Below are 461,373 nucleotides of genomic sequence, written 5' to 3'. Positions count from 1 at the left end.
GACATCGCGATCATCAGCGCGCATTCCACAAGGATAACGGTCGTGTTCTTTTTCATAAAATACCCTCCAGTCAATTATATGGAACTGAAATTGAAAAATTACCTGAGGGAAAATAAAAACGCCCTGTGATGCCACAGAGCGTTAAAAATCATCTTTTCCTACGCTGGCATTATCCAGATCAGGTTTAAGGGACATAAACGTCAGTTCGCTTCATCTCAGCCGAGGTTACTCAGCGCCCCTGTATATTCAGTTCTTATGTTCAGCATACCTTAACAATTCCGGTTTGTCAAGGGGATTTCCGTCGGATTCAGGAATCTTTCAGAAGCATACCTCTCAGCTCGTCGATATCGCGGGCAAAAACTTTGCCGCCCTGTGCCTGCATGTCCTCCTGGGTGCCGAAGCCGTACAGAACGCCGATGAAGTTGGTGCCGGAATTCCGGGCGCCTACCGTATCGTAAACCGTGTCGCCGATCATGACGGCGCGGTCCGGCTTCACATGACAGGCGTCCAGACAGGAGTTGATCAGAATGCTCTTGTCGCCGCTGCGCTCCGAATCGTCCGGGCCGGAAACGTGGGCGAAATATTTTGTCATGTCAAAATAGTCCAGCACACGGCTGGTGATTCTGGCGGGCTTGGTGGTGGCAACGGCAAGCGTAGCGCCGTTTGCCCGCAGCTCCTCCAGAAAATCGATCATGCCGGGGTAGGGCTTGTTTTGGAACGCTCCGGAGACCTCGTATATTTCGCGGTAATTCTTGACCGCCTGCGCGGTCTGCTCCTGTGTCAGTCCGCAGTAATGGACAAAGCTGTGCCACTGCGGCGGGCCGATGAATTTGCGCAGGATGGAAATGTCGGGCACCGGCTGTCCCATTTTTTCAAGGGCATATTTTACCGAGCTGGTAATGCCGGGTTCGGAATTGGTCAGTGTGCCGTCCAGGTCAAAAATAATCAGATCATAAATCGGTTTCATCGTTAGCCTGCCTTACTTGTTTTTTCTTGCTTCCGCTTTGGCGGCGAAGTTTTCCTTTTTCACGCTGACGCGCTCGTGGGTCCCGGTCGCGATCAGGCCCGCATTGTCGTAGGCTTCGAGCTGAAACCGGTAGACCCTGCCTTCCGCTTCGGTCAGTTCCGCGCTGACCGTTACCTTGCAGCCCGGCGCCGTGGGGTTCAGGTGGTTCACCGTGATGACGGAGCCGACGGTGGTGTAGATGTCTTCAAGATATGTCTGGGCCAGCTGTGCTGCCGTACCCTCAAAAAAAGCGGCGACCATCGGGGTAGCAAGAACACGAACGCTGCCGCTGCCGATATTCACCGCGAGCATATCCTCGGTAACCGTGTATTCGCGGGTCAATTTTGTCTCTTTCATTGAAATTACCTCCTGTACCATGATATAATAAAAAATAAGCGGTTTCATCAGGGCCCCGCTTCCGTGCGGCCTGAAAACAGGGCGCATGACATTGTCTATATTATAACATGATCCTGGGGATTTATAAATATAGAACTTTCAGCGGTTATCCCTTTCATTCCTATGCGAAACGCCGGTTTTGACCGTGCAAATCCGAAATCGGAGGGTGAACGAATGCCGAATCAAATCAAAGGGGCAGGGCGCAGGCGAATTTATTTTATGGATGAGCTGCGCGGCTTTGCGGTTTTCTGCATGGTGTTTTACCATGGCTTTTATACGCTTGCCTACCTGTACAACCTGAAAATCGGAATGCTCCTGCTGAACTTCTTTATGCCCGCGGAGCCTTTTTACGCCGGGCTGTTTATGCTGATTTCCGGCATTTCCTCAAATCTGTCCCACTCCAACCTTACGCGCGGGTTCAAGCTGCTGGGGGTCGCGCTTGTGGTCACCCTGGCGACCTGGTTCGTCCTTCCGGATGAGCTGATCGTGTTCGGCATCCTGCATTTTCTGGCGGTCTGCATGATTCTTTACGGGCTGCTGAAACCGGTTGCCGACCGCTTCCGCTTCTCCTGGGCGGCGGTCGCCGTCTGCGCGCTGCTGTACCTTTTGACCATGGGGATTTCAAGGGGGTATCTCGGCCTTTCGCCGGAATGGGGGGTGACGCTGTCTCCTTCCCTGTACCATACCGACTGGCTCGCGCCGTTCGGCCTTTACAGCAATACGTTCCGCAGCGCGGACTATTTCCCGCTTTTTCCGTGGATGTTTGTGTTTGCGGCGGGTACCTTTCTGGGCAAGCTTGCCGCGCAGGAGCGGTTCCCGGCGTTTATGTACCGTTCCCGCGTGCCGTTTTTCTCCTGGCTGGGGCGGTACGCGCTGATTATTTATGTGGTTCACCAGCCGGTGATCTACGGTGTGTGCTACGCCGTTTCCGCCGTCGTACAGTGGGTTCGCGGCTGAAGGCTTAGAATAAGAATTTTCGGAGGATATTTATGGATTTTGCGTTATTGATCGCGGAACAGTTTCATTTACAGCAGTGGCAGGTGCAGAAGGTCATTGAGCTGATCGACGAGGGGAACACCATCCCGTTTATCGCGCGTTACCGCAAGGAAGCGCACGGCTCGCTGGACGACCAGATGCTGCGCGAGATTTCGGAGCGGCTGGAGTACCTGCGCGCGCTGCAGAAGCGCCGGGAGGAGGTTACGGACCTGATTACCGCCGCCGAATGCATGACGGAGGAAATCGCCGCCGCGCTGGCCGCCGCGTCCACCCTTTCCGAAATCGACGATATTTACCGGCCGTTCCGTCCCAAGCGCAAAACGCGCGCGTCCGTGGCAAAGGCGAAGGGCCTTGAGCCGCTTGCGGACGCGATTTTTGAGCAGAAAAAAGACAGCGCGTACCCGATCGATATGGCGGAAAGCTATGTAAACGCGGAGCTGGGCGTGGAAACGCCAGAGGACGCGCTCGCGGGTGCGCTCGATATTATTGCGGAACGGATTTCCGACGACGCGGGTATCCGCAAGCGGCTGCGCGTGGTCGCCATGGCGCAGGGCGAGGTGGTTTCCAAGGCGGCGAAGCCGGACGAGGACTCCGTTTACGCGCAGTATTACGACTTCCGCCAGCCGGCGGCGAAAATCGCCGGGCACCGGGTGCTGGCCGTCGACCGCGGGGAGCGGGAAGGCTTTCTGAAGGTAAGCGTGGAGCTGGAGCGCCTGAAAGGGCTAAATATCGTATATTCCGCAAGCGTGAAGGGCAACAGTCCTTGTGAGGAGGCCCTACAGGAGGCCGCGGAGGACGCCTACGACCGGCTGATTTTTCCGTCCATTGAGCGCGAAATCCGCAATGCCCTGACCGAGGCCGCGGCGGAGGCCGCGATCAAGGTCTTTTCCGTCAACCTGCGCCAGCTTCTGATGCAGCCGCCGGTCAAAAACCGGGTGGCCATGGGGCTGGACCCCGGGTACCGTACGGGCTGTAAGGTCGCCGTGGTGGACCCGACCGGCCGCGTGCTGGACACCGGCGTGATTTATCCCACCCATTCGCAGGCGAAGGTGGAGGAAGCAAAAAAAGTCATTACCAATTTTATTCTGAAATATAAAGTGGAAGTCATTGCGATCGGAAACGGAACGGCGTCGAAAGAGACGGAGATGTTTGCCGCCGACGTGATCAAAGCGCTGCACAGCGGCGTTTCCTATATGGTGGTCAGCGAGGCGGGCGCGTCCGTCTACTCCGCGAGCAAGCTCGCCGCGCAGGAGTTCCCGGAGTTCGACGTCACCCTGCGCAGCGCGGTCTCCATCGCGCGGCGGATGCAGGACCCGCTGGCCGAGCTGGTCAAAATCGACCCCAAGGCCATCGGTGTGGGGCAGTACCAGCACGATATGCCGAAAAAGAAGCTGGACGAGGCGCTCGGCGGCGTGGTCGAGGACTGTGTGAACACCGTGGGCGTGGACCTGAACACGGCTTCGCCGTCCCTGCTGGAAAAAATCGCCGGGCTTTCCGCGGCGGTCTCCAAAAATATTGTGGCGTACCGGGAGGAAAACGGCGCGTTCCACTCGCGCAGCGAGCTGAAAAAGGTGCCGAAGCTGGGACCGAAGGCCTTTGAGCAGTGCGCGGGCTTCCTGCGCGTGGCGGAGAGCAAAAACATTCTGGACAATACCGCCGTCCACCCCGAATCGTACGACGCGGCAAAGGCGCTGCTTTCTCTGTGCGACTACGACATGGACAGCCTGAAAAAGAACGGCATCGGCGACCTGAAAAACCGGGTGGAGAAGATCGGGGCGGACAGCGCCGCCCACAGGCTCGGCATCGGCGTGCCGACGCTCAGGGACATTGTGACCGAGCTGCTGCGCCCGGGCCGCGACCCGCGCGACGAGCTGCCCGCTCCCATGCTGCGCACCGACGTGCTGAGCATGGAGGATCTGAAGCCCGGCATGGAGCTTTCCGGCACGGTGCGCAACGTGATCGATTTCGGCGCATTTGTGGATATCGGCGTGCATCAGGACGGCCTTGTCCATATTTCGCAGATCTGCGACAAATTCATCAAGCATCCGGGTGAGGTGCTGAAGGTCGGCGATGTGGTCAAGGTACGCGTGCTGTCTGTGGATACCGCGAAAAAGCGCATTGCGCTGACCATGAAGAGCGGGGAAATCGGCTGACGGGGAGAAACCGCCTTGCATCGGGGAATATAAACCTTTATAATAGTGTCATGAATAACAGAGACAAAGAGGGAATTAAAATATGAAGCTTGGTATTGTGGGGCTGCCGAATGTCGGCAAAAGCACCCTGTTCAACGCGATCACAAACGCGGGCGCGCAGTCCGCGAACTATCCGTTCTGCACCATCGAGCCCAACGTGGGCGTGGTCGCGGTGCCGGACAAACGGCTGGACAAGCTGGCGGAAATGTATCATCCGGAAAAATACACCCCCGCCACCATCGAGTTTATGGATATCGCCGGGCTGGTGCGCGGCGCGAGCAAGGGCGAGGGGCTCGGCAATAAATTCCTTGCCAATATCCGCGAGTCCGACGCGATCGTGCATGTGGTGCGGTGCTTTGTCAACGACGACATCATCCACGTGGAGGGGAGCATCGACCCGAAAAGGGATATTGAGACCATCAATCTGGAGCTGATCCTTTCCGATATGGAGGTCCTTGACCGCCGGATCGACAAAACGCAGAAGATGATCAAGGCCGATAAAAAATACCAGGTGGAATACGACTTTTTCCTGCGTGTCAGGGAAACGCTCGACGCCGGGAAATCCGCGCGCAGCGTGGAGTGTACCGAAGAAGAGGCGGAGCTGCTCAACTCCGTTTCCCTTCTGACCAACAAGCCGGTCATTTACGCCGCCAATGTGAGCGAGGACGACTTTAAGGGCGGAATCGAAAACAATGAATACTTTAAGGTGGTAAAAGAGATCGCCGACAGCGAGCACGCGGGCGTTCTGCCCATCAGCGCGGAGATCGAAGCGGAGATCGGCAGTATGGACAAGGACGAAAAGGAGCTGTTCCTTTCCGACATGGGCCTTAAGGAGTCCGGCCTTGACCGCCTGATCAACGCATGCTACAGCCTGCTGGGGCTCATTTCCTACCTGACGGCGGGCCAGCCGGAGGTGCGCGCGTGGACGATCAAAAAGGGTACGAAGGCGCCGCAGGCGGCCGGAAAAATCCACACCGACTTTGAGCGCGGCTTTATCCGCGCCGAGGTAGTCGCGTTCGACGACTTGATGGCGTGCGGCACCATGGCCGCAGCGAAGGAAAAGGGTCTTGTCCGCAGCGAAGGAAAAGAGTATGTGATGAAGGACGGGGACATCGTATTGTTCCGGTTCAACGTCTGATAAACGGGGACTCACGGGGACTCCTTCCGTCGCGCCGGGCGCGGACCATGCGGTCGGGAAGCGCCTACGGCGATGATTCCAGTCGGCTTACGTTCAATCGGAGTTTGATGTTCCGAAACTCCTTCCGTCGCGCCGGGCGCGACACCTCCCTCAAAGAGGGGGGCAGGGAATTCTGTCCCTTCCCCGAAGGAGTTTAATCCCAGTTTCCGTATCCTTTCGTCAATGAAAACCATGCAGGTTTCGTATTTTATAAAGACCCTTTGGGGATACCGGGGGGTGCAGGGGGATTTTATGGAGCGCTCCCGCCGGGAATTAAAAATCCCCCTGCGCGTACTTTGCCTACTTTCGTACAAGAACCGAAAGTAGGGGCCCGCCCGGCCTGAGGGCAGAGCTGACGATTAGAAACAGGAATTCGGGAAGCACTGTGCTTCCCAACGAACTCCCTTCGTCGCGCCGGGCGCGGACCTGCCGGTCGGCACGCGCCTACGGCGATGCTCTCAGACAGTTATACGTAATTGACTCCTTCCGTCGCGCCGGGCGCGCCACCTCCCTCACGGAGGGAGGCAGGTGGCAGGTCCCATTTACTGGAAGAAATATTGGATGTTTTCTTGCCTGGGGCGATTTCCTGATGTATAATTGACTCAGGCAAACAAATTCTATTCTATATGGAAATTTATCTGAAGGAGGAATTTTATCATGGAATTAAAAGGAAGTAAAACAGAAGCGAATTTATTGGCTGCATTTGCGGGTGAATCCCAGGCAAGAAACAAGTATACTTTTTACGCATCCAAGGCGAAAAAGGACGGATACGAGCAGATTGCGGCCATTTTTGAAGAGACTGCCAACAATGAAAAAGAACACGCGAAGCTGTGGTTTAAATATTTGCATGGCGGCGCAGTAGGCCCGACAACGGACAACTTGGACGACGCGGCAAGCGGCGAGCGGTACGAGTGGACGGAAATGTACAAGGAATTTGCCGATGTCGCCGAACAGGAAGGCTTTACCGAGATCGCACAGACCATGCGCCTGATCGCGACCGTGGAAAAGAGCCACGAGGAGCGTTACCGCAAGGTCCTGCAGAATATAAAGGAAGACATCGTCTTCAAAGCAGGGGAAGAGACCGTCTGGGTCTGCCGCAACTGCGGGTATATCCATATCGGCAAGAACGCGCCGGAAAAATGCCCCGCCTGCAAGCATCCGCAATCCTACTTCGAGCGCAGAGCGGTCAACTATTAATCTTAGCTTTCAAAAAGGCAAAGCATCGGAAACGGTGCTTTGCCTTTTTTGGTTGACGGCAGAAAATGCAGAGTCACATATTTTATCATTTTCTTTATAAAAACTTAATATGTTTTAAAAATAAGATTATTAAATTTCTGTAGAATCAAACGATATATGTTATAAAACGATCAATATCAAGTAGATTTGAAGGGAAAAAGATGAGAAAACATGATCATTCCACTGCCTTTGGTCTGATTTGCGGGGCTATGGTAATCGCTATCAGCGCCATTTGGGGAAAAAAGGACATCAGAAGCGCGCTGCTGCTTTTTTATGATGTCCCGTCGATTTTTATTGTGCTGGGCGGGTCGCTGTGCGCCATTGTGGTCGCCTTCCAATGGGATACGCTGAAAAGCGTGCCGTCCATCCTGAAAAATGCTTTTCTGGACAAACAGCTTCCCAAAAAAAAGACCATCGAATTGTTTGTGGAGCTGTCCAAACAGGCGCGCAGATCGGGAATTTTATCGCTGGAAAACAGTCTGGAAAAAATCACCGACAAATACACGAAATCAGGGATCATGCTGGTCATTGACGGCACAAATGAAGAGACGCTCCGAAGGATCAAGACGCTGGAAATCGAAAACACCGCCGAAAGACATAAAAAATGCATCCAGCTGTTCCGGCTGTGGGCGAACCTCGCGCCGTCGTTCGGGATGTTGGGCACCTTTATGGGCCTGATTCAGATGATGGGGAATTTTCAGGATATGAGCAAGTTCTCCGCCGCGTTCGCGACCGTGCTGGTCACTTCGTTCTACGGGGTCATTCTGGCCAACCTGGTATTTTCTCCGCTCGCCAATAAGCTGGATATCAAAAATTCCGAAGAGATCAACAGAATGCAGATGGTTCTGGAAGGCATCATAGGCATCCAGACGGGAATAAGCCCCAGAATTATGGAAGATAATTTAAAGGCTTTCCTGTCGCCGTCGGAAAAGCTGGGCTACGAGCTGGTGGATATCAAAAATCTCAAGAGCCGCGGCGACGAAAAGGTAAAGAACCATGTCGCTTAAAAACAGCCTGGAAAACGCGGAGGACAACTGGCTGATTTCCTATGCCGATATGATGACGCTGCTGCTGTTCCTGTTTATTATTCTGTACGCCATGGCGGTGCAGAAAGAAGGGGCAAACCAAATACCGGCCGCTTCCGCCGCCCCGGCTGCGTCCGCCGCCAGTCAGGCCGCGGACCAGAGCAGTACGGGGGAGACGGCCGCGTATTATTATATCGACAAAAACAGCTCCGCCGCGGGAACCGCGAGTAAAAGCAGCTCGAGCAGCAAAAGCGCCGCGGCAAAAACGGCGGCGGGCAAGAGTACCGCAAGCAAAAGCAGCAGTACGAAAAAAGTCAGTACCGCGGCCAAAGGCAGCGCCGGCAAGAAGCCCACGTATAATGAAGTGGAATCGTTTGTGGAAAGCAACAGCCTGAAAGGCACGGTGAGCGTACAGCAGGTCGAGACCGGCATCGTGTTCGACATTCAGGCCGAGGTGCTTTTTGACGAGGGAAGCTCGCAGCTGCGGCCGGAGAGCTATACGGTCCTTGACAAAATCGGCAAATATATCGGGTCGCTGTCAAACGACATCATCATCGCCGGACACACCGACAACCAGCCCGTCGATACGGGAAACTACCAGTCAAACTGGGAGCTTTCCTGCGACCGCGCAACCAAGGTGCTGAGGTATTTTACGGATACGGAAAAGCTGGCCCCGCAAAGGTTCCAGGCGGTGGGGTACGGCGGATACCGGCCGATCGCGGACAACGGCACCGCCGGAGGGAGACAGCAGAACCGCAGGGTCGAAGTGATCGTCGTCGAGGTTCCGTGAGCGGAAAATCGAACGGCCCGCCTATTTCTGCTCCAGAATCAGCTCTTTGATATTGACCAGCATTTCGCGGTAGTCCAGATGGTGCCTGACCCCGTGGGTCAGCAGCAGGCTGCGGATATAATTTTTGCCGTACCCGGCGCAGAATTCGTTTTCCTCAAGCAGCTCCAGAAGGTAATTCCGGATATAGAGAATCCCCGTTACGCTCAGATCATCGCTGAAAAGGGGATAGCTGATGTTTGCCATGTCGCTGATTTCCGTGGTTTTTTGCGCCTGAAACCGGGCGTCATAGCCCTTCAGCAGCAGGCCGATTTCGGAATCGATCGTATGATTGTAGGCGATCAGCTCCGTCTGCACGCGGGTCTCCTTCACTTTCTTCAAAAGCTGTCTGCATTCGGCAGCATACTGCTTGACAAGCTCCAGCCCGCTGAAAAAAATCTGCTGCAAATCAAACGCGCGCATCGCGGCGTACGGGTCGGGCAGGGTGTTAAGGTAGGCGGTCATGCAGTACAGCATGGATTCAAAAAGGGATTGAGCCGTTTCCACCGGCACCGAATTGCTTTCGTAGCCCGTGTACCGCAGAATTTCCTCGCTGAGCATGTTCAGCAGGCGGGCCTGCACATCCTGAATTTCCTCCGGGTTTAAAAAAGCGGCGATCGCTGCGTTACTGTTCATCCAAATCCTCCTTTTCGTCCTCATCCAGCTCGTCCGGCTCCGGGTCCATATTGGTGTAGTCTTCCCGGCCGAAGCGCAGATTTTCCGCCAGCTTTTGAAGTTCCCGGTTCGCCAGCAGGTCCAGCGAACCGCCGCAGCGGTTTTCAAAGGCGTCCTTCATAAAAGCGATCAGCTCATTGTCCGAAATCAGGTCGAGCGTCTCATTTTTATAGTAATAAAACAGCTCGATCAGCTCGTGCAGGACCGGAGAATAATTCTGCTGGCTGAGGTAGGCGGAGCCGCAGAAGGCTTCGACCAGACGGCCGATGGTGGCGCTGCCGATTTCAATGCGTCCGTTTGCGTTGAGCGCTTCGGTGCGCGACTGAATCAGCGCGGAAACGTCCGTGGGGGAAAGCGTCAGACCCAGAGGCTCCGTTTTTTCATTCAGGCTTAAAAGCTGGGCGGCGGCGGTCGGGTCGGAAAACAGGTTGAGAGAAAAGACGGCGGAAAGGCGGCTGTCCAATCAAAAATCCCCCTTAAAAAAATATTTTTGAAAAACCTATTGACAAATAAAAACAGATGTGCTAAACTATAAACAGTATTATGAGAATGTTATATATGTTCGCCATTCAACAGTATACCATTGATTCGTAAAAGAGTCAATGGCTTTTTTTATGCTCATTTCTAATTTTATAAACAAAAGGAGACGGCGGGGGAAAGATCTATCAGGGGGACCTCATCCCGCCGTCCCTTCGGCAAGACGCAAAAAAACGCCGCACACGGATGACTCACCCATATACAACGTTCTACATCAAAGCGCACGGATATTATTAACGAACCCCTGTACAAAAGCCGAAAGAGGCGGTATAATAATAACCGCAATGTGCTGATTATTCAGTTGCCTATGGAGCCTGGTTCTCCGTAAGCAGGGGGCGGGGTGCTGCAACACTCCGTTCCTGCATTGCGCTTTTTATTGCGCCTTACAAGGGCATTATAGCGCGTTTTTCCCCGCAGCGCAAGAGGAAATGTAAAAATATGTCAGATTTTCAATTGAAAACCGGCGCCGGGAGTGTCTTCCGGCGCCGGTTTTATACAAAACCCCCTCCCGCTGAACTCCTCTTGCGCATCACCGATTGAACTTATTGAAGAGCAGGAATGCAAAAGGGGGCGGGGACGGGCATAGCCGAAAATTCGGCCGCGCGGTCAGTAGCGGTCCAGATCGCGCTGCAGCCGTTCCACATATCTTCCGGCATGAACGCCGTCCATCAGCGCATGATTGGCCTGAATGGAAAAAGGCAGGAGCGTTCTTTCACCGTCCTTAAAATATTTTCCCCAGGCGATGCGCGGGATGGAATCGTCCCTGTCCAGCGCGATGGGATGCGTCACCTGCGTAAAAGAGAACCAGGGAACGCAGGTGATGTAGAGCACGTCGTCGCGCTCCTCCTGTTCCGGATCCATAAACGTCTTCTGCGCGGCGGAGGCGCGGGACGCTTTTTCCGAAAAGGAGCAGATATCTTCCGTTAAATCGACTCCTACGCACTTGAACAGGTCGCTGTCTCTGTCAAGGTCGGTAAAGGAGGGGTGTACTTTGTCGTGAAGAACCACCCGGCCCCCGCGGATGCGGCAGCGGAATTCGGGGATTTCGTTTGCCGCCCGGGTCGCGGCGAAGCCCATCGCGTAGTAGAAGGAAAGCCGGTGCTCCTTCACAAAGGGCAGAAAACTGGTGATGTCCAGATTCAGGCTGACACTGAACATAGGGTATTCCATTTTATAAAAATGCCGGAAATGCTCTTTCCTGGGCCATGTTTCCATATTGATGTATTCCACTTTCATCCCCGCTTCCCTCAATCCTGCCGTAAAATCGCCCGGTAAATTTCGCCTTTTTTGAAACCGGTCTCGGCGGCGGCCTGTCTGGCGGCGTCCGAGGCCGAAAGGCCGTCTTCCATATATTTTTTCGCGAAAGCGACGCCGTCCTCCAATGCAAACGATGCCTGCTCCTTTTGGGGCGCGCCCTCGATCACCAGCACAAATTCTCCCTTCGCGCCGCCATCGGCGTAGCGCGCGGCGGCTTCGGACAGGGTGGTGCGGATGACCTCCTCGTGAATCTTCGTCAGCTCGCGCACCAGCGCGATGCGCCGGTCGCCCCACGCCGCGAGCATGTCGCTCAGGGTGGTGGAAAGCTTATGCGGCGCTTCATAAAAAATCATGGTGCGGGTCTCGTTTCTGACTTCCTCCAGATGCTCCCGGCGGCTTTTTTTGCCGACGCTCAGAAAGCCCTCGAACGTAAAGCGGCCGGTCGGCAGCCCGGAAACCGCCAGCGCCGAAACGACGGCGCTCGGGCCGGGCACCACGTAAACCGGGATTCCGCGCTCCGCGCACTGGGCGACCAGAAGCTCCCCCGGGTCGGAAATGGCGGGCATCCCCGCGTCCGAAACGAGCGCGCAGGTCTCCCCGGCCTCGATACGCGCGCAGATCACGTCCCCGCGCTCGCGTTTGTTGTGTTCAAAATAGCTGACCATCGGCTTTTTGATGCCGAAATGGTTGAGCAGCTTCAGCGTGACCCGCGTGTCCTCCGCGGCGATGAAATCAGCTTCCCGCAGGGTTTCCGCCGCGCGCGGGGAAAAATCGGAAAGATTGCCGATCGGCGTGCCGACCACCATTAATTTTCCGCTCATGTTGCCGCCCCTCCCTTGTTCTGTGCGTATTCGCCGTAGATTGCGGTCATTTCCTCAGAGTATCCGCCGCCGTCCTCAATCAGCAGGACGGGGTCTATCACCATGCCGGGTTTTCCGCCCCGGTTTGCCTGTAACAGGAAAAGCGACGGGGACTTGTCCGCGCGCTGCTGCACCAGGCGCAGGCGTTTGGGCTCCAGCCCCGCGCTTCGCAGGTCCAGCAGGACGCTGCAAAGGCGCTCCGGGCGCAGGCAGCAGCAGAAGCGGCCGCCGAACCGGAGCAGGTACGCCGCGCTGCGGGCGATTTCCGCAAAGCTGCACGTAACCTCGTGCCGCGCGACGCGGCGGGACTCCTCCGGGTTCTTCAGGCCCGCGCCCTCCTCCTTATACGGCGGGTTGCAGGCGATGAGGTCGAACCGGTTGGCGGGCAGGGCGGCCCTTTGTCTGATTGCGGTCATGTCGCAGCAGAGCAGCTCGACCGTACCGGTCAGGCGGTTCAGTTCCACGGAGCGGCGGGCCATTTCACAGGCCTCCTGCTGAATTTCCACGCCGTAAATTTTTTTCGGTTTTGCCTTCGCGCACCAGATCAGCGGAATAGCTCCGCAGCCCGTGCCGAAATCCGCGCAGGTTTCGCCTGTTTTCGGCAGGGAAAACGACGCGAGCAGAATGGTGTCGGTATTAAAGCGGTGCGCCTGTGAAACGATCACCGAAATTTCGCGCGAAAGCGGTTCAAGCTGTTCATCGGGTAAAAGCATAAGGTCCCTCGGTCATCCTTATTTTTATATGGCTCAAAACGACTGGTTTTCAAGAGTCTTGGATGATTTCATGGATTTATTACATAAGAAAAAAGACGGCGCGCAACAACGCTCCGCCTTTCGTCCACATGTAAAATTATTCCTGTGCAGGAGCGCCTACGGGGCAAACATCCGCGCAAGCACCGCATTCTGTGCAAAGATCAGCGTCGATAACGTACTTGCCGTCACCTTCCGAAATTGCGTTTACAGGACACCCTGCCGCACATGCGCCGCAGGAAATGCAGTCATCACTAATTGCATATGCCATGGGAAAACACCTCCATATAAAATTACAACATAATTCTATCATAAATAACAAAAAATGCAACCGTAATCAGGTAAAAAATAAATTTAATCTTTTTCCAGTTTTTTAAGCTCCTCCAGCTCGCCGCGGTCAATATTGACCTGTCCGCCCTTGATCAGCTTCACCTGGCACACCTTAAAGGTCTGGGGCGCGGCGTCCGGCGCGGAGTCAAGGCGCACCTGCAGAACGCCGGTCAGCATGTTCAGGTCGGTAACGGTGCCCTTGCCGGACGGCGTGGTCACGATGGAGTTTACGCTCGGGGTGGAGCGGATGAGGTCCTGATAGGCCTCCTGCTCGTATTTCAGGCAGCACATCAGCCGCCCGCAGGTACCCGAAATTTTCACCGGGTTCAGGGAAAGGCCCTGCTCCTTGGCCATCTTGATGGAAACCGGCTGAAAACCGCCCAAAAAGGTCGAGCAGCAGAACGGCCGGCCGCAGATGCCCAGTCCGCCGAGCATTTTCGCCTCGTCGCGCACGCCGATCTGGCGCAGCTCGATTCTGGTGCGGAACACCGAAGCCAGGTCCTTGACCAGCTCGCGGAAATCCACGCGCCCGTCGGCGGTAAAATAAAACAGAATTTTGGTGTTGTCAAAGGTGTATTCCACGTCCACCAGCTTCATTTCCAGCTTGTGGACCGCTATTTTCTTCAGGCAGATCTGAAAAGCCGTTTTTTCCTTCGCGGCGTTTTCCTCCATCTTTTTCAGGTCGTCCTTGGTGGCGACGCGAATCAGCTTTTTCAGCGGCTGAACAATGCCTTCTTCGCTGATCTGGCGGTTTTCCATCGCGATTTCGCCGCATTCAATTCCGCGGGCGGTTTCCACGATGACCATATCGCCCTGCTTCAGTGTATTCCCATCGGGGTCAAAATAGTATATCTTGCCTACATTTTTAAAACGAACGCCAATTACTTCGGCCATGTGAACCTCCAATATCGTAAAATAGGGACTATCTTCCGGCGCCGGCGCGCAGATTCGCGCACAGAGCCGTTACCAGCAGCGCCGCGTTTGCGTTCAGGTCAAGCGCGCGCTGCGCTTTCTGCACTTCGTTCAGCAGGGAAAGAAGCTTTTCGCGGGTCAGTCCCGCGCCGAGAGCCGCCGCCGCTTCCCTTTGACCGGAAAGGCAGGCGCTCCCGCCCGAACGAAGCACCGCTGCGTCGCGCAGGACCAGCCCGAGCTGGGGCAGGACGGCGCGCAGCTTGTCTTTATCTTTTGAAAGATCCGCCGTCAAATACAGCAGATCCGTTTCGTTTGCGGCGGTGATCGCCGCCGCCAGTTTTTCCATATACGCGGGATCGACATCCGTTTCCGCGCGCGCGCCCTCCAGCGAAAAAATCTGCGCGCGCGAGCGCACGGTGGGTAGGAGCGCCGAAGCGCTCACGGTCGTCAGCAGGAACAGCACGTTTTCCGGCGGTTCCTCAAAAACCTTTAACAGGGCGTTTTGGGAAATCTCGCTCATATTCTGTACGCCGTAAAGGGCGTAAACCTTGGTCTGCGCTTCATGGGGCCGGATGTACGCGTCCGAGCGGATCCGGCGGATGGCGTCGATGGGAAAGGCGCGCGGGTTCGCGTCGCCGTCCAGCGTGAGGATATCGGGGTGGGAACCGGCCTGCGCTTTGACGCAGCCCGGACAGCTGCCGCAGGGACGGGTTTCGCCGGAGCACACGGCGGCCTGGGCCAGCATCGCGGCAAGGGCGTTGCGCTCCTGCGCGGGGCCTTCCAGAATGATCGCGTGCGCAAGCCGACCCTCGCCAAAGGAGAGTGCAAGCTGCTTTATGATTTCCTCATTGCCGGAAAATCCGCCGATACGAAGACTGGTCATACCTTCTCAAATCGATCCACGCTTAAAACAAAAATGGTCGACCCGCCGACGGTGACTTCGACGGGGAACGACGAGTACATGCCGACGTCCATGGTTGTCGTGCTCGGGACAAGCTGGGTGCGGCGGCTGCTCTGCTTTGCAATGATGGAGATGACCTGATCGACCTTGTCATCCTCCGTGCCTACGATGAAGGTGGTGTTGCCCGCCATTAAAAAACCGCCGGTTGTTGCAAGCTTGGTAACGGAAAAACCGTCCTTGGTCAGCGCCGCGGAAACCATGCCGCTGTCGTCGTTGCTCACAATCGCAAGTACCAGTTTCATAATGAATCCCTCATTTCTATCATTTAACGGTAAGAACAGATATCCAAATCTGATTCCAACAGCAATATTCAAAATTCGCGGAAATGTTTTCCGTTTCGCTTTTCCGCTTAATTTGTTTGATTCCTGTTTTATTATTTTAGCACTTTTATTGAAAAAAAGCCATACCCCTGTAAAAACCGGAGAACATCTTTTGTAATTTCCTCCCCGGGCATCACGACGGGTACGCCCGGCGGGCAGGGACACGCGGCCTGCGCCGCGACTCTGCCCAGCGCGTCTTCCAGCAAAACCGTCTCCGCGGCGGAAAAAACGGCTTCGCGCAGACCGGTTTTTACAGGGGGCAGGGGAGGAAGCTCCGGCGTTCCGGGAAGCGGGGACCGCGCCGGAAGCAAATCGATTGCGTCCTCCAGACGGGCGAAATCGCTTTCCGTATTGAATGGAGTCGCAATGAGCACCACATGGGCGCCGTCGGCGTACTCCGGCTCCACGCCCGCGCCGCGGAAAATCTCCGCCGCCGCGGTGCCCGAAAGGCCGATGGAGGCGGTGTTCAGCGTGATGCGCGTCGGGTCCGACGGGCCGGACGGAAAAGAAAGGCCGTGTTCGAGCGCGGCGAGCCTGACCTTCTGAACGCGCTGCTGCAGGGCGGCGTATTCGCCTTTGTGCGCTTCCAGCCACGCGCGGGCCAGATCGAGCGAAGCCATCACCGCGTAGTTGGGGCTGGTGGAGCCGAAAAGCGCCATGGCATCCTTGGCTCCGTCGGCGAACCGGCTGTCCGCGATGTGGAGCCACGCGCCGCCGGTCAGCACGTTCAGCGTTTTGTGCGCGGAGCAGGCGGTCATGCTCGCGCCGAGGGCGAGCGGATGGAGCACGGGGTCGGTGAACATCAGGTGCGCGCCGTGCGCGTTGTCCACAAGAAGCGGAATATCCGCCTGCCTGCAGGCCCGCGCGATCTCGGGAATGTCCAGAAGCTCCCCGTAATAGTTGGGGCTGGTGACATAGACGGCCTTTGCGTCCGGATTACGTTCCACGGCGGAGACGATTTCCCCGGGCAGTGCCCAGACCGGCTGAATGTCCAGCAGCGCCATGGCGTTGACCGCGCTGCGGTGCAGCACCCGGGAGCAGACGACTTTTCCGCCGTCCGGCGCGGCGAGGCGGAGCATAGCCTGAATGCACAGGGTGCAGCCGCCCGCGGAAATGCAGGTGCGCTCGGCGTGAAACAGCTTTGCGGCCAGACGCTCGGCCTCCAGAATCGGGCCGTCCGCCTCAAACAGGCTGTCCGTGTCCGGCAGCTCCGTAAAATCCAGGGAAAATAGATCCTGCGGCAGAGAGAGGGGGTTGTTTTTATGGCCCGGCGTGTGGAACGAGGCGCGATTGAAATCCCTGTGGTTCACAAGCGCGGTATAAAGCGGAGTCGGCATAGACGGTTTTTCTCCTTTAACTGAAAAACCGCACGGCTCAAGCCGTGCGGTCAGACTGACAACAAAGTCGCGCAACCGCAAAATTGTTTTGCAATTTGCTGCAACCGGATTATTTTCCCTGATAGGTTTTGCTCGGCAAATCTGATTCATAGATGAAATCCGCAACGGTTTTCTGGCATTTTTCAAGATCGGGCACCAGCACGTCCGCGGGGGAACCGCCGATGGAAACCCGCTGAGAGGTATATTCGTTGTTCGCCGGAATGCGGTTCTGGCTGACGGGGTAATTCAAATAGGTCAGTGCGTTCGTCGCCATATTCAGCACTTCGTTTTTTGTCATATTGGTGGTAACAAGGGGAAGAATATCATACAGAGCCTGGTTGATAGTACCGAGGCTGGCTGTTTTGAACTTGTTGACGATGCTGGAAAAAACCTTCCGCTGGCGCTCGGTGCGTTCAAAATCATCGCCGATGGCGCGGATACGGGAATAGTAAAGCGCCTGTTTGCCGCTGAGCAGGAAGGTGCCGGCGGACAGGTTGCGTCTGGAATCGCCGGAGTTCTGGTTGATCAGCTTCGCTTCGCCGGAAGTGATGGTCATGGTCACGCCGCCGAGCTTGTCCACAATTTTGGAGAAGGACGCGTAATCGATCAGTACGAAGCGGTCGATGTCGGTGCCGAAATTCGCTTCAATGGTGGAGACGGAAAGCTGCGGGCCGCCGGAAGCATACGCCACATTGAGGCGCTGGCTGCCGTGGCCGGGAATCGCGACGTACATGTCGCGCATAAAGGAGGTCAGCTTCAGCTTCTTGTGGCGGGAATCGACCGAAACCAACATCATGCTGTCGCTGCGGCCGGGGTCGTTCGGCTGGTAATCATCCACGCCCATGACCAGAATATTGGTGATGGCGTCGTCGTGGTACAGCCCGCCCAGAACGCCCGCCTGCGCGCTGGTATCGCCGCTGGCGGTTCCTTCCTGAAAAATCGGGGCGGTTTCCACCTTGGAAACCGGGTCCTCCAGCGGAACAAAATTGATCCTTCCGAGCATCTGGTCGGCATAAACACAGCCGACGCCGGAAATCAGAAGGACAACACTCAAAAATAAAATCGCTATATTTCGGATGAGAGCTTTTTTACTTTTGCCCTTATTCGGGCTTTTCTTTGTTTTATTCACAACATCAGTCCTCAATCGACATTTTTTAAAATAATAACCGCTATATTATAACCCTTTCAAGAAAAAGAATAGTTTTTTGAAAGAATCATTTTGTGAACAGAATATGGAAGTTCAATCCTGTTCATCCAGTGTCAAAGCGTAGGAAGGCAGGAATTCCTCGACGAAGCAGTCGGCCTCCGGCAGGTGAAGATCGCTTACGGTCCGGCGCAGGGAGGCTTCCGCCTTAATAAATTCGGAATTGCCCATCCCTTTTTCCTCCATGCATTTGATGACGGCGGAAAGCTTGTCCGCGGCTTTGACAAGCGGCAGAAGCTCCCGGTCGCCCTCCTGCGCGGCGGTGAAAACGGATTCGTAGCTTGGCTTCAGGTCGTCCGGCAGAAGGCTCAGAAGCTTTTTCTGCGCGACGGTTTCGACCTCGCGGTAGGCGGAGCGGAGGTTAGGGTTGAAGTATTTGACCGGCGTGGGAAGGTCGCCGGTGATGATTTCCGCTGCGTCATGGTAGAGCGCAAGCAGAGCCGCGCGCTCCGGGCTGACATGGCCGCCGAAGCGCGTGTTGCGCAGCACGGCTAGCGCGTGGGCAATGACCGCGGTTTCAAAGCTGTGTTCGCTCAGGGTTTCGCTGCGGGTGTTGCGCATCAGGCCCCAGCGGCAGATATATTTCATGCGCGACAGCATCGCATAAAAATGAAACATGGTATTTCCCCCTTTGTTTTAATGTTTTACGGACCTGCCGGTCGGGAAGCGGACCATGCGGTCGGCTTTGAAGGAGCTGGCAGGCGAAGGCTGACTGAGGGAGTTTAACCCTTCTTTTCCGTATCCCCCGTCAATGAAAACCGCAGCAGTATCGTATCTCATAGAGACACTTTGGGGATACCTTGGGGGTGCAGGGGGATTTTATGGAACCCTCCCGCCGGGAATTAAAAATCCCCCTGCGCGTACTTTGCCTACTTTCGTACAAGAACCGAAAGTAGGGGCCCGCCCGGCCTGAGGGCAGAGCTAACGATCAACTCCCACTTGCGGTAATGCGGACCATGCGGTCGGCACGCACCTACGGCGTATTCGACGTCCTTCTTTACGACATTATAACCAATATAATAACAAACAGTAAATATTGCAAGAAACAGTCTTGTAATTTTTAAATTCGCTTTGTTCAGACAAAACCGTGTGATATAATATGTTAATCAGGAATATGGGGGCGACAGTTTGACAGGTGTGCTGACCCGCAAAGGGAGACAAAATTATTATTTGAAGGCCCTGCTTTACGGCATGGGAATAGCTTTTCTCTTTTTCATACCTTTTATTATTTTTGATAACGGTTATTTTCTGTTTTACGGCGACTTCAATGTGCAGCAGGTCCCGTTTTACCAGATGTGCCACGACGCGGTGCGCAGCGGCAATATCGGCTGGAGCTGGACAACCGACCTGGGCGCCAATTTCATCGGCTCCTATTCGTTTTACCTGCTGGGCAGCCCGTTTTTCTGGCTGACCATCCCGTTTCCCAGCTGGATGGTGCCGCACCTGATGGGCCCGCTGCTGATTTTGAAATTCGGCTGCGCTTCCCTGACGGGCTTTCTTTATCTGAAAAGGTACGTCAAAAATCCGGACTACGCGGTCATCGGCGGAATGCTGTACGCGTTTTCGGGCTTTTCGGTCTACAATATCTTTTTCAACCACTTTCATGAGGCGATTGTCTTTTTCCCGGTGATGCTCTGGGCGCTGGACGAATATATCTACACCCGGCGGCGCGGCATCTTCGCGGTGACGGTGTTCGCCTGCTGCTTTGTCAATTACTATTTCTTTGTGGGACAAGTCGTGTTTACGCTGATTTACGGGTTTACCCGTCTTTTGACCGGTAACTGGAAAATCACGCTCAGGGATTTCCTGCTGATTATCTGCGAGGCCGTGATCGGCGTCCTGTGCGCCGCCGTCCTGCTGGTGCCGACCATTCTGGCGGTGATTCAGAACCCGCGGGTGGACAACCCGCCCGAGGGCTGGAACGCGCTGCTCTACGACTGGAACCAGCGCTATGTCCACATTTTGGAATGCTTCTTCTTCCCGCCGGATATTCCGGCCCGGCCGAACTTTACCCCGAAGTCGGAAGCGAAATGGGCTTCGCTCGGCGCGTGGCTGCCGCTGTTCAGCATGACCGGAGTCATCGGTTTTTTGCGTATGCACAGGGAGCATTGGCTGAAAAAGCTGCTGGGCATTCTGTTCCTGATGGCCTTTATTCCGATTCTGAATTCCGCGTTCCAGCTTTTCAACGCGTCGTATTACGCGCGCTGGTTCTATATGCTGACCCTGATGATGAGCCTTGCGACGGTGATTTCGCTCGAGAGGGAGTGCATCGACTGGAAAAGCGCCATCAAGTGGACGACCGGCATTACGCTGGGAATCGCGCTGCCCATCGGGCTGATGGTGACCACGACGCAGCAGGACGGGCAAAAGGTGACCTCCTTCGGACTGGAGGATTACCCCACCCGTTTCTGGACTTATGTGGCGATCTCGCTGTTAAGCCTGACCCTGCTGACGATCATTTTTAAATGGTACCGCCGCGATAAAAAGCTGTTTATCCGCCGCTGTATGAGCGGGGTGGCCCTGATTTCCGTTCTGTATTCGCTGTTTTTCATTGCGCTGGGAAAAACCCAGAGCGACGACGCCCACCGGGAGCTGATTCCTTATTCGCTCAACGGCGGAAAGGACATCCAGCTGCCCGACACCAAGAACTGCCGCATCGACGTTTACGACGGCATGGACAATCAGGCCATGTACTGGCAGATTCCGACGATTCAGGCGTTCCACAGCATTGTGCCGGGTTCCATTATGGATTTCTATCCGTCCATCGGCGTCCAGCGCGACGTGGGTTCGCGGCCGGAGGCCAAGTATTACGGCCTGCGCGGGCTGACCAGCTGCCGCTGGCTGTTTGACCCGGTACAGAGCGGCAAGAACTTTGAGGGGGACGAGGGCGAGGATACCCCGGCGATGCCCGGCTGGACGTTCTACGCGGTGCAAAACGGCTTCAATATTTATGAAAACGACTACTATATCCCCATGGGGTTCAGCTACGATTCCTATATTACCCGCGCGGAATACGAACAGGTGGATAAGGAAAGCCGTCACCTGCTCCTGCTGAAAACGCTGGTGCTGGAAAACGACGACGTACAGAAGTACGCCGGGATTCTTCCTCACAACGACGATTTCCAGTCCAGTGAATTTACGCAGAGCGCCTATTTCGAGGACTGCATGAACCGGAAGTCGGAAGCCTGTTCCTCTTTTGAGCGGGACAACAGCGGCTTTACCGCAAAAATCACCGCGGACAAAGAACGGCTCGTGTTTTTCAGCGTCCCCTGGGAAGGCGGCTGGAGCGCGCAGGTCAACGGCAAACCGGCGGAAATCGCCAAGGTAAACGTTGGGTTCATGGCGGTGAAGGTACCGGCCGGGGAGTCGGTCATCCGCTTCGACTACGCGACGCCGGGCCTGAAGCTGGGCGCGGCGATTTCCGCGGGCGGCGCGGTGCTGTATCTGGTATTTTATCTTGTAACCCGGGCGTATGACAAAAGGAAGCCGCGCAAGCGGAAAACGTACCGGATCAAATACGAGGAACTCCCGGCGGAAGAGGTGCGGCCGGCGCCCGAGGCACCGGAAACGACACAATGACGATCTTATCGGAGGAAATTATGCCTACTGTATATTTGGTGATACCCTGCTATAACGAGGAAGAGGTTTTGCCGGAAACGGTGAAACGGCTGACAATCAAAATGAATTCCATGATCAAGGCCGGGCGCGCCGACGAAAAAAGCCGGATGCTCCTTGTGGACGACGGCAGCCGCGACCGCACCTGGGAGATGATCAGCGGGTACTGTGAAGAAAATACGCTGGTCAGCGGGATCAAGCTCGCACACAACCGCGGCCACCAGAACGCGCTTCTGGCGGGGCTGATGACCGCGAAGGAATACTGCGACTGCGCGATCAGTCTGGACGCCGACCTGCAGGACGACATTGAAGTGCTGGACCAGTTTGTGGACAAGTTTACCGACGGCTGCGACGTGGTCTACGGAGTGCGCAACAAGCGCGAGACGGACACGGCTTTTAAGCGCACCACCGCGCAGGGCTTTTATAAATTCATGAAGGTGCTCGGGGTGGACGTCGTCTATAACCACGCGGACTACCGGCTGATGAGCCGCCGCGCGCTGGACGCGCTGAGCGAATACAAAGAGGTCAACCTGTTCCTGCGCGGGATCGTGCCGCTGATCGGCTACCGGAGCGACTACGTGTACTACGACCGGAACGAGCGCTTTGCGGGCGAGTCGAAATATCCGCTGAAAAAAATGCTTTCCTTCGCGCTGGACGGCATCACGTCCTTCAGCGTGAAGCCGCTGAAAATGATTTCCACCCTGGGGGTCATCCTGTCCCTGCTGAGCATTCTGGGACTGATCTACGCGCTGGTTTCGTATTTTATGGGCCTTGCGGTCGCGGGCTGGACGGCGATCGTCTGCTCCATCTGGCTGCTCGGCGGAATCCAGCTGCTGTGTCTCGGCGTGGTGGGCGGCTATGTCGGCAAGATCTACAGCGAAGTCAAGGCAAGGCCGCGTTTCCTGATCGAAGAATTTAAAAAATAGCCCGGATTTTACGGAAAAAGGAAGAATTTTGGCCGGTAAAAAATTGCCCCGGAAATGAACCGGCAATATTACCCGGGAAATTTTCAGGGATATCAGAAAGCGGACAGGTTTTCCTGCCCGCTTGTTATTTTAGAAGAATGCGCGTTTCCCCGGGGTTCAGGCTGATGAGCTTGGCGGAAATGCGCGGGTGCTTGAGCTGTTTGCGCACCATGTCGCGCAGCACCTGGCCGCTGTTGTAGCCGTGGATGACGCGGATTTCCGAAATGCTTTTGTCCGCGCGGGTCAAAAGCTGCTCCAGGCCGCGTTTGGCCTCGCCGGCGGTCATGCCGTGAATATCCACTTCCAGAACGCTGCCGTGTTTTGTCTGAAGCATTGTTTTCCCCACCGTATCTTTCTGTTTCGGCAATCCGGAAAAGCAGAAAGCCGCCTAACAAAAAAGCATCCTTTTATTTAAAAAACGAATGTGATTACAGCGTTTCCAGTTGATTCTGCAACAAGTTTGGGCTTCTCCCCTGCCGCAGGCGGGGAGAAACCTGTTTTGTCTCACAAACTGAAATAGAATTGCTGTAGGATAATATCAGAGTCAGGCTTCGCCTGCCGGCTCCCTCTTGAGGGAGCCAACAAGGAGAAACGACTTTATCGACAGCCTGAAATATTATACAACTGATATTATAACATCAATCTGAAAAAAAGGAAGCGTCCGGAAAGTCAAAAACAGGGATGGACGATCGGGTCCTTTATGCTATAATAAAGAGAACGGGAGGGATTCGGAGTGAAGGTTGTCGATCTGAGAAACGTCTTTGCAAGCTGTAACGACGTGCTGATTGAAATCAGCGATCATTTTATTTATTATGCAGAAGAGAAAAGAGAGGAAGGCCACAACAACCTCTTTATTCTGGAATATAACCGCGTTACGCGCCGTGAGCGGATCATCGCGAACTATTTTCTGAGCAATCCGGCTTTTGTACAGCATTTTTTCAGCTTTCCGGAGGACATTATCGTCGTGATGGAAAGCGGGGAAAGCGATGCCTGGATTTTACGGATCGACAAGCACACGGGCGCGGAAAGAAATATGGCCACGCTGAACTTTATCGGCGGGTTTTCGGACTGCACCGCGCTGGACGAAAGCCATCTGGTGATTTATACCAAAGAGAACGCGCAGCACCGGGCGCTGTTTGAGGACTACAAAAAGCTGACCGGTTTTGAAAAAGTGGCGTATCTTTACGATATTGACGATGAAAAGTACTATTATGTGCGCGACCCGCGCGTCTGTACCGCTGACAGCGCCGGATTGATTCCCTATGAGGCGGACGGGCAAAAACAGCTTCTGGTTTTGCAGCCGCACGGCGACGAGGAGGAAAAGGAGCATTGCTTCCGGAACATCCGCTGGCTGGGCGACAATATCAACGACAACGTTTGGCTTTGCCCGCTGTTCGACTTTATTGTCGCCGTCAAGACCGGGGAAGAGCGCGCCCCGCTGGAGCTGATCCTGAGCGCGGGGACCCCGGGGCTGGTGCGCTTTGCCGGGATGGACGGCGGCAGCCTGTATTTCCGGGTCAAGTATTTTCCGACCGGCGACCAGAGAATCTGCGCTTACGACAAAATGACGGGAAAAAAGTCGATTGTGGCGGAGCTGAACCTGAAGGAGGACGAGGCCCCCGCCATGTTCAGTATCGACGGCAGTGGCGCGCGGGTCTACCGGATTACGGAGGAAGAGGACGGTTACCGGGTGGACGGCGTGCTGAATTCCGAAATCCACACGCGGTACAGCAAGGAGCTGGGAGAGTTTTTCGCCTGTGTGGACGACCGGTTCCTTCTGGCCCGCTATATTCTTGCGGACGACAAGGATTCCTTTGAGTTCAATTCGGTCTTTGACGCGCAGACGGGGACCCAGAAAAGCTATGAGTGCAGCTGCGCCGTACAGGGCGGCACCGTGGTGCTGTATTGACGGGCTAACTCCATCAGTAAGAGCCTTTGGGTTCGGGCCGCGTCTGCCAGCCTCGCTTTTTCGTATCCCCGTCAATGAAAACCACAGGAGTATCGTATCTCATAGAGATACCTTGGGGATACCTGGGGGTGCAGGGGGATTTTATGGAGCACTCCCGCCGGGAATTAAAAATCCCCCTGTGCGTCCTTTGCCTACTTTCGTACAAGATCGGAAGTAGGGGCCCGCCCGGCCTGAGGGCAGGACCATGTGGTCGGCAAGCGCCTACGGCGATGTGTTCAGACAGTTATGTGTGATTGACTCTTTCCGGCCCGAACCCACCCGGCCCGGGCTTTGCCTGCCAGCGGTTTATGGATTTATATTTTTATCTTTAGGATTCAATGGCATGACTTTTGGAAAATCGCTTTGTGCCATATAAATCTCTTCTGTCTCCTTCTGAATATCTTTCAATTCCTCAATTACATTGCTTACTCTATTAAAGAGTTGATAGTACATTTCTTTATAACAATTCATAATTCATCACCCAATTTCATTTTACCGGAATTTCCGGTAAAAATCAACAGTGGATTATTCGGTAAAGCATAATAATTTCGGGTGATGTTTACATGACAGTCTATGAGAGGATTCGGAATTTAAGGGAAGACAGGGATCTGAAACAAAAGGATTTGGCCGGGCTGCTTTCCATTGGGCAGACAACCTATTCGGATTATGAATTGGGGAAGCTGGGTGTTCCCATATCGGTTCTGGTTCAGCTGGCGGAGTATTACGGAACCAGCATAGATTATCTTGTCGGTCTGACGGACGTCGAAACGCCGTATCCAAGAAGAAAACAGAAGGAATAACCTCACATGAAAAGGGCACAGACAGAAGCTTCTGTCTGTGCCCTTGTTTTGTTTTGGCTGGTTATTTGGACGATGCGGCGCTTGCCGTTGAGGCAGCCGCCGAAGAGGCCGGAGCGGAAGATGCCGCAGCCGCGGAAGATGCTGCCGCCGCGGAGGAGGTCTTTGTCTCAAACATGGAAGGCTTATAGGAATCGATCGCCTTCTGGTTCAGCGTAACGTTGGTGTACGCCGCCGCTTCCTTTTCGATTTCGTCGGAGTATTCCTGACCCTTCAGCTGGGCCAGAATGGAGCTGCGGGTGCTTTCGGTACCGAGCTGCTCGGCGGTTTTTTTGGTGATGTCGTTCTTCATCGCGACCAGATAGGTGCCGGAGATTTCCGCCGCCTTGACCTCGCCCGGCTTCATCGAAGAGAAGAGGGAAAGGAAATCCGCCGGGAAACCGGAATTGCTGTCCAGAATTTCGGTGCCGGACTGAAGCTGGTCGGTCGTCTGTTTGGAAGAGGTTTTATAGGCGTCGGCAGCCTGCTGCATGGTCATTTTTCCGGATTTGATGTCCGCCGCGTAGCCGTTGAACTCTTTTTCCAGCGCGGCCTGCTCGGCTTCCGTGATCATCACCGTGCTGCCGTTGGCGTCGGTGTTGTAAAGCGGCTTGAGGAAATAGGAAAAGTCGGTATAGTTCTTCTCAAAATAGGCTTTCAGGTCGGCGTCGGAAACTTCCTTTTTGCCGCCCTTGCCGTAGAGGGCCGTAAACACCTTCTGATATTTGGTGTAATAGTCCGAATACGCAAGATTGAACGAACTCTTTGAGATACCGTATTTTTCAAGGGTGGAGCTTGCCTGCGCCCACTGGGAATCCGTGCTGGAGCTGATGGACTTCGTTTCGTCCGCGGTCAGGGAAAGGCCGAGCTCTTTCATTTTATCGTTCATCACAAAGAGCATCTTTGTGGAATTCAGCGCTTTTTCTTTAATATAGGCTTCCGCGTCCTTGCCGTCGATCTTCTGCTCCAGGAGCGGCTTCGACGAGTCCGTCGCCAGGGACTGCGCATTCTGGTAAGCATAATACAGATTATAGATATATACTCCGATGGGAGCGGTCAGGCTGTCGTTTTTCATCGCCCAGCTTTTGTCGCTTTTACACGCGGTCATGCCTGCTATCATGGCAACGGCCAGCACTGCGGCGACCACCTTTTTCGACTTCTTTAACATAACTACCTCCATGCGCTTGTGCGCAGCCAAAATTTGAACAGGTGCCGGGCCTCGTCTGTCAACAAGACCTGATTCAAGTTTCACCAGATTATTATACTCTTATCCATCCGGCTTGTCCAGTGCGCCGCCCGGCGATTTTGTGAAGGTTGTGTGAAACCTTGATGGAAAACCGGTGAGTTTTTGCGCGGTATGACGTTATTTGCGGATCGTGTTGAGAATTTCGGTCAAAGTGTCCAGCGGGGTGGCGCCCGGAAGGATCTTGACGCTGATGTACGGCTTCGCTCCGGCGTTCAGCATCACGCGGGAACGCATGGAGGAAATGAGGGAACCGACCTGCTTCATGTCGATGTTTGTCTTATAAAGGAGCAGAACGTCGTTCTGCTGTTTGATCTCATAAATCCCCAGCTGGGAGGCAAGATTGCGCAGAAGAGCGACCTCGATCAGGCCGTTTACGCTCTCCGGCGGGTCGCCGAAGCGGTCGATCAGCTCGTCGGTCACGTCGAGCGCGTCCTCGCGGGTGCGGATGTCCGCGATGCGGCGGTAAATTTCCAGCCGCTGGCTGAGGTTGGAAATGTAGCTTTCCGGAATATGCGCCTGAATCTGCATATCCACAAGGCATTCCCGGTCGTACTCGGGCGGTGTTTCGCCCTTCTCGCGGCTGATCGCCTCCGCCAGCAGGTGCAGGTACATGTCGTAGCCGACGGCTTCCATATGGCCGTGCTGTTCGCCGCCCAGAATGTTCCCCGCGCCGCGAATTTCAAGGTCGCGCATGGCGATTTTGAAGCCGGAGCCGAATTCCGTGAACTCGCGGATGGCGGAAAGCCGCTTCTGGGCGATTTCTGTCAGCACCTTGTTGGGCGTAAAGGTCAGGTAAGCGTAGGCGCGGCGGCTGGACCGCCCCACACGGCCCCGGATCTGATGGAGCTGGGAAAGGCCCATCCGGTCCGCGCTTTCGATAATCAGCGTGTTGGCGTTGGGCACGTCCACGCCGGTTTCAATGATCGTCGTGCAGACGAGCACGTCGATTTCGTGCTCGATCAGGCGCCGCCAGACCTCGGAAAGCTCCTGCTCGTTCATTTTGCCGTGGCCGAAGCCGATGCGCGCCTCCGGAATCTGCGCCTGCAGGCGGGCGGCGGTGCGCTCAATGGTGGCGACGTCGTTGTGCAGGTAGTAAACCTGCCCTCCGCGCCGCAGCTCGCGCCGGATGGCTTCGTTGATCAGGCCGCTGTCGTGCTCCAGCACATAGGTCTGCACCGGGTGGCGGTCGTGCGGCGCTTCCTCGATCAGGCTCATGTCGCGGATGCCGGACAGCGCCATGTTCAGCGTGCGCGGAATCGGCGTGGCCGAAAGGGTGAGGACGTCCACATTTTTACACAGCGCCTTGAGCTTTTCCTTCTGCGCGACGCCGAAGCGCTGTTCCTCGTCGATGATGACCAGTCCCAGATCGTGGAATTTTACGTCCTTGGAAACAAGGCGGTGCGTGCCGACCACCATGTCGACCTCCCCGCGCTTCAAACGCCGCAGGATTTCCTCCTGCTGCTTGGGCGTGCGGAAGCGGGAAAGCAGCTCGATCCGGACCGGAAAGCCCTCCATGCGCTTGGTGATGGTCTGGAAGTGCTGCCACGCGAGGATGGTGGTGGGCACGAGCATGGCGCACTGCTTGGAGTCCGTAACGCACTTGAACGCGGCGCGCAGGGCGACCTCCGTTTTCCCGAAGCCCACGTCCCCGCACAGAAGCCGGTCCATGGGGGCCTCCCGCTCCATATCGCTCTTGATCTCGTCGATACAGCGGAGCTGGGCCTCCGTTTCGTCGTATTCAAAATGCGCTTCAAAGTCGCGCTGCCACTCGTTGTCCTGCGGGAAGGCGTGTCCCTGTGCCTGCATGCGTTCGGCGTAGAGCTTCATCAGCTCCTTCGCCATATCCTTAACCGCCGCGCGGACCCTCGCCTTGGCCTTCTGCCATTCCGCGCCGCCCAGGCGGTGCAGCTTGACGGTCGCGTCCTCGCGCGGGCCGATGTATTTGGAAACCATGTCCAGCTGTGTGACAGGAACGTACAGGGTGTCGTTTCTGGCATACCGCAGCTTGATATAATCCTTGACAATGCCGTGCATGTCGAGCTTGTGGATGCCCTCGAACACGCCGATACCGTGGGAAGCGTGCACCACGTAGTCGCCGGGGGTCAGCTCCGCAAGGCTGTAGATTTCCTGACTGTTCTTGCTGCGCTTGGCCTTTTTGGCGGGCGCGGTGATCAGGCGGCCGTGAGTAATCAGGCCGAAAAACGCGCCGGGGTATTCCAGCCCGGCGGAAAGCGCCCCGGTGGTGACCACAACGGTCCCGCGCTGGACGGTTTCCGGGTTTTCCACGTAACCCGCGGGCAGCCCGGCCGCCTGCAGGTCGGCGGCGGTGGTCCGCGCGCTGCGCTCGCTTCCGGCGAGCACCACACAGGCCCACTTGGTCGCCATCATATTCTGTACGTCTTCGCTCAGAAGCTGGGTGCTGCCGCCCCAGACGGAAAGCTGCCGCGCGGTCATCCCGATCAGGGTGCGCACCGGCGTCTCGTAGCTGCCGCGCACAAAGGTGTCCAGATAGACCGCGCCGCGCCGCTCGCACAGATCGAGCGCGTACGGCCAGTCCCCGCTGAAGGTATCCAGCCCGCGGCAGAGCGTGCCCTCCTGCAGAAGGTCCTTGACGTCCTCGCCCCACTGCCAAAGCGTGCTGCGCATCCGCTCCTTGGACTTGACCGGCTCGCTGACAAACAGCAGGGTGCCGGGTTCCATATAGTCGAACAGGGTCGCCGTGGCGCTGTACAGCAGGGAGATATATTTATCCGCGCATCCGATGCGGACGCCGTTTTCCAGCTTTTCCGCCTGCTCCGTCAAAACGGTCCTGGCGGCGGGCGCTGTCTTTCCGCGCAGGGTGGACGCGTGTTTCATGATCTTGTCCGCGAGAAGCCCCGGGTTGTCGATCAGCGCTTCCACCGCGGGAGCGATGACGAGCTGCTCCGCGGTTTCCGTGCGGCGCTGGGTTTCCAGGTCGAACAAGGAAATCGTGTCGATTTCGTCGCCCCAGAACTCCACGCGCGCCGGGTTGGGCGCGTCCGGGGTAAAGATGTCCAGGATACCGCCGCGCTGGGAGAACTGGCCCGTGCCGTCCACCTGAACGGCGCGTTCGTACCCGCAGGCGGTCAGGGCGGCAAGCACCTGCGCCATAGAGACGGTATCACCCGCCTTCAGCGTGACGGTGCGCTTTTTCAGCTCGGCGGGGGGGATGGTGTACTGGAGCGCCGCGTCCATGCAGCAGACGACCGCGTCGCACGCGCCGTTCAGCGTCTGCTCCAGCACCTGCAGGCGCTGATGCTCGTACTCGTGGCTGCTGCCCGCGGTGTCGCGGAAATTGAAGTCGCGCACGGGGTAAAACAGCGGCTTCATGCCCATGGCGGCAAGGTCGTCGCACAGGCGCTGGGCCTCGTTTTCGTCACCGGCAACAACAAAAGCCCTGCGTTTTGATTTTACGCAGAGCGAGTAGATGATATTTGCTTTATGGATTCCGGAAAGCCCGGTCACTGCCGCCGGCAGCGCAGAGGTTTTGACGGCGGCTTCAAGCTCCTGAAACTCCTTGAGGCCGCTGATTGCATTGGTGAGAAATTTCATGAAATCTCCCTTATTCTGAAGGAATCGGAAAATCACGCTTTTCCATTCTTTTCATTGCTTCTTTATTATATGCGTTCGTTAGGAATTATATTTGTTCATCGCTTCGGCGGCGTCTCCCCGCACCATCAGCTCCACAGAGGAGCTGGCGTGGTCAATCGCCTCGTACAGCGCCTTTCTGTCCGCTTCCGTAAATTTGGAAAGCACCCAGTCGGCAAGGTCCCACTGGGGGTTCGGCTTTGCGCCCGTGCCGAGCTTGATGCGCGGGAAGTGGTCGCTCCCGCTCAGGTAGATGATGTTTTTCATGCCGTTCTGTCCGCCGTCGCTGCCCTTCATGCGGATGCGCATACGGCCCGGCTCCAGCGAAACGTCGTCGAAAAGGACGATCACCTTTTCCGGGGGCAGCTTGTAAAAGGCCATGGCCTCGGTGACGCTCTGGCCGCTCAGGTTCATATAGGTGGAGGGCTTGAGCAGAAGCACCTTTTTCCCGCCGATCACGGCGGTGCCGGTCAGCCCCTTGAACCGGATGCGGTCGACCCGCGCCCCGGCTTTCTCCGCAATATAGTCAAGCGCCATAAAGCCCGCGTTGTGGCGCGTGCCCTCGTATTTGCCGCCGGGGTTGCCCAGACCGGCGACAATGTATTCGACCGGGCCGGCCGGCTCGGCGCTTCTTGCAAAGATGTTTTTAAACATGTTCCGTAACCTCGATCTGATAAAAAACGGGCTTCTCCCATCTATTTCCATAATCTTCCGTTATTTTACAATTTCTATTGCACTAAGGGAAGAAACGCGCTATAATCGGTTTGTAAGGCACAATAAAAAGTGCAGAGCAGGAACGGGGTGCACCACCACCCCGCCCCCTGCATACGGAGAACGAGCCTCCATACGCAACCGAATAATCGGCGCACTGCGGATATTATTATACCGCCTCTTTGCAGTTTTGTACAGGGGTGATTTGTATCCGTTTGCACCTGACGGCGTTGTATATGGATGAAGTCATCCGTGTACGGCGTTTTTTTGTGCCCTGCCGCAGGAAGGCCGGCGGTGAGGGTCCCCCGAATGGCTTTTCCCCGCCGGTCCTTTTTGTGTCAAATTTTAAGAACTTGCTAAAAATTTTTTATTATTTCCTTCGTTGATGCGCCAATAAAGGCGCAGGGGGGAACTCCTTTCGTCGCGCCGGGCGCGACACCTCCCTCACGGAGGGAGGCAGGGGTTCGCTCTCTTTAGGCTCCCTCTTGAGGGAGCCGGCAGGCGCAGCTTGACTGAGGGAGTCTAATTAAGAAACCCTGCTGAAAAAGAATACAACTCGGCCTCGTTTTTGAAGGGGCCACCACTTGGTGGGGAGTTTAACATATGCTTGGCCGGGGGGAGTTCCCCCATTCCCCCCGGAACCATGCGGTCGGCAGGCGGACCTGCCGGTCGGGAAGCGCCTATGGCGATGCTTCCAATCGGCTTACGTAAAATCAGGAGTGGATTGCTCCGAGACTCCCTCCGTCGCGGCGGGCGCGCCACCTCCCTCACGGAGGGAGGCAGGGGCTCGGGCCCCTTCTCCGAGAAATTTTAATACTCGTTTCCGTTCCCCGTCAATGAAAACCATGCAGGTTTCGTATTTCATAAAGACACTTTGGGGATACCTGGGGGTGCAGGGGGATTTTATGGAACCCTCCCGCCGGGAATCCAAAATCCCCCTGCGCGTCCTTTGCCTACTTTCGGACAAACGCGAAAGTAGGGGCCCGCCCGGCCTGAGGGCAAAGCTGACGAGCAACTCCTACTTGCGGTGATGCACTAATGAAGCAGGTGGAGACTCCTTCCGTCGCGGACCTGCGATAGGCAAGCGGACCATGCGGTCGGCGGCGCTTTCAGTCGGCTTACGTTAAATCGAAGTCTGATGCTCCGAAACTCCTTCCGACGCGCCGGGCGCGCCACCTCCCTCATGGAGGGAGGCAAAGGTTCGGCCCCTTCCCCGAGGGGGGCTGCCGTGAAGTGGCTGAGGGAGTCTAATAGAAACCCAACTGAAAAAGATTATAACTTGGCCCCAATTTTTGAAGGGGCCGCCACTTGGTGGGGGAATTTAACATATGCCGGGGGAGGCCGTCCCTCCCTCCGGTGCCCCGCCCGATTCAGGGCAGGGGAAAGCAATATGGCGGGATAGATTGCTCTACCCCACCTGATACTGCATTTTCATTCCTTTATCAGACAAACATGGGAGAAACGGGCTTGTCTTCGTAAATCCTCTCGATTGCCTCCGCGAACAGCGGGGCGACGGGCAGAATCGTAAAGTTGTCCAGATGCTTTTCGGGAGCGAGGGGGATGGTGTCGAGCAGGACGAGCTCTTTGATGGGGCTTTCCTTAATGCGCTCGATGGCCGGGCCGGAAAGGACCGCGTGGGTCGCGCAGGCGTTGACTTCCTTTGCGCCCTTGTCCATGATGGCGCAGGCCGCGTTGCAGAGGGTCCCGGCGGTGTCGATCATATCGTCGACGAGCACGACCTTCTTGCCCTTTACGTCGCCGATGATGTTCATGACCTCGCACACGTTGGCCTTTTGGCGGCGCTTGTCCACAATCGCGAGCGGGCAGCCGATGCGGGCGGCGAAATTGCGCGCGCGGGTAACGGAGCCCAGGTCGGGGGACACGATCACGTAATCGTCGGTTTCGTCGCCGATGCGCTCTTTCAGGAAAGAGGAAAGAATCGGCGCGCCGAGAAGATGATCCACGGGGATATTGAAGAAGCCCTGAATCTGGGGTGCGTGAAGATCCATGGTCAGCACGCGGTCCGCACCGGCGGTGGTGATCAGATCGGCGCAGAGTTTTGCCGAAATCGGGTCGCGGGCTTTTGCCTTGCGGTCCTGACGGGCGTAGCCGAAGTATGGCATGACGGCGGTGATGCGCGCCGCGGAAGCGCGTTTCATCGCGTCGACCATAATGAGCAGCTCCATCAGGTTGTTGTTGACCGGCGCACAGGTCGACTGGACAATAAAGCAGTCGGAACCGCGGACCGATTCAAAAAGAGATAGGGAAATTTCACCGTCGCTGAAGGTGGAAACCTCGCTCTTGCCCATCGGAAGGCCCAGACACTCCGAAATCTGTTTTGCTACACGCTGGCTGGCGTTGGCAGCAAAAATCTTGATATCCTTGCCATGAAAGTTCATTTGCATATCCCCCTGTATTCTGTTGACTCAAACTATATTCTGGTTAATAACAGAAAAAGGCGCAACGGCCTTGTTTGATGGAATCACGCTGTTTTCGCACTGTACGGAAATCAGCTGTACGCCGTCCCCAACCCGGCAGTCCGATAAAAAAGAATGCGGCCCCACAGTGCAGTTGCAGCCGATCACGGTTGCTCCGCGCAAAATGGTGCCGGGTAAGATACAGGTATCGCTGCCGATGACCACGTCCGGGCCGATCATCACGCCGTCGCGGCACGGAATTTCCACTCCGTTGCGCATATGGCGGGAAAGGATTTCGTCGCGGGCGACGGAGTTCAGCGCGTTGAGCTGCAGGCAGTCGTTCGCGCCCAGCACGGCGTTTGCGTCGCCGGTGGTATGGGCCCCGGCGTTTTTGCCGTTTTCAATCAGCAGTTTGACCGCGTCGGTCAGATAATATTCACCCTGCGCATTGTTGTTCTGGATTTTGGAAAGAATGTCCAGAAGGTCGTCCACACGGAACCAGTATGCGCCGGAGTTGATTTCACAGATGGAAAGGGTCGCGAAGTCAGCGTCTTTCTGTTCCACAATCGCGCTGATAAGGTGGGTTTCCGGGTCGCGCACAATGCGACCGTACCCGGTGGGGTCGTCCAGAACGGCGGAAATGACGGTAACCGCGTTGCCGTTCTCAACGTGGTCCTTCAGCGCTTCGCCGATCACAGAGGAACCGACAAACGGAGCGTCTCCGTTTAAAATCAAAACATTTTCCCCGCGGTGGCCGCGCAGAAAGTGCTCGGTCATCATGACGGCGTGGCCGGTGCCCTTGCGCTCAGGCTGAAGAACGTGGGAAATCGGGGCAAAGGTACCGCTTTCGTTCAGAAGGGAAAGGTACCGCTCGACCTCCTCATGCATATAGCCGGTGACTACACAGATACCGGAAACTCCCGCGCCGTGCGCGGAATCAATCACCCATTGCAGCATCGGCTTGAAAAGTACCGGTGAAAGCACTTTGGGGCGGTTGGACTTCATCCGTTTCCCCTCGCCGGCGGCAAGAATTACTGCACAGCATTCCTCTGGCATGTTGTTTCCTCCGTGATTATCTATAGCATTAGCGTCTGAGCATAAAAATACATTCTAGGTTATCTCTATTATCTCATAAGAATCAGAATTTTCAAGATATAAATCAACTTTTGAATATGATTTGTGAAAGATACTCTGTTTTTACAAAATTTAATTTGAAATATCAGGCGGTTTTATAAAAAAACATATAGTAATTTCTAACTCTTTTTGCTATAATACGTTTTGAGCGACTATTTACAAAATTACAAATTAATATAGCTCGTCAAAACAAACAATTTAATAGGAGGTACTGTTAATGAGCCACAAGTACGTTTACCTTTTCTCCGAAGGCAATGGCAAAATGAGAGAGCTTCTCGGAGGCAAAGGCGCTAACTTAGCCGAGATGACCGTTCTTGGCATGCCTGTTCCGCAGGGCTTTACGATTTCCACCGAAGCCTGTACGCAATACTATAAGGACGGCCGTGAAATCAACGCCGATATTCAGGCTGAAATTTATGAATACCTTGCAAAAATGGAAAAGATCTCCGGCAAAAAGTTCGCCGATCCGACAAATCCGCTGCTGGTTTCCGTACGTTCCGGCGCCCGCGCCTCCATGCCGGGTATGATGGATACCATCCTGAACCTCGGCCTGAACGACACTGTTGTGGAAGGGCTTGCAAAGCTGACGAACAGCCCCCGCTTTGCTTATGACTCTTACCGCCGCTTTGTACAGATGTTCTCCGACGTTGTGATGGAGCTTTCCAAAACAGAGTTTGAAAAGATCATTGAGGCGAAGAAGCAGGAAAAAGGCGTTAAGATGGATACCGAGCTTGACGCGGACGATATGAAGGACCTTGTTAAAAAATTCAAGGCTTTCTATAAAGCCCAGAAGGGCGAGGACTTCCCGACCGAACCGAAGGTTCAGCTGATGGAAGCCGTCAAGGCCGTATTCCGTTCCTGGGACAACCCCCGCGCGAACGTATACCGCCGCATGAACGAAATCCCTTATGACTGGGGCACCGCCGTCAACGTACAGGCGATGGTGTTCGGCAACTCCGGAGACAAGTCCGGCACGGGCGTTGCGTTTACCCGCAACCCGGCTACGGGCGAAAAGGCTCTCTTCGGTGAGTACCTCATTAACGCACAGGGCGAAGATGTCGTCGCCGGTATCCGCACCCCGTTCCCGATCAGCCACCTCCAGCAGGATATGCCGGAAGTTTACAACCAGTTCGCTGAGATTGCAAACAACCTTGAAAAACATTATACCGACATGCAGGACATGGAGTTCACCATTGAAAACGGCAAGCTCTACATGCTCCAGACCAGAAACGGAAAGAGAACCGCGGCCGCTGCCCTGAAAGTAGCCGTCGACCTGGTTGACGAAGGCATGATCACCGAAGAAGAGGCGGTGCTGAGAGTAGAGCCGAAGCAGCTCGACTCCCTGCTCCATCCCCAGTTCGACGCTACCGCCATTAAAAAGGCAAAGGCGATCGGCAAGGGCCTTGCGGCTTCCCCGGGCGCTGCCTGCGGCAGAGTCGTATTCTCCGCGGAGGACGCGAAGGAATGGCACGATAAGGGCGAGAAGATCGTTCTTGTCCGTCTGGAGACCTCTCCGGAAGACATCGAAGGCATGGCGGTCGCACAGGGCATCCTCACCGTACGCGGCGGCATGACCTCCCACGCGGCGGTTGTTGCGCGCGGCATGGGTACCTGCTGTGTATCCGGCTGCGGCGAAATCGTTGTCGATTACGATGCAAAGAAATTTACCCTCGCAGGCCTGACCATTAAAGAGGGCGACTATATTTCCATCGACGGTTCCACCGGCAATATCTACGCGGAAGCGATTCCGACGGCCGCCGCCAAAATTTCCGGCGACTTCGACCGCTTCATGAAGTGGGCCGATGCTGCCCGTAAGCTGGAAGTTTACACCAACGCCGACACACCGAAGGACGCAAAACAGGGCCGTGATTTCGGCGCGCAGGGCATCGGCCTCTGCCGTACCGAGCACATGTTCTTTGAGGGCCAGCGTATTAAGGCAATGCGTGAAATGATCGTTGCCAAGACCACCGAAGAGCGCGAAAAGGCGCTTGTCAAGCTGACCCCGTTCCAGCAGGGCGACTTTGAGGGCATCTACGAAGTGATGGAAGGCCGTCCGGTCATCATCCGCTTCCTCGATCCGCCGCTCCACGAGTTCCTGCCGACCAAGGAAGAGGACATCAAGGAAATCGCCGGCGAGCTGAACATCACCGTCGCAGACCTGAAGAACGTCATTGCAAGCCTGCACGAGTTCAACCCGATGATGGGCCACCGCGGCTGCCGTCTTGCCGTTTCCTATCCGGAAATCGCTAGAATGCAGACAACGGCCGTCATCAACGCCGCTATCGCAGTCAACAAGAAGCATCCTGAGTTCAAGACCGAGCCGCGCATCATGATTCCGCTGGTGGGCGAGCAGAAAGAGCTCAAGTTCGTAAAGGATATCGTTACGGAGACCGCCGATAAGATCATCAAGGAAGCCGGCGTATCCCTCAGATACGAGGTCGGCACCATGATCGAGATTCCGCGCGCCGCTCTGACCGCGGACGACATTGCCAAGGAAGCGGAGTTCTTCAGCTTCGGCACCAACGACCTGACCCAGATGACCTTTGGTTTCAGCCGTGACGACGCCGGTAAGTTCCTGAACTACTACTACGAGAACAAGATTTACGAGTCCGATCCGTTTGCCCACCTTGACCAGAACGGCGTAGGCAAGCTGGTGAAGATGGCGGTTGAGCTTGGCCGCAAGACCAGACCCGAGATCCACCTCGGCATCTGCGGCGAGCACGGCGGCGACCCGACTTCCGTCGAGTTCTGCCACAACGTCGGCCTGAACTACGTATCCTGCTCACCGTTCCGCGTGCCGATCGCACGTCTGGCTGCCGCACAGGCTGCTGTAAAGGAAAAGAGAGCAAAATAAATTTCCCCGCACTTTGATAGACACAGAATTCCCCATGCTCTCAGGAGCATGGGGAATTGTATTCAAGGGATATTTACCGGAAGGAGGCGGGTACGGTTGAACAAGAAGCAGATTAAAAGCATGGTGACCCTGCTGCAGCTTTTCTTGATCGGAGCGCTGTTTTTACCGGCGGGGACCATTGTCGGGGATGCCGCCGGCGACACTGCGCTGAGTGTTTTTCAGATGATTAACCGCTACGCGGGCATGGGCTTTTCCGACGACGCGCTTTTCTACATGGTGATGGCGTGTGTGTTCCCGGCCGCGATTATTATTTTTATGAGGGTTCTGAAGGAAAGAAAAAATTTCGGTGCTTCCGTGGTGCTCTGCGCACTGTACGCGACGGCGTCGGCTTGTTTTTACAGCGCGGCAAAAAGGAAAATGGTGGATTACGCGACCATGACCTGGCTGCCGTATATCATTATTCTGATTTCCCTGACCTCCATGATGCTGCTGATCTTCGGGTTTTTCCAGGCGGCGCAGGACGGAGATGGGAAGGAATCCCCCAAAAAGGAGTAATTGACAAAGGCGCCGCGATATCCTATAATATAAAAGTTGTATGCGATTTCCGCTGAAAGAGAGCCGTTTGGCGGATGCCCGCGGAAACCCGTCTTACAGCTTTATTTGTCTCCGTAGCTCAGCTGGATAGAGCGTTCGCCTCCTAAGCGAAAGGCCGCGCGTTCGAATCGCGCCGGGGACGCCAGCGTGACGCTGGATCCAATTCGCGTTTGGGTCCGGCGCTTTTTCTTTACTTTGCCGCCCGGTCGGCGGCATCTATATTCACCTAACCTGCCAAAAAAGGAGACGCTCTTTCCTGCTTGCGGGAGAGGGCCCTTTTTTATAAAAGGAGAGAGCAATGAACAATTCGCCTTACACCCAATACGGCCCTTATTATAACGTGCATCCCTATGTGGAAGCCCAGAACAGCAAGCGCGAGCTGAGGAAAACCTCCAACGCGGTCTGCTGGACTCTGCTCGTCGCCATGTTCCTGATGACCGGCTTCCTGTATGTCTGCGTGTTCTATCTTCGCGCGGTGGGATATACGCACGACTATACGAACAGCGATTTTCAGGGCTTTACGCCGGTGCTTTATTATCTTGCGAACGGGGCGGGCTATCTGGTCGGGCTGGCCGCTCCCGCGCTGGTCTTTTTCGCCGCGAGACATATTTCCCTGAGCAGCGCGCTGCCCTTTGAGAAGGCCGGGTTTCTGAAAATTGGCGCGTGTGTCTTTTTCGGGACAGCCGTCTGTATGCTGGCGAACATTCCGGCCAACGCGGTGATGGAAATCGAGAAATGGTTCGGCTTTTCCGGCGAGCTGCCAGAGATGCCCCTGACGGGCGATCCGCCGGTTTTATTCCTGTATTTCCTTACGATCGCGGTCATTCCGCCGCTGGTGGAGGAGCTGTTTTTCCGCGGCGTGGTGCTTCACAGCCTGAGAAAATACGGGGACGGGTTCGCGGTAGTGGGTTCCGCGATCCTTTTCGGGCTGTACCACGGCAATTTTGTGCAGATGGTGTTTGCCTTTATCGCCGGTCTGGTCATGGCGCTGGTGGTTGTCCGCACCAATTCCCTGTGGCCGTCCATCCTGATCCATTTTTTCAACAACGGGATTTCCTTCGCGGTGGAAATGTCGCAGCGCTTCGGCGGGGACCAGATGGCGGATTATGTAAACAACACGGTAGTCGGCGTCGTTTTGGCGCTGGGTGTGGCTTCCTTTGTTTATCTGCTGGTAAAGGATAAGAAGTTTTTCCACAGCGACGGGGTAAACCCGTATTTCCGGCTTTCCGCAAAGCTGAACGCACTGTTCTTCAATCCGGGCGGTGTGGCGGTGCTGCTGTTAACGCTTCTGTCCTCGTTCCGGTATCTTTCGTAGGCTGATATGGACAGGGAAGAACGGTTTATGCGCCTGGCGCTGGCTCTCGCGCGGGAGGCGGCGCAGGAGGGCGAGGTGCCGGTCGGCGCGGTGATCGTAAAGGACGGGGAAGTGATTTCCACGGGCCGCAACCGGCGAGAGAGAGGAAAAAACGCGCTTTGCCACGCGGAGCTGGAGGCCATTGACCGGGCGTGCCGTCTGCTGGGCGGCTGGCGGCTGTGGCAGTGCGAGCTGTTCGTCACGCTGGAGCCCTGCCCCATGTGTGCAGGGGCGATCATCAACGCGCGGATTCCAAGAGTAGTGTACGGCGCGCGGGACCCGAAGGCCGGTTCCTGCGGCTCCGTCGTGAATCTGTTTGAACTGCCGTACAACCACAGTCCGGAGCTGCTGGGCGGCGTGCTTGCCGACGAATGCGCGCTGCTGCTTACGGATTTTTTTCAAAAGCTGAGGGATAAAAAATAAAGGGAGGAAGCGTTTCGCTTCCTCCTACTTTTTTCCCCGGCGATAAGACTTCCGGGAATCCCGGAATTTTCCCGGAGCATCGTATCTCTTCTTGTTGATCTTGCCAAACGTATAGACAAGAATATAACATCCCGCAATAATCAATAAAGGAGCGAAGCTTTCCATTTTGATTCCCGCTTTCCGCTTGGTATCCTGCTCCTGTGCGGACAGGCCGCTCAGGCTTTTCTTTTATTTTAACATCCTTGTAAAATGGAAACAAGCCCGGTTCGGTGTACCGAGTTTGTCCCTGCCAGGGCTTTAAATAGAACATTTGTTCTAAAATATCTTGAAAATTTGCTCCTCTTTGGATAGTATGGAATTATAGGACACGAATCCGGATGCTTGCGGTCCGCTTCGGGGAAGGAAAGGAGCAATATGGACTATAACGAATGGGGCACGGAATATTTGAATGAGGCAGAGAGAATTAAGGAACGGCTGACGCCGCTTCGCAGGCGGGCGCGGCAGGCGGGCAACGAGGAGGCCTCCGGGCTGTACCGCAGGATTGCCCTGCTGAACGACATGTATCTGGACTGCCTGCACACAGGCAGGTATCTGGTGAGAATCGGGGCGAAAAGATGAGAAGAAAAAGCAATTTAAGCTTGGACCTGTTCGGGGACCGGCTGAATGTCGGTCGGGAAGAGAACGACGACGGGGGAGAGCATCTCAGGATGCGCGGGGCGCTGCGACGCGCGATGGAAGGAGAGCTGACCGAACGGCAGCGCGACTGTCTGCGGCTGCGGTATTTCGAGCAGAAAAGCGTACAGGAGGTCGCGGAGATCATCGGTGTTACGCCGCCGACCGTGTCGAAGCATCTGAAAAAAGCGCGGGAACGGCTGCGCCGGGTGGTGGGATATTCCTTCTCGCGGTTAAATTGAGGGAGGCTGAGCGGGGGGCGCACTCCCTCCGTCGCGCCGGGCGCGCCACCTCCCTCTGGGAGGGAGGCTGGGGTCGTTCCTTAAGGTCCCCGGCCCGAAGGGACAAAGAGCGCGGTGCAGGTTTTTCAGCGACCTGACTTGCCAAATCCGTTTGTATCGACAGAGTATCTGTGGTATCATTACGATAGGAATTGCGGGGTGGTGTAAGATGGCCAGATTTTTTAAAGGGGCGGGATTGGCGTTCCTGATTGCAGGGATCGGTCTTTTCCTTGCGGAGCTCGCGTCCTCCGACAAGGACTTCTGGGTTTTCCTCAGCGTTTTTACCGCGGGGCTTCTCGGCCTGCTGCTGATTGCCGTCGGCGGCCTGATGAACAGGGTCGATGTGCTGGAGGATCAGCTGAAAATCAGTGAAGACCGTCGGGACAACGCGCCGGAAATCATGCAGATCACCTGCCCGAACTGTGGGAAGAAATGCGACATGGATTACCCGAAATGCCCGCACTGCGGGTACGGTCTCAAGCAGTGACCGGCTTTCGGGCAGAAAAGGGGCGGTAAAATGAGCAAAGACGGCAGCCGCGTCCGGTCGATTCAGATCGTTCTGTGGGGCGCTTTTGCGGCGGTGCTTTATTCTGCGGGATTCACGCGCGGCGAATGGCAGAACTGGGCGTGTTCGGTCATTGCTTTTGCCTTATTATGCTCCTATAGCTACGGAAATCATCCGACGCGGAAGCGCCTGAAAGGGATTTTTGTCGTCTTTGCGATATTTTGTGTCGGGCTCCTTCTTCTGTATTTTCTGGAAAATAAACGCTGAAAGGGCGGAGCCAAAAACGGCTCCGCCCTTACGATTATTCCGGCTGAATCGTGCCGCCGCCGACCACAAGGTCCCCGTCGTAAAAGACGACGGCTTGTCCCGGCGTGACCGCACGCTGTGCTTCTTCAAAATCCACGCGGACTTTCCCGTCCCCGAGCGGAACCAGCTTTGCCTTTGCGGGCTTCGCCTGATACCGCACCTTGGCGGTGATCGCCGTTTCCTTTTCCAAGGTATCGAACGGGATGAAATTAAGGTCCGCCGCAATCAGGGAGGACGCGTACTGGCTGCCCTCTTCCCCCAGTGTAATCCGGTTATGTACCGTGTCGATCCCGGTCACATACATGGGCTTGCCGAAGGTAACGCCCAGCCCCTTGCGCTGACCGACGGTGTAGCGGGTGATGCCGCGGTGGCGGCCGATCACGTTTCCGCTCTGGTCCACGAAATCGCCCTGCGGAGCGGTTTTTCCGGTGTAGCGCTCAATGAATCCGGCGTAATCGTTGTTTTCCACAAAACAGATTTCCTGACTGTCCGGCTTGTGCGCGACGGGCAGCCCGGCTTCCTCCGCCATGGCGCGCGCCTCGGGCTTTGTGTAGCTCCCCAGCGGCATCAGGGTGCGGCTGAGCTGCTCCTGTGTAAAGGAGTACAGCACGTAGCTCTGGTCCTTGCTGGCGGGCGCTTTTTTCAAAAGCCAGCGCCTGGCCGCGTTCTGTTCGATCACGGCGTAGTGGCCGGTGGAGATATAGTCAAAATCCAGCTCCTTCGCGCGGCGGAGCATGGCGTCGAACTTGACGTGGCGGTTGCAGGCGATACACGGGTTGGGCGTCAGCCCCGCCGCGTACTGCGCCGCGAAATAGTCGATGACGTCCTTTTCAAAAACGTCCGTAAAATTGAGGACCAGATGGTCGATCCCAAGCTTGTAGGCAACCCTGCGTGCGTCGTCGATATCGTCCAGCGAGCAGCAGCCGCCCGCCGCGCTCTGGCACATGTATTCGTCCGGCCGCAGCCGCAGGGTGACGCCGGTAACGTCGTATCCGTCCCTGAGAAGCAGGAGCGCGGCAACGGAGCTGTCCACGCCGCCGCTCATGCCGAGCATTACTTTTTTCTTCATATTTCCGCTCAGTCCAGCGTGGGCTGGGCCTCGTCCTCGTCGTCCGCCGCTTCCTCGGCCGCCTCTTCGGACGCGTCATCCCTGTCGTTTGCCTTGTCAACAATGGGGAAATGGAGCGGAAAATCGGCGGGCGCGATCTCGTCCTCCGGTTCCGGCGCGGGGACGTCCGTGCTTTCCGTATCGGATTCACCGGAACAGCCGCACGGGCAGTAATCGCAGTCGTCCGTACAGTCGGTACAGGCGTCGTCCTCATACCCTTCTTCGGCGGTGAGCTCGTCGAGCTTGTCAAACGCCTTCTTTATGCGCTTGTCGGCGGCTTCCACCGCTTTGCACAGGGACTCGGTTTCCTCGTTCTGCGCGTCGCGCAGATTTTGAAAATAATATTTTCCCAATGCGACGTAGGCGCGCGCTTCGTTTTCCCTTTCGTTTTTAATCACGATCCTGATGCGATTTATCAGCGCGGCTTTGCGGTTTTTCTCAACAACATAGTCGACTGCTTTTGTTACCCTGCCGGTTACATTTTCAAAAAAATTCATAGCGTACCTCCTGCCGCAATAGCGGTGTTCATGATAGGATTTCAATGCTATTATTATAACTCAAAAGTTTGAAAAATAACAGGATTATTTAATTCTGTTCCTTTTTTAAATTTGTTGTGATATAATAAACAAATACGCAAAGGCTAAGGAGGAAATAAAAATGCCATCGGTTGGAAACAGGGACGTAAGCTGCCCTCACTGCGGTGCCGTGGTAAAAACAGCGATGAGCCCCGAAATCAACGCCGGGGAGAATCCGGATTTGCGGCAGCGCATCCTGGATGAAACGCTGTTTGACTGGAAATGTCCGGAATGCGGCTATGAAGCACAGCTTGTTTATCCTTGCCTTTATCACGATAAAGAAAATCAGTTTATGGTATATGTTGTGCCGAACAGCGGCTGCTGCCAGCTGGAACCGGTCAGTGTGGGCGAAGCTTTTCCGCAGTTTAACGGGATGGCCAAGCGGGCGGTGACCTCGCTGGCGGGTCTGAAGGAAAAAGTGCTTATTTTTGAGGCCGGGCTGAACGATTTTGCGGTGGAACTGGTCAAGCTTGCGCTCACCGACGTGGCGGGCAAAAAACACGACCGAAAGACTTCCTCCGGATACTTTTGCTACGCGGATGAAAAAGAGAACCGGATTGTGTTTTCCTTTTTCCTGCAGGGAGAGGACGAGCCGGTTCAGCAGGGAACGCGTATGGACGTTTACCGCAAATCGCTGGAGATTGTGGAAAGCGTGGGCGCGGTTTCACGGGACGACGATTTTGTGGCGGTGGATTCTGCCGCCGCTGAAAATATTTTGCGGGTGTACCGCGGCGGGGAGGACTAAGACAGATGTGCGGATTGTGCGGATTTACCGGTGAAGTAATCGACCGCGACGCAGTAATTAAAAGCATGACCGATAAAATCACCCACAGGGGCCCGGACTCCAACGGGTTTTTTACCGATTCCGATATCTCCATGGGCTTCCGGCGCCTGAGCATCATCGACGTCGCTTCCTCGGGCGACCAGCCGATCTACAACGAGAACAAAACCCTGGTGCTTACGTTTAACGGGGAAATCTATAACTACCGGGAGCTCAGAAACATCCTGCTGGAAAAGGGGCACCGTTTTTATACCCAGACCGATTCCGAGGTGCTGATCCACGGCTTTGAGGAATGGCATGAAGACCTTCTGACCAAGCTGCGCGGGATGTTCGCGTTTGCCATCTACGACACCGTCGAAAAGAGCGTGTTTATTGCCCGCGACTATTTCGGAATCAAGCCGATGCATTACACGCAGGTCGGCGGCCATTTTGTTTACGGCTCCGAAATCAAGAGCATTCTGGAATTTCCCGGCTTTGAAAAGAAATTCAATAAAAACGCGCTGAACAATTACATCTCGTTTGAATACGCCGTTCCGCCGGAAACCTTCTTCGAGAATGTCTACTGCCTGATGCCGGCGCACTACCTCTGGTATAAGGACGGCAAGGTCGAAACCCAACGCTACTGGGAGCCGAAATTCAGCGAGGACCCCGGCATGACCCGGGAACAGGCCGTCGAGGAAATCGAAAAGGTGTTTGAGGACTCGGTCAGCGCGCACAAAATCAGCGACGTGGAAGTCGGGTGCTTCCTGTCCAGCGGCGTGGATTCCAGTTATGTTTCCACCTACTTCGCCGGGCAGAAGACCTTTACGGTCGGGTTCGATTACGGGGAAAAATACAACGAAATCGACTGGGCAAAGAACCTTTCCGAAAAGATCGGCGTGGAACATCACTATAAGGTCATTTCCGCCGACGAATACTGGGGAAATATCCGCAAGGTGCAGTACCATATGGACCAGCCGCTGGCCGACGCGTCCTGTATCGCCCTCTATTTTGTTTCGAAAATGGCGAGCGAGTACGTGAAGGTGGTGCTTTCCGGCGAGGGTGCGGACGAGTTGTTCGGCGGATATAATATTTATCACGAGCCGGATGATTTTGCTGGCTACAAAAAGCTGCCGCTCGGCCTGCGCAAGGCGCTGGCGGCGGTTGCGAAGGCGCTGCCGTTTTCCTTCCGGGGAAAAAGCTTCCTGATGCGCGGCGCGCTGCCGATCGAGGAAAACTTTATCGGAAACTGCAGTATGTTTACCATGGACGAAAAACGCCGTCTGCTGAAAAGCGATATTCCGGTCACCCGTCCGCAGGAGCTGACAAAGCCGTATTACGACCGCGTAAAGGACAAGGACGACGTGACCAAGATGCAGTATCTGGACATCAACGTCTGGCTGGTCGGCGACATCCTTTTGAAAGCGGACCGCATGAGCATGGCGAATTCGCTGGAGCTGCGCGTGCCGTTCCTCGACAAAGAGGTGTTCGGGGTGGCTTCCCGCATTCCGAGAAAGCTGCGGGTGAATAAGGAAAACACCAAGTACGCGATGCGCCTTGCCGCGATGAAGCATCTGCCGGACGCGACCGCGCAGAAGAAAAAGCTGGGCTTCCCGGTGCCGACGCGCGTGTGGCTCAGGGATGAAAAATACTATAACGTTGTAAAGGATGCTTTTACGGGCGAAACCGCAAAGCAGTTCTTCAACACCGACGAGCTGATGAAATTCCTTGACGACCACTACAGCGGGAAGCGGGACAACAACCGCAAAATCTGGACGATTTTTGTCTTCCTCGTCTGGTACGATATTTATTTTAACGGCGGTTCCCACGAGCCGGGCGATCTTCCGGTCATCCGGTAGCCGTGTCGGGACTGATTGCAAACGCGAATCTGAGGAGCTTTCATTAGAAAGGGGAAAAATCGGATGATGCCGGTGGTTTTTATAGGACATGGGTCGCCTATGAATGCGATTGAGGGAAATGAGTACACGGCGGGCTGGAGAGAGATCAGTGCGGAAATCCCCAGGCCGGATGCGATTCTGGCGGTTTCCGCTCACTGGTATACCGACCGTACCCGGCTGATGACGCAGGAAAAGCCGAAAACCATCCATGATTTTTACGGCTTTCCCAGGGAACTGTACGATATTCAGTATCCGGCCCCCGGCGCTCCGGAGCTTGCGGCCAAGACGATGAAGCTGATCGGCGGGGACTGTCTGGAGGACCGGACCTGGGGCATTGACCACGGGGCGTGGAGCGTGCTGAGGCTGATGTATCCGCGGGCGGATATCCCGGTGGTGCAGATGAGCATTGACGGAAGGCTGACCCCGCGGGAGATGTTCGACGCCGGCAGGAAGCTGAAGGCTTTGCGGGGAGAGAATGTGCTGATTTTCGGGAGCGGAAACGTGGTACATAATCTGGCGCTTGTGGATTTTTCCGTACGGGGCGGATACCCCTTTGCGGACGAGTTCGACGCATATATCCGCGATCATATTCAGGACGGGGATTTCAGCGCGGTGATCGAATACAAAAAAGCGGGGGAATGTGCAAAACACGCGTTCCCCACACGGGAACATTTTGACCCGCTGCTGTACGTTCTGGGAGCGGCGGATGAAAAGGATCGGGTCAAAATCTATAATGAAGCGCGTATGGCGGGAAGTCTTTCCATGACCTCCTACGTCTTTTCATAATAAACGAAAGCGAACCGGCCGGATGGCCGGTTTTTTTGCGGTATTTTTCGATTTAATTCTTTGGAATGTATATTGAAGCGATCATCCGGCGAAAATAAAGCCGAGGTGAAAAACATGGATTATTTATGGGCTTTTTTGATCGGCGGCGCCATTTGCGCGATCGGCCAGGTACTGATCGATTTTACGAAGCTGACGCCGGCCAGAATCCTTGTTTTGTTTGTCACACTGGGTGTGGCGCTGACGGGGCTGGGGCTGTACGGGCCGCTTGTGGATTTCGCGGGGGCCGGCGCTACGGTGCCGCTGACCGGTTTTGGGTATCTGATGGCGAAAGGGACGCTTGAAGCGGTCAGGGAACAGGGTTTGCTGGGCGCGTTTACGGGCGGCGTCGCGGCGAGTGCCGCAGGTATCGCGGCGGCCGTGTTCTTCGGATACGTTGCCGCTCTGTTTTCAAAGTCGGGAGATAAGAGCTAGCAAAACCTTTCTCGTTCTGAAAATCCTGTACAGGATTTTCAGGATTATCAACGGCCAGATCATCGGCATGCTTCTGTGGGAGATCTGGAAGCTGTATTACCGTACGTATTTCAAAAAATATATGGTAAGGCTAAAAGCATGAAAAAAACGGGCAGGTATCAAAACCTGCCCGTATCCTGTTATGGCACCGGAGGAAGTCCCTTACTGTATGGAACAATCCAGGTAGTGCTCAAGCTCCTCTTCATCCTTTTTCTTTTTCTCAAAGAAGAGGACGACGGCAACAACAGCCGCCGCGACGGCCGTCATAGCGGAAATAACTGTAATCAATATGGATAATGTATTACATTTTTTCAAAACGAGCACCTCCGTTTATCATGATTAGATCCTGTTTATATAATATATAATAACCAATTCTTTTTGAAAAGTCAATCAAAGCGGCAAGTTTATGGAAATTCGCTCCCTGCGCTCCGGAGTATAATAAAAAAGCAGGGCGCAAGGCTCTGCTTTTGCTTTTAAACCGCGTATTCAGGGTTATGCATTTGCTGCGTTCAGCTTGCGTGCAAGAGCTGATTTCTTTCTTGCGGCTGTGTTCTTGTGCAGGATTCCCTTTGCCGCAGCCTGATCAAGCTTCTTAATCGCAACCTTAACGGCATCCGCTTTGTTGGCATCATTGGATTCTACGGCAAGGTTTGCTTTCTTTATATCAGTTTTCAGTCCGGAATGAAAGGACTTGTTGATGAGTGTTTTTGTAGCAATAACCTTTACGCGTTTTTTGGCTGATTTAATGTTAGGCATGATTCCACCTCCTTTGGTATTGTCACGTATCAATAATAATACCATCGATGGACAAAAAATGCAAGTGTTTTAAAAAAAATAGGAAAGGACTGATTTTTTATGGTATTCCGTACCGATCTGGCGCTGGAAAATACGGAACCCAGCAGGCACGTTACACGCAAAGAAAAGGATTGCACGGTCACACGGATAGACGAGGAGGGCAACACCTATGTTACGCTGGAGGTGCAGGCGATTTCCGACCATATCGACAGCGACAACAGCCTGCTGACCCTGACCGCACAGGAGCTGTCCGCGCTGCTGCCAAAGAAGGGAAGCGTTCTGGTGGCGGGACTGGGGAACCGCGCCATTACGCCGGACGCGCTGGGGCCGCTCGTCGCCGAAAAAATTTTGGCGACAAGGCATATCAAGGGCGAGCTGGCAAAGGTGACGGGTCTGGACAAGCTGCGTCCCGTTTCCGTAGTAAGCCCCGGGGTGCTGGGCTGCACGGGGATTGAAGCCGTGGAGCTTCTGCAGGCGCTGGTCAAGGAGCTGAACCCGGACGCCGTGGTTGCGGTCGACGCGCTTGCGGCGCGCAGCCCCGCCCGGCTGGGCTGCACGGTGCAGCTTTGCTCCGCGGGGATTTCTCCCGGGGCCGGCGTGGGAAACGCAAGGCCGCGCATCGACGAAAGCACGCTCGGTGTTCCTGTGGTCAGCATGGGGATTCCGACCGTGGTGGACGCGGCCACTCTGGCGGCGGACCTGCTGGACGGCGAAACGGACGGGTCCGAGGAGAAAATCGCGCCTCGCGGCGCCCAGATGATGGTGACCCCGCGGGAAATCGACCTGATTATTTCCAGAGGCGCGCGACTGCTGAGCATGGGAATCAACGTGGCGCTGAACCCCTCTCTCAGTGTTGAGGATTTTGAAGAATTGACCTGAAGCATCATGAAATTTGTCCCGCCCGCATAAGAATGAATATCATTCAATGGGGGCAGGATATGAAAAACTGGATGCAAAAGGGAATGGGAATCTGCTCGGTTGCATTGGTGTTTGCGGCGGTCGCGTGCGTTCTGGGACGTTTGCCCGTGCTGCAGGCAAAGGACGCGGCGTTCGCCGCGGCGGGCTTTATCATGCCCGCGGGTGCTGCCGAGGCAATGAAAGAGGACTATCTGGAAGAGGATGAAGAGGATAATGAACACGGGAGCAGCGAGGCGCCGGTTTCTTCGGGCGTAAGCTCCGCCCCGGCTTCTTTACAGGACAGCTCCGGTACGGGGGCAAGCTCACAGGCGGCTTCGAGCACGGCGTCGGGCACGTCGTCGTCTCCCGTTACGCTGCCCAAGGGCGTGAAGGAAATGAGCATTGCCAATTCCGGTTCCCAATACAATAATATATGGGTAAAGAATACGAATAAAAACCATACGGTCGATATCGCTTCGGAGCTTCAGAAGCAGCCTGCGGTAAAAATCGTCAAGAATTCGACGCCGCAGGTCCTGATTTACCACACCCATACAACGGAGGCGTTTCTGGGCGATACGCGCAGCCAGGACAAAGCGAAAAGCGTGGTCGCCGTGGGCGACCAGATCGCTGCCCAGCTGAAGGCCGCCGGAATCAACGTGGTGCACGACACCACTCTGCACGACTACCCGAGCTACAACGGTTCTTATGACCGTTCCAAGGTGACGATGCAGAACAACCTGAAGAAATATCCGGGCATCCAGGTTACGCTCGACATCCACCGCGACGCGATGGGCACCTCCGACGGAACAAGAATTAAGCCGACCGCGACGGTCAACGGCAGGAAGGCCGCGCAGGTGATGATCATCTCCGGCTGCGACGACGACGGCACGCTCGGCTTCCCCAACTGGGAATACAATTTCAGGCTGGCCGTGCGGCTGCAGAAGTCGCTGGCGGATTTATACCCCGGTTTGGCGCGGCCGCTGAATTTTTGCGCGAGGAAGTACAATGAAAATCTGACGAAAGGTTCCCTGCTGATCGAGTTCGGCACCGAGGTCAACACCCTTGACGAGGCGGTGTACTCCGGGGAGCTGTTCGGGAAAGCGCTGGTCAACGTTCTGAACGGCCTGACATAAGCGGAAAGGAAAAGATGTTAAAAAAAATGGAAAGAAAAAGAAAAAGGATTTTCTTTGCGTCGTTTTTCAGCACGCTTTGCGTCTTTGCACTGCTTTTCGGCATGGCGGAGGTCGACGCCAATTCCCGCAGAATCGGCTTTGGCGACGACAAAACCCTTATTTACCAGATTACCGGCAAAACATGGCAGGAAACTTGCAATGTGGCGAAAGTATGGTATAATAATTTCGTATTATCATTGAGAGAGAATGCTGTGGAGGAAACGTATCATGAATCAACATAAGAAAATATGGTTTTCAGTATTCATATTGATCTTTATGTTTTCATTGTACTCCGTTACCGCCCTGGCAACTGAGATAACGCCGGAACAGGTGGAACAGATCCTGAACCAGCAGTCCTCCCAGGCTCCCTCACAGTCCGTCGCGAGTACCGTTTCCAGCAAACCGGCCGTCAGCTCCAAAAGGCCGGTCACGAGCAGAAAGCCGGTCTCCTCGGAAGTTTTCTCCGGAGCTTCCGGCGATGCCTCAGGAGACGTCTCCGGTGACGTTTCCGGCGGGGTTTTCAGCAGCGGTGAAGAATCCAGCGAGATTGTTCTTCCCAGCGTGGACAGCATAGAGGAAAACAATCCGCTCAGCTCCGTGATCGTGGATACCGCGGCCAACAAAAAAATGAACTGGATCGGGATTCTTTCGTGGGTGTGTATCGCGCTGGGCATCGTCGTGGTGCTGATCGTCGTGTTCAGCAACCGCCGTCCGCCGAGAGGCGGAGGCCGCAAACGCTACCGCCGTCCGAACCGCCCGCACAAGAAACGCCTGCTGAACGACAAGTATTACAGAAATCTGAAATATTGATCATGGCGGCGCGCCGGAGAAGAAATTTTCCGGTTCGCCGCTGTTTTTATGCGCGTCTTACAGCCCGGACTTTACCGGGCTTTGTCCGCGCGTTTTATAAAAATTTCTCCCTGCCGCACGGTATACTGTTCAGGCTTCGTGATCTATGGTATAATATATCATTCATTATCTTTACGGCATTTTCAGTCCGGCTGCGGAGTAGCTCTGTATTGCTCCCGTTTTTGACGGCGACCACAGAGGCATTGAACAGCCGGAACTGCTGCAAAAGCCATATTATCTTTGAGGATTAGGTGATAAATTTGTCGATACCACGCGAGAGAATACGGAATTTCAGCATTATCGCGCACATTGACCACGGGAAAAGCACGCTGGCCGACCGCATTTTGGAGCAGACGAAATCCGTCGCGCTGCGCGATATGGAAAATCAGCTGCTCGACAACATGGATCTGGAGCGCGAAAGGGGCATCACCATCAAGGCGCACGCCGTTACGCTCGTTTACAGCGCGCAGGACGGGCAGGACTATGTTTTCAATTTGATCGATACCCCGGGCCATGTGGACTTTAACTACGAGGTTTCCCGTTCGCTCGCCGCCTGTGAAGGCGCGGTGCTGGTGGTGGACGCTTCCCAGGGAATCGAGGCGCAGACGCTGGCGAACACCTATCTGGCGGTGGACGCCGGGCTGGAAATCGTGCCGGTCATCAATAAGATCGACCTGCCCAGCGCGCAGCCGGAGAAGGTGCGCACGGAAATCGAGGACGTCATCGGGATTCCCGCGGACGAGGCGCCGTGCATTTCGGCAAAGCTGGGAACGAACATCGACCAGGTGATGGAGCAGATCGTCAAACATGTTCCGTCTCCACAGGGCGACGAAAGCGCGCCGCTCAAGGCGCTGATTTTCGATTCCTACTACGACGCGTACAAGGGCGTAATCATCCATGTGCGGCTGAAGGACGGGCAAGTGCATCCGGGCGACACCATCCGGCTGATGGCGACGGGCGCGGAATTCACCGTGGTGGAGTGCGGCTACGGCCGCGCGACCTGTCTGGAGCCGAGCGCGGGGCTCAGCGCCGGGGAGGTCGGCTATATCGCCGCTTCCATCAAGGCGGTGAAGGACGCCCGCGTGGGCGACACCGTTACGCTGGCGGGCAACCCCGCCAAAACGCCGCTGCCGGGTTACCGCTCGGTGCAGCCGATGGTTTTCTGCGGGATTTACCCCGCGGACGGCGCGCGCTATCCCGATCTGCGCGACGCGCTTGACAAGCTGCAGCTGAACGACGCGGCGCTGTCGTTTGAGCCGGAGACGTCCGTTGCGCTCGGTTTCGGTTTCCGCTGCGGCTTTCTGGGCCTTCTGCATATGGAAATCATTCAGGAACGGCTGGAACGCGAATACAATCTTGACATTATTACCACCGCCCCCAGCGTGGTTTACCGGATCACGAAAACCAACGGGGAAGTGATTCATATTGACAACCCGACCAATTACCCCGACCCGTCGCTGATTTCGCAGGCAGAGGAGCCGATCACCAACGCCCACATCTATACGCCGAGCGAATATGTCGGCAATATTATGGAGCTTTGCCAGGACAGGCGCGGCGTCTTCAAGGATATGAAATACATCGACACCGACCGTGTGGACATCCATTACGAGCTGCCGCTGAACGAGATCATCTACGACTTTTTCGACGCGCTGAAATCCCGTACCCGCGGCTACGCCTCGTTCGACTATGAGCTGAGTGGATACAAAAAAAGCAGCCTCGTCAAGCTGGACATCATGCTCAACGGCGACGTGGTGGACGCGCTTTCCTTTATTATCCACGCTGACAAGGCGTATCCGCGCGCGCGCAAGATGGCGGAGAAGCTGTCGGAGAAAATCCCGCGCCAGCTTTTTGAGGTGCCGATCCAGGCCTGTGTGGGCGGCAGAATCATCGCGCGCGAAACGGTCAAGGCCATGCGCAAGGATGTTCTGGCCAAGTGCTACGGCGGCGACATCACGCGCAAAAAGAAGCTGCTGGAAAAACAGAAGGAAGGCAAGAAGCGCATGCGCCAGCTCGGCACGGTGGAGGTGCCGCAGGAGGCGTTTATGAGTGTGCTGAAGCTGGATGAATAACGAAAAGCCTTTCGGCCTTTATCTCCATGTGCCGTTCTGCGACGGCAAATGCCCGTACTGCGACTTTTATTCCCTGCCCGCCGGCGGAGAAAAGATGGACCGATACGCACAGCAGGTGATGGAAGCGCTCAGGGAGTACGCGGAGCGGTACGGGCGGCAGGCCGACACGCTGTACTTCGGCGGCGGCACCCCGAACCTGCTCGGCACAGAGCGGCTGTCCGCAATCCTTGCGCGCGCGAAGGATTGCTTCGGGCTGGATGGCGCGGAAATTACCGTGGAGGTCAATCCCGCGGAGGACCTGCGCGGCTTTTTGAAGGAAATCCGCGCGGCGGGGGCAAACCGCCTGTCGATCGGCCTGCAGTCCGCAAACGAGGACGAGCTTTCGCTTCTGGGCCGGCGGCACACCGCCGCACAGGCGGAAAAAACGGTTGCTTACGCACAGGACGCGGGTTTTGACAATCTCTCCCTCGACCTGATGCTTGCCATCCAGAAACAGACAAAGGAAAGCCTTCTGTGCTCGATTGATTTCTGCGCGGACGCAGGGATTCAACATCTTTCCGCCTATCTGTTGAAAATCGAGCCGGACACGGTTTACGGAAAAAGGAAAGAAGCGCTGTGCGTTCCAGACGACGACGAAGCGAGCGGGCTCTATCTGTTCGCCTGCGAAGAGCTGGAAAAGCGCGGGTTTCACCAGTACGAAATCTCCAATTTCGCGAAGCCGGGCTTTGAGAGCCGCCACAACCTGAAATACTGGCGCTGTGAGGAATATCTGGGAATCGGCCCGGCGGCGCATTCGTTCATGGAAGGGAAACGGTTCTATTATCCAAGAAGCCTTTCGGGATTTCTCGAAGGCGGAGAACCCGTGCCGGACGGGGAGGGCGGCGGGTTTGAGGAATACGTCATGCTCGCCCTGCGCCTGACGGAAGGGCTGACGGACGAAGGCTGCCGCGCGCGGTTCGGCACGGGGCTTCCCGCGCGGATGCTGAAAGCGGCAAAGCTTTATGAAAAGGGCGGGCTGACCGTCTGCACAGACGGCGGGTTCCGCTTTACGCCGCGGGGATTTCTGGTTTCCAACATGCTGACGGCGGAGATTTTGTACAGCGCGGAAAACGGATAACGGAAAGAGCCGCGGGATGCTCCGCGGCTCTTTTTTCACGTGACGATGAAACTGCCCAGCCTGAATCCGGGCCGGTTTATAAACAGACCCCGCTGCGAAACGCGCGGTCTACCATTTTTTCAGCCATGCGACCGTTTTTTTGAGGGAATCGGCGCGGCTTTCGGCACACTCTTTCGGGCGGCGCCTTTCAATGGCAAACGCTTTGAAGGGGGCGGATTCCGGCGTTAAGGCGGGAATCAGGAAATGACTGGCGTATGGATAATCGACATGCTCGTACGGAAAAGGAAAATCATGTTCTTTCAGCCTTTGTACCGCACGTTTGGCAAATTCACTGCTTGGGCAGATGGAATCTTCTCCGGCTGTGAGAAAAAGAACGGGCCCGTTGATTTTTTCAACCGGAATCCACACGTTGTCGGGCGCGGACCTGATCCCTTTTTCATAAAAATGTCTGGTATACAGTTCCTTGTGGCGAAGGCTCATGGGGATGGCACCGATCAGGGAGTAATTGATTTCCATATAAGGCACGGGATGATTCCTCCACGTCCAGCAGGAAGTGTTTTTATAATGAACGCCGTTGTCCGCCTGGGAAACGGCGCACGGTGCAGAGACCGCGACGGCACAGGTAATCCGGGGAAGAAGGGAAGCCGCCAGTAAGGCGTATTCGCCGCCGCTGGAAATACCGTACATGCCGATTTTGTCAAGCCCGTTATCAAGCAGCCACTGAACGGCGTTTTCCGCGCTTTCGACAGGGGCTTCAACGGTATGCCTGGGTAAACCGGGAGCGTTCACGTAAGCCAGTGCCAGCACATGGACGCCCTGGCTGCAAAAGGTTTCGCCCAGCTGCTTTGTCAAGGCAAAATCGCCGTCGCTTCCGCCGCAGACAATGACGGCCTTTTTTTCTTCCCATGGCCGTTCCGAACAATAAAAACAGCCCTGAAAGCCGTGAGCTTCGACAGTAAAGTTTTTTGTTACAGACCAATTCTGATTCATATATGCACTTCCCTTTACCAGCCGGTAATAGAACGCAGGCTGTCGCCTGACGTCAATACGCTTAACCGGCCGGATTATATTTTAGCATAATCTGGAAAGGCCGTAAAGCAGGTTTCGTTTTACAAACACGCGCTACCATGCCGAAGGGCGGCGCAGCCCGTCGGGAAGCCGGGTGCTCCGGTTGCCCTTCGCGGAGTTTATCTGCATTTGTGTCAGAAAAACACTCCTGCTCAAATCGGTATTTTTCAGGTTTGCGCCGCGGAGGTCGGCCCCTAAAAAGACGGTTCTGTCCAAACTGCAGCCTTCCAGATCAGCCGCGATCAGGAGCGACATGCTGAAGTCTTTTCGGTCAAGGTTCGCTTTCCTGAAATTTTTTCCTAAATAGTCGGCCCTTTGGCGTGATTCGGGGTCTTCAGCCGAAATGCTCCCGATGATTTTTTTCAATATACGGTTCGCTTTTGATTGATGTCCGGCAATGTCCGGCTCCAAAAGGCTGCCGCGGGGCAATTGGGTCATTTGCTGATTTTCCCTGATAAGAGCGTCGACGGCTGCCGCTGTCTTTTCGTCCGAGGTCAGGGAAGCCGCTTCTATGAGGTACCATAAAATCTGGTGGAGCTGAAAAAGAACGGAAAAGGTTTGAAAGATCGCTTCCGCCTGACTGGGGGCTGTCTTCCAGTCCCCGACGGAAGAATAAATTTGTGTCGTTTTCTGTCCCGCTCCCAAGCATTCGTAAGCAAGGCAGCCGCTCATTTTTCTGCCCTTCAAATCGGCGTGAATCCCGCAGCGGAAATCAGACGCTAAATATCGGCAGGGTGTTCCGGCGTCTTTATCGGCCGGAAAACCGTCCGTTTTTGCGCAGTACAGCGCTACGCAGCACAGGCCGCTGCATTTTTCGCAGTCCGGCTCTAGCTCTTTGATCAGGCAGGCGTATTTGCCGCCGAAGGGATTCTGTTCCATCGTTTCTCCATTTCCAATGCAAAATAATATTCGTTCGGTATGAAAATAGTTTAGCATAACTCCATAGAAATGAAAAGCGGCGTTCCCCGTTCGCCGGAAGAACATAACTTTTACGATTTCACAAAGAGTTTACAAATACTATATTGACAATGGGGTAAAGTAATGGTAAATTATTAATTAGATTTAGCACTCGAACTATCAGAGTGCTAAAGTATAAAACAGGCGAGGTGAAAGGGTTGGAGTTAAGCGAACGGAAACAAAAAATTCTGGCGGCTGTCGTTGATTTGTATGTTGCGACCGGCGAACCGGTGGGTTCCAAGGCGCTTTGCGACACCCTTGATTTCACCGTGTCCTCCGCGACGGTGCGCAATGAAATGAGCGACCTTGCGGAAATGGGGCTGCTGGAGCAGCCGCACACCTCCGCGGGAAGAATTCCTTCCCACAAAGGCTACCGCGTTTATATCGACACGCTGATGAAAAAGCATTCGGTTTCCAGGGAAGAGCAGCGTTATATCGACAGCCTGCTGCTGCCGAGCGCGTACGACCCCGAAAAGCTGCTGGACGGCGTTGCGCGGGCGCTGGCGGGAATGACCCGGTTCGCGGCCATTTCCACCACACCGAGCGGAAGCTCTGCGGACATCCGTGCCATTCAGTTTGTGCAGACCAGCCGAAGGACCGCGATGGCCATTATGATGACCTCCGCGGGCACCATGAAAAGCCGCGTTTTCCACTGCGATTTCGATATTACCCCCGAAATCCTGCGCGTGTTTTTCAGGGTGCTGAACGAAAAGCTGGTCGGGCTGCCGGTTTCCACCATTACGCCGGCATACATTCAGTCCCTTGCCGCGTCTTTGGGGAACATGACGATGTTGATGAGCGACGCGCTGATGGCGGTGCTGGACGTGGCGCAGGACACCATGCAGACGGAGGTCTGTCTGGACGGCGAAATGAACCTTTTATTCTGCAGCGAGCTGGGGCAGGCGGGCATCCGCCGCATTATGGATTTCCTCTCCCGGCCGCAGGAGCTTTCCCGCCTTCTGATGCAGCAGAGCAACAGCATGAAGGTGCTGATTGGACAGGAAAGCAAGCGTCCCGAGCTGAGCGAATCCAGCGTGGTGGTCTCCCGGTACTCGGTCGGCGGCAGGGACGCGGGCGCGATCGCCATTATCGGTCCTACGCGCATGAACTACGGAAAGGTCATTTCCAATATTGAATATCTCTCCGGCTCCGTCGGAAGAATGCTGACAGAGCTATTGGATATGGAATAGAAAGGGGTCACTGTTTTGGAAAAAAACCAAAAAGAACAAGTGGATAAAAAGAAAACTTCCGGAACGCCCGAAAAAACCTCTGCGGGCAAGCCGGAGGAAACCTCTAAGGCAGAGAAGGCCTGTGCCGGGGAAACTGCGGCGGCGGAAAATCCGGCCGGACAGGAAAAACCGAAGGACGACGCACAGGCTCAGCTGGAACAGGCGCAGGAGGAGCTGAAAAAGCAAAAAGAGCTTTTGCTCCGCACAGCCGCGGAATACGACAACTACCGCAAACGTACGGAACGCGAAAAAACGGCGGTATACGCCGACGCGACAGCCGCTGCGGTCACGGAATTTCTGCCCGTGGCGGATAACCTTGAACGGGCGCTGGAACAGCAGGACTGCACCGTGGAGGACCTTCGCAAGGGGGTCGAAATGGTCGGCACACAGCTGAAAGGCGCGCTCGCAAAGCTCGGCGTAACCGAGATGGGAGAAGCCGGGGAAGTCTTCAACCCGGACCTTCACAACGCGGTTTCCCATGTGGAGGACGAAAACGCCGGGGAAAACACCATTGTGCAGGTGTTCCAGAAGGGCTACAAAATCGGGGATAAGGTCGTGCGCCACGCGATGGTGCAGGTCGCGAACTGATTTGGCCGATTTCAGGTGATTTAAAAAATTCTTATAGATTGATTATTCAATTCAAAAACTTATTTTTTGGAGGTAAACAGTATGTCAAAGACAATAGGTATAGACTTAGGTACTACCAATTCCTGTGTTGCGGTTATCGAGGGCGGCGAGCCGGTCGTCATTGCAAATGCAGAAGGCGCCAGAACCACCCCTTCCGTTGTTGCTTTTTCCAAGACGGGTGAGCGTATGGTCGGTCAGGTTGCGAAACGTCAGGCGATTACCAATCCGGACCGCACCGTCTCTTCCATAAAAAGAGAAATGGGTTCCAACTATAAGGTCAATATTGACGGGAAAAGCTATACTCCTCAGGAAATTTCCGCAATGATCCTTCAGAAGCTGAGGGGCGACGCGGAAGCTTATCTGGGTGAAAAGGTCACTTCCGCGGTCATCACCGTCCCGGCGTATTTCACCGACGCACAGCGCCAGGCGACAAAGGATGCCGGTAAGATCGCCGGACTGGATGTAAAGCGTATCATCAACGAGCCGACGGCTGCCGCGCTTTCCTACGGCATCGACAAGGGCGACGACCAGAAGATCATGGTTTACGACCTTGGCGGCGGTACATTCGATGTTTCCATTATAGAAATGGGCGACGGCGTGCAGGAAGTTCTGGCCACCGCGGGCAACAACCGCCTTGGCGGCGACGACTTCGACAAGCGCGTCATGGACTGGATGACTTCCTCCTTTAAGGCGGAAACCGGCATTGACCTTTCCGGCGACAAGATGGCGATGCAGAGACTGAAGGAAGCCGCCGAAAAAGCGAAGATCGAGCTTTCCGGCATGACCTCCAGCTCCATCAACCTGCCGTTTATCACAGCGGACGCCTCCGGCCCGAAGCACCTTGACCTGACCCTGACCAGGGCGAAGTTCAACGAGCTGACCGCAGACCTTGTGGAAAAGACCATGGGCCCGGTCCGTCAGGCGCTTTCCGATTCCGGTCTGAAGATTGAGCAGATCAACAAGGTTCTGCTGGTCGGCGGTTCCTCCAGAATCCCCGCCGTGCAGGACGCTGTCAAGGGCTTTACGGGAAAAGACCCGTTCAAGGGAATCAACCCGGACGAGTGCGTTGCCATCGGCGCGGCGATTCAGGCCGGCGTACTGGGCGGCGAGGTCGAAGGCCTGCTGCTTCTGGACGTTACCCCGCTGTCCCTCGGCGTGGAGACCATGGGCGGCGTCATGACCAAGATCATCGAGCGCAACACCACCATCCCGACCAAGAAGAGCCAGATCTTCTCCACCGCGGCGGACGGCCAGACCCAGGTTGAGGTCAACGTCCTGCAGGGCGAGCGCGAATTCGCCCGCGACAACAAGCAGCTCGGCCTGTTCAAGCTGGACGGCATTGCCCCGGCACCGCGCGGAATCCCCCAGATCGAGGTTACCTTTGATATCGACGCCAACGGCATTGTCAACGTATCCGCCAAGGATATGGGTACCGGCAAGGAGCAGAAGATCACGATTTCCTCCAGCTCCAACATGAGCAAGGACGACATCAGCAAGGCTGTTCAGGAAGCCGAAAAATTCGCGGCGGAGGATAAGAAGCACCGCGAGGAAGTCGACCAGAAGAACGAAGCCGAGAATATGTGCTACGCGGTCGAGAAGCTGCTTAAGGACAACGGCGACAAGATCGACGAGTCCGATAAATCCGACCTGAACGCAAAGGTCGCTTCCCTGAAAGAGGCCATCTCCGCAAGCAATGTCGACGATATGAAGGCAAAGTCGGAAGAACTGCAGAAGGCGATGTACGCGGTCAGCGAAAAGCTCTATAAGAGCGCGGCGCCGCAGCAGCCGGCCGATGGACAGCCCGTCCCGCCGGCGCAGGACGCAAACGGCGGCAACGTCTACGACGCAGAGTACAAGGACGTAAACGACGATGACAAAAAGTAATCTCCGGCTTGCTTTTTACAATGAATAACGATTTATGAAAGATGAATGACTGTGGTGGCCAGCTCTTCGTTTGGGGAGCTGGCAATCATGGGTTGAGCGGCAATTTCAGCAATAACAGTTAAAATGCATTTTGAAGGAACGCCAAGGGACTCTTCCTCCTTCATTTATTCATTTTTCATTATTTTAGGAGTGATTTGGTTTGGCTGATAAAAGGGATTATTATGAAGTTATGGGCGTGCCGAAAAATGCCACGGACGAAGAGATCAAAAAGGCTTACCGCAAGCTTGCGAAGCAGTATCATCCGGATTTAAACCCGGGGGACAAGACAGCCGAGGCAAAATTCAAAGAGGTAAACGAAGCATACGAAGTGCTTTCCGATAAGGATAAAAAAGCGCGCTACGACCAGTTCGGCCACGCGGGCGTCGACCCCAACTTCGGCGGCGGTGCGGGCGGCGGAAGCCCCTTTACCGGCGACATTGATCTGGGCGACATATTCAACAGCTTTTTTGGCGGCGGGTTTGGCGGCGGCCGTTCCGTCAATCCGAACGCACCGCGGCGCGGCAGCGACACCGAAGCGACGGTGAACATAAGCTTTGAGGAAGCGGCAAAGGGCTGCCGCAAAAATATATCCTATCAGAAGATAGAAACCTGCGGCGACTGCGGCGGCAGCGGCGCGAAAAAGGGAACCTCCGCGAAAACCTGCCCGAACTGCGGCGGAACGGGACAGGTGCGCATCAGCCAGCGCACGCCGTTCGGCGTGGTACAGACCAGCAGGAGCTGCGACCGCTGCGGCGGAACCGGAAAGGTGATTGACGATCCCTGCGGAACCTGCGGCGGGACCGGACGGATACGCCGGCAGAAAACGATCGAGGTCAACATCCCCGCCGGAATCGACAACGAGCAGATTCTGAGCGTAAGCGGACAGGGAAACGCCGGAACCAACGGCGGCCCGAGCGGCGATCTGCGCGTGTATGTCAATGTGCGGCCCCATCCCATTTTTGAGCGCCGCGGCAACGACATCTGGTGCGAGGTGCCGATTACCTATACCCAGGCGGCGCTCGGCGCGGAGGTCGTCGTGCCGACCATCGACGGCCGCGTCAGCTACCATGTGCGCGAGGGCACACAGCCCGGCGACGTGTTTAAGCTCAAGGGCAAGGGCATCCCCCGGATCGGCGGGCGCGGGCGCGGCGACCAGTTCGTGCGCATGACGATTGAGGTGCCGAAAAACCTGACCCAGAAGCAAAAGGAAATTTTACAGGAATTCGACAATGTCGCCGAGGAAAAGAACTATCAGAAACGCAAGAATTTTATCGATAAGATCAAGGATATGTTCGGCGAATAGGAAACGGGCCGGAGAGTATCCCCGCCGGATTTCCATATACTCCCTCAGTCAGGCGCGGCCTGCCAGCCCCATCAAAGAGGGAGCCAAAAGGTTGCGCGGCTTGATCGACAACAGAAAAACCCGCCGGGAGCCGGGATTTTTTGTTGCTGGAAGGAAAATTTTTTCACCGCGGCGGACTCTGTATTGAACGGAGGATTTCCTGCATAGAATTGAAACAGGCAAAGGGAAACCGGGCTGCGGCGAAATACGCCGCGGCGGTCAGATGAGGAGGGCGGTCATATGGAGTATTTCGGCTTGTTTTTTCTGGCGGTCATTGTGGAAGGGGTCATTACCTATATCAACCAGTTCTTTGTCAAAGGAGTCCTGAAGTGGGAAATGGTATTTTCTATCCTGCTGGGCGTATTCGTTACCGTCGCCTACGGGGTCGACATGCTGGCCATGGTGGGGATGAAAACCTCGGTTCCGCTTGTCGGCAGCATCCTGACGGGAATCCTCGTCAGCCGGGGCAGCAATTACGTGTTCGACCTGGTCAAAACCCTCACTTCCGGGCGCGGAGGCATGAAAACATCCAAATAGAAAACAGCATGGAGTTCGGTCGGACTCCATGCTGCTTTTATTTTGGCGCGGGGTTTGGATTATTTGTCCGGCCCAGGAGATAGTCGGTGGAAGTATGGTAAAAATCAGCCAGACTGAGAAGATGCTCCACGGGAATGGTCTGATACCCTCTTTCGTACCGGGAATAGACCGTCTGACTGATCTTCAGGACCGCCGCGATATCCTTTTGCAGAAGATCCCTGTCGTTGCGTAAATCCTTCAGCCTTGGGAAATACAATTGCACCACACCTTCCCATAGTACTTTTTTATACTATTGACAATACCATAAGCAGGTGTTATTCTGCTTTATATAGTACTTATAAGTTCTATATAGGGAATGCAGAAAGGAAGAATGATGATGTCCGATTATCGAAAAATGTATAACATTTTATTCTCTGCACCAGGCGGGAAGAGAGCCTTTCACCGCCCACCAGCGCCTGACAATGCGTGTTGAGAATCCTGCCCTTTCGTAGAGCCGGATCGCGTTTTCACTGGCGGCGTCCAGAAAGAGCAGCTGATTTGCAGCGTCGGCTTTGATTGCTTCCATTAAGGCCGCCGCATAGCCGTTACCGCGGGCGGACGGGGTGGTGTACAAGTCGCTGATGTATGCAGCGCCCTTCAAACATCCCAGCAGCGCCATGCAAACCGGACTGCCGGATTCGTCATACGCGGCAAACAGGCGGTATCCCGCTTTGATCTGACGGTTGATCATATCCACGCCGTAGGGTTCACCAAAATCCTGTTCAATGCAAAGGGCATATTCAGCACCTGTCAACGGTTGAGTAAACAGACGAATGACACATTTTTTGATGTGCCGTGCTTTCGGGGGCTTTTCAAAAATCATGAGTCTCTCTTCAAATTCGCGCAGTTCATAACCGTGTCTGTCAAAATACGGACGAAGGAGACTGAGTGGCAATGAATCCGGTTGGTAAAAAATTTTTGGGACGATTTCTCTTTGATTGTAATAGGCTTCAATCTCCCCAATAGCCTGATCAATATCAGTGTTCTTGTTGATGACCGCGTAGTTGGACATGTAGCTTTCCTTGTTGTCTTCGTCGCTGAGTATTCTTCCCCATGCAGTGAGCTCATAATCCAGATATTCCATAGGGCTGTTGATGGTATAAAAATCGGTCAATTCCGAATCTGTCATAAGAGGTCTCCTTAAAAAAACAGGAGAGAATGCCTGGCACTCTCTCCTGATGATTATTCGTCTTTACCGCAGCATTTTTTGTATTTTTTGCCGCTGCCGCACGGACACGGGTCGTTGCGGCCCGGCTTCTTGCCTTTGCGCACGGTGCGGTTCGTGTCGCTGCCGTCGCCGCCGCTGCTCATGGTCGGCGTGGCCACCTGCTCACGCTTCGGCTCTTCCGCAGAACGGAGCTGGACGGTGAGCATCATGCGCGCGGTGTTTTCGCGGATGGTCGCGATCATCGCGTCGAACATGTCGAAGCCTTCCAAGCGGTACTCGACCACCGGGTCGTGCTGGCCGTAAGCGCGCAGCCGGATGCCCTTCTGCAGCTCTTCCATGGCGTCGATATGGTCCATCCACTCGGAGTCGACGTTTTTCAGAAGGATGACGCGCTCAAGCTCACGGGCGATTTCCTCGCCGAACTGCTGCTCGCGTTTTTCGTACAGCGCTTTCGCTTTTTCGATCAGCTCGTTCTTGACAAAATCGGGCTCCAGCCGTTCGATCTCTTCCTTGCTGTAAACCAGGTCCTCCGAGGTGAGCAGCCAGCCCATGTAATGGTCGCGCAGACCCTGGAAATTCCAATCGTCGTGAAGCGCGGTTTCAGGCATGTACTGGTGTACCTGGGACTCGATGGCCTGCTCGATCATCTTGATGATCTGGTCCTTGATATTTTCTCCGTTCAGCACCTGGTCGCGCTGGCCGTAGATGATTTCACGCTGACGACTCATAACGTCGTCGAACTGGAGGACGTTTTTGCGGATGCCGAAGTTGCGGCCTTCGATCTTGCGCTGGGCACCCTCAATGGTATTGCTGAGCATTTTGTTTTCAATCGGGGTGTTTTCATCCACATTCAGGCGTTCCATCAGGTTATTGATGCGCTCGCCGCCGAACAGACGCATGAGATCGTCTTCCAGCGAAATATAGAAACGGCTCATACCGGGGTCGCCCTGACGGCCGGAACGTCCGCGCAGCTGGTTGTCGATACGGCGGGATTCGTGGCGTTCCGTACCGATGATGTATAGGCCGCCGGCGGCTTTGACCTCTTCCGCTTCCTGCTTGATCTGGGCCTTGTATTTTTCATCCAGCTCCGCAAAGGTCTTGCGGGCATTTAAAATTTCTTCATCCGCTGTCTCGGAGTAGGCGGTGGACTCGCTGATGAGCTCTTCCGAAAACTGCAGGCGGCGCATTTCCGATTTCGCCATATATTCGCTGTTGCCGCCCAGCACAATGTCGGTGCCGCGTCCGGCCATGTTGGTGGCGATGGTAACGGCGCCCTTGTGGCCGGCCTGCGCGACGATTTCCGCTTCCTTGTCGTGGTATTTCGCGTTCAGCACTTCGTGCTTGACGCCGCGGCGGCGCAGCAGTCCGCTGAGCTCTTCCGACTTTTCAATGGAAATGGTGCCGACCAGAACCGGCTGCCCGTTTTCATGATGCTCGATGATATCCTCGATGACCGCGTTAAATTTCGCTTTCTCCGTCTTATAAACAACATCCGGGAAGTCCTTACGGACCATCGGCTTGTTGGTCGGGACCTCGACAACGTCCAGCTTGTAGATTTCACGGAATTCTTCTTCTTCCGTCATCGCGGTACCGGTCATACCGGAAAGCTTGTCGTATAGCCGGAAGAAGTTCTGGAAGGTGATCGTGGCGAGCGTTTTGCTTTCGTGCGCGACCTTTACGCCCTCTTTGGCTTCAATCGCCTGGTGCAGGCCCTCGTTGTAGCGGCGGCCGTACATCAGACGGCCGGTGAATTCATCGACGATGATGACTTCGCCGTCCTTGACAACGTAGTCGATATCGTTCTGCATGACGCCGCGCGCCTTGATCGCCTGATTGATGTGGTGCTGGATCGTGATGTTGTCGGCGTCGGTCAGGTTGTCAAGCTTGAAATAGGCTTCGGCCTTCTTCACGCCGGACTGCGTCAGCGTGGCGGTCTTTGCCTTTTCGTCCACAATATAATCGGCACCCTTGTACAGCTCGTCGTTGTCCTCTTTGTCGTTCAGCTCCGCGACCTTCACCATTTTCAGGGTCTGTGCGAAGTGGTCGGCCACATTGTAAAGCTCCGTGGATTTGTCGCCCTGGCCGGAAATGATCAGCGGGGTGCGCGCCTCGTCGATGAGGATGGAGTCCACTTCGTCGACGATGGCGAAGTTGTGGCCACGCTGCACTTTGTTTTCCTTATAAATGACCATGTTGTCGCGCAGGTAGTCGAAGCCGTACTCATTGTTCGTGCCGTAGGTGATGTCGGCGTTATACGCCTTCTTGCGCTCGTCGTTTTCCAGATCGTGTACGATCAGGCCGACGCTCAGTCCCAGAAAGCGGTAGATTTTGCCCATCCATTCGGAGTCGCGGCGTGCAAGGTAGTCATTGACGGTTACAACATGGACGCCCTTTCCGGAAAGGGCATTTAAGTAGGCCGGAAGGGTGGCGACCAGCGTTTTTCCTTCGCCGGTCTTCATTTCACTGATGCGTCCCTGATGGAGCACGATCCCGCCGATGATCTGTACCGGGAAGTGGCGCATCCCCAGAACGCGGTCCGAAGCCTCGCGGCAGACCGCGAAAGCGTCCGGCAGGATGTCGTCGAGCGTCTCCCCGTTGGACAGGCGCTCCTTCAGCGCGGGGGTCTGGGCAATCAGCTCTTCGTTGGACATCCCTTTATACTTGTCCTCCAGTGCCAGAACGGCATCACAGATTGGCTGAATGCGCTTCAGTTCGCGTTTGCTGTAATTGCCGAAAAAGGCGGTCAGAATATTACTCATAAAGTCACCTCTGAAATATCATAGAAAATCAATAGTATAGATTTTGCATATAAAGTCAGTATATCATATGGCTCAATAAAAATAAAGAAGAATTCATGAACATTGGCCCCGCAGGGTCCGAAGAAAAAAGACGGCGGAACCCCGTCCGCCGTCTGCGCTGAACCGATCAGTAACTTGCCGTTCCGATGGAATAAAAGAACGAAAGCAGGCTTGCTCCGAAAATGATGCTGAGAACAAGGACGACCAACATCATGATCAGGACTGCCCGGGCATAGTTTTTCCTGTTGGTGTTGGCGCTGCCGCTGAACGCCCACACAAGCATCATGATGAGGCCCACCACGGGGATCGCCCCCACGAGCATCATGACCAGATAATTGCCGATGGAAAGAGGCGCGCTGTCTTCGTAGACCGCAGGGTTTTGGTACGCAGAGTTTGGTTCTTGCATTTTTATCTCCCCAATATATTAGATTTGTCTCTATCGTAGCATTTTTCGACGGCTCATACAAGAATCTGACTTTTATTTTTCCGTGGGAATTTATGGCAGGATTTCAAGCTCCCGGCTCCCCGCTTTTTATTTGTTAAATTATTAATTATTGGGCATGTTTCTATTGATAAAAGGCGAAAGATAAACTATAATAAAACAGTATGTTTGGTTATATGGTAATAAAACCAAAAGACACTGAAACCGAAAGGAGTACCGATATGAATTATTCCCCAGAAGTGGAAAAAATGTGTACTGTAACAAAGGGACCCAAACACGGCCCCGCACCGATTCCTGAAGAAGGAAAATGGGTCAAGGCATATGAAATCAAGGATATATCCGGTTTAAGCCACGGCATTGGCTGGTGCGCTCCGCAGCAGGGCGCCTGCAAGCTGACTCTGAATGTGAAGGATGGTATTGTGCAGGAGGCTCTGGTGGAAACCATCGGCTGCTCCGGCATGACCCACTCCGCGGCAATGGCCGCCGAAATCCTGCCGGGCAAAACCATGCTCGAGTGCCTGAACACGGACCTTGTCTGCGACGCGATCAACGTCGCCATGAGAGAAATCTTCAAGCAGCTCGCCTACGGCCGCAGCCAGACGGCGTTTTCCGAGGGCGGACTTCCGATCGGCGCAGGTCTGGAAGACCTTGGCAAGGGGCTCCGTTCCCAGGTCGGCACCATGTACAGCACCGGCGCGAAGGGCGTCCGCTACATGGAAATGGCGGAAGGCTATGTTTTGAAAACCGCGCTGGATGAGAACAACGAGGTAATCGGTTATCAGTTTGTCAAGCTCGGCAAGATGATGGAGGACATCCGTCACGGCGTGAGCCCGGAAGAGGCTTATAAAAAGAATATCGGTCAGTATGGCCGCTTTGACAACGCGGCAAAGTATATTGACCCGCGTGAAGAATAATAAAGACCATAAAGGAGGACAAACTATATGGCTAACGATGTCATGTTTGAAGGAAAAGAAAGAAGAATGGCCAAAATAGAGAAGTGTCTTGCCGAGTATGGCCTTGCCAGCCTCGAAGACGCTCGCGACCTTTGCCTTTCCAAAGGGATCGATGTAGATAAAATTGTCAAGGGCGTACAGCCCATCGCGTTTGAGAACGCAAGCTGGGCCTATACCCTCGGCTGTGCAATCGGAGTCAAGACCGGCGTAAAGTCCGCCGCTGAGGCCGCCGAAAAGATCGGGGCCGGTCTGGAAGCGTTCTGTGTTCCCGGTTCCGTCGCCGAGCAGAGAAAAGTCGGCCTGGGCCACGGCAACCTGGGCGCCATGCTCCTGCGTGACGAGACGAAGTGCTTTGCTTTCCTGGCGGGCCATGAATCCTTTGCCGCCGCCGAAGGCGCCATTGGAATTGCCCGCACCGCGAACCGCGCCCGCAAGGAGCCGCTCCGGATTATTCTGAACGGCCTCGGCAAGGACGCCGCGTATATCATTTCAAGAGTCAACGGCTTTACCTACGTAAAGACCGATTTCGACTTCTTCAACGACGAGCTGAAGGTCGTTGAGACAAAGGCTTTCTCCGACGGTGAGCGCGCGGCGGTCAAATGCTACGGCGCGAACGACGTCCGCGAGGGCGTTGCGATCATGCAGGCGGAGGGCGTCGACGTTTCCATCACCGGCAACTCCACCAACCCAACCCGCTTCCAGCACCTGGTCGCCGGCACCTACAAGAAGTGGGCGCAGGAAAACGGCAGGAAGTATTTCTCCGTTGCCAGCGGCGGCGGCACCGGCCGTACCCTGCATCCGGACAACATGGGCGCCGGTCCCGCTTCCTACGGACTGACGGATTCCATGGGACGCATGCACGGTGACGCTCAGTTTGCCGGCTCCTCTTCCGTTCCCGCGCACGTGGAAATGATGGGCCTGATCGGCATGGGCAACAACCCGATGGTCGGCGCTACGGTAGCCTGCGCGGTTGCGGTTTTCGAGGCACAGAAATAATCTTTCAGAAGAAGCAACCGTTACACGTCTGTGACAATCCAAAGCAAATAATAACAATGATTACAAGGGCATGACAGTTTTGTCATACCCTTGTTTTTTACTTCCCAAAAAACAGGTTTTGGGGTATAATAGAACCCGTTGGAACGTTCCAAAATCAGCACGACAGTGAGGGCAACAAATCAAGAGGGAGTATCGAATTACGGTTTTTCTTAATGCGGAATAAGAAAAACCGTTTGAAATATCGTCGCTTTATTTTGCAGATGGCTGTCAGTAAACGCGGGGTGCAGTTATATGCAGGTTACAAGGTACAAACAATACAAAAGAAGGCGTTTTTTTCGAAGACTGGCCATTTGTATCTTTCTGGCGGGGGTCCTGTATCTGATCGGGCTGGGCACCTTTGCCGCCTTCAGGGGAATCAGCCAGATGGTCCACGGGGCAGCGCGGACGCAGAGCTCCGTTCCGGAGATATCCGCGGTGAGCAGCTCGCCGCCGGTCAGCAGCAGTCCGTCAAAGGCAGAGTCGGCAGCGGCCAGCCTTCCGCCCGAGGTGATTTCGTCGCCCGCCGTACCGCTCAGCAGCACCCCGCAGGAAGCCGTTGCTCCGGCGGGATATTTTGACGACGCGCTGTTGATCGGGGACAGCCGGACGGAGGCGCTGCGAAATTATGACGGGCTGGACAACGCGACTTACTACGCCGTAAAAGGGCTGATGGTCAGCACGATCTTCACGAAGCCGTCCATTGAAATCCACGGTAAAAAATTGCCGGTAATGCAGGCGCTTAAAGAGAAGAAATACGGGAAAATCTATATTATGCTGGGCGTAAACGAGCTTGGCTGGAGCAGCTTCAACACCTTTGTTGGGGACTACCAGAAGGTCATTGACGAAATGAAGGCCAGCCAGCCGGGCGCTGTGATTTACGTACAGTCCATCCTTCCGGTGACGGCGAAAAAATCCGGCACGGATAAGGTGTATAACAACCAGAAAATCGAAGCATACAATCAGGCGATCGAAGAGATGGCCGCGAAAAGCAAGGTCCGCTATCTCGCGGTCAATACGGCGGTTTCCGATTCGGAGGGGAACCTGCCCGAAGACGCTTCGGCCGACGGAGTGCATTTGAACAGGGAATACTGCAAAAAATGGTGTGAGTACCTGAGGACGCACACGAATGGGGAAAGGGATTAGGAAGAAATGAAGAGAGCGATCATGGTGATTTTGGCGGGCGCGCTGCTGTTTGCGGCGGGCTGTTCCGCAAGCACCCCGAAGTCGGTGGACACCGGGGCGGTTGCGGAAAAACTGATATCCTCGATCCGGTTTGCGGATCAAATGTCGAAGCTCGACAGCAAAACGGCGCTTAAGCTGTACGGACTTGACGAAAGCACCGTTTCCAAATCGGACATTTATGAAAGTACCGGGGCCACGGCGGAAGAGGTGGCGGTTTTTGAAGCGAAGGACGAAGCTTCCGCTGGGAAGGTGGAAGAGGCCGCGCAGAGCAGAATTGAAGACCAGCGGGCCGGTTTTACGGATTATCAGCCGCAGGAAATGGCGAAGCTGAAATCGCCCGTTCTGGTGAAAAACGGAAAATATGTCATCCTGTGCGTGTCGGACGACAACGCCGGAGCGCAGAAAATTATCGACGGCTTTCTGAAATAGCCGATTCACGGGAGCGGACTTTGCAGTCTCTCGTGGATGGAAACAAAAAAAAGACCCGAGCAGACGGAAAAACGTCTTTTCGGGTCTTTTTTATTTGCTTATCAGGGGTTTCCTTTCAAGGGGGAACCATTTCGGCATCCGGTCGCCGAAAAATTTAATCAGCGGCCCCATACAGAACGCGGTGATGACGGTGCCGATCCCCGCCACGCCGCCCAAAGAGGCGCCGAGGAGGACGGCCGTAACGTCGTAGCCGACGCGGCACCAGCGGTACTGCGCGTGAAGGAAGCGGGCGAGGATGAAGCCGATGCTGTCGTAGGGCGAAACGCCCAGATCGGGATACATGTAAAGCGCGGCGGTAAAAGCGAGAATGCCGATGCCCAGAAGCATGCAGGCGATCCTGAGGAAAAGCGGCGGCACGGGCGGCAGGAAAAAGGTGTAAAGCCAGTTGAAAAAATCCACCAGAAAGCCGATGGCGACCATGTTGACGATCGTACCGAAGCCGATCTTATCACGGGCGAAGAAAAAGGTGAAAACCAGCATGATGCTGTTCATGATCAGCTGCCATACGCCGAAGCTCATGCCGAGCAGCTGCGCCAGCCCGGTGTTCATACAGGTGCAGGGGTCCGTTCCCAGGCGGGCATATACGGAAAGGGACACGGCAAAGCCCATGATCAGGGTGCCGACGCACACCATCGCCATGCGCTTATAAAGGTCTTTCTTCATGTGTTCTTTCTCACAATCCGTGTTAAAATCAAGGCTTGCGAAGCCTGGGCACAATCAGGATTGCCGCCGCCCAGAACAGCTCGTAAATCATCAGCGCGGTAACGGTCAGCTGGCCCAGCCCGGAGTAGCAAGTCAAAAACGCGACCAGCAGAAGGCCGAGAATCACCGCGACGTTCTGCAGGGCAAGCGCGATGGAGATGTTGCTGCGCTGGCGGACGCACGCCGTCAGCAGACGCATCATGGCGGTCGGACGGCCCTTTGTGGCCATGACCGCTTCGGAACGCTCCTGCGGGGAAGCCGTCATTTCGGTATAGATGCTCCCCAGCCGCTCGGGCAACACGCGTACGGAGTGTTTGTCCAGCCCGAAGCATTCCGCCAGCAGAGCCGGGGTGATGTTCGGGTCGCAGGTGCGCACGATCAGGCTGATGCCGTTGTCTTCCATGCGCCTCAGCTCCATTGCACGGCGGCGGTCGGAATTGTAGGAGACCACGAACATGGCGACCAGTTCCCCGCCGGAGGCCAGATAAACGATTCTCTTTCCGGTGCGGATGTATTTTTCTTCATAATCACGGGAGGGCGGCTCAATGCTGTGGGCCTCCATCAGCTTGCGGCTGCCCACCAGAATCCTTCGCCCGGAAACCCACCCGGTAACGCCCTTGTCGTCCTCATAAACCGTATTGTCGATTTTCGGAAGCATGTCGCGGCGGCTCTTGATGATCTGGTCGAACAGGTCGCTTAACGGCCCGCCCACCGCGCACATCAGGGCGGTGGCGTCCACAATGGCGTCGTCGATGCGCTGCCCGCCGAAGGTCTTGATCGCGTTCAGCACGACGGTCCCCTTGGGGAACAGCTCTTTCGCGTCCACCAGCACGGCGTTGACCCCGCTGAACCGGTCGATCGCCGGATAGCCGACGATCATTGCGCCGCAGCGGGCGGCGATACGGCTGACCCGGTTGACCGGAAGGTTGACGCTGAGCATATTGACAAAGGGGACGCAGATGCACGCGGCAGCCGCGAAGGCGGTCAGCGCGCTGAAAATATCCTTAAATAATATGAGCGTAACAATGCACAGTATGAGAGAAGATACGAATCCGATGGGAGCCGCTACCTGTGAGGACTGCTCGCTTGGGTCCGGCTCATAGGAAAGGCTTAGGAACTGTTTCAAAAAATTCGTCTTTGTCTGATAGGCGATGACCGGAGCGTCCATCACGCAGCCGCTCGTCATCTGCAGCGCGATGTTGTGGTCGTCGAAAAGCTGCACGGCCTGTTTCTGGTCGGGCGCGGCGACAAAATGGAAATTGCGGTCGATCCGCCTGGCAAAGCTGAGCTTCCCTGCTGCGTTTAAAAACAGGGCCATCACCACGAGAATGGAGTACAGATGCAGATTCCCGGCCTGCAGGCTCTGCACGGAAAACAGCAGGGAAATATTCTGGATGAGCGCGGCGATATCCGCAACGGCGACGCCGCTGTCCGCGTTGGCCTGGAACGTGACCAGCCCCTTTAATCCGTTCAGGATGGGCGTGATGCTGAAAGCGGTGGCAGTCAGCAGGAATACAAGGTTCAGAATTATGTACGGCTGTGCTCCCGTCCAGTCCCGGACCGCTTCCGGCAGCAGGGAGGAATAATCCCGCAGGACACCGGAAATAAGGAGAATCACAAAGCTGATGCCCGTAACGGCCAGCCGGAGATACAGCGTTCGGATATTGGCGCTGAGGTCGTGGAAGATGGAGGGAGCGTCCGATGGACTCTGGTAGTCGTCCAGCTCCTCCGGCTCGCCGGGCAGGTTGTCTGTGGAGTCGTTGTCCTCTTCCTCGTTTCCGAACACGCTGAAGCTTTTCTTTTTCTCCGGTTTGGTTCCGTCCTCTTCCTCCGGCTGGAAAGAGCTTTCGAGCGCTTCTCCTTCTTCGGGGTCCATGGCCAGGGAAGGGACGGGCTCGGGGAAGGGGATGGGCTGCGGAGCTTCGTCGGAAAAATCTTCCGCCTGCTCCGCGCCTTCCTCCGGCACGCCCGCGCCGCCGGACGGCTCGACGGGGATCCGGATCGGCGGCGGAGGCTGCTTCGGCTTGGCGGGCGGATAGCCCGCCGCCGCTTCAGACAAAACTTCCTCATAATTATTCAGCTGGATAAAATGAACGGGCTTTCTGAAATCCGCCCGGTAGCTGCGTACGTTTTCCGCCGACCGCGGCACCGGCTTTCCCGGTTCCCTGACGGGGGGAGGAGGCGGGACTTCTTCCTTTACCGCCGGCGCCGCTACAGGCTCCTTGACAGGCTCTTCCGAAAGCCGGCAGCGGATGGAAGGAACGGCGTCGGGCTGGAACGGCGTCTGCGGGGTCATCGGCGGGGCCGACGGCTGGAACACCGGTTCCGGGTGAGGCTCGCGTATTTCCGGCTCCGGCGCGGGGCCGGGCGCTATCTCCGGCTTTGGCTGGGGAGCCGGACCGGGGGCGGGCTGCGGTGCGGGAGGAATCACGGTGGGAGCATACGGCTCCTCGGGTTCTTCCGGCTCCGGCGGCGGTTCTTTCGCCTTCGGACCTTCGCCGGCCGGCTGGTCCTCGTACAGGGAAAAGATATCGTCCTCATCCAGGCCGACCTGGCTCATGATTTTTTTCACACGCTTTTTGCGTTCGCTGTGAAGGCGCTCAAACCGTTCGGCAACCTCGTCGTCCACCACGTCGTCGCCGGTTTCGCTGAAAAGATAGGAAAAGACCGAGTCTCCCTCTTTCTTCTCCGAATGGGGCACGGGGGCCTCTATTTTTCCGTATTCCGCGCGGTAGTCCTCCAGCGATCGCAGCTGAAGGCCGTAGTAAATGTCTCCGTCCTCCTCCGGCTCCGGAAAGTCCTGCTTGCGGCGTTTGAAAAATCCCCTGCCGCGGCCCTTTGTCTTTTCCGGTTCCGGAGCGGCGGGGTGCTGCGGAAGGGAGGACACTTTTGCGTCCAGAGCGATTTTTGCCTGCCGGGCAATTTCCTCCGGTGTGGCAACCGCTTTTTTTCGTCCCGGGTCAGCCTTTGCCTTTTGTTCGGTGGGCGCAGGCTCCTGTTTTCCTGTTTCCAAAGTGCGCGCTTCCGCTAAAATCTCGTCTAACGAAAATTTGTCGCGCGGAGCTTTTTGATTGTCGCCCATATTGATCGCTCCTGTATTATTTTGTCTTAATCCCACTGCGCTGGCGTGCAATTTCATAACAGATGATGCCGCAGGCGACCGAAGCATTAAGCGAATTTATTTTACCCTTCATCGGCAAAGATATGACAAAATCACATTTTTCTTTTACCAGCCGCCCGACACCCGCGCCCTCGGAGCCGATCACAATGGCGGCCGGGCCGGAATAATCCACGCCGCACCAGGGCTCTCCGTCCATATCGGCGGCGTAAATCCAGACGCCGCGCTTTTTCAGCTCGTCGATGGCGGCGGTGATGTTCGTCACCCTGGCGACCGGGACGTATTCCACCGCGCCCGCGCTGGCCTTTCCGACCGCGTAGGTCAGGCCCGCCGCGCGCCGCTTGGGAATGATGACACCGTGCGCGCCGGCGCATTCCGCCACCCGCAGAACCGCGCCCAGATTGTGCGGGTCCTCCAGCTCGTCCGCCACAATGATGAACGGGGGCTCGTTCCGCTCTTCGGCAAGCCGGAAAATATCGTCGACGGTCGCGTATTCCCTGACCGCCGCTACGGCGACCACGCCCTGATGATTGGCGTTGCCGCACAGGAAATCCAGCTTTTTGCCGTCCGCTTCCTTAATGGCGATCCCTTTCTCCTTTGCCTTGGCGATCAGCGCGCTCAGGCTGCCGGTGTGCGCCCCGCGGACAACGTAAAGGCTGTCGATGCTGCGTCCGCTGCGCATGGCTTCGCTCACGGCGTTCCTTCCCGCAATAATGTCGTCGCCGCGCTGCTTTTTTTCTTCGTTCATCTATTTTTACTCCCTATTTTCATAAATATGGCACAATCTTCCAAAATTCGCCCGGAGTCCGGGAAAGGGCGGATTTTCCCCGCCTACTTTGAATTTCAAATTAACTATACATTTTCTATTTTAGCAGATATGGACATGCCCGTCAATGAGCGGAACTTCAAAACTTTTCCGGTTTGCTCATACTTTTCCCCGTCTGTGCATAGGAAAGATTCAGGAGGTACGGCAATCATGATCGTCACAAGACATAGTATTCCGCGAATTATCATAAAAAAACGGTTTTGGGCAGCCGCCGGCATCCTGCTGATGGTGCTTCTTCTGATTGTTTCCGTTGTAAAAAGCTGCGCCGGGCAGAAGGAAAGCCTGAGGGAATACGCGCTGGAAACGGTGTCGGAGGATTTCAAGCCCCTGGTTTCACAGGTGCTCCTGCGTACCCCTCAGGGGGAACAGATCAACACACAGCTGCTGTATGCCGTCTACATCACCCTGTTTGACAACAGCCGGTACCCGGACAAAAGCAATGTGAGGGAGCGCCTTGTAAAATGTTTCTATAGAGAGGAAAAGGATACGCCCATACCCTTTGAGGATACGGACGGGATTTTTGAGAGGATCGAGCTGGAATTCGGCCTTTCGGTCGACAGTGCGCAGAGAAAGTCGATGACAGGACTGAGTACGGAGCTGGCGCCCGGGTATGTCGATTCCGTTTCCCTGCTGCAAAAAAATCTGAAAAGCGGGGATGGGCTGAAAAACAATATCGGCCTTGCCAATTTCGCCTGGAATGCGCTGGCCTGCAAAAGCGGCTATGTTTACGGGGCGGTCGGCCAGACGATCCGGATGCCCTTTCTGCAAAAACAGCAGCAGCGGTTCGACGGGGTGGACCGGGCGGACCTGAGCGGGGAGCAGGTAAACGCTATCTACCTGAATTTTGGGGGGAGGCCGGGCTTCGACTGCAGCGGGCTGATCAAGGCGTATTGCTGGCTGGACGAGTCGACGGGGGAAATCTCCGCAAAGCGGCAGGGCGCTCTGCCGGACTGTACGGCGGACGGCCTTTTCGAGTCGGCTGAGGTCAAGGGCGATATTTCCGCGATGCCGGACACCCCGGGTCTGGCGGTCCACAGGAGCGGCCACATCGGCGTTTATGTCGGCGGGGGCGAGGTGATCGAGGCCAGGGGGAACCGGTACGGCGTTGTAAAGACCGAGCTTGCAGGGCGCGGCTGGGAACATTATCTGCAGGTGCCGACCCTCACCTATGTCAGGGACGGAACCTACAGAATACAGGACCGCAAGGTCGTTCTGTGCGACGGGAAAATCGAGGATGCAGAAGAATAGAGCAAGAGACCGGCGCCAATGCTTCTGCATTGGCGCCGGTCTCTCCAGATGGAAGAAATTGTGCGTGAGTGAGATGGAGATGTATCATCATGAAATCTTGTAATCTTATAAATTTGCCCTGAAAAAGGCCTGAATATCCTTGAATGTCTGCTCCTCGTCGGAGCCTTCCACCGTAACCGTAACCTCTTCGCCCTTTTTGGCCGCAAGGCTCATAACGGAAAACAGTTTTTTTGCGTTTCCTTTTTTCCCGGTTTTGCTGATGGTGACTTCCGAGGCGTGCTTCTGTGCTTCCAGAACCAAAAGACCGGCGGGTCTGGCGTGGATTCCTTCCTTATCCTGAATGACATAGCGGAACTCTTTCATCATTTTTCACCCCTTTATTGTTTTAAGCAGAGCGGAAACTTCTTTTCCGGTCGCAAGGTCTTCGGAAAATGCGCTGGCGCTTCCGGCGGCGATCCCGGTATGGAAAGCTTCGAGAAGGCTCCTGTTTTTCAGGTATCCCGCCAGGAAGCCGGCCACCATGGAATCCCCCGCGCCGACGGTGTTGACAACCCTGCCCTGCGGGGCCGCGCTCTGATAAACGCCGCCTGTTTCACTGACAAGGATCGCGCCGTCGCCGCCCAGCGACACAAGGATGTTGCACGCGCCAAGCACCTGAAGGTCCTTGCAGGCCAGGATGATTTCTTTTTCGCCTTTCAGCGCCCGTCCGCTCAGCTCTTCGAGTTCCTCCCGGTTGGGCTTGATCAGAAACGGCCGGAATTTCAGGACATTCAGAAGCAGCTGCCCGGTGGCGTCCACCACAATGCGGATCTTTTTTTCCTGCAGCCGTTCCATGATGGTCTCATAGGTGTCGGCCGGCAGGGAGGAAGGGATGCTGCCTGCGAGAACGAGGATATCTCCGTCGGAAAGGGAGCTGAGCTGCAAAAACAGTTCGTCAACTTTTTCCGGGGGGATGAGCGGGCCGCCGCCGTTTACCGCTGTTTCGCGTTTGGAGCGGATTTTCAGGTTGATACGGGACAGTCCGCCGTCCAGCCGGATGAAATCGGTGTTGCAGCCGAAGGACCGTACGCCCCGTTCGATTTCATCCCCGGTAAATCCGGCGATGAAGCCGAGCGCCGTGCTGTCGATCCCAAGGTTTTTCAGCACAATGGAAACGTTGATTCCCTTTCCGCCGCTCAGGATTTTTTCACCGCTGCTCCGGTTGATTTCGCCCTCGCGAAAATCAGGGACATCCGTGATGTAATCGAGCGCGGGATTAAATGTTACGGTATAAATCAATGGTGTGTACCCCCGCAGTCCTATTGATAAGTTTTCAGCCGTTCAGTCCGTAATGCGCAAACAGAATCTGTTCCGCTTCGCTGTTCCACAGACCGCTGTGCTTTTCGCAGCTGTCCGCCAGCTTTTTGAACAGCTCATCCTTTTCGCCTAAGGCGCGGAAATCGTCGATGGCCGTCAGCGGCAGATTGATATGGGTGTAAATCAGCTTTTTGCCGCCGGGGATGGAGGGCAGGTTTTCGGTTGCGTCGGCGACACAGTCCAGGCCGCCCACATGGGTGACCATTACCGACGGATTGATGGTTCCGGCGGCGGACAGGTCGAGCGCTTCCACAAGGTCGTCGGTGTTGCCGCCGGTGGAGCCCATGATGTGGGTGCTTATGTAATGGGTGTTATACATATTGATATTGGCGGAAAACTTGTTGTCCGTCGGACCCGCAAAGAAATTGAGGCAGCCGTCAAAGGCGAGCAGGCTGTCCGCCTGTTCTACCAGAGGACGGATGGGCGCCATGACGAGGATGTCGTCGTAGCCCTTGCCGCCGGTCAGCGCTTTCAGGCCTTCGTACTGGTCCTCCAGCTGATTCGGATTGACGTATTTCAGCGTTACGCCCTGCGCGGCGGCCTTGGAAACCGGGACCACCGTTTCCGCGCGCGCGATACGGTCCTCGCTGACGTCGGTCACAACGACCAGGCGGGGCTTTTTCTCAAGGCAGATGGCGTATTCCACCGCGCCTAGGCCCATGGGGCCCGCGCCGCCCATGATCAGTAGCGCACCATTTTCTTTGACGCCGGAGGCGTGGTCATAATTGCGCTTATTGGTGTGGTAGTTGGAATGGAAGCCGCCGATGATACAGGACATCGGCTCGCCGAGCGAGGCCTCAAAGTAGCTGGGGCCGTGGTAGTGCAGCAGGCATCCCAGTTCCATCACCTCGTGCGGGATGATGCAGTAGGTGCAGTCCCCGCCGAAAAATTCGTAGGAATAGCCGGGGGAATTGAGGCTCCCCTTGTAATTCAGGGCGGGCTGCTGGGCGAATTTTTCGCCCGGGGTGAATTCATCCTGCCACTTTGCCCCGACCTTTACAATGTCGCCGGCAAATTCATGCCCGACGATCACGGGATTCGTGTCAATATTCTGAGGGGCGCGCTTGTGCTTTTTCCCCTGCTTTACCAGCTTATAGGTGGACATGCAGATACTGTCGCTGACAACCTTGACCAGTATTTCATCGTCCTTTATTTCCGGCAGCTCGAATTCCTCAAGCCGCAAATCGTCTGCTCCATACATTCTGACTGCTTTCGTCTTCATAGTGATTCCTTTCTCCGGCCCATGCGGCCGGAAGCCAAAATTCAATCGCCGCTGAATAAACGGTAGATCTGATCGGCGTCCCTGCTTTTTACAAGGGTTTCCACCTTCTCCGGCGTATCCAGCTTCTCAACAATATTCCTTAAAATTTCCAGGTGCTCGTCTCCGACCGCGGCGATGCCCACCACAAGGTAGACGGTTTCGCCGTCCCACAAAATCCCGTCCGGATACACCAGGACCACCAGCCCGGAGGACGCGATTTCCTTTTTCACTTCGCTTTCTCCGTGGGGGATGGCGATGCTGTTGCCGATACAGGTGGAGAGTTTTTTCTCCCGCGCGAGCATGCCGTCGACGTAGGGTTTTGCGACATAGCCGCTTTCGACCAGCAGCTCTCCCGCGCGCCGGATGGCCTCTTCTTTGTTTACGGCGCTGCAGTTCAGGATAATGTTCCGCTTCATCAGAAGCTCCGGCTTTTTTGTGCTTTTCTTAAAAAACATAATGTGTGTACCACCTTCTTTGAATGGACCGGCTTCACAGGTAGAGCTCTTTGATTTTTTGAGCAAAGTAGCCCTCCAGGATCTCCTGTATTTTTGCGTAGGAAACGTCCCGGTCCCCGGATTTGAGCGCGTTCAGAAAATCTTCGTCTTCAATCAGCGCGCTGCTGAGCTTCCCCATCATCTGGCTGTTTTCCTTCCCGTCGGAGCCCGTGGGGATGAGCATGACGACCGCCAGCACGGCGCCCTTTAAATATTCGCTGCAGAAAGGAGGATGGTTGGGCAGGATTACGGAGAACACCGGTTTTCTTACGCCGCCGGTCCTCGCGTGAAGCAGGGCGAACTGATAGCTGACCACCACCTGTGAGCTGATTTTTTCCCTGGCGAGAAGATCGTTGAAAATCAGCCTGCGGTCTGTGTCGCTGTCGCCGAAGCGCTGGCTTGCCTGATTGACAAGCTCCGCGAACTTGATGTTCTCATCCGTGTACGAAATCCCGAACTGAGAAAGCACGGACTGGATGCTTTCCGCCATATCCCAGGTTTTGTGCAGGTGGCCGGAGGAGCTCCCGTTCTTTGTTTCAGGCGGGAGCTGACCCGTTTCCACATAGGCGCAGCGGTTGATCTCTTCCCGGATTTTTTCCAGATCCTCATCTGTAGGCAGGGGGCTGACCAGCAGATACGGGTACGCAACATCCTTGAGGGGGAAGGAGGAGACGAGGATGTCGATATCCGGCGGGGTTCCTTCGGCCAAATCCTCCTGTGCGTATGTCTTTAGCAGGACATCCGCCTTGAACGTGTTTTTTATGCGGGAGGACATCAGATAGGAAATCCCGATTCCGCTTGCGCAGACAACGCCGATGGTGACGACCTTGCGCTGGAGCTTTCTCTCTTTCAGGCGGATGACCGCCGCCCCAAAATGGGTGGCAAGGTAACCTGTTTCCGCGTCGGGTACGGCAAAGCCGTAGCTTTCCCAGATGACCTGCGCGGCATTTTTGCTTTTCTCAAAGATATCCGGATACATGGCGCGGATCTGGTCCAGCATATTGTTCTGAATGGCCATGTTGTGCTTGAGCCGGATCAGGGTGGGGTCCAGGTGGACGATCAGCCCGCTCAGCAGGACTTCATCCGTTTTCAGCTCCTGAGCCATCTCCGGGTCGAACCGCTCGATCATCCGGTAAATCATGCGGATCAGGTCATAATGGTCGATAAAAAAATCGTCGTCCGGATTTTTATCAATATATTTTTGTTTTGCACTTTTAATATGAATACAGATATATGCCCTTTCCTCGTCGCAGATTTTGAACTGGAAAGAATCCTCCAGCATATCCGCGATGGTGTCGGCGAGCACATAGTCCTCAGTTGCTTTCAGTTTTTCGATGGTTTCCGGTTCCATGGAGATAGTTTTCTGTCTGATAATTCTTTCTACCGCGATGGAAAGATAGATGACAAGCCTGAAGCGGGAGGATTCCGTGAACCGTTCCAGCTTCCTGTTCGGAATCGTTTTCAGCGCGGAGATCACCTGATTGAAAATTTTGGCATCCAACAGGGGATAAACGTCTATTTGCTCAGCCGGGTTTCCGTTGATACCGGAAGACGCCTCCCAGTATTCCTCGCGGCCGATATTTTCATAAATAAATTGGGAAAGCGCCCGGCGGTAGGCTTCCTCGGTGCCTTCCAGAGCAACACCGTAGCCCTGCCGCCGGGATAGATCCAAATCGTTTTCCCGGAACCAGTCGGCAATGACGTCCATGTCATTGCTGACGGTCCCTTCACTGACTTTGAACAGATTAGAGTAATAGTAAAGCTTCTGTACGCTTTGATTTTTCAGAATCTCCAGAATCAGGCGTTTCCTTCTGGATTCCTTATCCATGGGTTCCGGTTCCTCTTCGCTGAGAAGCGCCTGGGCAAGTCTTTCCCTGTCCTGTTCGCTTCCTTCCAGCCGGATTCCCACCCCTGACTTTGCGTTGATTTTCAGGTGAAAGGCGCGAAGCTGGGAGTCGACGTTTTCCATATCGCGGAAAAGCGTCCGCTTGCTGGTGTTCAGCAGGGAAGCAAGCTCGCTTACAGAAACGGGCTCCGTATTTTTCAGTAAAATACGGAACAAATGATTTAAACGCGGTGTAAAAGTCATTTGTAACCCCTCCTGATACCCAATGGTACTATTTTTTGCGCGCTTCGTATACCGTGTTTATGTACGGATTAAAACCGGTTTTCTTTGCTATATTGCCGAAGCGAGGCCGCCCAGCTGATTGACCAGCTCGTCATACTCCGGCGCCGCCATAAAGTTGGTAATGGTTACGAGCTGCGCGTTCGGAACGACTTTCTTCACCCGTTCCATCAGCTCGTGATGGGTGACGACGATCTGAACGTCGCGCGGAATGTCCTCGATCGAGGAATGGAGAACCTGAATATCCAGACCGGCTTCCCTCAGCTTTTTGCTGAGAACGGTTGCGCCCATTGCGCTGGAGCCCATGCCTGCGTCGCACGCGAAGACGATTTTGCTGATGTTGACTTTGCGCAGAGCAGGTGCGGTTTTTCCTGCTTTTCCGGCCTTCATTGCCTTTACTTTGTCTTTGGCTTCGTCAAGGTTGTCTTCGTCCTTCGCCGTTGCCTTCAAAAGTACGAACGAAAGCGCGAAGCTGACTGCCGCGGCGCAGGTTACGCCGACAATGGTAGAAAAGAATCCGCCCCTCGGGGTCATCAGAAGAAAAGCGATAATGCTGCCCGGAGCTGCGGGAGCGACGAGTCCTGCACCCATGATACCCTCTACAAAAGAACCGGTAATGCCGCCGGCAATAACTGCCAGAAACAGAATGGGGTTCATCATGACAAAGGGGAAATAGATTTCATGGATACCACCGAGGAAATGGATGATGATTGCGCCGGGAGCGGAGCTCTTCGCCGAGCCCTTTCCTGCGATACAGTATGCAAGTAGCAGTCCAAGGCCGGGGCCCGGGTTTGCTTCGAGCATAAAGAAGATGGATTTGCCGACCTTGCCGGCCTGCTCAATTCCGAGCGGGGTCAGGATGCCGTGATTGATCGCGTTGTTGAGGAACAGAACCTTCGCGGGCTCAATAAAGATCTGTGCCAGCGGCAGCAGGCCCGCTTTTACGAAGAAATCGACGCCGGCAGCCATGCCGTTGGTCAGAGCCACGCACAGAGGGTTGATCAGCAGGAACGAAATGATTGCGAGGATGCCGCCGATGATGCCTGCTGAGAAAGTATCGACCAGCATTTCAAAACCGGCTTTGATTTTTCCCTGTACCAGATTGTCAAACTGCTTGATAAGATAGCCGCCCAGAGGGCCCATAATCATAACGCCGAGGAACATTGGGATGTCCGCGCCGATGATTACGCCGATAGAAGCAATCGAACCGACGACGGCACCTCTCTGTCCGCCGACCATGCGGCCTCCTGTGTAACCGATCAGGAGCGGAAGCAGGTACTTCAGCATCGGGTCCACCAACGCCGCAAGCTTTTCGTTCGGCGTCCAGCCGGTGGCGATAAACATTGCAGTGATAAGGCCCCACGCAATAAAGGCACCGACGTTCGGAATAACCATGCCACTTAAGAATCTGCCGAAGCTTTGAACTTTCTCTCTCATTATTTACTCCGCCTTTCAATAAATTGTTCCGAAATATTTCTGCTATGATTATAAGCCGGAGCGTAATACTTTCTCAAGAGAAACAAAAACAGATTTGGCACACGGAAATGATGCCAAATTTTAATAACTGCAATTCTATATTTTGTGCAAAGTGCCAGATTTGATTTTTGCGGAGTCAAAAAATCCCCATGGAATCCCGCTTTGAGGCGCCAAAAAATGGAGACGGGCCGCCGCCCTTTCGACTCCTATACAGAGAGTAACTGGAATATGCGCCGCTTTTTTCCAGTCGTGGAGCCATTTATACACACAGTATTTGCAAAAGTTTACATAACGTCGTGGAATACTCCCGATTCTCTGTTGAAAACTCTGTTGAAAATGTTAATAAGTGTGGAAACCACCCCGCTTTCCCGGTTGTGAATAGGAAATGTATACATAATTATGTCAACCCGCCATTTAAAACTTTGAAAACAATCAGTATTCTAACCTTTACCTAACTGTGCTATAATAATTTTGCGATAGAAACGGAAGCAAAGCTTTCCGGTCTGCGGACGAACCGGCAGACTGCGGCAGAGCCGCTAACGCTTTGGAAAGGGGGACGGACCTACGGGGAAGAAAACAGACAGCTTCGATCTGGAGCAGACGCTGGACTGCGGGCAGTGCTTCCGCTGGGACAGGCAGAAGGACGGTTCCTACACGGGCGTCGCCTCCGGCAGGATTTTAAATATTTCTGAGGAGAACCGGGAACAGGCGCTGCGGGACCCCTTTTGGCGGAATTATTTCGATCTGCCGCTCGACTACGGGAAAATCCGGGAAGACTTGGCGGCAGGCGACGCCGCGCTGGCCCGGGCGGCCAAATTCGCGCCCGGCATGCGGATCCTGAATCAGGAGCCGTGGGAGGCGCTGTGCTCCTTCATCTTTTCGCAGAACAACAATATTCCGCGAATCAAGGGAATCGTGGCACGGTTCTGCACCGGCTTCGGCGAAAGGATCGGGGAAGGCGTTTTCGCTTTTCCGAAAGCCGAAAAAATCGCGTGCCTGCGAGAGGAAGAGCTTGCGGAAATCCGCTGCGGGTTCCGCGCCAAATATATTCTGAGCGCCGCGCGCAAGGTGGCGCAGGGAGAAGTCGACCTGGAAGCGCTCAAAACCGCGCCGCTCCCCGAAGCCCGCGAACGCCTGATGACGATTCACGGTGTGGGGCCGAAGGTGGCGGACTGCACCCTGCTTTACGGGCTGCACCGGCTGGAGGCGTTCCCGATGGACGTGTGGATGAAGCGCGCGATGCGGGTGCTGTTTCCCGGCAGGGAGCCGGAAAGCTTCGGCCGCTACGCCGGGATCGCCCAGCAGTACATCTTTCATTACAGCCGCAGCAATCCGGCATTATTTGAAAAGGACGCCTGACGCCGGAACGCCCGGTTTGAAGGGATTTTGCGGGTTGTTAAAATTTAATCTTTCCCTTTCCCTTTTTTTGGGATATAATAGTCTTATCATATCATTGGGAGGTAATTACCATGCCATTAGTCAATACAGTAGAAATGTTCAAAAAAGCATATGCCGGGGGATACGCCGTCGGCGCGTTCAACGTCAACAACATGGAAATTGTTCAGGGTATTACCGAGGCCTGCCAGGAACTGAAAGCACCGGTCATTCTTCAGGTTTCCGCGGGCGCGCGTAAATATGCGAACCACACCTATCTGACAAAGCTTGTCGAAGCAGCCGTGATCGAAAACCCCGATATTCCGATTGCCCTGCACCTTGACCACGGTTCTTCCTATGAGCTGTGCAAGGACTGCATTGACGGCGGATTTACCTCCGTAATGTACGACGGTTCCTCCAAGCCCTACGAGGAAAACGTGGAGGAAGCCCGCAAGGTAGCGGAATACGCGCACAAATACAACGTGACCGTCGAAGCCGAGCTGGGCAAGCTGGCCGGTGTGGAAGACGACGTAAAGGTCGAGGACGACAAGGCCCAGTTCACCGATCCGGACGAGGTGCAGGACTTTGTCAAGCGCACCGGAGTGGACTCCCTTGCGATCGCGATCGGGACAAGCCACGGCGCTTATAAGTTCAAGCCGGGCCAGAATCCGAAGCTCCGCCTGGATATCCTGCAGGAGGTCGCTAACCGTCTGCCGGGCTTCCCGATTGTGCTGCACGGCGCTTCCTCCGTCATTCCCGAGTTCGTACAGCAGATCAACCAGTTCGGCGGGCAGATGCCGGACGCCATCGGCATTCCGGAAGAAATGCTTCGCGAGGCCGCGAAGATGGCTGTCTGCAAGATCAACGTGGACTCCGACCTGCGCCTTGCCATGACGGCGAGCATCCGCAAATATTTCGCGGAAAATCCGAGCCATTTTGACCCGAGACAATACCTTGCTCCCGCACGCACGGCAATCAAGGACATGGTAGCGCATAAGATCACTACCGTTCTGGGCTGCGCGGGCAAAGCATAAAATAGTTCGTTTCCATGTAAAAAGGTCCGTCCGGTTTCCGGACGGGCTTTTTTACGTTTGCGGCCGAAAAACACCCGTTTTGGCTGTGCGCGGCGGCAAAGGGGCTTTCCGGGGCAGATTATTGCATGAAAAGCGGAAATTTTAGCAATTTGGGATTGTAATCATTGTAAAAACAAGCTATAATTATCGTAAATTTGGTTGCACAATTGTATGGTTGTAACAATCAATCCCTGAAAGGAGTATCTATAATGAAACAGTATCATGCAAAGAACATTCTCAACATTGCAATTGCGGGACACAGCGGCGCCGGGAAAACCAGCATCGCGGAGGCTATGCTGTATCTGTCCGGTGCTACCGACCGTTTTGGCAAGGTCGGCGAAGGAAGCACCGTCTGCGATTTCGACCCCGAAGAGATCAAGAGAAAAATCACCGTGACGACTGCGGTGGCCCCTTTGGAATGGAAAAATCATAAAATTAATCTGATAGATGCTCCGGGTCTTTTCGATTTTGAGGGCGGCATGTGCGAGGCGGTCCGCGCGGCGGATTCCGTACTGGTCGCCGTCTCCGGCAAAAGCGGCGTGTCCGTGGGTACGGAAAAGGCGGTGGAAGCGGCGAACAAACGCGGCCTTGCGAAAATTTTCTTTGTCAACGGCCTGTGCGACGAAAGCGCGCGTTTCTACAAGGTGTTTGAAGATTTGAAGGCCAGCTTCGGCCCGTCCGTCTGCCCCGTTGTGGTGCCGTTTATTGAGGACGGCAAGGCGAACATATACATCAACATGCTGGAATACAAGGCTTATGATTACCAGAACGGCAAACCGGTGGAAGTGAAGATGCCGGACATGGGAACCAGGCTGGAAGGACTGCGCACCGCGATTTACGAGGCGGTAGCGGAGACCAGCGACGAAATGTTTGAAAAATATTTTTCCGGCGAGCAGTTTACGCCGGAGGAAGTGATCGTAGGCGTCAGCAAGGGCGTGAAATCCGGCACGATCAGCCCCGTGTTCTGCGGGGACGCGCTGCTGATGCGGGGAATGGAGCAGTTTTTGGACGGCCTGACCTGGCTGGCTCCCTGTGCGGAGGAGAAAAGCGGGGAAATCGGCTCGGATGTGGACGGCAACCCGGTGGAGCTTTCGGTCAATGACGACGCTGCCGCCGCCGCGATCGTGTTCAAGACCATCGCCGACCCGTTTATCGGCAAGCTGTCCTACCTGAAGGTGATTTCCGGGAAAGTGGGGACGGATTCCCAGCTGATCAATATGCGCACGGGAAATGTGGAGCGCATCGGCAAGACGGTCATGATGCGCGGCAAGAAGCAGGAGGACGCTCCCTATATCGGCGCCGGCGATATCGGCGCGGTACTGAAGCTGCAGGGCGTCAGCACGGGCGACACGCTCTGTTCTCCGGCAAGAAAGGTCACGCTGGAAGGGATCACTTACCCGAACGCCACGCTTTCCATGGCGGTGGTGCCGAAGAATAAGGGCGAAGAGGATAAGGTCGCACAGGGCATTTTCCGCCTAGTGGACGAAGATCCCACCATTCAATTCACAACCAACGCGGAAACGCATCAGATGGTGCTGTCCGGTATGGGCGAGCAGCATCTCGATATTATCATTTCCAAGTTAAGAAATAAATTCGGCGTGGAGGTCACGCTGCAGAAGCCGCGCGTGCCTTACCGCGAAACCATCCGCAAGAAGGTGCAGGTGCAGGGCCGGTACAAGAAGCAGACCGGCGGACACGGGCAGTTCGGCGATATCTGGGTCGAATTTGAGCCCTGTGACAGCGAGGGCCTCGAGTTCGGCGAGCGCGTCGTGGGCGGCGCGGTGCCGAAGAACTTCTTCCCCGCGGTGGAAAAGGGCTTGCGCGAGTCCATTGGAAAAGGGCCGCTCGCCGGATACCCGGTGGTCGGGCTGAGGGCGACGCTGTACGACGGCTCGTACCATCCGGTGGATTCCTCTGAAATGTCCTTCAAAATGGCGGCGAACCTCGCTTACAAAGCGGGTATGCCGATTGCGAACCCCGTGTTGCTGGAGCCGATCGGCACGCTGAAATGCACGGTGCCGGACGCCAACATGGGCGATGTCATGGGCGAGGTCAACAAGCGCCGCGGCCGCGTGCTGGGGATGAACCCGGCGGAGAACGGCAGGCAGGTCGTGGAAGCCGAGGTACCGATGGCGGAGATGCACGATTTTACCACCTTCGTGCGCCAGTCCACCCAGGGCAGAGGGTCGTTCACCTTTGATTTCTGCCGTTATGAGGAGGCCCCGCCGCAGGTGGCCCAGAAGGTGATTGAGGAAGCGAAAGCCGCAGAAGCGCAAGAATAAAAGACGAATGCAAACAGCCGCCGGAAACGGGGGCTGTTTTTGCATTTTTTTCCGTCCTCCCGCATATTTATCTTTATACAAGGGGGCGGGAATATGTTTATTTTTTCGATTAAAGCCGGCAGAAAAAAGATATTGATCGGGCTGGCGGCAGTTTTACTGGTGGTGACCGCGGCGATCGTTGTGACGAAGCTGTTCCATTCCGGACCGGTTGCTTCGGCCGACGGGAAGAAGTATACCCTTACCGCGGGTTCAAACGACCAGCGCGTTTCCTTTTTGAAACAGTTTGGCTGGCAGGTAAACACCGAACCGATTGAAGTGAAGGACGTGATGATTCCGGCACAGTTCGACGACGTCTATCTCCAATATAACAATATCCAGAAAGAACAGGGGCTTGACCTGACCCCATACGCGGGGAAAACTTGCAAGCAGTGGATCTATGCGGTCACAAACTATCCGCAGACAACCGACGTGCGGGCCACTCTGCTTGTTTACGACAACAGGGTGATCGGGGGCGACCTGAGCACCGTCCAGCTTGACGGCTTTATGGCCGGTTTCTCCGGGGAGAAGAGCAGCAACGATTACGGGGAGCCAATCCAGGAGAATCCCAACACGGCTTCCGCTGATCCGAACGCGGCCTCGGCGGACCCCAACGCCGCTTCTGCGGCGCCCAACGCGGCTTCCGCCAGCCCGAACGACGCTGCCGCCGCCACTGCTTCTGAAATTCCGGCAAACGCCTGGCCTACGGACTGAACGGGCGGGGGCAAAGTCCGCATTGACCGGCGCGCCGGAATCGTTTAAACTAAAGGGACAGTGAAAACACGGGGGATGAGCAAATGAGCATGGAACGGCTCGACAAAATACTGGCTTCGCAGAATCTGGGCAGCCGCAGGGACGCCGGGGCGATGATTCGCCGCGGCGTTGTTGCGGTGAATGGCAGCGTGGTCAGAAAAGCCGACTATAAGGTGGACACGCAGTCTGACGAGGTGACGGTGAACGGGGAACCCCTGAATTTCCGGGAGTTCCTTTATCTGATGATGAACAAGCCCGCCGGGGTGCTCTCCGCTTCCCGGGACACGCGCGCGCGGACCGTGGTGGACCTGCTGCCGCCGGAGCAGAGGCGGCGCGGGCTCTTCCCTGCGGGACGGCTGGACAGGGACACGGAGGGCCTGCTCATCATTACCGACGACGGGGCGTTCGCCCACCGGATGCTCGCGCCGAAAAGCCATGTGTACAAGCTCTATGAGGCGGTTCTGGCCCGCCCGGCCGGCCCGGAGGACATCGCCGCGTTTGAAAACGGGGTGGAGCTGAAAGACAGGACGTGCCTGCCGGCGAGGCTGGAGGTCCTGGAGGACGGGGAGCATCCGCTTGTCCGCGTACAGATCCGCGAAGGGAAGTTCCACCAGGTGAAGCGGATGTTTCTGGCGCGCGGCAACGAGGTGCTGAAGCTGAAGCGGGTACAGATCGGCGGGCTGAAGCTGGATGAAAAGCTGGCCCCGGGAGCCGTACGGGAGCTGGACAAGCAGGAGAGATCCGCCATTTTCAGCCAATCTTCGCTATCCAATATACACTAAATTCGGGACCTGTTTTTGTGTTTTATCAGATTTCCATAATTCTAAAACGCAAAGTTTGGATAAAAAACGGCTGTTAATCCCCGGTCGCATCTGTTATCATGAATTCACGAAATGAGAAACGGTTTGAATTTACAGCGTGCTGTTGTTCCCCCAAGTGCCGATTGGGTTTCTTTCCCAATGGAAATGGAAACGCTGTGGGAGCCGTTGAGACGAACAGTATGAGATTCAGGAGGATAATTATGGCAAACGTTACATTAAAGCATATTTACAAGGTTTACGAAGGAGGCGTGACCGCGGTTACGGATTTCAATCTGGAAATCGCCGACAAGGAATTCATTATTCTGGTCGGTCCGTCCGGCTGCGGAAAGTCCACCACCCTGCGGATGATCGCGGGACTGGAAGAGATCAGCAAGGGCGAGCTGTTTATCGGGGAGACGCTTGCGAACGATATTGCGCCGAAGGACCGCGACATCGCAATGGTGTTCCAGAACTACGCGCTCTATCCCCATATGACTGTTTTTGACAACATGGCTTTCGGCCTGAAAATCCGCAAGGTGGCAAAGGAAGAAATCAAACGCCGCGTGGAAGAGGCCGCCAAAATTCTGGATATCTCCCATCTGCTCGACAGAAAGCCGAAGGCTCTGTCCGGCGGCCAGCGCCAGCGTGTCGCGCTCGGACGCGCCATTGTCCGTGACCCGAAGGTTTTCCTTCTGGATGAACCTCTTTCCAATCTGGACGCCAAGCTGCGCGCGCAGATGAGGACCGAAATTTCCAAGCTGCACAAAAGGCTGGGCACCACCTTCATTTATGTAACGCACGATCAGACCGAGGCCATGACCATGGGCGACCGCATCGTGGTGATGAAGGACGGCTTTATCCAGCAGGTCGATACGCCGCAGAACCTGTACGATTACCCGGTAAACGAGTTTGTGGCCGGCTTTATGGGTTCCCCGCAGATGAACTTTATCGACGCGGAGGTCGAAAACAGGGACGGCCGCTTCTTCCTGAAATTCGGCAAGTACAGCGTTGCCGTTCCCGAAGGAAAAGACAAGGACGGCGTGCTGAAGGATTATGTGGGCAAGACGGTTGTGTTCGGCATCCGCCCCGAAGACGTGCACGACGAGCCGGACTTCCTTGCAAAGGCGACGGAAGGCATTGTAAAGGCCGGGGTGGAGGTAACCGAGCTGATGGGCGCGGAAACCTATCTGTACCTGAGCTGCGAGAACAGTGACATTACGGCCAGAGTGGAGCCGACCTCCACCGCCAAGACGGGAGACACCATTGAGATCGCCTTTAACCTCCAGAAAATGCATCTGTTCGATAAAGATACGGAAAAGACGATTCTGAACTGATGGGAGCATCCCTTCTGTGAGGGGCAAAACCCTTCCGCAAAATTGTAAAATAAATTTTTCGACACTCTTGGGGCCGTGTGAACACGGCCCTTATTTTTTATAGAGAAAAATAAAAACGGTTTTTTCCCGACTGAGAAACGATAAACAGGCAAAAAAGGGGATTTTATTGTCAAATTTCTCCTTAAAATGATATTTTTTTATTTTATGTTCAATACATAGTTGAAAAATGCATTGAATTTATGTAAAATGTATGTAGCATACTATAATATTTCAGCAGATTACACAAGTTATATAAAGTGAGGGAGAGCTATGTCAAATAGATTATTTCAGGGAGTTATCCACCAAATGCGCGACGCAATCGACCGTACGATCGGTGTGATCGATGAGACCTCGGTTATCATAGCTTGCAGTGAGCTTGGCCGTATCGGCGAAGTGAACGACAGCATTACCGCCGAGGTTCTGGCGACGCCGGGAACTTTTGTGGTCAACGGCTATACTTTTAAGTCGTTCGGCAGCCGCCCAAGACCGGAATACGCCGTTTTTGTTTCCGGCAGCGATCCGGAGGCCGGCCGCTACGCTTCCCTGCTGGCTGTTTCACTGAGCAGCATCAAGCAGTATTACGATGAAAAATACGATCGCAGCAACTTTATCAAGAATGTGATTTTGGATAATATTCTGCCCGGCGATATCTATTTGAAAGCCCGGGAGCTCCGCTTTAACGCTGATGTGAACCGCGTATGTATGCTGATTAAAATTACGAACAAATCCGATATTTCGGCTTACGATGTGGTACAGAATCTTTTCCCGGATAAAAACAAGGACTTTATCATTAATATTAACGAAAACGATATCGCGCTGGTCAAGGAAATCCGTGCCGGCATTGAGCCGAAGGATTTGGAAAAACTGGCGAGTTCCATTGTGGACACCCTTTCCAGCGAGTTCTACACCCACTGTGTGGTTGGAATCGGCACCACGGTGACCGGAATCAAGGATCTGGCCCGCTCCTTCAAGGAAGCCCAGGTCGCGCTGGAGGTCGGCAAGGTGTTCGACACCGAGAAGCCGATCGTCAGCTACGACAACCTCGGGATTGCCCGCCTGATTTACCAGCTGCCGACGACGCTGTGCGACATGTTCCTGAAAGAAGTCTTCAAGCGCGGCTCGATCGAATCGCTGGATCACGAGACCCTGTTCACCATTCAGCGTTTCTTTGAAAATAACCTGAACGTTTCCGAAACCTCCCGCAAGCTGTTTGTCCACCGGAATACGCTGGTTTACAGGCTGGAAAAGATCAAGAAGATCACCGGTCTGGATTTGCGTGAGTTTGAAGACGCCATTGTTTTCAAGGTCGCTCTGATGGTTAAGAAGTATCTTTCTTCCAACCCAGTTAAATTCTGACAGGGAAATGAAAAAAGAAATCAAAAATATTACAGATTTATTACAAATTAATTCTATAAAGAAATAATAAATCAGCTGCCCATTGGTATTATGTAAACATGCCAATGGGTTTTGGTTTTTTTGGTTTTTTATGGTGGATTTTGTGGGAAATGAATCCTTATCCTGACCTTTTATTTACGCAATGAAAGATCAGTATGAATGAATTTAATGGAGCGATTACATTGATAGAATTTCAGAATGTAAGCAAAACATATTCCAATGGGACAAAAGCGCTCAAAGATGTGAACCTGAAAGTGGACAAGGGCGAGTTTGTCTTTATTGTCGGCTCTTCCGGCGCGGGGAAAAGCACCTTCCTCAAGCTGATTATGTGTGAGGAAAAAGCCAGCGAGGGCGAGATTACCGTCAACGGCAGAAGGCTTTCCACGCTGAGAAAGCGGGACGTGCCATATATGCGCCGGACGATGGGGATCGTCTTTCAGGATTTCCGGCTGATCGACAATATGACGGTGTTCGACAATGTGGCGTTCGCCATGCACATCGTAGGGGCGACCAACAGGGAAATCCACAAGCGGGTCCCGTACATCCTGAGCCTTGTCGACCTTCAGAACAAGGCGATGTGCCATCCGGCGGAGCTTTCCGGCGGGGAGCAGCAGAGGGTGGGCCTTGCGCGGGCGCTGATCAACAACCCCAAGCTGATTATTGCGGACGAGCCTACGGGCAACATTGACCCCGCTCTTTCCTTTGAAATCGTGGACCTGCTCAACGAAATCAACCGCCGCGGCACCACCATCCTGATGGTGACGCACGAACATTCGCTGGTCAAGCACTTCCACCGCAGAGTGGTGGAAATCCACGGCGGAAGCATCGTGGCGGACACCGCTTCGCAGAAGGAGGCGCGCCATGAGGATTAACGGACTGGGATACCTGATGAAAGAGGGTATCAAAAATATCTGGAACAACCGCACCATGAGCTTTGCGTCTGTCGGCGTGCTGATTTCATGCCTGCTGCTGACGGGCGCGGCGGTGCTTTTTTCCTATAATATCGATTCCGCGATGAAAACGCTGGAGGGCAGCAATTCCGTCAGGGTCTATATGACGCAGGACCTGCCCACGCTTTCCGCCATTAAGGTCGGGGAGGAAATCAAAAAACTCGATAATATCGAGACCTGTGAATTCGTGCCGAAGGACGACGCCATCCAGCAGTATATGGATATTCTGGGCGATAAGGACGGCACCATGCTGCAGGGCATGACCGGGAAGGAAAACCCGCTGCCGGACGCTTTCAAGGTTTCGTTCAAGGACCTTTCCAAGTATAAGGAAACCGCAGCGCAGATCCAGAAGATTTCCGGCGTCGCGAGCATCAACGATTATTCGGACGTGGCGCAGAAGTTGACGAATCTGGACCGGATGATTACCATGGTGGGCTTCTGGATCATCCTGCTGCTCAGCCTGGTTTCCCTGTTCATTATTTCCAATACCATCCGGGTCACCATGTTTTCGCGGCGGGTGGAGATCAGCATTATGAAGTCCGTCGGCGCGACGAACTGGTTTATACGCGTCCCGTTTATTGTGGAGGGCATGATCATCGGAATCCTTTCGGGGCTGATTTCCAGCCTGATCCTGCTTTTGCTCTACGATAAAATGATTACCTCCATTACATCCATTATGATGTTTTCTCCCGTTGACATACGGCCCCTCGCGTGGAGCATTACCCTGGCGTTTATTCTGGCCGGAATGCTGTTCGGCGCGGTGGGCGGAGTGATTTCCATCAGCAAATATCTGAAAAAGGAAGGAGGGGAGATCGTTGGCTGGTAAAAAATGGGTCAAAGGATTGCTCGCCGTCGTTCTGGCGCTGGCGATGATTTTTACTCCTCAGGTCGCCATGCCGGCGTCCGCCGCCAAAAGCCTGAGCCAGCTGCAGAAGGAGCAGGCCGATCTGAAGAAAAAGCAGGCGGAGGTTGCCGCCAAACTGAAAACGCTGAAAGCGGACAAGGCCCAGAAGCAGCAGTATAAGGCGGCGCTGGACACGCAGGTAAGCACCGTGCAGAGCCAGATCGACGTTTTGAATCAGCAGATCAATACTCTGGACTCGGACATTTCCCAAAAGGAATCGCAGATCGCCGATAAGCAGAAAAATATCGACGCGAACTACGAACAGCTCAAACAGAGGCTGCGCGCGCTCTATCTGACGGGCGAGGCGTCCAACCTTGAAATTATCCTCAGCGCCAAAAGCGTGGTGGATCTTGCGGATAAAACAGAGGCGATTCAGGCCATTACCACGCATGACACCAATTTGATCAATACGCTGAAGTCCGATATGGACAGTATTAAGGCGCAGAAATCGGAGATTGAGACCAACCGCAAAAGCGTTGCCGAGGCGAGGGTGGCGCTGGACACAAAGCAGGGCGAGCTCACTTCTCTGGTCAATGAAACAAAGGCGGTCATTGCGGAGATTTCCCAGAACGAATCGAGCGCCAACCAGGAGAACGCGAAGCTGGCCGAGCAGCGCAAGAAAGCGGACGCCGCGATCGACCAGTGGTATAAGGATTATTACGCTTCCCAGAAAGGAACCGGCGGCAGCGGCGGCTACGTGAGCAAGGGCAACTTTGGCTGGCCTCTGCCGGGCGTTACCAACATCACCAGCGGCTACGGCTACCGGTGGGGCAGCCTGCACAAGGGAATCGACATTTCCTCCGCTGGCGTTTACGGCAAGCCGATTGTCGCGGCCGATTCGGGCAAGGTGATGATGGCGGGCTGGGGCAATTACGGCACCGGCTACGGCGGGTACGGCAACGTGGTGGCGATCGACCACGGCGGCGGGTACTCCACCCTGTACGGCCATTGCAGCAGCGTGGCGGTCAGCAAAGGACAGACGGTGAAAAAGGGACAGGTAATCGCCTATGTCGGCAACACCGGAGATTCGCAGGGGGCCCATCTTCATTTTGAAATCCGTGTGAACGGTGTGGCAAAGAATCCGCTGAACTGGTTCAGCAAATAGGCGGAAGGAAAATCCAGAATAAGGAATGATTGATTCGATATGAGCAGAAAGCTGACCTGGGGCGCGGCGGTTGCCCTTGTTGCCGTTACGGCCTCCATTACGGTTTCCCTCACCTACGTTTACGCAATGAAGAACTTCAACACCAAGGTCGCGGATGTCAACGCTCGCCAGGCGATGTATACCAAGCTGAGCGAGATCGACCAGAAGGCAAGGCAGGACTATATCGGCGCGGTGGATGAAACCGCTTTGAACGACGGCATCTGCGCCGGATACGTGGCCGGGTTGGGAGATTCACAGGCAAAATATTTGTCTGCGGAGAAATATAAGGCGTATGTCAGCGGAAACAGTGGAAAGAATATCGGCGTGGGTATCAAGACCGCCCGCGACAACGACGGCAATATGGAAGTCATTGAGGTAATGCCGAATTCACCCGCCGAAAAAAGCGGAATCAAAAAGGGCGACACCATTGTCAGCATGGATGATAAGGAAATCGTGCGCATCACCTACGGCGACGCGCTCAACAAGCTGGACGGCGTTTCCGGTTCCAAGGTGAAGTTCGGCATCCTGCGCAGCACGGAGGACGCCGGGGCTTCCAGCGGGACGGAAACGAAAACGGAAAAGCTCAGCATTACCGTGACCCGCGCGGAGTACACAGAGCGGACGATCACCTCCTCCATGATCAACGGCAACGTGGCCTATCTGAAAATCAGCGAATTTACCGATAACAACGCGGAGCAGTTCAACACGCTGCTCGCCCAGCGCATCAAGGAAGGCGCAGCGGGCATTGTCGTCGACCTCAGAAGCAATTCCGGCGGAAGCGTCGGCGGGATGGCCGCCATGCTGGACACGCTCCTGCCTGCGGGCAATACGGTCAGCTACAGGAACAAGGCCGGAAAGGTCACCGTGGAGTACACCTCCAACGCAAACGAGGTCAGCCTTCCCATTTCGGTAATTGTCGACCGGAACACCTTCGGCGCGGCGGAAATTTTCGCGTCCGATATCAAGGACTATAAAAAAGGACTGCTGGTCGGGGAAAAGACGGCGGGCTTCGGCACCAAGGATGAAGTGATGCCGCTTTCCGACGGGTCGGCCATTATCCTTTCCGTGGCAAATTACCTGACTCTGAACGGCAATGTCTTTAACGGCAAGGGCATTGACGCGGATGTCAGCAAAGAGCTTACCGACGCCCAGCGCGAGCTGCTGGCGAAGAATCAGCTGGCGGGCGATCAGGACGCGCAGCTGCAGGCCGCGGTTTCCGCGCTGATCCGGCAGGGAGCGAATGTTTCCCAGGCCCCCGGCGCCGCTGCGGAGGTACCGGCGGAAAGCGGAGCCGCGACGGACTGAACCGGTCTTGGGGATATGCGTTTGCATATCCCTGTTTTTTCTGGAAAATCCGCCCGCCGGGGCGGATTTTATTGACAGAACGGTACGGCATCACTATAATGTATTTATTATAGAAAAATATAGCAATCCTGTTTACAGTGACAGGTGCAAGGGTGTTCCTCCCCCGCCGAAAGCGGAGGAGGAACACGAAATTATTCTGCCATTGTAAGGGAAAACGCTGTAGAAAAAGTGCAAGAAATTGCATTGAAAAGGTGGTTATTATATATGGTTAAACAGGTAATTTTGACAAAAGAAGGTCTTGAAAAGCTTGAAAACGAGCTGGAAGAGCTGAAAAGCGTCAAACGCAAGGAAGTGGCGGAGAAAATCAAGATCGCTCTTTCCTTCGGCGACTTGTCTGAAAACAGCGAATATGACGAGGCGAAAAACGATCAGGCGATCGTGGAAGCCCGTATTGCGGATATTGAGGTCATGCTGAAAAACGTCAAGGTGATCGACGAAGACGAACTCAGCAATGAGAATATCCATATCGGCTCCAAGGTGGAGGTAAGGGTGACAAACCCCTCGACCGGAAACAGCAGCGTCGCCAACTACAAAATCGTCGGCTCCAACGAAGCCGACCCGGTGAACGGAAGCATTTCCGACGAATCGCTGGTCGGAAAATCTCTTCTGGGCCACGGCATCGGCGATAAAATTGAAATTGAGGTTCCCGCCGGAACGATGGAATACGAGGTTCTCACCATCTCCAAATAACGTTTTTCAGCGGAAGTGAATTTATGATTTAGGAGAGTTACAAATGAGCGAAACAATCAATGAGACGAAGGAAACCAGCCAGCCGGAGCAGGATATCAGCGAACTGCTGCAGATACGCAGGGATAAGCTGACCGCGCTTCAGCAGGCCGGCAGGGATCCGTTTGCCATTACGGTCTGCCCGCGGGATACGACCGCACAGGAAATCCGCCAGTCCTTTGAAAAGCTGGAAAACAGCGACGTATGCATCGCCGGCCGCGTTATGAGCTGGCGCGACATGGGCAAGGCGAGTTTTCTGGATATCCACGACCGCACCGGCAGGATACAGGTTTACCTGAAAATCGACCAGGTGGGCGAGGAAAGCTATAACGACCTGAAAAGCTACTGGGATCTGGGCGACATTGTCAGCGTAAAGGGATATGTTTTCAAAACCCGCAGGGGAGAAATTTCCGTTCACGCCAAAGAAATAAAGCTGCTCTCCAAATCGCTGCTGCCCATGCCGGAAAAATTCCACGGGCTGAAGGATACCGACCTGCGCTACCGCCAGCGCTACCTTGACCTGATCGTCAACCCGGAGGTAAAGGATACCTTTATCAAGCGCAGTGAAGTCATAAGGACCATCCGTAACTTTCTGGATGAGAAATCCTATATCGAGGTGGAAACGCCCGTGCTCAGCAATATTGCGGGCGGCGCTACCGCACGGCCGTTTATTACGCATCACAATACGCTTGACATCGATATGTACTTAAGGATCGCGACGGAGCTGCACCTGAAAAGGCTGATCGTGGGCGGGATGGAGCGCGTCTACGAAATCGGCCGTATTTTCCGCAACGAGGGAATGGATGTCAAACACAACCCGGAATTCACCACCATCGAGCTTTACGAAGCTTACACGGATTACCGCGGGATGATGGAAATTACCGAGAATATGATCCACGAGTGCGCCGTGAAGGCGTGCGGGTCCGATCAGATCACCTATCAGGGCGAGGACGTCAGTCTGGCCCTGCCGTTCAAGCGCCTGTCCATGAACGACGCGATCAAGGAATACGCGGGAATTGACTTCCTCTCCTTCAAGGGCGACACCGAAAAGGCGAAAGCAGTCGCAAAGGAGCTGGGGCTTGTAACCAAAAGCACCGACAAATGGGGCGATATCATGTCGCTGGCGTTTGAGGAAAAGGTGGAAGAGCATCTCCTGCAGCCGACCTTTATCTACGATTATCCGGTGGAGGTCTCTCCGCTGACCAAGCGCAAGCAGGACTGCCCGGAGCTTGTGGAGCGGTTTGAGCTGTTCATTACCCGCCGCGAGCTGGCGAACGCTTATTCCGAGCTGAACGACCCGATCGACCAGCGCGGTCGTTTTATGCACCAGATGGAGCTGCGCGCCGCGGGCGACGAAGAAGCCAATATGATCGACGAGGATTTCCTGACGGCTCTGGAGTACGGCATGCCGCCGACCGGCGGCATGGGCATGGGTATCGACCGGCTGGTCATGCTCCTGACCGACAGCGCGTCCATCCGCGACGTGCTTCTGTTCCCGACCATGAAGCCGAAGGACTAATCAGAATCTTTACAAAAAAAAACAGGCAGCCCTTATCGGGGCCGCCTGTTTTTTTGTACTCTTTATGCGTAGGGAGAAAAGGGATGCAGCCGGCTGCTGAGCCGGTCAAAGTCAAGGTGATTCACGTTCTCCAGTTCACGGACCAGGGAATCGGGAAAGCCCGGGTTCATTCCTCCGCAGATCGCTGTGGAGATGGCCCCGATGGTATCCGTATCTCCGCCGAGCGACGCGCTGATTTTCGCGGAGGCCAGAGGGTCCCCTTCGGACAGCTTGATCACGGCGAGAACGGACGGAATGGTCTCGATGGTTTCCACCCCGGTGCCGACGACGTCATAGAGTTTTTTCATCGCCTCCGCCGCGGTGCGGTTTTGGATCAGCTGTTTTGCCAGCTTCATTCTTTCCGTGAGAGAAGCCGACGGGATCTGGAACCCGCTCGGTTTTGCCCGTACGGAAATCTCCTCCGCCAGCTCCCACATCGTAGGAATGTCGTTTCCTCCCGAAACAGCATAGCTGACCATCGCTGCGACAACGCTGGCGCCCTGAATGGCAATGGAGGTGTTGTGTGAGGGCTTGCAGATCGCGCTTACGCTGCCGATCAGGGCATCGGGGCGGCGGTAGTCGGAAAGAATTCCCACAGGGCTTATTTTCATTGCGGCGCCGTTTGTGGTGCCGAGCTTTCCGGTTACCTCCACGGATACACCCCGCTCGATCGCCTCCAAAGCCTTTAAGGTGCTGGGGCCGCATACAAGGGCGGCAACCTCCGATTCGTTTTTCCACGCGATGAGCCTTTTAAGATAGCTTTCCGTATTAATCGTGCCGTGATTTTCCGCGATCATGTCCGCGATCATGACGGTATTGATGGTATCGTCCGTAATTTCACCGGCAGACATGCTCCTGCCGAAAAAGTCGTCCGGTTGGGAGGGAAGAAACCCGTCAATCCCCTGCGGGAATCTGGAGCGGATGTGCTCCTGCGTCCAGAACTCCGTGGGCATTCCCATGGCGTCTCCATAGGCCCCGCCGATCAGAACGCCCTTGATTCTGGAATAGAGCGCCGTGTTTTTTTCAGTTTTCATTTAAGCCTCCGCCAATTTTCCGGCGTTTTCCTTTTTATTGGGCAGCACCCGGATCAGCTGCTCCAGATAATCGACGCTTTCACTGGTGGTTTCTACGATATCGAAATAGTCGTCGCTGTTTGTGACGAGAACAGGGGTAATCAGGCTGTAGCCTTCCTTCGTGATGGCGTCAATATCAAATTCCACCAATAGGTCGCCCTTTTTAACCCGGTTGCCCTGTTTTGTACGGATCGTAAAATATTTGCCGTTCAACCGGACGGTGTCGATTCCCACGTGAATTAAAATCTCGCATCCGTCGTCGCTGGTAATGCCGAGCGCGTGGCCCGTCGAAAACAGGTTGGAAACGATTCCGTCGCACGGGGCGACCAGTTTTCCCTCCGACGGCGAAATCGCGATTCCTTTTCCCAGAACGCCTTTTGAAAAGGACGCATCCTGCACGTTTTCCAGCTTGACGGTTTTACCTTTCAGAGGGGAATGAATCAGGAGATTGGCCGTTCCGTCGCCGCCGGACGCCGAGATGGCGCCGGGGTTTTGCTCGTTAAAGGTGAAGAAGGTCAGCAGGAAGGAAACAACCATGGAAATGAGGGTGGCGATAATGGCAATATAGAATCCGCCCATATCGCCGTTTGGATTAATAAACGCAACGGTGCCCAGCACGCCGACGCTTACCGCGTACATCTTCGCGCCGAACAGGGAAATAATCACGGCGCCTACGGTCGCACCGGCAATGCTGAAGGCAAAACGCTTTTTGACCGGCAGGGTGATTCCGTAAATCGCCGGTTCAATAATGCAGAAGCAGCCTGAAATCATGGCGGGAACGCAGATGTTTTTGATCTTTTTGTCTCTGGTTTTGCAGTAAACCGCCAGAACGACCGCCGTCTGCGTAAAGGAAGCGGTGAAGATCATCGGGATAATGTAGTCGGAGCCCACTGCCCCCATATTGGTGATGCCGATCGTAATCAGGGGCCAGTGCAGCCCCAGAATGACCAGCGGCTGATAGACAATGCCCACGACGATCGAGGTGATAACGGGGGACAGGTTGTTCAGGTAAGTAATGACGGCCGTTATCAGCAGGGAGAGAAAGTTGGCAATGGGTCCGACGGCAAGAATCGTCAGGGGAACGCAGACCGCTATTGTCAGAAAGGGGACGATCGTAAAGGCGACGATGTCGGGAATGTGATTTTTCAGGAATTTTTCAAATTTAGAGGTGAAATACATGGAAATGATGATGGGCACGACCGTGGAGGTATAACCCGTCGCCGGAAATATAACCGGGATACCGAAAAACGTTTTATAAACGGGCGTACTGAAAATGGTTCCGGCAAACAGAGTAAACAACGGGTCGCCTGATGTCAGGTTTGCCAATATGGTTGGAAAGACCAGACAGGCGCCGATCGCCATACCGACAAATCCGTCCATCTTGAATGCCTTCGCGGCGGTATAGCCCAGGAAAATGGGGAAGAAGTTAAACAGGGCGTTTCCCATCACGTTCAGAATGATGTACGCTCCGTCGGTGGTTTTTAGGACACCGCAGGCCACCAGAAGGGCCAGCATGCCCTGAATCAGGCCGGAGGCCATCAGAACCCCCAGAACAGGGGTGATCGATTTTGTAATAATCTGAATAATTCTGTTCAGAAGGGAATCACTCTTTTCCGCCGTTTGGGAATCGTCGCTTTTCAGTCCCAGAAAAGAGGACAGTTCTGCGTGGATTTCCCCCACCATTGTTCCGACCACCACCTGATATTCTCCGCCGGCTTTCTGCGCGGTGGCGATTTTGCTGTTGGAAGCGATGTTCGCTTCATTGATCAGCGAGTAATCCTTCAGATGGAACCTTAATCTCGTCATACAGTGGCTGACAGAAAGAATATTGTCTTTTCCGCCGACATTTTCGACAATGAACGATACCAGATCGCTGTATTTTGCCATTTTGATTTCTCCTTTTTTATGAATGGTTGTACGCTTGCTTACAGCATTTCCAATTGATTCTGCAACCAGGTTGCGTTCTTCCCCCGCCGAAGGCGGGGGAAGAACATGCTTATTTCGCCAACTGAAATGGAATGTCTGTAATTTATGTGCTGCTCATAGAGCGCTCAATGTGAATTGATAAATATATTTTTTCCTCGTCCGTGACCAACAGCCCGCATTCCGTTTCCAGATAATCCTCGATTTTGAGGACGCATCCGTAGGCCATGGAATACTTCTCCTTGACCATTGCAAACAACTCGTTGTCCATGGATTCATCGCTGTAGGTTTTGTTCGCCAGTGTCCTTTGGACAAAAAACCGCAGGTGGGTAATAAAGCGGTGGTAGGAAAGGGAAGTGACATCGAAGTCCCGGGCATAGGTGTACTTCACGATGTTTGTCAGGTCCTTCATGATCTGTGTGACGCGGTACATATCGTCGTCCGCATCCTTCTGGTCCGCATTGACAATGTGCAGGGCAATGAATCCCGCCTCGTCGTCGGGCAGCCGGATGCCGTACTGTTCCTCAATCAGATTCAGAGCCGTCAGGCCGAACCGATATTCCTCAGGGTAAAATCTCTGAATATCCCAGAGCAGGGAATTCCGGATATTCACGCCCTCCTTGAACCGCTTAATAGAAAAGCTGATGTGATCTGCCAGGGAGATATAAATTGCGTCACTGATCTTTTTCCCAAGCTGAAGCCGCGCCTCGTTGACAATGCGCTCCGCCAGCTTCAGCTGATCCAGCGGCAGCTTCATAATCAGTTCCTCAAGCCTTGCCGCCTGCGTTTTGTCCTGCAGGTAAAATATTTTTTCGACTTTGCCGGTTTCGACGGACGCACCGACTTTTTTGCCGAAGCAGACGCCTCTGCCCATAATGATTTTTTCGATGCCGTCCTGTTCTTTTACAATTGCGAAATTGTTGTTCAGAATTTTCACAATTTCCACGTTTTCACCCCCCCCTTTTGGAAAAACAAAAAAACCTATCATCCGTCCTGAACGGATGATAGGTTTAGCTTGTTTCATGAAACAACAATTACTACCCTGTGACCTTATTATAATAAAAAATTCATAATTGTCAATGACTATTTTACAAAAAAAGCGTTTGTTTTAAAATATTTGACAACAAATTGCCCGTATTTTATTTGAAAAGCGAAAAGCTTATCGGCTCCGGTAGAACCAGTGCCCGGTTGGAGTAACAGGAATAAGGCACGCCGCGTTCTCCCCGCTTTACGCGTCGGTTATTCTTCGATAAAGCCTTTCAGGCCCGCTTCATCCAGAATCTCCACCTCCCGGTAGCGGGCGGCGGTCCAACCCCTTTGGGCGAACCGGGTCAGGATACGGCTGACGGTCACGCGAGACACGCCCGCGAGCCCGGCGAGATCGTCGTGGGTGGCGGAAACGGTTCCGCTTTTTTCCAGGCTGAGCAGCAGCCGCGCAAGCCGCTGGTCGGCCTGCAGAAAGGTCATGGAATTGACCTGGGCGGAAAGCATGCGGATGGTCTGCGACAGGTAGGTCAGCAGGTACATGGCGAGCTGCGGCTCCCGGCGGATACAGTCCATCAGGCTTTGCCGGGTGACCGTGATGATCTCGGATTTTGCCAGCGTTTTGGCGCTGGAAACTCTCGGCATTCCGTCGAAAAAGGCCGCTTCGCCGAAGATGCTTCCTGGCTCCAGAACGGTGAGGGTTTTTTCCATGCCGTTTTCCGAGCTGAGGAAAATTTTTACCTTTCCGTGCTTTAAATAATAAAATTCACCGGCGGGGGCTTCCTGCCAGTAAATCATACGGTCTTTCCCGTAGCTGCGGGACGTGTGGGATTTTTCCAACACGCTCCCTATGTTTTTTTGCGGAAAAAGCTCCATTTTCCATCCCTCCTGTTTCTAGTTTTGCGTCGATCTTCGACTGCAAACCAAATCGGCGGTTGTCCCTGTCCCGGACGGGGGAAAACCGATAATATTTATATGATTATATCACATGTTACATTCTTTTTTCAAGTTTCCTGCCATAATACGATTAATGACACGTCCGCCTTCCGCCGTCCGATGCGGGAATGGTGGAAGGCGGACGGATGATAGGAGGATATCACGATGGGAATGACGATGACGCAGAAGATTCTGGCTGCGCACGCCGGGCTGGAGCATGTGGAGGCCGGGCAGCTGATCGAGGCGAAGCTGGATATGGTGCTCGGCAACGACATCACCTCGCCGGTGGCCATCAACGAGTTTGAAAAATGCGGGGCTTCGTCGGTTTTTGATCAGGATAAAATCGCGTTGGTGCTGGACCATTTTACGCCGAACAAGGACATCAAGGCGGCGGAGCAGTGCCGTCAGGTGCGCGGCTTCGCGGAAAAATATAGCATTACCAATTTTTTCGACGTGGGGCAGATGGGCATTGAACACGCGCTGCTGCCGGAAAAGGGGCTGGTCGGCCCGGGCGACTGCGTGATCGGCGCGGACTCCCACACCTGCACCTACGGCGCGCTCGGCGCGTTTTCCACAGGCGTCGGTTCCACCGACATGGCGGCGGGCATGATTTCCGGAAAGACATGGTTCAAAGTCCCTTCCGCCATCCGGATCGTGCTGAAAAACAAACCCGCCAAATGGGTCAGCGGCAAGGACGTGATCCTGCACCTGATCGGGATGATCGGGGTGGACGGCGCGCTGTACCGATCGCTGGAATTCACCGGCGAAGGGGTGAAGGCGCTTTCGATGGACGATCGTCTCAGCATTGCGAACATGGCGATCGAAGCCGGGGCCAAGAACGGCATCTTCCCGGTGGACGAAGTGACGCTTGCCTACGAAAAGGACCGCTTCCAGCGGAAACCGGTGGTCTACGCGGCGGACGAAGACGCCGTTTACGACGAGACCTATGAAATCGACCTGTCGCAGCTCAGACCGACGGTTGCGTTCCCGCATCTGCCGGAGAACACCAGAGTTATCGACGACGTGGGGGAAATCAAGATCGACCAGAGCGTGATCGGCTCCTGCACCAACGGGCGGATCGAGGACCTGCGCATCGCGGCTTCCATCCTGAAGGGCAGGAAGGTAGCCAGGCACGTGCGGTGCATTGTCCTGCCGGGCACACAGGCCATTTACCTGCAGGCCCTGCGCGAAGGGCTGGCGGAAATTTTTGTGGAGGCTGGCGCCGTGTTTAGCACGCCGACCTGCGGCCCCTGCCTCGGCGGGCATATGGGGATATTGGGCAAAGGGGAACGCGCGGTTTCCACGACAAACCGCAATTTTGTGGGCCGCATGGGACATGTGGAATCGGAGGTATATCTTGCCAGCCCGGCCGTTGCCGCGGCGAGCGCCGTGGCGGGCTGTATTGCCGACCCGGATAAACTGGACTGAGGAGGGCTTGAAATGAACGCACACGGATTTGTACACAAATACGGGGACAATGTCGACACAGACGTGATTATTCCCGCGAGATACCTGAACACCGCTTCCCACGCGGAGCTGGCGTCGCACTGCATGGAGGATATCGATCGGGATTTTGTAAAGAATGTAAAAAAAGGCGACATCATTGTCGCGGCGAAAAATTTTGGCTGCGGTTCGTCGCGCGAGCACGCGCCGATCGCGATTCAGGCCAGCGGGGTGTCCTGCGTGATCGCGTCCACCTTTGCCCGTATTTTTTACCGCAACGCTATCAATATCGGGCTGCCGATTCTGGAATGCGCGGAGGCCGCCGAGGATATCCGGGCGGGCGACGAGGTGGAGGTCGACTTTGACACCGGCGTGATTAAAAACCTGTCCAGCGGGAAAAGCTATAAGGCTCAGCCGTTTCCGCCTTTTATTCAGAATATCATCGCAAAGGGCGGATTGTTAAACAGCATCATGAAATAACGGGCCTACGGCTTTGTTACCATGAACTTTGAAGGGGGCGCTGCGGCGTTCCCTTTTTTTATGACGGAAACCCGCGTGCCCCGGAGCGGTACGGCAGGCCTGCAATTCATATATTATTTAAAAACTTTTATAAAAAATTCATGACTTTTCGGGGGAATTCCCTTATAATCAGATATATACATTCAGATTGGAGGCAGTTCCGTTCGGAATCAAAAATCAGGCGTATTTTCGCATGCCGTCCAATTCAAAACGCTGCGGCTGCGGGGTATGAAGGAGGAAGTAAAAAATGCCGGCTGGAAAAATTTTAGTGGTTGATGACGACCAGAATATATGTGAGCTGTTAAGGCTTTATATCGAAAAGGAAGGCTTTGAGGTTGCGATCGCCAACGACGGACGCAAGGCGCTGGAGGCTTTTGACGCGGAAGCCCCCGACCTAATTATGCTCGACATCATGCTGCCCGAGCTGGACGGCTGGCAGGTCTGCCGGGAAATCCGCAAGAAATCGCAGTGCCCGATCATCATGCTTACCGCAAAAGGCGAGGTCTTTGACAAGGTGCTCGGCCTGGAGCTGGGCGCGGACGACTACGTGGTGAAGCCGTTTGAGGCAAAGGAGGTCGTGGCCAGAATCAAAGCCGTGCTGCGCCGTCTGGGCAAAAACAGCGAGGAGCTGGTGAAAGAGGTCAAATACGACAAGCTTTCCATCAACCTTACAAACTACGAGCTGCGGGTCAACGGCGTTCAGATTGACACGCCGCCGAAGGAAATGGAACTGATTTACCACCTTGCGAGCAACCCGAACCGCGTTTTTACACGCGACCAGCTGCTTGACGAGGTGTGGGGCTTCGATTATTACGGCGACAGCCGGACCGTGGACGTACACGTCAAGCGTCTGCGCGAGAAGCTGGAAGGCGTCTCCGACAAGTGGGCGCTCAAAACAGTCTGGGGCGTCGGTTATAAATTTGAAGTTAAGGAATAAAAAATGCAGAAAACACTGTTTAAAAAGTATCTGCGGATTACCTCCTCGATTATTTTCATCAGCTTTCTGTTCCTGAGTTTCGTCATGCTGATTTTCTTTTCGAACTACTGGCAGACGGAAAAAAGGAACCTGCTGAGAAAGAATGCCCAGAGCGTGGCGGCAATCGCGGCGGACAGCGTTACTTCGGTGGAGGACAACGTCTATACGATCCACACCGACCGGATGAAGGCGTTTATCGCGGCCTTTTCCGACAACATCGACGCGGATATCTTTGTGACAAAGCTGAGCGGCCAGATTGTGATTGCCTCTTACGACAGCACCAGCGGGATCAACGACGGCCGGAATGTCAGCGACGAAATCATGAAAAAGGCGATCTCCGGCGGGTACAACAATCAGGGAACCATGGGCGGAATTTACAGCCAGCCTTATTACATTGTCGGGGTGCCGATCAACGTGGTGAATATCGACGGCAGCAAGACCGCCATTGGCGCCGTGTTCACGGCTTACAATGTGCGGTCGTTCAATTCCTTCCGCGGGGAAATCCTGCGGATGTTCCTGCTGGCCGCCATCGCCGCGTTTATGGTATCCTTCTGCGCGGTGTGGCTGTTCTCCTATAAACTGGTCCAGCCGCTGCGCAATATGGCCGCGGCGGCGCGCTCCTTCGGGGACGGAAATTTTTCCGTGCGCGTGCCGGTCACCAGCCAGGACGAAATCGGCCAGCTGGCGATCGCCTTCAACAACATGGCGAGTTCCCTCTCCACGGGCGAAAACGTAAGGCGCAATTTTATTGCAAACGTATCGCACGAGCTGAAAACACCGATGACGACGATCGCGGGCTTTATCGACGGGATTCTGGACGGCACGATTCCGGCGGAGAAAGAGAGCCACTATTTGAATATCGTCTCGCAGGAGGTCAAAAGGCTGTCCCGGCTGGTGCGCACCATGCTGGACCTTTCCAGAATCGACAGCGGCGAGCTGAAGCTCCGCCCGGGAAGGTTTGACCTGACCAATACGATTCTGATCGCGCTTCTGTCCTTTGAAAAGGCGATCGAAGACAAGAAGCTGGAAATTCGCGGGCTGGAGGATACGGAAAGCCTGTTTGTGGACGGCGATCCGGATATGATCCATCAGGTCGTGTATAATCTGATCGAAAACGCGGTCAAGTTTACCAACGTGGGCGGGTATATCGAGATCAGGATCCTTGACCAGCCCGACAGGAGCAGCGTCGTGATCAAAAACAGCGGCCCGGGCATTGCTCCGGAAGAGCTTTCGCTGATTTTCGACCGTTTCTACAAGACCGACAAGTCCCGCAGCCAGGATAAAAACGGGATGGGCCTGGGATTGTATATCGTGCGTACGATTATTAAGCTGCACGGTGGGGAAATTAATGTCAGCAGCGTGCAGAATGAATATTGTCAGTTTGAATTCTGGCTTCCCAAAATCAACGAGCCGCACCTGTTAAAGGACGGATCATCCGAGCAGGTCAAAGAATAAATCATTTTCAGAAAGGGTATTTCTTATGAGTGACAGCGAGTTCGATCACAATAACGGGGAAAAAGACCCGTGGGATACCGGAGAGATCAACCAGCCCGCGAACGAACAGCCCCCGGCAGCGGAGCAGGGGAGCGAACCGGAGCAGGAGCAGCCGGAGGAACAGCAGGGACAGGACGCACCTCCTTCCGAAGAACAGGAGGGCACGCCCGACGCGCCCGACCCGGAGCCGGACAGCCGGAATACGGAACAGGCGCCTCCTCCTTACGGCCAGCCGCCGTATCAGGATCCGCAGAATCCTTATCCGCCCTACGGTCAGTACAACAACAACCCGTATGGCCAGTATCATCAGCCCTACGGGAACTATAACGGCCCCTACGGCGGCTATCGTCAGGATCAGTACGGTCAGCAGCCGTACTGGTCGTATCAGCCGTACGGCGGTCAGCACCCTGACCAGAATCCGCAGGATCCGAAACCGCCCAAACGGAAAAACACCGGCCTGCGTGTGTTCCTCTGGATTCTGGGGGGACTGACGGCGGCATTCGTGCTGGGCTTCTGCATTTACGGCGTTCAGACGGCCATCAGCCAGCAGAGCGGCTGGCCGCAGAGCACAACCTCGCAGCCGGAATATAACGACGGGGAGGATTCCGCCAGTTCCGGGAGCGCATCCAGTCAGGCGCAGATCCAGGGCGGAATCAAGGGTGACGGAACCAATCCGAATTCTTCCGGAATTACGATTGTACCGGAGCCGGGCACCGGTCAGCTGAGCGCCAAGGACGTCTACAAGAACGTCGTGGAAAGCGTGGTCGGGGTGGAAACCACCGTGGCCGGCACAACGGCCAGCCAGGGCGGCGTGATTCAGGGCACCGGCATTGTGGCCAGCAAGGACGGATATATCCTGACGAACGCGCATGTGGTCAATTATTCCCGCGCGAACAAGGTAAAGGTCATCCTTCACGATAAAAAGGAATATGAGGCGACGGTCGTCGGCTACGACAAAACCTCAGACCTCGCCGTGCTGCGCATCAACGCGAGCAACCTGAGCGCCGCGGTGTTCGGCAATGCGAATCAGCTCGAAATCGGGGACGAGGTGATCGCTATCGGCAATCCGGGCGGCATGGAGTATTCCAGCTCCTTAACGGGCGGCTATGTGTCCGCGCTGAACCGCACCATCGAAAGCCACAGCGACAACGGCATGACCTACATCCAGACCGACGCGGCCATCAATCCGGGCAATTCCGGTGGTCCGCTGGTCAATATGTACGGGCAGGTCATTGGCATCAATTCCAATAAGATTGTCGCCACCGGCTACGAGGGAATGGGCTTTGCCATTCCCGTCAGCAAGGCGAAAACCATTATCGACGACTTGGTCGCGCGCGGATATGTCAGCGGGCGCAGCCGTCTGGGCATTACGGCGACCACCATCACCGATATCCAGTCGCAGCTTTCCGGCTATCCGACCGGCGTGATGATCCGTGAAATCAGCTCGGAAAGCGACCTGACGAAATCCGGCGTCGTCGTGGGCGACGTGATTACCAAGGCGGACGGCCAGGCGATCGCCAGTCTGGACGATCTGTACGCGGTGCTGAACAAGCACAAGGCGGGCGACACCATGTCACTGACTATTTTCAGAATGAGTACCGGACAGAGTACCACCGGCAGCACCCGGACGGTGAAAACCAAGCTGCTGGAAGACAAGGGCGAAACACAGGCGAAATAATGCAAAACAATGCGCCTCGACAGGGCTTTTCAAAGCCGTGCCGGGGCGCTTTCTTTTTCCGGGATTACGATGGATTTCAATAGAGCGGGGGAACAAACTCCTTCCGCCGCGGCGGGCGCGGCACCTCCCCTACGGAGGGAGGCGGGGATGGTCGTCCCGTCCTTTCGTTCCGGCGGTTTAACGATGTGTGCCGAGGAAAAACAGCGCGATGGTTCCCGGGCCGGAGTGCGCCCCGATCACCGGGCCGACGTAGTTGGTCACGACGGTCTTGACGCCGAATCTGCTTTTGACCTGTTCCGCCACATAGTCGGCGTCCTCCTGGGAATCGCCGTGGCTGATGAACACGACCTGCGAAGCGGGGTCGATTGCCGTTTCTTCCATATGGTCGACCAGCGCAGTGAGCGACGCGCGGCGGCCTCTGGTCTTTCCTACATTAATCAGGTGGCCTTCGTTGTCCACATGCAGAACGGGCTTGATGTTCAGCATGGTGCCGATCAGGGCGGTCGTCGCGGAGATTCTGCCGCCGCGTTTCAGGTGGTTCAGGTCTTCCACAGTGAACCAGTGGCAGAGGTGCAGCTTGTTCTCTTCCAGCCAGGCGCGCACCTCGTCGATATTTTTGCCGCTGCGTTTTTGCTGGACGGCATGGTAGATCAGCAGTCCCTGCCCCAGAGAAGCGCAGAGCGTGTCCACGGCGTATGCCCGGCGCTCCGGATATTTTGCCGCCAGCTCCTTGCAGGCCATCTGTGCGGCGTTGCAGGTGTTGCTCAGCCCGCTGGAAAACGCGATGCAGAGGACGTCTTTTCCGGACTGGAGAATCGGCTCCATTGCGCCGGCAAAGGCCTCCACATTCACCGCGGAGGTCGTACAGGTTTCCCCCGCGCGGATACGCCGGTAAAATTCCTGAAAGGAGAGCTCACGCCCGTCCAGATAATTGCGGTATTCCTTTTCCGCCAGATTAAAGGAGAGAGGGAGCACGGTAAGCTCCAAATCCCGGGCCATTTCCGCAGTCAGATCACAGGAGGAATCCGTCACTATGACAAAATCGTTCATACGCTTCTCCTTACCTTCTGTAATAAAATTACCCATTAAAAACAACCAATTTTAAGAATATCCACAGCATTTCCAGTTGATTCTGAAACAAGGTTGTGTTCCTTTCCCGCCAAAGGCGGGGGAGGAATATGTTTTATCTCGCAAACTGAAATAGAATTGCTGCAAAATTCTTTTATTATATATTCTATCATTTTTCAGTTAAAATATAAGTCGAATTTAGAATTAATTCGGGAATACAATATAAAAAATAAGATGATGTAATATGGAATATTAGGTTCAGCTAACAAAAAAAGGAACGGATTTCCGTTCCTTTTTTTGATGCCCTAATTTTCCTTGTTGTCCAGTATCTTACAGGAGATATAATAGGAAACCACGGAAAAAATCACGAGAAAAACGGGTGAGATTTTCAGCAGAAACAGAATCTGTGCGTCGCTCGGTGCGGCAAATCGCGCCTGTTTCAAAAGGTAAGCGCCGAGTGTGGGAATCAGAACGACCACCAGCAGCGCGAACCTTGCTTTCTGTGTTCCGAACCGGTAAAACAGCGGGATCAGAATTTCGCAGAGCAGCAGAGCCGCCCCGGAAGCGGCGTAGATAGTGAGACCGGTTTCTTCCGACAGACTGCCGGACAGCAGGTTCGCCAAAAACGGAATCAGGGCCGTCAGCAATATCAGCGAAAACGAAAGCAGATATTTGCTGAAAGCAAGCGTTCCTTTAGTGATGGGAAGGCTGAGCGCGTAGGTGTTCCATTTTGACAGTTCATCGTAGGCGAAGGAGTTGACGATGACAACAGTCGGCAGCATGGCGATCAGCGTGATAAAAATGGAGTTGAAGTGCTCGATTCCGTCGTCGGAGAGAAAAGAAAGAACGGCGTAAAAGGCGAAAATGACCAGCAGAAATTTCCCCTGCCTTTTCAGGTACAAAAGGTCTTTCCGTAAAAGTCCCGTCATGATCTGCCCCCCTTTACATAAATCAGCATGATATCGTCTATGGTGGCCGGGTCGACGACCAGGCCGGAATATTTCCGCCGAACGGCGTCCCGGTCCGTTACCAGCGCTTCATAGCCGAAATCGGTTTTGCGCCAGCGGACAAGATCGTCCGGATCGATCCGCTGGAAATCCTTCGGGCCGCATTTCACGATCCCGTACTGATAAATCAGGTCGTCCTTGGAGCGGTCGAAGATGATTTTTCCTTCGTGGATGAAAACGACATAATCCGCGACCTTTTCAAGATCGCCGGTAATGTGGGAGGAAAACAGGACGGAGTGGGATTCATCCTGAATGAAATCGAGGAAAATGTCGAGGATTTCGCTGCGCACGACCGGGTCAAGCCCGCTGGTCGCCTCGTCGAGAATTAAAAGGCGCGGGCGGTGCGCCAGCGCGCTGGCAATGCTCAGCTTCATTTTCATTCCCTTGGAATATTCTTTAATCGTTTTATTTTTCGGCAGCTTGAACTGGTTCAGATACCGGTTGAACAGCTCGTCGTCCCATGTCCGAAAGACCGACCGCAGGATGGAAGCGATGTCCCCGGCTTTAAACTCGCTGTGAAAGTAGCTTTCGTCGAACACCACGCCGATCTGTTCCTTGATTTTCTGTTCGTCCTTTCTGTTGTCCAATCCGAAAATCTGAACGGAGCCGCCGTCCCGCTTCATTTCATTTAAGATCAGCTTGATGGTGGTTGTTTTTCCCGCCCCGTTTTCGCCGACAAAACCGACGATGCTGCCGCTTGGGACCGTAAAGCTTACGTCCCGTAGATGAAACGACGGGTAATCCTTACAAAGATTGCTGACTTTGAGAATGTTGTCCATAGTTACCTCCATGGCGCTGTGCCAGAATTTTTAATCGCCGTTGTACAGCAGGGCGAGTATTTCGCTGAGCTCCTCCAGCGTAATTCTGCCCGACCTTGCCACATCCACGGCGCTTTGCAGAAGATTTTCCGCTTTGCGCAGCTGCTCCTCGCGGATAAACTCCATGTTTTTCTGCGCGACAAAGCTTCCCTTGCCGGCGACCGTTTCAATAAACCCCTCCCGCTCCAGATCTTCGTAGGCGCGTTTGGTGGTAATGACGCTGATGTGCAGCTCCTTTGCCAGCAGCCGCATGGACGGCAGGGCCTCGCCGGCCTGCAGCACGCCGGTGATGACGCTGTTTTTGATCTGCTCGGTAATCTGCTCATAAATCGGTTTCCCACTTGCGTTGCTAATGATGATGTCCAAATAATCACCTCGAAGCGAATCAGGCTGTCGATCAAGCCGCGCACACTTTTCCAACGCCCGACAGTTTTTTGATATGCTAATATTGTATATATCGTATATATACAATAACTCGTTTATTCTCCTTTGTCAAGAAATAATTTTTGGTTTCCTTTCCTCTTTTTGGGAAATAAACGGGGAAATGTACCGGAGGGTTGAAAGGAGGCTGAAGGTTTGGAAAGCAATTCGGAAACAGGCGAAAGAACCCGCAAACGGGTGCGCAGAGGATACGAAAGGCTGGCCTACGGCGGGATTGCGGACGCGGTGCGGCTGCTGTTTACGGAGGAACCCGATCTGACGGCGCTGGACAAAATGGACCTGTACAACATTGCGGAAATCAAGCGGCCGAAGGGCGGCGGGATGGAAATCAAATTTTTTGACCGCATCAAAGCCCTGCAGAGTCTGGAAGAGCTGAGCGGGACCGGAGGGGATTCCCTGCCGCTGTACCGCACTCTGCAGGAGTGCGCAAGGTCCCTCGGCGGGAGCGAAGATGGAGTTTAAGGCTTTTTCGAGAAAGCAGCTTCAGGCGCTTTCCTGGTGGTGCCCGGGCAGCCCGTATGAAGGCCGGGACGCGGTGATCTGCGACGGGGCGGTGCGCAGCGGAAAAACGCTCTGCCTCGGGATTTCGTTCGCCGCGTGGGCGCTCTGCCGCTTTCAGGACCGCTCGTTTGCCATCTGCGGCAAAACCATCCGCTCCCTGAAACGGAACCTGATTACCACACTGCTGCCGGCCCTGCAGGAATCGGGCTTCCGATGCGAGCTGAAGGCCGCGGAAAACCGGCTGGACATTTCCTGCGGAAAGCACAGCGACCGCTTCTATCTGTTCGGCGGGCGGGACGAAGGGTCGCCCGCGCTGATTCAGGGAATTACCCTTTCCGGCGTCCTGTTCGACGAGGTGGCGCTGATGCCCTGCTCGTTTGTGGAACAGGCGCTCGCGCGCTGCTCGGTGGAGGGTTCGAAATTCTGGTTCAACTGCAACCCGGAAAACCCGCAGCACTGGTTTTACCGCGAATGGATTCAAAAGGCGGAGCAAAAAAACGCGCTGTACCTGCATTTTACCATGGAGGACAACCCGTCGCTCAGCCCGCAGATCCGCGCGCGGTACCGCGGGCTTTACGCGGGGACGTTTTACGAGCGCTTCGTGCTTGGAAAATGGGTGGCGGCGCAGGGGCTTGTCTACCCGTTTATGACGGACCCAATGCTCTGCGCCGCGCCGAAGGGCTGCGAAAGCTACGCCGTTTCCTGCGACTACGGCACCGTGAACCCGTCCTCGTTCGGGCTGTGGGGAAAAAAGGAAGGCGTGTGGTACCGGGTGGACGAATATTATTACGATTCGCGCGCCGCCGGCGCTTCCCGCACGGACGAGGAGCATTACGCCGGGCTGGAACGGCTTTGTGGGGAACGCGAAATTGAGAGCGTCACCGTCGACCCTTCCGCCGCCAGCTTTATCGAGACGATCCGGCGGCACGGAAAATACCGTGTCCTGCCTGCGCAGAACGAGGTGCTCGACGGTATCCGGCAGGTCAGCGTCGCTTTGAAGCAGGGGGACGTGAAAATCTGCCGCAACTGCGCGGACGCGGTGCGGGAATTCGGCCTGTACCGTTGGAACGACGACAAAAGCCGGGACGCGCCGGTAAAAGAAAACGATCACGCGATGGATGATATCCGGTATTTTGTAACGACGCTTCTCCGCAGGGAGGACGCCTTTTTTGCAATTGCCGCGCCGCGCGGGAAAGGAGAGCAATGATAGGAAAAAGACAGAAACCGCAGCCGGTCGCCCGGGCGGTGCAGACCGCGGCATCCGCTTCGCCCTTTCCGGCGCTGGACAGCTACGTGCCGCTGCAGACAGGCGAAAACAGGCTTTACGCCGCGCTGCGCGAGGCGGTGCCGATCATCGACGCGGGCATCGATAAGATCATCCGGCTGATCGGCAGCTTTACCGTGCGCTGCGGCGGCGGGAATACGGAAGCCCGCCTGAATTCCTTTTTACAGAATGTAAAGGTGAATTCCATGGAGGCGGGCGTGCAGAGCTTTTTAAACGACTATTTGTCGCAGCTTTTGACCTACGGCAACGCGGTGGGGGAAATGGTGGTAAGCGGCGGGACCGTCGCCGCGCTGTACAACGCGGGGCTGGAGGATGTGGAGCTGAAAGCCGTCAGCCCTCTGCACACCGAGATTTACCGCCGCGAGCCGGGCGGAAGCGTAAAGCTGAAATACCCGGAGCTGGTGTTCTGCTCCGCGCTGAATCCCCCGCCCGGAAGCGCACGGGGGGTATCCCTTCTGCACGGGCTGCCGTTTGTCAGCGGAATCCTGATCCAGATTTACAATACCATCGGCGTGAACTGGGAGCGACTGGGAAACGTGCGCTTTGCCGTGACCTATAAACCCACGAACGACGCGGCGGACAGGGCTTACGCCAAGGAGCGCGCCCAGCAGATCGCCGGGGAGTGGAGCCGCGCGATGCGAAAGGACAGTGTGAGCGATTTTGTGGCCGTCGGGGATGTGAGCATCAAGGCGATCGGCGCGGACAACCAGATATTGGACAGCTCCGTTCCGGTGCGCGAAATGCTGGAGCAGATCGTGGCAAAGCTGGGTCTGCCGCCGTTTCTGCTGGGGCTTTCGTGGTCCTCCACCGAGCGAATGTCGAGCCAGCAGGCGGATATCCTGACCAGCGAGCTGGAAGCGTACCGCCGCATTCTCAATACGGTCATTCACCGTATCTGTTCCCTGTGGCTGCGGCTGAACGGGTACGAACCGGAGTTTACCGTGGAATGGGAGGATATTACGCTGCAGGACGAAATCGAGTCGGCAAACGCGCGCTACCTGAACGCCAAGGCGGCGCAGATGGAAGCCGCCGCAAAAACGTGAGAAAGGAAGGATGACTTGAAAGAGGGATATGTGCTGAAAAGCAATCAAAAGCCGGACAAGGACGGGCTGGGAAAAATCAACCGCTATACCCGCAGGGAGTTTTCCGCCGATGAAATCTATACCTTTTCGGTGGTGCTGTGCGACAACGAGGTCGACCGCGACTGCGAACGGTTTACAACGGAGGCGCTGGAAAAGCTGGCGGTGCTGTTCGTGGGGAAAACCGGAATTTTTAACCACAGCATGCAGACGCAGAACCAGACGGCGCGCATTTACGACTGCGCGGTGGAACGGGACGGCGAACGGACGACCGAAGCGGGCGAGCCGTACTGCCGCCTGGTTGCGCGGGCGTATCTGCCGAAAAGCGACAAAAACCGCGATCTGATTCTGGAGCTGGACAGCGGGATCAAAAAGGAAGTCAGTGTGGGCTGTGCGGTCAAAAAGATCACGTGCAGCATCTGCGGTGCGGACCTGAAAAAGGGCGGCTGCGCCCATGGGAAAGGGAAAAGTTACGGCGGGAAAACCTGCTGCGCGGTTTTAAGCGAGCCGACGGACGCCTATGAATGGTCGTTTGTGGCGGTGCCCGCCCAGCGCGAGGCCGGAGTCATCAAGAACTTTTCCACCGAAAACGCGGAAGAGGTGGAAAAAACGCTCGCGCTCGCAAACGGAGAGGTCACCTTGAGCGTGGAGCAGGCGCACCGGCTTTCCAAAAAGCTGGAAGCGCTGAAAGAGCAGGCCGAGTGCGGAAAGCTGTACCGCGGCGAGCTGGAAAACAGCTTCGTGAAATACGCGGGCATCGCGCAGCCGGAAATCCCGGCGCGGACGGCGGCGCGCGTCGCCGCCGAAATGGAGCTTGAGGACCTGAAATGCTTTGAAAAGGCATACCGCAAAAAGGCGGAGGAGGTTCTGCCCTTGGTACCGCAGCTTGCCGCGGCGCGCCGGGCCGAGACTTCCGGCTTCAATGCGGAATTTAAAATATAAAACAAACGGAGGAGAGAAAATGAACATTTCTTTGAACGGTTACGGCGAACAGATGGCAACCTTTGAGGCGGAAAGCGGCGTGGCACCGGGCATTCCGGTAAAAATGACCGGAAACGGCCTTGTCGGCGCGGGGCAGGCGCAGGACGAATTCTGCGGGGTGGCGGTTTCCGTGCGCGGGGGTTTCGCGGCGGTACAGCTGCACGGCTATGTGACGGTGGCGTATTCCGGGATCGCTCCGGCGGTCGGATACCGGAATCTGAACTGTGACGGGAACGGCGGAGTCCAGGCCGAAAGCACGGGCAGAAGCCTGCTCGTCACCGACGTGAATGCCGCGGCGCAGACCTGCGGAATCATTCTTTAAATAACGGGAGGAAAAAAGATGGCATTTTATGAATCGGTAAAACTCGAAAAAGGAATGTACGGCACACCGGGGAAAAGCTTTACGGAGGTTCTGGAGAGCCTAGACCCCACCGAAAATTACGCGGGCACCGGGCTGGAAGGGCTTGACGCGTACCAAAGACAGCTGAAACGCTTCGATATCCGCGTGAGCGGGACGGACTCCGACCGGATCGAAAAGTTTTTCCAGACGGCGGATTCCTCGGCGCTTTTCCCGGAGTACGTCAACCGTGCGGTGCGGCAGGGAATGGAGCTGGCGAACCTGCTTCCGAACCTCGTCGCGACGACGACCAACATCGGCTCCATGGATTACCGCACCATTACGTCCGATCCGGGCAGGGACGACAAGGCGCTCAAGCCCGTCGCGGAGGGCGCACAGATTCCGCAGACCGTCGTCAGGACGCAGGACCATCTGGTCAAGCTGCAGAAACGCGGCAGGATGCTGGTCGCGAGCTATGAGGCGCTCCGCTTCCAGAAGCTGGACCTGTTTACCGTCACCCTGCGCCAGATCGGCGCTTACATTGCCCGCGCGCAGCTTGCGGACGCGGTGGAGGTGCTGCTGCACGGGGACGACGGCCAGTCGCCCGCCGGTACGGTCGAAACGGCCGGGGCCAAACCGGATTATGCCGATATGGTGAACCTGTGGGGCTCCCTTGCGCCGTATTCGCTCAATACCATGCTGGCTTCCACGGCCACCGTGAAGGATATCCTTTCCATCAGCGAGTTTAAGGACGCGAACGCGGGACTGAATTTTCAGGGTACCGGCAAGCTGGCCGCCCCGCTCGGCGCGAACCTTCTGCATGTGCCGGATCTGGCGGACAACCAAATCATCGGGCTCGACAAAACCTGCGCGCTGGAAATGGTGCAGGCCGGAGGGGTGCGCACCGATTACGACAAGCTGATCGACCGCCAGCTGGAGCGCGCCGCCATTACGGCGATCGCGGGGTTTGCCAAGATTTTCGACAGTGCCGTCAAGGTGCTGAGCTATCCGTCCTGAGGGCGCCGATATGGTAATTGAGGATGTGGCCGAACGCTTTGCGCTGATGGCGGACTTAAGCGACGAGTCAGCCGCCCGGTTCCTTCCCCTGTGTGAGGACGCGATGACGGAAATCAGCCGCCGCGTGAAAGAGGACGTTCCCGAAGCGCAGGGGCTTCTGTGCGCGGCGGCGGCTTCGCTCGCGCTGTACCGCTGGGCGGTGACGACGGCGGGGTCCGGGGTGGAGAGTTTTTCGGCGGGGGACATCAGGGTGACGAAAAGCTGCGCCGGGGTGGAAATGGCCAGACAGGCGTGGCGGGAATCCCTTGCCGCCGCGGCCCCGTATTTAAAGGACGACGGTTTTCTATTTGAGAGGATTTGCCCATGAAGCGGAAGGAAGCGCTGGAAAGGCTCTTTCAAAAATACGGCGAAAAAGTAACCGTCCGCGACCGGGAAGTCAGCGCGATTTTACGGCCGTTGCAGTACAAAAGCGGCGCGTCCCTGAATCTGCCCACGGAATATTACGATAACCTGCATTACCTTTACACCGGCCCCACAGGGGAACCGCTTTGTACCGGGGATGAGATTTACGGCGGCGGGCGCAACTACGTTGTCAAGCGCGCCGACACGGCCCTGATGGCGGGGGAGGAGCTTTACGTCTGGGCGGTTTTAAAGGTGCTGGACGACGGTGCGGACAGGGAAGTCTACTTGGAAGCGGACGGGAAGCGGGCCGCGGTCGCGGACAGCTACACGGTAAAATGCGTGCAGCAGAGCCGCACGGTTTCGGCCTGGGGCGAGCAGGACGCGGTTTCCACCGCGCCCGGGCGGATCAGCTATGAGCTGACTGTTCGAAACGTCCGGCCGGAAAACGGCGCGGATTTGTGCGCGCTTTCCGGCTTCCGCCTGATCGCCGCGGGAAACGGCGGTCGGGTGGTCTATTCCGGGTGCAGATGGAAAAACATCACTGCGGAGGGCGGGGCGGGCAACACGCCCCGTCGGAGCATGGAGCTGGTGGCCGCGGCGCGGACACAGGAAAAGGAGGGCGAAAGCGGTGAACGATGAGCTGGACGAGATTTCGGAAGGATTGGAGCGGGACTTCCGCAGGTACCCCCATCCGCTGGACACGGGGGAGGAAAACGCATGAAAATACAGCCCATGAGCTATAAAAATTATGTGTGGCCCTTTAACCCGAAGCAGGTGGAGGTCGCCTATTCCAGAAATATCCAAAACCTGAAGCTGCCCCTGTACGGAAGCGTTCTGCAGGATCTGGGCTTTGACAAGCGGGTCGTGACCGGGTCGGGGGAATTCATCGGCAGCGGATGCATGGAGGAATTCAGCCGTCTGGCGGCGGTGTTCGCTTCCGGGGAAAGCGGGCTGCTGCGCCTGCCGGGGGACACGCCGTTCCCTGCGGCGTTCGCGTCGCTGAAAATGATCGGCGAAGCCCAGCCGGACTGCGTTTCCTACAGCTTTGTCTTTGTGGAGGACGACGCCGGTACGGAAGAGGCCTCTCTGTCCGAAACAAGCTATGTCTGCAAGGGCGGGGAGAGCCTTTGGGAAGTGGCGAACCTTTACGGGACGGACGTGGATACGCTGAAAAATCTGAATCCGCTGATTCAGTGGCCGAACGCGCTGGAGGGCGGGCAAAAGGTGGTGCTTCCGTGACCTATGTGGGCATAACGCCGCAGGGGGTGGGGCTTTTGATCCCGCCCCCGGTTTCGGCAAGGCTGGTTCGCGGGGAGGATGCGCCGGCGGACGGCTTCACCGGCGTGTTCCCGCTTAAAAAAAGCCTGGGGCGGCTGACGGGGCTGAAAATCTATGACCGGACCCGAAAGCTGTGCTTCGACGGAATTGTGGACGAGCAGAAGGAAAGCGTCGGCGGCGGATGGAAGCTGACGCTTTCCGCCCGCAGCCGCGCCGCGCTCCTCCTGGACAACGAGGCTGTTCCGCAGACCTACTGTATGCCGTCGCTGAGGACCGTCTTTGAAAGGCATGTGAAGCCCTACGGCTTTTCGGGCTTTCTGGGCGACAGCCGGGCCTTTAACGGAACGTACACGGTGACAAAGGGAATGAGCGAGTGGCAGGCCGCCGCCGGCTTCTGTACCCGGTTTTTGAAAGTGGCGCCGCGGATTGCGGACGACACGTTCGACGCGTCCGGCGCAAAGCCGCAGGGGGAGCTGCTGTTTGACAATGCGACCGGGACCGGGTATACCTCCGTTTCGGTGGAAAACCTGTACTGCAACGCTCTTTCGGAGGTTCTGATAAAGTCCGGGAGCGCCGGGGTTTACAGCCCGGCGGCGCAGAGCGCGGAGGCGGTTTCCCTTGGAATCAGGCGCAGGAGATGCCTTGCGCAGGGCGACGCCGACGAACTGATCCGCGCCGCGGAGAAAAAGGCGTATCGGGTGACCGCGGACTGTCCGGGAGAAATCGCGGCCGCCCTTTTTACAGCCGCAAGGGTGCGGGACCCGGCGCTCGGTACGGTGGAAAAGCTGTATGTTTCACAGACGGAGTACCGACTGAACGCGGACGGGGAAAGCACCCGGTTTACTTTGAGGAGGTGAGGACCATGTGGCTTTCGCAGCAGGTGATCGCCGCGCAGAACCGGAAAACCGCCGCACAGGTGGCGGAAGTGACCGGTGCGGCGGTGATGCAGGGAGAAAACGAATACCGGAGCATTCCGCTTTTGGGGCCGTGGGGCATTGCCTATCTGCCGCCGAATGCGGCGAAAACGGTCGTTGTCGGCACTGGTTCGGGGAACGCCTGTATCGGCGCGGTGACGGAGGAAAAAGGAATCGCCCCTGGCGAGCTGCTGCTGTTTTCGTCCGGAGGCGCGAGCATTTACCTGAAAAACAGCGGAGAGATCGTCATCAACGGACAGGTTTTTGCCGCTCGGAAGGAGGATTAGCATGGATACGGCGTTAATCGGAGGGGATTTTCTGCCCGGTTCCAACGGCCGTCCAAAGCAGGTTGGCGGCGCGCGGGAGCTTTTGCAGCGCGCCGCGGTCCGTTTGACCGTGCCGCTCGGCGGCTTCGTGTACGACCCTTCCCTCGGGAGCCGGCTGTATGAACTGAAGCCGGGCGGCCGCGGGCTGAACGAAAAGGCCCTTGCCCTGGCGCAGGAAGCGCTCAGGGCCCTGCCGCAGGTCACGGTGGAGCGCGCGGAATGTTCGGGGGACCCGCCGGCCGCGGTGATCACACTGAGCTGCGGCGGGGAGAAAGCCGAAATAGAGGTGAAATTTTAGTGTACAGCTATCAGGAGATATTGACGCGGATGCAGGATCAGTTCACGTCCCTTGCCGGATACGCCCCGGACGACGCTTCGGACATCGGCATCCGCATGAAGGTGCTGGCGGGGGAGCTTTATTCGATCGGCAGCGCGGTGGACTGGCTCAAAATGCAGACGTTCGCGCAGAGCGCGCAGGGGGAGCAGCTTGAGCTGCGCGCGCAGGAGCGCGGGCTTCAGCGCAAGCAGCCGGTCGCGGCCCGAGGATACATTGCCTTTCAGCGTACCACGCCGCTCTGGTACGACGTCCCGGTTCCCGCGGGAACAGTCTGCGTGACTTCCGGCGACGAGCCGGTACGGTATGTCACGACTGAAAGCGCCCTGCTGAAAAACGGCGAGCTGAGCGTTGAGGTCCCGGCCAAGGCGGAACAGGGCGGGAAAAGCGGGAATACGCAGCCGGGCACCGTCACCGTCATGGTCACGCCGCCGCCCGCCATAGAAAGCGCGGCGAATCCGTCCGCCTTCACCGGAGGGGAGGACGGCGAAAGCGACAGCGAGCTGCGCGCCCGTCTGATGCAGAGCTACGCGAGCATTTCCAACGGCACCAACGCGGCCTTTTACCGCGAATGCGCTTTGAAATACGACGGCGTTTATTCCGTGGGCGTGGTACCGCGCGAAAACGGAGCGGGAACGGTCGGACTCTACCTTGGCGGCAGGGGCGCGGCTCCCCTGCCGGAAATCATCAGCCGGGTGCAGAATGATCTGAACCTGCTGCGCGAAGTGAACGTCGACGTGAAGGCTGCTGCGGCGCAGACCGTTCCGGTGGAGATCGACATTGCCGTTACTCCGGCGGACACCGTTTCCGAGCAGGATGCAAAGGCCGCCTGCGAACAGGCGGTCAAAGAGTATTTTGACGAGCTGTCGGTCGGCGAGCCGGTGATTGTGACCGCGCTGGGCGTACGGGTTTTCGCGACGGGAAAGATCAAAAATTATCTTTTTAACACATCCGTGACCATGGACAGGAAAATCGGCCCGAATCAGCTGGCGGTCTGCGGCACGGTGCATGTGGGGCATTACGCGGGGGTTGGGCAATGAAAGCTTTGGAATCGATGACCGCGAAAATGAAAGCGGCAAAGATCTATTCGCTCAGCGGGAATACCACCGTTGACTATGAGCTGCAGGCGTACGCACAGGGGCTTGACATGGTTTGCGGAGAGCTGGAAACGCTGCAGCGGGAAAGCTTTGTCGCCACCGCGTCGGATTACGGACTTGAAAATGCGGAGAAGCTTTTGCGGATCGGCGTGCAGGAAAACGAGGAAGAACGGCGCAATGCCGTCATGAAGCGCTGCGCCGTTACGCCGAACGATTTTACAGTGGGCGATATGGAGCGGATTTTTGCGATGGAGGGCATTGACGCCAGAATCTGCGAACGGTTTACCGATCAATGCATTTATGTAAACTGCATGGACGCGTCGCCCACGGAAGAAAAAAAAGAAGCCGTTTTGCAAACTGCCAAAAACTACCTTCCCGCACATTTGAACGCGGAACTGGATTTTAGAAGCATTTCATGGAACAATATCGACGGTGCGGATGAGACGTTTGACACAAAAGACGCTTTTTCCTACACATGGGATGCGATCGACGGTTTCGGCGGCGGAGTGGTAAAGATCTGAAGGAGGAAGCAATGCCTACAAACAATAAAACATCCCTGGGACTGAACAGCTGGGTGGGAACCGACAAACCGATGCGCGGAGATTTTGTGGCGGACAACACACTGCTGGATTCGATACTGGCCGCCCATTTCGGAAATACGCAGATGCATTTGTCGACGGAGGACCGGACTTTGCTTACGCAGGCGTTTGCCGTCGGAAGCTACTGTGGAAACGGCGAAGCCTCACAGGTGGTCACGCTGCCGTTTGCCCCCGGATTCGTGCTGGTCTTTATGGAAGGGATGCCCGCAAACGACTATTTTCCGAACGGCGGATATAACGAAAACAGCTTTGCAGTCGCTACCCAAACGGGGAGCAGCAAGGGTGTTTTCCTTTCCGAAGGCAAGCTGACCGTGTACCAGACACAAAAAGCACAGACCGGAGGATTTTTTAATAATTTAAATAGTGATACGATGAGTTATCTCTATGTCGCTTTTCGATAGAATTTGCATTATTTCGGATTTTGAGATAAAATAATAGCGAAAAAACAGCGGTTGATGCTGGAAGGGGATGGAAAAACTGGATCTGTACGAAAATGAAGAAAAACCGGAGCGCGCGCTGCTGGTGGAAGTCAATACGGGCGAATATGACGTGGAGACTTCGCTGGCGGAGCTGTACGAGCTTGTCAGCAGCGCGGGAGCGGAACCTTTCGGCGCAATCACGCAGAACCGGCCCACTTACGACAACGCTACCTGCGTCGGGTCGGGAATGATGGAGGAAATAGCGGATTTCTGTGAAAAGCATGAAATCGACCTGCTTATTTTTGACTGTGAACTTTCTCCCACTCAAATCCGAAATATTGAACAGATCAGCAAGGTGCGCGTCGTGGACCGTACCATGCTGATTCTGGATATCTTCGCGGCGCGCGCGAAGAGCAAGGAGGGCCGGCTCCAGGTGGAGCTTGCGCAGTTGAAGTATCTGCTGCCCCGGCTGTCCGGCAAAGGAACGTCGCTTTCCCGTCTCGGCGGCGGAATCGGTACGCGCGGCCCGGGCGAAAGCAAGCTGGAAACCGACCGGCGTCATATCCGCAGGCGGATTGACACGCTCAGGGAGCAGCTGGAAGCGGTGGAAAAGCACCGCAGCCAGATTACCCGCCGCCGTCAGAAGGACGGGGTCGTCACCGTCGCGCTGGTGGGCTACACCAACGCGGGAAAATCCACGCTGATGAATGCCCTGACACAGGCCGGGGTGCTGGCGGAAGATAAGCTTTTCGCCACGCTGGACCCCACCGCCCGCTCGCTGAAGCTGCCGAACGGCGCCACGGTGATGCTGATCGACACCGTCGGGCTGGTGCGCCGCCTGCCGCATCATCTGGTGCAGGCTTTCCGTTCCACGCTGGAACAGGCCGCCACCGCCGACATTATCCTGAATATCTGCGACGCTTCCAGCGCGGAAGCGCAGGAGCATTTGAAAATCACGAAGGACCTTTTGTCGGAACTCGGCTGCGAGGGAAGGCCGGTGATCCCCGTGTTCAACAAATGCGACCTTCTTCCCGCGGCCAACATCATCCCGTTTATGGGCAATTCCGTTCGGATCAGCGCGGCGACGGGCGCGGGGATCGACAAGCTGCTCAGCGCGATCGAGGATAATCTGCCGGTCAAAAGCAAACGGGTGAAGCTGCTGCTTCCGTTTTCGCAGAGCGGCCTTGCGGCGCAGATCCGCCGCGAGGGAACGGTGGAAAACGAGGAGTACACCGATATCGGACTGGTGCTGACGGCACAGGTCCCGTCGACCCTGGACGGTTCCATCGGAAAATATATCATTGAATGAAAAGAGCCGCTGCAAAATGAATTTGCGGCGGCAAATTGTACAGGACAACAGCTTTCATAATAAAGAATGCACCTTGAAGCGGGGGTTTAAAGCCCGCTCAAGGTGCATTTTTTGTGCGTTGTTTTATTGAGAGCCTGTTTTGCAGCAGCCCCTTTTACGCTCCTTTTTTCAGAAAAGCGTTCGCCCTTTCATAATCGCTTTTCCGTACGTAAACATAGAACTGGTTTTCATAGGCGGGATCCATCCCGAAAGAACTCAGCCTGCCCCGTGTCCCGCTGCAGCGCGCGTTGACAATGCGCGTTTCACAGGGAATCCCCGCGGCGGAAAGCATCTCGCGGACATGGGCAAACTCCCCTTCGGAAAAGCCCAGATAGACTTCTCTGCGGTTCCAGGGCAGCACGGCGCTCACCTCAGCTTTCAAAGCTATGCTTTTTCCAGTACCTTTACGATTTCACCGACGAACATCTTGTGGTAGTCCTTCTGGGGATAGCACTTTCCGTCGATCGCGGGGTCGATAAAGCAGGCGGGGTCAATGGGCTGCCCGTGCAGCTTGCGGCAGATGAAAACGAGCTTTGCCTCTTCAAAATAAGGCGCGGCTTCGTCGTAAACGGGAGTAAGACCGGCGTCTTTGATCTTGTCGGTATCGCGGCCGGAGCGGCTGCCGCAGTAGTTCAGGGCCTTGCGCTGCGACTCGTTGAAGAAGCAGAGGGAATAAAAATCCTCTTTTTCGATGAATTCGAGAGTATAACGCTGCGGACGGATAAAAATAAAGGAAACGTATCGGCTCCAAAGCTCGCCCAGAGCGCCCCAGCTGGCCGTCATGGTGTTGCATTTTTCCCGGCTGCCCGCGGTAATCAGCATCCACTCCTTATCGATCTTGGTGAATGGATTAAAATTCATGGCTGTAATGTCGATTTGTTGAAACATCAAAAACACCTCCGTTAAATTGGTCCTTGTTTCTATTTTATTTTATCACGTTTGGATATATCCCACAATCAAAAATAATCTTATTTGGCTGTTTTTATCTATTAAAGATAAAATGAATATTTATGCACAAAATGCTTGAATTTCCGTATAAATAGTGTATAATAAAACACAACAAAACAAAACGGGAGGCCTATGCAATGGAAAACAAGATTAAAAAAGTAGTTCTCGCCTATTCCGGCGGACTTGATACTTCTATTATTATCCCCTGGCTGAAGGAAAATTATAACAACTGCGAGGTCGTCGCGGTCGCCGCGGACGTCGGGCAGGGCGCGGAGCTGAACGGCCTTGAGGAAAAGGCGAAAAAGACGGGCGCGTCAAAGCTCTATATCGCCGACCTGAAAAAGGCGTTCGCCGAAGATTATATCTGGCCGACGCTCAAGGCCGGGGCAGTGTACGAGAACAAATATCTGCTCGGGACCTCCTTTGCAAGGCCGCTGATCGCAAAAAGGCTGGTGGAAATCGCTCAGGCCGAGGGCGCGGACGCCATCTGCCACGGCTGCACCGGCAAGGGCAACGACCAGGTGCGGTTTGAGCTTGCCATCAAGGCGTTTGCGCCGAAGATGAAGATCATCGCCCCTTGGAGGGAGTGGTCCATCAAATCCCGCGACGAAGAGATCGACTACGCCGAGGCGCACAATATTCCGCTGAACATTACGAGGGAGACGAACTACTCCAAGGATAAAAACCTGTGGCATCTTTCCCACGAGGGCCTCGATCTGGAAGACCCCGCGAACGAGCCGGCCTATCAGAAGCCGGGCTTTCTGGAGCTGGGCGTTTCGCCGGAGCAGGCGCCCGATAAGCCGACTTACATCACCCTTACGTTTGAGAAGGGCATTCCGGTGTCCCTCAACGGCAGTAAGCTCTGCGCGGTCGACATGATTGCGCAGCTGAATCAGATCGGCGGGGAAAACGGCATCGGCATCGCGGATATCGTGGAAAACAGGCTGGTGGGCATGAAGTCCCGCGGCGTGTACGAGACCCCGGGCGGCACCATTCTGTACCACGCGCACAACAAGCTGGAAGAGCTCTGCCTTGACAGGGACACCTACCACTACAAGCAGGGCGTGGGCAATAAATTTGCGGAGCTGGTTTATTTCGGCCAGTGGTTTACTCCTCTGCGCGAGGCGCTTTCCGCCTTTGTGGAAAGCACCCAGCAAACCGTGACCGGCGAAGTGAAGCTGAAGCTGTACAAGGGAAATATCATCGACGCGGGGGCCACTTCCCCGTATTCTCTCTATGACGAGGATATTGCGACCTTCAGCGAGGACGAGGTCTACAATCAGGCGGACGCCAACGGGTTTATCAACCTGTTCGGGCTGCCGATTCAGGTACAGGCGCTGAAAAAGCAGAAAAAATAAGGGATAATCCATTTTGGGGCAGGCGTACGGTCTGCCCCACATTTTCAATAAACGGAGTGTGTGTGACTTGAAGCTGTGGGCGGGAAGATTCCATAAGGAACTCGATCAGAAAACCAATGATTTTAATTCATCCATTTCCTTTGACAGCCGGATGGCAAGGGAAGATATAGAGGGCAGCATTGCCCACGCGACCATGCTCGGAGCCTGCGGGGTAATCGATGCGGCGGAGAGCGAAAAAATCTGTGCGGAACTGAAAAAAATCCTCGCGGAGATCGAAAACGGAACGCTTTCCATCGACGGGGAAGCCGAGGATATCCACACCTTTGTGGAGGGCGAGCTGACCGCGCGGCTGGGAGCCGCGGGAAAGCGGCTGCACACCGCGCGCAGCCGGAACGATCAGGTTGCGGTGGATGTGAAGCTGTATCTGGAAAAACAGTACGCCCTGCTCCATGGGCAGATCAAAGAGCTGATCGGCGTGCTGTGTAAAAAGGCGCTGGAAAACAGCGGCGTGGTCATGCCGGGTTACACCCACATGCAGCGCGCGCAGCCCATTACCTTCGGGCACCATCTTCTGGCCTACGCGGAAATGTTCCAGCGCGACCTGTCCCGTCTGGAGGATACCGGAAAGCGCATGGACGAATGCCCGCTCGGTTCCGGCGCTTTGGCGGGGACCACCTATCCGCTGGACCGCGAAATGACCGCCTCCCTTTTGGGCTTTTCCGGGGCGACGAACAACAGCCTTGACGGCGTTTCCGACCGGGATTTCTGCATGGAGCTTGCCGCGGACATCGCCATCGCCATGGTGCACCTTTCCCGGTTTTCGGAGGAAATCATCCTCTGGTGCTCGTGGGAATTCAAATTTGTGGAGCTGGACGACGCGTTTTCCACCGGCTCCAGCATTATGCCGCAGAAAAAGAACCCCGATATTGCGGAGCTGGTCCGCGGCAAGAGCGGGCGCGCCATCGGCGACCTGACCACGCTGCTGACCATGATGAAGGGCCTTCCCCTTGCGTACAACAAGGATATGCAGGAGGATAAGGAAGCGATTTTCGACGCGGTGGACACCCTGCATATGTGCCTGACCGCCTTTATCCCGATGGTGGACACTATGCGGGTGCTGCCTCAGAACATGCGGAAAGCGGCGGCGAAGGGCTTTATCAACGCGACCGACTGTGCCGATTATCTGGTCGGAAAGGGAATGCCCTTCCGCGACGCATATAAAGTGACCGGCGAGCTGGTGGCGTACTGCATTGAAAACGGGCTGACGCTCGAAACCGTGCCGCTTGAAAAGTACAAAGAATTCAGCGGGCTGTTCGACGGCGGGATCTTTGACGCGATTTCGCTGGAAAACTGCGTGAACGGCAGGAAGGTGCTGGGCGGACCGGCTCCGGAAAATGTGCGCGCACAGGCGGAAAGGGTACTGAAAAAGCTGGGGGTGCAGCCATGATCCGGGCGGGCGTGGTCGGCGCGACGGGCTACGCGGGCGCGGAGCTCTGCCGGCTGCTGAGCGGGCACCCGCAGGCGGAGCTTTCCGCGGTCAGCTCAGTCAGCTTCGAAGGGCAGGCCCTTTCGGACGTCTACCCGGCTTACCGCGGCGTATGCGACATGGCCTGCGGCACCCAGAGCGAGGTCGTTGAAAAAAGCGACGCGGTTTTTGCCGCGCTGCCCCACGGCCTTTCGCAGGAGCTGGCCGCGGAATGCTTCGCGAAAGGAAAGGTCTTTATCGACCTCGGTGCGGATTTCCGGCTGGAAAACGAAGAGGATTACCGCGAGTGGTACGGCGGGACATTCCTGCATCCCGACCTTCACGCGCTCGCCGTTTACGCTCTGCCGGAGCTTTTCCGGGAACAGATCAGGGGCAAAAAAATCATCGCGAACCCCGGCTGCTACACCACCGCGGTGCCGCTCGCACTTGCGCCGGCTTTGAAAAACGGCCTGATACAAAAGGACGGCATCATTGCCGACTGCAAAAGCGGTGTGACCGGCGCGGGAAGAAAACCGAGCCAGAACACCCATTACCCGGAGCTGAACGAGGGCATGAGCGCCTATAAGGTCGCCTGTCACCGCCATACGCCGGAGATGGAGCAGAGCCTTTCCCATGTGGCGGACGCGCCGGTCAAGCTGACCTTTGTGCCGCATCTGCTCCCGGTCAACCGGGGGATTCTCGCCACCTGCTACGCGAAGCTGGCCGCGGGAGCAACCATGGAACAGATAAAAAAAGCTTATCATGACGCGTACGATTCGGAATATTTTATCCGGCTGCTGCCGCAGGGCGTAGAGGCGGACATCAAAAATGTGCGATATTCCAATTTCTGCGATATTTCGCTCCACGCCGATTTCCGTACCGGCACGCTGATCGCTATCTCGGCGATCGACAATATGGTCAAGGGCGCGGCGGGGCAGGCGGTCCAGAATATGAATCTTGCGTTTGGAATAGAGGAAACAGCCGGGCTGAAAGGATTGCCCCCGGCATTTTAAGGGGATAGTGAAAATGGAATGGATCGAGGGCGGCGTTACCGCCGCACAGGGGTTTACCGCAGCGGGGATTTACAGTGGAATCCGCAAAAATAAATCAAAGCCGGATCTTGCGATGATTTATGCAAAGGTTCCGTGTTCCGCCGCGGCCGTCTATACGCAGAATTTAGTCAAGGGCGCGCCGGTTGCGGTGACGAGGAAAAATATCGCCGACGGCAGAGCGCAGGCGGTGATCTGCAATTCGGGCAACGCCAATACCTGCAACGCCGACGGCGAGGAAAAGGCGTGGAGGATGTGCGAAATCGCTGCGCAGGAACTGGGAATCGCGCCGCAGGACGTGGTCGTCGCCTCCACCGGGGTCATCGGCCAGGTACTGCCGATCGAGCCGATCGAACAGGCCGCTCCCGCGCTGGCAAAGGCGCTTTCACCCACTGGCTCCGGGGACGCCGCCCGGGCGATTATGACGACGGACACCGAAATGAAAAATCTGGCGGTCGAGCTGAATATCGGCGGAAAGCCCGTCCGTATCGGCGGTATTGCGAAGGGCTCCGGCATGATTCATCCGAATATGGCGACCATGCTCTGCTTTCTGACCACGGACGCCGCGATTTCGGCCTGCGCGCTGAACGCCGCTTTGATGGAAGCGGTGCACGTCAGCTTCAATATGGTCAGCGTCGACGGCGATACCTCCACCAACGACATGACCGCCATCCTTGCCTCCGGTCTCGCCGGGAACGGGGAAATCACGGGGGACTCCGAAGATTACCGCCTTTTTGTACAGGGGCTGACCGCCCTTTGCACCGCGCTTGCGAGAAAAGTCGCAAAGGACGGCGAGGGCGCGACCAAGCTTTTGGTTTGCCGGGTAACGGGAGCAAGAAGCGAAAAGGACGCGCGGCTGGTTGCCAAAAGCGTGATCTGTTCCAGCCTGTTCAAGGCGGCGATGTTCGGCGCGGACGCGAACTGGGGACGCGTTTTGTGCGCGATCGGTTACGCGGACGCGGATGTGGACGTAAGCTTGGTGGACGTTGCGTTTGAATCGAAGGCGGGCCGCATAGAGGTTTGTAAAAACGGCGCGGGAATCGATTTTGACGAGGATGAGGCGAAGAAAATCCTGACGCAGGATGAAATCAATGTGGATGTGGCGCTGAACGGCGGAGAGTTCCATGCCTGTGCGTTCGGCTGCGACCTCACCTACGACTATGTAAAAATCAACGGGGATTACCGGAGCTGAGGAACGCGGACGGAGGAAGGAACAGTATGAACATCAGCAATGCGGACCGGGCGCGGGTTCTGGTTCAGGCCCTGCCGTATATACAGAAATACGCGGGCAGGACGGTCGTTGTAAAATACGGCGGGAACGCCATGGTGAACGAAGACCTGAAGGACGCGGTCATGAGCGATATCGTTCTGATGCAGCTCGTCGGCATCAACGTGGTGCTGGTGCACGGCGGCGGGCCGGAAATCAGCGCGATGCTCAAAAAGATCGGCAAGGAAAGCCGTTTTGTCGGCGGGCTGCGCGTGACCGACGCGGAAACCGTGGACGTTGTGCAGATGGTGCTGGCGGGCAAGGTCAATAAGGACCTCGTCCAGCTTCTGGAACGGCACAACGGCCGGGCCATCGGTCTCTGCGGGCTGGACGGCGGCATGATGAAGGCGAAAAAGCTCGCGGCGGAGGAGGACCTCGGCTTCGTGGGCGAAATTACCGAAGTGAATACCGAAATTGTTTCCCAGACCACGGCAAACGGCTATGTGCCGATCGTGGCGACCGTCGCCGGCGGTGAAAACGGGGAAGTATACAATATCAACGCGGATATCGCCGCGGCGCGCATCGCGGCGGAAATGGGTGCGATCAAGCTGATCCTGATGACGGACATCAAAGGGCTTCTCAGCGATAAGGAAGACGAAAGCACCCTGATTCCGGTCGTCAACGTCAGCGACGTGCCGAAGCTGCAGAATCAGGGCATCATCAGCGGGGGCATGATCCCGAAAATCGACTGCTGCGTCGAAGCCGTGCGGCGGGGCGTAAGCCGGGCGCACATCATCGACGGGCGTATCCCGCACTCCATTCTGATTGAACTTTTTTCAGACGAGGGCATCGGCACGATGTTCTGCTGATTGATCGAACGGCAGGAGAATGCCGTTTAGACGGAAATGTAATAATAGGGGTGACAGAAATGACCTTGGAAGAAATTCAGGAGCAGGACCACAGGTATCTTATGCAGACCTACGGGCGGTTCCCCGTGGCGCTTGTTTCCGGACACGGCGCGACCGCGGTGGACTGCAACGGAAAAGAGTATATCGATTTTACAAGCGGAATCGGCGTCAATTCGCTGGGCTACTGTGACGAACGGTGGACGCGGGCCGTCGCGAAGCAGGCGGCGACATTGCAGCATACCTCCAATTTATACTATCAGCCCATGCAGACAAAGCTGGCGGAAAAGCTTTGCACCCTGACCGGGTTTTCAAAGGTCTTTTTCGGGAATTCCGGCGCGGAGGCAAACGAATGCGCGGTCAAAACGGCACGGAAGTACGCCGCCGATAAATACGGCAAGAACCGGTACCGGATCGTCACCCTGCAAAATTCGTTTCACGGCCGCACGCTCACCACGCTGGCGGCGACCGGGCAGGACGCGTTCCACGAAAAATTCACTCCGCTGACACAGGGCTTTTCCTACGCGTTTCCCAGTATGGACAGCGTAAAGGAAAACGTGTCGGGGGACACGTGCGCTGTGATGATCGAGCTGGTGCAGGGAGAGGGCGGCGTTCTGCCGCTGGAAGCCGGCTTTGTAAAGGAACTGGCCGCGTTCTGCGGGGAGAGGGATATCCTGCTCATCGTCGACGAGGTGCAGACGGGCGTGGGCCGTACGGGGAAGCTCTACTGCTTCCAGAATTACGGGATTATGCCGGATATCCTGACCAGCGCGAAGGGACTCGGCGGCGGGCTGCCGATCGGCGCGTGCCTCTGCACCGAACGCCTCGGCGGGGTGATGGACGCCGGTTCGCACGGTTCCACCTTCGGCGGGAACCCGGTCGTCTGCGCGGGAGCGCTCGCGGTGCTGGACGTGGTCGGGAACGGAGACTTTTTACAGGAGGTACGTGAAAAGGGCGCGTACCTTACGGAACAGCTTTCCGCCATGGAGGAAATCGAGTTCGTCCGCGGGCTGGGCTTGATGCTCGGCGCGAAGCTGAAAAAGGGGAGCGCCAAAGAGGCCGCGCAGAAATGCGCGGAAAGCGGCCTTTTGGTCCTGACAGCAAAAGAGCTGCTCCGCTTCCTGCCGCCGCTGACGATTACCTATGAAGATATTGACAAGGGTCTCGCGGTCCTGCAAAAAGTGATCCGGACCCTGGAATAAAGGAAGATAGAAAAACGGTAAACTACGGCAATTCCATTTCAGTTTGCGAGATAAAACACGTTTCTCCCCCGCCGAAGGCGGGGGAGAAACACAACCCTGGTTGCAGAATTAACTGGAAATGCTGTAACATTTGATTAGGAGGGCAACTATGAAACATCTGCTGAAAATGCTTGACCTGACCAGCGAGGACATCACCTCTGTTCTGAACCTTGCCGACCAGCTCAAATACGAGCAGAAGCACGGCATTGAACACCGGCATCTGGCGGGGAAAACGCTGGGAATGATCTTTGAGAAGGCTTCCACCAGGACCCGTGTTTCCTTTGAAGTCGGTATGTACCAGCTGGGCGGGCTGCCGATTTTCCTTTCCGCGAAGGATCTGCAGATCGGCCGAGGCGAGCCGGTACAGGACACCGCCCGCGTGCTTTCCCGCTATCTGGACGGCATCATGATCCGCACCTTCAAGCAGTCGGAGGTCGAAGCACTGGCGCAAAACGGCACGATCCCGATCATCAACGGCCTGACCGACTTTTCCCACCCGTGCCAGGTGCTGGCCGACCTGATGACCATCCGCGAGTACAAGGGCAGCCTTGACGGGCTGAAGCTGTGCTACATCGGCGACGGGAACAATATGATGAATTCGCTGATCGTGGGCGGACTGAAGATGAAGATGGAGGTTGCCGTCGCCTGTCCGAAGGAATACCGGCCGGCCGCCGCGGTCCTCGATTTTGCGGTCACGCATCCCGCGTTCAGCATGACCACCGACCCGAAGGAAGCTGCGAAGGGCGCCGACGTGGTGATTACCGACGTGTGGGCCTCCATGGGACAGGAGGAGGAAGCGCAAAAACGCCGCGATGCGTTCAAGGGCTTCCAGATCAATGAGGACATCATGTCCGCCGCCAAGAGCGACGCCATTGTCCAGCACTGTCTGCCCGCGCACCGCGGCGAAGAAATCACTGCGGAAATGTTTGAAAAGCATGCGAAGGAAATTTTTGACGAGGCTGAAAACCGTCTGCACGCGCAGAAAGCCGTGCTGGTCAGCCTGATGGGCGGAAAATAAGAGCTATTTGGTCAGCATCCCGCTGTCGGAAATCTGCATGATCAGAATCTGTTCCTCCAGTCCGGTGGTTGCGTTGATATAGACCAGAACCTGTTCGTTATTCTGTCCGCTGCATACAAATTCATAGGTGAGCACTTCGCTCAGACCGGGGGTTGGAATCAAAGCCAGCCCTCTTTTTTTGACCGTCAGCTTTTTACTGACGGAAGCCTGTGCCTGGTCGGCGGTGATTTTCGCGGCTACCGTACGGTCGTGGTGGTTCATGATATAGCCCGTGGAATTGAACAGTACGATTTCCCCGTCGTCCAGCGCGACGGAAATTTTGATCAAATCGGGGTAGTAGATAATATCGTCTTTATAATAGGCGTAGTTGATCGTGCAGACGCCGTCGTTGATGACGTAGTAGCTCTGCTTCATATTCGAAATGCCCCGGCCCTTCAAAAAGGCGGCGGCTTTTTTGGACGCGTCCTCGTAGCTGAGGTTTTCGGCGGTCACGTCGCGCGAATTCTCCATGCTGGAGACAAACCCGCCCGCCTTTGTCACACAGATGCGGATACCGCCGTTGTTTGCGGTGAAATTATAGGTGGGCAGATTCCCCGCCGTGTCCTGCGTATGCGCAAGCTTATCCTGCGTGACCCCCAGAAATTCCGCCGCGATATTCTGGGCGTTGCCCTGGGCGATCTGTTCGCGCCCCTCGGTCAGCATCGGCTTCATCTGGCTGATATGGTCGGAGAACGGGCCGTCGTAAATCAGAGAGGGAAAATCGGTAAAGTCCTCCGAGGTTTTCTTGAACTCGCTGGAAAGCTGGTCGGACTGGATATCGGTCTTTACGTTCTGCAGACCGGACTGCAGCGTTTTGGCGTATTTTTCCAGCTGGCTCATGGTCTTATAGTCCTCTTCGCCGATCTTCTGTCCGGAAGAAATTTTGGTGGACAGCGTCATGGCGAAATCGCCGACCTGAGTAATAAATTTGGTCACGTTGTCCAGCGAATGGTCGGTGACCGGCAGCACCGCCAGCGCGGATTTCGCCATGCTGGATTCTCTCATCAGCTTGGCGGCCAGCCCGTTTTGCTGGGTTGACGTATTTGCGTAGGAGGCCTTGTTCAGCGCGGTCTCAATGTTGGAGACGCAGCCGCTCAGGTCGCCTACGGCACGCTTGTAGTTGTATTCCAGATTCATTTTATATTTGTTTGCGGAAACATAACCCATTGCAGTCGTCGCTCCGAGCGTTACGATCAGCGCGATCACGGCGATCAGCGAGATAATTCTTTTTTTATTCATCATTTTTCACCCCATGACGGTATTTTTTACACGTGAGGCAAAAATATACAGATTTTTCGGTTTGAGGCGGAATCAACATGATATAATAATCGCAAGCGATTATTATATCCGCTTCGCCAATTTATAAAGATACCACAACGGCGCTTTGCGCCTGTGGTATCATAAAAAAATCAAAAGCGGGAGGAATTTTTATGGCAAAACCGGTCATCGGCTTAACGCCGCTTTACGATACGGAGCAGGAGCGGCTCTGGATGCGCCCGAACTATCTGCGCGCCGTTGAGGAAGCGGGCGGCGTGCCGCTGGTCCTGCCGCTGACGGGCGGGGAAGAGGACATTGCCGCGCTGGCCGGACTGTGCGACGGATTTCTGTTTACCGGCGGGCCGGACGCACACCCTTCGCTGTTCGGCGAAGAAACGCTGCGTTTTTGCGGGGCGATCGATCTGCGGCGCGACCGGTTTGAAATCCTTCTGCTGAATCGGGCCGTAAAGCTCGACAAGCCCGTGCTGGGCATCTGCAGGGGCATCCAGCTGATGAACGTGGCGCTCGGCGGCAGCCTGTATCAGGATATCCCGGCGCAGGTGCAGGGTCTGCCGGTCGCCCACAATCAGAAGCCTCCCTACGATGTGGGGGTGCACGGCATTGTCATTGAAAAGGAAAGCCCGCTCTGCGCCATCCTTCATAAAACGGAAATGATGGTCAACAGCATGCACCATCAGGCGGTCAAGGACCTTGCGCCTCCGCTCCGGTGCGCCGCCCGCTCGGCGGACGGACTGGCGGAGTGCGTTTGGATGCCGGAGAAGCGGTTTTTTCTGGGGGTGCAGTGGCATCCGGAGTATTTATCCGGGCCGGAGAGCGGGGACCTTTTCCGTGCTTTCCTCCGCGCCGCGGGGGGATGATTTCCCTTGCCGTGTGCGGCGGCAGGCCGTTTTTCTTTGCCATTACTTGCTATTTTTTGTGGGCGAAAGTATAATAGGTAGTATTGCAGTACCGATATTACGGGAAAAAAACCGGAAAAGAAAATTGCTGTGACTGAAAAACAAGCCGGAGGCATTTATGGATATTCAGAAATTTTACAGTTCGATACAGGGAAAGAGAGTGGCCTTCTGCGGCATCGGCGGAAGCAATCTGCCGCTGATCAAAATCTTTGCGCAGCGCGGCGCGGCCGTAACGGCCCGCGACCGGCGGACGGAGGAAAAGCTGGGCGAAACAGCCGGCGAGCTGAAAGCGCTGGGCGTCACGCTGAGGCTGGGGGAGGGCTATCTGGAAAATCTTGACGAAGACATCATTTTCCGTACGCCCGGCATGAAATATTATCTGCCCGAGCTGAACGCGGCCCGTGAGCGCGGCTCGGCGGTCACCTCTGAGATGGAAGTTTTCTTTGACCTGTGCCCCTGTAAAATTTTCGCGGTGACCGGCAGCGACGGAAAAACCACCACGACCACCATCCTTTCCGAAATGCTCAAAGCGGCCGGAAAGACCGTCCATCTGGGCGGAAACATCGGCAATCCCCTGCTGCCTGAAATAGAAAGCATTCATCCCGACGACGTGGCGGTGGTGGAGCTTTCCAGCTTCCAGCTGATTTCCATGCGCCGCAGCCCGGACGTCGCCGTGGTGACCAACGTCACCCCGAACCATCTGGACATGCATAAGGACATGCAGGAATATATCGACGCGAAAAAGAATATCCTCCTGCACCAGAACGCCTTCGGGCGCGCGGTGCTCAACGCCGACTATGAAATTACGGCCGGCTTCGCAAAGGACGTCCGCGGCGACAGACTGATGTTCAGCCGCCGGGGCAGATGCGCGCGCGGCGCGTGGCTTAACGATCAAAATGAAATCATTCTGTCGCTGGATGGGAAGGACATTCCCGTGATGAGCGCCTCGGAGATCAGAATCCCCGGCGGCCACAATATCGAAAATTACCTTGCCGCGGTCTGCGCCCTGTGGGGGACCGTCGGTGCGGACGCAATGGTTCAGACCGCGCGCACCTTTTCCGGAGTGGAGCACCGCAACGAATTTGTGCGGGAGCTGGACGGCGTGAAATACTACAACGATTCCATCGGAACCACCCCGAGCCGCACGGCGAACGGGACCCTGAAGCTTTTCGACCGCAAAATCCTTCTGATCGCGGGCGGCTATGACAAAAAAATTCCGTTTGACTCCTTCGGCCCCGCCGTTGTGGACAGCGTAAAGACGCTGGTGCTGATGGGCGCGACCGCGGACAAAATCGAGCAGAGCGTCAAGGCGTCGCCGAACTACCGGGAGGGCGGCCCGAAGATCATCCGGGTGCAGTCGCTGGAAGAAGCGGTTGAGGCCTGCCGGGCCGAAGCGGTGCCGGGCGACATCGTATCCCTTTCGCCGGCCTGCGCCAGCTTCGACATGTTCCCGAACTACGAAACGCGCGGAGAGGAATTCAAAAAACTGGTGGAACGGCTGTAATCCGGCCGTTTTCCCTTTACATAGATCAACACAGTAAAAAACTGACCAGTCAGGAATATAGCAGATAACGGAGTGAATACCATGGATGAACTGAAGAGGCTTGTTTTTCGTCTCTGCGCGGCTCCCGGCACACCGGGGGACGAAAATGCCGCGGCGAAAACAGCGGTGGAAGAGCTTTCCCCATATACACAGGCCCGCATTGACAAAATGGGCAACGTGATTGCGAAAATGGGGAAGCCAGGCGCGGAAAAGCATATTCTGCTCGACGCGCATATCGATCAGATCGGACTGATCGTGACCAATATTGATAAACACGGATTTATCCGGGTTGACCGCAGCGGCGGGGTGGACCGCCGCGTAATGCCGGGCAGCCCGGTCACCATTTACGGCAAAGAAGTGCTGACCGGCATTGTCTGCTGCACGCCGCCCCATCTTTCGGACGGCAGCGAGGACAAGGTGCTTCCGGTGGAGAAAATGGCGGTGGACGCGGGGCTTTCCCGGGAAGAGGCGGAAAAGCTGATTCGCCCGGGCGACCGGATTCTGTTCCACGCCGCGCCGAAAAGCCTTCTGGGCACGCGGGTAACCGCCCCCGGGCTGGACGACCGCGCGGGCGTCGCCGCGCTGATCCGCTGCGCGCAGCTGCTTTCCGGCTGCGACCTTGGCTGTGAAGTCACCATTCTTTTCAGCAGCAGGGAGGAGGTCGGTGGTCAGGGCGCTTTGACGGGCGCCTATTCCGTCAACCCGACCCATGCGGTGATCGTAGACGTCAGCTTTGCCGAACAGCCGCATGTCCCGCAGGAAAAATGCGGGAAGCTGGGCGGCGGCCCGATGATCGGCATCGCGCCCCTGCTAGACCGTGAAATGGTCGACGGGATGATCGAAACGGCGAAGAGGAACGGGATTCCCTATAAGCTCGACGTAATGGGCGGCTCGACGGGAACCAATTCCGACGAGATCGCGGCAACACGCCGGGGCGTGAAGGCGGAGCTGATCTCCATCCCGCTCCGGTACATGCACACGCCGGTCGAGGTCGTCGACCTTACGGATCTGGAAGATACCGCCCGGCTGATCGCGGAATACATCAAGGGGGTGGAGTGATGGACTGGAAGCTTTTGGAACGCCTGTGCACGGCGCGCGGCATTTCCGGACAGGAGGACGAAGTACGGAGGATCATTCTGGAGGAAATCCAGCCGTACGCCACGAGCATTGAAACCACTCCGCTCGGCAGCCTCATTGTCTTTAAAAAGGGCGCGAAACGCCCCAAAACCAAGCTGATGCTGAACGCCCATATGGACGAGGTCGGCATGATCGTGACCGATATTATGGACGACGGCCTTTTGAAGTTTGACACCGTCGGCGGCATAGACCGCCGCGTCCTCTGCGGCAGGCCGGTCACGGTCGGCGCGGAGGTCGGCGGGGTGATCGGCGCGAAGCCGATTCATCTTCTGGAAGGGGAAGAAAAGGAAAAATCCGTGCCGGTGAAGGAATTGTATATCGATATCGGCGCAAAGGACCGGGAAGAAGCGGAGCGGTATGTCACCCCCGGGGACCCGGTTACCTTCGACTCCGTTTTCGACACGTCCCACGGCATGATCAAGAGCCGCGCGCTCGACGACCGGGCCGGGTGCGCCATGATGATCCATATGATTCAGAGCGAGCTGAAATACGATCTGTATTTTGTGTTTGCCGTACAGGAGGAAACCGGTCTGACGGGTTCCCGGACGGCGGCCTTTGCGGTGGAGCCGCAGGCGGCGATCGTTCTGGAAAGCACCACGGCGGCGGATGTGGCCGGGGTGGATAAAGAAAACCGGGTCTGCTGCGTCGGCGGCGGCGCGGTGATTTCCTTCATGGACAAGCGTACGATTTACGATAAGGAATACTATCAGATGGCGTTTCAGGCGGCGAAAAAGGCCGGAGCGAGCTGTCAGCCGAAACGGGCTGTCGCGGGCGGAAACGACGCCGGAGCCATCCACGTTTCCCGCGGCGGGGTAAGAACCGTTGCGGTTTCCCTCCCATGCAGGTACCTGCACTCCGCGGTGAGCCTGATATCACAGGAGGATTTCATCTCCGCGCAGAAGCTTGTTTGTGAGCTTGCGGACAGGATTGCGGGCGAGGAACAAGATGATTAAAAAAGTAGAATATGAAGAGGCTCTTTCCCCGTTCGGCTCTACGGCGCTCGGGTGTCAGATTCTTTCCACCGCACAGGCTTACGGCCTGAACGAGCCGTTCGCCCAGTTCTGGGTGCAGGAGGAAACCGGTACGCTGCTGTGCAAGCTGGACGATACGGTGATTCTGGACGCCGGAGAAGCGGATTTTGAGGAGCTGGCCGATTTTATCCGTATGACGGGCGCGGAACGTTTGCTCTGCGCCTCCGCCGCGGCGGGGAAAATCGGGTTCCCGGTTACAAAGCGCGGGCAGATCATGATGTACGACAATGCTTCGCCCGTACAGCCGCGGTTCCTGTTTGAAACGAACCCCAGTCTGCGCGACATTCACGCGCTTCTTTCGGCCTGCGCTTCGGAAAGCTTTACGCCGCCGGAGTTTGAGCCGTTCTATATGGATATGTCCCACCGCATCCGTCACGATACCGCCGTGACGGCGGGAATCCGTCAGGGGGACAGGCTGGTTTCCTGCGCGATCTGTTCCACCCGGATGGAACAGACGGCCGTGCTGTCGGCGGTCTGCGTAGACCCTGAACATCGAAGAAGAGGCCTGGGGCATGAAACGCTTTCGGCGCTGATTTCCCAACTGCCGGACAGAAGAATTTTCATTCTGCGCGCTCAGGATGAAAACGAGGATTTCTACCGCTCCTACGGCTTTTCAGAATGCGGGGAATTTTCAGAAATGAAGATTTGAGGAGAAAGTACCGATGAAAGAAAAGAGATTCAAGGCCATTTATTCACAGGGGACGGTGGATGTGCAGAGAATCCTGGTGGACACGGAAACCGGCGTCCACTACCTGCAGACATCGTGGGGAAACTCCGGCGGGCTGACTCCGCTTCTGGAACGGGACGGCAGGCCTGTGGTCCGTTTTGTCAATGATGAGGAATAGTTGAGGAACAAACATGCTTTACCCTTATTTTACAATCGATAAAAAGATAAAGGACGCCGCGGAAAAGGCGTCGAAAATGATTGCGCCGGTTTTGGAAAAAATCGACGGGACTACCGATTACAACCAGCAGAAAATGATGGCGGCGTTTAATCAGGCGAGAGTCAGCGAAAGCCATTTTGCGGCGTCCACGGGCTACGGCTACGGCGACCGCGGGCGCGACGCGCTGGACGCGGTTTATGCCGCGGCGCTCGGCGCCCAGGACGCGCTTGTGCGCTATAATTTCGTCAGCGGCACCCACGCGCTGACGGTGGCGCTGTTCGGAGTGCTTCGCCCGGGCGACGTTATGCTCAGCGTAACGGGGATTCCCTACGATACCCTGCGCGGCGTCATCGGCCTTACCGGCGACGGAAACGGCTCTTTGAAGGAGTTCGGCATCCGGTACGAACAGCTGGAACTGAAAGCGGACGGAACGCCCGATTATGAAGAGATCGGACGGCGGGTCAATCCGGGAATCAGGATGGTCTATATCCAGCGTTCGCGCGGATACAGCCTGAGACCTTCCCTTTTTGTGGAGGATATTGAAAAAATAGCGAAGATCGTAAAAGCCGGGGCGCCGGACTGCATCGTGATGGTGGATAACTGCTACGGCGAGTTTGTCCAGACAACAGAGCCGGTCGGCCGCGGGGCGGACCTGATGGCCGGTTCGCTGATAAAAAATCCGGGCGGCGGCGTCGCGCCTACCGGAGGGTATATCGCCGGGCGGAAAGACTTGGTGGAAAGCTGTTCCTACCGCCTGACCACGCCGGGAACCGGCCGCGAAATCGGCGCGACTCTCGGCAACAACCGGGAGCTGTTCATGGGCGCTTTCCACGCGCCGCACGTCACCGGCGAAGCGCTGAAAACCGCCTCGTTTACCGCGGCGCTGTTCAGCCTTTTCGGATACGATGTCACCCCGAAGTACGACGAGCCGCGCGCCGATATCATCCAGGCCGTGCTGCTGCGCAGGGAAGAGGCGCTGATCGCCTTCTGCAAAGGGGTGCAGAAAGGCGCTCCTGTGGATTCCTTTGTGACCCCGGAGCCTTGGGATATGCCCGGCTACGACTGCAAGGTCATTATGGCCGCGGGCGCGTTCACGCTCGGCGCTTCCATTGAGCTTTCCGCGGACGCGCCCCTGCGCGAGCCTTACGCCGCGTGGATGCAGGGCGGGTTGAACTACCACAGCGGCCGCCTCGGTGCGATGCTAGCCGCCCAGTCCATGTTGGAGCAGGGGATTCTGGGCGGATAAAGGGCTTGCAAAAAAGCTGTCACTACGGTATAATAGCTTTCGCACGCGGATATGGTGGAATTGGCAGACACGCCAGATTTAGGTTCTGGTGAGTAACCCTCGTGCAGGTTCAAGTCCTGTTATCCGCACCATATAAGAACGCTAATATTGATACTTACCGTATCAATATTAGCGTTCTTATTTTATGCCCGAAAAGCCTGTGCTTACGGGCTTTTTTGTGTTTTGTGGGGTTCTAAACGCAGACAGTCTACCTTTGAAAAACTGCGTTTTCGACCGAATCAAAGCCATCACCCGCACCGATGCTTTCGATTGCTCGAAATAGTTTCACTTTTTTCGTGGGGTTTCATTTCCGCTCAAAAATAGTTTCATGCCCGCGCTTACGCTTAGTTATCCCGATAAAAAGAGGCTGAGCCTTACAACCCAACCTCAATCTCTGTTCCGTTTTTGAACTCGAATACCATCCTGCCGTCGTGGAAAACCGTAGCCTTATTGAGCAGTGCAATCCACAGCCTTTCGTCCCATTCATCGAGGACGAGTGGCTGTTTCTTTAGTGCCTCGATGAACAACCGGAGCTCTCGGTCTTGGTCATACTTTCGATTTTTCTCGGCGGTCACCTCAGCAAAACGTGCTGTCGCTTTCTCGTAGCGGCTAAGGAGCCCGTTGTACTTCTTAGCGTATTCTTTCTGCGATTGTACCGTAGAGGCGTTTTCCCTGACACAGGCTTTGACCAGCTCCGCCACAACCGTAATTTCCTCGTTTAGGCTTTCCAGTTCTACGTCCAGCGCTGTAGTGTCGGAAAGCACCCGCCGCATGGAAGCACAGTCCGAAATAACGTTTTCTCGGTCTCCCATCAGGCGATTGTAGGCAATCAGGAACTTCCGCTGGATGGTTTCCGTGTCCAGATGCGGCGTTGCGCATTTCATCTCGCCCTTGAACTTGCTATTGCACCGCCATACCATCTTGCGGTATGGGTCGTTGGAGTGCCACACTTTTTGACCGAAGAATCCTCCGCAATCACCGCATACCAGCTTCGATGAGAACACGCTGTTGCCGCTGTACGCTCTACCGAGTGACCTGCGCCGCGCAATCTCTGTCTGCACCATGTCCCATTCAAATGGCTCAATAATAGCGTCATGGCTGTGTTCCACATAATACTGTGGAACCTCGCCCTCGTTGACCTTCATCTTTTTGGTGAGGAAGTCAGTCGTGAATTTCTTCTGCAGGAGTGCATCGCCTTTGTACTTTTCGTTTGAGAGAATGCTATTTACTGTGGTTTGGCTCCATTTCTGCTTGCCGGACGGTGTCGGAATGCCCTGTTGCTCTAAGTATCGGCAGATGCCAGCGGGCGTTTTGCCCTCAAGAAATAGCCTATAGATGAGCCGAACAATTGCGGCTTCTTCTTCGTTTATCACAGGTATACCGTTCTCTCCTTTTTCGTAGCCGAGAAACTGTTTATACGGCATACTGACCTTGCCGTCTGCAAAGCGCTTTCGCTGCCCCCAAGTTACATTTTCCGAAATGCTCCGACTTTCCTCCTGAGCTAACGAACTCATTATCGTGATGAGTAGCTCGCCCTTGCTGTCGAAGGTGAAAATGTTCTCCTTTTCAAAATAGATTTCCGTGCCATGCTCCTTCAGCTTCCGGACGGTAGTGAGGCTGTCCACGGTATTGCGGGCGAATCGGCTGACCGATTTCGTGACGATAAGGTCAATCTTACCGGCGAGAGCGTCCTTGACCATCTGCTTGAAGCCATCACGGTGCTTGGTGTTTGTCGCCGAGATACCTTCATCCGTATAGACCCCGACGAACTCCCAATCCTCACGGGATTGAATGTAATGCGTGTAGTAATCCACCTGTGCCTCGTAGCTGGTTTGCTGTTCCTCGCTGTCTGTGGACACGCGGGCATAGCCAGCCACCTTGCGCTTCGCCACCAAAGTCGTCGGCAGAGCCGTGAAGCGATTTTTGGTGGCAGGTATTGTTGTTACTGATTTTGGCATGGTTTTTTACTCCTTTTCCTCATTTTCTCTGCTGCTGCCTGCCGCATTTCTGCTGCCCAACTCTCGGAACGTGAGCGGTCTTGCCATGTAGCTTTTTCCGTATGCCCATCCGTAAATATAAACTCCAGATTGTTGTTCGGCAGTGCGGTTATAAAGGCAATGCGCTCAGCAAATATGTTCTCGTTAAAGGAGTTGCAGCCGAGCACATCGGCGGTAACGGCTTTGAGCGTGTTCTCTGGTATCTGCTTAGAAGCACAGTGTTTTTTGCCTTTAGTGTTATAAGTGGAACAGACCCAAGTAATACAGGTGGGCGTGGTCTTGCGGCGGTAGTTTTTTCCGCAGAGACCGCAACGTATCTTGCCAGTGAAGGCTGTGGTCGTGCCGGGTTTAATCTTAACGCTGTCCGCCCGTCTGATAAGCTCCTGCTGTACTGCATTAAAGGTCACACGGTCGATGATAGGCTCGTGGGCATCCTGAACGTGGTACATGGGAAGCTCTCCGCGGTTAATCCGTGTTTGCTTTGTTAGATGGTCGGTGCGGAAGGTCTTCTGTAAAAGCAGGTCTCCAGCGTATTTTTCATTTCGCAGCATCTTGCTGATGGTATCTTGGTGCCATGTTCTTTCAAAACGCGTGGGAACGCCCAACTCATTGAGCCTGTTGGCGATTGCCTGTCTGCCGAGCCCTTGGAGATACCATTTGAATACCAACCGTACCGTTTCGGCTTCTTCGGGCACTATCTCAAAAACGCCGTCCTTTGCCCGGTATCCGAGTATCGTGCAATCCCACGGCTTTCCAGCTTCGAAGTTACGCTTGATACGCCATTTTTGATTTTCGCTTGCTGATAGACTTTCTTCTTGCGCATAGGATGCCAGAATGGTCATCATCAGTTCCCCCTCGGCACCCATCGTGTGTATGTTCTGTTCTTCGAAAAAAACGTCCACTTCCAGCATTTTCAGCTCTCGCACGGTTTCCAGTAGAGTAATCGTGTTTCGAGCAAAGCGGGAAATGGACTTGGTAAGTATCAGATCAATGCACCCTGCGCGGCAGTCGGTAAGCAGCCTTTGAAACTCGTCACGGCATTCCTTGGTGCCGGTAATCGCCTCGTCAGCATATACACCGGCATATTCCCAATCGCCGTGCTCCTGTATCAGCGAACTGTAATACGTGACCTGCGATGAGAGCGAGTGCAGCATTGCGTCTTTGCCGCTGGATACGCGGGCATAGGCAGCGACGCGCTTTTTTCGCTCCAGCTTCGGTGGATAGTATACCTTTTTTATTGTTTTAGGCATATTTTCACCCCCTCGTAGTGTGACATATTACCTCTGATACTACTATATAGCAAGTCGTTATCCCGGAATAAACTACACGAAGATAAGCCATATTTCTCAGCCATCATTGTATCAATTATGACGTACTCAGCCTCGGTGATAATACCCTCCGACAGCATCCGACGCGCCTGTGCCATAGCGGATTTGTAGCCAAGAATACGATCATTCACGGCTGACACCTCCGAACCGTGCGGCGATATAGCACTGGTGGGAGCAATATTTTCGCGCCTTGTTCCCTATGCTCACAAAGGACTGACCGCAGTTCGCACATGTCAGGTGGTATTTTGTTCGGGACTTACTGCCACGGTTGGCATACCACCACGCCGCGCGGCACTTGTCAGAACAGAATTGCCGTGCTCTGTGCTTGTCCTTTACCTTGATGGGCTTGCCGCACTGCCTACAGACCGGCGCGGTGGATACGGTTTCTTCACTGAGCCGGGTCCGGCGGCAGTAAGTCTTTATCGTGTTTTCCGAAATTGACAGCATCTCCGCAATGCTCGCGTAGGTACAGCCGCGCTGCCGCATTTCATGAATCTGGTTTTTCTGGTCGGTCGTCATAACCTTGTCCTCCGTTCTGAGGAGCCTTCCTCAAAACTCGCTGGACATGAAAAGGCCGCTTTGACGAAAAAAAAGAAGCCCGCTGAAGAAAAATTCCTCGGCGGGCTGTAACTGTAGATCAACGTCTTAACCTTTGGTTTATGAATTTGTGGCGGGAAACGGACTATTCTTTATTCGCTGTACTTAACAAAGGCGTCAGAGAAACCAGCTGCCTTGATCTTTTTGAGCATAGCATCGGCATTCGACTTGACAGAAAACGCGCCAAGTTGAATACGGTAGTATTTCTTCGGCGTGTCGGATTCAGCGGTCGTTTCCGCTGCCGTCAACCCAGCTTTGACCTCCGCGCGGAAGGTATCCATGGACTTGCCATGCTTGGGGAACCAGTGCATCACATCGCCGTGGTTGCTGGCGATGCCCAGCTCATGTCCCTCGCTGTGGCAGATGAGATATGGGCGCTCCGGGCGGATGCCGTACTGCTTACAAAGATATACACAAAGCTCCACAGCTTCTTTGTAGACCGCGTTGAAATATGCGGAATCCGTGAGATTGTCCTCGCAGATCTCGAAACTGATGTGCGTATCGTTGCCGGAGCCTTGGGAGCCGCTGCCGCAGTGCCAGCCGCGCATATTCCACGGCAGGGTCTGGTAGGTTGCAATCGTCCCGTCCGCCAGCTTGCCGATAAAAGCGTGGACACAGACCTGCCGCCCTCCGGGTGTCACCGTATTCCAGTGGTTGTTGTATTGGTTCTTGCCCAGCAGACCGTCGTCCGGGCCCACATAGCGCTTGAGATTGGGGTTGTTCGCCCCGGTGGAATGCACCATAATGCCCCGGGGCGTGATGGTTTTGCCCGCCTTGTAGCAGGCGTTGTTGGTCAGAAGCAGTTTGTGCAGATTCATGTTATTTGTCCTCCTCATCATTGCGGTTGTGGAGCTGTTCCAGAACCGCCTTCAGTTTTTCGGGGATGGGAAGCCCCAGATGCCCCGCATTTTCCAGAATCGACACACCCTCATTGGACAGATAAAAAAAGATGACCGCCGTGCGCACCGCGCCGCCGTCACCCAGCACCTGGCTGTCGATGATGTTTCCCATACCCACCAGCGCGAAGATCAGCACCTTGCGGGAGATGCCCTTGAAGCCGATTTCGCTGGAGAGCTTTTTGTCGGCAATCGCGCACAGCACGCCCGTCAGATAGTCGAGAACGACAAACGCCAGCAGCGCGTAGAGAAAGCCGTCCCACCCGCCGAGGAACCAGCCGAGAAAGCCTCCGACAGCAGCCAGCGCGGCTTGAATCCAGACCCAGATTTCCTTCATATCGATACCTCCTGTTTTCGATTTTGCTGTATGAAAAAAGCGCTCCCGCGCAGAGCGGAAACGCTTGAATGTGTGGCTGTTACAGCGACAGAATCAGTTCGGAAAGCTGATTCATCACTGCTGCCCGCGGTCTGCCCGTACCGAGCTCCTCCCAATCCGGCTCCGGAACGGCAAAGCCGGAGGCCATGCTGTACTGATTGATGAGAGTAATCACCGGCTCCACAGCTGAGCGGATTTCCAGAATATGAAGCGGCCAGTTCTTCACTTCCGTTTTTCCCGCCGTGATTTCCTCACTCCATGAAACCGGCGCAAGACCGTAATAGTTTCGCACGATGTTGACGGCGATGCGGAGCGCTGTGATGTGGGAAGCCTTCACCTTGGTTTCATTGGCCGAAATCTCTTCAAACGGGGATGCCAGTACCGTGAAGGAACGGGAAACCTCGGCGCTGGGCGCTTCAAAGTCAGGATTGACACAGCGTACCGTGAGCGTCTTTGCTTCCGCCGCCTGTGATTCAGCTTCGAACATCACTTCCTCACTGCCGCCGACTTCGCCGCTGGGAGAAAACAGGGACGGATTGTTCACGCCATCCTGCCAGCTTCCCGTGCCGATTTTTACCTGCGCTACCTGTTCGTTCGGCTGCGCGCCGGTGGTCAGCAGCACACGGGGATTCGGGTTGTAAGTGGATGCACCGTTCTTCGGTGCCGAGATTGTCGGTTCGTCGCAGGCGGCCGCCACGCAGAGAATGCTGTTGGACACCTGCTCGGCGGAATAGACGTCCAGTGTGTCGATGGTCCACAGGCCGTATTTCGTGTAGGCGCCAGGCGTGATGGAGGCCGCCGCTGTCCGTGTCCCGGAGGATGCCGATAAATTGAAGGTTTCCAGTACGTTCCACGAAGTCCAGGTCGAACCGTTCGTCGAGGTCTTGCTTGCCAGCATGTATCCTTTGATGGGACTGGTGCCGCCCGACGCGCCGCTCCATGTCAGCGTAATCGGCCCTTCGCTGTAAACCGAGGGGGATGCCGTTAAAACGGACGCTTTTTCGGGCGGCGTGTTTTTCCGCACGGAATTGGAGGATACCGTCCAGCCAGAATAGTAGCTTGAGCCAGCCGCGCCCTGCGTCCGTATCCGGAGCCGGCGGTAACTGCCCCTTGTGGAGGGCGGAGCAACGGATAAACTTCCAGACCCGGAAGAGGAAGAAACCGTGCTCAGCGCCGTCCAGCTTCCCCAGTCGGCGTTGTTGGAGGAATCGCTGTACTGGATTTCAAAGCCGGTAATGGCGTTGTTCGTTCCGGCAGATGCGCCGCTCCACGAGAGCGCAGCACTGCCCTCCGCCACCGTCGGGAAAACGGAACAGGCGGACGGCGCGCCGCAGGCTGTGGTCAGAAGCGCGGAGCTGGTTACGGTATAGCTGGAATTGTCAATCACCCCGGAGCTCAGCGACATACGGCCGTCCGACACCACCCGGAAGCGCACGCCCTGCGCGGCGTTGCCAGTGGTGGAAGAGCAGGTCACCGTCACATAGCGGTAGCGAGGCGCGGTGCCGTCCCAGTTGTCGTTGTCAGGGGCCTTGATGCGCACCTGCCCGGACGAGCCGTTGACGGTAATGGTGCATAAAAGCGCGTAGCCGCTGTGGATGTAGGAGCCGGAGGAGCCAAGCGCCGCCGCAATCGTAAAATGGTAGGTCATTTGGCTGTTGTTCGGCCGGCTTTTCGTATAAGTGATGGTGTAGTGAACCGTGGGTCCGCTGCCTGCGTTCAGGGTTACGCCGTTGATATCCGCCAATCAAACCACCTCCTATTCATAGACCGCCGTAATCAGCGAATTGACCGTGCCGCACAGGGCGGTGTCCAGCCGCCGGTCGGTAATGTCCCCGGCGGCAAGGCTGACCGCACCTGCCGCGACGGCGATATCCGCCAACGCCAATTCGTAGATGTTGTCACTCCGAGTCAGCGATGGAGCGGTGGGAGAAACCGCCGCCGTTCCCGTCAGCACCGCCGCGGAAATCTGGCGTTCCACCGCGTCCCAGTGGACGACCACTCGGTCGATGCGGGGGTTCACGCCGTCCGCCGCCGCAATCGTCAGGTTCAGCGTTTCGGTATTCTCATAAGCATAGCCGTTGATCCACGCGCTGCCGGCAAGCACGTTCACCGACAGCCCGCCGCCCGGCGTCACACGCAGATTGTCGGCATTGGCATAAAAGATGCCGCTTGACACCAGCTTTGCAAAATATCCCGCAAAATCGGATGCGTCGTACATCCGGTCGCCGCTTGTGCTGTTGAAAAATCCGCTTTTCTCCATCGTATCACCCTTCCTGTTTTAATTTTTGAGCCAACGTGAGCACACCCTTGCCGAAGGTAATGTCCAGACTTTGCCCTGCGCTGTCGTAGCTTTCCTCAATCTCCGTAATGCGGGTGTCGAGCGTCACACCCCATTTCTTTGACACCACCTTTACGGTCTGCCCGAGGTCGAAATCCGTGCCGTAGGTCAGATTGCCGTGGGGATTGACGGACGCATCGAAGGACTGCGCCATCGCAAGCTCGCTTAACTTGCTCTGCCCCTGAAAAAGCAGGGCGGCAGTGTATTCGTCCCCGAAATCCTCGGAGCGCAGACTTTTGGCATCCACAAATACCTCCCGGCGCTCAGTCCCCTCGCTTTCCCCATACACGGCAAACACGCGTTCCACGCCTTCACCCTCGCCGCCGACCAGTGCCACGTTGGCATAGTCCGATGCGCTTTTCGTAAAGGTCTGGGATGTGAGATTCTCATACTCCCACGAGAACACCGCCTGCGATTCTGCTCCCTTGTACAGCTGAATCGTAAACATGCGGGATTCTGGATTGAACACCGCCTTGATGCCGGCGTCCGCCGCTTCGCACAGGCCGGTTACCGCGTCCATGAGATTTTTGTAGGAAATCTGCGTGCTGACCGGGTCCGCAAGCCCGCCGCCGTCGTAGGCGATGAAGTCCATCCGCCGGTCGGTGTTGCCCGGGCTGATGAGGTGGTTATTGATTAACTGCCCCGCACAGTCGGCAAGGGTGCCGTTTAAAATTTCCGTATCCCACACAATGCGCCGGGCGAGATAGGAAACGGCGAACCGCCCGCTGACGGTGATGAGCTCTTTTTCGTCCTGCGAGATTTCCGCATACTCAATGATGCCGGCTTCCTCGCCGCCGCTTTTCCAAAGGATGTTCCCCAGCGTCAGCAGGGCGAGGTTTTCCGCCGTTGCGATGGCCTTGAGTTCAAAGCTCCCGCATTGGGAATACCGCCTTGTCCAGCGCAGATATTCAAAGGATTCCACCACACCGGCAGGACGGCGGCTTGTGTCAAAAACATATAGTTCCATAAAATTACACTCCTAAATACTGCGGACGGTAGTACAGGCTGACCTCCAGCAGTTCCTTGCCCGCCGCCGCGTCATAGCGGAGCGTGGCTGTTCCCGGTGACAGCTGAAGAAAAGTCGAGCCGGTATCCAGCAGGCTGAACACGCTGACCTCCTCGCCGCTCTGCACCCGCACCACCCGCTTGCCCGCAAAATGGGTGTAAACGCGGATTTCCTCACCAGCGGTCAGGACGGTGTTCAGACGGACATATTCGCCGGTAGAAACGTCCATCAATTCGGGGTTTTCCACCTCGCCCAGCGCGCGGAACACGATCCGGCACCCGCAGGACACGTCCCCGGGATTTTCCACCGTGATAATCTGGCTTGGCTGGCGGGAGCCGAATTCGATGCCGCCGTCGGGGATTTCCAGCACGAAATGAAAGAGCGGCGTCCAGCGGGCAAGCTCCGCGCGAACTTCCGCAAGTGCCTCAAAGAAGGGCGAGGGACACAGCAGGCTGACGAAAAAGCCCGGCGCGCGCTCCCTTCCCGAGGCGGTGAACCCGGCTTCCTCCACCACGCAGGCAATCTGCCGGTTCCGGTAGGTCAGCGTGCCGGTTTGCTTGGGCGTGAAGATCTTCAAAAACTGTCTGCGGTACTCGTAGGCTTTGTTTGGCGTTCCTGCCGCAATCGTGCCTTCCAGCGTGATGTTGCGCATATCCAGCGCGGAGGAGATGAAAAAAGCGCCGTCCTGCTGGGGCGCTTGGAAGGTATTGACGGTCTGGCGGACGATCCCCGCGCCGTCGAGCTTCGTCAGGAAAAACGGCTTTGCCTGCCGCAGCGTCAGTTTCTCTCCCGATTCATTGGTATAGGTCAGTTCCATCATTATTTCATTTCCTCCATCAGATGCTCGGAGTTTGTGGCGTCAGGCACAAACTCTTGAAAATAGCGGTGCGGCTTGCCGCAGGAGGAGCTGTGCTCCGACAGCTATTTTTTCCTCCTCTTAAAACTCCAGCGCCAGCTTGCGCGAGAGGTTCTTAAATTCCCTGGCAAGCTCCTTTTCGGACAGCGCCTTGGGGCTGACCACCGAGATGTTTTGGGTAATGCTTGTGCCGGCGGAAACCGCCCGCCCGGACGATACGGTACTCACGGAGAAGCTGGTGGGGATGGCGTTCTGCATTTCGCGCGACACAGAAGCCATCGCGTCCTCGAAGCCTACGCCGATGCCTTCGCCCATGTTCCGGCCAAGACCGGCGAACAGGGTCGAGGGTGAATGAATACCGAAGAAGTCCTTGATGCGGTCCACGATGCCGCCGAAGAAGCCGCTGATTTTATTCCACAGCCACGTACCCGCATCTGAAATGCCCTGCCACAAGCCCTTGATGAGGTTGCCACCCACCTGCGCCATCTGCCCGATGTACCCAGTGAAGGCCCGGACAAGGCCCGCCACGATCTGCGGCACCGCTTTGACGACTTCCACGATGATGGATGGCAGATTGGCAATCAGCGACACCAGCAGCTTCACGCCCGCTGTGATGATTTTTCCGGTGTTCCCGGAGAAGGCGCTCGACAGCGCAGCGACAATCTGCGGGATGGCGGAAACCACCGTTGTGATGATGAGCGGCAGGTTCTGAATCAGTGCGATAAGGAGCTTGACGCCTGCTTCCACAATGAGGGGGATGGAGAGAACCAGCGCGTTTACAAGGCCGTCCACAATCTGAGGAATCGCCGCCGTCACCGCTTCAATAATCTGCGGCAGAGCCTGCACAAGGGCAGTCAGCAGAAGAATCCCTGCCTGCACAATCTGCGGTATCGAGCCGACCAGAAAATTCACCAGCGCGGTGATGATGGCGGGGAGTGCCGCCACCAGTTGTGGGATGGCGTCGAGCAGGCCCTGTGCCAGACCGAGGATGAGCTGCAGCGCTGCTTCCAGCAGCATGGGGAGATTATCAATCAGCCCCTGCACAATGGTGGTGACGGCGTTTACCGCTGCGGGTATCAGCTGTGGGAGCGCATTTCCGATGCCCTCCACCAGTGCCGTCACCAGCTGCACCGCCGCGTCGATGAGGAGCGGCAGACTGTCAATGAGGGCGGAAACGATGGTCATGACCGCGTCAACGGCCGCCGGAATTAACTGAGGCAGAAGCGTCAGAAGCGTGTCAAGCACCTGCGTGAACAGGCTGACCACCGTGGACAGCAGCGTGGGGAGCAGTTCTCCCATCGCCTGCAGAATCCCGTCCAGAGCGGCGGGCAGGGCGGCGACGATGTTCTCAATCACCGGCGTGATGTTTTTGACCACATTCTGAAACGCTTCCACTACGTTGCCGATCAGCAGCTGAATATCCGCGTCCGCGTCGCCCAGCCCCGCCGTCAGGTTTCCGATGGCCGACTGCATCCCGGCGATGGAGCCGCTGATGGTTTCGGTCGCTTCCTTTGCCGTCGTGCCCGTAATGCCCATTTCCGTCTGAATGACATGGATTGCCGCGTACACATCGTTTAAATTGCTGATGTCGTATTTCTGCCCGGACAGCTTTTCGGCGTCGGCAAGCAGGCGCTCCATCTCGGTTTTTGTGCCGCCGTAGCCGAGTTTCAGGTTGTCAAGCATGGTGTAGTTCTGCTTGGCAAAGCCCTGATAGGCGTCTTGAATGGAGGAAATGCTTGTGCCCATTTTGTTGGCGTTGTCCGCCATATCGGTAATCGCCGTGTCCGCCGCCTTTGCCGCCTTTGCCGCCTTGGCGGTGTCGCCGCCGAGGGACTGAATGAGGCTGGCCGAAAAGCTGGTGACCGTTTCCATGTACTCGTTGGCGGACATTCCGGCGGTCTTAAAAGCGTTGGCGGCATAGCTCTGGACGGCCGCGCTGGAATCTTTGAACAGCGTGTCCACGCCGCCCACCAGCTGCTCGTAATCGGCGTAAGCGGCGACGACTTCTTTGCCAAGTTTAATGGCGGCGGCACCGGCGGCGACCACGACCGCGCCCATCGCCACGCCGACGCCCTTTAAAACGCCGCCCAGCTTTTCAAACTTGGAACCGGACTTCTCCGCTTCGTCGCCGCTTTCCTTCAGTTCGTCCCCCAAATTGTCCGCGCCTTCTGTGGACTGCGAAAGCTCGCGCTCCATGCCGTTCAGTTCCGCCTGCGCCTTGTTTATTTGAATCTGCCAGTTCTGGGTGCGGCGGTCGTTTTCGCCGAAGGAATCGGAGGCATTTTTCAAGGCGGCGCGCAGGGTTTCGATTTTTGCCTTCTGCGCGTCGATCTGCTTATTGAGGACTTCGTTCCGGGCGGCGACCGCCTGCACGGATTTGTCCTGCTTGTCAAACTGGCTGGTGACCAGCGTCATTTCAGAGCCGAGCACCTTGAAAGACTGATTGATGTCCGAGAGCGCCTTTTTGAACTCCTTTTCGCCCTCCACACCGATTTTTAGGCCAAAATTATCCGCCATTTGCCGCTCACCTCCCTTCAAATCCCCGGCGGGATGATATCGTCAATGGAAAAGGTCTGTTTCGGCTTTTCCATGCCGAGAAACTGCTTGTGACAGGCCCATAAATCCAGAAACAGGCCGATGGGCATCAGCCAGAATTCCTCCGCGCCCATGCCCATCTGCACCGTTCCGTAATACAAAAGCCGGGTAAACAGTTCTTCCGTGTTTACCCGACTTCCGCGTTTTTTGAGGAGGTTTCCTCCTCGCTTTCCACATTCCGCGCTGTTCCCTTGAACATCGCTTCTGTGATGGCGTTTTTGTACGCCGCCAGATCCAGCGGCGAGGTCAGCAGTTCCACGTCCTCCTCGGTGAGCAGTTCCTGCGGGTTATCCTTGTTTTTCAGGTTGTGGATCAGGATGGACTGATTTGCCAGCAGGGTAATCAGCCAGACGATCTCATCCAGCGCCATCTCAAAGTTTTCGGACTTCATCAGCTTTTCGCCGAGGTTCTCCAGCCCGCCGTAGCGTCTGGCAATTTCCTTAGTGGCGCGGGTGGTGAGAATCAGCTCATAGTCTTTTCCACCGATTTTGATTACGGCGGTTCGTTCGTTTTCCATGCGTCAGCCCTCCTTATTCGCCGGCCGGTGCTTCGGTGTAGGTCGGCTCGTACACCTGCCCGAACCAGCCGGTGATGGTTTCGGATGTAACGCCCGCGGCACCCTCGGAAACCTCCGCCTTCCACGGATGCGTTCCCTTGGTGTCCTGCTTGTTGCGGCGCATGACCGTGCCCTCGATGCTCGGCGTGGAAAAGGTGATGGAGTCGCCCTTTGTCTGCAGGTTAGTCGCAGGGATGCCGAAAATAACGCGGTAGAGCCAGAAGTACCGGTACTTGCCGTTTGCCCGCAGAGCGCGGAAGCCGATTGCCACCGGCGGGGCGATGTTTTCGCCGGCGGAAATGAGCACGCCGTTGTCGTCCGCCGCCGCGCCTGTGAGATCCTGCGCGGCAGTGATGCCGATATCGTCCACACCCAGCGTCAGCTTGCCGGACTTGAAGTCCTTGACCACCTCCGACGCGCCGTCGTCCGCGTAAAGCGTCGCTTCGGCAAGCTCCACGGACAGTTCCGCCGAGATGGCCTTCGCGAGGATGACGGGCGTATCATAGGTTTCCTCACCGTCCTCGGCTTCGGTGATTTTTGCGTAATAGAGCTTATCCAGCCCGATGGTCGCCATAATTTATTCCTCCGTTTCATAGGATTTTGAAATGTCAATCGCGTAGTGGTGATAGCCGGTATCGTCCTCATGCCCGACATAGGTGCGCCCGGTGACGGTGAAACCGGCGTTCAAAAGCGCCTGTGTAATCTGCCGCTTGCGCTGAAGGTAATTGCTTTTGGAAAAGAGCGAAATCCGCACCTCGGACACATCCATCAGCGGCGCGTTGTCTCCGAACAGGGCAAAATCATCCGTCAGCGGCGTCAGCACCAGATATTCGTCGGGCGGAACGCCGGAAAAAGCGCCCGTCTCCACCGGGAGAATGGGCGTCAGAAGCGTATTGAGTTCCGAAAGCACGCTCATATCCGCCGCACCTCCTCGTCCAGCTTTGATTTCATCGTTTCGACGCAGGCCTTGCGACTCTGGGTTTTCGCCGGTTTGAGAAAGGGCTTGGGCGGCTGTCCGTGCTTGCCGTATTCGAGAATATTGGCGATTTTCGCGTTGGAATCCCCATCGGAGCGCGGCTCGGCAAAGCCGACCTTGATGTCCCAGCCTGAGCTGTCCCGTTTGGGTTTGGCGGCCGAAAGCCCCAGAGCGCCGACCAGTTCGCCGGTGGAGCGGCTTGGAATTTTTGTGCCTTTGCCGATGACGGCGGAAAGGTTGGATTTCACGCGCTCCAGCACCACCTGCCCGCCGGCTTCCAGCACACGGGGCAGGATTTCGTCTGTTTTTTCATTCAGCCGGGAAACCTTCAGGAGAAAGTCCTCCGGCATTTTCATTTCAGCCCGAGCCAAATCAGTTCACGCTCCTTTCCACCAACTCGCACAGGCACTCCACATACATCCCGCGCCCACGCACGTCCTCCGCGCTGGTAATTCGATACCGTTTCTCCTCGCAGACGATGAAGAGAGACGGACTGACCTCGACGCCGGGGATTTTACGAAAGCGGAACAGCACGGACGCTTCGGAAAACACCGCCATGTTTGCCCAGCGCTCCGAGCCGTTGCGGTCCTCCTTGTAGGCGCGCACCGAGGCAAGAACCGTGTCACCCTGCGTGACAAAGCCGTCCGCATCCTTGACCGGCGCGTTGGAGATAATGTCGATGAAGCTGTTCATTTTTCCAAAAGACATACTCAAACCTTCCAATCCCGGTCAAGCCGAAGCAGGAGATTGACCGTATCCCAGACCTGCTTGCCCGCCTGAACGGAGTCGGCAAAAAAGCCGCCCGTGGAGCCGTCGCGGCTTTCATAAAAATGGCTTGCCAGCATGATCACCGCCTGTTCGGTGGTCGGTGTCATCTCGTTTTCACCATAATAGCCCTCTGGGATATGCTGATAGCTTTCGGCATAACGGACGGCGGCGGTGATGTACATCTGCAAGAGCTCGTCGTCTTCCGTATGCGAAAGAATCAGATTGGCTTTGACCTTTTCAAGCAGGGTGTCCATTCCCGCCGCCCCCTTCCTTCATTACGAACCCGCCGCCATTTTGAGCAGCTGAATGCCCTCGGCAAGAATCACCTTGCCGTCCACGCGCTCGGCGGCGATGAAGCCCACCTGTCCGTTGCCGGCATAGAGTTCATTGAGCCTCTGCACCGTGCGCCCCATGCGGTCGGCAATCCAGTAGTTGGAGAAATCACCGAACGCAATCGGAAGCGAACCCGCCTCCGCCGCCGGCACATAAGGACTGGTGTAGAGCGGATAGCCCAGCAGCCGGTCCGGCTGGCCTGCCTGTACGGAGGGCTGCCAGAGATACGCGCCATTGGAGTCCTTGAGCTTGCGCAGGGCGGATACGGTGATGTCCTTCATGAGAAACACCGCGTTTCTCCGATAGGGGCTTTTGAGCGCGTAAATCAGGTCGATGAGATTGTCGACGGTGATAGCCGTCGGGGAACTTGCCGTCACGCCCACCGCGCCGCCATTTTCCGTGAAGATGCCCGTGGGCTGGCCGGTTCCGGTGCCGACGCAGAAGGCTTCTTCTTCCGCAACGCCGAAGGCGCGTGCAAATTCGAGGGCAATGTAGCTTTCCAAATCAAACATACTGTCTTGGAGCAGTTCCACGGAAACCTTGACAAGGTCGGTGAGCTTGAAAGCGTCGATGGTTTTCTGTGCAAATGTGGGATCGCTCTCGGTGTAGGCGGCATTCTCCGCCGTCCACTGTGCGGTGGAATGGGTGGCGGCAATGGGGATTTTACGCTCCGCCGAGGTGTTGATGGTCTTGGCGAGGGAGCGGATGATGTTGGCCTCCTCCAGCCCGGTCACAATCTGGGTTTCAAATTCCGTCGGCACCAGATAGCCGCCGTCGGTATCGGGAGACGTGCTCAGCACGTTGTTGACGGGCGCTCTGCCGCGCAGAATGTTGAGAAAATCCGCGCGGTATTCGGCAGTTGCGCGGGGAGAAGCAGGTTTTGTGCCTTGCGCGCCGGGCTTTTCGGTCAGCGGTGCGCTGGTGGGACGGTTCATTTCCGCATCCCGTGCGACACGGTCCTCCTCAATGGCAATCTGCCGCGCCATTGCGTCCACATCCGCGAGCATCTTGTCGTAGGTTGCATTGTCTTCGGGAGAGAGCACGCCATCCTTGGCGCGTGCGTCGAGGAATGCCTTTGCCGCGTCCCATGCCTTTGCGCGTTTTTCGCGCAGTTCAAGTACCTTTTTCATAATCCAATACCTCCGTTAAATGTATTTACGAGCCTGCAGCTTCTGCATGGCCTCGGTGATGGAAACGCCCTTAGGGACGTTCTCCGGCTTCTTTTCCGCTTTCGGAGCGGATTTCGGGATGAGCTTGTTTATGAGCGAATTGGTAACCGCCCTGCGGGAAAAAGCAAAAACGACATCCTCGGTGCGGCCGCGTTTCGCGTCCTCGAGAATGCCGTCCGCAAAGCCCAGCTCGATGGCTTTGTTGGCATTCATATAGGTTTCGCCGTCCATGAGATGCGAGATTTTCGCCCGCGACTGCCCGGTCTTGATTTCGTAGGCGTTGATGATACTTTCCTTGACCTCGGAGAGCATATCGATTGCTTTCTGCATTTCCTCGGTGTCGCCGATGGCAACAGTCAGCGGATTGTGAATCATCATGAGCGCCGTGGGCGCCATGAGGACTTTGGTTCCCGCCATCGCGATGACGCTTGCCGCACTTGCCGCGATGCCGTCGATTTTGACCGTGACGTTTCCTTTGTAATCCATGAGCATCGAGTAGATTTGTGAAGCCGCCACGCAGTCGCCGCCGGGCGAGTTAATCCACACCACGATGTCGCTGTCGCCGGCCATCAGCTCATCCTTAAACATGCGCGGTGTGATTTCATCACCCCACCAGCTTTCATCCGCAATCGTACCATCGAGGTATAGGGTGCGAGCGTCTGTGTTTTCGTCGTTGTCCCAGTTCCAGAAATGCGTTTTATCGCGCGCCCGGACGGGACTTCGTTTTGTTTTGTCCATCTGAGGGTTCCTCCGTTTCTGCTGAAGTTGTATTTGCAAACGCGCCGGCGTCTTCAAGCTTGGTCATCGCGCCGTTGATGAGATACAGGTCGCCGCCGAGTTCGGCAGGGATTCGGTCGAGGTTTTCCAGCTCTCGAATGTCATTTGCCGACATCCAGCCGTTCTGCCTTGCCGTCGCGTAGCCTGTCATGCGACTGGCGTAGTCGCCGCGGAGCAGACCGTCCACATTGAATTTTGTAAACACCGCGCACTTTTCGCTGTCGAGCAGAAGCGATTTGTTCATCGCCTGCTCCCAGCGAATCACCCACGGGTCCAGCGTGTATTTCACAAACTCCAGCGACTGCTGCTCAATATTGGAAAAGCTCGATTTCTCAAGGTCTGCCAGCATATGCGGCGGCACCCTGAAAATTCGAGCGATTTCATTGATTTGGAACTTGCGTGTTTCCAAAAACTGCGCCTGTTCGGGAGAAATGGCGATGGGCGTGTACTTGAGCCCTTCCTCCAGCACGGCGATTTTGTTGCTGTTGGAGCTGCCGCCGAAGGTGGACTGCCAGCTTTGCCGGATGCGCTCCGGGTCTTTGATGGTGCCGGGGTGCTCCAGAACACCGGAGGGCGCCGCGCCGTTGGCGAAAAATTTCGCGCCGTATTCCTCCGCCGCCATTGCCAAGCCCACGGCGTTTTTCGCCATCGCAATCGGTGAATAGCCCACCAGCCCGTCGTACCCAAGCCCCAGCACATGGAGAATGTCCGTCGGCGCGAATACAATATCTGCTTGCTTTGCCTTTCCGACCTCCGGCGCTTCGTCGCTGCATTTGTAATAACGGTAGTACAGTCGCCCCTGCGAATCCCTGTCCACCGTGACTCTGTCCGGCATGAGCGGGTAGAGCGCCACGACCTCGCCGCGCGCGTTTCGGATAATCTGCGCATAGGCGTTACCCGTCAGCAGCAGATGGTTCATCATGGTTTCCCGAAAGACAAACGAGGTCATTTCAGGATTCGGTTCGTCGTGCAAGACCCGCCACAGCGGATGGTCAAGATATTTCTCCTTGCTGCCGTCCGCGCTGTACCTGTAAACGAACAGCGGCAGACCCGCGATTGCTTCTGATAGAATGCGGACGCAGGAGTAAACCGCCGTCATCTGCATGGCGGTTCTTTCATTGACGACCTTGCCCGATGTCGTGCCGCCCCACAAAAAACTGCTGCCGCCGAGGTTTTTAGCGGAAGATTTCTGTGGCTTGTCGCGGGCTTTAAAAATGCTTTGTAGTATGCCCATAGGCTGTGTGCCTCCTTACCAAATGAGCAAGCCGCGCTTGTCGTAAACGCTCTCGCCCGTATCGTTGCCGCACCGAATCGCCCGATCCAGTGCCATAATGGTGGCGACCGCGCCGTCAATCTTTTCTGTGGACTTCTCCTTGTCCGCCTTGATATTTCCGGCGGGGTCTGTTCGGATAAAGATGTTATCCATCATCCAGCGCAGGATCGGATGCCCGCCGTGGGCGATTTTTTCTTCCAATGTCAGCTTCATCAGCTCCTTGGTGGGCGGACTCATATCCTTAAAGCCCTGTCCGAATGGAACGACCGTAAAGCCCATGCCCTCAAGGTTCTGCACCATTTGCACAGCGCCCCATCGGTCGAAAGCAATCTCGCGGATGTTGTATTTTTCTCCAAGCTGCTCGATGAATTTCTCGATGTACCCGTAATGCACGACATTGCCCTCGGTGGTTTGAAGAAAGCCCTGCCTCTGCCAGAGGTCATAATTCACATGATCACGCTTCACGCGCAGCTCGATGTTGTCCTCCGGTATCCAGAAGTACGGGAGAACGCTGTATTTATCCTCTTCATCCAGCGGCGGGAAAACCAGAACAAAAGCCGTAATGTCGGTTGAGGACGAAAGGTCAAGCCCGCCGTAGCAGACGCGGCCTTCCAGCGCTTTTTCGTTTACCGGAAACGCGCAGGCATCCCACTTGTCCATCGGCATCCAGCGCACCGACTGTTTGACCCATTGATTGAGACGCAGCTGTCGGAAACTGTTCTCCTCGGCGGGATTCTGCCTTGCCGATTCAAATGCCGCCTTGACTTTATCCATGCCGACGGTGATGCCAAGCGACGGATTTGCTTTCCGCCATACCTTCGGGTCCGTCCAATCGTCCTCCTGCGCCGCGCCGTAAATGACAGGATAGAAGGTCGGATCGTGTTTTCTGCCATCAATAATATCGAGCGCCTTCTGATGCACCTCCCAGCAAATGCTGTTCTGATTATCGCCGGCGGTGGTGATGAGAAAATACAGCGGCTGCATTCTGGCATCACCGCTGCCTTTGGTCATCACGTCATAGAGCTTTCGATTGGGCTGGGTGTGCAGCTCGTCAAACACCACGCCGTGGGTATTAAACCCGTGCTTGTTTCCGACATCGGCGGAGAGTACTTGATAGATGCTCCCGGTGGGCTGATAGATGAGCCGCTTGGTCGCGTCCAGTATTTTCACCCGCTTGGCAAGCGCCGGACACATTCGCACCATATCCGCAGCAACGTTGAAAACAATGGAGGCCTGATTGCGGTCAGCGGCACAGCCGTATACCTCGGCGCGTTCCTCGCCATCCCCGCAGGTGAGAAGCAGCGCGATTGCCGCCGCAAGCTCGGACTTGCCCATCTTTTTGGGAATTTCCACATAGGCAGTGTTGAACTGCCGGTAGCCGTTGGGCTTGAGTGTGCCGAAAATATCCCGCACAATCTGCTCCTGCCAGTCAATCAGCTCGAAGGGCTTTCCCGCCCATGTCCCTTTGGTGTGGCAGAGCGCTTCGATAAATGCCACAGCGTAGTCGGCGGCTGCCTTGTCATAGGTTGAATCCTGCGCCTTAAAGCGCGTTTGCTTGTATTTTTTCAGCTTGCGCAAGAGCCGCCGCCTCCTTCCGGGCATAAAAATAGACCGCCATCGGCAGTCCTTCAAAATTTATCTGTGCGAGATACAGCCCCTGAAGGGCTGACCTCGGCTGTTTTTTTCGGTGGTTTAAAATTTCTCGATGCGGACGTTGTCGTCAGCGTCGAAAACGACCTTGTAGCGGGTTTCCGTTCCGTCGGCTTTCTTGGAAATTAAGCGAATGCCGCCTTCAAAGGCGCGGTAGGCTCTGTCGAATTTCTCGCCCTGCGGCAGCTGGCTCTTGGCCTGCTTGAGCTGCTTCTCTGTCATGGTCGTGTCCTCCTGTAAATTTGTAATTTCCTTTCGGCAGGTACATATTCGCTCTAAAAGCACAGAATAGCAAGTCCATTACGCGATATGTCCTGCTGTAAACCCCACGAATATGAAGCCCCTTGTCGCCACTAAAATTGTGTAGGTTACAGCCGTTGTTCCTCTCCGGTGAGGATGAAGTGTGCATATTCGCGGCGATGATCTTCCAGATAGGTCACCAGTTCATAGAACTCCATGTCATACGCAATGCGCTGAACTGCATGGATATCAAACATATTCGTGCGTCCGGTGTCACGCACGGCAAGAATTTGCTTCTTGACTGTTTCACTCATCATCGCTCACCACCCTGCAGACGTCCGCGCCATAGGCAACCGAAAGGCCACTCCCGTTGTCCCATGCGACCATCACGCTGCCGATGTCGTCCACGCCGCGCACGGTGCCCTTTGTGCCGACCGGAGGCGCCTGCGGGTCGTCCATTTTGACAAGCTCCACACGGCTGCCGACCGGATACTGCCTGCGGATACGCTCCACAATTTCTCTGGGCGGAAAATTATTGCTCATTTTCAGTTTCCTCCTTGTCCTGCAGGCTCATCACATCGTCGTAAAGGTCAGCGTTCGTTTCAATCTTTTCGATGTACTTCTGCGCCTTGGAATTGCCGCTTTTGAACGCGCCGCTGCCGGTGAGATTCTTCAGCAGGATTTTCCGAGCCGCTTTGTACTCGTCACCGATGAAGCCGAGCCGGAGCAGAAAGCAGCGGAATGCGTATTTGTCGTTCTCGGTTTCCTTTTCCTTGGCGATTACGCGCTTCTGCGTTTTCGCCATACTGATAAGCTTGCTCGTAAAGTGTGTGTAGGCGCTGATTTCCTCCGGTGTCGGAAAGCCGTCAAACCACGGGAAGCTGACCTTCTCATCGTCCACCTCAATCGGCAGAGCATCGACCGCCAGCGCCTTTTTGATGAGTGTCTCCTTGCTTGCCACCAGCAGACGCAGGTTTTCAAGTGCCGCGTCGGTGATGTCCTCCCGCGGGTAGGAAAGAACAAGGGAATCGACGGCTTCCTCGGTTTCCGCTTCAAAGCCCAGTTCATGCAGCCGCTGGATGAGCTTTTCAATTTTCTCGCTGTCGGCGCTCCCCGCGCGTTGCGGATTGCGGTCGTCAAAGCAGACGGTGCCATTTTTGTCGATGGTAAAGCAGCCCACCTCATAGGCGAAGGTCGGAGCGCCCTTGTACGTTGCCGCGCATTCCATAAATTCCGCGATTGCCGTGACCAGCCGCTTGCGGTCGCTGCCCGTGACGTTGTACTTCATTTCCATTCTCCGTCCCTCCATCCCATGAAAAACAATACCGCGTCGGAAAACCCGGCACGGTAGTAGCAGTTCATCGTCTCGCCGTCCACCAGAGAGTAGGCGTTTTCCCATTCGAGGTACGCCTGACGCTGCTCCGGGGTCAGTGAGCTTTTCAGTTTTTCGGTGCAGCGTTTAAACTTCTGATAGGCTTCCTGCAAGCCCTCATTGTCGCGTGCTCCGCAGTCGTCGATGCGCTGCTGGAGGAAGTCGTCGAGCGCTTTTTTCAAGTCATTGTCGTGCATTTCATGTACCACCTTTCAATTTGGTAGGTACATATATCACTCTAAACGCCTGAAATAGCAAGCTTTCTGTGAGAGAAAAACGACATTCTCCGGTATGCACAAACCGCCGAAAGCTGTACCTGCGGGAAGTGTGGGTATTATGCCTTGGAGAGAAATACTAGGAGTCGTATTCCTGCAGCTTCAAATAATGCGCCAGCGCATAGTTCGTGCAGACGAGCTTTGGAGAGCGGTGTCGCTTGCACCTCAAAATCAAGAATTGCTATTCTCACGGGCAACCATCTCCGCATAGGCATACGTCAGCCCGTCGCGCTGTACGGAAACCTTGTCCGCCGAACCGACCTGCTCGATGTAGCGTTTCACGATCACGTCACAAAACTTTTCGTCAAGCTCAATGGTGTAGCAGGAGCGGTCGCTTTGCTCACAGGCGATGAGAGTACTGCCAGAGCCGCCGAAGGGGTCAAGCACCAGCGTATTGCTCATGCTGGAATTCATAATCGGGTATGCCAGCAGCGGGATTGGCTTCATGGTCGGATGGTCGCCGTTCTTCTTGGGCTTGTCGAACTCCCAGATGGTCGTTTCCTTGCGTCCGGTATACCACTGGTGCTTGCCTTTTTTCTTCCAGCCAAACAGCACCGGCTCGTGCTGCCACTGATAGGGCGAGCGCCCCAGCACCAGTGACTGCTTTTTCCAGATGCAGCAGCCGGACAAAAAGAAACCGGCATCCGCAAAGGCTCTCCTGAAATTCAGCCCCTCGGTGTCGGAATGAAAAATATAGATACTGGCATCGTCCGCCATAACTGCTTCGATGTTCTGGAATGCCACCAGCAGGAATCTGTAAAATGCGTCGTTTGCCATATGGTCATTTTTGATTTTTCCGGCACTGCCCTCGTAGTTGACGTTGTATGGCGGGTCCGTAATGACGAGATTTGCTTTTGCGCCGGCCATCAGCAGCTCGAAAGTATCCGATTGGGTGCTGTCGCCGCAGACCAGCCGGTGCCGCCCCAGCGTCCAGGCATCGCCGAGCTTGGTGATGACCGGCTCCTTGAGCGCTGCCTCCACATCGAAATCATCATCGTGGATTTTGTCCTTGACCTTATCCTTGAACAGATCGTCCAGCTCTGCGGGGTCGAAGCCGGTCAGCGAAACGTCAAAATCAGTACCCTGCAAATCCGCGATGAGCAGTGCCAGCTTGTCCTTATCCCACTCGCCGGAAATCTTGTTGAGGGCGATGTTGAGTGCTTTTTCCTTTTCCTCCGGTAGCTCTACCACCACGCAGTCTACTTCTGGAATGCCCATATCGATGAGCACCTTTAGACGCTGGTGACCACCGACAATTCTGCCTGTGGTCTTATTCCAGATGAGTGGCTCGACATAGCCGAATTGTTCGATGGAGCGCTTCAGCTTGTCATATTCGGGATCGCCGGGTTTCAAATCCTTACGGGGATTGTAATCGGCGGGAATGAGCTGCTCCACGGGTATTTTTCGTACATCCATAATCAGTCCTCCTGCTTCACGGCGGTTTTGCCGGTGAAATTTTCCCAGCGCTTGATCATGACATCGCAGTAGTGCGCGTCCAGCTCCATGATGTAACAGGTGCGGTCAAGCTGCTCACAGGCGATGAGCGTCGTGCCCGCGCCGCCAAAGGGTTCGACCACAACGTCATTTTCATCGGTAAAAGCGACAATGTATTCCGACGGCAGTGCCACGGGGAAAGTGGCGGGGTGCTCGGCGCGAATCTTGCCTTTTTCACTGAGCTGCTTCGTGACCGACTCAAGGCTGGTCTGCTCCGGCAGCTCCAGCAAGCTTTCCATCTTCTTGAATGCGCCGGTTTCATTGCCGCGCCGCGCAATCCGAAAGGAGCCGTCCGCCTGACGGATTTTGTTGTAGCGCCCGCCGGAGTAAATGCTGGCTTCCTTCTTGCGCCACGTCGGATTCACTACCACCGGCTCTTTGCCAAAGCAGAATATCCATTCATGCCGGATGGGTATCATCGCGCTTTGCTGTCCGACGCTGCCGCAGGTGAGCTTATCCCACACATTCCACGCCAGCAGCTTTAGACCGGCTTGCTTCGCCGTGTCGATGTAAGTATTCCAATAGGGATAAACCTCGCCGTCCTTGCGCTGGATTCCGAGATTGACAGCTTGCAGCGCGGCGAACGGTTCATAGCAAGGGAGAAACTGCGCAATGCTCTCGACCGACAGCTCCTTATCGCCGTTGTAGGTTCGCATATCACTGTACGGCGGCGATGTAAAGAGCAGCTTGCTTTTCTGCCCGTCCATCAGTCTGGCAACATTGCTTTTATCGGTGCTGCTGCCGCAGAGCAGCCGATGCCGTCCGAGCTGCCAAATGTCGCCGGACTCGCATACCGTTGGCTCATCTGTATTGACCTCCGGCACAATATCCTGCACGATTTCATCATCAACACCGAGCATGAGCCCAATCTCGCTGGTATCGAAACCGGTCAGCGTGACGTCGAAGTCCTCCGCTTTCAAATCCGAGAGCAGGTTTTCGAGCTTTTTCGTATCCCACTCGCCGGAAATTTTATTCATGGCGATGTTGAGTGCCTTTTCACGGGTGGCATCCAAGCTCACCACCACGCACTCCGCGCTCTCATAGCCGAGTGCTTTCAAAACGGAGAGCCGCTGATGACCGGAAATGACCGTGAAGCCCGTCGCCTCGTTGACGACGATCAGCTCCACATAGCCGAAGCTCTCGATGGAACGCTTGAGCTTCTCAAACTCCGCATCGCCGGGACGCAGCTCCTTGCGCGGATTGTATTTTGCCGGATTCACCTCCGACAGCTTTAGGCTTCGTATATCCACGTCATTTGCCCCTCCTTGCATTGAGCAAGCGCTCCATTACGTCATCCTGCGGGTTTGCGCCGCTGTACTCACCGGTGCAGTTTTCCTTGACGATTTGAAAAATCTCGTACCACAGCCGGTTGGTCTGATTCATGTAATTCTGACCCATCGCCACATACGGGCTTTGAATCGCATTGCCCGTAGTCGGGTGCTTTGCCAGAAAGCCGTAGGTGGTGACCGCTTCCTCACACTGAATCCAGCGGGCAACGCTCATGGCGTAGCGTTCCAGAAGCTGCGGAGAAACCAGCGCCGCGCAGCCGCGTTCGTTCAGCCATGTCCATGTGTTTTTGTAAATCTCACCGGCGACCAGCGTTTTTCCGTCCTTTTGGACTGCTTCGAGCATTTTGTTTGGCTCCGGCATCGCCTGACCCTGAAGGTCGGCAGCGCCGGAAAACTCCATGACCGTCAGTGTTCTGCCGCCGGGATTGCCGGCAGCGATTTTGTCGGCTAACGGCTTCTTTTTTGCGCCCGCGCCGACACGAGCGCCGCCTCTGTTGGTTCCGTCCTTCGCCAAAAATATCACCTCGCTCTTGCGTTAAGAATGCCGCAGCGTTCTTTTGTGCCTATTACCCCGTTTGAAACCGCGTTTTTCAACAGGAAGCCCCGCGCCGCTGTCCGCTTGAAGCCGCTTTAGAGATTTTGATACCCCACCGGCTTACGACTCGCGGTTATTTTTGTTTGCTTCCAGCGTAATGCGCGAGTGACATGCCTTGCAAAGCGCCATCAGGTTATGCACATCATTGGTGCCGCCCTGACTGAGCGGGAGAATGTGATGAACTTCCTCGGCTGGTGTCAGCCGCCCGGATTTCTTGCATGCCTCACAGAGAGGGTGTGCCTTGATGAAACGGTCGCGGATCCGCTTCCACGTGCGGCCGTAGCGTTTGTTCGTCTCCGGCTCACGTTGGAAGTGATTGTAATGAGAGTCCGTCTGCTTCTGATGCTCGACGCAGTATTGCCCGCTTATGGCGAGCCGACCGCAGCCGGGATAGGCGCAGGGACGTTTTGGTTTGTAGGGCATGTAATTCACTTCCTTGCGGGTAAAAGAAAAGCCCTGCGGGATTGCTCCCACAAGGCTCTCTTGATTCTGTTTTCCTGATTATAATACTATCATAAGCGGCAGGTGTCTTTCAGTGTCTTTTTGTGTCCACTTCGGAAAGGGCAGGGATTTTGCAGTCCTCCAGCGCCCGTGTATGGAGCTTATGAATATAACGCAGGTCGTAGCCCATGTCCACCGCAATCTTCTCCCAAGCGAGAAAGCAGAGGTAACGCTTCTCCAAAAGCGTTTGGTACTCCGGATTTACTACCGCTTTGATGACGCCCATGATTTCTTTTTTAAGGTCGACCAGCATGTCAATGTCGTGGTTGATGTCCGCTTGCAGATCAACAATCTTACAGACCGCATCTGCCATGCGAGAGACAGAGGCGCTGGGATTGCGGGGCATGCCCGTCAACACTGATGTACAGGTTGTTGCCAGCTCGTTCAGTGAATCAATCTGCTGAAGCTTTGACTTGATACGCATATCCAGATAACGTGCCTGAGAAAGATAGGTTTTAGCAGTCATAGCGCACCTTCTCCTTTCTCAGCTTGGAAATCAGCATTTCGGGATTGATGCTGGTCAGCGTGCTAAACCAGCCGGAACGGAAGAAGCGTTCGATGCTGGTGAGCTCACGCTCATCATCATGCAGCCGGTAATCCTTGACTGCCTGCAGCACGATGGCGTTTGCCAGTTCTTCATATGGATTCATAATCTGTACCTCCGATATTTTGTGATTCTCGGATTGGCACGGATTGTCATAAATTGTCTCAGATTTTCAAATCGGCCTTGACTGCATCGATCAGAGCCGCTTGGGTGCTGTCCTTCTTGGAGAGCACCTTCAGAATCCGATCGTCGATCGTACCTTTGGCAATGATGTGCTGCACCACTACCGTTTCGGCGTTTTGCCCCTGCCGCCAGAGACGAGCGTTGGTCTGCTGGTAAAGCTCCAGCGACCATGTCAGCCCAAACCAGACAATGCAGGACCCGCCGCTTTGAAGGTTGAGCCCGTGACCGGCGGAGGCGGGATGAATGAGCGCCACAGGCAGTTCGCTGTTGTTCCACCGCTTGATGCTCTCGGCACTGTCCAGCTTGGAGAACGGGATGTGGAGCTTTTGCAGCCGCTCGGTAATGCGGGCAAGATCGTGCTTGAACCAGTACGCCACCAGCAGCGGTTTTCCGCCGGCGGCTTCGATGATGTCCTCCAGCGCGTCCAGCTTCCGGTCGTGAAGATTCACGGTACCGCCGTCATCGGTGTAAATAGCGCCATTCGCCATCTGACAGAGCTTGCCGGTGAGAGCGGCGGCATTGGCGGCGGTGATGTCTCCGTCCGGAAGCTGCAGGACGAGGTCTTGCTTCAAACCGTCGTACCGTTTACGCTCCTCGTCGGAAAGCCGGACAGTGTATTCGCTGCTGACCAGCTCCGGCATTTGCAGAAGGTCGGTGGAGCGCATGGAGATGGTGATGTCGGAGATTTTGTCATAAATCCGCTGCTCCACTCCGGGCAGAGGCTTATAGCTAAAGACGACCTGCCCATTGCGCTTGTCCGGCTGAAAGTATTCAAGGCGGTAACGGCTGATAAAGCGTCCGAGACGTGCGCCCGTGTCCAGCAGTCGAAACTCCGCCCACAAATCCATCAGCCCGTTGCTGATGGGAGTGCCGGTCAGCCCAATGATGCGGCGGACGTGTGGGCGAACCTTCATCAGTGCCCGGAAGCGCTTTGCCTGATAATTCTTGAAAGACGACAGCTCGTCAACCACAACGGTGTCAAAGTTGAATGGCAGCTTGCTGTCCTCGATGAGCCACTGGACGTTTTCGCGGTTGATGATGTAAATATCGGCGGGCTTCCTCAACGCCGCACGTCGTTCCGCTTCGGTGCCGACCGCCACGGAGCAGATGATGTTCTGCAGATGATCCCACTTATCTGCCTCAGCAGGCCATGTGTCCCGTGCCACTCGCAGCGGGGCGATGACCAGAATGCGATGCACCTCGAAGCTGTCAAACAGCAGATTGTTTAGTGCTGTCAGTGCAATGCTCGTCTTACTCAACCGAGGCCCATATCCAGCAGTACGGCAGAAATGGGATGGCTCTCGATATACTCGATAGCATATCTCTGATACTCATGCGGTATGAACTTCATTCGGCATCACCTCCAATCTCTGTGATTATTTGTTCTATCTGCCTCTCATCGTCAAGGACATACACCGTAAAGCCGAGCCGCCGAAGCAGTCCATGTCTTGATAACTGTAACGGACGCGGCTTTTCTCCGGGAGCCTTGACCTCCACAAAGCCGATGTGACCGTCCGGTAAAAGCACGATACGGTCGGGCATTCCATCGAAACCGGGAGACACGAGCTTCGGCGCGATGCCGCCAGCAGCTTTCACCGCCTGTACCAGCTTTTTCTCTATTGCTTTTTCTTTCATAATTGCTTACCCCATCAGAAGTTTTTGAAAGTGGGTTAACCTCGACGCATGTCATATCTAAAACTTTTCTTAGGTCTATTTTTTTCTTCCTAAGAGACTTTTTGTATATGACCTTTATCGAGGTTACCCCATAGCCCTCTTATGACAGAAATTCCTCGAAATCTCCGTCGTCTGTTTTTATCCTCAATCCGGCAAAGAAACGCTTGTTTTTCACCTTGATACGGCTATACCCGGCGGCCTCCAGTGCGGAATAGAAGTCTGTCGTGCTGCGGATATACTCGTTGGTATCAATGCAGTAATTCCGATAGGACTGATAAAGCACACTGGAGCTCTCGCGGAAGCCGGCGTCAAGCTCGCATTTGTCCTCAAGAAAGTGTCCAAACCAGTCGTTTTGCGCCCGATATTCCGCGATCGCCTTCTGCACGCATTCCGGCACGGGAATTTTGTAGTCCAGCGCAATGACCTTCTTGGCACCCTCAATGACCCACGCCAGAATGCTTTCGCCGGCGTTTTGGTAAAGGTACTCGCCATAATTCTTGATGTCGTTGCTGCCTTCAATCTTGGCGTCAAATGGAATGACAATCAGCCTGCGCCAGATTCCGTCGTCGGAGGCGCTGACCTTCGGGAGATGATTCGTGTAGAGCACCAACGTGTGACAGGGCGTGAAGCTGAACGGGTCCTTGTACTTTTTCTCTGCAAACACCTCATCGGTGGAGCAGAGCTGCTTGACAGTGGAGTCGTTGAGCCGAGCACCTTCCTGCATTTCAGCGGCGATGAGCAGGCGCTTGCCCTTGACCTCCGCCATTTCTGGCTTGATGTTACGGCGGCAGCCGACTGTCAGCGTGTCTGCGGAAATATTGCCGCTGTAGAGACCCAGCACACGGGAGACCGCATTCCAGAAGGTGGACTTGCCGTTACGCCCGCCGCCGTAAGCGATGATCAGAGCTTCCACATAAACCTTGCCGATAGCGGCAAGCCCGCAGATCATCTGTACATAGTCGATAAGCGCCTGATTGCCGCAAAAAATGAGCGCCAAGCTGTCCTGCCAGAGCTGTGAGCCCTTGTTACCAGGCGACACAGAGGTCATTTTTGTAATAAAGTCCTCCGGTGAATGCTCCCTTACGCCGTCCATGCCTTTCCGAAGATCATAAGTGGCATCGGGTGTACATAATAAAAAGCAATCCGCATCAAGGTCGCGGGGCGAGATTTCCAACATGGGACGAGATTCCTTTAACGTCGCGGTGATGTTTTTGGAGTCTCGGCGGCGGATGACAAAGGATTGATATGCCTTTGCCGCGAGAAATGCCCGATACGCTTCGAGCTGCGCATCATTCATCAGACTTTCGGCTTTGCTCTTGGATGCGCCTTCGAGAATCGTCTGACCGCCATTTTCTGTCAACAGTTTCATCGCTGACAGTAATTCCTTAGTGGCTTCCTCCAACTGGCGGCGGGTTAGCTCGTGCGCAACGGCCTGCGCGCCGGGCTCGCTTTCCTGCCAGTAGTGCTCGTTATAGCGGATGAAGTGTGTCGCGGGCGAATAGCGCAGCTCACCGGAGAAGTGTTTTGCCAACACCTCGGCCTGCCCCACGTCGGAGTAATCTCCGGGCTTGTAGGAAACTGAAACGTTATAGGCTTCCGGCAGCACATAGCCATCCTGCTGCTGTATCTTTGCAAAGAAGCGCTGTGCGCTGTGCCAAATAGTCGAAAGCTCGAAATCCGGGAGTGGAGGATCGCATTTTTCGGCCTCCTCCATGAATGCCTGATAGGCTTCCTCGCTGTCGCCATATTTTTTGATGACGCGGCCGGCAAAGCGGGAGAGTGTTGCGTTGCGGCTGCCCTCCAGGATAACCTGACTCGCACGATACCCGCCGGCCATATTTGCGTCGAAATCGTCGCCCGCCAAGAAGTCCGTTAGGTTCATGCAGCCCTCGTGAATTTCCACCTGCGGCGAATTGGTTCCGAAGAAAAACCGTGCCGCGTCCAGCGCCTTCGTGTCGAAATATGGGAAGATGGCGTTGACCAGCTTTTTCATATCACTGTAGCAGGAAGCGTCAGTAACGTGGTTTATGGGGAACAGGACATGAAACTTGGGTCGAGCGGGTTTTCCGTTCTTTTCGCGCATGTGCGACCGGCTGTAATGAACGGCAAAGGCGACGCCGGGAAACGCCGCTTCCACATCGGCGGGCTGCATCCATTCGTCGGGATTTTCAGAGTGGTCATTATCGCAGTCCACCGGCAGGCAATCGCTGCCAATAAAGTTGTCGCCGCTGCGATAGTTATTGCGGTACTCCGCGCAAACATAATCCCGACTGACCGCAGCAGTAAACGTCGCCGCATCGGTAATTTCGGCTTTGTGCGGATAGGAGCAATTGCCGGGATTGCCGATAAAATCAGAGCGGTATATCGTGAACACTATTCCTGCACCTCCTCGCAGTTTTCTGTAAAATAGCGCAAGCGGTAGTCCTTCCACTTGGCGCGTTTGATTTCAGCCTCCATACCGGCTGAGATGATTTCTCCGAATACCCACACCTCGGCGCATTTGCTCATGATGGCAGTGCCGAAGAATAGCCCAAGCTGGCGTTCCGTGGGATTGTTGTCATCAAGAAATTGCGGAAACAACAGGTGTGGCGTGACGGGTATGTATCCTTTGTTCACGGCAAAACGGCTGTAACGCTGCGCCGCCGCGATATTCTCGTCCACAGCCCCAGAAAACGGAGAGCAGATGTAGACAATCGGCCGAAAAGCCCGCAGTGCACGTTCTTCCTTTTCAATCAGCGACAGGGCTTCATAGGCGGTGGGGTCGTAATAGCCCTCGCTGTTAAACTTGTTTATACTCATTTAGAAACTCCTTTCACGACGGGCTTCTTGTCCATCTCTATTACCCACTGGAAAAAAGAAAGCCTATCGTACAAAACATCCTCAATCTTTTTTATAGAAATCCGTTTCATATCCATCGGCGCGGAGCAGCAGCCCCTTTGCCCACGGCGGTGTTCGGCTCATTTGTTCGCAAATGGCTTGCAAAGAAACACTCTGATCAGCTTCAATGACCAGCTCGTCATGGATATGCATGACAATGGCACAGCGGCGAAGCGTTCGCATGGCATAGCAGAGAATATCTCTGGCAGTCGCCTGAACGATGTTTTCCACGAGCTTTGGTCCATAGGAGCCCAGCCGTTCGCACTTTTTCGTACTGCCGATGCCTTCATAGGTAATACAACTGCCGCCGAACTTGTTTTCACCGATGCGCGGCTTCACATAGGCAAGCCGCCGGCCGGAGGGCAGGGTGATAAACAGCATTCCGCTTCGATAGGAGAAGGCAATGCCATGCGTCGAATTGGTGTGCTTGCAGCGGACTGCCTCCATGGCGGCTTTATCCACGTCCCACCAGAACTTCACAATGTGGGGATTGGATTGCCGCCAAGCGTCCACCAGTGTCGGAAGCTCTTCTTCGGCAAGTCCCATCTCCAGCGAGCCCATCGCCTTGAGTGCACCAACGCTGCCACCATAGCCCAACGCCAGCTCTGCAATTTTTCCTTTTTGCCGCAGATGGCCATTGATGCCGTGCTTCTCAACAGGCACCTTAAACATCTGCGACGCCGAAGCGCAGTAGATGTCGCCGCCTTTGGCGAAAACGTCCTGCCGCCAACGCTCGCCGGCAAACCACGCAATCACACGGGCCTCGATGGCACTGAAGTCACACACGATGAACTTTGCACCGCTTTTCGGTATAAATGCTGTGCGTATCAGCTGCGACAGCGTATCCGGCACATCCTCGTAGAGCATTTTCAGCGCATCGAAGTCGCCGCAGCGCACAAGGGCACGGGCTTCAGCCAAATCCTCCAGATGGTTTTGCGGAAGGTTTTGCATTTGAATGAGCCTGCCCGCCCAGCGGCCGGTTCGGTTGGCTCCATAAAACTGGAACATGCCGCGAGCACGACCGTCGGCGCAGACCGCGTTTTCCATTGCCTGATACTTCTTTACCGAGGATTTGGCGAGCTGCTGACGGAGAGCAAGTACCTCGGCAAGCTCCGGCGGCGCTGTTTTTAAAAGCTCCGCCACAGCCTTTTTGCCGAGCGTGTCCGTTTCCAGACCGTTATCCGCAAGCCACTGCTTCATTTGCTGCACCGAGTTTGGATTGTCCAGCTCAGTCAGCTTTTTCATGGCTGCGGTCAATTCAGAGCGGGAGCGCCCGTCAATGGCGATAGCCGCTTGTACCAGCGTCATGTCCAGAGCCACACCGCGGTCGTTTATCTCCTGGTCAAGGTGATATTCCTCCCAAGTGCTGTTCGGCACCGGATATTTGGAAAGTCGTTCTTGAATGGATATTTCAACCTCAACATCACGAATATTGTATTTTTTGAAATCCAACCACTTATCAGGAGCATGAGCCGGCAAGTTGCGGGTGCGCTGCCCGTTGGTTTTTGTCGGAGCGCAGGGCTGGCAGAAATATTTGATGAGCTCTTTGCCCTCGGTGAGCTTTTGCTTTTCCAGCCCCAGCACCGCGCCGACGCCCTCCAGCGAAAGCGGCAGACCCATTGTCGCCGCCCATACCATCGAGCAGTGCCACGAAGCAGGGACAATATACTCGCCGGTCGGCAAACCGATATACCGCGACAGGCACACTCTTTCAAAGCCGGCGTTGAAAGCCCATTTTGTCACGCTTTCATCTGTAAGTGCGCCGAGAATGTCAGCCGGAATTTTCTCACCGCAGACAAGGTCGATGACCTGCACTTCGCCGCCGTCTACGGAGTAGCCGAACAGCAGAATTTCAAAATCCGGTGCTTCGACATAGCGGTAAACACCTGATTTGGCAAGGTTCACACTGGAATATGTTTCAATATCAATACTGAGTGATTTCATAGTCAACCGTCCTTAATAGGAACAAGGCGGCAAAGCAAGCTCTGCCGCCCGTCCCTGATGTTTTACTTAAAGTCCGCCATGCGTTTTTCGTGATATTCAAGGTCGCGGGCAGCCTGCGCCTTCTCACGCTTTTCGCGTTTGCGGTCATATATTGCGCTCTGAATCACTGAGACAAGGAACCCAACACTGATGCAGAGCCAAATGGCGATAAGGACGGTAACTAAAACGGTCTGTAAGGTTGTCATATGTTTTCACCTTTCCTTTCTCAGTTCAAAAAATCGTCGTCATCGTCGGTGGCAAAGTCGGACTCCGCGCTTGCCTTGCCGCCGAGAGGCTCCCCGTCGCGGATTTTTTGCAGGTTGTTGAGCCCACAGGCGATGCCCTTATTGCCATTGGAATTGAAAGCATAGAAGCTGATGCTTGCCCTGCCGTACACGCCGGAGTAAACCTCCGAGCGGGTCAGAATCGGATTGCGGTCTGCGTCTACAATGCCGGGAGCAGTAGTCGCGTTGGCATTGATGAAGTAGGCGTTGGCGTAGGCTTCATCATCGGGGCGTTCGGTGTCGCCGTCGCGCAGCGGGGTTTTGAGAGCCGCCAGCGGAGGCACAGATTTACCATTGCCTTTCAACTTAGCCTGTCCTTCCTGGTAGGCGGCTTCAATAGCCGCCTTGATCTTGGCAAGCGTCTTGGTGTCGGACTTGGGGATAATCAGGCTGACGGAGAATTTCGGCGTACCGCCATTGATAGATTTCGGCTCCCAGACGTTGGCGTAAGACCAACGGGTATCGGGGCCGGTGATGACTTTCATCGGATTGTTGACTTTGTTTGTGTTATTAGGCATATTACATTTCCTCCATAAAATCATTTTTTGCGGTGTTCCATTCAGGCCGTTTGTCGCTTGACCGCACGAGCGTCGGCTTGCCTTGCGGCTTTTCGATATATGGTGCAAGAAGTTCCTCAAAGCGGGATTTGCCGAGCAGCTTCTGCATGGCGGTGACACCCAGCACCTTGTGCTCATAGGGGTCAAAGCCGATGCTTTCAACAGTACTGGCAACAGCTGTTTCGTTTGTGTACCTGCGGTTGGAGCGGCCCTCAACCAGCTTCCAGCCGTTCCACTTCTTGCCGCTGAGCGCTTGGCGGAGTGCGTATTCCTTGATGTCCGCCGCCCACGACACAAGGTCATCAGCGCGGGAGAGGATGTCCTCGACTTCCTCATCCGTCAACAGCGGCGGCAGCTTGAAGTCGTAGCGGGCAAGCTCCAGATTGGCTTCAGCTCTGGCGCGGCAATCGTGCTTTGCCTTGCAAAAGCCGCACCACTCACCGCACAGGAAATTTCCGTCACCGGAGAAAGCAAGGTCTGCTGTGGGCTTGAGCACCTCATCCGCCCAGCGGTAAAGCTCGTCCTTGGAAAGCTCGTAGGTGCTGACATTGCAGCGGCGGGGCTGGTAGATGGTCATGCGCACCGAGTCAATGTCGTAGATGCCGTCGAACAACTCAAGTGCACCAAGCCCGTAGCACTCCATTTGCGGATTTTCCTCCGCGCTCACGAGCACGCCCAGGCCATGCTTATAGTCGATGATCTGCAATGTACCGTCCGCGATGATGACGCAGTCGGCGGTGCCGAAACCGTCCTGCACCCAGCGGGAGAAATCCACTCGCTGTTCGATGAGAACAATCGGATCGGCGCAGGTTCGCTTTGCTGCTTCCACCTGTTCAAGCACATAGGCCGCATAACCGGCGGCACATTCCTCCATTTCTTCGTTGAACCATGTCAGGTTTTCGGTCGGGTCGGTGGCTTCCATGCCCAGCGTCTGTCGGAGCTTGTACTCGCACAGCGCGTGAGCGTCGGTGCCTTCGGCGGCGTAGTTGCTGCCCTTATCGTCGTAGCTCTCGCAGAGTCTGGCGGACGGCGGGCAGTGGAGCCAACGGTCAGCACTGGAGGCGGAGAGAATGGCGTGTTTACCCATTTCCCAAGCCCTCCGCCTCTTTGAGCAAGTCGGCGTAATGCGAAGGGTCAATCTCCGACAGTTTCGCCGCACCGTGTTTTTGGAGCAGAGAGCGAATCTGAGCGGTGAAGCCCGCACGGGATTTGTCCGCAAGCACAGCCCGAACCTGTTCCAGTGTCAGTTCAGGTTCAGGAGGAGAAGCGGGAGCATCTTCTGTCTGCGGCTCTCCACTGAACATCTCTGACAGCCAGTCAGCGGCATCCGAAATAGCAGCGGCAGCACTGCGGAGTTCTTCGATAGTTGCTGCCAATTCGCTCATTTTGCTCATCTGATTTTCCTCCTTCCTTAGATTTGCTTTGTGCGGCGAGAATAGCGAGGTTCCTCGCCAGCCGCTTTGACACTACGCTGATCGCGGTGAGGACTTCGACGAGCTCTTCGTCCGCAGTACAGCCCTTGGGTTTTACCTGTGTCTGATACACTTCTTTCACCTCCAGCCTGAAAGCGTTTTTTGTTTGCTTTCATAAATCGCTGGACATGAGGGAGGTGTTTTGACGAAGGAAGGAGAGAGATTTTTGAAGAAAAACCGCACGCCTCATCTGCCTAATAACGTGCATTTATGACTTTTTACAATCAAATTCATCCATAAACATTGATTTTAGGTCATCTTTGTGATATAATATTTAATGTGAAAGTGTATATGGCACTCACGCAGATAGAGAAAAGCCGCAGGTGTAAGACCCTGCGGCACTGCGGAACAGAATATGGAGGTCAATAGCGTGAGCGAGACTAACATTGAAAAATGGTCCACCCTCAAGGAAGTGCAAGAGTATCTCGGTGTTGGGCGAGAAACCATTCTGCAATGGATCGCGAAAAGAAATATGCCTGCCTACAAGGTAGGCAGGCTGTGGAAATTCAAGCTGTCCGAAGTGGATGAATGGATACGTTCCGGCGGCGCGGCGGATAATTCCGACCCTGCCGATGCGAAGTGAGCCCGTTTTATCGGACACGCTTTGAAGTAGAATTATAGTGTGGCAGTATAACCACTGCAACATTTTATAGATAGGAGTTAGATTATGGCTGCATTAAATGACTTGATTAATCAGGTAGAGGACAAGACCCTGCGTGAACGACTCATGCAGGAAGCGGCTCGTTTGACAAAGCAAAAGAAATTCGGCCTTGTTTTTGAGGAGCACATTCCGGAATGTACTCCTCTTTACGGCATCGAAATAAAGCGCGGCAGCACTGTGGCGAAGAAAGCCGGAGCCATCAATGATGTGTACCGTGTTATCAAGATTAACAGTGATGAGGCTGAATGTCTGCGCCTTGCCTCCGGTGAAAAGGAAACCATAGCGCTTTCTGAACTGGTGCCTGTGGCAAAATTCGGCGAGCCAATTTATCCCACACTGCAGCCAATAGATAAAGTGGAAAACGCGCCGGACAGCGACCTGTGGCATACGCTCATCGAAGCGGACAACTATCATGCACTTCAGCTATTAGAGTACCTATACCCCAAGCAGGTAGATTGTATCTATATTGACCCGCCCTACAACACGGGAGCCCGCGACTGGAAGTATAACAACGACTACGTCGACTCCTCCGACAGTTACCGTCATAGTAAATGGCTTTCCATGATGCAGAAGCGGCTAAAAATCGCCAAGCGGATATTAAATCCAAACAATTCTGTTCTGATTGTAACTATCGACGAAAAAGAGTATCTGCATCTCGGCTGCTTGCTGGAGGAGATGTTCCCAGAAGCTAATATAACTATGGTAACTGATATCATAAATCCACGAGCAGGTGTAGCACGTCCCGGATCGTTTACTCGTAATCAAGAGTATCTATATTATGTTCAAATAGGCGTTCCAAGCATAGTGCCAGATAAGCAAGAGGGAGTAGAAAAGAAGAATCCAATTTGGTTTTCATTAATGCGAACGGGCTCAAATAGTTCGAGAAGTGACCGCCCAAACCTTTTTTACCCTGTATGGGTTTATCCGAACGGCAAACTTCATTCCATTGGCGACCTGATTTCAATAACTGACGATAAAGATACTGTTTCGGCTCCAGAGGCGGGGCTTATAGCTATTTGGCCGCTGCGACCTGATGGACGCGAAAATACATGGCAATTAGGAAGAGAGTCACTTGCTAAAGCATTTGACACTGGCTGCGCAAGAGTAAGTACATTTGGCAAAAAAATGACTCTGAATTATCTTAGGACAGCTGAAAAGAGGCGCATTGAGGCTGGAGAAATAATCGTAAAGGGTCACGATGCAAACGGCGCATTGATTTTGGAGCATAATGAAGATGCGGTGAAAACTAAAGCGCCTGAAGCTGTCTGGAATCGACCTTTACATGATGCGGGTATTTACGGATCAACACTCCTTAATTCAATATTCTTAGAACGACGTTTTTCTTTCCCAAAATCATTGTATGCCGTTGAAGATGCTATACGGTATTGTGTGGGCAACAGCCCTAACGCCCTCGTCGTCGACTTTTTCGCCGGTTCAGGTACAACACTTCACGCTGTTAATCTCTTAAATGCAGAAGATGGCGGCCATCGGCGTTGTATCATGGTGACGAATAACGAAGTGTCTGCTGATGAAGCAAAATCTCTTGCCAAACAGGGCTACCAACCCGGCGATCCGGAATGGGAGAAGCTCGGCATTGCCCGCTATGTCACATGGCCGCGCACCGTCTGCTCCATCGAGGGGCATGATGTGAACGGCAATCCGCTTAAGGGGGATTATCTTGCCAACGACGCAGATGGAAACCCCATTCCGATGTCGCAGGGATTTAAGGCAAACTGTGAATACTTCAAGCTGGGCTTTCTCGACAAAGACGATGTCGCATTGGGCAGGCAGTTCAAAGAGATTCTCCCACTGTTGTGGCTGAAAGCAGGTGCCATAGGCAAACGCCCGGAGCTGTGTAGCGAAGTTCCGGACATGCTGATACTTCCGGAGAACAAGTTTGCAGTTTTGATAAGCGAAAGCAGCTTCATGGCTTTCGACGAACAACTCAACGCGCATCCGGAAATTGATACGGTGTTCATTGTGACCGACTCGGAAAAGGCGTACCGCGAGATGATATCCGGTCTTCGCGCAAAGCATACATATCAGCTGTATCGCAGCTATCTTGATAATTTCCGCATCAACGCAAGGAGGTAAGAAAGATGAAGGTTGAATTATTCCCGTTTCAAAAGCAGGCGCTTACAAACCTGCGTCTGAATACCGCCGAAGCGCTCGGCAGCTATCGCCGTACTCATACCCCGCAGATTGTTTCCTATACAGCCCCCACAGGTGCTGGCAAGACCATCGTCATGTCCTCGTTGATTGAGAGCATCTTATTTGGTGATGATACATATCCGGATCAGCTCGACGCTATCTTTGTATGGCTCTCAGACTCACCGGAGTTGAATCAGCAGTCTAAGGATAAAATTGACCTAAAAGCCGATAAAATCACACTCGACCAATGCAAGATTATAACCGATGACTCCTTCGATCAGGAAATGCTCGATGATGGGAACATCTATTTTTTGAATACACAGAAGCTCGGCAAAAGCAGTAATCTGACAAAGCATGGTGACGGTAGGACATACACCATCTGGGAAACGCTTGCCAATACCGTCCGTGAAAAATCGGACAGGCTTTACTTCATCATAGATGAAGCCCATCGCGGCATGCAGGGCCGAGACGCAGCCAAAGCCACCACCATTATGCAGAAATTTCTTAAAGGCAGCCCAGATGATGGTTTGCCAGTTATGCCTGTTGTAATTGGAATGACAGCTACTCCGGAACGCTTCAACAATCTCGCCTCCGGCATCATGTCTACTACGCATTTTGTTGTGACGACAGCGGATGAAGTCCGCGCTTCCGGTCTTCTCAAAGACAGGATCATCATCACATATCCGGATACCATTAATAATGATATGGCGGTTCTTCAAGCCGCTGCGGACGATTGGAAACAGAAATGGGAGCATTGGACGCAGTATTGCTATGAGCAGCATTATGCGTATGTGAATCCTGTTTTCGTCATTCAGGTTCAAAACGGCAGCGGAAGTCAGCTTTCTGCTACAGATTTAGACGATTGCCTGCAAAAAATAGAAGAGCGCACCGGTGAACGTTTTCAACCCGGTGAGGTTGTCCATACCTTCGGCCAAACCAACGGTACTCTTGTTATCAATGGAATAGAAGTCAATTATTGTGAGCCCTCCCGCATCGCTGATGACCGTAAGATAAAAGTTGTTTTCTTCAAGGAGAATCTATCCACAGGTTGGGACTGCCCACGCGCCGAGACGATGATGTCCTTCCGTCATGCCAATGATGCCACTTATATCGCGCAGCTCCTCGGACGCATGGTGCGTACTCCGATGCAGATGCACATTATGGTAGATGATGTTTTGAACGACGTTCATCTGTTCTTACCATACTTCAATGCAGAAACCGTTAAGGACGTAGCCGAAGCCCTGCAAAGCACCGAAGGCGGTAACATCCCAACCGATGTATATGGTGAAGCGTTCGGCGAGAAAACTTTTGATACTCTCACTGTACGACCGAAGCAGACTACGCCAAGGGCTGCTGCGCCGCGCCATGAAGTCATAACACCGGGGCAGCTTAGCTTAGATGATATTGCTCAGCCGGAATCCGACAACATGGGTGAAACTGCTCCCAGTGATGCAATCGGTGCAACTGCCTCATCGGCCTATGCCCAGACACCCAGCGGTCAGAATGTCCAAACAGTGCAAGAGTATCCTGCGCCTATTGAGGAAACGCCAAATGACTCCGATGTATCAAGTACGGCAGAAGAGATTACCGCAGACTTTGACCGAGAAGAAGTGATGAAAGCAATCAACGACGCAGGTTTGCTTACATACGAAGTGAGAAGTGTGCGCATCAATAATTATCTGCACTCTTTGTTCGCACTTTCACACTTGTTTAGTCAATCGTTGATTTATCAAAACGCCTATGATGAAGTCTGTGATGACATCGTGCGAATGGTTCACGATTATATAGAATCACTCAAATCTAGCGGTAAGTATTCTGAGCTTGCAACAAAGGTGCTGCAGTTCAAGCTGAATACGCAGGTTTTTGACGTGTTCGGCGAAAGCGTAGACAATAACGCCGTTCACGATTTTCTCTCCGCCACGGATACCGACCTGGACAGGCAGTTTAGACTCGCCGATACCAAGCTCGGTAACGAAGGAATAGGTGTGAAATACGGTCGTGAGTATCAGACTGAGGACAATCCGAACGGCTTCAAAATCGATATTATTATTTACGCTGCGGACAGCAACTGCATCGCTGCGCTGAATACTTTTGCTAAAGACCGTTTCCACGTGATGAACGACAGGTATCGGCGCCAGACAATCAACCTGCCAGTAAAGTACAAAAAGAAATACAATGATATCGTTTCCGACGGTGATCTCGTCAGTGCGCACATTTTTATGCTTCCCGAAACCATAAACTGCGAGCACAGTGCGAATGGCAGGGTTTATTCCAACCATCTGTTCGTGGACAATTCCGGAGTGGCCAGAATTGCTCTCAACAACTGGGAGCAAGGTGTGCTTGATGAAGAAGCAGCGCGGTCTGACTTCGTATGCTGGCTTCGTAATCCACCGAGAAAGCCCTGGTCGCTGAGTATTCCGTATGAGAAAGACGGAGTATATAAACCCGCATACCCGGATTTCCTTGTCATTCGTAAGGATGCACACGGCGGATATATCATTGATATCCTTGAGCCTCACGACCAAACACGGACAGACAATCTCGGAAAAGCGAAAGGTTTTGCCGAATATGCCCGGAATAACCCGGTCGTTGGGCGGATTCAACTTATCCGTATGGCTTCAGATGGAAAATTCAAGCGGCTTGACATGTCAAAGACCGCAGTACGGGATAAGGTAAAGCAAGCCATAAATGACGATGAGCTTACGCATATCTTTGATACAGATGGTTTCTGTATGTAGGTTGCTGTAAAAATATATGCTGTCGAAAGGTTGGGGAATGACAAGATGACTGAGCAAGAGAAGCAATTCTTTGCTGCGCTCACAGCAGACCGTGCCGAAAGCGCCGACACCCTTGAAAAGCCCTCAATGAGAGGTATAAAGAATAGCGTTGTTGAAAAGTACTCGGACCAAGCTCATTTTATATATGAGCTTCTCCAAAACGCCGACGACGCTGGCGCTACAAATGCGCGTTTCATTCTTGAACCGGACAGACTAATCTTTATACACAACGGCACCCGGCATTTTTCCGTAACAGACCCTTCACATGAAGATGAAGACTCTGACGCTGGTAGGCTTGGGGATATTAACTCAATTACTTCAATCGCCAACTCCAACAAAACGGCGGCATCTATTGGCAAATTTGGTGTTGGATTTAAGGCCGTTTTTCAGTACACATCGACGCCTTATATCTATGATCCAAATGTCCATTTTCGCATTGACCGCTTCATTGTTCCCACTTTTATTGAAGAGGATTTTGAGGGGCGCAGAGCAAATGAAACACTGTTTGTTTTCCCTTTTGACCATGCCGAACGCGGTCAAAAAGAGGCATACAGCGATATAGCAGAGAAACTGAGATCACTCTCTTACCCACTTCTCTTTCTGAGCAGCCTGCGCGACATCGATTTTGAATTTGAAGATGTTATCGGTCTATATGGTAAAAGCATACCAGAAACAAGGCAGATTGGCGAATCCACAGCGGAGTTAATTACGCTTACGCAAAACAGCGGCGAAGATATTGTCGATCAGTATTTGTGGCTGTTCACACGCAAAGATGAAGCCGGGAGAAAGTATTCCGTTGGTTTCTTCCTTGACAAAGACAAAAAACTGCTGCCCAAGAAAGAACCCGCATTCTGCTTCTTCCCGACCAAAGAAAACACCGGCCTTAATTTCCTGATACACGCACCGTTTCTGCTAACAGACAGCCGTGAAGGAATACGGGCAGGCGTTGCTCACAACAATCATATGGTTGCGCTGTTGGCAAAGCTGGCATCCGACAGCTTGCTGTATCTTCGCGACATAGGCATAGAAAAGTCAGCAAGGCTTATTGATGACTCTATTCTGTCCATAATACCCACTGACGGAGACAGCTTTACTGATGTCAATGATAAGCGGCATATTTCCTTTATGCCGTTCTTTACCGAGATCAAGAATATCTTCACAACAGAATCCATACTGCCGACTCGAGATGGGTACTGCGCAAAAGATACTGCTTGTTGGGCCGCAGTCCCGCAATTAGCGGAATTGTTTACTGATGAACAGCTTGCTGATATCTGCGAGATTCCTGAAGCACATTGGGTGTTTGTTTCCATGGGACGTGATGAGATTCAACGTGGAAATAAAGCACTGGCTTCATATGTCGATGAAATAGTCAATACGTGGTTAGATGAGAACACAATCATCAGCGGCCGTACCGTCTGGGATTCGTATTATCGTAAACGGACAAAGTCAATTAAGGGAATTAGCGCAAACTTTGTAGAGAAACAGCCCATAGCGTGGCTTCATGTGTTCTATAAATGGCTTTCTGAGACAACTAAACGGACTGACAGCATCAAGAAAATGCCGATATTTCTTGACAAAGACCGTAAGGCTGTAGCTGCATTTGATTCATCAGAGCATCTGATTTTGTTTCTCCCCGACAAAGACTTAAGTGGATACACTACAGTCTATTCGGAGCTTCTGACCGAAAAAGAAACTGTTGCCTTTTTGGAGAAAATTGGAGTCAAGAAGCCGTCAATAAGAAATCAAATCTACAATATCATTTTACCGCAGTATAAAAGTGGCGTAGAAATAGACACGGATCCGCACTTCCTGCTTTTCTTTAAATACTATAAACAGTGCCCCCAGGAAGAAGTTGACGATTTTATTGAGCTCATAAAGGATTGCGATTTCGTCACTTATTATGAGCCTGATGATAGCCAGCCATACAGGGGAAAAGCCTCTGATCTGTATTTCCCGTCGCCGGAACTCAAGGAGTATTTTGAAACAAAAAAGGACGCACTCTTTGTAGCATACGATGAGTATCTCGATTTGGTCGGCGCATCGAATGAAAAGCAACTCATATCATTTTTGACTGAGCTTGGTATAAAGAAAAGTATCTCAATTGTAACGAGAACTATCGATTATTCCGAAGCAGTCCGGAGAGACCTGCCCATGCCACGATCCACGCGCGGACATTCATGGAGTGAAAAAACTATTGATGGCTGTAAAGAATTGGTGACAGCTATTACAGAATCAAAAAGTATCGAAAAATCAAAACTGCTGTGGAGCGCCCTTGTCGGTATATGTGAGACGTATCACAGTTTGTCATATCTTTTAATAGGCTCCTGTAGCTACTACTATTATTCCGGTTATACTCAATCGTTTGAGGCAGCGGACGTTGTTCTTCTCAGAACAGAAAAATGGCTTGTAAATGCTGCCGGTGACTTCGTATCCACGAGCGAAATAACACGGGATGAAATTGCAAGTATATATGATACCTCATCAGAGGGTGCTTCAAGCCTATTTAACTTTTTACAAATCGCAAATGAAGCTGGCGCAGATGACGACGACGATGACTATGATAATCTGACAGATAAACAAAAAGAACGTATTGAACTGGCTAAGAAAGCCGAAGCGCTCGGATTAACCGAGGACGACTTGGAAGAGATTGCGTTTATTAAGAAGCAGAGAGAAGCTGCAAATGCCGCACGTCAACAAAAAGGACCGCAAGCGCCCACTGGAACCGTGTCAAACGACGACTCCGATTCCGAAGATGACATAGGTGAAGAGGAAGATTTCGGTGAAGACGCAGGTAGTGGGAATGAGGGTTACAATCGCAAGCCTTCATCAAAAGTGATAAGGGATATTGCGCGGCGGACGAAGCCACAGCCGACACGCAATGACATTGTGCAACCAGAGCCAGAAGACCGCGCAGATGAGGAAATTGATGAAGATGAGTATACTCCTCGACCGGTAGATTACAGCAAGAGGATTGAACAGGCAAAGCAGAAGAGTGCAATTGAAATAGACAAGATTGCTTATTTTGAAGGCCTTCAGAAGCGTGCTGTAAATGCTGAAAAATACTCTTTCTGCTGGTTTAATACTCTGCTCGAAATGGAAACGCTGACCAGCAACGCGAACAATCTGAACAGCAAAGAAGTATCTATCAGTTTTGCCCGCGTAGAAAGAGAATCTGGAACGCAACGAACGCTTGTGTTGAAATACCCGAGTCGCTATATTCCTCAGTTTATGGAGGATTTAGCTGACATCCCTCTCGTATTACACTTTGGAGATCAGACGAAAACCGTTGCAATAGAGGTCGCAAACGTAAAATCATATACGCTCAGAGTCAAGCTGAAGACAAATGCAGACATTGACGGCATTGATCTTTCTGCTGTTACTGAAGCACGCATTGACGCAAAAAGCCCGGTCTTCTTATTGGAGGAACTCCGTAAGCAGTTTGCAGCTTTGGGGTATGATGATGACTATAACATGCAGCAAAACCTTTGTGAAAACATTGAGTTTGTATTTGGCCCTCCCGGTACAGGCAAAACAACGCACCTTGTAAGAAATATACTGATTCCAATGATGCAGCAGCAAGAAGATTTAAAAGTCCTCGTCTTGACGCCAACAAATAAGTCCGCTGATGTTCTTGTGAGCAGACTAATGGATACCATGGGGAGCGATACTTCCTATATTGACTGGCTTGTACGATTTGGCATCACTAACGATGAAGCTATTGAAGCGAGTGAGGTGTTCCGTGATAAAACATTCGATATTCGTAAGCTGAAGCGGACAATCACAGTCACAACGATCGCCAGATTCCCATATGATTTCTTTATGCCGAATGGCGCGCGTATTTTCCTTAATGCAATCAACTGGGATTACATTGTGGTGGACGAGGCTTCAATGATTCCGATAGCAAATATCGTTTATCCCTTGTATAAGAAAACTCCGAGAAAATTCTATATTGCCGGAGACCCATTTCAAATAGAACCCATTACAGCAATTGATCTGTGGAAAAACGAAAACATATACACAATGGTTCAGCTTGACTCATTTGTTGATCCTGTTACTGTCCCGTATAAATACCCGGTCACACTACTTACGACACAATATCGAAGCATCCCGGCAATTGGCAGCGTATTCAGCAAATTTGCTTATGGCGGGATTTTGAAGCATAATCGAACGGCAGACAGCGCCAAACTACTCAATGTTGACTGCGGGTTAAATATATCCGCTTTGAATATTGTGAAATTTCCGGTAACGAAATATGAGAGCATTACCCGCTCAAAAAGGCTACAGCATAGCAGCTCATACCATATTTACTCTGCCTTGTTCTCCTTTGAGTTCACGAGCTTTCTTGCCGAAAATATTGCGAGGGCAAATGAAGGAACACAGCGTAATTTCACGATAGGTATTATAGCGCCGTATCGAGCTCAGGCAGATTTGATAGACAAGCTGATGGCGTCGGCGAGCCTTCCTGTATCTGTCAGTGTTCAGGTAGGCACAATACACGGGTTTCAGGGAGATGAATGCGATATTATAATTGCCGTCTTCAATGCTCCTCCTTCGATATCTTCTTCTAAGGAGATGTTCCTCAATAAGAAGAACATTATCAATGTTTCTATAAGCCGGGCGCGAGATTACCTGTTTATTATTATGCCCGACGATGATACTGAAAATGTTGAGAACCTAAGGCTGGTCAAACGTGTTGAACGACTTGCCAAAGATGAGTATGCTACAGAATGGCACTCGCACGACTTGGAAAAATTGATCTTTGGAACCAGCGATTACCTTGAGGAAAACACTTTTTCAACCGGTCATCAAAGCGTTAATGTATACGGCCTGCCCGAAAAAACGTATGAAATACGAAGTGAGGATACAGCCGTTGACGTTCAGATTCATAGGAATGTAACTGTGCAGATTCCGCAATCCAACCTGCCGTTTGATGATAAAAATAAGCCGCTAACTGTCTCTGTTGAGACTCAGCCTGCCCGTAACACAAAAAAACGCGGAGACGTAGTAAGTAAACAATACGGAGACGGGTATGTCGTGAAGAGAGCGATTAATTCTGGGAAGACGTATGTCACCATCCAGTTTGGAAATATTCAAAAAACCTACGATGAGGATATTGCTCGAAAAAACAGAGAGCTTACATTCTTCTAATCCAAACGGAAAAGCTCCCCAGCCGCCACGGTGGTAGCCGGAGAGCCTGCCCAGGTTAGATCAGGTCACTACACTCGGCGTGAAGCTTGCTCTTGGCTTTTTTGAGCCTTGATAGGAATGTCGTGCGTGGTATGCCGATAATATCTGCGATGTCGCTGTCCGAAAGGCCATCGAGGCGAAGCTCCCCAATGCGACGAGCTTCCGGCATCAGCTCGTCCAACCTCTTAAGGAGCTGGTCAAAGATGATGCGGTCAGTCACGATAGATTCTATGTCGGCAGACTCGTCCTCGCGGATGTCGCCGACCACCTCCTGCTCGTAGTCGAGCGATAAACTGTCTCCGGCGGCGCGGTACTTGCAATCGGCGCAGTCGCCGCCGCAGAGCCACCACTTGCTTCCGGGGCAGGAACAGCAGCCGTGGCGGTGCGCCTTACGGAATGTGTTCCAGATCGGGCGGTAGAACGCGTTGTAGACCTCATCGCTGACAGGGATGCACTGCTTGGTTGCGGGGTCGTAGATGTAGTGTTCCTTGCGATTTTCATTGGTTGACATGGATTTTCCCTCCTGTGATTTTCGTTGAGGATCACAGGAAGAAAGGCTCCCGTGATCTCTCACAGGAGCTATCCAATAGTTAGCAAGGTTGTCGCGCTATGGTTAGCAGCGATAGCAGCGATAGTAACGATATTAGTTTTTAAGGAGGAAAGCCGATGCCTGAACAGAGCATTCCGTATTTATGTGGCGGGGTCTTTTTGACCCACTTGATGGAAGCACACCCGTCAAGGAACAGCGTGCGTGAGCGCTTCATGAGCAAGCGCGACGGTCTTTCCGACCCGGAAACCATGCTGGCGTTTATTCAGGTTATGAGTCCTGACTTTACCGCGCCCGCCGGTGGCACATTTAAAGAAAATACTTCCGCATACAAGAACTGCCGAAAAGAATGTGGAACATACCTGCCTTTTAGCGAGGATTCTGCCGAAGTTCATGCGTTTGACGAGTGCGTTCGAAATGACTATCAGACCGCGCTGTCACGCATGGCTGCGTTTGCCGATGGTTTCCTCGATGTCGATACGACCTCAAAAAAAGACGAGCGCCTCGTAAAGACGCTCGTGGAAATAATCCGGGATGACATCATTCCGGATACAGATATGTTCTATATAAATGAGGATGGCTCTCCCTCAACAAGAGAACAGATCCTTGCGGCTACGGAGATTTGCTTTCAGCCATTTCTCGTCGGAATTTGGCACTATATCTTGTTTCATCGACCGACGAACATCCTCGGTCGCAGCACGATTACGGACTGGAAGCCGACACTTTTGGGAACGCATATCGAGCGGGTCTATCCCTACAAAGGGCATAAAGATGCCGCTGAAGCGAAACGGACGGAAGATGAGGACATACCACCGGTCGAAGCCGAAATAGTGGATGACGCCCCCAAAAGTGATGAAAGCCCGCGTTCTGAGAAGACGGAGGCCGCTTCACAGGCCAAAAAACAGGTTATCATGAACAATTACGGCAAGGGTGTGCAGATTGAAGAGCTCAACGGGACTCTGACAATCAACATAAATTGAGGGGCTGCATATGGAGGACAAGCTGAAGAGCATATCGGACGGCATACAGCAAACCGTTCCGGAGGTGAGTACATACAACAATTACGGGAAAGGCGTTCAGGTTGGCCACGCCGACACTTTTTCCCCAACGGTTAACCTGATAATAACCGGCTCGAATGGTCAGCAGAGGCCAGCCAATACTGATTACTACAATCTGTTCATTGGCTTTGACCCATTTATCTCCGACCATCTGCTTGTGCCGAAAGATCGTGCATTAACCGAGTACATGACGCCGGAATTAAAGAGCCGATTTGCTTCTTTGGATGATAACGCAATCGCGGACATAAAGAGATTTCCGTCTATTATTGTTGATGAATATTGTAAAACCACTCCAAGCGAGAAAAACGCCGTATTTGCGTTTGTGACAGATGTCCGCAAACAGCAAAACGGCGTGATGGTCTACTTCCGACAGCTCTATCCAATCCCAGTCAAGGTGTTGCTTGAGAACGAATATGCACTTGATACCGTGAATGGTTATGAATCGTTCCGAACGCACTGGGCGATAAAGAATATCAACTTAATACAAGTGTTACAGGACGCAGGTGTTGCTATGTGGGGGTGATTGAATGGCAGATAAAAATGAAATAGTGCTGGCTGCCGCACAGCCCACAGCAGTTGAATTCCCACAGGCCACGAACGGAATGGTCAACACCGGCTCCGGCATTCAGGTGGGTACGAACGCCGGAACAATAAACCTGAATATCAACTGCCCTACGCCGGAGCTTATGCAGGGACTTATGTCGATGTTTGCTGCACGTCCAGCGCCGCAAAAAGTGAGCCATAAGCTGGAATGGGCTTCATTGAATCAGGAGCGCTACTGTTTGTTCGTTCTGGAGAACGAGGATTATAACTGCGGTGCTTTCTCCATCGCCAAGAATTGCGCCTTGTGCAAATACACTGCCCAGGAGCATAAGAAACGGTATGCCAACATCACGCCAGCCGTCCTTGCCGAGCTTGCGAGTATGCCGTGTATCTTTGCCAAGAGGAATATGCACTTCGGCTATACCGAAGAAGGTCATCCAGCGCTGCTCGGCCGCATTACGGATATGCGAGTGCAGGGCGAAACTATCAAGGTATGCTTCACTGGCTTCCAAGGCATATCACAACAGCTTTTAAACCAGAATATCGGACTGCTTGGAATGGTACATGCATCGCTGCGGAATGAGCTTGACGAAGAACACTGGTCGATCAAAAATGGTAATCTGATCGATGTAATGGCGCGGCTGCACGTCGATATTGAATGAAGCCGCAGCATGGAAAGGAGCGCATATGGGAAACAGGATCAAGACGGCAATCCAGAAAATTACGCTGAACGACCACACTTTCTCCGGGGTGACGTTTGAGCCGACACTTATCAACTTTTTCTTTGGAAACAATGGAACCGGCAAATCTACCCTCGCCAAGAACATAGGCGTTCCTGCCGCAACAGAGTGGATTCCCGGTTCAACACCCGGCGATTATACACTGATGGTCTATAATGAGGAATTCATCGCCGACAATATCCAGAGCTACGGCAATATTCCCGGCGTTTTCACCATCACCCAACAGAATGCGGAAATCAAAGCCGAAGTCGATAAAAAGACTGCGGAAAAGCGAGCGCTTGACGCAAAAATCAAGGCCATCGACAGTAAGATCGCTGACGAACGAGAAAAACAGAAAAAGGTCGATGCCGTATACGAGAAAACCATATGGGACATGACCGAGTCTGTCAGAACACAGTACAAAGAGACACAGGCCGGATATACGCGCGACAAGAAGAAATTCGTCGCCCATCTGGAAACCTGCCCTCCAGTAGATATAGACGAAGCGGCTCTCGCCCAACTGCACGCAGTCGCTTATGGAGCATCAGACACGCGGTTCATTGAGTATAAATCCATTGATGTTGCCACCATTCCCGCATCGCCTCTCCTTGGAGAGGCTATCGTTGGGAGCAGTGATTCTGCCTTCGCCAGCTTCGTCCACGCATTGAACGCTTCCGGCTGGCTCAGTCAAGGGCATAAGGCATACCAGCATGAGGCAGGAAAGAAATGCCCATACTGTCAGCAGGACTTGCCGGACACGTTTGAGGCCGACCTTGCGTCCTGCTTTGACGAGCAGTATAAAAAGAGAGTTACAGAGCTGGAACAGTTTGTGTCGGCATACCGAAATGCGTTAAACGCCATACATGCCCTACTCACCGAGAACAGCAAGAATCCATTCACCTGTGAACTACTTTCGGAGTACAAGACCAAATTCGACCTGTTCATGGAGCGGGCACAAAACAATGTTGCTCTCTTGAAACAGAAAACTGACGACCCCGCGAAGACAGTCATCCTTGCGGATTTATCGGACATCCTTCTTGACATCAATGGTGTAATCGAGCAGATTAATGCGAAAATCAAAGAGTATAATGCCGTTATCGACGCAAAAGGGAAAAAGCAGCAGGATTGCGTCGCGCAGGTGTGGCAGCTCATGGCGTTTATGTGCCGGTCTGAGATTGCTGTACATAAGAGCGGAAAAGAACGGCACACCGCCGATATCGAGCGGCTTAGCGGCGAAATGGGTACGGCGAAGGAAGCCTCCGACGCTCTACAAGCTGATATCGGGCGTTTGAACCAGCAGACCGTGAACACGACCGTCGCCAAGGACAGCATAAATGCGCTTCTGAAAGCCGCTGGTTTTCAAGGCTTTTATCTACGGGAAAAACCAGGCGCACAGTATGTCTATGAGCTGATACGTGAAACCGATGAGAAGGTCGCAAAAGGACTCAGCGAGGGCGAACGTCATTTCATTGCTTTCCTTTATTTCTATCACATGGTCGTTGGCAGCCAGTCCGATGACGGAAAAACGGTCAATAAGATCGTAGTCATCGATGACCCTGTTTCCAGCATGGACAGCAGCAGTATGTTTACTGTGGCGTCTCTCGTTCGGGACTTGATTGCCATTTGCTATAACAACTATCGGATGACAGATCATGGCAGTCAGAACGACCACATTAAACAATTCTTCTGCCTGACGCACAACCCGTTCTTCTTCAAAGAAGTTTCTTATAACAGGGTTGCAGAAAACGAATGTGTAGGTATATACGAGCTGAAGAAGCGCGAGAACAATCAGTCGTACATCATTGAATGTACGCGCCTTGATGGCCGTGTTGGAGGCGGCAAGGTTAATTATTCACCAGTGAAAAATACTTATGACTCTCTTTGGGAAGAGTACAGAACAGCTACTGATTCGATTGCGCTCATCAACGTGACGCGGCGCATTTTGGAATACTACTACCTTCAGATATGTGGTTATTCCAGCGGCGACCTGCGATCTGATTTGTTGGAAAAGAACCGACATCGCTTTGAAACTACGCTTTCAGATGGTTCTATCGATAAAACCGATTACAATGTGGCAGCAGCTATGCTTGCGGTTCTAAATATCGGAGCGCGCGGTTTCAATGATGGTTTGTTCTTCGATGCTTCCGCTATTGAGCCACAACAAATAAGGACTGTGTTTGAGAAGATATTTACAGCTACCGATCAGACGCAACATTACAATATGATGATGAATGTGAAATAAAAAAGACTAAAGTTGATGAGGATCAAGATAAGTATGCACGAAATCAAGTGTCCGAGTTGTGGAAAAACATTCAATCTTAATAAGACCGATTATGAGGACATTCTAAATCAAGATGCTCAGATGGCAAAGCGATTTAACAAAAACATTGTGTATGAGGGAGAGAGGATGTTATGTATATTGCAAATATATCAATTGAAAATTTCAGAGGGTTTAGCGGTAAAAAAGTAATTGAACTCAATGAAAAATTAAATATTTTCATTGGCCATAATAACTCAGGAAAGACCACGGTTATCAAAGCCCTTCAAATCCTATTTGACACATCATATTCTAAAAAACTGAGCATTAATGATTTTAATCGGCAATTATCCATAAACGATTTAAAAGCAAATCCCCCGCAGGTCGTAATTTCCTCAATTCTTAAGGAGAACGAGGGTGAAGCGGAGTATTCCGAGGATATCGTTTTAGTCTCAACGATGCTGACAAAAATTCAGCGCCCTTATGAAGCTAAAATTACTTACGAATTTTTTCTGCCTGAAAAGGAAATCGAAGAATATAGGGCTACCATGACGGCCATTTCTAGCCCAAACATCGAAGAATACTGGAGTGAAATCGAGCATTCTTTTTTAAGTAAATATGTGTGGAAGTTGTACGGTGGCGACGAGAAGTTAAAAACGGTCGTTGATAATGATATCCTGAATAAATTCGATTTCGAGTTTATGCAGCCGATCAGGGACGTTGAAAGAGATTTAAGTTCTGGAAGCGACTCTCTTCTGAAAGAAGTTATAGACTTTTTCATTGATTACGAAATTAAGAATGATACTTCAAAAACTAAGGATGAAATTAAAGGCAATTTGCAAAAAGTGAAACGAGAATTCGCCGAATCGTCACAGCAGCTAATGACTAAGCTACAAGGTCGCCTTACCGCTGGAGAAAAGCAGATCGTAACATACGCAGACGATACCGGTGCAACTTTTGACGAGTCTTCGCCTCATTTCAGCGGAGTTTTAAACGAGACGACCCTATACTCTGCCTTAAGACTCACTCTGGAGGATAAAACCGGTATTAAGCTACCGCCAGCCAATAATGGCTTGGGCTATAATAATCTGATATACATTGCTTTACTTCTGGCCAGAATGCAAAAAGACGCGATGGGTGAATACTACGGGAGTAACGCTAAACTATTCTCTGTTTTGGCAATTGAGGAGCCGGAAGCCCACCTGCATCCGTCGCTTCAATATCGTTTTCTAAAATTTCTGAATGATAATATGAAATCCAACGTCAGGCAGATATTTATAAGCACGCATTCGCCAAACATTACCGCCGCTTCCAAACTGGATAATCTGATTGTCCTAAATAAAGAAAAAGAGGAAATCGAAGTTGCTTATCCGGGTCGTGTCTTTGATCTGAAAAATAAAGACGATAAAGCTTCAAAGGCATATATCGAAAGATACCTTGATGTGACGAAATCCGATATGCTATTCGCCAAAAGAATTATCTTGGTCGAAGGCATCAGCGAACAGCTGCTGTTGCCCATATTCACTCGTTATCTAAACGGCGACCTTGTCGATAGTCATGTCGCCGTTATCAATATTGGCGGCAGATACTTTTCCCATTTCTTGAAACTTTTTGATAGAGATAAAAGTGAGTATGCCATAAATAAGCGCGTAGCGGTAATTACCGATTTAGACCCAGTCAGAAAAAAAGCCGGTGTCAAAGGTGCTCGGTTTTGCTCATGTTACCCGTTTGAATTAAGTAAAGATAGCGGTTATGAATATAAAGCCTCGTCAAATTTGATTGCCGATCTCTATTCGGATCGTAAAAAGTCAATCAGTGTTTTCACGCAAACGAAAGATACCGGCTGCACTTTTGAATACGACTTACTGCTGCATAACCCTACCTGCAAAGAGCTGATTGTGCCGAGCATCACCAACGGTGATATTTTACTATCTCTAATGAATAATTACGCCAAGAAATACGAGGAGATGGTCGCGGCCGTCGGCGACAGTGATGAATGTAAGCGTATAAAAGACGGTTTAGCAGACTCTAAAAATAAAGATCAACTTATTGCCGCCCTATATTTGCTCTATGTTAGTAAAGCCGAGTCGGCGCAGGAAATCGCCGAGGTTTTAAGTGAAAAAGAGGCCGCTTATCTTAAAGGAGCTTTTTCGTTTAAGATACCGCCATATATCGAGGGGGCTATCAAATGGGTTCTGGAATAATAACCTTAAAAGATAGTCATGAGACAATCGATATCGAACATCCTTTTAAAGTCAATGCGGGGCCGGGAGCTGGCAAAACTACATGGCTTATTAATCATATTCAAAATGTGGTTCAGCACTCCAATCGCCTTGGACAAGTCAAGAAAATCGCCTGTATTACATATACCAACGTCGCCGCAGAAAAAATCCTATTGAATCTCGGCGAAGCATGCGAAAACGTTGAAATCGGCACAATCCATGCTTTTTTATACAAGCATGTTGTTAAGCCCTACGTTTCCTTTTTAGGCATCCCGGAACTAGCTGTCGATAGAATAAAAGGACATGATGAATACGTCCCAAATAAATCGATCTTGTACAGTGTAAAGGCGGAAACCAAGCAAACGTATCTGGATGATAAAAACCTTTTAGAGGCTCTGCTCGATTTGCAGTGGAAATTCGATAAAAGCGGCATCTTGCAAGTTATGCCGCGTAAAATATTTAAATTTAGAATCAAAAGAGAAACATACCTCGTCTATAAGAAAATTTGCTGGAGTAAGGGCATTTTGCACCATGATGATGTTTTATATTTCAGCTGGCGTCTCATTAGTGAATACCCTTCTATCCTTGAGATTTTAAGGGCTAAATTCCCATATATTTTCGTTGATGAGTTTCAAGACACTAATCCGATTCAAGCGGAAATATTAAAGAAATTAGCTGAAAAAGAAAGCATCATAGGTGTGATCGGGGACAGGGCTCAGTCGATATACAAGTTTCAGGGAGCCGATGTTACCCAGTTTACTAATTTTAACATCAATGGAATGGTCGAGTATAAAATTGAGGGGAACCATCGCAGCACGGCAGAAATAATCAATATTTTGAATATCGTAAGAAATGATCCGACACTTACTCAATATAGTCCAGAAAATAGGCACGGATGTCAACCTCGAATAATGGTTGGCGATGTTATGGCGACTTATCAACAGGCTAAGCGAATTTGCGGAAAGGAAGCTCTGTGGACACTTTGCTATAAAAATGTGACGTCTAATTGCTTGAAAAAGGGCTACAACGCAATAGATGAAGATATTATGCTGGAAGATATTATTGCGAACGATAGCAATTCTGCTCGCGCAAAACAGCTCTTTTATATTATCTCTTCAATTGAAAATTCAAGAGATAATAAGGTTAAGGATGCTCTTAAACTCATGAAAAGAGCCATGCGGAATGAGGATGCAGACCAAGCAGCCTTAGTTCAATTGCAGTATTTTTTAGATAATTATGAGCTTTTCAAAGACAAGACATTAACTGAGTTCTATACTACTTATTTAGATAATAAAGCCTTCCATAAAAGCAAAATTACTACGGGAAAGCCCAAAGTATTTTATGATTCAAAAAAATACAGCGATATGGCTCTGACTGTCAGAATTGAAAATGATGATTGCATAAACAGAACAATTCATAAAGCAAAGGGCGACGAGAATAACTGTGTGATGGTTATCGTTTCGGAAATCGATGATGCCAATCAGGGACTGGATTTTATATTAAACCCGAATATCGCCTCTGAAAATAACCGAGTTTATTATGTCGCGCTTAGCCGTGCTGGGGAAAAGCTTTTCATTTCAGTTCCCAAAATAGATAGCAAAATAAAAGATAAGCTAATTAAAGCCGGTTTTGAAATTATAAATTGTTCATAAGAGCTTGTAGAGTATAGGTGGCTATACAGCTTGTCTGAATGTGGGGTGGAAACCGATAACGGATAGAGAAAAAAGGTTTGAGCAGGACATGATAGCTATTTGCAAAAAAGAAAGGTGTATATAATGTTGTCCGTTTTATTCAACTTAAAGGTGCCCAAGGCGGTCTGGGAACAGCAAAACAGCTAATTAGTAAACCCGTGGCACGGATGTATTTGTAACCCTATGGGAAGCCCGCCGTCTTGATTTGTCTTATGAGCTGTTTACAGATGAGGAACGAAAAATGTGCAAGTAGCACCTTGAACCATTCGGATATCACGCGAGTTAAACCCTCGCATACGATTTATACCTGCGCTTTCGATTGCTGGCAAGCGGAAGGTACGGTTGCTCAAAAGTAAGATGACATTCTCATCATGAAAGGAGTTGGAATTGAAATGGATGATTCAATAAAGCAGGAAGAGCAAGAACGTAATGAGTTACCCGGCTCAGCTCTTATTCCATCCGAATTACATATCCTTGTGACAGAGGCCGACATCAACGGATACGAAATATCAAAGATGAGTGATTTTATGGGGCTGTATGCGCAGTACCTAACTCGCTCATTAGCAGAAAGCTCATTTGTTGAAGTGGTTTCAAGTGTGCCTATTGCAGACATCGGTATTATCAATGATGTTATTCAGCAGGCTGCTATTGTTGCCAAAGGAAATGTTACACTTGTTCCGGATTTTGACAGTCTCCCTGTAGGTATAAAAGAAAAACTTAAAAAGGGCCTGTATTCTATTGGTGATTCCAAACAGGTTGATGGCAATCTTCGTGCAGTAATCTTGGATGAAAACGGAGTTCGTGTAAAGGATATTACACTAAAAAAAGTACTAAACAACCCCGGAACCCTTGAAACCACTCGAAGTATCGCAAACCAGATGCAAATGAAGCAGATCCAAGACACGCTGGTTGCAATTCAAGAAATGCAAAGTTATCAGTTGGATCGTGACCGCGACAGGGATATTCTCACTCCGTTCTTTGACGCTCGTGATTATATTTTACAAGCGCAAAACGCACCATCTATCGAGACGAGGAACCTACTCCTTGAAAAAGCGTCTGACCGGATGACGACAGCTTTGAATAGTGTTTATTCAGAAATGCGTACAGCCTCATTACATCTTGCTAAGAATACAAAATGGTCATTGTTCCACAAACAATCATCTATTGATACGCTTCTTTCAAACCTTTCTGATGACTTGCAGTTGGCGACAAAATTTTCCGGTGTCCAGATGCAAGTGCTTGAGGCGCTTGGAAGAAGAGAAGATTCAAGGCGGGTGCTTGATCGTTATCAAACAGTAATGCATGATTTTATTACGCAGGAGATTGGCGGAAGAGGCATGTCTGCCATCGAATTGATGCACGACAATTTTCATTATTCAGAGGAAACCACCGATTGCTGGTACACATTTTCTAAAGAGTTGGAGCCTGCGTTGGAAAATACACGACAAGCGATTGAAAACAAACAAGTCTATATAGTTTCTGTGGAGGATGTTGAAGATGAGCAAGGGAACTGAAGAAGTACGAAAATGTAAAATATGCGGAAAAACTATAGTCGGAAAAAACAAAACTGGCATCTGTTCTGCTTGTAAAAAGAAGGCTGGTGACACTGGCGTAACCGTATTAGGTGTTCTTGGGTTAATAGCAAGTGGCGTCTGGACCGCAGTAAAGGCTTTTACGAAAAAGGATTAAAGATTGGCGCCATCAAATGATTACTTTGTAATCGCGCTTATGATACGGCCAATGAACCCGCGCTTACGATTCGTACTTGCGCTAACAATACCTAAACTTGCGCTGACGATTGCTGGAAAAAGGTTTCACTGTATCAAAATTATCAGCATTTGCCATGGCGAGTGTTCTTACGGCATTTGAAAGTGCTGTAAGAACACTCGCTTTTTATTTATCCTGCAATCTTTGTTGGGGAGTAGCTTACGGCTACGCCCCTTCTTGTTTGTATCAGAACGTCCGGTCCCGGCAGAGCTGGAACATCCGGTATTTCAATGGAGCCGATGCAGTTGTAGTGTATGGTCAGCTTCTGAATGTATACTCCATTCTCCTTTTCGGCCTGATGAACTTCAATGTGATCGATTAGCTCATTAAGCATGCACGGCGTTAGCTTTCTCGCTCTGGTATATTTGCGCACGGTAGAAACGAACATATCCGTGCCTACCGTCCGACAGCTTTCCTTGTCAAGCTCAGTTCTGAGCACTTTTATCCGCCCTGCTAATCCACTCTGCTCGTCCTCATATTGTTTATTCATTTTTGAAAACCGTTCGTTAGAAATTTTACCGGACACGTTATCCTCATACATTCGATCAAACAGTTGATCGATCTCTTTGTCGCGGGCCAATAGAGAATTGTATTCTTTTTTCTTTCTTTGCCGCTCAAGTTCTATCGTCTGCTGAGAATGCCCCATAACCGCTTTGACAAATTCATCCTCATATTTGCTCGCGAATTTTGTGAGCCTGCGGATTTCTCCCAGAACGACCTGTTCCAGAAAGTCCACACGGATGTAATGGGTAGAAGTGCAAGTGCCCCGGTTGCCTTTGTAGTTGGAACAATTGAAATACTTGATATCCGGGTTGCCTTGATTGAAGTGGTAATGCAGATTGTGTCCGCAGTCAGCACAGACAAGCAGACCGGAGAACATATTGGTTTCTCCCTCATTCGTTTTCCGCTTACGGATTTTACCCCGCTTCTGCTGCACTTTTTCCCAGATGGCACGGTCAACGACGGGATCATGTACGTCCTTAAAGATAACCCAATTGTCACGGTCGTTCTCAATTCGTTTTTTATTCTTATAGGATTTGCTGTACGTCTTGAAATTCAGGACATCTCCACAATACTCCTGCAAGGAAAGAATCTTTGTGACGGTAGAACTGTTCCACTTTGTTGGTGCGGCATCTTTATGCTTGCCGGGACGATTAACGCCTCGTGTTTGCCAATAAGACATTGGCGTCAGAATGCTGTCCTGTTCCAGCGCGGCGGCAATTTGTTCTGTTCCAAAGCCATCTATCGTCATTTGATAGATACGGCGGACTACAGTGGCAGCTTTTTCATCTACTACCCAGCGCTTTGGATTTTCAGGATCTTTCATATAGCCATAAGGCGGTTGGCCCATCGGCTCCCCGGCGTTTCCTTTGATCTTGTTGCTGATACGCCGTTTCTTGCTGATATCGCGGGCGTACCACTCATTAAATAGATTGCGGATCGGTGTCAGTTCATTTTCTCCCTCGGCAGTATCCACATTGTCGGAAACCGCGACAAGCCTGATGTCGTGATCGGGGAGAAATTCCTCCGTGAGTTTTCCAACCTCAATGTAGTTTCTGCCCAAGCGCGACATATCTTTTACGAAAACAGCCGCCGCATGACCTTCCTCAAGTTCCTGTATCATTGCTACATAACCGGGGCGCTCCATTGTAACACCGGAAATTCCATCGTCCGAGAAGTGGACAAAGTTGGTATATCCCTTTTCTTTGGCAACCTTAATTAAAAGCTTTTTCTGATTGCTGATACTGTAACTTTCACCCTCAAGATTGTCATCGCGTGACAGCCGCTCATAAAGAAAGGCCGTGTCTTCCCGGTTTTTTCTCCTATTTGACCGTTTCATAAATTCCCCTTTCTGGCAGTCAAATAAGCAGTATTTACAGGATAAGGTATACCATATCGACCGCCGATTGTCACGCTTGCCGCGTTGTCTATTGTTAAAGCCGCTCTGCGTCGGCCCTCATCAGCTTTATTAAAATGGTCCCCAGTGTGTCAGGCCCTTCTGTTTGAAAAACAGGTTCGACAATGAAACTCTTACCGTCCACCTTATAGGTGGATGTTTTATCTAGACGGTTGTGCCCGGAAGCTCCGGGTGGAATGTTGCTGTTGCATGCAGCAGTATTTACATTTTTCATTGTTTGCCTCCGTTAGAAACAAAAGACAAAAACAGCCACGCCGTATTTTTCATTCTTGCAGCCCTGTCAGGCGACACGACAGATTTACGACGTGGCTGTCCCTTCGTTTCGATTTGCTTTTTATGTTTACAGACATTCCAGACGAACAGGCGGCGTACCTGTTACCATAGGAATTGCACCTCCCCCCATGCTGATGGCGGGCCGTTCTCATTGCCTGCGACGGTTTTATCGCGCTCGGACTGTGACTGAACGGAAGTTTCATTACATACAGATCATCGCCACAGAGCCGCCTTGCATCTGAAAGACGCTGCTCTGCCTGCGGCGCTGGTGTTTTTTTCGCTCCCTTTCCGTTACGCTGAAATCCAATCACCCTCTCACACGTAAGGAAAGATCGTGGCGCACCCGCCGCCCGGCTCCCTGTATGCCGCTGCTTGCGGTATGTATCCGGGTTGTCTCTTATTCGATTTTCAAGGTTCAGCGAGGAAAAATATCTCCCTCATAAGCCTTTTCATTTTTGAGAGATTTGTTGCATCCCCTAAGAACGGATTTTCAGGAATACCTCTATATTTTTAAGGGCTTTGTTGATAGAGCGCGTAATCTGACTTTTGTTTACACACTCAGATCGTGCGATTTCGGCATTGCTCATACCTAAAAAGTAGCGGGCATAGATGCGTTTGGCTTGCTTGTCCGGTAAGGCGGCGATAGCGGCGTGGAGCCGCTCAACCGTCACTTTTCGCTCATAAATTTCGCAGGGAGACAGAGACACAAGCAGAATGTCATGCTCAATGCCGTCGCCGCGATCCAGAGAATAATACGCCTTGTGGCGGTATCTCCGAAGATAATAGGCGGCTTCGGCGTGTTCGCAAGAATCCATGAGCGCCGCAACCTCGTCCGGCACCTCAACAATGCAGTCGGCGGTATAGAAATCGGGATAGTATTTCCGTAAATTGATTTTGACCATCTTATATTCCTCCGTTTCAATTTTTGGGTCTAGGCAAATCAAAACAGAGGATGGAGGAGAGCGGCAGCGGTAAAAAATATGACGTACAGACCTGGCACAGACTTTGGGCCAAGCTGGCTCAAAGTGATGGGGCTTGTCATTTGATACCGAAACGAGAAATAAAAAAGCACCTATGCAGGAAAAGTCCTGCAAGGTGTTAAATGTAAAATGGGCATAGTAGTCGCCCATAAATTTAATGGAATTTTTGAAATTATGAAGGATTAGGCTGTCAGCTAAACCAAACCGTTACGGTGGTATAACGGTTCCTCCCATGCGAAAAGCATCGACTTCGGGTACATAGAGATCTCCTGTCCCAATACCGCTGCTGTATCAATGGTTGAAAAGAGCGCAATTATCACGCCCTCTGAACACCATCTTTTCAGAAAGGAACAGCGGCCTTGAATTTTATTTTCAAAACCGCTGCTTGGTTTCTAAATATGCAATTTTAGCATACTTAAATAATCTGCCAAAACTGCGGTTTTTTTTATTGCCGCAGACGGCAGATTATATATCTTACTGATGTAATATTCTTCTAATTGCCAACAATTTTTATTATTTCCTTGGCTGCTTGAACGGGTGAAATATTACTTACATCAATATGAGTAGTATGCATTTTTTGATACAGTGGAAGCCTGTCCAAGCTTCTTTGTAAAACATCGGACGTTCTTTCACCATTTTCGATGGCCCTATTGAGCCTTTGTGTAAGCGCCTCTTCTGAAACAGACAGGGTGATTCTGTATACGTCAGTATTTGTTAAATTCAATCTATCCAACAAACTATTTATGATAGCTTCCTGATGCATAACCCAACAAAATATTACGTTTTCATACTCCGAGCAAGATAGAAAACTATTTAGCATAAAACAGATATTGCTTTCTACCATATGTTTTGTCTCATCTGTAACTTGGAAGGGATTCATGTACCAACACCAATCACCATCCAAAAATACACTTGGCTGCAATAAGCCGAGAAGTTCTTTGCAAGTTGATGTTTTCCCGACTCCCATTGTTCCGTTGATAAAAATCAGTTTCTTCATTTTTTCTCCTGTTTCATTGCCAAAAGCATAATTGTGTTCTCAACGCCCCATACTTTTTTGACAGACTGAAACCCAGATTCGGTTAATAACGACATTTCGTGTTCTACCGTAAAAGGAATATCATAGTGATAGAGATCTTCCGTGAGATTATGATCCGTCAGGAGTTTTTCTCTTTCCGATAAAAAATGTGCCTCCATGTCACTGTCATTGGACCCAACCATATAATCACATTCAATAAAAACTCCATTGCTTTTTAGCGAGCGGCAAATATTGGTGTAGAGCTTCTGCTTCTGCGAATGAGTAAAATGATGAAGGGACATGACAGATATAACGGCATCATATTTTTTCGCACCTATATCCACAGTCAAATAGCTACCATTGATTAGATTAATTGAATACTTTGAATATTTCGCAGCTAGTTTCTCCAACATTTTATCCGCAAGGTCAATCCCCGTTACATCTATTGCTGGGAATTTTTCAAAAATAGACTCCAATTCTAATCCGGTTCCGCATCCAAGATCTAATAATGTTTTTGCATGATCCGGAATATATTGGGCTATTTTGCGATAGCATTTATCCCCTCCGTCGATGTTCTTAACCTGTTGAGCGTCGTATATTTCCGCTCGTGTGTTAAAGAAAGATTTCATCTTTTCTGGTACTTCGCTCATTTTTTACTCTCCCATTTCAATAGAAAATCGCTTGAAAGCATTTTTTATTAGCTGAACGACTTCTTTCGGCGGTAAATTGATATCGTCTGACACGATCTGAGTTGCGATTCCGTGTGAATAAAGCCAAACATCCCGAAATAAACTTCGAGCCTTCTCTAAGCTAAGTCCCGTTCTTTCTTTGGCATTCATAATGGAACGCTGGTTCCAATCAGCATCAAGGATTTCTTCGATACTTTTTCCCGCACAATTCTTATCCATAAAAAGAGTGTTGAATATATTCTTTTCTTGTCTTGCAAATTCAATGTAAGCGATTCCTTGCGTCAACAGACGGTTTTCATCGCTCATTCGGGCCTCCATAAACATGTTATAGTACAAGTTGAGTTGAGTAATGACATCTTGTTTGAGAGAGTCCATATTTTCATAGATACGGAATAAAGGTTTTGTCGAACAATTCAGCTTGGAAGCGATACTTCTGGCGTTTACATTTTCCATGCCTTGCTCTCGCACCAAGGAAATAGCGGCGCTCAAAATTTCCTCTTTATTGGTCATTGGCTTTGGCGGCATTGCAAAATTCCCTTCTTCGTTTGGATAACGATGTACTATAATCTAAACTGGCTTTCAAAGAAAACAAACTGTGCACAAATTGGTAACATATGTTGTGCAACGCATGTTACCATTATATCAAATATTTGCATCCTGTCAATAGGCAGCAAACTGCTTGGGCCGCTGAAATAAAAAATTATGTTTGATAAAGAAATTTAAAACTTCCCTTTGCCGCAGATAATCCGTTCTCCAGCAAAGCGGCCAATGCGGACGCTTTCTCCTTTAACTGCTCCGGCGTCCATTTGAAGATCCCCGGGTCATATAAAAAACAGTAAACTGACAAAATGATTTCTGCCGTTTCTTGCGGTTTGTCGCAGTAAAATAACTTTTCTTCCACCCCTTGCCGGATAATATCCGCTACGATTGGGGAAAGAGAAGACAATATCTTCGCGAGCGATTTTTGGTGGATAGCCGCATTTTGCTGCTGATGCAGATAATGGTCCATAGCAAGCATACTGGTTGAACTGCGGTAGCTTTGAAATAGGAGCGCAAATTTATGGGTCGCAGTAGCATGGCTGCGGTTGATCAGGACTTTGCACTTTTCAATAATCTGATTATATTCCCGCTCCACAAGCGCATCAAATATTTCATCCTTGGATTTGTAGTAATAATAAATGCTACCTTTGCCAATGCCTGCGGTTCTTGCGATGTCACTTACGGAACAAGATATTTCCCCACCCTGTTCAAGCAGTGTCTTCATGGCATCTAGTATGAGATTTGCCTTGTCCATGCTTTTCACCTTCCTATCAACATCATTATAGCGCAAAAAGATATTGTTGACCAGCGGTCGAAAAAATAGTATAATTTAATTATTCGACCGTTGGTCGAAAAGAGATAAATGTATAATAAGGAATGAAAAACAAATGGTTATGGCTATCATTGCAGGTATTCTGCTCGCAGCAATTGTTGTAAATTTGATTATCGTTCTGGTCTGTGCTGTTAAAGTTGTAATTTACAGGCAAAAAGAGGACTCGTCGAGAACGACGAAAGTGCGTTTGAAAAAAACCGCCATCCTCTTAGCCAGCTTGGCTGTATTAATGACAATTCTCATTACGCTCAGCCAATTTGTTGCCCACACGCCGCAGATACTGGATCCAAGTGGGAAAGTACAGGCAAACAGTATAGCGGAACTCAGCAAAGTCGAGTTGAACGGTCATCAGGAATGGATTACCATTCGGGGAAAAAATCGAAGCAATCCGGTGCTTTTATTTTTAGCCGGGGGCCCAGGGGGAACGCAGATGGCAGCAACACGCTATGCGCTTGCAGGATTGGAGGAACGCTTTGTTATTGTAAACTGGGATCAGCCGGGTAGCGGCAAGTCATACAACGCTGTTTCAAACGAGACAATTACGGTTGATACATATGTCAAAGACGGCCTTGCTCTTACCGACCTTTTGCGAAAACGCTTTGGAACTGAGAAAATCTATCTCATGGGAGAATCGTGGGGCAGTGCACTGGGGATTTTTCTGTCAGACGCGGCTCCCGAAAAATATCACGCCTTTATTGGTACCGGCCAGATGGTAGACTTTAAAGAGACAGAAATAACGGACTACAAAAAGGTGATGGAGCTGGCAAAGGCAAGAAACGATGAAAAAACCTTGCAAAAGCTGGTTACCAATGGTATGCCGCCTTATTATGGTCAAGACGTTACATGGAAGTCAGCTGTCTATCTGAATTATCTGTCTGATTATATGGAAAAAGACCCTCAGATAACCAACGGCGGCTATCATACATTGAGGGATATGCTGTCACCGGAATATGGCCTTGTGGACTCCGTTAATTATCTTAGGGGTGTGATTCATACCTTCAATCAGGTGTACCCGCAGCTTTATGATATTGATCTGAGAAAGAAGTATGCAAAGCTGAAAATTCCGGTTTATTTCTTCCTTGGAAGGCACGATGCGAACGCTCCGGTTTCCTTGACACAGCAATATTACGATTCGCTTGTTGCCCCCCAAAAAGGTCTTGTATGGTTCGAGCATTCAGGACACAGCCCGTGGATGAACGAGAGTGAGCTTTTTGTAAGCCAAACGGTTCGTGTGTTTTTGGGGAAATAATTAAGTTATATTCCCGAATTAGAAATTTGTGATAAGATTAACCTGTATTTAAATTGAACAAATGGACATGGAAATAAACAGCATCGATTCCTTGATAAGAAATCGATGCTGTTTTTATGTATACTTCTCTTTGGCAAGCCACCGACGCTGCCGCTATTGGAAGAGTTTAGTAGAAGAGAAATTAATGTCCAAGCAGACGTTTCGGTTCGTGGGAGAGATCATGAAAACCCTTTATGTGCTGCAAATTGTTTTGTTATTATTGCCCGTTCCATATCATGAGATCATTCATAATTTCATCTGTGCATTATTTCGTGTTTACGGAACCATCAATAGATGAAACAAGTTTCATCAAAAACCACATATTAGGCATATTGACACCGAGGGAACAACCCGTCGCAAAAATCTCTTTAAAATTCTGCACCATTTCATCAATGCTGTCCACTGCATGGGCCGTATATCTTTGCATGACAGGATTTTTGGTGAAATTCAGTCGGAACATCGGGCAGAGGACAAAAAGCGGTATGGACATCATTTTTACCTCGTCATACTTCTTTAAATCCACACCTCGCTTTTCACAGATCTTATAGCACTCCCGCATGGCTTTGAATGATATTTTGATAAGGCGTTTATCATTCAGCAGACGGCTCATATCGTGATATTTTGCAAGAGCTACCCCCAATGGAGCCGATCCTACATTATGAACCCACAGCCAATGTAGTGGGGTTGCTTCGATGTTAGGAATGATATCGCAGCTCTTGAACATCTCGGTCACGCTGTTCAGAAGTGGCTGCTGCTCCTGATTGACCGCCCCGAGCATGACATCGTTTCCCAAATTGGCCCAGAGCTGATTGCCGCGAAAAGTTCCGCCTCCGCCTGCATATCCTAGAATATAATGGCTTTTGCCGAGTATCTTGTCAAATTCGGCGCTCATGTTCCAATCAAGTGTCATAAGAAGGTAATTTGCGTTTGGGGCTTGTGCAGCCAGCATCCGCAACGCTTCCGCAAGTTGAAAGGTTTTGACGGGAACGATAATTAAATCATAGTTACCGTTCGCATTGGCCACACAGTGATAAGTATAACTGCCGGTCGTGTTTTGATGCTTTTTATCCTGCCGCTCGTCAATAAAATCGAAGGTGATTTCCTTTTGGTCTAAAAGTGCCAGCTTTTCCTGACGGACATAGTGAAAGACACGATGTTTTTTGGATAAGGCACAGCCATACAGCGATCCGATTACACCAGTGCCGACGATCAATACGTTCATATCAATACTCCTCTATTCAAAATTGTTAAAAAACGAAAAAAAACCGGGTTTCGTTTTCAGCGCATTGGTAAGGAAACCTTCAAAAGCCTTTAATTTTACGGGCATTTCCTCCGGACCCCAACCAAATATATCTTCGTCAAAATAAAAGTTTGTCAACGTGAGAATCATTTGTGCCGTCTCAAGCGGGCATTCTGCTTCAAATATTTTTTCATGGATACCCTGCGTAATGACTTTCGCATATAGAGGTGCTAAGGATTTAACCAGAGCTGCCATCAGCTTTTGATGAAAAATGGTATTTGAAGAGGTGTTGATGTTTTCCATGCTTTTTTCGTTGTCTTGAAATAATGCGGAGCAGGAAAGAATAAGACTCTTGAAATTGACCTCTGCGGGCATGTTATCATCTATTTGGCAGGCAACCTTTCTATAGCATTCTTTTGAGCACAAAACTACGGCCGCGTCTGCACATTGCTCTTTGGTTGTAAAATAATGATAGAGAGCTCCTTTTGAAATTTTCAGCTCCTTAACAATTAGCGAAAGTGTTGTGTTCTCATACCCATTTTTCATAAAAATATCAAAAACCTGTCTTGCCAACTCATCACGTTTTTCTTCATAGTGAATATTTGATCTGGACATGACGTCACTCCTCTCATATAATTAAACCGGACGACGGTTTAATTATATGAGAGAGCTTGTCATCTGTCAATACTGAATAAAATCATCTAGAGTGTGTAAGAAAGCCGCCTATCTGGATGGAGACGCAGCAGCATATGCTCTTGTTACGCTAGTCTGCTTTTGTGATTTCCCTGTATTGAGTATCCATACTGGATTTTGCATGAACCAGTTCTTTGTGCAACCGCATTGCCATAAAAACGGTAATTATAGCGGAAAGCCCATCCGCAATTGGCTGTGCGTAAAGAATACCGTTGATTCCCCAGACCATCGGGAGCAATAAAACAATCGGCACAAAACAGATTCCCTGCCTGCATGAGCCGAGAAAGAATCCTTCTTTTCCTTTTCCCAATGCAAGGAATAGTGACGAGTAAACGGTGGAAAAGCCAAAGAGCATAAAAGAAATTCCATTTGCTAACAAAGCATTCTGTCCAATTCGAATCATTTCCGTATCGCCCTTCGTGAATTGGGATACGACCGCCGTAGAAAACAGTGCCATCACCAATCCGAAAATAACGCAAAACACAGTTGACCAAATTGCAGAAACCTTTGTTGCTTCATGCAAACGATCGAATTTATTAGCTCCGTAGCTGTAACCCGCGATAGGTTGAAAACCTTTGATAAATCCGAATACGATTAAACTCCCCATAGCAATGATTCTGGTCACAGATCCCATTCCCGCAATTGCAGAATCACCATAGTTTTTTGCCTGCGCATTGACCAGTACGATAGACAGGCTTGTAAGCAACTGGAAGATTAGCGTAGGAACGCCGATTTTAAAGATTTCAGACAGAATATTTTTAGAAAAACAGCATTCACTGATTCTAAAGCTGAAAACGCTCTTCTTCCTAAAAATGTAGCCTAAATAAACTAACGTAGAAACAATCTGAGAAATAACAGTGGCAATAGCGGAGCCAGCTACGCCAAGATGTAACGTATAGATAAAGATGGGTTCCAAGGCCATATTTAATACCGCACCTGTTAGCAAGGCACACATCGTAGTTTTGGCAGCGCCTTCGCTTGTCACGATGTTATTCATTGTTACATTGAACACATTGAAAATGGAACCTATGATAAAAATACTGGAATAAGTCATCGCATAAGGCAAAATGCTCTCTGTGGCACCCAAAACTCTTAGAATCGGCTTCAAAAAGATTATAGTGAATAAGATCATAACAATTCCCGCGAAAACACTGCTGTATAAAGCTGTGCTGGCAACCCTGTTAGCAGTTTCTTTTTCTCCGCGTCCTAGCAATCTGGAGAGATAGGATGCTGCGCCGTTTCCGAACAACAAGCCTAATCCAACGACAACCTGTCCCAGTGGAAATGCCACGGAAATCGCCCCCATTTGGCTGGTTCCCAGTCCCCCCACGAAATAAGCATCCACCAGATTGTATAAGGCGTTAATCATCATGCCAATCATGGTGGGAAGCCCCATTGCCAACAGCGCCTTCGGTATCGGCGCACTCCCCAATAATTCCATCTTCTTGTTTTGACTGTCCATAAATATCCCCTTTCTCTTGACAGATAGTAAAAAATTAAGTACTATAATTACTAGCACTAAGTTGAGCAAAGCATATAGTACTATAAATTGTAGTACTTGTCAAGATAGCAAAGGAGGGCTTTTTATGGCGACGATTGATTTGATCGTATTGGGGATGCTAAAACAGGAACCCCGGAGTGCCTATGAACTTCAAAAGTTAGTGGAGTACCGCAATATTTCCAAATGGGTAAGAATTAGCACCCAATCTATTTATAAAAAGGTTATACAATTGGAGGAAAAGGGATATGTCAAAAGTAGTATTGTCAAAGAGGGTAAAATGCCGGAAAAAGCGATCTACTCCCTGACTGCTGCCGGAGAAAAAGAGTTTGAGGATCTGATGGAAGAAATTTCCGAAAGTCCCATTCACTTTTTCTTGGATTTCAACGCAGTCATCGTAAATCTGGCAAGTCTTCCGTCGGGAGCGCAGAAGACCTGTCTGTTGAATATCGAAGCTCAGGTCAAAACGCTCAGATCCGAGCTGGAGGAAAGCCTCCGCACAAAAAAAGATGTCCCGGAAATTCCGAAGACTGGTATGGCGGTTCTACAGCAACAGTTAATGTTGGCTCAGACAATCGAGGCATGGGTTGCCTCGTTAAAAGGAAATTGAAAAAGTATTGTTCAATTGATTAGACCTTTCCAATAATAAGGGCCTTAACGGAACATTATTAGTGTTTCCTCAGATTGATTTCGACTATTTTGTATTCCTCCGTTTCGATTTTGTGTTGGGCAAATCGAAACAGAGGAAGGCGGGGAGCGACAACGAATTGAATTACCCTTTAAACGGCAAAAAGGGCCCACTTGGGCGTAGCCCAAATAAGCCTTTTGCGAAAAAGTGAATTTATATATCCTGCTTTTGAATCCTGTTGATTCCTGCTGATGGCCGCAGTTACCCCTAGGACAGTACAGACTTCTTTGATAAAGTACTAATTAAAGTGATATATAGCAGATAGATGTCCGCTTCATTATGCCCGACTATAGTATAATGAGCACACATGAAAACGCCCTCCAAACCCGTAAGTCTGGATGGTACGCTTATTTATTCAGACATGAAAACAGGCCCGCCAAACTCGTGTTTTTTGTTTGACGAAACATACTCTTATTTTTGCCGAGTCCTGAATGATTTACCAATGATTTTCCTCTCTTACAGCTTAATTTGCTTTTTGAACTTGGCATTTACGCATATACAAATACTTCCATAGACAAATCCCTCAATGCACGCTCGTACTAGCTCATGCTGATTACCAAAGTGATTCACGATTGTAAAATCCAAAGCGACCAATACAAGCAACAATGGCCCACAGATTGCCTTTTCCAGGTATTTTTTTATTTCCGATAGGCTCTTTTTCTTTTCAGGAAATAATCCGTTGAATTTCTTAATTTGTGTTTGCAGTGTATTATACTCAATCAAAGAAATGCATCCGCTTACCAGTCCAAATATGAAAGCCACCATTATTGAAAATACATTGTGAAATTCATGTCATAGAACCCAATAAGCCACCACGCCAAAAATAGAAAGAGCATTCGACAGCACACAGGCATTTTTGAATCTCAATATTGTTTTACTTGCTAAGTACTCCGCACATTCTATGGCATTGTTTCCGGAATGATCTCTATCTTTTATTGGGCTACCGCCCAGCAGTTCATCAACGGTAATACTTAGAACTTCCGCAAGAGCCGGAAGAATAGTTATATCCGGAAAGCCTTCACCGGTTTCCCATTTGGAAATTGTTTTGTTGCTTACCTTCAACATATCCGCGAGTGCTTTCTGCGTTAGGCTTTTCTCTTTCCTTTGCCGGGCAATCACAAAGCCGATTTCTACTTTATCCAATTTCGCTTCCTCCTGTCACTCGTAGTATACTTTAGCTACACGGTGAGTTCAATCCTCTAGTAGTTCCAAATTGTCTGTGGAAAGTGGATACTTTCTTTTAACCGCGTTCAGTTATGCGTTTGTGCTAGATAATTGGCATGCCTTGTTTCAAGAATTTTGACTAGAACATATAGGGCAGCAATCAGCATTGCCGGGTAAATGACATTCACTGTACATAAAATCATTTTGTCCATAAAAAATCGAACAGCAAAAATGGCGGCTGCAGAAAAGCCGACGAGAAGACCAAACATGATTTTGTACTTCAGCAAATCAATATCAAATGAGTTCACGCTGAAAAAGTGGTAAATTAAAAATGCAGCCGGTATACAGCAGAGAGTGGATAACGTAAAGCCCCACGAGACAGGCATATTCAGCGACAGTGCATTCCACCCCAATTTTACCCCTGCTAAAATTTCATCAGAAAGATATTCAAACAGGAACAGAACGCCAATGGCAAAGCTACCGGCAGATAACCATTCCAGTGCTCTTTCATATTTTGTTTTCCGCCGCCCGTTTTTCATGAGTTCGTCACAGAATGTTTTGTAATTCTCCCCAACAACATTTCTGAAATCGTCATTTCGTATCTGTGTCTCCAAGGCCATTCCAAGTAGCTCTTTGCGAATGATTTCAATGTCGTATTCGCATAGATTTCCCGAATGGAGATAAACAATCATATCCGTTAATAATCTGTTGTTCTCCTTCGTCAATAGCTTATCTTTTTTGTTATTTTCTTTTCTGAGCTCTTTTTCCTGATTCATATTACATTGCCTCCAAATTCAATATTTTATTAACAGATATAGAAATGCAACCCCAGTATTCTTCGAAATCATGCAAATACCTAGAGCCTTCCGATGTAGTGGAATAATATTTTCTGTTTGGCCCCAGCGGAGATGACCGAAATTCAGATGTAATATAGCTTTTGTTTTCCAATCGGACGAGTAAAGGATATATTGTGCCTTCCTTTACTTCATCAAAACCAAAAGAACGTAATTTTTCCATTATTTCATATCCGTATGTTACTTTGAGGCTAATAATTTTTAAGATACAGCCCTCCAAAGTTCCCCGCATAAGCTGTGATTTGTCAAACACTTTACCGCCTGCTTTCAACTACACTGTACTACCTAGTAGCGTGACTATATTGTAGTGCAATGTAGCACGGATGTCAAGTTCTTTTTGCTCTGCTTTTTTGACCATTACCACTCTAGACTGGATGCATAACAATTTCATTATGGAAGGCACACATACTTATCGCGGTATTTCCGGAACCTTTGTGGATACGCAATTTAACTGGCCTGCTATGAAAAAATTCATCTGCATTGCATTCGTTATTGCAGTTATAATTATTATTTTGCTGAGATGTCTGCTCTATTACGGTTCCGCAAAGAAAAAATCAAAACAGATGATGAGCCAAATTACGGCAGTCAGCAAAATATTCTGTTGGTGATTCCGTTATCCAAGACAAACAGGATGCCAATACTCGGCACGATGGAAACTGCGACAAAGTATTTTAATCGGAGTATTTAATTTACTTTTCAATTTTATAGCCGTTCCCCATACTGTTTTGATGTATTTGGGATGTTCTGCGGAATCGTTCACTTTCTCGCGAAGATGTCGAATATGCACCATGACTGTGTTGTTGCTGTAGTATTTTTCACCCCAAACCTCCCGAAAGAGTTCTTCCGAACTTACCACATGCCCGCGATTGGAACTGAGAACCCATAAAATTGAAAATTCCGTCGGCGTCAGCGACAGCGGCTTTTCATTGAGGGTGCATTCGTGCGTATCCTGATTCAAAATCAAGCCGGAAAAAGAAAGGATGGATTCCTCCTGTTGAGGTTCACTGGAATTATATCGGATGAACCGGCGGAGCTGCGTTTTGACGCGGGCGACGAGTTCCAGAGGCTGAAACGGTTTTGTTACATAATCATCCGCCCCGAGCGTTAGACCAGTAATTTTATCCATTTCCTCCTCTTTTGCCGTCAGCATGATAACGGGGAAATTGTGTTTTTCCCGGATTTTACGGCAGAGGGCAAACCCGTCGATGTCCGGCAACATTACGTCAAGAATTGCAAGATCAATTTGTTCAGTTTCTATACTCCGCATGGCATCCTCGCCGTTATAGAATTTATGTACGGTAAATCCTTCGTTTGTTAAGTATACTTCTACCAAATCCGCTATGGCCTGCTCATCATCTACGACTAAGATATCAGTTCCCATACGGTTCGTCACTCCTTTTTCCGCTAAACTTCCATGATCAATCATAAGGCAAAGGACAAACGAGAGTCCGTTGATCTTCCTTATGAAAGTCTTAAGATTTTATGAAGATGCTTTACATAGTTGGACTTCTCTATTCACAATATATACGGAAGTTTTGGAAAAAGCAATTTTGTCGTTAATGATAGCAACAAGCAAGGTGGACTTTGTGGAAAAGAAAAGCGGCAAGCAATGCATCGTGGTACCCACGATGCCCATTTCCCAATTTTTCGCTTGCGCGAAAACCGGGAAATTGCTTGTTGGTGGCAGGCCCCCAATCCCCTCTGATCGCACAATAAATTGTGCGGCTGCGCGTCCTGCGGACGCTTCCGGGAGCATGGACAGCTCAACGCTGCCCATGATGTTCTTTTTCTTTCTCCGCTTCGCGCCTGTCGGTGCCGAGTAAACGATCTACATTGGCCTTGACGGTCAACAGATCTTTCATCTCATCGCGGGCCTTGCGATAATCAGCGTAAGCCGCTTTTTTCTCTGCCAGAATCGCCGCATAGTCGGCCTGTAAGCTCTTGATGGTGGGAAGTTTTTTCACGCCCAGCTCATCGAACGCTTTTTTCGCCGCCTTGTGCAACAGAATGTCGCTCTCATGCTCCGAGAGAAACTTTTTTAAATAACCCGCCTTGCGGTAGGCAACGTAGGTGTCGTGGGTCTTGGCGTAATTGACGATCTGCGTTTTCAGAACGGCGATTTCGGCCAGCCGCTTTTCAGCCGCCTTGATCTGTGTGGAAAGCTCGTTGTACCGGGCAACTGCCGCCGATGTTTTTCCAACCAGCACATCGTAATCTAACAGATTGTGCTCGGTCAGATAGTTCACTGCCTGCGCCATCTGTTTGAGATTGAACACCTTGGCCCAGCGTTCGTAACCGACGCCTTTTCCGGCGCGGAGTTTGGCCTGAATATCCACCAGCAGATTGACTTGTTTTTCCGGCATGGGCCGGATGATTTTTTTGCGCGGTGTGTGTGCTTTTTCGCCGGAGAGGACGGCCCGAAGCTCCGCTTCACTGTAGCCGCTGCCCAGCGTATCCAGCCGGATAAACCGCTTCTGATTTTTGCCGCGCAGGGCGAGAGTTTTTCCCGGCTTGATTTCATATCCGGCTTCTCGCATGAGCTTCAGGAGTGCATCAAAATCGGCGGGCTTTTGGGCAAGAGCTACGTCTATTGCCATACGCAAAAGTTCCCGGTTTGAGGGCTTTGCCTGATCGCCCAGCCACTTGTTGTAGCTCTTGCCGTGCCGCTTCGGATTCTCCACGATGGACAAACCGTTCTCGATGCACAGCGTATCGTTTAGCCGCCGCACGGCTCTTGTGCTTCCCCAAAAGTTTCGGAACTTCCGGGTGCAGTCAAGGAACGTGGAATTCCAGATGATATGATTATGAATGTGGTGTTTGTCAATGTGGGTGCAGACGATGAAAGCATGGTTCCCGTTCGTAAAGCGTTTGGCAAGCTCACAGCCGATCCGGTTTGCTTCCTCTGGCGTGACCTCGCCAGGGACAAAGGACTGTCGGAGATGGTAGGCAATCACATCGTCCGCACCGCGCGTCCTGCCGGTGAGAGCGGTATACTGCCGTTTGGAAAAAAGAAACTCGGCGTCCGCTGTCCGGCTGTCGCATTCATAGCCGGTGATGAGTCTGCCGTAATCTGTTTTCTCCGGATTTTCCGCGTAATCAATAATGTCGCTGATCGCCGTGTCGACGTCCCGGCCTTTGCCGGTATGCAGCGGCATCAGCCGGGTGGTTGCCATGAACATTCCTCCTTGCGGTAGAATCGCGGCATAATAGAAAGAAACGAGGCACCACGGATGGGGCCTCGTTTCATATCCTGTTGATGTTCGCAGTGTAGATAGACCAGAGCCGTTTATAGGAATTTATCAATATTCGTATGAACTTCCACTTCTGAAAAAACGATGGAAGTCTCGGTCAGCGCATAGGAGGAAACGGAATTGATGAACTGTTCAATGTCCTGCAAAGCGGGAACCGACAATTTGACGATAAAGCACGCGGCCCCAGCAATCCGATAACACCATTCGCTGTACTGATAGTCTTTGATGAAACTCTTGAATTTTTCGTATTGACCGTCTCTCATCGTGACTTCAATGATGCAGTCGATGGCAAAGCCAAGCTCTTTTTTATTGAGGCGGATCGTGTATTCTTCAATGATGTGGTGTTCCTCCAGCCTTTTTACTCTTTCGGTAACGGACGGAGGTGAAAGGTTTACCCGCTTCGATAGTTCCCGGATGGAGATTCGGCTATCCGTTTGTAGCTCCCGCAAAATCCGTACGTCAGTTTCGTCAATTTTCATTTAATACATCCTTTGTAAAATAACAGTTTAATTGAAATATTTAATGCTAAATATAATATCATATAAAATACGATTTTCATTATATCCCTGCTATAATGATATTGTCAACGGAACGTATCAATAAGGAGGAACATTTATGGCTATGATTTCTTTTTCGCAGAACGGGTTCACGCCGTTTCAGCAGCTATTGGGACACAACAAAGGTATTTTGGAGAGATGGGCCGCTCTGGAGGAATACATTTATTCCAGCAACACATTTCCTGCGGAATTAAAAGAAGAGGTTCGGCGCACTCTGGCGTTCAATAACGGGTGTGAATACTGCAAAGCCAAGGGTGCTCCATCAAAAGATATCGTGGATTCGCGGACACAAACAGCTGTCCATCTGGCGGATATGTCCAGCAAAAGCACGCATATCAGCGATGAGGAATTCAGCGCGCTGAAAAAGGTGTTCACAGACGGCGAGATTTCGGAACTTCTGGCGCTCATTTGCTTTATTACAGCTTGTCAGAGATTCGGCGCTTTACTGAACTTAGGGCCGGTCTGCCAAATCTAATTTATCCACATTAAAATAACAGAAATCCGCACATCTGATCGGTGTGCGGGTTTTTATAAGTATCGATACACCTTTTTACAAAGCGCCTTTCTTCTATCCTGTGATAAAATCCCGAAGCACATAATTGACGCTTTGCAGCAAGCCGATCAGCCACGCCGCCGCCATCGGGATTCCGAATGGGCTGACGAGGAACGCCATCACCAGCAACATGATCCCGTTCGTGACCTGATGGGTGATCAATGCCAACACACCGAAGATGCCGAGGACCGTTCCGGCAAGGCCGAATACCCACGCCGAGCAGTACAGCAGAGCGGAGCAGATCCAGACGAAAACGGTCAGAACCACAATGACCGGAGCGACGAGTATTTTCAGTATCAGCCTCATAAAATCGGCCCCCTTTACAATTTCTAATACAACTATAACGCCTATGCTGTTTTTTGCAAGGATGCGGTAAAAAAATAGCGGGGCGGCTTACACGCCGTAAACCGCCCCGCTTTTCGGAACATACGCCCCTATTTTAATTTTGCAAGCGCGGCGAGGATATCAGTAGCCGCCCGCCATAACCGTTCCTGATTCTGGATGATATCCTCCAAATCCGCGTCGTAAACGCGCCCTGTTTCATGCACCCGTTTGGTGAGCTGATTTAAGTTATTGCTGGACCGGCGCAGGAGGGAAACCAACTCCTTCAGCTCCGGCAATTCGAGCTTCACCACATATCCGTCGATGGAGATTTTGCGGAGATACGCCGCCATATTTTTCGTGCCGAGCTGCGCCATCTTCTGTTCGATCATTTCACGCTCCTGCGGGGTAACACGAAACTTGAGCTGAATTTCCCGTTCTCGTTTTGCCATCGTCAACGCTCCGGCGCATCCCGCTTCACAGTGGACGGCGTATCTGCCGTCTTTATGTTCTCCAGCTTTTTTCGGACGGACGGTTTGCGCTGGCGAATCGGCTGGTCGCGCTTCTCATCATTTTGGATGAACACAAAAATTCCTTTCCGATCCTTGAGTGTGGAAAAGGACAGGGATTTGAACGGTAGCAATGAGAACAGCCGGTCGTGGTCTTTCGTGGAAGCGCGAATCAGAAAATCCGGCGAAATCTGTGCCATGAAATGCGTACCGCTGGGGCTGTTCGGCTCACGTTCGGATTGCAGACGCCGGAGCAGTCGCGCGGCCTCCAACTGAATGTCCTCTTTAGACAGAGGCTGGGTCAGCAGGTATTCGCGCCGCGCCTGATTGATGAAGAGGTCTAACAGACCGGGATGCGCTCTATCTACGATAAATTCCCGGTTTCGATTATCCCCAAAGCCGTTCTCATCGTCAAAGACAGAAATCGTCCGCGCCCAATCCTTATTTTTGCGGTCAATGCGCCCATCCCAATCTTTCTCGCGGACAGAGTTCGCAAGCACATAGAGAGTGCGGTCAAATCCAAACTCGGCAATGACCTGTTTTGCGGTGTCGCTGCCGAGGCAATTATCGCGGTAGTTGTCTCGAATAGCGTTGTCAATGGCATCCCGGCAGGCAATGTTCGCCTTGTGGGACGCACGGTAAATCTCCAGTTCATCATGCTCACGGGCGTAGGTCGCCGGATATTTGTAGACGGGAGTGTTCAAAAGCGCCTGACGTTCTGCCGCCTCCATCTGTATCACGGCATTGGCTTTATCCGTGATGCAGTCCAAAACCGTCTCCATGTATCCGGTTTCCCGGCTTTCAAACTCCGAAAAAATATCTCCCAGGGGGCTGGGAGATTTCAGCAGCACGGACGCCTGTTCATCGGTCAAATCATTGTTTTCAAGGGACATCAGGATGTCCTCTCGCACGGTGTATTCATAGGCTTGTTTCAGAATTTCCTCCGGTGCCTGCGTAAGCAGCTTTTTCCGAAATGCGTCCTGCTCCGCAAACATTTTTGCGTACAGCGCGGTATTCAGTTCTTCGCTTGTCATATTATCTTGCCTCCATTTCTTTTTTGTGGGATTTTTCCAATAGACCGTGAATACACGGCGTTTTCAGGCCCTCCAGCACGGAGGACCTTTCGCTTTTCGCCATGACTTCTGACGCCTGCCGTTGGGCGGGGGCGCGGCTGTCGATGTCCAGCAGGGCGTTCAGTTCCGCGAGGCGGGCGCTCTTTTGCGCAAGCTCCGCTTCCTGCGGGAACGGCTTGCCGATCTCGGCCTTTGCCGCCTCCATCTGCGAATAAAGATTTTCAAGCTGGGCGTGAACATTCTGCAATCGCTTCGGCATGTCGGAAAGGGCGTTGTCGATACGGATGAGATTGCCGCGCGCGTCTTTGCCCAGCGTGACGCGGTGGGTCATCTGCCCCTTGAGCGTCAGGATGAAATCCTGACCGAACCCCTCCACGGACAGCGACATGGAAAAGCCCCGGTAACTGCCGATTCCCATCGGCTCCAATCCCTTGACTTCCTTGCAGGCTTCGAGAATGGCGGCACCGGCGTTGTCTTTGTCGGTGAGAGAATCGCCCCGCACCACCATCCCTGCAAAACCGTCCTTCGGGTGCGGGTGCGCATCCAACGTCGCCATATCCGTTTCCAACCCTTTGATGAAACCTTTATTCCGCTCAATTTCCTCCGGAAAATATTTGAGCAGATTATCCTCCAGCCGGAACTGTTGGCTTTGATGATTCGCCTTCATGAGTTTCAGCTTGGCCACATCCATGTCGAGGTCCATTTTCTCCTTGATCCGCTCGTCCCCGGCGCACAGGGCCTTGATTTCCGCGTAGGAGAGCGCCGTCTCGTCAATGTCCTCACAGGAGCGGACGGGACTTTTGCTGGTCATGATCTGTGAAATAAATTTCTGCTTATTTTCCACAGTTTGCCAGAGGTACGAATCGAATGTCCCTTCGGTGACGTAACGGAAAATGTGTCCTTCCGGGTTGGTGTTGTACTGTCGGATAATGCGCCCGGACCGCTGTTCCAAATCGCCGGGACGCCACGGGCAGTCCAGATCGTGGGAGGCAATCAGAAGGTCCTGCACGTTCATCCCGGCCCCCATCTTGGCGGTGCTGCCCATGAGGACGCGCACCTGTCCGGCACGTACCTTGGCGAACAGTTCTTTTTTCTTCACTTCGGTATCGGCGTCGTGGATGAACGCGATTTCACCGGCGGTGACGCCCCGCGCGATGAGCTTGTCGCGGATGTCCGAGTAGACGCTGAACGCTTCCGGCGCGTCGGCCTCCGGTGTAGCGTCCTGCAAAGCGTGAAGTTCCGTGCCGCCCGCGAGTCTCCCTCCGGCCCGAACAGCCCGGTCCTCCTTGGCGTCGGCGCGGCCTTTGGGAGTAGAAATATCGCAGAAGACGAGCTGCGTGAGCTTTTTGTCCAGCCCGTCGCGCCAGAATCGGAAAACGTTGTTGACGCACATATTGACCTTGCTGCCGGGATTGTCGGGAAGCATAGGATTGATGACGCGCTGATCGAGGCCGAGCTTGCGCCCGTCCGACGTGATTTTGAGCATGTTGTCTATGTGGGGGTCGATGTTGCCGGAATGGACGGCGGCGGCGCGTTCCGAGAGCTTTTTCACCATCTCCTTCTGAATCTCCGAGGGCTGCGCGACTTCGTTGTGGTACACGGCTTTCGGCGTGGGAAGATTGAGCTGGTCGGCGGTCTTGATGTCCGCCGCTTCCTTGAACAGCAGCATCAGTTCCGGCAGATTGTAGAACCGGGCAAAGCGTGCGCGCGCCCGGTAGCCGGTTCCCTCCGGGGCCAGCTCGATAGCCGTCACGGTTTCCCCAAAGGTGGATGCCCAGCAGTCGAAATGGACGAGGTTTCGTTCTTTCAAGGTTTCGTACTGGAGGTAGCGCATCATCGTGTACAATTCCGTCATGGAATTGCTGACCGGCGTCCCGGTGGCGAACACGACGCCCCGGCTGTTTGTGATTTCGTCGAGATACCGGCATTTCAGAAACATGTCGCTGGATTTCTGCGCGTCGGTGGTGGAGAGGCCCGCCACGTTGCGCATTTTCGTGTAGAGAAACAAATTCTTATAGTTGTGCGCCTCGTCCACGAACAGCCGGTCCACGCCGAGCTGTTCAAAGGTGACGACATCATCCTTGCGGGAGTTGTCGTTCAGGCGTTTCAACCGGGCCTCAAGGCCCTTTTTCGTGCGCTCTAACTGCTTGATGGTAAACTGCTCCGCGCCGCTGTCTTTGAGTTCCTCCAGCCCGTTTTCGATTTCCCAAATCTGCTCCTGAATGAGCCGTTTCTGCCGTTTCAGAGAGACGGGGATCTTCTCAAACTGCGAGTGCCCCATGATGATGGCGTCGTAATCGCCGGTGGCGATCCGCGCGCAGAACTTTTTGCGGTTGCGTTTTTCAAAATCTTTTTTGGTAGTGACGAGAATGTTGGCCGAAGGGTACAGCCGCAGGAACTCGGAAGCCCACTGCTCCGTCAGGTGGTTCGGGACGGCGAACAGGGATTTTTGGCACAGTCCCAGCCGCTTGCCCTCCATTGCGGCAGCGATCATTTCATAGGTTTTGCCCGCGCCCACGACGTGCGCCAGCAGGGTGTTCCCACCGTAAAGCTGGTGCGCCACGGCGTTGAGCTGATGCTCCCGCAGCTTGATTTCAGGGTTCATGCCTGGGAATACAAGATGCCGCCCGTCGTATTCACGCGGGCGGCTGGAATTGAACAGTTCGTTATACTCTTTTGTCAGAATTCTGCGGCGTTCCGGGTCTTTCCAAATCCAGTCATGGAAAGCGTCCTTGATGGCCTGCTGTTTCTGCTGGGCAAGGGTTGTTTCCTTGGAATTGAGGACGCGACGCTCCTTGCCGTCCGGATCGGTCACGGTATCGTATATCCGCGTGTCCCGAAGGTTCAGCGAATCCTCCAAAATCCGGTAGGCGTTGGCCCGGTCGGTGCCGTAGGTGACGTAAGCCGCCACGTTGTTGTACCCGACGCTACTTTTATTGGAAACAGACCATTCCGCCGTAAACGAGGAATAGTTTACCCGGATGCCGTCGCGCACACCGGACGGCGGGTTCAAGAGTTCCTCCATGAACTGCTGGATGTACCCCTTGTCGATCCATGTCGCGCCGAGCCGCACTTCGATTTCCGAGGCATCGAGATCCTTCGGCTGGGCGGCTTCCAGCGCCTCAATATTGGGGGCGATTTTATCCGCGAGGTCGGGCCGCATTTCCGCGAGAGCTTTCGCCAGCCGCAGCTTGCGGCGCACGTTGCCGGACAGGTATTCGTCGGTGGTCACGAACGGGATATTGTCCAGCTTGTAAAAGGCTTTGGGAACGCTTGCCGGGTCCTGTTCGCCCAAATCGCGGAAGATGACGCCGCGCAGCTCGTCGGTCAGAGTTTCCGGCGTTTTGCCGGTGAGGGAAGCCATGTAGTCCATGTCCACCCGCGCCTTTTCCGCGATGGAGAGTGACAATGCCTCTGACGCTGTATCCACGGAAGTGACAATTTTCCGCTGCCGGATGGTGCGCTTTGAAAACATGTCGGCCTTGCGCTCCAGCTTGCCGTCCTCGTCGATAACTTCTAGTGAACAGAGCAGATAGTAGGAGGAATCCTCCGCGAACGCAAGGCTGTTGCCGCGCGAATTGATGAGGCCGTATTTCGCGGAAAAAGCGTCATATAAAATATTGAGTTTGGTCTGCGTCTTACGGATTTCCGCGTCAGAAGCAGATTCGTCAAGCTGCTGGCTGATGAGCTTCTGCACACAGTCCCGCAGTTCCACCATGCCCATGACGCGGGCCTTGGCCGTCTCGTTCAGCTCCGGCCGCACCATGCGGGAATTCTCCCGATAGTACACTTTGCCGTCCACAACGGTATAGGAATAGTTTTTCACATTGGGGTCGGCCGGGATGGAATCGTCGATTTCCTCATTTTCACCGAGATCGGGAGTATCCAGTTCCGTGACCTGTCCCTGAATATGGGAAACGGCCTCGTGGAGCTGTTCGGAAAGAGCGGCGTCGGGGAACGGTTCGCACGTCGTTTCCTTTTTATCGCCGTGCATTTTATCGTCCCATTTGATCGTCCCCAGCACCATTTCGGGATGATCGGCAAAATAGCTGTTGACGGGGATTCCGTCCGCGGTCTGGCCGAGATGCACCCAATCTGGTTCGATGTCGATAGGCCGGTCGCGCTTCTGGAGAAAGAGGATGTCGGTGGTGACTTCCGTTCCGGCGTTGGCCTTGAACGCGTTGCTCGGAAGCCGGATGGCCCCCAACAACTCCGCGCGCTGCGCGATGTACCGCCGCACCTCCGGCGACTGTTTATCCATCGTGTAGCGGCTGGTGACAAACGCAATTACACCGCCCGGACGCACCTGATCGAGCGTTTTGGCAAAAAAGTAATCGTGGATGGGGAAACCGAGCTTGTCATAGGCCCGGTCGGAAACCTTGTAACTGCCAAATGGCACATTGCCCACGGCGAGGTCAAAAAAGTCACGCCTGTCAGTAGTTTCAAAGCCCGCCACGGTGATGTGGGCGTTGGGATAGAGCTGCTTGGCGATCCGGCCCGTGATGCTGTCCAGCTCCACGCCATAGAGCCGGGACGCCGCCATGCTTTCCGGCAGTAACCCAAAGAAATTGCCGACGCCGCAGGCCGGTTCCAGAATGTTGCCGGTTTGAAAGCCCATGTTGCCGACAGCTTCATAGATAGCCCGAATCACCGTGGGGCTGGTGTAGTGGGCATTCAGGGTAGAGGCCCGAGCCATTTCGTATTCCTCGGAGGTCAGCGCGCCGACCAACTCCGCGTATTCTTTCGACCATGCGGCATTGTCCGGGTCAAACGCCTGCGGAATGCCGCCCCAGCCGACGTAGCGGGAAAGGATTTTCTGTTCCTCCGGCGTTGCCGTGCGGCCCTCGGCCTCGATCTGTTTCAGAGTGCGGATGGCCGCGATATTGTACCCGTATTTGGTTTTCGCGCCGCCCTCGCCCAAATGGTCGTCGGTGATGCGGAAGTTTTCTGTGGCGGGCTGCTCCGGTGTGAACAGGGCGGCGTTGCGTTCATCCTGCCGGATGCCGTTTTCAAAGGAGTCTCGATTCACAACCTCATGGCTCCACGAATAGGGGCCGGTGTCGATGCGCACATCCTTTTCCCCGACATAGCCAACGGTGCCGGACAACTCTTGCCCGCCGTAATCCAAAACCGCATGATCGCCCGGTTGATATGATGGTTTGCCCGCGAGATTGGCAGGCTCCCGCAGGACCGGTTCATGGGAAAAACCATCCTGTTCCCGCTGATACAGGGCACGGAGGATGGAGGCGATTTCTTCCCAACGGGCGCTCCGCTTGCTGTTGTATTTGTCATGAATATTGATCTCGAAACCCGTGGTGGTGACAAAGAAGTCCGCCGTGTCGCCGGTGGCTAGTTCCATCGTGTCGGAAGTTCCGGCATAGGTATCGGAAAGGCGCTGGGCCACGCGGGTATTGCCCTCGTTTTCGCGGAAATATCCCGCGATATTCTCCTTGTCCCGCTGTTCCAGTAGGCCGGAGGTCAGAGCCTCGCGCAGATCGGCGTCCGTGTGTTCCAAGTCCGCAGCCAGAAGTTCCGTAATGGGGCCGTTCCGGGAATCCTGACGCAGCAGACGCTCAAAGTTCTCCCGGCTTTCGGCGCGGAAGATGGGATAGGCAAGCGCCGGGTCGCGGAGCTGAACGTCCGAACTGCCGATACCCGTTATTTCAAAGGGCTTATTGTCCAGATATACCGTGTCGCCTACCTTGTAGGACGGGGCGGTGTTCTCGGGAATTGGCCGCTGGACATCATCCCTCTGCTCGCCGGAAAGCGTCAAGACCACATTATGGAAAGTGATGCCGTTCTCGATGGTGTCGCCGGTGCGGGTAATCGGCTGATTGCTCAGATCGGGCGGCGCGGGCTGTTCTTCCGGTGTGTAAAAACGATTCTCCCGGATGATCTGGGCGATTCGCCGCTGCACCTTGGACCAAGGTAAATCCGTCGATGTGCGGCCCACGGTTACGGGAAAAGCCGGGAGATCGTCGCCGTACTCGGCGCGCAGAAACGCCGCCGTGTTCTTGTCGCGGGCGTGTTCCCGCATGTATTCGGCAACGGCGTGTTTGCTCTCAATATCACCGTTCCATTCCTGAATGGCGGCGTCAATGTCAGCTTGGGTCGTACCGCTTTTTTCCGGTTTCTGCGGCACGGGCATGGAAAAAGCGGAGGGCTTTTCGCTCTCCGCTTCGTCAATCCGTTGTATTTGTTCCTGCTCCGACGGAAAAAAACTTAGCTGTAGATAAGCTCCGTCAGAATCGTTTCCTCGGCCTGCGCTTTGAGGTTGTTCATGAGGCCCACCCAGCGCATCGGGTCGGAGGCTTTCAGGCTCTCCGTTACGCCCGCCGATTTCATCAGCTCCGGCATCATGCGCTCCAGCCGCGCCGTCGCCGTCCGCTCGATCTCCAACAGGTGCGGGTACAGCTTCTCCGACAGCAGCAAGCTGTTGTACAGGACCGGACGGTGCTCCTTCAGGTAATTCTTCCGCATCCTCCCGTATTTGCCGATGCTCTCCGTCTGCTCCGTGATTGTCAGGTCGGGAATCAGGTAATCCCCGTTCCGGCTGTAAGTCAGGTTGTTCTCCATGTGTGGTGCTCCTTTCCGCGAGGTGTTCGCGTTCATAATTTTTAATGGTGACTTCAATCTGCCGCAGCACCCTTTGACTTTCTTCGCTGACCGCCGTGCCGAGGGCGGCGACGGTATCCGGCGTGTTGAAATCAAAGATGCTCAGAAAGTCCTCATGCTCAAAGTATTCGTCGGGTTCCAGCCCGCAGCGGGACATGAGGGCGTAGGTCAGGCTGACAGAGACGGCATTTCGGAACTGTGCTCCGATGTTGAATTCATCATATTCCTCTAAAAAGCTGCCGTCAACGATGTGGAGAATGTCGTACTGATGATCCTGCCAATATTCGTTTGCCATCTGTCCGGCGATCTGCTCCAACTGGTGGGCAAAGCCCTTTTTGCCGGAAATCTCATATTCCTGTTCCAGCGCCGCCGCAACCGCGCCCTCATGCTCCGGACGGTACTCCCAAAAGAACGGGCGGCGGGAATCGTCCCGGCTTCCCGTGTCGGAAATGTCAAAGACATACCGAATTCCCGGCCTGTCGCCGGAGGCGTCGATGAGGGCGATCCCCTTGCTGCCGCGCCGGACATACCGGCGCATTTTTTCATTCCAAAGTTCATACCCGGCGCAGGCCGTGGCGTCGGGACGCTGGGCGAAAATCATGAGCTGTTCATGGTACGGATATTTGTAAAGACGGGTGGCGGTTTTTAGAAAATCCGTCCAGCTTTCATGACTGGCAGTGATCTGCGTCGCCGCGTGGTTGGCCATCTGCGTCAGAGCCTGCACATTACTTGGCATATTGAAAGTCCTCCTTCCAGTTTTTTGGGCAAAAAAAGAACAGCCCGAAGGCTGCTCCCTGCATGAAATATAGACCACTTGAATTTATGGTAATGGTTTTTTAATCAACGACCGATAGTTAGATGGAAGATCATAGCTTTCCAGATGTTCAAACTTTTCTACTGTTATTCCATCCGGTCGTACAGCTAATGTGATTCTGTCTTTCCCAATAGAAATATGTGGCCCGATATATGGAAGAACATCCACGACAACAGTATACTGGGAATCGTTGATACCTTCAAGAATGCGTTCCCCTCCGTGAATCTGGGTAATTTCTGCACCATTATAGGGTACGACAGTCGGCTCAATCGTAAGATATGGTTCATAGAAGCGATCAACAGCATCTTTTATTGACGGCATTAACAATGTTATGACCATATCCTTTAGTCGGACGGAATCATCCCGCGTGATATTGGCCGACGCTTTTGATGAACACAAGATAGGTTGGGCTATCAAAGTTAATGATAGCAACACAGCAAACAATATTTTTTTACTTTTCAAAACAATCACCATTTTTATTGTTTGCATTGTCGTAGAGATCATTAGAGTAAAAATATTCAATTTTTTTAAGTGAATTTTTACTTTTTAAACATTGTCAGAAAAATCAGGGAATAGGTCAAGCGCGGCGTACTCGGCGTCGCTCATGCCCCGGAGCTTTCCCAGCGCGGAATCCGTCAGGACAAGAAGCTCCGTTTCTTCCGCGCCGAGATAGCCGCGCATCTGTGTCAGCTCCGCAATCAGGCCATCCCGCGTCCCGGTATTGTAAATGCACATCAGGTTGATTTCATCATTGGTAAACATATCACCGCTCCATTTCCGCGCCTCTGTCGGGCGCTGTTTTTTTATGTTCCCGGCTGACCGGCTGATTCTTGAGCCGTTCCACGACGGATTTTTTCTTTTCGTCATGTTCCCGCCGAGACGCCTCGGCAAGCTCCAGAAGGGAAATCGGCTGGCCGGTTTTGGCCTGCTGTTCCAGCTCCGCGACAGTGGGATTTTTTCCGTTGTCGATGATACCGTCGATCATGTCGTAATCGTCCTCCATCGACATCTCCGCGTTTTTCAGGTAATTTTCCGGTTTCAGAAAATCTGGAATCTCCTGAAAACCGAAGCTGTCCACGTAATGACAGGATACAACGCCGTTATGCTTTAAGGCAACGATGTCGCTGACGGACAGGCTCGGCCTGTGATAATCGGCGGGATGATCGTTGTTGAATCTGTCCCACAAAACAGCCAGTTTTTCTTCTGTATCGCCCTGAACAGTGAGCGGGGCAGTGTAGGCAAGATCATAGTTTTCGTGGTCTACGGAAACGCCCTTGGATTCCAGCCAGCTTAAAGGCTCAAACCGGATATCCCGCAGCTCGTCGCCGTCCTTCACCTGATAGATGGCAAAAGCGTTCTGAGAGGTTTTCAGAAAAGCGGTTTCCCGCTGCTCCTGATGCTTCATCCGGTCCTCTATGGCAGAGGAAAATTCCCGGCTTTCCTCCCATTCCTCACGGCTCACGGCGAACAGACCGCTGCGCGCCTGAATCTCATCCGGGTCGAATGCCATGCTTGCGCCGCCGTCCTCGATCATGTAAACGGTGAGGTCCTGCTCAAAAAGCTCCATCGCCTGATCTTTGGAGAGGGGCAGCAGGTCGCCATCCAGATACCCGCAGGCTTCCAGATCGGCCACGGTCAGGTCCGAATCCGGCATGGGATATTCGTCGAGCGCCAGCTCCGGCGCGTCCGGCAGCATATCCGCCGCTTTCGGCTGGTCGGGCGCTGTCTGCGTCGCCGGTGCGTCCGGCTCATGGTCACTCAAATTATTTTTGCGGATATATTCCTGTACGTCCTGTTCATGCACGGCGGCAATATCCCGGAGAATGTCAAGTGGCACCTTCTCCGAGGTTGCAGGGGTCAGGTGCTCAAGGGCAAGCGCCTGTTCGTAGGCGGTCGGGATGGAGCTGACGCCCTCGTCGGCAAACCCGCTTGCCGTTTCCCGCAGGCTCTCCTTGTCGTAAAGGGTATAGCCGTATCCGTCCTCATTTCCCTTCAAATAAAGATAGGCGGCATTGTCCAGCAGATATATCGCCTCGGTTTCCCTCGGCGGGTATATTTTTTCGATTTCGTCCAGCCGCCGCAGAAGTTCATTCGGAGACGCCGCGCCCTCGACCTTGGCGGCATTGAAAATGGCCGCACGGGTGTCTTTTCCGTAACCGCTTTTCAAATCTTCCACGGTAACTGGGACTTCTTTTTCCATGGAGTTGAGAGGGAACGGCGGTTTCATGACGGAAGCCGTGTACCGGTATGCGTCCCCGGCAAATTGCTCCAGAACGGAATCATACTCTCTCAGCACCTCGCGGAAATTTTGGTCAATGTCGGAGATCAGGCCGGAAGCGGTTTTATTGATCGTTTCCAGAGAGGCCCGCAGCTCCGGCAGTTCCTTGCCACGGCTCCATGAAGCGATATAGCCGAAGCTGTTCTCGCCGGTCTGAATGCCGTAATACTGGCAGACGGCATAAGAAACACTCTCGGCCTCTACTTCTTCGGTATTCCGGTCTTTCGGTTTGGGCGGCTCGGCGGTTTCGTCACCCTCGGCGGCGGCAAGCCGTGCCTGTTCGTAGTTGTGCAGCGTGGCGTGGGTGATTTCATGGACGGCGGCGGCAACGGTCTGGACCTCGCTCATATCAGATCGGATGGCGATACGCTGGTCTTTTTCACTGAAATAGCCGTCCGTATTCGGCTCCATCGCCTCAAAAGCAAGCGGGACAGGGGACGCGTGCCGCAGCGCCTCCATGAAAATCGCATACTGCTGAACATTCCCCGTGAGATCATTTGCCAATGTCGGCAGCGGCTTCCCCTCGGTCTGCGACACGTCAAAGACCGACACCAACTTGTACATGGGGATTTTGATTTCCTTTTCCTCCATGATGATGCTGCCATCCGCGTCCCGCATGGGAATTTTGGTGTCCGGGTCAAGCTTTTCTTCCTCGATTTTCTTTTTGAACGGCGTGGGCGCGATGATTTTGATGCCTTTTTCGCCCCGCATGACGTTCCGGCTGAACTGATCGCGCCATTTGTTGAACCCGGCAACGAGGGTGGCATCCGGCTTCTGCATGTAAATCAGCATGGTGTTGTTGACGGAATAGCGGTGGAACCGGGACATAGTGCGGAGGTACTGCGCGTACCGGTCGCTCTGGAAAAGATTTTGGATACCCTGTTCGATGCTGTCGGTGATCTCTTTCAGCCGTTCCTTATTCTTTTCGGCCATAGTGTGCTCCTTTCGCAGATCATAGAATTGAAAAAACGCGCCCCCGCACAGGCCGGGGTAAACCTATGCGGGAGCGCGCCCGTTATTCATTTTCGGAGCGTATTCCCCTGTCTGAAGGGCGTATTTTTGCTGTTTTAGCCCGTAAACTGTCGGCTTCGCGCCGCCGGTCGCTGTACGGTTCCCGAACGGAAACACAGCGTTTGGGGACAAGATAGCTGACGGCCCCGCGATGCTCCGGGCGCTCCGGTTTCACCTTGTCGGGGTATTTTTCCGAGAGCCGTTTGAGCTTTTGGATAAGTTTCTTATTGTGCGTATAGACGCTGGCCGTCGTTTCTTCCTCGTTATAGCAGATGATCGTCTCCCGCTCATATTTTGAAAGTTTCATAATCCGTCCCGCCTTTTCGCTTCCGAATCAAATTCCAACTTGAAATTGACGCGCTCCCCGGTATCCTCCAAAATCACCGTCGCGTCGTAAGTCTTGCCGGTTTTTTCGGAATAACATCCGGTGAGCCTTACGCGCCCATCCTTCAGGAGCGTTGCGGCGATAGCTTTCGTCAGAACCCTTTTCTTGGCGGCGAAAAACCGGTTATCCTTCCAAAGCCCGAAGCGGCAACCGTCGTTTTCGCAGAAAAAGCCCTTTTTGCTTTCGGTCACGCTGCCGCCGCAGCGGGGGCATTTGCCGATAATTTCCCGACCGGAGGGAAACAGCACCTCCGCGCCCCTGACCGGCGTATAGGTTTGTATCAGCTCCCGGAGCATGGAAGAAATCCCGTTCATAAAAGCGTCCGGTTCCAGTTCTCCATGCTCCACCTGTTTGAGCCGGTTTTCCCATTCGGCGGTCAGCAGCGGGGATTGAAGCTGCTCCGGCAGAACCGTAACAAGCGACACGCCGACCTGAGACGGGATAAGATTGACGGTTTTCTTGGCCTTTTTCCGTTCCACGAATCCGGTGGTGACGAGCTTTTCCAAAATGGCCGCGCGGGTGGCGGGGGTACCGAGGCCCTTACGCTCCGCATCGTCGGGCATCTCTTTCGCGCCCGCCGTCTCCATCGCGGAAAGCAAGGTATCCTCCGTATAATGCTTGGACGGCGAGGTTTTGCCCTCTTTGACGGCAACGGATGTGACTGCAATATTTTGACCCTCTGCCAGTTCGGGCAGAGGCTTGTCGGCCTGTTCCTGCAAATAGATTTTCCAGCCGGGAACGAGGATCGTCTTGCCCTTGGCGGCAAATCCATACCCGGCGCAGTCCAGCGTGACGGCGGTTTCGGCGTATTGGTGCGGACTGCCGACCGCGCAGAGAAGCTGCCGGGAAACGAGCCGCAGGATTTCACGTTCCCCTGCGGGCAGCGCGGAAACATCCGCTTTGCCCGCGCCGGAGGTGGGAACGACGGCGTGATGGTCGCTGACTTTCGCGCTGTCGCAGACCTGACCGGCGTTGATGTTTTCGGGAACATCCGTGCCGCAGATCGCGGCGGCAACGGAAGCAAGCGCCGGAACAGTTCCCTCCATATCGTTTGTCAGAAATCGGCTGTCGGTGCGGGGATAGGTGCAGAGCTTCTTTTCATAGAGCGATTGCAGATAATCCAGTGTCTGCTGGGCCGTGTAACCGAGCAGACAGTTGGCGTCGCGCTGGAGGGTGGTCAGGTCGTAGAGGGCGGGAGCCTTTTCGGATTTTTCTTTCCGCTCCACGGTTTTGACGGTTGCCGTTTTGCCTTTGCAGGCGGCGGCAACGGCCTCGGATTCCGGCTTCGCTTTCAGTTTGTCGCCGGTGGCGGTAAAATCGCCGCAGTCGAGGCTGACCGTGTAAAACGGCTCCGGCTGGAACGCGGAAATCTCCGCTTCCCGCTGCACGATGAGCGCCAGCGTCGGAGACATGACGCGACCGACGTTCAGAGTGCGGTGATATAAAACCGAAAACAAACGCGTCGCGTTGATACCCACCAGCCAGTCAGCCTTGGAGCGGCAGAGAGCGGACTGATGCAGGCCGTCGTAATCCCGTCCCGGTTTCAAGTCGGCAAAGCCCTGACGAATGGCCTCATCCTCCATCAACGAAATCCAGAGCCGTTTTATCGGCTTGGAGCAGCCAGCCATGTCATACACGGTGCGGAAAATCAGTTCGCCCTCGCGTCCGGCGTCACAGGCGTTGATGACTTCATCCACATCGTCGCGGCGCATCAGGGTACGGAGAATAGCAAACTGATTTTGTTTGTCCCCGCTTACGGTGAACCGCCAGTTCTCCGGCAAAATGGGAAGGTCCTCCCGCCGCCATTTGGCGTATTTTTCATCGTACGTGTCGGCACTTGCCAGCTCCGCGAGATGGCCGAGACACCACGAAACGAGGTAGCCGCTGCCCTCCAGATACCCGTCGTCGCGCTGTTTCGCGCCGATCACGGCGGCAATATTTTGGGCAACCGAGGGCTTTTCACTGATTACAAGTTTCAATTTTTTCTCCTTTCTGCATTGGCATACAAAAAAGAGCAACCGATTTCTCGATTGCCCTTCATAGTAACAACTATTCACTTTGAAATACTGGATTTCCGGCTTCGCATAACGTTTATAATTTTTCGAGCATTTCGTGGCTCATTGTCCGAAAGACCTGACAGTATTTTTGAAATCCATCCGATCCAATGATATAGATGTTTGGCATATAAGCTAATCTTTTTCTGGAATATTCAATGCGTTCCAGACCATTATCTATAGCCGTATGATTGCTTAAAGCCACATCTACATTTTTGCGCATTGACGCATCAACAAAATAATCCAATGATTTCAGGTATTGTTTCACTTCGGCCTTTGTCCAAGGCGGTGTAGTACCGCCCCATAATGCTGCCATGTGATTTTCTCCGTTTTCTGTTACGGGAAATATATAACTTAGGCAGCCAGGGGTATGACCAGGCGTACTGTAGACGCATATTGTCTTGTTGCCTAATGTCACGGTATCTCCATCTTGCAGATAATGATCAATATCGTAATCTTTCCATGTTTCAGGTCTGTCCGGTTTTGTCGGATGTTCCTGCCAGAAAATATCATCCGCTTTGGAGAGATATGTGTCCATATGATATCGTTCAACAAACCATTTTCCACATCCTGTATGGTCAACATGGCCATGCGTTAGAAGCAGCTTTTTAATAGCGTCAGAATTCCAACCCACATCTTTAATCGCAGCTACGATAGCATCAAAAGCTTTTTTCGACGGCCAAATGGCATCAATGATAATCAATCCATCATTCGTTTTTAATACGAAGCAGTTAGTTTCTCTTTGAGCAACGATTAGCAGATCATCGAAAATCAGCGAATGGGTAAAAAAAGACATATCCTCCATTGCTCGAATCGTTTCTTTTGAAAAAGCTGGTCTATTTAGTCTCATCATTTACGATGCACTCCTCTGTACAATTTGTATTTCATTTTTGCACAGAGGAAAAGCGATTCTTGGGTGGCATACCATCACTTCCTTATAGAGTATCTTATCACACGGACTCATCCATCGCAAGCTGTCGTTATCGCTCCGGCTTGCCAGCTTTCGGCGTGATGATAAGGTCGCGGTAACAGTCACGGGGACGGTCAGGACGGCCTTTCGGCGGGGCGGGAGGCCGAGGCACCATGAAACGAGGTAGCTGCCGCCCTCCAGATACCCGTCCCCGCGCTGCTTCGCGCCGATCGCGGCTGTGATACTTTGGGCAACTGAGGGTTTTTCACTGATTACAAGTTTCAATTTTTTCTCCTTTCATGCGGACATAGAAAAAGGGCAACCGATTTCTCGATTGCCCTTACACAGTAGCTGTGTCTTTTGTGAAAACAAACCCGTGATTATGACTTTTTTACCGGTCTGATATACTTCCAAAACCGCTCCGGATCGTGATAAAAGTAAATTATTCTGCCGGGGGAAGTATCATAGCAATAACCGGTTCCTGCAAAATCAAAAGTAGCCATTGCCTTTTCCACCTTTTCCTCCACGCTACGATTTTCCTGCTCATAATCGAATGGCCCATGTTCAAAAACAATATACTCGGCTTCGGGAACATCAATCATAAGCATTTGTGGTGGTACTTCGCCTTTATAATCAAAAGGAAGGCGCGCGCCATAACACTCTGTACGTGGAATACCCCAATCGCAGAGTCTGCCGTCCGGGTCATTAATGTACGCCATAATCTGACCGCTGCTGCTGTTAGATTCGCTCCCGCCATCGTCATCCAATTTGCCTTTGATACTATCGAGTAATCCACAAATTGTATCGCAGTCTTGTCCCGGAATAAGACTTTGCTTTTGCCAAAAATCCCAGTACCCATTACTCTCATAGTTTTTAATGTGCAAGAATTTGTGTGCGGGAATGGTTACAAAATAAATTTTAACATCATCTGTGGATCTTATCATACCAATCTCTCCAAGTCCGAAAAAGTAGCGGTCGAAAGGGTTTATTTTTGTACGGAGGACAACAGGCTTAGGCTTTTTTCGGTATTCACTTGGAGTTACACCATATGTTCCCTTGAAAGCTCTGGTAAAAGCTTCATGTGATGAAAAGCCATAATCAAAAGCAATATCCAAAATGCTTTTTTCACTATCCCGAACCTCTTTTAGTGCAAAGGCTAACTTTCTAAGCCGCAAATAATCTCTAAACTGCATACCCGATATTTCCTTGAATTTTCTGGTAGTATGAAATTCAGAATAACCCAACTTGCGAGAAAGAAAACGTAGCGTTAGTGCTTCATCGTGATGATGTCTGATACACTCGTCAATTTGATCAACGATTATTTGGATTTGCTTGTGCCATTCGTACATCCGTTTACTCACCTCGTTTCAATCACCCTATAACCATTATAGCGTTGTGAAAATTGCACTGCTTGATTTTACTTGCGGAAATCAATGCTTTCTTTTGCGACAGAGATTATCTAAATAATCATCGTTCTAAATGCTTACGAAATATCTTAACACACAGGATTATTCAAAACAAGCCGAAACGTTATTGCTCCGGCTTGACGACCTTCGGAGTGATAATAAGGTCGCGGTAATAGTCACGGGGATGTTCAGGACGGCCTTTCGGCGGGGCGGGAGGCCGTTCCTCCCGCCTGTACTGCGGCTTTTGCACCATCATCCGCTCAAAAGGGCTGTCGGTGAAAAAGGTCATTCGTCCTCACGCTCCGTTTCATTGCAGGATGATTCGGAACCGCCTTTTTGCTCTGTTTCCTCATCAGGTGAATCCGGTTCATCATCCGGCTCGGATTCCTCATCCCCGTCTTCGGTGTAATCGTAATCGTCCGGATCGGGCCTGTTTTTGTCCTTTTTACCCGGCTTGCGGAATTTGAAAAACCAGACCGCCGCGCCGACGAGAACGGCCGCAAGCACGGCGACCGCCGCGATTCCGGCGCTGCTGTTCTGCTTTTCCGGATGAGAGTTGGACGAAACCGTGGGCGTCAATGCGGTCGGCGCGGAGGCTGTCTCCGGGGTGGAAGCGGTCTTGGATGAGGAAGAACCGGAAACGTCCTCGTTGTCGCTCTTTGCCAGCGCAAGCAGATCCTTGTCCGTCACGGCGTCGAGAAAATAGACATTCTCGGTGCTTTTCTGCCGGTCGATAATCAGGTAAAAGACATGTTTGCTCGGCGTGGTGACGGTGAAAAACTCTTTGCCGTCCTCGTTGGTCACGTTGTCGATCACCGTCCCGGTGCCGTCCGGCGTCAGAGGCTTGAGTGATGTCCCTGACGACGTTTCGGACGAAGCCGATGACGATGCGGTACTGCTCGCGGCGCTGGAACTGCTCAAAGTCGGAGAGGTCGCCCCTGTGCTGTAGGCGAGGGCGTTGACGGAAAAAGCCGCCGTGCAGGACACGGCGGCTATCAGGCAGACGAATATGCGGATTTTAGATTTCTTCATGATGTTCCTCCTGTTTGTTATGATCGGACGCGGGCCGGCTTTCACGGGCTGCTTTCATGAGCACGGAGAGTTCCTCCGCTGTCATGCCCATCCCCCGAACAAGGCCGACAATATCGAGATTTTCCAACTCCCGGCGCTGCTTCTCCAGTTCCTTCTGCCGGTTTTGCAGCGCGGAGATTTTTGCCGCGTTCTTTTCATACTCGGCGTCGATTTTTTTGAATTTCGGATTCACGGTTGATTCCTCCAATCTGTTATGGGTTCGGTAAACGCCCGAACGTGTAAAAGTGGCTCTGCCAGTAGCTTGTGTTGAGATTCGAGTAACCGATGGGGTCCCCCGCTGCGAGCATCATGCCGTTTCCGACGTAAATGCCTACGTGGGATACGCCGTCGGTATCGTAGGTGTGTTCAAAGAAAACAAGGTCGCCGGGTTTGGCGTCGGCGGGAGAAACCGGAGTGCAGATGTCGCAGAGGCCCTGCGCACCCAGCCGTCCCACGTTCCACCCGCTGTGATTGATCACCCACGACACGTAACCGGAACAGTCAAATGAGGTTTTGGGGTTGCTACCGCCCCAAACATAGGGATAGCCGATGTACTTTTTCGCTTCCGTCATCATGGCGGCAAACCGCGCGTCCGCCATCGCTTCCGGGGGAATGTCGTACTCCGTTGGCCTTTTGACGGTGGATGCGTTCGGATAGGCTGACGAAGGGAACAGGTCGGGCCGATTGCCGAGAGTGGACATGTACATCGAATACACGCCGACCTGATCCTCGTTCATGATGGAAATGGGAAGATGAGACAAATCCTCGTTGTGCAGTTTTACGTTACAGATGGTGTAGGTGTAGGGAATCTGCCGGGTTTCGGTGTGGGTCGTGCCGTCCGGGTCCGTCACCGTGTCCGTTTCTGTTCGGTATCGGGTTTCCGTCTCCACAGTCTGCGTCAGTTGGTATTCTTTTGAGAACAGCATGGAAAGCGTGTCCCGGACTTCATCCAGCGTCCATTCGCCGCCATGCCACGCCGTCAGAATGGAAATCAGCACATAGGGGTCGTGGCCGATTTTATCGAGCGTATAGTGATATTCGTCGTACCCGCCGTACCGCTGCTCGTAATGATCGATCTCGTTCTGAAGGTCCGTTTCCTTTTGGGCGTAAGCGGCTTCCGCGCCGAGCATGGCGTCGTCCGTGGAAGGATAGGTGGACGCGGTAACGCCGGACAGCGCGCCTTCCAGCAGAACGGAACTGGAGGATAGGACGTTCAGAAGCAGGACCAGCACCAGAAAAACGCCTGCGGCGATCAGAAAACCGTTCCGGTGCCGCCCGACAAAAGCCGCCGCCCGCTTGCCCTGCCGTGCCGCCGTCTTTGCCGCTTTAGAAGTGTTTTGGGCAGCTTTCCCAGCGGAACCCGTGAACTGCCCGGCCCGTTTCGCGGCGGCATACTGTTTTTTGACGGCCCGCTTCTGCCGCCAGTGGGCCAAAGGATTGCCGGAGGGCTGAGGATCGTCCCGCGCGGCCTTTTTCTGTAAGTAACCGAGGTTGGCGCGGTCAAGCTGTTTTTCCGCTTTGACCGATTTCCGGTATGGCTTCAACTTGTGGGAGCGGTGGGCGCTGCGAACCAGACGCCCGCCCGTTTCGGCGGTTTCCTCGCTTTTATGCGCAGCCTCCACGCCAACGTTTTCATCCTCAGACTTCCGGATTTCCCGATGAAACTGCATCAGAGCGGCGTTTCCGGGTGCGTCCAGGACGGAGTGGGTGAGCTTGGACTGTTTTTTCTTGTCTGCTTTCTCAAAATACAAACGCACCTTTGCTTTACCCGTAGGCTTATCAAAGGTGCGCTGCTTGCGAAGGACTTTCTTTTTCGGGATTTTCGCCTGCGCCTGATCCGCTTTTGCCGCCGCTTTCTGCACCCTGTGGACAGATTTTTTCAATACAGGGGCGGCGCGTTCCTCCTTCGTAAATTGCAGGCGGGGCGCTCGTTTTTCCATTCCGTATCACCTCCGATCCCACTGAATAGGAACACTCATGTTGCCGCCACTTCCTGCGGCTTTGTGGTCATGATACGGTACAATTCCGTGTCTTTCGGGAAATGATCGATAAACGGCAGGATGACGTTGCCGTAAAACAGCAGCCCTTCGCCCTCGCCGGAATGAGTGACGTAGGAAAGCTGATGCGGCGAAATACCGAGTTGCTTGGCGAGAATCTGCCGGTCGCCGGACGCCTGATTGAGCATATAGATGTAATCCGAGTTTTCAAAAATGTTTTCGATTTCACGGGAGGAAAGAAGATCCTTGATGTTCTGCGTAATCCCGGTCGGAATGCCGCCCCACTTACGGAACCGCTTCCAGATTTCCACGGAATAGGCGGCGGTCTGTTCTTCTTTTAAGAGCAGATGGAATTCGTCGATGTAGTAACGCGTGGATTTTCCCACGGCCCGGTTGGCGGTGACGCGGTTCCAGACCTGATCCTGCACGATAAGCATCCCGATTTTTTTGAGCTGCTTGCCAAGCTCCCGGATGTCGTAGCTGACGACGCGATTCCTTACGTTTACGGTCGTGCGGTGGTTGAACACGTTGAGGGAACCGGTGACGTAGATTTCCAGCGCCGTGGCGATGTACTGCGCTTCCTTTTCGTCCTGCTTGCGCAGCTCGTTGTACAAATCCTCCAGAATCGGCATGTTCTCCGGGCGCGGGTCGCTCAGATAATCCCGATACACCAGCCTCACGCAGCGGTCAATGATTGTCTTTTCTACCGGCTGCAAGCCCTCCTTGCCGCCGACGATCAGTTCGCAGAGCGACAAAATGAAATCTGACTTGAGGGACAGAGGATTTTCTTCCTCGGAATAGTTGAGGTTGATGTCCATGGGATTGATGTAATCGGTGGACGCGGGCGATATTTTGATGATCTGCCCGTGCAGGCGCTCGATCAGCGGGCCGTATTCGGCCTCCGGGTCACAGACGATGATGTCGTCGTTGGTGACGAGGAATACGTTGACGATTTCGCGTTTTGCCGCGAAGGATTTGCCCGCGCCCGGTGTGCCGAGAATCAGGCCGTTCGGATTTTTCAGGAGCTTCCGATCCACCATGATGAGGTTGTTGGACAGGGCATTCAGACCGCAGTACAGCGCCTCGCGCCCGGTCTGGAACAGCTCCTGCGTGGTAAAGGGAATAAAAATGGCGGTGCTCGAAGTGGTCAGGCCCCGCTGAATCTCTATTTGGTTGTACCCAAGCGGAAGTGAGGACATCAGCCCTTCTTCCTGCCGGAAGTCGAGGCGGGTTAGCGCGCAGTTGTATTTCTGCGCGAGGGAGCTTGCCTGAAACACGTTGCTGTCCAGCCGCTGCCGGTTTTCGACCACGTTGAGAACGAGGAAGGTTACGAGGAACATGCGCTCGTTGCGGGACTGTAAATCCTGCAACAGCTTTTTCGCTTCCTCTCCGTAGGTAGCGAGGTCGGATGGGATGATGTCCATGTCGTAACCGGAACGGATAGCCTTTTTCTGCTCTTGAATTTTCATGGAATCGAGGTCCGTAATTTTCCGCTTCACCGTCTTGATGGCGCTCACCTGATCGATGGACTGGATATGCATGGTGACGATGAGGCTGGATTCCATGTCAAGAAAATCGGCCAGCATCCGGTCGTTCAGCTCCGGCGCAAGGATTTGCAGGAACGACACCGCCCCAACCTGACGCCCCATACCGAACATATTTCCGCTTTTGAACTCGAAGGAAGACGGCGCAATGAAATCCTTGACGGAGAGGCCGGAAGGTGCCAGCCAATCCCACGAAAAGCGGAACGGCTCCGGCGCGTCCATACGGAAGATGTCATGAAGCAGCCGCAGACGGTCCGCGCCGTTCAGAGAAGCGGCTGTCACGCCGAGATGCTTGAAGTTATTCAGAATGTCGATCTCGATACGTTCCAGCCGGGGCTTGGCCGCTTTCAGGCTGTCCGCTTCGATGCCGAAGGTCAGGTATTTGGTTTTGATGAGGCCGTTGTTGCCTTTGGCAAGCTGATTCCGGAGCATTTCCGTATACTCCGAACGCAGGCTGTCGAAATCGTCGCCCTGCGGCGGGATGGTGACGCTTTTCGCAAAGCTGTCCCGCGTCGCGGAAAGGTTCAGAAACGAAAGCTGAAACTTGATGGAACTGTCGAAATAGTTGAGGAAATCGCACCAGCCCTCAAAAATGGCGGTCTTATCCTCGTTTTGGTTGAGCTGATAGTTGATGTCCTGAAACTGAACGGTTTTCGTGTAATAGCTGTCGGTCACGCGGCAGATTCCGTCCGGGAACATCCGCTGAAACGGAATGCTGTCCTGCGCCGACTGCTTTTTCTTATCGGTCTGCCGCGCTCTTGCGACGGCGGCTTCGATCTGGCGCTTCTCGGCGCGGGATAACGACCGATTTATGGCCGGTCTTTGCTTTTTTACCGACAATCCGACGCACCTCCTTGTCGAGTTTACTTTGCCGCGCGAGCACGGCGAAAAAATTGTTGGTCTGATAGGGCCGCTGCTTTGGCCGGAGAAACAGCACACGGGCAATGTTGCGGACGATCTTTTCCATCGGCAGGCCGTTTTTCTCATAGACTGCCGTCAGGAAAAACGGCAGCATGACGAGAACCATGCAGAGGGATGCGGCTCCGGCGCTGAAACCCGCAGACCCCTTGAGCAAAAAGAAAAGCGGTACGCCCACAAGCGCGCCGCCGCTGAAACAGACAAGCTGCCGTTTTGTTAAGTTGAACAGGACCTTCGTTTTCACGGCAGTCAGGTCTTTGGGTACAGGAACATAAGCCAAAAAAACACCTCCTACAAAAGAATTGACTTGTGATATACTGGAAAGAAACTGAGATTGGAGAAAATCTGTATGAATACGGAAAACTTATTGCCGATTGCGCTGGACGCCGTTGTGCTGGATTGCAAAGATGTTGCCGCATTATCCGATTTTTATATTCGGCTGTTGGGATGGAAAAGAAATTACGACGAAGGCGAAGAATGGGCCGATATTTCTTCTCCGACCGGCACTGTCAAGATTACCTTTCAGCAAAACGAGGATTATGTTCCTCCGGTATGGCCGGAAGAACCGAATGCTCCGCAGCAAATGGCACACTTGGATTTTACAGTGAAAAACGGACAACAGATGGAACAGGCGGTGCAGCATGCGATTTCCTGCGGCGCTGTAAAAGCAAAGACGCAATACGGCGAAGATAAATGGACAACCATGATCGACCCGGCGGGGCATCCGTTTTGTTTTGTCATTTGGCCGTAAAATCAGTGCACACTAAAAATTGTTTTTGCGAGGCTTCCAGTCTTAAAAAGCGTAAAGCACAGCAGCACCGTGTAGCCCATGCACGTCCAGATTGCTTTACTGATGTCCGTGCTCACGCTGATGCTTTTTACCAGAACGGCGTAAATCGCCACGCAGACGATGATGAGAAAGCCCTGAAATCCCAGCGCGAACAGGGAGCGCAGATAATTCTGACCCATGCCGCCTGATTCCCGGTTGAGCATCGTCGCCATCGGGATCGGCGCGATGGATGTGGCCAAATAGATCTCGATCATCCTGCCGTATACGATGATGAAAATGCAGATTGTGAGCGCCCACATGGTAAAGCCCACGAAAATGCTCTGGAACCACAGCCCGAACAGGGGGCCGAGGTCCATTGCCATGAGCCGCGCCTGAAGGTTCGCCGTGACGGAGCTGATGTCGATGGACGTGTCGGAAATGATGATTCCCGCCGCGCTGTTGACCACGCTCTGCGCCACGTCGAATATGCCCATGACGATGTTCCATGTGTTGGTCACGATGAGGATGGCGCAGGCCGTTTTGAAAATCCAACGGAAGAAAACGGCGCTTTCGATGTCGTGAAAATTGTTCTTGTCGGTGATAATCTGAATCAGCTCCAGCGTCATGACGAACGCGAGAATCAGGCCCGCGATGGGCATCATGACGTTTTCGGAAAGAGTCCGGATCATGTTGTAAATGCCGGTGTTCCACGCCTGCGGCGTCGTTCCCACCTGAGAGGCGATCTGCCCGACCTGACTGTTTACGTTGTCGAACATGCCAGACAGGTTGTTCATGATTCCGCCGACGAGTATTTCTTTCAGCCATTCGGTAATCTGTTGCTTGATGAAATCCAAATGGCATCACCTCCTTTTCCGCCGCCTGTTTCCACCATGAGGCGGTACGAACGGTAACTAACGCGCCTCATGGGACACGGACCGGGACTTTTCGGCGACGGGTGCGGATTTTTGCTCCCGCGCGAGTTTTTCGCTGAGAGCGTGAATGTTCTGCTGAACGGAAGGTTTCCGCTGCGCCGATTGTTCCAGCGCGGTCAGACGGAGAAGGGTTTTCTCCACGCTTTTTTTCATGGAGGACAGGCAGGACAGCTCCGCTCTGAACGGAGCTTCCAAAGACTTTGCCAGCTTTCCCATAGGCTTTGCTTCGGCAGCAGCCTCGTTTCCCACCAGCGTCCGGCCCATATTCTTGATGTGCCGCCCGGCCTCATGGTACTCCGCGCTCACGGTTTCAATTTTATCCATCGCTGATCTGTCAGTCCGAATGCTTTTACCCAATTCCGTGCGCATGGTTTCCAGCATGGGTCGCAATTTGAAAAAGCGGGTGATATTATCCAGCACGGAAATCCCTTTTTCCCGAAAAGCATCCACGGCGTTTTTGCAGCCGTCGATCACGGCCTGTTTTGTTGCATCCAGCCGGTCACGCACAGCTGTCACGCTTTTTTCCATAGACGCGCCCGTATTTTGCAGAACGGCTTTTACGGGGTGGGCCTGTTTCTGTGATGCGCTGAGTTCCCGACGCAGCGCGGCCAACTCCGTGACCGCTGTGTCGAGTTGGCGCTCCATCGCGCTTACCTGATTAAAAACGGCAAGCAGGTCCTTCACGGCAGGCACACGGTTGGCTTCCATGACGGCTAAAAGCTCCTTGACATACTCGTTTTCCAGCAGCGGTGCGGCAGTGGTTGCCGTGTTTTCCATACGGTCATCTCCTTTCCCGCGCCCCGTGAATGGGGGCGCGGAGTGTTTTTGCATTGACATCAGCCGAACAGGTTGGAAAGCAGCGGAACCAGCGTAATGCCGATCAGGGCCACGCCGCCGCCCGCCATGAGCTGTTTAATGCCTTGACTTTTCGCTCCTGGATTGTCGTTGCCGTAACCTTCCAGAAGGTTGATTGCGCCCCAAATGGCAAGGCCCGCGCCGAGAGCAATCACGAGGGTCTGAAGGACGCCGATTGCGGAATGAAAGAAACTCATAATACTACCTCCAATTCTGATTTTGAAAATGAAAAAAGCCGCTATTCTGCGGCTTTCGGGTCCCCGGAGAGGTTAACGGAATATGTGCTGAACACATCGTCCGGTTTCGGTTTTAATTTGGTGGACAGGAATTTTTCGATAGGAAAAGCGTTGCGTGAATCGTAATCGGAGAGGTACTTGTAATTCGGGTGCTTTGTGATGTCGTACTTGTCCGAAAGAAAGGGCCGGACGCCGCGAAGCTGGAGGATACACTTGCCGCCGTCAAGGACGGACAGCTCATCGACCGAAGCCAAATCTTTCCCCAATTTTTGATAATTGAGGCTGTGGGAAACCTCGCGGCCCCGACTTTCGCCGGTGTTAAAGGTGTCGATCGTCTCTTTTCCAAGTGATTCGGTCAGTTCCTTCAACGTCGTGCGTTCCTTACCGCCGAGAAAGATGGCGCTGTCACAGTTGCCGATAATCGTGTCGGCGTTGTCTTTGTACAGAGCCTTGAGCTGGCTCTGCGCCTGCAAAACAAGGCAGGCCGAGATTTCGCGGCTGCGGATGGTGGCAATCAGCTTTTCGAACTTGGGAATCTGCCCGATGTTGGCAAATTCGTCGAGCAGGCACCGGACGTGGACGGGCAAGCGCCCGCCGTACACGTCGTCAGCCTTTTCGCATAACAGGTTAAAAAGCTGCGTGTAGGCCATCGAAACTAAAAAATTAAAGGTGTCGTCCGTATCTGAAATGATGATAAAAAGGGCGGTCTTTCGGTCGCCCAGCGTGTCCAGCTCCAGTTCGTCGTAGGCCGTCAGGTCACGAAGCTCCTGAATGTCGAAGGGGGCCATTCTTGCGCCACAGGAAATAAGGATGCTTTTCGCTGTCTTGCCCGCCGCCAACTTATATTTCTTATACTGCCGGACGGCGAAGTGATTCGGATTTTCCTTTTCCAGCGCCTCAAACATGAGATCCACGGGATTTTTGAATTCCTCATCATCCTCTCGGACCTCCGAGGCGTTGATGAACTCGATCAGCGTGGCAAAATTTTGTTCCTCGACCGGGGCCTCATAGTGGATGTAGCCGATGAGCGCCGTGTAAAAGAGGGTCTCTGCTTTTTCCCAGAAGTCATCTCCGGATTTGCCGTTTCCTTTGGTGTTGGCGATCAGCGCCGTGACCAGCTTCAAAATGTCCTTTTCCGAATGGATGTACGCGAAGGGATTGTAGTGCATACTTTTTTTGAAGTTGATGGTGTTGAGAATTTTGATGCGGTAGCCCCTGCGCCGCAGGAGATTTCCGCACTCCACGACGATGCTGCCCTTCGGGTCCGTGACCACGAAACTCACCGGATAATCCTTGGAATCGCACTGCATCAGGTTCGGCTTGATGAAAAACCTTGTCTTGCCGGAACCGGAGCCGCCGACGACCAGCACGTTTTTGTTCCGGGATGTCTTAGGGTTCTTCGGTCGGCTGTTCATGGTGAGCCGTTCTGTCTGCGTGAGAATGACGTTGTTTTCAAAAACGGGGTCAATGTACGGCTTGATGTCCTCGGCCTTGCCCCAGCGGGCCGAGCCGTACTCTACGTTTTTGCGGAATTTCTTGGCGTTCCGGCCTTTGACGTAAACCGCCAGACGGAGCGCGGCGGCGAGAAGGACGCCCACAGCCAAATCAGTCGGATAGAAGCTCGGCAGCGGGGAGGAAAACGCGGCGGTAAGGCCGTCCATCAAATGCAGGAGTTTTGTTGAAGCGTCCGATCCTGCGGCCAGCCGCCACGCCTGCCCGAACTTGGTGGCAAACAGAGCGACAAACAAGTAAGGTAGATTCATCAGGAGCAGCTTTTTCGTTTTTTCACTCATCGCGTTCGCTCCTGTTCCTTATGTCTCACCCGGTCAACGGTATTCGCCTTGACCAGATCCTTGAACTGCCGGAGCCGCGAGAGAACGGAGGGCCTTTTCGCCCGGTTCACCGTTTTCGCCGTGAATTCGGTAAAAGCGGCGGTGAGCGCGTCCGCGTCCCGCGCCTTGAAAAAGACGAGATATTTGGGCGGCGAAACGCTTCGATCCTTTTTGACGGCGTAATCCACGCCGTATTTCCGCGCCACGCGGTCAAAGGAACGGATGTTGCTATCGGTGATTTCCATGTTGGACACGCCCGCGTTCTGCCCGACGAGCTGCTTCACCGTCTGCCTGCCGTGTGGGATCACGGGACCGGCGCGGGCCTTGGCGTTTTTCTTTTCCTTTCGGTGGGCCAGATATTTGGCAATCGCCGCCTTGAGCACCCGGCCCGTGAGCTTCGTGCCGCTGATGATGAGCGTCACGGAGCGGTTTTCGATTTCTTCCTGCAAACAAAACACCTCCTGTCATGGGACAGCCGCCCTCCGTCACCGTTCATCGTGGGAAGGCGGCTTTTTCTTTGCCAGGGCCGGTTTCCCATCGGATCGGCTGTCCGACCTTTTTTCCTCGCTCTTTTTCAAAAACGGGGTGAGGACGGTTTCTTTGCTGTCCATGTACATTTCCTCGGTTTTCTGCTGTGCCTGCTGAAGCTTTGCGATAGCGTCGGTCACGTCGTTAAACAGCGAATGGTACATTTTCTGATAGTCCGGCACGTTATCTCCGCTCCTTTTCCGCGTTTTTTTCCCGGCCCTGTCCCTTGACGGTGAGGATGCCGTCCAGCGTGGTGGCGGTGATGTGCAGCCGTTCCGCCGTGGCGATGTCGTTTTTCACGGTTTCGTCCACGTTCCTGCCGCAGACCACCAGCACATGGGCGCGGCGCAGAAAGTTGCAGGCAATGTCGATGCCGTCCTTGTGTTCCTGCGGGATGGCGTCGTTGAGGAAAAGCGGCAGGAACAGAACCGGGCAGATAGGCGAAAAGCCCGCGTCATAGACCTTGCGGCAATACCCCGCCGCGTCCTCGGTGTTTTCGATTTCGTTTCCGCCCCACGGGGCGGTGATGTATGCGAGGGGTCGTTTCATGGTGAAAATTCTCCTTTCCGATTTTTGTCGGGGATGAAAACAGCCCGCGCGGGACGTTTACCGTCCGGGCGGGCCGCTTCCGTACATGTCGTGATTGACCAGCGCCGAGTAATAGCTGCTGATGGTGGTCGGAGCCTGATACAGCGCGGTCAGAATGTAGCTCCGGATGTTGCGGACGTCGGTGGCGTTTTTGTCGAGACACTCAAGAACATATTCGATGTGGCTGTCGTCGAGCTTCAAAAGCCTGCTTTTCACCGCTTCGGCGGGCATATCCTCACCGGCGATCCGGATTTCCTTTTTCCGGCTGCACACGGTGTCAAGCAGGATGCCAACGATTTCGTCCAGACGCTCCGGGTCGCACCGCTGACGCAGGACGTCGTAGGAAATATTCTCCTTGATGATTTCGCGATAGGCATCCGTCGCATCCATCGAATCAGCCGGGGCGTCGGCTTCCGGCTTTCGGTCTGCCGGATTGGATTGATACGTATTTGCTCCATACGTATTTGATTTTTTAGGGATATTAGTTCCCTTAGTATTTAATTGCGCGGGGTTTTCCGTATCCGGTTTCTCCATATCCGGGTTATCCAGATACGGCTTTTCCGTATCCGGTGAATCCGTATCCGGGAAAGGCGTACCCGGCGGCTTGCGCGGCTGTTCGTAGATGGTGTATTCGGTATCCGTAATGCGCCCGTCTTTGCCGCGAAGCTGGCGGCGCTCCATATAGCCCGCGTTTTCCAGCTCCTTGAGCGCCTTTCCGATGGCGTCCACACCCTCGCGGCAGATGGAGGCAAGGCCCCGCGTGGTGTAATCCCAATCGTCCGGAAGGGAGAGCATCACGGACAGCAGACCTTTCGCTTTCAGGGACAAGGCCCTGTCCTTCAGGTGATGGTTGCTCATAACCGTGTAATCCCGTGTCCGCTCCACACGAAAAACCGCCATTTTGTATCACTCCCCCCCATGTGACCGGCTTAATCGGTAATCGTGAAGTTTAATATCAGTTCATGGGAAACGGTTCGCGCATTCGCCCATGCAAGACCGAATTTGGCGGCAAGCGCCAGATTGCCCGACGCTCCGTTTGCGCCGAGCATCCCCAACGGGACTTCCGACGCGAGATCGCCCGTATAAACGGGAGTTGCCCTGTCAACCGCTGTCCAGCCTGAACCGGCTGTTTTGCTGATTCCCACGCCGAGCGCGATTCCGCTCCCGGTCTGCGCCGCCGTCAGACTGTTCCAGTTAGAATAAGCCGTGGGGGCAGCGTCACCGATGCCGGATGTCGCTTTCAGGCCCGCGACGGAAACCCGGACGGGAAAAGTGGAATGGTTGGTGATCGGAATGTCCGGCGCGGTGAACGGCGTATTGCTGTTCGGGTCAATGGAATAGCCGATACTGACCGGATGCGTCACGGAAACCAGTTCATCCGTATGGTAGTGCGCGACAGCCGAGATATTCCCGGCATTATCCACGGCGGCGATATGGATGTAAAAGCTGCTGCCGGACGGGCGGGAAAACGTGTAGCTGTTCGCTGTGGTCGTAATGCTCCCGTCCGGGACGGTATCGGGGCTGTTGTCCACCACGATGGAATAACCTTTCATCCCGGTTTTCAAAGAAGCGGAAACAACCGGGGAATCGTATTTCGCGCCGTCGTTCTGCCCTGTGGCTTCCACATAATATTGATAGCCGGTCGCGTTGTCCTGCGAAGAATAGCTGATGGTGTACTGCGTCCGGCCGGAATTGTGCGTGACGCCGGAAATGACCGGTTCGTCCGGCGCGTCCAAATCCTGTCCCTTGTGGTCGTTCCAGCTTGTGTCGGTCGTGATCTGTGCAAGGTAAAACAGGGTGTTGGCCGTGACACGCTGCTCGTCCGGCGTTGCTTCGCCGTTGGAATGGCCGGTCTGAATCATAGCGCAGTTTGACCAACTGGTGAGATAAAAGGTGTTGGTGCCCTGCCCGCCGGAGCCGGTGGCCTCCGCACTGCCGTTATAGGTGTAGGGCGGCTGATACGTCATCCAGACATCTCCGAAAGCAAGCTGATTGGAATGGGACATCGGGACATTCAGAACCGTACCCACGTCCCCGATTTTCCACGGGTAGTTGGTAAGCAGGCCCTTCTTGGAAACCTTGATTTGTGAGCTGCCGAGAACGGTATAGTGCGGGATGGTCTGAATATCGCAGTAATGGGCCAGTTTAAAGAAATTCGGCATGGAGATCGTATCATTGTCTACCATCGTGTCATGCCCGAACAGGACGCCGCGCCCGGTTTTGATAAAGGCATCGGTCTTGGTTTCCGCCGTGGCGGACAAATCCTGACTTGCAAAGGCGTCCCACGCCCCGAAATACAGCACGTCGTATTTGTAGCTGCCGTCCGCGTTTTTCAGGTAAGCGTCGGGGCTTACGTTGAAATCGGCAATTGAAACGGCATCCACGGAGATAAGGCCCTTGCCGTAGCCTTTGGAATCGTACTCGTTCGGCGTTTCCAGCCACATTTTGAGGGACGCCGATTTTGGCAGGGTGTAGCTCTTGCCCTGCCACGTCGTAAAGGAAACGGTCGGATCGACAACAGGATAGATGTTCAGAACCTTCGCGCTGTCTTTGGCGGGAATGCTCTGGAAGGTCGATTCATGCGCGGATTTGGAATAGAGCATATAGCTGTACGGCTGGCTTTTGTCGCTGTTCGTCCAGTTCAGCGCCACATCGTTTGCGGACGGGTTCGGTGTCGCGGTCAGTGTCAGCACCGACGCGGCGGAGGCCGCGAATGCGGGCGAAGCGCCGGACAGCAGAATCCCGGCGGCAAGCAGCGGGACGAGAAACAGCCGCCTGAATGATTGCCTCAAATAGAAGCCTCCTTTCGGCGCGGGAATTGGCCGGGAAAATCCCGGCCAATTCCCGCGCTTCTGTTTTTATGCAAGCTGGAACTGGAAAACAAGCTGATGATTGGCCGTGTACGCCCCGTCGAACGCGAGGCCGTAGTCCGCCGTCAGGGACAGCGCACCGGAAGTGTTCGGATTCAGCGTCCCGACCTGCAACGGCGAATCGTTCACCGCCCAATGGGTGGAAGTGCTGTACCCGCTGTTCCAGCCGGAATTGCCCTTCGCCGCAATGCCGAGCGCGATGTACTTCTTGGAATCCGCGAGGTTGAGCGAGCGCCACGCTTTTGCGGACGGGTCAACGTCGGTGAAGGTAAGAGAGCCGCCCGAAGCGGCTTTCAGGGATTCCAGAGTGGCGATCACCGCAACCTTGGTGTTGTTGGTCACGGTAATGTCGGGCGCGGTAAATGTTTCGGCGTCCGGGCTGATGGCATAGGCCACGTTGATCGGGTGGGTGACGGAAATGGTCAGCGGCGAGATGGAGCCGTTGATCGTCACGTTCCCCGTGACGCTGCCCGTGCCGGTGTCGGTTTTGTCGGCGGCAAACGCTGGGACTGCCGCCGTCGCGCCGAGCACGGCAAAGGTGACGATACCCGCGAGAAATCTTTTAAACCTGTTTTTCATTAGAAAACCTCCATGTTTTTATTTCAACCACAAAAGCGGTTGATTACGAAACGGAAAGACGGATTTTGTAGTCGGCCATACCGAGATAAGCTTTGGTATCCTTACCGTAATAACGGATGGTTGCCGTCACGTTGTAATTCCCGGATGAAACCTGACGGGACAGGGTAAGCCCGTCGATGTGCTGACCCGGATAGATCGGCGCGGACTTTGCCACGGTTTCGCCGTTCAACACGATTTCACACTGCATAATGACGGTGTTGGAGGAGGGATTCTCCACTTCCCATGTTCCGACGCTGCCCTTCGACCCGCTGGAAAAGGACGCCTGCGCGCTTACCTTGTCGGTAACGGTAACTTCCTGCTTTTGAAGTCGGGACAGGATTTCCTGCCGTGACGGAGTGCTGCCGCTTCCCGGCTCCGCGCTGCCGGTATCGTCCAGAGACGGAGCGGACGATGAGGGAACGGAGCTGGACGGCGGCGGGTTTGGGCAGGGGTGCTGATTTCCGCAGCTCCGCAGTAAAAGCAGCAGGAGAAGCAGCAACAGCAGAAGAATCGCAAGAATGTACGGCCATTTGCGTTTTTTCTTTTCATCCTCCTTCCCGCGTTTGCTCTCATTGATTTTTTCAGTTGTCATGCGGTTTCCTCCTTTATCAAGACATGAAAAAAGGCGTCCCTTTCGGAACGCCTGAAACGACGGTTATTATCTTTCCTGATCCCGCTGCCGCTTTTTCTGCCATCCATCCAGCAGCCGGATGATGACCTGTTCCATCTGCTGCGGGGTATACGATTTTGGGAAATATTTTTGGAGCTTATCCGCCTTGATGGTCAGGTCGTTTTTCTCCGGTTTCTTTTCCTCCGACATGATGGCCAGCATACTGTCCTCGTTGAGATGGCCCTCCTGACTGAATTTTTTCAGCCGCTGAGCCTGCGAGAGAGATGGGGTGGCCTGTTCGCTTTCAATGGTGTCGAGCAAAAGCGTCTGTTCCTCCGGTTTGAGGTACGACAGCTCCACGGCGGGGGTCATGGCGATTTTTTTCTCGTCCACCATCTGCTGAAGCTGCGGCGTCAGCTCGTTCAGCCGGATAAACCGCTGCACCTGTGTCCTGCTTTCTCCGGCTTGATCGGCTACAATTTGAACGCTCTTTTTGCCATCTTCTAACTTGTACCCAACTTGGGTACAAGTTAGATCAGTTCTCTCGCCTTGCCGCTTTATGGCGTCCAGCTTCATTTTATATGCCTTGGCCCGTTCGCTCGGCAGGATGTTTTCACGCTGAATGTTGCTGTCAACCATGATGATGGTCGCGGCGTCATCGTCCAGATCGCGGACAATCACCGGCATGGTGGGAAGCCCCGCCAGCTCGCAGGCGTGTTTGCGCCGGTGGCCGGAAATCAGCTCATAGCCGCCGTTCGCGCGGGAACGGACGATGGCGGGAACCAATACGCCGTATTCCTTGATGCTTTCCACGGTTTCTTTCATGGCATCATCGTCCCGAACCTGAAACGGATGGTCGGGGAACGGGTGCAGCTCCGAAAGCGGCATATCCGTAACCTTTTCCCGCTTTTCATCCTCGCGGGTTTCCTCCGTGGAGAAAATATCATCGTAGCTGTTCAGACTTATGTTTTTGGCGCTGCTTTTCAATCTTCAACACCTCCCTTGTAAGCTCCCGGTACGCCTCGGAAACCTTGCCCTTCGGGTCGTGGGCGAAAATGCTCCGGCCCTCCGCGCTGATTTCGGCGGCGCGGACGGAATGGGGAATCTCCACGTCAAAAACTTTCAGCTTTGAACCGTAGGTATCCCGCAGCAGGGCGCTGATTTCTTTGGCGTAATTTGTGCGGCTGTCTACCATTGTCAGCAGAATACCGTCGATTTTGAGCTTGGGGTTGATCTGACGCCGCACCTTGTTGATCGTCTGCAAAAGCTGTTCGAGGCCCTTTGCCGGAAGATACTGCGCCTGAACGGGAATAAGAACGCTGTCGGCTGCGGCCAGCGCGTTGACGGTCAGCATCCCAAGCGAGGGCATACAGTCCAGAAGCACATAGTCGTATTGGCGCTTCACGCCGTCCAGATATTGCTTCAGGATTTTTTCACGGCTCATAGCGTTGACGAGCGAAACCTCCATGCCGGAAAGCTCGATGTTGGCGGGCATGAGGTCAACGCCTTCGTCATGATGAAGAAGTCCCTCGCCGGGGTCGATGGGTTCTTCGTTCAACACCTTGCCCATGATCGTCGCCAGCGTCACGGACAATTGATCGGGCTGGGGATTTCCTAAACTGATGGTGAGGGAACCCTGCGGGTCGCTGTCCACCAAAAGCACCTTTTTTCCTTCCTGTGCCAGACCGATGCCGAGATTGGCACAAGTTGTGGTCTTGCCGACGCCGCCCTTTTGGTTGGCAACGGCAATTACATTGGTCATGTGATTTTTCACCTCCAGAAACAGAAAAAGGACGCTCCCTTTCACGGAACGCCCTTAAAATATAATGAAGTTATTCAATTTTTAGGGGTAAATACTGCTTCTTAACTGCCCGTAAGCCCTTGATAGTACTGACTTTTTTGAATAAATGCTATAAGAACACTCGCACCATAAAGAAAACCTGTCGAAAAGCTGAAATTGCTTTTGCGGCAGGTTTTTGTTATAATCGGGCTATGAACAGTATTTATATTAGTGGAGGTCAAAAATTTTAGGGATGGAAAATTATACCGGTAAAAAAATTGCTGCAACTCATATCCCATTGATCACTAATCCTGATTCGGGTTTTTTGTATTTTAATGAAAAAGGTATTGTTTTTACAACTACTTTGGGTGATTCAACAATAAAATTAGATTATTGCGATATGAACGAAGTTCTTAGGAAAAGAGCACTATTTGGTATAATTCCTTGTTTTTGTATACTGACACATCATGGCGAAAAATATAAATTCATTGTTTTTAAACGTGCGGCTGTTGTAGAGTTTTTGAGAAGCAAAATATAAACAAAAATATTTCAGACACAGGTTATCAGTATTTTTCTGAGGTCTAATAATCGCCTGCAAAATAATTTCTTCGTTGTATTTTTTTTGTCGGTGCAGCACAGTTTGATTAGGCTGAAATCGATGCAATTTTGTATCTTTCTCAGCCTGATTTTTATGTTATACTTAAAATAATATTGGACGAAAACGCTGCTGAATTCCTGATTATTTATATTTGACGAAGGAGTGTAAAAAATGAAAGTTAAAATTTTGCAAGCAATGACTGAAAAAAGATTAGAAAAAGACATAAACGAATTTATTGAAAACTCGCAAATTAAAGTTTTAGAACTTCAATTTGCGGCTACTGTTCTATTCTTTTCTGTTATGATTTCATATGAGGATACATAGCTTACGCATACCAATTATGAGCATAATAAGAAGCAATCATATTTCAATTTATGGGATTAGCGTATACAATGGTGTAATATTCGTTTGCCAGATGCCGAAAACCTTTATTTTATGCGGCTTCCCGAGTTTGTCGTTATGAACATTCGTACCAAGGTTATCAGGCTAAATAGATGCAGAATTGTATCAACTTCAACTATTAATATTATTGGGGGGATAAAGCTTGAACACTACATTTCAAAGAGCAAGAGAATTTATCTATCGTAATGCACGACCTCTTGACTTGGCAAGATGGCAATATCACTTTGAAAATGGAAGCACGGAAGCTGTTCTAAACGCGTTGTCATACTATCAAAATGACGATGGTGGCTTTGGGCATGCTTTAGAGGCGGATTCATGGAACCCTAAATCCTCACCAATCCAAACGTGGACCGCGACTGAAATCTTACGTGAGATCAACTTTACAGACAATACACATACCATCATCAAGGGTATTTTACATTACCTTGAAAGCGGAAAAAGTTTTGATGGCAAGTGCTGGTATAAGCTTGTGAAAAGCAATAACGAGTATCCCCATGCTCCGTGGTGGCATACCGAGATTGATAGTACAGATCATATGGATTACAATCCGACCGCGTGCCTCGCTGGATTTATGATCCGCTTTGCGGAAAAAAACAGTGAACTTTACAACCGTGGCTGTTTCATTGCAAAAGAAGCGGTTAATCAGCTGTTGGCAGATGAAAGAGAAAATGGCATGCACACAATTGCCTGCTATCTCAGGCTGATGAAGTATATTGAGGAAGCAAAAGCAACTGATATTATTGATTTGGCAGCCGTGAAAGCAAGGCTGTCGGGGCTGATTCATTGCTGTATTACACAGGAAACCACCGAATGGGAGACCTCATATGTCTGCAAGCCGTCGCAGTTTCTTGATTGCCCGGACAGCGTGTTTTATGCGGACAATCGGAAGGCTGCCGATTTTGAATGTGAGTTCATTGCCAGAACACAGCTGGATGATGGTTCCTGGAATATAACCTGGGATTGGGACAATTATCCCAGTCAATGGGCAATCAGTAAAAACTGGTGGAAAGCGAATGGCATTATTTTGAACCTACTCTATCTGCAAGGATTCGGCAAACTATAACTGAACGGTACAAATGAGCATAACATGAATTTTATGAAACATGTCCTGCTGATAATAATCGGGCAAATTGTAAATGCATCTATTTTGTAATGACACAAGATGACTAATGAAATCAAGATTTGAGTTGAAGAGATTATTAAGTGGTTCAACTTAACAGAGAGATAATCAGGGCTTTGATGGTAGTGATAAGGGAGGATATTTATGAAAGTGCAAAAGGACGATTGGTATAAACATGGATGGACTCTTGATATCAAAAATCAATCATGGGTAGAGGACACTGAAAACCAAGTTGACTTTATTATTAAAACTCTTAGACTAACCGGTAAAGAACGTATTCTTGATTTAGCATGCGGGTATGGCCGGCATACCCTTTCCCTTGCACGCAAAGGGTATCCGGTTGTAGGGGTGGATATCACACCTGAATATATTGATGACGCCAGAAAAACAGCAAAAACCGAATCATTGAACGCTTATTTTATTAATTCTGACATCCGCGCTGTTCGATTTGAAAATGAGTTTGATGTCGTGCTGAACCTTGCGGATGATGCAATCGGATATCTTGAAACCGATGAAGAAAATCTGAAAATATTTGATGCTGTTTCACATGCCCTAAAATCCGGTGGTAAGCACTTTATGGATATTTGTAACGCTGAACATGCCGAACATTATTTTCCCAGATTGAATTGGGAAGCAGGGGAAAAAGCGTTGGCTTTAGCAAAATTCGAATGGGACAAAAAAACTCATAGAATGCTTTATGGAGGATGCGATATTCCTTATGGTATCCCGGCGGAAAAGCCTGATATTACCACAGGAGATCCTACGCGATTATACTCAATAGCGGAACTGAATTCAATTTTGCAACAGCGGAAAATGAATATCATACATACTTTTTCAAATTATTACGGGAAAGAAGCGTCTCCTCAGGAATTACAACTCTTAGTTTATTCCAAGAAGCAATAGTCAAATGCACATTATAAGCAAAAATAATAGTGTAGTATTTGCCTGTTTAATGCCGAAAACCTTATGCGGGATGGCTGCGCCCTGACACCAGCGCAGACCAGCGTATGCTCCGTCCGGATGTCCCCGTATCGATCGGTGGAGATCCATTGCAGACGGCCGTTAACTTTTTGGATCGACAGTAAATCAGTAAAGAACATTCAAAGGCCTTACCGCTCTAACCACGTCATCATTTGCATAACAGTAAATAGGTAAGAATTACAAGCAACGTACTCAACAAGGTGCCAAGCAAATAATATTCAGCAAATGGCGGTTCTTTCGATATTTTATCATATCGGGCAACTGATTTCGCGGTTAATACCAACCCTATCGCGGCATATTGATTCACACTCAACAGCAGGACGATGATAATCCTTTCAAGGGTTCCAATAAACGCTCCGACATTTTTGATGGTTTTATCGCTGTTTCCATTTTTGCTGTTTGGTTTGTATTTGGACAGCATTTTCTTAATCGTGATATTAGCAGGCTTGCAAACAATCAAAATTATACAGGCCCATCTTAAAGCGGAGGCCACACCGTTCTCAGGAAATATATTTAGAAAACTTTTCGCTTCAGGTAAAAATGCGATATTGTAATTGCAGTATTTGAAAATGATGACCGCAATGATCAGGGACAAGATATGTACACATTGATCCGTGCAATAAACAATGGATTCTGAAACGTGCTTATAATATTTAATACAGAGGTACTTAACCGAATCAATCAGAAAGTGTAAAATGGATAAGCCGAAAGCTGCGATAGCAATTTGCGAAGACCATATTAAGATAGTGCCCGCACAGAATACGGCGGCATAAAGGACACTATGAAGCAGAACGTACTTGTACTCGGAGATTTTCTTCTCAGAAATCGTATCGGTTTGGAGGTAAAAATCTCCAAGCACATGAAGAAGTACAAAGAGGACCAATAAATTTCTATACACCTTTATCCTCCTTTATATCCGATAGAACTTTCGCAATGTTTTCTATCGCTTTTCGATAAGTGTAATAATTTGCGGAGGACAATGCTTTTTGTACATTGGATTGATTGATGTTTAGGATTCTTGCCGCATCCTTTTGCGTACCGCCGGTTTTTAAATATGAATTAATGATCTCGACTTGACGAGGGGTCCATGTTTCTTTTATTGTCGTTAATAATGAAAAAACGGTATTGATTAATTCGGACATATCAGGATTGCCTTGTACTTCGATTCTAACATTAACCTTTGATTCCATTTTCTTTTTTTCAGATGCCTTTAGCCCGTCGATGATTTTTCTTGCATTATAATAAGCCGGGCCATCGGCTCCCAGCGGCATATTGGAATTGATATCCGTGGTTATTTCTCCAACGCCAAGGCCAAACCGCAATTGAATCGGATACATTTCCCTTTCAATTTTATCAATAATGAATATCGCAGAGGCGCCTGTTTTTAAAAGCCCCTGAAACTCGTCGCCAAGGGTTATCATGAATTTTGAAGCGATATCGTTTCGGTACTCATGATTGATTGCATCCAATACTTCTTTCAGACGGATCTGCACAGCACGTCTGTTTTTTAATTGCTTTGAGCTTTTGATATCTCCGATTATGGCGACCAATGGATTGTAATCAAAGAAAAAAAACATTGAAAACACCTCTGTTATTGATTATAACTTTCTTTTGAAAACACGTCAATAAAATATGCGCTTATCAGCATATATTTTATGATTATGCGCGGTCGGTGATGTTTGATTACATTATGCGCTAAATAGGGAGTTAATATACAATATGCGCTAAATTGCGCATATATGGCACGGCGTCTGGGTCTACGTCTTTATACAAAGTGATCCGGCAGGCCGTATACAATACGTTGACAGGAGAACGTGCGGAGCAAGCGCCTCTATCATTTTACTCGTACGGAGAAGGAACCGGGAAAGCTGCATGAATGGCGGCTTTCCCGGTCCCTTTTTTCCGTATTAATCTACAGCAATTCCATTTCAGTTTGCGAGACAAAACACGTTCCTTCCCCGCCGAAGACGGGGAAGGAACGTAATCTTGTTTCAGAATCAGCTCGAAATTTTGTAAATGGGGGTTGTTGGGGTTTTATGGGCATACTGGCTTTATAGAGTAGTGATTGTCATGATTGGTATTCAGTATAACAATGAAAAAGTAATACATTGTAAGCAAGTAAGGTGATGAAATGCAAGATCATAAGAAAGACTATGGAACGAAAAATTTAGATACTTTTCCGGCAATGGACTTTGCTTCGGTAGAATTCCCAAAAGAGGAATTCATAGCGTATGCTGTTTGTGGAAAAGAATGCGGAACCAAAGAATTCATTGTTGATGGTGAAACGCAGGTGTGCGCGCGTTGCGGAAACCCGATGTTTCGCACAGATGTAAGAAAATATTTACTGGCCGAAGAGGATGGGCGACATAATAAATCTTTTAGAATTGTCACAGAAGGGCCTGTTGAATTAAAATACAACTTAGCCCTTGAAGATTATCCGGAAGTTGAGTCTAATTCTGTTCTTTTTCCGAAAGAAATTTATACGACATTTGTAGTATGTACCGAAGACTGCGGCGCCTGCGGATTTATTGTTGAAGGTCAGGCAGACATTTGTGAATATTGCGGACATCATATGCTCCACACGGAAGTCAGAAAATACATTTTACAAGACCCCAAATAATATCACTGCCGCCCTTGTTACGGGGCGGCAGAGAAACCAAAGGCAAATATTTATATCATAGGAGCAGACAACGTCTATACTTATCTTTTGCGGCTGCAGACCAGACGCTCAATGACATCGGCCAGTATGCGCAGATCGCTATTATTTAAATCGTCCAGCAAGGAAAGAATGCACTTCAATGCTCTTGCACTTTCGCTATCACAACTGTTTCTACAATCGCAACGATCCGATGCTGATTCAACCGCATCGCTGTTGACGCAACGATTCAGACTCATGCAATACCTCCTTCATGAAAGATTACTACATAATATGTGAATCGTTGACAGCTTGTCAATATGGCTGTTAGGAATCCCGGACAGGCAGATACAAAAGTGCCGCCCGAAACAGGGCGGCAGGGGTATCACATGGAAGGAAGCTATATTGTATGGCCAAAAAAGATTTTGGACGAATATTATAAAATGCAAAGGAGTGGATTTTATGGAAAAGCCAGATTTTATAACAGCACTAAAGAATATCAAATATAGAAAATCATTAGCTGACAGAAGGGGGAGCATCAATGGGATCAATATGGCGACAGCTGATTTAGCCATTGAAGCCCTTGAAAAGCAGATACCGAAGAAGCCAATAGCAAATATATCGGATGTTCCTGTTCGGATCGACCATGTTATGTTCAGACCGGGGATTCCATTTTATACTTGCTTAATATGTGGAACACCTACGGCACCCACACGGCAATATTGCATTGAATGCGGCCAGCGCTTCGATTGGAGCAAAAGCGATGGATGAGGAAACCTTCCCGCCGGCTGTTCACCGGTTATTTGCCGGGCAGCGGCTGTTTCCGTCCGTATGCAGGGACGCAAATCAATGATAAGTGGCACAATAATAACAATGGCACTCACCGACCAAAGTGGGTGCCATTGCTTATTAACTTAGAGGGGTATATGAGACGACCTAAAATTTATTTGAGCCCTCGAAAGGAGACACTACATACTATGCTTTTAAGGGACAGCTTGTCAATATGAGATACAAAGATATTCATACGGCATCTTACTAATAAAACAATGGCGTTCACTCATCAAAGCAAGCGCCATCGCCTATTCATCAATTAAAACCACCAACGGCGGCGACGGCAGCGGCATCCGCACCAGCCGCACCTGCGCCAACGACGATTCCAGGACATGCACTAATCACTCCTTTCCATAAGGAGATATGACATAATATGAATTCTTTGAAAGGCTTGTCAATATGGGATATTAAGATATTTATACGGCATTGTCAGATAATAGCCTGAGGGCTTCGGAGTACTCCGAAGCCCTCATTTTTTATGACAGTGTTTCTTTTTTACCGGTTTTAGAAAAACGACAATGCAGCCCAGTACAAGTCCGAGAAGCATCGACAGTATGAATTTCATAGACAGCACAACTCCTTTATCATATTATTGTACTCCTTTTTTTCAAAATTAGACACCTCTGATTGGCTTCCGGGAAGATTTTGCTTAAATATACCGTATGCCAATTTTATCCATTGGCTTATCATGGCATTGTACAATTGATTCGGCAAAAATGGCCCTCTCAACTGCTTCTGGCAGCCGAAAGGGCTTTCTGCTCTTTATTGGTTTTCTATCAAGCTGGATACAGGTACATTGATCTTGGTAACCGGATCGTTAAGATAATGTATCACACAGCATTGATCGGGTTCATTCAGCCTCTCCATATAGACTTTATTCCCATTATGGGTCACATTTGCCATAACAAGCGATGAAATAATTTCTCTTGCACGTTGATTATCCATAATAAACACCCCTATATTAGCATGTCTTTTTTCTAATCATAAATTCACGGAAACGGCAAAGAATGACGCCCGGCAGGATAGGGATTTTCAATCCGGAAGGCCTGCTGGTTCATCTTATTCAAATATTATAAATCAATTGAACATAATGCCTTCACAATTACGTGATATATTTACAATAATGATTTAGGAGGCAGTTTATATGATGATGATAATGATCGGCATGATTTTAGCCTTCGTGGCGATAACATATTTCAGTATAAGAAATCAAAGCCTGAGCCCGGCATATGTGAAAATCCGTCCTGATGAAATAGAGCTTCTCGACGAGAGGCTTGCTAACGGCGAGATCAGTTATGAAGAATATCAAATAGTAAGGAATCAACTGCTGAAATAGAGAGTAAAATCCTCGCCCTGCAGTGAACGGCTGGAGGAATTCAGGCACGAGCACAGCAGGCATGGGACACCGCATCAGTGAGAGCCGCATCGGAATCATTTCCGATGCGGCTCTTTTCTTGGAAATTATTTCTTTCAGGCAGCCGTGTACGCTCAAGCGGCGAAAATCCGCCGGCTATCGCTGGCCGCGAATCGCTGATTACCGCGGCGCTGCCCCAAAAATCCGGCCCTTACGGTCCGGTCCGGCCGTGATCGCAAAGGCTCGTGAAATATTCGGGAGAAGTTGTTATTTCCTGTTAAATGATTTATAATGAAGAAAACACTGTCCATCTGTGCACGGGGCTGCACAGCGGGTTCTCTGGAGGAAGCCATGCGGAACAAATACGATAAATATAATATTGGAAAAGAAGTCGGACGGGCTGTACGGCGTGCCGTGCGCTCCGGCAATTTTGAAGAAATCGGCCGGGCGGTGGACAAAAGCGTCCGGAAGTTTACCGGCGATGACGAGGAAGACCTGCACAGCCGGAACGATGAGAGTCAGCGTCCGGCTTATACCTACGGGCAGGCATCACAGGATACGCGGACTGCCTATCGGGAACCATCCGTCCGTACCGCGTTCCGGAACAGAATGCCGGGGGGGATCTCCGGCCTTGTTTATGCAATTGTCGGCGCCAGTGTGGGAATTCCGATGCTGATCGCGGACATTTCTGTCCTCATGGTGGGCGTTACCGGATATATGACTTTTTCGGATTTTGCCGTGGCCTTTTCCGTTTTGATGCCCATTACGCTCGGCGTTTTCGGCATGATGGGCTACGGGATCGCCCTGCGCCGCCGTGCGCGTCGCTTTGCGCGGTACCGCGAGGCGATGGGCAGCGCAGCTTTCTGCACGGTGGCCAAGCTGGCCGACACAGCCGGGGTAACGCAGGAACGCGCGAAGAAAGACCTTAAAAAGATGATCGCCTGCGGCGCATGCCCGCAGGGGCATCTGGACCGTGATGAAAGCTGCTTTATGGTGGACGACAAGACGTACGGCGAGTATCTGGAAGCGGAGAGAGCCTATGCCGCCCGCACGGAAGCCGCACGGACACAAGAGGCGAAACAGGCGGACCCGAAGGAAGCGGAGCTCGCGGCCGCCAGGGAAGAGGGCAACGGGTATCTGCAGCAGATTCGCGCCGTAAACGACGCCCTGCCGGGCGAGGTGATCTCTGAAAAGCTGGACCGGCTTGAAAACGTGACGGCCCGTATTTTTGAGTGTGTACGCAAGCATCCCGAAAAGCTGCCGGACATCCGCCGGTTTATTCGTTACTATATGCCCACGACCCTGAAGCTGGTCAAGTCTTACGAGGAGTTTGAAACCCAGCCGGTGCAGGGGGAAAATATTACCAAAGCCAAGGAAGAAATCGAGCAGGCGCTGGATACTGTCAACAGAGCCTTTGAAAACCTGCTGGATACCCTGTTCGCCGACGACGCGCTTGACGTTTCCGCGGATATTTCCACGCTGGAAACCATGCTCAAACAGGAGGGCCTGACCGGCAGCGACTTTGCAAAAGAGCCGGACGAAAGCAAACTTTCTTAAAAGGAAACCGAATGATAAAGAATTATAAATTGGTATGGAGGCTTTACCATGAATCAGAATGAGATCCCTGTTCCCGAGCTTACCCTTGACCCGGCTCCCGAGCAGCCCATTTCCGCACAGACGATTCTTGCGCAGGCGGTTCCCGCGCAGGACGCCGCCCCGGAACCGCAGCTTACTCCTGCCGAACAGAAGATGGTAGCGGATTTCGCCGCGAAGATCGACCTGACAAACAGCAACCAGATTCTCCAGTACGGCGTGGGGGCCCAGAAAAAGATGGCCGATTTTTCCGAAAGCGCACTGGAAAACGTTCGCACCAAGGATTTGGGCGAGGTCGGAAAGATGCTCTCCGGCGTAGTGGCAGAGCTGAAAAGCTTTGAGGTCGACGAGGACGATAAAGGCTTTTTCGCGCGTTTCAAACGCGGCGGCAATAAAATCATTGCTCTGAAAGCCCGTTATGCCAAAGCGGAAACCAACGTCGACCAGATCTGCGACGTGCTGGAAGCACATCAGGTACAGCTTTTAAAGGATGTTTCCATTCTGGATAAAATGTACGAGGTCAATAAGACCTATTTCAAAGAACTTTCCATGTATCTGCTCGCCGGAAAGCAGAAGCTGGAGCAGGTGCGCGTAAACGACCTTCCCGCCCTGCAGCAGAAAGCGCAGGCTTCCGGTCTGCCGGAGGACGCACAGGCGGCAAACGACCTGTCCAACATGTGCAACCGTTTTGAAAAGAAGCTGCATGATCTGGACCTGACCCGCATGGTATCCATTCAGATGGCGCCCCAGCTGCGCCTGATACAGAACAACGATCTGATTATGAGCGAGAAAATCCAGTCCACCATTGTCAATACCATCCCTCTGTGGAAAAGCCAGATGGTGCTGGCGCTGGGCGTGGAGCACTCCACACAGGCGGCCAAGGCCCAGCGTGAAGTCACGGATATGACAAACACCCTGCTGCGCAAAAATGCCGACGCGCTCAAAATGGCGACGATCGAAACGCAGAAGGAGTCCGAACGCGGCATTGTGGACATCGAAACGCTGAAGCATACCAACGAGACGCTCATCTCCACGCTGGACGAGGTCATGCAGATCCAGAAGGACGGCCGCGAAAAACGCACGCAGGCGGAGCAGGAACTCAGAAAGCTGGAGACCGACCTGAAAAACAAGCTCCTGCAGCTGCGCTGAATCCTTTTTATCAAATATGAAACGGCGGTTTGGCCCAGCGGGCCGGGCCGCCGTTTTTCGCTCTTCTTCGGCAGCGGTGTGCAGCGGATTGCCGCGCTCCTTTTGCGCGCATGGGATGTTGGGGATTCTCACTGTAATGTCGGACGATTCTGTTGCCATTTTTCAACAATATGTGATACACTGTTAGATAATTATCGATTCTGCATATGGGAAACGCGGCCCGGGCGCCGGGAACATGAATCCAGAACATGGAAAGGTCTGTGGAATATGAATTTGGACCGGATCAAAAACGCCAGAATTCGCAATCTTTCCGTTTCACACAGATTGCTGTATTCGTTTCTGCTGATGGCCATTGTGCCGCTCCTGATTTTCGGCATCATCTCCTATCAGGTGTCCAACAGCGCCATCAACAGCAAGATCAGCAATTCATCGATCCAGGTGCTGAAGCTCGTACAGAAAAACATTCAGTACGAGTCGGACAAATACCAGAAAATATCGGACGCGCTCATGGTGAACAAAACCGTTCAGGACGGCCTGTACCGGTTTGACACCTGGGATTACATGCAGAAAAACAATTTTATTGTGCAGATGAATTCCGTTATTTCCGGCCATATGTCGAACTCGCCGCAGATCATGCAGATTTTTCTGACGGACAGGGACAATAACCCTATTTACAGCCAGGGCTGGTTTTATGTCAGTCAGGAGACCATTGACCGCATGATCGATTTGTGCGGGAAGAATATCAACTGGCTCAGTGTCAATGAGGGAAATAAAAATTATATTATCTATACTCATCCTGTCATTTCCGAGCGGGGTTCCGGGGTGATTGGGCATACCCTGATTTTCATCGATGCGGCTGCCTTTTACAACTGTCTGTCCGGTGTCGATATGGGTACGGGCGCCGACCTGATGGTGATGGATTACTACGGAAACAACGTCGCGAATCAGGACAGGACCTTCCGCCCCGGCTCCGCCGTGGACGGCGGGCTGTTCTCATACTGCCGGGAGAACCCGGACCGGAATATCATCCGCAACTACAAATTCAACGGCAGGCTGGGCATGATCGCGTATTCCTTTTTTACCCAGCAGGGCTGGCTTCTGGTCGCCGCCATCCCGGATGCCTATCTGCGGTCGGAGACCTTCTCCATTGCCGTCACCAGCCTGATTTCCATCGTCCTCTGCTTCCTGTGCGCGGTGATCGTGTACCGTCAGATGTGGAAGAGCATCAGCGTGCCGATCAACCGGCTGGTGCAGCTGGTCGGCAAAATCGACAATACGAATTTTGACCAGATGTCCTTTTACGACGACAGCAAGGATGAACTGGGCTTTTTAAGCCGCGCCTTCCGCGAGATCCTTCAGAAAATGCAGGACCTGGTCAAGCAGGTGGAAACGGAGCAGAAGCAGAAGCGGGAATATGAGCTCAAAATGCTGCAGGCGCAGATCAACCCGCACTTCCTGTTCAATACGCTGAATTCCCTGCGATGGACCGCCCTGATGAGCCGGGCGACCAGTGTCAGCAACGGGCTGGCCGCGCTTTCCGATTTGCTGAGGAACACCATTCTTGATAAAAACGAATTCATTACGGTGGAGGAAGAGCTGAAAAACGTCAACAATTATATCGTCATCCAAAAAATCCGTTACGGCGATATTTTCTCCGTCACCTATGAAATAGACGAGAATATTCTGCACTGCTACATGATTAAATTTCTTCTGCAGCCGATTGTGGAAAATTCCATTATCCATGGAATTGATGAGGACGGTACGCAGAAGGAAATCCATATTTCCATGAACCGGCGGGAGGACACCATCCTTACCGTTATTTCCGACAACGGGAAGGGGTTTGATGTGGAGAAAACGCTGGACGCGAAGAAGAATAAGCGGCTGACGGGAATCGGGATGCAGAACGTTCAGGAGCGTATCCGGCTGTGCTTTGGCGGGGAGTATCCCTTTAACATAGAGAGCAGGATTGGCGAGGGAACCACCGTCACCATGGAATTTCCCTACATCGGTACCCTGCCGGAATCCACAAAAGAACTGACACAGGGAAAGGAGCGCGAGGAAGATGATTCCGGTGCTGTTCGTTGATGATGAAATGATTGTCCGCGTGGCTTTGAAGTCAATGGTGGATTGGGAGAAAACCGAGTTTGAAATCGTGGGCGCGGTTTCGGACGGGGAAACCGCTTTGCAGTATATCGAAAAATACAGCCCCCGGATCATTGTGACGGATTTGAAGATGCCGCATCTGGACGGAATCGGTCTGGCAAAGGAGCTGTATGAGCGGGGGTATCCGGGAAAAATTATTATCCTCACCAGCTTCGGGGAATTCGAGCTGGCCCGCGAGGCCCTCCGCTACGGCGTTACCGACTATCTTTTAAAAGCCAATTTTACCGATAAGGAGCTTCTGGAGGCCTTGCGGAAAGCCGCCGGAAAGCTGCCGGAGGACCGCCGTCCTTCCCAAAAGACAGAGCAGGCGCAGAGCGAGTTTGACCAGCCCCGGATTTACAGCATGCTTTACGGCCCGGATGAGGAAAAGCTGCGAATTCTGGCTTCGGACAGGACCTATTCAGGGACGTTTTCCGCGCTCTATGTCTTTAAAAAGGAACTGCTGACCGCGGGGCGGCCCGCCGCGCGGCAGAGCGAACCGGATATGACGTCCAAGGAAATGCTGTCCAGTTTAATCAGTGAAACATTTGACGCCGGTTCCGGAATGAAGGTCATCCCCTTGACACCGGTGGACGCGCTGATCATCCTGCCGCCAGAGTCCGGCGGACCGGCGGAGGGGACTTTGGAAAGGGTTCTGCTGCGCATCCAGAACTCTGTAAAGATTTATATGAATACAGAGGCCGGGTTTGTCCTTTCGGAGCCGTTTGCTTCGGAACCGGAGCTTGCGGCCAATCTGAAAGGCTGCGCCGGGGCCGCCTCCGTCAGCTTTTACAAAGGTTTTGGAAGCCTGATTCGCCAAGAGGACGGCGGCCTTTACGTCAACGAAGTCACGGAAGACCAGCAGGACGCCATGGAGCTGATCTGCGCGGGGATCGCGTTTTGCGAATACGAGGAAGCGGAAATTCTGGCGGCATCGATTCTGGATAGCTTCGAAAAACAGAGAATCCGCCCGGACGGTGCCTGCGATTATATCCGGAAGCTGTTCCGGAACATCCTGCTTTTCGGCTCCGCCGGAAAAAACAGCGGCAGATTTGAACGCCTCGCCGCCGACTGCAGGGAATGCGGAACGGTTTCCGAATTCGAGTCCGCCGTCACGGGACTGATCCGCGCGGTCAGCGAGAGCGCTGCAGACGGCCGCATGGGAAAATACCGCCAGGATGTCGTCCGCATCACTGCGTATATCAAAGAGAACATCACGCAGAAAATCACGCTGGCGCAGATTGCAAAGCTGGTGAATATGAACGAAAGCTATGTCAGCAGGCTGTTCAAAAATGAGACGGGGGTCAATCTGACGTCCTATATCAATCTGCTGAAAATGGGTAAGGCGATAGAACTTTTAAAGGACCCCGACGTCATGGTGAAAGAGGTCGCGAACAGGCTGGGCTTTGACGAGCAGTCCTATTTCAACCGGATTTTCAATAAATACCTGAGCTCAAGTCCTTCCGAGTTTAAGAAGCGATATAAAAAAAGTATCAAAGTCGGTCAAAATAGTATCAATCCTCCCGAATGATAAAAAATCTATCAAAATAGTGAAAGGAATCCGCAATATATTTTATTTAAATAGGATAAATTCATCTCTATAATTACGGTAGAATATTTCAGCAGAGGGAGGAAAATTAATGAAATTGAGAAAAGCAGTTGCATGTATCTGTGCATTGTCGCTGGGCGTTTCGGCCCTGGCGGGCTGCCAGAAGGTAAGCGATTCCTCTTCGGCGGCACAGAGCCAGACATCCGCCGGGGAGCAGAATCAGGAGCTGAACATCGCGGTGTTCGAGGGCGGCTACGGCCGGGAGGTCTGGGACGACCTTGCAAAGCAGTTTGAGGCGAAAAACCCCGGAGTGAAAATCAACGTTACGGCAAACGCAAAGCTGGGGGACGTCATCCGTCCGCAGATTATGAACGGAAATCCTCCGGATTTCATTTTCCTTGCATCCACCAATGAATCGGGAATCCTGCAGTCGCTGATTCAGGATAAAAAGCTGGAGGACATCAGCGATGTTTTCACAGGCGACCTCAAGGATAAAATGATCGACGGAACGCTTTCCGCGCCGACCATTTCCCCTTACGGAGACGGCAAAGTCTACGCGGCGCCGCTTTCCTACAGCACGATGGGCCTTTTCTACAACAAGACCCTGTTCAAGGAAAACAACTGGGAAGTGCCCGAAACCTGGGACGAGTTCTTTGCTCTGGGCGACAAGGCAAAAGCAAAGGGGATTGCGCTCTTTACCTACGCTGCCGCGAACGATCCCTCCTACAATGAAATCGTGGTAAACCCGACCATTGCGGTCGCCGGCGGCGAGCAGGCTTTGCAGGACTGCCTGAACTATAAAAAGGGAGCCTGGAAATCGGACGCGGTGAAGAAAACCTTTGATCTCTATCAGAAAATCAAGGACGGCGGCTACCTGCTGAACGGAACGCTCGCCATGACCCACACCCAGTCGCAGCAGCAGTTCCTGCAGAATAAATGCCTCTTTATTCCGAACGGAAACTGGCTGGAGACGGAAATGAAGGACGCCCCGAAGGCGGACGCCTTTGAATACGGCTTCGCCGGGCTGCCGACCTTCAGCAAAACGGATAAGAAATTCATCTGGGCCAACTGTGAGGAGATGTATATCCCGAAGGACGCGAAGAACATTCCGCTCGCGAAGAAATTCCTTGCTTCCCTCTATGAGGACGCAAGCATCCAGACACTGGCAAGCAAAGCAGGAATCATTCCCCCGATCAAGGGTGCTGCAAATCTGGTAAAGGATTCCATCGACCAGTCCGTTTACGACACCTTTACGATTACGGACAAGGGCTATACGCCGGTTACCGGTTCTTACGCGCTGACCTCCCAGACAGAAGTGAATTTAAGAGATGACTTATATCAGGACCTGAACCAGATTATGGCGGGAACACTGACAACCGACAAATGGTCGGACAATCTGGAAAAAGATGCAGAGACACTCTCTTCATTGATTTTAAAGTAAGACATGAATTGGTGAGGCCGTCTACGACCTCACCAATTTTATCTCCTGATGCAAATTATGATGTGAGGGTGAAAGTGATCATGTTGACTGCCATAAAGGCAAAGGACGGGAACCTCCGCGCGCTGCGCAGCAGAAAAAAGCAGCGTGCCGGTTTTATTGCCGTCTGTACCGTACCGACCGTAATCCTGTTTACGGTGTTTATGTTATATCCTACCGCCAATGTTTTTTATATGTCCCTTTTCAGGATGAGCAGCCTTTCGCTCAACAAGGAATTTATCGGGCTGCAGAATTTTCAGATCCTTTTCCGCGACGAAAAGTTCTGGCAGGCGTTTCGCAACAACCTGTTTTTCATCGTGTTCGTAACGGCCGTGACCATGACAGTCTCCCTGTTCTTCGCGGCGCTGCTGGCGCAGACGGAGCTGATTGAAAAGCCGTTTTACCGTACGGTTTTCTTTTTCCCGAACGTGCTTTCGCTGGTCGTGATCGGGGTGCTTTTTGTGCAGATTTACGACCCCACCATGGGGATTCTGACCTCCACCCTGAAAACCATCCACTCGGAGGGCCTGATTCACGCGTGGCTGGGGGAAAAATCCACCGTGCGCTGGTGCATCTCGGCGGCAATGATCTGGCAGGCCGTCGGGTACTATATGGTGATGTATATGGCCGGGATGGACGGAATTCCAAAGGATCTGTACGAAGTGGCCAGTATGGAGGGAATGGGGAAGTTCCGGCAGTTCTTTTCCATCACGCTGCCGCTGATGTGGGAAATTATCCGCGTCACCATTGTGTTTTTTATCATTTCAACCATCAACATGAGCTTTGTGTTCGTCAAGGTCATGACGCCGACCGGCGGGCCATCGGGCCAGTCGGAGGTGCTGCTGACCTACATGTATAAACAGGCGTTCACGAATTCCAATTTCGGATATGCAATGGCTGTGGGCGTGTTTGTGTTCCTCTTCTCGTTTGTACTTGCACTCATCAGCAACCGCCTGACTTCAAAAGAAGTCATTGAGTATTAAAGGGAGAATACGGATGAAAAACGCTAAATTACAAAAATGGTCGGGCAAATTTTTTGTCAGGGTGGTTCTTCTGCTGTTTACCGCCGTCGTACTGCTCCCGATTATCTGGACATTTTACACCTCGTTCAAAACCAGCTCGGAGTTTCTGACGAATGCCTGGGCGCTCCCCGCCGGTTTTCACTGGGATAACTATAAGAACGCGCTGGAAAAGGGGAATATGCTCGCGTACTTCTGGAATTCGGCCTACATTACACTGATTGCTCTGGTGTTTGTCGTCTTTCTGGCGGTGCCGACCGCCTATGTGACCAGTCGGTTTACCTTCCGGGGCTCCAAAGGGCTGTCCGTCCTCTTTATGGCGGGCCTGTTTGTAAGCCAGAATTATATTGTGATCCCCATTTTCCTGTCGCTCAATAAAATTCAGAGCTTTCTCAATCAATACGTGATCTTTCAGCATCTGGAGATCACCAACAACCTGACGGTTCTGGCGCTGATTTACGCGGTTTGCGAGCTTCCGTTCACCATTTACCTGCTGACGGGATTTTTCCGCACCATTCCACACGATTATGAGGACGCCGCTCAGATCGACGGGTGCGGGTATTTCGGCACCCTGTTCCGCATCATCGTCCCTATGGCAAAGCCCGCCATGATTACCGTCGTCATGTTCAATTTCATGAGCTTCTGGAATGAGTATATCATGGCTACCACCATCCTGAAAGAGCAGAAATGGACGCTTCCGGTCGGGCTGGCGAACCTGATGGAGCAGCAGAAATTCGCGACGGACTGGGGCGCGATGTTCGCCGGAATGGCGCTGGTGATGATTCCGACAATGATTCTCTACAGCCTTGTGCAGAACAGGCTGACGGAGGGCATCAGTATGGGCGGCCTGAAGGGCTAGAAGGGAACGATGATGAACAACAGAGAAATTTACGGCCCTTCCGGGCAAAAATGGGCACAGTTCCGCCCGGACTGCGCGGGGATCGACCTTTTTTCACTGAACCTGCCCGCGCCGTGGGAATATATCTATCAGAATCACGACGTGCTGTTGAAGGTGGATCAGTTCGGGCCGGTGTACGCGCAGGCGAATCCGCCGGGCGGGATCCAGCTTTTCAGGAGGGAAAGCGGGCAGAAGTTTTCCAGCTGGGCCGTCTGGCTTCAGTCCGATGAGCTGGAAGACAGAAAGCCGTTCACTAACTTTTTCCGTCCGCTGATCGACGGGAGCGACCCGTCCAAAGAGCCGCAGGATTTAAAAATCACGTTTCTGCCGCACTGCGCGTCCTATGAGTACCGGTATCAGGACCTGCTGGTAAAGACGGAATTTTTCGTTCCCCTGCACGGAACCGAGATCGTCATGAAGCTGCGCGTGAAAAACCTGCGGCAAAAAGCGATGGGCATTTCCGTGTGTCCGGCCTTTGTCCCCTACGTCAATCCCGCCCAGCTCGCGCCGTGGGACAAATACGAGTGGTACCTGAAAAGCGGAGTCGGCAGGGAGGAAAAGGAGCTTTTCTGGTCGCAGCTTCTCAGCAGTACGTCCGACCCGGGCGAACGGCGGACAGCCGCGCTTTGGACGGACAGCGAAGGACTGTGCGGCACGGAAATCAGCTATGAAAAATTTGTGGGCTGCGGGGACCTTTCCTGCCCGCAGTCGGTGATGGACGGGAATTTCCGGATGAGGCCGGAACCGGCCGCTTCCTTCGGGGAATACCGCGAGGACAACGCCATCTGGGGGTACCCGCCGGTTTACGCGGCAAAGTACGGGTGTCATCTGGAACCCGGCGGCGAAAGGGTGTTCACACAGGTGCTCTGTATGCCGCAGAACACGGCGGACGGAGGGCTTCCCGCCGTTGATGACGTCAAAAAATCACTGGTCTATTTTGAGGCCCCGGCTTATGAGCGGAAAAAAGAAGAGGCGCGGTGCCATTTTTCGGCGCTGTGCCGTAAAAACACCGTACGGACCGGCCAAAAGGACTGGGATTATTTCATAAACAGCTGGCTGCCGCTGCAGATGGAGTGGGTCGCCTCGCTGGACCGGGGATGGCCGACGGCGATGCGCGGCACGCGCGACTGCGCGCAGGATTATACGGCGATGCTGTCAATCGATGACGCCGCAGGCCGCGTAAGGCTGCTGGAGATGCTCAGCTGCCAGCGGTCGGACGGATGGTTCCCCCGCCAGTTTTCAACGGAAGGACGGACGGGGCGGCACGACCTGCGCGGACATGTGGACGCCGGGGCGTTCGTGATCGAGTTTGTTTATGAATATTTGTCGTACAGCGGCGACAGCGGCGTGCTGGACGCGGTCCTGCCGTGGCTGGACTTCGATGGAAAAAACACCGTTCTGGAACATCTGATCCGTGCCATGGAATATTATATCGACCCTGAAAATCTGGGCGAACACGGTCTGTGCAAAATCGGGGAGGGCGACTGGCTGGATTCCGTGAACCGGGCGGGCGTGCTTGGCCGCGGGGAATCCGTGATGGTGAGCGAGCAGGCGGTGATGTGCCTGCAGTATATGGCCGGGATTCTGGAAAGCAGAAGCGGCCCTTCGGAAACGGCTGTTGTCTACAGGAAAAAAGCCGAAGAAATGAAAAAGAATCTTCTGGAGCACGCGTATAATCGGGACGGTTTTTTAAACGGCATCTTTACGGATGAAGGAAAATGGATTTTCTCCGATCAGGACCCCGACGGCGAAAAGAGGCCCTACGGCCCGGCCAACTGGCTCGCGCTGATTTCGGGAGTAGTTCCGGAAGAGAAGAGGGAGTCGGTTCTGCGGGTCATGGAGCTGCTGAAATGCGAGGCGGGGTACCGGCTCTATTGGCCGCCGATGGGAAAAATGCCCATCCGCTGTGTCGGGCGTGCCGCCAGCGGGGACGCCCCGGCGGGCTTCGCGGAAAACGGCAACGTGTACAACCACGGCGCGCAGGGTTTCTTAGCACGGGCGCTTGCAGCCGTCGGCAACGGGGACGCGCTGTTTGATGTGCTGCAATGGCTGCTGCCGTACGACCAGTCGCGCCATCCGTCCAATGTTGTCCTGTCCCCGCCGTACGCGATTGTGAACTGCTGGCAGGAGCTGCCCGTGTTCAGATTCCGCAGCCTGTTCAGCTTTCTGACGGGAAGCGTGGGCATGGCCCAGCGGGCTGTTTACGAGTGGATGTTCGGGATCCGGCCCACGCTGGACGGCCTTGTCATCGATCCCTGCATCCCCGGGTGGATGGACAGCGCCAGCGTGGAATTTACCTACCGGGGAAAAAGGGTCAAGATGGAAATCAGAAATCCGAACGCCCGCAGCTGCGCCCCGGAAAAGGTGGAGCTCAACGGCGTAAGCGTTTTCAAGACCCGAAAAGACCCCTTCCATTTCCGTATGGTTTTCGTTTTGGGAAGCGAACTTTTTCAGGACGGAGAAAATACCATTCGGGTTATTCTTTAGGCATACGGCATGCCCGTAAAACGGAGGATTGTCAATGATTAAATTTGGAACAGGCGGGTTCCGCGCGGTGATCGGCGAGGATTTTACAAGGGAGAATCTGGAGCTTCTTTCCCTTGCGCTGGTCAGAATCATTCGAAAAAACGGCAAAGAGAACGAGCCGGTCATCGTCGGCTACGACCGCAGATTCCTGTCCGATATTGCCGCAAAATGGATGGTGTGCGTGTTCGCGGCAGAGGGAATCAAAACGCATCTGATCGATTATGACGCGCCGACCCCGCTGATTATGTTTGAGGTCATGAAGGAAAAGGGTTCCTACGGGCTGATGATTACCGCGAGCCACAACCCGGCGGAGTACAACGGAGTAAAGGTTTTCACGTCCGGCGGACGGGATGCGGCGGAAGAGGTCACGGACGAAATCGAAGCGCAGATCGCCGGAATACAAAAGACGGAAATCAGAAGCATGGAATACGCGAAAGCGCTGGATTCCGGGTTTGTCACAATCATTAACCCGCAGAATGAATACATAGACAGTATTTTAGGCGTCATCGATATCGAATCTATCAAAAAAAGGCATTTGAATGTCCTGCTTGACCCGATGTTCGGGGTAAGCAAAACAACGTTACAGACGATTCTGCTGACCTGCCGCTGCAATGTCGAGGTGATTCACGACAGGCACGACACACTGTTCGGGGGAAGGCTGCCCGCTCCGAACAGCTCCACGCTGACGCACCTTTCCCAGCTGGTGGTGCAGGGGAAATACGACCTCGGCATCGCGACCGACGGCGACGCCGACCGCATCGGGCTGATCGACGCGAACGGCGCTTTCATTCACCCGAACGATATTCTGGTGCTCCTGTATTATTACCTTCACGAGTTCAAGGGCTGGAAAGGAGCCGCCGTCCGGAACGTGGCGACCACGCACTGTCTGGACGCGATGGCGGCCCGCTTCGGCGAAGCCTGCTGCGAGGTCCCGGTGGGCTTCAAATATATTTCTTCCAAAATGGAGGAAACGAATGCGCTCATCGGTGGAGAGTCCTCCGGCGGACTGACCGTCCGCGGCCATATCCGCGGAAAGGACGGCGTCTACGCGGGGGCGCTGCTGGTGGAAATGGTCAGTGTGATCGGCAAGCCGCTGTCGGAGGTGCTCAAGGATATCCACCGGACATACGGAAGCTGTTTCATGAACGAGTTCGACTGCCGTATGACCGCGCGGCGGAAAGAGGAGCTGAAGCATCTGCTCTTTGAGGAAAAGCGGGTGCCGGAGTTTGACAGGGAAGTCGAGCGGATCTCCTATCTGGACGGCTGCAAGGTCTATTTCAAAAACGGCGGCTGGGTTATCTGCCGCTTCTCCGGTACCGAACCGGTGCTCCGTATCTTCTGCGAAATGGCGTGTGAGGAAGATGCCGCGGAAGTCAGCATGACCTTTCGTAAATTTCTCAATCTATAACCGTAAAGTTCCCGTTTTTATTTTTTCTGTCCGCCCCATACCCCCGGCAACAGGTGTTCCTGCCGGCTGTATGGGGCGGACGTTTCCTTTTACCCGGATTTTTTAACCTGTTGCGGGCGGAAATGAGACCGGACGGCGTTTTTCTCTTTTCATCCTGCCGCAAACCCGCTATACTATCTGCAGAGGGGGTGGTCAGGTGAAGATACGCATTGAGGTAGTCAATGATCTGGATGAGGATGAGGTGCTGATCCGTTGCGGCCGCGTGGACGACACCATTCAGAAAATACACCGCTATGTTCTGGAACAGTCCTCCCGGAATACCAAGATCACCTTTTTCAAACAAAATCAGGAATTCTATTTTCCGCTGGATGAGGTCCTGTTCTTTGAGACGGAGGGGGAGCATATTTACGCCCACACCGCAAACGACGCTTACCGGATCAAATACCGGCTGTACGAGCTGGAGGAAATCCTTCCGAAAAACTTTGTGCGGGCGGCGAAATCCACCATTGTCAATATCCTGCAGGTGTACTCCGTCACGCGGAACCTTACCGCTTCCAGTCTGGTTCAATTTATTAACAGTCACAAACAGGTATACGTGTCGCGGTACTATTACAGCGAGCTGCGGCAGCGTTTAAACGAAAGGAGCACTTATGAAAAGTAGAAATTGGTTTTGGGGGATTTTCTTCCTGCTCTCGGCGGTATTTGTCATTGCCAGCCAGACAGGGTCTTTTGTACAGATTGGATTTGTCAGCGTTCTGGCGACGGTTCTGCTCGCGGCTCTGCTGATCAGCAGCGTGGTTCACCGTAATTACTTCGGTATTTTCGTACCTTTGGCATTTCTTTATGTCATCTACCAGCAGCCGCTTCATCTCGCCCGGATTTCCCTCTGGCTTTTGATTCTGGCCGCGGTTTTTGCCAGTATGGGCTTCAGCTTTCTCTTTCACAGGCACCCGAAAAACCACATGTACTGGCACCACGGGTCGGGGTCCATTCAGCCGACGACGGAAAATATCGACGACAACAACCCCTACGCAAAGGTGCATTTCGGTTCTTCCAGCAAGTATCTGCACGGCGAGTGCCTGAAGGGCGGACAGTTCGATGTTTCCTTCGGCGCTTTGGAGCTGTTCTTCGATCAGTCCCAGCTCAGCCCGGACGGCGCGGAGATTTTTCTTGACTGCAGCTTCGGCGCCATTCAGATCTATGTGCCCCGCAGCTGGAAAGTCATCGATAAACTGAACACGAGCCTCGGCGGCGTGGACAACGATATCCGGCTGGCGCACCCCGAGGAAAACGCCCCGCAGCTTACCCTGACGGGCAACGTACAGTTCGGCGGCATAGAAATCCATTATATCTGATCCGGTTTACCAAAGCCGCGGCTTTCTGCCGGGGCCCCGCCGACAGTCTGCGGGGTTCGGCGGAAGGCCGCAGGTTTTCTCATGTTTTGAAAGAAGATGTTGCTATGTATTTTTACGGAGATACTTATTTTCCCGGCGCGGTTCTGAAAAACACTTTTCAGGGTTTGCTGATCGCGGTATTGCTGATGGAAACGACGATCCTGCTGCTGACCGCCCGGAACAATCAAAAGGGTGGAAAAAAGAGCGGCGAGGACAGAGGGTCCATGCTGCTGATTATCGTTGGGTTCTGGCTGTCCGTTCTTCTGAATCCGCTCTATATCCGCCTTCTTCCGGTCGTGCTGCCCGTGCCTGTTTTCTGGCTGGGGTTCGCGGCTGCCGTTTCCGGTATGATTCTTCGGCTGTATTCCGTCTGGACCCTGAGAAAGTTTTTTTCCATGGCAGTGCGGGTCGGTTCGGAACAGAAGATCGTACAGGATGGGCCGTACCGGCTTATCCGCCATCCGGCGTATACCGGAAGCATCCTGACGCTGTTGGGAATCTCGCTGGCCTTCCGGTCCGCCCTTGGGGTCCCGGCCACCCTGCTGATTGCCGCCGCCGTGTACGGCTACCGTATCCGCACGGAGGAAAAAGCGCTGGAAAAAAGCTTCGGCGCGGTTTACAGGGACTATGAACAGCATACCTGGAGGCTGGTTCCCCACGTCTGGTGACAATCAAAATTTTTTATCGCATAGAAGCCGTCCGGCTGTCAATAATAGACCGGAAGGTGATAAAATGTACCCGGAACGCGTCTATTATGAGCCGGATGCTCTTTCCTATGAACTGGGGGAGCAGCTGCGGCAGAAATTCAATGAAGTACCGTGGATACCGATCCACAGCCATAACAATATCGAGGAGCTTCGCGGCAATTCCAACCGGGAATTCGGCCATATGAAGCGGTACCTGATCGTCGGCGTCCGCAAGACGCACAAATATGTGGAAAATCATAAAATCTCCGATTTTCTGGTGCCCTATACCTCCTCCGGCTGCAGCGCGGCGTGCCTTTACTGCTATCTGGTCTGCAACTACAACAAATGCTCGTATTTGAGGCTGTTCGTCAACCGGGAGCAGATGCTCGGCAAGCTGATAAAAACGGCTGCCGCCGCGGACCGCGACCTGACCTTTGAAATCGGCAGCAACAGCGATCTGGTGCTGGAAAACACCATTACGGGAAATCTTGTCTGGACGATTGAGCAGTTTGCAAAAAGCGAAAAGGGCTTTCTGACGTTCCCGACCAAGTTCGACATGGTGGATCCTCTGCTGAATCTGGAACACCGTGGCAGGGCCATTTTCCGTATGAGCGTCAATCCTCAGGAAATCATCAGCAGGGTGGAATTCGGGACCTCTCCGTTAAAAAACAGGATACAGGCCCTGAATAAGATGTGCGAAGCCGGGTACCGGGTGGGGCTTTTGATTGCCCCGGTCGTTCTTCTGGGCGACTGGCAGAAGCTTTACGCGCAGCTTATTCATCAGCTTGCCGACGAGCTGTCCCCAAAAGCAAAGGAAAATCTGACCATTGAGATCATCTTTATGACCTACAGCTATGTTCACCGGGCGATCAACAACGAAGCGTTTCCCAACGCGGCGGAGCTTTACGACGCTTCGCTGATGACGGTGAGAGGACGCGGAAAGTACTGCTACCGCAACGAGCTGCGCGCGCAGGGGGAAGAACTGCTCCGGCGGGAGATCGCGGAAAAGCTCGGCGGCTGTTCCATCCTTTATGTCGTGTGATAAAATCCTGAATCCTTACCGCTTTTTCCGGCATATGATGGGGCGGAGGGATGAAAATGTACGAACCGAATTTCAGCGCGGAACTGACCGCTCAGAAGGTCGAGCGGGAATTCCAGTATGAGAATACCGTGATAATCACAATGACCGCCGAATTTCCGGAGATAAGGCTCAGGGGAAACCGGGCGGCCGAAAGCAGGATCAACGGCATGATCCGGATGCAGACGGAAAATTTTTACCGCTATGTTGCAGGAACCCTGTACCGTCAGGCCGTTCAGGAATACCGCGATTCCCAGACAAACGGATTCCCGTTCCGGCCGTATGACGCCATTTTAAAATATGAAACGGCTTATAACGAAAACTGTTTTTTGAGTCTTTATCGCGACCAGTACGAATATACGGGCGGGGCGCACGGCAACACCGTCCGGCGTTCCGACACGTGGAGCCTGCAAAACGGCAGGCGTTATCCGCTCGCGCGGTTCTTCGGGCCGCACAGCAATTACCGGTACCGGCTTCTGCAGAATATTTTAAAGCAGGCCGACCGGAATATGGCGGAAAATCCGGGCGTCTATTTTGATGATTACCGCAAACTGATTGCCCAGTATTTCAATGAGGAGCAGTATTACCTGACTCCGCAGGGCGTCGCGATCTATTATCAGCAGTATGAAATCGCGCCCTATTCCACCGGAATCGTCGTCTTTACCGTTCCGTATGACGTTTTGGGCTGGAAACCGTCCTGTATGCTCCGCTGAAAATTGATAAAAAATACACGAAAAAGCTGCTTTTTGCGGCTTTTTTTATTTTGACGCGCCTGTGTCAATGCCTGATTTGGAGAGAGAGCCTGGCTCCCCCGACGGGGGCCGGCAGGTGAAGCCTGACCGGGGGAGTTCACTGCCAGGATGTTAAAAAATAATACAAACAGGTTTTGTTATTGTAAAGACTTAAAAGGGAGGATGCACTACAATGGAAACGAAATAAGGGGGGCGATCCCCGGAAGCGGAGGAGAAAAATTTGAAAAGAATACTTGCTGCAATTTTAACCGTATGCATCGCGGGCCTTGCGTTAGGCGGGTGCGCGGGTACACCTGCTGAAAAGACCGCGTCGGCGGGCACACAGTCGGGCGCGGAAGTCGTTTCCAAGGCGGAGGGCAACAAAAAGCTGACGGTCGGCTTCGCGCAGATCGGGCAGGAATCCGGCTGGCGCGACGCGGAAACGGCGTCCATTCAGTTCTATGCCGGACAGCATGTGGACACCATCGATTTCAAGTTTGCGGACGCACAGCAGAAACAGGAAAATCAGATTAAGGCGATAAAATCCTTTATTGAGATGGGCGTTGACGTCATCGGCCTTGCCCCGGTTGTGGAAACAGGCTGGGACGCCGTGTTTACAGAGGCGAAGGACGCGGGAATCCCGATCGTTCTGCTCGACCGCAGGGCAAAGGTTTCCGATGACCTGTACGCCACGTTTATCGGCTCCGATTTCATCACGGAAGGGCAGAACGCTGCCGACGAGCTGGCAAAGCTGCTGAACAACAAGGGAAATATTGTTGAACTGGAAGGAACCGTGGGTGCTTCCGCGGCGAATGACAGAAAGAAGGGCTTTGACGACCAGCTGGCCGCGAAATATCCGGACATGAAGATTCTCGCCTCCCAGACGGGCGATTTCACAAGGGCCAAGGGCAAGGAAGTCATGGAATCCTTCCTGAAAACCTACGGCAATCAGATCAATGCGGTTTACGCGCATAACGACGACATGATGCTCGGCGCGATCGAGGCCATGAAAGAAGCGGGAATGAAGCCCGGCAAGGACATCAAGACCGTTTCCTGCGACGGCGTCAAGGGTATTTTCCAGGCTATGGTCGACGGAGAAGCGAATGTCACCGTAGAGTGCAACCCGCTGCTCGGACCGCAGTTCTTTGAGACCTGCCAGAAGCTGAAGGACGGCGAAACGGTTGAAAAGTGGATCAAATCCGACGAAAGCGTTTTCCGCGCCGATACCGCCGCCAAAGACCTTCCCACCCGCGTTTATTAACCTTTTTCATACAATTCTCCGACTCTCTTTAAAATCCGCTCCGTCTTTGTTCGGCGGAGCGGATTTTGCTTCATGGCACACGGGAAAACAATATCACAAAGGAGGAGTCCGCTCATGAGCAGCGAAAATATGCTGATTCGGATGGAACATATTTCCAAAAGCTTTCCGGGGGTGGCGGCGCTGGACGATGTTCCCCTCGAGCTGAAAAGCGGAGAAATCCATGCCCTTCTGGGAGAAAACGGCGCGGGAAAGTCGACTCTGATCAAGGTCCTGACGGGTGTGGAGGAACGGGACGGCGGGTCCGTTTTGCTGGAAGGCGTCCCCATTTTTCCCCAGAGTCCGCAGGACGCGCAGAAGCTGGGGATCAGCACGGTCTATCAGGAAGTCAACCTCTGCCCTAACCTCTCGGTGGCGGAAAATATATACATAGGAAGGGAACCGAAAAAAAGAGGAAGCATCGACTGGAAAAGAATCAATCGGGACTCGCGCGATCTGCTGAAACGGTTCAATCTTACGATCGACGTGACGAAGAATCTGGATTTTTACTCGGTCGCGGTGCAGCAGATGGTGGCCATTGCGCGCGCGGTCGACATTTCCGCGAAGGTGCTCATCCTCGACGAGCCGACTTCCAGCCTGAGCAGCGTGGAAGTGGAAAAGCTTTTTGAAGTGATGAACATGCTGAAGGCACAGGGAATGGGAATCCTTTTCGTCACGCATTTTCTGGATCAGGTGTACGCGGTTTCGGATACCATTACCGTGCTGCGCAACGGGCGTTACGTCGGCACCTACGCGGCCGCCGAGCTGCCCAAAACGCAGCTTGTCGGCAAAATGCTGGGCAAAGAGTACGCCGAGCTGGACCTTTCCTCCGAAAAGGAGGAGCTGACCGGCGGGGAGCGCGACGGCCTGCTGGAGATGAAGCGGGCCTGCGGGCCGGGGACCATCAGCGACGTCGACCTGAAAATCTACAGGGGAGAAGTGCTCGGCATTTCCGGGCTGCTCGGTTCGGGACGCTCGGAGATCGTTCGCCTGATTTTTGGGATCGATCATCTGGAGCAGGGGGAGATCAGCCTGGACGGTCGGAAGCTGGTGGGGAAAGGGCCCCTTCCGGCGATTCGCTGCGGCGTTGCGTTCTGCCCCGAAAACCGGAAAACAGAGGGCATTATCGGGGACCTGAGCATCCGGGAAAACATCATTCTCGCCCTGCAGGCGAAGAAGGGCATGCTCAAGTCGATTTCCCGCGCACAGGCCGAGCGCATTGCCGACAAATATATCAGAATGCTGGAAATCAAGACCCCGTCCCAGGAACAGCGGGCGAAAAACCTGAGCGGCGGCAACCAGCAGAAGGTCATTCTGGCAAGATGGCTTGCCACAGACCCCCAGCTGCTGATGCTTGATGAACCCACCCGGGGCATCGACGTGGGAACCAAGGCGGAAATTCAGAAAATGATCGTCGGGCTGGCCGAGCAGGGGATGACGGTGGTCTTTATTTCATCCGAAATCGACGAAATGCTCCGCTGCTGCAGCCGCATGATCGTTCTGCGCGACAAAAGGAAGGTCGGCGAGCTCAGCGGGAAGGACATTGCCGAAAGCGCGGTCATGAGCTTAATTGCGGGAGGGGTCAAAAGTGGAGAAGATCAGGAAGCTGTCTAAATACCAGGGGTTCTGGCCGGTCGTTGTGCTGTTCGCTATTCTGCTGATCAACGGGGTTATTTCGGGCGGGGCGTTTTTCGAGATCAAAATCGTGGATGCGCACCTGTACGGAAGGCTGATCGATATTCTGCGCAACGGCAGCAAGCTGATGCTTCTGGCGACCGGCATGACGTTCGTCCTTGCGACGGGCGGGACGGATATTTCCGTCGGCTCCGTCATGGCGATCAGCGGCGCCATCGCGTGCAGCATCGTGGACGGCAGAATTCTGCCGGGCGCGGGGCAGAATGTCCAGGTCGCTATTTTGCTGGCGCTTCTGGGCGGCATGCTCTGCGGCGCGTGGAACGGCTTTCTGGTGTCCAAAATCAAAATCCAGCCCATCGTCGCGACAATGATCCTGATGGTGGCGGGCAGAGGCATTGCCCAGCTGATTACCGACGGGAAAATCGTCACCGTCAATTCGGACGCGTATTACTTCATCAACGGCGGCTATATTCTGGGCCTTCCGTTCCCGCTTTTCATCGTGCTTTTCGTGGTGGCGCTGGCGCTGCTTTTCACCAAAAGGACGGCGTTCGGGCTTTTTCTGGAATCCACGGGGTGCAACCCGGTCGCCAGCCACTTTGCGGGCATTAACGTCAACAGCGTGAAATGGATGGTCTACACCTTTTGCGGCATCACGGCGGCGGTCGCCGGGCTGATCGAAAGCGCGGGCATCAAGGGCGCCGACTGCAACAACGCCGGTCTCTTTATGGAGCTGGACGCCATCCTCGCGGTGGCGATCGGCGGGACCTCGCTCAGCGGCGGGCGGTTCTCCGTTCCGGCCAGCCTTGCCGGCGCGCTGATTATCCAGAGCATCACGACCTCCGTCTACGCCATGGGGGTGGCGCCGGAAATCACCGCGGTGGTGAAAGCAGTCATCGTTATCTGCATCTGCCTTTTCCAATCGGCGGAATTCAAGGACAAAATGAGAAAGAGATTCTCCGGTCATAAACAGGAAAGGACGGTGAAACCGGCATGAGCGAATCGGTAAAAACAACGAAAAGGTTCCGTATACGGAATATGTCTCTGCTGGTCACTGCCCTGCTGTTTATCGGCCTTTTTACGGCGGGTTCGGTTGCCTACGACAGATTTCTTTCGCTGTCCACGTTCTGCAATCTGCTGAACGACGGCTCCTATATGATGATCGCCTCCATCGGCATCACGTTTGTCCTGCTGACGGGCGGCATCGACATTTCTATTTCGTCTACCATTGCGTTTACCTGCGTGTTCTCGGCGTTCCTGCTCAGAAGCGGGGTGCCGGCGGGCGTGGTGATTCCGCTGGTGCTGCTGATCGGCCTTCTGTTCGGCGCGCTGATGGGCTTTATGATCCACTCCTATCAGCTCCAGCCGTTCATCGTCACGCTGGCGGGGCAGTTTTTCATGCGCGGTTTGTGCGCCGTCATCAGCACGGAGTCCATTCCGATTACGGACGATTTCTATAAAAAAATGGCGCTGAACAAAATTGCCTTCGCGGGCGCGAAAATCTATTATTACGTCTTTATTGCGGCCGCGGTCCTGATCGGGGCGATGTTCGTGCTGAAATTCACCCGGTTCGGCAGGACCGTTTACGCGGTGGGCGGCAACGAGCTGTCCGCTTCGCTGATGGGCCTGCCCGTGAGGAGAACCAAGGTGGCGGTTTACGCGATCAGCAGCTTCTGTGCGGCGCTGGCGGGCGTGGTGTTCAGCTTTTATACGTTGGCGGGCTACTCCCTTCAAAACGTGGGGCTTGAGATGGACGCGATTTCCTCCGCAGTCATCGGCGGCACACTGCTGACCGGCGGCGTCGGCACCGTGATCGGCACCACCGTGGGCGTAATGATTCAGGGCGTCATTCAGACCATTGTGACGTACCAGAACCTGAACACCTGGTGGACGAAGGTGTTCAGCGCGGCGCTGCTCTGCCTGTTCATCGTCATTCAGCGCATTCTGGCGGGCAGGTCGGAAAAAATCAAGGATGGGAAGTTGGAAAAAGCTGCATAAATATGGCAAAATAATTTGATATTTTTTCTTAAATATTATATAATATACACAATTCTCAATTCAAAAATCAGCAGCCGATGAGGTGAGCGTCTTGCGAAAGATATTGGACAAATTTTTGAACATCCGGTTCCGGAACAAAATGGTACTGTCCTATCTTTTTATGGCGCTCATTCCGTTTGCTGTTTTTTCCATTGTCAGCGGCCTTGTGTTTGTCAATCAGGCGCAGCAGACCGCAATGGACCACACCGCCCAGACGATCAATCAGGTGTGCGACTCCATCGACGTATACATAGGTACGATTGAAAAAACCGCGAATTATATTTCCGTTGAGCTGAAAAACAACGACTTCTGGAGCCTTCAGTCGGAGGAAGACCCAAAGTGGAAAACGCAGACCGGCCAGATCAGGGAGCTTCTGCAGAATATCGCTTCCTCCCACGACGAGATCGCCGGAATCCTGATCGCCACCAAAAACGACCTCTATGTCAGCACCGGCATGTCCCGGATTTCCCGCGATTCGTTTCACAACGAGTCCTGGTACCGTCAGGCGGAGCAGTCCCCGGAGGAGATCCGCCTCATCAGCGACGCGACGGGCAGGAACATCGTGACCAATCAGGACTACAGCGTGGACGACGTTTTTTCGCTTACCAAGGCGGTCAGGGACCCCAAAACCGGGGAAGTGCTGGGCGTGATCCTGTTCGATATCCGCCACGACATCATCAAAAAGTCCATCAACAGCGTCACCATCGGCGAAAAGGGCTTTGTGTTTGTCACGGACGCGGACAACAGCATTGTCTACGCTCCGGTCAACGACGTGGTGTACCGCGTCAGTCCGCTCTGGCTCGGCGGCAGCGGAAACGCGTTTGTCACCGCGAATATCCGGGGCGGAAACTATCAGATTCATTCCGAAAAATCGGAATACACCGGCTGGCGCACGGTGGGGGTGTTTTCCAACGACGAGGTCATGGCGGGCGTCAACACCATCATTTATATCCTGTTCGGATGCATCCTGTTTACGGTGCTGTTCGTGCTGTTTTCTTCCTTTGAGCTGGCCGAAACCATTACAAAACCCATTTTCAAGCTGCAGACCCTGATGAAGCAGGCGGAGGGCGGCGACCTTTCGGTGCGCTTCAACAGCAAATACAACGATGAGATCGGCGAGCTGGGCCTGAGCTTCAACCATATGATCGACCAGATCGGAAACCTGATCCGCATGGTGTACGTGGAGCAGCAGAACAAGCGGTTTGCCGAGCTGAAATCCCTGCAGGAGCAGATCAAGCCACATTTTCTGTACAATACGCTGGACACCATCAGCTGGATGGCGAGGGACTACGGGGCAAGCGACATCGTCCGGCTGGTCGACGCGCTGACCAGCATGTTCCGCATCGGGCTGAGCCACGGCAAGGATATGATCACCATCCGGGAGGAAATCACCCATGTGTCCAATTATCTGTATATTCAGAAAATCCGCTACAAGGATAAGCTAAATTACCAGATCGAGGTGGACGAAAAGCTCGCCGGCTGCAAGGTCCCCAAGCTGATTCTGCAGCCTCTGGTGGAAAACGCCATCTATCACGGCGTCAAGGAAAAGCGCGGGGGCGGCACCATTGCGGTGACCGCGCATAGGAAGGGGAATCTGGTGGTTTTCAGGGTGCACGACGACGGCGCGGGCATTCCCGCCGACCGGCTGGAGCTGCTGAACCATCAGCTGAACAACCATACGGAGCTGGACCAGAAACAGAGCTTCGGCCTCTTTTACATTCAGGAAAGAATCCAGCTATGCTACGGAAAGGAGTACGGAATCTCCATAGAGAGCCGGGAGGGCGAGGAGACCACGGTGACGGTGATCCTTCCGGCGGATGACGACAGCTGAGCGAAAGGAGAGGAGATATGTATAAGGTGCTGATCGCGGACGATGAAGAGATCATCCGCAGAGGGATCGCCGGACTTTTGAAGCAGGACCGGGAAATGCAGGTGGCGGCGCAGGCGGAGGACGGGGAGACCGCGCTGGAGCTTGCGGGAAAATTTGCGCCCGACCTGCTGTTCGTCGATATCAACATGCCGTTTCTGAACGGCATCCAGTTTATTGAAAAGCTGAAGGGCGTTTTAAAGGACGCGCTCGTCATCATCATCACCGGGTACGACGATTTTCAGTATGTCCAGAGCGCGCTGCGGCTGGGCGTTTACGATTACATATTGAAGCCGATCATGGAGGATGTGTTTTATCAGTCGCTGGACCGCGCCAAGGAACAGCTGAAAAGGAGCCGGGAGCAGACGAAATACCTGGAATGGGCAAAGGTGCTCCTTGAAAAAAACAAGGCGAAGCTGACGGAGAATTTTTTGAATGACTGGCTCGGCGGCCATTTCTGTGAAGAGGAAATCGACGAGCGGGTCAGCTTTCTGGAATTGAAATTCCCGGAAGCGTTCGGCGTCGTCATCGCCGGGCTGGACTATAAAAACAATATGGAAATCGGCGGGGACTGGAACGACGACCTGCTTTATTACGCGGCGGAAAATATTGCGCGGGAGCTTTTCCAGCCGTTTTGCCCGGTCGCCCTTTTCCGCAATCCGTCTGGGAACCTGGTGATGATTTCCTCCTGTCAGCCGCAGGACGCCTGGCAGGACACGGTGAAGCAGCTTCGCCGTCTGCTGGAGCAGCATCTGCCCGTGCGGGCGACGCTGGTTCAGGCGGAGGGGAACGGCCGGCGGGAAATACCCGTGGAATATGAACATGCCCTCAGCCGGTTTTATGAGCTGATGGAGGTTCCCCAGCTGATTAAGGACGTTCAGAATTACATCGACGAAAATTATAAAAACGAGGAATTTTCGCTTCAGGACGCGGCCTGCGCCTTCCATGTGTCCCCCCAGCATCTGAGCCGTGTTTTCCGCCATTCCATGGGGATCACCTTTGTGGATTACGTGACCCGCGCCCGTATCCGCAAGGCGATTGAGCTGCTTTCCAACGAGGAAATGAAGATTTATGAAATCGCCGAGCTGACGGGATACTCCAGCCAGCACTATTTCAGCAGCGCCTTTAAAAAGGTGCTCGGCGTTTCCCCGGCGGAGTACCGGAAGAACGGACAGAGTAAAATATCTGTGGCAATGTGAGGGAAAGGGAAATGAGAAAACGGATGCGAGGCTTTCTTGCGGCGCTGCTCTGCGCCGCGGTTCTGCTTTCCCTGTTCCCCGGCTGCAGCAGGCAGGAGCCGGAGAAGGTGGAATACCTGATCGGGGTTTCCCAGGCGAACATGAGGGAATCGTGGCGACTGGCGCTCATCAGGGAGCTGAAGGAGGAAGCCGCGAAGCATCCCGGCGTCCGGCTGATTTTTACGGACGCCACGCAGAACAGCGACAAGCAGATCGCGGATATCCGGCGACTGCTCGCGTGCGGGGTCGATCTGCTGATCGTATCGCCCTGCGACGTGAAAAAAATTACCCCCGTGGTCAGCGGCGTGTACAAATCGATCCCGGTCATCGTGATGGACCGTGTGGTGGAGGGCTACGATTATTCCCTGTTTATCGGGCCGGACAACCGCAGCATCGGCAAACAGGCGGGGGAGTCCGTGCTGCGGATGCTGGACGGAATTCCGGGCGGCGTGCTGGAAATCTGCGGAAGCACGGGTTCCCAGACGAGCGCGGAGCGCAGCGAGGGCTTCCAGAGCTTTCTGAAGCCGTACCGCCAGCTCGACATCCGCAAAATTTCCATTGAGAACGAATCGCGGGACAGCACGGAGGACTATCTGCTGGCAAACAGGGAAAAGCTGAACGGGGTGCGGGTCATTTTCGCGCACAACGATTACATGGCCTTAGGCGCCTGCCGCGCCATTGAAAAGCTGGGGCTGAAAAATATCCGGATTATCGGGGTGGACGGCTTTACCGGGGAAAACGACGGGATCGGGCTGGTCAGGAAGGGCATGATCGACGAGACCATCACCTGCCCCACCGGCGGGCGGGAGGCGATTCAGTTTTCCCTGGATATCCTCCAGAATGTGGCCGGCGTGCCAAAGCAGGAAATCCTGCACAGCCATAAGGTGACGAAAGAAAACGTGGACGCGTTTGTGGAAAACCTGAACAAGCCGCAGACCGCCCCTCCGCAGACCATCCGCGTGGGCTACGCGCAGGTGGGGACGGAAAGCGCGTGGCGCCTTGCCAATACGGAATCCATCCAGTCCGCGGCAAAGGAATTCGGAATCCAGCTTTTTTATGAGAACGCCGACCAGTCGCAGCAGCGGCAGATACAGGCGCTCCGGAAATTTATCGCCATGAAGGTGGACGCGATCGTGCTTTCCCCTGTGATCGACAGCGGCTGGGACGAGGTGCTGCGGGAAGCGAAGGAGGCCGGAATCCCCGTCATTTTGTCCGACCGTGAAATCACGGTGAAGGACGACGACATGTTTCTGACCTTTATCGGGGCCGATTTCGTGGAGGAGGGCCGGCGCGCCATGCGCTGGATCGCGCAGAACGTCCCCTCCGGCGGAAAAAAGGGCGGGGTCCGCATTATGGAGCTTCAGGGGACGGTGGGCGCATCGCCCGCCGTGGAGCGGACCGTCGGCTTTGAGGAGATTTTAAAGGAATATTCCGGGTATCAGATCGTTTATTCGCGCAGCGGGGACTTTACCTACGACGGCGGAAAGCGGATTGTGGAGGAATACCTGAAAAACCATAAATGGGATATCGACGTGGTCTACGCGCACAACGACGATATGGCGCTCGGCGCGGCGGAGGCGCTGGAGAAAAACGGGATCGCTCCCGGAAAGGACGTAAAAATCATTTCCATCGACGGTACCAAGAACGCGCTGAACGCCATTCTGAAAGGAAAAATGAACTGCGTGGTGGAGTGCAACCCCCTGCTCGGCCCGCAGCTGATGAAAGCGATCACCGACCTGATGTCCGGCAAGGAGCTTCCCCTGCGGATCATCACCGACGAAAAGGTCTTTACCAAAGAAAATACGGAGGAAACCATTCAGAGCAGGAAGTACTGAAACCGGCCTCTATAGGAATATACTTGAAGCAGCGGTTCCGTTGTCGGCGGGCCGCTGTTTTTACCATTTAAAGGATGTTAGGGGGAAATACTTGACAAATATGCGGGGGGAGAATACAATCAATTGTATTAACTGATTAGTACAGTTTGCAGAATCATTTTAATCGAGGGCTCCGCAAAGCGGAGAAAAGGAGAAAGGGAAAATGAACAAAAAGCAGATCGCGGGATTGGTTGCGGCGGCATTGGTCTTCGTCTTTGTATGCGGCGCCAATTTGCTGGTCAAAAACGCCGCGGACAACCAGAGCAAAAAGGCGCTTGCCGAAAGCCTGCTGGATTCCGTCGGCTCAAAGGTGACGCTTCCGTTCGAGCCGTTTGTCGGGGTGGTCAAGGTGGACGGCACGATCATGAAGTCGGCCTCTTCGTCGTCTCTGTTCCCGACGGAAGGGTACGACCATGAAAAGACGCTCAGCCTGATCGACCAGTACCAGCAGTCCGGGGAGAACAGGGGCATCCTGCTCTATGTCAACACGCCGGGCGGAAGCGTGTACGAAACGGATGAGCTGTACCAGCGGCTGCTGGAGTACAAAAAGGACACCGGCCGCCCGGTCTGGACCTATATGGCCAACGAAGCCTGCTCCGGCGGATATTATGTTTCCATGGCTTCGGATAAAATCTATGCGAACCGGAACACCTGGACGGGTTCCATCGGCGTGATTCTGTCGCTGTCCAACTACAAGGGGCTGATGGATAAGCTCGGCGTGGACACCATCCTGTTTACCAGCGGGCCGAACAAATCCATGGGAAATCCGGGCGTGGACGTGACACAGGAGCAGAAGAAGATTTTTCAGAGTCTGGTGGACGAATCCTACGAGCAGTTTGTGGGGATCGTCGCGCAGGGCCGGAACATGAGCGTGGAAACGGTCAAGCCGATCGCGGACGGCCGCATCTATACGGCGCAGCAGGCGCTTGACCTCAAGCTGATCGACGGCATACAGAACTATGAGGATACGCAGTCCCAGATGGAAAAAGAACTTGGGGAAAACGTGGCCTTTTTCACACCGAAAAACAGCGAGCTTGCTTTGAGTTCCCTGTTTTCCATGGCGAAAAGCTATACCAGCACCGATGTGGATAAGGTGAAGGAATTCCTACAATCACAGGAGAGCGGGGTGCCGATGTATTATGCAGCCACAGGAAAATAACAACCCGGCCTGCGGCGGATTTTTCGTCCGCCTGGCGGCGTACCTCATCGATCTGCTGCTTGTGGGAACGATGCTGCTGATCGTGAAGATTCCCATGTTTTTCGTGCGGCTCAGTCACCCGGACAATTTCCTGACCGGCGCTCTGCTGTTCCGGTTCAGCCTGCTGGACATTCTGCTGTATCTGGCCGTTTCCGCCTATTTTGTGATTTTGACCTATCAGACGGGCGCGACCGTGGGGAAACGGCTGATGAACCTTCGGGTCGTTTCCGTTAACGGCGAGCCGCTCACCCTGCTGAACGTCCTTTACAGGGAAACCATCGGGCGGTATCTGTCCTCCCTGCTATTTGTCGGATATATCCTGGTGGGATTAAACAATGAAAAACGCGGCCTGCACGACATGATCTGCGACACCAAAGTGATCTATGTCTGCAAATGCATGCAGCTGCCCCCCAGACGGGCGTATCAGCCCATGCCCGCGTATATGCCGTATTACGGGCAGCCCGTGCCGCCCGTAACCCCGATGCCGCCGCAGGCGCCCGCCGAGCAGGAACGGAATCCCGCGGATGACGGGAGTACGGACAGCGGACGGGGGGACGCCGACGGCCCAGCCGATGGCCCACAGGAATGATGTAATCCCTTTCTGTGATAAATTTTCAAAACGGCATGACATTCCGGGAGTTCTGCCTTATAATAAAACGATAAGGACATCGGTCTTTGTGAGTAAAACGGCAATGCGGTCGCTACGGCGGCCGCATTTTGCTTTTCAGGAGGTATTGATATGAGTATCAGATGGGTTCCCAACCGGATTCCCAAAACGGACGACAGTTATCTGCAGGTCATGTCCCTGCAGAATGTGGAAAAGGCGGCCGCCTTCCACAGGAGCTTCCCGCAGTATGCCCCCACGCCGCTGGCGCCGCTTACCCAGATGGCCCTGCGGTTTGGACTGGGCGGAATTTATATCAAGGATGAATCCTTCCGCTTCGGCTTAAACGCCTTTAAAGTGCTGGGCGGCTCCTACGCCATGGGTCGGTTTATCGCGCAGAGGCTGAAAAGGGATGTTTCTGAGCTGCCGTATAAGGTGCTGATTTCCCAAAAGCTGAAGGAGGAATTCGGAAGCTTTACCTTCTTTACCGCCACCGACGGGAACCACGGGCGCGGCGTGGCCTGGTCGGCCAACCGGCTTGGCCAGAAGTCGGTTGTGTTTATGCCGAAGGGGTCTTCTCCGGTCCGGCTGGAAAACATCCGTAAAGAGGGCGCCGCCGCGACGATAGAAAACGCGAACTACGACGAATGCGTCCGCATCGCGGCCGCGCAGAGCGCAAAGACACCGAACAGCGTGGTGATTCAGGACACCGCGTGGGAAGGCTACGAGGAAATTCCGGCATGGATTATGCAGGGGTACGGCACCATGGCTTCGGAAGCCGCCGCGCAGCTGAAAGGGTTCGGCGTGGAACGCCCGACCCACATTTTTATTCAGGCCGGGGTGGGGTCCCTCGCCGCCGCAGTGCAGGGATATTTTGCAAACCTGTTTCCGGGGAATTGCCCGGTTACGGTGATTGTGGAACCGGACGCCGCCGACTGTATTTACCGCTCCGCCGCCGTGGGCGACGGACAGATCCGCGCCGTCCGGGGGGACATGAAAACCATCATGGCGGGGCTCGCCTGCGGTGAACCCAACACCATCGGCTGGGATATCCTGAAAAACCACAGCGCTTATTTCGTTTCCTGCTCCGATGAAATCACGGCGAAGGGCATGCGCACGCTGGGCGCGCCGCTCAGGGGGGACCCCCAGGTGATTTCGGGGGAATCCGGCGCGGTGACCATGGGCCTGCTTTGCGCGGTCATGGAGCGCGAGAGCTTGAAGGACCTGCGAAGGGACCTCGGGCTGGACAAAAATTCCCGGGTGCTGCTGTTTTCCACCGAGGGGGATACGGACCCGGAAAAATACCGCAGGATTGTCCATGACGGGGAATACCCGTCGTTCCTGTGACGGCTGCGGGGAATGCATACCAAATGACCGATTCGACGACAGGAGGGAACGGATATGATACCGGACTATCGGGAGATTCGCCGCAGGGCACAGGACTATGAGGCCGCGATGACCGCATTTCTGCGCGATCTGATCGCAATCCCGGGGGAAAGCGGAAAAGAAAAGCAGGTAATTGCGCGTATTGTCCATGAAATGCGCGCGCTGGAATTTGACCGGGTCGACGTCGATCCGATGGGGAATGTTCTGGGCCGCATGGGCGCGGGGGAAAAGCTGATCGCCTATGACGCGCACATTGACACCGTGGGGACCGGCGACAGAAGCAACTGGAGCTTTGACCCGTATGAAGGCTATGAAACCGATACGGAGATAGGCGGGCTCGGCGCTTCCGACCAGCTGGGCGGGATGGTCAGCGCGGTCTACGGGGCAAAAATCATGAAGGACATGGGCCTTCTTTCCGAAAAATATACCGTGCTGGTGACCGGCACGGTGCAGGAAGAGGACTGCGACGGGCTCTGCTGGCAGTATCTTCATCAGGAGGATCAAATCACCCCGGAATTTGTCGTCAGCACCGAACCGACCGACGGCATCATCTGCCGCGGGCAGCGCGGGCGGGTGGAAATCCGGGTGGAGGTAAAGGGCGTGTCCTGCCACGGCTCCGCCCCGGAGCGCGGCGACAACGCCATCTACAAGATGGCGGATATCCTTCAGGACATCCGCGGGCTGAATGAACGGCTTCCCGCCGACCCGTTTCTCGGAAAGGGAACCGTCACCGTATCGGAAATTTTCTTTAACTCCCCGTCCCGCTGCGCGGTCGCGGATTTCTGTGCCGTTTCGCTCGACCGCCGCCTCACCGGCGGAGAAACGTATGAAACGGCGCTGGAGGAGGTGCGCGGCTTGGAATCGTGCCGAAAGCACGGGGCGTCCGTCTCGATGTATACCTATGAGCGCCCGAGCTATACCGGCCTGACATACCCCACCGACTGCTATTTTCCGACCTGGGTGCTCCCGGAGGACGCGCCCGCACTGCGGGCCGCGGTGGAAGCGCACAGGGGCCTTTACGGCGAGCCGGAGGTCGGAAAATGGACGTTTTCCACGAACGGCGTTTCCATCATGGGCCGTTATGGCATCCCCTGCGTCGGTTTCGGCCCCGGGAAAGAAAAAGAGGCCCACTCCCCCAATGAGAAGACCTGGAAGCAGGACCTTGTCCGGTGCGCCGCCGTCTACGCGGCGATCCCTTCCGTTTACTGCGGGTAGCCGCGTCCCGCTGCAATATAAATTCGCGGAAGAAAATTGTATGAAGCAACAGCTTTTATAATTTATAATAAGAAAACGCACCTGAAGCGGGAATTTCAAAGCCCGCTTCAGGTGCGTTTTTTGTGTTTGCTTTGTTGAAAAGCTGTCTTGCGGCAGGTCTTCTTTGCCGGGGACAGGGCCGTCCCGAACATCGGGCGGTTTCTCCAGACAGGGTCCGAAGACCTGTTGATTTTTGTCGAAGGTATGCTATGATAGAAGTATCACGACGCACGCAGGTCCCGCCGTCCTCCGCTGGAGGCGGGGAACTTGCCGCAGAAACGGAAGGACAGTATGATCGACATTCAGATAGGCTCCTTTAAGGAAGCACAGATATTATTTCTCTATGAGGACGCGGACCACACCTCGCTGCCGGTGCAAAAAATGTTCCGGGCGGAATTCCTTGAAAGCTTTCCTCTCTGGCAGGATTCCCGCCTGACCCTCTATATCGGGTTGGGAAAACGCGGGGAGCTGAGCGCCCGCAGAATGACGGATGCCGTCGCCAGAGGTGCCCGGGAGCTCCGGAGGCTTCATCAGTACGAGGCGGAAATCAATCTGTCCGCAATGGTGCCCGTCTGCGGGCTGGATTGCATCCGCAGCGCGGTTTTGGGCGTTAAACTGGGTCTGTATGAGTATTCCCCCTACCGGGCGGACAGCCGGGAGGATTCCTTCCGCTTCTTTCTGCACGGAATTCCGCAGCGCCTGACGGAAACGGCGGAGGAATATCTGGAAAAGGCCGTCCATCTGGCGGACAGCGTGGTGCTTGCCCGCAATCTTGTCAACGCCCCCGCCAATCGGATGACCCCGTCCATCCTAGCGGACACCCTGAGACGGGAAGCGGGGAAATGCGGGGTACAGGCCGAGATTCTGGACGAAAAGGAGTCCGAACGGCTGGGAATGTCCGCGTTCTTGACGGTCGGCAGCAGCAGCGCGAACCCGCCGCGCCTGATTGTTCTGCGCTATCTTGCGGACCCCCAGTCCCCGCTGAGGACCGCGCTGGTGGGAAAGGGAGTTACCTGCGACACGGGCGGATATTGTTTGAAAAGCAAGGACTCCATGCTGGGCATCAAGGGGGATATGGCCGGCGGCGCGGCGGTGGCGGGCGCGATTTTCGCCCTTGCGCAAAATCAGGTGAAAACGAACGCCGTGGCCGTAATTCCGGCCTGTGAAAACCGTATTTCCAGACAGAGCTTTCTTCCGGGGGACGTCATTCAGTCCATGTCCGGCAAGACGATCGAAATCAAGAACACAGACGCGGAAGGCAGGCTGATTCTGGCGGACGCCGTTACATACGCCATCCGTGCGGAGGGCGCGACCAGGGTGCTGGATATCGCCACGCTGACGGGCGCGGTTGTGGGTGCGCTCGGCTTTACCACGGCGGGTGTCCTGACGGACAGCGACCAGCTGTGGGACGACCTGTCTGCTGCGGCGCGCGTCTCCGGCGAACAGTACTGGCGGCTGCCTATTTTCCCGGAATATGAGGAAATGGTAAAAAGCAAGATTGCCGACGTCAAAAATATGGGCGAGCATTATTGCGGGACGATTTCCGCCGGTTTGTTCATCCGGGAATTCGTCGAGCATCTGCCGTGGATTCATCTGGATATTGCCGGAACGGCGTGGGTGGATAAGCCGGTTTTCGAGCATCAGTCGGTCGGCGCCACCGGCGCGGGAGTCACCACGCTTTACGACCTGCTCAATACGGAAGGGCAGTGCAGCGGGCAGAAGATATAAAAAAGGACAGGAGCCGCGCCAACTGGCGCGGCTCCTGTTTTCGGGGACTCTATCAAAATAAGGGAATATTCAAAACTGCGGCATTCAGCCGTTCGGAAAGATTTCGCGGACTTTCTGTTCGATCAGTTCCGCCATCTTCCGGTGGCCCGCCTGGGTGTAGTGGATGCCGTCCTCCGGGCCCACTTCCACGCTTCGCCCCGGATTCAGAAAATGCACGCGGTTCCGTTTTGCGGTCTGCTCATACTCTTCCGCCAGCAGAAGGCTGTTTTTCATTCCTTCGCCGAACATCAGGCGCCAGGCGCGGATACCCACGTCGGCGATGGGGACCGGCGCGACCAGAAGCACCTGCGGGGCGCCGCCCCCGCTGCCGGACTCCGATTTTAAAATCGTCCGGATCAGATTTTCCATACCCGACGCAATGTCGCACACCGGCAGGGAAAAGCGCTTCTTCAGATCGTTTGTACCCAGCATGATGACGACCAGGTCCAGCGGCTTGTGGCTTTCCAGACAGGGGAGAAGATAAGTTTTGCCGTTTTTATATTCTTCAATCGGGTCGTCCCAGACGGTCGTTCTGCCGCCCAGCCCTTCTTCGATCACATAATACCCGCCACCGAGCAGCTTTTGCAGCAGGCCGGTCCAGCGGACGTCCCGCGCGTATCTGCCCGTCATTCCGGGTTTCATCCCGTAGGTATTGGAATCGCCGTAGCAAAGAATATTTCTCATTTTCTCAGCCCCTATTTGCAGTATTGGCCGACGATCTTGGCCATAACGTCCCACTGCCGGTCCATTTCCTCCACCAGCCGGAACTGGGTTCGGGCGCGGTCAAGGTTGTGGCTCTCGCGGCTGATCTTGAAATAGGTGTCGCCGGCAAGATAATCCGCCAGAAAGCGGATGCCGCATTCCAGTGTCATCATCTTCGCGCCGTCGGGCAGCCTTCTGATTTCCTCGTTGGTCAGCACCTTTCCCGCAACCTCCAGAAAGCCTTTGGTATACGCTTCAAACAGCCCGAGGTCAAAATGCACCTTGGACAAATCCTGTTCGTCCTCCGCCGCCGTGCTTGCCCCGAAGCGGATGGAGTCGCCGAAATCGTAGAGGGAAAGGCCGGGCATTACCGTGTCCAGGTCAATGACGCATACGCCCTTGCCGGTTTCGCTGTCGACCAGCACATTGTTCAGCTTGGTGTCGTTGTGGGTGACCCGCAGGGGAAGCTCCCCCCGCGCCTGCATATCCACCAGAAGACGGGTATATTCCTCCTGCCCGAAAACGAAAGCAATTTCCTCTTTTACACCGGCCGCCCTGCCTTTTACGTCCGCGGCGAGCGACTCCTTAAATTGAAGGATACGGTTCGGCGTGTCGTGGAACAACGGGATGGTTTCGTGGAGCGTGGACGCCGGATAGTCGGCCAGAAGCAGCTGGAACCGGCCGAAGGCTCGGGCGGTATCATAAAATTCCTCTTGGGTCCTTGTCTGCTGAAGGGTCACGGTGTTCTCGATAAAATAATAGGAGCGCCAGTAACCGCCGTCCCCGTCGACATAATAGTACGCGCCGTCCCGTGTGGGAATCAGGTTCAGCGTTTCGCGGTACGGGTCACCGCCGGCAGCGGCGATGGCGCTGTGCAGGTAACGGGTAACGCCCACCACGTTTTCCATCAGCTCCACCGGCTTGCGGAACACGTTGGTGTTGATCCGCTGAAGGATGTATCTGCGGGTTTGTTCCTCAAGCTGGAAAAAGACGGAAAAGGTGTCGTTGATATGTCCGCTTCCATAGGGCAGGATTCCCACATACTGGCCCTCAAACTGAAATTTCTCCGCGATCGCGGGAAGAAGCTCCTTTTTCACCGGTTTCATGTATTGCCCTCCCAAAGCTTATCAGGATAGATCCCCTGTTTTCTCATTTTTCGGATTGCTTCCACCACCACCGGTTTGTCCTCGCGGTAGGTGACCCCGTACCATTTATCCGGGGACCGCAGCACTTTTACGCTGGCTTTTCGGCCCTTGAGCAGCTCATCCACTACGGTGGGCAGGAAGAACTCAGCTTTTTGCGGGTCCTTTTCCAGAGCGCCGTCCAGAAACGCGGGAAACCTCGCCGCGATTTCCCCGAGAATCGATTCGGAAAAGCCCCACAGATTCATGGAGACAACGCTCCCCCGGGGGATGGTTACCCATGTGTTTCCGCCGTCCTCGGTGTACTGGGCCGCGTTTCCCCGCTTTTCAATGTGGGTGCGCTCGTGGATATCCTCCAGAAATCCGTCCGGGGTGGCGACGCAGACGCCCCTTGCCACGTGGCCGTGGTCCGTCAGCGTGTTTTCCAGCGTGTAGCCCACCATCGCGTAACGGTACAACCCGTCGTCCCGGCTGTGGAGTAGATAATCGTAGATCAGGCGGAACGCGTCTTTTCCGTAATAATCGTCGGCGTTGATCACCGCGAAGGGCCCGTCGATCGCGTCGCGGCAGCAGAGCACCGCGTGTGCGGTTCCCCACGGCTTCCCGCGCCCCGGCGGCACCCGGTACCCCTCGGGCAGTACGCCGACCTCCTGATACGCATATTTCACCTCTATGATTTTGGACATTCTGTCCCCGATAATTTCTTTAAAATCCGCCTCAATGGATTTCTTGATCAAAAAAACAACCTTTTTGAAGCCGGCCTTTACCGCGTCGTAAAGCGAAAAATCGATGATGATCTCCCCGTTGTCCCCCACGGGGTCAATCTGCTTCGGCCCGCCGTATCTGCTGCCCATTCCCGCCGCCATGACAACGAGTACAGGTTCCTTCATGCTGCATTCTCCTTTGTACATTTGCTTTTTTACACTCTCTGCCCTTATTTTAGAGGATGATTGCTTTAAAATAAATATCTTATCCATCACAAAATTTGCACAAAAAATCATTTTTGCACAAAAAGAATCCGTCCGGGATTCCCGGACAGGTGAAGAAATTGACAATTCTGCCAATCAATGATACGATCAGATTCAGAATAATTTCTATTCGACATTAAAAGGGACGGCGGTGGAATTTTCTCATGGAAAAAGGAAAGAGATGTGCGGGATGCAGGAAGATGTTTTTGGCCGTTTGCGTTTTGGCCCTTGTCCTTGGTCTGACGTCCTGTGGAACGCTGGGGGTTCCCAGTGGGAATTTTCCCGATGAAACCAGCGTGGTTTCCGGCGGGAATTCTCTCAATGAAACCGGCATGGTTTCCGGGTTGGAGGAAATCCCCGAAATGACGGCGGATGCGGAAATCAGGGTGATTGACGGAGATGTGCTTTACGCGCCCAAGACATGGAAAGAAGAGAACGAGCTGTCGCAATACATCGTGCGGGGGAGTCTGCTGGACGATGCAAAGCAAAAACTGGAGAGACATGGTCAGAAGTTTCCAGTTTATGGAGTGACCGTTTCCTCTTTCCGAATTTCTCAGGTTTATAAGGGAAACTTAAACCCCGGGGATGTTATTCCGATTGCGGAGCGATACTATACGGTGAAGGAAGAGGGGAAAATTGTCCGTTATGAACTCGGTTACGCGCCGTCCATTCCGGACAAAGAATATATTTTTTTCCTGATTCCAGCTGAGGACAAAAATGAGTTTTTACGGGGTACCTACGGCCCTATGATCGGGGAGACCGCCAGATATCCCGTCGTCGATCCCGCTGAATTTGATGTCGATTCCAAGACGGCGGAGGAACTGAATCTGGTCGTAAGAGACGTGGAGGACTACCGTGCGATTTACAAGGAAGTCATCCGCAAATATATGCGGTAAGCGGAAAGAAAGGAACTGTTGCAAAATAAATTTGCTGCAGCAATTTGCACGGGACAACCGCTTTCAGAATAAGAAGATGCACCTTAAAGCGGGGTTTTAAAGCCCGCTCAAGGTGCATCTTTTGTGCGTTATTCTGTTGAAGAACTATTGTGCAACAGCCTCTGTATTTTCTGGTGTTTTGTTATGGTATCAGCCTCACTCAAAATGGGGAGGGCGGCCCCTCTGGCTGTCGGTCCGCAGCTTGACGGAGGAGGAGTACTCCGAGGGGGTCATCCCGGTCACCTTTTTGAAGTGGCGGGAAAAATAGTGGATGGACGAGTACCCGAGGTCGTTCGCGATTTCGGTGAAATTCTTCGTCCCCTCGCGGATGGACTGCTTGGCGCTGTCCACCTTCATCTTCCCAAAGTATTCCATCACGCCGCCGCCGGTCTTTTCGCGGAACACCTTTTGCAGAAAGGAACAGCCGCACATGTTGTCCCGGCACACGTCGCTCAGGGTGACCTTGTCGTGTATGTTTTGGCTCAGGTACGCCACGATCCGGGAAAAGGTGTCCTGACCCGATTTTTCCTTAATGGAGGAGGAAACGCGTTCCTCGCCGGTCCCGCCCTTCCGGATCAGGCTGATGAGCATCAGCTCCAGACAGAGCTTGATGACCTGTTCACAGGCGAAAGCGCCTTTGCCGCTGCGCACCAGCTCCTTCATATCCACATCGTCCAGCGGTGAGGAAAAGGCGTCGAAGGATTCCTCGATCACGCGGCCGAGCAGGTCGCGTTCAAAATCGCCCACCTTCAGAATCTTGTTGTCGAAGAAATGCATGGCGGGGGAGTCGCATTTGAACGTGATGACCACAAGGTTCGGCGCAATCACGCCGTTGGCCCACAGGCTGTGAAATTCATAGGGCTTGTGGAAAATGATGTCGCCCTTTTTCAGCACATAGTTGGTGTTTCCGGCGGTCACGTCCACCTGCCCCTTGTCCACATACAGAAATTCCCAGAAATTGTGGGTTTCGCCCGGAAAATAGAAATCGCTGTTGTACTCAAAATAATGGACGGTTACCAGTTCGTTGATTACGATTTCGGGTTTTAAAAAGGTGCTTACAAATTGCGTCATCAGTCTCAGCTCCTTACCTGCGTCAAGCCTTTTTATAATATTTAATCATAGCATTCCTTTTCTCTGCTAATATTTCAATACGGAAATATCCGGGATGGGAATCATCGGCTGAAGAAGGTTTGTCATTCTGCGCATAAAATTTGTACAATGGCAGTTTTCCGGCGCTTTTATCGTTTTGCGAATTGACAAATGAAATGGCCGTTGCTATAATACGAGCAACACAAGGCAAAGGCGCTGCGTTCGGCTGAACGGGGGCGCCTTTTTTGTTTTCCGGGGATCAGACTGATACGGAATTTGTCGCAGGACGGGGCCCTCCCGCAAAACGGGAAGAAAATCGTCCCTGTGAAAGCAAAAGACCGTTTGTGCAACTTGAATGGATTGTGCAAATTTAATGCAAAAAATTCTAAATCAATATTGGTGAAAACACCGTAAAATAGGGATGTTGAACGGCGAATTGGATAAAAATGAAACACTCAAATCCGATTTATTGGTCAATATGCAAATTAGGTATGCCTCAAATTCAAACATAAAACTAGGAGGTCTGAAAATGAAAAAGAAATTATGTTCTCTTATGGCCATTGTTTTAATCTGCGCCATGGCGCTCGGCGGCTGCGGCGGAGCTGCTCAGTCATCGGCCCCGGCTGCTTCCGGCGAAGCGTCCACCGGAGACGCGAAGAGTGACGTAACCGTTACTTATTACTCCATGTGGAACGAAACCGAGCCGCAGGGACAGACCATTGCGGAAGCGGCGGAAGCCTTCAAGGAGAAGACGGGAATCACCGTCGACATCAACTGGCAGGGCCGCGATATCCGCAAGACCCTTCAGCCCGCGCTGGACGCCGGACAGGAAATCGATCTCTTTGACGAGGACGTCGAGCGTGTAAACGGCACGTGGGGCAAATACCTGCTCAATGTGGAAGACCTGGCCTCCAAGTCCTACGACACCACGGACGGCAAGCCGCTGACCGATGTGATCAACAAGAAGCTGGTCGACCTTGCCCGTTCCCTCGGGCCGGACGGAAAGCTTTCCACCATCCCTTACCAGCCGTCCACCTTCCTTGTCATGTACAACAAGGACATCTTCAAGACAGCCGGGATTACGGCGGTTCCCAAGACCTGGGAAGAGTGGCTTGACGCCTGCGCCAAGATCAAGGCGGCCGGCAAGACCCCGATTACCGTGGATGACGCATACATGGCTTCTCTGTTCGGCTACCATATGGGCCGCCTGATCGGCAAGGACAAAACGCTTGCCATGGTCGAGAACAAGAAGATCGACGATCCCGCCGTTCAGACCTTCGGCGAGCAGTGGAAGGAAATGTATGACAAGGGCTACATATCCAAGAATGCGGCCGGCAATATCTATCCCGCGGGCCAGCAGGAAGTCGCAAGCGGCAACGTAGCCATGTATCTGAACGGGACCTGGCTCCCGAATGAAATCAAAAATTCCGCTCCGGCGGACTTCAACTGGGGCACCTTCGCGTATCCGGCGGTCGGTAAAGACGGCGACGGACCCGAGGCCAACCAGTACGGCGCGCAGTGCTTCGGCATCAATAAGGACAGCAAGCACGCGGAGGAAGCTTTCAAATTCATCGTCTTTATGACTACCGGCGAATGGGACACCAAGCTTGCGGACAATTCCATCGGCGTTCCGATGGCGAACGACGCGACCTGGCCGACGCAGCTTGCGGACGCCAAGGCGGTTCTGGACGCGACCAGTACCCGGTATCCCTGGGCGGTCGGCATGGAAAACGACGCGGACATCAACGCGAAGATCAAAACCAATTTCGCCCTGCTGGTCAGCGGCAAGCTTGACGCAAAGGGCTTTGCAGACGCAATGAAGAAATAATGCAATAACACAACGGCGGGGAAAGGGCGGCATCGTGTTTACGCTGCCGCCCTTTTGTCCATGGAATTCTCGGGAGGTTCTTATGAAAACAAAAAATAAATCAATGATTGTTATTTTTCTGGCGCCCGCGATTTTTCTGTACACCGTGGTTTTCCTGTATCCTACCATAAGGACCGTCATTATGAGCTTCTTTAAAGTAGAGGGCGTTACGGATGCCGTCTCGGCATGGAAGTTTAACGGGCTGGGGAATTTCAGGACCCTTTTTCATACGCCCCTTTTTATGAGCGCGATGCAAAATATCAGCCTGATCTGGCTTGTGGGCGGTGTCGGCGTCATGCTGGTCTCGCTGCTTTTCGGGGTGATCCTGACCAGCGGAGTCCACGGGAAAAGCTTTTTCCGCTCCGTTATCTACCTGCCGAACGTCATTTCGGCGGTCGCCATGGGGACCATGTGGATCAACTACGTTTACAATCCCAATTTCGGCCTTCTCAGCTCGATCCTGAAAACCCTCGGCTTTTCGGAAGCGGCTGCCACGCAGTGGACCGGCCCGGAAATGGTGTTCTGGAGCATGCTCGTCGCCTACTGCTTCGGCATGGTGGGGTACCATATGCTGATCTGGATGAGCGGGATTGAACGGATACCGGTGGATTTTTACGAGGCCGCCACCATTGAGGGGGCCAACGTGTTCCAGCGGTTTTCAAAAATTACGCTTCCCCTTCTGAAGGGGGTCTGCCGCACCAATATCGTGCTCTGGACCGTCAGCACCATGGCTTTCTTTGTATGGAGCCAGCTGTTTTCGCCCGTAAACCTGAGCGCGAGCACCGTCACGCCGATGTCCTATATGTATGAGCTGGTATTCGGCGCGAGCAACTCGGCCATTACGGTGCGCGATTCCGGAGCGGGAGCGGCGATCGGCGTCATCCTGACCATTGTGGTCGTGATCGTCTTTCTGTTTACGCAGCTCATTGTCCGTCACGACGACGTTGAGCTTTAAGGGGGAATGAACAATGGCTAATAAAAAAATCAGGCAGAAAACCAATTGGAAAAAAGAACTGGCCCTTGCTCCGGGCTATCTGATCGTCGGAATCTGGGTCGTTTTTACCTTTGTGCTGATCGGCTGGATTATCCTGGCGTCATTCTCCACTACCAGAGAGATTTTTGACGGCAATCTGTTCAAATTTGCAACCGGGCTGCACCCGGAAAACTACGTGAAGGCGTGGAAAACCCATAAGGTGTCCAGTTATTTTATGAATTCCCTTGTCTACACGCTGATTTCCTGCACGGTTGTCATTATTGTTGCCGCACCGGCCGCCTATGTGCTCAGCCGCTTCAAATTCCGCGGCAACGGGTTTCTCCAGAATTTATTTGCGACCGCGCTGGGGATTCCCGCGATCATGATTATCATGCCTCTGTTCGCACTGTTCAGCCAGATGCATGTCACCCAGTCCAGAGGGCTGCTGATTTTCCTTTACATAGCGATCAACGTTCCGTTTACCGTCTTCTTTTTGAATACCTTTTTCCACAATCTTTCGGTTACGTTTGAGGAGGCCGCGGCCATCGACGGCTGTTCGCCCATGAAAACGTTCTGGATGATCATGCTGCCGCTGGCGCAGCCCGGTATCATCACGGTGACGATTTTCAACTTCATCACCATCTGGAACGAGTATTTTATTTCCCTGATTTTCGCCAATACGGCAAAGACCCGCCCGGTCGCCGTCGGCCTGTACTCCATGATCCAGTCCATGCGCTATACGGGGGACTGGGGCGGCATGTTCGCGGCGGTGGTCATTGTGTTCCTGCCGACGTTCATTCTGTATATCTTCCTTTCGGAAAAGATCATTGCCAGCGTGACCGGCGGAGCCATCAAAGGGTAGGTCCGGAATTGCGGTCAATAAAACAAGGGGGACGTTTTGATTGAAAATTTATCCGTCGCTGCTGAAAATACCCGGCGCCGCGCTGGAAAACGGGAATCCTCTGCCGCGCTTCCGCGACCGCGCGCAGGAAAAGCCTCTGATCGACGCGGGCCTGCTGGAAAGCGAGAAAAAGGGCTTCGCCTACCAGACCGGTTTCCGCGAGCTGCCCTATACGGTTCAGGACAGCTTTCACCGCGACCTGAAGCCGCGGGAGCTGAAAACCATTGTTATGGAGAACGATTTTCTGCGCGCCGTCTTCCTCGCCGATTTCGGCGGGCGGCTGTGGTCGCTTTTCGACAAAAAGGCGGGGCGTGAGCTCCTGTTTTCCAACCCGGTTTTCCGCCTTGCCAACCTTGCGATCCGCAACGCGTGGTTTTCCGGCGGCATCGAGTGGAATCTGGGGCAGTTCGGCCACACCTGCCTGACCTGCGAGCCGATGTTTTTTGCCCGCTGCACGGGAAAGGACGGGGAGCCGTTCCTGCGCATGTATGAGTACGAGCGGCAGAAATGCTTCTTCCTGCAAATCGATTTCCACCTGCCGGAGGATTCCGACCGGCTGTTCGCCCATGTGAAAATCCTCAATACGCAGCCCCGCGCGGTGCCGCTTTACTGGTGGACCAATATCGCGGTGCGCGAGGAACGGAACGTCTGCGTCCTGTCGCAGAGCGACGGGGTCGTCTGCATCCGGCCGGAAACCATGGGCTCGCAGAATTCTGCCCACGGCTTTGCCCACGACACCATGCCGTATTTGAAAAGCCTGAACGGGCTGGACGCGAGCTATCCGCAAAACCTCACGTATTCCAGCGAATATTTCTTCCAGAACCGGCACGCCCTTTCCGACGCGTGGGAGGCGGCGGTGTATGACGACGGCTCCGCGTTCTGGGAGCGCTCCACCGCGCCGCTGTGCTACCGGAAAATGTTCTGCTGGGGCATGCAGCGCGGGGGCTGCCACTGGAAGGACTTCCTTTCGCGGGACGGGGAAGGGAATTACCTTGAGATTCAGGCGGGCTTATCCCCTTCGCAGGTGCACGGCGAGGACCTTGGGCCGAACGGCTGCGTGCGGTTCACACAGGTTTTCGGCGGGATGGAGGCCGACACGCAGAAAGCCTTTGCCGACTGGGAAGACTCCAAGCAGTATATTCACAGCCTGATCGACCGCCGCCTGAGCGAGGAAGAACTGCTGCGTGCGGACAGCCTTTACGGAGCGCTGGAGGATACCCCGCCGGACGAGGTGCTGCATTTCGGCAGCGGCTGGGGCGCGCTGGAAGCCGCCCGTGACCCAGAGATGATTCCGAAGGGCCTCGTTTTCCCAAAGGAGACGCTCGGCGAAAAGCAGGCGCCGTGGCTCGCCCTGCTGCAAACGGGCCGGATGCCCGAACAGGAAAAAGGGCTGCCCGTTTCCTGGATGACGGATTCCCGCTGGACGGTGCTTCTGGCCGCTTCTCTGGAAAAAGAGGAAAACAGAAGCGCACAGGCGCTGCTCCACCTGGGGCTGATGCTTTACGAGAGCGGCAAATGGCAGGAGGGAATCGGCGCGATGGAGCAGTCCCTTGCCATCCGTCCCACGGCGATCTGCTGCCGGAACCTGGCGCAGGCCATGATGCAGGATGACCGGCTGGAAGCGGCCTGCTCCTATATGGAACAGGCGCTGGCTCTGGGCGGCGCCGAACAGTCCGAGGTCATGGCGCAGGACGCGATCGATCTCTTCACAAGGGCCGGGCGCTGTCAGAAGGCGTGGGACTGCTACTGCGCGCTTCCGGATTCGCTGAAGGCTGCGGAGCGGGTGCGGCTGAGCACCGTGCGCGCCGCATTTGAACTGGGAAAGTGGGATTTTCTGGAGGAACAGTTTGCGTTTCCTTTCGCCGTGATGCGCGAGGGGGAGACCATGCTGCTCGACACCTGGTTCATGACGCAGGCCGTGCGGCTGGCACGGCAGAGGGGGGAGCCGGACTGGAGAGTGCTTCTGGACGAAGCGCGGGCCACGCTCGACCCGCCCTACAATCTGGATTTCCGTATGACGCTGCCTTCGCGCTGAAAAAGCGCGTTCTTCACAGGGCACCACTGGGGTTTGCTGAATCCCCGCGGCGCCCTGATTTTTTTAGTAAAAGTCCGGGCATAATTCTCATAAATCTTTTTTCACTATTGACTTCGAGTGCACTCGAGGGTTTAGCATAAGATCAGTACAAAATCATCAGACAGAGAAGGAGAATGATGTTATGGAAAGCTTTGACTATTATATTCCCACGCGGATTCTGTTCGGCAGGGGGCAGCTGAACCGTTTAAGCCGTCAGGCCCTGCCGGGGAAAAAAGCGCTGATCGTCACTTCCAGCGGGACTTCCGTCAAAAAGTTCGGCTATCTGCAGCGGCTGGAGGAACAGCTTGATAAGGCCGGTGTGGAGCACAGGCTGTTTGATAAGATCCTTCCCAACCCGATCAGGGAGCATGTGATGGAAGGCGCCCGCACGGCGCGGGAAAACGGCTGTGATTTTGTCATCGGTCTGGGAGGCGGAAGCAGCATAGACACGGCCAAAGCCATCGCGGTCATGGCGGTTAACGAAGGCGATTACTGGGATTACGTTTCCGGCGGAAGCGGAAAAGGGCTGCCCGTCCCGAACGACCCGCTGCCCATCGTGGCGATTACCACAACCGCGGGAACCGGTACGGAGGCGGACCCGTGGACGGTCACGACCAAGTCGGACACCAATGAAAAGATCGGCTTCGGCTATGACAAGACTTTTCCCGTCCTGTCCATCGTCGATTCCGAACTGATGATGAGCGTTCCCGCTCACCTGACGGCCTATCAGGGGTTCGACGCGCTGTTCCACAGCACGGAGGGATACCTGAACAAAACGGCGAACGCCATGAGCGACATTTACGCGCTGAAAGCGATTGAGCTGATCGGCAGAAGCCTTGCGGCGGCGGTCAGAAACGGGGACGATGCGGCGGCCAGAGACGACGTCGCGCTCGCGAACACGCTGTCCGGTATGGTGGAGTCGACCTCCGGATGTACCTCCGAGCATTCGCTGGAGCACGCATTAAGCGCGTTCCATCCGAAGCTTCCTCACGGCGCGGGCCTGATTATGATCAGCCGGGAGTACTATACGCATTTTGCCGGATGTCCGGCCTGCGCGGAGCGTATGACCGCCATGGCCAGGGCGCTGGGAAAAACGGACGCTTCCAGGCCGACGGACTTTGTCGAAGCGCTGGTTGCGCTGCAGCAGGCCTGCGGCGTCGACGGCCTGAAGATGAGCGATTACGGAATCAAGCCGGAGAATCTGGAAAAATACGAGGCGAACGCAAGAGAGACCATGGGCGGCCTTTTCGAGGTCGACCCGGTGCCGCTTTCCAGGGACGACAGCCTTGCGATACTGAAAAACTCCTACAGATAGCCGTTCCCGGACCGGCGAAAAACCGCGCAGCCGTCCTTTGCATTTGGCGGCGGCATTCTGTCCCGCATGATTTACGCGCCGAGCTTTGCTCGGCGCGCTTTTCGTAACATAATTGATACTGTTCATTTTTGGTATATAATGATATAATAAATAATCAATATAAAAAAGAAAGGCGTGGTGAAATGAAGCTGAGAGCCGTTGCGATGGCGCTTGTAATGGCGGTGACCCTGTCGGGCTGCTCCTTTATCGGCCTTGACGCCCAGACGCTGATGCACCCGCCGAAACCGACCGGGGAAAAAGCGGATATTCACGCGCTGCTGGAAAGCAAAACCGACGGGAAGATGACGCTGAAATATCCGAAAAGCGGGGACTACCGCTCCGCGATTATCACGCACGACCTGTGCGGGGATAAAAACGACGAGGCCATGGCGATTTACCAGAAGGAAGACGAGACCTCCGGAACCAACATCATGTTCATGAAAAAGGACGGAAAATGGGTGGATATGGGCTCTTTCAGCAATCCTGCCGCCCAGGTGGACAAAGTCTGCTTCGGCGACCTTGACGGCGACGGAAAGAGCGAGGTCGTCGTCGGCTGGGGCAGCAGCCTGAACAATACCAGCACCATCTGCGTCTATTATTATAAAAACGGGAAAATGAACGAGCTGAAGCTGGAACAGACCTACACCGAGCTTGCGGTGATGGATTTTGACGGCGACGGCAGGGATGAGATTTTTACCGCCAACACCAGCGTGGGCGACCAGCCCGCGCTTGCCCGGCTGTTCCGGGTCAAGGACGGCGCCGTGGAGGTAATGGGCTCCTGCCGTATGGACGGCGGCGTCACGAAATATGCTTCCGTGAAGGCAGGGCTGATCAACGAGCACCAGAACGGCATCGTGCTGGATGGGATCAAAAACGAGGGTTCCCTCGTGACGGAGCTCCTTTACTGGGACCAGAAGACAAAGCGCCTGAAATCCCCGTTTTACGACGTGAAAACGCAGACGGCCAATTATACGATGCGCAATACGTCCGTTGTTTCAAAGGATATCAACGGCGATAAAATCATAGAAGTTCCGATCGTCAATCTGATGCCGGGCCACAGCGGCGAAAAAACGGGTGACACGGATTATATTACCAACTGGCACCGCTACGACACCCAGACCAACACGTTTGTCCGGGTGATGAGCATGGTCCTGAATTATTCCGACGGCTACTGGTTCCTGATACCGGATATGTGGCGCGGCAAAGTGACCACCAAAACGGATACCGTGACGCGTATGATTACGTTTTACCGGTGGAATGCGGCGGGAAAAAATTCGGGGTCCCTCGGCCCGGCGCTTCTGAAAATTCAGGTGTTTTCCCAGAAGGAATGGGACAGCGGTACAGGAACGGCAGGCTTTTACAAGCTGCTTGACTCTGACAATCTGGTATTTGCAGCCAGTTCCCCGTCGCCGACCGACGCGCTTTCCCTCAGCATCGGCGACGTGAAAAACAGCTTTGAACTGATCAGCCAGGATTAAACCAGGATAATGGAGGAACGGGTATGAAAAATATCCTTGTTGCCGAAGACGAACAGGCAATCCGGGAATTTGTAGTAATCAATCTGAGACGGGCCGGCTACAATGCTTTTGAAGCGGCCAGCGGGGACGAGGCGCTCGCGGTTTACGACCGGGAAGCGGGCAATATCGACGTGGCGGTGCTGGACATCATGATGCCCGGCAACAGGGACGGCCTTGCCGTCTGTAAGGAACTGCGGCAGAAAAGCGGCTCCATCGGCATCATCCTTCTGACCGCGCGCACACAGGAAATGGATAAGGTCAGCGGCCTGATGATGGGCGCCGACGACTATGTGACAAAACCGTTCAGCCCCAGCGAGCTTGTCGCAAGGGTGGACGCGGTGTACCGCCGCGTCGCGCTGGAGCAGATGAGAAACGAAAACAACTTCAAGGAGGAAATCCGTTCCGGGGAATTCGCGCTCAACCTGCGCAACCGCACCCTGATGAAGAAGGGCGTGCCGATCGAGCTGACGCAGGTGGAGTTTCAGATCATGGAGTATTTCTTTTCCAATCCGGCCACCGCGCTCGACCGCTCCGACATTTTAAAGCATGTGTGGGGGGACGCGTATTTCGGCGAGGAGAAGATTGTGGACGTGAACATCCGCCGCCTGCGCATGAAGGTGGAGGATGAACCCTCCAACCCCAAGCACATTGTCACGGTCTGGGGGCTGGGGTACAAGTGGGAGGCATAGCCTTCCCGGGGCAGACTAACGATCGTTAAGGAAAGGGGAAATCGGCATGAGAACGAACGGCATTACCAGGCGCTGGCTCTTAAACAGTCTGGGTGTCATTCTGCTCATTCTGGTTACCTTGATCCTCGTCCTTTCCTATGTTGTTCGCGGCTATGTGTACAACGGAATCCAGACGGCGCTGAGCAGCCGCTCCGACGAGCTGACCAACGTGTTCGCGGACTACGGCAGAAAGTCGCCGCAGGAATTCAGCACCGCCGCCCGCAATTATGTGGAAAACTTCCCCAATAAAGAGAGCATGGAATTGATGGTGTTCAATTCCAACGGAAAGATCATCATTACCTCCGTGGGTTTTGCGCCGGACGAAAGCCAGCCCATGCCGGACTATAAGCTGGCGCTGGAAAGCACGGGAGGCTACGGCACCTGGACGGGCAGCCTGACCAGCGGGGAAAAGGTGATGGCCGTTACGCGCGTCATGCGAAACAACGAGGGCGGCTTTGTCGGCGCCATCCGCTATGTGGTTTCGCTGGAGGAGGCCGACAAGCAGGTCGCCATAATTTTGGGGTCCCTGATTCTCGCGGGGCTTCTGATCATTCTGTTCGTGATTGTTTCGAGCTATTATTTTATGAATTCGATTATTACGCCGATCAAGGAAATCGGCGCGACCGCCAAGCGGATTGCGCAGGGTGACTTTAAGGCCAGAATAGAAAAAAGCAACGACGACGAGATCGGCCAGCTCTGCGACACCATCAACGACATGGCCGACGAGCTGGGCGCCGCCGAAAAAATGAAGAACGACTTTATCTCCTCGGTGTCCCACGAGCTGCGCACCCCGCTGACCGCCATCAAGGGCTGGGCGGAAACCATGCAGGGCGGCGGGAACGACAAGGAGACGCTGGACCGAGGCATGGGCATCATTATCCGTGAATCGGAGCGCCTGTCCGGGATTGTGGAGGAGCTTCTGGACTTCTCCCGGATGCAGAGCGGGCGCATGACGCTGACCATGGACAAGATCGACATTCTCGCCGAGCTGGGCGAAGCGGTCTATATGTTCAGCGAACGCGCCAATATGGAACATAAATTCCTGCTTTACGAGGAGCCCGCCATGCTTTCGCCCGTTCTGGGCGACATCAACCGCCTGCGGCAGGTGTTTGTCAATATCATCGACAACGCCCTGAAATATACCGAGGAGGGCGGCACCATCAGCGTGACCGCGACGGAGTCCGGCGGGTTTATCCGCGTCGTGATCAGCGACAACGGCTGCGGGATTCCGGCGGAGCATCTTCCAAAGGTGAAAAAGAAATTCTACAAGGCGAATCAGACCATCCGCGGTTCCGGAATCGGCCTTGCGCTTGCCGACGAAATCATGAAGCTCCACTCCGGCAGCCTGGAGATCGAGAGTCATGAAAACGTGGGGACCGCCGTCACCATCTTTATACCGACCTTAAAACAGCTGGAAACCCAGCCGCAGACCGACGAGACAATGAACGAAGAAAGGAATTCAGAAAATAATGGCTAGAGAAAAGACGAAATGCATCACGTCCATCGGAGGACAGGCGCTGGTGGAGGGAATCATGATGCGCGGTCCGAAAAAAACGGTGGCCTCCGTGCGCATGAGCGACGGTTCCATCTCCACGCAGGAAATGAGCGCCAGCCTGATGCGGGATAAATATTCCATCCTGCGCCTGCCGCTGCTGCGCGGAATCGCGGGCTTTATCGATTCGCTTTCCGTGGGGTACAAGGCGCTTTCCTATTCCGTGGACAAGGCGGGTCTGGAAGAGGACGAGGAACCGTCCAAATTTGACAAATGGGTCGAAAAGACCTTCGGCGATAAAATGATGAACGCGATTATGGTGGCGAGCACCGTGCTGGGCCTTCTGCTGGCGGTGGGCCTGTTCTTCTTTCTGCCGACGATCCTTTTTAATCTGATCCGCGACTACGCGGCGGGCCCGGCCATAGCGCCGTGGCGCTCCCTTGCCGAGGGCGTCATGCGCATTGCGATTTTTATCGGGTACATTTATTTCTGCTCCCGCATGCCGGAAATCCACCGGCTTTTCCAGTACCACGGCGCGGAGCATAAAACCATCTTCTGCTATGAGAACGACGAGGAGCTCACCGTCGAAAACGTACGTAAGCACAGCCGGTTCCACCCGCGCTGTGGGACAAGCTTTCTGGTCATTATGCTGCTCCTGAGCATTATCGTGGGATTTTTCATTCCGTTCGGCAACCCGTTTGTCAGGACGGTGGTCAAGCTTCTGTGCGTCCCGCTCATCGTCGGTGTCGGCTATGAATTTATCCGCCTGTGCGGCCGTCACGACAACGCCTTCACGCGCGTCATTGCCGCCCCGGGGCTGTGGGTGCAGCGGATTACCACCAAGGAGCCGGACGACAGCATGATCGAGGTGGCGATCGAAGCCATGAAACAGGTCATTCCGGAAAACGGCGAGGACAAAATCAAGATCGGCGAATAAAGGAAAAAGCGGGTGCGGACAGCTTGACATTGGGCGAAACATACCGGATAGGAAAAAACATACTGGCCGGCGCGGGGATTGAAAGCCCCGCGTTCGACGCTGCCTGCCTGTTTGAGAAAGTATTCGGCCTTGACCGCCAGAAGAGAATCGTCCATGCCGCCGAACCGGCGGAGGAACAGAAGGCGGAGGAATATCTCCGCCTTTCGCGCGAACGCGCGGGCGGCAGGCCGCTGCAGTATATTCTGGGCAGTTGGCCCTTTCTGGGGCTTACGCTTGCGGTCGGCGAGGGCGTGCTGATTCCTCGGGAGGAAACTGAGCTTCTGGTCCAGACGGCGGCGGAGCTGCTCCACGGCCAGGAAAACCCCGAAGTCCTCGACCTCTGCTCCGGAAGCGGCGCGGTGGCGCTGGGGCTTGCTTCCCTCTTTCCGGGCGCGTCCGTACTCGCGGCGGAGCTTTACGGCGAGGCGCTTTCCTATCTTGACCTCAATATCCAAAATACGGGGTTCCGTCGGGTGAAGTCCGTACAAACGGACGTTTTAGATCCCGAAAGCGCGGCGCGGTTCGCTTCCTTTGACTGCATCGTCTCCAACCCTCCCTATGTGACCGCCGACGAGCTGCGGACGCTCCAGACCGAGGTGCGGCGGGAACCGCGCACGGCGCTTTTGGGGGGAGAGGACGGCCTTTTGTTTTACCGTGCGATCGCCTCGCTCTGGCTGCCGAAGCTGAAGCCCGGCGGCGCGGCGGCGGTAGAGATCGGCGAGGGGCAGGCGGAACCGGTGGTCCGCCTTTTTCAAAACGCCGGGCTGTCTGAAATCCGGGTAGTCAAAGACTTTAACGGCTTTGACCGGGTCGTTGCGGGTATCCGGAAAAACAATTAAACATTTGTTCGAATTTTTCTTTCCTTGTCTTGATTTTCGGCAGGAAATACGATATAATTTTTTAGATGATAAAAAATTTGAGGCCGCGCTGCGGGGAAATCCGCACAGCCGCGGCCTGTCATAAACCGGAGGGAAAAATGGCGACAACAGATAAAAACGCGGCGCTTGAAACGGCACTGGCACAGATTGAAAAGCAGTTCGGAAAGGGCGCGGTCATGCGTCTGGGTCAGAATGAGGCCATGCATGTGGAAGCCATCCCGACCGGCTCCCTGTCGCTGGACCTTGCGCTGGGGATCGGCGGCCTTCCGCGCGGCCGTATCGCCGAGATTTACGGGCCGGAAAGCTCCGGTAAAACCACGCTCGCTCTCCACTGTATCGCACAGGGGCAGAAAAACGGCGGCAACGCGGCGTTTATCGACGTGGAACACGCGCTGGACCCCGTGTACGCCCGCGCTTTGGGCGTCGACGTGGATTCCCTGCTGGTTTCGCAGCCGGACACCGGCGAACAGGCGCTTGAAATTACGGAAGCGCTTGTGCGCTCCGGCGCGATCGACGTGATCGTCGTCGACTCCGTTGCGGCTCTGGTGCCGCGCGCCGAAATCGAGGGCGAAATGGGCGACAGCCACGTCGGCCTGCAAGCCCGTCTGATGAGCCAGGCGCTGCGCAAGCTGGCGGGCGCGATTTCCAAATCGAGCTGCGTCGCTATTTTTATCAATCAGCTGCGTGAAAAGGTCGGCGTGATGTACGGCAGCCCGGAAGTGACCCCCGGCGGCCGCGCGCTGAAATTCTATGCTTCCGTAAGAATTGATATCCGCAAGATCGAAACGCTGAAAAACGGCACCGAAATGATCGGTTCCCGCACCCGCGCGAAGGTCGTAAAAAATAAAATCGCACCGCCTTTCCGCGAGGCGGAGTTCGACGTGATGTACGGCAGGGGAATTTCCCGCGAAGGCGAGCTGCTGGACCTTGCGGTCAAGCTGGACGTCATCCAGAAGAGCGGCGCGTGGTTCTCCTACAAGGAAACACGGCTGGGACAGGGCCGCGACAACTCGAAAGTATTTTTGGCGGAAAACGCCGATATTGCAAATGAAGTGGAGGCCCTTGTCAGGGAAAACGTGGGGAAGCTTTACACGAAGACTGCTCCCCCGGCACCCGCCGTCAAACCGGTGGAGGTCGCGCCCCCCGCGCCCGCGAAAACGAGCAGCCGGGGCCGCTCCGCGAACATTGACATCTCCGCGGACGACTGATGCTGATTACGGCGGTGGAACCGCGCAGGAAGGGGCTTTCCGCGCTGTTTCTGGACGGAGAATTCGCTGCGAATATTGACACGGAAACGCTTCTGAGATCGGGGCTTCGGCCCGGCCGCGAAATCGACGACGACCGGCTGCACGAGCTGATTCTGGAAAGCGACGACCGGCGCGCCGGGGAAAAGGCGCTTTATCTGCTGGAACACCGGAGCCATTCGCAGAAGGAGCTTGCCGATAAGATCAGCCGGGTCACCACCCGGGAAGCCGCCGAGGCGGCGGCCCGGCATATGGCGGAGCTGGGCCTTGTCAACGATGGGGAATACGCGCGGGACCTGGCGGCCGACCTCTTTCGCCGCAAAGGCTATTCCGCTTCGCGCGTGCGGCGGGAGCTGCTGCAAAAAGGGATTGAGGAAGAGCTTGTACAGCAGATTCTGGACGAAAAAGCCCCCGACCCCGTGGAGAAAATCCGGGAACTGATCGATAAAAAGTACGGGCGGCTTCTGGGTGACGAAAAGGGGCGCCGCAGGAGCATTGCCGCGCTGCAGAGACTTGGCTACGGCTGGGACGATATCCGCACCGCGATCAATCAATTTGAAAATGAGGACGAATAGATGGCATATAGTGTAGGACTGGTGAGCCTTGGCTGCGCCAAAAATCAGGTGGACGGAGAAATGATGATGGCCACCCTGCAGAAAGCGGGCTACGAAATCCGCGACGACGCCGCTCTTGCGGACGCCGCGATCGTCAATACCTGCGGGTTTATCGACGCGGCGAAAAAAGAATCCATCGAAGAGATTCTGGAGCTTGCCAGGCTGAAGGCGGAGGGAAAAATCAGGGCGATCGTCGTTACCGGCTGTATGGCCGAGCGCTACCGGGAGGAAATCCTCAAAGAGCTGCCGGAGGTGGACGCCGTTGCCGGTATCGGCGCGGACAGCGACATTGCCGCGGTGATTGAAAAAGCCCTCGGCGGCGTAAAGGTGGAAAGCTTTCCCGAAAAGACGCTTTTGCCGCTCAGCGGCGAACGTCGGCTGTCCACGCCGGGATATTTCGCTTATCTGAAAATCGCGGAAGGGTGCGACAACCGCTGCGCCTACTGCGCGATTCCGTTCATCCGCGGGCCCTACCGCTCCCGGACACAGGAGGATATTGTAAGCGAGGCGAAGGATCTTGTCCACGGCGGCGCGAAGGAACTGATCCTGATCGCACAGGACACCACCCGTTACGGCTGGGACCTTTACGGGGAGCTCCGGCTGCCGAAGCTGCTGCGGGAGCTGTGTAAAATCGACGGCCTTTCCTGGGTTCGCGTGCTGTACTGTTATCCCGATTATATTACCGACGAGCTTCTTACCGTCTTTGCGCAGGAGGAGAAGATCGTAAAATATATGGATCTGCCGCTCCAGCACTGCAGCGAAAGGCTTTTAAAGGCGATGCGCCGCACGGGAAGCCGCGCGGAGCTGACCGCCCTGATCCGCAGAATGCGGGAGAAAATTCCCGGCCTGGTGCTGCGCACCACGCTGATTACGGGTTTTCCCGGCGAGACCGAGGAGGACTTTACCGAGCTTGCGGAATTCGTCCGCGAAATCCGGTTTGAACGCCTGGGCTGTTTCACTTATTCGCAGGAGGAGGGCACCGCCGCGGCGGAAATGTCCGGCCAGATCGACGAGGACGTGAAAAGCCGCCGGATGGAACGGATTATGGAAGACCAGATGAACATCATGCAGGAGTGGGGCGAAAAGCAGGTCGGAAAGACTTACCACGTGCTGGTGGAAGGGTTCGATCGCTACGCCGGGTGCTGGTTCGGCCGCTCGTACGCCGATTCTCCCGATATAGACGGGAAAATATTCTTCACCGCAAAGGGAAGAAGACCGAAAGCCGGAAGCTTTGCGGATGTGGAAATAACCGAATGTATCGACTGTGACCTGACCGGAGAAATCATACTTAAGGAGGAAAGGAAATGAACCTGCCGAATAAACTGACCGTTCTGCGCATTGTTCTGGTTCCTTTTTTTGTAGCGGTGCTTTTGATTCCCCAGATTCCGCACCATTATCTTTGGGCGGCGATCCTGTTTTCCGGCGCGGCGCTGACCGACCACTACGACGGAAAGCTGGCCCGCAAAAACAACCAGATTACGAATTTCGGGAAATTCCTGGACCCGCTCGCCGATAAAATCCTTGTGGTGTCGGCGCTCGTCTGTTTTGTCGACCTCAGGCTGGCCGCCTCCTGGTGCGTGATCCTGATCATCGCGCGGGAATTTATGGTGACCTCCATCCGGCTGGTCGCGGTGGACAGCGGCGTTGTGATCGCCGCCAATAACTGGGGCAAGACAAAGACGGTCAGCCAGATCATCGCGGTCGTCGCCATTCTGGTTTTCCAGTATGCAGAGGAACTGGTTTCCATGGGATGGATTCCCGCCTTTACCTTCGGTGGGGTGCCGGGCGCGGCGGTTTTTGACGGTGTGGGCTACGCCCTGATCCTGATTGCGACCTTCTTCGCGCTGCTTTCCGGCGTGATTTATATTGTGCAGAATATCGGGGTCATCAATACGACAAAATAAACCCACCGAAAAGGGATATGATAAAGCATGGCCTTGACGGGGGTTTACTTCACTAATATTTTGGTATATACTATTGTCACATTCTTTGAAAATCGTGCTATATTATCAGTACGATTGAAATGCGTTGAGCGGAAGAAGTAACCGCAGTGCGGGCATCAGAGAGAAAGCGCCGGGGCTGGAAGCGCTTTTTGCAGGGCAGGCGGCGAATTGCATCCGTGAGCAGGCGGGGGGAAGATCAGTATCTCCGCACGGCCGGCACCGTTAACCGCTGATATAGTGATAAAACGGAGTGGAACCGCGGTATAATGACCGCCTCCGTCCCTTTCGGGGGGCGTGGGCGGCTTTTTTATTGGAGGCAGGTATGTTTAACAATCTGAAAGAAGAACTTGATTCGGTGATGGACCGCGACCCGGCGGCAAGGTCGCGGCTGGAGGTGTATTTCCTCTATTCCGGCTTCAAGGCGGTCCGTGCCTACCGCAGGGCGCACTGGTTTTACCAGCGTAACATGAAATTCATCGCGCGGTATTTATCGCAGCGGGCGCGGCATAAAACCGGGATCGAGATCCACCCCGGCGCGCAGATCGGAAAAGGGCTGTTCATCGACCACGGCATGGGCGTGGTGATCGGCGAAACCACCGTCATCGGCGACAACTGCACGCTGTACCAGGGCGTGACGCTCGGCGGCACCGGCAAGGACCACGGCAAGCGCCATCCCACCCTCGGCGACAACGTGATGGTCGGTTCCGGCGCGAAGGTGCTCGGCCCGTTCCGCGTAGGGAACAACGCCCGTGTGGCGGCGGGCGCGGTGGTGCTGGACGAGGTGCCGGACAACGCCACGGCGGTGGGCGTACCGGCGCGGATTGTCCGTCTGAACGGCGTCAGACCGTGCAATCTGGACCAGATCCACGTTGCGGACCCGGTTGCTCAGGAGCTTTGCCAGATGGAAATAAGATTGAAGAACATACAAAATCTGCTTGAAGAAGCGCTCGGAAAAAGAGAGGAAAAAGAAGATGAAAATTTATAACACGTTAACGCGCCGGAAGGAAGAGTTCGTTCCGCTCACTGTGGGGGAAGTCAAAATTTACGCGTGCGGCCCCACGGTGTACAACTACATCCATATCGGCAACGCGCGGCCGATTTGTGTGTTTGACGTGCTGCGCCGTTATTTCGAGTACCGCGGCATGAAGGTGATTTTCGTCCAGAACTTCACCGACATCGATGACAAAATCATCAATAAGGCAAACGATGAGGGCACGGATTACCTGACGGTCTCCGAACGGTATATCCAGGAATACAAGACCGACGCGAAGGGGCTGAACGTCCGCCCCGCGACCATCCATCCGCTCGCGACCCAGAACATCGACGAGATTATCAGCATTATTTCCGATCTGGTTGAGAAGGGCTACGCTTATCCCGCTGAAAACGGCGACGTGTATTTCCGCACCAAAAAGGACGCGGGCTACGGCAAGCTTTCCCACCAGCCGCTGGAGGATTTGCAGGCCGGAGCGCGTATCGCCACCGGGGAAATCAAAGAGGATGCCATGGACTTTGCCCTCTGGAAGGGCGCCAAATCGGGCGAACCCAGTTGGCTTTCTCCCTGGGGAGAGGGCAGGCCGGGCTGGCACATCGAGTGCTCCGCCATGGCGCGCCGCTATCTGGGTAAAACCATCGATATCCACTGCGGCGGTCAGGATTTGATCTTCCCTCACCATGAGAACGAGATTGCGCAGAGCGAATGCTGCAACAACGTGCCGTTCGCCAATTACTGGATGCACAACGGCTACATCAATGTGGACAACCGCAAAATGAGCAAGAGCCTCGACAATTTCTTTACGGTGCGCGACGTTGCCGAACGGTACGGCTATGAGCCGATCCGCTACCTGATGGTCGCCTCGCATTACCGCACGCCCGTCAACTACAGCACGGAGGTCATCGAACAGTGTCAGGCGGCGCTGGAACGGCTTTACAACTGCCGCGACAACCTGGAATTCCTGATGGAGCACGCGCCCTCCGGTGAAAAGAGGGGCGAGCACGACATCCGCCGCAGGCTGAGCGAATATGAGGACCACTTTATCGAAGCGATGGAGGACGACCTCAACACCGCCGACGCGATTTCCGCTTTGTTCGATCTGGCGCGCGACATCAATTCCAGCCTGAACGTTTCCACCGCGCCGTCAAAGGAGCTGTGCCGTTTTGCGCTGAACCTGTTCCAGGAGCTTGCCGACGTGCTCGGTCTGCTCTATGTCAAAAAGGAATCCGCGCTCGATGAGGAAATCGAAAAGCTGATTGCGGAGCGCACAGAGGCCCGAAAGAACAAGGACTGGGCGACCGCGGACAAAATCCGCGACGAGCTGAAGGCCCGCCATGTGGTTCTGGAGGACACTCCGCAGGGAATCAAATGGAAAATAGAGCAGTAATTCCGTTACGGCGGCGAAAGGCAGATTGAGAATGGCAAAGGACAACAACAAAACGAATGTAATGCGGATTCTGGATCAGGCAAAAATCTCGTACAACCACTATTTTTACGACCATGAGGACGGAAAGATCGACGGCGTTTCCGTGGCGCACAAGCTGGGACAGGACGTGGAACAGGTCTTTAAAACCCTGGTCACCCGCGGGGCCAGCCGGGAATATTTCGTGTTTGTCATTCCTGTCGCGCAGGAGCTGAATCTGAAAGCGGCCGCCAAAAGCGTGGGTGAGAAATCGGTGGAAATGATCCATGTGGACGAAATCAACAAGGTGACCGGGTACATCCGCGGCGGCTGTTCGCCTGTCGGGATGAAAAAGCAGTTCCAAACGGTGATTGACAGCAGCTGCGAACAGCTGCCGGCCATCATCGTCAGCGCAGGAAAAATCGGCGCGCAGGTAGAAGTCGCGCCGCAGGACCTGCTTCGGTTTATCGGAGGAAAGACAGCCTTGCTCACCCTGTAGGGATACCGCAATAAAGGATATGCGCTTTTCAGGAAAAAGCCGCGAATACCGTTCGTGTTCGCGGCTTTCCGTATGGGAAATCCACTCTGGTGCGGGAGACTTACCGAGCGCCTCCTTTTTTAGACATATCCTCCTGTTTGTCGAAAAACAGGACAAAACCGGAAACTGTCTATTTTATTCCGCGGGGATCCATTCTATAGTGGTACTACCGGCATTTTCTTTCGAGCGCGAAACTTTTATCCTTAGCCGGGGGATGCCGTAAAAATATCGGTTTGCAAACGGAGCGTAAAAAATGGAATACAGACATAAGATGATGCGTACCGCCGTGGGCGCGGTCATAGAAAAGGCAATCCGGGATATCCGGGACGACCCACGGCGCAGTATCCGCAATCTGGCGGATATGGGCGACAATTTTTCAAAAACGGCGGCTCAAAAGCATTTTTTCGAAATTGCTCATGAGGTTTTAAAAAATCCCGAAAATCCTTACTATGAGCTGATTTTAAATATGATCCGGAATGTTGACGTGGAGACGGTCAAAACCGTCAGCCTGAATTTCGGGTACAGCTGTCTGAATTACGGGGCGGAGCTCCTTCGGACAAAGGAAGCCGCCGTAAAACGAAAACTCCCGTGGCTGCTGCGGTTTGCATGCGGTCCGGACCGTGCGGATTCGCTGGGGCCGCACCGGTTGGAGGAAATCGTTTCGGACGCCGTTTCCCTCGGTATCTATACCTATGTTTTTCAGATTGAGGATTCCGCCGAACGGCTGGGGCAGATTCTGGAGCTTTGCCAAAATCATGAGGAATGCTGCTTTTTTGCGGCGGTGACGCCCAACTTTATTTTTGACCGGAATCAGGAACAGCTGATGAAAACGCCGAACCTGATTCTGTCCGTCGATATGTCCGCAGGCTGCGGCGAGGATGAAGCAAACTGCGCGCTGCGGCAGCTGCACGCGGGGAAATGCTTCTACGGCTTCCACGTCGGCTATACCGGTGAGAATGCGCAGCGGCTGACCTCCGAGGAGTTCCGGCAGCGGATGATTGACTGCGGCTGTATTTTCGGCTGTTATGTCAACGCCGGGCGCGGCGATGGGGAACTGGAGGACAGGATTTACGAGTACGTCTGTTCCAAACGCGGGAAAAAGGGCGGGCCTCTGTTCGTTTTTGATCTGGATCGGGATGAACGGTATATAGGAAACAACATCCTGTGCGGAACAGACCTGTTTGTCGGCGTGGACGGAAGGGCCCGTCTGGCTGATGGACGTCTGGCCGACCTGCACAGCACGACGGTTTCGGAGCTGGCCGTTATGCCCGAGGTACGCTTTGCTTAAAAAGTTTACGGTTTATTTAGATATTTTTCACCTCAGTGCGCTATAATCATATTATTGAGGTACGCTGGGAAATCCCGCCGACCGTACAATGAAGGAGAGAGTATTGCCCGATGGATTGGTTCAGAAGAATGATGATGGGAAGATACGGCACCGATCAGTTTTCCGTTGCGCTGGCGGTGTTCTATGTGCTGCTGTCCCTGATCGCGCAGCTTTTCAGGCTGCCGGTTTTGCTGCTGTTGGCCTATGTTCCCCTTGTGCTTTGCTTTTACAGGATGTTTTCAAAAAATATCAGCAGGAGGTATCAGGAAAACGCCCGCTTTCTGAAATGGTGGAGCCCCGTTCAGGGACGCCTTCGCCGCACGTTTTACCGGCTGCGGAGCTGGATGCATAACACCTCTTACAGAATGAAGGACAGAAAGACCCATCGGTACTACAAATGTCCCCATTGCTCTAATACCCTGCGCGTTCCGAAAGGAAAGGGAAAAATCAGCATAACCTGTCCTGTTTGCCGGACGGAATTTATTAAAAAAACCTGATGAGCGGCTGCTTTTCATGTTCCGAAATAAATCGCAGCCATAGATTGCCGTACATCCCGCGGATTCTGCCGCGGGATGTATTTTTTTATAAATTTTAGCAGACGATTTTTCAAAATATTTCCAAAAGGCATTGATAAACAGGATGCAATTTAATATAATTTGAATGAATATGTAGAAAACGCTTTCATTCAATCCCATGGCGCAGATGGTCAGATATTTCTGCACATACAGTTTAAAAAACGGAGGGTTCTCAAATGGAGAACAGTCAAAGCACAATCATAAAAGAATATTCCGATCTGATAGACAAGCTGCCGGGCGTAATAAAATCCAGTATTGTCCAGTCCGGCGATGCGATCACTGAAATCCATGTGCTTTCCGATATGAGCCGCTCGCCAAAACAGATCGCGCGTGACATTCAGTCCGCCATCCTGGTACAGTTCAATACGACGATTGACCATAAGCTGATCAGTATCGCTCAGATTCCGTCGGAAAACAGCCGGAAAATAAAGGACAGGCTCGTTTTCGAAGAGATCAGCATTGCAAAGAGCAAGAACCGTTCTACGGCAGCCGTTTCCCTTTGCGACGGAGAGTCCACCTTCAGCGGGGAAGCCTCCGCCTTAAATGACAGTGTGGACGTCAATAAAATGATCTGCCAGGCGACTCTGAATGCGGTTACTAACTTTATAGAGCCGGATATGTCGCTTTCCCCCATAGATGTAAAGCTGTTCGACCTTACCGAAGGGAAAGCGGTTGCCGTTTGTATTGCGGTCAAATTCAGAAACAGCGTGGAGCGCTATCTGGGCAGTTCCTTTGTCGGCGACGATGCCGGTTATGCGGTCGTAAAAGCCACGCTTGACGCGCTGAACCGCAGAATTTCCAGCATCTAGCGCATTTCATTCGGAAAAAATCAGGTTTGCAGCCAGATCCATTAGCGTAGCGGATATAGCCTGTTTATTTAGCGGAGAACAGAGATTGTTTTACGGAGGGCTATATTCAATGAAAAAAGTTCTGTTTGCATTACTGTCTGTATTGTCTGTAATCGCAACTGCTGGTGCAAGCTTTTCTTGGCAATAACTGTTAATACATAGTTTTGCAAACCTGATTTTTTTATAAAGAAGGAGGTACATATGAGCCGCTCTTCAAAAATTTATGCTTACATAGTTTCAGTAATTGGTCTCTCTCTTGGCTCATACTGTGTTTATTTATATTTCAGGCAGATTCTGGCTCAATCCGATTCCAAACAGGCGTTGGCGCAGTTTGGAGTTCTCACTTTTTTATATATTATCTGTCGTTGTCTTCCCATCTATATCCGTGATGATTATTCCATCGATATGTCATTTGTCTGTAATCTGGCCTCGATTTTTTGTTATGGACCGATTTTTTCCGCTGCGATGGTTACAATCAGTACCCCTTTCATCATCATACCAACAAATACGGGAGAAAGAACATTTACCCATATTTTCAATAGGGAGCCGATTAAAACAGCGTTCAATGCGGGAAATATTACAACTTCCGCTTTCATTGCCAGCCTGCTGTACCAAAAATCGGGGGGCGTAGTCGGAGACTTTTCGCTACCTCAAATTTTGCTGCCCTTGGTTGTAGCATCTTTTTCTTTCATTTTGTTGAACTGCAGTATTCTGATGCTCCTTTTTACGTTAAATGGCCAGGGAGCATTTTTTCCTGCACTTTTAAAAAATCTGTGGGAATTTATGCCCAACATAGCTGCGTCCGCACCCATCGCATATTTTATTGCCAAAATTCTTGTAATGGAGAACGGGGTATATCTGGTCCTTTTTATTATGCTGCCCCTGCTTCTTGCACGCTACAGCTTTGTCCTTTATCTTGACGCGAAGGCGAACTATTACAATATGGTCAAAACCCTGACAGCCGCGCTGGAGGCGAAGGACAAGTATACCGAAGGCCACTCGCACCGCGTGGAGGAATATGCGGAAATGATCGCTCGGAAAATGCACTATCATCCGGGCGATATCGACGACATCAAGGTGGCCGCCCTTCTGCATGACGTGGGCAAAATCGGCATCGATGAAAAAATACTGAATAAGCCCGGCCCGCTTACGCCGGAGGAACGCGCCGTTATTATGACGCATCCGGTGATCAGTGCGTCCATTCTGAAGAATGTAAAGCTGAACGACGCGGTCCGCGAAGCGATTCTGCATCATCACGAGCGGTATGACGGCGGTGGCTACCCGGACCATACGAAAGGCGGGGAGATCTCAACCGCGGTCTATGTGATCGGCGTGGCGGATGCTTACGACGCTATGACCAGCGACCGCCCCTACTGCGCCAGCATGCCGGTGGAGCGGGTAGTGGAAATTTTAAAAGAGGAGAGCGGAAAACAGTTCCACCCCAAGGTGGTTTGCGCTTTTCTGGAGGCCCTGCGTGAGCAGGGTGTCATTTCATAGGACCGGAGAGAAAGAATGGTATTATTTGTTTTTGTGCTGGCGGGCTTTCTGATTGCGACAGCCGTCAACCATATAAGAGGCGTAAAAAACCAGTACGGCAATCTTTCCTCCGTCCGCGGCCTGTGGCTTCCTGTGGCCGGTCTGCTGGCGGAGCTTCCGTTTTCCCGGTTCCCTGATTTTGCCGCGAAGGCTCCGTGGCTTTTTACGGGGATCAGCTATCTGTGCATTATCGCCTTTCTGATTTTGAATCGGCGCCGGCTGACCGCGGTGATCCTTGCCGGAGCCGGTACGCTCTGTAACCTGCTTGTCATTGTGTGCAACAATTTTCGCATGCCGGTGTCTCCTGCGGCGCTTGCAATGTTCCCCGGTATGACCCCGGAGGCCGTCTACGCGAAAAAAGCCAACTATTTCGTCGCCACCGGCGGAGCGAGGCTCTATTTTCTGGGCGACGTGATCCCCGTGCCGGCACCGTATATCGGCAGCTTTATCAGCGCGGGAGATATTCTGCTGGGACTGGGGATCGCCTGTCTGATTGTTTCCGTTCTGACGGAAAGGACAGGCCAGCGCCGTCCTGTGCGGAAATAAACCTGGGCAGCCGGGTCCGTTTTCTTCCATGCCAAAATTACTCTTGAATCATAATTGCATTATATAGTATAATATACATTATGGGTGAGTGTTTGTTTTATCTATTTTTGCTAAAGTGGATGAATGTTAAAATGGAGGAAAAAACATGGAATATGCATCGCAGACCAAGCAGCAGCTTGCAAATTCTTTGAAGGACCTGATGAGCCGGACCCCATTCAACAAAATAACCGTCCAGAATGTAACCAGTAACTGCGGCTTGAACCGGCAGACGTTTTATTACCACTTCAAAGATATGTACGAGCTGTTGAGCTGGATTTACCGGAACGATATCGTCAGCCAGATGGGGGAAGTACCGGACGGGCAGTGGGAAACGGCGGTCGTACAGGCCATGAGGTACTGCAAAGCCAACCGCGCGTTCTGCAGAAATACCATCCGCTCCATCAAAAAAGAGTATATGGAAGGGTTTTTACAGCCCGTCGTGCACTCCTGGGTGGAAAAGCTGGGGATCGATCTTGAAAACTGCAAATACATAAGCAAGGAGGATGCGGATTTTCTGGTCGATTTTTTTACCACCGCGTTTGTAAATTACGGTATCCAGTGGGTCAGCCGGGGAATGCAGGAGGACGAGGATTTTGTCATTAAAAAAATCAAGGCTCTGCTCCGGATGATTTACCACGGCACGGAAAAACAAAAGAAAATTGCGATATGACTTTGATTCCCGTACAACCAGTACGGGGATTTTTTTGTTATACGGAAATATAGTGTATCCATTTTTGCTAAATAGCATGAATCCTTTATAGAAAAATTAAATAATGCAAGTAGCACCATACACAAGAATAACCAAAAAAAATAATTGAATCATATGATAATTATCAAATCTAAACAAAAAACGCGAATTGTCTAAATACAAAATTCCTTTTCGGTGTTATGATATGGGCATAGATGGTGATACGGCGAAAGCCGGAAAACCAAAGTTATGGGAAGGTGCCTTAGGGCAAACAAAGATACAATTTATTGTATCGGAAAAACATTTTAGGGGAGGTTTTTTTATGGCCAAGTATGTCATGGCGCTGGATGCCGGCACAACGAGTTCCCGCTGTATTCTTTTCAATGAGAAGGGTGAAATGTGCAGCGTGGCACAGAAAGAGTTCACACAGTATTTTCCGAAGCCGGGCTGGGTTGAGCATGATGCAATGGAAATTTGGTCCACCCAGATCGGTGTTGCTCAGGAAGCAATGCTGAAGATCGGTGCGGTTGCGGCGGATATAGCGGCAATCGGTATCACCAATCAGCGTGAAACAACCGTTGTGTGGGATAAAAAAACAGGCGAACCTGTTTACCACGCCATCGTTTGGCAGTGCAGACGTACATCACAGTACTGCGACACCTTAAAAGCGAAGGGTTTAACAGAAATCTATAGGAAAAAGACAGGTTTAATGATCGATGCTTACTTCTCGGGCACAAAAGTAAAATGGATTCTTGACAACGTTCCGGGCGTAAGGCAAAGAGCAGAAGCCGGCGATTTACTGTTCGGTACGATTGAAACATGGCTGATCTGGAACCTGACAAAGGGCAAGGTTCACGTAACGGATTATTCCAATGCTTCCAGAACCATGCTGTTCAACATTACGGAACTCAAATGGGACAAAGAGATTCTTGATGAGCTCAATATTCCTGAGAGCATGCTCCCGACTGCAAAACCGTCCAGCTGTGTATACGGCGAATCCGATCCGTCCTTCTTCGGCGGGGCGATTCCGATTGCCGGCGCCGCGGGCGACCAGCAGGCAGCCTTGTTCGGCCAGACCTGCTACACTCCGGGCGAAGCGAAGAATACATACGGCACAGGCTGCTTTATGCTGATGAACACAGGCGAAAAGCCGGTTTATTCAAAGAACGGCCTGGTCACCACCATTGCATGGGGCCTTGACGGGAAAGTAAATTATGCGCTCGAAGGTTCCATCTTCGTAGCCGGCGCCGCGATTCAGTGGCTGCGCGACGAGATGCGTCTGGTTGACACATCGCCCGATTCCGAGTATCTGGCGACAAAGGTCAGCGATACAAACGGCTGCTACGTCGTTCCCGCGTTTACGGGCCTTGGTGCTCCGCACTGGGATCAGTACGCGAGAGGCACCGTCGTCGGTATTACCAGAGGCGTCAACAAGTATCATTTTGTCAGAGCTACGCTCGAGTCCCTTGCCTATCAGACTTATGACGTGCTGAAAGCGATGCAGGAAGATTCCGGTATTACGCTGAACGCCCTGAAAGTCGACGGCGGCGCGTGCGCCAACAACTTCCTGATGCAGTTCCAGGCCGACGTGATCAACGCACCCGTACACAGACCGGTGTGCATTGAGACAACGGCAATGGGCGCCGCTTATCTGGCCGGTCTTGCGGTTGGCTACTGGGCAAACAAGGAAGACGTTATTAAGAACTGGCAGATTTCCAAGATCTTTGAGCCTGCCATGGAGGCCGCTCATCGTGAAGAAATCATCAAAGGCTGGAGCAAGGCTGTTAAGTGCTCCTTTGGCTGGGCCAAGGAAGACTGATTTTTCTGTTTTGCATTACGGTTAGCGAGTAAACGATTAAAATTCAGGCCGGCCCCTCGGCAGGGGAAACCTCCTATCGAAAGGGGCCGGTATTTAAAAAAGATTGAGGTGTATTGTTAATGTTACCATATCTTGCGGAGTTTTTGGGAACAATGATGCTGATCATCCTGGGCGACGGTGTCGTCTGCAACGTAAGCTTGAATAAATCCGGACAAAAGGGCGGCGGCAGTGTCCAGACCGGTATTGCATGGGGCCTTGCTGTTATGATTCCTGCGTGCATTTTCGGTGCTGCTTCCGGCGCGAGCTTCAACCCGGCACTGACTATTTCTCTTGCGGCGATTGGTAAGTTCAGCTGGGCTATGGTTCCCGGTTATATTATTGCTCAGATAGCGGGCGCTTTTGTCGGTGCTGTCGTTGTCTATCTGATGTTCAAGGATCATTTCGACGCAACAGAAGATGCCGGAACCAAACTGGGCGTTTTCGCAACAGGTCCGTCCATCCGCAATATTCCCCGTAACATTTTCTGCGAAGCAGTTGCTACCTTCGTGCTGGTCTTTACACTCCTCGGCTTCGGCAACGTAGCCGGTGCCGGCACAGTGGGCGTTTCCAACCTGTATGTATTCGGAATTATCACATCCATCGGCATGTCCTTAGGCGGGCTGACCGGTTACGCTTTGAACCCTGCCCGTGACCTCGGACCCCGTATCGCCCACGCCATCCTCCCCATTAAGGGCAAAGGCGATTCCAACTGGAGCTACGGCCTTGTCGTTCCGATTATTGGGCCCATCATCGGCGCTCTTGTCGCTGCATTTGTATTCCAGGCAATTCCGTGGTAATTCATGGTTGTATCAGGTTATATTAAAGAATTAATATGCCTTGTAAGTACCTAGCGATGAATTGATAAAATATTTGCAGGGGCGAATAAAATTTGCCCCTGCATTATTTTAAAAAATTCCAAATAAATTAAAGAGTGGTGTTCACAAAATGGTAGATGTAATCATCATCGGCGGAGGTGTCGTGGGTTGCGCGGTGGCCAGAGAATTGTCAAGATACAGCCTGAACATTGCCTTGCTGGAAAAGACCGATGATATCAGCAACGGCCAAAGTAAAGCAAATACCGCGATTATTCACGGCGGCTATGATGCGCATCCCGGTACCCAAAAAGCGAAGTTCAACGTGCTCGGCAACAAAATGTACGATCAGATCTGCGAAGAGCTGGATGTTCCGCATAAATGGAATACCTCCCTGGTTGTTTCTTTCAGCCCGGAAGATCATGAAAGCCTGGAAGCTTTAAAAAGGCAGGGAACGGAAAACGGAGTTCCCGGACTCAGCATTATTGGACAAGATGAACTTAGAAAAAGAGAACCGAACATTGGCAGCACGGCGTGCGAGGCACTTCTGGTCACCAACGGCGGAATCGTCTGCCCCTATGAACTGACCGAGGCCTTTGCCGAAAACGCTGCGATGAACGGTGTTAATTTCTACCGTGAAGCAGAAGTTACTGCGATTGAAAAAGAAAAAGACGGATGGAAAGTTATAAGCAAGGCTGGTACCTTTACAGCGAAAGCAGTCGTGAACTGTGCAGGACTTTATTCCGACGTAATCAACAATATGGTTTCCGAGGATAAAATCACCATTGTCCCCCGCAGAGGCGAGTATTACATCGTCGATAAGAAATTCAGCGATGCCTTCCACGCGTCGATTTTCCAGCTGCCGACCAAAATGGGCAAGGGAATCCTGGTGACCCCCACCGTGGACGGAACCATCCTGATCGGGCCGACCGCAGAGGATATCGACGATAAGACGGACACAAGGACCACACCTGAGGGACTTGAGAAGGTTCTGAAATTCGCTGCCCTTACCTGGGAGCACATTCCCGCCAGAAATTATATCACAACGTTCTCCGGACTGCGCGCGCACTGCGACAGAAATGAATTCGTCCTCGGCGAAGCGCCGGACGCGCCGATGTTCTTCAACGCGGCGGGCGTGGAATCCCCGGGACTGACCTCGTCCCCGGCGATTGCCGTGTATCTGGCGGATATGATCACCGACAAGCTCGGAGCGAAGAAAAAGGATGATTTCAATCCGATCAGAAAAGGGATACCGAAGTTCAGGGAGATGACGGACGAAGAGCGGGCAATGGCGATCTCCGTCAACCCGGATTACGCAAAGGTCGTCTGCAGATGTGAAACCGTAACGGAAGCTGAAATCAGGGAAGCAATCCGCAGGCCGGTCGGGGCGAGATCGGTCGACGGCATCAAGAGAAGGACAAGAGCCGGAATGGGCCGGTGCCAGGCGGGCTTCTGTACCCCAAGGACTCTGGAAATATTGTGTGAAGAGCTTCATATATCCCCGCTGGAAGTGACAAAGTTCGGAGGAAACTCCAAATATCTGGACAGTTACCTTTTTGAGAAAGGGGATCATGAAGATGCGTAATGTAGACATTTTGATCATCGGCGGCGGACCTGCCGGTCTGGCGGCCGCGGTTTCCGCCTACGAAGCGGGTGCGAGGGACATTCTGATTCTCGAAAGAGAAGAGAACCTCGGCGGTATTCTGAAGCAGTGCATCCACAACGGCTTCGGGCTCCACACCTTTAAGGAAGAGCTCACCGGCCCGGAATACGCGCAGAGATATATCGACAAGGTGCTGGAGTACGGCATCCCCTCCCAGTGCGACACCATGGTCATCGACATCACCCCGGACAAGGTGGTGACCGCGGTCAGCAGGGGCGCGGGGCTGGAGCATTTCAAAGCAAAATCCGTCATCCTTGCCATGGGCTGCCGCGAGCGCCCCAGAGGGTCCCTCGCCACACCGGGCTGGAGATGCTCCGGTATTTACACGGCGGGAACCGCGCAGAAATTTACAAATCTGAAGGGCCTGATGCCCGGCAGGCGCGTCCTCATTCTCGGTTCCGGAGATATCGGGCTGATTATGGCGCGCAGAATGACTTTCCTGGGCGCAAAGGTTCTGGCGTGCGTGGAGCTGATGCCCTTCTCCGCCGGACTGAAGAGAAATATTGTACAGTGCCTTGACGATTACGATATTCCGCTTCTGCTCAGCCATACGGTAACCGATATTGCCGGCAGGGAACGCCTGGAAGGCGTAACGGTTGCAGAGGTCGACCCCAAAACGCTCAAGCCCATTCCCGGAACGGAAGAGTATTACGAGTGCGATACCCTGCTGCTCTCCGTCGGCCTGATTCCTGAAAACGAGCTGTCCACCATGGCCGGCGTAAAGATTTCTCCGGCGACAAACGGCGCGGAGGTAAACGAGAATCTCCAGACCTCCGTGGATGGAATCTTCTCCTGCGGGAACGTACTGCATGTGCATGACCTGGTCGACTTCGTATCCGAGGAATCCGCCAAAGCCGGCGCCAACGCCTACAAATATGTACAGGGCCAGCTTGCGAAGGAGGAAGAGACGCTGGAAGTGGTCAACGGTTTCGGCGTGTCCGGCGCGGTCCCCCAGCATATCTCAAAGAAGCTGGATGAGCCGATCACCATTATGTTCCGTCCGAGGGGCGTTTACAAGGATGCAAAGGTTTGTATAGATGTCGGAGACGTTCAGGCAGCCGAGAAAAAGAGCCGGATTTTGACTCCCGGCGAAATGGTGACGCTGAAATTCACTCCGGAATATCTGCAGAAAAATGCCAATGCTGACAAAATCACTGTAAGAGTGGAGGCGCAGCAGTCATGATAAAAGAAATTACCTGCATCGGCTGCCCGATGGGCTGCCGGATCACCGCGGAGGTGGACGGCGATCAGATCTTATCCATCGAGGGCTATACCTGCAATATCGGTAAAAAATATGCACAGGAGGAGCTGACGCTTCCGACCAGAATGGTGACCGCTTTGATGAGGGTGTACGGAACCACTCAGCCGCTTTCCGTGAAAACCTCCAAGCCAATCGAAAAAAGTAAAATTTTCGATTGCCTGAAAGAGATTTCCCGCCACACGGTCATGCGTCCGATCCATATCGGGGAAGTCCTTATTAAAAATGTGTGCGGTACGCCGGTCAATATTATCGCGACGAAAGAACTGGAATAAGATCAGAGCGTTACCGTAATGATAAATTAAAATAAATGACAGGAGGCGTTTTTTGTGAAGAAGTTAATAAACAGCGTGGACAATGTGGAACAGGAAATGATCGTCGGCATGGTAAAAGCGTATCCGGATCACGTCAGAAAACTGGACTGCGGCAACGTAGTCGTCAGGGCTCACAAAAAAGAAGGCAAGGTGGCGCTCATCAGCGGCGGCGGCAGCGGCCATGAGCCTGCGCACGGCGGTTATGTCGGCGAGGGAATGCTTGACTGCGCCGTAGCGGGGGCCGTGTTCACTTCTCCCACTCCTGATCAGATTTATGAGGGCATCAAAGCCATCGCCACGGATAAGGGCGTGCTGATGGTAGTGAAAAACTACACGGGCGACGTCATGAACTTTGAAATGGCGGCGGAAATGGCCGAAGCGGACGGGGTCAGCGTAAAACACGTGGTGACCAACGACGACGTGGCGGTCAAGGACAGCCTTTACACGACCGGGCGCCGCGGCGTTGCCGGAACCGTGTTTGTCCATAAGATTGCGGGCGCGAAGGCCGAAACCGGGGCGGACCTGGACGAGGTCCACCGCGTAGCGCAGAAGGTCGTCGACAATGTCAGGACGATGGGCATGGCCCTTACGCCCTGTACCGTTCCCGCGGCCGGCAAGCCCGGTTTTGAGCTCGGCGAGGACGAAATGGAAATCGGAATCGGCATCCACGGCGAGCCGGGTACCCACAGGGAGAAAATCAGGAGCGCGGATGAAATCGTCACCATGCTTCTGGATAAAATCGTAGCGGACATTGATTACAGCGGCAAGGAAGTTGCGGTTATGATCAACGGTTCCGGCGCGACGCCTCTGATGGAGCTCTTCATTGCCAACAATAAGGTCCATGATTACCTGACGGAAAAGGGAATCAAAATTTACAGGACGTTTGTCGGCAATTACATGACCTCCATTGAAATGGCGGGCTTCTCCATTTCCCTGCTCCGCCTTGACGAAGAGCTCAAGGAGCTTCTCGATGCAAAGGCCGATACCCCTGCATTCAAACAATAAGGTTTGCTGTGTGCGGCGGGGCGCACCGTTCCGCCGCATAATTTTCATCTGGTTGCATATAAATCATTTATTATTGAATGATATGGATATATCTTTTGAGAGAGGGAAATCATTATGACGGACAGCAGTAAAGTAATAGAAATACTGAAACAGATCGGCGAGCAAATTCAGATGGAAAAAGATTTTTTAACGGAACTGGACAATGTCATTGGTGACGGTGACCATGGAATCAATATGGCCAGAGGATTCAAAGAAGTAGAAAAGAAGCTGGCCGATCTCTCCGGGAAGGATATCGGGTCTATTCTGAAAACGGTCGGCATGTCGCTGGTTTCCACCGTGGGGGGCGCTTCGGGCCCGCTTTACGGAACCGCGTTTATGAGGGCCGGCGTCGCCGTCGGCGCGAAAACCGAAATAGACGGCAACGACTTTATTGCCGCGCTGGAAGCCGCCATCGGCGGAATCGAAATGAGGGGAAAGGCGCACGAAGGCGAAAAGACCATGCTGGACGCCCTGATTCCCGCGCTGAATGCCATTAAAAAAAGCTATGCGGAAAATAACGACTTTAAGGCTGCGCTCACCCGAGGGGTGGAAGCCGCGGAAAAGGGCGTTGAATATACCAAAACCATTATTGCAACAAAGGGAAGGGCCAGCTACCTTGGGGAAAGAAGCCTTGGGCACCAGGACCCGGGAGCAACCTCTTCCTGCTTAATGCTGAAAGTAATCAACAGAATGTTATAAAGCTGTTTTAGACAGGAAAGGTTAAATATGGTAGGAATTATCATTGTATCCCACAGCCAGAAGCTTGCCGAAGGCGTTGCCGAGCTGGCAAAGATGATGGCGGCCGACGCGCCGGTTGTTCCGGCCGGGGGCCTTGACGACGGTACCTTTGGCACCAGCTTTGAAAAAATCAGTACAGCCATAGACTCCGTGTATACCGATGACGGCGCGGTGATCCTGATGGATATGGGCAGCGCGGTCATGACGGCGGAGATGGTGATTGAAAATATGCCCGAACGAAAAATACGGATGCTCGACTGCCCCCTGGTAGAGGGTGCGGTAGTAGCCGCGGTCGGCTCCAGCGCCAATCAGAGCCTGGAGGAGATCGCCGAGTCCGTACAGGATGTCGCTTCAGAGAAAAAGCTCTGAAATTAATTTTTGATTACTCCTTTACTTATTCCATGTTTCGACACACACCATAGCAACAGGCACATCGTTTCGTATGACATGAAACGGTGTGCTTGTTGTTTTCCGGCGCGTTTTTCCGGCTTTTGCATGAACGGCTTTTCTGAAAGGCGGTATAACGTCAACCGCTTTGGGAATAGTAAAAATGTCCCTGAGGACAATGCTATGGAAAAGAGGAGAAACTCATGAGTAAGAAATACAGTTTTCTAAACCTGAACGGTGATACACAGAACGATGAAAAAAGCTGCAACTTTTTGACCGATGCAAATTGTCTCGGTCAGGATAAGAAAAATACACAGTCGGATGTTAACAGCACTGATTCCCCCAAAAATGATAAAACATCGTCCGACGAATGGAAAACCAGCGGATCATCGGCTGGAGAAGGAAAAGATTATATCAAAGACACACCTGAGGACAACATTCCGGACAACAACAGATAGCAAAAAAATGAGCCCTCCCATTTTTTCGGGAGGGCCTCCATTATGTGGTTTCTCGGACGGCCTCGTCGTCTCTGAACAGCAGTGAAATACACCAGATTGCAGCGATTGCAACCAGTACATAGATGATCCGGCTGAACATTCCGGACTGACCGCCGCCGATCCATGAAACAAAGTCGAACTGGAAAATACCGATGGAACCCCAGTTCAGACCGCCGATGATAACCAAAAGCAATGCGATTTTATCTAACATCTTTTTCACTCCTTTTTTTTATTATGATCGTTTTTTTCCCTGTTTATTCACTCCGGAGCCCGGCCAGGACAGCGATGTATCTACAGCACTTCCGGAGTTGATTCTGCAACAAGGTTACGTTCCTCCCCCGCCGAAGGCGGGGGAGGAACGTGTTTTGTCTCGCAAACTGAAATGGAATTGCCATCATTCAGAAATCACATCATATCCGCTTGACATTTTTAAAATGCAGGGTAAAATTGATAATAGGAAATATAACAGGAGGATCAATATGGAAACGATTGATGTCACGCCGGAAGAGGAAGAAAAAATATTAAATAATGTTTTCAGCTCGTTAGAACCCTTAAAACTAAAGGTGATTTCTTCCAAAGCGAAGAAAAAAACGGTTATTTTTAAAAAAATAGCGGGCCAGTTTGAAAAGGGGAAACACTATACGGAAATGGATGTCAACGGAATTCTAAAGGGGATTTATCCGGAAGATTATTCCACCCTGCGCCGCAGTCTGATTGATCTGGGATATATGGACAGAAAAAGCGACGGAAGCGAGTATTGGCTCAAATAAGGCCGATTTTTCTGCAACCGGGATGGCGGCACATACTTTTGGAAGGGATGAGCGTATGAAAAAGGCAGCGGGTATTCTGATGCTGTGGGCGGTGATGCTGACGATTTGCGGGTCGGTTTCTGCGGCTGCGGTGCCAGGCGTAACGAAAAGCGGTGCAGCTTCCGCGGGAAGTCTGGAACCGTCCGTCATGCCGTACTTTACCAATCAGCCCGTAAGTCCCGACATCATGCCTTATCACACCGATCAAAAGGTCGATCCGGTCATTGTACCGGGCCGGAAAGATTCCGCCGTGCGTTAGGCCGGTGCGGTCAAATGATTTTACCCGAAGCAGGCAGGATTGTTTCTTTTACGGACAAGGCTTGATAAAACACTTGACAAGCAGGTCGGAATATAATATGCTATAAACTAATAACAAAAATGCGCAGATGGGGACAGAATGCATCCTTTCCGCTCACAGAGAGCCGTCGGCAGGTGAAAGACGGTGCGGTGAATGCAGGATATCACCCCGGAGCAGGCAGCTGAACAGTCGCTAAGTAAGTACGCCCGGTGTCCCACCGTTACAGGGGAGTGCATTGTTTGATGCATGCTGAGATGCCGGTTCTCCGGCGAATTTAGAGTGGTACCGCGAAGTGAAGTCTTCGCCTCTATGAAGAGGCGAAGGCTTTTTTATTTTATCTGAGGAAGATATGTCTTTAAGGAGGAATACGAATGCAGTTAACAGGGGCGCAGATCATTATGGAATGTCTGCTGGAGCAGGGCGTGGATACGGTTTTCGGCTATCCGGGCGGGGCGGTGCTGAATATTTACGACGCGCTTTACGAGTACAGGAATAAGATCAGCCATATCCGCACCGCCCACGAGCAGGGCGCGGCCCACGCGGCGGACGGTTACGCACGGTCGACCGGGAAAACAGGGGTCTGCATCGCAACGTCCGGCCCGGGCGCGACCAATCTTGTCACCGGGATCGCCACCGCTTATATGGATTCGGTCCCGATGGTCGCGATTACCGGCAACGTAAGCTGCGACCTTCTGGGGCTGGACAGCTTTCAGGAAGTGGATATCACCGGTATCACCATGCCGGTCACCAAACATAATTATCTGGTGAAAAATATCGAGGATCTGGCCGATACGATCCGCAAGGCGTTTTTGATTGCCGGTACGGGCCGGAAAGGGCCGGTGCTTGTGGATATTCCAAAGGACGTAACGGCGCAGAAATATGAATATACGCCGCAGCCCCCGCTTCCGGCGCCAAGGGGAGACTTTCCCTGGGCGGAACGCTTCGAGCAGGCTTTGGAAATGCTCCGCACGAGCGAAAAGCCGTTTATCTATACGGGCGGCGGGGTCATTGCAGCGGAAGCCTACGGCGAGCTGAAAAAATTTGCGGAGCTTCTCGACGCGCCCGTTTCCTCTTCACTGATGTGTCAGGGCGGCTACGACCAGACAGACCCGCGCTATATCGGGATGCTGGGCATGCACGGGACGAACACGGCGGCCCTCGCCATTAAAAACTGCGACCTGCTGATTGCCGTGGGAACACGCTTTTCCGACCGCGTGCTGTGCAACGCGAACCTGTTTGCGCGGCACTGTCCGATTATCCAGATCGAGATAGATACGGCGGAATTCAATAAAAATATCGATGTGGATTTGAAGATGAAGGGCGACGCCAGAGAAATTCTGGCGCACCTGAACGGGATGCTTCCCCAGCGCCAGCACAAGCTCTGGATGGAAGAAATTGCGGAGTGGAAAGCACTGTATCCGCTGGTGCAGGAAAGCACGTCCGAGGAAGAGGTCCTGCCGCAGGAGGTTCTGGAAACCCTTGACCGCCTGACGGATTCCGAAGCGATCCTTGTTACCGAGGTCGGCCAGCACCAGATGTGGACGGCGCAGTTCTACCGGTTCCGCACCCCCCGGCACTTCGTCAGCTCCGGCGGGCTGGGGACCATGGGCTTCGGCCTGGGCGCGGCGATCGGCGCGCAGGTCGCGAACCCCGACAAACACGTCGTCAACATCGCGGGCGACGGAAGCTTCCATATGAACTGCAACGAGCTTTCCACCGCGGCGCAGTACAATATTCCGGTAATCGAGCTGGTCTTCAACAATCAGGTGCTCGGTATGGTGCGCCAGTGGCAAAAGCTTTTCTACGGCAGCCGCTTTTCACAGACGACGCTGGACAGGACCACCAATTATGAAATGCTGGCGCAGGCGTTCGGCGTGAAGGCGTTTACCATCAGCCGCAGAAGCGAAATCGAACCGGTGCTGAAGCAGGCGCTCGCCCTGCGGGAACCGGTCCTGATCAACTGCCATATCAATCCGGACGTCAATGTGCTGCCCATGGTACCGGCGGGCGGCTCCGTGGAAAATCCGATTCTTGAAATGTGAGGAGCGACAGATTATAATGAATCATGATAACGATAAAGAATATGTTTTGTCCGTACTCGCCAGAAATAATCCGGGCGTTCTTCTGCGTATCGCCGGGCTGTTCAGCCGCCGCTGCTACAACATTTTAAGTATTGTCGCGGCTCAGACGGAAAACACGGAATACTCCCGCATCCTGATCGTCGTTTCGGGCGACGACCGCATTGTCCGCCAGGTGGATAAACAGGTGAGCAAGCTGGTCGACATCGAGGAAGTGACCGTGCTCAACCGGGAAGAGGCCGTCGTGCGTGAGCATCTGCTTTTGAAGGTGGAGCGGAACCTGCAGAACAGCGAAAGGCTGGTGGAAATCGCGAATGTGTTCCATGCCGGTATTTTAAATGTGCAGCCGGATTCCATGATTATGGAGCTGACCGGCGACGCGAACACCATCAACTCTTTTATTGAACTGTACAATCCGTACAATGTCCTGAAAATCCTGCGCACCGGCGCAATGGCCATGATGAAATAATAATACGTTGGGGGATATCAGCTTGTTGACGTTAGATCAGGTTTACCACGCCGCCTATGTTTTAAAGGGAGTCATCCGCGAGACGGCATTGATTCACGCACCGCTCATCAATCCGGAAAGCCAGATTTACCTGAAGACCGAAAATCTTCAGATAACCGGTTCGTTCAAGGTACGCGGCGCATACTACAAAATATCTCAGCTGACCGAGGAGGAAAAGGCAAAGGGCGTGATCGCCTGCTCCGCCGGTAACCACGCGCAGGGCGTGGCGCTTGCCGCCGCGAAAAACGGAATCCGGTCGCTGATCTGCATCCCGGACAGCGCGCCGATTTCCAAGGTGGAGGCGACCAAAAGCTACGGGGCCGAGGTCTGTCTGGTCAAGGGAGTCTACGACGACGCATATCAGAAGGCCTGTGAGCTGCGGGAGGAAAGCGGCGCGACCTTTATCCACCCGTTTGACGACGCGCAGGTGATCGCCGGCCAGGGGACCATCGGGCTGGAAATTCTGGATCAGCTGCCGGATGTGGACGCGGTGATCGTCCCGGTCGGCGGCGGCGGCTTGATTTCCGGCGTTGCCTACGCCGTCAAGTCATTGAACCCCAACTGCAAGGTGTACGGCGTACAGGCCAGCGGCGCGCCCAGCATGGTGCAGGCGCTCGCCGACAAACAGGTGGAGGCCCTGAAATGCGTTTCTACCTTTGCGGACGGAATCGCGGTAAAATGTCCGGGGGACACGACTTTTGACCTTTGCAGCAAGTATGTCGACGGGGTGGTCACGGTTACGGACGACGAGATCGCCACGGCGATTCTCACGCTGATCGAACAGCAGAAGCTGATTGCCGAGGGGGCGGGCGCGGTGGCCGTTGCGGCCGCCATGTTTAATAAGGTTGATGTGAAGGGTAAAAAAGTGGTATGCTTATTGTCGGGAGGCAATATCGACGTAACCATCCTGTCCCGCGTCATCAGCCGCGGCCTGCTGAAAGCCGGGCGCTCGGGCGACCTTGTGATCGCCATGGTCGATAAGCCGGGCCAGCTGAAGGATGTTTCCGCGATTATTGCCGATCTGGGCGCCAATGTGGTCAGTGTCCACCACGACCGCGGCGGGGAAAATACTGGCATCAACGACTGCTACCTGCACATCCGCATGGAGACCAGAAACCGTGAGCATCTGGAGCAGATCCGCAGGGCGATTGTCGATGCGGGATATCACATCAGAAATATGTAAATGGAGGAAGTTAACATGAGTCAGGTTATTTCAACAAAAGACGCACCGGCCGCTATCGGCCCGTATTCCCAGGCAATTGAGGCGGGTAATACCGTATACCTCAGCGGGCAGATTCCGATCATTCCCGCGACCGGGGAAATCGCCGAGGGCGACATCACCGTGCAGTCCGAACAGGTCATGCATAATATCGCCGCGGTGTTAAAGGCGGCGGGCGCCGATTTTACAAACGCGGTAAAAACCACCTGCTTTTTGGCGGATATGGCTGATTTCGCCGCCTTCAACGCTGTCTATGAAAAATACTTTACAGGCAAACCCGCGCGCTCCTGCGTCGCCGTGAAGCAGCTTCCCAAGAATGTGCTGGTGGAAGTGGAAGTCATTGCGGTGAAGTAAAAATCCTTTGAGACTCCTGCCAATGAGGACGGCGGAAGAATTCTCGGAAGGAACTCCCTCAGTCAGGCTGCGCCTGCCAGCTCCCTCAGAGAGGGAGCCTAAAGGGCCAACCCTGCCTCCCTCCGTGAGGGAGGTGGCGCGCCCGGCGCGTCGGAGGGAGTCATCTTCAGAGGGCTTTGCCTGTCTGTTCCCCCAAAGAGGGGCCGAAAAAACGTCGCGTGACGAATCAATCACTTAGGGACCTGCTTTTCAGCAGGCCCCTTTTTGTATCCTGACTTGGCAGCTTACGACAGCGAAACGCCGGTGCGCCGATGAAGCACAGATCTCGATAGAGTCATTCATTTTAGATGTAATGTAATATATATTTGACATTATGTATATTATATGATATACTGCGTGTATCGGAAGTGCAAAGGAGGAATTTCGGTTGGGCAAAAATCTTCGCCTGAAATCCGCAAGGGCCGCGCTGGATATGTCGCAGAAGGAAGTCGCAGAGGCGGTCGGGGTCACACGGCAGACCTTAAATGCCATCGAAAACGGGGATTATAATCCGTCGGTAAACCTGTGCATTGCCATATGCAGGGTTTTGGGGAAAACATTGGATCAGCTATTTTGGGAGGATGACGATCATGAAAAAAATTGAATTTGACGAATTGCAGCAAAGCAGACGCTACCGGTACGGTTACCAGTCCTTTGTTCTGTTATCGTTTTTAATCCTTATAGATACGTTTATCGGCGGACTGGGCTTTGTGTGGATGGAGCCCCCGATGAACACCTTTATTCTGTTGCTGGCCGGGTGCACGTATTTTATCTGCCGCTGCATCTGGGGCGACGCGCTGGTAGGCCCGAAGGAAACGCCCCGGCGGGTTACCGCCAAAACGGCCGCGGTGATCATTGTGGCCGCCGCCGCTGCGGTGATTGTTGCGGGATACGGGCTTGTAAGGTCCTCCTATCAGTTTTCCACCGGAGCTAGCGGGAGCGGGGGGCCGCTTACTCTGGCCTGTACGGTGATGTGGTCGGTCATCGCGCTGGTCTTTGCAGTAAAACATTTTGTAAAAAGAAACTCATAAAGTGAAAGAAAAAGGCCGCCGATACGTCGGTGGCCTTTTTGACTGATTTATCCGCGGCGGATATTCTTCGTCTTTTCCCGGATGATTTCTCTCATTCTCTGCAGGGATTCATTGGAACGCATGGATTTCATGGTTGGGAACGCGCTGATAATGCGGCATTGAAGGCACTTGACATCCGCTTCAATGTTATCCTTCTTTTCGTAAAGCTCGCTCAGGGCTTTCTGATAAGCCGCCTTTGTTTCCTCATCGATCAGGCACGCCAGCGCGGACTGCATGGTTTCAATTTTATCCGCTTTAAAGGCAGCGGCCCTTTCTCTGATTTCATCCAGCACCTGCTGCATTTCGTCCAGCTTTCCATTCAGCTTGAAGGTGGTGTAGACGGACAAAGTGGCGTCACAGACAAAGTACAGCACGAAAATACCGGCCACCCAGGGCAGAACCGTTTCGGGAATGGATTCCAGCAGGTCCAGAAGCGTCGGGTGGATGAAAAGGATGCCGACCACACACATCACGCCGAACAGCAGCGAATTTTCAAGGCAGATCCTGCCCTGAAAATTATATCGATGGGTGGAGTAGTCCCAGTATTTTGTACGGAATACTTTTTCAAGCGCGAAGCCAGTCCCATATTCCAGCAGGGTCGTTATGATGACCCCTGCCAGATAAAGAACGACAAGATTTTCCTTAAAGGGCGTCAGGGCGGACACGACGACCACACCGCCTATGCCGTAAATCGGGCAGAACGGTCCGTTCAGGAATCCGCGGTTGATGAATTTACCGGCGGGGACGGAACAGAAAATACTTTCGGTCAGCCAGCCGAGAAAACTGTATACGGTAAAAACGAGAAACAAGATCCAGAGATTATCCATTTTTCTCCCTCATTTTGCAGCATATAGCATTTCCAGTTGATTCTGCAACAAGGCTGCGTTCCTCCCCCTCCGAAAGTGGGGGAGGAACGTATTTTGTCTCGAAAACTGAAATGAAATTGCTATAGATAATAGGTATAAGTTTAACTGTTTACCGTCCATTTGTCAAACTGCAAAACAAAGGGCTTTTTGAAGCAAAAGCAGCAAATAATACAATAGGGCGGCCAGAACCGCCGGAGTGAGAATCCAGCTTACCACATCCACCTCTATGGCGGTTACCTTCAGCAGCCGGTTGATGCTCAGGGAAGCGTTGTAAATCTCGCTCATAAAAAGGATGGCGATATAGGCCCGGATGCCGAAGATCGGCACCAGCCCCGCGATCAGGAGGACGCGCATCACCGAGTCGCTGAAATTGTATTTGAGGGAATACAGCTGCTGGTCAAGGCCCTTGAGCATCCCGTCCACCACGCTGTCAAGGTACATCAGCGGAAGAATCGGCGCCATAATGCGCAGAATATTTCCCACCTGTGTGCTTTTATAAAACGCCATTCCGATACTGTCCGCAAATACGATGAGGACCGAGGTCATCAGAAAGGAAAAGGTGAGTGTAAAGCGCATCGCCTTTTCAACCGACCTCTGAATCGTCGCCCGTTTTCCGCCCGCGTTGGCCTCCGCCATTTCGGGAATCAGCAGCATGGACAGGGCGGCGAGAAAGGCGGAGGGGAAATACAGAATCGGCATCACCATGCCCTGCATGGTCCCGTACTGAGCCAGCGCGCCGCTGTCCCCGGCGCCGTATTTTCTCAGCCCGCGGGGAATGAGGATGTTTTCGGTGCTGCTCAGCAGCCCGCGGAAAAAGGAACCGAACAGGACCGGGGCCGCAATATGAACGACGCTTTGGAAAACGCCACTGCTTTTCGCTTTGGAAAGGCCGCGCCGGCCGGCGAAGATCAGATACAGCACGACGATATACGCGCAGGAAAAGACTTCTCCTATGGTAGAGCCGAGCATCAGCGCCTCCAGCGGCGCGGCGAGCCGGGTGAACAGGAAAATGGAAGCGCCGATGGTGACAAACTGCTCCAGCCACTCGCCGCACGCGGGAACGATCGTGTTGCGGATGGCAAGGAAATAACCTTTCAGGCAGGCGCATATGGCGATAAAGGGAAGGCTTGGCGCCAGAATCCGCAGCGGCGCTGCGGCGACGGGGTCGCCGATAAAATGTACGGAAATAAAATCCGCGCAGGTAAACAGCGCCCCCGCTGCCGCCAGGCTCAAAACAAGCGCGTAGCAGACACAGCGCCGGATACTGTCCCTGGTGCCGCGCCCTTCCGCCACAAGGCGCGTGACGGCAAGGCCCACACCCGAGGTGCTCAGGGTGATGCCCAGAATAAAGACCGACAGAATCAGCTGATACAGGCCCATGCCGGACGCGCCGATTTTTGAGCAGATGAACACCCGGAACCAGATGTTGCTCAGCCGCAGAAGGACGCTGCTGGCGGTCAGGATGACCGCGTTCAGGTAAAAGACGCGCTTTTTCATTCGATTAACACCTTTAATAAATTTCATTAATCAAATGTATTCGCGCGCCCTGCAAAATAAGTCTATAAATTTTCAGAATTCTGGGTTATAATGAAAAGGAAACAGCCGGGAAAGCTTTGCTTCCCCGGCTTGCTGCAGAATAAGGCTTCAGGAGGATAAAATGGACTGGACGGAAGTAACGGCAGAGGTGGACGCAAAGGAGATCGACAGAGCCGGGGACATTGCCCAGATGGTGGTGCCGTACGGAATTTATATTGAGGATTATTCGCACCTGTGCGAAGAGGTGGAGGAAATCGCGCACATCGACCTGATCGACGAGGACCTGCTGAAAAAGGACCGCTCAAAGGCAAAGGTGCACGTCTATATCAGCCCGGAGGAAAACCCCGCGGAGGCCATCGCCTTTTTAAGCGAGCGTTACAACGCGGAGGGCATCCGGCATACGATCACCACGGCGAACTGTGTGGAAGAGGACTGGATCAACAACTGGAAAAAATATTTCAAGCCGATTCCGGTAGGCAAAAAGCTTTTGATCCGTCCCACCTGGGAAGAGGAATATGATGCCGGAGACCGTAAGGTGCTCCACCTGGAACCGGGGCTGGCATTCGGCACCGGCACCCACGAAACGACGCGCCTGTGCATGGAGCTGCTGGAGGAAACCGTCACGCCCGGCTGCGAGGTGCTGGACGTCGGCTGCGGAAGCGGCATCCTCTCCGTCGCGGCTCTGCTTCTGGGCGCGCAAAAGGCCGTCGGCGTGGACATCGACGCGCTCGCGGTCAAGACCGCCGAACAGAACGCCGAAATCAATCAGGTGGCCGACCGATTTACCGGCATCTGTGGTGACCTGACCGACAAGGTCAGCGGAAAATACAACATCGTGGTCGCGAATATCGTCGCGGATGTAATCATTCTGCTGACAAAGGATATCGAGCGGTTTCTGTATCCGGATACGGTTTATCTGATGAGCGGGATTATCGACACCCGCGAGCGGGACGTTCTGGACGAGGTGGAGAAAAAGTTTACAATCGTCAGCCGCAGAACCGAAAAGGGCTGGGTCGCCCTTGCGGCCAAACGGAGATTGCCGGAATGATTTTGTATACTCCATTTTGGGAAACGCTGAAAAAGCGGGGCGTTACTACTTATGCCCTGATCAAAAGTCATCATATCAGCAGCAGTACGCTGACGCGTCTGCGCCGCAATCAGCCGCTTTCGACCGTTACAATCAATGATTTGTGCCGCATTCTGGATTGCAGGGTTCAGGATATCGCTCTGTATGTTGCGAATCCAGAGGATGAGCGTCTGTGAGAAAGCGGCGGAGGAGAAAATATGCTACTGGAAAACGGGACGGACACCTGCAGCTGTCCTAGAATCAACTGTGAGCGCCATGGAAAATGCGCCGAGTGTCTCGAGCATCATCAAAGCCATAAAAAACATCCGCCGTACTGCAAGCGCGAGCCGCGCGTCAGGCGCACGAGGAACAGAAAAGAGAACCCGCCGGACTGAAAAGCCCGGCGGGTTCCTTCTATCGGTAAAGTTATTCGTTTTCCGTGTAGTTCCCCAAAAAGGAGAAACGGGGAAGTTCGTCGTAAAGCGAACAGATCAGGTTCAGCGTCGCGTCCTCCCGTACATTGCCGGTAAAATCAAGATAAAAATCGTATTCAAAATTTTTATCCTGAATCGGGCGGCTCTCTATTTTCGTCAGGTTCAGCCCGAGCGCCGCAAAGCGCGCGAGCACGCTGTAAAGCGTGCCGGTTTTGTGGAGAAGCGAAAAGCACAGGCTGATTTTCCGGGCGCGGTCCGGGATAAACAGGCTGCGGCTGATGACGATAAACCGCGTACAGTTGTTGGAGCTGTTCTGGATATCCCTTTCCAGAATGTGCAGCTTGTATTCGTTCGCCGCGTGCTCGGAGCAGATGGCGGCGATCCCGGCCTCCTGCCGCTGCGCGACCATCTGCGCGGCCGAGGCCGTGTTGGAGCACGGCAGGGGGCGCAGATTGTTTCTGGTGATATACTCCGAGCACTGGGACAGCGCTTGCGGGTGGGAGTACACCGTGCCGATGGTGCGGACGTCCACTTTTTTGGCCGCCGCCAGACAGTGGTGAACGTGCAGAGTCGCCGCGTTGACAATATAGAACCGGTATTTCAGAATGAGGTCGTAAACCTCGCTGACCGAACCGGCGGAGGAGTTCTCCACCGGGAGGATTCCCAGGTCCGCCTGCCCGTTGGCAACGGCCGAGAAAATCCCGCCGAAGCCCTGATAAAACTGGGGAGCCGCTTTGGGGTACAGCAGGCTGAGCGCCTCATGGGAAAAGGAACCGTTTTCCCCAAGGCAGGCGATCTTTTCCGCCTTTTCCGGCGCTGCGCCGGCTTTGCGGATGGTTTCCCGCAGTTCTCCGCCCCCGCCGAGCAGGTTGTACTGCAGCGCCCGGCTCATATCCATCATGCCGGAATAAAGGAGCCGCGCTTCGCCGCCGTATTCCCCGGCCTGACGAACGATGCGGTCCAGAATTTCCTGCTCGCGCCCGCCGTTGAACACCGGAAGCTTCTGCTCCTGTTTGACGGCGGCTACCTGCTTCGCGCAATCCATGCGACGGACGAACAGCGGAAGAAGCTCCTTATCGATCCGGTCTATTTCCTGTCTGATTTCTTCAAGGGTCATGCTTTCATTCCTCCGGTATGCAGATTGATCAGGTTCATCAGCGCGACTGCCGCCGCGGCTTCCACCACGGGGACCGCGCGCGGGACAATGCAGGGGTCGTGCCGCCCGTGTACGCTGAGCTTTGTGTTCTCTTTTGCGGTCAGGTCCACGCTGTCCTGTTCCAGCGAAATCGAGGGCGTCGGCTTGAACGCCGCGCGGAAAAGGACCGGCATCCCGGTGGAAATCCCGCCCAGGATTCCGCCCGCGTGGTTGGTTTTTGTTTTCACCGTGCCGCCGTCGCAGAAATAGGGGTCGTTGTTTTCGCTGCCGAAAAGCGCCGAAGCGCCGAAGCCCGCGCCGAACTCCACGCCCTTGACCGCCGGAATGCCGAACAGGATAGAGGAAAACACCGGCTCGATTCCCCCGAACAGGGGGCCGCCGACGCCCGCCGAAAGGCCGGTCACCGCGCATTCGACCACGCCGCCCACGCTGTTTTGCGCAAGCCGGGCGGCCTCAATGGTATTCCCCATCTTCTGTTTTACATTTTCATTGATAACGGGAAAATAAGCCGAGGATAAGGAAGCCAGTAAATCTTCAGAAACATGCACGGGGTCGAACGGGTCGTCCGTCACATCCTTTACCGAGAAAACATGCGCGCCGATCAGAATGCCCCGGCGCTGCAAAATCTGGCGGCACACCGCGCCCGCAAAGACGAGGGGGGCCGTCAGCCGACCGGAAAAATGCCCGCCGCCGCGAACGTCGTTGTATCCGCCGTAACGCAGGTGCGCGGGGAAGTCCGCGTGTCCCGGACGGGGGACAAGCTTCAGGTTGTCGTAGTCCCCGGACCGGGTGTTCGTATTTTCAATCAGCGCGCACAGCGGCGCGCCGGTTGTTGTGTCGTTGAGCATCCCGCTGACGATCTGCGGCAGGTCGCTTTCCTTTCGCGGCGTGCTCGTCGAATCCCTGCCCGGTGCGCGGCGGCTCATCTGCAGCGCTACGGAGTCAAGGTCGATTCTTTCCCCGGCGGGCAGGCCGTCCAGCACCACCCCGATCGCTTTTCCGTGGCTTTCGCCGAAGATGGATATTTTTACCGTTTCACCCCATGTGGAAGACATTCGCTTTTCCTCCCAACCGATTGTAATCTTCAAAAAAGGCCGGATAGCTCTTCTGAACGCTCTGCGCGTCGGTGACCGTGACGCTGCCGTCGGCTTTCAGCGCGGCAACGGAAAGGGCCATCACAATGCGGTGGTCGTTAAAACCCTCCGCTTTGCCGCCGTGCAGCGTCGGGACGCCGTCGATGATCAGCCCGTCGTCCGTTTCGACAACCCTTCCGCCCAGCTTGGTCAGCCCGTCGGCCATGGCGAAAAGGCGGTCGCTTTCCTTGATTCTCAGCCGCTGAGCGTTGTAAATCCGCGTGCGTCCGCGGCAGAGCGCGGCGGTCGCCGCCAGAACCGGCACAAGGTCGGGAATCTGGGACGCGTCGATTTCCATGCCTTTCAGCTCGTTTGGCGAGACGGACAAAACGGAACCGTGCCATTCCGCCTTTGCGCCGAATTCCCGGAAAAGCCGCTCCGCTGCGCGGTCGCCCTGACAGGAATCCCGGTTCAGGCCCTCCAGACGGAGGGTGCCGCCCAAAGCGCCCGCGGCGAGAAAGAACGCCGCCTGCGACCAGTCCCGCTCCACCCGGTATTCGCACGGGCGGTATTTCTGGCGTCCCGCAATGTTCCAGCCGTTTTCGGCGGGCTGTGCCGTTACGCCGTATTCGCGCATGATTTCGACCGTCATATCCACGTATCCCGCGCTTTCCAGCGGAGAGGAGAGTATCAGCTCGCTGTCGCCGTCCAGAAGCGGAAGCGCGAGCAGAAGGCCCGTAATGAACTGGGAGCTGACGTTTCCCGGCAGCACGAACCGGCCCGGGGTCATCCGCCCGCTGACGGAAAGCGGAAGCCCGCCCTGCGTCCCGCACGAAACGCCGTGCTGCGGCAGGCAGTCCAGATATACGCCGATGGGCCGCTCCGGCAGGCGCCCGCTGCCGGTAAATTCCGCGTTCAGCCCCAGCGCCGCCGCGACGGGAATCAGAAAGCGCAGGGTGGACCCGGATTCCCCGCAGTCGATCCGCACGGGGTCCCCGCCGCCGCAGATCGCCCGCATAGCGCGGCAGGTCGCCGTAATGTCGTTGCTGATCGCTTCCCCTTCAAAAAGAGGAGCTCCGCCCGCCAGCGAGGAGCAGATCGCCGCGCGGTGTGCCGCGCTTTTGGAGGGGGGCACGAGGATGCTTCCGTTCAGGACGGAGGGGGAGATCGTTACATTTGCCATCACAGCACCCCGGTCAGCTCGGCAAGACGGCTGCGGGACACGCGGTCCACGAAGCTTTCGCCGATTTCCCTGAGCATAATCAGGCTGATCATGCCGCCGCTGCTCTTTTTATCCAGCGCGGTAGCTTCCAAAATCCGGTTTACGGGCATTTCGTCCTTTACCGGCAGGCTGTATTTTTTCAGGGCGGCGATGATTTCATCGGTCGTTCCGGCCTTTGTAATCCCCGCGTTTTCGCCGCATTTTGCCATCATCACCATGCCGATCCCGACCGCTTCTCCGTGAGAAAGCTTCTTGAAGTCATACAGCTTTTCCAGTGCGTGGCCGAAGGTGTGGCCGAAGTTCAGGAGCATGCGCTCGCCGGTGTCGAATTCGTCCCGCTCGACCACCTCGCGCTTAATATCCACACAGTGGAAAATCAGTTCTTCTATCTTCTGAGAAATCTCTTCTCTGACAATCATATCGAACAGGACCCGGCTTTTGATGCAGCCGTATTTGATCGCCTCCGCCATTCCGTCGGAAAAGTACCGCGGGGGAAGCGTGGAGAGCGTGTCCGGGTCAATCAGCACCAGTCTGGGCTGGTGGAACGCTCCGACCAGATTTTTTCCCTGCGGCAGGTCCACGCCGGTTTTTCCGCCGACGGAGGAATCGATCTGCGCCAAAAGGGTGGTCGGTATCTGGATGAACGGGATTCCGCGCAGAAAGGTCGCCGCGGCGAACCCCGCCATATCGCCCGTTACCCCGCCGCCGAGGGCAACGATAAAGTCGCTGCGGGTAAGGCCCCGGGCCGCGCACTCGGCATACATGGCTTCAATGGAGGAGAGGCGCTTGCTTTCCTCGCCCGCCGGAAAAGAGAACAGGGAAGCGGAAAAGCCCGCGGCCTCCAGAGAATCCAGCACGCGCTTTCCGTACAGCGGGAGCACGTTGCTGTCGCCGATGACGACCGTTCTGGCGCCGGCCTTGAAAAGCTCCCCGGCGTGTGCGCCGGCCGCGTCCATACAGCCGCGCTCAATGATGATCCGGTAGGCGCCGGACGTGTGAACCGTCAGTTCCATTATTCACCAAGCCTTTCCTTGATCAGTCTGCCCCTGCGCAGAAGCACGCGCAGGGCTTCGGCGTCGCCTTTTGCGACCGCCTCTTTGATATCGGTGATATTCGTGATGAGCGTATCCAGTTCCTCGGAAAGCGCCTTCCGGTTGTCGATGAAAAGCTCCGCCCAAAGCTGCTCGTTGATATTCGCGACACGGGAAACATCCCGGTAGCTTCCGGCGGAAAAGCCGTTGTGCTCCGGGCACCGCGGGCTCATGACATAGGCGCAGGCAAGCACGTGGGGAAGCTGGCTGGTAAACGCGATCATCTGGTCGTGGTGCTCCGGTGTGGTGACCACCGTGCCGCCGAAGCCAAGCTCCACGGCGACCGCCTTGAGCATGTCAACAGCGGACTGCGGCGCGCCGCACGGAACGATAAGATAGCTGGCGTCCAGAAAAAGGTCGGCGTCGCTTGCCGCAAAGCCGCTCTGTTCCTTGCCCGCCATGGGGTGCCCCCCCACGAAGGGAAAGCCGTGCTTCTCCGCCAGAAGCGGAAGGTGCCTGCAGATTTCCGACTTGATGCCGCAGGTGTCGGTGACAAGGCACGACGCGGGAATCAGATGGGCGTGCGAAGCGATAAAGTCGATATCGGCCTGCGGGTACAGGCAAAGGTAGAGCAGGTCGGCGCCGCGGATATCCCCGTCGTCCCCGATCTTGTCGATCGCGCCGCAGCCCAGCGCGGCTTTCAGAACTTCGGGGTCCCGGTCGATTCCGGCGACGGTGCATTTGCTGTATTTCTGAAAGGCTTTCGCAAGCGAACCGCCGATCAGGCCCAGGCCGACGATCACGATTTTCTTGTTCATACAGGCTTCCCTCCGTACGCAGTATTTTTAAGCTTTATTATAGCAAAAATCGGCGGGGGAATCCACTTTTCTTCCAAAAGCTTTCGCGGCGACCTTCACATGCGCCGCCACCTTGTCAAACTGGTCGGGCGTCAGGGACTGCGCGCCGTCGGACAGGGCCTTGGCGGGGTTGTTGTGGACCTCGATAATCAGTCCGTCCGCCCCGGCCGCGACCGCGGCGAGCGCCAGCGGCTCCACCAGCCAGGCAATGCCGGAGGCGTGGCTCGGGTCGACCACCACCGGCAGATGGGAGAGCTTTTTCAGAATCGGAATGGCGGAAATGTCGAGGGTGTTGCGCGTGTAGGTCTCGTAGGTCCGGATTCCGCGCTCGCACAGGATCACGTTGTCGTTGCCGCCGGCCATAATGTATTCGGCGCTCATCAGAAGCTCCTCGATCGTGCTGGAAAGCCCGCGCTTGAGCAGGATGGGCCTTCTGATTTTTCCAAGCTCCTTCAGCAGCTCGAAATTCTGCATGTTTCTCGCGCCGACCTGGATGATATCCACATTCTCCTTCAGGAACAGGTCGATCTGACCGATGCTCATGAGCTCCGTAACGATCGGCAGGCCGGTTTTCTTTTTCGCTTCCCTGAGAAGCTCCAGTCCCTCGGCCCGCAGTCCCTGGAAGGCGTAGGGGGAGGTCCTGGGCTTGAAAGCGCCGCCGCGCAGGAACTGCGCCCCCGCCTTTTTCACCCGTTCGGCCACGCCGCAGATCTGGGCCTCGTTTTCCACCGAGCACGGCCCGGCAATCAGCGCGAGCCCGCCGTCGCCGATGGTCTGGCCGGTCGGCAGGGTAATCACCGTGTTGTCCGGATGAAACTTGCGGTTTGCTTTTTTATACGGCTCCTGTACCCGTTTTACACTTTCCACGAAATCCTGCGCGGCAATGAAGTCGATGTCAATGGCGGAAGTGTCGCCGATCAGCCCGAGCACGGTGCTCTGCGTTCCCACCCAGGTGTTGACCTTTACGCTGTATTCCCTGGTGAGCGAATCCGTGAATTCTGAAAGCTGCTGCGGGGTACATTCGGGTTTTAATACGATAATCATGCTGTTCCTCCTTTGATGCGGGCCGGTAAAAATGAGTAAAAAAATAACGGAGCTGCTGTCAGCTCCGTCAAAAATATCAGCCCGTTATCAGTCAATAAAATACGGCTATATCCTTTTACACAAAAGCTTACAGTTGACTTTGCTGCACGCACAAAAATCCCACGCCATAAAATAGCGGGGATAACCGAAACCTGTAAATCGTGTTGTGTATGCGGACAAATTCATCATGTAACTCCTTTGCGTTCACCTTATTCCGTATCATAATACAGAATGCCGCCGGTGTCAAGATGAAATTGCGGGGATTTGGGCGTAAAGAAAAAAGGACGTGAAAATCCATCCGAAATTTCTTGATTGTTCTATACTGATTTGCTATAATCAATAAGTATATCAACCTGAGAATCAGCAAGTGTCTTTACAGAAAGAAGTGACGCCGATGCCCCAAACGGCAATGAGTACGCTCGGTATAGAAAACATAGCCAATTACCTCGGCGGCGGTGTTTTCTGCTGTAAGAACGATGGTGTCCTGACGATTATCTACGCAAGCGCTTCCTTTTACAGGATGTTTGGGTACAGCGAAGGGGAGATCACCGCGCTGAACGGGCCGGCGCCGAACCGGCTGCTGAGCAGCGACCAGCGGATCAACTGGGGTAGACTTGCCGAAAGCTTAAAAAAACGCGGCCTTGCCGAGCTGGAACTGAAACTGGTTCGGAAAGACGGGGACTATATCTGGACCATCTGCTGTTTGCGTCTTATGACGGCGGGGGATGGTTCTGAGTATTTTTGCGGCGTATTGGAGGATATTACCAAGAGAAGGCATTCCATCAAGCGGGAAAGGGAACAGCTTGAAATTATCAAAAAAGCCAGGCGGGAGCTTGCCGCCAGCGAGGAACGCTACCGTATCATCATGGAACAGGCGGCCGACCCGATCTGCGATTATAATTTCAAGACGCAGGAGCTTTACTGTTCGCCCCCGTTCAAAGAAAAATTCGGCATTGAGGTGAATGCGGACGGCCTTCTGGACCAGCTCTACCATTCGGATATTATTTTCGACGACGACAAGTCGCGCATCCTCAACGATATCTACGATTTTTTAAACGGGAGCAATCCCAGAAGCCCCGAGTACCGGTTCAAGGATGTCAACGGCAATTACCGGTGGTACCGGGTGCGCAGCACGGTGATCCGGGACGAGCAGAAGGAACCGCTTCGGATGATCGCCTTTATTTCCGATATCGACAGGCAGAAACGGGAAACGATCAGCTTAAAGGAGAAGGCGGAGCACGACCAGCTGACCGGCCTTTACAACCGGATGACCACCAACGCGCTGATCGACAAGGCGATCGGCCAAAGCTCCCCGGGGAGCCGCCACGCCCTGTTTACCATCGATATTGATAATTTTAAGAATGTAAACGACAATCTGGGTCACCTGGTAGGGGACGAAGTAATTGTCGATATTGCTTCCAAAATCAAGAAAAAATTCCGCGAGGACGATATTATCGGCAGGATCGGCGGGGACGAGTTTGTGGTGTTCCTGATGGATATTTCCCGCAGGGATGTCAGGCGGAAAGCCGATGTGCTGCAGACCATTTTCCGCAACGCCCATCCTCAGGACGACGCGGAGCTCAGGGTTTCCGGCAGCATAGGGGTCGCGTTTTACCCGGACGACGGAAAAAACTACAACGAGCTGTTTGCGAAGGCCGACGCGGCCATGTACGCCGCAAAAAACAGCGGGAAGGACGCTTACCGCACCTACGCCGACATGACGCTTCAGGATAAATAACAGGGTCCCGCTTATTCGTTTGGAATGAGCGGGATTTTTACTGTCTCCCGGATTTTTTCCGCAACCGTTTCCACCCCGCCGTCCGCGTCCACCGTGAAATCCGCCGCGGCACGGTACCTGTCCGTCCGCTCGCTGTAAAGGCGGCTCATGGTTTCCTCCCGGCCGGGCCCGCTGAGCAGCGGGCGGGTGGAGTCGCCGGAAAGGCGCTGCCGGATGGCCTCGACCGAAGCGTCCAGCAGTACGATCACGCCGTTTCCTTTCAGGGCGGCCGTGTTTTCGGGATCCATCAGCGCCCCGCCGCCCGTGGCGATGATCAGGCCGCTTTTCAGGGACAGTTCTTTTGCCGCCGCGCGTTCCATCGCGCGAAAGGCGGCTTCTCCCCGCGAGGAGAAAATTTCCGCGACCGTCACGCCCTCCTTCTGCTCGATATAGCGGTCCATATCCACAAAGGTACGGCCCGTGATCCGGGCAAGGCGGTTTCCCACGCAGGTCTTTCCGCTGCCCATATAGCCGCATAAAACGATATTGCCGAATTTCCTTTTCATTTCCGCCACGGCGTCGGCGCAGAGCGCCTGAATATCACCTGCGTCAAAGCTCGCCCCGTACCAGATTTCGTGCGCGGCCGCCGCCTGCCAGACCAGCATGCTCATCCCGCCGACGGCCCGCACGCCGTTTTTGCGCGCGGTTCTGATCAGAAGCGTTTGGTCCGGGTTGTATACCGCGTCGAAAACACAGTCGGCTTTGCGGATGGTTTCCTCCGGAACCGGGCATTCCCCGGTGCGGGGGAACATGCCGACCGGCGTGGCGTTGGCCAGTAAATCGATTTTTCCGCCGATGTCCTCCATAAGGCAGAAATCCGCCTGTGCGCCCGCCGTTTTTGCGCGGATATCCGCACAGAGCTTTTCCGCCGCCGCCAGCCCGTGCGGGCGCACGGCCACGGTCACGCTGCTGCCGGCAAGGATCGCTTCAAACGCCAGCACTCTGCCCGCGCCGCCCGCGCCGAGCACGACCGTGCGGCCGTCCAGGAACGCGCCTCCGGCTTTCAGCGCCTTGCAGAAGCCCGTGCCGTCCGTGGTGAAGCCGGTCAGACGGCCGTCCGTATTTTTTACGGTGTTGACCGAATGAAAAAATTCCGATTTTTCATTCAGCCCGTCCAGCAGCGGAATAATCGACTGCTTATGGGGAATGGTGATGTTGAAGCCGATCAGGGTACGCAGCAGCTCCATCCGGCCGGGCAGTTCCTCCGGCGCGATGTCCAGGACTCCATAGCGGCCGGCTTTCCCGCTCAGGGCGAAAAGTCTTTCATGAATAAACGGGGACATGGTGTGCGCAATTGGATGTCCAATCACGGCGAAATGATTCTCGGCCATTTTCTTTCCTCTTGCTTTCTAAAAAAAAGGTTAAAAAAATATTGACAAAGTCATGGTTTGCTAATAATATGTGGTTATACAATCAGTGTCCGGAGCGATATATGTGGTTTTTTCTGTGGCAATTGTAACACACGAGAGATATTTTTGTCCACAATAAACAATAACGTTTTCCGCGTGCCGATGTTTCAAAATTTGTAATCAAGATTTTTAAGGAGGATACGACATGGTTTTTGAGAAGGTAAAGGCGATTCTCAGCGAACAGTTTGACGTTGAGGAGGACTCTATCACTCCCGAAACAAGCATTGCTGACGATCTGGGCGCCGATTCCTTGGATGTAGTCGACCTGTTGATGTCCATCGAGGACGAGTTTGAAATCGAAGTTCCCGATGAAGAGATTGACAACATCAAAACCGTTGGGGAACTGGTCAAGTACATTGAAGATAATGTCTGAGTGACACATCTTCCTGAAACCGCTGTGCGCAGGCATGGCGGTTTTTTAATTTTCTTCTGTTTTTCTGCGATTTTATTGTGCTTTTACTTGAAATAGCACCGCGTATCAGATATAATAATTTTAAGTTTCGCATTTTTTAACAGAAGGAGAGTTAAAGTCGTTGAGTGAATTCAGCTTTTTAACGAACGGCATTCAGTACATGGCCCAGAACCCCAAGATGCTGGTCATGTGGGCGATCGGCGCGCTGCTGATCTGGCTTGCCATTGAAAAGGATTTCGAACCGGCACTGCTCTTACCGATGGGATTCGGAGCAATCCTTGTCAACCTGCCGCTCCCCGGCGTAGTGGGGGAATCCGGCATTGTGAAGTGGCTGTTTGAAAAGGGAATCGTCGCTTCCGAAGCATTCCCTCTTTTATTGTTCGTGGGAATCGGCGCGATGATTGATTTCGGCCCGCTGCTTTCCAACCCGCGTATGCTGCTGTTCGGCGGCGCGGCCCAGTTCGGCATCTTCCTTACCGTCGTGCTGGCGGTTCTGCTCGGGTTCCCGCTGAAGGACGCAATGGCCGCCGGAGTGATCGGCGCGGCGGACGGCCCAACCTCCATTCTGGTTTCACAGATACTCCACAGCAACTACATCGGCGCGATTGCGGTGGCGGCTTACTCCTATATGGCGCTGGTGCCGATTATCCAGCCCGCGGCGATCCGCCTTGTGACGACGAAGCATGAGCGGATGATCCATATGCCCTATAATCCGAAGGCGGTTTCCAAAACCACGAAAATCCTGTTCCCGATCATCGTTACGCTGATTGCGGGACTGGTCGCGCCGGATTCCGTTGCGCTGGTCGGCTTTTTGATGTTCGGCAACCTCATCCGGGAATGCGGCAAGCTGGAAGCGCTTTCCCAGACCGCGCAGGGACCGCTTGCAAACCTGATTACCATCTTTTTGGGAATCACCATCGCCTATCAGATGCGGGCTGAGCAGTTCCTTACCCTCGGTACTCTGATCATTATGGCGCTGGGCCTTTTCGCCTTTGTGTTCGACACCATCGGCGGCGTGGTCTTTGCGAAAATCGTGAACCTGTTCCTGCCGAAGGATAAAAAGATCAACCCGATGGTCGGCGGCGCGGGAATTTCCGCGTTCCCGATGTCCGCGAGGGTCATCCAGAAGATGGCTTTGAAAGAGGACAATCAGAACCACATCCTGATGCACGCGGTCGGCGCGAATGTGGCTGGCCAGATCGGATCGGTTGTTGCGGGAGGCATTATCCTGAATCTTGCAAGAATTTGGGGGATGATATAACATGATGCAGTTAAACGCAATGGCGGTTTTGTTTAAAAGTCTTATGGGCGACGTAAGCGGCGCCGATATCGGAAAATCGTTTGAACTGATGGGGAAGGGCATGCTCGGCATTTTTATCGTCATGATTTTGATTTATGCCGTGATTGTCATACTTAATAAAACCAGCGGTACGAATAAAGATACAAAGTAAGACGATCGATGAACCCCTTGGCGTTGCAAAGAGCCGGGGGGTTTGCTTTATCCCGTATAATCTAACAGAATTGAGGAGATTTCAATGGCGGAACAGAAGAAGATGGTAGACGCGATCACTCCCATGGAGGAGGATTTCGCCAGATGGTATACCGATATTGTCAAAAAAGCGGAGCTGATGGATTACACCAGCGTGCGCGGATGCATGGTCATTCAGCCGTACGGCTGGGCCATCTGGGAAAATATTCAGCATATTCTCGACACAAGGTTCAAGGAGCTCGGCCATGAGAATGTTTCCATGCCGATGTTTATTCCCGAAAGCCTGCTGAATAAGGAAAAGGAGCATGTGGAGGGCTTTGCTCCCGAGGTCGCCTGGGTCACGATGGGCGGCAGTGAAAAGCTGCAGGAGAGAATGTGTGTGCGCCCGACCTCCGAAACCCTGTTCTGCGACCATTACGCCAAGGTGATCCATTCCTGGCGCGACCTGCCGAAGCTCTACAATCAGTGGTGCTCCGTTGTGCGCTGGGAAAAAACCACGCGCCCGTTCCTGCGTTCCGTGGAATTCCACTGGCAGGAGGGCCACACCATGCACGAAACCGCACAGGAGGCCGAGGCGGAGACGGAGCAGATGCTCCGGGTTTACGCCGACTTCTGTGAAAACGATCTTGCCATTCCGGTGATCAAGGGCCGCAAGACCGACAAGGAAAAATTCGCCGGCGCCGTGGCCACCTATACCATAGAGGCGATGATGCATGACGGCAAGGCGCTCCAGTCCGGCACCAGCCATTACTTCGGGGACGGCTTTGCAAAAGCGTTCAACGTGACCTTCCAGGGCAGGGACAATTCCATCTGCCATCCGTTCCAGACCTCCTGGGGGATGAGCACCCGCATCATCGGCGGCATCATCATGACGCACGGCGACAACAACGGCCTTGTGCTCCCGCCCGCCGTCGCGCCCATCCAGGTGATTATTCTGCCCGTCGCGCAGCATAAGCCCGGCGTGCTGGAAAAGGCGCACGAGCTGCGCGAGCGGCTTAAAAAGAGCTTCCGCGTGCGTGTGGACGATTCGGACAATACCCCCGGCTGGAAATTCGCGCAGTATGAAATGAAGGGCGTTCCGCTCCGTCTGGAGATCGGACCCAAAGATATCGAAAAGAATCAGTGCGTGCTGGTCCGCCGCAGCGACCGCGAGAAGATTTTTGTGCCGCTGGACAATCTGGAGGCCGCGATTGCGGAACAGCTGGAGGAAGTGCGCAAAGGAATTTACGAAAACGCGCTTGCCCGCCGCGAAAGCATGACGTATACCGCCCGGACTCTGGAGGAGCTTACAAACATTGCCGACAATCAGCCGGGCTTTATCAAAGCCATGTGGTGCGGCGACCCGGCCTGCGAGGAAAAGCTCAAGGAAGCCGCGGGCGTTTCCTCCCGCTGCATGCCGTTCGAGCAGGAGCATCTGTCCGACACCTGCGTCTGCTGCGGCAAGCCCGCGAAATCGATGGTCTACTGGGGCAAGGCATACTGATAACAGAATAATAATGCCGGCAGCCGCGGAATCGTTCCGCGGCTGTTTTTGATATGCTCCGTGATGATTGTTTTTATGCTGTAACCTTTTGGGTACTATAAACGTGTTATTCGTGAAAGGAGATGAATCCATGGGGAAACAGGGAACGCGCCCGGATGACCTGTCTGAGAAATATGATTTATACGGGAATATGCTGTTCAAGCTCTGCATGGTCATTCTCTGCAACCGGGAAGACGCGGAGGACGTCGTACAGGACACCTTTGCGAAGTACCTGCAGAAGCGCCCCAAATTTCACAGCGAGGAGCATGAAAAAGCGTGGCTGATCCGGGTGGCCACAAACGGCAGCCGGGACAAAAGAAGGGGCTTCTTTTTCAGGAAGACCGTATCGCTGGAGGAAATCGGCGAGTACGCCGAAACCACGGAGCAGACCGAGGTGCTGGAACAGCTGATGGAGCTGCCGCCGAATTACAAAACGGTTTTGTATCTTCATTATATTGAGGGTTATAAGATCAGGGAAATGTCCGACATTCTGGGGATGAAGGAAAATGCCGTCAAGGTGGCGCTTTACCGGGGCCGTGAGAAACTGAAGCTGCAGATGAGAGAGGAGCTGATATCATGAAAACAGAGGATTTTATCGATGCCGTCAACCGGATTCATGCAAGGGAAGAGTTAAAGGATAAAGTGATGAGCGGAAAGCCGTCGCAGAACAGACGCCGGTCCGGATTTCCGGCGCTTGCCGCCTGCGCAGCCTGTCTGGCCGTTTTGATACTGGGGTTTACGTTTGTGCCGAAGCTGTTAAAGCCCATCGGTACCGTCCGGAACGGGGAATCGTCGGTCAACGCCGCCTCCCCCTCCTCTTACGCGCAGCCGGGTTTGGTGAACGGCCTTTATCATCAGGATGAAGTGCGCAACCTCTTGGTGCTGGGCGTGGATGACGCGGGCGGGGACGGCGCCGGGCGCAGCGACTGCATCATGCTTCTCTCCATCGACCGCCGGAAAGGCAGCGAGCGGTGGATTCTGACGCCTTTCCCGCGCGATCTGTACGTGGAGATCCCGGGGAACGGGAAGAATAAACTGAATGCCGCTTATCAGCTTGGCGGCGCCGAACTGAGCGTAAAGACGATCGAGCAGAATTTCAAGATCGATGTGGATGATTACGCGGTGATCGACTACAGCGGCTTTGTCAAGGCCGTTGATTCTCTGGGCGGGATTCCCGTAAACGTGACCGCACAGGAGGCCGACCTTGTCAACCGGTATTCCGGCGAGCCCGCCGCGCGGGATATCAGCGCGGGGGACCGGACCCTTTCCGGCAGGCAGGCACTGTACTATTCCCGTATCCGCCAGATCGGCGGGGAGGAGTCGAGGCTGCAGCGGATCCAGGCGGCGGCGGCAGGGATCATCAGCAGGCTGGAATCAGTGGATGCGCACTCTCTGGCCTCGCTTACGGAAAAACTGCTGCCCTTTGTAAAAACCGGCATGAATCCGGAAACCGCGCTGAAGCTGGGGACGGATGCTTATGCATGCCGGAGCTTTCCGGTCGGCTATTTCCGGCCCTCGGAGGAACTGTACACAGCGCAGCAGGTTACAATACAGCAATCGAATACGGCGGTGCTGGTTCCGGATCTCGAGAAATATCAGAACAGTCTTATCCAGTATATTTACTGGAACAAGGGCTCCTGAAATCTGTCGGATTCCTGCATATCCACTGCGAAGCGGAAGACATTTGCCTTCCGCTTCCTTATTTTCATATATTTATTTCATTTAACTGAATGAATTTGTTTCAAGTGGAAAATACTGTATAATATATTCTCCAAAAGGTAACAAACAAGCGGATTATTGTCATTTTCATAACGGGTTTGTCATTTGATTTTTTGGGCCGGATATGGTAGCATTAGGAAACGTTGGCAGATGTTTTAGAAAATTTCGTATGTATCCGGGCTTTGCCGGATACGTTGCGGCATACGGAGACATGCATCGGTTTGCCGATATTTAAGAAGAAACAGAAATACTTAAAAGGAGTGAATCATCCATGAAAAAATTATGGGCGCTGATCTGCGCACTTGCCATGGTACTTGCCATGTCGGCCTGTAAAGGACAGGCTGCTCCGACCCAGAACGACGTGTCCGGCGTTTCCAGCCAGACCGTTTCGGATGCGGGACAAAGCGGCGTGACTTCCACGGCTCCGTCGTCCTCTTCCGCTGCAGCGGCTTCCAGCAAGCCGACTGTACCGAGCCAGGCACCGAGGGTGGAAAATAACAAGGCGGTTTCCGGATTAAACAACGGGACCTATACGGTCAAGGATGAAAAATACAGCTACAAGAACGGCAACATGTCCTATTCCGCGTCCTATCCGGTTCTTTCCGGAAAAATCAGCAATGCGGATAAGGTAAACACGGCAATCAAAACCTCCGCGCTGAAGACGATCAATTCTTTGGGGACGGGCGCCAAAACCGAAAAGACCACGGTCAAGGTAAACGGCGACGTCACCTATGAGGGGACCAATTTTCTCAGCCTCGGCTTTAACGAATACGTGAAGCTTTCCTCCAAGGGAGAGAACGTCCATACGCTCCGGGCGATGAACATTAACCTGAAAACCGGCACCGCGCTGGAAATGAAAGACCTGATCACGAAAAACGACGCGCTTTACAAGCTGCTGGAAACCGCTGCGAAGCAGCAGCTGAGCTCCGATATCGCCCCGTCCGTGACGGCCAGTGTAATCAAGTCCGCTCTGGATTCCGGCGCGATTTATTTTACGAAATACGACGTCGGCTTTGCTTTCCAGATTACAAAACCGGAAAAGCGCCTGGTCAAGCTCAGCCTGACCTATGCACAGGTGAAGCCCTACGCTACCAGCAACGAGATCTGGAAGAACTTTATCTAAGTCTCGTTTGAAAAGGAAGGACCTTGTCCGTTTCGCCTAAAATTGAATTTGGCCCCTCTGTTTGCTTTTTTCGGAAAATGCATCTATAATGGTTGACATGATACGGAAAATGGAAACGGAGGGGCATTCTGATGAAACGGGTTCTTGCGGCGCTGATCGGCATCTGTGCGGTGGTATTGCTTTACACTGGGATCAATCTGCTTGCAGGCGGAGGGGACGGCGTGTCGGCCGGTGTCATCGGCGGCGCGGACGGCCCGACTTCCATTTTGGTTTTCCACTCCTTTAACGCCGGGCTTTTGATTTTACTGGCTGGAGCTGTAATCCTTGCGGCTACTGCTTTTTATCTGCTCCGCAGGCGCGGAAAGCAGAAATAGGAAGCGCTTTTGATAGAAAATTCCTCTCTTGCTAATTGCTGAAAAATTTTTTGGCAACATCACCAAATATCACGTATAAATTTCTTGCAATAAAGAGAAAATAAGTATTGCATAACAGGCCCTTTTATGGTATTATAATCAAGCACGACTGCGACAGATATGCGATGAAGCGGGAGGTTGCGGCTGAAACAGGCCGGTTTTTCCGTGGAGTATGTCCGATTTTAAACCGGGCGACAGATACTTTGAGCGTGCGATAAGAGGATTCGTATGCGGATTTCCGCGTCTATGCTCTTATTATGCTCAGACGTTTTTTATGCCTATACCCGGATTTAACTTGTAAAAGTGAATCCGGTTTTTCAATGTGTTAAGAGGGAACACCCGGCACAGTGTTAGGATTTAAAAAACGCCGCCCGCCAACTACAATAAGGAGGCGATTCACAGTGGCAGTCAAGGAGAAAATCAGGATAAGAATTAAGGGTTACGATCATCAGTTGGTTGATCAGTCGGCTGAAAAGATTGTACAGACAGCGAAGCGCACGGGCGCAAGGGTTTCCGGACCCGTTCCGCTCCCGACGGAAAAGCAGATCATCACGATCCTGCGCGCTGTTCACAAGTACAAGGACAGCCGTGAACAATTCGAGATGAGAACACACAAGAGACTTATCGACATTCTCAGACCATCCAACAAAACCGTAGAGGCTTTGATGGGTCTAGAGCTCCCCGCCGGTGTTGAAATAGAGATTAAACTCTAGTTTAACCGACCAGCGGCCGAGGTCAAGTTGGCAAACGCCAACCAATAACCTGCATAGGAGGTAAAATAATGCAAAAAGGTATCATCGGCAAGAAAATCGGCATGACGCAGATTTTCGACGAAAAGGGAAATGTCATCCCCGTAACGGTTGTTCAGGCCGGCCCCTGTGTTATCTCACAGAAAAAGACGGTTGAAAACGACGGTTACGCAGCAGTCCAGATGGGCTACGGCGATTTGAAACCGAACAAGGTCACGAAGCCCCTGAAGGGCCACTTTGCAAAGGCGGACGTCGCTCCCAAGAAAACCCTCAGAGAGTTCCGTGTGGAAAACACCGAAGCTTACAACGTGGGTGATCTTGTCAAGGCGGACACGTTCGCGGCGGGCGACAAGATCGACGTCACCGGCACGAGCAAAGGTAAGGGATACGCCGGCGTTATCAAGCGCTGGAATTTCCAGAGACTCAAGGAAACCCATGGTTCCGGCCCTGTTGCCCGCCATGGCGGTTCCAACGGTTCCTGCTCGGACCCGTCGAGAGTGTACCCCGGTCTTAAGATGGCCGGCCACCTGGGCGCCGAGAAGGTAACGGTTCAGAATCTGACCGTTGCCAAAGTGGATGCAGAAAACAATCTGATTGCTATCAAGGGCGCAGTTCCCGGACCGAACGGCGGAATCGTAGTAATCCATGACAGCGTTAAGGCGTAAGGGAAGGAGGAATTTGGAATGCCTACAGTAGCAGTACTTGATATGGCCGGTAAAGAAGTAGAGAAAATCGACCTTTCCGAAGCCATATTCGGAATTGAACCCAATGCGAAGGTTCTGCACGACATGGTGGTCAATTACCTTGCGAACCAGCGCCAGGGCACACAGTCGGCACTGACCCGCGCCGAAGTTTCGGGCGGCGGCAGAAAGCCGTGGAGACAGAAGGGCACCGGTCACGCAAGACAGGGCTCCACACGTTCACCGCAGTGGACTCACGGCGGTATCGTATTTGCTCCGAAGCCGCGCGACTACAGCTATTCCTTAAACAAAAAGGTAAGACGTCTTGCCATGAAGTCAGCTCTTTCAAGCAAGGTGATCGACAACGAGCTGGTCGTGCTTGACGGGATTTCACTTGACGAGTATAAGACAAAGACCATCGCGGCAATGCTCAAGGCGATCGGCTCCGAGAAAAAGGCGCTCATCGTTCTTCCGGAAGTGAACGAAAAGGTGATCGCTTCGGCTAAGAATATCCCGGGCGTGAAAACGGCAATGGCCAACACCCTGAATGTCTATGACATCCTGAACGCCGACAGATTTATCGTGCTGAAGGACGCCGTAGCCCAGATCGAGGAGGTGTACGCATAATGGCAGCACAGGACATTATTATCCGCCCCATTATCACCGAAAAAAGCATGGCCGGCATCGGCATGAAGAAATATGCCTTTGAAGTTGCCAAGGATGCCACAAAAATCGATATTGCAAGAGCGGTTGAGACCCTCTTCGGCGTAAAGGTCGGCAAGGTAAACACCCTGCACGTAAGAGGCCAGTTCCGCCGTCAGGGAAAAAACGAAGGCTACACTCCTTCCTGGAAGAAAGCCTACGTTACCCTTACTGCCGACAGCAAGACCATCGAGTTTTTTGAAGGCATGATGTAAACTCTGCCCGAAAAACGCAGAGGCAAGGATGGGGAAAGGGCATTCCCCGCAAAGCCATCATGAGGAGTGTGAAACCGAATGCCTATTATTAACTTTAAACCTACCACGGCTTCCAGACGCAATATGTCCGTTACGGACTATTCCGGTCTGAGCAAGGTTGCACCGGAAAAGAGCCTGCTGACTTCCATCAGCAACAAATCCGGCCGCAACAGCTACGGTAGAATTACAGTCCGTCACCGCGGTGGCGGAAACCGTAAAAAGTATCGTATCATTGACTTTAAGCGTCAGAAGTTCGACGCGCCGGGCAGCGTTCTCACCATTGAGTACGACCCGAACCGTTCCGCCTTTATTGCCCTTGTGCAGTATGAGGACGGCGAAAAAAGATACATCATCGCTCCCAACGGCTTAAAGGTCGGCGACGTTGTTGTATCCGGCGCCGCGGCGGATATCAAGCCCGGCAACGCGCTTCCGCTTGAAAATATCCCAACCGGTACCTTTATCCACAACGTTGAGCTTTACCCGGGCAAAGGCGCCCAGCTGGCACGCGCTGCCGGCAACATGGCTCAGCTGATGGCGAAGGAAAACGGAATGGCTCTTCTGAGACTGCCTTCCGGCGAACTTCGCAACGTACCGGTCAACTGCATGGCCACCATCGGCCAGGTCAGCAACATCGACCATGAGAACGTGAAGCTCGGCAAGGCCGGACGGAAACGCCACATGGGTTGGAGACCGACAGTCCGCGGTTCCGTTATGAACCCGAACGACCATCCGCACGGCGGCGGCGAAGGCAAATCCCCCGTGGGCCGTCCGGGACCTGTTACCCCGTGGGGTAAACCGGCCCTCGGCTACAAGACCCGCGCTCACCACAACCGCTCCGATAAATTTATCGTCAAGCGCAGAAACGGCAAATAAGGCGTACAGAAAGGAGCTTATCATCTATGGGCAGAAGCATAAAAAAGGGTCCTTATGTTCAGCCTGTGCTGCTTAAAAGGATTCAAGAAATGAACGCGGCCGGCGAAAAGAAAATCATCAAAACATGGAGCAGGGCTTCCATTATTTTCCCTGATTTCGTTGGTCATACAATCGCGGTCCACGACGGCCGCAAGCATGTTCCGGTCTATGTAACGGAAGATATGGTCGGCCACAAGCTCGGCGAGTTTGCCCCAACCAGAACCTTCAAGGGACATTCCGGTTCCAAAACATCATCGCCGACAAGATAACGGCCGAAAGGAGTGTATAGCATGGAAGCAAGGGCCTATTTAAAGTACGCCCGTATTTCACCCCGCAAGGTTCAGATCGTGCTTGATCTCATTCGCAACAAGCCGGCTGACGTTGCAATGGCTATCCTCAAGAATACACCAAAGGCCGCTACGGAATATCTTCAGAAATTATTGAAGTCGGCCATGGCTAACGCTGAGAATAACCACAATATGGATGTTTCCAGACTTTACGTTGCGGAATGCTTCGTATGTCCGGGCCCGATCCTCAAGCGCATTCGTCCCAGGGCGCAGGGTCGCGCGTTCAGAATTGAAAAAAGAACTTCGCACGTTACCCTCGTGCTCAAGGAAAAAGAATAAGGCGGAAGAGGAGGTAAACTATGGGCCAGAAAATCAATCCCCACGGGTTTCGCGTGGGCGTAATTAAAGACTGGGATTCCCGCTGGTTCGCGAAGGACAGCGTTTTCGGCGATACTCTCGTTGAAGACTACAATCTGCGCAAGGTGCTGAAGAAGCAGCTTTATCCGGCAGGGGTTCCGAAAATTGAAATTGAGCGTGACGCCTCCAAGGTTCGCGTTCACATTCACTGCGCCAAGCCGGGCATGGTAATCGGCAGGGGCGGTTCGGAAATTGAGAAGCTCCGTCTTCAGTGCGAGAGCATCCTCAAAAAACCTGTTACAATCAACATTGTAGAGGTAAAGTCCCCCGACCTGAACGCGCAGCTCGTCGCTGAGAACATTGCGCAGCAGCTCGAAAAGAGAATTTCTTTCCGCCGTGCAATGAAGCAGTGCATCGGCCGCGCCATGAAGCTCGGCGCCAAGGGTATCAAAACCCAGGTGTCCGGCCGTCTGGGCGGTGCTGAAATCGCAAGACGCGAACAGTATCACGACGGTACCATTCCCCTTCAGACCATCCGTGCCGACATCGACTACGGTTTTGCCGAAGCCGCCACAACCTATGGCCGCATTGGCGTAAAGGTCTGGATTTACAGAGGCGAAGTCCTTGTGGACAACCGCAAGCCTCGTAAGGAAGGAGGCAGTAAATAATGCTGTTGCCTAAGCGTGTAAAATACCGCAAAGTGCATCGCGGTCGTATGACCGGAAAGAGCTACCGCGGAAATAAGGTAACTTACGGCGATTTCGGCCTTCAGGCCTTAGAGCCGGCATGGATCACCTCCAACCAGATCGAAGCGGCCCGTGTCGCCATGACACGTTACTGCAAAAGATTTGGTCAGGTGTGGATCAAGATTTTCCCAGACAAGCCGATCACTCAGAAGCCGGCTGAAACCCGAATGGGTTCCGGTAAAGGTTCCCCTGAGTACTGGGTCGCAGTTGTAAAACCGGGCAGAGTTATGTTTGAAATCGGCGGAGTTTCGGAAGAAACTGCAAGAGAAGCTTTACGTCTGGCGTCCAACAAACTGCCGATTAAGTGCAAGTTTGTTAAGAAGGAAGAAACGGGTGGTGAGCAGTAATGAAGGCCTCAGAAGTCAGAGAATTAACGACAGCAGAACTGGAAAGTAAGCTTAAGGACCTCAAGGCCGAGCTTTTCAACCTGCGTTTCCAACTTGCCATTAATCAGCTCGATAACCCGATGCGTATCTCCGCTGTCAAAAAGGATATCGCCCGTGTCAAAACAATTTTGCGCGAGATCGAAATCAAGGACAGCGCCAATGCGTAACGGAAGGGAGGATTAATCTGTGAGCGATCGGAATATTAGAAAAGCAGAGATTGGCAAGGTCGTCAGCAACAAAATGGATAAAACCATTGTGGTTGCAATCGAAAACAGAGTAAAGCATCCGCTTTACAACAAGATTATCAAGCGTACCGTGAAGCTGAAAGCACATGATGAAAACAATGAATGCACAATCGGTGACCGCGTGCGTGTGATGGAGACCCGTCCCCTCAGCAAAGAGAAAAGATGGCGTCTCGTCGAGATTATAGAGAAAGCCAAGTAATTGGCTTTAAGCAAAGGAGGAACGCACTGTGATTCAACAGCAGACTTACCTCAACGTTGCCGACAACACCGGCGCGAAGCAGCTTATGTGCATCCGCGTTCTCGGCGGTACCGGCAGAAGGTATGCCAATATAGGTGACGTGGTTGTCGCTTCCGTTAAAAAAGCGGCTCCGGGCGGCACTGTTAAAAAAGGCGAAGTCGTTAAGGCAGTCATTGTTCGCACTGCTTTCGGCGTCCGCCGTGATGATGGAACATACATCCGCTTTGACGAAAATGCGGCTGTCCTCATCAAAGATGATAAAAATCCGAGGGGAACACGTATTTTCGGGCCCGTGGCCAGAGAACTGCGTGACAAAGACTATCTGAAAATTTTAAGTCTTGCCCCTGAAGTGCTGTGATGGGAGGTGCTCACTGATGAATAATAAGGTTCATGTTAAAACGGGTGACACCGTCGTCATTTTAAATGGCAAAGAACGCGGCAAGAAGGGCAAAGTTCTGGCCGTAAGCCCCGAAGAGGGGAAGGTCATCGTTGAGGGCCGCAACATGGTTTCCAAGCATGTTAAAGCCCGCAAAATGGGTGAACAGAGCGGTATTGTGAAAGCCGAAGGCGCACTGTACGCCTGCAAGGTCCAGGTCGTTTGCCCCCGCTGCGGCAAACCCACACGTGTCTCGCATAAGCTTTATGAGGACGGCACTAAGGAACGCGTTTGCAAAAAATGCGGCGAAGCGCTGTAAGGGAGGATAAAACGACATGGCAAGACTGAAGGAATTTTACCAAAAAGATGTCGCACCCGCACTGATGAAAAAGTTTTCTTACAAGAGCGTCATGCAGATTCCGAAGCTTGAGAAGATCGTCATCAATGTAGGCGCCGGCGAAGCAAAGGAAAACGCAAAGGTAATCGACGCCATTACAACCGATCTCGCAGCTATTACCGGCCAGAAGCCGGTGATCTGCAAAGCGAAAAAATCGGTTGCAAACTTCAAGCTCCGTGAGGGGATGAACATCGGCGTAAAGGTAACGCTCAGAGGCGACAGAATGTACGAGTTCTTAGACAGGCTCTTCAATGTTGCTCTCCCGCGCGTAAGAGACTTCAGAGGAATCAGCGCGAACTCGTTCGACGGCCGCGGCAACTACAATATGGGCGTCAAAGAGCAGCTGATCTTCCCTGAAATTGATTACGACAAAATTGATAAGGTCCGCGGAATGGATATTTGTTTCGTAACGACCGCAAACACCGACGAGGAATCCAGAGAGCTCTTAACACTCATGGGCGCCCCGTTTGCGAAATAAGGAGGGAATATTGTGGCCAAGACTTCTATGAAAATCAAGCAGCAGAGAGTTGCGAAATTCTCGTCTCGCGAATACAACAGATGCAAAATCTGTGGCAGGCCGCATGCCTACCTTCGCAAGTTCGGAATTTGCCGTATATGCTTTAGAGAACTTGCTCACAAGGGTGAGATCCCGGGCGTGAAAAAGGCCAGCTGGTAAAGCTTAGCAAAGGAGGTAACGGTATGCAAATTACAGATACAATTGCTGATTTGCTCACCCGTATTCGCAATGCAGTTTCTGCAAAGCACGATTCGGTTGACATTCCCGCTTCCAACATGAAAAAGGCCATTGTGCAAATTCTTGTTGACGAGGGCTATGTAAAGAATTATACGGTAACAGAGGACGGCAAACAGGGAATTATCAAAGTGAATCTCAAATATGGCGAGAACAAAGTCCCCGCCATCAACGGTCTGCGCAGAGTCAGTAAGCCAGGCCTTCGTATCTATTCCAACGCAGAGGATCTGCCAAAGGTCATGAAGGGCCTGGGCATCGCTGTCATTTCTACTTCGAAGGGCATCATGACCGACCGTCAGGCCCGCAAAGAGAATGTCGGCGGAGAGGTTCTCGCATTTATCTGGTAACAAGGGGGTGCAGTAATGTCGCGAATTGGAAGAAAACCCATAAATATTCCCGCTGGCGTCACCGTTCAGGTTGACGGCAACGTTGTCACCGTCAAGGGACCGAAGGGTACGCTGACCCAGAAAATTCATCACAATATGAACGTTTCTGTGGAAGGCAGCGAGGTGCTCGTCACCCGTCCCAACGACGAAAAAGAAAACAGGTCCCTGCACGGTCTGACCCGCACGCTGGTCCACAACATGGTTGTCGGCGTAACGGACGGATTCAAAAAGGAGCTTGACGTTTTGGGCGTCGGCTACCGTGTGCAGAAGCAGGGTAAGAACCTTGTGATGAATCTTGGCTATTCTCATCAGGTGATCGTCCCTGAGATCGATGGTATTTCCATCGAGTGCCCAGCTGCAAACAAAATCGTGATCTCGGGCCCGGATAAGCAGCAGGTTGGTCAGTTTGCCGCCGAAGTGCGCGAGAAACGTCCGCCTGAGCCGTATAAGGGCAAGGGTATCCGCTATACCGGTGAATTTGTCCGCCATAAGGAAGGCAAGGCCGGCAAGGGCGCTAAGAAGTAAGTAAGGAGTGAATAACAAATGGTGAATAAGACTGACACAAACAGAGCCAGGCTTAACCGTCACCGCAGGGTGCGCGGTAAAATTTCCGGCACAGCAGAGTGCCCACGCCTGAATGTATTTCGCTCTACCACCAATATCTACGCCCAGATTATCGACGACGTAAAGGGAGTTACTCTTGCAGCAGCTTCCACACTGGACAAGGATTTCAATGGTAATGGCGGAAACAAGGACGCCGCACGTAAGGTTGGCGAGCTTATTGCCAAACGTGCCGCCGAAAAGGGCATCACCGAGGTCGTATTTGACCGCGGCGGCTATATTTTCCACGGCCGCGTCAAAGAGCTGGCCGAAGGCGCCCGTGAGGGCGGCCTCAAGTTCTAAGAAGGAGGAATACTTTTGGCTAGAATTGACGCAACGTCTATGGAACTCAAAGAACATGTAGTTGCTATTAATCGTGTATCCAAGACCGTAAAAGGCGGCCGTATCTTCAAGTTCGCAGCTCTTGTGGTAGTTGGCGACGGAAACGGCACAGTCGGTTTCGGCATCGGAAAGTCGGGCGAAGTTCCTGACGCGATCCGCAAGGGGATTGAAGACGCGAAAAAGAACCTCATCAAGGTTGCTATGCGCGGCTCCACCATCCCGCACGAAATCATCGGCGCGTACGGTGCCGGCAGAGTTCTGATGAAGCCTGCCGCTCCCGGTACCGGTGTCATTGCCGGCGGTCCGGTCCGTGCGGTCGTAGAAGCGATCGGAATCAGGGATATCAGAACAAAGGCCCTGCGTTCCAACAATCCATGTAATGTAGTAAGAGCAACCTTGGACGGCATGTCCAAGCTGCGTACTGCCGGTGAAGTCGCTGCAACACGCGGCAAGTCGGTAAAAGATATTCTTTAATAAGGGGGTAGCAAGATGGCACAGCTGAAAGTAAAGCTGATAAAAAGTCTTATCGGCAGCAAAAAGGACCAGATTGCAACCGCCCAGGCTCTTGGTCTCTTTAAAATCGGCGACACTTCCGTTCAGCCTGAAAATGAACAGACCAAAGGCAAGGTGGCCAAGATAATCCACCTCATCGAGGTAAGTAAAGCGTAAGCAAGGAGGTGCGAGTAAATGAAGTTGCATGAACTAACTGCTGTACCCGGTTCCACCAAAGAGCCGAAGCGTATCGGCAGAGGACACGGTTCAGGTCAGGGAAAAACTGCCGGCAAGGGCCACAAGGGTCAAAAGGCCAGAGCGGGCAGAGGCATGCGTCCCGGATTTGAAGGCGGTCAGATGCCTTTACAGAGACGTATTCCGAAAAGAGGTTTTAACAATGTTTTTGCTAAAACCATCGTTTCTGTCAACGTAGGCACACTCGACAAGTTCGAAGACGGCTCTGTGGTCGACACCCAGGCGCTGATCGATGCGGGCATTGTAAAGACCTGCTGTGACGGGGTGAAGATCCTTGCCAACGGCAATCTGACAAAAAAATTAACAGTAAAGGTTACTGCTTATTCCGAGGCTGCGAAGCAAAAGATAGAAACCGCGGGTGGGAAGGCAGAGGTGATCTAAGTTGTTTCAAACAATAAAGAATGCCTGGTCTATCCCGGATCTCCGTAAAAAGATCCTGTTTACACTGCTTATCATCATGGTTTTCCGCTTCGGTGCGGTCATTCCTGTTCCGTTCCTCAATGTCACCGCATTGAAGGGACTGATGACCACGGTCGACAAGACCGGTTCGGCACTGAGCTACCTTGATATGCTTTCCGGCGGCGCTTTTGCAAACGGTACTCTGTTTGCAATGAGCGTTACGCCCTACATCAACAGCTCCATTATTATGCAGCTTTTGACAGTTGCTATTCCGGCGCTGGAAAGACTGGCAAAAGAAGGCGAAGAGGGCCGCAAGAAGATCGGCACCATGACCCGCTACGTCACCGTCGGTCTTGGCTTGATTCAGGGCACCGCTTATTTCTTCTATCTGCGCAACAGCTCCTATCAGGGTGTTCCGATCGCGAAATACACCAAGGGCTGGGAGCAGGTGTTCGCCGCTTTTGTCATCATCATGGCGTTTACCGCAGGTACCGCGCTGATGATGTGGCTGGGCGAACAGATCAACCAAAAGGGTATTGGAAACGGTATTTCCATTTTGCTGTTTTCCGGTATTGTGGCGAGAATGCCGCACACAATCAGCTTGCTGGGACAGTATCTGCAGGCCGCCAATGAGGACGCGTCCACCTACGGCAAGTACTATTTCTTCGTTCCGCTGTTTGTGCTGATCTTCCTTGTGGTCATCTGGGTCATTGTGTTTATGAATGACTCGGAGCGCCGTATTCCCGTACAGTACGCCAAGCGTATGGTCGGAAGGAAGATGTACGGCGGCCAGAGCAGCCACATTCCGATTAAGGTTGCCATGTCCGGCGTTATGCCGATTATTTTCGCAAGTTCCATTCTCTCGATTCCAAGTACGATCCAGCTGTTCCTTGGCAACAAGGTGACAACCGGATTCTGGAAGGGCTTTTTCGAAGCTTTCTCCTCTACCGGATGGATCTATTCGCTGATGTATTTCCTGCTGATTATCATGTTTGCTTATTTCTACGTGACAATTCAGTATAATCCGATAGAGATGGCCAATAATCTTCGTCAGAACAATGGCACGATTCCCGGCATTCGTCCGGGCAAACCCACTTCTGACTTTATCGCGAAGATTCTTTCTAAGATCACTTTAATCGGGGCGCTGTTCCTTGCGGTTATCGCTCTGCTGCCCATCGGCTTCGGCGCCGCTACCGGCATGCACAACATGTCGATCGGCGGAACCTCCATCCTGATTTTGGTTGGTGTCGCGCTGGAAACCGTGAAGCAGATGGAGTCGCAGATGATGATGCGCCATTACAAAGGCTTCCTTGATTGATAAGGAGTGAGAGAATATGAATCTGATCCTTCTCGGCGCCCCTGGCGCCGGTAAAGGCACGCAGGCAGAAGTCATCTGCTCGCGTTATAACATTCCTGCAATATCCACGGGTAATATTATCCGTGAAGCGCTGAAGAGCGGCACTGAGATGGGAGTTCGCGCCAAGTCCTTTGTGGACGCGGGCAAGCTTGTTCCCGACGAGGTTGTCATCGGCATTATCAAAGAGCGTCTGGCCAATGACGACTGCAAAAACGGATTCGTTCTGGACGGGTTTCCGCGCACGATTCCCCAGGCCGAGGCTCTGGACAAAATGGGCGTTCGCATTGACAGGGTCCTCAACATTGAGGTCTCCGACGAGACGATCGTGCAGCGTATGTCCGGACGCCGTGTCTGCGAAAACTGCGGGGCCAGCTACCACCTGCTTTACAAAAAGCCGGAGGTGGAGGGCGTTTGCAGCAAATGCGGCGGCACCCTAGTTCAGCGCAAGGACGACCACCCGGATACGGTCAAAGAGCGCTTAAACGTATATCACGAGCAAACCGAGCCCCTGAAGGATTACTATCTGAAACAGGGCAAGCTTTGCACAGTAGAAGGGCAAGAGGATGTCGGGCACACCACAAAACTGATTCTTGCCGCATTAGAGGCGTAATCATGATAGTGCTTAAAACCAGCCGCGAACTCAGCTTTATGAGGGATGCGGGCAGGGTATCTTCAAGAGCATTAAAGCTGGCCGGCGAGATGGTCGAACCCGGTGTTTCCACCTGGGAAATCGACCGTGCCGTCCGCCGATACATTGAGGAACAGGGCGCGAAGCCCACGTTCCTCGGGTATGGCGGCTTCCCGGCAAGCGCATGTATTTCCGTAAATGACGTGGTTATCCATGGCATACCACATAAGGGCACGATTATCAGGCAGGGTGACATTGTCAGCATTGACATAGGCGCGACTTTCGAGGGCTTTGTCGGGGACAACGCGTGGACTTTCCCATGCGGCGACGTAAGCCATGAAGCGCAGGCCCTTATGGATGCAACACGCGAAAGCCTGTTTGAAGGCATTAAAGCCGCAACAGCCGGTCACCGGATCGGCGATGTCGGCAGCGCGGTCCAGCGGTATGCCGAAGCTCGCGGTTACTCGGTGGTACGGGATTTTGTCGGCCACGGAGTAGGTGCGAAGATGCATGAAGACCCCAGTGTTCCCAATTACGGCACACCCGGCAGGGGCGTGCGCCTGTTGCCAGGCATGACCATTGCAATTGAACCGATGATTAACCAGGGTGTAAAGGAAGTCAAAACCCTTGCGGACGGTTGGACGACCGTAACCGCGGACGGCAAGCTTTCCGCGCATTTCGAACATTCCATTGCCATTACTCCGGACGGCCCGGTTATCTTAACGCTGCCGGATTAAGGGGGTAGACAATGGACTTTGTCAGAGGACTGGTTGTCCGGTCGGCCGCGGGACGCGACAAGGACGGCTTTTTCACGGTGCTAAAGGCAGACGCCGGATTCGCACAGATCTGCGATGGAAGGCGCCGCAGCCTTGACCACCCGAAAAGGAAAAAGCTGAAACACCTTTGTCCGACCAGAACCGTATTGGCCGAAGGTTCAATGCAGACCAACCGTGAAATACGAGGTGCCCTCAGGGCGTTCAACGCCGGGGGCCGTTTTCCACAAGAGGAGGGTAAGTAATGTCGAAACAGGACGTAATTGAAACTGAAGGAATCGTTACCGAGGCGCTGCCTAACGCAATGTTTATGGTAGAGCTTCCAAACCACCATACAATACTCGCGCATATTTCCGGCAAGCTCAGGATGAATTTCATCCGCATCCTGCCGGGGGATAAGGTCACAATCGAACTGTCGCCTTACGATCTGACGCGCGGACGTATTACGTGGCGTTCAAAGTAAAACAAACACTCGCTAAGGGAGGGCGCACAAATGAAAGTAAGACCTTCTGTCAAGAAAATTTGTGAAAAATGCAAAATTATTAAACGCAAGGGTAAAGTCATGGTAATCTGTGAAAACCCGAAGCATAAGCAGCGCCAGGGCTAATTTGGCGCAAACCTATTAACAGTGGAGGTGCAACCAGTATGGCGCGTATAGCAGGTATTGATCTGCCCAGAGATAAGCGCATCGAAATTGCTCTTACCTATATTTTCGGTATCGGCCGCAAGACTGCAACGGATATTTGTGCAGAAACAGGCGTCGACCCGGACATCCGTGTAAGGGATTTAACTGAAGATGATGCGGCAAAGCTCAGAGAGTATATCGACCATCACTGCCGCGTTGAAGGCGATCTTCGCCGCGACGTAGCATTTGACATTAAGAGACTGATTGAAATCGGCTGCTACCGTGGTGTCCGTCACCGCAAGGGCCTGCCGGTAAGAGGCCAGCGTTCCAAAACCAATGCGCGTACACGCAAAGGTCCCAGAAAGACCATGGCCAACAAGAAGAAGTAATAGGGAGGGATTCAAAAGATGGCAGCACAGAAAGGCGCAGCTAAAAAAGGCACCGCAGTTCGCAGACGCCGTGAGCGTAAAAATATAGATCGCGGAGCCGCTCATATCCAGTCCACCTTCAACAACACGATCGTTACCATTACGGATACGCAGGGCAACGCAATTTCGTGGGCAAGTTCAGGTGAATTAGGGTTCAGAGGTTCCAGAAAGTCCACTCCTTTCGCCGCTCAGACCGCCGCCGAAACCGCCGCGAAAGCAGCGATGGAGCACGGTATGAAAACTGTTGAGGTTTTTGTAAAGGGACCGGGCGCGGGCCGTGAGGCGGCTATCCGCGCACTTCAGGGCGCGGGCCTTGAAGTCAGCATGATTAAAGACGTTACTCCGATTCCGCACAACGGATGCCGTCCTCCGAAGAGAAGACGCGTATAGTAACAAAACCGATATAGGAGGTGCAACCATAATATGGCAAGATATACAGACGCTGTGTGCAAGCTTTGCCGCCGGGAAGGCCAGAAGCTTTTCCTGAAGGGCGCAAGATGCTACACGGACAAATGCGGGGTAACCCGCCGGGCATATGCTCCGGGCCAGCATGGTCAGGGCCGCAAAAAGACCTCTGAGTATGGCCTTCAGCTGCGTGCAAAACAGATGACAAAACGTTACTATGGTGTACTGGAGTCCCAGTTCAGGGGCTACTACGACCTTGCAACACGCAAAGAAGGAAAAACCGGTGACGAACTGCTCGCAATTTTGGAATCCCGTCTCGACAACGTAGTTTACCGTTTGGGCTGGGGCAACTCCAGAGCGGAAGCCCGTCAGCTGGTTGTCCACGGGCACTTTACTGTGGACGGCAAAAGAGTGGATATCCCTTCCTACCTGACAAAGCCGGGCGAAGTGATCTCCATTAAAGACAAGAGCCGTCAGAGCGAAAAAATCAAGGCTGTCATTGAAGCGAACTCGGCACGTCCGGTTTCGAAGTGGCTTGACATCAATCGTGACACTCTGGAAGGCAAGATCATTGCATTACCAACCCGTGAGGATATTGACCTTGCAGTCGATGAGACTCTCATCGTTGAGTTGTACTCCAAGTAATGCCGTTTTATGACAGCATAAAAAACATCATGGCTGATAAATTAATCCGCTATATGTCAAGGAGGGTCGCTAATGATCGAGATTGAGAAGCCAAAAATAGAGACAGAAGTTTTAAGTAATGACGGGACCTATGGCAAATTTGTTGTGGAACCGCTTGAGCGTGGCTTTGGCACAACCCTGGGCAACAGCCTGAGGCGTGTTCTTTTATCTTCGCTGCCGGGCGTTGCAGTCACGTCTATCAAAATAGACGGCGTTCTTCATGAGTTTTCAACCATACCCGGAGTGAAAGAGGACGTCACTGAGATCGTGCTTAACATCAAGGGATTGACCGCCAAGCTCCATTGCGATGGACCGAAGACAGTGGAAATCGCTGCGGAGGGTCCGTGCAATGTAACGGCCGACTCTATCAAGTGCGACAGCGAGGTTGAAATCCTGAACCCGGAGATGCACATCGCGACTCTGGGCGACGGAGCAAAACTGTATATGGAATTGACCCTGGATAAGGGGCGCGGATATGTATCTGCCGAGCGCAACAAGCAAAACATGAACGCCAACGTGATCGGGGAGCTTCCGGTTGATTCCATCTATACTCCTGTTTATAAGGTGAATTATAATGTGGAGCCAACCCGTGTGGGTCAGAGCATCGATTTTGACAAGCTCACACTCGAAGTTTGGACGAACGGAACCATCGGCGCGCAGGAAGCGGTTTCTTTGGCCGCGAAAGTCCTCACCGAGCATCTGAATCTTTTTGTTGACCTGTCCGATAAGGGCAGCAGCACGGAGATCATGGTCGAAAAGGACGACAAGGGCAAGGAAAAGGTGCTCGAAATGACGATTGAGGAGCTCGACCTTTCGGTCCGTTCCTTCAACTGCCTGAAGCGTGCCGGTATCAATACGGTTGAAGACCTTATCAACAAATCCGAAGAGGATATGATGAAGGTGCGCAACCTCGGACGCAAATCCCTTGAGGAGGTTGTCTGGAAGATGGCCTCTCTCGGTTTTAATCTGCGCAAGGATGACGAATAATTGCGCAAACAACCTAAGGTAAAGGAGTGATATTTCGATGCCCGGAACCAGAAAGCTCGGAAGAGACACTGACCACAGAACCGCCATGTTAAGGGCGATGGTTACCTTTCTTTTAGAGAATGGCAAAATCGAAACCACAGTGACTCGCGCCAAGGAGGTCCGCTCCATGACCGAGAAGATGATAACGATTGCGAAGGAAAACAATCTGCACAACAAACGTCTCGTTCTGGCCTTTGTTACAAAGGAAGACGTTGCGAATAAACTGTTCAATGAGATTGCTCCGAAGTATGCCGACCGCAACGGCGGCTATACGCGCATCAGCAAGCTTGGCCCTCGCCGCGGTGACGCCGCCGAGATGGGAATTATCGAGCTGGTTTAATTTCATTGTTTACGGATCAAGGCTGCCGCTTTTGCGGCGGCCTTTTTTTGGTTCGGCCTATAACTCCTTCAGTCAGGCCAAACCTCAGCCTCCCTCTAAGAGGGAGGTGGCGCGCTCGGCGCGTCGAAGGGAGTCCGCAAGCTGGGTGGGGACTCCCCCAGTCAGGCTATGCCTGCCAGCCCCCTCAAGGAGGGGGCCAAATCCTCACCCGCCCCCGCAGGGAGGGTAAACGGTATCTTCTTAAATCTGGCAAAAAACCTAATAAATACTGGTGCTTTTTCAGGAAGCACATGGGGATTTTATCGGTTAAAACCGGCATAAAAACTGGGATTAATTACAATATGGAATTATTCTTCTTTTCATTTTATTCTGTATCCGGACTCCTATACAATATGGAAGTCAGAAATGCCAACATTGGGAAAAAAATTTGCAGAATGAAAGGGAATGAACCATGAAAAAAACCTTGCAGGTGTTCAGTATGATTCTGGCGCTTACGCTTGTGTTTTCGGTATTCGGAAATACGGCGGCTTTTGCGGCGGAAGAAGAGACACAAATTACCTTCTCAGACGATTTCAACGAATTGGATACATTGAATCTCAATTCCATGTATTACGGGATGGAAGCGACTGTCAGCGATCCTGCGCTGACGCTTACCGGAGAATCCAGCGATCCGTCCGTAGTAGAAGTCTTCCTGGAGGACGTGGAGAACGGAACCTATTATTTCGACGTTGGGGCCATGGGCAACGGCGAAGCGACGCTGACCTTTACGGCTTCCGACGGCACAACGGTCAGCAAAACGCTGAAGGTTGAAGGGACCGGAGAACTCCCCTATACGATTACTACGGATGTGGAGGGAGATTATTCCCTTGCAAAGGGAAGCAGCAACATCATTAAGCTGCATTACGAGGACAACGATACCTTCTCCTTCCCTTATCTGACAAGCGACAACGAGAAGGTCCTGCATGCGGAACTGATAGATTACGATGAGGAGAACGGCGATTTCTATTACCGTGTGGACGCCGTGGGCGATGCCGGGACCACCGCGAATCTATACACGGGCGCGGTTGGATTCGTTCCCCAGAAGCTCTGCGCAGTGAGCGTGATTGAGAACGAAATCCTGCATATCGATACTTCCGGACAATACATCTGCAATGTGAACGACGAATACACCTTTGTGGTTACCTGCAATCTGCCCGATATTGAGCACAGCATCACAACCAGCAGAGATGGTGCGGTTGAGATCAGTCCTCTGGGAAAGACCGGCAATCAGACCACCTACAAGGTAAAAGCACTGGAGCCCGGGACTACCCTGATTACCGTCAGCTTCAGCGGAGAAACGGCGTCCTTCTATGTGACTGCCAATGAGGACGACGATTTCCCGGTTGTTTCAACGGAAGATGAAGAGAACATCACGCTGGAGCAGGGACAGTCCTACACCTACGATCTGTCCGTCATGGGGGGCGGCGTACCGGTGGTCGCCGCGGATACGGACGGAATCGTTTCCGTACAGTTTGAGAAAAAGGACGGCATCCATTATTACTACAAGGTGACAGCCGTCAGCGCGACCGGCGGAGAGACCAACCTGTCCGTTACATTCCCTGACAGCGAATACGCCAGCGACTATACATACCAGTTCGGCACCGTTACGGCCAAGCCGGGCGATCATGAGCCGAAATCGGATACCAATTCTGATTTTTCCTTGAAGGCGGGACAGAGCTATACCTTCAGAATCAGCAACGCGGAAAGTTTTTATCCGGGTTCCAACGGCATCTTTAAGACTGAGAAGGTAGGAACCGGAAGCAACTACACCGACTATAAAATCACCGCAATCGGCAACCCCGGTCAGTCCGCAGGTTTCTATATGGCGGCAAAAGACCAGCCGGCGAAGAAGGTCTGCATTGTCACTATCGCGTCGGCTACGGAGCCGACGTCGGATACCAACTATGACTTCACCGTGAAGCAGGGCGCAAGCTACACCTTTAAGATCAGCAACGCGGTCAGCTTCTACCCGGGCTCCAACAACGTGTTCAAGACCGAGAAGGTGAAAACCGAAGGCAGCAATGTTTTCTATAAGATCACCGCGATCGGCCAGCCGGGCCAGTCCGCTGGTTTCTACATGGCGGGCGCTGGCCAGCCGGCAAAAAAAGTTTGCGTTGTCACGGTTGGTGCGGCTCCGGAGCCGAAGTCCGATACCAACAATGACTTTACGATAAAACAGGGTGCAAGCTATACCTTCAAAATCGGCGACGCGGTCAGCTTTAACCCGGGTTCCGGCAGCGTGTTCAAGACCGAGAAGGTGAAAACCGAAGGCAGCAATGTTTTCTATAAGATCACCGCGATCGGCCAGCCGGGCCAGTCCTCAGGCTTCTATATGACGGGAGCCGACGGAGTAGGAAGAAAGGTCTGTGTCGTAACGGTCGGCGCGGCGGCAACAACTGCCCTGAAATCCGACACCAACTACAATTTCAGTATTGCGAAGAACGCGTCCTATCAGTTCAAAATCACAGCCCCCGGCGCTTCTTCCATCAACTTCAACACGGGTACAAGCGGCGTGTTCCAGGTGACGCTTCTGCGCCACACGGGCGATGATTTCTTCTACAAGATTACCGCAATCGGCAAGTCCGGCCAGCAGTCGGGAATTTATGCTTCCCTTCCCGGCCAGACGGGCCAAAAGCTTTGCGTCGTCAGCATCTCATAAAGATTTTTTCAGCATGGAAAGGGCTGCCGCTTTGCGGCGGCCTTTTTGTTCTTTCAAAACACCTTGAATAAAATATTTTTTCGGTTTATAATACAGATAAAGGATAAAATATTTTTTCTAGCCGCCAGGGCCGGAAAATAAATACAGCAGAGGTGTAATACGATGATTCTGAAAAATGCTAAAATTGTGGACGACAGTTTTCATTTGTGCAATGCCGATCTTGCGTTGGAAGGGGATAAAATTTCCTCCATCGGGCCGGGCCTTTCCGGAAAAGAGGAATATGATTTTTCCGGATGCGTGATTGTGCCGGGCTTTGTCGATATCCATATCCACGGCTGCGTGGGTGCGGACACCTGTGACGCGGACGCTGACGGCCTTGCGAAAATGTGTGCGAAGCTGGTGCGGGAGGGCGTTACTTCCTTCTGCCCGACTACGATGACCGTTTCCCACGAGGGGATTGCCCAAGCGCTGGAAAGCGTCCGGGAATGCATGGTCCATCCGCCCAAGGGCGCGGCGATTGCCGGCGTGAATATGGAAGGACCCTATATTTCCATCCACCGCAAGGGTGCGCAGGCGGGCGAGCATGTAAAGAACCCTGACTTTACAGAGTTCAAAAACCTTTACGATACATACGGCGGGATCATCAAGCTGGTGGATATAGCCCCCGAGTGTCCCGGAGCGGACGAATTCATCCGCGGGGCTTCCAGGCTCTGCACCGTGTCCATCGCCCATACGACCGCGGACTACGCGGCGGCGAGGCACGCATTTGAGCTGGGCGTTTCGCACGTTACCCACCTTTATAACGCCATGCCGGGGCTTACCCACCGGGAGCCGGGTGTGGTCGGCGCCGTGTTCGACGACGGCCGCGTCACCGCGGAGATCATCTGCGACGGTCTGCATATTGACCCTGCGGTGCTTCGCATCACGTTCGGAATTCTCGGGAAAGACCGCGTTGTCGTCATCAGCGATTCCATGCGCGCCGCGGGTCAGCCGGACGGGGTGTCCGATCTCGGCGGGCAGACGGTTTATGTGAAAAACGGCGCGGCCAGACTGGAGGACGGTACGCTGGCGGGTTCTACCACAAACCTGCATCAGGAGGTCAAAAATCTGGTCGGTTTCGGCATTCCCTTCCTGCAGGCCGTTCAGGCGGCTACCCTGAACCCCGCGAGGGAAATCCATGAAGAAGATAAAATCGGAAGCATCAAAGTGGGCAAGTACGCCGACCTGGTCGTGCTGGATTCCGAATTGAATATTAAAATGGTGGTCGCCCGCGGCAAAATCGCGGTGGATAACCGGTAAGAACAAAATAGAAAAGGGGCTGCTGCAAAACGCAAGTTTTGCAGCAGCCCCTTTTTGAGTGAAACTCCCTCGGTCAGGCTTCCCGAAGAATCCTTACCCGGATGATCTCGGGGAAATTCTCGATGTGCTCGGCGGTCGTCTCTTTCACGTCCCCGGTTACGTCGAGGATGGTATAAGCATAATCCTTCTTGGATTTGCTCTGCATATTTTCAATGTTGATCCCGCTTTCCGCCAGCGCGCCGGAAAGGCGGCTGATGGTGTTCGGAATGTTGCGGTGCAGGATGCAGATACGGATAGAGCAGGAGGAGCAGTCGCGCGGCATGGAGACCGCGGGCATATTCACGGAATTTTTGATGTTGCCGTTCTGCAGATATTCCATCAGCTCTCCGGCGGCCATGCGCGCGCAGTTGTCCTCCGATTCCGGAGTGGATGCGCCCAGATGGGGAACGGCGATCACGCCGTCGGCGCCGAGCATGTCGTCGCTCGGGAAGTCGGTCACATAGGCCGAAACTTTACCGGATTCCAGCGCGGAAAGGACATCCGAAGACAGTACCAAATCCCCGCGCGCAAAGTTCAGAAGCCGTACGCCGTCCTTCATCTTCGCAATGGATTCCGCGTTGATCATGTTCTTTGTGTCCGGCGTCAGCGGAACATGCACCGTGATATAGTCGCAGGAGCTGTAAATTTCGTCGAGAGTGCGGGCGTGCCGGATGGAGCGGGAAAGGCCCCAGGCCGCGTCCACGGAAAGGTAGGGGTCGTAGCCGTAAACCTCCATGCCGAGGCCTCTGGCCGCGTTGGCGACCAGAATGCCGATTGCGCCGAGGCCGACGACGCCGAGTGTTTTTCCGCCGATTTCAGGGCCGACAAACGCGCCCTTTCCTTTTTCGACCAGCTTTCCTACTTCGTCGCCCTTGCCCTTGAGCGTTTTGGCCCACTCGATGGCGGGAACGATCCTGCGGGAAGAGAGGAGCAGTCCGGCCAGAACAAGCTCTTTGACCGCGTTTGCGTTTGCGCCGGGCGTGTTGAACACAACAATGCCACGCTCGCTGCACTTGTCCAGCGGGATATTATTGACGCCCGCGCCCGCCCTCGCAATGGCAAGCAGGCCCTTCGGAAGCTCCATGTCGTGCATGGAAGCGGAGCGCACCAAAATGGCGTCCGGGTTTTCCACGGCTTCGCCGCAGCAATAGTTTTCATCAAAGCGGCCGGTGCCGACCTCCGAAATCTTATTCAGGCATTTTATCTGATACATATCTGTTCACCTACATTTCGTATTTTGAGAGCCTGAAGCGCTTCACAGGCTGTTCTTTTCAAACTCGCCCATGAACTGAACCAGCTTCTCGACGCCCTCAACAGGCATTGCGTTGTAAATCGAGGCGCGCATTCCGCCGACGGAGCGGTGCCCCTTAATATTGACAAAGTCGTACGCGGCGGCTTCCTTGACGAATTTTGCGTCCAGCTCGTCGCTGCCGGTGATAAACGGAATATTCATCAGGGAGCGGTCCTTCGCGACAACAGTCCCCCGGAACAGCTTTGAGCTGTCCAGAAAATCGTAAAGCATTCCCGCTTTTTTCTCATTGATCTTCTTCATTTCTTCCAGCCCGCCGACGGTGTTTTTGATCCAGTCGAGCACCAGCATGCACATATAGATGCAGTAGCACGGCGGCGTATTGAACATGGAGTCGTTGTCCGCGTGGGTTTTGTAGTTGAACATGGTCGGGGTAATGTCCATGGCGCGGCCGATCAGGTCCTCGCGGATAATCACCACGGTCAGGCCCGCCGGGGCCATGTTTTTCTGCGCGCCGGCGTAAAGCAGCGCGAATTTGCTCACATCGATCGGCTCGCTCAGGATGCAGGAGGAAATGTCCGCAATGAGGGGAACGTTTCCGGTTTCCGGCAGCTGGTGGAATTTGGTTCCGTAAATCGTATTGTTTAAGCAGATATGAAAATAATCGGCATCCTTTGTAAAGGTTTCCGGATTCAGTTCGGGGATATAGCTGAAGGTTTTATCCTTGGAAGAAGCGATCACGTTGGCCGTGCCGTAGCGGGCCGCCTCCTGATACGCTTTTGTCGCCCACTGGCCGGTCAGGACAAAGTCGGCCTTGTTGCTTTTTGTCATCAGGTTCATCGGGACCATTGCGAATTGGGAGGAAGCACCGCCCTGTAAAAAGAGAACTTTGTAATTGCCGGGAATGTTCATGACTTCACGAAGCAAACTTTCCGCAGAACCGATAATTCCCTCGTAGATTTTAGATCGATGGGACATTTCCATTACGGATTGCCCACTGCCCTCATAATCCAGCATTTCTGCAGCCGCACGGCGCAGTACAGGTTCAGGCAGCATTGAGGGACCTGCGGAAAAGTTGTAGACACGTTTCATTTTAAGCGCAACCTCCATTTAAAATTTTATGGCGTCCTGCCATTTGAAAAGGGATATTGAGATATAATTAATAATTATATCGCTTTAGTTAGTTGAAGTCAATGATGTGCGGAAATTAAATAAACCCGCACTGTGACTGGGTTTGCGGGCGGCGGATTCTTTTGTTGCCAAACGGATGATTTATGCTATAATATACCTATAAATCAGATCGAGAGACGGAAATTATTGTACATAATATAAATTTTCAGGAGTGATTTGAATGACGGTAAACGATGTGGTTTCCATTCTGGACGCGGAAATCATTACGGCGGGAGATCTGAACGCGGAAGTAAAAACAGCCTGCGGTAGCGATATGATGAGCGACGTGCTGGCCTTTGTCAAGGACCAGTCGGTGCTTTTGACCGGGCTGAACAATCCTCAGGCCATCCGCACCGCCGAGATGATGGATATGCGCTGTGTCGTTTTTGTCCGCGGAAAACAGCCGACGCCGGACGTCGTCGAGCTCGCCCGGCAAAAAGATATCACCCTGCTCAAAACACAGCACAGAATGTTTACTGCCTGCGGCCTGCTGTATGCAAACGGTTTGAGTGGGGGCTGTAAAAGTTGAACAACACCCTTTCTTTCGATTACATTGTGCCGGGGGATGATTTCACCCGCGCGGGCGAAGCGTCGAGCGACGTGAAACATAAGCTGAAACAGATCGGGTACGACCCGGACGCCATCCGCCGCGTCGCCATTGCCATGTATGAAGGGGAAATCAACATGGTGATCCACGCGGGGGGCGGGAAGGCGCATGTGGAAATCAGCCCGGAGAAAATAGAGATGATCCTTGCCGATCACGGCCCCGGCATCAGGGACATTGACCTTGCCATGCGCGAGGGCTACTCCACCGCGCCCGACAAGGTCCGCGCGCTGGGCTTCGGCGCCGGCATGGGCATGAGCAATATGAAAAAATGCAGCGATACCATGGAAATTGATACAAAGGTGGGCAAGGGAACCACCCTGCGCATGACGGTGCTTGCGAAGAAGAAACAGTGAGGTGGGAATCATGAACCAGTTTTTCCATTCGGTTACGCTGGATAGGGATAAATGCATGGGATGTACCAACTGCATCAAACGCTGCCCGACGGAGGCCATCCGTGTGCGCGGCGGCAAGGCCAGGATCATTTCGGAACGCTGCATCGACTGCGGCGAGTGCATCCGGGTCTGCCCGCACCACGCGAAAAAAGCGAAATCGGACAGCCTCGACATGATTCAGAATTTCCAATACAAAATTGCCCTGCCCGCGCCGACCCTTTACGGCCAGTTCAATAATCTGGACGACATCGACATCGTTCTGACCGGGTTGAAGGACATCGGGTTCGACGAGGTGTTTGAGGTTTCGCGCAGCGCCGAGCTGGTTTCCGAGGTCACCAGAAAGCTGATGCAGGAGGGGAAGCTGGAAAAACCGGTCATCAGCTCCGCCTGTCCCGCCGTGGTCAGGCTCATCCGCGTGCGGTTTCCCGATCTTTGCTCCCACGTGCTCCAGCTCAACTCGCCCATGGAGACGGCCGCGCGCATCGCGAAACGCGAGGCGATGAAAAAGACCGGGCTGCCCCGCAGCCAGATCGGCACTTTTTTCATCACGCCCTGTCCGGCCAAGGTCACGGCCATCCGGATGCCGATCAGCTGTAAAAAGTCCGAGGTGGACGGCGCGATCGCCATCAGTGAAATCTTCGCGAAGCTGGCCGCCGCGATGGAAAACCTGAAAACCGTGGAGCCCCTCGCCCGCTCGGGGATCATCGGCGTCGGCTGGGCTTCCAGCGGGGGAGAGTCCTCCGCGCTGCTCAACGACAAATATCTGGCCGCGGACGGAATCGAAAACGTCATCCGCGTGCTGGAGGAGCTGGAGGACGAAAAAATCCGCGAGCTGAACTTTATCGAGCTGAACGCCTGCTCGGGCGGATGCGTCGGCGGCGTGCTGTGCGTGGAAAACGCCTATGTCGCGAAGGCAAGGCTCCAGCGCCTGCGCCGGTATCTGCCCGTTTCCCAGAACCATATCGACGGGCGGATCCCGGGCGGCATGAAGTGGCGGAAAAACCTGCTGTTCACCCCCGTGCTGAAGCTTTCGGACGATATGAACGAGGCGCTCAGGATGATGGCGGAAATCGATGAAATCTGCGAGGAGCTGCCCGGCCTGGACTGCGGCTCCTGCGGCGCGCCGACCTGCCGCGCGCTGGCGGAGGACATTGTCCGCGGCTTTGCGAAGAAGAACCAGTGCATTTTCATTATGAGGAAAGAAATCAAAAACGTCGCCGACGCCCTGTCGTCCATGGGAACTTTCCCGCTGCTGAGCGATGAGGAGGATAAAAAATCATGACGGTACAAGAGCTTGCGGAAAAGCTTTCACTGAAGATTTTAGCGGGGCGGGAAAGCCTGGACCGGGAGGTAACGGGGGGGTATACCGGCGACCTGCTCAGCTGGGTCATGTCCCGGCTGCCCGAAAATGCCGCGTGGCTCACGGTCATGGGCAACATCAACGCGGTGGCGGTGGCTTCCCTGAAGGACGCCGCCTGTATCGTCCTGACCGATTCCGCGCCGTTTGACGAGGAGGCGCTGGAAAAAGCGCGCCAGCTCGATTTCCCAGTGCTTTTGTCCGAACAGAACAGCTATGAGCTCGGCCTGAAAGTCGCAGAGCTTCTCAGATGATACGGATATTTTATGATCTGCATCTCCATTCGTGCCTGTCGCCCTGTGGCAGCGGCGATATGACGCCGAACAACCTTGTGAACATGGCGCTTCTGCTGGGTTACGACATCATCGCGCTGACGGACCACAATTCCTGCCGCAATGTGCCCGCGGCGGTCAGGGCCGGCGCGGCGCGCGGGCTGCCCGTGGTGCCGGGGATGGAGCTCTGCACACAGGAGGAGGCGCATGTGATCTGCCTGTTCCCGACGGTGGAAGCGGCGCTTGATTTTGACCGGTATGTGGCACAGAGAATCCCCAAAATCCGGAACAGGCCGAAAATTTTTGGCTGTCAGACCGTGATGGACGAACAGGATACGGTCATCGGAGAGGAAGAAACCCTTCTGCTCAACGCGGCTTCCATCAGCGTGAACCATGTGCACAGTCTGGCGTGCGGCTTCGGGGGGACGGCCTTTCCCGCCCATGTTGACAGGAGCGCGTACAGCGTCCTTTCCAGCCTTGGTTCCCTTCCGCCGGAAGCGGATTTTACCGCTGCGGAAATCAGCGCCAAAGGCGACGTGCAGACCCTTCTTCACAGAAACCCCGAGCTGAGAGATTTGATCCTTTTGAAAAATTCGGATGCCCATTATCTGGAAAATATGCCCGACCCGTCCGCGTCGGTGCTGCTCCCCGAAAAGTCGCCGGAATGTCTCATTGCGGCACTGAACAGAGAAATACAAACAGAATGGAACAGAGGATAACAGCCGGAAGCACCCAAAAGTGCCCGGCTTTTTTTAGCTGAATTTTAACTTAAAATTATCACGGTTACCAATAATTTTTTGTGACTTATTTAACAAAAATGATAGATTTTATCATAGGTGTATGCTATACTAAAAAACAATGGATTGCAGGAAACTTTTGTTGCCGCCACGACATTTTTCCTGCGTTGATTAACCGCAAGGAGGAACAAGAATGCAAAAACGTATCAGCAGTTTGCCTTTCCAGGGAACCGCCGGGCAGCGGGAAAAGCTCGACGAAATCATTGAGAGGCACAAGCAGCAAAGAGGCGCCATACTGCCTGTTCTGCAGGAAGCACAGGAGGTTTACGGCTACCTTCCGGCAGAGGTGCAGAGCATCATTGCCGAGGGACTGGGCGTACCGCTGGAAGAAGTATACGGCGTTTCCACCTTTTATTCCCAGTTTTCGCTTACCCCTAAAGGAAAATACAACGTGTCGATCTGCCTGGGAACGGCCTGCTATGTCAAGGGGGCGGCGGCGGTGCTGGACAAATTGACTTCCGTTTTGGGTATCCAGCCGGAGGAGTGCACTCCGGACGGTAAATTTTCGCTGACTGCCTGCCGCTGCGTGGGTGCCTGCGGCTTGGCTCCGGTACTGACGGTGAACGGGGATGTTTACGGACGCATGACCCCGGAGGAAGTGGAACAGGTACTGGCAAAATACGAATAAGATGCGCGAACTGTCTTTAAATGTGATGGACATTGCACAGAATTCAATTTCCGCAGGTGCGAAGCTGATTGAGATCGACGTGTGTGAAGAACCGAGGGCCGACAGATTGACCATCCGGATTTCGGATGACGGTGCCGGTATGACCGCCGAACAGGCGGCGCGTGTGACGGACCCGTTTTTCACCACCCGCACTACCCGCAAAATCGGGATGGGAGTGCCGCTCTTTAAGATGGAAGCCGAGATGACGGGCGGAAGCTTCGGCGTCGCTTCCCAAAAGGGTGTAGGGACCACAATCACCGCAGCCTTTGTACCATCCCATGTGGATATGATTCCGCTCGGGGACATCAATTCCACGGTACTGCTGTTGATCACCTGCAACGAAGACAGGGATTTTGTCTTTCATCACAGAATGGATTCCCGCGAATTTACCCTTGATACGCGCGAACTGCGCGCGGTGTTAGGAAATGAGGTCAGGCTGAATTCACCGGAAGTGATACAGTGGATCAAAAACTGCCTCAGTGAAGAAACCCAATTCATTAAGGAGGAATCAACAGATGAAGTCTTTAGCGGAACTTCAGGCGATCAGGGATAGAGCCCGCAGTCAGGTTATTCTCCGCGAAAACAACGACAACGCGATCCGCGTTCTGGTGGGTATGGCCACCTGCGGAATCGCCGCCGGGGCGCGCCCGGTTTTGAGCGCTATGGTGGAAGAAGTCTCTAAGCGCGGCCTTGCCAACGTCACGGTCACCCAGACGGGCTGTATCGGAATCTGCCAGTTTGAGCCGGTTGTGGAAATTGTGACGCCCGGGCAGGAAAAAGTGACTTATGTAAAAATGACGCCTGAAAAGGCGGTACGCGTGGTGAACGACCACCTGGTAAACGGCAATGTGGTAACGGAGTATACCATAGGCGCCAATTCGTAAAAAGGAGGCAGCATTCATGTATCGTTCCAATGTACTGGTTTGCGGCGGTACCGGTTGTACCTCCTCAAACAGCGAGCTGATTATCTCAAAGCTCAAAGAAGAAATTGCGGTCCGGGGACTGGACAAAGAGGTCAATGTGATCCGCACCGGCTGTTTCGGCCTCTGCGCCCTCGGCCCGATTATGATTGTATATCCCGAAGGTTCTTTTTACAGCAGGGTGACTCCGGAGGATGTCCCGGAAATTGTGGAGGAACATCTTTTAAAAGGAAGAATCGTCAGGCGCCTGCTTTATCAGGAAACCATCGTAGACGACAATACCATCAAGTCTCTGAACCATACGCCGTTCTATGAAAAACAGAACCGCGTCGCGCTTCGGAACTGCGGCGTCATCAATCCCGAGTGCATCGACGAGTACATAGCGGTGGACGGCTACACCGCACTGGGCAAGGTCCTTACGGAAATGACCCCGGAAGAGGTCATCGACGTGGTGAAGGCTTCCGGTCTGCGCGGCCGCGGCGGCGCGGGCTTCCCGACCGGGCTGAAATGGAGCTTTGCCGCGAAAAATCAGGCGGATCAGAAATATGTCTGCTGCAACGCGGACGAGGGTGACCCGGGCGCGTTTATGGACCGCTCCGTGCTGGAAGGCGACCCGCACAGCGTACTGGAAGCCATGGCGATCGCCGGTTACGCAATCGGCTCGTCCCAGGGCTATATTTATGTCCGCGCCGAGTACCCCATCGCGGTCAAGCGCCTGCAGATCGCCATCGATCAGGCGAGGGAATACGGCCTTTTGGGCAAGAACATTTTCAATACCGGCTTTGACTTCGACATCGGGCTCCGCCTGGGCGCCGGCGCGTTTGTGTGCGGCGAGGAAACCGCCCTGATGACCTCCATCGAGGGCAAGCGCGGCGAGCCGCGCCCGCGTCCTCCGTTCCCGGCGGTCAAGGGCCTGTTCCAGAAGCCGACCATTCTGAATAACGTGGAAACCTACGCCAACATCACCCAGATCATTCTGAAGGGCGCGGACTGGTTCGCCTCCATGGGCACCGAAAAATCAAAGGGCACCAAGGTGTTCGCTCTGGGCGGAAAAATCAAGCACACCGGCCTTGTGGAAGTGCCGATGGGTACCACCCTGCGAGAGATCGTAGAGGAGATCGGCGGCGGTGTTCCGGACGGACACACCTTCAAAGCCGCTCAGACCGGCGGCCCCTCCGGCGGCTGTATCCCGGCCTCTTATCTGGACATTCCGATCGATTACGACAACCTGCTGTCCATCGGCGCCATGATGGGCTCCGGCGGGCTGATCGTGATGGACGACACGACCTGCATGGTCGATATCGCGAAATTCTTCTTGGAGTTCACCGTGGACGAATCCTGCGGCAAGTGCACGCCGTGCCGGATTGGCACCAGGCGCCTGCTCGAGGTGCTGGAGAAGATCACCAGCGGCAACGGTACCATGGAGGACCTCGACCGGCTGGAAGAGCTGTGCTACTACCTGAAGGAAAATTCTCTGTGCGCGCTGGGCCAGACCGCGCCGAACCCGGTGCTTTCCACCCTGCGCTACTTCCGCGACGAGTACGTCGCCCATGTAACGGAACACCGCTGCCCGGCCGGCGTCTGCAAGGCGCTGACCAACTATTTCATCCTTGAGGACAAATGCCGCGGCTGCACGCTGTGCGCACGCAACTGCCCCGTCGGTGCGATTACCGGCAGCGTAAAGGTTCCTCATGTCATCGATACCAGGAAATGCATCAAGTGCGGCGCCTGCATGGAAAAATGCAAGTTCAGCGCCATTATCAAGAAATAAAGGAGTGTGCCATCATGGAAAATACGGTCAATATAAAAATAAACGGCATGCCCCTCTCAGTGCCGGCTGATTCCACGGTTTTGGAGGCGGCAAGGCTTGCCGGGATTGATATTCCGACCTTATGCTACCTGAAAGGGATCAATGAGATCGGTGCCTGCCGTATGTGCGTAGTAGAGGTAAAGGGCGCGCGCTCTTTGGTTGCTTCCTGCGTTTATCCGGTGAATGAGGGGATGGAGGTTCAGACCAATACGGCCAAGGTCCAGCAGTCCAGAAAAATGACGCTGGAAATGCTGCTTTCGGTCCATAACAGGGACTGTCTGGCCTGCAGACGCAGCGGTGCCTGTGAATTCCAGACCCTGTGCAATGAGCTGGGCGTGGAGCAGACCGACCGTTTCGACGGGGTCAGGCCCGACGCGACCAGGGACGAGTCGACCCTGCACCTGATCCGCGACAACTCGAAATGCATCCTCTGCCGCCGCTGCGTGGCGGCCTGCGCGGACCAGCACGTCGCCGTCATCGGCCCGAACTGCCGCGGCTTTGATACGCATATCGCCTGTTCCTTTGAAAAACCGCTCAACGACGTTCCCTGCGTTTCCTGCGGCCAGTGCATCGTGAGCTGCCCGACCGGCGCTTTGACCGAACGCGACCAGTGCGACGAGGTAATGGCCGTGCTGAACGATCCGGAAAAGTACGTGGTCGTACAGACCGCGCCCGCCATCCGCGCAACGCTCGGCGAGTGCTTCGGCCTTCCGGTCGGCACCAACGTCAAGGGGAAAATGGTTGCCGCTCTGCGCCGCCTGGGCTTTGACAAGGTGTTTGACACGGACTTCGGCGCAGACCTCACCATCATGGAAGAGGCCAACGAGCTGCTTGAGCGCGTACAGAACGGCGGCCCGCTGCCGCTGATCACCTCCTGCTCCCCGGGCTGGATCAAATTCTGCGAATACTATTATCCGGAGCTGCTTCCCAACGTTTCCTCCTGCAAATCCCCGCAGCAGATGACCGGCGCGGTCATCAAGACGTATTACGCGCAGAAGAACAACATCGACCCGGAAAAGATCGTGGTCGTCAGCGTAATGCCCTGCGTCGCGAAGAAATTTGAAGTCCAACGCGAAGATCAGGACGGAGCCGGTGAAGGCATCCCCGACACCGACATCGCGATTTCGACCCGTGAGCTCGCGCGTCTGATCAATATGGCCCATATTAACTTCAACCGTCTGCCGGACGAGGATTTCGATCCCGCGCTGGGCGTTTCCACCGGGGCCGCGGCGATTTTCGGCGCGACCGGCGGCGTGATGGAAGCCGCGCTCAGAACGGCGGCCGACACGCTGGAGGGCAGAAGCCTTGATTCCGTGGACTATACCGAGGTGCGCGGAATGGAGGGCATGAAAGAGGCTGTTTATCATGTCGGCGGCATGGATGTAAAGGTCGCCGCGGTCAGCGGCCTGAACAATGCCAACAAAGTCCTTGAAAAGGTCAAAAACGGCGAAGGCGGCTATCACTTCATTGAGATCATGTGCTGCCCCGGCGGCTGCATCAACGGCGGCGGCCAGCCGATCCAGCCCGCGGCCGTCCGCAGCTTTACCGACCTGAAGGCGGAAAGGGCAAAGGCGCTTTACGAGGAAGACAGAAACCTGCCCCTGCGCAAGAGCCATGACAGCCCGCTCATCAAAATGGTCTATGAGGAATTCTTTGAGAAGCCGGGCAGCCATAAGGCCCATGAAATTCTGCACACAAGCTACGTGCCCCGTAAAAAGTACTAAATCACCAATGCCTCCGGACGAAAAGTTCGGAGGCATTTTTATGGGAATTATGGTATAATAGCCACAAAGTGGCTTAGACTGTCGATAAAATTGCGCAGCTTCTTTTTGGCTCCCTCCTTGAGGGAGCTGGCAGGCGAAGCCTGACTGAGGGAGTTCCCTGGAAATCTGACGGGGATACTCCATCCGGCGTGTCACCTTCCTGAGGAAGGTATATGCGTTACTGTTGCGAAATTCGTTTCTGCGATGGCATTGAACGGACGAAAGGAGGCGGAAATGCTGAAAAAACGGATTGTAAAAATTTTAGCGATGGCGGTTTCCCTTGGAGGGCTTGTTTGGTTTCTGATTCCGATTCATTGGGGTGTGCTGAATATCGGCAATGCGTTCGGAATCGCCGTATCCGTCCTCCTTTTCCTGACCGCCGTGTTTTCCGGCGCGATCGGCCGGAAATGCAAAAGCTCCAAAGGGTTCCGCGTTTTTTGCCGTGCCGTGCTGGTCCTGTTCTGTGCCGGAGTGCTGTGGGCCGCGGTGCTGACCGGGCTGATGATTTACGGCGTGGGAGCGGGACAGGCCGCCCCGCCGGCGGACGCGACGGTGGTCGTGCTTGGCAGCAAGGTAAGCGGCACCGCGCCGAGTGCGGATTTGCGGGTGAGAATAGAAACGGCGGCCGCGTATCTGAAAGACCATCCCAACGCGAAATGCATCGCCAGCGGTGGGCAGGGAAAAGGCGAACTGGTGACGGAAGCTTCCGTGATCCGGGAACACCTTGTGAAAGACGGGATCGACGCTTCCCGGATTCTGGCGGAGGATACGTCCGTTTCCACGCAGGAAAATCTGAGCAATTCACAGACGCTGATTGAGAAAAACGGGTTGAATCCCGTAATGGCGATCGTCACGGACGACTACCACCAGTACCGCGCGGGCAAAATCGCCGCCGGACTGAAAATTACGTCCTATCCCGTCAGCGCGCCGACGCCGTGGTACATTTTTTCCTCCTGCTACGCGCGGGAGCTGCTGGCATTGACAAAGTTTTTTGTTTTCCCTTAAACTCTCCTTGAAAAGTTAAGGAACTTGTCTGTTCCGGCTGAATGGCTCCGTCCGGCGTCAGAAAAGCCCGAAATACGGGAAAATAATTTACTATTTGTATAAAATACGACATAATTGTCAAAAAGTTAATACTAAAGAACGGAGGGAAGGAATGAACAGACTGCTCATTCGCGGCGCAAGGCTTCTTGACCCGTCGAACGCGACGGACGAAACAGGGGACATCCTGATTACGGACGGCGTTTTTGCCGCCGTCGGCGGGGAAATCCCCTGCGCGGACGCCGAAGTGATAGACGCGCGGGGACTGGTCGCCGCGCCCGGTCTGGTGGACATGCACGTCCATCTGCGCGACCCAGGGTTTACCGAAAAGGAAGATATTCTGACCGGCTGCCGTGCCGCCGCCGCGGGAGGGGTCACCAGCCTTCTGTGCATGCCCAACACCGAGCCAACAGTCGATACCCCTGAAACGGTGCGGTATATCCGGGAAAAAGCACAAAGTGCCGACGCGAGGGTGTATGTCGCGGCGGCGATTACAAAAGGCCTGAAAAGCGAAGAGCTGAACGATCTGGCGGCACTCAAAAGCGCCGGGGCCGTCGCGCTGAGCGACGACGGACGGCCCGTGGTCAACACTCTGCTGATGGCGCGGGCTCTGCGCCTTGCCGCCGAACTGGAAATGAGGGTGGTGTCCCACTGCGAGGACTTGTTCCTGTCGCAGGGAGGGAAGCTCAACGAAGGAGCCGTTTCGGAAAGGCTGGGGGTAAAAGGTGTTCCCGCCGCCGCGGAGGACTGCGGCACCGCGCGGGAAATCGCGCTTGCGGCGGCTTACGGCGTTCCGGTGCATATCTGTCACGTCAGCACGAAAACCTCCGTCGCGCTTGTCCGCGACGCGAAGCGGCGCGGTGTCAGGGTGACGGCGGAGACCGCGCCCCACTATTTCGCGCTGACGGAAAACGCGCTGCTGAGCCGCGACGCGGATTACCGCATGAGTCCCCCGCTCCGTACGGAAGAGGACCGGCTGGCGGTGATCGAAGGGCTGCGCGACGGCACGATCGACGCGATCGCGACCGACCACGCGCCGCATACCCCGGCAGAGAAATCCGACTTTCTTTCCGCGCCGAACGGGAGCATCGGGATGGAAACAAGCCTTGCCGCGGGAATCACTTATCTGGTAAACGGCGGGCTTCTCACGCTGACGGAGCTTCTTCACCTGATGAGCGCCGCGCCCGCGGCCCTGCTGGGAATTCCGGCGGGCTCGCTGGCGGCGGGAGCGCCCGCCGACCTTGTGCTGTTCGACCCCGGCGAGCGCTGGACGGTCGACCCCGACCGGCTGCACGGCAAAAGCAGGAACGCCGTCTTTAAGGGCAGGGAACTGACCGGGAAAGTGAAAAAAACGATTTGCCGGGGTAAAATCGTCTTTGAAGATACAGGATTGCAAGGCTTATGACGGCCTGCCCGACCGAGGGCAAGCCGCCATTTAATAAAAGAATAAACGGAGGAACCACCATGGCACTGGACAGATTACTAGAAGGCATCGTAAAGCTGCAAAACCCCACGGTAGCGGGACTGGACCCCCTGCTTGACTATGTTCCGAACTTTATAAAGGAGGAGGCCTTTACCCGGTACGGCGAAACGCTGGAAGGGGCGGCCAACGCGATTCTGGAGTTCAACAAAGGGCTGATTGACGCTCTGCGCGGCGTCGTGCCCGCCGTAAAGCCCCAATGCGCCTATTATGAAATGTACGGATGGCACGGTGTAAAGGCCCTGTACGATACGATTGACTACGCAAAGGACAAGGGGCTGTTTGTCATTACCGACGGCAAGCGCAACGATATCGGCTCCACCATGCAGGCGTACGCCGCGGCGCACCTCGGCACGGTCACGGTCGGGGAGCGGACCCACGTACCGTTCGGCGGCGACGCGCTGACCGTCAACCCTTATCTCGGCTCCGACGGCATTACCCCTCTGCTGGACATTTGCGGGGCGCAGGACAAGGGGATTTTCGTGCTGGTAAAGACCTCCAACCCTTCCTCCGGCGAGCTGCAGAACCAGATCTTTGAAGGCGGGGAAACGCTTTACGGCACCGTCGGGCATCTTTGCGAGCAGTGGGGCGAAGGCTTGCCGGGTAAGTACGGATATTCCGGCGTCGGCGCGGTGGTGGGCGCGACCTATCCTGCACAGCTGGCGGAGCTGCGCCGCGATTTGACCCGGACCTTTTTCCTGGTGCCCGGCTACGGCGCGCAGGGCGGCGGCGCAAAGGACGTTGCCCCGGCGTTTGACAAAAACGGCCTGGGCGCGGTGGTCAACGCTTCCCGTTCCATTATGACCGCGTGGAAAAAGAGCGGCGCGCCGGAAACGGACTACGCCCGGGCGGCCGCGCAGGAGGCAAAGCGGATGCGCGACGAAATCGTAAAGGAGATCGGCACGATTTCCCTCCCGCAGAAGGAGAGCCGTTAAGCATGAAATACGATATAATGCTCTGCAAAATTACAGAAAAAAAGCAGCTGACCGCCGATGTTTTCGACCTGACCGTGGAGGCGGGCAAGCTGGCCGAAGCCGCGTCGGCAGGGCAGTTTGCCCAGCTTTATGTGCCGGGGAAAACCCTGCGCCGCCCCATTTCCATCTGTGAGATCGACCGCGCGGCAGGAACCCTGCGCTTTGTTTTCCAGATTCGCGGGGAAGGCACCGCCTGGCTTGCGGACACATGCCCCGGCGATACGCTGGACATCCTTGCGCCGCTGGGAAACGGATATTCCCTCGGAAATACCCGACAAAAGGCAGTATTTGTCGGAGGAGGCATCGGCGTGCCGCCGCTTCTGGAGGCGGCGAAGGCCTTTGGCGAAAACGCGGCGGTTCTCACGGGCTTCCGCAATGAGGAAAGCATCATCCTGAAAGAGGATTTCGAGAAAAACGGAAACCGGGTGCTGATCGCGACCGACGACGGCTCCTTCGGCTACCACGGGCTTGTGACCGACCTGCTCAAAGGATTGGATTTTACCGCCGTTTTTGCCTGCGGCCCCGTTCCCATGCTGAAAGCAGTGTGTAAGATCGCCGCCGCGCGCGGGGTGCCGTGCCAGATTTCCCTGGAGGAGCGCATGGCCTGCGGAATCGGCGCGTGCCTTGGCTGCGCGTGTAGGCTGAAGAAAGACGGAACGGAATTTTACGGCCATGTCTGTAAGGACGGCCCGGTCTTTGATTTTGAAACGGTCGTGTGGGAGGGATGAGCATGGCGGATTTACGGGTAAACATTGCGGGCGTTGCGTTTCAAAATCCGATTGTCGCGGCGTCCGGCACCTTCGGCTTCGGCCGTGAATACAGCGAATTTTATCCGCTCGGCACTCTGGGGGGGATTTCCTGCAAGGGGATCACGCTCACCGCGCGCCCCGGCAACCCGCCGCCGCGCATCGCGGAAACGCCGGGCGGGATGCTGAACGCCGTCGGGCTGCAGAATCCGGGGGTGGACCATTATATCGAACACGATCTGCCATGGCTGAAACAGCAGGGAACGGTGATTATCGCGAACATCGCGGGCAATACGCCGGAGGATTACTGCCGGATGGCGGAAAAGCTTTCCGAGACCGACACGGATATCATAGAGCTGAATATTTCCTGTCCCAACGTCAAACAGGGCGGCGTGCAGTTCGGCACCAGCTGCGCCGGGGTGGAGGGCATCACGGCGGCGGTGCGGAAGTACTGTAATAAACCGCTGATGGTCAAGCTGTCCCCGAACGTCGGCGATATCGGCGAAATTGCCGCGGCGGCAGAAAGCGCGGGCGCCGACGCGATTTCCATGATCAACACCCTGACCGGCATGCGCATCGACATTCATACCCGCAGGCCGGTTATCCGCAACAATACGGGCGGGCTTTCCGGCCCGGCGCTGCTTCCGGTGGCTGTCCGGATGGTCAGTCAGGTATATCAAAGGGTAAAAATTCCCATAATCGGAATGGGCGGTATTTCCAAATGGCAGGACGCTGTGGAGATGCTTCTGGCCGGTGCTTCCGCTCTGCAGATCGGGACCGTGCTTTTTACCGACCCGTACGCCCCGGTGAAAATACTGGACGGGCTCAACGAATATCTGGACAGGAACCATATTGCCAAAGCAGCCGGGCTGACGGGAAAGATGATCCCATGGGAATCATAAAAAACAGGAGAATGACACAATGACACGAATCATACTTGTTCGTCACTGCGAAGCGCTGGGAAACACGAATGGCGTTTTCCAGGGAAGCATCGACTGCGATATTGCCGGAAGCGCCGAAACACAGCTTGACCTTTTGAGCATCCGGTGCCGCAATATGCCGATCGACGCGATTTACTCCAGTCCGTTACGGCGGGCGTATAAAACGGCGCAGGCAATCAACCGTTTCCACGATCTTCCCATTCAGGTGGAACCGCTCCTGCGTGAAATCAGCGGCGGGGTTCTGGAGGGCCGGCTCTGGGAGGAGATGGCTGAACGCTTTCCAAACGAATTGGATACCTGGCTGAACCGCCCGTGGGATTTTGCCCCGCCGGAAGGGGAGCCCATGCGGCAGGTCTATCAAAGAGTGTGGGAGGGCATTATCGGTATTGTCCGGAAGAATCAGGGCAAAACCGTTTGCGCCGTTTCGCACGGCTGCGCCATCCGCAATATCCTATGCAATGCGCTGCATCAGCCGCTTGAGCAGATCAATCAGGTGGCGGGTTCCGCCAATACCGCCATCAGCGTGATTGACTTCGACGATAACCTGTACAGCACGGTGGTTTCTATGAACGACGCTTCCCACCTGACGCCGGAGGTTTCCTCCACCGCGAAATTCGTGTGGTGGAAGCAGAACGGCCGGGAGGCATCCGGGAAAAGAGGACGATCATGAAAATACTGGCTGTCGATTTGGGCAGGGCGCGCACAGGACTCGCGGTATGCGACGAAAGCGAGCTTCTGGCCTCTCCCGCGGGCGTAATCAGCGAGCATAATATGGAACGGCTTGCGCAAACAATCGCCGCACAGGCCGCGGAAAGGGCAGTGGGGACGATTGTGGTCGGCCTGCCCCGCAACATGGACGGCAGCGAAGGGGAAAGCGCGCAAAACGCCCGCGCCTTTGCCGAAGCACTGCGGGCGCTGGTAAACGTTCCGGTGGAAATGCGCGACGAACGGGGGACCACCATTACGGCCCACGGGTATCTGAACGATACCGACACGCGCGGAAAAAAGCGCAAGGCAGTGGTGGACGCGGTTGCCGCAACCATTATCCTGCAGGATTATCTGGACTACCGAAGAAATCAAAGGGGACAGAAAAAAGAGGGGGACGGCTGAATCCGTTTCCCTCTTTTTTAATGTTGATAGGCTGTATTCAGTTCCGGTCTTTGCCGAGGTAAAACAGGGCTACGGTTCCGGGCCCGGAATGTGTCCCGATTACCGGGCCAATAGGGTTGATTTCCGCCGCTTGGACGTGGAACCTTTTCCGCACCTGGTCCGCTATGTATTTGGCATCCTCCGGGGCGTCGCCGTGGCTGACGAAAATCATCTGCCCTTCCGGGTCTTCCACCGCGTTCTGCATATGATGAAGGAGGGCGTCCAGGGACTGACGGCGTCCGCGTACTTTCTCGACCGGAATCAGCCGCCCTTCGCTGTCGACGTGAAGAACGGGCTTGATCCCCAGCATCGTACCGACCAGTGCCGCCGCGCCGGACACGCGCCCGCCGCGTTTCAGGTGATTCAGGTCGTCGACGGTGAACCAGTGCGCAAGGCGCGCACGGTTGGAAAGCAGCCATTTGTACACCTCGTCAACGGAACTGCCGTTCTGGCGCATCTGCGCCGCGTAATAAACGAGAAGGCCTTCTCCCATGGAGGCGGCAAGCGAATCCACAGCGCAGACCTTTCTCAGGGGATATTTCAGCGCAAGCTTCTCGGCAACCAGGCGTGCATTGTTGTAGGTACCGCTCAGGGCGGAGGAAAACCCGATATATATCACATCCTGTCCCGCCTTTAAAGCCGTTTCAAAGGCTTCCGCGAAGGTGACGGGGCCGATCTGGTTGGTGGTGGCCATTTCCCCGCCGCGAAGACGGTCGTAGAAATTGTGGGAGGAAATATCGCGCTCGTCCGGATAATTGGTATAGGAATCTTCTCCGACCGTAAAAGTCATCGGAATCACTTCAATATCCATCGCTTTGATCAGCTTTACGGGAAGGTCAGAAGTGGAATCCGTTATGATTCTGTAATCGTACATCTAACCCTTCACTCCTTTCATAACTGGGTCCGGATGCTTCTGAAATGCATTATATAATATTCCCCGGAAACTGTACACCGACAAAATGAGCAAACTGTCATATGACATCAAAAGGGCCCCTGATCTTCATCAGGGGCCCTAAACTTATTTATTGATCCCGCCTGGCCGTAATGTGCTGAAATAACCTGCTACTAAAAAGCAGGTGGGTGCCAGCCCAATGGGTTCGTACTCCCTTCGTCCGGCAAAAGCCGGGAGGTCTGAGGTCCGCCACCGGAGCATATGCTCCCGATTTAAATTTGTAGGGTTATTTTTGCAACGGTCCACGCACCAGGCAGGGTGCAAACGAAATGTTTATTCGTCGTTTTCCGTATCTTCCTCGGAATCGTACAGCTCTTCAAAACGGCTTTCAAAAAGCTCGGCAAGCTTGTCGAGCAGTTCTTCATCCTCTACTTCGGCCAGCTGCTGTTCGCCGTTTTCTTCAATCGCTTCAAAGATATAATAAGTGCCCTCCGCGTCAACTTTATCCTGTGGATCCTCAAATGTCGGCAACAGCGCGTAGAAGCAGCCGTCGTCGTTATCGATAACATCCAGAACCTCAAATTCGTGTTCTTCGCCGTCGTCGTCAATCAGGGTAATTAAATCCGCACCGTATTCGTCGTTCACAGGGGTCATCTCCTCACCGTTTATTTGTCTATGTATTATTCTACATTTCCTGTTTCATGAAGTCAACAGGAAAATAAAGTTACACAATAATATATGAAATTTTCATGTACAAGCCTAAAAATATATTGACCTTTTACAAGTTATCGCTTATAATATAGATGGAAACAGAGATAAGAATGATTTTTAAACGGTGATGGGCGGGTGCCGAAAAAACGGCGGCGCTGCAGAAACGGCGCCGGCAAAGGGTACCGCCGGAAGAAGCACCGGGAAAATCAATGATGCAGAAAGAGGTGAGTCCAATGGGCATTGAACCGTTTTGTAAAGCACACAGCTGCAAGTTCGTTGGGCGCAGCTGCCGAATCCCTTGTTCAGCGTGAAAATAAATGATCCGGAAAATCCTGATGATTCATGCAGCAAGATTGTAGGCGGAATATCGACCACGATGTCCGAACCAACGAAACGACGATTCTTTATAGTTTGCAACCCGTTTTTTGCTTTTCTGAAAAAGCAGTTCGATTGAACAGGGAAAAGGGGTGAGTCCAAAATATAGCTTGAAACGCGTTTTCGTGTTTTCGTTTTATTAAAAAAGAAATTGGTGGACCCAATGTACAGTTGAGAAACAATTTAACCAAATAAATTTGAGGCTCCGGCAATGAACTTGCCGGAGCTTTTGCTTTCTATCGTAAATCGGCATACAAATATGAGGTGATTACATGATTCGGACATGATGACGGCTGCCGCGTGTCACAAAGAGTAACCGCCTTGTTTCAATATAAAATATGCCGCAAAGTTTTCTTTCGTGCATCCGTTAAACGCATTTTTAAGAAGCTTTTTTTCTTTGGGCATGAATTCAGCCTGTTCATCGAGGGATATCTATGATAGAATGGTAAAAAATTGTAATTTAAAGATGTGATTTTGTGACAGCCTCAGGCTTTAAAATAAAGGCGGACCTTTTGTTGACCCGCTATTTTTCCGGCGACTCCATCAGCTATCGCCAAATTGTTTCCATTATTATTCCGATTCTGGTGGATCAGGCATTTGTCGTCTGCCTGAATTTGCTCAATACCGCTATGATCAGCTCGTCCGGCGTGGCGGCGGTCAGTGCCGTCAACATGGTGGATTCGCTGAACCTTTTTCTGGTGAATGTATTTATCGCAGTGGCGACGGGCGGTACGGTCGTTGTGGCCCAGTATAAGGGCAGCAGAAATGACGCCATGGCTTCCAAAGCGGCGGCCGGTTCGGTTTGTGCGGTCTTTCTGCTGGCGCTTGCGGTCAGCTTGACGGTGGTCGTGCTGCATACGCCGACACTAAACCTCCTGTTCGGGAAAGCGGATACCTCCGTTCTGAGCAATGCAAAGGTTTATTTGATCGGGTGCGGCGCTTCCTACTGCGGAATCGCTACGGTAGAAGCCGTCTGCGGGGCGCTGCGCGGCGTTGGCGAAACGCGTTCCTCGCTTTTTCTTGCCCTTACCATGAACCTTTCCTATGTGGCGCTGAATTTTCTGTTTATTAATTTGCTGAATATGGGCGTTTTGGGGATGGTCATTGCGCTCAATATCGCAAGATATATCGGAGCGGCGTGTTCCATCCTATATCTGATCAAAGGGAATAGTTCCCTGCATTTTCAGATCAGGGATGTTTTCCGGGCCGACTTTGTCATGCTGAAAAGAATTCTTTTTATCGGTCTTCCGTTTGCCGCGGAACAGATGTTTTTTAACGGCGGGAAAATTTTAACGCAGACGTTTATTGTACAGCTTGGAGTGCTGTCCATGGATATTAATGCCATTTCTAATTCCATTACGACTCTGTTTCAGATTCCCGCCAATGCACTGCTGCTTTCCACCGTTACCGTGGTCGGCCAGTGCATGGGGCGGCGGGATGTAAACGACGCGCGGAAATTCATTAAATCCTTTATCGGACTTTCGTCCCTGTCGTTTGTGCTGATGTTTCTGATTGTAATTCCGCTGTTCAGCCCGCTGGTCTCCCTTTTTCACCCGCCTGCTTCCGTGGTACCGACCGTTTTTCAGATTGTCTGTATCACCGGGCTGTCCCAGATTCCCGTGTGGTCCTTCAGCTTTGTCACGCCCGCTGCGCTCAGGGCCGCTGGGGATTCCAGGTATACCTCGATTGTTTCCATGCTTTCCATGTGGCTGTTCCGTGTGGTGTTGGGTTATCTTCTGGGAATCGTCTTGCCGTTTGGAGTCGTGGGCGTCTGGGTGGCGATGATCTGCGAATGGGGCGTACGCGGCTTTATTTTCGTTATGCGCTTCCGGGGGAAAAAGTGGTATCAGCATCATCTGATTGATAACTGACCCCCAAAGAAATCAGGACTCCGTGCCAACGGCAGCTCGGTATATTGAATTACAAAAAACAGCGGAAGGAAATTTCCTTCCGCTGTTTTTCTTATTTCCGTAATGATCAGCAGGTCCCGGTGATTCCTTTAATGCAGCGGAGAAGATCTTCCAGTGTGCTGATCTCTTCACCGCAGCCGGATACTGCATTCTGCACATTTGCAGGCAGTGATGAAAAATATTGATTTACTTCAGCATTGGATGCTAAAAGATCATTTAAATTGTTTGCCATTTCTGTCACCTCGCGAATAGTTTGCGAGGATGGCATGAAATTATGAAAGTAAATTGTTGTTAAAAATATTGCCTTGGCCGCCCGCTATTTTACACAGCAGGCGGTTTTTAACGATTTTTTTGCAAAGAAAAACCGTTCGGGACGGTACGGAAAAGTGTAAAACTATGACCTCTTACGGCTGCAGACAAGCCGCTCAATGACATCATCCAGGATACGCAGATCGCTATTATTTAAATCGTCCAGCAGGGAAAGAATCCGTTTCAATGCTCTTGCGCTTTCGCTGTCACAGCTGTTGCTGCAGTCATTGGAACCGAAATCATTCGCGTCTGATACGGACTCAACATTATTGGCATAGCGGTTTAAACTCATTGTTCTACTCCTTTCACTCGAGAATACTCCATAGTATGCATTGCCTGAACAGCCTGTCAATATGGGTAGCGGGAATTCCACGGACATATAAAAATCCGCCGGTCGGGAACCGGCGGATTGCGGAACGGTCTGCGCGGTTCCGTTTTTATTTTCCTAATATATTTACCCATGAAAGCACGTTTGACTGCGGCATTGTTTTGTTCTGTGTAGTCCCCTGTACCGCTGTATTTCCGGCGGCATTCTGCGTATTCGTCTGCGGCATGGCGCTGTTCTGCTGCATGGAGGCACCCTGCGTCGCCGTATTTCCGGCGGCATTCTGCGCATTCATCTGCGGCATTGCGCTGTTCTGCTGCATGGAGGCACCCTGCGTCGCCGTATTTCCGGCGGCGTTCTGCGTGTTCGTCTGCGGCATGGCGCTGTTCTGCTGCATGGAGGCACCCTGCGTCGCTGTGTTTCCGGCAGCGTTCTGCGTATTCATCTGCGGCATGGCACTGTTCTGCTGCGCGGAGGAACCCTGTACCGCTGTGTTTCCGGCGGCGTTCTGCGTATTCATCTGCGGCATGGCACTGTTCTGCTGCGCGGAGGAACCCTGTACTGCCGTGTTTCCGGCGGCATTCATATTCATCCGCGGCATCGCACTGCCCTGCTGCATGGAGGAGCTTTGCACCGCCGGCATGTTCATCCATGGCATGGGGCTGTTTTGCTGCATGTTGGCGCCCTGTACCGCCGTATTTGCGGTTGGAGCGTTTTGCGTCATTGGCAGATTCATCCGCGGCATGGCGCTGTTCTGCTGCATAGAGGTCCCCTGTACCGCTGCGTTTCCGGCGGCGTTCTGCATCATCGGCATATTCATCTGGGGCATAGCACTGTTCTGCTGCATGGAGGTCCCCTGTACCGCCATGTTTCCGGCGGCGTTCTGCATCATCGGCATATTCATCTGCGGCATGGCGCTGTTCTGCTGCATGGAGGTCCCCTGTACCGCCATGTTCCCCGCGGCGTTCTGCATCATTGGCATATTCATCTGGGGCATAGCACTGTTCTGCTGCATGGAGGTCCCCTGTACCGCCGCGTTTCCGGCAGAATTCATGTTTTGCCAAGGCATTGAGTTATTCGCCCAGGGCATTGTGTTATCCTTCTGTTTTGATATTCCCTGTACATTCATGTTGTTTCCGGCTGCTGTACCGTCCCACGGCCAGGGGTCGGCGATCCACGCCCAGCGGCTGGTGTTCTGGGAGTTCACATTGACCGGCCCGTAGGCCGCTTCATACTTCGCGGTCATTTCATTTGTTGCTTTTCTGTATTCTTCCAGCTTCTGCGCCGCTTTGCAGTCGCCGGGATGGGTATCTAAAAAAATATGAAGCTCCCACATTGCAAACTGGTAGGAGCGGATTCTCGTCATTAAAGCTTCCTGTTCGGTCATTTCATTACACCTCGTTTACCTAAAAAGGGTTTGTCAAGATCTGGGAATATGGTGCCGCTGCGCAGACCCATTTCCGGCTCGTATACCGCGCCGAACTGCTGGAAAGGAACGTATGCCATTGCCACGACGGTCGTTGCGGGCAACGGCGGGGGACTCAGCAGGCACGATTCCCCTTCCACGATTTTCATGTCGTTCATTGTATATCTCCTTTCTGATACGTCTCGACACATCGGGCTTATCCGATAATATAGTATGCAGAATTCCCCAAGCACGTGCAATCCGGCCACCTGCCCAAGGCGCCTGCAAACGCCGGGCCGCACGGAAAATTCCCTTCTGGGAATCCTTAGTTCGGGAAACAGTCTTGTATAATTTTGCTGTTTGAGATAAAATATACTAATATTCCAGGCGTAAGGCCAATTTACAATATATGGAGAAAAAAATGGCAGGCAGTCAAAAAAAAGGAATCCGCAAAAATCTTTTTGTTATTGTTACGCTGCTTCTTTCCGCCGGAACTTTGCTGTACTTTCTGTTTACCACGGACGGGATCGTCGCGCTGGGAGAAATTATCCTGAAGCTGAAGCCCGGGTGGCTGCTTTTATCCGTTGCGGGCGCGGCGCTCTGCTGGATTTCAGAGGGCTTCGTCCTGAACCTGCTCTGCGTCCATCTGTATCCCGAATGGAGCTACGGACGTTCTTTTTGCGTGGGCATGGTCGGCCTTTTATATAATGCGATCACCCCGTTTTCCAGTGCCGGTCAGCCAATGCAGATTTACTTTATGAGGAAAATGGGAATGGACACAGGGAAGGCCGGCTCCATCATTGCGGTCAAGACCCTTACCTATCAGATCGTGATGGTGCTGTATTCCCTCGCACTGGTTGTCATGAAGCTGCATTTTTTTCAGACGAGCGTCAGTAACTTTTCCTTTGTAACAATTATCGGGCTGATCAGCAACAGCACCTTTATCACCCTGGTCGCCCTGTTCATGATCAGCGAGACCGCCACGGATAAAATTGTGACGGGCGTGATCCGCTTTCTTCATAAAGTGAAGCTTTGCAGACATCCCCAAGAGCGTTATGAGAAAATCCACAGCCAGCTCGAAATTTTCCACGGCGCTTCCAAGCTGATGGGAAGATCGGTCAGGCTGTATGCCGTCGTGATGGCGTTCACCGTTGTTCAGATTACGCTGAACAGCCTGATTCCCTATTTCATTTACCGCAGCTTCAACATAGGCTCCGCGTCGGTCACAACCATGGTGGCGGCCCAGGTGTTCGTAGCCATGGTCAGCGCGTTTGTGCCGCTGCCGGGAGCCTCCGGCGGCGCGGAAGGCAGCTTCTACCTGTTTTTCGGCATGTTCTTTAAGACCGCCATCATCCCCGCGATCCTTCTGTGGAGAATCATTACCTATTATTTCAATATCCTGTTCGGCGGCGTTTTCGCTTATGTCGCGCAAAAACGCTACCATGTGCAGGCGCCGGACGAATTGGAAAAACAATGATCTTAAATAAGATTTCTATAACAAAAAAGCCCAACGGTCCGTTGGGCTTTTACGGAGGAAGCACTGCTTCCTCCGTTATTTTATGATGTGAATAACCTTTATATCCGACTGCATGACGAATCTTAACGGCTATTTTAAACGCTTGATCGCTTCCTTGGTCCTGACCAGATATTCCTTTATCAGCCCTATGTCGTTTTTTGCAAGACCCAAATACAGCAGGTCCGTGACGATGAGAGAGGCGTTGCGCGAAGCAATTGCGCCCAGCCTCAACTCTCTCTCCGAGGAGGGAATATAGAGCAGGATGTCTGAAAGCTTTACCAAAGGACTTTTTTGAACTGAGTAATGCTGATAACGGGCGTCCCCAGCTCTTTCGCAAGCTGTACGGCAGTGTTGACCTCGCGTGTTGTCCCGCTGTAGCTAACGGCGATCGCCGCATCCCTGTCCGTCATGTGAGCGGCGGCGGGCAGCTGATAATGAAAATCGCTTTGAAACACGACCCTGCGATTTATCCGCGTCAGCTTCTGCATAAAGTCCATACACACGATCCCCGATCCGCCGACCCCGAAAAGATAGACCGTGTCACAGTGAAGCAGCAGGTCGACCGCTTTTTCAAGGCTTGCGGTGTTGATAAGCCGGTATGCCTGATTCTGCAGCATGGTATTCAGGTTTTCCGCCTTTTTCAGGACGGTATCCATCGAATCCTGTTCCTGAATCATGTCGTCGTAATTTGTGATTTCAGCAGCTCTGTCCTTGGCCAGATCGACTTTCAAAGCGGTAAAGCCGTTGTAACCCAGTTTTTTAGAAAAGCGTATCACTGCGGCGGCAGAAACACCGACGCGTTCCCCTAAAGTCTGTGATGAGTTTAAGGGGACTTCGTCAATATGGTTAAGGATGTAATCCGCCAGCTTCTTTTCCGTATCCGTGTAGCTGGAGGCTCCTTCCCGTATTTTGTAAATGCAGCTCATGTGTAAACGCTTCCTTTTCTGAATTCAGTTTTTGGGGAGTACGGCGTCTCTGCTTTTAAGCGAGCGGATTGCCATCGATATATTGCCCAGGCTATCGTTCAGCATGGTTTCACAATTGCTTCTGGAAAGACCGGTCAGCGCCATGCAGATCGCCACCTTTACGTCGGAGCCGCTGGATTTCAGATATTTTTCGGCTTCTTCGTAGCTGCACCCGGTGCTTGACAGGATAATCCGTTTTGCCCTCTCGATCAGCTTTTCGTTTGTCGGCTGTACGTCTACCATCAGATTTTTGTACACTTTTCCATATTGTACCATAAGTGCGGTGGAAATCATATTCAAAATCATTTTTTGTGCGGTCCCGGATTTCATGCGTGTGGAGCCGGTAATGACTTCCGGCCCGACAAGCACTTCGATTTTGGTTTGAGCATGCATTGAGATTTCAGCGTTGCTCACGCAGCTGATCGCCCCGGTGTAAGCGCCGATCTCTTTTGCGTAATCCAGCCCGCCGATCACGTACGGCGTTCTCCCGCTTGCCGCCAGACCGATAACGGTATCGCTGCTGTTCAGAGAAATGCGCATTAAATCCTGCTTTGCGAGGGAGAAATCATCCTCTGCCCCTTCCTTCGCCCTGATCAGCGCCTCAAATCCGCCGGCGATGACGCCCTGGATCAGCGTGGGCTCCACACCGAAGGTCGGAGGACATTCGCTGGCGTCCAAGACACCCAGCCTGCCCGAAGTGCCCGCGCCGATGTAGACGACTCTGCCGCCGCGCATCATGCGCTTGTGCGCTTCATCTACCAGCTCCTGAATAGCGGGCAGCACTTTTTCTACGGCAAAAGCAACCTTTTTATCTTCGGAATTGATTACTTCAAGCATTTCTATTGTGCTCATTACATCGATCTCACGGCTTTCTTCGTTCTTTTGCTCTGTTTCAAGTATATCAAGATTTGTGATCATTTTGCATATCTCCCTTAAAATGTTGTAGTGTGTGGGAAATTTGGTTTCTGTGCGTTGTTCAATGCTTTTTTCAATGAATAACCGGCAAGCGAAGGTTCGTTTGGGACTGTTGCTGCCTTCCAAGGTTATTCTTAGTAATTTAATTATAAACATTTAAAATAAAAATTCAATACATATTATTAAATAATAAAATTAAATTTTATAAATTCTATTTAAAATACAGGAAAAATGCGGGATAATATTTTAAAACTGGTTTTTCAATATTCTTAATTTAAAAGCTGTTTTGTAAATGTTTTGAAATAAAATTTTAAAATTTCTACAATAATTATTAAAATTTTATTGACTTTTTAAGAAGGCAATACAAAAAAAGTGGAGAGAACCCATTTGACCGGGCTGATCGTGTTCTTCGTCATTTTCTTTATCGCTACATTTTTTGCATTGCGGTTCGGAAGCGAATGGGTATCAAACTTGGTCGCGTCTCTGCCGGCATGGCTGAATACGGGGCTGAAAGCGACTTCCACCATCCTTCCTGCGGTAGGTATGGCAATGCTGATCAAGATGATGGACGCAAAAAAATATTGGGCATTTCTGCTTCTGGGCTTCGTGTTAGCGGAGTATCTGAAGCTTGACGTACTTGCGATCTCGCTGATGGGTTTGGCGATTGCCGCCGGAGTCTTTTCTCTGAGCAAGCGGGAGGACGGAGAAAACATCTTTGCGGATAATGAAAACAGCGAAAACAGGGAAATCCTCCTGGACAGGAAAGACCTGAAAAAAGTATTCTTCCGATCTTTCTTCTCCATGACGTCGATCAACTATGAACGGTACTGCAACCTTGGTTTCTGCTATGCCATGATCCCGGCTTTGAAGAAGTTCTATAAAAACGAAGAGGAATATAAGGAAGCGCTTGCGAGAAACAACGAGTTTTTCAATTGCCATCCCTACACCGGAAATGCAGTCATTGGGGTGACCCTGGCACTGGAGGAAGAAAAATCGAGGAATCAGCAAATGGCTCCGGAAATCATCTCTTCCACAAAAGCCGCGTTGATGGGACCGCTGTCCGGAATTGGGGATTCTCTTTTCAAAGCGACCTTTATGACCATTTTTGCGGCGATCGGCGCCGGAATGAGTTTGAACGGGAATTTCCTGGGGCCCATTGTGTTCATCGTTCCGAATGTTTTGCTGAATGTTTTTTCGCGGTGGTACTTTATCAAGTATGGCTATCGGTTCGGAATCAAGCTTGTCAGTAAAATCAATGAATCGAATCTGATCGATAAGTTTGTTCAGGCGGCCACTATTGTGGGTTTGATGGTCACCGCCGCAATGGTTGTCAGCTTTGTCAAGCTGCCCATTGCCCTGCAGTTTATTTCCGCCGGCAAAAAAGTCGTGGTGCAAGAGCTTTTGGATCAGATTCTGCCCGGCTTGCTTCCCGTTGCGGTCACTCTCATTTATTATAAAATCTTAAACAAATCACAAAAAGGCAATTATATTTGTATTGTTTTAAGTTTTGTGATCGGTATTTTCGGAAAACTGTTTGGGATACTTTAAAGTTCTCTGTTGAAAGGAATGGTTGGATGACGTCGAAACAGGAAACTGTTTTAAACCAGATCAAAAACGGGCTCATTGTCTCCTGTCAGGCCCGGGAAGGCTGGGCGATGCGGGGCAGCGATATTATGGCGGCCTTCGCAAAAGCCGCTGAAGAGGGAGGCGCAGTAGGAATCAGAGCAAACGGCGAAGAGGATATTCGCGCCATTTCCCGGAAAGTAAAGCTTCCGATTATCGGGATTTGTAAAATATGGGATCAGGATAAACGTGTTTTTATCACGCCGGATTTTGAAAGCGCCAAAAAAGTGATTGAGGCCGGTGCCTCGATTGTTGCACTGGACGGGACAAAAAGAGAAAGGCCGAACGGCGAAACGCTCACTTCCATTATTCAGGGTATCCATAAAAATTACCCGGATATATTGGTTATGGCGGATATTTCAACCTTTGAAGAGGGTGTTTACGCAAGTGACTGTGGCGCGGATATCGTGTCAACCACGCTTTGCGGATACACTCCCCAGACGAGCCATATAAACGGATTCAGCTATGAGCTGGTGGAACAGCTTGTCCGTCATCTCGCAAAACCGATCATCGCAGAAGGCAGGATCCACACCAAAGAAGAGGCGCTTAAAATTCTGGAGCTGGGCTGCCACAGCATTGTTGTGGGAACGGCGATCACCCGACCGGAGATCATTACCTCGTGGTATGTCGAAGAATTGAAAAAGGGGAAAGCTTCTCCCACGGCCTGACGGACAAGAGATTAAAAAAGGATGTACTATGATAAAATTTGATTACACGATTCAGGATAAACTTGGATTACATGCGAGACCGGCGGGGATGCTGGTGAAAATCGCGCAGGGCTCCGGCTGTAAAATCAGTGTGCTGGCCAATGGCACGACAGCCGATGCCAAACGCCTGTTTTCCATCATGAGCTTGTGCGCCAAAGAAAACGACAGACTTACCTTTACCATCGAAGGGGAAGACGAACAGACGGAAACGGACCGTTTGAAAGCGTTTTGCAAACAAAATTTATAACAAATAGTCTATTTCAAATTAGCTGTCGGTAATGGAAGCGGACCCGGAACAGATTGTTCCGGGTCCGCTTCTCTGCTCTCCTCTTAACCCGGTATCCTCACCGGTTAAGAAATGCCTTTCCCCTGAAACGATTTCTTTGGTACTCCGCCGGACTTTTTATGTCCGCTTTGTATGAGCTTGTGCCGGGATTTGTGTCCTGTGACCGCCTTTTCAAGCTCTACCACCGCAAGGGGAATCAGGGACAGCAGCGCCACGATCAGCCATTGGCGGCCGTTCAGCACCGCGGTTTTGAAAATTACGGCCAGCGGTTCAAAGACGATCACCATTGTCTGGAGCGCCGTGCAGATTATCCCCGCCAGCACAAGCTTGGGGTTGGCGAAAATGCCGGCTTTAAACACGGAGTGCGGAGACCGCATGTTAAAGGTATGTACGATCTGAGAGAGGCTGAGGACCGCGAACGCCATGGTGCGGCCGACATACGGGGACGACGGGTCGACGTCGAAATAAATGCGGCCGATGCTGTAGGCCAGGAGCGAAATAGCGCCGATCAGGCACCCTTCCACAATAATATTGTATCCCATGCCGCCGGAAAAAACGCTTTCGTTCGGTTTTACCGGCTTGCGGTCCATAATGTCCCTGTCTATCGGTTCAACGCCCAGTGCAAGCGCGGGAAGGGAATCCGTCACAAGGTTTACCCACAGCAGCTGGATGGCCAGCAGGGGGGTGGGCAGGCGCAGCAGAAAGCTGACAAACACGGTCAGAATTTCCCCGATGTTGCAGCTGAGCAGGAAATGCACGGTTTTTCGGATGTTCTCATAGATGCCCCTGCCTTCGCGTACAGCGGTCACAATCGTTGCGAAGTTATCATCCGTCAGAACCATATCCGACGCCGCCTTGGCCACGTCAGTGCCCGAAATGCCCATTGCGCAGCCGATGTCCGCGGCGCGCAGCGCGGGGGCGTCGTTTACGCCGTCCCCCGTCATGGCGACGACCTCGCCGTGGGACTGGAACGCGCGTACGATGCGCACCTTGTGTTCCGGGGAAACGCGGGCAAACACGGCGTAGTCGTAGATGCTTCTTTCAAGCTCCCGCTGGCTGAGTCTGTCCAGCTCCGCGCCGGTGATGACGCGGCTTTTTCCGTCCATAATGCCGAGCTGCTTCGCAATCGCCGCCGCGGTGGCGGCGTGATCCCCTGTGATCATAATGGGCCGGATGCCGGCCTTGCGGCATAAATCCACAGCGGGTTTTACCTGCGGGCGGGGCGGGTCGATCATTCCGATCAGGCCGCAGAAGGTCAGGCCGTGTTCAATATCCTCATCCGGGTCCGGCAGAAAGTCGATGTCCCGGTAGGCGACGCCGATCACGCGCAGCGCGCGCGAGGCCATCTCCTCGTTCTGCCGCGGCGCTCCGCCCGTACAGTGCGCGAACAGAATGTCGGGCGCGCCCTTGGTGATAATCCGGTAACGCCCGCCGCCCAGGCGGTGTACGGTCGTCATCATCTTGCGCTCGGAGCTGAACGGGATTTCCATTACGCGGGGATACTGTTCGTCGAGCCGTTTTTTTTCGGTGGGAGCGGCGGAGACGATCGCCGTTTCGGTCGGGTCGCCGTGGATCGTGCTCCCGCTGACCGTACAGTTGCAGCAGAGCGACGCAAGGCTCAGAAGGAAATCTCCCTGCGTCGAGTGGATCGGGACGGTTCCGCCGGAGCCTCTCAGCTCCACCACGGTCATCCGGTTCTGCGTCAGGGTGCCGGTTTTATCGGAGCAGATCACACTGGCGCTGCCAAGCGTTTCCACAGCGGGCATACGCCGTACAATGCTCCTTTTCGCCGCCATGCGGCGTACGCCGATCGCCAGCACAATGGTGACGACCGCGGGAAGGCCCTCCGGAATCGCCGCCACGGCCAGACTGATGGCAATTAAAAACATTTCCAGCGGTTGAACGCGCTGAAACAGGCCCATAATAAAGATGACAAAGCAAATGACCAGGGCGCCGATTCCAAGCCAGCGCCCCGTCTGTGCCAGCTTGCGCTGCAGCGGGGTCTGGGGAGCCGACTGGGTGCTGATCATATGCGCGATTTTCCCCACCTGTGTTTCCATCCCGGTCGCCGTAACGATGCCGGCGCCGTGCCCCGACGCAATGGAGCTTGAGGAAAACAGCAGATTGTGGCGGTCGCCGAGCGGGGTGTTGGCGGAGCAGGTCATGTCCGCGCGCTTTCTGCCCGGCAGGCTTTCCCCGGTCAGGGCGCTTTCCTCCGCCTTCAGGTTGACGGCTTCGGTCAGCCGCAAGTCGGCCGGAACAAGATCGCCCGCGTTCAGAAGGACAAGATCGCCGGGAACCAGGTCCTTTGCCTCAATCAGCGCTTCCGCGCCCGCGCGCACCACATGGGCGTGAGGACTGGACATCTTTTTGAGCGCTTCGATCGATTTTTCCGCCCTGCTTTCCTGTATCATGCCCATCATCGCGTTCACCGTGACGATTGCCAGAATGATGATGGAATCAATATAATCGTTGTCCTTCTGCAAAAAGGAAGTCACAAACGAAATTCCGGCCGCCACCAGCAGGATGATGACCATAAAGTCTGAAAACTGCGCGAAAAACCGCAGCAGAACGCTCTTCTTTTTCGGCTGCTCCAGTTCGTTCGGGCCGTACCTGCTCCGGCGCTCTTCCGCCTGGGCCGGCGACAGGCCCGTCTTTATATTGGTACCGAGTTTTTTTGCACATTCTTCTTTTGTAAGACTCTGCCAATCCAATCGTATCAACCCCCTGTTATGGTTAAGTATATTCGCGGATTTCTCAAAATATGGTAGTATCGTCCAACGTTAATACTTTCCCGTTTCCACGACGGGCAGGCGGAAAGGAGGAGAAGAGAGGATGAATCTGGATTTTCTGATCCTGAATTTTATACAGAGCCATTTTCACAACGGCTTTACGGATTTCTTTTTTCCCGCCGTCACCGTGCTGGGAAACGCGGGATTTATATGGGTTGTGGCCGGTATGTGCCTGATCTGCTCCAAAAAATACCGTCCGTACGGGGTGATGCTTCTGGCCGCTCTGATGCTGACGCATACGGTCGGGGAAGGAATCCTGAAGCCGATTTTCGCCCGTCCGCGCCCGTTCAGCGTTACCTTCGGATACAGGCTGCTGATTGCTGCGCCGCACGGGTATTCCTTTCCGTCGGGTCACGCCGGTTCTTCTTTTGCGGCGGCGTTCATCCTGCGCAGGGCAAACCGTAAATTCACAGCCCCTTCTTTTTCCCTTGCACTGCTGATTGCCGTTTCACGCGTTTTTTTATTTGTACATTACCCGTCGGATGTTTTTGCGGGCGCAATACTGGGCGTATTATGTGCCTGCCTTATTTGCTGGCTGTATAAAAGGATTTAAATAATTCTAAAATCCAATATACAAGATATGCCTGAAAAGGTGAAAAGAGCCAAAGATATTGCGGAAAAATCATTTTGGTCAAGAAAGGGAACGTTTTCGTCTTGCATATCTGACAAAATTGAATTATCATTAAACTAGTTTGTGGTCATATTTCACACAAAAAGGAGGGGAAAAATGAGAAGATGCGTAGGAGATATTGAGCTGTGCGGCAATAATCTGAAATATTACGTTTATGGTAGCCGCAGCACGGGCTTCGGGGTGGAAATTACCGTGACCCGTGTAGAAAAAGCTGACCAGATAGTGTCACATGATTTGGGGACGGCAATGAGTGTGGCGCAGCAGCTGCAGAGGGGTTCGGTTTTTCCGACCAATTTAAGCGAAATAATCGAAGACTTTCAATTTGAGGCGGATTCCGATTGACAAAAAAGCTGTGCTATTCTATACTAATGACAAATTCAAAACAAAGGAGAAAAGCTTATGAAATATGTTTGTAATGCATGCGGCTATGTATACGACCCCGCGGTAGGTGACCCGGACAACGGCATCGCACCCGGAACAAAATTCGAGGATCTGCCCGACGACTGGACCTGCCCTATGTGCGGGGTCGGCAAGGATATGTTTTCTCCGGAATAACTGAAAAGGAAGAATGTCATTAGAATGGGTGCAATCAAACTCAAAAGCAATGTTTATTCAGTCGGTGTCCTGAATCCGTCACTGCGTGTTTTTGACATTATTATGGAGTCGCGTTATGGCACCAGCTATAACGCGTACCTCATTACGGGTGAAAAGAACGTTCTGATTGATACGGTACACGCTCCGTTTTTCGACGAGTACCTGAATAACATTCAAAGTGTCATCGATATTTCCAAAATTGATTATCTGATTATGGACCACACGGAACCGGACCATTCCGGCAGCGTTGGAAAGCTGCTCGAAATGAATCCCAATATTACGGTTTACTGTACGGTGGCGGCAAAGATGTATCTTTCCGCCATTACCAACAGAGACTTCCAATGCGTCACTGTAAAACAGGGGGACAGGCTTTCGATCGGAGGGGAAGAGCTCGAATTCATCATAGCGCCTCTTCTTCACTGGCCGGATTCCATGTTTGTCTACATGGGTTCGGAAAAGACGCTGTTTACCTGCGACTTTCTGGGGACGCATTACTGCGAGCCCACTATGCTTGATACGACCGTCCATTATCCGGACAAGTACAGCGAGCAATTCGAGTATTATTACAATTGTATTTTCGGGCCGTTCAAGCCCTATGTTCTGGCCGGGCTTGACAAAATAAAGGACCTTCCGATTACATTGGTCTGTCCCAGTCACGGCCCCTGTCTTACCGAAAGCATTCAGAAATGCGAGGAGCTTTACCGGGAGTGGAGCACTCCCGTCCCGCATGAGAAAAAAAAGGTCGGTATCCTTTACGCTTCCGCTTACGGATGTACTGCGAAGCTGGCCGAAGCAGCCTATGACGAACTGAAAAAAGACGAGAAGCTGGATGCGGAGCTGATCAATGTCGTCTTTACGCCGTTTGAAGAGGCAGCGAAGCTGGTCAATGAAGCGGACGCTCTGCTGATCGGTTCCTGCACCATTAACCGCGACGCGCCGAAAGTCATCTGGGACATCCTTGCCAGCGTGGACGCGATCAACACCAAACAAAAACCGGTCGGGGCGTTCGGTGCTTACGGCTGGAGCGGCGAAGCCGTTCCGATGATGAAATCCCGGATGGAACACCTGAAGCTCCGGTTTATCGGAGAAGGCTTCCGTGTTCTTTTCAGTCCTACGGAAGAAGACCTGACGGCCATCAGGGCGTACGCGAAAGAAATAGTATCCAACATGAAGTAAAAAAATAAATCCGGAAGCGGCTGAGTTGTCAGTCACTTCTGGATTTTTCTTTTTTGCCCTGCCGGTACCGTTTGGAAATTCTGCGGTAAGCAATCGCGCCGATCAGGCTGGCGGCCGCCGTGATGGAATAAATAATGGCCGCGATCCTGTAATCCTGCATCCCCAACGCATTGCCTGTAATCGTAGAAGTGATCACAGAGGGAATCCGCGCAATACTGGTCAGGATTAAAAAGGTTTTCAGCTTCATGGATGTAAGCCCGATAAAATAGGTCATAAGGTCCTTCGGGGTTCCCGGAATCAGGAACGCGAAAAATACGATGAAGTTCAGATTTCTGCTGTATTTCATAAAGCGCAGGGAATGGATTTTTTCCCGGCTGATAAACGCTTCCACCAATCTGTTTCCCCAAAGCTTTGTAAACAGGAAAATAACGGACGAGCCGACCGCCGCTCCGGCCAGGCACAGCAGGGTGCCCTCCAGAGTACCGAAGGCGTAGCCCGCGCCGACCTCCATCGGTTCGCCGGGGATGACGGCAAAGATGATCTGCAGGACCATCATACCGACGAAGGCGAATCTTCCCGCCACCCCGTGCAGGTTGACCCATACGCGGAACTGCTCCGGGTTGGAGATGGTGTCGATCAGCGGCCTCCAAAGCAGCGCGGTGGCTGCCGCGAACAAAAGGAGCAGCACGGAAACGGAAACGATGCCGGTGATTTTTCTTTTCTCTTCGTATTCCTTTTGATTTTCAGTGTTTATAATTTCAGGTTCCTCCCAAAACATTTTTCAGGATCGATTTTTAACCGGCACACGCGGCCAAGAGGAGCGCATGACGGTATTTCCGGATAGAAAAGGCGGCCGGTCCGAGAGCCGGCCGCCTTCCTGTATTGATATGCTGTATTTGCGTGATTATGCAGCTTGTTATTTATTCCAGCCGAGTTTTTCCACCAGCTGTCCGGTTTTTCCGGACTTATTTGAAAAGTTGTAGCTGTTTGAGTACAGGTAAAGATTACCTTCATATCCGTTCAGCAGGGTTTTCAGCTTGCCGTCCTTCACCTGAAGAGGCGACTTGTATTCGATCACCAGGTAAGAGGAATCTACGTCAAGGTTTTTGCCGTCGTTCAGCTTGCCGTCCAGATAATCCTGCCTCATGGCGTCCAGCAGTTCCTTTTTGGTGTTCAGGTCCGGCGCAAAGGTGGTGCTGTCTTCCCCGCCCCGTGTGTCCAGATCGACGCTTTTGATGTACTCCGGCTCAACATAAAACAGGAGGTCCTGAGTTTCTTTGTATTCTCTGGTATCGGCGATTTCGCCCAGCGGAGAGATCGGATTTCCCTGTCCGTCATTCTTATATTCCAGATAATAGGTTCTGTTTACGATGCCGCCGTTTTTCAGATGATAGGTTAACGTAAAGGAAGTGCCGTTCATGCTGTTCAGGCAATAAGGATAGGAATGTTCTCTTTTGTCCTGCGTGATTTTCTTATGGAATTCAGTTACCTTTTCAATATTGGCCTTTTCCGTCAGTGTCGGCGTAACGGAGGTAAGGACGCGGTGATTCGCGTCAAGAATCTGCCCGCCGTTGTTTGTGTAAGGGTCCTCTATGGTGACGCTTGTCACATCCTCCGCCAGGGGAACGCGGATGTCGTAGCCCAAAGCGCCCGTGGCAAGAAAAGCATAAGTGACCACAAACACGGCCATGAAAACGCCGTATCCGACGAAGCTCCTTTTCAGCTGCTTAAACCCGCGGGAATAAATGGTCTCCGTCACAATATGCGCGGCAAGGGACCCGGCAATCAGGCCGATAAAGAAGTTCCCGGAGCTTTCCGTTCCGCTCTGGAGCAGCAGCCCCAGACCGAGGCCCGTCACAGCGGTGATCATGAAACGGATCACATTTTTAGGAAGGGAGAAAGCAAAGCTGCTTTCGGCACATTCGCTGCGGCGTTTCTGGTAGAGAAGAACGGTGCCCGCCAGAAGCACTAGGGTAAATAGGATCCACCACACATAGAAGCCCGTATCGACAACCAGAGCTCCGCTACGAGCCTGGCTTCCGCTCACAATATACGGCATGAAAGCGGCCATGTAAGGAGAAACCGCGGTCAGAATAAGAGAGTTTGCGGTTAATCCGGTATTCAGGCCGGGCAAAAGCGAGGAGGCAAACCGGTCGCCCAGAAAAATCAGAAGCGGATATGCCGCGTTAATGCCCAGCAGGGACAGAATCATGTCGGTGGTCGTTCCGGTACAGACCGCCATGAAGGAGGACAGGCACAGCGCCGCCGCACAGATCAGCATCAGCCACAGCAGATAGGAAAATACGGTGACCCAGCAAAGCTGAAGCTGTACGGGGTAGGCTGCGCCCACAATGAATACGATCGCAAAATTCAGTAAAATAGGCGCGTAAAGCGCGGTCAGGCTGGCAAGCAGCCGTCCCAGAATCATGGGCGTCCTGCCGACCGGCAGCGCGTGGAACAAATCCACGCTGCGCTTTTGATGCATATAGCCGAACAGGGAAACGGAAATTACCAGAACGAAAATCAGGGACATCGGGGTGACAATCAGAGCGGTCAGCCCCGTGACGCTGCTCAGATAGGTCTGCGTCCACATTTCGGGCGTGTAAACCTCGGTGGTGATCCGATTCTGCGTGTTCGCCATCAGGATCATCAGAATCATGGGCAGCGCGATAAACATCAGAAGCGCAAGAAGCGCCATCATACCGCGGTTTTTCTTCAGCGACCATAAGTATGTTTCCCAGAATTCTTTCCTGCGCCTAGTTGAGGATGTTTTCGAGGTCATAACCGGCCACCTCCATTTCACTGATAAATACTTCTTCAAGAGTGAGCGGAAGCACTTCCGCGAAAACAGGGTTCAACCCGTTTATCTTTTCCAGAATCTCGTCTTTTGAACCGCGGATCACCAGATTAATCAGGGAACCGTGCATTTCGGTCTTAATGATTTCCAGCGGCGCGAAGGCGCTGATTTCGGGCATGGGCTTGAACACCGCCTGCACCTTGTTAATGCCGAGCTTCAGCTCGTCAAGGTCGCGCTCGAATACGACGCCGCCTTTGTGGAACAGCCCCACATGGTCGCAGAAATCTTCCAGCTCCCGCAGATTGTGCGAGGCGATGATCACCGTCATGCCGCGCTGGGCGACTTCCCCGGAAACAATGCGCTTTAAAAGCTGGCGCATCACCGGGTCAAGGCCGTCGAACACCTCGTCCAGAAGAAGGCAGCTCGGCTGGGTCGCGATCGCGCAGATAATCGCCGCCTGCCGCTGCATCCCCTTGGACATATTGACGATTTTGCTCTTGCTGTCGATCGGGAACAGCCCGCACAGCTCTTCAAACCGCTTCTGGCTCCAGCCGGGGTAAATGCGGGAGAAAAATCCCGCCATTTCTCTCAGAGTGGCCTGCGGCAGAAAATACGGGAAATCCGATATGAAAAAAATCTGAGACTTGACCTCCGAGTTTTCGAACGGCGCCGCTCCGTCCAGAAGCACCTCGCCGCCGTCCGGCTTATAGATTCCCGCGAGCGTGCGCAGAAATGTGGATTTTCCGGCGCCGTTGGAACCGACCAGCCCGAACACCGAACCCGACCCGATGGAAAAAGATATCTCATCCAGCGCGGTGGTCGCGCCGAATTTCTTCGTTAGTTTTTTTGCTTCTATCATCGCTCACTCACCTCTCCCGCTTACAATGCTTTCCACCCTTACAATGATTTGACTTTTAGTTATTCCAAAATCCGCGGCGGACCGGATTGCGTCGTCCAGCTTTTCCAGCGCAATTTCCCGCTGCTGGGAAATTGCGGAGAGGTCCTCGGAAAGAAAGGACCCTTTCCCCGGGATGGAACAGATAATACCGTCGTGTTCAAGCATCCGGTAGGCCTTTTGCACCGTGTTTGGGTTGACCCCCAGCTCCTGCGCCAGCGCCCTTACGCTTGGAAGCGGCTCCCGCTGGTCCACAGCGCCCACGGCGGCCATGCGCCGTATGCTTCTGTACAGCTGCTCGTAAATCGGCAGCCGGCTCTTATAATCGAGTGTGAACACCATCCTCACCTCTTCTGTATTTTCTGTATTATTAAGATTAGTACAGCTAGACTATAACATGCTTACTTCCTCAAGTCAATAATCATTACAAAAATGTCAACAATAGAAAAACAGCGGGGAAAAACGTTTACGGTCGGGTTTTCTGTTTGTGGTTAATCTCTGAATTCAAAAAATTTATATACGGGAACTTTCAGCAGGTCGGAGATCGCGAAAAGGATGTCCAGCGAGACCCCCGAAACGGCAAGCTCAATTTTACTTACGGTTGTTCTGTCAATGTCCAGCTTTTCCGCAAGAGCTTCCTGTGTGTATCCTTTGTCCTTCCGATAATATGCGATATTCAGGCCCAGCTTTCTGTATTGATCATAATGCTTTAAATCCATGCCAATCACCTCAAACGAAAGGGCCGTTAACGGCCCGGGTTTTTCTGCCTGCTAGATTTCCGGTGGGGGCGGATCGCTTTGCGGGCCGGTTTTTGCAGTCTCCTTACCGGCGGCTGGCTTCGCTTCAAACAGGGTGGGGAGCACGCCGATCTGGGTCAGAATTTTATAAAGGATCAAAAGCGCGGAGCAGTAGATCAGAATCAGAAAATTCTGGGCCACCAACGCGAAATAGATCGCCGCGAGCATGGTCAGCGGATGAATGTCGATCGACGAGGAGATCAGTTTCGGCTCAATGATCTGGCGGATGGAGGTAATCAGCAGCCAGCAGACCAGAAGCGCGCCCGCTTTGAAAAAGTTGCCGCTTACAAGGTAAAGAAGCGTCAGGGGGATATAAATGGTTCCGGGGCCGAGCACGGGAAGAATATCGGCGATGCCGGTCACAATGCTCAGAACAAGCGGATACGGTACACCCAGCGCGAAAAAAACGATCAGCGTTTCCACAAAGGTGATGAAATAAATCAGCAGATAGGAACCGACGTATTTTCCGCTCATATTCATTCCGTGGCGCGACGCGGAGCGGATATTGAACGCGGTGGTCTGGGAAAACAGCGACATGACGTGCGATTTGATCGAGGTCATGTCCTTTGAAAAGAAGTAGGTGGAAAGAATCATGACGATGAACATGGTGAAAATGGCCGGCAGGGAGGTCAGGAAGGTGAGCACGCTCGCCAGGATCGTTTTTACGATTCCGGCGCCGGATTGGGCGATATTCAGAATCTGCTGCTGATTCTGTTCAATATATTTGGAATTGATGCGATTCAAATACTCTCCCGCCATACTGATCAGGCTGTTGATCGGCGCGGTCAGGGCGCCTACGTCCGTGGTCAGATTGTTCAGCAGGTTGCTGATTTCATAAATCAGCCAGTAGCCCAGCAGAAACAGAAGGCCGAACACCACCACAAAAACCAGAAGCGTGGAAAGCGCCGCGGCCGCCGAGGGGTTGAAATGCATCCGCTTTTTCAGCTGTCGGATGACGGGCTGTACGATCAGGGCCAGCAGAAATCCCGCCAGAAAAGGAAACGTGAATTTCAGCGTAAGCGCGAAAAAGTAGAAAAGCAAAGTAAACCCTACGAAAAAGGCCAGTAGCGGCTTTAACCGGGTAAGCTGTCGCCTGTCAAACAAAATCATATCCTCCTTGCCTTTTGCTGTCCGAAATAGTAATATAATATCATTATATTCGATCTTTTGCAAAAAAGAAAGCAAAAAAAGAGCGCCCCGCTCAACGCGAAGCGCCTCAACCTGCCCCGTTATTCAAATACGATTATTTTTCGCGGCCTAAAAGCCAGTCGACTGAAACATTTAAAATATTAGCTAAAGCAGAAAGTTCAAAATCCGTTACATAGCGGATCTGGCCTTCCAATTTAGACAAGCCGGAGGCGTTCATATCGACACCGTTAACCTGAAGCTGAGCCAGAAGCTCTTTCTGCTTCATCCCTTGGTTTTTGCGTGCCATCTCCACACGCGCACCGACTAAATTACGAGTTCCAAGTGCCTGTTTGCGTAATCTCACTGAATTCATCTCCCCACGAAATATTTTTTACGCACATACATATTCCATCTGCACAGCGCCTGTAACAAAATTTCCTGAAAATTTACAAATCATTGGAAATTTACCAGCGTAAATTCTGTTAATGTCATATAGTATAATATTTTATTGTTTATAATGCAATAAAATATAAAAAAATTTCACATAATGAACCAATATTTTTCAAATTAGTAATGATTTCATCATATTTGCATTTCTTATTTGTTATTTTGCCTTAACCTTGTTATAATATTCTTCATATAGCTTATAATTTATTGTAATTTTCAAAAAGAGATTTTTATAGACCGGGATGCCGTTACGGTATCCATGAGACACTTTACTGCTGTTCTATAATATGATGACCGGCACGGGTGGAGTTACAGCAAAATTTAATAATTTATTGGAGCTGAACAGGATGAATGAACAGAACGGATTCAAAACCAACCTGACCATGCTGACCGATTTTTATGAAATCACCATGGCCAACGGCTATTTTACAAACGGCTATCAAGACACGATCGTCTATTTTGACATGTTTTTCCGGCGTGTGCCAAACGACGGCGGCTACGCGATCATGGCCGGTGTCCAGCAGGCCGTGGAGTATCTGGAGAACCTGAAGTTTACCGAGAAGGACATTCAGTATCTGCGGGACTGCAAAATTTTCAACGAGGATTTTATCGGTTATCTGGAGAATTTCCGGTTCGCCTGCGACGTGTGGGCGGTCCCGGAAGGGACCCCTATCTTTCCGACCGAGCCCATCGTTACGGTGCGCGGGCCGGTAATCCAGGCGCAGTTCATTGAAACCATGATTCTGCTCTGTATCAATCATCAGAGCCTGATTGCCACCAAGGCCAACAGGATTGTCCGCGCGGCGCAGGGAAGAGCGGTCATGGAATTCGGTTCCCGCCGCGCGCAGGGACCGGACGGAGCCGTTCTCGGGGCCAGGGCGGCCTATATCGGCGGGTGCTGCGGTACCGCCTGCACCCTTTGTGACCGGGATTACGGCGTGAAGGCGCTGGGCACCATGGCGCACAGCTGGGTCCAGCTGTTTGACAGCGAGCTGGAAGCCTTCCGGGCCTATGCCCGGGAATATCCGAACCAGTGTACCCTGCTGGTCGATACCTACAATGTTCTGAAATCGGGCATTCCCAACGCGATCCGCGTGTTCAACGAGGAGCTTCTCCCTCTCGGGTTCCGCCCCGCGGGAATCCGCATCGACAGCGGCGACATTACTTATCTTTCCCGAAAAGCGAGAAAAATGCTGGACGCCGCCGGATTTGAGGACTGCAAGATCTGCGCGTCGAATTCTCTCGATGAGTATATAATACGCGACATGCTGATGCAAGGTGCCTGTGTGGACAGCTTCGGCGTGGGCGAGCGCCTGATTACCGCGGCCAGCGAGCCTGTTTTCGGCGGCGTTTACAAGCTGAGCGGAGTCGAGGACGCAAAGGGGAATGTCATTCCGAAGATTAAAATCAGCGAAAACGTGGCAAAAATTACCACGCCCTGCTTTAAAAATCTCTGGAGGCTGTTTGACAGGGAAAGCGGCAAGGCGATTGCCGACCTGATCACTTTGCACGGCGAGGTGATCGACGACACCAAGCCGTACGAGCTGTTTGACCCGGAACATATCTGGAAGAGGAAAATCGTCAAAAATTTCCGCGCGGTGGAACTGCGCCAGAAACTGTTTGAAAACGGAAAAAGCCTGACAAAGCCGCGCGACCTGAACGAAATCAAGGAATACTGCCTGCAGCAGGTGGATACGCTCTGGGACGAGGTCACGCGTTTTGAAAATCCGCATCAGTATTATGTGGATTTATCACAGAAGCTTTGGGACGAGAAAAACCGCCTGATCTCCGAGCACAGCTTTTAACGGAAGCCGGCATCGGATTCGTTTTTCAGTCGGCGGAAGGCCGCTTCCATAATCTGCAGTTGACAGACGGCCTTTCATCGATTAAAATAGTCTAGCGAGCAGGCTGAGCAGCTGCGGACACAGTCCGAAAGGACGTGCCCGAGGAAAGTCCGAGCTCCACAGGGCAGAATAACGGCTAACGGCCGCCGGGGGCGACCCCAGGGAAAGTGCAACAGAGATATACCGCCGGTAAACGGTAAGGGTGGAAAGGCGAGGTAAGAGCTCACCAGCGCGCGGGAGACCGCGCGGCTCTGCAAACCCTATTCGGAGCAACACCGCAGAGGGACTTCATGCGCCGGCCCGGCGCGTCCCGAGAAGGTGGCACTGAGCCGCGATGGCAACATCCGGCCAAGATAGATGGCTGTTCACGACAGAACTCGGCTTACAGGCCTGGTCGCATCAAAAAGACGAAAACCCGCTGTTTCAGCAGGCTTTCGTCTTTTTGTCTTTCATTGCGCATTTAAAATTATACAGATTGTATAATTTAAAACAAAAATACTGTTATTGCGGCGGAAACTCCGGGATTCTGCCGAATTCAGGCTATAAAGCGGGCAGCCCTGCCACTCCGTTGACAGGCAGGGAAAACGCAATGGCCTTGGCGTCCGTATGAAGGCCCTTTTCGCGCGCAATCGCCTGCATAATTTCTTCACGGTGTTCGCTTTTTGTTAAAATCAGAATCAATTCCTTTTCCGGCTGGATCGTAATGCCGAAGAATTTTTCGGCGTCCTTCACACTGGCACCCCGCGCGTGGATCACGGTACCCCCGGTCGCTTTCGCGGCTTTTGCGGCATCCATCACTTCATCTGAAAAACCCTGATTGGCAATCGCGACGATGAGTGCGTGTTCAAAGGATTGGTCCATAAAGCTCCCTCCTGTTTTCTGTAATACGGTATGGCAGAGAGTCTCTTCCCTGCATCCCGCAGCACCGTTGATCGGTATGGTCATGGCAATACCGCTTCCGGGCCTGCCTATTTTTTCATTCAGTTCTTCCACAAAGCTTTCGGCTGTTTCCCCGGGCATCACACTGAACAGAACGTCTTTTTCCGTTTCGCCAAGGCCCCAGTAGGACAGGATTTTTGAATCCGCGGTTCCTTTTCCCAAAGCCAGGAAATTCAGGCGCACACCTCTGCCGGAAAACAGATCTGCAATTTTTTTGCCGTTTCCCCGGTTGAGAATCGTGATCATCAGTACGGTCGATTCCGATCCGGTATTTGTCTGCGTCATTTCATTCCTCCCTTTCCAACGAATTGTCGCCATCTGTTCTATTTTCGCTGGTTTCCTCGGAATTTGCAATAGGGTTTTCGACTTTTCCCTTATTTTCCTCCGATTCTTCCGGAAATTCCGGATTTTCCCCCGAGAATTCAGGCGATGCAACACCTTCCTCCGGCAGAACGTTGTCCGCTTCTTCCGCCTTTTCCGCGCGGTCGAGCTTGATCCGGTAAATAATACCGATTGCCTGTACGGTGATGATCGGCATCATGGCCACCATGGCGATAATCCCGAAGGCGTCCGTCATAATATTACCGCCTAACGCGTCACACGCGCCGGAAGCAAATGGAAGCAGAAACGCCGCGGCCATGGTCCCGGCCGCCACGCCGCCGGAGTCGAAAGCAATAGCGGTGAAAATTTTCGGGCTGAAAAAGGTCATTGCCAGCGCAATGGCATAGCCCGGAAGCAGGAAGAACCAGATGGAGGTGTGCGTCATGATGCGAATCATGGCCAGAGCCAGCGCAAGCCCCACGCCGATGGAAAGGCCGACCATCATCATCCTTCCGGAGATCGCGCCGCTGGTGATATCCTCCACCTGATTGTTCAGAACATGAACCGCGGGCTCCGCAAAGACGACGCAGCACCCGATCACCGCGCTCAGGGGAATGAGAATCCAGCGGTAGGGAAGGGAGGCGATGGAACGTCCCAGGTAGGTGCCGGCAGGCATAAAGCCGATGTTGACGCCGGTCAGAAAGACCGAAAGCCCGACGAGCGTGTACACAATTCCGACCATAATGCGAATCATCTTGATTTTCGGGAGCTTTAGATGAATCAACTGGAGGAATATGAAAATCACGACGATCGGAAGCAGAACAATACAGACTTCCTTAAAAAACTGGAGAAAGCCGTTTGCAAACAGCGCAATCAGCTCGCTGACGCTGTCTACGGTCGCAGCGGACTCAAACGCGAACCCCGTTCCGGAGGGGTCGAAAAACATTCCCGTGATCAGCACCGCCAGAATAGGGCCGATGGAGCACAGCGCGCACAGCCCGAAGCTGTCCTCCTCCGCGGTACTGCCGCCGCGCACGGCAGAAATGCCCAGGCCAAGCGCCAGAATAAAGGGCACGGTAATCGGTCCGGTGGTTACGCCGCCGGAATCAAAGCTGACGGCCAGATAGTCCGGGGCCGTCAGTGCGGCGATAATGAAGACAAAAACATACGAGACGATCAAAACGTGGGATAGATTCATCTGGAACAGGATGCGCAGAAGCGCAATCACCAGAAAAATGCCCACCCCGCACGCGACAGACGCGATCAAAGCGGCGTCCGGCACGGCGGGCACCTGCTTGGTCAGCACCTGCAGGTCCGGCTCCGCCACCGTCACCACGACGCCCAGGATAAAGCTGCTTACCACCATCAGCCAGAGCTTCCGCGACTTGGTCAGCACCGAGCCGATGGTTTCTCCCATGGGAATCATCGATAGTTCCGCGCCCAGAGTGAAGATGCTCATCCCCACGATCAGCAGGACCATTCCGGTGAGGAACATCATCAGAGTGCCTGTGGGCATGGGCGCGATTGTAAAGTTCAGCAGAAGAACGATGATGCCAACAGGCAGGACGGATTGCACGGATTCTTTCAGTTTTTCGGTCATTACTCCATTCATTCTCAACTTCCTTTCGTTCATAGTATCTATTTCAGCTTTCAAACCAGCTATTCAGCCATTCATGGTGACAACCGCATATTTTACTAAAATTATAACATATTTTGTATAAAATAGACCGAATAATACAAAGAGTTCAAAAATTGTTCATAAAATCAAAGGATATAGATAAAGCGGGCGGTCTGCCGGAATGACAGACCGCCCACTTTATATAGGAAGATATGTAAAGATCTTGTACTCTGAATGAATATATACCCGGCAGGCGTCGTATCTTTTACCGGTGGTTTGCCGGGACGCGGCGGCCGCCGGGCGGCTGGTAAATAAAAAAGCGTGTATTCTGTAAGCTATAACAGAATACACGCCCTTGTGCATTATATTACAATATACCCTCGCAAGCCAATGCTGTTCCCGCTTTTAGATCACACTGAAAAGCAGGTCGCCGTAAGTCGGGTACGGCCAGTATTTTGCGCCGACCAGGCTTTCGATTTCATCCGCGATGACACGGGTTGCTTCCATTTCCGCGAAAACCGTATTGCGGTAGTATTTTGCCTGTTCTAGAACATCCTTGAATTCTTTCTCCGGTACGACGGTCTCTTCCAGAACAAGCATTTTCTTGTACAGGTCGGAAGTGAGGCTGGACAGCTTTTTCAGCAGGGTCTCTTCCAGTTCGCAGCAGATGTCCGCACACAGCTGTTTCTTGTTGATGGCCTCCTTGCTGATGTCCTTCATATAGGAGCAGGCCGCCGGCAGAATGTCTTTTTTGATCATATCCACCATGGTCAGCGCTTCGATGTGGAGCTGTTTACAGTAGTTTTCCAGCTGGATTTCATAGCGGGAATGAACTTCCGTTTTCGTCAGCACGTTGTATTTTTCAAATAAAGAGATATTGGCGTCGCTGACATAGTACGGCAGCGCGTCCGCGGTGGAGCGCAGGTTCAGCAGACCGCGTTTTTTCGCTTCCTCGACCCACTCTTCGGCATAGTTGTTGCCGTTGAAAATGATACGGCTGTGATCGTTGATCGTGTCTTTGATGATCTCAGCCAGCTTGGAGTTGAAATCATCCGCCTTTTCCAGCTCATCCGCAAAGGTGCACAGGGCGTCGGCAATGATCGTGTTGAGCATGATGTTCGGACACGCGATGGAAACGGTGGAGCCGAGCATACGGAACTCAAACTTGTTGCCGGTGAAGGCAAACGGGGAAGTGCGGTTGCGGTCCGTGGAATCCTTCGGGAAAGCGGGCAGAACATCGACGCCGATTTTCATGGAAACTTTGTCCTGCTGATGATAGGAGGAGCCGTCCTCAATGGACTTCAGCACGCTGGACAGCTCGTCGCCCACGAACATGGAGACGATCGCCGGGGGAGCTTCGTTCGCGCCCAGACGGTGGTCGTTGCCCGCGCTCGCGACAGAGATGCGGAGCAGGTCCTGATGCTCGTCGACCGCCCGGATGATCGCGGCAAGGAAAAGGAGGAACTGAGCGTTCTCGCGGGGAGAATCGCCCGGCTCAAGGAGGTTTACGCCGGTGTCGGTCGAAATGCTCCAGTTGTTGTGCTTGCCGCTTCCGTTGATGCCCGCGAACGGCTTTTCATGGAGCAGACAGGTCAGGCCGTGCTTTGTGGCGACCTTCTTCATGATCTCCATGGTGAGCTGGTTCTGGTCGGAGGCTACGTTGCTTGTGGTGAAAATGGGAGCGAGTTCATGCTGGGAAGGAGCGACTTCATTATGTTTTGTCTTGGCGAAAATGCCAAGCTTCCAGAGTTCTTCGTCCAGTTCTTTCATGTATGCGGACACTCTCGGCTTGATTACGCCGAAATAGTGGTCCTCAAGCTCCTGTCCTTTCGGGGGCTTCGCGCCGAACAGCGTTCTGCCGGTGTAGATCAGGTCTTTTCTTTTTTCGTACATCGCCTTGTCAATGAGGAAATATTCCTGTTCCGGTCCTACCGTGGTGATGACCCGGTGGGCTTCGGTGTTGCCGAACAGCTTTAAGATCCTCATTGCCTGCCTGTCGATCGCGTCCATGGAACGCAGCAGGGGGGTCTTTTTATCAAGCGCCTCGCCGCCGTAGGAGCAAAACGCGGTGGGAATGCAGAGGGAGCCGTCTTTGATGAACGCATTGCTGGTAGGGTCCCAGGCCGTGTAGCCTCTTGCCTCAAAGGTCGCTCTCAGTCCGCCGGACGGAAAGCTGGAAGCGTCGGGTTCGCCCTTGATCAGTTCCTTCCCTGAAAATTCCATAATGATCTTGCCGTTTTCCACCGGATAGATAAAGCTGTCGTGCTTTTCCGCGGTGATCCCGGTCATCGGCTGGAACCAGTGGGTGAAGTGGGTCGCGCCCTTTTCCACCGCCCAGTCCTTCATCGCGTTTGCAACGACGTTCGCGACCTGCAGATCCAGCGGCTTGCCCTGCTCCCTGGTCTTTCTCAGAGCCTTATAGGTGTCCTTTGGCAGTCTTTCCTTCATAACCGTATCGTTGAAGACCATGCTGCCGAACATTTCAGGAATATTGCTCATGAAAATCACTCCCTACATAAATTACAAAAAAGAATAAAAAAAGAAGGCACTATAGGGCAAATCCCTACAGCGCCTTTGCTGCTATGCGCTTATTATATGACAGCCGGGGCGGAATGTCAATAAAAAAATAAAAATTTGCAGGATTTGATAATATTACATGCATAACCATCCTGTTATTGATAAAGTTTTATGGAAAATTGCACTAGTCTGCAATTTTAATGCCATAATTATGCAAAATCTATTGACATTAGAGCCTAAACATTATATTATAAAAAAACGCAAATTTAGTAAACAGCCGAAAGCTGTGAATTTCGCAATTTTTGCTGACGGGGCATAAAATGCGTCGGAATACGAAATTGCAGGGAGGTCAGTTTTTTATGCAATTAGAGGGAGATGTAAGGATACCTTCGGGCTGCGCCATATCGGGAATTTTTTCGCGCAGCGGAAAGAAAATGAACGGCGAAGCCATTATTCGCTCCATTACCACCATGCACGACCGCAGCAATGGATTGGGCGGCGGCTTTGCGGCCTACGGAATTTATCCGCATAACAGGGACCTGTACGCGTTCCATGTTTTTTACGGAAGCGCCCGCGCCAAAGAGGAATGCGAAAAAGAGATCATGGCGAACTTCGACGTGACGGTCGCGGAAAAGATTCCGACCCGAAAAATGCCGGAAATTACGGATGAACCTGCAATATGGCGCTATTTCGGCCTGCCGTTTGAAAAGCTGCTCAAGGATACGCAATTGGACGAAAGAGAATTCGTCGCGCGCTGCGTGATAAAGATCAACACGCAGATCAAGGACGCCTATGTGTTTTCCAGCGGAAAGAACATGGGCGTGTTCAAGGCGGTCGGCTTCCCGGAGGATGTGGGAAGATATTACTGCCTGGAAAACTACGAGGGCTACTGCTGGACGGCGCACGGGCGTTACCCGACCAACACGCCGGGCTGGTGGGGCGGAGCGCACCCGTTCGCCATGCTGGACTATTCCATTGTACATAACGGTGAAATTTCCTCCTACGACGCGAACCGCCGCTTCATTGAGATGTTCGGCTATAAATGTACACTTCTGACCGATACCGAAGTGATTACCTATATTATTGATTACCTGAACCGGAAACAGGGGCTCAGCCTGAAAGAGGCCGCGGACGTCATCGCCGCCCCGTTCTGGAGCGAAATCGACCGGATGCCGGCGGCGGAACGCAAAAAGTTCACCTACCTGAGAAACGTGTTTTCCAGCCTGCTGATTACCGGCCCGTTCTCCATCCTGCTGGGCTTCAGCGGCGGCATGATGGCGCTGAACGACCGTCTGAAGCTGCGTTCCATGGTCGTCGCCGAAAAGGGCGACATGGCCTATGTGGCGAGCGAGGAATGCGCGATCCGCGCGATTGAGCCGGACCCGGACAGAACCTTCGCCCCCAGAGGCGGAGAACCGGTCATTATCACGTTGAATGAGGGGGTGGATGCATAATGCCTGTCGATTTTTTATATCCTGAATATGAAGTAATCCGTAATCCGCAGCGCTGCATTGCCTGCCGCGTGTGCGAACGACAGTGCGCCAACGAGGTGCATTCCTACGATGCGGAACTGAATCTGATGAAGAGCGACGAGTCCAAGTGCGTCGACTGCCACCGCTGTGTGGCGCTTTGCCCGACAAGGGCGCTGAAAATCGTAAAGTCCGATCACACCTTCAAAACGAACGCCAACTGGACGAACGAGGTCATCGGCGAGGTATACCGTCAGGCCGGATCGGGCGGCATGCTGCTTTCCTCCATGGGCAACCCGAAGCCGTATCCGGTTTACTGGGATAAGATCCTGATCAACGCTTCGCAGGTGACCAACCCGTCCATCGACCCGCTGCGCGAGCCGATGGAAACCAGAACCTTTCTGGGCAAGCGGCCGGAAAATCTGGAGCGCAACGCGGACGGCAGCCTCAACACGGAGAACCTTCCCCCGAATCTGGAGCTTTCCGTGCCGGTCATGTTCTCCGCCATGAGCTACGGCTCCCTCAGCTACAACGCGCATGAAAGCCTTGCGAGGGCCGCCGAGGAGTTGGGCATTTACTACAACACCGGCGAGGGCGGCCTGCATGAGGACTTTTACCGGTACGGCGCGAACACCATCGTGCAGGTTGCGTCCGGACGTTTCGGGGTACATAAGGATTATCTGGAAGCCGGCGCGGCAATCGAAATCAAAATCGGTCAGGGCGCGAAGCCGGGAATCGGCGGGCACCTGCCCGGAACGAAGATCGTCGGCGACGTTTCCCGCACCAGAATGATCCCGGAGGGCTCGGACGCGATTTCTCCCGCGCCCCACCACGATATCTATTCGATCGAGGACCTCCGCCAGCTGGTTTACTCCCTGAAAGAGGCCACCAACTATAAAAAGCCGGTCATTGTAAAAATCGCGGCGGTGCACAATGTCGCCGCCATCGCCAGCGGCATTGCCCGCAGCGGAGCGGACATCATCGCCATCGACGGCTACCGCGGCGGCACCGGCGCCGCCCCGACCAGAATCCGCGACAACGTCGGTATCCCGATCGAGCTTGCGCTCGCGGCTGTGGACGAGCGGCTCCGCCAGGAGAAAATCCGCAACAACGTTTCCCTCGTCGTCGGCGGCAGCATCCGCAACTCCGCGGATATCGTCAAGGCCATCGCTCTGGGCGCGGACGCGGTGTACATCGCGACGGCGGCGCTTCTGGCGCTCGGCTGTCACCTCTGCCGCAGCTGCCAGACGGGCAAATGCAACTGGGGCATCGCGACCCAGCGGCCTGACCTTGTCAAACGCCTGAACCCCGATATCGGCTATAAGCGCCTTGTCAACCTTGTCTCCGCGTGGCAGCACGAGATCAAGGAAATGATGGGCGGCATGGGAATCAATTCGATTGAAGCGCTCAAGGGCAACCGCCTGATGCTTCGCGGAATCGGATTAAACGAGAAAGAGCTTGAGATTCTTGGTATCAAGCATGCGGGGGAATAAGCGATGAAGAGGATCTATGTAAATGAGAAATGGTGTCTCGGGTGCCATCTTTGCGAATATAACTGCGCTTTTGCCAATTCCGGCAGCGACGATATGGTCAAGGCGCTCAAGGATATTCATATCAACCCGAGGATACGGATCGAGGAAAACCAGGGGATCAGCTTTGCCGTTTCCTGCCGCCACTGTACGGAGCCGCTCTGTGTGAAAAGCTGTATTACCGGCGCGCTCAGCGTGGATAACGGCGTTATTGAGGTCGACAAGGACAAATGCGTGGGCTGCTACACCTGCGTTATGATATGCCCCTACGGCGCGATCATGCCGGGGAACGACGGCAGCGTCATCCAGAAATGCGAACTCTGCACGAACAACAGCTTCGGAGAGCCCGCGTGTGTGCGGGGCTGCCCGAACAAGGCGATCGTTTTTGAGGAGAGGTGAACAGAATGAATTATGTAATTATCGGAAATTCGACTGCGGCGGTCGGCTGCATCGAAGGAATCCGCTCCGTGGATCAAACCGGAAAAATCACGGTGATTTCCAAAGAGCCGCATCATGTTTATTCGCGTCCGCTGATTTCCTACCTCCTTTACGGAAAAACCACCCGGCAGCGCATGAAGTACCGTCCGGACACCTTTTATGAAGACAACCGGGTGACCCCGCTCCTGGGCGTTACGGTTACCGGGGTGGATTACGAAAATAAAAAAGTCCTTTTGGACAACGGGGACGGGGTCGCGTTTGACAGGCTGCTCTTTGCGACCGGTTCCTCTCCTTTTGTTCCGCCCATGGCGGGGCTGGAGGAAGTGGAGAATCAGTTCAGCTTTATGAAGCTGGACGACGCGGCGGCCCTGCAGAAGGTCATTGATCAGGAAAGCCGCGTGCTGATCGTCGGCGCGGGCCTGATCGGCCTGAAATGTGCGGAGGGAATCTGCAGCAAGGTAAAGCAGATCACCGTTGTGGACCTCGCGCCCCGCATCCTGCCGAGCATCCTTGACGAAGCGGGCTCCGAAATCGTGCAGAAGCACATTGAGGAGCAGGGGGTAAAGTTTATCCTCAGCGACAGCGTCGCGCAGTTTACAAAAAATTCCGCTCTGCTGAAAAGCGGCGAAAAGCTGGAGTTCGACGCTCTGGTTGTCGCAGTCGGCGTCCGCCCGGAAACGAAGCTTGCCGCGGACATCGGCTGCAAGGTCAATAAGGGGATCGTTTCCGACATCCACTGCGCCACGAATCTGGACGGCGTTTACGCGGCGGGCGACTGCAGCGAAAGCTACGACATCACCTCCGGCCAGTACCGTGTGCTCGCCCTTTTGCCCAACGCGTATATGCAGGGCGAGGCCGCGGGCATCAATATGGCGGGCGGGGAAAAGGTCTACGACAAGGCCATCCCGATGAACGCGATCGGATTTTTCGGGCTGCACATCATCACCGCCGGGAGCTACGACGGAGAAGCCTATGTGGTGCGGACCGAACAGACCTATAAAAATCTGGTCTCGAAAGACAATCTGTTAAAGGGCTTCATCCTGATCGGTGACGTCGCCAGGGCGGGAATCTACACTTCGCTGATTCGCGAAAGGACACCGCTCGACACCGTCGATTACGAACTGATTAAGGAAAAACCGCAGCTCATGGCGTTTACCGCGTCGGAAAGAGCCGTTAAGCTCGGAGGTGCCAAAGAATGAAAATCAATGCGGACAATCAACATTTTAAAGACCTGAACAATGAAATCCGTATCTCCACGGAAGCGGATATCACGGTGGACAACTGTCTTGGGCAGCGCTACATCGCCTCCGGCATGAGCGGGAAAAACATCACGATCAACGGGGTGCCGGGCAACGACCTGGGCTGCTATCTGAACGGCGCCACCATCCGGGTAAACGGCAACGCGCAGGACGCCACCGGCGACACCATGAACGAGGGGACCATTATCATCGACGGCTCCAGCGGCGACGCCACCGGCTACGCGATGCGCGGAGGAAAAATCCTCGTGCGGGGCAACGCGGGGTACCGCGCGGGCATCCATATGAAAGCGTATCAGACGCACCAGCCCCTGATCATGATCGGCGGCGAGACCGGCAGCTTTCTGGGCGAGTATCAGGCCGGCGGCACCATCGTCGTGCTGGGCCTAGGTTCCGAAAAGAAGGTGCCCGTGGGCAGCCTTTGCGGAACGGGAATGCACGGCGGCAAGATTTACCTGCGCTGCGAGGCGCTTCCGGAGGATCTGCCGAAGCAGGTGCAGGCGGCTCCCGCCTCCCCGGAGGACATGGCGGCAATCGACGGCCATCTTGATGAGTTCTGCGGTATTTTCAATATCGATAAGCAGGAAGTGCTTTCCAAAAACTTCTATGTCCTGACGCCCAATACGAAAAACCCGTATAAATCGCTCTATACATTTAACTGAAGCGCAGGCTGCCGGACCTACCGGCCGGGAAGTGCCTGCGGCGGCGCTCTTAATCGGTTTGCGTTGAATCGTGAGTGGAATGCTCCCAAACTCCTTCTGTCGCGCCGGGCGCGCCACCTCCCTCACGGAGGGAGGCAGGGGTTCTTTAAAGGTTCCCTCTGTGAGGGAGCTGGCAGGCGAAGCCTGACTGAGGAAGTCTCTTGTTCAGCAAATTTGGTTAAATATAGAAAGGCGGAGCAGCTGCTCCGCCTTTTCGTATGTTATGATTTACAGGTTATTTAACGACTGGTCGATATCCTCAAGAATATCCGCGATGTTTTCGATGCCTACCGACATCCGGATCATGTCGGGACCGATGCCCGCCTCCCTGAGCTGATCGTCGTTCAGCTGGCGGTGGGTCGTGCTGGCCGGGTGAAGCACACAGGTGCGCAGGTCCGCCACATGGATAACGATAGACGCGAGCTTTAAGCCCTCCATAAATCCGGCGGCGGCTTCGCGCCCGCCCTTTATCCCGAAGGAAATCACGCCGCAGGTGCCGTTCGGCATGTACTTTTTCGCGAGTTCGTAATATCTGCTGCTTTTCAGACCGGGATAATTCACCCACGCAATTTTGTCGTTCTGCTCCAGATACGCCGCCACGGCGAGCGCGTTGGAACAGTGACGTTCCATTCTGAGCGCGAGCGTTTCCAGCCCCAGATTGAGCAGGAACGCGTTGTTCGGGCTCGACTGAGCGCCAAGGTCCCGCATCAGATGCGTGCGGGCTTTTACAATGTAGGCCGCTTTGCCGAACTGCTTTGTGTAGACGATTCCGTGGTAGGATTCGTCCGGCTCGGTCAGCCCGGGGAACTTTCCGTTTTCCCAGTTGAAATTTCCGCTGTCCACAATCGCTCCGCCGACCTGAACGGCGTGGCCGTCCATGTATTTCGTGGTGGAATGGGTGACGATGTCGACACCGAAAGCAAACGGGCGGCAGTTGATGGGAGTGGGGAAGGTGTTGTCTACAATGAGGGGGACGCCGTGCGCGTGCGCCGTTTTTGCAAACAGCTCCAGATCGGTTACTACGAGCGAAGGATTGGTCAGCGTCTCCGCAAATACGCAGCGCGTATTCGCCCGGAAAGCGGCGTTCAGCTCTTCCTTTGTGCAGTCCGGGGCAATGAATGTAAATTCCAGTCCCATTTCGCGCATGGTTTTGTAAAACAGGTTAAAGGTGCCGCCGTAAATTGCGCTGGAGCAGACCACATGGCCGCCCGCGGGGCAGATGTTCAGCACCGATATCAGGGAAGCCGCCTGACCGGAGGAGGTCAGCAACGCGCCGACGCCGCCTTCCAGAGCGGCGATCTTTTTTTCCACCGCGTCAATGGTCGGGTTGCCCAGACGGGTGTAGAAGAATCCGTCGGCCTTCAGGTCGAACAGTTCGCCGAGCGTTTCCGCACTGTCATATTTAAAGGTTGTGCTCTGTACGACGGGCAGTACGCGCGGCTCGCCGTTTCCCGGTTCATAACCCGCGTGGATGCAGTCCGTATCAAGATGATAATGGCTCAATGAAATTTTCCTTTCCCTTTAAAATCCGCCTTTTGTGAAAAACGCTTTCAGCGCGTTGGCCAGAAAGTCGGCCGCCGCCACAACGCCCCACACAACCAGAATAAACATCATTGCCGAAACGATCCGCCAGAAAAAGCGCTTGCGGGAACTCATCGGCTCCGGCTCCTCTTCGGGTTCGGAACCCTCTTCCGGCTCGGACGGCTCTTCGGGTTCGGGCCCTTCCTCCGGGCCGGGGGTGCTGCTCTCAAGCTTCGCGTCCTGTGCGTCCGCAATTCCGATCCCGTTCAGCAGCTCTTTGGCGGTATTCCTATCCCGGAAAGCCACGAAAATATTGCGGGCCTCGTAAAAAGGCCTGCTGCCGAGCAATATGGAAGGCGGCGAGCCGAAGCCGCTGTCCTGCTCGACAAATACGATTCCGTTTTCCTGAAAGACGGACCGGATCATGACGGCATTCGTTTCGTCCGTCGTCAGCAAGAGCACCGGGTCGTCCGGTCCGGGTTCCCGCAGCTTTTTGGAACCGCATGCGGCGCAGCGGTCGGTGTCGCTGTCAATGAGCAGCTGGCACTTAGGACAGTACAGCATTCCTCTCACTTCCATTTCATTGCTTTATCATATCACATTTATTGACTAACTTACAAGAAATCCGCATAAATATTTATGAATAATCACACTCACAGCAGGATGGGCTGAAGCTGCCTTCCCTCCAGCGCGGCAAGCGCCGCGGGCTGAATCAGGCTGAAATCCGCGACCACGGAGGTCGGCTTTTTACCCGGGTCATCCTGTTTCATAGGAACGAAATAGATATTTTTGGTATTGAGCAATTTTGCGATATTCTGCGCCGACGCAGCGAGCGCGTCGTTCGTGGCAGGGGCCAGCAGTACCGGCCTGCCGATGCGCAGGTTGGATTTCACCGCCATGGTCACGGTGGTGTCGGTGATCCCGTTCGCGATTTTGGCCAGCGTGTTGCCGGTGCAGGGAGCGACGATCATCAGGTCAACCATCTTTTTCGGTCCGATAGGTTCCGCCTCTACGATGCTTTTGATGATCTTTTTGCCGCAGAGGTCCTCAATCTCCCAGATAAAATCGTCCGCTTTTCCAAAGCGGGTGTCCGTCGTCGCAGCGTTCTGCGACATGATCGGCAGAATGTCGTACCCCGCTTCCACAAGGGCGCGGATTTGCTCGATCGCCTTGTCGAAGGTGCAGAAGGAACCGCAGAGGGCATAACCGAAAGTAAGGCTTTTCATCTTTCACTCCTCCATCATATTATAAATGGTATTTTTGATGATTTCACCGGCGGTTTTCGGAGCGACCTTTCCGGGCAGGGAAAGAGCGTGGATCGCCTTGATGCCGAATTTCTGCGCGGCTTCGTAATCCACGCCGCCGGGCGGGGACGAAAGGTCGATGATCAGCGGTTTGGAGCGCATCTTCGAAAGCATGCGCCGGTTGAATATCAAAGCGGGCGCCGTGTTGAAAATAACGTCGTACTGATCTTTGTCGCAGATTTTGTCCGTCATGGCGGAGGAATACCCGAAGGATTCGATCCAGGCGATATCGGAATATCTGCGGGCGCTCACCGTCACCGAGGCGCCCAGTCCGCGCAGCATCATCGCCAGAATTTTTCCGATTCTTCCGTAGCCCACAACAAGGCATCTGCTCTGGCTGACGGTGCCGGGGTATTCGCGCATCGCGATCTCGATCGCGCCCTCCGCGGCGGGAACGGCATTGTGTACGGCGAACTCCTCCCGGGTATAATAATCGTAGGTGTCGATGGAATCCCAAACGTCGCTGGTCTGGTAAAGCTTTCCCATCATTCCTCCGTAAACCTGTTTATTTCTCATCAGTTCGGCAAAGCTGTCGTTCAGCTCGATGCCGTTTTCGCTGTAAACCATATTCAGATGGCTGCCGTCCGCCGTAACTGGCAGCGGAAGGATAATATTTTCACACCGGATCATAATTTCCTCAAGATCCGCCTTTTTTACGTCCTTGGAAAATTCTATGTTGTCAAATCCATAGACATAGACGGTGTACCCGTCCGACGCAATGGATTCGGCCAGCGCGATCTGGCGCTTGTCGCCGCCCAGTACGCCGAAACTGTTGATATCTACCATTGTACAAACCTCCACAAACTTCTTTCCCCATATTATGGAGATGGAACGCTCGGTGTGATTGCGCGGGTTTTCCGTTTTGATTTTATTTTTTATTGCAAATATCCGAAAAAATGTTTATTATAAACAGGTATGGCAATATAATAGAGAGGGTCAATATTTTGCAGCGGTTTCCTTTGCGCCGGGTCACGGGATCGAACGGATTTTTCCCACAGAAGGTGGGGAGCAATCCGAACAAAAACGCTGCGATTGAATAAAAGCGCTATTCATCATCTCATTTTAAGGAGCTCAAATCATGGATTATCAAGATACTCTATCCGAGGTTAAAAAAATACATTTTGTGGGAATCGGCGGTTCCGGCATGTGCCCGATCGCTGAAATCCTGTACCACCGCGGCTATGAACTGACCGGGTCGGACACCAGCGAATCCGATACGCTCGCGAGGATCCGTTCCTACGGAATTCCCGTCTCAATGGGTCACAGGCCGGAAAACATAGGCGACGCCGAAATGCTCGTGTACACGGCGGCCGTCAAGGCCGACAACCCGGAGCTTGTCGCCGCCCGCGAAAAGGGAATCCCGGCTGTGGAGCGCTCCGTCATGCTCGGCATGGTGACGCGCCGCTACCCGCATCCGGTGGCGGTTTCCGGTACGCACGGCAAGACGACCACGACCGCGATGATTACCCAGATCCTGCTTCACGCGGGAAAAGACCCCTCGGCCGTGATCGGCGGAAAGCTCCCGCTGATCGGCGGGAACGGGCGCGTGGGCAAATCGGGCACCATCGTTTGCGAGGCGTGCGAATATGTGGACACCTTTTTGCAGCTAAACCCCGAAACGTCGATCATCCTCAACATAGACGCCGACCATCTGGATTACTTCGGAACGGTCGAGAATATCATTAAATCCTTCCATCAGTTTGCGCTTCAGACGTCAAAGACGCTCATTGTCAACGGCGACGACGCCAACACCATGAAAGCGGTGGAGGGCATAAAAAATGCGTCCGTCGTTACGTTCGGCCTGAACCCGTCCAATGAGTACTACGCCGATCATATCGCGGACACAAAAGGGGCGAGGGAATGCTTTTCGGTGATGAAAAACGGGGAAAAGCTCGCGGATGTAACGCTGAGTATCCCCGGAAAGCACAATATCTATAACGCGCTGGCTGCGTTTGCCGCGGCGGACAGCATGGGCGTGGAGGCGGACACCATCGCGGAAAGTCTGCACCAGTTTACCGGCGTCCACAGGCGTTTTGAAATCCTCGGCACGTTCGGCGGGATTACGGTCGCCGATGACTTTGCGCACCATCCCACGGAGCTGACGGCGACCCTTTCCGCCGCCATGAAAATGAATTTCCGGCGCGTGTGGGCGGTTTTTCAGCCCCACACCTATTCCAGGACCTACCTGCTTCTGGACGAATTCGCCAAGGCCCTCTCCATCCCGGACAGGGTTGTCCTTTCCGAAATCCTCGCGGTGCGCGAGGAGAACACCTACCATATTTACGCAAAGGACCTGGCCGACAAAATCCCGGGCAGCGTATGGTTCAAGACCTTTGAGGAAATCACGGAGTACGTGACCGCAAACGCGGAGGACGGCGATCTGATCCTTACCCTGGGCGGCGGCGATGTTTACAAATGTGCGAACATGATTGTAAAAAAATACAGGGAACGCTGATCGGCTTTCATCTTGCACATGTCTGTAAATTGTATTATAATATGTATACGTTAATATTATCACATGCATATTATGATTGATCGGACTTTCATTTTTGCAGGGAAGGGATTACAAATGCTGAAAAATCTATCATTTCTCAACATGTTTCTATGGAATCTTTTTATTATCGGCGTCTGGCATTTGACGGTCTTTCTGGCCGGTGTCAAGCTTCCCCATTCCATTTCCCGGAAGGAGCGTTATGCGCCGAAGGAATGGGAACACGGCGGGCGTTGGTACAGGGATAAATTGAAGATCCAGCTTTGGAAGGACAGGGTGCCGCAGCATATCGGCAAAGACGGCTTTTCCAAAGAACATCTTACGGATATTTCCATTGATTATGTCGACGAGTTTATTTTTGAAACCTGCAGGGGCGAGTGGGTGCATCTGAAAAACTGCATCTGTATTGTCGTTACCATGATGATTAACCCCCTTTTGGTGGGAATCGTGTTTTCTTTTTTGATTATGCTCGGAAACCTGCCCTTTGCCATCATCCAGCGGTATAACCGTTTCCGGCTGCAGGTCCTGCGTAAAAAACTCTTACGCGATCTGCGCGCGAACGGAGTGGGGCAGACCGTTACCGCTTGACAAACCAAATGTTTTTTAAAAATCAGCTTTGCCGAGAACCGGCTCAGCTGGTTTTTATCTATCTGCCGTTGGGGGGAGCCGTCTGTGAAAAAACGGGATCTTCGCGTCTTTTTGCTTTTGCTGCTGTTTCCGGTCATTTTACGGATTCCTGCGCATGCTGCTACCGTACCCTATTTTACATACAGCGTGGATAAGCCCTCCGCCGCGCGCGGGGAACTGGTCAAGCTGCAGATCAACGCGGGACAGGTCCCCGACACCGCGGCCGGATTCCGGATGCGGGTGGGGTACCGCGCCGCCGCGCTCAGCTTTGTCCGTACCGAGACGTCCTCGCAGATCAAAAGCGGGACGATGGTCACAAACAGCGTGTCGAACCCGATCTGCAGCGTTTATGTGTGCAACGTGGATCAGGGTACCGCGCCGCAGCTTTCCGGGAATATCATTTCCTTTGTGTTTCAGGTCAGGGACGGCGCTCCTTCGGGCGATACGGTTATCAACGCGCATATCGACGAAGTCTGCAACTATGCGGCGAAGCAGCTGGATGTGGATATTGAGGAAAATCTGACCGTTTCCATCGAGCCGCCGGAGGAAGAGCCCTCCGACGAGGCGGCGCTTTCCCGTTTGGCCCCGTATAACGGCGAGCTGGTGCCGGAATTTTCCCCCGATGTCTATCAATACCGGCTGTCCGTCGATTACACGGTGGAGTCGGTGGAATTTTACGCCCGCGCGGAAGAAGGCGGGACGGTCAAAATCAACCGGAAATCCCTTTTCAAGCCCGGTACGGATACGCCCATTGTCGCGACGGTCACTTCCGCCGATAAGGCAAATCAGGTACAGTATGTCGTCCTTGTCAGCAGGGCCGAAAGGCCCGTTGCGGCTGCCGGACTCAGCTCGGGTCCGCCGCGTTCCGGCGAAAAGGCATCCGGGCCGGAGAAAACGAATTCCAATCAGGCCAAACTGTCCGAAAAGGGAACGGCGGAGATGCCGGCGCGGGAAGATGACTTTTCGGCGGCTGCGGAAGCAGAAAATCAGGCTCAGCCGCAGACGGTACAGACGGCTGCCCAGCCATATACAAATACCGGCTACGGCGGCAGGAATATTTATATGATCGGAAATCAGATGCCCGTCTATGTAAATGGAATGCTTACAGCCGCTTTATGCCTGATGCTTGGAATCGCGCTCAGCCTTTATCTGAAAATCAAGCCCAGGCAATAGCACCTATAAAAAGGAAACGGCCTGACGGCCGTCGGTATATGACAATGCAATGAGAAAGGCCGTTTTACGGCCTTTTTTCTATGGCTTCGTAAGTTTTTTCTGCTTTGGGCTGTAATCAAAATTTAAAGATGCTCTTTCTGTTGAGGTCAAGGGTGGGGGAAGTGAGATGGATCAGGCTTTCCTCTGCCGCGGACAAGGCCGCAACGACACATACGGGCCAGAGAATCTGTGTATTCTGGTAAAGAAGGAAAAGCGGAGTTATAAAAAGAAGAAATCCCGCCAGTTTATTTCCCCAGGTGTGCAGCATGGCGAAAGTATGGTATTTCAGGGCAGCCATTACAATATTTGCAAGACGGATGAAGGCAACAGCGATAACAAAGGGAAAAAATACCCGGCCCTTTTCCCCGATCCACAGGATAACGGATACGGTTATGACCGTGAACAGGAGAAAGTCCGCAATGGAATCCAGTCGCGCGCCCAGGTCGCTTTGCGTTTTCGTTTTCCGCGCGATATAGCCGTCCAGAATATCGCTGAGTCCACAGAAAAGATAGATCACGGAAAACAGCAGAGGATTGTGAAGTGTAAAAAACAGGAAGAGCAGAAGCACGATCCTGCTGATGGAGAGAATATTCGGAACGTGTTTCAAGCGGCCACCGCCCTTCCTACCAATTGACGCTGCACAAGGTCCTGTTATCTAAGGATACCGGATGATTGTGCAATTAAAATTCTAAATTAGATTTTTGTGCAGAACGTCAGTGCGCAGTTAGTTTTTGCACGGAAGCGACCTTTGATGCCAACGTATGGCAAATTTTTGAGCAATTTCAATCCACGCTCCCGTGCGGGGAGCGACGCCGAACAAAACCCTTACGCAAAAGGCGATACCGTTTCAATCCACGCTCCCGTGTGGGGAGCGACGGCATTCTAATAATCCTCTTCAATCATGTCATAGTTTCAATCCACGCTCCCGTGCGGGGAGCGACGATGCCGGTAGAAGCTGTTTGCTTTTCCTTCGATGTTTCAATCCACGCTCCCGTGCGGGGAGCGACAAGGCCGCTTGATGATCTCACCTGGCGAGAGGTTGTTTCAATCCACGCTCCCGTGCGGGGAGCGACGCATGGACGAATATCAGTAACCTTGTCAATTTCATGTTTCAATCCACGCTCCCGTGTGGGGAGCGACGGGCTTTTTGTTGCTCAGCGGTTCCAATTATCACGTTTCCCTGTTCCGTTCCCGATACGCGCGCCAGAAAACGCCCGTGCATCGTGAGAAAGGTCAGCGCAACGCCGCATTCGGCGCAGGCTCCCATCAGGGCGGGGCTGGCGCCCGTATAGCCGAAGGTGACGATTCCGTCCAGATTATGCAGGGGAATTCTTCGATTTTCGCTTTCCTCCCTTTGTATGACCACGTTTTCACCGTCCAGCGCCAGATAGGCGTCCTGTGAAGTAACATACAGCGTATTTCCCAATATCCTCACGAAAATTCCTCCAGACGCTTTTTGAGATAATCCGCCGCAGAACCGCCGCGGCACAGCTTCGGCAAGCAAAGCCCTTTCAGCGAGCAGGCGTTGCAGCTTTTTGTCGGTTTTACGCGCGGCGTATGGTTTCGGCGGGAAAGCTCGTGCATTTCCGAAAGCATGGCGGCGACTTTTCCGCGCAGGGCTTCGTCCAGAGGGACGGCGGTCCTGTGGGCGGTTTCTCCGTAATACAGATATGCCTTTGGAATTTCTCCGCACAGGAGCATTTCTTCCAAACACATGGCCTGACAGCACAGCTGAAGACGGTCGGCGTCGTTTTCTTTCGGCGAGCCGCGCTTATATTCCACCGGCACGGGAAGCCACTTGCCCTCGCGACCGAAAATGGGTACGCCGCGGGGAGAAGCGTGAAATTCCACGATGTCACAGACGCCGTTTACGCCGAGTTTGCGGGAAAACACGGACATCCCGCGGGAGATGATCCGGTCCCCACGCTTTTGCGCGGAGAAGGAATCGTGCGCGTTCTCGTGCAGGATATGGCCCTCGGCGGTGCGCAGATTTTCGTTCCACTGCATCTCAAGATAGGAAAGCGCCCACTGGCGGCGGCAAAAAGCGAAATGCTGGAGGCCGGCGATGCTCAGAAATTCCTCCTCGCTATATTCCATCGTAAATTTCAGAGGAGAGCCCGTCCAGCGTATCGACCGTGACGGTATAGTAATCCTCCATCCGGAAAGGCAGATTGCCGCCCGGGGCCTTTTTGCCCTCGATCGGGACGATGTGTAAGGAACGGTGCACCTTGGCGGAAGAGTACTGTCCGGTTTTACAGTTGTGCTTCCACCAGAATACCTTACAGATTTCCATGCTTCCGTCCGGCCGCGCCGAAGAGCTGTCGTTTTCAAACAGGGAAATCAGCGCATCGCGGATGAGTTCCGCATCCTCTTCCGTAAATCCCGTCTTCTCCGCCAGCTGACAGTTGATGCTGCCGTAAAACACATAAACTCCGAAAGGAACGCAGTGCTTCATCCCCATGGTGTCTGAGGATTTCTTATCTCCCGTCACGCTGTTGACGCTTTTGGTAATCTGGATGCTGGCAATGTCGATGGGGTCGACGCTGAAAGCCGGGTGTACGGAAACGGGACCGCGTACGCCGACGGAAACGTCGTTGCCCTTGAAAGCGAACACCTGACCGAAGGAACGCACGTCCATCCATTTTTCACAGGCGACTTTCGCGTAGAGTTCACTGTCTTTTGTCTTTTTTAGTTCGTCTACGGAATCCGCGCGCTCCTTCAGGCTTTTGAAGCCGTCCGCGCGTTTGTCATCGGACTGGACGAAAACAGGCTGTCCCATGTCCATCAGGCGGTTGCGGATTTTACGCTTGATGCATACGTCCGAAATTTCGCCGATGCCGTCATAGGTCTCGCGGGGGCGGTTGCCGTTCAGCGGGTCGCCGTTCGGATTTGCGTTCTTAACCGAAAGAATTACTGCGAAATCGATCTTATTGGCCAGTGTGCCCATTTGTTTTCCTCTCCTTTTATACCGCTTTCAGCGGCTTCCATTTTTTTACGGATGTTTTCCTGTTTTTCCTCATGAAATTTCTGCATCTGGCACGCGTAGCCCAGCAGGTAAATTTCGGAAAGCGAATCGTTTGAAAACTCATTGATGGGAATGCGGGAAATCACTTCGTTCAGTTCCTCCCGATACCGTTTTCCTCTGTCGCCGAGCTTCTGCAGATAGGGCAGCAGCTGATGGTATAATGTTTTCCATGTTTTCGCGGGGTGCTGGCTGAACGCCGCCTGCATCCGTTCCGCGTTGGTGCTGCGGGATGCTTCCGACAGCCCGAGCGAATAGCCTTCTATCTGCTGTGCGTAGGCGAGCGCCCTGCCGAACAGGTAGCTCCTGTCGTTTTCCTCCGGATTCAATGCCATGGTCCAAACCTCCCTGTATGTTTCATCCTTGATTTGTCTACGGTTGATGCGGTCATTATGATACTTGCGAATCAATGCGCAGGCGATCCCAAGCGTTTTTCGGTATTCCTCTTTTTCCATTGCCGCGGGGTTGCAGGCGCGCCGGGCCGCACAGTGCATCAGGTCTTCCGGCAGGGACGCGCCGTCCACGATACACGGCAGCAGGCGCTGTACGGCGCTTTTCATAAGCTTATCGTCGACACGGCTTCCGTAGGCCGCTTTCACAATGGATTTTGGGGAGGGCGCGCCCCGGAAGGGCATCGGCCTTGTTTTTTCGCCCGTTTTCCAAGCGGTCTCAGGAAAGTCGTACAGCTCCCAGAAACAGGTGTCATGCCAGCTTTTCACGCGCGTAAAAAGGTCCTTTGCCTGCATTTCACGGTAGTAAAAAACGGAAAGCCGGCCCGGTGTGGCGGAATCCAGCCCGATGACGCACATGTCCTTCCAGCCTTTCAGATTACCGCCGTATCCTGCCGTCGCTTTTGTAAAACGCGCCGCGAATTCCTCCCCGGTCGTGACCGGCGGCGGGTCGGGCTCGAGCTCAAATAGCAAATCCAGCGCTCCTTCGCACGGGTCGAGCCCTTTGCTGCCGTCCGTCCCCCACGCAAGGATGACCTGGTCCCCGTTGGTAAAAGCCTGTCGGGGAATCAGCCACTTTAAGGCATTGTGGGCCTTTTCCGTCGTTTCCCGCCCGACGCGGAACGCCTGGGAAGGCGTCTCAAATCTGCCGCGGTAGGTGAACCCGTCGCCGTCGTTGGCAGAAATCAGCTTCGCTCCGTCGCCCGGCCTGCGGATATATTTCGGGCTGAGGGACGATACGGGCATCTCCTTCCCTAAGACATAGCAATAGTCCCGGTCTGTCTGCAGACTGTTCTGGTAGTCGATAAAGCTTTTCCAGACGGTTTCATCCGCCCATGGACGGCTCTGCAAATCCTCCGCACCGTCTGCGGAGATCACCTGAAAGCGGACAAAGGCGTCGGCCTGATCCTTGGCGCAGACTTTGAAAATGGGAGGAGTATCTTCTTTTTTGCCGTCCCAGCTTTCCGGCAGCTGCCCGGATTCCTCCTGATATAAAATATTATCGCGTATCAAATCGGCCATCAGCGTTCCTTTTTTGAGGTATTCCAGAACGGCGCGGACCTTCGGATGGGCGTACGGAGAACCGCACCATGCGGAAAGCTGCTCAATATATTCGGCGTAATGGCTGTCCTTCGGGTCGCGGTATTTTCCGTAGTCCCCCGCAATGTATTTCAGACCGTCAAACAGCGGATGGGGCACGGGGCCGCTGGTTCTGGCGGACGACTGTTCCGTACAGGGAATCAGCGTGATGCGGTCCTTTTTGTCGGTCAGGACCTGCGCGCGGCCTGTACGCCAGCAGCCGTCGGTGTCGATCACCGCTTCCACATGCGCCTGCTGCGTGGTGTGGTAAATGGGCATGAGGGGAGGGAGCTCGCCTTCCTTTACGCCCACAAGGCCCCGGCAGTTTTCATAGGTTTCATAGAGCTTCTGCATCCAGCCCATTGGATACCGCCTCCTTTACCGGATCGTCGCACCCGGACATGTTCCGCCCGATTACAAACGCCTTTGGCTTTTGCTTTTTAATGACCCTTACCACGGGGCAGTCGCCGGGGGCACAGAATTCGATGACGCCGTTTCTCATTTTCGGATACCAGAAGCGGCTTTCCAGCTGATTCCGTCCGGTTTCGCCGGGATAATTGAATCCGTGGAACATCAGGCCGAAGGAAAGCTCGGGCGTATCGCGGTAATATCCCTTCGCCGTATCGGAAAAACCGGATTCGCAGGGCTCGACGTATGCCTGGCATTCTCTTGTCCCTAAAAATACGTCGCGCCGTCCGCCGCGCTCGATCATGCGCTTCGCAATCAGGTAATGCTTGTTTTCATTGCGGTCTCCCGAAAGGTCCGGCCTGTTTTCGTTCCACTCAAAATGGGCTTTTACCTCATAGGCGACGTCGGTCAGGTACGTGTAAATGGAAAGCGTGTTTCCACCGGTATACCCGATGGGGCGGATTCCCTCCGACCGGCTGCGGATGGGGTTCATGACCCGCACCGCGTCTATGTGCCAGATAAAAGTCGGTTTCCAGTAGACCGATTCCAGAATTCCCTTGAGCGCCTGATAGGTCGGCACCTGATAGCTGCACTTTTCCCCGCCGGCCCTTGTGACCGGGTCGCTGAAAAGAGCCATTTTGCCGGAGACCAGAAAACTTACGCTGTTTTCATATTCCAATGATAATTCTCCTTTCTGTAAACGGGATTATTCGATCAGTGCGTCCATTTCCGCGCGGTGTATCTGTACGCCGAGGTCCGGGTGATAGAATCCTTCGAGCAGAATGGCCGCGCCGCTGTCGGGCAGGATACGGATTGCTCCCAGATCGCTGAGCTTTCGCCGCTCGCCGTCGAACAGGTGGACGGTAAAGCGCTGCGCCCGCCGGATCAGTCCCGGCAGCTCGCGCAGGTCCGGCTGCGCGCACAGCTCCGCGATCAGATTTTTTCCTTCCCCATATGGAACGATCACGTCAAGGCCGCCTTTCTCAATGGCCTCAAAAAGCTTTCCCGCCGTATCAAACGCCTGATGCATCGGGTGCGGCGGACGGGAACCATGATTTTCCGCACAGCTTTTTCGGGACAGGGAATTTTCCGATAAAAGATCGAATAAATCAGTCGGCGCGAATAGCTTAGGGTCGTCTTTTTCGCCGACGGGATAAGAAAGCTGCTGTTCCTGTAGATGATAGTAATTATGGTAATATCGCCTGATCGCCCGAGGGGAGAGCGGGTCGTCCCCGAATTGCGCGGGATCGATCTGAAAGGCGTCCAGCACTTCGGCGGCGGCCTCCTGCGCCTTTTGGATATCCGGAAGAGAGGAGAGGTTTTCATCCGCGCATTTTACAAGGAAGATGTCCCGGCAGGTGCCTTCCCCGTGGCGGTTGCAGCGCCCGGCGGCCTGCGCAATGCTGTCCAGCCCCGCGAGAAAGCGGATTACGCACTGGAAAGACAGGTTTACCCCGGCTTCGATCAGCTGAGTGCTGACGCAGACCATCCGGTTGGCGCCCGGCGCTTGGAGTCTGTCGCGGATTTCCCGGATCCGGTCGATACGGTGCTGCGGGCACAGGCTGGTACTCAGAAAATAGAGCGGTATGCGCTCTTCCGGCGGAAGTTCCTCCATGCGGGTCTGCAGAGCGCGGTACAGGGAAGCCGCGGCGGATTTTGTATTCAGAATTGCCAGCAGGTTTTCGCAGCCGGCCAGCCGGCCGGCGCAGAAATCCGCCAGCCGGTCCGCAGAAAAAGCGCCTTCGGTGGTTTTATCCACGACCCGGGTACGCCGAAAGGCTGCGAACGTTTCTTCCAGATTTTCCGTCATCTGCGCGGGCTCGCCCGGAATGACCGGAATCTCCAGCTCCTCCGAACTCGGCTGGGTTGCGGTACAGAGAACGACCGCGCAGTTGCAGATGTATGCGAGAAAATCCAGCGCCGCATTGAGCAGAAGCGTGCATTTTACGGGAATGGCCTGAACCTCGTCCAGAATGATCACGGAATTTGCCAGACTGTGAATACGGCGTAGGCATCCGGTCCTCCCGTCGAAAAGCGTGTTAAGAAACTGTACCGTGGTGGTGAGAATCACCGGTGGCGACCATCGCTGTGTCAGAAGCTCGCGGCGTCCGGCTTCCTCCTTTTCCTCGTCGTCGACGACCACGTCGCTGTGGTGTTCCAGCAGGATTTTGTCCGCAGGTGCATCCTCGCCATTGAGGCCGAGGGCATCCCGGATATCCGAAGCGTTCTGTTCCAGAATGCTTTTGTAAGGGGCTATGTAAAAGACGTGCTCCTTGCCGCTTTCCTTTGCGCAGTTCAGGGCATAGCGCAGGGAGCTGAGCGTTTTTCCGGAGCCGGTCGGTACGGACAGCCGGTAGATTCCGTTGCTGTTTTTACGAAACCGAAGGCATTGCCCGGAAATTTCCCGGCGCTTTTGGTCAATGGGGGACTGCCCCGAAAATCCCCGAAGATGGTTTTCCAGCTTTTCAGCAAGCTCCCGCCATAAAGAAGGTAAATCCGGCGGCCGCGGTTCCTGTTCGTTTGCTTCAAATAAGAAGGTGTCATACCGGTCGGCGTCGATCAGGCAGCTCAGCAGATACCGCTGAACCATTCCCAAAAGGAAACAGAACGCTTTCTTTCTGCCGTCGGCAGGAATTTTTTCGCAGAGTCCCCGGATGGAATTTCCGAGCTTTCCGACCTCCTGCTGCGCTTTCAAAAATAGATCGTCCAGCTCCCAGGGGCAGGAGCTTTCCTGGAAATAGCTCTGTAAAGCCTCTTCGTAGTCGATCTCCTTGTCGGGCCATGCGCGCCGCCGCAGGCAGTCGTCCCCGGTAACGCCTGTTGCATCCGGCAGCCCGCCGTGGTGCCCGCAGACAGCGGCGGCAAGAAGTTCCGCCGTAAGCCCCTTAATAGAGCCTTCCAATCCCCAGTTTTCATAGCAGTACCGGGCTCCGCAGAAAGAGTGGGGGATTTTTCCCCGCTGCGACGCGTCTCCACCGCGCAGATAACGCTGGAATTGCATCGTTCCCTTACCGCTGTCGTGCAGGAGGCCGGCCAGCAGCCCAAGGGAGGAAAGCCCGATTTTTTCACAGGACTTCCCGCAGGATAGGGATACGTTCCGGCTGTGCTCCGCAAGCGGCTGTTCGCGGCCCGTTTTTTGATCGATATGTGCTAAAATGCTCAAATGGCGATCTTCCATTTGTCTACCTCTGAATTTTGGTGTTTAAAAGGTGTGCTTTTTTCAGTATACTTCTCAAATATAAATATATCAATGATGAACCGACAAAATAATGGTATTATAGCTATAAATTTACATATTACAAGTCGATTTTTATCACAATATCAAAATTCATGATGCAATCATGGCACCTGTAATTTCAGGAGGCCTTCCTTTCATATTTAAACAAAAATGGCATATACTTGATAGGAATATTTTGTTGAGCTATAAAAAGCTTAATTCTGTAATTCGAGCACATGGGAGAAAACAAAGAACAGTATTTATGTGACCATGTGCCAATTGAGTGACGTTATTCAACAATAAAGAGTAACCGTTATCAAGGATTATCATATGAATAGCAACCTTTTATAAAAAGGTCTTGACATTCGCTATTTGGAATGGTATTATAGTTAAGCGCTCTAAACAAGGCATCATCGCTGAGTTTAGAGAAGATGCACAAATAAATATCGCGGAGTGGAGCAGTCCGGTAGCTCGTCGGGCTCATAACCCGAAGGTCGTAGGTTCAAATCCTGCCTCCGCAACCAAACAAAACCCAGTAGCCATGCGGCTGCTGGGCTTTTTCTTTTTTCTTAAGCTGTCAAAATGTTGATTTTGACAGCTTTTTTAAAGGAACACAATGATGGCTGCCGGAAAAAATTTTTCTCGGCAGCCTGTTTTTTGACGGCCATTTGACAGTCAAACATTTGACACCTGAAATCTTTGGATTTCGTATTTTTAACCACTTTAATGCCAAAATCGAGCAGATTTAGTGATTCAAATTTTATAATTTTTTTTGACGACAACCAAAGCGTCATCGATAGCTTATGATAAAAGCAGCTCATTCTTCTGTTTTGAATAATTATAAGCTGAGAATGAGCCCTTTATCCTGCTCCTGCTGCTTTACGGTTGAGATTGGGATGGAGTATAGGCTGCTGATTTTCTGCATGCTGTCCTTCTTGTGCTCGGTGAGCACATAGCCATACATATTCAGCGTCGTGGATGGTTTGGCATGGCCGAGAACCTTGGACAGTACTAGAATATCCTTGCATAATGATTATGAACAGAATTACGCACCGAACGTCTTCTGGAGCATACAGCGAAGAAACAACTGTTGTGTAGTGATGGAGCATAAACAGAATACGGAACAATTTAGTCTGTGATAATTATCGCAGACTTTTTGTTTATGTGCACCCGGAGGGGCGATAACATGGCGGTGAAAGCAATAAAATGAAATTTTAGTTAACTATTGACAAAAGATTGTCAAAGCATATAATAAGCTTATACACTAATGCATAAGCGAGGTCTACAATGAAGCCGATATTCGACGATCCCCTGAAAATGAAGAAATATATTATTGAATCAGCAATCTCTGTTTTTGCGGAAAAAGGGTATGCTTCAACTAACATGCAGGATATTGCGGACTTGGCGGGAATTTCAAGAGGACCATTGTATTATTATTTTAATAATAAGGCCGAACTCTATCTCGCGGCTCTGAAAGAAACGATACGCTTGCAAATTGAAAGATATCATGAGATATTTGGGCGAGAAGCCTTTATTATCGATAAAATCCGGGAGGATTTGCAATATTGCATGACCGCTTTGAAAAGCGGAAAGAAGGACATCATTATTGTTTGGCAGAAGGAAATGCCGGTAGAAGCAAAAGCGTTGATTGATAACTACATTCAAACGCTCTATGAAATCAAGATAGACAGCGTTAGAAAGGCTATCGCCGGAGGAGAAATGAATCAAAATACTAATCCGAAGATTATTGTGGATTTAATGTTTATGTTATATGAAGGAATCAGAGTCGTGATTTTTGATCTTGGAATAAAGGTTGAGGCGGATGAAATCGACGAGCTGATAGAATCCAGCATATCCCAGATAAAAAATAAATACTGTACGGAATAACTTGCCAATTTTGGGTTCTGCTGAGTGAGAGTGATTTTTTTTATTTCTGATTATACACGTGTGTATAATAAATGCCCAAACCGATTGGGATAACTGTGGCTGTGATTATACACTGGTGCATAATCGCAAACTACACACCTTTCATCACCGCTAATCCTGCGATTTTTTGCAGGTTTGATACGGATAAAATAATATTGGAGGTGTCTTTATTATGTCAAAGCAGTTCGAAAATTTATGCAAACCATTCAAAATTGGAAAGGTAACCGTTAAGAACAGATTCTGTATGGCGCCAATGGGGGGGAACTTTATGTTCGGCCCCAAGGGAGAATACAACCAAGAGGGAATTCAGTATTATGTGGAAAGGGCTAAGGGTGGATTCGGCTTGATCTTTACTGGAATTCTATCTCCCGATATGGATGTGGATCCTTTTTCATCCGTTGAAAGCAACAGCCCGCTCTATGCACCGATGACTTTCCGTCGCTCAGCAATCGAGCTGACTGACCGCGTTCGCTCGTACGGGAGCAATATTTTCGCGCAAATCACGATGGGCTTGGGTAGAAATTACGAGGGCCTGTATGCGCCGTCTGAGTTGCCTGTATACGGGGCTTCCGATAATAAGATGTCCCGTGCACTGACGAAAGAACAGATCAAGAAAAAAATAGAGGCGGTTGTAAATACAGCCGGCTTGGCGAAATCATCCGGATTCAACGGCGTGGAAGTCCATTCCATCCACTGGGGCTATCTTCTTGATCAGTTTGCAATGAGCCTTACCAATAAACGAACCGATGAGTATGGCGGAAGTCTTGAAAACAGATTACGTGCGGCAAGAGAAATCCTGGATGGTATCAAGCAGGTATGTGGAGCGGATTTTCCCGTTACGATGCGGCTTGGGCTTAAAACCTACGTAAAAGCATTCGGCAAAGCGACCTTAACCGGAGACGAAGAAGCAGGCAGGACTTTGGAAGAGGGTGTGCGCATTGCCCAGCTGCTTGAATCCTATGGGTATGATGCGTTGAGCGTTGATACAGGTATCTATGATTCTTTCTATTATGCGCTGCCTCCCATGTACATGCCCAAAGGATATATGACGGACATCGCGGGTGAGGCAAAAAAAGCAGTGAAGATTCCAATTCTTGCAGGCAGCCGGATGAACGACCCCCGAATAGCCGAGCAGGCAATAAAAGATGGGAAAATCGACGCAGTCGTTCTTGCACGTGCGTCTTTGGCCGATCCGTGTTTTCCAAAAAAGGTTGAGATGGGGAAACCAGAAAAAATCCGTCCGTGCATCGCATGCAACCAAGCCTGCGGTTACCGTGCGCTCAGTCTGGGCGCAAATCAGAGCTGCGCCGTCAACCCTGCGGCTGCACGTGAGGTCTGGTATCGGCTAGAAAGAGCCAGCCGACCCAAAAAAATTGTGATTGTAGGCGGGGGCGTTGCCGGTATGGAGGCTGCCCGTACCGCGACACTTAGAGGTCATCAGGTATCGGTCTATGAAAAATCCGATTCTCTTGGCGGGCATTTGATTTCCGGTGGAGCACACAGCTTCAAGACAGAGGTAAAGGAACTGAACGAATGGTATGAACAGGAGTTAATGGACCTGAATGTGGATATACACACCGGCATGGAGTTAACAGCAGAAAAAATAAAAGCGATGAAAGCAGATGCGGTCATACTTGCCGTTGGCTCTGTGCCTGTCATGCCAAAGTTGCCGGGTATTGACAGCCCGAAGGTTGCTTCAAGCGTTGATGCACTCAGGGGAAAAAAGAAAATCGGAGAGCATGTCGTTGTCATAGGCGGGGGCCTTGTTGGCTGTGAAATGGCACTTGAATATGCCAAAGAAGGGAAAAAAGTAACCGTTGTCGAGGCTTTGGACACCATTCTTTCCGCCGGCGATCCCGTTCCGGTGCCAAACAAGCAGATGCTGGAAGATCTGTTTGAATACCATAAAATCGAACTTGTGACAGGACATAAGCTGGTTGAGGTAAACAATAAAGGCGCTGTGGTAGCACCCGCAAGTGGCAGTGACAGCAGCAAAGAGATTGAAGCTGATTCAGTTGTTATTGCGATCGGATTTAAGCCCCAGCCGTCAATGGCCAGAGAATTATTCGAAACCGGTGCCGAGATTTATGAAATCGGTGATGGAAAACATGTCGGAAATATTCAGTGGGCGATTTGGGAAGCAAATGAAATCGCAAGAGAAATTTAATGCAAGTCGCGGCGTGTCTTCCCCGACCGATAAGCCCGATATCCGCTTCTGTTCTGCAGGAATAAAAACAGGAGGATCAGTAAAATGACACATTCGCACGAAGGAAAAAAGACATTGGATATTATCGGGGGATTTCTTGGAGCCGGTAAAACAACACTGCTCAATTATCTGTTAGCAAACCTAAAGGACAGCGGGACGGATGTTCTTGTCAGAGAATACGGCGCTGTTTCCATTAATGATCAGATTCTCAATATCGGGGCCGAAAACATCCATTTCTTTCATGGTGTTTCTCTCCATGAAGACCCGCAAATTGTGCTGTATGAATATCTTCAAAAGCTTTACGTTGAGGAACGAAGGATGCCCTTTAACCGTCTTGTGATGGAGGCGAGCAGCCTGGATTCTCCAGAAAGGCTTATGCAGCTGTTCTTTTTAGGACATATGCGGCACCAGTATCTTTTGGGCAGTTATATTACCGTAGTGGATGCGGAATCTGGCATGCGGAATCTGAACGAATATCGCGCCGCTGCGGAACAGATAGCCTATGCGGATGTTATCGTTCTCAATAAGATCGATTTAGTGGATGAGGAAACCATTGGGAGACTGGAAAAACGCATACAGATTTTGAATCCTATGGCCAAAACATTCAGGGCCCAATATGGGCGGGTGGAGTTGTCTGGGGTACTGAACCTCGGACTTTATGATCAACTCAAAGAATTAAAGCAAACGGGGACGGTGTCAAGTATGGATAGAATCCAAGCCACTGTGTTAACAGAAATTCGTCCCATGAATAAACAAAAAACAAACAAATGGATAACGGATTTATTTAAGAACAACGGGACGAAAATCCTGCGCAGCAAAGGATTTTTTTGCTTTGAGGATGATGATTACAGGTATGAATTCCAGGCGGTAAGAAAGACGTTCCACTCAAAAGCGGACAGAATCTGGAAAGACGGGGACGAAAGAAAAAACATAGTAGCCCTAATCGGTGAGAAATTGCCGGATCGTTTGGAACTGCAAAATTCTTTCAGCGCCTGTGTCTGATAAGAACCATGCATTTTCGGCAATCTCTGATTGATAGATATTTTGACACAAATAATTATGTTTGACACAAACTATTTATTTTCTAAGGGAGGAATTGAAAATGTCATCGAAGGTTTATCATCTGAATGACCGGGCAGGTTCGCTTGCGGAAAGCACTCCATTTAAAGGAGTAAAGGTTTTACGCGATGCAGGCCTTGCGGGTATGGTCAAAAAGGGTGACCATGTAGCAATCAAAGTGCATATGGGCGAATGGGGGAACTCGCTAAACTTGCGTCCCCACTGGATCAGCGCCATTGTGGACGAGGTCAAAAGGCTCGGCGGAGAGCCTTTCATCGTGGAGAGCACCATCGCGATCTACAGTGAAAATGTTTCGCGTGCGACTAGGACCGATCATCTCCGCGTCGCGGCTATCCATGGTTTTACGGAAGAAACAATGGGCTGCCCCATTGTGATTTGCGACGGCGAATATGGGACGGATGACTTGAAAGTTGAAGTGCCCAACGGTGTATATCTGAAATATGCCTATATCGCCAAAAAGCTGCTGGATTTTGATGCTGTCATCGTGGTAAGCCACTTTAAGGGGCATGTAATGGGTGTATTTGGTGGAGCCATGAAAAACATCGGTATCGGCATGGCATCTGCACGGGGAAAATATGCTATTCATAATGTCACACATCCTCAGATTGGGATCAAAGGCTGGAGTATGAACCAAGACGCCGTAAAAAAGTTGTCCGAGTCTCCGCATCCCAACATCATTGATCGTATGGTGGAAAATTGCCCTTATGAAGCGTTCTCCTATGAAAATAATTTTTTTGATAGGGATAATGAAAAATGCAGGTTGTGTGGTTATTGCTTTGCCTATCTGTATTCAGGGGTATTCGATATTCCACCGGCATTGATTCCGAGCTGGCCTGCAGGAATCGCGGATGCTGCAAGCGGGTTTGTGAACGCGATCGGCAAAGAAAAAATGATATTTTTAAACTATGCGATGGATATCACGCCCGCCTGTGACTGCATGCCCTTCCACGATAAGGCGATGGTTCCCAACCTCGGCGTCTACGCATCCAGGGATCCTGTGGCGGTAGACATGGCCTGTATAGAAGCGGCAGAGTCCACTGTGGCGGTTCCCGATTCCGTAGCGGATGAATACGGGTTCGATGAGCCTAATACAGAACGTTTTACCAACTGTTCCAGTATGGCCAAAATCAGTCAGTGGGCGCAATTAAACACAGCCGTTTTTAATGGAATGGGAACCACCGAGTATGTGCTTGTTAATTCTAAAGTTCAGGACAGCGAAGAATTTAATTTCCCGCCCTATACAACGGCAAAGCCATTCACGAATGTTCATAAGAAAGAGTACAGCAAAATAAGCATGGATCCGGGAGATTATTGTTACGACTATACAAATCCGAGACTCTCAATGGAAAAACAAAGCGTTAAGCCGAAAGGAAAAGTTTTGGAAATCAGCATTAGCGAAGACCGATAATAATACTTAAAAAGGGTTTCCCCCCTGGCAATGTACCGGACTAGAAAAAAAGGACATTGCAAAAAAGCCCCCTATCGTAGGATGATAGCTACGATAGGGGGAAATTCACGTGAAGAGGAAATGGACAAACATACCGCCGTAGACGCATTGAATTTTTGAAGATTTCGACTTTTTATTTGTACTCCCGTCCGTTCTGTCAGCATCCCTAAACACATCCTACAACTTTTTCTTTGCCCGCATTATACCATTTTTGCCCATCCTTTTGGTACTTTGTCAACACCTCGAACTTGGCCCGAAGTGTAAAAGCTTGTCCCGTGTAACCGAAATAGAAAAAAAGGATAAAAAGCACCTTTACACAAAACTACGTGAAAGGTGTCGAATGGAAAATGGGCGCAGTAGTCGCCCACAAAGGGCTGAAATAGCAGAAGAAGCTACATTTCATCGCTTTGCTACGACTTTACGTGATATATCCAGATTTTATAAACAAGAAGGCTTACAAAACATAGAGGAAAGTCAGCTTATATAAAATTTAAGGATTTGTAAAGAGTCGTACAACCTTGCCTTAAGTACATTAATAACCTAAAAGTCTCTCTGAACTTCGCATTATGTTTATAACGTATTGAGGCACGATACATGACCGTGATATAATAAATAATATGAAGCCGGCCGTTTTGGCAGGAGCTATGATGGAAGGGAGAATATCTTATGCATTTATTCGAAGCACTTACAGTAAAAAGCATGACTCTGCGCAACCGGGTCGTTATGCCTCCCATGTGTATGTACAGTTCGGAAACAGATGGTATGCCAAATGATTTTCACTTTACCCACTATACTTCCCGCGCCGTTGGCGGAGTGGGGCTGATCATTATGGAGGCCACCGGCGTCCTTCCATGGGGCCGCATTTCCGACCATTGCCTGGGCCTTTGGAATGATGAACAGGCAAAAGCGCTTGCACCAATCGTCACTGCCTGTCAGAAGCAGGGGGCCAAAATGGCGATTCAGCTCAATCACGCGGGCCGTAAATGCACAGCGCGGGAAAAAACGATTTTCGCACCCAGCGCCATTCCCTTCGAAGAGGGCTCTCCCATGCCTCATGAGATGACGGAAGAGGATATCCGTGATACCATCCTTGCATTTCGGAGCTCGGCTGCAAGGGCGGCTGCAATCGGATTTGACGCCATTGAACTCCATGGAGCCCATGGTTATCTGATCAGCGAGTTTCTCTCACCGCTCACCAATCACCGCACAGACGGTTATGGCGGCTCAACTGAAAACCGCTGCCGTATACTGATTGAAACGCTGCAGGCGGTACATGAGGTTTGGCCTGACGATAAACCTGTTTTACTGCGTGTATCCGCCGAGGATTACGAACCAGAAGGCTTGCATCCAGTGGAAATGGCCAGAATTATTGAACTGGTGAAGCCATATATTGATGTGCTGGACGTAAGCACGGGCGGAGTTGTGCCAACACCACCGCCGGCCCTTTATCCGGGCTATCAGGTAAAAGTCGCTGAAGAGCTAAAACAGGCGTCGGGCCTTCCTACAATTACAGTCGGTCTGATCACCGACCCGCACCAGGTGGAAGGAATCCTGGGTGAAGGGCGCGCGGATCTGGTTGCGCTGGGCCGGGAACTTCTGCGCGATCCCTATTGGGTGCTGCACACAGCCCGTAATTTGGACGTCAAATATCAGTGGCCGGAGCAATATCTGCGCGGATTTAATGCAAGAAAATAGCAGAATATGAGACAGCTACATGTCAAGCCAAAGAGCATTCGCTTCAAGCTTGCAGGCACCGGTTCTAAAATATGATAGTTTTAAAAAGCAGTTTGATAAATCAGAAAGCGTACCATGAAATATCGTGCGAATCTGAGAAGAATTCGGGATATATCATAAAGAGGATTTTTGGTGAAAGAATTTATGTTAAAAAATGCCGGCAGGATCTGACCGCACAATATTCTACACCATTTATCGGCAAAGTAATACTCGGTCAAAATGATTTGACGATTAAAGGGAGGTTTATCCCTGCGTTTCAAATGACAATATTTCGGATCAATGTCCCCTGCAAGCTGTTTTAAGCTGGCAGGGGGCATATATATTTGATGTTCTTTTGCGCCTGCGCGGCTGCAATATACAAAAACGCCTTGAAACCCGCATTACAGCTAAGTTTCAAGGCGTTGTTTAGTAAGCTGAAGCTTGATACAATTGAACGATTTCTTTTAAAAGTTTCATTTGGTTTCAAGAGTTTCACTTTTGGCGGAGAGCTGAGATTAAATTCTAATTGTCTCTAATTTTAGAAAGCCAAAGCGAGGTTATATGCTGCGGAAACAACTGCCATAAGGTTGGCCACATGCTCAGCATCTCCGATTACATGAACGCTTGCGCAGTCTTTAAGCTGTTCCGCCAGCGGGGCGCCGCTGATGTAGCCGACCGCCAGAATAACGGTATCCGCGGCAATCACGGATTCGTCCCCGGCATGTTCAAATCTCACGCCGGAAGGAGTAACTTCACACAATTTCGAAGAAGTATGTATATCTACCTGATAATACTTCAGATAATCCCGCAGCAGAGTCGCATTCGGGGCGGCGAGGTCCTTCACCTTCAGAATGTCGTCGAGCATTTCAACAATTGAAACTTTTTTACCGCTTTTTGAAAGCTCATAAGCGATCTCACAGCCGGTTAGCCCGCCGCCGACCACCACAGCGCTTGTGCCGGCATTCTCGGGATGGAGCAGGAAGTCGATGGCGCTGAGAACATTTTTGCCGTTTATGCCCGGAACCGGCAGAGTTCTTTCCTTCGCGCCCGTGGCAATCACGATTTCGTCTGCGGCCAATGATTTCAGCAGTTCCGGAGTAGCTTCGGTGTTTAGCCGGATATCTACCCCCAGCTTTTCGATCTGGCGGATATACCACTGAATCAGCTTTTTATCTGATTCTTTAAAACTTGGGGAAGCTGCGGCGATAAAAACACCGCCCAGTTCGCCTGTTTTCTCAAATAGCGTGACGGAATGACCGCGTATGGCGGAAAGCCGAGCTACCTCCATGCCACCGATGCCACCGCCCACAACGGCTATTTTTTTCTTTTTTTCGGCAGGCAGAATGCGGAGGGTACGCTCGTTCATTGCCACAGGGTTCAGCGCACAGGTCGTTCCGCGCCCGAAAAGCAGGCCGAAACAGCCGGTATGGCAGGCGATGCAGGGGCGGATGTCTTCTATCTCATCTTTCTGAACCTTGTTGGGCCATTCGGGATCGGCCAAAAGCTGGCGGGCAATGCCGATGGCATCGATGGACCCTTTGGCGACGGCCGGTGCGGAAATCGACAGATCCTCCATACGGCCTGCGCAGGCGACAGGAATATGTACGAATTGTTTAATAAAAACAGCATCCGGCAGGTTGCATGCGTGAGGCATGTAAACCGGAGGATGAGGCCAGTACCAGGAATCGTAGGAGCCGTTATCTGCATTAAGAAGGTCGCAGCCAGCTGCCTCCAAAATACGGGCAACTGCCGGGCTTTCCTCTAAGCTCCGACCAAACTCTTGATAGGGTTCGCCGGGAATCGCACCGGAATTAAATCCCTTCATTTTACTGGCGACGCTGTAGCGGACGGAAACCGGAAAATCTTCCCCACAGGTCTCCTTGATTTTACGGATGATTTCAACGGCGAAACGCATCCGATTCTCCAGAGAACCACCGTACTCATCGGTCCGGTGATTGGTTGCGGCAATGGCAAACTGGTCCAGCAGGTACCCCTCATGGACGGCATGCACCTCCACGCCGTCCACGCCGGCATCTTTCACCATCTTTGCGGATTTGCCAAATGCTTCGATGATCTCGTGAATCTCGTCTAGGCTCAGTGCGCGATGCTTTTTATTTGGCAGCCAGACATTCTGCAGCCCCTCCGTCGGCCCGTTCAGGGCCTTGCAAAGGTCTGTGCCAGGAGGTAGCATGGGAGAGTTGATGGCAAGTGCGCGTCCCATTCCCGCACCAATCTGAAGAAATAGCTTGGCTCCGTAAGAATGAATGCTCTTCATCGTTTCCGTGAGAGGCTCCATAACGTTATCCCGGGCTTCGTAAAGCCAGCCGCCGCGCCCCCACATATCCGTGATGGTGGAAATGCCGGGAATAATCAGCCCTACGCCGCCTTTGGCACGCTCGATGAACATATCAGCAGATTTTTGTTCGAATTTACCGTGCTCGATCAGAGAGGTTCCTCCCATTGCGCACATGATGATTCGATTTTTGATTTCAACACTTCCGATTTTCAATGGGGTGAAGATTGGATCATAAGTTCCCATAACAACCAGCCTTTCATAAAATATAATTCAATGAATGTAATTTAATTATATCCAGATTCAATTGTTTGTCAATAAACAAATTATTGAATTTGTTGCTTATAAACGGATATGCGGGTCCGGTTTCACACTTGCGGAACCGTTGCTAATCCGGTATACTCAATTGCAGGGGGAATTCAAATGAAAAAAGAACTGACCAACCGCCAACGGCAGGCGATAGAAACAAAAGAACACATTCGGGAAAGCGCGTGGGAGCTTTTCCAAAGTGCGGATATTGAGCAGGTGACTATCGCGCAGATTTGTGCGGCGGCCCATGTCTCGGCCGGTAATTTCTATCACTATTATCATTCCAAAGAAGAGCTTTTCTTTGAAAATTATCCCCTCCTTGACGAGTATGTCTCAAATGAATTTCAGGCGAAGAATTTCAAGTCGAATGTCGATGCAATCAAAGATTTGATTTGTCATGAAGTCGCCGGTGCGGGAAGGATCGGGCCCCACATTCTGGCACAAATGCTTCGCATTCAGTTGAAGCAGGACGAGCGGTACCCTTATATGATCGATGATAGCCGACCCTTCCACATCTGCCTGAAGGGATTGGCACAGGCAGGAATCGACGAAGGGGAATTTCATCCGTCTTATACTGCGGAAGAAATTACAGGGACTATTCTGCGTCTCTCCCGAGGGATCGGATTTGATTGGGCAATTAGGAACGGCACATACCCGATCAATCAGCAGGTGGAAAACGACCTTGATTTGCTGTTAAGGTCATTTGCTTTTCCTAAATCCATCTTTGAAAATTCATGAGGTTCCTTGCCGGAAGCCTTGTTAATCGGCTGTTCCATGCCTCTCTTTTTCTCTTCTCTGGGCTTACTTAGCTGCAGAGCAAGGCCGGACAATGATCAAGTCATTATCATAAAGGCACAGCCGTCCGCCGGAAAGGGTTGATAATCCCTTTCCGGCGGACGGCTGCATTCGAAAGAATAAATATCAGAGGGAAAAGAACTGCACTGTTAAAAACGGAGTGAAATCCGGGAGATCACACAGAATTACAGTTCATTGCACTTGATCAGCAGTTCTTTCCAGTTGCGGTCTACTTCCTGTTGGGCCTGTTCCAGCATCCACTCGTTTCCGGGCTTGAACATGTGACGGAAACGGCCCTGCATTTTCAGATACTCGATTACCGGCAGTTTGTTCTTCGGCTTGTAATTCAAAATATATTTACCGTCCGCGACCTCGTACAGCGGCCACACGCAGCTCTCCACGGCGGCCTTGGTGACCTGAATCAACTGCTCGGAGGGATAGCGCCAGCCCCGGGGGCAGGGAGCAAGGATGTTCAGAAAGGCCGGACCTTCGGTGTAGATGGCCTTGTGAGCCTTGGTACCGATGTCGGAGAAATTGCCGAGAAAGGTGGTTTGGGCCACATACGGAATGTCGTGGGCCGCCATGATCTTCGTCAGATCCTTCTTTCGCTGGGTCTTGCCGGGAACCACAGCGCCGACCGGCGTAGTGGTGGTGTCGGCAAAATGGGGCGTAGAGGAGGAGCGCTGGATACCGGTGTTCATGTACGCCTCGTTGTCGTAACAGACATAAACCATGTCGTGGCCTCGCTCCATGGCGCCGGACAGGGACTGAAAGCCGATGTCGTAGGTGCCGCCGTCCCCGCCGAAGGCGATGAACTTATAGGTATCGTCCAGCCCGCCCCTCTTTTTCAGAGCACGGTACGCCGTCTCCACACCGGAGATCGTAGCTCCCGCATTCTCGAATGCGTTGTGGATGAAGCTGTCTTTCCAGGAGGTGTAGGGGTACATGAAGGTGGATACCTCCAGACAGGATGTGGCGGAGCACACCACCGCCCTGTCCTCCGGATTCAGTGCCCGGAGGACGGCGCGGATTGCAATGGGGGAGCCGCAGCCGGCGCACATCCGGTGCCCGCCGGCAATACGGTCCTCCCGCATAAGATTTTCTTTCAGACTATAGCTCATAATGACTGTTCCTCCTTATTCCCGCACGTCCAGATAGCGGTAGGTCTCGCCCGTTTCGCCCGTGGCGGCGATCTGCTCCAGCTCTGCGAACACGCGGCGGATGCTCTCCAGACGCACGTCGCGGCCGCCCAGACCGTAGATATAGTTGATCGCCTTGGGAGCGGTCTCGCCCGCCGCATACAGCGCCGCCGCAATCTCCGCAAACATCGGGCCGCAGTGGGCGTTGAAGCTGTCGTCCTTATCCATGGCCGCAAAGGCCTTTACGTTTTTAAGTGCTTCCACCAGTTCCTCTGCCGGGAAGGGGCGGAAGGAGCGTATCTTCACCAGGCCCGCCTTTTTACCCTCGGCCCTCAGCTCATCCACGGCGGCCTTAGCCGTACCGGCGGAGGAACCCATAATGACGACGGCTTCCTCGGCATCGTCCATCCGGTACCGCTCGATCAGGCCGTAGGACCGGCCGGTCATCGCGCCGAATTCCTCGCCGACCCTGCGAATGACCTCCTTGGCGTCAATCATGGCCTGAGCCTGCTGGCGCTTGCACTCCATGTAGTAGCAGGGCATGCCGAACGCGCCCACGGACATGGGATTCTCCCGGCCCAGAAGGGCATTGTCCGGATGGTATTCGCCGACAAACTTCCTGACCTTGTCGTCCTCCGCCAGTTCAATGTTCTCAATGGCATGGGAGGTAATAAAGCCGTCCTGACAGATCATGACGGGCAGGCTGACGGCCTCGCCGATCCTCATGGCCTGAAGATAGTTGTCGTAGGCTTCCTGATTGGTTTCCGCGAAGAGCTGGATCCAGCCCGCGTCGCGCACGCCCATGGCGTCGGAATGGTCGTTGTTGATGTTGATGGGGCCGGACAGCGCCCGGGTCGACACCGCTAACGTAATGGGCAGGCGGTCCGAGGCCGCCACGTACAGCATTTCGGTCATATAGACCAGACCGCAGGAGGACGTGGCGCTGATGGCACGAACACCCGCCGCCTGTGCGCCGATGCAGGTGGACATGGCGCTGTGTTCGCTTTCCACGGGGATGAACTCCGTATCCACCTCGCCGTTATCCACATAAGTAGAAAAATATTGGGGGATCTCGGTGGACGGGGTGATCGGGAACGCCCCCATCACATCGGGATTGATCTGTTTCATAGCATAGGCAATTGCTTCGTTGCCTGAAAGTCTTTCTCTGATTCCCATTGTGCGCTCTCCTTTCTTATTTCTCCTCCGGGATCATTTCAATTGCTCCAAACGGACATACCGCCGCGCAGATGCCGCAGCCCTTGCAGAAGAAGTAATTGAAACCGCCCCGCTTGCCGTCCTTATCCATCGGAATGGACAAGTCGGGGCATACCGGTACACACAGCAGGCATTGTTTACACTTGTCTTCGTGCAGCACCGGGCGCATGGTCCGCCATTCGCCCGTGGCCACCGTGTCGGATGTGCCGCCCTCGTAGATGTTGCAGCCCGGAGTAATATCCCTCCAGCTGATGGTTTCGCTGATCTCTGCCGCCTTTTTGTAGTTCATCCTATCTGCACCTCCTCCATGGAGCGTATCAGGGCTTTGATATTGCCCTCGATTACTTGGGGCCTGCTGGCGAACTTGTGCCGGAAGGAGCCCTCCATGTCCTGAATGAATTCCTTCTCCGGCACCACGCCGCTGATCTTTACGATAGCACCCAGCATCGGTGTGTTGGGGAAATTTTTCCCCAGTGTCTCCACGCTGATTTTGCCTGCGTCGATGGTACAGACCTTCCCTTGGTAGCCTTTTAGCCTGGAGCGCAGTTCCTCTGGCTTTTTCGTACTGTTGATGACGATGGCCCCGTCGGCCTTCAGTCCCGCCGTCACGTCCACGGAGGAAAGCAGTGTCTCATCCACCACCACCACGTAGTCCGGCTCATAGATGTTGGAGTGCACGGTGCAGCGTTCCGTGCTGATCCGATCGTACGCGGTGATGGGCGCGCCCATACGCTCCGGGCCGTATTCCGGAAAGCCCTGCACATACTTGCCCGTATTGAAGGCAGCGTCCGCCAGCAGCAGCGACGCCGTTTTCGCGCCCTGTCCGCCGCGCCCATGCCAGCGGATTTCCACCATATCTTTCATTTGTCTCATTCTCCTTTTGAATTAACATGGGGGAACGCACAGTACTGTGCGTTCCCCCAAAATCGTTCGAATCACAGTTTCGCTTACTGATAGGCCGCTTCTATTGCCTGCAGAAAATCGCCAACCAGGTCGTCGGTGTTTTCAATGCCGCAGGAGATACGCAGCAGGCCGTCGGTGATCCCCATTTTGAGCCGTTCCTCCCGGGGCACATCGTAGTGGGAGCTCATAGGAGGGTAGGACAGGGAAGTGCGGTAGCCGCCCAGCGTCATGGCGTAGTGGGCAAAGTGCAGGCCGCGCATGAAGGTATTCATCTTTTCCCGGCTTTCGGGGAACTCCACGCTCAGCATTCCGCCGCAGTATTTGCCGAATTGCTTTACGGCGATGTCGTGCTGAGGATGATTCATCAGGCTGGGATGGTGGACCTTCAGAACGTACGGGCTTTTGTCCAGCGCCGCTGCAAGGGCCGCTGCGTTTTCGGACTGCCGCTTAATCCGCAGATCCAGAGTGCGGATGCCCCGCTGGACCAGCCAGGAGGTGAACGGGTCGGACTGGGTGCCCAGCAGGACCTGAAGCTCATAGCACTTGGCAATCA

The 461,373-nt window shown here is 53.4% G+C and carries 465 protein-coding genes, 3 tRNA genes, 2 other RNA genes, 6 pseudogenes, 1 CRISPR repeat array, 1 riboswitch and 1 other annotated feature (2 of these 479 running past the window's edge); of the genes and pseudogenes, 271 read left to right on the top strand and 205 right to left on the bottom strand.

The genetic code is table 11. From position 1 onward, the window contains the following. The 3 genes from thiT to LY85_RS10895 form a co-directional block, all read right to left on the bottom strand. Positions 1-56 carry the start of an energy-coupled thiamine transporter ThiT gene (gene thiT, locus LY85_RS10905; RefSeq protein ID WP_141826658.1) on the bottom strand. It extends 517 nt beyond the left edge of the window, so 56 of the gene's 573 nt are visible here — the first part of the coding sequence; it begins with the start codon at positions 54-56; its stop codon lies beyond the left edge, outside the window. Positions 57-137: 81 nt separating this feature from the next. Further along, positions 138-250: riboswitch (TPP riboswitch) on the bottom strand. Positions 251-307: 57 nt separating this feature from the next. Then, positions 308-967 carry an HAD hydrolase-like protein gene (locus LY85_RS10900; protein WP_141826657.1) on the bottom strand — a complete coding sequence of 220 codons (660 nt, stop codon included), beginning with the start codon at positions 965-967 and terminating at the stop codon, positions 308-310. A 12-nt stretch (positions 968-979) separates the two neighbouring features. Next, positions 980-1,363 carry a thioesterase family protein gene (locus LY85_RS10895; protein WP_141826656.1) on the bottom strand — a complete coding sequence of 128 codons (384 nt, stop codon included), beginning with the start codon at positions 1,361-1,363 and terminating at the stop codon, positions 980-982. Positions 1,364-1,576: 213 nt separating this feature from the next. Here LY85_RS10895 and LY85_RS10890 point away from each other — a divergent pair, with 213 nt between their 5' ends. The 6 genes from LY85_RS10890 to LY85_RS10865 all read left to right on the top strand — a co-directional run bounded on the left by LY85_RS10890 (position 1,577) and on the right by LY85_RS10865 (position 8,818). Next, positions 1,577-2,359 carry a heparan-alpha-glucosaminide N-acetyltransferase gene (locus LY85_RS10890; protein ID WP_141826655.1) on the top strand — a complete coding sequence of 261 codons (783 nt, stop codon included), beginning with the start codon at positions 1,577-1,579 and terminating at the stop codon, positions 2,357-2,359. Between the two features lie 32 nt (positions 2,360-2,391). Beyond that, positions 2,392-4,551 carry a Tex family protein gene (locus LY85_RS10885; protein WP_141826654.1) on the top strand — a complete coding sequence of 720 codons (2,160 nt, stop codon included), beginning with the start codon at positions 2,392-2,394 and terminating at the stop codon, positions 4,549-4,551. Between the two features lie 82 nt (positions 4,552-4,633). Further along, positions 4,634-5,728, top strand: coding sequence for a redox-regulated ATPase YchF (gene ychF / locus LY85_RS10880; RefSeq protein WP_141826653.1), 1,095 nt, complete (start codon positions 4,634-4,636; stop codon positions 5,726-5,728). 696 nt (positions 5,729-6,424) lie between these two features. After that, positions 6,425-6,964 (top strand): rubrerythrin, encoded by a 540-nt coding sequence (rbr, locus tag LY85_RS10875; protein WP_038326154.1) that lies wholly within the window; start codon positions 6,425-6,427, stop codon positions 6,962-6,964. A gap of 200 nt (positions 6,965-7,164) precedes the next feature. Further along, positions 7,165-8,010, top strand: a complete 846-nt coding sequence (locus LY85_RS10870; RefSeq protein WP_141826652.1) for a MotA/TolQ/ExbB proton channel family protein — start codon at positions 7,165-7,167, stop codon at positions 8,008-8,010. Then, positions 8,000-8,818, top strand: a complete 819-nt coding sequence (locus LY85_RS10865; RefSeq protein ID WP_141826651.1) for an OmpA family protein — start codon at positions 8,000-8,002, stop codon at positions 8,816-8,818. The genes LY85_RS10870 and LY85_RS10865 overlap by 11 nt, the downstream gene beginning before the upstream one ends. A gap of 21 nt (positions 8,819-8,839) precedes the next feature. Here the strand turns inward: LY85_RS10865 and LY85_RS10860 are convergent, their stop codons facing one another. The 12 genes from LY85_RS10860 to yfbR form a co-directional block, all read right to left on the bottom strand. Continuing rightward, positions 8,840-9,490, bottom strand: a complete 651-nt coding sequence (locus LY85_RS10860) for a DUF6179 domain-containing protein (protein ID WP_141826650.1) — start codon at positions 9,488-9,490, stop codon at positions 8,840-8,842. Next, on the bottom strand, positions 9,480-9,992 hold the full coding sequence (locus tag LY85_RS10855) for a DUF6323 family protein (protein WP_243122531.1): 513 nt from the start codon (positions 9,990-9,992) through the stop codon (positions 9,480-9,482). The genes LY85_RS10860 and LY85_RS10855 overlap by 11 nt, the downstream gene beginning before the upstream one ends. A 680-nt stretch (positions 9,993-10,672) precedes the next feature. Then, on the bottom strand, positions 10,673-11,302 hold the full coding sequence (locus LY85_RS10850; protein WP_243122530.1) for a chloramphenicol acetyltransferase: 630 nt from the start codon (positions 11,300-11,302) through the stop codon (positions 10,673-10,675). Between the two features lie 11 nt (positions 11,303-11,313). Then, positions 11,314-12,144 (bottom strand): 16S rRNA (cytidine(1402)-2'-O)-methyltransferase, encoded by an 831-nt coding sequence (gene rsmI / locus LY85_RS10845; protein WP_038326151.1) that lies wholly within the window; start codon positions 12,142-12,144, stop codon positions 11,314-11,316. After that, a complete protein-coding gene (locus tag LY85_RS10840; protein ID WP_141826649.1) occupies positions 12,141-12,896 on the bottom strand; it encodes a methyltransferase in 756 nt (251 codons plus the stop codon). The genes rsmI and LY85_RS10840 overlap by 4 nt, the downstream gene beginning before the upstream one ends. Positions 12,897-13,032: 136 nt before the next feature. After that, positions 13,033-13,203, bottom strand: coding sequence for a 4Fe-4S binding protein (locus tag LY85_RS10835; RefSeq protein ID WP_081928417.1), 171 nt, complete (start codon positions 13,201-13,203; stop codon positions 13,033-13,035). Positions 13,204-13,286: 83 nt separating this feature from the next. Next, the gene (locus LY85_RS10830) at positions 13,287-14,156 is read right to left on the bottom strand and encodes a stage 0 sporulation family protein (protein WP_038326149.1); all 870 of its coding nucleotides are present in this window, start codon (positions 14,154-14,156) and stop codon (positions 13,287-13,289) included. 28 nt (positions 14,157-14,184) lie between these two features. Next, positions 14,185-15,057 (bottom strand): ATP-binding protein, encoded by an 873-nt coding sequence (locus LY85_RS10825; RefSeq protein ID WP_141826648.1) that lies wholly within the window; start codon positions 15,055-15,057, stop codon positions 14,185-14,187. Further along, on the bottom strand, positions 15,054-15,377 hold the full coding sequence (locus LY85_RS10820) for a cyclic-di-AMP receptor (protein ID WP_038326145.1): 324 nt from the start codon (positions 15,375-15,377) through the stop codon (positions 15,054-15,056). The genes LY85_RS10825 and LY85_RS10820 overlap by 4 nt, the downstream gene beginning before the upstream one ends. A 131-nt stretch (positions 15,378-15,508) precedes the next feature. Beyond that, positions 15,509-16,792, bottom strand: a complete 1,284-nt coding sequence (locus tag LY85_RS10815) for a PLP-dependent transferase (RefSeq protein ID WP_141826647.1) — start codon at positions 16,790-16,792, stop codon at positions 15,509-15,511. Positions 16,793-16,901: 109 nt separating this feature from the next. Next, the gene (locus LY85_RS10810) at positions 16,902-17,960 is read right to left on the bottom strand and encodes an LCP family protein (RefSeq protein ID WP_141826646.1); all 1,059 of its coding nucleotides are present in this window, start codon (positions 17,958-17,960) and stop codon (positions 16,902-16,904) included. Positions 17,961-18,071: 111 nt separating this feature from the next. Next, the gene (yfbR, locus tag LY85_RS10805; RefSeq protein ID WP_141826645.1) at positions 18,072-18,653 is read right to left on the bottom strand and encodes a 5'-deoxynucleotidase; all 582 of its coding nucleotides are present in this window, start codon (positions 18,651-18,653) and stop codon (positions 18,072-18,074) included. Between the two features lie 519 nt (positions 18,654-19,172). On the opposite strand from yfbR, the gene LY85_RS10800 reads away from it, so the two are divergent. Together LY85_RS10800 and LY85_RS10795 are read left to right on the top strand one after the other, a co-directional pair. After that, positions 19,173-21,614 (top strand): YfhO family protein, encoded by a 2,442-nt coding sequence (locus LY85_RS10800; RefSeq protein ID WP_243122654.1) that lies wholly within the window; start codon positions 19,173-19,175, stop codon positions 21,612-21,614. Positions 21,615-21,631: 17 nt separating this feature from the next. Beyond that, positions 21,632-22,576, top strand: coding sequence for a glycosyltransferase family 2 protein (locus LY85_RS10795; RefSeq protein ID WP_170949953.1), 945 nt, complete (start codon positions 21,632-21,634; stop codon positions 22,574-22,576). 124 nt (positions 22,577-22,700) lie between these two features. Here LY85_RS10795 and LY85_RS10790 read toward each other — a convergent pair whose 3' ends face one another. Then, complete coding sequence (locus LY85_RS10790; protein ID WP_141826644.1) at positions 22,701-22,949, bottom strand: Smr/MutS family protein; 249 nt, start codon at positions 22,947-22,949, stop codon at positions 22,701-22,703. 399 nt (positions 22,950-23,348) lie between these two features. On the opposite strand from LY85_RS10790, the gene LY85_RS10785 reads away from it, so the two are divergent. After that, on the top strand, positions 23,349-24,524 hold the full coding sequence (locus LY85_RS10785) for a hypothetical protein (protein ID WP_141826643.1): 1,176 nt from the start codon (positions 23,349-23,351) through the stop codon (positions 24,522-24,524). Between the two features lie 345 nt (positions 24,525-24,869). Here LY85_RS10785 and LY85_RS19300 read toward each other — a convergent pair whose 3' ends face one another. Beyond that, entirely contained in the window at positions 24,870-25,034 is a 165-nt protein-coding gene (locus tag LY85_RS19300) for a hypothetical protein (protein ID WP_185741189.1), read from the bottom strand. Positions 25,035-25,126: 92 nt separating this feature from the next. Here LY85_RS19300 and LY85_RS10780 point away from each other — a divergent pair, with 92 nt between their 5' ends. Beyond that, entirely contained in the window at positions 25,127-25,363 is a 237-nt protein-coding gene (locus LY85_RS10780; RefSeq protein WP_141826642.1) for a helix-turn-helix transcriptional regulator, read from the top strand. A gap of 61 nt (positions 25,364-25,424) precedes the next feature. Here LY85_RS10780 and LY85_RS10775 read toward each other — a convergent pair whose 3' ends face one another. The 5 genes from LY85_RS10775 to LY85_RS10755 form a co-directional block, all read right to left on the bottom strand. Further along, a complete protein-coding gene (locus LY85_RS10775; protein ID WP_141826641.1) occupies positions 25,425-26,567 on the bottom strand; it encodes a peptidylprolyl isomerase in 1,143 nt (380 codons plus the stop codon). Positions 26,568-26,762: 195 nt separating this feature from the next. Beyond that, positions 26,763-30,218, bottom strand: a complete 3,456-nt coding sequence (gene mfd, locus LY85_RS10770) for a transcription-repair coupling factor (RefSeq protein WP_141826640.1) — start codon at positions 30,216-30,218, stop codon at positions 26,763-26,765. Positions 30,219-30,296: 78 nt separating this feature from the next. Continuing rightward, positions 30,297-30,908, bottom strand: coding sequence for an aminoacyl-tRNA hydrolase (gene pth, locus LY85_RS10765; RefSeq protein ID WP_141826639.1), 612 nt, complete (start codon positions 30,906-30,908; stop codon positions 30,297-30,299). Between the two features lie 1,499 nt (positions 30,909-32,407). Further along, positions 32,408-33,364: a ribose-phosphate pyrophosphokinase gene (locus LY85_RS10760; RefSeq protein WP_038326125.1), complete on the bottom strand. Its 957-nt coding sequence runs from the start codon at positions 33,362-33,364 to the stop codon at positions 32,408-32,410. A gap of 27 nt (positions 33,365-33,391) precedes the next feature. Next, positions 33,392-34,438 carry a sugar phosphate nucleotidyltransferase gene (locus tag LY85_RS10755; protein WP_141826638.1) on the bottom strand — a complete coding sequence of 349 codons (1,047 nt, stop codon included), beginning with the start codon at positions 34,436-34,438 and terminating at the stop codon, positions 33,392-33,394. A 295-nt stretch (positions 34,439-34,733) separates the two neighbouring features. Here LY85_RS10755 and ppdK point away from each other — a divergent pair, with 295 nt between their 5' ends. The 9 genes from ppdK (at position 34,734) to LY85_RS10710 (ending at position 41,466) form a co-directional block, all read left to right on the top strand. Further along, entirely contained in the window at positions 34,734-37,370 is a 2,637-nt protein-coding gene (ppdK, locus tag LY85_RS10750) for a pyruvate, phosphate dikinase (RefSeq protein ID WP_141826637.1), read from the top strand. A 96-nt stretch (positions 37,371-37,466) separates the two neighbouring features. Further along, positions 37,467-37,925 carry a hypothetical protein gene (locus LY85_RS10745; RefSeq protein ID WP_038326122.1) on the top strand — a complete coding sequence of 153 codons (459 nt, stop codon included), beginning with the start codon at positions 37,467-37,469 and terminating at the stop codon, positions 37,923-37,925. 107 nt (positions 37,926-38,032) lie between these two features. Further along, positions 38,033-38,109, top strand: a tRNA-Arg gene (locus LY85_RS10740). A 153-nt stretch (positions 38,110-38,262) separates the two neighbouring features. Continuing rightward, positions 38,263-39,279: a type II CAAX endopeptidase family protein gene (locus LY85_RS10735; RefSeq protein WP_141826636.1), complete on the top strand. Its 1,017-nt coding sequence runs from the start codon at positions 38,263-38,265 to the stop codon at positions 39,277-39,279. Positions 39,280-39,285: 6 nt separating this feature from the next. Continuing rightward, positions 39,286-39,741 (top strand): tRNA adenosine(34) deaminase TadA, encoded by a 456-nt coding sequence (tadA, locus tag LY85_RS10730; protein ID WP_141826635.1) that lies wholly within the window; start codon positions 39,286-39,288, stop codon positions 39,739-39,741. A gap of 414 nt (positions 39,742-40,155) precedes the next feature. Beyond that, complete coding sequence (locus LY85_RS10725; RefSeq protein WP_141826634.1) at positions 40,156-40,359, top strand: hypothetical protein; 204 nt, start codon at positions 40,156-40,158, stop codon at positions 40,357-40,359. Further along, positions 40,356-40,655, top strand: coding sequence for a sigma-70 family RNA polymerase sigma factor (locus tag LY85_RS10720; protein ID WP_038326118.1), 300 nt, complete (start codon positions 40,356-40,358; stop codon positions 40,653-40,655). Before LY85_RS10725 ends, LY85_RS10720 begins: the two co-directional genes overlap by 4 nt. A gap of 208 nt (positions 40,656-40,863) precedes the next feature. Then, positions 40,864-41,181, top strand: a complete 318-nt coding sequence (locus tag LY85_RS10715) for a hypothetical protein (protein ID WP_141826633.1) — start codon at positions 40,864-40,866, stop codon at positions 41,179-41,181. A 30-nt stretch (positions 41,182-41,211) separates the two neighbouring features. Further along, on the top strand, positions 41,212-41,466 hold the full coding sequence (locus LY85_RS10710) for a hypothetical protein (RefSeq protein WP_141826632.1): 255 nt from the start codon (positions 41,212-41,214) through the stop codon (positions 41,464-41,466). 34 nt (positions 41,467-41,500) lie between these two features. Here LY85_RS10710 and mnmA read toward each other — a convergent pair whose 3' ends face one another. Both mnmA and LY85_RS10700 read right to left on the bottom strand, forming a co-directional pair. Then, positions 41,501-42,574 (bottom strand): tRNA 2-thiouridine(34) synthase MnmA, encoded by a 1,074-nt coding sequence (gene mnmA, locus LY85_RS10705; RefSeq protein ID WP_141826631.1) that lies wholly within the window; start codon positions 42,572-42,574, stop codon positions 41,501-41,503. Between the two features lie 8 nt (positions 42,575-42,582). Continuing rightward, on the bottom strand, positions 42,583-43,110 hold the full coding sequence (locus LY85_RS10700; protein ID WP_038326114.1) for a hypothetical protein: 528 nt from the start codon (positions 43,108-43,110) through the stop codon (positions 42,583-42,585). A 160-nt stretch (positions 43,111-43,270) separates the two neighbouring features. On the opposite strand from LY85_RS10700, the gene LY85_RS10695 reads away from it, so the two are divergent. From LY85_RS10695 to spoVAE, 4 genes are all read left to right on the top strand, one after another. Next, positions 43,271-43,933, top strand: coding sequence for a CpXC domain-containing protein (locus LY85_RS10695; RefSeq protein ID WP_038326113.1), 663 nt, complete (start codon positions 43,271-43,273; stop codon positions 43,931-43,933). Between the two features lie 5 nt (positions 43,934-43,938). Next, positions 43,939-45,807, top strand: a complete 1,869-nt coding sequence (gene asnB / locus LY85_RS10690) for an asparagine synthase (glutamine-hydrolyzing) (protein ID WP_141826630.1) — start codon at positions 43,939-43,941, stop codon at positions 45,805-45,807. Between the two features lie 63 nt (positions 45,808-45,870). Further along, positions 45,871-46,632: a 4,5-DOPA dioxygenase extradiol gene (gene ygiD / locus LY85_RS10685; protein ID WP_141826629.1), complete on the top strand. Its 762-nt coding sequence runs from the start codon at positions 45,871-45,873 to the stop codon at positions 46,630-46,632. 114 nt (positions 46,633-46,746) lie between these two features. Beyond that, positions 46,747-47,103, top strand: a complete 357-nt coding sequence (spoVAE, locus tag LY85_RS10680; protein WP_038326109.1) for a stage V sporulation protein AE — start codon at positions 46,747-46,749, stop codon at positions 47,101-47,103. Positions 47,104-47,304: 201 nt separating this feature from the next. Here the strand turns inward: spoVAE and LY85_RS19295 are convergent, their stop codons facing one another. Both LY85_RS19295 and rpsT read right to left on the bottom strand, forming a co-directional pair. Further along, positions 47,305-47,457 (bottom strand): hypothetical protein, encoded by a 153-nt coding sequence (locus LY85_RS19295; protein ID WP_170949943.1) that lies wholly within the window; start codon positions 47,455-47,457, stop codon positions 47,305-47,307. Positions 47,458-47,634: 177 nt separating this feature from the next. Beyond that, positions 47,635-47,898, bottom strand: coding sequence for a 30S ribosomal protein S20 (rpsT, locus tag LY85_RS10675; protein WP_038326108.1), 264 nt, complete (start codon positions 47,896-47,898; stop codon positions 47,635-47,637). A gap of 99 nt (positions 47,899-47,997) precedes the next feature. Here rpsT and gpr point away from each other — a divergent pair, with 99 nt between their 5' ends. The 6 genes from gpr to hemW all read left to right on the top strand — a co-directional run bounded on the left by gpr (position 47,998) and on the right by hemW (position 54,041). After that, entirely contained in the window at positions 47,998-48,816 is an 819-nt protein-coding gene (gene gpr / locus LY85_RS10670; protein ID WP_038326107.1) for a GPR endopeptidase, read from the top strand. A gap of 59 nt (positions 48,817-48,875) precedes the next feature. Next, a complete protein-coding gene (locus tag LY85_RS10665) occupies positions 48,876-49,967 on the top strand; it encodes a stage II sporulation protein P (RefSeq protein ID WP_243122529.1) in 1,092 nt (363 codons plus the stop codon). A gap of 26 nt (positions 49,968-49,993) precedes the next feature. Next, complete coding sequence (locus tag LY85_RS10660) at positions 49,994-50,248, top strand: hypothetical protein (RefSeq protein WP_038326106.1); 255 nt, start codon at positions 49,994-49,996, stop codon at positions 50,246-50,248. Then, the gene (locus LY85_RS10655; protein ID WP_141826627.1) at positions 50,235-50,816 is read left to right on the top strand and encodes a hypothetical protein; all 582 of its coding nucleotides are present in this window, start codon (positions 50,235-50,237) and stop codon (positions 50,814-50,816) included. The genes LY85_RS10660 and LY85_RS10655 overlap by 14 nt, the downstream gene beginning before the upstream one ends. A gap of 299 nt (positions 50,817-51,115) precedes the next feature. After that, complete coding sequence (gene lepA, locus LY85_RS10650) at positions 51,116-52,924, top strand: translation elongation factor 4 (protein ID WP_141826626.1); 1,809 nt, start codon at positions 51,116-51,118, stop codon at positions 52,922-52,924. Continuing rightward, on the top strand, positions 52,917-54,041 hold the full coding sequence (gene hemW / locus LY85_RS10645; protein WP_141826625.1) for a radical SAM family heme chaperone HemW: 1,125 nt from the start codon (positions 52,917-52,919) through the stop codon (positions 54,039-54,041). Before lepA ends, hemW begins: the two co-directional genes overlap by 8 nt. A gap of 108 nt (positions 54,042-54,149) precedes the next feature. Here hemW and LY85_RS10640 read toward each other — a convergent pair whose 3' ends face one another. Next, positions 54,150-55,031, bottom strand: a complete 882-nt coding sequence (locus LY85_RS10640; RefSeq protein WP_141826624.1) for an acyl-CoA thioester hydrolase/BAAT C-terminal domain-containing protein — start codon at positions 55,029-55,031, stop codon at positions 54,150-54,152. A 132-nt stretch (positions 55,032-55,163) separates the two neighbouring features. Further along, on the bottom strand, positions 55,164-55,988 hold the full coding sequence (locus LY85_RS10635; RefSeq protein ID WP_185741188.1) for a pentapeptide repeat-containing protein: 825 nt from the start codon (positions 55,986-55,988) through the stop codon (positions 55,164-55,166). 236 nt (positions 55,989-56,224) lie between these two features. Between LY85_RS10635 and hrcA the strand changes: the two genes are divergently transcribed. The 3 genes from hrcA (at position 56,225) to dnaK (ending at position 59,806) form a co-directional block, all read left to right on the top strand. Beyond that, positions 56,225-57,256, top strand: a complete 1,032-nt coding sequence (gene hrcA / locus LY85_RS10630) for a heat-inducible transcriptional repressor HrcA (RefSeq protein ID WP_141826622.1) — start codon at positions 56,225-56,227, stop codon at positions 57,254-57,256. 15 nt (positions 57,257-57,271) lie between these two features. Next, positions 57,272-57,883, top strand: coding sequence for a nucleotide exchange factor GrpE (grpE, locus tag LY85_RS10625; protein WP_243122528.1), 612 nt, complete (start codon positions 57,272-57,274; stop codon positions 57,881-57,883). 81 nt (positions 57,884-57,964) lie between these two features. Then, complete coding sequence (gene dnaK / locus LY85_RS10620) at positions 57,965-59,806, top strand: molecular chaperone DnaK (protein ID WP_141826621.1); 1,842 nt, start codon at positions 57,965-57,967, stop codon at positions 59,804-59,806. Positions 59,807-59,838: 32 nt separating this feature from the next. Here dnaK and LY85_RS19710 read toward each other — a convergent pair whose 3' ends face one another. After that, a complete protein-coding gene (locus LY85_RS19710; protein WP_279230995.1) occupies positions 59,839-59,970 on the bottom strand; it encodes a hypothetical protein in 132 nt (43 codons plus the stop codon). Positions 59,971-60,005: 35 nt separating this feature from the next. Between LY85_RS19710 and dnaJ the strand changes: the two genes are divergently transcribed. Together dnaJ and LY85_RS10610 are read left to right on the top strand one after the other, a co-directional pair. Then, on the top strand, positions 60,006-61,148 hold the full coding sequence (gene dnaJ / locus LY85_RS10615; RefSeq protein WP_038326098.1) for a molecular chaperone DnaJ: 1,143 nt from the start codon (positions 60,006-60,008) through the stop codon (positions 61,146-61,148). A 279-nt stretch (positions 61,149-61,427) separates the two neighbouring features. Further along, on the top strand, positions 61,428-61,724 hold the full coding sequence (locus tag LY85_RS10610) for a hypothetical protein (protein WP_038326097.1): 297 nt from the start codon (positions 61,428-61,430) through the stop codon (positions 61,722-61,724). A gap of 37 nt (positions 61,725-61,761) precedes the next feature. Here the strand turns inward: LY85_RS10610 and LY85_RS10605 are convergent, their stop codons facing one another. From LY85_RS10605 to LY85_RS10590, 4 genes are all read right to left on the bottom strand, one after another. Then, positions 61,762-61,980, bottom strand: a complete 219-nt coding sequence (locus LY85_RS10605) for a helix-turn-helix transcriptional regulator (protein WP_038326096.1) — start codon at positions 61,978-61,980, stop codon at positions 61,762-61,764. A 150-nt stretch (positions 61,981-62,130) separates the two neighbouring features. Beyond that, positions 62,131-62,892, bottom strand: coding sequence for a GNAT family N-acetyltransferase (locus LY85_RS10600; RefSeq protein WP_141826620.1), 762 nt, complete (start codon positions 62,890-62,892; stop codon positions 62,131-62,133). Positions 62,893-62,945: 53 nt separating this feature from the next. Beyond that, positions 62,946-65,690 (bottom strand): preprotein translocase subunit SecA, encoded by a 2,745-nt coding sequence (secA, locus tag LY85_RS10595; RefSeq protein ID WP_141826619.1) that lies wholly within the window; start codon positions 65,688-65,690, stop codon positions 62,946-62,948. Positions 65,691-65,856: 166 nt separating this feature from the next. Then, positions 65,857-66,135, bottom strand: a complete 279-nt coding sequence (locus tag LY85_RS10590; RefSeq protein WP_052010762.1) for a hypothetical protein — start codon at positions 66,133-66,135, stop codon at positions 65,857-65,859. Between the two features lie 257 nt (positions 66,136-66,392). Between LY85_RS10590 and LY85_RS10585 the strand changes: the two genes are divergently transcribed. The 4 genes from LY85_RS10585 (at position 66,393) to LY85_RS10570 (ending at position 69,770) form a co-directional block, all read left to right on the top strand. Further along, positions 66,393-67,085 (top strand): nitrogen fixation protein NifU, encoded by a 693-nt coding sequence (locus tag LY85_RS10585; protein WP_038326094.1) that lies wholly within the window; start codon positions 66,393-66,395, stop codon positions 67,083-67,085. Positions 67,086-67,112: 27 nt separating this feature from the next. Continuing rightward, complete coding sequence (locus LY85_RS10580; protein WP_038326093.1) at positions 67,113-68,120, top strand: GGGtGRT protein; 1,008 nt, start codon at positions 67,113-67,115, stop codon at positions 68,118-68,120. A 291-nt stretch (positions 68,121-68,411) separates the two neighbouring features. Then, positions 68,412-69,302: a GDSL-type esterase/lipase family protein gene (locus LY85_RS10575; RefSeq protein WP_141826618.1), complete on the top strand. Its 891-nt coding sequence runs from the start codon at positions 68,412-68,414 to the stop codon at positions 69,300-69,302. A 6-nt stretch (positions 69,303-69,308) separates the two neighbouring features. Continuing rightward, the gene (locus LY85_RS10570; protein ID WP_141826617.1) at positions 69,309-69,770 is read left to right on the top strand and encodes a DUF4358 domain-containing protein; all 462 of its coding nucleotides are present in this window, start codon (positions 69,309-69,311) and stop codon (positions 69,768-69,770) included. A 90-nt stretch (positions 69,771-69,860) separates the two neighbouring features. On the opposite strand, the gene LY85_RS10565 is transcribed toward LY85_RS10570, so the two are convergent. Genes LY85_RS10565 through rlmB form a run of 3 tightly spaced genes read right to left on the bottom strand, consistent with a single transcriptional unit; the run spans position 69,861 to position 74,398 of the window. Further along, the gene (locus LY85_RS10565) at positions 69,861-70,493 is read right to left on the bottom strand and encodes a hypothetical protein (protein ID WP_141826616.1); all 633 of its coding nucleotides are present in this window, start codon (positions 70,491-70,493) and stop codon (positions 69,861-69,863) included. A 28-nt stretch (positions 70,494-70,521) separates the two neighbouring features. Beyond that, positions 70,522-73,614 (bottom strand): hypothetical protein, encoded by a 3,093-nt coding sequence (locus tag LY85_RS10560; RefSeq protein WP_141826615.1) that lies wholly within the window; start codon positions 73,612-73,614, stop codon positions 70,522-70,524. A gap of 16 nt (positions 73,615-73,630) precedes the next feature. Next, entirely contained in the window at positions 73,631-74,398 is a 768-nt protein-coding gene (gene rlmB / locus LY85_RS10555; protein WP_038326090.1) for a 23S rRNA (guanosine(2251)-2'-O)-methyltransferase RlmB, read from the bottom strand. A 228-nt stretch (positions 74,399-74,626) separates the two neighbouring features. Between rlmB and LY85_RS10550 the strand changes: the two genes are divergently transcribed. Continuing rightward, the gene (locus LY85_RS10550) at positions 74,627-75,724 is read left to right on the top strand and encodes an NlpC/P60 family protein (RefSeq protein WP_141826614.1); all 1,098 of its coding nucleotides are present in this window, start codon (positions 74,627-74,629) and stop codon (positions 75,722-75,724) included. Between the two features lie 105 nt (positions 75,725-75,829). Here LY85_RS10550 and LY85_RS10545 read toward each other — a convergent pair whose 3' ends face one another. From LY85_RS10545 to LY85_RS10520, 6 genes are all read right to left on the bottom strand, one after another. Continuing rightward, positions 75,830-76,087 carry an HPr family phosphocarrier protein gene (locus LY85_RS10545; RefSeq protein WP_038326089.1) on the bottom strand — a complete coding sequence of 86 codons (258 nt, stop codon included), beginning with the start codon at positions 76,085-76,087 and terminating at the stop codon, positions 75,830-75,832. A gap of 6 nt (positions 76,088-76,093) precedes the next feature. Then, a complete protein-coding gene (gene pfkB, locus LY85_RS10540; protein ID WP_141826613.1) occupies positions 76,094-77,002 on the bottom strand; it encodes a 1-phosphofructokinase in 909 nt (302 codons plus the stop codon). A 34-nt stretch (positions 77,003-77,036) separates the two neighbouring features. Beyond that, positions 77,037-78,302 carry a zinc-binding dehydrogenase gene (locus LY85_RS10535; protein ID WP_141826612.1) on the bottom strand — a complete coding sequence of 422 codons (1,266 nt, stop codon included), beginning with the start codon at positions 78,300-78,302 and terminating at the stop codon, positions 77,037-77,039. A gap of 41 nt (positions 78,303-78,343) precedes the next feature. Next, positions 78,344-78,796 (bottom strand): PTS sugar transporter subunit IIA, encoded by a 453-nt coding sequence (locus tag LY85_RS10530; protein ID WP_141826611.1) that lies wholly within the window; start codon positions 78,794-78,796, stop codon positions 78,344-78,346. 34 nt (positions 78,797-78,830) lie between these two features. After that, a complete protein-coding gene (locus tag LY85_RS10525; protein ID WP_141826610.1) occupies positions 78,831-80,924 on the bottom strand; it encodes a BglG family transcription antiterminator in 2,094 nt (697 codons plus the stop codon). Positions 80,925-81,011: 87 nt separating this feature from the next. Further along, complete coding sequence (locus LY85_RS10520) at positions 81,012-82,397, bottom strand: PTS mannitol transporter subunit IICBA (protein ID WP_038326082.1); 1,386 nt, start codon at positions 82,395-82,397, stop codon at positions 81,012-81,014. Between the two features lie 627 nt (positions 82,398-83,024). Between LY85_RS10520 and LY85_RS19795 the strand changes: the two are divergent. From LY85_RS19795 to lysS, 14 genes and pseudogenes are all read left to right on the top strand, one after another. Then, positions 83,025-83,288, top strand: a pseudogene (locus tag LY85_RS19795) (DNA glycosylase); the annotation flags it as partial. Further along, positions 83,265-83,795: a hypothetical protein gene (locus tag LY85_RS10515; RefSeq protein WP_347562454.1), complete on the top strand. Its 531-nt coding sequence runs from the start codon at positions 83,265-83,267 to the stop codon at positions 83,793-83,795. The pseudogene LY85_RS19795 and the gene LY85_RS10515, both read left to right, overlap by 24 nt. Positions 83,796-83,905: 110 nt before the next feature. Then, entirely contained in the window at positions 83,906-84,844 is a 939-nt protein-coding gene (fba, locus tag LY85_RS10510; RefSeq protein WP_141826609.1) for a class II fructose-1,6-bisphosphate aldolase, read from the top strand. Positions 84,845-85,092: 248 nt separating this feature from the next. After that, complete coding sequence (locus LY85_RS10505; protein ID WP_141826608.1) at positions 85,093-87,165, top strand: elongation factor G; 2,073 nt, start codon at positions 85,093-85,095, stop codon at positions 87,163-87,165. Between the two features lie 93 nt (positions 87,166-87,258). Then, positions 87,259-87,915: a DUF4830 domain-containing protein gene (locus LY85_RS10500; RefSeq protein WP_052010758.1), complete on the top strand. Its 657-nt coding sequence runs from the start codon at positions 87,259-87,261 to the stop codon at positions 87,913-87,915. Positions 87,916-87,998: 83 nt separating this feature from the next. Then, positions 87,999-88,736, top strand: coding sequence for a pseudouridine synthase (locus LY85_RS10495; RefSeq protein ID WP_141826607.1), 738 nt, complete (start codon positions 87,999-88,001; stop codon positions 88,734-88,736). Between the two features lie 239 nt (positions 88,737-88,975). Then, complete coding sequence (ugpC, locus tag LY85_RS10490; protein ID WP_038326075.1) at positions 88,976-90,088, top strand: sn-glycerol-3-phosphate ABC transporter ATP-binding protein UgpC; 1,113 nt, start codon at positions 88,976-88,978, stop codon at positions 90,086-90,088. Between the two features lie 309 nt (positions 90,089-90,397). After that, entirely contained in the window at positions 90,398-91,483 is a 1,086-nt protein-coding gene (locus LY85_RS10485; protein ID WP_038326074.1) for a helix-turn-helix domain-containing protein, read from the top strand. A gap of 221 nt (positions 91,484-91,704) precedes the next feature. Further along, positions 91,705-92,394: a cell division ATP-binding protein FtsE gene (ftsE, locus tag LY85_RS10480; RefSeq protein ID WP_141828052.1), complete on the top strand. Its 690-nt coding sequence runs from the start codon at positions 91,705-91,707 to the stop codon at positions 92,392-92,394. Continuing rightward, complete coding sequence (gene ftsX / locus LY85_RS10475; protein WP_141826606.1) at positions 92,384-93,298, top strand: permease-like cell division protein FtsX; 915 nt, start codon at positions 92,384-92,386, stop codon at positions 93,296-93,298. Before ftsE ends, ftsX begins: the two co-directional genes overlap by 11 nt. Next, a complete protein-coding gene (locus LY85_RS10470) occupies positions 93,288-94,481 on the top strand; it encodes a peptidoglycan DD-metalloendopeptidase family protein (RefSeq protein WP_141826605.1) in 1,194 nt (397 codons plus the stop codon). Before ftsX ends, LY85_RS10470 begins: the two co-directional genes overlap by 11 nt. A gap of 39 nt (positions 94,482-94,520) precedes the next feature. Then, a complete protein-coding gene (locus LY85_RS10465) occupies positions 94,521-95,825 on the top strand; it encodes a S41 family peptidase (protein WP_141826604.1) in 1,305 nt (434 codons plus the stop codon). Positions 95,826-96,089: 264 nt separating this feature from the next. Continuing rightward, positions 96,090-96,575: a transcription elongation factor GreA gene (gene greA / locus LY85_RS10460; RefSeq protein ID WP_141826603.1), complete on the top strand. Its 486-nt coding sequence runs from the start codon at positions 96,090-96,092 to the stop codon at positions 96,573-96,575. Between the two features lie 43 nt (positions 96,576-96,618). After that, complete coding sequence (gene lysS / locus LY85_RS10455) at positions 96,619-98,130, top strand: lysine--tRNA ligase (protein ID WP_141826602.1); 1,512 nt, start codon at positions 96,619-96,621, stop codon at positions 98,128-98,130. Positions 98,131-98,192: 62 nt separating this feature from the next. Here the strand turns inward: lysS and LY85_RS10450 are convergent, their stop codons facing one another. The 4 genes from LY85_RS10450 to LY85_RS10435 all read right to left on the bottom strand — a co-directional run bounded on the left by LY85_RS10450 (position 98,193) and on the right by LY85_RS10435 (position 103,025). Beyond that, positions 98,193-99,203, bottom strand: coding sequence for an ADP-ribosylglycohydrolase family protein (locus tag LY85_RS10450; RefSeq protein ID WP_141826601.1), 1,011 nt, complete (start codon positions 99,201-99,203; stop codon positions 98,193-98,195). Beyond that, complete coding sequence (locus LY85_RS10445) at positions 99,204-101,129, bottom strand: beta-glucoside-specific PTS transporter subunit IIABC (protein WP_141826600.1); 1,926 nt, start codon at positions 101,127-101,129, stop codon at positions 99,204-99,206. It lies immediately after the preceding gene. A gap of 142 nt (positions 101,130-101,271) precedes the next feature. Beyond that, the gene (locus tag LY85_RS10440) at positions 101,272-102,111 is read right to left on the bottom strand and encodes a PRD domain-containing protein (protein WP_185741187.1); all 840 of its coding nucleotides are present in this window, start codon (positions 102,109-102,111) and stop codon (positions 101,272-101,274) included. 293 nt (positions 102,112-102,404) lie between these two features. Then, positions 102,405-103,025 carry a Crp/Fnr family transcriptional regulator gene (locus LY85_RS10435; protein ID WP_141826598.1) on the bottom strand — a complete coding sequence of 207 codons (621 nt, stop codon included), beginning with the start codon at positions 103,023-103,025 and terminating at the stop codon, positions 102,405-102,407. A gap of 225 nt (positions 103,026-103,250) precedes the next feature. Here LY85_RS10435 and leuC point away from each other — a divergent pair, with 225 nt between their 5' ends. The 5 genes from leuC to LY85_RS10410 all read left to right on the top strand — a co-directional run bounded on the left by leuC (position 103,251) and on the right by LY85_RS10410 (position 109,195). Next, complete coding sequence (leuC, locus tag LY85_RS10430) at positions 103,251-104,513, top strand: 3-isopropylmalate dehydratase large subunit (protein WP_141826597.1); 1,263 nt, start codon at positions 103,251-103,253, stop codon at positions 104,511-104,513. A 12-nt stretch (positions 104,514-104,525) separates the two neighbouring features. Next, entirely contained in the window at positions 104,526-105,008 is a 483-nt protein-coding gene (gene leuD / locus LY85_RS10425; RefSeq protein ID WP_141826596.1) for a 3-isopropylmalate dehydratase small subunit, read from the top strand. Positions 105,009-105,294: 286 nt separating this feature from the next. Continuing rightward, the gene (locus LY85_RS10420; RefSeq protein ID WP_038326061.1) at positions 105,295-105,984 is read left to right on the top strand and encodes a response regulator transcription factor; all 690 of its coding nucleotides are present in this window, start codon (positions 105,295-105,297) and stop codon (positions 105,982-105,984) included. 3 nt (positions 105,985-105,987) lie between these two features. Beyond that, positions 105,988-107,478 (top strand): HAMP domain-containing sensor histidine kinase, encoded by a 1,491-nt coding sequence (locus tag LY85_RS10415; protein WP_141826595.1) that lies wholly within the window; start codon positions 105,988-105,990, stop codon positions 107,476-107,478. Between the two features lie 25 nt (positions 107,479-107,503). Then, positions 107,504-109,195: a trypsin-like peptidase domain-containing protein gene (locus LY85_RS10410; RefSeq protein WP_141826594.1), complete on the top strand. Its 1,692-nt coding sequence runs from the start codon at positions 107,504-107,506 to the stop codon at positions 109,193-109,195. 177 nt (positions 109,196-109,372) lie between these two features. On the opposite strand, the gene LY85_RS10405 is transcribed toward LY85_RS10410, so the two are convergent. The 4 genes from LY85_RS10405 to LY85_RS10390 form a co-directional block, all read right to left on the bottom strand. Beyond that, complete coding sequence (locus LY85_RS10405) at positions 109,373-110,245, bottom strand: DegV family protein (RefSeq protein WP_038326059.1); 873 nt, start codon at positions 110,243-110,245, stop codon at positions 109,373-109,375. 323 nt (positions 110,246-110,568) lie between these two features. Continuing rightward, a complete protein-coding gene (locus LY85_RS10400) occupies positions 110,569-111,192 on the bottom strand; it encodes an ABC-2 transporter permease (RefSeq protein WP_141826593.1) in 624 nt (207 codons plus the stop codon). Continuing rightward, entirely contained in the window at positions 111,189-112,049 is an 861-nt protein-coding gene (locus tag LY85_RS10395) for an ABC transporter ATP-binding protein (RefSeq protein WP_141826592.1), read from the bottom strand. The genes LY85_RS10400 and LY85_RS10395 overlap by 4 nt, the downstream gene beginning before the upstream one ends. A gap of 30 nt (positions 112,050-112,079) precedes the next feature. After that, positions 112,080-112,454, bottom strand: coding sequence for a GntR family transcriptional regulator (locus LY85_RS10390; RefSeq protein ID WP_141826591.1), 375 nt, complete (start codon positions 112,452-112,454; stop codon positions 112,080-112,082). Between the two features lie 210 nt (positions 112,455-112,664). Here LY85_RS10390 and LY85_RS10385 point away from each other — a divergent pair, with 210 nt between their 5' ends. The 16 genes from LY85_RS10385 to hflX all read left to right on the top strand — a co-directional run bounded on the left by LY85_RS10385 (position 112,665) and on the right by hflX (position 124,407). Further along, positions 112,665-112,991, top strand: a complete 327-nt coding sequence (locus LY85_RS10385; RefSeq protein WP_141826590.1) for a hypothetical protein — start codon at positions 112,665-112,667, stop codon at positions 112,989-112,991. Next, positions 112,981-114,237: a PBSX family phage terminase large subunit gene (locus tag LY85_RS10380; protein ID WP_141826589.1), complete on the top strand. Its 1,257-nt coding sequence runs from the start codon at positions 112,981-112,983 to the stop codon at positions 114,235-114,237. The genes LY85_RS10385 and LY85_RS10380 overlap by 11 nt, the downstream gene beginning before the upstream one ends. Further along, positions 114,234-115,358, top strand: coding sequence for a serine/threonine protein phosphatase (locus LY85_RS10375; protein ID WP_141826588.1), 1,125 nt, complete (start codon positions 114,234-114,236; stop codon positions 115,356-115,358). Before LY85_RS10380 ends, LY85_RS10375 begins: the two co-directional genes overlap by 4 nt. Positions 115,359-115,373: 15 nt before the next feature. Beyond that, a complete protein-coding gene (locus tag LY85_RS10370; protein ID WP_141826587.1) occupies positions 115,374-116,336 on the top strand; it encodes a hypothetical protein in 963 nt (320 codons plus the stop codon). A gap of 19 nt (positions 116,337-116,355) precedes the next feature. Beyond that, on the top strand, positions 116,356-116,697 hold the full coding sequence (locus tag LY85_RS10365) for a hypothetical protein (protein ID WP_141826586.1): 342 nt from the start codon (positions 116,356-116,358) through the stop codon (positions 116,695-116,697). A gap of 18 nt (positions 116,698-116,715) precedes the next feature. Next, positions 116,716-117,729, top strand: coding sequence for a phage major capsid protein (locus LY85_RS10360; protein ID WP_141826585.1), 1,014 nt, complete (start codon positions 116,716-116,718; stop codon positions 117,727-117,729). Positions 117,730-117,739: 10 nt separating this feature from the next. Beyond that, positions 117,740-118,096, top strand: a complete 357-nt coding sequence (locus tag LY85_RS10355) for a hypothetical protein (protein WP_141826584.1) — start codon at positions 117,740-117,742, stop codon at positions 118,094-118,096. Then, entirely contained in the window at positions 118,093-118,770 is a 678-nt protein-coding gene (locus tag LY85_RS10350) for a hypothetical protein (RefSeq protein ID WP_141826583.1), read from the top strand. Before LY85_RS10355 ends, LY85_RS10350 begins: the two co-directional genes overlap by 4 nt. A 78-nt stretch (positions 118,771-118,848) precedes the next feature. After that, positions 118,849-119,370 carry a LysM domain-containing protein gene (locus tag LY85_RS10345; RefSeq protein WP_141826582.1) on the top strand — a complete coding sequence of 174 codons (522 nt, stop codon included), beginning with the start codon at positions 118,849-118,851 and terminating at the stop codon, positions 119,368-119,370. Next, the gene (locus LY85_RS10340) at positions 119,367-120,266 is read left to right on the top strand and encodes a hypothetical protein (protein WP_141826581.1); all 900 of its coding nucleotides are present in this window, start codon (positions 119,367-119,369) and stop codon (positions 120,264-120,266) included. Before LY85_RS10345 ends, LY85_RS10340 begins: the two co-directional genes overlap by 4 nt. A gap of 5 nt (positions 120,267-120,271) precedes the next feature. Continuing rightward, positions 120,272-120,610, top strand: a complete 339-nt coding sequence (locus tag LY85_RS10335; protein ID WP_141826580.1) for a hypothetical protein — start codon at positions 120,272-120,274, stop codon at positions 120,608-120,610. Between the two features lies 1 nt (position 120,611). Further along, complete coding sequence (locus LY85_RS10330) at positions 120,612-120,947, top strand: histidine kinase (protein ID WP_141826579.1); 336 nt, start codon at positions 120,612-120,614, stop codon at positions 120,945-120,947. Beyond that, positions 120,947-122,023 carry a baseplate J/gp47 family protein gene (locus tag LY85_RS10325; RefSeq protein ID WP_185741186.1) on the top strand — a complete coding sequence of 359 codons (1,077 nt, stop codon included), beginning with the start codon at positions 120,947-120,949 and terminating at the stop codon, positions 122,021-122,023. Before LY85_RS10330 ends, LY85_RS10325 begins: the two co-directional genes overlap by 1 nt. Further along, the gene (locus tag LY85_RS10320) at positions 122,020-122,601 is read left to right on the top strand and encodes a hypothetical protein (protein WP_141826577.1); all 582 of its coding nucleotides are present in this window, start codon (positions 122,020-122,022) and stop codon (positions 122,599-122,601) included. The genes LY85_RS10325 and LY85_RS10320 overlap by 4 nt, the downstream gene beginning before the upstream one ends. Positions 122,602-122,612: 11 nt before the next feature. Continuing rightward, positions 122,613-123,080: a hypothetical protein gene (locus tag LY85_RS10315; RefSeq protein ID WP_141826576.1), complete on the top strand. Its 468-nt coding sequence runs from the start codon at positions 122,613-122,615 to the stop codon at positions 123,078-123,080. A 67-nt stretch (positions 123,081-123,147) separates the two neighbouring features. Next, positions 123,148-124,407, top strand: a complete 1,260-nt coding sequence (hflX, locus tag LY85_RS10310; RefSeq protein ID WP_141826575.1) for a GTPase HflX — start codon at positions 123,148-123,150, stop codon at positions 124,405-124,407. A gap of 154 nt (positions 124,408-124,561) precedes the next feature. Here hflX and LY85_RS10305 read toward each other — a convergent pair whose 3' ends face one another. Beyond that, positions 124,562-124,828 carry a hypothetical protein gene (locus LY85_RS10305; protein ID WP_141826574.1) on the bottom strand — a complete coding sequence of 89 codons (267 nt, stop codon included), beginning with the start codon at positions 124,826-124,828 and terminating at the stop codon, positions 124,562-124,564. Positions 124,829-124,830: 2 nt separating this feature from the next. Next, entirely contained in the window at positions 124,831-125,334 is a 504-nt protein-coding gene (locus LY85_RS10300) for a flavin reductase family protein (RefSeq protein WP_141826573.1), read from the bottom strand. A gap of 197 nt (positions 125,335-125,531) precedes the next feature. Here LY85_RS10300 and LY85_RS10295 point away from each other — a divergent pair, with 197 nt between their 5' ends. The 7 genes from LY85_RS10295 to argF all read left to right on the top strand — a co-directional run bounded on the left by LY85_RS10295 (position 125,532) and on the right by argF (position 133,637). Then, positions 125,532-126,752, top strand: coding sequence for an argininosuccinate synthase (locus LY85_RS10295; protein ID WP_141826572.1), 1,221 nt, complete (start codon positions 125,532-125,534; stop codon positions 126,750-126,752). Positions 126,753-126,819: 67 nt separating this feature from the next. Then, positions 126,820-128,199: an argininosuccinate lyase gene (argH, locus tag LY85_RS10290; RefSeq protein ID WP_141826571.1), complete on the top strand. Its 1,380-nt coding sequence runs from the start codon at positions 126,820-126,822 to the stop codon at positions 128,197-128,199. Continuing rightward, entirely contained in the window at positions 128,196-129,230 is a 1,035-nt protein-coding gene (gene argC / locus LY85_RS10285; protein WP_141826570.1) for an N-acetyl-gamma-glutamyl-phosphate reductase, read from the top strand. Before argH ends, argC begins: the two co-directional genes overlap by 4 nt. A 7-nt stretch (positions 129,231-129,237) precedes the next feature. After that, positions 129,238-130,458, top strand: coding sequence for a bifunctional glutamate N-acetyltransferase/amino-acid acetyltransferase ArgJ (gene argJ / locus LY85_RS10280; RefSeq protein WP_347562436.1), 1,221 nt, complete (start codon positions 129,238-129,240; stop codon positions 130,456-130,458). A gap of 26 nt (positions 130,459-130,484) precedes the next feature. Then, positions 130,485-131,342, top strand: coding sequence for an acetylglutamate kinase (argB, locus tag LY85_RS10275; RefSeq protein ID WP_141826568.1), 858 nt, complete (start codon positions 130,485-130,487; stop codon positions 131,340-131,342). Between the two features lie 59 nt (positions 131,343-131,401). Next, positions 131,402-132,580 carry an aspartate aminotransferase family protein gene (locus LY85_RS10270; RefSeq protein WP_141826567.1) on the top strand — a complete coding sequence of 393 codons (1,179 nt, stop codon included), beginning with the start codon at positions 131,402-131,404 and terminating at the stop codon, positions 132,578-132,580. A 148-nt stretch (positions 132,581-132,728) separates the two neighbouring features. Further along, the gene (argF, locus tag LY85_RS10265) at positions 132,729-133,637 is read left to right on the top strand and encodes an ornithine carbamoyltransferase (RefSeq protein ID WP_038326045.1); all 909 of its coding nucleotides are present in this window, start codon (positions 132,729-132,731) and stop codon (positions 133,635-133,637) included. Between the two features lie 3 nt (positions 133,638-133,640). Here the strand turns inward: argF and LY85_RS10260 are convergent, their stop codons facing one another. Then, positions 133,641-134,918, bottom strand: a complete 1,278-nt coding sequence (locus LY85_RS10260) for a PepSY1/2 domain-containing protein (RefSeq protein ID WP_243122527.1) — start codon at positions 134,916-134,918, stop codon at positions 133,641-133,643. 188 nt (positions 134,919-135,106) lie between these two features. On the opposite strand from LY85_RS10260, the gene LY85_RS10255 reads away from it, so the two are divergent. The 8 genes from LY85_RS10255 to LY85_RS10220 all read left to right on the top strand — a co-directional run bounded on the left by LY85_RS10255 (position 135,107) and on the right by LY85_RS10220 (position 141,822). Next, positions 135,107-135,811 carry a gamma-glutamyl-gamma-aminobutyrate hydrolase family protein gene (locus LY85_RS10255; protein WP_141826566.1) on the top strand — a complete coding sequence of 235 codons (705 nt, stop codon included), beginning with the start codon at positions 135,107-135,109 and terminating at the stop codon, positions 135,809-135,811. A 157-nt stretch (positions 135,812-135,968) separates the two neighbouring features. Beyond that, on the top strand, positions 135,969-137,354 hold the full coding sequence (gene murD / locus LY85_RS10250) for a UDP-N-acetylmuramoyl-L-alanine--D-glutamate ligase (protein ID WP_141826565.1): 1,386 nt from the start codon (positions 135,969-135,971) through the stop codon (positions 137,352-137,354). A gap of 81 nt (positions 137,355-137,435) precedes the next feature. Then, complete coding sequence (locus LY85_RS10245) at positions 137,436-138,452, top strand: M42 family metallopeptidase (RefSeq protein ID WP_141826564.1); 1,017 nt, start codon at positions 137,436-137,438, stop codon at positions 138,450-138,452. Beyond that, the gene (locus LY85_RS10240; RefSeq protein WP_347562435.1) at positions 138,452-139,483 is read left to right on the top strand and encodes a M42 family peptidase; all 1,032 of its coding nucleotides are present in this window, start codon (positions 138,452-138,454) and stop codon (positions 139,481-139,483) included. The genes LY85_RS10245 and LY85_RS10240 overlap by 1 nt, the downstream gene beginning before the upstream one ends. Next, positions 139,476-140,210: a GNAT family N-acetyltransferase gene (locus LY85_RS10235; protein WP_141826562.1), complete on the top strand. Its 735-nt coding sequence runs from the start codon at positions 139,476-139,478 to the stop codon at positions 140,208-140,210. Before LY85_RS10240 ends, LY85_RS10235 begins: the two co-directional genes overlap by 8 nt. 13 nt (positions 140,211-140,223) lie before the next feature. Beyond that, complete coding sequence (locus tag LY85_RS10230; protein WP_141826561.1) at positions 140,224-140,406, top strand: DUF6440 family protein; 183 nt, start codon at positions 140,224-140,226, stop codon at positions 140,404-140,406. A 13-nt stretch (positions 140,407-140,419) separates the two neighbouring features. Next, entirely contained in the window at positions 140,420-141,691 is a 1,272-nt protein-coding gene (locus LY85_RS10225; protein WP_141826560.1) for a methionine gamma-lyase family protein, read from the top strand. Between the two features lie 45 nt (positions 141,692-141,736). Next, positions 141,737-141,822, top strand: a tRNA-Leu gene (locus LY85_RS10220). Positions 141,823-142,104: 282 nt separating this feature from the next. On the opposite strand, the gene LY85_RS10215 is transcribed toward LY85_RS10220, so the two are convergent. The 43 genes and pseudogenes from LY85_RS10215 to LY85_RS10010 all read right to left on the bottom strand — a co-directional run bounded on the left by LY85_RS10215 (position 142,105) and on the right by LY85_RS10010 (position 176,634). Continuing rightward, positions 142,105-143,688 (bottom strand): recombinase family protein, encoded by a 1,584-nt coding sequence (locus LY85_RS10215; RefSeq protein WP_141826559.1) that lies wholly within the window; start codon positions 143,686-143,688, stop codon positions 142,105-142,107. Continuing rightward, entirely contained in the window at positions 143,673-144,977 is a 1,305-nt protein-coding gene (locus LY85_RS10210; protein ID WP_141826558.1) for a recombinase family protein, read from the bottom strand. Before LY85_RS10210 ends, LY85_RS10215 begins: the two co-directional genes overlap by 16 nt. Next, complete coding sequence (locus tag LY85_RS19790; RefSeq protein WP_141826557.1) at positions 144,962-145,186, bottom strand: SHOCT domain-containing protein; 225 nt, start codon at positions 145,184-145,186, stop codon at positions 144,962-144,964. Before LY85_RS19790 ends, LY85_RS10210 begins: the two co-directional genes overlap by 16 nt. After that, entirely contained in the window at positions 145,179-145,574 is a 396-nt protein-coding gene (locus LY85_RS10200; protein ID WP_141826556.1) for an RNA polymerase subunit sigma-70, read from the bottom strand. The genes LY85_RS19790 and LY85_RS10200 overlap by 8 nt, the downstream gene beginning before the upstream one ends. Positions 145,575-145,744: 170 nt before the next feature. After that, positions 145,745-146,470, bottom strand: a complete 726-nt coding sequence (locus LY85_RS10195; RefSeq protein WP_141826555.1) for an N-acetylmuramoyl-L-alanine amidase — start codon at positions 146,468-146,470, stop codon at positions 145,745-145,747. Between the two features lies 1 nt (position 146,471). Then, positions 146,472-146,885, bottom strand: coding sequence for a phage holin family protein (locus LY85_RS10190; RefSeq protein ID WP_141826554.1), 414 nt, complete (start codon positions 146,883-146,885; stop codon positions 146,472-146,474). A gap of 79 nt (positions 146,886-146,964) precedes the next feature. After that, positions 146,965-148,668, bottom strand: a complete 1,704-nt coding sequence (locus LY85_RS10185; protein WP_141826553.1) for a hypothetical protein — start codon at positions 148,666-148,668, stop codon at positions 146,965-146,967. A 12-nt stretch (positions 148,669-148,680) separates the two neighbouring features. Continuing rightward, a complete protein-coding gene (locus tag LY85_RS10180; RefSeq protein ID WP_141826552.1) occupies positions 148,681-149,184 on the bottom strand; it encodes a hypothetical protein in 504 nt (167 codons plus the stop codon). Positions 149,185-149,188: 4 nt separating this feature from the next. Continuing rightward, positions 149,189-150,229 (bottom strand): siphovirus ReqiPepy6 Gp37-like family protein, encoded by a 1,041-nt coding sequence (locus tag LY85_RS10175; protein WP_141826551.1) that lies wholly within the window; start codon positions 150,227-150,229, stop codon positions 149,189-149,191. Positions 150,230-150,233: 4 nt separating this feature from the next. Then, entirely contained in the window at positions 150,234-151,088 is an 855-nt protein-coding gene (locus LY85_RS10170; RefSeq protein WP_243122526.1) for a phage tail family protein, read from the bottom strand. Positions 151,089-151,205: 117 nt separating this feature from the next. Next, complete coding sequence (locus LY85_RS10165) at positions 151,206-153,641, bottom strand: phage tail protein (protein WP_141826550.1); 2,436 nt, start codon at positions 153,639-153,641, stop codon at positions 151,206-151,208. Between the two features lie 17 nt (positions 153,642-153,658). Then, positions 153,659-153,820 (bottom strand): hypothetical protein, encoded by a 162-nt coding sequence (locus LY85_RS19290; RefSeq protein WP_185741310.1) that lies wholly within the window; start codon positions 153,818-153,820, stop codon positions 153,659-153,661. Between the two features lie 26 nt (positions 153,821-153,846). Then, complete coding sequence (locus LY85_RS10160; RefSeq protein WP_141826549.1) at positions 153,847-154,236, bottom strand: hypothetical protein; 390 nt, start codon at positions 154,234-154,236, stop codon at positions 153,847-153,849. A 13-nt stretch (positions 154,237-154,249) separates the two neighbouring features. Continuing rightward, entirely contained in the window at positions 154,250-154,849 is a 600-nt protein-coding gene (locus LY85_RS10155) for a major tail protein (RefSeq protein WP_141826548.1), read from the bottom strand. Positions 154,850-154,852: 3 nt separating this feature from the next. Continuing rightward, complete coding sequence (locus LY85_RS10150; protein ID WP_141826547.1) at positions 154,853-155,191, bottom strand: hypothetical protein; 339 nt, start codon at positions 155,189-155,191, stop codon at positions 154,853-154,855. Then, a complete protein-coding gene (locus LY85_RS10145; RefSeq protein WP_141826546.1) occupies positions 155,188-155,622 on the bottom strand; it encodes an HK97-gp10 family putative phage morphogenesis protein in 435 nt (144 codons plus the stop codon). The genes LY85_RS10150 and LY85_RS10145 overlap by 4 nt, the downstream gene beginning before the upstream one ends. A 1-nt stretch (position 155,623) precedes the next feature. Further along, positions 155,624-155,959, bottom strand: coding sequence for a head-tail adaptor protein (locus tag LY85_RS10140; protein WP_141826545.1), 336 nt, complete (start codon positions 155,957-155,959; stop codon positions 155,624-155,626). Positions 155,960-155,961: 2 nt separating this feature from the next. Then, positions 155,962-156,273 (bottom strand): head-tail connector protein, encoded by a 312-nt coding sequence (locus LY85_RS10135; protein WP_141826544.1) that lies wholly within the window; start codon positions 156,271-156,273, stop codon positions 155,962-155,964. Positions 156,274-156,294: 21 nt separating this feature from the next. Further along, positions 156,295-157,482 (bottom strand): phage major capsid protein, encoded by a 1,188-nt coding sequence (locus tag LY85_RS10130; RefSeq protein ID WP_141826543.1) that lies wholly within the window; start codon positions 157,480-157,482, stop codon positions 156,295-156,297. Positions 157,483-157,497: 15 nt separating this feature from the next. Further along, positions 157,498-158,259 carry a head maturation protease, ClpP-related gene (locus LY85_RS10125; RefSeq protein ID WP_141826542.1) on the bottom strand — a complete coding sequence of 254 codons (762 nt, stop codon included), beginning with the start codon at positions 158,257-158,259 and terminating at the stop codon, positions 157,498-157,500. After that, on the bottom strand, positions 158,219-159,532 hold the full coding sequence (locus tag LY85_RS10120; RefSeq protein WP_141826541.1) for a phage portal protein: 1,314 nt from the start codon (positions 159,530-159,532) through the stop codon (positions 158,219-158,221). Before LY85_RS10120 ends, LY85_RS10125 begins: the two co-directional genes overlap by 41 nt. 15 nt (positions 159,533-159,547) lie before the next feature. Continuing rightward, positions 159,548-161,149: a terminase TerL endonuclease subunit gene (locus tag LY85_RS10115; RefSeq protein ID WP_185741185.1), complete on the bottom strand. Its 1,602-nt coding sequence runs from the start codon at positions 161,147-161,149 to the stop codon at positions 159,548-159,550. A gap of 114 nt (positions 161,150-161,263) precedes the next feature. After that, on the bottom strand, positions 161,264-161,443 hold the full coding sequence (locus LY85_RS10110; protein WP_141826539.1) for a hypothetical protein: 180 nt from the start codon (positions 161,441-161,443) through the stop codon (positions 161,264-161,266). A gap of 146 nt (positions 161,444-161,589) precedes the next feature. Beyond that, the gene (locus LY85_RS10105) at positions 161,590-161,775 is read right to left on the bottom strand and encodes a DUF5049 domain-containing protein (protein WP_141828048.1); all 186 of its coding nucleotides are present in this window, start codon (positions 161,773-161,775) and stop codon (positions 161,590-161,592) included. Then, positions 161,768-162,004 carry a DUF4314 domain-containing protein gene (locus tag LY85_RS10100; RefSeq protein ID WP_141826538.1) on the bottom strand — a complete coding sequence of 79 codons (237 nt, stop codon included), beginning with the start codon at positions 162,002-162,004 and terminating at the stop codon, positions 161,768-161,770. Before LY85_RS10100 ends, LY85_RS10105 begins: the two co-directional genes overlap by 8 nt. Continuing rightward, positions 161,994-162,755 carry a virulence protein gene (locus LY85_RS10095; protein ID WP_141826537.1) on the bottom strand — a complete coding sequence of 254 codons (762 nt, stop codon included), beginning with the start codon at positions 162,753-162,755 and terminating at the stop codon, positions 161,994-161,996. The genes LY85_RS10100 and LY85_RS10095 overlap by 11 nt, the downstream gene beginning before the upstream one ends. Then, positions 162,746-163,030: a hypothetical protein gene (locus tag LY85_RS10090; protein WP_141826536.1), complete on the bottom strand. Its 285-nt coding sequence runs from the start codon at positions 163,028-163,030 to the stop codon at positions 162,746-162,748. Before LY85_RS10090 ends, LY85_RS10095 begins: the two co-directional genes overlap by 10 nt. A gap of 249 nt (positions 163,031-163,279) precedes the next feature. Further along, positions 163,280-164,524 carry a site-specific DNA-methyltransferase gene (locus tag LY85_RS10085; RefSeq protein ID WP_141826535.1) on the bottom strand — a complete coding sequence of 415 codons (1,245 nt, stop codon included), beginning with the start codon at positions 164,522-164,524 and terminating at the stop codon, positions 163,280-163,282. A gap of 2 nt (positions 164,525-164,526) precedes the next feature. Then, entirely contained in the window at positions 164,527-165,852 is a 1,326-nt protein-coding gene (locus tag LY85_RS10080) for a DNA methyltransferase (protein WP_185741184.1), read from the bottom strand. A gap of 1 nt (position 165,853) precedes the next feature. Further along, positions 165,854-166,405: a P27 family phage terminase small subunit gene (locus LY85_RS10075; RefSeq protein ID WP_141826533.1), complete on the bottom strand. Its 552-nt coding sequence runs from the start codon at positions 166,403-166,405 to the stop codon at positions 165,854-165,856. Between the two features lie 141 nt (positions 166,406-166,546). Continuing rightward, a complete protein-coding gene (locus LY85_RS10070) occupies positions 166,547-166,909 on the bottom strand; it encodes an HNH endonuclease signature motif containing protein (RefSeq protein ID WP_141828046.1) in 363 nt (120 codons plus the stop codon). Positions 166,910-167,018: 109 nt separating this feature from the next. After that, positions 167,019-167,453 (bottom strand): hypothetical protein, encoded by a 435-nt coding sequence (locus tag LY85_RS10065; RefSeq protein WP_141826532.1) that lies wholly within the window; start codon positions 167,451-167,453, stop codon positions 167,019-167,021. Next, positions 167,443-167,637, bottom strand: coding sequence for a hypothetical protein (locus LY85_RS10060; protein ID WP_141826531.1), 195 nt, complete (start codon positions 167,635-167,637; stop codon positions 167,443-167,445). Before LY85_RS10060 ends, LY85_RS10065 begins: the two co-directional genes overlap by 11 nt. A 58-nt stretch (positions 167,638-167,695) precedes the next feature. Next, positions 167,696-169,065: pseudogene (locus tag LY85_RS10055) on the bottom strand (DEAD/DEAH box helicase). After that, positions 169,062-169,349 (bottom strand): VRR-NUC domain-containing protein, encoded by a 288-nt coding sequence (locus LY85_RS10050; RefSeq protein WP_141826530.1) that lies wholly within the window; start codon positions 169,347-169,349, stop codon positions 169,062-169,064. Before LY85_RS10050 ends, LY85_RS10055 begins: the two are co-directional and overlap by 4 nt. 139 nt (positions 169,350-169,488) lie before the next feature. Further along, positions 169,489-171,762, bottom strand: a complete 2,274-nt coding sequence (locus tag LY85_RS10045; RefSeq protein ID WP_141826529.1) for a phage/plasmid primase, P4 family — start codon at positions 171,760-171,762, stop codon at positions 169,489-169,491. Continuing rightward, positions 171,762-172,187, bottom strand: coding sequence for a DUF4406 domain-containing protein (locus LY85_RS10040; RefSeq protein ID WP_141826528.1), 426 nt, complete (start codon positions 172,185-172,187; stop codon positions 171,762-171,764). Before LY85_RS10040 ends, LY85_RS10045 begins: the two co-directional genes overlap by 1 nt. Before the next feature lie 81 nt (positions 172,188-172,268). Then, positions 172,269-174,209 carry a DNA polymerase gene (locus LY85_RS10035; protein ID WP_141826527.1) on the bottom strand — a complete coding sequence of 647 codons (1,941 nt, stop codon included), beginning with the start codon at positions 174,207-174,209 and terminating at the stop codon, positions 172,269-172,271. Positions 174,210-174,271: 62 nt separating this feature from the next. Beyond that, positions 174,272-174,454, bottom strand: a complete 183-nt coding sequence (locus tag LY85_RS10030; RefSeq protein WP_141826526.1) for a hypothetical protein — start codon at positions 174,452-174,454, stop codon at positions 174,272-174,274. Positions 174,455-174,474: 20 nt separating this feature from the next. Further along, positions 174,475-175,050 carry a DUF2815 family protein gene (locus LY85_RS10025; protein ID WP_141826525.1) on the bottom strand — a complete coding sequence of 192 codons (576 nt, stop codon included), beginning with the start codon at positions 175,048-175,050 and terminating at the stop codon, positions 174,475-174,477. Position 175,051: 1 nt separating this feature from the next. Further along, positions 175,052-176,176 carry a DUF2800 domain-containing protein gene (locus LY85_RS10020; protein WP_141826524.1) on the bottom strand — a complete coding sequence of 375 codons (1,125 nt, stop codon included), beginning with the start codon at positions 176,174-176,176 and terminating at the stop codon, positions 175,052-175,054. Next, positions 176,169-176,483, bottom strand: a complete 315-nt coding sequence (locus LY85_RS10015; RefSeq protein WP_141826523.1) for a DNA ligase — start codon at positions 176,481-176,483, stop codon at positions 176,169-176,171. Before LY85_RS10015 ends, LY85_RS10020 begins: the two co-directional genes overlap by 8 nt. Further along, complete coding sequence (locus LY85_RS10010; RefSeq protein WP_141826522.1) at positions 176,407-176,634, bottom strand: hypothetical protein; 228 nt, start codon at positions 176,632-176,634, stop codon at positions 176,407-176,409. The genes LY85_RS10015 and LY85_RS10010 overlap by 77 nt, the downstream gene beginning before the upstream one ends. Before the next feature lie 282 nt (positions 176,635-176,916). Here LY85_RS10010 and LY85_RS10005 point away from each other — a divergent pair, with 282 nt between their 5' ends. From LY85_RS10005 to LY85_RS09990, 4 genes are all read left to right on the top strand, one after another. Then, positions 176,917-177,144 carry a helix-turn-helix domain-containing protein gene (locus tag LY85_RS10005; protein WP_141826521.1) on the top strand — a complete coding sequence of 76 codons (228 nt, stop codon included), beginning with the start codon at positions 176,917-176,919 and terminating at the stop codon, positions 177,142-177,144. An 84-nt stretch (positions 177,145-177,228) separates the two neighbouring features. Further along, the gene (locus tag LY85_RS10000) at positions 177,229-179,316 is read left to right on the top strand and encodes a DNA methyltransferase (protein WP_141826520.1); all 2,088 of its coding nucleotides are present in this window, start codon (positions 177,229-177,231) and stop codon (positions 179,314-179,316) included. 5 nt (positions 179,317-179,321) lie between these two features. Continuing rightward, complete coding sequence (locus tag LY85_RS09995; RefSeq protein WP_141826519.1) at positions 179,322-182,111, top strand: DEAD/DEAH box helicase family protein; 2,790 nt, start codon at positions 179,322-179,324, stop codon at positions 182,109-182,111. 45 nt (positions 182,112-182,156) lie between these two features. Beyond that, entirely contained in the window at positions 182,157-187,298 is a 5,142-nt protein-coding gene (locus tag LY85_RS09990; RefSeq protein ID WP_141826518.1) for an AAA domain-containing protein, read from the top strand. 55 nt (positions 187,299-187,353) lie between these two features. On the opposite strand, the gene LY85_RS09985 is transcribed toward LY85_RS09990, so the two are convergent. Next, positions 187,354-187,848: a sigma-70 family RNA polymerase sigma factor gene (locus LY85_RS09985; RefSeq protein WP_141826517.1), complete on the bottom strand. Its 495-nt coding sequence runs from the start codon at positions 187,846-187,848 to the stop codon at positions 187,354-187,356. 155 nt (positions 187,849-188,003) lie between these two features. On the opposite strand from LY85_RS09985, the gene LY85_RS09980 reads away from it, so the two are divergent. The 8 genes from LY85_RS09980 (at position 188,004) to LY85_RS09940 (ending at position 198,063) form a co-directional block, all read left to right on the top strand. Continuing rightward, the gene (locus tag LY85_RS09980) at positions 188,004-188,864 is read left to right on the top strand and encodes a hypothetical protein (RefSeq protein WP_141826516.1); all 861 of its coding nucleotides are present in this window, start codon (positions 188,004-188,006) and stop codon (positions 188,862-188,864) included. Positions 188,865-188,874: 10 nt separating this feature from the next. Continuing rightward, complete coding sequence (locus tag LY85_RS09975) at positions 188,875-189,465, top strand: hypothetical protein (protein WP_141826515.1); 591 nt, start codon at positions 188,875-188,877, stop codon at positions 189,463-189,465. Between the two features lie 4 nt (positions 189,466-189,469). Further along, complete coding sequence (locus LY85_RS09970) at positions 189,470-190,147, top strand: hypothetical protein (RefSeq protein ID WP_141826514.1); 678 nt, start codon at positions 189,470-189,472, stop codon at positions 190,145-190,147. Positions 190,148-190,172: 25 nt separating this feature from the next. Further along, entirely contained in the window at positions 190,173-192,446 is a 2,274-nt protein-coding gene (locus tag LY85_RS09965) for an AAA family ATPase (RefSeq protein WP_141826513.1), read from the top strand. A gap of 170 nt (positions 192,447-192,616) precedes the next feature. Continuing rightward, positions 192,617-194,665 (top strand): AAA family ATPase, encoded by a 2,049-nt coding sequence (locus tag LY85_RS09960; protein WP_141826512.1) that lies wholly within the window; start codon positions 192,617-192,619, stop codon positions 194,663-194,665. Next, positions 194,650-196,335 (top strand): ATP-dependent helicase, encoded by a 1,686-nt coding sequence (locus tag LY85_RS09955; protein WP_141826511.1) that lies wholly within the window; start codon positions 194,650-194,652, stop codon positions 196,333-196,335. The genes LY85_RS09960 and LY85_RS09955 overlap by 16 nt, the downstream gene beginning before the upstream one ends. A gap of 431 nt (positions 196,336-196,766) precedes the next feature. Beyond that, positions 196,767-197,888 carry a hypothetical protein gene (locus LY85_RS09945; protein WP_141826510.1) on the top strand — a complete coding sequence of 374 codons (1,122 nt, stop codon included), beginning with the start codon at positions 196,767-196,769 and terminating at the stop codon, positions 197,886-197,888. Next, on the top strand, positions 197,872-198,063 hold the full coding sequence (locus LY85_RS09940; RefSeq protein WP_141826509.1) for a hypothetical protein: 192 nt from the start codon (positions 197,872-197,874) through the stop codon (positions 198,061-198,063). Before LY85_RS09945 ends, LY85_RS09940 begins: the two co-directional genes overlap by 17 nt. A gap of 208 nt (positions 198,064-198,271) precedes the next feature. Here the strand turns inward: LY85_RS09940 and LY85_RS09935 are convergent, their stop codons facing one another. From LY85_RS09935 to LY85_RS09905, 7 genes are all read right to left on the bottom strand, one after another. Beyond that, positions 198,272-199,981: a recombinase family protein gene (locus tag LY85_RS09935; RefSeq protein ID WP_141826508.1), complete on the bottom strand. Its 1,710-nt coding sequence runs from the start codon at positions 199,979-199,981 to the stop codon at positions 198,272-198,274. A 94-nt stretch (positions 199,982-200,075) separates the two neighbouring features. Continuing rightward, on the bottom strand, positions 200,076-200,273 hold the full coding sequence (locus LY85_RS09930) for a hypothetical protein (RefSeq protein WP_141826507.1): 198 nt from the start codon (positions 200,271-200,273) through the stop codon (positions 200,076-200,078). A 535-nt stretch (positions 200,274-200,808) separates the two neighbouring features. Further along, entirely contained in the window at positions 200,809-201,234 is a 426-nt protein-coding gene (locus LY85_RS09925; RefSeq protein ID WP_141826506.1) for a sigma factor-like helix-turn-helix DNA-binding protein, read from the bottom strand. Between the two features lie 571 nt (positions 201,235-201,805). Beyond that, positions 201,806-202,309, bottom strand: coding sequence for an AAA family ATPase (locus LY85_RS09920; RefSeq protein ID WP_141826505.1), 504 nt, complete (start codon positions 202,307-202,309; stop codon positions 201,806-201,808). Next, positions 202,306-202,977 (bottom strand): class I SAM-dependent methyltransferase, encoded by a 672-nt coding sequence (locus LY85_RS09915; RefSeq protein ID WP_141826504.1) that lies wholly within the window; start codon positions 202,975-202,977, stop codon positions 202,306-202,308. The genes LY85_RS09920 and LY85_RS09915 overlap by 4 nt, the downstream gene beginning before the upstream one ends. Positions 202,978-202,980: 3 nt before the next feature. After that, on the bottom strand, positions 202,981-203,541 hold the full coding sequence (locus LY85_RS09910) for a TetR/AcrR family transcriptional regulator (RefSeq protein WP_141826503.1): 561 nt from the start codon (positions 203,539-203,541) through the stop codon (positions 202,981-202,983). 175 nt (positions 203,542-203,716) lie between these two features. Further along, positions 203,717-204,310 carry a TetR/AcrR family transcriptional regulator gene (locus tag LY85_RS09905; protein ID WP_141826502.1) on the bottom strand — a complete coding sequence of 198 codons (594 nt, stop codon included), beginning with the start codon at positions 204,308-204,310 and terminating at the stop codon, positions 203,717-203,719. Between the two features lie 133 nt (positions 204,311-204,443). On the opposite strand from LY85_RS09905, the gene LY85_RS09900 reads away from it, so the two are divergent. Beyond that, positions 204,444-205,637 carry an alpha/beta hydrolase gene (locus LY85_RS09900; protein WP_141826501.1) on the top strand — a complete coding sequence of 398 codons (1,194 nt, stop codon included), beginning with the start codon at positions 204,444-204,446 and terminating at the stop codon, positions 205,635-205,637. A gap of 304 nt (positions 205,638-205,941) precedes the next feature. Here the strand turns inward: LY85_RS09900 and LY85_RS09895 are convergent, their stop codons facing one another. The 3 genes from LY85_RS09895 to LY85_RS09885 form a co-directional block, all read right to left on the bottom strand. After that, positions 205,942-206,898 (bottom strand): 2-dehydropantoate 2-reductase N-terminal domain-containing protein, encoded by a 957-nt coding sequence (locus LY85_RS09895; RefSeq protein WP_141826500.1) that lies wholly within the window; start codon positions 206,896-206,898, stop codon positions 205,942-205,944. 12 nt (positions 206,899-206,910) lie between these two features. Next, a complete protein-coding gene (locus LY85_RS09890; RefSeq protein ID WP_141826499.1) occupies positions 206,911-207,531 on the bottom strand; it encodes a TetR/AcrR family transcriptional regulator in 621 nt (206 codons plus the stop codon). Positions 207,532-207,679: 148 nt separating this feature from the next. Continuing rightward, entirely contained in the window at positions 207,680-209,071 is a 1,392-nt protein-coding gene (locus tag LY85_RS09885) for an MATE family efflux transporter (protein WP_141826498.1), read from the bottom strand. A gap of 124 nt (positions 209,072-209,195) precedes the next feature. On the opposite strand from LY85_RS09885, the gene LY85_RS09880 reads away from it, so the two are divergent. Continuing rightward, the gene (locus tag LY85_RS09880; RefSeq protein ID WP_141826497.1) at positions 209,196-209,717 is read left to right on the top strand and encodes a PadR family transcriptional regulator; all 522 of its coding nucleotides are present in this window, start codon (positions 209,196-209,198) and stop codon (positions 209,715-209,717) included. A gap of 870 nt (positions 209,718-210,587) precedes the next feature. On the opposite strand, the gene LY85_RS09875 is transcribed toward LY85_RS09880, so the two are convergent. From LY85_RS09875 to LY85_RS09845, 7 genes and pseudogenes are all read right to left on the bottom strand, one after another. Beyond that, positions 210,588-210,938 carry a helix-turn-helix transcriptional regulator gene (locus LY85_RS09875; protein ID WP_243122525.1) on the bottom strand — a complete coding sequence of 117 codons (351 nt, stop codon included), beginning with the start codon at positions 210,936-210,938 and terminating at the stop codon, positions 210,588-210,590. A 107-nt stretch (positions 210,939-211,045) separates the two neighbouring features. Further along, positions 211,046-211,735 (bottom strand): hypothetical protein, encoded by a 690-nt coding sequence (locus tag LY85_RS09870; RefSeq protein ID WP_141826496.1) that lies wholly within the window; start codon positions 211,733-211,735, stop codon positions 211,046-211,048. A gap of 1 nt (position 211,736) precedes the next feature. Beyond that, positions 211,737-212,066 (bottom strand): PadR family transcriptional regulator, encoded by a 330-nt coding sequence (locus LY85_RS09865; RefSeq protein WP_141828042.1) that lies wholly within the window; start codon positions 212,064-212,066, stop codon positions 211,737-211,739. Between the two features lie 459 nt (positions 212,067-212,525). Continuing rightward, positions 212,526-213,194: pseudogene (vanR, locus tag LY85_RS09860) on the bottom strand (VanR-ABDEGLN family response regulator transcription factor); the annotation flags it as partial. A 99-nt stretch (positions 213,195-213,293) separates the two neighbouring features. Beyond that, positions 213,294-213,590: a hypothetical protein gene (locus LY85_RS09855; protein ID WP_141826495.1), complete on the bottom strand. Its 297-nt coding sequence runs from the start codon at positions 213,588-213,590 to the stop codon at positions 213,294-213,296. After that, the gene (locus tag LY85_RS09850) at positions 213,577-214,986 is read right to left on the bottom strand and encodes a relaxase/mobilization nuclease domain-containing protein (protein ID WP_141826494.1); all 1,410 of its coding nucleotides are present in this window, start codon (positions 214,984-214,986) and stop codon (positions 213,577-213,579) included. The genes LY85_RS09855 and LY85_RS09850 overlap by 14 nt, the downstream gene beginning before the upstream one ends. A 113-nt stretch (positions 214,987-215,099) precedes the next feature. Continuing rightward, positions 215,100-215,543 (bottom strand): Lrp/AsnC family transcriptional regulator, encoded by a 444-nt coding sequence (locus LY85_RS09845; RefSeq protein WP_141826493.1) that lies wholly within the window; start codon positions 215,541-215,543, stop codon positions 215,100-215,102. A 136-nt stretch (positions 215,544-215,679) separates the two neighbouring features. Between LY85_RS09845 and LY85_RS09840 the strand changes: the two genes are divergently transcribed. Further along, positions 215,680-216,096: a carboxymuconolactone decarboxylase family protein gene (locus LY85_RS09840; RefSeq protein WP_141826492.1), complete on the top strand. Its 417-nt coding sequence runs from the start codon at positions 215,680-215,682 to the stop codon at positions 216,094-216,096. A 93-nt stretch (positions 216,097-216,189) separates the two neighbouring features. Here LY85_RS09840 and LY85_RS09835 read toward each other — a convergent pair whose 3' ends face one another. The 5 genes from LY85_RS09835 to LY85_RS19545 form a co-directional block, all read right to left on the bottom strand. Continuing rightward, positions 216,190-216,480: a CD1845 family protein gene (locus tag LY85_RS09835; RefSeq protein ID WP_141826491.1), complete on the bottom strand. Its 291-nt coding sequence runs from the start codon at positions 216,478-216,480 to the stop codon at positions 216,190-216,192. A gap of 128 nt (positions 216,481-216,608) precedes the next feature. Next, positions 216,609-216,947, bottom strand: a complete 339-nt coding sequence (gene mobC, locus LY85_RS09830; RefSeq protein WP_141826490.1) for a plasmid mobilization relaxosome protein MobC — start codon at positions 216,945-216,947, stop codon at positions 216,609-216,611. Positions 216,948-216,949: 2 nt separating this feature from the next. Then, positions 216,950-218,038, bottom strand: coding sequence for a DUF3849 domain-containing protein (locus tag LY85_RS09825; RefSeq protein WP_141826489.1), 1,089 nt, complete (start codon positions 218,036-218,038; stop codon positions 216,950-216,952). A gap of 1 nt (position 218,039) precedes the next feature. Further along, complete coding sequence (locus LY85_RS19785) at positions 218,040-224,225, bottom strand: DEAD/DEAH box helicase family protein (protein ID WP_347562434.1); 6,186 nt, start codon at positions 224,223-224,225, stop codon at positions 218,040-218,042. Between the two features lie 74 nt (positions 224,226-224,299). Continuing rightward, entirely contained in the window at positions 224,300-224,653 is a 354-nt protein-coding gene (locus tag LY85_RS19545) for a TnpV protein (protein ID WP_243122523.1), read from the bottom strand. Here LY85_RS19545 and LY85_RS19540 point away from each other — a divergent pair. Beyond that, a complete protein-coding gene (locus LY85_RS19540) occupies positions 224,652-224,924 on the top strand; it encodes a hypothetical protein (protein ID WP_243122522.1) in 273 nt (90 codons plus the stop codon). The two genes, LY85_RS19545 and LY85_RS19540, sit on opposite strands and share 2 nt — an antisense overlap. Before the next feature lie 36 nt (positions 224,925-224,960). Beyond that, positions 224,961-225,341 (top strand): hypothetical protein, encoded by a 381-nt coding sequence (locus tag LY85_RS19535; RefSeq protein WP_243122521.1) that lies wholly within the window; start codon positions 224,961-224,963, stop codon positions 225,339-225,341. 171 nt (positions 225,342-225,512) lie between these two features. Here the strand turns inward: LY85_RS19535 and LY85_RS09815 are convergent, their stop codons facing one another. The 14 genes and pseudogenes from LY85_RS09815 to LY85_RS09755 all read right to left on the bottom strand — a co-directional run bounded on the left by LY85_RS09815 (position 225,513) and on the right by LY85_RS09755 (position 239,360). Continuing rightward, complete coding sequence (locus LY85_RS09815; protein WP_185741183.1) at positions 225,513-225,968, bottom strand: DUF3888 domain-containing protein; 456 nt, start codon at positions 225,966-225,968, stop codon at positions 225,513-225,515. A gap of 84 nt (positions 225,969-226,052) precedes the next feature. After that, positions 226,053-226,268 (bottom strand): transposon-transfer assisting family protein, encoded by a 216-nt coding sequence (locus LY85_RS09810; RefSeq protein ID WP_141826486.1) that lies wholly within the window; start codon positions 226,266-226,268, stop codon positions 226,053-226,055. 1 nt (position 226,269) lies between these two features. Beyond that, complete coding sequence (locus LY85_RS09805) at positions 226,270-228,717, bottom strand: YodL domain-containing protein (RefSeq protein WP_141826485.1); 2,448 nt, start codon at positions 228,715-228,717, stop codon at positions 226,270-226,272. Between the two features lie 82 nt (positions 228,718-228,799). Continuing rightward, the gene (locus LY85_RS09800) at positions 228,800-229,102 is read right to left on the bottom strand and encodes an immunoglobulin (protein ID WP_141826484.1); all 303 of its coding nucleotides are present in this window, start codon (positions 229,100-229,102) and stop codon (positions 228,800-228,802) included. Next, positions 229,099-231,159: a DNA topoisomerase 3 gene (locus LY85_RS09795; protein WP_141826483.1), complete on the bottom strand. Its 2,061-nt coding sequence runs from the start codon at positions 231,157-231,159 to the stop codon at positions 229,099-229,101. The genes LY85_RS09800 and LY85_RS09795 overlap by 4 nt, the downstream gene beginning before the upstream one ends. A gap of 112 nt (positions 231,160-231,271) precedes the next feature. Beyond that, positions 231,272-232,087 carry an MBL fold metallo-hydrolase gene (locus LY85_RS09790; RefSeq protein ID WP_141826482.1) on the bottom strand — a complete coding sequence of 272 codons (816 nt, stop codon included), beginning with the start codon at positions 232,085-232,087 and terminating at the stop codon, positions 231,272-231,274. A 219-nt stretch (positions 232,088-232,306) separates the two neighbouring features. Then, a pseudogene (locus LY85_RS19780) lies at positions 232,307-232,429 on the bottom strand (DNA topoisomerase III); the annotation flags it as partial. 95 nt (positions 232,430-232,524) lie between these two features. After that, the gene (locus LY85_RS09780) at positions 232,525-233,493 is read right to left on the bottom strand and encodes an AraC family transcriptional regulator (protein ID WP_141826481.1); all 969 of its coding nucleotides are present in this window, start codon (positions 233,491-233,493) and stop codon (positions 232,525-232,527) included. 181 nt (positions 233,494-233,674) lie between these two features. Beyond that, positions 233,675-233,839, bottom strand: coding sequence for a hypothetical protein (locus tag LY85_RS19285; protein ID WP_185741182.1), 165 nt, complete (start codon positions 233,837-233,839; stop codon positions 233,675-233,677). After that, positions 233,836-234,582, bottom strand: coding sequence for a CD1107 family mobile element protein (locus LY85_RS09775; RefSeq protein WP_141826480.1), 747 nt, complete (start codon positions 234,580-234,582; stop codon positions 233,836-233,838). Before LY85_RS09775 ends, LY85_RS19285 begins: the two co-directional genes overlap by 4 nt. After that, entirely contained in the window at positions 234,569-234,814 is a 246-nt protein-coding gene (locus LY85_RS09770) for a DUF4315 family protein (protein ID WP_141826479.1), read from the bottom strand. Before LY85_RS09770 ends, LY85_RS09775 begins: the two co-directional genes overlap by 14 nt. A gap of 19 nt (positions 234,815-234,833) precedes the next feature. Further along, positions 234,834-236,561 carry a CD1108 family mobile element protein gene (locus LY85_RS09765; RefSeq protein ID WP_141826478.1) on the bottom strand — a complete coding sequence of 576 codons (1,728 nt, stop codon included), beginning with the start codon at positions 236,559-236,561 and terminating at the stop codon, positions 234,834-234,836. A 35-nt stretch (positions 236,562-236,596) separates the two neighbouring features. Beyond that, positions 236,597-239,002 (bottom strand): VirB4-like conjugal transfer ATPase, CD1110 family, encoded by a 2,406-nt coding sequence (locus tag LY85_RS09760; RefSeq protein WP_141826477.1) that lies wholly within the window; start codon positions 239,000-239,002, stop codon positions 236,597-236,599. Continuing rightward, positions 238,902-239,360: a PrgI family protein gene (locus tag LY85_RS09755; RefSeq protein ID WP_141826476.1), complete on the bottom strand. Its 459-nt coding sequence runs from the start codon at positions 239,358-239,360 to the stop codon at positions 238,902-238,904. The genes LY85_RS09760 and LY85_RS09755 overlap by 101 nt, the downstream gene beginning before the upstream one ends. 69 nt (positions 239,361-239,429) lie before the next feature. Here LY85_RS09755 and LY85_RS09750 point away from each other — a divergent pair, with 69 nt between their 5' ends. Then, positions 239,430-239,831, top strand: a complete 402-nt coding sequence (locus LY85_RS09750) for a VOC family protein (RefSeq protein WP_141826475.1) — start codon at positions 239,430-239,432, stop codon at positions 239,829-239,831. A gap of 2 nt (positions 239,832-239,833) precedes the next feature. Here the strand turns inward: LY85_RS09750 and LY85_RS09745 are convergent, their stop codons facing one another. The 13 genes from LY85_RS09745 to LY85_RS09685 all read right to left on the bottom strand — a co-directional run bounded on the left by LY85_RS09745 (position 239,834) and on the right by LY85_RS09685 (position 250,680). Further along, complete coding sequence (locus LY85_RS09745; protein WP_141826474.1) at positions 239,834-240,703, bottom strand: VirB6/TrbL-like conjugal transfer protein, CD1112 family; 870 nt, start codon at positions 240,701-240,703, stop codon at positions 239,834-239,836. 57 nt (positions 240,704-240,760) lie between these two features. Further along, on the bottom strand, positions 240,761-241,558 hold the full coding sequence (locus LY85_RS09740; RefSeq protein ID WP_141826473.1) for a DUF6674 family protein: 798 nt from the start codon (positions 241,556-241,558) through the stop codon (positions 240,761-240,763). A 59-nt stretch (positions 241,559-241,617) separates the two neighbouring features. Continuing rightward, positions 241,618-241,833, bottom strand: coding sequence for a Maff2 family mobile element protein (locus tag LY85_RS09735; RefSeq protein WP_013485766.1), 216 nt, complete (start codon positions 241,831-241,833; stop codon positions 241,618-241,620). A 41-nt stretch (positions 241,834-241,874) separates the two neighbouring features. Next, on the bottom strand, positions 241,875-243,665 hold the full coding sequence (locus LY85_RS09730) for a VirD4-like conjugal transfer protein, CD1115 family (RefSeq protein ID WP_141826472.1): 1,791 nt from the start codon (positions 243,663-243,665) through the stop codon (positions 241,875-241,877). After that, on the bottom strand, positions 243,662-244,153 hold the full coding sequence (locus LY85_RS09725) for a PcfB family protein (protein ID WP_141826471.1): 492 nt from the start codon (positions 244,151-244,153) through the stop codon (positions 243,662-243,664). The genes LY85_RS09730 and LY85_RS09725 overlap by 4 nt, the downstream gene beginning before the upstream one ends. Positions 244,154-244,189: 36 nt before the next feature. Beyond that, on the bottom strand, positions 244,190-244,414 hold the full coding sequence (locus LY85_RS09720; protein WP_141826470.1) for a hypothetical protein: 225 nt from the start codon (positions 244,412-244,414) through the stop codon (positions 244,190-244,192). 1 nt (position 244,415) lies between these two features. Continuing rightward, a complete protein-coding gene (locus tag LY85_RS09715; RefSeq protein ID WP_141826469.1) occupies positions 244,416-244,781 on the bottom strand; it encodes a hypothetical protein in 366 nt (121 codons plus the stop codon). 57 nt (positions 244,782-244,838) lie between these two features. Beyond that, positions 244,839-245,720, bottom strand: coding sequence for a DUF6017 domain-containing protein (locus LY85_RS09710; protein ID WP_141826468.1), 882 nt, complete (start codon positions 245,718-245,720; stop codon positions 244,839-244,841). A 29-nt stretch (positions 245,721-245,749) separates the two neighbouring features. Next, on the bottom strand, positions 245,750-247,612 hold the full coding sequence (locus tag LY85_RS09705; RefSeq protein ID WP_141826467.1) for a DUF5057 domain-containing protein: 1,863 nt from the start codon (positions 247,610-247,612) through the stop codon (positions 245,750-245,752). A gap of 66 nt (positions 247,613-247,678) precedes the next feature. Further along, on the bottom strand, positions 247,679-248,269 hold the full coding sequence (locus tag LY85_RS09700; RefSeq protein WP_141826466.1) for a hypothetical protein: 591 nt from the start codon (positions 248,267-248,269) through the stop codon (positions 247,679-247,681). A 43-nt stretch (positions 248,270-248,312) separates the two neighbouring features. After that, on the bottom strand, positions 248,313-248,900 hold the full coding sequence (locus LY85_RS09695) for a hypothetical protein (protein ID WP_141826465.1): 588 nt from the start codon (positions 248,898-248,900) through the stop codon (positions 248,313-248,315). A 66-nt stretch (positions 248,901-248,966) separates the two neighbouring features. Then, positions 248,967-249,905: a ParB/RepB/Spo0J family partition protein gene (locus LY85_RS09690; RefSeq protein ID WP_141826464.1), complete on the bottom strand. Its 939-nt coding sequence runs from the start codon at positions 249,903-249,905 to the stop codon at positions 248,967-248,969. Then, the gene (locus LY85_RS09685) at positions 249,862-250,680 is read right to left on the bottom strand and encodes a ParA family protein (RefSeq protein ID WP_141826463.1); all 819 of its coding nucleotides are present in this window, start codon (positions 250,678-250,680) and stop codon (positions 249,862-249,864) included. The genes LY85_RS09690 and LY85_RS09685 overlap by 44 nt, the downstream gene beginning before the upstream one ends. Before the next feature lie 271 nt (positions 250,681-250,951). Here LY85_RS09685 and LY85_RS09680 point away from each other — a divergent pair, with 271 nt between their 5' ends. From LY85_RS09680 to LY85_RS09670, 4 genes are all read left to right on the top strand, one after another. Beyond that, a complete protein-coding gene (locus LY85_RS09680) occupies positions 250,952-251,236 on the top strand; it encodes a hypothetical protein (RefSeq protein ID WP_141826462.1) in 285 nt (94 codons plus the stop codon). A gap of 231 nt (positions 251,237-251,467) precedes the next feature. Next, the gene (locus tag LY85_RS19280; RefSeq protein WP_185741181.1) at positions 251,468-251,620 is read left to right on the top strand and encodes a hypothetical protein; all 153 of its coding nucleotides are present in this window, start codon (positions 251,468-251,470) and stop codon (positions 251,618-251,620) included. A 220-nt stretch (positions 251,621-251,840) separates the two neighbouring features. Further along, entirely contained in the window at positions 251,841-252,761 is a 921-nt protein-coding gene (locus LY85_RS09675) for a hypothetical protein (protein WP_141826461.1), read from the top strand. A 201-nt stretch (positions 252,762-252,962) separates the two neighbouring features. Beyond that, entirely contained in the window at positions 252,963-253,721 is a 759-nt protein-coding gene (locus tag LY85_RS09670; RefSeq protein ID WP_141826460.1) for a class I SAM-dependent methyltransferase, read from the top strand. Positions 253,722-253,947: 226 nt separating this feature from the next. Here LY85_RS09670 and LY85_RS09665 read toward each other — a convergent pair whose 3' ends face one another. After that, positions 253,948-254,697: a DUF3307 domain-containing protein gene (locus tag LY85_RS09665; protein ID WP_185741180.1), complete on the bottom strand. Its 750-nt coding sequence runs from the start codon at positions 254,695-254,697 to the stop codon at positions 253,948-253,950. Then, positions 254,690-255,376, bottom strand: coding sequence for a SatD family protein (locus LY85_RS09660; RefSeq protein WP_141826458.1), 687 nt, complete (start codon positions 255,374-255,376; stop codon positions 254,690-254,692). Before LY85_RS09660 ends, LY85_RS09665 begins: the two co-directional genes overlap by 8 nt. A 554-nt stretch (positions 255,377-255,930) precedes the next feature. Between LY85_RS09660 and LY85_RS09655 the strand changes: the two genes are divergently transcribed. Continuing rightward, the gene (locus tag LY85_RS09655; protein ID WP_141826457.1) at positions 255,931-256,419 is read left to right on the top strand and encodes a hypothetical protein; all 489 of its coding nucleotides are present in this window, start codon (positions 255,931-255,933) and stop codon (positions 256,417-256,419) included. Between the two features lie 80 nt (positions 256,420-256,499). Here the strand turns inward: LY85_RS09655 and LY85_RS09650 are convergent, their stop codons facing one another. Beyond that, on the bottom strand, positions 256,500-256,694 hold the full coding sequence (locus LY85_RS09650) for a hypothetical protein (RefSeq protein ID WP_141826456.1): 195 nt from the start codon (positions 256,692-256,694) through the stop codon (positions 256,500-256,502). Between the two features lie 202 nt (positions 256,695-256,896). On the opposite strand from LY85_RS09650, the gene LY85_RS09645 reads away from it, so the two are divergent. Next, on the top strand, positions 256,897-257,205 hold the full coding sequence (locus LY85_RS09645) for a hypothetical protein (protein WP_141826455.1): 309 nt from the start codon (positions 256,897-256,899) through the stop codon (positions 257,203-257,205). Positions 257,206-258,027: 822 nt separating this feature from the next. Here LY85_RS09645 and LY85_RS09640 read toward each other — a convergent pair. Beyond that, positions 258,028-258,210, bottom strand: a complete 183-nt coding sequence (locus LY85_RS09640) for an H-type small acid-soluble spore protein (RefSeq protein WP_141826454.1) — start codon at positions 258,208-258,210, stop codon at positions 258,028-258,030. Positions 258,211-258,409: 199 nt separating this feature from the next. Between LY85_RS09640 and LY85_RS09635 the strand changes: the two genes are divergently transcribed. The 27 genes from LY85_RS09635 to LY85_RS09505 all read left to right on the top strand — a co-directional run bounded on the left by LY85_RS09635 (position 258,410) and on the right by LY85_RS09505 (position 292,384). After that, the gene (locus tag LY85_RS09635; protein WP_141826453.1) at positions 258,410-258,601 is read left to right on the top strand and encodes an SHOCT domain-containing protein; all 192 of its coding nucleotides are present in this window, start codon (positions 258,410-258,412) and stop codon (positions 258,599-258,601) included. Between the two features lie 309 nt (positions 258,602-258,910). Next, entirely contained in the window at positions 258,911-260,176 is a 1,266-nt protein-coding gene (locus tag LY85_RS09630; protein ID WP_141826452.1) for a 5-bromo-4-chloroindolyl phosphate hydrolysis family protein, read from the top strand. A gap of 48 nt (positions 260,177-260,224) precedes the next feature. Next, entirely contained in the window at positions 260,225-261,361 is a 1,137-nt protein-coding gene (locus LY85_RS09625; protein ID WP_141826451.1) for a toxic anion resistance protein, read from the top strand. Positions 261,362-261,634: 273 nt separating this feature from the next. Then, entirely contained in the window at positions 261,635-263,446 is a 1,812-nt protein-coding gene (locus tag LY85_RS09620; RefSeq protein ID WP_185741179.1) for a histidine kinase, read from the top strand. After that, complete coding sequence (locus LY85_RS09615) at positions 263,424-265,034, top strand: response regulator (protein WP_141826449.1); 1,611 nt, start codon at positions 263,424-263,426, stop codon at positions 265,032-265,034. The genes LY85_RS09620 and LY85_RS09615 overlap by 23 nt, the downstream gene beginning before the upstream one ends. A 109-nt stretch (positions 265,035-265,143) precedes the next feature. After that, complete coding sequence (locus LY85_RS09610; RefSeq protein WP_141826448.1) at positions 265,144-266,493, top strand: carbohydrate ABC transporter substrate-binding protein; 1,350 nt, start codon at positions 265,144-265,146, stop codon at positions 266,491-266,493. Positions 266,494-266,573: 80 nt separating this feature from the next. Continuing rightward, the gene (locus tag LY85_RS09605) at positions 266,574-267,512 is read left to right on the top strand and encodes a sugar ABC transporter permease (protein WP_141826447.1); all 939 of its coding nucleotides are present in this window, start codon (positions 266,574-266,576) and stop codon (positions 267,510-267,512) included. A 13-nt stretch (positions 267,513-267,525) separates the two neighbouring features. Continuing rightward, positions 267,526-268,407: a carbohydrate ABC transporter permease gene (locus tag LY85_RS09600; RefSeq protein ID WP_141826446.1), complete on the top strand. Its 882-nt coding sequence runs from the start codon at positions 267,526-267,528 to the stop codon at positions 268,405-268,407. A 9-nt stretch (positions 268,408-268,416) separates the two neighbouring features. Then, complete coding sequence (locus LY85_RS09595; RefSeq protein WP_141826445.1) at positions 268,417-270,933, top strand: hypothetical protein; 2,517 nt, start codon at positions 268,417-268,419, stop codon at positions 270,931-270,933. A gap of 34 nt (positions 270,934-270,967) precedes the next feature. Continuing rightward, positions 270,968-272,380: a phosphoglucomutase/phosphomannomutase family protein gene (locus LY85_RS09590; RefSeq protein WP_141826444.1), complete on the top strand. Its 1,413-nt coding sequence runs from the start codon at positions 270,968-270,970 to the stop codon at positions 272,378-272,380. Positions 272,381-272,576: 196 nt separating this feature from the next. Further along, a complete protein-coding gene (locus tag LY85_RS09585) occupies positions 272,577-273,041 on the top strand; it encodes a LytTR family DNA-binding domain-containing protein (RefSeq protein WP_038326481.1) in 465 nt (154 codons plus the stop codon). Next, positions 273,031-273,735: a hypothetical protein gene (locus LY85_RS09580; RefSeq protein WP_038326014.1), complete on the top strand. Its 705-nt coding sequence runs from the start codon at positions 273,031-273,033 to the stop codon at positions 273,733-273,735. Before LY85_RS09585 ends, LY85_RS09580 begins: the two co-directional genes overlap by 11 nt. 104 nt (positions 273,736-273,839) lie before the next feature. Continuing rightward, positions 273,840-274,442 carry an isoprenylcysteine carboxylmethyltransferase family protein gene (locus LY85_RS09575; RefSeq protein ID WP_141826443.1) on the top strand — a complete coding sequence of 201 codons (603 nt, stop codon included), beginning with the start codon at positions 273,840-273,842 and terminating at the stop codon, positions 274,440-274,442. 64 nt (positions 274,443-274,506) lie between these two features. Then, entirely contained in the window at positions 274,507-275,502 is a 996-nt protein-coding gene (locus LY85_RS09570) for a spore photoproduct lyase family protein (protein WP_141826442.1), read from the top strand. 56 nt (positions 275,503-275,558) lie between these two features. Further along, positions 275,559-276,251, top strand: a complete 693-nt coding sequence (locus LY85_RS09565) for a DUF3298 and DUF4163 domain-containing protein (protein ID WP_185741178.1) — start codon at positions 275,559-275,561, stop codon at positions 276,249-276,251. Between the two features lie 259 nt (positions 276,252-276,510). Next, the gene (locus tag LY85_RS09560) at positions 276,511-277,530 is read left to right on the top strand and encodes an ABC transporter substrate-binding protein (protein WP_141826440.1); all 1,020 of its coding nucleotides are present in this window, start codon (positions 276,511-276,513) and stop codon (positions 277,528-277,530) included. A 114-nt stretch (positions 277,531-277,644) separates the two neighbouring features. After that, a complete protein-coding gene (locus tag LY85_RS09555; RefSeq protein ID WP_141826439.1) occupies positions 277,645-279,180 on the top strand; it encodes a sugar ABC transporter ATP-binding protein in 1,536 nt (511 codons plus the stop codon). Next, positions 279,155-280,195, top strand: a complete 1,041-nt coding sequence (locus tag LY85_RS09550) for an ABC transporter permease (RefSeq protein WP_185741177.1) — start codon at positions 279,155-279,157, stop codon at positions 280,193-280,195. The genes LY85_RS09555 and LY85_RS09550 overlap by 26 nt, the downstream gene beginning before the upstream one ends. Beyond that, positions 280,192-281,196, top strand: coding sequence for a galactofuranose ABC transporter, permease protein YjfF (gene yjfF / locus LY85_RS09545; RefSeq protein WP_141826438.1), 1,005 nt, complete (start codon positions 280,192-280,194; stop codon positions 281,194-281,196). The genes LY85_RS09550 and yjfF overlap by 4 nt, the downstream gene beginning before the upstream one ends. A 91-nt stretch (positions 281,197-281,287) precedes the next feature. Continuing rightward, on the top strand, positions 281,288-283,066 hold the full coding sequence (locus LY85_RS09540) for a sensor histidine kinase (RefSeq protein ID WP_141826437.1): 1,779 nt from the start codon (positions 281,288-281,290) through the stop codon (positions 283,064-283,066). 17 nt (positions 283,067-283,083) lie between these two features. Next, positions 283,084-284,301, top strand: a complete 1,218-nt coding sequence (locus LY85_RS09535; RefSeq protein WP_141826436.1) for a response regulator — start codon at positions 283,084-283,086, stop codon at positions 284,299-284,301. A gap of 11 nt (positions 284,302-284,312) precedes the next feature. Beyond that, positions 284,313-286,175 (top strand): substrate-binding domain-containing protein, encoded by a 1,863-nt coding sequence (locus LY85_RS09530; RefSeq protein WP_141826435.1) that lies wholly within the window; start codon positions 284,313-284,315, stop codon positions 286,173-286,175. 202 nt (positions 286,176-286,377) lie between these two features. Continuing rightward, a complete protein-coding gene (gene sppA / locus LY85_RS09525) occupies positions 286,378-287,373 on the top strand; it encodes a signal peptide peptidase SppA (protein WP_038326006.1) in 996 nt (331 codons plus the stop codon). After that, the gene (locus LY85_RS09520) at positions 287,354-288,001 is read left to right on the top strand and encodes an RDD family protein (RefSeq protein WP_141826434.1); all 648 of its coding nucleotides are present in this window, start codon (positions 287,354-287,356) and stop codon (positions 287,999-288,001) included. The genes sppA and LY85_RS09520 overlap by 20 nt, the downstream gene beginning before the upstream one ends. Before the next feature lie 150 nt (positions 288,002-288,151). Next, positions 288,152-289,363: a diaminopropionate ammonia-lyase gene (dpaL, locus tag LY85_RS09515; RefSeq protein ID WP_141826433.1), complete on the top strand. Its 1,212-nt coding sequence runs from the start codon at positions 288,152-288,154 to the stop codon at positions 289,361-289,363. Between the two features lie 54 nt (positions 289,364-289,417). Further along, positions 289,418-290,617, top strand: a complete 1,200-nt coding sequence (locus tag LY85_RS09510) for a YgeY family selenium metabolism-linked hydrolase (RefSeq protein WP_141826432.1) — start codon at positions 289,418-289,420, stop codon at positions 290,615-290,617. Positions 290,618-290,923: 306 nt separating this feature from the next. Next, a complete protein-coding gene (locus tag LY85_RS09505) occupies positions 290,924-292,384 on the top strand; it encodes a leucyl aminopeptidase (protein ID WP_141826431.1) in 1,461 nt (486 codons plus the stop codon). Positions 292,385-292,468: 84 nt separating this feature from the next. Here LY85_RS09505 and LY85_RS09500 read toward each other — a convergent pair whose 3' ends face one another. The 3 genes from LY85_RS09500 to LY85_RS09490 are packed head-to-tail and all read right to left on the bottom strand — an operon-like array spanning position 292,469 to position 295,157. Then, positions 292,469-293,107, bottom strand: coding sequence for an SGNH/GDSL hydrolase family protein (locus LY85_RS09500; protein ID WP_141826430.1), 639 nt, complete (start codon positions 293,105-293,107; stop codon positions 292,469-292,471). A gap of 11 nt (positions 293,108-293,118) precedes the next feature. Next, positions 293,119-294,231, bottom strand: a complete 1,113-nt coding sequence (locus LY85_RS09495; protein ID WP_141826429.1) for an aminoglycoside phosphotransferase family protein — start codon at positions 294,229-294,231, stop codon at positions 293,119-293,121. After that, positions 294,228-295,157: a sugar phosphate nucleotidyltransferase gene (locus LY85_RS09490; RefSeq protein WP_141826428.1), complete on the bottom strand. Its 930-nt coding sequence runs from the start codon at positions 295,155-295,157 to the stop codon at positions 294,228-294,230. Before LY85_RS09490 ends, LY85_RS09495 begins: the two co-directional genes overlap by 4 nt. Before the next feature lie 278 nt (positions 295,158-295,435). Between LY85_RS09490 and LY85_RS09485 the strand changes: the two genes are divergently transcribed. Then, positions 295,436-296,131 (top strand): hypothetical protein, encoded by a 696-nt coding sequence (locus LY85_RS09485; protein ID WP_141826427.1) that lies wholly within the window; start codon positions 295,436-295,438, stop codon positions 296,129-296,131. A 195-nt stretch (positions 296,132-296,326) separates the two neighbouring features. On the opposite strand, the gene LY85_RS09480 is transcribed toward LY85_RS09485, so the two are convergent. Next, a complete protein-coding gene (locus LY85_RS09480) occupies positions 296,327-297,241 on the bottom strand; it encodes an AraC family transcriptional regulator (protein WP_141826426.1) in 915 nt (304 codons plus the stop codon). 547 nt (positions 297,242-297,788) lie between these two features. On the opposite strand from LY85_RS09480, the gene LY85_RS09475 reads away from it, so the two are divergent. The 20 genes from LY85_RS09475 to LY85_RS09380 all read left to right on the top strand — a co-directional run bounded on the left by LY85_RS09475 (position 297,789) and on the right by LY85_RS09380 (position 319,462). Continuing rightward, complete coding sequence (locus LY85_RS09475; protein WP_141826425.1) at positions 297,789-299,087, top strand: ABC transporter substrate-binding protein; 1,299 nt, start codon at positions 297,789-297,791, stop codon at positions 299,085-299,087. A gap of 82 nt (positions 299,088-299,169) precedes the next feature. Further along, a complete protein-coding gene (locus tag LY85_RS09470; protein WP_141826424.1) occupies positions 299,170-300,081 on the top strand; it encodes a sugar ABC transporter permease in 912 nt (303 codons plus the stop codon). A 13-nt stretch (positions 300,082-300,094) separates the two neighbouring features. Continuing rightward, complete coding sequence (locus LY85_RS09465; protein WP_141826423.1) at positions 300,095-300,961, top strand: carbohydrate ABC transporter permease; 867 nt, start codon at positions 300,095-300,097, stop codon at positions 300,959-300,961. Positions 300,962-301,001: 40 nt separating this feature from the next. Then, positions 301,002-303,035 carry a DUF5107 domain-containing protein gene (locus LY85_RS09460; protein WP_141826422.1) on the top strand — a complete coding sequence of 678 codons (2,034 nt, stop codon included), beginning with the start codon at positions 301,002-301,004 and terminating at the stop codon, positions 303,033-303,035. 181 nt (positions 303,036-303,216) lie between these two features. Continuing rightward, positions 303,217-304,389, top strand: a complete 1,173-nt coding sequence (locus tag LY85_RS09455; protein ID WP_141826421.1) for an iron-containing alcohol dehydrogenase — start codon at positions 303,217-303,219, stop codon at positions 304,387-304,389. A gap of 182 nt (positions 304,390-304,571) precedes the next feature. After that, positions 304,572-305,906: a VCBS repeat-containing protein gene (locus LY85_RS09450; RefSeq protein ID WP_141826420.1), complete on the top strand. Its 1,335-nt coding sequence runs from the start codon at positions 304,572-304,574 to the stop codon at positions 305,904-305,906. Between the two features lie 23 nt (positions 305,907-305,929). Further along, complete coding sequence (locus LY85_RS09445) at positions 305,930-306,634, top strand: response regulator transcription factor (RefSeq protein WP_038325989.1); 705 nt, start codon at positions 305,930-305,932, stop codon at positions 306,632-306,634. 46 nt (positions 306,635-306,680) lie between these two features. Next, on the top strand, positions 306,681-308,150 hold the full coding sequence (locus LY85_RS09440) for an ATP-binding protein (protein ID WP_038325988.1): 1,470 nt from the start codon (positions 306,681-306,683) through the stop codon (positions 308,148-308,150). Then, complete coding sequence (locus tag LY85_RS09435) at positions 308,143-309,102, top strand: DUF1385 domain-containing protein (protein WP_141826419.1); 960 nt, start codon at positions 308,143-308,145, stop codon at positions 309,100-309,102. Before LY85_RS09440 ends, LY85_RS09435 begins: the two co-directional genes overlap by 8 nt. Positions 309,103-309,125: 23 nt before the next feature. Next, entirely contained in the window at positions 309,126-309,980 is an 855-nt protein-coding gene (gene prmC / locus LY85_RS09430; protein ID WP_141826418.1) for a peptide chain release factor N(5)-glutamine methyltransferase, read from the top strand. 137 nt (positions 309,981-310,117) lie between these two features. Continuing rightward, positions 310,118-311,227 (top strand): recombinase RecA, encoded by a 1,110-nt coding sequence (gene recA, locus LY85_RS09425; protein ID WP_141826417.1) that lies wholly within the window; start codon positions 310,118-310,120, stop codon positions 311,225-311,227. After that, positions 311,227-311,838: a regulatory protein RecX gene (locus tag LY85_RS09420; protein ID WP_141826416.1), complete on the top strand. Its 612-nt coding sequence runs from the start codon at positions 311,227-311,229 to the stop codon at positions 311,836-311,838. Before recA ends, LY85_RS09420 begins: the two co-directional genes overlap by 1 nt. Further along, positions 311,839-313,185: a 30S ribosomal protein S12 methylthiotransferase RimO gene (gene rimO / locus LY85_RS09415; RefSeq protein ID WP_141826415.1), complete on the top strand. Its 1,347-nt coding sequence runs from the start codon at positions 311,839-311,841 to the stop codon at positions 313,183-313,185. It abuts the gene before it with no gap. Next, positions 313,182-313,781, top strand: coding sequence for a CDP-diacylglycerol--glycerol-3-phosphate 3-phosphatidyltransferase (gene pgsA / locus LY85_RS09410; RefSeq protein WP_141826414.1), 600 nt, complete (start codon positions 313,182-313,184; stop codon positions 313,779-313,781). The genes rimO and pgsA overlap by 4 nt, the downstream gene beginning before the upstream one ends. A 361-nt stretch (positions 313,782-314,142) precedes the next feature. Then, entirely contained in the window at positions 314,143-314,805 is a 663-nt protein-coding gene (gene cysE, locus LY85_RS09405; protein ID WP_141826413.1) for a serine O-acetyltransferase, read from the top strand. Beyond that, a complete protein-coding gene (cysS, locus tag LY85_RS09400; protein WP_141826412.1) occupies positions 314,792-316,198 on the top strand; it encodes a cysteine--tRNA ligase in 1,407 nt (468 codons plus the stop codon). Before cysE ends, cysS begins: the two co-directional genes overlap by 14 nt. A 31-nt stretch (positions 316,199-316,229) precedes the next feature. After that, on the top strand, positions 316,230-316,712 hold the full coding sequence (gene ybaK / locus LY85_RS09395; protein ID WP_141826411.1) for a Cys-tRNA(Pro) deacylase: 483 nt from the start codon (positions 316,230-316,232) through the stop codon (positions 316,710-316,712). Between the two features lie 292 nt (positions 316,713-317,004). Further along, positions 317,005-318,039: a hypothetical protein gene (locus LY85_RS09390; protein WP_141826410.1), complete on the top strand. Its 1,035-nt coding sequence runs from the start codon at positions 317,005-317,007 to the stop codon at positions 318,037-318,039. A 110-nt stretch (positions 318,040-318,149) separates the two neighbouring features. Beyond that, positions 318,150-318,575: a hypothetical protein gene (locus LY85_RS09385; RefSeq protein ID WP_141826409.1), complete on the top strand. Its 426-nt coding sequence runs from the start codon at positions 318,150-318,152 to the stop codon at positions 318,573-318,575. Positions 318,576-318,829: 254 nt separating this feature from the next. Further along, a complete protein-coding gene (locus LY85_RS09380; RefSeq protein WP_042082274.1) occupies positions 318,830-319,462 on the top strand; it encodes a hypothetical protein in 633 nt (210 codons plus the stop codon). A 479-nt stretch (positions 319,463-319,941) separates the two neighbouring features. On the opposite strand, the gene LY85_RS19275 is transcribed toward LY85_RS09380, so the two are convergent. Then, positions 319,942-320,097: a hypothetical protein gene (locus LY85_RS19275; RefSeq protein WP_185741176.1), complete on the bottom strand. Its 156-nt coding sequence runs from the start codon at positions 320,095-320,097 to the stop codon at positions 319,942-319,944. Positions 320,098-320,284: 187 nt separating this feature from the next. Here LY85_RS19275 and LY85_RS19270 point away from each other — a divergent pair, with 187 nt between their 5' ends. The 12 genes from LY85_RS19270 to LY85_RS09320 all read left to right on the top strand — a co-directional run bounded on the left by LY85_RS19270 (position 320,285) and on the right by LY85_RS09320 (position 330,842). Continuing rightward, complete coding sequence (locus LY85_RS19270; RefSeq protein ID WP_185741175.1) at positions 320,285-320,998, top strand: HD-GYP domain-containing protein; 714 nt, start codon at positions 320,285-320,287, stop codon at positions 320,996-320,998. Positions 320,999-321,013: 15 nt separating this feature from the next. Further along, positions 321,014-321,583 (top strand): DUF5317 domain-containing protein, encoded by a 570-nt coding sequence (locus tag LY85_RS09370; RefSeq protein WP_141826407.1) that lies wholly within the window; start codon positions 321,014-321,016, stop codon positions 321,581-321,583. A gap of 145 nt (positions 321,584-321,728) precedes the next feature. Then, complete coding sequence (locus LY85_RS09365; RefSeq protein ID WP_141826406.1) at positions 321,729-322,292, top strand: TetR/AcrR family transcriptional regulator C-terminal domain-containing protein; 564 nt, start codon at positions 321,729-321,731, stop codon at positions 322,290-322,292. A 340-nt stretch (positions 322,293-322,632) separates the two neighbouring features. Further along, a complete protein-coding gene (glpK, locus tag LY85_RS09360; RefSeq protein WP_141826405.1) occupies positions 322,633-324,129 on the top strand; it encodes a glycerol kinase GlpK in 1,497 nt (498 codons plus the stop codon). A 119-nt stretch (positions 324,130-324,248) separates the two neighbouring features. Next, entirely contained in the window at positions 324,249-324,965 is a 717-nt protein-coding gene (locus LY85_RS09355; RefSeq protein WP_038325973.1) for an MIP/aquaporin family protein, read from the top strand. Positions 324,966-325,113: 148 nt separating this feature from the next. After that, positions 325,114-326,565, top strand: coding sequence for an NAD(P)/FAD-dependent oxidoreductase (locus LY85_RS09350; RefSeq protein WP_038325971.1), 1,452 nt, complete (start codon positions 325,114-325,116; stop codon positions 326,563-326,565). Then, complete coding sequence (locus LY85_RS09345) at positions 326,558-327,826, top strand: FAD-dependent oxidoreductase (RefSeq protein ID WP_141826404.1); 1,269 nt, start codon at positions 326,558-326,560, stop codon at positions 327,824-327,826. The genes LY85_RS09350 and LY85_RS09345 overlap by 8 nt, the downstream gene beginning before the upstream one ends. Further along, a complete protein-coding gene (locus LY85_RS09340; RefSeq protein WP_038325969.1) occupies positions 327,823-328,176 on the top strand; it encodes a DUF1667 domain-containing protein in 354 nt (117 codons plus the stop codon). The genes LY85_RS09345 and LY85_RS09340 overlap by 4 nt, the downstream gene beginning before the upstream one ends. Before the next feature lie 54 nt (positions 328,177-328,230). After that, complete coding sequence (dhaK, locus tag LY85_RS09335; RefSeq protein WP_038325968.1) at positions 328,231-329,220, top strand: dihydroxyacetone kinase subunit DhaK; 990 nt, start codon at positions 328,231-328,233, stop codon at positions 329,218-329,220. 114 nt (positions 329,221-329,334) lie between these two features. After that, positions 329,335-329,958, top strand: coding sequence for a dihydroxyacetone kinase subunit DhaL (dhaL, locus tag LY85_RS09330; protein WP_038325966.1), 624 nt, complete (start codon positions 329,335-329,337; stop codon positions 329,956-329,958). Positions 329,959-329,985: 27 nt separating this feature from the next. Continuing rightward, positions 329,986-330,366, top strand: a complete 381-nt coding sequence (gene dhaM, locus LY85_RS09325) for a dihydroxyacetone kinase phosphoryl donor subunit DhaM (RefSeq protein WP_141826403.1) — start codon at positions 329,986-329,988, stop codon at positions 330,364-330,366. Positions 330,367-330,587: 221 nt separating this feature from the next. Further along, on the top strand, positions 330,588-330,842 hold the full coding sequence (locus tag LY85_RS09320; RefSeq protein ID WP_141826402.1) for a hypothetical protein: 255 nt from the start codon (positions 330,588-330,590) through the stop codon (positions 330,840-330,842). A gap of 40 nt (positions 330,843-330,882) precedes the next feature. Here the strand turns inward: LY85_RS09320 and LY85_RS09315 are convergent, their stop codons facing one another. Beyond that, positions 330,883-331,092 (bottom strand): DUF378 domain-containing protein, encoded by a 210-nt coding sequence (locus LY85_RS09315; RefSeq protein ID WP_038325962.1) that lies wholly within the window; start codon positions 331,090-331,092, stop codon positions 330,883-330,885. Between the two features lie 268 nt (positions 331,093-331,360). On the opposite strand from LY85_RS09315, the gene LY85_RS19530 reads away from it, so the two are divergent. The 8 genes from LY85_RS19530 (at position 331,361) to LY85_RS09275 (ending at position 337,217) form a co-directional block, all read left to right on the top strand. After that, on the top strand, positions 331,361-331,651 hold the full coding sequence (locus LY85_RS19530) for a DUF2087 domain-containing protein (protein WP_243122520.1): 291 nt from the start codon (positions 331,361-331,363) through the stop codon (positions 331,649-331,651). Positions 331,652-331,706: 55 nt separating this feature from the next. Next, entirely contained in the window at positions 331,707-331,949 is a 243-nt protein-coding gene (locus LY85_RS09305) for a hypothetical protein (protein WP_141826400.1), read from the top strand. A gap of 115 nt (positions 331,950-332,064) precedes the next feature. Further along, positions 332,065-332,300: a binding site (T-box leader), on the top strand. Between the two features lie 59 nt (positions 332,301-332,359). Continuing rightward, complete coding sequence (gene ilvB / locus LY85_RS09300; protein WP_141826399.1) at positions 332,360-334,030, top strand: biosynthetic-type acetolactate synthase large subunit; 1,671 nt, start codon at positions 332,360-332,362, stop codon at positions 334,028-334,030. A gap of 16 nt (positions 334,031-334,046) precedes the next feature. Further along, on the top strand, positions 334,047-334,535 hold the full coding sequence (ilvN, locus tag LY85_RS09295) for an acetolactate synthase small subunit (protein WP_141826398.1): 489 nt from the start codon (positions 334,047-334,049) through the stop codon (positions 334,533-334,535). Between the two features lie 22 nt (positions 334,536-334,557). Further along, complete coding sequence (ilvA, locus tag LY85_RS09290; RefSeq protein ID WP_038325958.1) at positions 334,558-335,757, top strand: threonine ammonia-lyase; 1,200 nt, start codon at positions 334,558-334,560, stop codon at positions 335,755-335,757. 15 nt (positions 335,758-335,772) lie between these two features. Next, positions 335,773-336,147, top strand: a complete 375-nt coding sequence (locus LY85_RS09285) for a RidA family protein (RefSeq protein ID WP_141826397.1) — start codon at positions 335,773-335,775, stop codon at positions 336,145-336,147. Positions 336,148-336,574: 427 nt separating this feature from the next. Beyond that, entirely contained in the window at positions 336,575-336,790 is a 216-nt protein-coding gene (locus LY85_RS09280) for a helix-turn-helix transcriptional regulator (protein WP_141826396.1), read from the top strand. Then, the gene (locus tag LY85_RS09275; RefSeq protein ID WP_141826395.1) at positions 336,777-337,217 is read left to right on the top strand and encodes a hypothetical protein; all 441 of its coding nucleotides are present in this window, start codon (positions 336,777-336,779) and stop codon (positions 337,215-337,217) included. The genes LY85_RS09280 and LY85_RS09275 overlap by 14 nt, the downstream gene beginning before the upstream one ends. A gap of 47 nt (positions 337,218-337,264) precedes the next feature. Here the strand turns inward: LY85_RS09275 and LY85_RS09270 are convergent, their stop codons facing one another. Then, complete coding sequence (locus LY85_RS09270; protein WP_141826394.1) at positions 337,265-338,083, bottom strand: hypothetical protein; 819 nt, start codon at positions 338,081-338,083, stop codon at positions 337,265-337,267. Positions 338,084-338,245: 162 nt separating this feature from the next. Next, positions 338,246-339,619, bottom strand: coding sequence for an oligosaccharide flippase family protein (locus LY85_RS09265; protein ID WP_185741174.1), 1,374 nt, complete (start codon positions 339,617-339,619; stop codon positions 338,246-338,248). 160 nt (positions 339,620-339,779) lie between these two features. On the opposite strand from LY85_RS09265, the gene prmA reads away from it, so the two are divergent. The 3 genes from prmA to LY85_RS19265 are packed head-to-tail and all read left to right on the top strand — an operon-like array spanning position 339,780 to position 341,119. Further along, positions 339,780-340,706 carry a 50S ribosomal protein L11 methyltransferase gene (prmA, locus tag LY85_RS09260; RefSeq protein WP_141826392.1) on the top strand — a complete coding sequence of 309 codons (927 nt, stop codon included), beginning with the start codon at positions 339,780-339,782 and terminating at the stop codon, positions 340,704-340,706. After that, positions 340,703-340,921, top strand: a complete 219-nt coding sequence (locus LY85_RS09255) for a helix-turn-helix transcriptional regulator (RefSeq protein WP_038325951.1) — start codon at positions 340,703-340,705, stop codon at positions 340,919-340,921. Before prmA ends, LY85_RS09255 begins: the two co-directional genes overlap by 4 nt. 21 nt (positions 340,922-340,942) lie before the next feature. Further along, complete coding sequence (locus LY85_RS19265; protein ID WP_170949938.1) at positions 340,943-341,119, top strand: hypothetical protein; 177 nt, start codon at positions 340,943-340,945, stop codon at positions 341,117-341,119. Positions 341,120-341,150: 31 nt separating this feature from the next. On the opposite strand, the gene pheA is transcribed toward LY85_RS19265, so the two are convergent. From pheA to aroF, 6 genes are read right to left on the bottom strand one after another with little or no spacing between them, the layout of a single operon-like run. Continuing rightward, positions 341,151-342,275, bottom strand: a complete 1,125-nt coding sequence (gene pheA / locus LY85_RS09250) for a prephenate dehydratase (protein WP_141826391.1) — start codon at positions 342,273-342,275, stop codon at positions 341,151-341,153. Further along, positions 342,272-343,369: a chorismate synthase gene (gene aroC, locus LY85_RS09245; RefSeq protein ID WP_141826390.1), complete on the bottom strand. Its 1,098-nt coding sequence runs from the start codon at positions 343,367-343,369 to the stop codon at positions 342,272-342,274. Before aroC ends, pheA begins: the two co-directional genes overlap by 4 nt. Continuing rightward, a complete protein-coding gene (gene aroA / locus LY85_RS09240; protein ID WP_141826389.1) occupies positions 343,350-344,570 on the bottom strand; it encodes a 3-phosphoshikimate 1-carboxyvinyltransferase in 1,221 nt (406 codons plus the stop codon). Before aroA ends, aroC begins: the two co-directional genes overlap by 20 nt. Next, positions 344,570-345,622 (bottom strand): 3-dehydroquinate synthase, encoded by a 1,053-nt coding sequence (gene aroB, locus LY85_RS09235; protein ID WP_141826388.1) that lies wholly within the window; start codon positions 345,620-345,622, stop codon positions 344,570-344,572. The genes aroA and aroB overlap by 1 nt, the downstream gene beginning before the upstream one ends. Continuing rightward, on the bottom strand, positions 345,622-346,458 hold the full coding sequence (locus LY85_RS09230; protein WP_141826387.1) for a prephenate dehydrogenase: 837 nt from the start codon (positions 346,456-346,458) through the stop codon (positions 345,622-345,624). The genes aroB and LY85_RS09230 overlap by 1 nt, the downstream gene beginning before the upstream one ends. A 27-nt stretch (positions 346,459-346,485) precedes the next feature. Then, positions 346,486-347,541 carry a 3-deoxy-7-phosphoheptulonate synthase gene (gene aroF, locus LY85_RS09225; protein ID WP_038325945.1) on the bottom strand — a complete coding sequence of 352 codons (1,056 nt, stop codon included), beginning with the start codon at positions 347,539-347,541 and terminating at the stop codon, positions 346,486-346,488. A gap of 406 nt (positions 347,542-347,947) precedes the next feature. Between aroF and LY85_RS09220 the strand changes: the two genes are divergently transcribed. Next, positions 347,948-349,318 carry a sensor domain-containing diguanylate cyclase gene (locus tag LY85_RS09220; protein ID WP_141826386.1) on the top strand — a complete coding sequence of 457 codons (1,371 nt, stop codon included), beginning with the start codon at positions 347,948-347,950 and terminating at the stop codon, positions 349,316-349,318. A gap of 11 nt (positions 349,319-349,329) precedes the next feature. Here the strand turns inward: LY85_RS09220 and LY85_RS19260 are convergent, their stop codons facing one another. After that, entirely contained in the window at positions 349,330-350,688 is a 1,359-nt protein-coding gene (locus LY85_RS19260; protein WP_185741173.1) for a shikimate kinase, read from the bottom strand. Between the two features lie 223 nt (positions 350,689-350,911). Here LY85_RS19260 and acpP point away from each other — a divergent pair, with 223 nt between their 5' ends. The 42 genes from acpP (at position 350,912) to nagA (ending at position 377,261) form a co-directional block, all read left to right on the top strand. Continuing rightward, complete coding sequence (gene acpP / locus LY85_RS09210) at positions 350,912-351,139, top strand: acyl carrier protein (protein ID WP_038325944.1); 228 nt, start codon at positions 350,912-350,914, stop codon at positions 351,137-351,139. A gap of 217 nt (positions 351,140-351,356) precedes the next feature. After that, entirely contained in the window at positions 351,357-352,439 is a 1,083-nt protein-coding gene (locus tag LY85_RS09205; protein ID WP_141828038.1) for a sodium ion-translocating decarboxylase subunit beta, read from the top strand. A gap of 1 nt (position 352,440) precedes the next feature. Continuing rightward, on the top strand, positions 352,441-352,629 hold the full coding sequence (locus LY85_RS09200) for an OadG-related small transporter subunit (RefSeq protein ID WP_141397635.1): 189 nt from the start codon (positions 352,441-352,443) through the stop codon (positions 352,627-352,629). 84 nt (positions 352,630-352,713) lie between these two features. Further along, positions 352,714-354,150, top strand: coding sequence for a proline--tRNA ligase (gene proS / locus LY85_RS09195; RefSeq protein WP_141826385.1), 1,437 nt, complete (start codon positions 352,714-352,716; stop codon positions 354,148-354,150). A gap of 130 nt (positions 354,151-354,280) precedes the next feature. Continuing rightward, positions 354,281-354,769 carry an RNA polymerase sigma factor gene (locus LY85_RS09190; protein WP_141826384.1) on the top strand — a complete coding sequence of 163 codons (489 nt, stop codon included), beginning with the start codon at positions 354,281-354,283 and terminating at the stop codon, positions 354,767-354,769. Next, a complete protein-coding gene (locus tag LY85_RS09185) occupies positions 354,766-355,830 on the top strand; it encodes an LCP family protein (RefSeq protein WP_141826383.1) in 1,065 nt (354 codons plus the stop codon). The genes LY85_RS09190 and LY85_RS09185 overlap by 4 nt, the downstream gene beginning before the upstream one ends. A gap of 349 nt (positions 355,831-356,179) precedes the next feature. Next, the gene (locus tag LY85_RS09180; RefSeq protein WP_141826382.1) at positions 356,180-357,031 is read left to right on the top strand and encodes a hypothetical protein; all 852 of its coding nucleotides are present in this window, start codon (positions 356,180-356,182) and stop codon (positions 357,029-357,031) included. 131 nt (positions 357,032-357,162) lie between these two features. After that, complete coding sequence (locus tag LY85_RS09175) at positions 357,163-357,405, top strand: oxaloacetate decarboxylase (protein ID WP_141826381.1); 243 nt, start codon at positions 357,163-357,165, stop codon at positions 357,403-357,405. Positions 357,406-357,845: 440 nt separating this feature from the next. After that, positions 357,846-358,157 (top strand): 30S ribosomal protein S10, encoded by a 312-nt coding sequence (rpsJ, locus tag LY85_RS09170; protein WP_038325938.1) that lies wholly within the window; start codon positions 357,846-357,848, stop codon positions 358,155-358,157. A 68-nt stretch (positions 358,158-358,225) separates the two neighbouring features. Beyond that, positions 358,226-358,858 (top strand): 50S ribosomal protein L3, encoded by a 633-nt coding sequence (rplC, locus tag LY85_RS09165; protein WP_038325937.1) that lies wholly within the window; start codon positions 358,226-358,228, stop codon positions 358,856-358,858. An 18-nt stretch (positions 358,859-358,876) separates the two neighbouring features. After that, positions 358,877-359,500 (top strand): 50S ribosomal protein L4, encoded by a 624-nt coding sequence (gene rplD / locus LY85_RS09160; RefSeq protein ID WP_141826380.1) that lies wholly within the window; start codon positions 358,877-358,879, stop codon positions 359,498-359,500. After that, on the top strand, positions 359,500-359,790 hold the full coding sequence (gene rplW, locus LY85_RS09155; RefSeq protein ID WP_038325935.1) for a 50S ribosomal protein L23: 291 nt from the start codon (positions 359,500-359,502) through the stop codon (positions 359,788-359,790). Before rplD ends, rplW begins: the two co-directional genes overlap by 1 nt. Before the next feature lie 78 nt (positions 359,791-359,868). Next, positions 359,869-360,702, top strand: a complete 834-nt coding sequence (gene rplB / locus LY85_RS09150) for a 50S ribosomal protein L2 (protein WP_038325934.1) — start codon at positions 359,869-359,871, stop codon at positions 360,700-360,702. A gap of 26 nt (positions 360,703-360,728) precedes the next feature. Continuing rightward, positions 360,729-361,010, top strand: a complete 282-nt coding sequence (gene rpsS / locus LY85_RS09145; RefSeq protein WP_038325933.1) for a 30S ribosomal protein S19 — start codon at positions 360,729-360,731, stop codon at positions 361,008-361,010. Positions 361,011-361,031: 21 nt separating this feature from the next. Then, entirely contained in the window at positions 361,032-361,367 is a 336-nt protein-coding gene (rplV, locus tag LY85_RS09140; RefSeq protein ID WP_038325932.1) for a 50S ribosomal protein L22, read from the top strand. Positions 361,368-361,387: 20 nt separating this feature from the next. After that, positions 361,388-362,053 (top strand): 30S ribosomal protein S3, encoded by a 666-nt coding sequence (gene rpsC, locus LY85_RS09135; protein WP_141826379.1) that lies wholly within the window; start codon positions 361,388-361,390, stop codon positions 362,051-362,053. After that, on the top strand, positions 362,053-362,478 hold the full coding sequence (gene rplP, locus LY85_RS09130; RefSeq protein WP_038325929.1) for a 50S ribosomal protein L16: 426 nt from the start codon (positions 362,053-362,055) through the stop codon (positions 362,476-362,478). Before rpsC ends, rplP begins: the two co-directional genes overlap by 1 nt. Then, a complete protein-coding gene (gene rpmC, locus LY85_RS09125) occupies positions 362,478-362,684 on the top strand; it encodes a 50S ribosomal protein L29 (protein WP_038325927.1) in 207 nt (68 codons plus the stop codon). The genes rplP and rpmC overlap by 1 nt, the downstream gene beginning before the upstream one ends. A 19-nt stretch (positions 362,685-362,703) precedes the next feature. Continuing rightward, positions 362,704-362,961, top strand: coding sequence for a 30S ribosomal protein S17 (rpsQ, locus tag LY85_RS09120; RefSeq protein ID WP_038325926.1), 258 nt, complete (start codon positions 362,704-362,706; stop codon positions 362,959-362,961). 28 nt (positions 362,962-362,989) lie between these two features. Continuing rightward, the gene (gene rplN / locus LY85_RS09115; protein ID WP_038325924.1) at positions 362,990-363,358 is read left to right on the top strand and encodes a 50S ribosomal protein L14; all 369 of its coding nucleotides are present in this window, start codon (positions 362,990-362,992) and stop codon (positions 363,356-363,358) included. Positions 363,359-363,374: 16 nt separating this feature from the next. Then, complete coding sequence (gene rplX, locus LY85_RS09110) at positions 363,375-363,695, top strand: 50S ribosomal protein L24 (RefSeq protein ID WP_038325923.1); 321 nt, start codon at positions 363,375-363,377, stop codon at positions 363,693-363,695. A 16-nt stretch (positions 363,696-363,711) separates the two neighbouring features. Further along, complete coding sequence (rplE, locus tag LY85_RS09105; protein ID WP_141826378.1) at positions 363,712-364,251, top strand: 50S ribosomal protein L5; 540 nt, start codon at positions 363,712-363,714, stop codon at positions 364,249-364,251. 12 nt (positions 364,252-364,263) lie between these two features. Further along, complete coding sequence (locus LY85_RS09100) at positions 364,264-364,449, top strand: type Z 30S ribosomal protein S14 (RefSeq protein WP_038325921.1); 186 nt, start codon at positions 364,264-364,266, stop codon at positions 364,447-364,449. A 23-nt stretch (positions 364,450-364,472) separates the two neighbouring features. Then, positions 364,473-364,871 carry a 30S ribosomal protein S8 gene (rpsH, locus tag LY85_RS09095; RefSeq protein ID WP_038325920.1) on the top strand — a complete coding sequence of 133 codons (399 nt, stop codon included), beginning with the start codon at positions 364,473-364,475 and terminating at the stop codon, positions 364,869-364,871. Positions 364,872-364,886: 15 nt separating this feature from the next. Continuing rightward, positions 364,887-365,435: a 50S ribosomal protein L6 gene (rplF, locus tag LY85_RS09090; protein ID WP_038325919.1), complete on the top strand. Its 549-nt coding sequence runs from the start codon at positions 364,887-364,889 to the stop codon at positions 365,433-365,435. Positions 365,436-365,453: 18 nt separating this feature from the next. Continuing rightward, positions 365,454-365,813: a 50S ribosomal protein L18 gene (gene rplR / locus LY85_RS09085; protein WP_038325918.1), complete on the top strand. Its 360-nt coding sequence runs from the start codon at positions 365,454-365,456 to the stop codon at positions 365,811-365,813. 15 nt (positions 365,814-365,828) lie between these two features. Continuing rightward, complete coding sequence (gene rpsE / locus LY85_RS09080) at positions 365,829-366,326, top strand: 30S ribosomal protein S5 (protein WP_038325917.1); 498 nt, start codon at positions 365,829-365,831, stop codon at positions 366,324-366,326. A gap of 15 nt (positions 366,327-366,341) precedes the next feature. Continuing rightward, entirely contained in the window at positions 366,342-366,521 is a 180-nt protein-coding gene (rpmD, locus tag LY85_RS09075) for a 50S ribosomal protein L30 (protein WP_038325916.1), read from the top strand. An 18-nt stretch (positions 366,522-366,539) separates the two neighbouring features. Beyond that, a complete protein-coding gene (rplO, locus tag LY85_RS09070) occupies positions 366,540-366,980 on the top strand; it encodes a 50S ribosomal protein L15 (protein ID WP_038325915.1) in 441 nt (146 codons plus the stop codon). Position 366,981: 1 nt separating this feature from the next. Further along, positions 366,982-368,316, top strand: a complete 1,335-nt coding sequence (gene secY, locus LY85_RS09065) for a preprotein translocase subunit SecY (RefSeq protein WP_141826377.1) — start codon at positions 366,982-366,984, stop codon at positions 368,314-368,316. Between the two features lie 16 nt (positions 368,317-368,332). Then, positions 368,333-368,965: an adenylate kinase gene (locus LY85_RS09060; protein ID WP_038325913.1), complete on the top strand. Its 633-nt coding sequence runs from the start codon at positions 368,333-368,335 to the stop codon at positions 368,963-368,965. A 2-nt stretch (positions 368,966-368,967) separates the two neighbouring features. Next, entirely contained in the window at positions 368,968-369,720 is a 753-nt protein-coding gene (gene map, locus LY85_RS09055) for a type I methionyl aminopeptidase (protein ID WP_038325912.1), read from the top strand. A gap of 11 nt (positions 369,721-369,731) precedes the next feature. Continuing rightward, positions 369,732-370,001 carry a KOW domain-containing RNA-binding protein gene (locus LY85_RS09050; protein ID WP_038325910.1) on the top strand — a complete coding sequence of 90 codons (270 nt, stop codon included), beginning with the start codon at positions 369,732-369,734 and terminating at the stop codon, positions 369,999-370,001. Beyond that, a complete protein-coding gene (gene infA, locus LY85_RS09045; protein WP_038325909.1) occupies positions 370,001-370,219 on the top strand; it encodes a translation initiation factor IF-1 in 219 nt (72 codons plus the stop codon). Before LY85_RS09050 ends, infA begins: the two co-directional genes overlap by 1 nt. A gap of 30 nt (positions 370,220-370,249) precedes the next feature. Further along, positions 370,250-370,363 carry a 50S ribosomal protein L36 gene (gene rpmJ / locus LY85_RS09040; RefSeq protein ID WP_022174947.1) on the top strand — a complete coding sequence of 38 codons (114 nt, stop codon included), beginning with the start codon at positions 370,250-370,252 and terminating at the stop codon, positions 370,361-370,363. A 38-nt stretch (positions 370,364-370,401) separates the two neighbouring features. Then, a complete protein-coding gene (rpsM, locus tag LY85_RS09035) occupies positions 370,402-370,770 on the top strand; it encodes a 30S ribosomal protein S13 (protein ID WP_038325907.1) in 369 nt (122 codons plus the stop codon). A gap of 18 nt (positions 370,771-370,788) precedes the next feature. After that, the gene (gene rpsK / locus LY85_RS09030; protein ID WP_038325906.1) at positions 370,789-371,199 is read left to right on the top strand and encodes a 30S ribosomal protein S11; all 411 of its coding nucleotides are present in this window, start codon (positions 370,789-370,791) and stop codon (positions 371,197-371,199) included. Positions 371,200-371,232: 33 nt separating this feature from the next. After that, positions 371,233-371,859, top strand: a complete 627-nt coding sequence (rpsD, locus tag LY85_RS09025; protein ID WP_038325905.1) for a 30S ribosomal protein S4 — start codon at positions 371,233-371,235, stop codon at positions 371,857-371,859. A 72-nt stretch (positions 371,860-371,931) separates the two neighbouring features. Continuing rightward, positions 371,932-372,885 (top strand): DNA-directed RNA polymerase subunit alpha, encoded by a 954-nt coding sequence (locus tag LY85_RS09020; RefSeq protein ID WP_038325904.1) that lies wholly within the window; start codon positions 371,932-371,934, stop codon positions 372,883-372,885. A gap of 37 nt (positions 372,886-372,922) precedes the next feature. Then, on the top strand, positions 372,923-373,264 hold the full coding sequence (gene rplQ, locus LY85_RS09015; RefSeq protein ID WP_038325903.1) for a 50S ribosomal protein L17: 342 nt from the start codon (positions 372,923-372,925) through the stop codon (positions 373,262-373,264). A 451-nt stretch (positions 373,265-373,715) separates the two neighbouring features. Next, on the top strand, positions 373,716-375,962 hold the full coding sequence (locus LY85_RS09010; RefSeq protein ID WP_141826376.1) for a hypothetical protein: 2,247 nt from the start codon (positions 373,716-373,718) through the stop codon (positions 375,960-375,962). 162 nt (positions 375,963-376,124) lie between these two features. Then, positions 376,125-377,261 (top strand): N-acetylglucosamine-6-phosphate deacetylase, encoded by a 1,137-nt coding sequence (gene nagA, locus LY85_RS09005; RefSeq protein ID WP_141826375.1) that lies wholly within the window; start codon positions 376,125-376,127, stop codon positions 377,259-377,261. 73 nt (positions 377,262-377,334) lie between these two features. Here nagA and LY85_RS09000 read toward each other — a convergent pair whose 3' ends face one another. Next, positions 377,335-378,513, bottom strand: a complete 1,179-nt coding sequence (locus LY85_RS09000; RefSeq protein WP_141826374.1) for a phosphoglycerate dehydrogenase — start codon at positions 378,511-378,513, stop codon at positions 377,335-377,337. 42 nt (positions 378,514-378,555) lie between these two features. Then, positions 378,556-379,641: a 3-phosphoserine/phosphohydroxythreonine transaminase gene (gene serC / locus LY85_RS08995; protein ID WP_141826373.1), complete on the bottom strand. Its 1,086-nt coding sequence runs from the start codon at positions 379,639-379,641 to the stop codon at positions 378,556-378,558. A gap of 259 nt (positions 379,642-379,900) precedes the next feature. Between serC and LY85_RS08990 the strand changes: the two genes are divergently transcribed. The 17 genes from LY85_RS08990 to ruvX all read left to right on the top strand — a co-directional run bounded on the left by LY85_RS08990 (position 379,901) and on the right by ruvX (position 394,596). Continuing rightward, positions 379,901-380,248, top strand: a complete 348-nt coding sequence (locus tag LY85_RS08990; protein WP_141826372.1) for a DRTGG domain-containing protein — start codon at positions 379,901-379,903, stop codon at positions 380,246-380,248. Further along, positions 380,245-380,679 (top strand): ATP-binding protein, encoded by a 435-nt coding sequence (locus tag LY85_RS08985; RefSeq protein WP_038325894.1) that lies wholly within the window; start codon positions 380,245-380,247, stop codon positions 380,677-380,679. The genes LY85_RS08990 and LY85_RS08985 overlap by 4 nt, the downstream gene beginning before the upstream one ends. 10 nt (positions 380,680-380,689) lie before the next feature. Next, positions 380,690-382,000 (top strand): [Fe-Fe] hydrogenase large subunit C-terminal domain-containing protein, encoded by a 1,311-nt coding sequence (locus tag LY85_RS08980; RefSeq protein ID WP_141826371.1) that lies wholly within the window; start codon positions 380,690-380,692, stop codon positions 381,998-382,000. Beyond that, positions 381,997-382,329: a DRTGG domain-containing protein gene (locus tag LY85_RS08975; protein ID WP_141826370.1), complete on the top strand. Its 333-nt coding sequence runs from the start codon at positions 381,997-381,999 to the stop codon at positions 382,327-382,329. The genes LY85_RS08980 and LY85_RS08975 overlap by 4 nt, the downstream gene beginning before the upstream one ends. Next, positions 382,326-383,066 (top strand): PHP domain-containing protein, encoded by a 741-nt coding sequence (locus LY85_RS08970; protein WP_243122519.1) that lies wholly within the window; start codon positions 382,326-382,328, stop codon positions 383,064-383,066. Before LY85_RS08975 ends, LY85_RS08970 begins: the two co-directional genes overlap by 4 nt. Before the next feature lie 211 nt (positions 383,067-383,277). Further along, positions 383,278-383,772, top strand: coding sequence for an NAD(P)H-dependent oxidoreductase subunit E (locus LY85_RS08965; RefSeq protein ID WP_141826369.1), 495 nt, complete (start codon positions 383,278-383,280; stop codon positions 383,770-383,772). Between the two features lies 1 nt (position 383,773). Then, on the top strand, positions 383,774-384,364 hold the full coding sequence (locus LY85_RS08960) for an ATP-binding protein (protein ID WP_141826368.1): 591 nt from the start codon (positions 383,774-383,776) through the stop codon (positions 384,362-384,364). After that, positions 384,327-384,695, top strand: a complete 369-nt coding sequence (locus tag LY85_RS08955; protein ID WP_141826367.1) for a (2Fe-2S) ferredoxin domain-containing protein — start codon at positions 384,327-384,329, stop codon at positions 384,693-384,695. Before LY85_RS08960 ends, LY85_RS08955 begins: the two co-directional genes overlap by 38 nt. Before the next feature lie 16 nt (positions 384,696-384,711). Further along, a complete protein-coding gene (gene nuoF / locus LY85_RS08950; protein ID WP_141826366.1) occupies positions 384,712-386,502 on the top strand; it encodes an NADH-quinone oxidoreductase subunit NuoF in 1,791 nt (596 codons plus the stop codon). Between the two features lie 14 nt (positions 386,503-386,516). Beyond that, positions 386,517-388,265: an NADH-dependent [FeFe] hydrogenase, group A6 gene (locus tag LY85_RS08945; RefSeq protein ID WP_141826365.1), complete on the top strand. Its 1,749-nt coding sequence runs from the start codon at positions 386,517-386,519 to the stop codon at positions 388,263-388,265. A 273-nt stretch (positions 388,266-388,538) separates the two neighbouring features. After that, on the top strand, positions 388,539-389,309 hold the full coding sequence (locus tag LY85_RS08940; protein ID WP_185741172.1) for a YdcF family protein: 771 nt from the start codon (positions 388,539-388,541) through the stop codon (positions 389,307-389,309). Positions 389,310-389,460: 151 nt separating this feature from the next. After that, positions 389,461-390,750 carry a dihydroorotase gene (locus LY85_RS08935; RefSeq protein ID WP_141826363.1) on the top strand — a complete coding sequence of 430 codons (1,290 nt, stop codon included), beginning with the start codon at positions 389,461-389,463 and terminating at the stop codon, positions 390,748-390,750. A gap of 59 nt (positions 390,751-390,809) precedes the next feature. Next, entirely contained in the window at positions 390,810-391,760 is a 951-nt protein-coding gene (pyrF, locus tag LY85_RS08930; RefSeq protein ID WP_141826362.1) for an orotidine-5'-phosphate decarboxylase, read from the top strand. A 2-nt stretch (positions 391,761-391,762) separates the two neighbouring features. Then, complete coding sequence (locus tag LY85_RS08925; RefSeq protein WP_141826361.1) at positions 391,763-392,527, top strand: dihydroorotate dehydrogenase electron transfer subunit; 765 nt, start codon at positions 391,763-391,765, stop codon at positions 392,525-392,527. Between the two features lie 2 nt (positions 392,528-392,529). Next, positions 392,530-393,447, top strand: coding sequence for a dihydroorotate dehydrogenase (locus LY85_RS08920; RefSeq protein ID WP_141826360.1), 918 nt, complete (start codon positions 392,530-392,532; stop codon positions 393,445-393,447). A 19-nt stretch (positions 393,448-393,466) separates the two neighbouring features. After that, on the top strand, positions 393,467-394,156 hold the full coding sequence (locus LY85_RS08915) for a histidine phosphatase family protein (protein WP_141826359.1): 690 nt from the start codon (positions 393,467-393,469) through the stop codon (positions 394,154-394,156). Then, the gene (ruvX, locus tag LY85_RS08910) at positions 394,153-394,596 is read left to right on the top strand and encodes a Holliday junction resolvase RuvX (protein ID WP_141826358.1); all 444 of its coding nucleotides are present in this window, start codon (positions 394,153-394,155) and stop codon (positions 394,594-394,596) included. Before LY85_RS08915 ends, ruvX begins: the two co-directional genes overlap by 4 nt. A 37-nt stretch (positions 394,597-394,633) precedes the next feature. Here ruvX and LY85_RS08905 read toward each other — a convergent pair whose 3' ends face one another. The 3 genes from LY85_RS08905 to LY85_RS08895 form a co-directional block, all read right to left on the bottom strand. Next, complete coding sequence (locus LY85_RS08905; protein WP_141826357.1) at positions 394,634-395,509, bottom strand: DegV family protein; 876 nt, start codon at positions 395,507-395,509, stop codon at positions 394,634-394,636. A gap of 150 nt (positions 395,510-395,659) precedes the next feature. Next, positions 395,660-395,850: non-coding RNA, 6S RNA (gene ssrS / locus LY85_RS08900), on the bottom strand. 10 nt (positions 395,851-395,860) lie between these two features. Next, positions 395,861-396,181: a DUF1292 domain-containing protein gene (locus tag LY85_RS08895; protein WP_243122518.1), complete on the bottom strand. Its 321-nt coding sequence runs from the start codon at positions 396,179-396,181 to the stop codon at positions 395,861-395,863. 947 nt (positions 396,182-397,128) lie between these two features. On the opposite strand from LY85_RS08895, the gene LY85_RS08890 reads away from it, so the two are divergent. Beyond that, complete coding sequence (locus tag LY85_RS08890; protein ID WP_243122517.1) at positions 397,129-398,484, top strand: MATE family efflux transporter; 1,356 nt, start codon at positions 397,129-397,131, stop codon at positions 398,482-398,484. Positions 398,485-398,590: 106 nt separating this feature from the next. Here LY85_RS08890 and LY85_RS19255 read toward each other — a convergent pair whose 3' ends face one another. The 4 genes from LY85_RS19255 to LY85_RS08875 form a co-directional block, all read right to left on the bottom strand. Further along, positions 398,591-398,755, bottom strand: coding sequence for a hypothetical protein (locus LY85_RS19255; RefSeq protein ID WP_156103920.1), 165 nt, complete (start codon positions 398,753-398,755; stop codon positions 398,591-398,593). A 162-nt stretch (positions 398,756-398,917) separates the two neighbouring features. After that, complete coding sequence (locus LY85_RS08885; protein WP_141826354.1) at positions 398,918-399,124, bottom strand: hypothetical protein; 207 nt, start codon at positions 399,122-399,124, stop codon at positions 398,918-398,920. A gap of 145 nt (positions 399,125-399,269) precedes the next feature. Next, complete coding sequence (locus LY85_RS08880) at positions 399,270-400,544, bottom strand: spore coat protein CotJB (RefSeq protein WP_141826353.1); 1,275 nt, start codon at positions 400,542-400,544, stop codon at positions 399,270-399,272. Further along, positions 400,541-400,741 carry a spore coat associated protein CotJA gene (locus LY85_RS08875; protein ID WP_038325869.1) on the bottom strand — a complete coding sequence of 67 codons (201 nt, stop codon included), beginning with the start codon at positions 400,739-400,741 and terminating at the stop codon, positions 400,541-400,543. Before LY85_RS08875 ends, LY85_RS08880 begins: the two co-directional genes overlap by 4 nt. Before the next feature lie 242 nt (positions 400,742-400,983). Between LY85_RS08875 and LY85_RS08870 the strand changes: the two genes are divergently transcribed. Next, entirely contained in the window at positions 400,984-402,039 is a 1,056-nt protein-coding gene (locus LY85_RS08870) for a lysylphosphatidylglycerol synthase transmembrane domain-containing protein (RefSeq protein WP_185741171.1), read from the top strand. Positions 402,040-402,168: 129 nt separating this feature from the next. Here the strand turns inward: LY85_RS08870 and LY85_RS19250 are convergent, their stop codons facing one another. The 3 genes from LY85_RS19250 to murQ are packed head-to-tail and all read right to left on the bottom strand — an operon-like array spanning position 402,169 to position 403,958. Next, on the bottom strand, positions 402,169-402,309 hold the full coding sequence (locus LY85_RS19250) for a hypothetical protein (RefSeq protein WP_185741170.1): 141 nt from the start codon (positions 402,307-402,309) through the stop codon (positions 402,169-402,171). 44 nt (positions 402,310-402,353) lie between these two features. Beyond that, a complete protein-coding gene (locus LY85_RS08865) occupies positions 402,354-403,004 on the bottom strand; it encodes a MurR/RpiR family transcriptional regulator (protein WP_141826351.1) in 651 nt (216 codons plus the stop codon). Positions 403,005-403,028: 24 nt separating this feature from the next. Continuing rightward, the gene (murQ, locus tag LY85_RS08860) at positions 403,029-403,958 is read right to left on the bottom strand and encodes an N-acetylmuramic acid 6-phosphate etherase (RefSeq protein ID WP_243122651.1); all 930 of its coding nucleotides are present in this window, start codon (positions 403,956-403,958) and stop codon (positions 403,029-403,031) included. Between the two features lie 366 nt (positions 403,959-404,324). Here murQ and LY85_RS19700 point away from each other — a divergent pair. The 4 genes and pseudogenes from LY85_RS19700 to LY85_RS08845 form a co-directional block, all read left to right on the top strand. Next, positions 404,325-404,615 (top strand): annotated as a pseudogene (locus LY85_RS19700) (PTS sugar transporter subunit IIC); the annotation flags it as partial. Continuing rightward, on the top strand, positions 404,610-405,506 hold the full coding sequence (locus LY85_RS08855) for a PTS system mannose/fructose/sorbose family transporter subunit IID (protein WP_279231017.1): 897 nt from the start codon (positions 404,610-404,612) through the stop codon (positions 405,504-405,506). The pseudogene LY85_RS19700 and the gene LY85_RS08855, both read left to right, overlap by 6 nt. A 26-nt stretch (positions 405,507-405,532) precedes the next feature. After that, the gene (locus LY85_RS08850; protein WP_141826348.1) at positions 405,533-406,249 is read left to right on the top strand and encodes an N-acetylmannosamine-6-phosphate 2-epimerase; all 717 of its coding nucleotides are present in this window, start codon (positions 405,533-405,535) and stop codon (positions 406,247-406,249) included. Between the two features lie 28 nt (positions 406,250-406,277). Then, positions 406,278-406,535: an HPr family phosphocarrier protein gene (locus LY85_RS08845; protein WP_141826347.1), complete on the top strand. Its 258-nt coding sequence runs from the start codon at positions 406,278-406,280 to the stop codon at positions 406,533-406,535. A gap of 104 nt (positions 406,536-406,639) precedes the next feature. Here LY85_RS08845 and LY85_RS08840 read toward each other — a convergent pair whose 3' ends face one another. Beyond that, entirely contained in the window at positions 406,640-409,288 is a 2,649-nt protein-coding gene (locus LY85_RS08840) for a calcium-translocating P-type ATPase, PMCA-type (protein ID WP_141826346.1), read from the bottom strand. A 121-nt stretch (positions 409,289-409,409) separates the two neighbouring features. On the opposite strand from LY85_RS08840, the gene LY85_RS08835 reads away from it, so the two are divergent. The 4 genes from LY85_RS08835 to LY85_RS08820 all read left to right on the top strand — a co-directional run bounded on the left by LY85_RS08835 (position 409,410) and on the right by LY85_RS08820 (position 411,767). Continuing rightward, on the top strand, positions 409,410-409,919 hold the full coding sequence (locus LY85_RS08835; protein ID WP_141826345.1) for a phosphatase PAP2 family protein: 510 nt from the start codon (positions 409,410-409,412) through the stop codon (positions 409,917-409,919). Between the two features lie 174 nt (positions 409,920-410,093). Then, the gene (locus LY85_RS08830) at positions 410,094-410,339 is read left to right on the top strand and encodes a hypothetical protein (protein ID WP_141826344.1); all 246 of its coding nucleotides are present in this window, start codon (positions 410,094-410,096) and stop codon (positions 410,337-410,339) included. A gap of 57 nt (positions 410,340-410,396) precedes the next feature. After that, positions 410,397-410,552, top strand: a complete 156-nt coding sequence (gene rd, locus LY85_RS08825; RefSeq protein ID WP_081928396.1) for a rubredoxin — start codon at positions 410,397-410,399, stop codon at positions 410,550-410,552. 24 nt (positions 410,553-410,576) lie between these two features. Continuing rightward, entirely contained in the window at positions 410,577-411,767 is a 1,191-nt protein-coding gene (locus tag LY85_RS08820) for an FprA family A-type flavoprotein (RefSeq protein WP_038325861.1), read from the top strand. A gap of 28 nt (positions 411,768-411,795) precedes the next feature. Here the strand turns inward: LY85_RS08820 and LY85_RS08815 are convergent, their stop codons facing one another. The 7 genes from LY85_RS08815 to LY85_RS08785 all read right to left on the bottom strand — a co-directional run bounded on the left by LY85_RS08815 (position 411,796) and on the right by LY85_RS08785 (position 417,757). Further along, on the bottom strand, positions 411,796-412,545 hold the full coding sequence (locus tag LY85_RS08815) for a TVP38/TMEM64 family protein (protein ID WP_141826343.1): 750 nt from the start codon (positions 412,543-412,545) through the stop codon (positions 411,796-411,798). Positions 412,546-412,683: 138 nt separating this feature from the next. After that, a complete protein-coding gene (locus LY85_RS08810) occupies positions 412,684-414,549 on the bottom strand; it encodes an ABC transporter permease (RefSeq protein ID WP_141826342.1) in 1,866 nt (621 codons plus the stop codon). Beyond that, a complete protein-coding gene (locus LY85_RS08805; RefSeq protein ID WP_038325858.1) occupies positions 414,524-415,423 on the bottom strand; it encodes an ABC transporter ATP-binding protein in 900 nt (299 codons plus the stop codon). The genes LY85_RS08810 and LY85_RS08805 overlap by 26 nt, the downstream gene beginning before the upstream one ends. A gap of 3 nt (positions 415,424-415,426) precedes the next feature. Next, positions 415,427-415,801 (bottom strand): GntR family transcriptional regulator, encoded by a 375-nt coding sequence (locus LY85_RS08800; protein ID WP_243122516.1) that lies wholly within the window; start codon positions 415,799-415,801, stop codon positions 415,427-415,429. A gap of 149 nt (positions 415,802-415,950) precedes the next feature. Further along, complete coding sequence (locus LY85_RS08795; RefSeq protein WP_038325857.1) at positions 415,951-416,178, bottom strand: helix-turn-helix transcriptional regulator; 228 nt, start codon at positions 416,176-416,178, stop codon at positions 415,951-415,953. A gap of 51 nt (positions 416,179-416,229) precedes the next feature. Continuing rightward, a complete protein-coding gene (gene ytvI / locus LY85_RS08790) occupies positions 416,230-417,360 on the bottom strand; it encodes a sporulation integral membrane protein YtvI (protein WP_185741169.1) in 1,131 nt (376 codons plus the stop codon). Between the two features lie 139 nt (positions 417,361-417,499). Continuing rightward, on the bottom strand, positions 417,500-417,757 hold the full coding sequence (locus tag LY85_RS08785; RefSeq protein ID WP_038325855.1) for a helix-turn-helix domain-containing protein: 258 nt from the start codon (positions 417,755-417,757) through the stop codon (positions 417,500-417,502). A gap of 421 nt (positions 417,758-418,178) precedes the next feature. On the opposite strand from LY85_RS08785, the gene LY85_RS08780 reads away from it, so the two are divergent. Together LY85_RS08780 and rnpB are read left to right on the top strand one after the other, a co-directional pair. Continuing rightward, positions 418,179-419,636 carry a nicotinate phosphoribosyltransferase gene (locus LY85_RS08780; protein ID WP_243122515.1) on the top strand — a complete coding sequence of 486 codons (1,458 nt, stop codon included), beginning with the start codon at positions 418,179-418,181 and terminating at the stop codon, positions 419,634-419,636. A gap of 95 nt (positions 419,637-419,731) precedes the next feature. Then, positions 419,732-420,076: RNase P RNA component class A (gene rnpB / locus LY85_RS08775), an RNA gene on the top strand. A gap of 139 nt (positions 420,077-420,215) precedes the next feature. On the opposite strand, the gene LY85_RS08770 is transcribed toward rnpB, so the two are convergent. The 3 genes from LY85_RS08770 to LY85_RS08760 form a co-directional block, all read right to left on the bottom strand. After that, on the bottom strand, positions 420,216-420,899 hold the full coding sequence (locus tag LY85_RS08770; protein WP_141826340.1) for a P-II family nitrogen regulator: 684 nt from the start codon (positions 420,897-420,899) through the stop codon (positions 420,216-420,218). A gap of 1 nt (position 420,900) precedes the next feature. Next, complete coding sequence (locus LY85_RS08765) at positions 420,901-422,547, bottom strand: DUF1538 domain-containing protein (RefSeq protein ID WP_141826339.1); 1,647 nt, start codon at positions 422,545-422,547, stop codon at positions 420,901-420,903. A gap of 411 nt (positions 422,548-422,958) precedes the next feature. After that, positions 422,959-425,052, bottom strand: coding sequence for a glutamine synthetase III (locus LY85_RS08760; RefSeq protein WP_141826338.1), 2,094 nt, complete (start codon positions 425,050-425,052; stop codon positions 422,959-422,961). Between the two features lie 377 nt (positions 425,053-425,429). On the opposite strand from LY85_RS08760, the gene LY85_RS08755 reads away from it, so the two are divergent. From LY85_RS08755 to LY85_RS08735, 5 genes are read left to right on the top strand one after another with little or no spacing between them, the layout of a single operon-like run. Further along, a complete protein-coding gene (locus LY85_RS08755) occupies positions 425,430-426,524 on the top strand; it encodes a glutamine amidotransferase family protein (RefSeq protein WP_141826337.1) in 1,095 nt (364 codons plus the stop codon). Continuing rightward, positions 426,524-428,032 carry a glutamate synthase-related protein gene (locus tag LY85_RS08750; protein WP_141826336.1) on the top strand — a complete coding sequence of 503 codons (1,509 nt, stop codon included), beginning with the start codon at positions 426,524-426,526 and terminating at the stop codon, positions 428,030-428,032. The genes LY85_RS08755 and LY85_RS08750 overlap by 1 nt, the downstream gene beginning before the upstream one ends. Positions 428,033-428,035: 3 nt before the next feature. Beyond that, positions 428,036-428,467, top strand: a complete 432-nt coding sequence (locus tag LY85_RS08745; protein ID WP_038325848.1) for a 4Fe-4S dicluster domain-containing protein — start codon at positions 428,036-428,038, stop codon at positions 428,465-428,467. Between the two features lie 5 nt (positions 428,468-428,472). Next, positions 428,473-429,705 carry an FAD-dependent oxidoreductase gene (locus LY85_RS08740; RefSeq protein ID WP_141826335.1) on the top strand — a complete coding sequence of 411 codons (1,233 nt, stop codon included), beginning with the start codon at positions 428,473-428,475 and terminating at the stop codon, positions 429,703-429,705. Next, entirely contained in the window at positions 429,702-430,424 is a 723-nt protein-coding gene (locus LY85_RS08735; RefSeq protein WP_038325845.1) for a glutamate synthase, read from the top strand. The genes LY85_RS08740 and LY85_RS08735 overlap by 4 nt, the downstream gene beginning before the upstream one ends. A gap of 267 nt (positions 430,425-430,691) precedes the next feature. On the opposite strand, the gene LY85_RS08730 is transcribed toward LY85_RS08735, so the two are convergent. The 4 genes from LY85_RS08730 to dpsA all read right to left on the bottom strand — a co-directional run bounded on the left by LY85_RS08730 (position 430,692) and on the right by dpsA (position 434,074). Beyond that, on the bottom strand, positions 430,692-431,966 hold the full coding sequence (locus LY85_RS08730; protein WP_141826334.1) for a PLP-dependent transferase: 1,275 nt from the start codon (positions 431,964-431,966) through the stop codon (positions 430,692-430,694). 18 nt (positions 431,967-431,984) lie between these two features. After that, the gene (locus LY85_RS19245; RefSeq protein ID WP_185741168.1) at positions 431,985-432,548 is read right to left on the bottom strand and encodes a hypothetical protein; all 564 of its coding nucleotides are present in this window, start codon (positions 432,546-432,548) and stop codon (positions 431,985-431,987) included. Positions 432,549-432,637: 89 nt separating this feature from the next. Beyond that, the gene (locus LY85_RS08715; RefSeq protein ID WP_141826331.1) at positions 432,638-433,210 is read right to left on the bottom strand and encodes a dipicolinate synthase subunit B; all 573 of its coding nucleotides are present in this window, start codon (positions 433,208-433,210) and stop codon (positions 432,638-432,640) included. Between the two features lie 3 nt (positions 433,211-433,213). Further along, positions 433,214-434,074 (bottom strand): dipicolinate synthase subunit DpsA, encoded by an 861-nt coding sequence (gene dpsA / locus LY85_RS08710; protein ID WP_038325839.1) that lies wholly within the window; start codon positions 434,072-434,074, stop codon positions 433,214-433,216. A gap of 292 nt (positions 434,075-434,366) precedes the next feature. Here dpsA and murC point away from each other — a divergent pair, with 292 nt between their 5' ends. The 3 genes from murC (at position 434,367) to LY85_RS08695 (ending at position 437,579) form a co-directional block, all read left to right on the top strand. Continuing rightward, positions 434,367-435,743 carry a UDP-N-acetylmuramate--L-alanine ligase gene (gene murC / locus LY85_RS08705; RefSeq protein WP_141826330.1) on the top strand — a complete coding sequence of 459 codons (1,377 nt, stop codon included), beginning with the start codon at positions 434,367-434,369 and terminating at the stop codon, positions 435,741-435,743. Positions 435,744-435,857: 114 nt separating this feature from the next. Continuing rightward, positions 435,858-436,367 (top strand): hypothetical protein, encoded by a 510-nt coding sequence (locus tag LY85_RS08700; protein ID WP_141826329.1) that lies wholly within the window; start codon positions 435,858-435,860, stop codon positions 436,365-436,367. 84 nt (positions 436,368-436,451) lie between these two features. Next, entirely contained in the window at positions 436,452-437,579 is a 1,128-nt protein-coding gene (locus LY85_RS08695; protein WP_141826328.1) for a cadherin-like beta sandwich domain-containing protein, read from the top strand. A gap of 115 nt (positions 437,580-437,694) precedes the next feature. On the opposite strand, the gene LY85_RS08690 is transcribed toward LY85_RS08695, so the two are convergent. The 7 genes and pseudogenes from LY85_RS08690 to cas3 all read right to left on the bottom strand — a co-directional run bounded on the left by LY85_RS08690 (position 437,695) and on the right by cas3 (position 445,740). Continuing rightward, entirely contained in the window at positions 437,695-438,225 is a 531-nt protein-coding gene (locus tag LY85_RS08690; RefSeq protein ID WP_141826327.1) for a CDP-alcohol phosphatidyltransferase family protein, read from the bottom strand. A gap of 172 nt (positions 438,226-438,397) precedes the next feature. Beyond that, a CRISPR array of direct repeats spans positions 438,398-438,759; the repeat unit is 21 nt; unit sequence GTTTCAATCCACGCTCCCGTG. A gap of 30 nt (positions 438,760-438,789) precedes the next feature. Further along, positions 438,790-439,053, bottom strand: a pseudogene (locus LY85_RS08685) (CRISPR-associated endonuclease Cas1); the annotation flags it as partial. Then, positions 439,050-439,715, bottom strand: coding sequence for a CRISPR-associated protein Cas4 (gene cas4 / locus LY85_RS08680; RefSeq protein ID WP_141826326.1), 666 nt, complete (start codon positions 439,713-439,715; stop codon positions 439,050-439,052). The gene cas4 and the pseudogene LY85_RS08685, both read right to left, overlap by 4 nt. Next, complete coding sequence (gene cas7c / locus LY85_RS08675; RefSeq protein ID WP_141826325.1) at positions 439,705-440,565, bottom strand: type I-C CRISPR-associated protein Cas7/Csd2; 861 nt, start codon at positions 440,563-440,565, stop codon at positions 439,705-439,707. The genes cas4 and cas7c overlap by 11 nt, the downstream gene beginning before the upstream one ends. Further along, entirely contained in the window at positions 440,529-442,532 is a 2,004-nt protein-coding gene (gene cas8c / locus LY85_RS08670) for a type I-C CRISPR-associated protein Cas8c/Csd1 (RefSeq protein ID WP_141826324.1), read from the bottom strand. The genes cas7c and cas8c overlap by 37 nt, the downstream gene beginning before the upstream one ends. After that, positions 442,507-443,256 (bottom strand): type I-C CRISPR-associated protein Cas5c, encoded by a 750-nt coding sequence (cas5c, locus tag LY85_RS08665; protein ID WP_141826323.1) that lies wholly within the window; start codon positions 443,254-443,256, stop codon positions 442,507-442,509. The genes cas8c and cas5c overlap by 26 nt, the downstream gene beginning before the upstream one ends. Before the next feature lie 27 nt (positions 443,257-443,283). After that, the gene (gene cas3 / locus LY85_RS08660; protein WP_185741167.1) at positions 443,284-445,740 is read right to left on the bottom strand and encodes a CRISPR-associated helicase Cas3'; all 2,457 of its coding nucleotides are present in this window, start codon (positions 445,738-445,740) and stop codon (positions 443,284-443,286) included. Positions 445,741-446,241: 501 nt separating this feature from the next. On the opposite strand from cas3, the gene LY85_RS08655 reads away from it, so the two are divergent. The 6 genes from LY85_RS08655 (at position 446,242) to namA (ending at position 454,148) form a co-directional block, all read left to right on the top strand. Continuing rightward, positions 446,242-446,318, top strand: a tRNA-Met gene (locus LY85_RS08655). A 763-nt stretch (positions 446,319-447,081) separates the two neighbouring features. Then, complete coding sequence (locus tag LY85_RS08650; RefSeq protein ID WP_141826321.1) at positions 447,082-447,681, top strand: TetR/AcrR family transcriptional regulator; 600 nt, start codon at positions 447,082-447,084, stop codon at positions 447,679-447,681. 211 nt (positions 447,682-447,892) lie between these two features. Then, on the top strand, positions 447,893-449,887 hold the full coding sequence (locus LY85_RS08645) for an FAD-dependent oxidoreductase (protein WP_141826320.1): 1,995 nt from the start codon (positions 447,893-447,895) through the stop codon (positions 449,885-449,887). A gap of 114 nt (positions 449,888-450,001) precedes the next feature. Continuing rightward, positions 450,002-450,928 (top strand): GTP-binding protein, encoded by a 927-nt coding sequence (locus LY85_RS08640; RefSeq protein WP_185741166.1) that lies wholly within the window; start codon positions 450,002-450,004, stop codon positions 450,926-450,928. A gap of 100 nt (positions 450,929-451,028) precedes the next feature. Continuing rightward, positions 451,029-452,414: a DUF362 domain-containing protein gene (locus LY85_RS08635; protein WP_141826318.1), complete on the top strand. Its 1,386-nt coding sequence runs from the start codon at positions 451,029-451,031 to the stop codon at positions 452,412-452,414. A gap of 705 nt (positions 452,415-453,119) precedes the next feature. Beyond that, on the top strand, positions 453,120-454,148 hold the full coding sequence (namA, locus tag LY85_RS08630; RefSeq protein ID WP_141826317.1) for an NADPH dehydrogenase NamA: 1,029 nt from the start codon (positions 453,120-453,122) through the stop codon (positions 454,146-454,148). A gap of 556 nt (positions 454,149-454,704) precedes the next feature. Here the strand turns inward: namA and LY85_RS08625 are convergent. Continuing rightward, a complete protein-coding gene (locus tag LY85_RS08625) occupies positions 454,705-456,705 on the bottom strand; it encodes an FAD-dependent oxidoreductase (protein ID WP_141826316.1) in 2,001 nt (666 codons plus the stop codon). A gap of 177 nt (positions 456,706-456,882) precedes the next feature. Between LY85_RS08625 and LY85_RS08620 the strand changes: the two genes are divergently transcribed. After that, complete coding sequence (locus LY85_RS08620; RefSeq protein ID WP_185741165.1) at positions 456,883-457,506, top strand: TetR/AcrR family transcriptional regulator; 624 nt, start codon at positions 456,883-456,885, stop codon at positions 457,504-457,506. Between the two features lie 242 nt (positions 457,507-457,748). Here the strand turns inward: LY85_RS08620 and LY85_RS08615 are convergent, their stop codons facing one another. From LY85_RS08615 to LY85_RS08595, 5 genes are all read right to left on the bottom strand, one after another. Continuing rightward, complete coding sequence (locus LY85_RS08615) at positions 457,749-458,684, bottom strand: thiamine pyrophosphate-dependent enzyme (protein WP_141826314.1); 936 nt, start codon at positions 458,682-458,684, stop codon at positions 457,749-457,751. 15 nt (positions 458,685-458,699) lie between these two features. Then, on the bottom strand, positions 458,700-459,878 hold the full coding sequence (gene porA / locus LY85_RS08610) for a pyruvate ferredoxin oxidoreductase (protein ID WP_141826313.1): 1,179 nt from the start codon (positions 459,876-459,878) through the stop codon (positions 458,700-458,702). A gap of 16 nt (positions 459,879-459,894) precedes the next feature. Beyond that, positions 459,895-460,206, bottom strand: coding sequence for a 4Fe-4S dicluster domain-containing protein (locus LY85_RS08605; protein ID WP_141826312.1), 312 nt, complete (start codon positions 460,204-460,206; stop codon positions 459,895-459,897). Then, positions 460,203-460,781, bottom strand: coding sequence for a 2-oxoacid:acceptor oxidoreductase family protein (locus LY85_RS08600; RefSeq protein WP_141826311.1), 579 nt, complete (start codon positions 460,779-460,781; stop codon positions 460,203-460,205). The genes LY85_RS08605 and LY85_RS08600 overlap by 4 nt, the downstream gene beginning before the upstream one ends. A gap of 83 nt (positions 460,782-460,864) precedes the next feature. Continuing rightward, positions 460,865-461,373 carry the 3' portion of a PLP-dependent aspartate aminotransferase family protein gene (locus tag LY85_RS08595; protein ID WP_141826310.1) on the bottom strand. It continues 688 nt past the right edge of the window, so only the last 509 of its 1,197 coding nucleotides appear in the window; its start codon lies off the right edge, out of view — the gene reads right to left on this strand; the stop codon is at positions 460,865-460,867.

The sequence above is a fragment of the Clostridium sp. KNHs216 genome (assembly GCF_006714885.1).
Lineage (GTDB): Bacteria > Bacillota > Clostridia > Oscillospirales > Acutalibacteraceae > Caproiciproducens.
The sequence above is the reverse complement of the archived record's forward strand: the minus strand, read 5'-3'. Positions and strand labels throughout refer to the sequence as shown.

Coding starts and splice junctions, on each gene's coding strand:
- LY85_RS10160 (WP_141826549.1), bottom strand. CDS start 154,236: ATGGAAAACGAACGAACCGCCGTAATCAAAATCGGTGGAAAAGACTAT.
- LY85_RS09985 (WP_141826517.1), bottom strand. CDS start 187,848: ATGTCAACCAATGAAAATCGCAAGGAACACTACATCTACGACCCCGCA.
- LY85_RS10085 (WP_141826535.1), bottom strand. CDS start 164,524: ATGGATGTACGAAAAATACCCGTGGAGCAGCTCATTCCCGCCGATTAC.
- LY85_RS10365 (WP_141826586.1), top strand. CDS start 116,356: ATGAACATTTCTTTGAACGGTTACGGCGAACAGATGGCAACCTTTGAG.
- LY85_RS10180 (WP_141826552.1), bottom strand. CDS start 149,184: ATGGAGAAAAGCGGATTTTTCAACAGCACAAGCGGCGACCGGATGTAC.
- LY85_RS10495 (WP_141826607.1), top strand. CDS start 87,999: ATGAGCATGGAACGGCTCGACAAAATACTGGCTTCGCAGAATCTGGGC.
- LY85_RS09475 (WP_141826425.1), top strand. CDS start 297,789: ATGAAAAAGAAATTATGTTCTCTTATGGCCATTGTTTTAATCTGCGCC.
- rpsC (WP_141826379.1), top strand. CDS start 361,388: ATGGGCCAGAAAATCAATCCCCACGGGTTTCGCGTGGGCGTAATTAAA.
- LY85_RS09850 (WP_141826494.1), bottom strand. CDS start 214,986: ATGGCAACCACCCGGCTGATGCCGCTGCATACCGGCAAAGGCCGGGAC.
- LY85_RS09610 (WP_141826448.1), top strand. CDS start 265,144: ATGAAATTGAGAAAAGCAGTTGCATGTATCTGTGCATTGTCGCTGGGC.
- LY85_RS08820 (WP_038325861.1), top strand. CDS start 410,577: ATGGGTGCAATCAAACTCAAAAGCAATGTTTATTCAGTCGGTGTCCTG.
- LY85_RS09000 (WP_141826374.1), bottom strand. CDS start 378,513: ATGTATCAGATAAAATGCCTGAATAAGATTTCGGAGGTCGGCACCGGC.
- infA (WP_038325909.1), top strand. CDS start 370,001: ATGTCGAAACAGGACGTAATTGAAACTGAAGGAATCGTTACCGAGGCG.
- rpsK (WP_038325906.1), top strand. CDS start 370,789: ATGGCAGCACAGAAAGGCGCAGCTAAAAAAGGCACCGCAGTTCGCAGA.
- ruvX (WP_141826358.1), top strand. CDS start 394,153: ATGAAAATACTGGCTGTCGATTTGGGCAGGGCGCGCACAGGACTCGCG.
- prmA (WP_141826392.1), top strand. CDS start 339,780: ATGGACTGGACGGAAGTAACGGCAGAGGTGGACGCAAAGGAGATCGAC.
- argC (WP_141826570.1), top strand. CDS start 128,196: ATGATCCGGGCGGGCGTGGTCGGCGCGACGGGCTACGCGGGCGCGGAG.
- LY85_RS10210 (WP_141826558.1), bottom strand. CDS start 144,977: ATGCCTAAAACAATAAAAAAGGTATACTATCCACCGAAGCTGGAGCGA.
- LY85_RS09655 (WP_141826457.1), top strand. CDS start 255,931: ATGCAAGATCATAAGAAAGACTATGGAACGAAAAATTTAGATACTTTT.
- LY85_RS09740 (WP_141826473.1), bottom strand. CDS start 241,558: ATGGAAAACACGGCAACCACTGCCGCACCGCTGCTGGAAAACGAGTAT.
- LY85_RS10070 (WP_141828046.1), bottom strand. CDS start 166,909: ATGCCCTACAAACCAAAACGTCCCTGCGCCTATCCCGGCTGCGGTCGG.
- LY85_RS09735 (WP_013485766.1), bottom strand. CDS start 241,833: ATGAGTTTCTTTCATTCCGCAATCGGCGTCCTTCAGACCCTCGTGATT.
- yjfF (WP_141826438.1), top strand. CDS start 280,192: ATGAGCGAATCGGTAAAAACAACGAAAAGGTTCCGTATACGGAATATG.
- LY85_RS09670 (WP_141826460.1), top strand. CDS start 252,963: ATGAAAGTGCAAAAGGACGATTGGTATAAACATGGATGGACTCTTGAT.
- LY85_RS10150 (WP_141826547.1), bottom strand. CDS start 155,191: ATGAGCGTGCTTTCGGAACTCAATACGCTTCTGACGCCCATTCTCCCG.
- LY85_RS09465 (WP_141826423.1), top strand. CDS start 300,095: ATGGCTAATAAAAAAATCAGGCAGAAAACCAATTGGAAAAAAGAACTG.
- LY85_RS10585 (WP_038326094.1), top strand. CDS start 66,393: ATGAATTATTCCCCAGAAGTGGAAAAAATGTGTACTGTAACAAAGGGA.
- serC (WP_141826373.1), bottom strand. CDS start 379,641: ATGAAACGTGTCTACAACTTTTCCGCAGGTCCCTCAATGCTGCCTGAA.
- LY85_RS10790 (WP_141826644.1), bottom strand. CDS start 22,949: ATGCTTCAGACAAAACACGGCAGCGTTCTGGAAGTGGATATTCACGGC.
- LY85_RS10565 (WP_141826616.1), bottom strand. CDS start 70,493: ATGAAGAAAGACCTTTATAAGCGCATGGCGATGGTGTGCGTCGGCACC.
- LY85_RS19255 (WP_156103920.1), bottom strand. CDS start 398,755: ATGGCAAACAATTTAAATGATCTTTTAGCATCCAATGCTGAAGTAAAT.
- LY85_RS08625 (WP_141826316.1), bottom strand. CDS start 456,705: ATGGGAACTTATGATCCAATCTTCACCCCATTGAAAATCGGAAGTGTT.
- cas4 (WP_141826326.1), bottom strand. CDS start 439,715: ATGGAATATAGCGAGGAGGAATTTCTGAGCATCGCCGGCCTCCAGCAT.
- LY85_RS08740 (WP_141826335.1), top strand. CDS start 428,473: ATGAATTATGTAATTATCGGAAATTCGACTGCGGCGGTCGGCTGCATC.
- LY85_RS08965 (WP_141826369.1), top strand. CDS start 383,278: ATGCAAAAACGTATCAGCAGTTTGCCTTTCCAGGGAACCGCCGGGCAG.
- LY85_RS09945 (WP_141826510.1), top strand. CDS start 196,767: ATGGATGATTCAATAAAGCAGGAAGAGCAAGAACGTAATGAGTTACCC.
- LY85_RS09790 (WP_141826482.1), bottom strand. CDS start 232,087: ATGATGAGACTAAATAGACCAGCTTTTTCAAAAGAAACGATTCGAGCA.
- LY85_RS10135 (WP_141826544.1), bottom strand. CDS start 156,273: ATGGACACCCTGCTTGAAAAGGTCAAAGCCAATCTGATTCTTTCGCAT.
- LY85_RS09805 (WP_141826485.1), bottom strand. CDS start 228,717: ATGGCCGAAAAGAATAAGGAACGGCTGAAAGAGATCACCGACAGCATC.
- LY85_RS09835 (WP_141826491.1), bottom strand. CDS start 216,480: ATGAGGCTGATACTGAAAATACTCGTCGCTCCGGTCATTGTGGTTCTG.
- LY85_RS08745 (WP_038325848.1), top strand. CDS start 428,036: ATGAAGAGGATCTATGTAAATGAGAAATGGTGTCTCGGGTGCCATCTT.
- LY85_RS09320 (WP_141826402.1), top strand. CDS start 330,588: ATGAGTAAGAAATACAGTTTTCTAAACCTGAACGGTGATACACAGAAC.
- LY85_RS10575 (WP_141826618.1), top strand. CDS start 68,412: ATGCAGGTTACAAGGTACAAACAATACAAAAGAAGGCGTTTTTTTCGA.
- LY85_RS09920 (WP_141826505.1), bottom strand. CDS start 202,309: ATGAAGAAACTGATTTTTATCAACGGAACAATGGGAGTCGGGAAAACA.
- LY85_RS10665 (WP_243122529.1), top strand. CDS start 48,876: ATGAAAAACTGGATGCAAAAGGGAATGGGAATCTGCTCGGTTGCATTG.
- ftsX (WP_141826606.1), top strand. CDS start 92,384: ATGAGGATTAACGGACTGGGATACCTGATGAAAGAGGGTATCAAAAAT.
- LY85_RS10170 (WP_243122526.1), bottom strand. CDS start 151,088: ATGATGGAACTGACCTATACCAATGAATCGGGAGAGAAACTGACGCTG.
- LY85_RS10520 (WP_038326082.1), bottom strand. CDS start 82,397: ATGAGAGAGAAAGTTCAAAGCTTCGGCAGATTCTTAAGTGGCATGGTT.
- LY85_RS09385 (WP_141826409.1), top strand. CDS start 318,150: ATGGATTGGTTCAGAAGAATGATGATGGGAAGATACGGCACCGATCAG.
- LY85_RS10225 (WP_141826560.1), top strand. CDS start 140,420: ATGCTTTACCCTTATTTTACAATCGATAAAAAGATAAAGGACGCCGCG.
- LY85_RS09630 (WP_141826452.1), top strand. CDS start 258,911: ATGAAGAAAACACTGTCCATCTGTGCACGGGGCTGCACAGCGGGTTCT.
- murC (WP_141826330.1), top strand. CDS start 434,367: ATGGATTATCAAGATACTCTATCCGAGGTTAAAAAAATACATTTTGTG.
- LY85_RS09485 (WP_141826427.1), top strand. CDS start 295,436: ATGTTTTTGGCCGTTTGCGTTTTGGCCCTTGTCCTTGGTCTGACGTCC.
- LY85_RS10330 (WP_141826579.1), top strand. CDS start 120,612: ATGGATACGGCGTTAATCGGAGGGGATTTTCTGCCCGGTTCCAACGGC.
- aroB (WP_141826388.1), bottom strand. CDS start 345,622: ATGGAACTGACGGTTCACACGTCCGGCGCCTACCGGATCATCATTGAG.
- LY85_RS08785 (WP_038325855.1), bottom strand. CDS start 417,757: ATGAATTCAGTGAGATTACGCAAACAGGCACTTGGAACTCGTAATTTA.
- LY85_RS10885 (WP_141826654.1), top strand. CDS start 2,392: ATGGATTTTGCGTTATTGATCGCGGAACAGTTTCATTTACAGCAGTGG.
- LY85_RS08935 (WP_141826363.1), top strand. CDS start 389,461: ATGAACAGACTGCTCATTCGCGGCGCAAGGCTTCTTGACCCGTCGAAC.
- LY85_RS10655 (WP_141826627.1), top strand. CDS start 50,235: ATGAATCAACATAAGAAAATATGGTTTTCAGTATTCATATTGATCTTT.
- LY85_RS09700 (WP_141826466.1), bottom strand. CDS start 248,269: ATGAAAAACAGGTTTAAAAGATTTCTCGCGGGTATCGTCACCTTTGCC.
- LY85_RS10175 (WP_141826551.1), bottom strand. CDS start 150,229: ATGGAACTATATGTTTTTGACACAAGCCGCCGTCCTGCCGGTGTGGTG.
- LY85_RS08830 (WP_141826344.1), top strand. CDS start 410,094: ATGAGAAGATGCGTAGGAGATATTGAGCTGTGCGGCAATAATCTGAAA.
- LY85_RS09915 (WP_141826504.1), bottom strand. CDS start 202,977: ATGAGCGAAGTACCAGAAAAGATGAAATCTTTCTTTAACACACGAGCG.
- LY85_RS10780 (WP_141826642.1), top strand. CDS start 25,127: ATGACAGTCTATGAGAGGATTCGGAATTTAAGGGAAGACAGGGATCTG.
- LY85_RS08755 (WP_141826337.1), top strand. CDS start 425,430: ATGCAATTAGAGGGAGATGTAAGGATACCTTCGGGCTGCGCCATATCG.
- LY85_RS09200 (WP_141397635.1), top strand. CDS start 352,441: ATGATGCAGTTAAACGCAATGGCGGTTTTGTTTAAAAGTCTTATGGGC.
- LY85_RS10900 (WP_141826657.1), bottom strand. CDS start 967: ATGAAACCGATTTATGATCTGATTATTTTTGACCTGGACGGCACACTG.
- dhaM (WP_141826403.1), top strand. CDS start 329,986: ATGGTAGGAATTATCATTGTATCCCACAGCCAGAAGCTTGCCGAAGGC.
- LY85_RS10570 (WP_141826617.1), top strand. CDS start 69,309: ATGAAGAGAGCGATCATGGTGATTTTGGCGGGCGCGCTGCTGTTTGCG.
- LY85_RS09275 (WP_141826395.1), top strand. CDS start 336,777: ATGAAAAAAATTGAATTTGACGAATTGCAGCAAAGCAGACGCTACCGG.
- rplD (WP_141826380.1), top strand. CDS start 358,877: ATGCCTACAGTAGCAGTACTTGATATGGCCGGTAAAGAAGTAGAGAAA.
- LY85_RS19265 (WP_170949938.1), top strand. CDS start 340,943: ATGCTACTGGAAAACGGGACGGACACCTGCAGCTGTCCTAGAATCAAC.
- LY85_RS08800 (WP_243122516.1), bottom strand. CDS start 415,801: ATGGTGTTCACACTCGATTATAAGAGCCGGCTGCCGATTTACGAGCAG.
- LY85_RS08645 (WP_141826320.1), top strand. CDS start 447,893: ATGTCAAAGCAGTTCGAAAATTTATGCAAACCATTCAAAATTGGAAAG.
- LY85_RS09020 (WP_038325904.1), top strand. CDS start 371,932: ATGATCGAGATTGAGAAGCCAAAAATAGAGACAGAAGTTTTAAGTAAT.
- aroC (WP_141826390.1), bottom strand. CDS start 343,369: ATGTCTTCCACATGGGGTGAAACGGTAAAAATATCCATCTTCGGCGAA.
- mfd (WP_141826640.1), bottom strand. CDS start 30,218: ATGAAATTTCTCACCAATGCAATCAGCGGCCTCAAGGAGTTTCAGGAG.
- LY85_RS09730 (WP_141826472.1), bottom strand. CDS start 243,665: ATGAGTGAAAAAACGAAAAAGCTGCTCCTGATGAATCTACCTTACTTG.
- LY85_RS10435 (WP_141826598.1), bottom strand. CDS start 103,025: ATGGAGCTTTTTCCGCAAAAAAACATAGGGAGCGTGTTGGAAAAATCC.
- LY85_RS09650 (WP_141826456.1), bottom strand. CDS start 256,694: ATGAGTCTGAATCGTTGCGTCAACAGCGATGCGGTTGAATCAGCATCG.
- LY85_RS09905 (WP_141826502.1), bottom strand. CDS start 204,310: ATGGACAAGGCAAATCTCATACTAGATGCCATGAAGACACTGCTTGAA.
- LY85_RS09445 (WP_038325989.1), top strand. CDS start 305,930: ATGAAAAATATCCTTGTTGCCGAAGACGAACAGGCAATCCGGGAATTT.
- rpsD (WP_038325905.1), top strand. CDS start 371,233: ATGGCAAGATATACAGACGCTGTGTGCAAGCTTTGCCGCCGGGAAGGC.
- LY85_RS10380 (WP_141826589.1), top strand. CDS start 112,981: ATGGAGTTTAAGGCTTTTTCGAGAAAGCAGCTTCAGGCGCTTTCCTGG.
- LY85_RS08925 (WP_141826361.1), top strand. CDS start 391,763: ATGAAATACGATATAATGCTCTGCAAAATTACAGAAAAAAAGCAGCTG.
- LY85_RS08895 (WP_243122518.1), bottom strand. CDS start 396,181: ATGACCCCTGTGAACGACGAATACGGTGCGGATTTAATTACCCTGATT.
- LY85_RS10355 (WP_141826584.1), top strand. CDS start 117,740: ATGGTAATTGAGGATGTGGCCGAACGCTTTGCGCTGATGGCGGACTTA.
- LY85_RS09975 (WP_141826515.1), top strand. CDS start 188,875: ATGGAGGACAAGCTGAAGAGCATATCGGACGGCATACAGCAAACCGTT.
- LY85_RS08870 (WP_185741171.1), top strand. CDS start 400,984: ATGGCAGGCAGTCAAAAAAAAGGAATCCGCAAAAATCTTTTTGTTATT.
- LY85_RS09365 (WP_141826406.1), top strand. CDS start 321,729: ATGGAATATGCATCGCAGACCAAGCAGCAGCTTGCAAATTCTTTGAAG.
- LY85_RS10890 (WP_141826655.1), top strand. CDS start 1,577: ATGCCGAATCAAATCAAAGGGGCAGGGCGCAGGCGAATTTATTTTATG.
- dnaK (WP_141826621.1), top strand. CDS start 57,965: ATGTCAAAGACAATAGGTATAGACTTAGGTACTACCAATTCCTGTGTT.
- LY85_RS10610 (WP_038326097.1), top strand. CDS start 61,428: ATGGAGTATTTCGGCTTGTTTTTTCTGGCGGTCATTGTGGAAGGGGTC.
- LY85_RS08805 (WP_038325858.1), bottom strand. CDS start 415,423: ATGATAGAAGCAAAAAAACTAACGAAGAAATTCGGCGCGACCACCGCG.
- LY85_RS09955 (WP_141826511.1), top strand. CDS start 194,650: ATGGGTTCTGGAATAATAACCTTAAAAGATAGTCATGAGACAATCGAT.
- LY85_RS10140 (WP_141826545.1), bottom strand. CDS start 155,959: ATGTCTTTTGGAAAAATGAACAGCTTCATCGACATTATCTCCAACGCG.
- LY85_RS10240 (WP_347562435.1), top strand. CDS start 138,452: ATGGACTGGAAGCTTTTGGAACGCCTGTGCACGGCGCGCGGCATTTCC.
- LY85_RS19545 (WP_243122523.1), bottom strand. CDS start 224,653: ATGGAGAACAACCTGACTTACAGCCGGAACGGGGATTACCTGATTCCC.
- LY85_RS10120 (WP_141826541.1), bottom strand. CDS start 159,532: ATGGGCATACTACAAAGCATTTTTAAAGCCCGCGACAAGCCACAGAAA.
- dhaL (WP_038325966.1), top strand. CDS start 329,335: ATGACGGACAGCAGTAAAGTAATAGAAATACTGAAACAGATCGGCGAG.
- rlmB (WP_038326090.1), bottom strand. CDS start 74,398: ATGAACGAAGAAAAAAAGCAGCGCGGCGACGACATTATTGCGGGAAGG.
- ybaK (WP_141826411.1), top strand. CDS start 316,230: ATGGCAAAGGACAACAACAAAACGAATGTAATGCGGATTCTGGATCAG.
- LY85_RS10335 (WP_141826580.1), top strand. CDS start 120,272: ATGTGGCTTTCGCAGCAGGTGATCGCCGCGCAGAACCGGAAAACCGCC.
- porA (WP_141826313.1), bottom strand. CDS start 459,878: ATGGGAATCAGAGAAAGACTTTCAGGCAACGAAGCAATTGCCTATGCT.
- pyrF (WP_141826362.1), top strand. CDS start 390,810: ATGGCACTGGACAGATTACTAGAAGGCATCGTAAAGCTGCAAAACCCC.
- LY85_RS08615 (WP_141826314.1), bottom strand. CDS start 458,684: ATGAGCTATAGTCTGAAAGAAAATCTTATGCGGGAGGACCGTATTGCC.
- LY85_RS09470 (WP_141826424.1), top strand. CDS start 299,170: ATGAAAACAAAAAATAAATCAATGATTGTTATTTTTCTGGCGCCCGCG.
- LY85_RS10635 (WP_185741188.1), bottom strand. CDS start 55,988: ATGGAACAGAATCCCTTCGGCGGCAAATACGCCTGCCTGATCAAAGAG.
- LY85_RS08635 (WP_141826318.1), top strand. CDS start 451,029: ATGTCATCGAAGGTTTATCATCTGAATGACCGGGCAGGTTCGCTTGCG.
- LY85_RS10200 (WP_141826556.1), bottom strand. CDS start 145,574: ATGACGACCGACCAGAAAAACCAGATTCATGAAATGCGGCAGCGCGGC.
- gpr (WP_038326107.1), top strand. CDS start 47,998: ATGGTATTCCGTACCGATCTGGCGCTGGAAAATACGGAACCCAGCAGG.
- LY85_RS10735 (WP_141826636.1), top strand. CDS start 38,263: ATGAACAATTCGCCTTACACCCAATACGGCCCTTATTATAACGTGCAT.
- LY85_RS10295 (WP_141826572.1), top strand. CDS start 125,532: ATGGAAAACAAGATTAAAAAAGTAGTTCTCGCCTATTCCGGCGGACTT.
- LY85_RS10050 (WP_141826530.1), bottom strand. CDS start 169,349: ATGAAAGAAAAAGCAATAGAGAAAAAGCTGGTACAGGCGGTGAAAGCT.
- proS (WP_141826385.1), top strand. CDS start 352,714: ATGGCGGAACAGAAGAAGATGGTAGACGCGATCACTCCCATGGAGGAG.
- LY85_RS10550 (WP_141826614.1), top strand. CDS start 74,627: ATGATCGTCACAAGACATAGTATTCCGCGAATTATCATAAAAAAACGG.
- rpsM (WP_038325907.1), top strand. CDS start 370,402: ATGGCGCGTATAGCAGGTATTGATCTGCCCAGAGATAAGCGCATCGAA.
- LY85_RS09285 (WP_141826397.1), top strand. CDS start 335,773: ATGAGTCAGGTTATTTCAACAAAAGACGCACCGGCCGCTATCGGCCCG.
- tadA (WP_141826635.1), top strand. CDS start 39,286: ATGGACAGGGAAGAACGGTTTATGCGCCTGGCGCTGGCTCTCGCGCGG.
- LY85_RS09765 (WP_141826478.1), bottom strand. CDS start 236,561: ATGGAAAAACGAGCGCCCCGCCTGCAATTTACGAAGGAGGAACGCGCC.
- leuD (WP_141826596.1), top strand. CDS start 104,526: ATGAACGCACACGGATTTGTACACAAATACGGGGACAATGTCGACACA.
- LY85_RS10820 (WP_038326145.1), bottom strand. CDS start 15,377: ATGAAACTGGTACTTGCGATTGTGAGCAACGACGACAGCGGCATGGTT.
- LY85_RS19300 (WP_185741189.1), bottom strand. CDS start 25,034: ATGAATTGTTATAAAGAAATGTACTATCAACTCTTTAATAGAGTAAGC.
- LY85_RS08915 (WP_141826359.1), top strand. CDS start 393,467: ATGACACGAATCATACTTGTTCGTCACTGCGAAGCGCTGGGAAACACG.
- pth (WP_141826639.1), bottom strand. CDS start 30,908: ATGTTTAAAAACATCTTTGCAAGAAGCGCCGAGCCGGCCGGCCCGGTC.
- LY85_RS09680 (WP_141826462.1), top strand. CDS start 250,952: ATGGAAAATTATACCGGTAAAAAAATTGCTGCAACTCATATCCCATTG.
- LY85_RS10000 (WP_141826520.1), top strand. CDS start 177,229: ATGGCTGCATTAAATGACTTGATTAATCAGGTAGAGGACAAGACCCTG.
- LY85_RS08770 (WP_141826340.1), bottom strand. CDS start 420,899: ATGACGCAGACAAATACCGGATCGGAATCGACCGTACTGATGATCACG.
- LY85_RS08960 (WP_141826368.1), top strand. CDS start 383,774: ATGCGCGAACTGTCTTTAAATGTGATGGACATTGCACAGAATTCAATT.
- asnB (WP_141826630.1), top strand. CDS start 43,939: ATGTGCGGATTGTGCGGATTTACCGGTGAAGTAATCGACCGCGACGCA.
- LY85_RS10260 (WP_243122527.1), bottom strand. CDS start 134,918: ATGATGAATAAAAAAAGAATTATCTCGCTGATCGCCGTGATCGCGCTG.
- LY85_RS08980 (WP_141826371.1), top strand. CDS start 380,690: ATGAACCAGTTTTTCCATTCGGTTACGCTGGATAGGGATAAATGCATG.
- rimO (WP_141826415.1), top strand. CDS start 311,839: ATGGCATATAGTGTAGGACTGGTGAGCCTTGGCTGCGCCAAAAATCAG.
- argF (WP_038326045.1), top strand. CDS start 132,729: ATGAAACATCTGCTGAAAATGCTTGACCTGACCAGCGAGGACATCACC.
- nuoF (WP_141826366.1), top strand. CDS start 384,712: ATGTATCGTTCCAATGTACTGGTTTGCGGCGGTACCGGTTGTACCTCC.
- LY85_RS10030 (WP_141826526.1), bottom strand. CDS start 174,454: ATGACAACCTTACAGACCGTTTTAGTTACCGTCCTTATCGCCATTTGG.
- LY85_RS08970 (WP_243122519.1), top strand. CDS start 382,326: ATGATACGGATATTTTATGATCTGCATCTCCATTCGTGCCTGTCGCCC.
- LY85_RS10165 (WP_141826550.1), bottom strand. CDS start 153,641: ATGGCGGATAATTTTGGCCTAAAAATCGGTGTGGAGGGCGAAAAGGAG.
- LY85_RS10660 (WP_038326106.1), top strand. CDS start 49,994: ATGGAAAGAAAAAGAAAAAGGATTTTCTTTGCGTCGTTTTTCAGCACG.
- rbr (WP_038326154.1), top strand. CDS start 6,425: ATGGAATTAAAAGGAAGTAAAACAGAAGCGAATTTATTGGCTGCATTT.
- LY85_RS10110 (WP_141826539.1), bottom strand. CDS start 161,443: ATGACAGAGAAGCAGCTCAAGCAGGCCAAGAGCCAGCTGCCGCAGGGC.
- mobC (WP_141826490.1), bottom strand. CDS start 216,947: ATGGCAAAACGAGAACGGGAAATTCAGCTCAAGTTTCGTGTTACCCCG.
- LY85_RS08815 (WP_141826343.1), bottom strand. CDS start 412,545: ATGTTTTGGGAGGAACCTGAAATTATAAACACTGAAAATCAAAAGGAA.
- aroF (WP_038325945.1), bottom strand. CDS start 347,541: ATGATTATCGTATTAAAACCCGAATGTACCCCGCAGCAGCTTTCAGAA.
- LY85_RS09190 (WP_141826384.1), top strand. CDS start 354,281: ATGGGGAAACAGGGAACGCGCCCGGATGACCTGTCTGAGAAATATGAT.
- LY85_RS19275 (WP_185741176.1), bottom strand. CDS start 320,097: ATGAAAGCGGAAGTTGTAATATTTCCCGCATTGAACGCTGTTTTAATC.
- LY85_RS10155 (WP_141826548.1), bottom strand. CDS start 154,849: ATGGCGACCATCGGGCTGGATAAGCTCTATTACGCAAAAATCACCGAA.
- LY85_RS09615 (WP_141826449.1), top strand. CDS start 263,424: ATGATTCCGGTGCTGTTCGTTGATGATGAAATGATTGTCCGCGTGGCT.
- LY85_RS09230 (WP_141826387.1), bottom strand. CDS start 346,458: ATGAACAAGAAAATCGTGATCGTCGGCCTGGGCCTGATCGGCGGTTCG.
- LY85_RS08795 (WP_038325857.1), bottom strand. CDS start 416,178: ATGGATTTAAAGCATTATGATCAATACAGAAAGCTGGGCCTGAATATC.
- LY85_RS08865 (WP_141826351.1), bottom strand. CDS start 403,004: ATGAGCTGCATTTACAAAATACGGGAAGGAGCCTCCAGCTACACGGAT.
- murD (WP_141826565.1), top strand. CDS start 135,969: ATGGATATTCAGAAATTTTACAGTTCGATACAGGGAAAGAGAGTGGCC.
- LY85_RS09570 (WP_141826442.1), top strand. CDS start 274,507: ATGTACCCGGAACGCGTCTATTATGAGCCGGATGCTCTTTCCTATGAA.
- LY85_RS09645 (WP_141826455.1), top strand. CDS start 256,897: ATGGAAAAGCCAGATTTTATAACAGCACTAAAGAATATCAAATATAGA.
- LY85_RS09380 (WP_042082274.1), top strand. CDS start 318,830: ATGGAGAACAGTCAAAGCACAATCATAAAAGAATATTCCGATCTGATA.
- rplQ (WP_038325903.1), top strand. CDS start 372,923: ATGCCCGGAACCAGAAAGCTCGGAAGAGACACTGACCACAGAACCGCC.
- rplF (WP_038325919.1), top strand. CDS start 364,887: ATGTCGCGAATTGGAAGAAAACCCATAAATATTCCCGCTGGCGTCACC.
- LY85_RS19785 (WP_347562434.1), bottom strand. CDS start 224,225: ATGCCCGTGCCGCAGAAACCGGAAAAAAGCGGTACGACCCAAGCTGAC.
- LY85_RS10450 (WP_141826601.1), bottom strand. CDS start 99,203: ATGAAAACTGAAAAAAACACGGCGCTCTATTCCAGAATCAAGGGCGTT.
- LY85_RS10105 (WP_141828048.1), bottom strand. CDS start 161,775: ATGAGTGAAACAGTCAAGAAGCAAATTCTTGCCGTGCGTGACACCGGA.
- LY85_RS08605 (WP_141826312.1), bottom strand. CDS start 460,206: ATGAACTACAAAAAGGCGGCAGAGATCAGCGAAACCATCAGCTGGAGG.
- LY85_RS08700 (WP_141826329.1), top strand. CDS start 435,858: ATGCTGAAAAATCTATCATTTCTCAACATGTTTCTATGGAATCTTTTT.
- rplE (WP_141826378.1), top strand. CDS start 363,712: ATGGCAAGACTGAAGGAATTTTACCAAAAAGATGTCGCACCCGCACTG.
- LY85_RS10005 (WP_141826521.1), top strand. CDS start 176,917: ATGGAGGTCAATAGCGTGAGCGAGACTAACATTGAAAAATGGTCCACC.
- LY85_RS09695 (WP_141826465.1), bottom strand. CDS start 248,900: ATGACAACTGAAAAAATCAATGAGAGCAAACGCGGGAAGGAGGATGAA.
- aroA (WP_141826389.1), bottom strand. CDS start 344,570: ATGGCAAATGTAACGATCTCCCCCTCCGTCCTGAACGGAAGCATCCTC.
- LY85_RS09450 (WP_141826420.1), top strand. CDS start 304,572: ATGAAGCTGAGAGCCGTTGCGATGGCGCTTGTAATGGCGGTGACCCTG.
- LY85_RS09930 (WP_141826507.1), bottom strand. CDS start 200,273: ATGAAAAATGTAAATACTGCTGCATGCAACAGCAACATTCCACCCGGA.
- LY85_RS10515 (WP_347562454.1), top strand. CDS start 83,265: ATGCGGATCCTGAATCAGGAGCCGTGGGAGGCGCTGTGCTCCTTCATC.
- LY85_RS10270 (WP_141826567.1), top strand. CDS start 131,402: ATGACCTTGGAAGAAATTCAGGAGCAGGACCACAGGTATCTTATGCAG.
- LY85_RS10360 (WP_141826585.1), top strand. CDS start 116,716: ATGGCATTTTATGAATCGGTAAAACTCGAAAAAGGAATGTACGGCACA.
- rpsS (WP_038325933.1), top strand. CDS start 360,729: ATGGGCAGAAGCATAAAAAAGGGTCCTTATGTTCAGCCTGTGCTGCTT.
- LY85_RS09885 (WP_141826498.1), bottom strand. CDS start 209,071: ATGGACAGTCAAAACAAGAAGATGGAATTATTGGGGAGTGCGCCGATA.
- LY85_RS19710 (WP_279230995.1), bottom strand. CDS start 59,970: ATGAAGGAGGAAGAGTCCCTTGGCGTTCCTTCAAAATGCATTTTAACT.
- LY85_RS08975 (WP_141826370.1), top strand. CDS start 381,997: ATGACGGTACAAGAGCTTGCGGAAAAGCTTTCACTGAAGATTTTAGCG.
- LY85_RS09315 (WP_038325962.1), bottom strand. CDS start 331,092: ATGTTAGATAAAATCGCATTGCTTTTGGTTATCATCGGCGGTCTGAAC.
- LY85_RS09660 (WP_141826458.1), bottom strand. CDS start 255,376: ATGTTTTTTTTCTTTGATTACAATCCATTGGTCGCCATAATCGGAGAT.
- dpsA (WP_038325839.1), bottom strand. CDS start 434,074: ATGGTAGATATCAACAGTTTCGGCGTACTGGGCGGCGACAAGCGCCAG.
- LY85_RS09205 (WP_141828038.1), top strand. CDS start 351,357: ATGCTGGTCATGTGGGCGATCGGCGCGCTGCTGATCTGGCTTGCCATT.
- LY85_RS10090 (WP_141826536.1), bottom strand. CDS start 163,030: ATGCACGACAATGACTTGAAAAAAGCGCTCGACGACTTCCTCCAGCAG.
- LY85_RS09440 (WP_038325988.1), top strand. CDS start 306,681: ATGAGAACGAACGGCATTACCAGGCGCTGGCTCTTAAACAGTCTGGGT.
- LY85_RS09175 (WP_141826381.1), top strand. CDS start 357,163: ATGAAACGGGTTCTTGCGGCGCTGATCGGCATCTGTGCGGTGGTATTG.
- LY85_RS19245 (WP_185741168.1), bottom strand. CDS start 432,548: ATGCTGTACTGTCCTAAGTGCCAGCTGCTCATTGACAGCGACACCGAC.
- LY85_RS10035 (WP_141826527.1), bottom strand. CDS start 174,209: ATGAAATCACTCAGTATTGATATTGAAACATATTCCAGTGTGAACCTT.
- LY85_RS09350 (WP_038325971.1), top strand. CDS start 325,114: ATGGTAGATGTAATCATCATCGGCGGAGGTGTCGTGGGTTGCGCGGTG.
- LY85_RS09625 (WP_141826451.1), top strand. CDS start 260,225: ATGAATCAGAATGAGATCCCTGTTCCCGAGCTTACCCTTGACCCGGCT.
- LY85_RS08650 (WP_141826321.1), top strand. CDS start 447,082: ATGAAGCCGATATTCGACGATCCCCTGAAAATGAAGAAATATATTATT.
- LY85_RS10410 (WP_141826594.1), top strand. CDS start 107,504: ATGAGTGACAGCGAGTTCGATCACAATAACGGGGAAAAAGACCCGTGG.
- LY85_RS09990 (WP_141826518.1), top strand. CDS start 182,157: ATGACTGAGCAAGAGAAGCAATTCTTTGCTGCGCTCACAGCAGACCGT.
- LY85_RS09910 (WP_141826503.1), bottom strand. CDS start 203,541: ATGCCGCCAAAGCCAATGACCAATAAAGAGGAAATTTTGAGCGCCGCT.
- LY85_RS09535 (WP_141826436.1), top strand. CDS start 283,084: ATGTATAAGGTGCTGATCGCGGACGATGAAGAGATCATCCGCAGAGGG.
- pgsA (WP_141826414.1), top strand. CDS start 313,182: ATGAACCTGCCGAATAAACTGACCGTTCTGCGCATTGTTCTGGTTCCT.
- LY85_RS10095 (WP_141826537.1), bottom strand. CDS start 162,755: ATGGAAATGAAGTACAACGTCACGGGCAGCGACCGCAAGCGGCTGGTC.
- LY85_RS10870 (WP_141826652.1), top strand. CDS start 7,165: ATGAGAAAACATGATCATTCCACTGCCTTTGGTCTGATTTGCGGGGCT.
- LY85_RS09480 (WP_141826426.1), bottom strand. CDS start 297,241: ATGACGCAATTTGTAAGCACCTTTTTAAAACCCGAAATCGTAATCAAC.
- rpsT (WP_038326108.1), bottom strand. CDS start 47,898: ATGCCTAACATTAAATCAGCCAAAAAACGCGTAAAGGTTATTGCTACA.
- LY85_RS09890 (WP_141826499.1), bottom strand. CDS start 207,531: ATGTCCAGATCAAATATTCACTATGAAGAAAAACGTGATGAGTTGGCA.
- LY85_RS10420 (WP_038326061.1), top strand. CDS start 105,295: ATGCCGGCTGGAAAAATTTTAGTGGTTGATGACGACCAGAATATATGT.
- LY85_RS08955 (WP_141826367.1), top strand. CDS start 384,327: ATGAAGTCTTTAGCGGAACTTCAGGCGATCAGGGATAGAGCCCGCAGT.
- LY85_RS10545 (WP_038326089.1), bottom strand. CDS start 76,087: ATGAAAGAGTTCCGCTATGTCATTCAGGATAAGGAAGGAATCCACGCC.
- LY85_RS09980 (WP_141826516.1), top strand. CDS start 188,004: ATGCCTGAACAGAGCATTCCGTATTTATGTGGCGGGGTCTTTTTGACC.
- rplR (WP_038325918.1), top strand. CDS start 365,454: ATGGTGAATAAGACTGACACAAACAGAGCCAGGCTTAACCGTCACCGC.
- LY85_RS08945 (WP_141826365.1), top strand. CDS start 386,517: ATGGAAAATACGGTCAATATAAAAATAAACGGCATGCCCCTCTCAGTG.
- LY85_RS08885 (WP_141826354.1), bottom strand. CDS start 399,124: ATGAGTTTAAACCGCTATGCCAATAATGTTGAGTCCGTATCAGACGCG.
- LY85_RS10700 (WP_038326114.1), bottom strand. CDS start 43,110: ATGAATTTTTTTGAAAATGTAACCGGCAGGGTAACAAAAGCAGTCGAC.
- LY85_RS09345 (WP_141826404.1), top strand. CDS start 326,558: ATGCGTAATGTAGACATTTTGATCATCGGCGGCGGACCTGCCGGTCTG.
- LY85_RS10505 (WP_141826608.1), top strand. CDS start 85,093: ATGAAACAGTATCATGCAAAGAACATTCTCAACATTGCAATTGCGGGA.
- LY85_RS09940 (WP_141826509.1), top strand. CDS start 197,872: ATGAGCAAGGGAACTGAAGAAGTACGAAAATGTAAAATATGCGGAAAA.
- LY85_RS09715 (WP_141826469.1), bottom strand. CDS start 244,781: ATGAAACGACCCCTCGCATACATCACCGCCCCGTGGGGCGGAAACGAA.
- LY85_RS10405 (WP_038326059.1), bottom strand. CDS start 110,245: ATGAACGATTTTGTCATAGTGACGGATTCCTCCTGTGATCTGACTGCG.
- yfbR (WP_141826645.1), bottom strand. CDS start 18,653: ATGTTTCATTTTTATGCGATGCTGTCGCGCATGAAATATATCTGCCGC.
- LY85_RS08765 (WP_141826339.1), bottom strand. CDS start 422,547: ATGAATGGAGTAATGACCGAAAAACTGAAAGAATCCGTGCAATCCGTC.
- LY85_RS10580 (WP_038326093.1), top strand. CDS start 67,113: ATGGCTAACGATGTCATGTTTGAAGGAAAAGAAAGAAGAATGGCCAAA.
- LY85_RS10060 (WP_141826531.1), bottom strand. CDS start 167,637: ATGAATCCATATGAAGAACTGGCAAACGCCATCGTGCTGCAGGCAGTC.
- LY85_RS10710 (WP_141826632.1), top strand. CDS start 41,212: ATGAGCAAAGACGGCAGCCGCGTCCGGTCGATTCAGATCGTTCTGTGG.
- acpP (WP_038325944.1), top strand. CDS start 350,912: ATGGTTTTTGAGAAGGTAAAGGCGATTCTCAGCGAACAGTTTGACGTT.
- LY85_RS09050 (WP_038325910.1), top strand. CDS start 369,732: ATGGACTTTGTCAGAGGACTGGTTGTCCGGTCGGCCGCGGGACGCGAC.
- LY85_RS09580 (WP_038326014.1), top strand. CDS start 273,031: ATGAAAAGTAGAAATTGGTTTTGGGGGATTTTCTTCCTGCTCTCGGCG.
- LY85_RS08845 (WP_141826347.1), top strand. CDS start 406,278: ATGATAAAATTTGATTACACGATTCAGGATAAACTTGGATTACATGCG.
- glpK (WP_141826405.1), top strand. CDS start 322,633: ATGGCCAAGTATGTCATGGCGCTGGATGCCGGCACAACGAGTTCCCGC.
- LY85_RS10590 (WP_052010762.1), bottom strand. CDS start 66,135: ATGCAAGAACCAAACTCTGCGTACCAAAACCCTGCGGTCTACGAAGAC.
- LY85_RS10600 (WP_141826620.1), bottom strand. CDS start 62,892: ATGACAGATTCGGAATTGACCGATTTTTATACCATCAACAGCCCTATG.
- ugpC (WP_038326075.1), top strand. CDS start 88,976: ATGGCAAACGTTACATTAAAGCATATTTACAAGGTTTACGAAGGAGGC.
- LY85_RS09970 (WP_141826514.1), top strand. CDS start 189,470: ATGGCAGATAAAAATGAAATAGTGCTGGCTGCCGCACAGCCCACAGCA.
- LY85_RS10535 (WP_141826612.1), bottom strand. CDS start 78,302: ATGAAGACGAAAGCAGTCAGAATGTATGGAGCAGACGATTTGCGGCTT.
- LY85_RS19535 (WP_243122521.1), top strand. CDS start 224,961: ATGATCCTGCCAATATTCGTTTGCCATCTGTCCGGCGATCTGCTCCAA.
- LY85_RS10525 (WP_141826610.1), bottom strand. CDS start 80,924: ATGACTTTTACACCGCGTTTAAATCATTTGTTCCGTATTTTACTGAAA.
- LY85_RS10015 (WP_141826523.1), bottom strand. CDS start 176,483: ATGAGCAAAATGAGCGAATTGGCAGCAACTATCGAAGAACTCCGCAGT.
- LY85_RS09960 (WP_141826512.1), top strand. CDS start 192,617: ATGTATATTGCAAATATATCAATTGAAAATTTCAGAGGGTTTAGCGGT.
- LY85_RS10755 (WP_141826638.1), bottom strand. CDS start 34,438: ATGCCAGAGGAATGCTGTGCAGTAATTCTTGCCGCCGGCGAGGGGAAA.
- LY85_RS10025 (WP_141826525.1), bottom strand. CDS start 175,050: ATGCCTAATAACACAAACAAAGTCAACAATCCGATGAAAGTCATCACC.
- argB (WP_141826568.1), top strand. CDS start 130,485: ATGAACATCAGCAATGCGGACCGGGCGCGGGTTCTGGTTCAGGCCCTG.
- LY85_RS09185 (WP_141826383.1), top strand. CDS start 354,766: ATGAAAACAGAGGATTTTATCGATGCCGTCAACCGGATTCATGCAAGG.
- cas7c (WP_141826325.1), bottom strand. CDS start 440,565: ATGGGCACACTGGCCAATAAGATCGATTTCGCAGTAATTCTTTCGGTT.
- LY85_RS09500 (WP_141826430.1), bottom strand. CDS start 293,107: ATGAGAAATATTCTTTGCTACGGCGATTCCAATACCTACGGGATGAAA.
- hemW (WP_141826625.1), top strand. CDS start 52,917: ATGAATAACGAAAAGCCTTTCGGCCTTTATCTCCATGTGCCGTTCTGC.
- LY85_RS09935 (WP_141826508.1), bottom strand. CDS start 199,981: ATGAAACGGTCAAATAGGAGAAAAAACCGGGAAGACACGGCCTTTCTT.
- LY85_RS10255 (WP_141826566.1), top strand. CDS start 135,107: ATGGCAAAACCGGTCATCGGCTTAACGCCGCTTTACGATACGGAGCAG.
- LY85_RS09270 (WP_141826394.1), bottom strand. CDS start 338,083: ATGGATAATCTCTGGATCTTGTTTCTCGTTTTTACCGTATACAGTTTT.
- cysE (WP_141826413.1), top strand. CDS start 314,143: ATGTTTAACAATCTGAAAGAAGAACTTGATTCGGTGATGGACCGCGAC.
- LY85_RS09895 (WP_141826500.1), bottom strand. CDS start 206,898: ATGAACGTATTGATCGTCGGCACTGGTGTAATCGGATCGCTGTATGGC.
- lysS (WP_141826602.1), top strand. CDS start 96,619: ATGAGCGAAACAATCAATGAGACGAAGGAAACCAGCCAGCCGGAGCAG.
- LY85_RS09925 (WP_141826506.1), bottom strand. CDS start 201,234: ATGGTCAAAATCAATTTACGGAAATACTATCCCGATTTCTATACCGCC.
- LY85_RS09010 (WP_141826376.1), top strand. CDS start 373,716: ATGAAAAAAACCTTGCAGGTGTTCAGTATGATTCTGGCGCTTACGCTT.
- LY85_RS08875 (WP_038325869.1), bottom strand. CDS start 400,741: ATGAACGACATGAAAATCGTGGAAGGGGAATCGTGCCTGCTGAGTCCC.
- LY85_RS10695 (WP_038326113.1), top strand. CDS start 43,271: ATGCCATCGGTTGGAAACAGGGACGTAAGCTGCCCTCACTGCGGTGCC.
- LY85_RS10320 (WP_141826577.1), top strand. CDS start 122,020: ATGAAAGCTTTGGAATCGATGACCGCGAAAATGAAAGCGGCAAAGATC.
- secA (WP_141826619.1), bottom strand. CDS start 65,690: ATGAGTAATATTCTGACCGCCTTTTTCGGCAATTACAGCAAACGCGAA.
- LY85_RS08600 (WP_141826311.1), bottom strand. CDS start 460,781: ATGAAAGATATGGTGGAAATCCGCTGGCATGGGCGCGGCGGACAGGGC.
- LY85_RS09685 (WP_141826463.1), bottom strand. CDS start 250,680: ATGACCAATGTAATTGCCGTTGCCAACCAAAAGGGCGGCGTCGGCAAG.
- LY85_RS10020 (WP_141826524.1), bottom strand. CDS start 176,176: ATGGGTAAACACGCCATTCTCTCCGCCTCCAGTGCTGACCGTTGGCTC.
- LY85_RS09340 (WP_038325969.1), top strand. CDS start 327,823: ATGATAAAAGAAATTACCTGCATCGGCTGCCCGATGGGCTGCCGGATC.
- LY85_RS10500 (WP_052010758.1), top strand. CDS start 87,259: ATGTTTATTTTTTCGATTAAAGCCGGCAGAAAAAAGATATTGATCGGG.
- LY85_RS08810 (WP_141826342.1), bottom strand. CDS start 414,549: ATGACCTCGAAAACATCCTCAACTAGGCGCAGGAAAGAATTCTGGGAA.
- rplP (WP_038325929.1), top strand. CDS start 362,053: ATGCTGTTGCCTAAGCGTGTAAAATACCGCAAAGTGCATCGCGGTCGT.
- LY85_RS09640 (WP_141826454.1), bottom strand. CDS start 258,210: ATGGATAATCAACGTGCAAGAGAAATTATTTCATCGCTTGTTATGGCA.
- rplO (WP_038325915.1), top strand. CDS start 366,540: ATGAAGTTGCATGAACTAACTGCTGTACCCGGTTCCACCAAAGAGCCG.
- nagA (WP_141826375.1), top strand. CDS start 376,125: ATGATTCTGAAAAATGCTAAAATTGTGGACGACAGTTTTCATTTGTGC.
- LY85_RS10445 (WP_141826600.1), bottom strand. CDS start 101,129: ATGGCAAAATACAGCGATCTGGTATCGTTCATTGTCGAAAATGTCGGC.
- rplV (WP_038325932.1), top strand. CDS start 361,032: ATGGAAGCAAGGGCCTATTTAAAGTACGCCCGTATTTCACCCCGCAAG.
- fba (WP_141826609.1), top strand. CDS start 83,906: ATGCCATTAGTCAATACAGTAGAAATGTTCAAAAAAGCATATGCCGGG.
- LY85_RS19285 (WP_185741182.1), bottom strand. CDS start 233,839: ATGACCTTTTTCACCGACAGCCCTTTTGAGCGGATGATGGTGCAAAAG.
- cas8c (WP_141826324.1), bottom strand. CDS start 442,532: ATGGGCTGGATGCAGAAGCTCTATGAAACCTATGAAAACTGCCGGGGC.
- LY85_RS19270 (WP_185741175.1), top strand. CDS start 320,285: ATGCCCAACATAGCTGCGTCCGCACCCATCGCATATTTTATTGCCAAA.
- LY85_RS10850 (WP_243122530.1), bottom strand. CDS start 11,302: ATGAAAGTGGAATACATCAATATGGAAACATGGCCCAGGAAAGAGCAT.
- LY85_RS10350 (WP_141826583.1), top strand. CDS start 118,093: ATGAAGCGGAAGGAAGCGCTGGAAAGGCTCTTTCAAAAATACGGCGAA.
- LY85_RS08715 (WP_141826331.1), bottom strand. CDS start 433,210: ATGAAAAGCCTTACTTTCGGTTATGCCCTCTGCGGTTCCTTCTGCACC.
- LY85_RS10895 (WP_141826656.1), bottom strand. CDS start 1,363: ATGAAAGAGACAAAATTGACCCGCGAATACACGGTTACCGAGGATATG.
- LY85_RS10130 (WP_141826543.1), bottom strand. CDS start 157,482: ATGAAAAAGGTACTTGAACTGCGCGAAAAACGCGCAAAGGCATGGGAC.
- LY85_RS09520 (WP_141826434.1), top strand. CDS start 287,354: ATGCAGCCACAGGAAAATAACAACCCGGCCTGCGGCGGATTTTTCGTC.
- LY85_RS10065 (WP_141826532.1), bottom strand. CDS start 167,453: ATGACTGCTAAAACCTATCTTTCTCAGGCACGTTATCTGGATATGCGT.
- leuC (WP_141826597.1), top strand. CDS start 103,251: ATGGGAATGACGATGACGCAGAAGATTCTGGCTGCGCACGCCGGGCTG.
- LY85_RS09370 (WP_141826407.1), top strand. CDS start 321,014: ATGGTATTATTTGTTTTTGTGCTGGCGGGCTTTCTGATTGCGACAGCC.
- LY85_RS19530 (WP_243122520.1), top strand. CDS start 331,361: ATGGAAACGATTGATGTCACGCCGGAAGAGGAAGAAAAAATATTAAAT.
- LY85_RS10190 (WP_141826554.1), bottom strand. CDS start 146,885: ATGAAGGAAATCTGGGTCTGGATTCAAGCCGCGCTGGCTGCTGTCGGA.
- LY85_RS09800 (WP_141826484.1), bottom strand. CDS start 229,102: ATGAAACTTTCAAAATATGAGCGGGAGACGATCATCTGCTATAACGAG.
- LY85_RS09490 (WP_141826428.1), bottom strand. CDS start 295,157: ATGAAGGAACCTGTACTCGTTGTCATGGCGGCGGGAATGGGCAGCAGA.
- cysS (WP_141826412.1), top strand. CDS start 314,792: ATGAAAATTTATAACACGTTAACGCGCCGGAAGGAAGAGTTCGTTCCG.
- LY85_RS09825 (WP_141826489.1), bottom strand. CDS start 218,038: ATGACAAGCGAAGAACTGAATACCGCGCTGTACGCAAAAATGTTTGCG.
- LY85_RS10235 (WP_141826562.1), top strand. CDS start 139,476: ATGATTAAAAAAGTAGAATATGAAGAGGCTCTTTCCCCGTTCGGCTCT.
- LY85_RS09180 (WP_141826382.1), top strand. CDS start 356,180: ATGAAAAAATTATGGGCGCTGATCTGCGCACTTGCCATGGTACTTGCC.
- dpaL (WP_141826433.1), top strand. CDS start 288,152: ATGAGTATCAGATGGGTTCCCAACCGGATTCCCAAAACGGACGACAGT.
- LY85_RS09060 (WP_038325913.1), top strand. CDS start 368,333: ATGAATCTGATCCTTCTCGGCGCCCCTGGCGCCGGTAAAGGCACGCAG.
- LY85_RS10865 (WP_141826651.1), top strand. CDS start 8,000: ATGTCGCTTAAAAACAGCCTGGAAAACGCGGAGGACAACTGGCTGATT.
- LY85_RS09265 (WP_185741174.1), bottom strand. CDS start 339,619: ATGAAAAAGCGCGTCTTTTACCTGAACGCGGTCATCCTGACCGCCAGC.
- LY85_RS09435 (WP_141826419.1), top strand. CDS start 308,143: ATGGCTAGAGAAAAGACGAAATGCATCACGTCCATCGGAGGACAGGCG.
- LY85_RS09845 (WP_141826493.1), bottom strand. CDS start 215,543: ATGAAAATTGACGAAACTGACGTACGGATTTTGCGGGAGCTACAAACG.
- LY85_RS09810 (WP_141826486.1), bottom strand. CDS start 226,268: ATGTTTACCAATGATGAAATCAACCTGATGTGCATTTACAATACCGGG.
- map (WP_038325912.1), top strand. CDS start 368,968: ATGATAGTGCTTAAAACCAGCCGCGAACTCAGCTTTATGAGGGATGCG.
- sppA (WP_038326006.1), top strand. CDS start 286,378: ATGAACAAAAAGCAGATCGCGGGATTGGTTGCGGCGGCATTGGTCTTC.
- LY85_RS09455 (WP_141826421.1), top strand. CDS start 303,217: ATGGAAAGCTTTGACTATTATATTCCCACGCGGATTCTGTTCGGCAGG.
- rpsH (WP_038325920.1), top strand. CDS start 364,473: ATGCAAATTACAGATACAATTGCTGATTTGCTCACCCGTATTCGCAAT.
- LY85_RS09575 (WP_141826443.1), top strand. CDS start 273,840: ATGTATTTTTACGGAGATACTTATTTTCCCGGCGCGGTTCTGAAAAAC.
- LY85_RS09870 (WP_141826496.1), bottom strand. CDS start 211,735: ATGAATCAGGAAAAAGAGCTCAGAAAAGAAAATAACAAAAAAGATAAG.
- LY85_RS19260 (WP_185741173.1), bottom strand. CDS start 350,688: ATGGCCGAGAATCATTTCGCCGTGATTGGACATCCAATTGCGCACACC.
- LY85_RS10530 (WP_141826611.1), bottom strand. CDS start 78,796: ATGTTTTTTAAGAAAAGCACAAAAAAGCCGGAGCTTCTGATGAAGCGG.
- LY85_RS09750 (WP_141826475.1), top strand. CDS start 239,430: ATGAATACGGAAAACTTATTGCCGATTGCGCTGGACGCCGTTGTGCTG.
- LY85_RS08780 (WP_243122515.1), top strand. CDS start 418,179: ATGAATGAACAGAACGGATTCAAAACCAACCTGACCATGCTGACCGAT.
- LY85_RS10375 (WP_141826588.1), top strand. CDS start 114,234: ATGATAGGAAAAAGACAGAAACCGCAGCCGGTCGCCCGGGCGGTGCAG.
- LY85_RS09710 (WP_141826468.1), bottom strand. CDS start 245,720: ATGGCGGTTTTTCGTGTGGAGCGGACACGGGATTACACGGTTATGAGC.
- LY85_RS09255 (WP_038325951.1), top strand. CDS start 340,703: ATGATTTTGTATACTCCATTTTGGGAAACGCTGAAAAAGCGGGGCGTT.
- rpmC (WP_038325927.1), top strand. CDS start 362,478: ATGAAGGCCTCAGAAGTCAGAGAATTAACGACAGCAGAACTGGAAAGT.
- LY85_RS09880 (WP_141826497.1), top strand. CDS start 209,196: ATGGCGACGATTGATTTGATCGTATTGGGGATGCTAAAACAGGAACCC.
- LY85_RS09355 (WP_038325973.1), top strand. CDS start 324,249: ATGTTACCATATCTTGCGGAGTTTTTGGGAACAATGATGCTGATCATC.
- LY85_RS10315 (WP_141826576.1), top strand. CDS start 122,613: ATGCCTACAAACAATAAAACATCCCTGGGACTGAACAGCTGGGTGGGA.
- LY85_RS08760 (WP_141826338.1), bottom strand. CDS start 425,052: ATGAGCAATATTCCTGAAATGTTCGGCAGCATGGTCTTCAACGATACG.
- LY85_RS10860 (WP_141826650.1), bottom strand. CDS start 9,490: ATGAACAGTAACGCAGCGATCGCCGCTTTTTTAAACCCGGAGGAAATT.
- LY85_RS10560 (WP_141826615.1), bottom strand. CDS start 73,614: ATGGGCGACAATCAAAAAGCTCCGCGCGACAAATTTTCGTTAGACGAG.
- rplB (WP_038325934.1), top strand. CDS start 359,869: ATGCCTATTATTAACTTTAAACCTACCACGGCTTCCAGACGCAATATG.
- rpmJ (WP_022174947.1), top strand. CDS start 370,250: ATGAAAGTAAGACCTTCTGTCAAGAAAATTTGTGAAAAATGCAAAATT.
- LY85_RS09510 (WP_141826432.1), top strand. CDS start 289,418: ATGATACCGGACTATCGGGAGATTCGCCGCAGGGCACAGGACTATGAG.
- LY85_RS08620 (WP_185741165.1), top strand. CDS start 456,883: ATGAAAAAAGAACTGACCAACCGCCAACGGCAGGCGATAGAAACAAAA.
- LY85_RS09965 (WP_141826513.1), top strand. CDS start 190,173: ATGGGAAACAGGATCAAGACGGCAATCCAGAAAATTACGCTGAACGAC.
- LY85_RS09390 (WP_141826410.1), top strand. CDS start 317,005: ATGGAATACAGACATAAGATGATGCGTACCGCCGTGGGCGCGGTCATA.
- LY85_RS10715 (WP_141826633.1), top strand. CDS start 40,864: ATGGCCAGATTTTTTAAAGGGGCGGGATTGGCGTTCCTGATTGCAGGG.
- LY85_RS10040 (WP_141826528.1), bottom strand. CDS start 172,187: ATGAGTATAAACAAGTTTAACAGCGAGGGCTATTACGACCCCACCGCC.
- LY85_RS09530 (WP_141826435.1), top strand. CDS start 284,313: ATGAGAAAACGGATGCGAGGCTTTCTTGCGGCGCTGCTCTGCGCCGCG.
- rsmI (WP_038326151.1), bottom strand. CDS start 12,144: ATGAGCGGAAAATTAATGGTGGTCGGCACGCCGATCGGCAATCTTTCC.
- LY85_RS08920 (WP_141826360.1), top strand. CDS start 392,530: ATGGCGGATTTACGGGTAAACATTGCGGGCGTTGCGTTTCAAAATCCG.
- LY85_RS19540 (WP_243122522.1), top strand. CDS start 224,652: ATGTGTGGTGCTCCTTTCCGCGAGGTGTTCGCGTTCATAATTTTTAAT.
- pheA (WP_141826391.1), bottom strand. CDS start 342,275: ATGACCCTTGAAGAAATCAGACAGGAAATAGACCGGATCGATAAGGAG.
- LY85_RS08750 (WP_141826336.1), top strand. CDS start 426,524: ATGCCTGTCGATTTTTTATATCCTGAATATGAAGTAATCCGTAATCCG.
- LY85_RS08735 (WP_038325845.1), top strand. CDS start 429,702: ATGAAAATCAATGCGGACAATCAACATTTTAAAGACCTGAACAATGAA.
- LY85_RS09590 (WP_141826444.1), top strand. CDS start 270,968: ATGATTAAATTTGGAACAGGCGGGTTCCGCGCGGTGATCGGCGAGGAT.
- LY85_RS10775 (WP_141826641.1), bottom strand. CDS start 26,567: ATGTTAAAGAAGTCGAAAAAGGTGGTCGCCGCAGTGCTGGCCGTTGCC.
- rplX (WP_038325923.1), top strand. CDS start 363,375: ATGAATAATAAGGTTCATGTTAAAACGGGTGACACCGTCGTCATTTTA.
- LY85_RS10415 (WP_141826595.1), top strand. CDS start 105,988: ATGCAGAAAACACTGTTTAAAAAGTATCTGCGGATTACCTCCTCGATT.
- LY85_RS09305 (WP_141826400.1), top strand. CDS start 331,707: ATGAAAAAGGCAGCGGGTATTCTGATGCTGTGGGCGGTGATGCTGACG.
- ychF (WP_141826653.1), top strand. CDS start 4,634: ATGAAGCTTGGTATTGTGGGGCTGCCGAATGTCGGCAAAAGCACCCTG.
- LY85_RS09555 (WP_141826439.1), top strand. CDS start 277,645: ATGAGCAGCGAAAATATGCTGATTCGGATGGAACATATTTCCAAAAGC.
- LY85_RS09900 (WP_141826501.1), top strand. CDS start 204,444: ATGGTTATGGCTATCATTGCAGGTATTCTGCTCGCAGCAATTGTTGTA.
- recA (WP_141826417.1), top strand. CDS start 310,118: ATGGCGACAACAGATAAAAACGCGGCGCTTGAAACGGCACTGGCACAG.
- LY85_RS08905 (WP_141826357.1), bottom strand. CDS start 395,509: ATGTACGATTACAGAATCATAACGGATTCCACTTCTGACCTTCCCGTA.
- LY85_RS09775 (WP_141826480.1), bottom strand. CDS start 234,582: ATGAAGAAATCTAAAATCCGCATATTCGTCTGCCTGATAGCCGCCGTG.
- spoVAE (WP_038326109.1), top strand. CDS start 46,747: ATGGATTATTTATGGGCTTTTTTGATCGGCGGCGCCATTTGCGCGATC.
- rpmD (WP_038325916.1), top strand. CDS start 366,342: ATGGCACAGCTGAAAGTAAAGCTGATAAAAAGTCTTATCGGCAGCAAA.
- LY85_RS10345 (WP_141826582.1), top strand. CDS start 118,849: ATGAAAATACAGCCCATGAGCTATAAAAATTATGTGTGGCCCTTTAAC.
- LY85_RS09780 (WP_141826481.1), bottom strand. CDS start 233,493: ATGTACGAATGGCACAAGCAAATCCAAATAATCGTTGATCAAATTGAC.
- LY85_RS10300 (WP_141826573.1), bottom strand. CDS start 125,334: ATGTTTCAACAAATCGACATTACAGCCATGAATTTTAATCCATTCACC.
- LY85_RS09565 (WP_185741178.1), top strand. CDS start 275,559: ATGTACGAACCGAATTTCAGCGCGGAACTGACCGCTCAGAAGGTCGAG.
- LY85_RS09605 (WP_141826447.1), top strand. CDS start 266,574: ATGTTGACTGCCATAAAGGCAAAGGACGGGAACCTCCGCGCGCTGCGC.
- LY85_RS08855 (WP_279231017.1), top strand. CDS start 404,610: ATGGGTTTGGCGATTGCCGCCGGAGTCTTTTCTCTGAGCAAGCGGGAG.
- LY85_RS19280 (WP_185741181.1), top strand. CDS start 251,468: ATGAAAGTTAAAATTTTGCAAGCAATGACTGAAAAAAGATTAGAAAAA.
- rplW (WP_038325935.1), top strand. CDS start 359,500: ATGGCAGCACAGGACATTATTATCCGCCCCATTATCACCGAAAAAAGC.
- ppdK (WP_141826637.1), top strand. CDS start 34,734: ATGAGCCACAAGTACGTTTACCTTTTCTCCGAAGGCAATGGCAAAATG.
- ilvN (WP_141826398.1), top strand. CDS start 334,047: ATGAATCATGATAACGATAAAGAATATGTTTTGTCCGTACTCGCCAGA.
- LY85_RS09995 (WP_141826519.1), top strand. CDS start 179,322: ATGAAGGTTGAATTATTCCCGTTTCAAAAGCAGGCGCTTACAAACCTG.
- LY85_RS09840 (WP_141826492.1), top strand. CDS start 215,680: ATGGCTATGATTTCTTTTTCGCAGAACGGGTTCACGCCGTTTCAGCAG.
- LY85_RS10725 (WP_141826634.1), top strand. CDS start 40,156: ATGGACTATAACGAATGGGGCACGGAATATTTGAATGAGGCAGAGAGA.
- LY85_RS10395 (WP_141826592.1), bottom strand. CDS start 112,049: ATGGACAACATTCTCAAAGTCAGCAATCTTTGTAAGGATTACCCGTCG.
- LY85_RS10230 (WP_141826561.1), top strand. CDS start 140,224: ATGAAAGAAAAGAGATTCAAGGCCATTTATTCACAGGGGACGGTGGAT.
- LY85_RS10485 (WP_038326074.1), top strand. CDS start 90,398: ATGTCAAATAGATTATTTCAGGGAGTTATCCACCAAATGCGCGACGCA.
- LY85_RS10835 (WP_081928417.1), bottom strand. CDS start 13,203: ATGGCATATGCAATTAGTGATGACTGCATTTCCTGCGGCGCATGTGCG.
- LY85_RS08850 (WP_141826348.1), top strand. CDS start 405,533: ATGACGTCGAAACAGGAAACTGTTTTAAACCAGATCAAAAACGGGCTC.
- LY85_RS10815 (WP_141826647.1), bottom strand. CDS start 16,792: ATGCCGACTCCGCTTTATACCGCGCTTGTGAACCACAGGGATTTCAAT.
- namA (WP_141826317.1), top strand. CDS start 453,120: ATGCATTTATTCGAAGCACTTACAGTAAAAAGCATGACTCTGCGCAAC.
- LY85_RS10830 (WP_038326149.1), bottom strand. CDS start 14,156: ATGGCCGAAGTAATTGGCGTTCGTTTTAAAAATGTAGGCAAGATATAC.
- LY85_RS09600 (WP_141826446.1), top strand. CDS start 267,526: ATGAAAAACGCTAAATTACAAAAATGGTCGGGCAAATTTTTTGTCAGG.
- LY85_RS08990 (WP_141826372.1), top strand. CDS start 379,901: ATGACGGTAAACGATGTGGTTTCCATTCTGGACGCGGAAATCATTACG.
- LY85_RS08940 (WP_185741172.1), top strand. CDS start 388,539: ATGCTGAAAAAACGGATTGTAAAAATTTTAGCGATGGCGGTTTCCCTT.
- LY85_RS10720 (WP_038326118.1), top strand. CDS start 40,356: ATGAGAAGAAAAAGCAATTTAAGCTTGGACCTGTTCGGGGACCGGCTG.
- greA (WP_141826603.1), top strand. CDS start 96,090: ATGGTTAAACAGGTAATTTTGACAAAAGAAGGTCTTGAAAAGCTTGAA.
- ilvB (WP_141826399.1), top strand. CDS start 332,360: ATGCAGTTAACAGGGGCGCAGATCATTATGGAATGTCTGCTGGAGCAG.
- LY85_RS08880 (WP_141826353.1), bottom strand. CDS start 400,544: ATGACCGAACAGGAAGCTTTAATGACGAGAATCCGCTCCTACCAGTTT.
- ygiD (WP_141826629.1), top strand. CDS start 45,871: ATGATGCCGGTGGTTTTTATAGGACATGGGTCGCCTATGAATGCGATT.
- LY85_RS09595 (WP_141826445.1), top strand. CDS start 268,417: ATGATGAACAACAGAGAAATTTACGGCCCTTCCGGGCAAAAATGGGCA.
- LY85_RS10125 (WP_141826542.1), bottom strand. CDS start 158,259: ATGGACAAAACAAAACGAAGTCCCGTCCGGGCGCGCGATAAAACGCAT.
- LY85_RS10195 (WP_141826555.1), bottom strand. CDS start 146,470: ATGAATCTGCACAAACTGCTTCTGACCAACAACGCCTGCTACAAGGCG.
- mnmA (WP_141826631.1), bottom strand. CDS start 42,574: ATGAAGAAAAAAGTAATGCTCGGCATGAGCGGCGGCGTGGACAGCTCC.
- LY85_RS10245 (WP_141826564.1), top strand. CDS start 137,436: ATGGATGAACTGAAGAGGCTTGTTTTTCGTCTCTGCGCGGCTCCCGGC.
- LY85_RS10400 (WP_141826593.1), bottom strand. CDS start 111,192: ATGACGGGACTTTTACGGAAAGACCTTTTGTACCTGAAAAGGCAGGGG.
- LY85_RS10215 (WP_141826559.1), bottom strand. CDS start 143,688: ATGCCAAAATCAGTAACAACAATACCTGCCACCAAAAATCGCTTCACG.
- LY85_RS09420 (WP_141826416.1), top strand. CDS start 311,227: ATGCTGATTACGGCGGTGGAACCGCGCAGGAAGGGGCTTTCCGCGCTG.
- LY85_RS10640 (WP_141826624.1), bottom strand. CDS start 55,031: ATGAATCAGAATTGGTCTGTAACAAAAAACTTTACTGTCGAAGCTCAC.
- LY85_RS10465 (WP_141826604.1), top strand. CDS start 94,521: ATGAGCAGAAAGCTGACCTGGGGCGCGGCGGTTGCCCTTGTTGCCGTT.
- rd (WP_081928396.1), top strand. CDS start 410,397: ATGAAATATGTTTGTAATGCATGCGGCTATGTATACGACCCCGCGGTA.
- LY85_RS10840 (WP_141826649.1), bottom strand. CDS start 12,896: ATGCTTTTACCCGATGAACAGCTTGAACCGCTTTCGCGCGAAATTTCG.
- LY85_RS10825 (WP_141826648.1), bottom strand. CDS start 15,057: ATGACCAGTCTTCGTATCGGCGGATTTTCCGGCAATGAGGAAATCATA.
- LY85_RS08835 (WP_141826345.1), top strand. CDS start 409,410: ATGAATCTGGATTTTCTGATCCTGAATTTTATACAGAGCCATTTTCAC.
- LY85_RS10100 (WP_141826538.1), bottom strand. CDS start 162,004: ATGAGCAATAATTTTCCGCCCAGAGAAATTGTGGAGCGTATCCGCAGG.
- hflX (WP_141826575.1), top strand. CDS start 123,148: ATGGAAAAACTGGATCTGTACGAAAATGAAGAAAAACCGGAGCGCGCG.
- LY85_RS09635 (WP_141826453.1), top strand. CDS start 258,410: ATGATGATGATAATGATCGGCATGATTTTAGCCTTCGTGGCGATAACA.
- LY85_RS09855 (WP_141826495.1), bottom strand. CDS start 213,590: ATGGGCAGCGTTGAGCTGTCCATGCTCCCGGAAGCGTCCGCAGGACGC.
- rplC (WP_038325937.1), top strand. CDS start 358,226: ATGCAAAAAGGTATCATCGGCAAGAAAATCGGCATGACGCAGATTTTC.
- LY85_RS09495 (WP_141826429.1), bottom strand. CDS start 294,231: ATGAAACCGGTGAAAAAGGAGCTTCTTCCCGCGATCGCGGAGAAATTT.
- LY85_RS10760 (WP_038326125.1), bottom strand. CDS start 33,364: ATGAACTTTCATGGCAAGGATATCAAGATTTTTGCTGCCAACGCCAGC.